The organism is Vibrio rumoiensis (assembly GCF_002218045.2).
Classification (GTDB): Bacteria; Pseudomonadota; Gammaproteobacteria; order Enterobacterales; family Vibrionaceae; genus Vibrio; species Vibrio rumoiensis.
Window position 1 is genome coordinate 173,015 of the sequence record NZ_AP018686.1, and the last position, 461,373, is coordinate 634,387.

Below are 461,373 nucleotides of genomic sequence, written 5' to 3' on the forward strand. Positions count from 1 at the left end.
AGTGGATCGGTTACCGCATCAATTAAGCGAACGACGATAAACAGCATCGCGAGGTCAGAAGGTTTGATGCCAAAGATATCGGTGTAGAAGAAAGTGATGATCAGCATCATAGAAGAGATAACCACGTTAACCGCCATATCTCCGGCCCCAAAGCCAACTTTTTCTAACACTGGTAATTTATATTTATACATAGTTTTCTCATCCAGTTATTTTTCAATTGCGAGCAATACTACTGATGAGAGGAACGGAGTGATGTTAGAGCTCTCATGGAAATTAAGAGTTAGCTATTTTGTACATGCCTTTAGCAAAAATGTTTATACCTTGGTTTGATTATGTTTTTTACGTTGTTGTTGCTTTAAGTAGCCAGCAGAAAGCCATATTCTCCGTTCTATGATGCCTTGGAGAATATGGCTTGTCAGTTTAATTAGCTTGATAGATGGATAATCCCGATTGATTATCAAACATATGCAAGCGTGAACCGTCGATATAGAAATTAGCCATATCGCCTTCGTTAATCACATGACTGGATGGCGCTTCTACGGTGATTTGGCTATCGCCTAGGCGGCTTGTCAGCTGTATGGTTGAGCCGAGCAGCTCTAAGTTTTCGACTTTACCTTTGATTGGTAATGGCTGAGTGAGCAGATCAGGCGTGATATGAATGTCACACGGGCGAATGCCAAGCGTGGCCTTGCTTTCGGTTTGGCTTTCATTCATTTTGCCAGATAAGTTTAGCTTTTGACCCGCAATATCAACATTCCAACCTTCATCTTTATCGAGACCGACTGGGATAAAGTTCATGGCTGGGCTGCCAATAAATCCGGCGACAAACTTATTGGCAGGAGAGTGGTAGATTTCTCGCGGGGTGCCCACTTGCTCGACTTTCCCATCTCGCAAAATAACGATACGGTCGGCCAATGTCATCGCTTCGACTTGATCATGAGTCACGTAGATGGTGGTTTTTTTCATCTTTCTATGCAGCGATTTGATCTCGGTACGCATCGAATTACGCAGCTTGGCATCTAGGTTTGATAGTGGTTCATCAAATAAGAATACTTCAGGGGTACGAACCATTGCTCGTCCCATCGCAACACGCTGACGTTGACCACCAGATAAGGCTTTCGGTTTACGATCCAGTAGTGGCGTGAGCTGTAGCATGTCGGCCACCGGGCGCACTTTTTTCTCTATTTCTTCTTTTTTCAAGCCCGCCAGTTTTAAGGCAAAAGCTATGTTTTGATACACCGTCATGTGTGGATATAGCGCATAGCTTTGAAACACCATCGCAATATCACGTTCAATCGGTTCGAGCTCATTGACCACTCTGCCATTAATCAGAATTTCGCCACCGGTAATGTCTTCTAAACCCGCAAGCATGCGCAAAGTGGTGGATTTACCACAACCTGATGGGCCGAGGAATACCACAAACTCCCCATCTTCAATTTTAAGATTAAAGTCTTTAACGATTTGTACGTTGCCTGGGTAGGTCTTTTCAATATGTTTAAATTCAACTGAAGCCATAGGAATGTTCCTTATAATTCTATTTAGTGAGGCTAGCCTTTCACTGCGCCGCCAGTTAAGCCTGCAACAATGTATTTTTGTGCGAATAAGAAAAATACGATGGCAGGGGTAATCGTGACGGTGACGTAAGCAAGGATGCGGTTCCATTCGATACCATACTCACCACGGTATTGCATGATGCCTAACGTCCAGGGATAGTGTTGTTCTGTATTAAGCACCAATAAAGGCAGTAAATAGTTATTCCAACTTGCGACCAACACAAAGACGCCTACTGTGGCGAGGATTGGGGTGGATAGCGGCAAGATGACATGCCAATAGAACTTGATATAACTGCAACCATCGACGCGCGAGGCATCAAATAACTCAGAAGGCAGTTGTTCAAAGAAGGTTCTAAACAGCAAAATACTAAAGCCCAAACCAAAGGCAACTTGTGGGATCACCACACCAGATAAGCTATCAAGTAAACCCAGATCTCGGATTTTTAAGAACAGCGGTAAAATGGCCGCCGCAGCCGGAAACATCATGCCGACGAGAAAATAGTTATAGAGATATTTATAACCGGCAAACTTAATATGCGAGAAAGTAAACGCAGTCATGGTGCCAATGATCAAAGTGAGCAGTACCGAGAAAAACGCGATAATTAACGAATTTTTCATCAGTAGCCAAATCGACCCATCGGCAAAGACCTGAGCGTAATACTCAAACTCCCAAACGTGAGGTAAACCAAAAGGGTTGGTTCGTAATTCACCTAAGCTTTTAAACCCACCTAATACGGTGGCAAACATAGGAATTAAAACAAAGCCGGCGACCAGCATTAGGAAGATATATTTTCCCCAACGTATTTTACGCATTGCAAACATAGGGAACTCCTTATTTTTTCTCTTTCATGATGGTGCTTTGATAGGTGAACGCAAAGATCACACAGCAAACAAATAACACCACACCGACAGCACTACCAAAACCAACATTCATCCTTGTGATTCCGAAGGTATAGAGATAAGAAACCAAGGTATGAGTGGTGTGAGATGGACCACCACCGGTTAGCGGCATAATTAAATCGAAGGTTTGTAGCGCCCCTAAGATACTGAAGAAGATCGATATAGTGATCCCCGACATGATAAGCGGGATTTTTACATACCAAATCGCTTGGGTACGGGTGGCACCATCGAGTTTACTGGCTTCGAGCAGATCTTTAGGTACACCTTGCAGTGCGGCAATATAGATCATCATGTGAAAGCCAAAATACTTCCAAACCAATACCACCAGAATGGCAACGAAAGCCCAATTTCTATCGGCTAAGATATACCAAGTGTCGGTATTGAGTGCTTCGGTAAAGCTCGACATGACCCCGTAATCGCCATCAAAGACAAAGCGCCAGATAAGGCCGGCAGCCACTTCAGCCAAAATATAAGGTAAGAAGAAAATGAGACGGAAAATGCTGTTGGTCCAACTCTTTTTATAAATATAGAGTGCGACAATTAACGCGAGTGGTAGTTGAACCACGATAGAAATTAAAATGATTTTAAGGGTATTCCAAACCGCAGTATCAAACGCACTGTGTTTGAATAAACGAATATAGTTATTGAACTCTACCCATTGACTCGGTTCTCCATAACCATTCCATTTAAATAGGCTGTAATAGCCCGCTTCACCAATGGGTAAAATAACAAAAATAGTAAACAGCAATAACGCTGGGGGTAAAAATAAAACTAATGTTAGTAGGCGATTGCCGTGATTATTTTTTTTAAACCAGCGTGAGACATTTTGATTCGAAGACGTAGCAGAACGCTTCTCATCAATTGTTGTGACATCATTACTCATAGCAAGCCTCGAGAAGATTAGAACAGACAACCGAAGTCGGCTGTATTGATTACTGCATTAGTGGCGAAGATTTGAAGGGTTATTCAAATTCCCACGCTTCTTGTACTTGTTCTGCAGCTTCTTGAGGTGAGAGTGCACCGCTGACAATACCGACTGATACGTCATTAACGACACTACCGACATTGGCGCCAAACGCTTGATCGTAAAATAATTGGTGCCATGAAGAGTTGGCAATATTTTGCGCAATACGTTTTTTGAATGGGTTTTCAATGGCTTCATCTGCGCCTTTAACAACCGGAATAATCATGTTGATCTTGGCAAGGTGTTTTTGCATTTCAATATTTGAGAAATACTTCAACCATTGCACAGCTTCTGGGCTTGCATCGGAAGTTAATACCCAACCAGCAATGCCGCCGAGTGTATCAGATGCTTTGCCTTTACCATCTTTCAGAATAGGGAAGTTCATCCAACCTAGGTTGTCATCGCCCACACCTTTACCGCTGATGGATTGTTGAGCTTGGAATAAGTAGTTCCAGTCTCCCATCAGCTGCATCGCCGCTTTGCCATCACCAAAGTTGCCGGATGAATTACCAAAAGAAGCCGCAAGATAACCGGATTGGAAAGGTTTAAGATCGACTAGGCGTTTCAACTCTTCACCTGCTTTAACGAAATCTTCACTGGCAAAGCCTTGGCCTTTTTTATCAATCGCATCTTGAATGCCTTGCTGACCAGCTTGACGCATGGTTAATAATGTCCAGTAAAATTGAACTGGCCATTTGTCGGCACCTGCGGTGGTGATGGGGGTGATACCGGCAGCTTGTAGCTTTTTAACCGCGTCTAAGAAGTCATCCCAAGTGACGATCTTTTCTGCATCCACGCCGGCTTTTGCAAACAGGCTTTTGTTATACCAAAAGCCTACTTGGCTCACCATGTAAGGCAGGCCGTACTGTTTGCCTTTGTAGTTATAGGCATTAAAGCTGGCCTCAGAGAATCGAGGTTTGATGTCTTGCATTTCTTTGGTGACGTCTTTTAAAAGCCCGGCATCAACGCGAGTTTGGAAGTTACCACCGCCCCAGCTATAGAAAATATCTGGACGTTGTTCTGATTGAAGCAGGGTAGGAAGCTTTTGCTTAAACGCTTCGTTTTCTAAGTATTCCCATTTGATGTGTTGATCAGGATGCGCCTTTTCATAGTCGTGTCCCACTTGTTCCCAGATGGCAACAACTTTGGGATCCGCTTCAAGGTGAAGCATACGAATGGTGGTATCGGACCAAGCGAAAGAAGAAGTTAAAGAGGCAGCAATCGCCGCTGGATAAAGGACCTTCTTCCAGCTTTTTTTCAGAATATGAATGTTATTGTTATGTTTGTAAGGCATGAAATGTTCTCCGTTATTATGGATATACAATCGTGGTATTACTCATTACTACGGTTAAATATCGTTATACCCTTGATAATTTAATATTACTTTGGGTATATACTTCGTCCTTGAAGTCACAACCTTTCGGGTTGTATTTTTTAGGCCATTTCAGTAAATAATGCCTATCTTTTTTGACCTAATTTATATTGCTTCAATTACTTTGGTTTGGATGTTGAATGTGATATTTAATATGAGTTTATTATTATGTTTAAATTTAAAGTTATATCGTTATTTAATGTTGGCGCCTAATAATTGGAGTTGTAGATAAGATCCACAACTCCAATTAAATTTTATGGCTTATTTATAAATGTAGCTGTTTACAATGTTTTCTAAATATTCTTGTTTTCCTGACTGTTTCACAGGTTGAATATTGTTGTCGGTTGCGTATTTTGCTACGTCTTCTAGTGACATATCGCCCGCTAGGATCTTCTTGCCAAGATCTTCATTCCAGCCCGCATAACGCTGCGCAATGTTTTTAGATAGTTGGTCATTTTCAATCATCTTAGCGGCACGCTCTAGTGATAGCGCCATCGTATCCATACCGCCAATGTGGCCATAGAATAAGTCTTCACCATCAATGGAAGGACGACGTACGCGTGAGTCGAAGTTGAAGCCACCAGTTGTAAAGCCACCTGCTTTTAGGATTTCGTACATTACCAGGGTGTTTTCTTCTACGCTGTTCGGGAATTGGTCAGTATCCCAGCCTAGTTGTGGGTCACCACGGTTGGCATCGATAGAGCCGAGTAAACCAAGAGACGCGGCGGTTGCGACTTCGTGCTGGAAGCTATGGCCTGCAAGCGTTGCGTGGTTGGCTTCAATGTTAACTTTGATTTCTTTTTCTAGGCCGAAGTCTTTTAAGAAACCATAAACCGTTGCCGTATCGTAGTCATATTGGTGTTTGGTTGGTTCTTGCGGCTTAGGTTCAATTAAGATGGTGCCTTTAAAGCCAATTTTGTGTTTATGATCCACCACCATTTGCATCAAGCGACCGAGTTGCTCACGCTCTTGACGAAGGTCGGTGTTGAGTAGTGTTTCGTAACCTTCACGGCCACCCCATAGTACATAGTTTTCACCACCCAGACGCTTGGTTGCGCCCATCGCATTAAAGACTTGAGTCGCGGCATAAGCGAAGACTTTAGGATCAGGGTTAGTGCCAGCACCCGCCATATAGCGAGGGTTTGAGAATGCGTTCGCTGTGCCCCAAAGCAGTTTTAGGCCAGTTTCAGATTGCTTTTGCTCTAAAACATCCACCATTTGTGCAAAGTTGTTTACATACTCTTTTAGAGAGTTACCTTCTGGTGCAACGTCAACGTCGTGGAAACAGTAGTAAGGCACGTTTAGTTTGCTGAAAAACTCGAAAGCAGCGTCAGCTTTCATTTTTGCCATTTCCATTGCGTCACCAGGTTGGTGCCATGGACGGTCGAAAGCTGGATTACCAAAAATATCGTGGCCCTGCCAGCAGAAGTTATGCCAATAACAAGCAGCAAATCGTAAATGCTCTTTCATCGATTTGCCTAAAATCATTTTGTCTGCGTCGTAATGACGAAAAGCGAGAGGATTGGTGGTTTCACTACCTTCAAATTTAACCGGTGCTACATTTTTAAAAAATTCAGTCATGATCTTCATTCCGTGTTTGTGTTGGTGTGAATTAATCATTGCTGTAGAAGTCTATTTGCTCAATTATGAAATTTGATAATCAAATTCATCTATTTGTTTATTGTGCTTTATCTCTCAATATTGGATTAGATGCGCTGTGTTTCATAGTTTCATCAATATTTTATCACTTGTGTGATCCCATTCTAGGTCGCTGCATTTTTTGTCGTCAAACTCTCAAATGTGAAATAAAGTAATCTGCTTAACATATTGCGTAATATTATCTTTCATCACCTTATGTGAACAATAATATCGTTATCTTATTAATATTTTAGGTTTTCAAATTTTTATTTGTGATCTAGCTGTTTATTAAATGGGGATGTAAGTAATGATAAATAGAAAGAGTATATTTCAAATAACCATTACAGTGGCCTTAGGTGGGTTATTATTTGGTTATGATACTGCTGTAATTTCCGGTGCTGCCGATTCCTTACAAGTGTATTTTAAATTAACACCCGCTCAATTAGGTTTTGCCGCGTCATCGGCATTAATTGGGTGTGTGTTGGGATCGCTGATGGCGGGAAATATTAGTGGTCAATATGGAAGACGTTCTGCTCTGATTTTTTCTGCTATTTTATTTTTTATTTCTGCTGTCGGTTCTGCGCTGCCTGAAACGTTGAATTGGGTCACTGGTAGTACTTATTCGAGCTTTATTTTTTATCGCGTACTTGGCGGGATAGGGGTTGGTATTGCTTCTATGGTTTCGCCTATGTATATCGCCGAAATTGCACCGCCCAGTAAGCGGGGCAGCTTGGTTTCATGTAATCAGTTCGCGATCATCTTTGGTATGTTAGTCGTGTACTTTGTCAATTATGGCATTGCACTACTTGGAAACGATGAGTGGCTGTATTCGGTCGGGTGGCGTTATATGTTTGCCTCTGAGTGTTTACCCGCAGGGCTCTTTTTTGTGTTACTGCTAGGGGTACCTGAAACACCGCGTTGGTTAGCCATGAAAGGCCGAATGGTCGAAGCGAGAAAGCTGATTGCCTCTTTCAATAAAGGGGATGATTTTGATAAACAATGGAAAGAGATAGAATCTTCACTTTCTCATCAAGGGACAAAAGTGAGCCCTTTTTCGAAAGCCATTCTTCCTATCTTGATCTTGGGTATCGGATTAAGTGTTTTACAACAGGTAACGGGGATTAATGTTTTCTTATATTACGCGCCAACGATTCTAAAAAGCTTTAGTTCATCGACCACAGACATTGCGTTACTGCAAACTGTGTTGATTGGTGCGGTCAACCTGACTTTCACTGTGATTGCGATCTACAGCGTAGACAAATTTGGCCGTAAGCCATTAATGATGTTTGGTGCAGCCGCCATGGCGGTGAGTATGTTGGCCATTGGTACTGCGGCTTATTTAGATGCAATTGGCGGTTATCTTCTGTTCTTTATGCTGCTTTATATTGCGGCGTTTGCGATTTCATTAGGGCCAGTGACTTGGGTTCTATTATCGGAAATGTTCCCGAACTCTGTACGCTCTAAAGCGTTATCGATTGCGGTTTTTGCACAATGGTTTTCTAACTTCTTAGTGTCTCAAACTTTCCCAATGATGAACGATAAAGCGAGCTACTTATATCAAGAGTTTAATGGTGGTTTTCCATTCTGGGTATACGGTGTTATGGCCATTTTCACGGTGTACTTTGTCTACCGTTGGATCCCAGAAACAAAAGGCAAGTCTTTAGAAGAGCTAGAAAAACTATGGGATGACAAGAATAAGGATGAATCGCACGGCTCGCCTGTCACGTTACGAGATTAAGATTCGTGAGGGTAGTCATTGCCCTCACAACGATCTCAATTTTTTGATAAGAATGGTAATGATATGGATATTTATAAAAACCCAAATGCCTCAGTGCAACAGCGTGTTGAGGATTTATTGGCACAAATGACGCTGGAAGAAAAAATCGCTCAACTTGGGGCGCAGTGGTTAATTTTGAATCCAGATGGTGAGCATCAAGACCGTGAGCTAGAAATGGGCGGTCAGGATGCTCGAAAACCGATTTCTGAGCGTTTAAAGCATGGGTTAGGGCAGATCACACGTCCGTTGGGTACTCAAGTGATTACCCCTAATGATGGAGTCGCTGCGCTTAATCAATTGCAAAAATACTTGGTCGAAGAGACTCGCTTGGGGATTCCAGCGATGTCACATGAAGAGTGTCTTGTCGGTTTGATGGCGAAAGATTCCACTTTGTTTCCGTCGTCATTGAACTATGGCCACACCTGGAATCCTGAGCTCATTCATGACATGGCGAAGGTGATTGGTCAGCAAGTTCGCCGCGTTGGTGCTCATCATGGTTTGGCGCCGGTATTGGATGTGTCTCGAGATGTTCGTTGGGGGCGAACCGAAGAAACGCTAGGGGAAGATCCATATCATGTTGGTGTATTAGCCACCGAATATGTCAAAGGGTTACAAGGGGAGAAGCGCGATCTTCTTGCCACCTTAAAGCATTATGTCGGGCATTCGTTTAGTGAAGGCGCGCGTAACCATGCGCCGGTTCATCTTGGTTTTAAGGAACTCAACGATACCTTTATGCTGCCGTTTGAAATGGCAGTGAAGTTGGGAAATGCTGGCTCTTTAATGCCGGCGTATCACGATATTGATAATGAAGCTTGTCACGCCTCTCATCATTTATTAACGGAGGTGTTACGCGAGCAATGGGGTTTTGATGGTTTGATTGTGGCCGATTACGGCGGCGTAGAATTACTGGCCAGTCATCATGGTATTGCCGCAGATAAAGCGGAAGCCGCGGCACTCGCCTTTAATGCCGGCTTGGATATTGAACTGCCGGATGATGCTTGTTCTAGTCAGCTAAAGTCTGCTTTAGAAAGAGGGCTGATCAGCGAGCAAAAAATCGATGAAATAGTGGCTCGAATTTTAAAAGTAAAATTTGAGATGGGCTTATTTGAAAACCCATATTGCGATGAATCATCGATTGATCTGCAAAGTGAACAAGCCAAAGAATTGGCCTACCAAGTGGCGCTGCAATCGGTCGTCATGCTGGAAAATAACGGCACCTTACCTTTGAATCAACAACAAAAATTAGCCGTAGTGGGACCAACCGCCGATGACCAATTGGCATTGTTGGGGGGGTATAGCTTCCCTGTACACTTAATTTTAAGCAGCATTGATGACAGCGGTAAAGTGTGTCCAACAATTTTAGAGGCGTTACAAAATACCTTTAACGAGGTGCTGTACAGCAAAGGGTGCGATATTTTAACCGAGCGTCATGCTAATGCTCCGGTCTTCCCGGGGGATGTGGATTTAGCGATGAATCAAACCATGACCTCGCCAGTGTCGCAGGATGCTAGCCAAATTCAGCAAGCGGTCGAGACGATTGAGAAAGCGGATGTGGCGCTAGTGTGTGTTGGTGATTTAGCCGGTTTATTCCAAACCGGTACGGTCGGCGAAGGTTCAGATACCGACAGCTTAGACCTACCCGGTGTTCAGCAGCAATTGATCGACCAAGCGATTGCAACAGGTAAACCGGTGATCATCTTGGTTACAGGTGGTCGCCCATATAACTTAAATGGCGCAGAAGAAAAAGCGGCGGCGGTTCTCTTTGGCTGGGCTCCGGGGCAAGAAGGCGCGAGAGCGATTGCGGATATTATTGCTGGTCATCAAGCGCCTTCTGGTCGTTTGACTATATCGATTCCTAAAAATGCTGGCGCGGTGCCGTATTATTACAACCATAAGTTAAAAAGTGGTGGTACTCCAATCGCTTATCACTTTGGGTCTAAATACAACTTTGGTTACGGCTTAACTTATACAGATTTTGCTTATCACAATATGCAGATAGAAGATAAGTGCGTGGCGATTGAAGATGGCGTGATTAAAGTATCGGTTGAGATCGAAAACACGGGCTCTCTGGCGGGCTGTGAAGTGGTGCAACTTTATGTCAAAGATAAGCTGTGCTCGTTAGTGCGACCTATCCGAGAACTAAAAGGTTTCCAACGTGTTGAATTATCGGCGGGTGCCGCGACAACCGTGGTGTTTGAGTTACCAGTGGATATGTTGAACTTTACGCATTCAACCCATCAGCGTGTGGTTGAGGCTGGAGAGTTCGATATTATGATTGGTAAGTCAGCAACTGATATCGCCTTTACGCAAACCGTTAATGTTGTTGGCGACAATCGTGTTCTACCTCAGCACTGGAATATGTTGTGCCATTCTTACTACAACCAAGATTAACCATTACGCTTAGGTTCGATAAATAAAATTAGTTGAAATAAATAACGGGACTCAATCGAGTCCCGTTTCTTTGTAAGAGTGACATAAACCCGCTATGCCCAAAGTCATTGGAGTGGCGGTGAGGTAACAAGTGAATGAGACCCTATGAGCATAGCTCGTCTATGTGATTGAGGTGAATGAACGCCGACAACAAAACGGCAGCTTCAAGTACGACGAGTATAGAGCTTTTGGGCCATCATGGTTTCTAGCTTGGCTTGGTCAATGGCAAAGTGACGAATGCCTTCAGCCAGTTTTTCAACCGCCATTGGATCTTGGTTATGTTGCCATAAAAACTCAGCTTCTGTGAGAGGCGTAGGAGCCGTCTGATGGTTTTCGGTGCTGGTCAATTTGGCTGTCACTGCTTCCGTTGAAGCTTCAAGCTCTTCAAGTAGGTTAGGCCCTATCGTTAAGCGGTCGCAGCCAGCGAGTTGTAGAATTTCTTCTTTATTGCGAAAGCTTGCGCCCATCACCACGGTTGGGTAACCGTATTGTTTGTAGTAGTGGTAAATTTGGCTAACGGATTGGACGCCCGGATCGTCTGCACCAATAAACTCTTTGCCTTCCTTATTCTTGTACCAATCTAAGATTCGGCCAACAAAAGGAGAAATTAGATAAACACCAGCTTCGGCGCAGGCTCTGGCTTGAGCAAAAGAAAAGAGTAGAGTGAGGTTACAGTTAATCCCTTCTTTTTCGAGAACTTCGGCCGCTTTAATACCCTGCCAAGTGGCAGCCAATTTGATCAAGATACGCTCGTTAGCAATACCATTATCGTTGTACATTTGGACTAACTGGCGGGCTTTTTGAATGCTGGCTTCGGTATCATAAGATAAGCGGGCATCGACTTCGGTAGAGATTCGGCCAGGAATGATGGTTAAAATTTGCTGGCCAATATTGACCGCGAGATGATCACAAGCCAATTCAACTTGCTGTTTGTTATCCGTAGAAAATTGTTTCGCGTAGTCGATAGCCTGCTCAATTAAGGGTTGGTATTGAGGTAAGCTTGCGGCCTTTAAAATGAGTGATGGATTGGTAGTCGCATCTTGCGGTTGGTATTTTTCAATGGCGGAAATATCGCCGGTATCGGCAACCACGGTGGTAAATTGGCGTAATTGAGTCAGTTGATTTGTCATAACAAAGCCTATTGTGAGTGGAGAATGAGGGTTAGGCTTATCCTTTCGCTTAACCCTGTATTTTCGTTATTGAAATCGTAAAAATTAAAATAAGCCTTTGAGTTGAGAATAAAGCTGTTGGAATTTTTCTCGTTTGGCTTGGTAGGTTTGATGCGTCTCTGTATCGGAGTGGTGGGTTTCCACGAGCGCAGGAACTGGGCAAATAGTGTCAATATCTGCATTTGGTGTCACAGCCAGTTGAGCTAGGCGAGCAGCACCAAGCGCCGGACCAACATCACCACCTTCTCTAAATACCAAGGTCATACCGGTAATATTAGAGAGCATTTGACGCCAATAAGCACTGCGAGCGCCCCCGCCAATCAAGCAAACTTCTTCTGGCACAAATTCGGTAACGTGCAGCGCATCAAAGCCGTCGGCAAACGCAAAGCCTACGCCTTCTAAAACCGCTAAGCCTAGATCGGCGCTAGTCGTTTCGTGCGTCATACCAAAGAAGACGCCTTTAGCATTTGGATTGTTATGCGGTGTTCGTTCGCCGGATAAATAAGGAAGAAAAATCACTTCAGAATTTGGATTGGCGTTTTGCTCGACATTTTTTAGCAGTGTCGGGACGTCTGCCGTATTGGTGAGTTTTGCGACCCAGTCTAGGCAAGATGCAGCGCTTAATATCACCGACATGGTGTGCCAAGTATTGGGCAGCGCATGGCAAAAACTATGCAGTGCCGACTCTGGGTTAGAAATAAAACCATCGCTGGCGGCAAAATAGACCCCTGAAGTGCCAAGTGAAAGCATGGCTTGTCCTGGCTTCGTTATCCCAACGCCAATCGCTCCCGCCGCGTTATCGCCTGCGCCCGCGACAATCGGAACCGTAGGCATACCCCATTGCTTGGCCAGTTCAGGGTAAAGCTGCCCAGTGATTTCATTGCCTTCATACAAATCCGGCATGTGTTGGCGATCTAAGCCGGTTGCCGCCAGTATGCTGTCATCCCAATCACGTTTTTCAACATCAAGCCACATGGTTCCCGCTGAATCGGACATATCCGAGGCAAATTGTCCGCATAACTTGTAGCGGAGATAGTCTTTCGGTAATAGCACTTTATCAATGCGCGCAAAATTTTCCGGTTCGTGCTCTTGTACCCATTTTATTTTTGGTGCGGTAAAGCCTGGCATCATGATATTACCGGTGATTTGGCGGCTATTCGGTACCATTTCTTCTAGCGCTTTGCACTGCTCCTCACAGCGCCCATCATTCCATAAAATAGCAGGACGAATGATGTCACCATGATTGTCTAACAAGGTGGCACCATGCATTTGGCCGGATAAGCCTATCGCTTCAACGGTTGATAAATCTTGCTGCTGGCTCATTTTATCTAAGGCGGTTTGTGTGGCTTGCCACCAATGTTCAGGGTTTTGTTCTGACCACAAGGGGTGTGGACGTGAAATCGTCAGTGATTCTTGTTGAGTATTGAGGATTTGCCCTTGCGCGTTGAGTAAAATCACTTTAACGCCAGAGGTGCCTAAGTCGATACCGATAAACATAATTCTATCCCTTGGTTACGTATATATTTTTATCATTAACGGTTATCTAAATTTGTACAATTATGTTTTTTAGTTCTTTGTTTTATAGATTTCATGAACGTAAGGTTAGTCACAGAATCCGACAGTTAAGTCTTTATAATTCATCGAATTGAATCCTCAACAAAGAATCTTATGGATAAGAAATATCGAATTGCACTTCTGTTTAATGCCAATAAAGTGTACGACAGGCAAGTTATCGAAGGGATTGGTGAGTACATACAAGCAAGCCAATGTGATTGGGATGTTTTTTTAGAGGATGACTTCACCACCAATATGAATAATTTTCATAATTGGCAAGGTGATGGGGTGATTGCAGATTTTGATAATTTAGAGGTTATTTCTCAATTATCGGATATTCAAATTCCGGTGGTTGGTGTCGGTGGGTCTTATCAGTCGGATGAGGATTATCCTTCGGTGCCTTATGTTGCTACCGATAATCATGCCATTGTGGATATGGCGTTTCAGCATTTGAAAAATAAAGGCATAGAGAGTTTCGCATTTTATGGGTTACCGGCGTCATTTCCACTTGGGTGGGCTCACGAACGTCGTAAAGCATTTAACCAAATTCTTGAGAGTGAAGGCTATCCTTATTCGACTTATTTAGGAAATGAGACCACCCCTCAAACTTGGCAATACGATATGAACCGCTTGTCTGATTGGTTGCAAATGCTGCCGGCTGGAACGGGCATTATTGCAGTGACCGATGCCAGAGCCAGACATTTGTTACAAGCTTGCGATCATTTAAATATTATGGTGCCTGATCGTATTTCTGTGATTGGTATTGATAATGAAGAGTTGGCGCGCTATTTAACTCGCGTATCGTTAAGTTCGGTCGGACAAGGCTGCAAATCGATGGGGCATAAAGCCGCTCGAATGCTGCATCGATTGATTGAAAAACAAAGTACGGAGACGACGGGCGTATCAAGCCGAGTGGTTAAACATGCCAGAGTGTTAGTGCCTCCTACCAAGGTGTATCAAAGACAAAGTACCGATTTCCAAGCCTTGAAAGATCCCTTTGTTATTCAAGCTATGCACTTTATTCGTCAGCATGCCTGTAAAGGGATTAAGGTTGAACAAGTGCTCGATTACGTTGGCATCTCTCGCTCTAATATGGAAACACGTTTTAAAGACGAACGAGGTCACTCACTGCACCAAGAGATACACAATTCTAAGTTAGAACGAGCCGGGAGCCTGCTTCAGTCAACAGAATTACCCATTTCTGAAATTGCCGAATTATGCGGCTATCCATCTTTGCAATATATGTATTCAGTGTTTAAAAAAACGTTCGATAAAACGCCAAAAGAATATCGCTTGGAACGCTCGCAAGATATCGAGTGTGGTGATGATTTTTAAGAGAATGTCGGATCGGTGTAAGAATTTTCACATTCCCTTCACGCTAGAAGTGGCATGATACTGCCATTAAACCACCAATGTGGTGGTAAGCCGAGGTGCTTATCATCATGATCGATATGTGTGAAGAGGTTATCGAATGAAAAAGTTAGTTTTGGCCTGTATTTTGAGTTTAGTTGCTGCCCCTGCATTCGCTGAAAATCATCTGATCAATGCCAATAGTGAGCCAGCTGCGCAACAAAACAAAGGTGGTTTTAAAGGCCCCACTAAATCAAAACGCATTATTCGTGATGTAATCAGTGCGCTGAATGCCAATGATGATACCAAAGTTGAGTTAACTGGTCAGTTGACGATGTCTCTAGGCGATGAAGATTATATGTTCCAAGATTCAACCGGAGAGATCGCGGTCGAGATTGACGATGATATTTGGTACGGGCGTACCGTAACCCCGGAGAACACTATCGTTATTCGCGGTGAAGTGGAAAAAGATTGGAACAGTACGTCGATTGATGCCGATTCGTTAGAAGTGCTTCAATAATACTTTTCTTGATTTGACGTAAAGCTTGATAGATCCGGCTTGATTATACTCCTCGGTTTTCTTGTCGATGACACACCGAGGGTATGATGCAACTGCATGAGTTAGTGAACACGATTGGCCAAGACTTACAGCACCGTTATGGTGAAAAAGTGCATAAACTGACTTTGCACGGTGGTTTTAGCTGTCCAAATCGCGACGGTACGATTGGTCGCGGTGGTTGTACTTTTTGTAATGTGTCTTCGTTTGTTGATGAAAATGTTCAAATTAAACCTATTAATACTCAACTGACGGATCGCGCTGGTGAAGTTAAGCGTGCTAAAAAATACCTCGCTTATTTCCAAGCCTATACCAATACCTATGCGGAAGTTCAAACCCTTAAGGCTATGTATGAAGAGGCGTTAGAGTCTGCGGATATGGTGGGGTTATGTGTTGGGACACGCCCTGATTGTGTGCCTGATGCGGTCTTGGACTTATTAAGTGGTTATGTTCAGCAAGGTTATGAGATTTGGTTGGAACTTGGGTTACAAACCGCCAATGATCAGACACTAAAACGGATTAATCGTGGTCATGATTTTGCTTGTTATGCAGCAATAACCAAACGCGCTAGAGCATTAGGCATCAAAGTGTGCACGCATTTAATCATCGGTTTGCCTAAAGAAACGAAAACCGATTATTTCGATACCTTTGAGAAGGTGCTTGAGGTTGGTACTGATGGTTTAAAGCTGCATCCACTGCATATTGTAGAAGGCAGTACTATGGCCAAAGCGTGGCAAGCAGGGCGCTTAGAAGCCCCAGAAATGGATGAGTATGTAGAGGTAGCAACAGAGATCATTCGTCGAACGCCCGCGCATATTATTTATCATCGAGTATCGGCGGCGGCAAGAAGGCCAACCTTGTTATCACCGCTATGGTGTGAAAACCGTTGGTTAGCCATGACCGAAATCGGGCGCGCGTTAGATAAACTCGGCCCACAAGGTAGTCTTTGTGGGCAACCATTTGAATATCAATTACCAGAATGCCAAGTGAGCATCGCATCAACATCACGTTAAACGGCGGTGGCTTTAGAACTTGTAATGCGTTTAAGCACTTCGTTTTTCGGCCCATCAGCCACAACTTGACCTCTTTCAAGCACAATTAAGCGGTCAACCAAATCCAGCATTTCGGCTTTATGGGTAATTAACACTAAGGTCTCATTGTCCGATAGGGCCTTAATCTGCTGCTTGATGAGACTTTCTGAGCGGTTATCCATTTGGCTCGTTGGTTCATCCATCAGTAGCACAGGTGGTTGAGTTAACCATGCTCTAGCAATGGTGATCGCTTGTTTTTGCCCACCAGAGAGTGCGGCGCCGCCTTCCCCAACTTGCTTATCTAAGCCCGATTCATCATGTTGGGTAAAGTCGGTGACACCTGCCCGTTCCGCAGCAATTAATATTTGCTCATCAGAGATATGCGTTCTGCCTAAGGTGATGTTCTCACGAATAGAGCCAAAGAACAGGGCGCAATCTTGTGGCACGCAGCCGATATTGGTTCTGACATCGCTGTAGTGCAGTTGGTTAATATCTAGATTATCAAGTTTAACGGAGCCTTCCGTTGCTTTATACAGTCCGATCATTAACCGTTGTATGCTTGATTTCCCTGAACCAATACGACCAATAATGGCGACTTTTTCCCCTGGTTCAATGGTGAAATTGATATTTTTGAGCGCGTAGGTTTTGCTATTTGGGTAGTGAAAACTCACGTTATCAAATTGAATTTTACCTTGCAGCTGTGGGCGATGAATATAACGTTTGCCTTCTTCTTGTTCCATTGGCATATCCATCACTTGTTCAATAATGGTCATGGCGGATTTGGCTTGGTTATAGCGTGTCGATAACATCGAAAGTTGCACTAATGGCCCGACCGCTCGGCCACTTAACATGGTAGCGGCGATTAATCCGCCCATCGTCAATTGGCCATCTGCGATCAAATATACCCCAGCGATGATCATGGATACCGAGACAAATTGCTGCAAAAACCCCGCGGTACTTTGTACGGAATCGGTGATCCGGCGAGTCTTGATGCTCCAATTAGACATGTGGGCAACCGACTCTTCCCAGCGATATTGAAACTGGCTTTGAGCATTGAAGGTTTTGAGTGTTTCCAACTTATGTAGGCTCTCAATTAAGTTGGCATGCTTTTGTGATGAAAGTTTAGAGCCTTCCTCAATTGAGCGTCGTAGCGGCGCTTGGATGAGAAAGCTGTAGATTGCAAGAATTAACACCGCGATTAACGGGACTAATGCCAGTGGGCCTGCAACCAAATAAATCACAAATAAAAACAAGAGAGCAAAAGGCAGATCGATTAACGCTCCGACAGTCGCAGAGGTTAAAAACTCACGAATCGATTCAAATTCTTGTAGGTGTCGGGCAAATGCGCCTACCGAAGCGGGTTTGGATTCCAACCTCACACCTACCACACGATTAAACAGTTTAGATGAGATCAGAAGGTCGGATTTTTTCCAGCAATATCAATAAAATAAGAACGAACTAGTTTTAGGGCGAGATCAAAAATAAAAATGAGAAACACACCGCTTGATAAAACCCATAACGACTCAAAAGCAAGGTTAGGCACGATTTTGTCATACACTAATCGAGTAAATAGTGGCGTCGCGATAGCAAAGATATTGATTAAAATGGATGCCAACAGAACGTCGCGATAAATACTTTTCGATTGCCATAGTGTGCTCCAAAACCAATGGCCGTCACGGGTTTTTAGCACCTCGGGAGAGCGCTCATCATAACGAAAGCGTTTTTTTACGAGAAAGAGTTGGCCGGTGTATTGCTGGGTTAATTCGTCAATGTTGATTGAGTGAGCAATACCTTCAGAATGAGGAAGGACGATTTCGGCTTCATTGGCTTGTCGGTCAATGCTAAGAATGACGCAATTGGTGCCATCTTTCAGCATCGCAATCACGGGCAATAGCATCGGAGAAATATCGAGTAGCGGCAGTTGCGCTGCTTTCGCGATTAATCCCGCTTTTTCTGCGGCTCTGGTAAAAATATCAGGTGTTAATTTGCCATTGGTTAATGGTAGATCGCTAACAATCGACGGCTCAGAGTGAGGTTGTCCATAATAATGGCTGATATAAATCAATGATGATAATAGGGGATCTTTCATGATTATTCTCTCAGTGCCGTATGTTTTGCTTTGAGGATCGGTTTGAGCAAATATTCTAATATGGTGCGCTTACCCGTGATGATATCGGTTGACGCTGTCATGCCCGGAATAATCGGTAAGTCATCACCATTTGAATCTTTTAAGTCACTTTGATCGGTGCGTATTCTCACTTGATAGAAGCTATTACCTTCTTCATCTTGAACGGTATCCGCACTGATGGTTTCTAACGTACCAGTGAGACCGCCGTAATTCGTAAAATCATAAGCGGTAAACTTCACGATAGCCTTTAAGCCGGGGTGTAAAAAACCGATATCTTGAGGGGCGATTTTGGTTTCAATTAATAGCGTGTCTTCTGTTGGCACAATCTCAATTAAATCCATACCAGGTTGAATAACCCCACCGATGGTATTCACGTGAATTTTTTGAATTGTGCCTTTTACCGGGGAGGTGACGACGGTTCGGCTGACTTTATCTTCTAAACCCACTTGGGTTTCCGCCATGCTTGAAAGTTTATTACTGACATCACTCAGCTCTTGTTGGCTTTTCGCTACAAAATCGGATGCAATATTGGTGTATTTATAGGTGGCTTCTGTGATCTCTGATTCCGTGACAGGTAATTTCATTCGCGCAGAAGTCAGCTCTTTTCGACTATCATTCATTGAGCGTTGTAATTGCAGCAATTCAATTTCCGGTACGACGCCTTCTTCCGCTAATGGCTTGGTCATACTGTATTCGCGTTGAATAATTTGATAGTTACTCGCCAAAATGTTGATGCGAGTTTTGGTTTCGTTGAGTTCTTGTTGTTTTTGCCTGATCTGTTGTGACGTCACATGTAACTGGTTTTGTAAGTTAGCCATCACATCACGATATTCATTCTGTTTTTGAGAGACTAATTTAGGGTGCTTAGCAGAAAACTCTTTATCGAAGTTGAGAGAATTGATCTGAAGAATAACTTTTTCCTGCCAATTTGGAGCCGCATTATTGATTGTGATGCTTTTAATGGTTTGGTTTAAGCGAATACTGTCTGCTTTCAAGCTGGCTAAATCTTGACTCTTCTCTCGGTAATTGGAGCGGAAAAGCGTATCGTCGATAAGCAGCAACTTCTGGCCTTTTTCTACAGACTGACCTTCTTTAACCAACATTTGTTTTACGATACCGCCTTCTAAGTTTTGCACTATTTGCATTTGAGAAGAAGGGATAACTTTACCGGTACCGGTCGTCACTTTATCGATTTTTGCTAATGAGACCCAAATGATGGATGAGACGAAAAAAGCCGCAATGATCCACAAAATAACGCGAGCACTCTTTGGCGTATTGAGTAGCAGTGCGGTGGATTTGTCATCGACAAAATCCATATGCTCTTTTGATACTGATGTAGAGCTTTTAGTCATAGAAATTCCGTTTCAATTTATAAGCGTTAAACATAGCAAATTTGGCTTTTACTCTTCTGTGTCTAAGTTAATGTTTTGTAGAAAAATGTTTAGTTTTGTGATGCATTTTCTTACAAATTTACGGCACCACTTCTACACTATTAATGGAAAAAAATAAGAAAATAAGGGAAAAGTGAATATTGTGAGTTGTGTTGTTTATTTATGTATATATTATGTTTCATTGGTGTGTAGGTAAAGTCATTTCATATAAGTTTATCAATTACTTATAAGTGTGGCTCATGGGTTTTACCGCTATTATTTGCGGTGCGTATAGGTTGGCATTTAACTCGTTGTTATATGATGAAATTGTCTACACCCAGCTTAAAAGTAGCTTATATGCGGTTTAAGTATCAATGTGATGTCGATACGCGATGTCTATAAATATTGATAATGCGTTCGTTAGTGAATCTGAAAGTGAGATGTGTAGTATGGATATGGTGAACTCAAATCAAGCAAAAATTGTTGTTGTTGATGGCGAGGTTTTTGTTGGAAATCATTCCCAATCATTAACCCAAATTGATGGAGAGTATCGCCTTTCTCATTCTGATTCAGTCTGGGCTAATCCAAATGCTAAGTATGTTATTAATACGACTTCTGGCTCTCAAACTGTTGAGGTTAACTGTGTTACTTGTGTAACAGTCAATTCCAATGGTGTATTGACTGTTGCTCAATTATCTTCAGCCGATGGTGTCAATATTGATGATTTGAAAAACTCTCAACTGACAGATAAAGATATTGCGATTATTCGTGCGCACATGCCACCACCACAAGATTCAGATGAAGACAATAACAATCAAGACCCACAACCAGATACCAACGTTGATGCGGATCAAGATGATGAAGATGCACAAGATCAGCCGTTAACGATCGTTCAAACAGCTTCATCGGGTTTTGTTGAAGTTAATTATGATGGCGATGCCATATTAACCGAAGCAGGTTACGATACGGTTGGTTTCTTTGATGAGGAATTGTCACAAGATAGCGCGGATGATGGCATTCCGATTGTGAAAGCACCCGGAGGCGAAACCGCTTCAATTTCACTAACAGAAGCAGACTTACAACCTTTAGGTTATAGCGATAACCGAGGTTATCCAGTTATTCTTCAGCAATCGGTTTTGGTTGAATCGCGAACGTTGGCACTTCAACCGGATACATTTACTTTCGAACCCCAATCTTTAGCTTCGTTGTTGCAAGAGTTAAACGCAGAACTTACTTCTGGCGGCCAACCTCTGTCTTTTGTTTTTGATGCAGATAGTAATTCAATTATCGGGACGCTAGACGGCGAAGTTTATTTAACCATCCAGATCAATACTTCTTCACCCGATGGACGTGATGTACAGGTTGATATTGAGGTTAATTTAGCAAAGCCACTTGATCACCTACCTTCAGCTAACTCAACAGGGTTAGTGTCTAATGCCAATGATCAAATCACAATCAATCTAAGCATCCAAGGCCAAGATATTGGTGGAAATGAGTTGAACTCGCCGATTCTCGTTGATGTCGGTATTAAGGATGGGGTTGATGTAAGGTTCAATGCTGATCCGGGCATATTTATTGATGAAGACAGTGATTTAGGGATTACAAAAAATGGGCAAGTACCTTTAGATGTTGGTTCCGATGAGATTCATTCAATTCAAATTAATGTTAATCAACCTCTTTTAGACGGGGCGACCAGCCAAAGTTTTCCTACAACTTATGAAGTCGATGGTCAAACGTTAACGGTTTATAATGTTTTAGGCCAAGTTGTGTTTACCTTAGAAGTTAACAACGATGGCTCTTATAGCGCTACTCTACATAGACCATTTGATCAGGGAACAACGAACCAATCTGAAGTGGGGATTGCGATTACGGCCATGGATAGTGATGGCGATACCGCTCCTGGTACGGTTGTGATCACGGTCGATGATGGTGATGTACCGACTGGTGGTGAAACTGGCGAGATATCGATTATTGAAGCCGATACACAACCTAATGACTATCCAGTTGTGGGTCGCACGACGATTGGTGTAGCACCTGGTATCGATAGGTTGCTTGCCGATACTGTTCAGTTTGATGCAAGCCAAGTGAATACGCTGATCAATGAATTGAGTGCCGAGTTAAAAACCGCTAATGGCGAATCGATTACCTTTGCCTTTAAAGATGGTGATGACACGGTCATTGAAGGGAGAGATGCTAACGGTAATCTGGTTTTATCTATAGCTATTGAGGGTACGGTTTTATTTGAAGGTACTCTAGTGACGGTGACGGTGACTCAATTTCAACCTCTAGATCATCTTGAAACCGGTAATAGCACAGGCTTAGTGACGATAGATGGCGATCAGATAAAAATAAATACAGCCATTCAAATAGAAGAATCGGATGGTACATTATTAAGTTCACCAGTTAACGTTGAGGTGACGATTGTCGATGGTGAAGTACCTCAATTGAGTGGTGGTGATTTAGCTGAAATCACGGAAACAGCGGCTGGTGGCACGGCATCAGGTAGTGTGACGTTAGACGTTGGCTCGGATGCGATTGAACGATTTGAATTTAATGCTGATCAACAAACGCTGGAAGGTTTATTGACTAATGGCGTTGCGACTGAATATCAAGTAACGGGCAATCAAATCATCGTTTATGTGCCGGGTAATGAAGCCAATCCAATTTTAACGATTACGATCCAAAATGACGGCACGTTTGAAGTAACGCAAATCGCCGCGTTAGAACAAACCAATAATCCTGACGATACCATCCACCTGCAACTGGATGTGACGGCATTTGATAACGATGGTGATCAAAGTAACTCTGGTCAAGCCAACATTGATATTATCGATGGTACCAATCCAAGCTTTGTTCAAGATACAGGAACAGTGTTACAAGAAAATGCCGATACTCAAACAGGGAGTGTTCCACTTACTGTTGGCTCCGATAATATTCAAACGTTAGAGTTTTTACCCGCTGATCAACAAGTGAATTTTGCCGGTATTACCAGTAATGGTCTAACCACAACGGTGACAGTGAACGGTAATACCTTGATCTTAACCGATAGTGAAGGTAATCAAATACTGTCAATCGTGATTGAACTTGATGGGCAATATACCGTGACTTTATCGGGCCCACTTGACCAAATTACCTCAGATGGTACGGATGACTCAGCTTCTATTACGATTGATGCGTTAGTTCGTGCAACCGATTTTGATGATGATAGTGCGGATGGTACTGCGGTAATTACCATCTTAGATGGTGCTGATGCTGTTGGTGGTGGCACCGCTTCTCTGACTTTCCTGGAACCCGATTTAGACCCAGCAGGCCCAGATTCTGGCTCGACAAGCTTTAATGTGGAAGCCGGTGATGATCGCCTTGATCCAAGCTCAGTGGTATTTGATCCACAAGATTCGTCTTATCTAGCAGAGTTAATCGCTGATTTAAATGAAGTGCTCACATCCAACAATGGTGCGGATGACATTGTTTTTGCTGTGAATGCCCAGACCGGGGCGATTGAAGGAACATTAAATGGTGATGTGGTCGTTACCTTATCTTTGTCTGCGGTTAATAGTGGGACTGACGGTAATGATGCCACCATTACATTAACCTGGAATCAAACCGTACCATTGGATCATATTGTCGCCACAGGCTCTAACGGTCATGTCACGATTACCGCTGACGATATTGTGATTAAAGCACCGGTGCAAATTCAAGATACCGATGGCGACTATTTGACTAACCCGGTTGAGGTTAGCGTGACGGTTCAAGATAACGTTGCGCCTGTTATTACGGTCGGTGATGCCGCTGAATATACTGAAACCTCTTCTGGTGGTGGCACCACGGGAAATATTACGATTGATTTAGGCTCTGATTATATCGACCGCTTTGAGTTCGTTGCCGGCACTGATTCAGCCACGCTGGATACATTGACATCGAATGATCAAGCCACCGATTATGTGATTGATGGAAATCAGATCATTGTTTTCCTCGCCAGTGGCAGTGCCGAAAGTGACCCCATTTTAACCATTACCGTCAATACCGATGGTAGCTATAGCATTGTTCAAACCGCACCATTAGAGCAATTGAATTCTGACGGTGATCAAATCAATCTTAACTTAGAATTAAATGCGATTGATAAAGATGGTGATTCAAGTAACACCGGAACGTTAGTGGTGAATATTCTTGATGGTGTTGATCCGACCGGTGTGGATACCACGGTGACCATAGATGAGGCCGATCTTAATCCAAATGGTTACCCTGTCAGCTCTCCAGCTACCAGTTTTACGCTTAATCAAACTACTGACAAATTAGTCGCTTCGACGTTATCGATTGATCCAACGGCTGTGGGGGACGTTTTTGGGCTATTTGAAGGGCCATTAAAAGATGAACTTAATGGATTAACATCTGGTGGCACTGCTCTGGATATTACCATCGATGTGGATGCAACTACTGGCGTCATTACCATCACTGGTAACTTAACCAGTAGCAGTGATGAAGTGTTCTCGATTACTTTGACGCCAAATGAAGATGGCGCAGGTAATGTTGTGGTTGATATATCCGCGACTCAAAGCCTACCTCTTGATCATATCGATAGCACTGGCACTTATGTCAATGTGGATGGTGAATCACTCACCATTGATATTCCAGTCCAAATTCAAGATGCTGACGGGGATGACTTAACTGCTCCTGCCAATGTGACCGTCACCATTAATGATGGTGATATTCCTGTCATTAGCACCGGTGATTTAGCGGTAATTAACGAAACGGCAACCGGTGGTAGCGCCTCTGGTAATGTGACGTTAGATGTTGGCTCGGATGCAATAGACCGTTTTGAGTGGAATGCCACGCAAGAAACCCTCGCAGAGATTACCAGTAATGGTCAAGCAACGGATTATAGCGTTGAAGGTAATATCATCTACTTGTACATCGAAGGCACCACAACCGATCCTATCCTGACCATTACGATGAATAATGATGGTTCATTTGATGTGCTTCAAACCGCACCGCTTGAGCAAGCTAATAATCCAGATGATACGATTCATCTCGCTTTAGATGTGGTAGCGATTGATAAAGATGGTGATATCAGTGAATCGGCCCAAGCGTTAATTGATATTATAGATGGTCAAGATCCAACAGGGACAGGTACGACGGTTGTTATTACTGAAGGGGACTTGTCTCCTGTTACGGGTTACCCTGCACAGGGATCAGATACTTTCACCCTCAACCAAGTGACCGATAAATTAATTGCATCGACTTTTGTGATTGAAGAATCGGTACTGGCCACATTGCAAACAGAACTTGAAGCATTAACTTCGAATGGTAGCGATCTCATCATCTCGATTTCAAAAGATGAAACGACTGGTGAAATTACCATTAGTGCTACCTCGGTAGATACAACCGAGGAAGTATTATCGATTGTTCTAACGCCAACAGAAAATGCTAACGGTAATGTTGATGTTGACATTACGGTCACTCAAAACCACCCGTTGGATCATGTAGATACGGCTGGTAGCTATGTCAGCATTGTCGATGATGCATTAAACATTACTATCCCTGTGCAAATCGAAGATGCCGATGGGGACATGCTCGTTGATGCCAATGGTAGCCCAACACCGGTTGATGTCATTGTGACGATTAATGATGGTCAAGATCCGCTATTTAATGTTCCATCCCAAGCAACAGAACTCACGGAAGGTGAAGCGGGAAGCTCGGATGTGATTGCGAAAAGTTTAGATCTGGATACTAACAGTGATCATATTGATGCGATCACATTTAATCTTACCGATGCTCAAGCACAAGCCCTGTTTGATATTACCTCCAACGGTCAAGTAACCCATACTGATCTCTCAGTAGATGGACGTATTTTTGTTTTTGTACCGGCAGAGTTCGGCGGTTCAGATATTCCCGTATTAGAAATCATTTTTGATAATGAGTCGAAAGACGGTAGTTATACTATTCAACAATTCCAGCCTATTGATCAACCTGAAGATACCAATTCTTCCGTTTTTGAACTGGATGTGATTGCCACCGATATGGATGGTGATACCGCCGAATCTTCGATTACACTTACGATTAATGATGGTGTGAACCCTAGTGCTTCTGATGTCACTGGTGATGGAAGCATTACCGTTGGTGAAGGTGATTTGAATGATAACGGTCAAAGCCTGATATACCCAGGTAACCCGAAAGGTACAGGAACCTTCACGATTGCAGCAAGCAATGATGATCTTGATCCAACATCGTTGACGATTGATAACTACGATTTATTTAAATCAAGCATCGTTGGATTAAATTTAACCTCGAATGGGCGCGAGGTGACTGTTGATGACGCTTTAGTTGTGAATGCTGAAGGTGTGATTACGGTGACGGGGACGACGGCGGATGGAAGTGTGATCTTCATTTTGACTTTCACACCAACATTAAATGCAGACGGTAGTGTGACGGTTGTGATGTCATTGGATCAAAAACAACCGCTCGATCATATCGATGCCGATTCAATTATTTTTGATGTCCCTATTCAAATTTCCGATACTGATGGCGATACACTGGTCGCGAGTGATGGAACTACCGAAGAACCGATTAATATCAGTGTTTCATTTACCGATGGCGAAGCGCCGGTATTAACGGATACCACCATCGACATTACCGAAGCGGATGCCAGTACAGCTGATCCTCAAATTTATAGCGGCCAAGTTCCGATCGATATTGGCAGTGATACTGTTGCAAGTATTGAATTTGTACTTTCTCAACCCGATGGTCAATCTCAAGGCGCTACGGGATTAATGTCAAATGGTAATCCGGTATTTTTAGATGATACGTTCCCTGGTGAGGTTCGTTATTATTATCTTGATGGTGCGAACCAACAAATTGATGTGTTGATTGTCACGCTAACGGGAACCGATGGTTCTTACCAAGTTGAGCAATATGAGCCGTTAGAGCAAAGTAATACTGAGGATGATACCGCAACCATCACGCTAGATGTATTTGCGACAGATAAAGATGGTGACTCGAGCGAAAATTCCACCATTACTATTAATATTAAAGATGGTAGCGATCCTCAATTTATCGAAGATACCTCCAATATTGTGTTGAACGAATCTACAGATAGTGGTGTGACCAATTCTGCAGGTCAAGTGGCGATCAATGTCGGCTCAGACGATGTTGAAACTATTCAATTTGCTGCTGCAAGTGAGCAGTTAGATGTTGATGGTAACTTAATCGGGTTAATCTTAACCTCGAATGGTGAATCGACCAGTTGGACGATAGATGCTTACTCTGCAACCTTGTTTGCTAGCGATGGCACTACCGCGCTTATTGAAATCACGATTGATGATACTGGTGCTTATACCGTTACCGTATTAGGTCCAATCGATCAGGATGATAGCGAGCTCACTCAAATTGAGCTTGGTCTTGTTGCAACCGATACCGATGGCGATACGGCAGACGGCTCATTGGTGTTCTCCGTTGAAGATGGAGCTAATGCTACAGGTGGTCAAACAGGAACAATTGCAATTACAGAAGGTGATCTATCGCCATTAGATTCTGGTTCACCAAATACTGATGGATACCCTGTAAGCGGCGAAGTCACAGGAATTAATGTTTCACCTGGAGTCGAAAAACTCGATCCTACAACGGTTCAAATTAAACCTTCCGATCTTGCTCAACTTATCACCGAGCTACAAGCTGATTTAACCTCTGGTGGACAACCACTCGTCTTCACCTTCGACTCAGATACTGCGACTTTGGTCGGTAAAGTAAATGGTGTTGATGCGCTCGTTATTGTATTGAGTGCAGAGGATGATGGGAATGGCGGTGTCAACATTAGTGTTAGCATGACTCAACACCTACCTCTAGACCATTCTCATGATGAAGGGCCGGCTCAAGCTATTTCCGCTAGTGATTCTGGTTGGGTAACAGTGAATGACACTGAAATTCATATTAACTTACCGGTACAAGTTCAAGATACCGATGGTGATTATCTTGATAATGCCGTCGATGTCGATCTGAGCATTACCGATGGTATCGATCCTTCATTTACCACCGACTCAGGCATATCTGTTGACGAATCAGCAATTGATGTTGGTGGGGAAAATCATCAAGGCTCTAATCCAGACCGTGATACAGAAACCGCGGAAGGGCAAATTATCATCAATCTAGGCAGTGATGAGATTGATACCTTTAAAATTGATGCGGATGAATTTACGGCATTAAACCCGAATTTAACTTCACAAGGTGTCGCGGTCATTATGGTTGAAAATAGTGATGGAACCTTTAGCGGTATGGCTGGAGACCGAGAAGTCTTTATTGTTACATTTAGTCCTGATGGGGCTTATTCCTTCACTATTACCGGGGGAGTGGATCATGATAAAGATTCTGGTAATGACACTTCTTTAAATATTGAATTGCCTATTTATGCAGTCGATAAAGATGGCGATCGAGTGCCAAATTCGGGTGGTGCAGGCGATTATGATTCAACCAATACCATCACAGTTACGGTTAACGATGATGTGCCAGACATTAAAGATATTGCTGTTTCTGTAACCGAAGGTTCTGGTGGTTCTGCCTTTATGACTCAAGCAGCAGAAGGTGCGGATGATATTGCCGAAATTTATCTTACTTTTATTGATTCTATGGATGGGACGCCACAAGAGCATCAAGCCCCATTTACGGATATTCCTATTTATGATGAGTCGGTTGCTGATGGAGGCACCGGCCAGTTACTTGGTACGTTGACGGTCGATGAGACAGGTAAGCTGATTTTTGTTGCTGATGCAAATTTAAACAATGAAGACGAAAGCCTGAGTGTGGATGTTATCGTTCGGGTTGTGGACAGTGATGGAGATGAAGATTCATCGACGATTTCTTTAGAGTTACGAGATCAAGATCCAGTCTTTATTTTTCCGAATGCGACTAACGGACAGGAAGAAGATGGTCAAACCATCGACAATTTTGATAATACCGAAGGTACCACTCATTTAACCGATGGTATTGAAATCTCACTAGGAATCGATCTAGGCGATATTGATAAATCAGAGGCATTAGTTACTGACTCTTTAACTATTACTGTTCCAGATGGTACTGAAGGCGCTTTCTATTGGAATGGCGATGCTCTTGATATTACCGATGGCAAAGTGATCATTCCAATTGGTGCCATCTCAGTTGTCGATAATATTGTTTCTATTTCCGGTGTTACTTTTGTACCGAATAAGGATTACTCAACAGATGGCATTACTTTTACCGTCGATGCCGTTATTTCTCGAGATGGCTTAGATGATCAAGCAATCACTGGTGAGCTAACCATTTCAGTCGATGGTATCGCAGATATTCCTGAATGGAATGATACCGTGAAGACGGAATATATTGGGACGGAAGATACGGCTATTCCTGTCGATGAACTCGTTGCGCAACTTAATGATACTGATGGTTCAGAAGTGTTGTACTACATAGTGAGTGTACAGCCAGATGAATTTGGCAATATCAACGGCAGCTTATCGGGTACTGGATTAGAAGATCTCGGAAATGGACAATATCGAATTTCAGCCAATGATATTGCCAGCTTGAAAGTGACGCCAAACAAAGACTTTAGTGGTGATATTAAATTAGAAGCCATTGCGCAAAGTGAAGAACAAGGCCCTTATGTTGACGGTAAACAAACCGCAGACTCTGATCCGCTTGAAATCATTGTTCGTGTTCAACCCGATGCCGATGAAGATCTGACTGTCAAAGTGACCCGAGTTGAGTCTGATGAAGATGTCGCGATTAATCTCGCGGATCACATTACGCTGAACCATCCTTCTGATGCCGCTGATGGCTCTGAAACCTTGTACGTACGTATTAGTAATCTTCCTGATGGCTCACAGCTACTACTCAATGGCGAACCTGTCGTTTTAAACGCGGATGGTAGCTATGAAATCTTATATAGCGATTTAGCCCAATTGGAATTTTTACCCGCCCCAGAAAGCAGTGGTAATTTTACCTTAACGGTCGAAGGGATCGTCAGGGATAACACCAGTTTTGAAGGTATCACGACGGCAACTGATAGCGATGAATATATAACCATCAGTAAAAACATCAATATTTCCGTTAAAGGCGTCGCTGATGAGCCGATTATTAGCATCAATGAAGGCAGTGGTTGGACTCCTATTAACTTAAATCCTGATGATCAAACCAGTGATGGCGTTGAGATTACCATTCCAGAAGATGGCGTTGCGACGTTTGATTTTGACATCATTTCTGGTGAAAGTATTGATGCTTTAGCGGGAGATGATTCAGAGACCCTTTCGGTCGTTATTTCAGGTATTCCGGAAGGCTTAATTGTTATAAGTAATGGTGAAGCTTTAGAGTTGACTTATGTTGGTCAGGATGAAAATGGTCAACCTATTTATCAAGTAGAGCTTGATAGCCTCAACAATATTCAAATTGAGCCGCCATTAAATAGCACTGAAGATATCGAATTAACCGCGTCTATCGTTGTTACCGAAGCGGATGGTAATAGTGCGGTTTATGAAAAAGATATCGTGATTCATGTGGAGCCTGTAATTGACTTAGGTGATACCTACACATCGTTCTCAAATGGTGTGGAAGATGAACTGGTGACGTTGAATTGGAAACCAACCTTTACCGACACTCAAGAATATGTGACGTCTTTGACGTTAGGTTTACTTGATGGTGTTGATACCGATGGTTATTCCATTTATATCGTGGAAGGGGGGACGCAAACTCAATTGTTCTTTGATTCAAATGGTAAGTTGAATTTGGATGAATATTTAGATCAATTGAATAACGGTGCTCTGCTGAAAATTGCGATGCCAGAGAACTCAGATAAAGATTTTGTTCTAACGACTAACATTACAGTACAGCAAGATGATGCTGATGCGACGGATCCTGAAGCACCTGCGATTAAAGAAAATATTGAAGGTGCTTTAGTGGTGAATGTTGATGCCAAAGTTGAAGAAATTGGTGACCCCTATACATCAGAAACGGGCGCAGGAAAGATTGTTATCAGCGCTGGCGATATCGATGGCGATGGAATACTCGATGATCTAGGGGTAACGCCTTGTGATGAAAATGGTGTGGTTGATTTAAGTACCGAGGGTGTCGGAACCATTGTCTTTGCTGAAAACGACCTGTCTAGTGACGAGATTATTACCGAACTGGTTCTTGATTTTTCTGGCATTAGCTTGCCTGAAGGTCAGGGTTTCGTTGTGATCGGCGCGGTCAATAATGGTGATGGTAGTTGGACGGTTAAAGATGGGAATTTATCCAATATTCAGATTCAAGCGCCAGCAGGTTTTACCGATACCGTTAGTATTAGAGTGGTCGCCAAAGTCCAAGATCAAGGTGATGACAATGAAGGCGATATCAGCCAAGAAATCCGAGTGGAAGGTCACATCCTCTTAGACTTTTCAAACAATACTAACGATTCTTTGGATCTTGCGGCTGAAATTAATGTTGAAGATACAGTAATTTTGGGAACTGAAGACCGAGGTATCAATTTAGGATCTCAAATCATCAATAACAATTCAGTTTCTCTATCAACTGATGATCAAAATGGTGATGGTGAAAGTGAAATACCTAATGATGTTTTAACCGTTGTCATTGATGCAGACCAATTACCGATTGGTTCAAGTATTACTGGTGCGGAATACGATATTGAAACGGGTCAATATGTGTATGAAGCCACCTTGAATGCTGATGGCACGGTGAACTTAAGTGGGCTGGGTTTAATACCGCCTGCTGATTATGCCGGTGATTTCTCATTCCCAATTAAATACGTTAGCACTGATAGAGAAAGCGGTGATGTAGAAGAAGCGACGCAAATCATTACCGTGAATGTTTCACCTGTTGCTGATACTGGAGCAAGCCTAGAAATAGGCGTGGTTGAAAGCCAAGGCTTAGATGAGAATAAACAGCCAATCACTGAATCGGGTAAACCAGCCGTTAGCTTTGAAGGTGTTGCTTATGAAGATGCTACGATTATTTTAGATTTCTCTCAAGTTGATTTTGGCGATACGCGTAATACGGTTGAAGATGGGCTTGAAACGCTGGTCTCTATGACGATACAAGTCGATCCTTCAATGGGATACTTACGGGATGCTAATGGTAACTTAGTGAGTGAATTAACCCTTGCCCCTGAACAATTATCGAGTGTGCAATTTATTCCGGCAGAAGATTTCAGTGGTCAGGTAAACTTTACAGTGAGTGGTGTGATAACCGATACGGCAACCTTTGATCTCGACGGTGGTAGAACCGAAACGGATACCAGAATCACTGATGAAGCGATCGTGAGTATCGATGTTATTGCTGTTAATGATGATGTGTTAGTTGAATCTAGCACAGGCGGTATCATTCAAGGCTATGAAGATACTCCGGGAGGAATTTCTCTTGCTGCTGGCTCGGTAACCTTACAGGATATCGATGGCTCTGAAGAAATTGTTTCCATCATCTTAACGGGTATTCCTGAAGGATTTGTGGTGAATGGTGCGGTGAACAATGGCGATGGCACTTGGACTATCACTGATGCAGCGGGCAAACAAACCTATAGCCTTGAGAATTTATCACTGGTGCCCCCGAAAAACTTCAGCGGTACGATTAATGTTGGATTCATTATTTATACTAAAGAAGACAGTCTAGATGAGATTGTTGCGATTGAAAAAAGCATCGAAGTTGAAATCTTGCCGGTCGCAGATGACATTGATACTGAAGTCGTGACATCGGCATCCGGTAATGAAAACTCAGACATCGTATTAGAGTTGGACATCACAACCGTTGATAATAAGCTTAGTACTACCCTTGAAGGGGAAAACGGCCCAGAAACTATCCAAATCATCATCAGTAATGTGCCTGTTGGAATGGGCGCGAGCTTTAGCTTTCCAGATGGTGTGACAGGAACGATAACCGATAATGGTGATGGCACTTGGACAATTACCACTGAATCCGGTCAACTAGACAGCTTGATCTTTAATCCTGGTGATGCGAATAGTAACAACTGGGATGGCCAGCTCGAGCTTGATATCCGTGCGGTAGATAATGGCGTAGTAGCGGATGACTCGTTAAAAGAGACCGCGACGATTACGGTTGATGTTGCTCCTGTTAACGATGCTCCTGAAAATATCGTACCAACCGATCCAATCAATGCGACGGAAGGCGAAACTATCACCATTACCAATCTTGCCATTTCTGATGTCGATGCACCGGAAGGGGGGCAAATGACAGTCACCTTGGCGACGGGTAACGGTTTATTGTCGGTTCCTGATGAGTATTCCGGTAATGTGACCATCGATGGCAACGCTTCAGGGACATTGATTCTATCGGGTTCATTAGAGGCCATTAATGAGTTATTAAACGGTGGGATTGATTATGTCCCTGAGACAGAGGGTGATACCACGATCACCATGACGACCAGTGATAATGGCAATTCTGGGACAGGTGGTGAATTAACTGATACCGATACCATCACTGTTTCGGTTGCTCCACCGGCCACGGCCATGATGGCAAGTTTTGTCAGTTCGAGAATGGTGGTGCCAAATGTATCATCAACGGCGGCTCAATTAGCCTTGATTCCATTACTTGGATTACTTAGTGAACATGTCCAGGCTTTGGATGGCGATCTGATAAAAATCCAAAATATGGACTCTGGTAAAATCGTTGATGCATCCGGGCAAACACTGGGCGAGCAGCAAGACGACGGCACTTGGGTGGTTAATCAACAAGATCTCGCGAATGCCTATCTCACCGATATGGATGAGGGCGAGCATAACTTAACCGTCGTTTCCGTTTCTTTGGATACTGAAAATAGTGAATTAACGACGGAATCTCAGCCTATTAATGTTGAGGTGACGATTGAACCAGATACCCAAGAGGTACTACAAGCCAAGAACGCAACGGACCACTCTATGGTGGTGGGCGATGATAGTGATGAAACCTTAATCGGAACCGAAGGTCATGACACCTTAATTGGCGGCTTAGGTAATGACATTCTTGTAGGCGCTGGTGGTTCGGATACCTTGATTGGTGGTGCGGGTAACGACGAACTCTGGGGGGGCGAACGTAATGGCACCGGAGATGGTGCAGCCGATACCTTCGTATGGCTCGCGCAAGATATTGGCACTCAAGTGTCTCCTGCGGTTGATGTTATCAAAGACTTTGAGCTGAATTTAGATAAGCTTGATATTCGAGATTTATTCTCAGACAAAGATGCCTCTAAAGCTCAAATGGATGAGATTCTGTCACACATTACCGCGTCAGAAGATAACGGCAAAATCAACCTCACTGTCAATACGGATAAAGGTGGCGAACAAGTGATCGTGCTGGATAATATCAGTACACACAGTCTTGGCCTTGATAGTGGTGCCAGCTCAAGTGACATTGTGTCGAGTTTATATGCTCAACATAATGCCTTTATGAGTGAACATAATAGTTAATCGTTGAAGATAATTGATACCCCATTGAAGCTGCCTTCTTTGGGGTATTTTTTTACTTTTAATGAACTGTAAAGGTGCAAGAATCAATATAGCAGCTTTTTATTGGTTTAATTCTCAGATAAAACAGATGGTTAAGTTTGCCCATGATTTGGCATGATATTCGCATCTATATAATCAATGAATAACATTTGATATTCAGAAAACCTGATTCGCAACAGGCAAAGACGCCTCTTAGATTTGAACTCACTTTAGTTTAGTGATGACGATCTAAGAGGCGTTTTTCGTTTGGTATAGGTTATTTCAGGAGTTCTGGATGAGAGGGCCTATTATGGTAAAGGAAAGTATGGCAAAGGAATGCATCAAATCAGCTTGTCCGTATTGTGGCGTAGGTTGTGGGGTTGAAATCAATCATAAAAATCAGATTGTAGGCGACCAAACACACCCAGCCAATAAAGGCGCTTTGTGTGTGAAAGGTTCAGCATTGGCAGAAAGTTTAGATATGCCATCTCGCTTACTCTACCCAAGAATCAAAGGTGAGCAGGTTGAGTGGTCAAATGCGATTGAAAACATAGCAGATAAACTGTATCGCACCATGGAGGAATATGGGCCTCAAGCTATCGGCATGTACGTATCAGGGCAATTACTGACGGAAGACTACTATGTGGCCAACAAGCTGATGAAAGGTTTTGTAGGGACAGCCAACATTGATACCAATTCACGTTTATGCATGTCTTCGGCGGTGGCCGCTCACGTTCGCGCTTTTGGGGAAGACATTGTGCCTGTGAGCTATGACGATATCGCCCATACCGATCTTATTGTGATAGTCGGTGCAAATACCGCATGGACGCATCCGATTTTGTTTCGTCGAATTCAGCAAGCCAGAGAAGCGAACCCGAATGTGAAACTTGTCGTTATTGATCCACGAAAAACCATCACAGCAGAGCAAGCGGATTTGCACCTACAAATTGATAATGACGGTGATGTATTGCTTTTTAATGGTTTATTGAATTACCTCATAAGTCAAAAAGCGCTGAATAATCCATTTATTGAGCAATATGTGAATGGTTATGATGAGTTGGAAACATCCGTATTAATTGATGATTACTCAATGGAAACTGTTAGCCAGAAATTGAGTGTTAATCCTGTTTTACTGGAAACCTTCTATCAATGGTTTGCTCAATCACCGACTGCGATGACGTTATTTTGCCAAGGAGTGAATCAATCAGAATCGGGTACTGATAAAGCCAATAACATTATTAATGCCCACTTAATAACTGGAAAAATTGGTCAGTCAGGCTCTGGGCCTTTTTCGATTACCGGTCAGCCAAATGCGATGGGAGGGCGTGAAGTCGGCGGATTAGCAAACCAACTGGCGGTGCACCGTGGTTTTGATGAGCATTCCATTAAACAAGTTGAACAATTTTGGCAAGCACCGAACATCGCGACCTCACCCGGTTTAAAAGCCATCGATTTATTTAACGCCGTTGAGCAAGGTGAGATTAAATTCTTGTGGATCATGGCGACTAATCCTGCGGTTTCTATGCCCAATTCTACGCAGGTGAAACGCGCTTTAGAAGTGTGTGATTATGTTGTGGTCTCGGACATTACATCTCATACCGATACCGCGCAATTGGCCGATGTACTATTGCCTGCATCCGGTTGGGGAGAAAAGCAAGGTATGGTGACCAACTCGGAACGTTGCCTCACTAGACAACGACAATTTACTGCACCACCAGGGCAAGCTAAGCCAGATTGGTGGATGGTAGCGCAAGTGGGTAAGGCTTTGTGCCAAAAGCTTGGCGTCGAATCGGGTTTTGAATTTCAATCAGAGGCCGCTGTGTTCCGTGAATATGCGGCTTTATCGGGAATCAATCGAGATACGCCTTTAAAATTTGATTTATCGAGCTTAAGCAATATAACTGATGAGGATTACGCCGCTTGGCAACCTCAATCATGGCCTTTAAATGGTCAGCCAGTGTTACAAGATAAACATGGCCCTTCGCTGTACTTTCCAACCCCGAATGGCAAAGCCAATGTAGTCATCCCAAATACAATTAATGGCTATTATGACAAGGTAAAGGTCGAGTTAGATGAGTGTAAAAGCCAACCGAAAACTTGGTGGCTAAATTCTGGTCGTCAGCGAGATCAATGGCATACCATGACAAGAACAGGGCATATTAGTCACCTAGCCGCCAGTGAAGTCGAGCCAACATTATATCTGCATCCGATTGCAGCCCAACAAGCGCAATTGACAGAAGGGACGCTGGTCAACGTTCGTCATCCTAATCACGACAATCAATTTATAGCTCGCTTAGCGGTCGATTCTGGCCTCACTCACCAGCAAGCCTTTATGTCGATGCATTGGGCGGGAAAATTTGCCGGTCAAAGTCAGGTGAATACCAGTTTAGCGAGCTTAGCTGATCCGCATTCAGGCCAGCCTGCTTTTAAATCTCAACCGGTTATTATTTCAAGTTTCCCCACCAGTCATTATGGCTTATCTATTGGTGTTGATTTTAGTTCGCTCAATTATTTAGCGCCGAGGTGGCCATACATGAGCTTACAGCATGTAGAGTTTACTGCCGCTCGTTCTAATGCTCTCTATCAGCAAGGTGTATGGCGTTTTGCTGATGTTAATGCGATTACCAAGTCAGAAATTCAAGCATTCGTTCAACAACAATACCCCAACAGTCAGTGCTTAATTTTAGACCAAGACTCGTCATGGTTAGCGGTCATTTTGGTTTCAAATGTTGTGATTGGAGTGGTGTTTGTGTCAACGCAACCAATTGATTTATCTTTAGATTTTTTACAGCCCTTCATTCGAGAGAAATTTAATTTAGGCGGGCTACTTTCAGTATTGAGCGCCAAGGGGGGATATGCGAGCAAATTGGTTTGCAGCTGTTTTCGCGTTACCGAACAAGATATTTTAGAACAGCTAGATCACTCGCCTAATATGGGGTTAAGAGAGCTACAGAATACATTGAGTTGCGGTAAGAATTGTGGCTCTTGCATACCTGAAATAAAACGCTATTTGTCTCAATCAATTGATGTTGTGACGATTAAATAACGTTGTGAGAGATAAGCCATATCATTATTGATAGCACAAGGAAGTGTGTGATGAAAAATATAAATACAGAAAAATGCCGTCCAATGAATAATTCGATTGCGCTCCTTAATACAAAGAGAATAGACCGCCATTTACTTTGCACCAAAGCATCGAGTTCAAACCGAAAGGGCAAAGTACTATTAGTCGGGGCAGGGCCGAATGATCCTGAGCTATTAACCATCAAGGCTTATCATGCTATTCAAAAAGCGGATGTGGTGGTGTTTGACCGTCTAGTCGGCAGTGAGATTCTTGATTTGATCCCAGAGCATTGCGAGCAGATTTATGTTGGAAAACGTTGCGGTCAACCTAGCTTAAAACAAGATGAAATTAATCAGATCTTGATTGAGCAATCACAGCAAGGAAAAAGTGTTGTGCGCTTAAAAGGCGGCGATCCGTTTATTTTTGGCCGTGGAGGAGAAGAAGCACTCGCCCTAATCGAACAAGGGATCGAATATGATGTGATTCCAGGTATTACTGCTGCGATTGGCTGCGCAGCTTCTGCCAAAATTCCGCTCACCCATCGTGGAATTTCACGTAGTGTGACGTTGGTGACCGGTCATGTCATGAATGGTGCGTTTGATTCTTGGACAGGTTTAGTTGGTTCAGGTCAAACGGTGGTGTTTTATATGGGATTGGAACAAGCACACTCTATTCAACAAGGATTACGAGCCTCGGGTTTATCTGCGACGACACCGATTGCGATTATCGGTAACGGATGTAGTCTGCAGCAGAAAACGTATACTGCGACACTCGATTCATTACCTCGCTTAGCCAAGCAATTAAAAGGGCTGACACCAGCGTTAATTGTGGTCGGCGAGGTCGTGGCATTGCGCGACCAATTAATGGCGGAATTAAAAGAAAATGCCAGTCTACCACTTTAGAGGTATTTTGTTGTTTTTGAAGGATTTATTTGCTTAATCGGCATGTATGTTGCTGCTTATTAAAGATTGATATTCGACCATTGCAAGGATGCAAAGTCATGGCTCAACCTTTATTACCTAATCAATCATTATTACCCAGTCAAGCATCGCCAAATGACACTACATTGATTTCAAAAAACACACCGTTGATTGTCTGTTGTGACAATACCGCTCAGCAGGTCAAGTTGTGTGCTCAACTTGCCCAAGATTTTGAAGACATTACTGCGTGCTCGTTAAAGCAGCTTCCAGAGCGAGTCCAGCATCAGCCGAATGCGTGTCTTGTTGTATCGTGGCAAAAACCCTGTGGCGAATTGGCGTGTGTGATTGAGTTTGCCAATAAAAAATCGTTACCACTTCTGTTGTTAACTCAACATCTTAATCATAATGACGCTCACTATCTTGCCGGTTCAAATGGTTATGCTTTATTACCTTTAGCCACTGAAGGAAGCTTGATGGGGTGGATTCAATATGCACAAAACATTCGTCTTACGGAGATAGCACAAACCCAAATCATTCATAAACTAACCCAAAAAGTCGATGACAGAAAATACGTTGATCAAGCCAAAGGGCTATTAATGAAGCTGCATCATTTAGATGAGCAACAAGCTTATCAAGCACTCAGAACCTCTGCGATGAAGAATAGCCAAACCTTAGGGCAAGTGGCAAGAAACCTGATTTCTACCTTAGAAAATTTAAGTTTGTAGGTATAGCCATTAAGATTTTAAGGGTTTAACTAGTGCACACCTGCACCATAACTATTCATCAATCAGTGAAGTCGCTTCCAGTATTTGATAACCCACTGAAAAATAGGCGTATGTAAAGTTGGCACGGAAATTGGATTCTTTTTAAAAGAAAGAGACAGAAAAATTATCGATGAAGTCAGTTATCAATGGCGGTAACGGGATCATCAAGAACAGCAAAGGCGCTAGCGATCTTAGGATCGGTAGCGCCTTTTTTATTGGATTTTATTGTAATCGGGACATGGAGTCGCACATGAAGAAAACACTGACGTTATTGGCTGTTGGAGTCTCTCTGGCATTCACACCGTTAACCCAAGCCAAAGTGACCATCGGAGAGCCAGAAAAAGAAGATCTCACGTTTGGCTTTATAAAGCTCACTGATATGGCTCCTCTTGCGGTCGCTTATGAGAAACATTACTTCGAAGATGAAGGCCTTTATGTCACGTTAGAATCTCAAGCTAATTGGAAAGTGCTTCTTGATCGGGTGATTGATGGTGAATTGGATGGAGCCCATATGCTGGCAGGTCAACCGCTTGGCGCAACCATTGGTATAGGGACGAAAGCCGATATTATTACTGCCTTTAGTATGGATTTAAATGGTAATGCGATTACCGTTTCAAATGATGTTTGGCAGCAAATGAAACCTCAGTTAGCCAAAAGTGCCGATGGAAAAATTGCTCATCCCATTAAAGCTGATGCGCTAAAGCCCGTCATTAAGCAATACAACAGTGAAGGTAAGTCTTTCAAAATGGGTATGGTGTTTCCAGTATCAACCCATAACTATGAACTACGTTATTGGCTTGCTGCGGGCGGAATAAACCCAGGATTTTACGCACCCGAAAAAGGGGATAACAGCGGTACTTATCAAGCCGATGCGCTTTTGAGTGTGACACCACCGCCACAAATGCCAGCCACCATGGAAGCGGGCACTATTCATGGTTATTGCGTAGGTGAACCATGGAACCAACAAGCGGTGTTTAAAGGGATTGGTGTGCCGGTTGTGACCGATTATGAAATCTGGCAAAACAACCCAGAGAAAGTATTTGGTGTGTCCAAGCAATGGGCAGAGAAATACCCAAATACTCACTTACGTGTGGTGCGCGCCATGATCCGCGCCGCCTATTGGCTAGATGAAGAAAACAATAAAAATCGCAATGAAGCAGTGGGTATTTTAGCGCGTAGCGAGTATGTCGGAGCCGATAAAGCGGTGATCGCTAACTCGATGACCGGCACCTTTGAATACGAAAAAGGCGATAAGCGAGATATCCCTGATTTTAATGTTTTCTTCCGTCATAACGCAACGTACCCGTATTACAGTGATGCAATTTGGACTTTGACTCAAATGCGTCGTTGGGGACAAATTCCACAGTACAAACCAGACTCTTGGTATATGGATATCGCGAAACAGGTTTATCGTCCCGATATTTATAAAAAAGCCGCTCAGTCATTGATTGATGACGGCACGTTTAACGCCTCCGATTTTCCTGAGTTGAATTCGACAGATGGATTCCGCCCCCCTCAAAAACACTTTATCGACCACATTACCTTTGATGGTAAACATCCGAATGCGTATTTAGAAAAATTCAGCATCGGCTTAAAAGATAAAGACACGATTTAATTATTCATCACATTCAAGGAAGACTCACTATGTCGAATTCAGCCGTTATCTCAAGTAAAAAGAAGAACAATGTTTTTTCATTGTTACCTTATCACTCCGGCCAAGCGTCGATTTCACGAGCGAAAAAATGGCTGCTACCCGTTGTGGGTGTGGTGGTATTTCTATTGATGTGGAGCCTCGCCGCCAAACAAGTGCACACCTCTTTAGGTACTTTGCCGGGGCCTTATGAAACGGGTCAACAATTTTCAGGTTTAGTCAAAGAACACTTTGCCAGTCGGGAGCGCGAAGAGGCGTTTTATCAGCGTCAAGAAACTCGCAATCAAGCGAAGCTCGCCAAAGATCCGAATGCCGATGTGCGGATGCGTCCTTATACCGGTAAAGCGACTTTTTTTGATCAGATTGGTACGAGCTTGGTGACCGTTGCCGCAGGCTTTTTACTCGCGACAGCAATTGCGATCCCTGTTGGGATTGTCCTGGGGCTGAATCAATCCCTATATCAGGCTTTTAACCCGGTGATTCAACTGCTTAAACCTGTGTCACCGTTAGCTTGGTTACCCATTATTACCATGGTCGTGAGTGCCACGTATGTATCGGACGAACCGATGTTTGATAAGGCTTTTATTAACTCTCTTCTGACCGTGTGTTTGTGTTGTATTTGGCCAACATTGATTAACACCACAGTAGGGGTCAATAGCGTTGATAAAGACTTGCTGAATGTGAGCAAAGTATTGCGTTTGTCTTGGTGGCAACACGTTAAAACCATCGTTCTCCCTTCTGCGGTTCCGATGATTTTTACCGGGTTACGTTTGTCGATTGGTATCGCCTGGATGGTGTTAATTGCCGCGGAAATGCTGGCGCAAAACCCAGGGCTTGGAAAGTTTGTGTGGGATGAGTTTCAAAATGGCAGCTCGGATTCCCTTGGGCGCATCATGGTCGCGGTGATTGTGATTGGGTTTATTGGATTGTTGTTTGATAAGGGCATGTTGTTACTACAGAAAAAAATCTCATGGGATAAGAAGCAAGAACTTCGCTAAGCACACACCGTTTTCGAAAAAATCTCAGGATGGAGAATGAATATGACTGTTATGGAAGCCGTTAAATCAAGCGAGCAAGTGAAAAATGATGATCAACTTGCTCCTGAACAAAAATACTATCGCCCGATGGTCGAGTTAACCCGATTAGGCATGCGATTTCCAACTCCGAAAGGTGAGTTTATTGCCTTAAAAGGCGTCGATTTAACCATTAAGAAAGGCGAATTTGTCTCACTGATTGGTCACTCTGGTTGTGGTAAGTCAACCGTGCTTAATCTCGTCGCAGGGCTGACTTTACCGACCGATGGCGGCGTGATTGTTGATAGTCGTGAGGTGGATGGTCCGGGGCCAGAGCGCGCCGTAGTATTCCAGAATCACTCCTTATTGCCTTGGTTAACGGTGTATCAAAATGTCGAATTGGCCGTTAAGCAAGTGGCTAAACAAAAAGAGCAAGGCAAAGGTAAAGCGTGGATTAAAGAAAGAACCGAGCATTATTTGGCGTTAATTCAAATGCAGCATGCTGCCGATAAAAAGCCGGATGAAATCTCGGGAGGGATGAAGCAACGAGTCGGCATTGCCCGTGCGTTAGCTCTACAACCTAAGGTGCTATTAATGGATGAGCCTTTTGGCGCGCTAGATGCTTTAACCCGTGCTCATCTGCAAGATTCATTAATGAAAATTCAAGCCGACCTAGGTAACACCATCATTATGATCACCCACGATGTCGATGAAGCCGTATTGCTGTCGGATAAGATCGTCATGATGACCAACGGTCCATCCGCCACCATAGGGGAAGTGCTGGATATTCAATTAGACCGCCCTAGAAACCGAGTAGAGCTGGCTAATGACCCGCAATATCAAGGCTATCGTCAATCAGTCTTGAAATTTTTATATGAAAAGCAATTACACCCTCAAACCGATGATGAAGCGGAATCGGTATCAAAACCACTTAAAGCGAAAGTGACCTTCGCTTCAGACATCAAACGCGCATAAGGAGTATGCCATGAGTAAGTTAATCAGTCGCTCGCCAAGCGGTAAACAAAATTTAGTTATCGTGGGTAACGGTATGGTTGGGCATCACCTTGTTGAACGTTTGGTTGAAGCCAAGGCGACGGATCATTATTCAATTACTGTGATCGGCGAAGAGCGTTTTGTTGCCTACGACCGAGTGCACTTATCATCGGTCTTTTCCGGTCAAAGCCATCAAGATTTACTCCTGAGCAGTGAAGATTGGTATCAACAAAATGATATTCGCTTAATTCTTGGCAGCAAAGTCACCACACTCGATACCGAAAACCAACGTTTAGTGATGGACGATGAAGATGTGTTGGCATACGACAAATTGGTGCTCTCGACGGGTTCTTACCCTTTTGTTCCACCGATTGAAGGCAATGATCGTGAGCAATGCTTTGTTTATCGAACGTTGGATGACTTAACCGAAATTCGTCAAGCCTGTGAGAAATCGAGTTCTGGCGCGGTGATCGGTGGCGGTTTGCTTGGGCTTGAAGCGGCCAACGCATTACGTTTATTGGGCGTGGATACTCATGTGATTGAGTTTGCGCCAAGATTGATGCCAGTACAATTAGACGCCGGTGCGAGTGGGGTATTGGAAGACAAAATTAAAGCGCTCGGTTTGCATGTTCATCTTGATACCGCCACCACCTCAATTACCGATGGTGAAACCGCCAAGCATCGTTTGAACTTCAAAAATGGCGACTATATTGAAGTGGATGTATTGGTGTTCTCTGCGGGTATTCGTCCACAAGATGCCTTGGCGCGGCAGGCTGGGTTGGTGATTGGAGAACGTGGCGGCATTGTCATTAATGATGAATGCCAAACCAATGATTCAAATGTTTACGCCATTGGCGAGTGCGCGCTGTGGGAGCAAAAGATCTTTGGTCTTGTCGCGCCCGGCTATCAAATGGCGCGGGTAGCTTGCGGCAGTTTATTACAAGATTTTGTCATTCCAACGCAAGGCTCTAAATCAACAACAAGCTTTAAAGGTGCGGATATGAGCACCAAGCTGAAATTATTGGGAGTGGATGTCGCATCCATTGGTGATGCTCAGATGATGACTCAAGGCGCGCAAGAAATGGTGCTGCAAGATACCGTGGTCGGGAGCTATAAAAAGCTGGTGGTTAATGCGGAAGGGGATAAATTATTAGGCGCAATTTTGGTGGGTGATAACCGCGATTATGACGCTTTGCTGCAATGTTATCTCAATGAAACCCCGTTACCCGATCACGCCGCGCATCTTTTATTTGATACCTCCATGTTGTCAGGCGAAGTCTCGGACACTGCACTCATTTGTTCTTGTCACAACGTGACGAAAGGCGACTTAGTGGAAGCTATCCATGCTGGTAGCCATGATTTAGCATCACTGAAATCTTGCACCAAAGCGGGGAGTGGCTGTGGCGGTTGTAGCAACATGGTGAAAACCGTGCTGGATAATGAATTGGCGAACATGGGAATGGAAGTCAATAACCATGTATGTGAGCATTTTGAATATTCACGCCAAGAGCTTTTCCATTTATGCCAAGTAGAAGAAATTAAAGACTTTGATACTTTGTTGGCAGAACATGGCCACGGACTCGGTTGCGATTTATGTAAACCCACCGCGGCTTCGATTTTTGCCTCACTTTGGAATGAGCATATCTTGGATCCTATTCATCATAGTTTGCAAGATTCTAACGATGCCTTTATGGCCAACCTACAAAAAGATGGCTCTTACTCGATTGTTCCACGGATTGCTGGTGGTGAAATTACTCCAGATAAACTGATCGCATTAGGGGAAGTCGCCAAGAAATATGACCTTTATACCAAGATCACGGGGGGGCAACGGGTCGATTTATTCGGCGCACAGATGGGCCAATTACCGGACATTTGGGAAGAGCTGATTCAAGCGGGTTTTGAAACAGGCCATGCTTACGGTAAATCACTGCGTACCGTGAAATCATGCGTTGGTTCTACATGGTGCCGTTATGGTGTGGATGATTCTATTGGTTTGGCGATTGAACTTGAGAATCGCTACAAAGGTCTGCGCTCGCCACACAAAATTAAAATGGCCGTCTCCGGTTGTACTCGTGAATGCGCTGAAGCCCAAGGCAAAGATATTGGGGTGATCGCGACGGAAAAGGGTTGGAACCTGTATGTGTGTGGGAATGGTGGCATGCGCCCACGTCACGCGGATTTATTTGCGGTTGATCTGACCAAAGAACAATTGATCCAATATATCGACCGAGTATTAATGTTTTACGTTAAAACGGCAGACCGATTGCAACGTACATCGGTTTGGTTAGAAAACCTAGAGGGCGGTCTAGAGTACTTACAGCAAGTTGTAATTGAAGACTCGTTAGGCTTGGCCGAAGCCTTGGAAGAACAAATGCAGTTAGTGGTGGATACCTATCAATGTGAATGGAAAACCGCGGTGGAAAATCCACTTAAACGTGCCAAATTCCGCCCGTTTATTAATAAAGAAGAGGGAGAATATGGCGTGCCGATGACTTATCAACGCATTCGTGAACAGCGTATCCCTACCACCTTTATTGATGCAACGGTGGCAGACTCGCCAGTTTCTATGGATGAGAAACAGCCTGAAAAAGTAGGAGCGTAATCATGTGGCATAAAGTATGTGAATTAAACCAACTCAATGCTTACCTAGGTACTGGCGCAATAGTTGATGATCAGCAAGTGGCTTTGTTTTATTTGCCATCAGAGAAAAAACAAACGTCTGAACAAGTGTTTGCGATTGATAATTGGGATCCGATTGGTAAAGCCTTTGTATTGAGTCGAGGCATTGTCGGGGATGTCAAAGGCACGCCGTGTGTGGCATCGCCTTTGTATAAACAGCATTTTGATTTACAGAGTGGACACTGTATCGAACAACCGGAGATACAAGTAAAAACCTGGCAAGTTAAGGTTGAACAACAAGCGGTTTGGATTAGTCGTTAATATAGCCTTCGTACTTGGAGATGCAGCTTTGTTGACTGCACTCACTTGTCGCCTCACTGCAACTCCAATTACTTTGGCTATAGTTTAGGGCGCTGCACTTTCGTTATTTAAACTATAGGATATCGAGCATTCGAATAACGACAAGCGCAGCGCCCGAGCAACGATGGATTAATCGCTACTCGCTTTAGGCTGCGTCATACGCAAGCTACTGACAATCGCGGCGATGGTGGCAAAACTCGCGGCGAGAATCAACGAAGCATGCGTACCGTTATCGTGGAACATATTAAACATTAATGCCACTAACGCCGCGCCAGTACTTTGACCAAATAATCGCGCCGTCCCTAACATGCCACTGGCACCGCCACTGCGATTACGTGGCGCGGATGAAATAATGGTGTGGTTATTCGGCGATTGGAATAAACCAAAGCCCGCACCACATAAAATCATCGGCCAAATAATATTAATATCAGCCGGATTTTGCGGCAACATGACGAGAGCAAACAGCCCCGTCGCCATAATGGCCATCCCGATCCCACCAAGTAAGCCTGCATGAAAACGTTCAATTAAGTACCCAGCAACAGGTGCCATGACCATAGTCGCGAGCGGCCAAGGGGTGAGCAGTAGTCCGGTTTCCACTTCGGTGCGACCGAGAACTGACTGCAAGAAAAAAGGCAATGAAACCATCGCAAGCATCTGAGCGCAGAATGAGCAGATTGAGGTGCACATAGAAAGTGAAAAAATCGGGATTCTAAGCAAATCAATCGGCAGTAACGGTACCGCCAACGTTAACTGGCGACGAACAAAGAAAAAGCCAATAACCGCCACCGCCACTAATTCAGCGCTGATCAAGGTGATGGATTGGCCTTGTGAAAAGCCGCTAATTGCTGAAATTAACAAACCAAATGTCAGCGCATTCATGATAGCGCTTGGAATATCGAAGCGTTGACCGGCTGACTTTTCTTGATTCGCGGGTAAGAATTTAAATGCCAGAATGAGCGCAATGATCCCAATGGGTACGTTGACTAAAAATAGCCACTTCCATGAAGCCACGGCAAGGATGGCCGCCGCCACCGTGGGGCCCGCAGCAGCAGAGACGGCCACTATGAATGAGTTAATTCCCATCCCTCGGCCTAAAAAGCGTTTCGGATAAATTAGCCGAATCAGAGCGGTATTGACGCTCATTAATGCCGCGCCACCAAACCCTTGCAATACACGAGCAAAGGTCAGCATTTCGAGTGAAGTTGAAAGGGCACAAAAGAGAGACGTACAACAGAATATGCCTAAACCGACTTGATAAACGCGTCGATATCCCACCAGATCGCCAATAAAAGACATCGATAAAAGCGAGATGATAATCGCGATTTGGTAGGCATTCACTACCCAAATCGACTCCGCAGGGCTGGCATTAAGATCGCTAGCAATAGTGGGCAGCGCAACATTGGCAATCGCCCCATCTAATACCGCCATGGTAATACCAAAAGCAATAGTGAGAATAGCCCCTAATCGTTGTGGATTGGGTAAACCATCGGTCATTGAATTATTCATTTTTTAAGACACAACATGAAAGGAAGTTAAGAAATATCTTGTAACATAGAAGCGGTCATTCTACGAGTAATAAATCGACCACAATAACGGAGTGGTGATGGTTAAAATAATAGCCTATCTATATGAAGTTAATGATATTTATTATTTACTTTAATTTGTGGTGACAGGCTTGAGTGCAGTGAGTGATGAGGTTTTTAGGTTGCTGAAAAAAGCGCGTCACGTTAGGCTGTCGACAAAATTATTGCAAGATCAAGAGGTTGATGTGGTAACGCAATATCAAGTGTATTTACGTTTAATTTTAATCTGGTTAGGGCTCGCCCTTTTACCGAGTGTTTTATTGTTAACGGATCAGCAAGTTTTCCCTTGGCTTGATCTGTCTCATTGGCCCGCAACATTACTGTACTATTTAACATCGACCGGAACCTCACCCTATGCGATTGTAACGGTGTTGGTGTTTTGGGCGCTTAGCTTTAAGTTTATGAATAAGGTTCATTGGCAGAAAATGGTATTGGCGACACTGTTTGGTTTAACGGTGAGTTTTACGCTGAATCATGGCCTTAAATCGCACTTTGAAGAGCCAAGGCCGAACTTTACATGGTTGAGTCAGCAAGCCGATTCCCCGATTGATTTAGCGACGTTTTATCAGCAAAAAAGCAAGGAACGTCGAGCCGATGTCAAAGCGGCTTTGCACCAGTATCAAGATGAATCCAATTCACAACAGCTCCATACTGTTCCACCAATGAATGTGTCGAAAAGCTTACAACATCATTGGGCCCATGAAGTGGGTTATGCCTTTCCATCGGGTCATACTATTTTTGCCATTACGCTGGTGCTAACCGCAAGCTACTTCTTGCTCCTTTCTGGCGCGACGAGTTTGAATATTATTGTATTTCTATGGGGCCTAGGTATGGGGACCAGCCGCATATTATTAGGTATGCACTGGCCACAAGATGTTCTCGCTTCAACCTGCCTTGCTGCCATCATTAGTGCGTTCAGCATTGTGATTATTGAGAAGCTTTGGGTGAGGTTTAAAGCTAAGTAGTGACTTGGAGTCAGGGCTTATTTACTTGAACCTTAACTTCTACTTGTGCCGAACTGACGGCTTTCGTTACACTGCTGATTGCATTCAAATATTAGGAAAACTGTACATGAAAAAGTTAATTCCGTTTATCGCCTTATTACTTACCGCTAATGTGTATGCTTCTGGGGGTGACCTGAAAGCGACGATGAAAGAAATGAAAATTGAATTCAATCACGCCGCCAAAGCACAGAATATTGATGAAATGAAAGCGCCCGTTGAAAAGCTGACGGCGTTAGTTAATCAAGCCAAGCAAGGCACTTACTCACCAGAAAAACAACAATTGTACTTGGAAGGTTTTAATAAATTGACCACGACATTAGATAGCGTCGAAACGCATCTTGATGCGGGTGAATTTGAGCAAGCAAAAGAAGAGCTACGCCAAGTTGATGATCTTCGTGTTGAATATCATGACAAGCGTAATCCAAGTATTTGGAGTAAGTTGTTCGGTTAAAAATGAATAAAACTGGGTTAGATCTTCTTTTGCTAGAGTGGAAGATCTGACTCGGGTTGTTGATCTATCTATTCATCGAAATAAAGCTTTATCTAGTTTGCCTCCAAAGTGGTTCGGCGTAACCAACCCCATCCAACTTCCCCTTATATCGACTTCTACTGCCAAGTGACATTATCTACCAAGGGGAAGAGCTGTTCTTTGTCGCTTTTACTCTCATGTTTACTATGGTTAATTGAATGCTGTAAGCGACTTAAGTCGTCATGACAGTGGAACCTAAGCAGATCAGGAATAGGTTTATCTAGTGCTGAATGTTGGAAACTTGAAGCTGGTACATCTTAAATATATGCGGAGAAACAACAAGCGATCACCAATAACTCCCTCCCTTTACCAATGAAAAATACTTGGTATCAAGATTGACAGCCAAGGGAGGGCGGGGGAGGGTTGATGTGAGTGACTTATTTATGCCCCGAAATGATTTACGGTTCGAAGTTTGAGTTTATTTTCTTTATGTAAATTTGAGATACCAGTAGTAATTTGGAGTGAATTTCTAGCTAGTAAGGTTAAGGGGATCTGTTCCTCCCTACTTTGGTCCCCCTATTTTATTGATTACTGATGTTTATATAACTTTTAACGTCGTAGTCAGCACGTATCTCAAACGATATAAATAGTTGTGAGATAGGTCGTTGTACGTACGCTTGTATGTGCATATAGTGGTCTAAGTGATTGTTCAGGGGAAGGATGAAAAATGTTAGATTTTAGTCGGTTAGGTGGAACTAATCCTGTTGATAGCTCTTACAACCCACGAGAGATATTTCAGGCCCTTCCTAAGGTTAGTGGGAAATTTCAGTATCCACGTGATGTTCAAAGTCAAGTTTGGACGAAGTGGTATGAAAGAAGGGATACGAATAACTTAGTGATCAAAATGAATACTGGCGGTGGTAAAACGTCAGTAGGTTTACTAGTGCTAAAAAGTTGTTTAAATGAAAAGAAAGGCCCTGCGGTTTATGTTGTGCCAGATAACTACCTTGTTGATCAAGTCGTATTGGAAGCCAAAGAGCTTGGTATTGAAACAACGAAAAATCCGCATGACCCGAGATATCTATCTGGGAATAGCATACTAGTTATCAATATACATAAGCTTGTTAATGGTCGCTCTGTTTTTGGTGTTGATGATGAGGGAATTAAAGTACCTATTGGAAGCATTATTGTTGACGATGCTCATGCGTGTTTAGATACAGTTGATCAGCAATTTACGATGGAAATCCCTTCTACTTCTCGGCTATATGATGAGCTGCGTTCTATTTTTGACAGTGTACTAGAAAAGCAAAGTCATGCTAAATACCATGAGATTTTGAGTGGCGACTCTAGTGCATTCTTACAAGTGCCGTTCTGGAGTTGGCAAAAGCAACAAGCACTAGTAACACAGACACTTGTTAAATACAAAAGCGAGCGTGACATAGAGTTTTCATACCCGTTACTTAAGAATCATCTTCAGCTAGCAAACTGCGTATTTAGTGCAAGTAAAGTTGAGATATCTCCTCACTTTATTCCTATTTCAGTGATACCTGCATTGGGGCAAGCAACTCGTAAAATATTTATGACTGCAACACTTGCAGACGATAGCATTCTCTCTACTCACTTCGGCGTGAACCCTAGTAAACTATCTAATCCGATAACTCCAGACAGTGCTGGAGATGTCGGTGATCGCATGATCTTACTACCTCAAGTTATTAACCCTAAGATAACAGACGAAGATATCCAACAGTTATGCAAAAATGTTTCAAAAAAACATAATGTTGTAATTATAACGCCGTCGACATATCGAACTCAACAATGGGAAGGTTTAGCTGATCTCACATTGAACTCAAGTAATATTAGTGAAGGTGTTGCTCGTTTGAAAACTCAACACGTGGGTTTAGTGGTATTGAATAACCGATATGATGGTATTGATCTACCCCAAACAGCATGTAGGCTCTTAGTTATCGATGGTCTACCAGATGCAAGAAACTTGATTGATCGAGTCAAGCAGTCCTCACTGATGTCGAGTAACTATGACAATGTAGAAAAGATTCAGCGGATCGAACAAGGCATGGGGCGTGGTGTTCGTTCTAGTGATGACTACTGTGTGGTTTTGCTAGCAGGGAAGGGGCTGACAAGCACTATTTATACAGATAATGCTATTGATAACTTTTCACCAGCTACTCGTGCGCAAATGAACATATCGGAAAGTATAGCAGGGCAAGTAGCGGATAAACCAATTGCAGAGCTAGAACAGTTGATGGACTACTGTTTACTACAAGATCCACAGTGGGTTGGGTACAGTAAAGGGCAACTAGCTCAGTTGACTTATCGCGAGCGAACTGAAAGTAAATCAATTAAGCTCTCACTTTATGATGCTTATTTAGCTGCTACTCGCGGTGATGTAAATGGCGCATGTAGAATCATTGAAGCTACCGCGAATGCTTGTGACAATAACGCTTTAAAAGGATATCTAAAACAAGTATTGGCTGAATATACAAACATAAATGACGAAACCCAGGCTCAGCTGATACTTCTTAATGCAAATACTTATAATCAAAGACTTTTAAAACCATTGTCTGGACTTAGCTATACTAAAGTGAATGATTTAACCCAAGAGCAGGCAGAGCAATGCTCAAGTTATTTGAGTGGTAAGTTTTTGATAAAAAACAAGATGATTATTGCTGCAAATGCTGTTATTGACGACTTATATTTCAAACCTAAGTCAGCAAATAAATTTGAAGCTGCGATGGATAATTTAGCAAAAATGTTAGGTTTCAATAGTCAACGACCAGAACTAGCTTATAACAAAGGACCCGATAATCTTTGGTCTATTGGAAATCAGCAATATCTGGTTATTGAGTGTAAAAACGAAGCAACCTCAGACACTATTAATAAGAGCTACTGTAACCAGCTAAATGGTTCTTCTACTTGGTTTGAAAACCAGTATGACTTCACAAGTCAGCATACACCAATAATGGTTCACCCTTCAGTGAAATTTGAATACGCATCTTCACCTAAGCCGACAATTCGTATTATTAATGAACAAAAGTTGCAAGAACTTCGTCATAATACGCTTAGCTTTTTTGAATCTATCTCTACTAATAATGAGCTCAATAATGTCGATGCAATACGTGAGAAATTAGCAACGTACAAGCTTCGAGGACAAGATATAGAAGAGCACTATACAGTACCTTTTAAAGCATAACTACGGTGATTATTAAGGGAGCAATAGCTCCCCTTTTTGTGTTAGTAGTCAGCCATTTGAATCAAAAGAGGTAGGTAAATGGACTGAGCTTCACCAACGGCTTTCGATGACAAGTTTAGTGATTTGCCATACCTATTAATTAATTGCTAATGTTCTATTTCCAAAACACATTTCTGTCCAAATCCCAGTTTCAACTTTTAGTATTTGCCAGAAAAAGTCATATTACCCCCTAATCCCAACCTATCGCTTCACAACAAAAAACACCCCATTGATCAAATATCAATGGGGTGTTTTGTTTTGGCTTTTGTTAGTTATAGCTTGGCAATAGTTTCTTCTTTATTGCTTTTGGTTTTCCTACTTTGCTTTTCTGCTTGCTTGATGAGTTTCAGCAAGGTTTGAATATCGTAATCTTGCTGCTGAGGGCCGTATAAACTTGCCATCAATCCGTTGATCTCTGACTGGATACTGTGTTTGAGATCGTCGGTTATATTTGAATGCTGAGCTTGCCACTGAGCAAAAGCACTTTGAATTTTTGCCCCATCTTTGGATTTAACCGCCTCACTGAAGTTGTTTGATTGTGCTTTAATTGGCGTAGTTTCCTCAGTGGGTGTTTGAGGCTGTTTACGCTTTTGTTGTATCAATAATGCGAGTGTTATAAACCATAAAACCGCAAATAGGGCAGTCGTGTATGGCCAAAAACTTGCGTTAGTACTATTAGATTCTGGTGCGACTTGAGGCTCAGCTGTTTTATCACTTTTGGCTGTGTTAGTGGTATTTTCTGGCTGTACGTTTGGCGTTTGTGATGGTTGCGGTGCATTCTCATCGACTTTCGCTTTTAAAGTCACCCCATTTACTTTGGCGGTTTCTGCTTGGTTGGTTTTTGAGTTCCACCAAGGCACGCTCACCGATGGCAAGGTAATGTCGCCAGATTTTTTCGGCATGATCACTTGTTTCAATGTCATGACGGTATTGCCAGATTTATCCTGACCAAATTTCGGCTTTTCGCTGTAAACACGTACGGATTTTGGGTAGTCAATTTTAATATCAGGCAAGCTTTCTGCGCTCATGTCTTGTACGACTAGGGCGAGAATGCGGGTAATGGGTTGACCAACCGTGGCCTCTATCGCGGTTGATGAATCGAGCATGTTACCTTCACTGTCTTGCCAAGCTTGTTGCAATGTGAGCGATTGGGTTGGTAGCCATGCGCCTTGATACGAAGTGGGCTTTTCTTTCACGGTTAAGGTGATCGGGTCTGATTGCACATCGACCGGTACAATGCGTCGGGTACCGGTTGTGCGGCTGATACTAATCACCGAGGCTTGTAGACGAGTGGGGATCAACTTATGTGTTCCGGATTGTTCGGCGGTTACTCGGTAATCTTGCTCTACCACCGTCGTTTCAATGCCATTAATGATCTTTTGATATTGGTTAGGCTGGCCTATTGGGTCGATGCTTAAGCCATCACCAGAAGGTGGCGTGAGTTTGGTGTTTTGTAAACCACGTGGGTCGGTCTTCACTAATAAGCGAGAAGTGAACGTTGCCATCTCTTTTGGGTATAAAGTGGTTTTTGAAATGCTGTCGTCAAAACTAATTAAGTCACTTTGCTTTGGTGTGCTTGGATCGTTGCTGACATGCAAGGTGATAGGGTCGGTTTTGACCCCATTAATGTCAAAGCTTGGAATGATCACTTCGCCCGACTTATTGGTCGCTAGGCTGATGTTCCATTCACTTCTTAAGGTGACTTTGCCATTAATGCTGTAACGCGATGAGCCAAACTGCACCGAGCCTTGAGTGAAATCTTTATCTAGTGCACTTGGATCGAAATCTTCTCGATGAGCCGCTCCCATATACGCCACTTGTAGATTAAACACTTCATTGGTGCTTAAGCGGGTTTGTGAGACGGAAGCCGTCGCCTGTATATCATTGGCAAATGCACTATGACTTATCGTCAGTGACATTAAAACTGCGCTCAATAGTAGCAACTGTTTATGGTAAGCACGCTTTAGTTTTGAGGTACTTAGCTGAGACAATAGTTGAGAAAAGATTGAATACATTGTGTTTTCCATTCGTCGAATTACCATTGCTGACCGTTAGATTCTGGTTGCGGATTTTGTTGAGCTTCAAGCGCCATTTGAGCCTGTAGTAGACGCTTTGCATCATCAGGGATCTGCTCTAGTTTGTTGAGTGTTGGATCAACGGCGACCGTGTTACCCGCTGGGTTGTTTTTATCTTGTTTGCTTGCCGCCATCGCTTGCTGTTTTTGTTGCTCTTCTTTTTGTTTTGATTGCTCAGCTTGCTGTTTCGCTTGAGCTTGTTGCTGCTGTTGAGATTTTTCTTGGCTGTTTTGTTGTGAGCTATTTTGCTGCTCTTTGTTATGTCGGCCTTGCTCACTTTGCTCAGATTGATTCTGATTTTGTTGAGAATCTTTATTCTGGTTTTGAGCGGATTGGTTCTGGTTGTTTTGTGATTGTGAGTCTTGCGACTGATCACTTTTTGACTGATCGTTTTGCGACGACTTATCTTGAGAGTTATCGCCCTTCGATTGCTCGTTTTGTTTATCTTGCGATTGCTTGTCTTGTGATTGTTGATCTTTAGACTGCTGTTTTTGAGAGTCTTTGTCGTTCTTTTGATTGTGCTTGTTCTTATCTTGATCCTTTTGCTGCTTATTTTTCTCGTCTTGGTTTTGTTGTTGCTTTTTCTGCTGCAAAGCTTTGTTCACTATGTCGAGATTCTTTTTCGCATCAGCATGATTTGGGTTGGTTTTTAAGATATTTTCATAGCCTTGTTTCGCTTGCTCTAACTGGCCGGCTTGGGCTTGAGCATTGGCTAAGTTGTAGCGTGAATCTTCATCGTTTAGGCCTTGTAAAGACTGAATCGCGGCTTGGTAATTACCGGCCTGATATTGAGCCGCCCCTTGCCATGCTCGGTTTTCAAATTGCGTGGCGGCTTTGGCATAATCTTTCGCTTGATAAGATTGATAACCTTGTTGATCAGGCGTTTTAAATGCCGATGTAATGTCAAAACCTGATCTTGGAGGGGTTTGAGGCTGAGTCTCTTGCGCCGCGAAAGCATGCTGAGGTTGCAGCAAGGGCAGGCTGACTAAAAGTGCTAGGCTGAAAATGCCGCCACGGCGAAACGCGCCAAGGGCAAGAATAAGCAAGATAGGCAATAGCCAAAAACCATGATTAATATGTACTTCCAATTCTGGCGATCCTTTGTTTTCTTGATGGTTTTTTAATTCCACATGATTGAGGGATTGGGCGAGAGTTTGAATGTCGACATCATCGGTGCGAAGCGCGGTATAAACGCCGTGTCCAGTTTGTGCTAATGATTGTAGAGCGTTGAGATCCGCTTTAGCCACCACGGTTGTGCCATTGTGGGTGAACATATCACCACTTGGTAGGCGAATGGGTGCACCTTGCGCCGTACCGACTGACATGACGGATAAGTGCCAATTGGTGCCTTTTAACTGGGTCGCGATGTCGTTTGATTCGGCAGAGCTTAGCCCATCGGCAACTAAAATAATGTCACCTTGTTGATGGCCTGCTTGAGTCAACATATCGATGGCTTTTTTAACGCCCGCGCCCGCATTACTGCCATGGGTTGGCATAATATCGGGAGATAGGTTTGGAATTAAACTTGCGAGAGTGTTGGTGTCATTGGTTAATGGGCTGATCATATAACCATCGGCAGAGTAGGCGACCAGTCCGGTGGTGCCTTCTTTTAGCGTTGGCAATAAATCCATCACTTTGTAACGAGCTTGAGTTAAGCGATTCGGCGCAAGATCGGTCGCGTACATGGATAAAGTCATGTCCATCACAATCACTCGGGCATTATTTACGCCAAAGCTCGGAACTTGCTGTTTCTCAAAGCTTGGTCCAGCCAGTGCAATAATCGCAATCAGCCAAGCGGATAACAGTAGACCAACGACTGAGCTATGCGTTCTTGTTTGATCAAGCCCTAATTGCTGGCTTAAATGATTAGCAATTAGGCTGGTGGTTTTGGGTTTGCGATATAGCCATACACTGAGGAATATGGCCGGAATAATTGCATATAACCAAGCAGGGTGAAGAAGTTGAAAATCAGACATGTCGTCTCCTTAATACGGCAAGGATGAATGACAAAATTAATGCTAAAGCGAGTGGATAAGTGAACCATTCGGTTTGTGGACGCCAGGTTTGAGTCGCATTGCTGACCGGTTGCAACTGATTGATGGTATCGTAAATTTCGTTTAGCTCTTTCTGATCACGAGCGCGGAAATATTTACCGCCCGTCATTTGTGCAATTTGAGTGAGCGTTTTTTCATCCAGATCTTGAGCGGTATTCACCGTACGACTACCAAAGAAGCTATCTACTTGTAATTCACCAGCACCAATACCAACCGTATAAATAATGGCGTGGTTTTCTTTCGCAATATTGGCCGCTTCAATGGGATCTATAACACCCGCCGTGTTACTACCGTCACTTAATAGAACGATCACACGTTGTTCTGCTTCACTTTTAATAAAGGTTTTGGTGGCAATGCCTAGGCCTTCACCAATCGCGGTTTGAGTACCGATCATATTTAGTTGGGCACGGTTTAATTGCTGCAATACGGTGGTGCGATCGAGCGTGAGTGGCGTTTGTAGATAAGCGTGATCAGCAAATAAAACGAGCCCTAATCGGTCACCTTTTCGCTTAGCAATAAAGTCGGTTAATACTTGTTTTACCGCGCTTAAACGGTCGATATAGCCGGAAGGAGAATTCATATCTTCTTGCGCCATAGAGCCTGATAAGTCGACAACCAGCATCATATCGCGATGTTTGGGCTGAAACTCGACAGGTTTGCCGTACCATATTGGTCTTGCTGCGGCGGTGACCAATAATAGCCAAATTGCCACCGCTAATGCTTTAAGGACAATGTGTTGTTTTTGTTGGACATTACCCTCTGTTGGTAGGGTAGGTAAAACAATGGCGGCCCTTGGTTGATGAGCTGGAGCAAAAAAATACACAATCAAAGGCAGTGGTAAGGCTAAAAACACCCACACCCAATGAAACTCAAACATCGTCTTTAGAACCTTCTGCTGTTGAATGTTGATTCTTCGATTGAAGTTCAGTGAGAACTCGTTCTTTTTCAATTAATGATTTCGGCGATTTGGATGCAGGACGAGCAGCAGACACAACACCGTCTGAGAGATCATTCGATGATTGTTTGAGGGCTTGTTGAACCGCTTTAATGCTCTTTTTGCTTGGCGGTAACGCTTGTTCAATCCAGTCTTCAACTTGTTTGTATAATTGATCCGCCAGCTCTTCAGTGACAGGCTGTTTTTGATATAAAGCGACTTGCCATTGTTGTTGGTTGGTTTGAAAGTTGGCTTTTTTCGATGGGTGTTGTTCATCTAAAAAACGATACCAACGTTCACCGTGTAAACTGGCGAGCATCGGTCTTGGGTAGTAAGACAAGCAAACTTGACGAAGTAAGTCATTGGCCGTGGCAACTTTTTTCTGCCCTTGTTGTTTGGTGCTGTTTTGAGCCAGCAATCGCAGCGCAGCCTTTTTGGCTAAACGGCGTTTTTTATAACGAGAGGCTGCAATGAGCGCAATGATGACCGACAAGATGATGATGGCCGCGCAAGCCCACCATCCCCAAGCGATAGGCCATAAGCCGGGTTCTGCAGGTAGATGCAATGGGGCTAAAGGAAGTGCTTGAGAGCCAGCCTCAGATAAAGCAGGTTGAGCGTGTGATACCGCAGATAATGGATCGTTATTCATTCATATTTCCTGAAATTGGTGCTGAAGATGAAGGCGCACCTAGTTGAGATAATAAAGGCTCTGCACATGATAAAGAGCGTAGCGGGATAGCGAGGCTTTTACAGATTTTTTCTATTTGATTGAGATGTTCAATATAGCGGTTTTTTAGTTGCGTACGGGTATTTTTTTGCCCGAAGTTCAACCAGCGAGTTTGTTCACCATTGCTAACATATTCACTACCACGGAAATCAGTGCTGCCCATTTCTAGAGGATCGAATATATGGATAAACTGTAATCGGTTATGTTGTTTAAGCTGGTTGAGTAATGGTTTTCCATCTAAGTCTAATCGTTTGAAATCGCTGATGAAAACAATATCACTGCCTTTCGGGCACATACGATGCAAGGTTTGAAGGACTTGCTGAAATGGTAACGTTTCAGCTGGCTTAGCGTTTGATTGTTGTTGTGCTTGCAATTGCTCGAGCGCTTCATTATTGAGCTGAACCAATTGGTGACTAATATGCAATGCACCTTGTTGGCGAGCGGTGGGTTTTAGCTCAATTAGGCGGTCTCCCATATCAATCACAGCACCAATGCGATCTTTTTGTTCTACCGCGAGCCAGCTTAATAGACTAGCTAAATGCGCACATTGAACGGTTTTAAACAGCAATTGAGAGCCAAAACGCATGCTTGAGCTGAGATCTAGATATAAGATCACTGGCTGTTCACGCTCTTCGGTAAACAGCTTGGTATGCGCTTTTCCGGTACGTGCCGTGACGCGCCAATCGATTGAGCGAATATCATCACCGGCTTGATATTGGCGAACCTCGGAAAAATTCATACCACGACCTTTCTGGCTACTCGTATGACTACCATTCAGTTGTGACCATAAACTTTTGCTTGGCGGCTGCCAATGTACCGTATGGCTTTTGTAATACAGCAGTTCTTTTAAGCTTAATTCTACGCCCGTTGCAAAAGGGGGTAACTTTTGCTCCATCATGCACTGCCAACCTGTGCTAATAATTCTGCGATGACGCGGTTAGTGGTCACGCCTTCAGCTTGTGCTTGATAGCTAAGTAATAAGCGGTGACGCAATACAGGGAAGGCCATAGCTTGTACATCTTCAGGGCTGACAAAATCACGACCTGCAAGCCAAGCATGCGCACGAGCACAGCGATCAAGTGCAATAGTCGCACGTGGGCTGACTCCCATTTGTAACCATTCGGCTAGCAGTGGGTTGTATTGTGATGGCTGACGCGTTGCCATAATGAGACGAATAATATATTGCTCAACATTTTCGGCCATGTGAATAGATAAAGCAGCCTGTCGAGCATCGAAAATGGTTTGTTGAGATAACTTCACAGGTTGATTGGCAAGGTGACCTTGAGCTTCTCCACGGTTAAGACGCAAGATGTCTAATTCACTTTCAGCACTTGGATAATTGACTTCGAGGTGCAGTAAGAATCGGTCTAATTGTGCTTCAGGAAGAGGGTAGGTACCTTCTTGTTCAATCGGGTTTTGAGTTGCCATCACTAGGAATAGGTCAGGTAATTTATAAGATTCACGTCCAACTGTAATTTGCTTTTCTGCCATCGCTTCTAGCATTGCTGCTTGAACTTTAGCAGGCGCACGGTTGATTTCATCAGCTAAAATAAGCGAATTAAATATAGGGCCGGCTTGGAACGTAAACTCTCCCGTTTCAGGGCGAAAGATATCCGTACCTGTTAAATCGGCTGGAAGGAGATCTGGGGTAAATTGCACGCGATGAAAATCACCTTCAATACAATCTGCTAAGACTTTAACTGCACGGGTTTTGGCAAGCCCTGGAGGACCTTCCACTAATATGTGCCCATCAGCAAGTAGTGCAACTAATAATTGTTTAACTAATTCATTTTGGCCAATCACTTGAGAATTCAAATATTGCTGGAGCTGGGCAAAAGTGTCCGAATGCATGGTCAAAATATCTCCTGATATGTATGAGAAAGTTGTTTATATATTTAAAATGCCCACAACATGAAATGTGACATTTTGTAACTTGAATTTTATGACCATCCGAATACTAAAAAGTTCTTACTTCTGAGATCTAAAATCGGTTAGCGTATTTAGATGATTGATTTTTATTCATAATATCAGAGCTAAAATGAAAAGTAAGACATATATAGGATTGGGAAGGGCGATTTCAAAGCGCTTTTCTGGTAGTTGTGAGCCAAAGCCGTTAGAATTAATACAATTGATTTTATAAATTGTAACGTTGGGAATTAGATCATGAGTAATGATATCGAAAAAGAGCTAGAGCAAATGTCGGCAGAAATGACAGACGCTCCAGAAACGCCATTACCAAGCATTGAAGAACAAAAAGCAATTGTTGCAAAGCTTAAGCAACTAGAAGCTGAAGGTAAGTTAACACCAGAAGTTCTTGAAGAGCATTTCGGTAAGTTTAACGATGATGAAGCACGTCCAGTGCATTAATTTGTTTTGAATGAATAGATAAAACGCCTGCCTTTAAGCGCAGGCGTTTTTTTAGGTATTCATATAACCGTTGATGGAATACACAGTGTTAGAAAAAGAGAACCTGATAAAGCTAGCTCGCATGCCGATGCCATTTGGTAAGTATGCAGGGCGAATGTTAATTGATTTACCTGAAGAGTATTTGTTGTGGTTTCAAAATAAAGCTGAATTTCCAAAAGGTGAACTAGGGGATTTATTGAGGCTATGTTTAGCACTGAAAGTAGAAGGTTTAGATAGCTTAGTGAAACCACTAAAATGCTAACTTCTTTTGTCTCTATGGTAGACATAAAAAAGTGAAGCTAAAATATAGCTTCACTTTTTTTATGTTTATTTGTCGCTAATAGCTGAACTGATTAGCCATTATGTTCAGCGGTAAAAGCAGCTTTACACGCGTTAAAGCGAGCAACAAACTCATCAATATCTTCTTGTTGATAAGGTCTTAAACCACTTGCAACCATCTTTTTCACGCCTTTGCCTACGACTTCGCCATTCTCTTTAAAATCAAAGTTTAAAGTGACTACGCCACGTTTGCCTGTTACATCGAATGTTGCACCAGTAAAATCGACTTCTGGGTGTGAAAGATCTAAACGGCAGAACTCAACATCCATGCTTTCGTAGATCACGAGAGGGCGTTGAGTATTAATCATCATTTGTTGCTCTTCCATTAAAGGAACCATGATGTGTGGGAAATTCATGCCAGAAAATTGAACATAGTTTGTGACAACATGTTCAATGAAATTTTGATCTTGGCTTTTTTGACCTTCGTGATGCATGAGTAGGTATTCTTTACCATTTTCATCAACTAAAGCACTGTCTTGAGGCCCTTTCTCTTCGATATGTAAAGCAACACCATCAGAAACCATGCCTGAAAAGCGAAAGCTCATTTTTTGACTGATGCCTTCTTGTTGCAACAGCACGGCAAATAAAAGATCGCCCGGAACACAGAAACGTTTACTGTCTTCATCATGAATAGGGTTAAAGTCACCCGCTACTTTTTTGGCGAAATGACTCGCTTGCTGACGAGTAAATTGGAAAGCGTTATCTTGAGTTGAGAAATAAGATGTTAGAAACATAATTCGCTACTAATAAAAAAAACAGCCGAGATTATATATGACAATCGTTCATAATTGGTCAGTCCAGTGAAAAAAAACTGAAATTTGTACCTTAACGTACAGAATTTGGTATTTAAAAACTTAACCTGATGAGCGTTCGATAGGATAAATGTTGCAATAAAGTTCTTTTTCAAACTGGCTTTCAAGTGCGGAACGCCAATGTTTACAATCATTCACGGGAATTAAAAAAAAGTTTTCTCGAGCGGTGTCAGTGACAAAGGCAATGCCGTATTGCATTAGTTCATAGTGAGTATCATGCACAAATCCAAGGCCAAAGCTTTGACGCCCGGTCAGTTGGTTTATATCACGTCTTGTCAGCGTCACTCCTTGAGTTTCGTTGATAAATTTATCTTTAAGCCATGTGGCAAAATCTTTTGCGCTGACCATTATGCAATTCCTCGCCGTTTAATTTGTTCTCATTTTTAGCGCCTACGGCAAATGATTTACTGACTTACCTTTTATTATTACTTTAGCTAAGGAATTGAGGCTTCTCCAGTTATGTTTACAGTTAAATTAAGTGTTTGATTTTTAGTTGATTGTGATCTTAGTGGTAGTACCAATAGTGATTGTTATGAAAGTATTATAAAACAAAGAGAAAGGCATCATTTGACGGAAGCAGGAGGATTTTAGGTCAAATTTTTCTTCTCGTTATCGATGGAATAAAGATTATTATTTTGTTTTGAAATCTTTCAATTTCATAAGATTTCTTTAAAATGACCTGTCTTGCTTTTCTGTTCAAATTAACAAGTACCCAATTAAGTACCAAAAACTGAAAATCAAGATATATAAGATTCGTAACCTTCTGAATTCAAAGTAGGTTTAAATTTATCATGTGCTACTTGGTATGTGGCACCACTGAAAATAGGATATATCATGCCTGTAATTACTCTTCCTGATGGCAGTACTCGCCAATTCGACAACGCTGTTTCAACTATGGATGTTGCGCTATCTATCGGCCCTGGTCTTGCAAAAGCAACCATCGCTGGCCGTGTAGATGGTAATCGTGTTGATGCGTGTGATCTGATTGAAAATGATGCGAGCTTAGAAATCATCACTGCTAAAGATGAAGATGGTTTAGAAATCATTCGCCACTCTTGTGCTCACTTGCTAGGTCATGCGATTAAGCAACTTTTCCCTGAAGCAAAAATGGCGATTGGTCCAACGATCGATAAAGGTTTCTATTACGACATCGATCTTGAGCATTCTTTAACGCAAGAAGATTTAGACGCAATTGAAAAGCGTATGAAAGAACTTGCTAAAACGAAATATCAAGTCGTTAAGAAGAAAGTAAGCTGGCAAGAAGCACGTGATGCTTTTGAAGCACGTGGCGAAAGTTACAAAATTGAAATCTTAGATGAGAATGTCGCACGTGACGATCGTCCAGGCCTCTATCATCATGAAGAATACATTGATATGTGTCGTGGTCCACATGTTCCTAATATGAGTTTCTGCCAACATTTCACATTATTAAATGTTGCTGGCGCATATTGGCGTGGTAATAGCGATAACAAAATGCTGCAACGTATCTACGGCACAGCCTTTGCGGATAAAAAGCAGCTTAAAGAGCACCTTGTTCGTTTAGAAGAAGCGGCAAAGCGTGATCACCGTAAAATCGGTAAACACCTAGATTTGTTCCATATGCAGCAAGAAGCACCAGGTATGGTGTTCTGGCATCACAATGGTTGGTCTATTTTCCGTGAACTAGAAGTGTTTGTACGTGAAAAACTGACAGAATACGACTACCAAGAAGTAAAAGGCCCACTAATGATGGACCGTGTACTGTGGGAACGCTCTGGTCACTGGGATAAATATGCGGATGCGATGTTCACGACGTCTTCTGAAAACCGTGAATACGCGATTAAACCAATGAACTGCCCAGGTCATGTGCAAATCTTTAACCAAGGTTTGAAGTCTTACCGTGATCTTCCATTACGCATGGCTGAATTTGGTTCATGTCACCGTAACGAACCTTCGGGCGCTCTGCACGGTATTATGCGTGTTCGTGGCTTTACTCAAGATGATGCCCATATTTTCTGTACAGAAGATCAAATTCAAGATGAAGTGAAGCAATGCATCAAGATGGTTTACGATGTTTACAATACTTTTGGTTTTGAAAATATCGTTGTCAAATTATCGACTCGTCCAGAACAACGTGTAGGGTCAGATGAAATTTGGGATAAATCAGAAAGCGATTTGAAACTAGCATTAGAATCGATGGATATTCCATATGAGATTCAAGAAGGTGAAGGCGCATTCTATGGCCCTAAGATCGAATTTACACTATACGATTGCTTAGACCGAGCATGGCAATGTGGTACGGTTCAGCTTGATTTCAATTTACCAGGCCGTTTAGGTGCAACTTATGTTGGTGAAAGCAACGAACGTTTAGTTCCCGTTATGATTCACCGTGCAATTTTAGGTTCACTCGAGCGCTTTATTGGTATTTTGATTGAAGAATATGCTGGCTTCTTCCCAACTTGGTTGGCACCGGAGCAAGCGGTTATTACCGGAATCACCGATAAACAAGCGGATTATGTGCAACAAGTTGCACAAAAATTGCAAAAATCTGGCTTTAAAGTAAAAGCGGACTTGAGAAATGAGAAGATTGGCTTTAAAATCCGCGAACATACTTTAAAGCGTGTGCCTTATATGCTCGTTTGTGGTGACCAAGAAATGGAAGCTGGCGAAATAGCAGTACGTACACGTAAAGGCAAGGACCTCGGTAAATTCAAAGTTGAAGATTTTATTTCTTATCTTCAAGCCGATGTTTCAAGCCGTAAGCTCAATCTGGAGGAATAACCTATTAAAGGCGGAAGAAAAGGCCAACAACCGGCCAAGCAAAACCAGCATCGTTTAAACGATGAAATTCGCGGCGTTAAAGAAGTACGCTTAACAGGTGCAGACGGCGAAGCTGTTGGTGTCGTTTCAATTGAAGATGCCCTAGAAGCAGCTGTTGAAGCTGGTATGGATCTGGTAGAAATCAGTCCAAACGCTGAACCACCAGTCTGTCGTGTCATGGACTATGGTAAATTCCTCTTTGAGAAGAGCAAAGCTGCTAAAGAGCAGAAGAAGAAGCAAAAACAGATCCAGATTAAGGAAATTAAATTCCGTCCTGGGACTGATATTGGAGACTATCAGGTAAAACTACGCAACCTGACTGGTTTCCTTGAAGACGGCAACAAAGTGAAAGTAACTATTCGCTTCCGTGGTCGTGAAATGGCGCATCAAGAAATTGGCGTTGACGTTCTAAACCGTTTGAAAGCCGACACTGAAGAGTTAGCAGTGGTTGAATCTTTCCCAACGCGTATAGAAGGTCGTCAAATGATCATGATGCTAGCCCCTAAAAAGAAGTAATTAACGGCCTTACAAGTAATACTGCCTCGTCATTCGCTGTCATGCAGTGATTGACGGGGTTTTATTCGCCCTAATTACATATTATTAACCGATATGTTTATTAACACTGCGTTTTTAAAGCTATTTATTTAGCACGTAGAACGATTAATACATACAATGCGGAGTTATTCATCATGCCTAAGATGAAAACAAACCGAGGCGCTGCGAAGCGTTTCAAAAAAACTGGTGGCGGCTTTAAATTCAAGCACGCAACTAAACGTCACATCCTGACTAAACGTACTACTAAAAACAAGCGTCAGCTTCGTCCAAACTCAATCCTTCCTAAATGTGAAGTGGCTGGTGTTGTTCGTATGCTTCCATACGCTTAATTTTTTTAGTTTATTTAATAGTTTAGGAGAAGCATAATGCCTCGCGTAAAACGTGGTGTACAAGCTCGTGCACGTCATAAGAAAGTTCTAAAGCAAGCTAAAGGTTACTACGGAGCACGTTCACGTGTTTACCGCGTAGCTTTCCAAGCAGTTACAAAAGCTGGTCAATACGCATACCGTGACCGTCGCAATAAAAAGCGTACGTTCCGTCAACTATGGATCGCTCGTATTAACGCTGCATCTCGTCAAAATGGTCTATCTTACAGCCGTTTCATCAACGGTCTTAAGAAAGCATCTATCGAGATCGATCGTAAGATCCTTGCTGATATCGCTGTATTCGACAAAGCTGCTTTCGCAGTACTAGTTGAAAAAGCAAAAGCTGCTCTTTAATTAGAATCAGTTTTAAGATTAAGAAAAAGAGAGCTTAGGCTCTCTTTTTTTGTATCTATATTTTAATCATTTCTACTTAAGTGTATGGGATATTCTTTAACTCTAAACCTCATCACTCTCACTTTAGAGGGACGAACTGGGTGTTGAATGAGATTGGGTCGTTTTAATTAGCCTCTCTATTCAATGTCCTCCCAACGCTCTAACTTCCACAAATTTATTCCATGGTTAATTTCACTTTTCGCTTATCTCCATCTATTTTTAAGTAATAGTTTAATAAAAATAAATTACTCATCATATTATATTCTTAAATTACCGTCTTTCTTTAGTAGGAATTTTCTGGCTTATCTTTTCTGTTAGATTAATGTTTGTGAATTTAATGAATATATAAATATAGGTTTATTGCGTCCGTATTTATTTTATTTCCAAACATTAAATTTCCATTCATTTTGTAGGTTTTTTCTTTGTTTTTAATAGCTTATTCTTGGTGTTTATCAAAAAATATAAAGTTTTCATAAAGAACAATTCGATTTTTGATTTGGTTCTCAAAGTTTTATGTTTTTTATTTATACTGACTAAAATAATACATAATGATGGCTGTTTTTCGGGGCCGTTATTAAGTGTTCCATTCAGTTCTAATATTCAATGGTTTTAATTTTAGATATTTAAATATAAATAGAGGCTATTATGTCAAAGGAAGGAAGCGTCGCTCCTAAAGAGCGTATTAATATTAAATACATACCGGCTACTGGAGATGCACAATCTGAAGTAGAACTACCGTTTAAAACTTTAGTGGTCGGGGATTTTAAAGGTCACACCGAAGAAACTTCCATCGAAGAAAGAAAAGCGACTTCAATTGATAAAGATAATTTTCAATCGGTAATGAGAGAAAGCAATCTTAATATCAATACTTCTGTAGCAAATAAATTATCTGATGAAAAAGGAAGTGATTTATCCATAAGCCCAAATTCAACTCCGAACTGCGACATTTGTAATTTCAAGCAGCCAACATCATTTTGCTAAAAATGACGGCTGGTTGCTTGAACCCTAAACACTTCTTTGGACGATAATTTATCCGAAGTTGGGCTCGCTCAACTTCATCATCACTCACCGACCGTAAATCTGTTCCTTTCTTGATATATTGTCTCAACAGGCCATTAGCATTTTCATTAGCACCGCGCTCCCAAGAACTATAAGGGTGAGCAAAATACACATCGGTTTCTAAGGCTTGTGCTACTTCCATATGACCCGCAAATTCTCTGCCATTATCGGCCGTTATAGTATGAACAAATCGTTTGTATGGCCGTAATAAGTCTATCGTCGCTCTGGTCACATCTTCTGCTGATTTTGAAGGCACTTTTTTTACTAAATAAAACCGTGTGGCTCGCTCTAAGATTGTGACAATAGCGCCCGTACCATGTTTACCAAGAACTGTATCAATTTCCCAATCACCAAAACGTGTACGATTATCGACATCTTTGGGTCTTTCATCTATTGAAATGGCATTTTTTATTGCGGGAGCTTTATCTTTCTTGCCTCTTCTATAGCGTTTATGACCTTGGCGTAAATGACGAAACAGTTTACCGCCTTGCCGTTTATTGCAGGCAATAAAACGGTAAATCCATTCATGACTGACTTTTTCTCCAATACGAGTAAGAACGTGAGATATTTGCTCTGGACTCCAGTCTTGCGTTATTAAAAACTCAATAAATTCGACACGTTGTTGCGGTACTCGATACTTAGATGCGTTTAATCGCTTTGCCCTAGATAGTTGCTGGGCTGTATCTGGTGAATATTGTTCTTTTGTACCGCATCGTCTCAACTCTCTATAGAGAGTTGAGCGGTGACATTTTACGGTTTTGGCAATTTCAGAAATTGAAATTCCCTGTTCTAAAAGGGCAGAAATCTGGTATCGTCTTCCCTCGGTCAACTGCTGATAATTCATGGTAGTCCGCTTGTTTCTTTGGCGAGAAGAGCGTACCACTTTCAGCAGTTGGTTTCCTCTTCTACACCATTCCATGAATGTCGCAGTTATTATCTGAAATCAGGAGTCTTAACTTTAAATCACTTGAGGATTTCTCTCCTGATTCAGTTGCAGCTCAGGTGCCTGAAGTAAAAAAATTGATTGAATTACGTGAAGCGCTCGTCGCATTAAAAGGGCCTTTAGGAAACATTCCTGCATTCCGTGAACGTATGCAAGAGTTGCTTGGATCTGAAGAAGATCGAAATCGCTTACTTTCAGAATTAGAGCTCGTTGATAGTTCTAATAAAGAAAGTTAATACATTACTTAAGCAACTTAGTTAGGAATAAATTATGTCTACACTTGAGAAAGCTCTTGATAATGCAACGTTAGAGCGCAGTAGTTTACTTGATGAAGTAATGGCTCAAACTCGTATTGCCCCAAATGAAGAAGGTTATGATATCGCTAAGAAGGGCATTGCTGCATTCATTGAAAATCTGGTCAATGCTGATCGTACTGAAGAACCGGTAAATAAATCTCTCGTTGACCAGATGTTGGTTGAATTAGATCGTAAAATCAGTGCTCAGATGGATGAAATTCTTCATGATAATGCATTTCAGCAAATGGAATCATCATGGAAAGGTCTAAAACTTTTAGTTGATCGTACTGATTTCAGAGAAAACAACAAAATCGATCTATTACACGCCACCAAAGAAGAATTATTAGAAGATTTTGAGTTTTCGCCTGAAACAACGCAATCAGGTTTGTATAAGCACGTCTACTCATCAGGTTATGGTCAATTTGGTGGTGAACCAACAGGGACGATTATTGGTAATTTTGCATTTACGCCATCAACACCAGATATGCGTCTATTGCAATATATGGCTTCTATTGGTGCGATGTCTCATGCGCCATTCATTTCAAGTGTGGGTCCCGAGTTTTTCGGTATTGATTCATTTGAAGAGTTGCCTAATCTGAAAGATTTAAAATCTATTTTTGAAAGTCCTAAATATACTAAATGGCGATCATTACGAGATTCAGAAGACGCCCGTTATATTGGTCTGACAGCGCCAAGATTCTTATTACGTGTGCCTTACGATCCAACAGAAAATCCGATTAAATCTTTTAATTATAAAGAAAGTGTTACTGCATCCCATGATCACTATTTATGGGGTAACACGGCATTTGCCTTTGCTAGTCGTCTAACCGATAGTTTTGCGAAATATCGTTGGTGTCCGAATGTTATTGGGCCTCAAAGTGGTGGTGCGGTTGAAGATCTTCCTGTCCATGTGTATGAATCAATGGGGGCTTTGCAAGCCAAAATTCCAACAGAAGTGTTGGTGACAGACCGCAAAGAGTTTGAATTAGCGGAAGAAGGATTCATTTCTCTAACCATGAGAAAAGGAAGTGATAATGCTACTTTCTTCTCTGCCAACTCGATTCAAAAACCTAAAGTTTTCCCAAATACCAAAGAAGGGAAAGAAGCTGAAACGAACTATAAGTTAGGGACACAGCTGCCTTATATGATGATCATCAACCGATTGGCTCATTATATTAAAGTGTTACAACGTGAACAGATTGGCTCATGGAAGGAACGACAAGATCTAGAGCGTGAACTTAATGGCTGGATTAAGCAATACGTTGCCGATCAAGAAAACCCACCGGCAGATGTCCGTAGTCGTCGCCCGTTACGTGCTGCAAAAATTGAAGTGTCAGATGTAGAAGGAAATCCAGGCTGGTATCAAGTTTCGATGTCTGTACGTCCTCACTTCAAGTATATGGGCGCTAGCTTTGAGCTATCTCTAGTTGGTCGTTTGGATCAAGCTTAAAAATGGCCTATATAGCACCAGAAGAAAGTGCGTTTGGTATCAGCTTCCTTGAACGTTTGGAAGCTGATGCTAAGCCTTTGAATATCATCCAAGCGCCTGTGCTAAGTGATGTGCTTAATTCTATTCGAAACAATATCTCAAATATTTTAAACACTAGGATGGGGGACTCTCAAAGTAGCCCCAGCCTAGGGCTAATTGATTTTAATGATGCAACCTTAGAAGTGGCAGACCTGTCTATGACCATTCGGTTAGCGATTAAGAAATGTTTAGATAGTTACGAACCAAGGTCAAAGAATATTTCGGTATATGCATCATTTGATCGTTTTGATGCCTTAGCATTACGTTTTCAGATTTTGGCTGAGCTGGATCATGACGCCATTCATAAGAAAGTGAAACTGGATTTAATGTTAGATCAAAATAAAAAATACAGAGTATTTTAACCATGGCTCATGATAAATATTTTCGGGAAGAGCTCACGTTTTTAAAAGAGCAAGGTAAAAATTTTACCGACATATATCCTCAATTATCTCGCTTTCTACATGGTAATAATACCGACCCTGATGTTGAGCGATTATTAGAAGGGTTTGCTTTTCTCACTGCCCGTTTGCGTGAAAAAGTGGAAGATGATTTTCCTGAATTTACGCACTCCATTATTAATATGCTTTGGCCTAACTATTTAAGGCCAATTCCAAGCATGTCTATCATTAAATTTCGTCCTGAAAAAAACTTAACCGATGGCCAGATAATCCCAGCGAATACTGAGATTAATAGCCGGGAAGTGCAGGGTACGCAATGCCAATTCAAAACTTGTCGAGATTTTAAAATTTATCCGATGACGGTTGATAAAGTCATCCCTCACCATACTCGTAAAGCGACAACGATTGATATTGATTTCCAGCTCGAAGGTGCGATGTGTTTAGGCGATATTAATTTAACCGATATAAGATTTTTCTTGGGAGCGGATCAGTATAGCTCTCAAATGATTTACTTGTGGTTAAACCATTATCTTGAATCTATCACTGTGGAAGTAAAAGGTGTCGACTTCGCTATTACGTTACAGTCATTACAAGTGGTTGGTTTTTCTGAAGTGGATGGTTTACTGCCATATCCAAAGAATGTGTATTCAGGCTACCGTATTTTACAAGAATATTTAACATTCCAAGAGTCATTTTATTTTTTTGACTTGAAGCAGTTAGATAAAGCATTACCGAAATCCATTACAGACGGTTTTACACTAAAAATTGCTTTCTCAAAAACTCTACCGGCAGATGTCAGAGTAACCAATGAACATTTTCAATTGTATTGCACACCGGCTATCAACTTATTTGAACATGATTCTGATCCCATTGATTTAACCGGTAAATCTACTGAGTATAAAATTTCACCCTCAAGCCGACTGTCTTCTCATTACGAAGTTTTTAGCGTCAACGAAGTTTATGGGTGGTTAGAAACAAAAGACAAAGATTTGAGTCGAGTCCGTGGTCAGAGACGAAAGTATTCGGCGTTTGAAAGCTTTCAGCATGAAATCGAACGTGCCAATCATCGCTCTGCAAATTATTACCGAGTAAGGGTAAGAGATAGTCTGCGTAATGATGGTTTTGATAATTGGTTATCTTTTGTTCGTAGTGATGAGCAACAAGTCATTAATTTTGATGAAACAGTATCGATAAAGCTGACTTGTACCGGCGTTTTTCAAGGTAGTTGTCACTACTTGCTTAATTATCAAGCAGCTTCTTTTTCTGGGTTCAGATGAACTTCTCCGATCGGCTCACAGTTCCTGATTTTCCCTGACCAGCGTTCTGGTCTTTTCTGGCGATGTTCCATCAACACCTTTGCTCGACGTTCCAAGATTTGCTTGTCTTTTCCACTATGGCGCTCTGATGGTGTGACAAAGTTTAAGCGACTATGTTTGTGTTCGGTGTTATACCAGACAACGAATTCAGCTACCCAAGCTCGACATACGTCTAGATCAATAAAACCTTTTGATGGCCAATTCGGCACATATTTCAATGTGCGGAATAAGGATTCCACATACGGATTGTCATCGCTGACTCGTGGGCGACTGTAGGACGAGATAATGCCCAGTTCTTCCATCTTAGCTTTGAACGTCAATGATTTCATTGGAGCGCCATTATCGGAATGCAGAACCAGAGACTGATTGAAGCATTGCTCTCGCATCAAGGTTCGTTGCAGTAACTGAGCTGCCAACTCTCCGCACTCTCGGTCATAGACGTCATACCCAACGATTTTTCGGCTATAAATATCTTCGATCATGTACAGATAATAATGCTGACCACGAACCCCTGACGGCATGTACGTAATATCCCAAGTGAAAACCTGATTTGGCCCTGTAGCGGTGTAACTTGTTGGTCTCGATGATTTTTTCCGACTACGTTGGCGACCTCGATGGTTGAGTTGACCTTCTGCTTTCAAAACCCGATAAAAACTCGATTCTGATGCGATATATTCACCTTTATCCAGCAAGGTTGGGACGATTTGACTCACCGATAAACCCGTCTATTGGAATTATCCTGATGGTACAAAAGCAGTGATGAGTAATTTTGCTAGCCAACAGAATATATTACGCACTTTGGTTAGTTTATCTGTCGTCACGGAGAATGCTCATTGGAAAAACACCGCGACGAAAATGGCCAAGCAGTTTCTCGATAATTATACCGATTCAGAAAGTGGGCTATTTCATTGGGGAGGGCATCGTTTTATTAACCAACAGACTGGGGAAATTGAAGGTCCAGCCAGTAAAGAACGTGTTCATGAATTGAAGCATCATTTCCCTTATTATGAATTTCTATATCAAGTTGATGCAAAGAAGACTACCCAATTTTTACACGGTTTTTGGGCGGCTCATGTTTTGGATTGGCAGAAGTTAGATTTAAGTCGCCATGGTCAATATGGCGTCAAACCGATTGATAATGTTTTCAGATATCATCAACCTAAACCTGTTGTTGACCCTAGTCTCTGGCCACAGCTACCTGAAACGGTTGGCTTAACCTTTGTTAATGCTTCTACTGATTTGATTTACGCTGCAACATTTTATTCTCAGTATCAAACGGATGTACATGCCGAAATGTGGGCCAAGCATCTCTATAAGCAATTTGTGCTGGCGCGTAATCCAGAAACCGGTATGCCTGTCTATCAATTTTCATCACCGTTACAAAGAGAGCCGATTCCTGATGATGATAATTTGACCTATTCGTGGTTTGGAGATCGAGCCAAGCGTCAATTTGGATCTGAATTCGGTGAGATAGCAAAAGAGGCTAATGTGCTATTTCGTGATAGTTGGCCGGTAGTGGTGGATAATCCGTTAGCGATTTTAGAGTGTGCTAAGCAAACCGGTGATGAAGAAATGCTCGCTTGGGCGACCAGTGGTATTAAGGCTTACTTTAAATTTGCTTGGGATATGATGGGAAATACCATCGTTCCTATGTGGAATAATGGCCACGATATGACGGGTTACGTTTTCCCTCGAGATGGTTATTACGGCAAAAAGGGGACGGAATTAAAACGCCAGCCGGTAGACCCCGCGTATTTATTGCCTCTAATAAGGGCCTGTATTGTTAGCGATGATGTTGAGATCAGAGAACTCACCGCAACGATGTTCGCACGCTTTGAGCTGGGTTTAATTGCTCCTGATACAATGTGGTTAACAGAGGTGAATATAGATACCGCCATCGCCTCTCCATATTTATTATTCGCGTTGCTCGATCTCTATGAATTTACTGGGCAAGATAAATTATTATTACTCGCAGATTCAATTGGTAAGAATATAATAGAGCAGAAATTTCATCGTGGGTATTTTGTACCATCAGAGCAACATCGTTTTGCTCGTTTTGATGATCCAGCTTCTTTTGCTCTTATTGCATTAGAAGCAGCGCATCAAGGTCAATATGCCGACATGCCTACACACATTTCAAACGGTGGTTACTTGCATGGCGAAGTGAGCCAAGGTGACCGAATTGAAACTGTATATGATCGCGACATCATTTATGGGGTAACCATAGAATAGTGAAATGAACCTGACTTTTTCATTGTTTAAAAATTGGCCACTAACGCTACGTAAGCGTCACAAGGTCTTATTGATTCGTGATGTATTCCCTCTAGCGTGGCCGATATTTATTGAGCTGTTATGCGTGGTATTGATGGGGATCATTAGCACGATTCTCGTCAGTCGCTTAGGTCAGTCTCAAACCGCCGCGATAGGGATAAGCGACAGTTTCACTTACATCATTTATTCGGTTCTCGCGGCTATTGAGTTGGGCGGAACAGTGATTGTTGCTCAATCATACGGGCGAAGAAATAGTGAACAAGCTCTCGATCAAGCTCGGCAAACCATTACTCTAAATGCGCTGATTAGTGTGCTTTTTTGTGTTGTGGTATTGCTCGGTGGAAAGTCATTACTTGAGATCGTGGCTTATGGCGCAGAGCCTGAGGTTATTCACCTTGCTGAGGTTTACCTTACCGCAATGGCGTTGAGTTATCCTGCGCTTGCGATCACTCTTGCAGGCAGCGGAGTATTAAGAGCGGTTGGTAATAGTCGTTTACCGATGCGAGTCAATATCTTAACTAATTTACTGAATATCGCGTTTAGTTATCCATTGATCTACGGTGTCGGTGATTGGCAAGGTTTAGGTTTACTTGGAGCCGGTTTAGGGGTGTCTTTAGCGCGTTGGGTCGGGGCTTTTATTATTCTGGCGTATTTAGCCAAAAACTCTCGTTTTGTGATCCCATTTAAGCTGTATTTTTCTAAGTTTAGCCGCAAAGTATTTGCCGATATTTTAGGAATTGGTTTTCCTGCTAGTGTTGAATCCTTGATGTTCAACATAGGTAAAATGATCACAATTTTAATGGTAGCGGGAATGGGAACCGTAGCGATGGCGGGCAATGTTATCGCGTTCTCTATCATTTTGATGATCAATATTCCCGGTAATACATTAGGCATGGCAGCCACGGTTATTGTGGGTAAACGCCTAGGACAAAATAGGCCAAGAATGGCACAGCAAGAGTTGGTGCTGATTCTCATCACTTCAACCATTTTATTGGTTTGTTCTACCTTGCTACTTGTACCATTTATTCATTACATTGCTTTGCTCTATACCACCGAAGAATCGGTGATTGATGTGGTTGTGAATCTGTTTTATATGAACGCCATTATGATGCCAGTTTGGGCGGCTTCTTTTGTTCTTCCTGCTGCATTTAAAGGTGCTAAAGATGTGAAGTTCACGATGTGGACGGCGATTCTCAGCATGTGGGGTTTCAGAATTTGCTGCGGATATGTATTTGGCGTGCTACTCGGCTTTGGTGTGTATGGGGTATGGGTAGGGATGTTCAGCGATTGGATAGTGCGCGGAACGCTATTCACTCTGCGATTATTGAATCAGAAATGGCTAGCCCGATACTTTAGAGATGTTTCTCGTTAAAATGTAAGCGGGTTTACTTGGAATAAAAATAGCAAAAGGAGCCAACAATAGGCTCCTTTTTGAATTTTTAATGCTTTGGCAAATAAGCTTTTAAATTAAAACTTAACCCAAGTTAGTGATGTTAGTGCAATAAAGCCTAGAGCAGAACCGTAGATTAAGAATAGGCTCAATGCGGTAGCAGCGGCATCTTTTAATTTTGAGTTGTTAAAAGTGCTTTGATTTGCAGTAATAGTGTTCATTGTAACCTCAGTTTTATGTGATACTGGTCACAATTAAACCAGTAAACATGACTGAGATCAAGTTTTTTGAAACACTTTTTTATATTAATACCGATTCAATATAATGGCAGCAATATAACCCCCGGTGTCAGGATAGTTGTCCAGATCTTAGAACGCCCAAAAATCCAGCAATGGAGGGCTAACGAAGGACACTATGCCGAGATATTCCGAAGAAAGAAAAGCTGCCATCTTGAAGAAGCTACTGCCACCGCATAACAAAACCATTCCAGAAGTTGCTGCGGAGGATTACATCAGCGAAGCAACGTTATACAATTGGCGTAATAAACTCCGCTCCGAAGGTAAACCTGTGCCAGGTAATCAAAAAAATTCTGAACATTGGTCAGCTGAAGCCAAGTTCGCCACCGTCATCGAAACCGCCAGTTTGTCAGAAACTGAGCTTAGCCAGTATTGTCGCCAGAAAGGTTTGTACCCTGAACAAGTTAAAGCGTGGAAACTCGCTTGTATCAGCGGTGCGGGTCAAGCAGAGCAATCTAAGAAAGCAGAGCAGACAGAGCGTAGAGCGAATAAAAAGCGTATCCGAAAATTGGAAGCAGAGCTGCATCGTAAAGACAAAGCCCTGGCAGAAACGGCGGCGCTATTGGTGCTGTCAAAAAAGCTCAAGGCCTTGTATGGGAGCGACAGCGAGGAGGACTGACTCCTCTCGATATGCGCGAGACATTACTGGCGCTTTTTGATGAAGCGGTTGCTAATGGCGCGCCTCAGTACAAGGCTGCAGACCTCATGCAAGTTCCACAGCGAACCTTGCGCCGCTGGCGTACGTCACAGGGTCATGTGTTGCCCGATCTTCGTCGTCTGGCTATCAGACCAGAGCCCAAAAACAAGCTGTCAGAGAAAGAGCGTCAGCATATTTTGAATGTCTGCAATGAGGCCGACTATGCCAACTTACCCCCCAGTCAAATCGTGCCAAAACTGGCCGATCAGGGAGAATATATCGCCAGCGAGTCAAGCATATATCGTGTGCTGAAAGATAACGACCAACTGCATCATCGAGGACGGACGAAACCGCCACAGCCTACGACGGAGCCCGCTTCTCATGTGGCGACAAAGCCCAATGAGATCTGGACTTGGGATATCAGTTATCTGCCCGCGAAGGTTCGTGGTCTGTACTGGTACCTTTATATGGTCATTGATATCTACAGTCGCAAAATTGTGGGTTGGGAAGTCCATGACTGCGAATGCGGAACGCTTGCTTCTCAGCTGATTGAGCGAGCCACCTTCAGTGAACGCTGTTTCGTGAAGCCTCATTATTTACATTCTGACAACGGGGCTCGCATGAGGTCACTCACCTTGCGTGCAAAGCTTGATGAAATGGGCATCCGAACGTCCTTCAATCGTCCGGGCGTGAGTAATGACAATGCCTATTCAGAGTCATTGTTCCGTACAGCCAAGTACCGGCCTAACTATCCGGAGCATGGCTTCGAAACGCTGGCAGACGCACGTGAATGGATACTGAATTTTGTAAACTGGTACAACAACGAGCATCACCACAGTGCGATTAAGTTCGTCACTCCAGCAGAAAGACACAGAAACTTAGATACAACAGTGCTGGCGAAGCGACATACTGTGTATCAGCAGGCGAAAGCCAAGCATCCTGAACGTTGGGCAAGGGAGACTCGCGACTGGTCACCCGTTGGTTCGGTAACACTCAACCCCAAAAGCGCAGACAATAATGAACATGGCGGTCAAAAAAGAGCCGCATAATTAGAAAATCTGGTCAACTACCTTGAAATCTACCGATAACTCCACTCTATATAGTTACAATGTCACTCCACTTTTCCAGATGGCGATTTCTCTAATTTGATTGATTTCATTTTTACTTTTTTCACCATTGACGATAGCAACGGTGGTTTTAATGAATTCTTTTAGTAATTGATCCATCGAAATGTCCTCAGAGACTAGTTTCCCAGCATTAAAATCTATCCAGTGTTTTTTCTTATCAGCGAGCTCTGAATTGGTCGCGATCTTCATTGTTGGAACAAACCCACCATAAGGTGTTCCTCTACCGGTTGAAAATAACACCATGTGACAGCCTGAAGCGGCAAGTGCGCTGGTGGCGATGGCATCATTTCCGGGTGCGTTCAATAAGTTTAAACCGGGAATAGTGATTTTTTGCGTGTAATCGAGTACATCGACGACCGGACTCGTGCCTGACTTTTGAGTACAACCTAGAGACTTATCTTCTAAGGTAGTAATGCCTCCAGCCTTATTGCCGGGAGAGGGGTTTTCGTAAATCGGTAAATCGTGTTTGGTGTAATAATCTTTAAAGTTATTAATCATGTTAACGATTTTATCAAACACATTATGAGTGGTTGCGCGTTGCATTAATAAGGTTTCTGCACCGAACATTTCGGGCACTTCGGTGAGTACTGTCGTTCCGCCTTGGGCGATGACATAATCTGAAAACTTACCGAGTAGTGGGTTGGCGGTGATCCCTGATAATCCATCACTCCCGCCGCACTCAAGGCCAAAATGAATTTCGGATAACGTACCCGGTTTTCGTTTATCGTGTCGCATTGTTTCATAGAGATCTTCTAATAAGCTTCTTCCTGCGAGAATTTCATCATCGACAGATTGCGAGATCAGGCATTTAATTCTATTTGGATCGTAATCTCCCAAGCCTTGCATAAAGGTAGGGACTTGGTTGTTTTCACAGCCCAAACCTAAAATAAGTACGCCACCGGCATTAGGATGTTTGGCGATGCTTTGTAATAAATTACGAGTTGTAATGTGGTCATCGCCCAATTGAGAGCAACCAAATTGGTGTGGGAATACGTAGACGCCATCAATCTCTAGTTGAGGGTTGCTGGCTATAAATTGGTTCACCATAGTCTGGGCGATGCCGTTAACACAGCCAACCGTGGGGATCACCCATAGCTCATTACGAATTCCGACTTCGCCATTTCCGCGACGATAAATACTGACTTCGGTTTGCTCAAGGTTCGGAGTCTCGTCAGATGTAAAGGCTTTAGGCTGGTATTGGTAAGCTAATTTATCGGATAAGTTAGTTTTGCTGTTATGGCTATGAATCCAACTACCTTGCGGAATATCAGCCGTCGCATGACCAAAAGATTCCCCGTATTTCCATAACAAATCACCGGTCGTCATATCGTCTAACGCAATTTTATGACCTTTAGTAATGTCTTCTTGAAGAGTAATCAAAAGCTTGTTGGTGATCTTAATCGTCGAGCCTTTTTTTAGATCAACCAGCGCTATCACGACATTGTCTTTGGGGTGAATACGAATCCATTTTTTCATCTGGCTCTCCAATCGATGCCAGAGAATTTTTGGTGGCATCATGCAAATAGGGGAAGGCTATCCGAGAAACGAATAGCCTTAGTTGAAGGCAATTACTTCTTAATACCTAAGTTGAAATATTGGTTCGCATTGTTGAAGCAAATATCTTCCACCATTTTTGACAGTAGTGGCATATCCTGAGGGACCTCACCATCTTCAACCCATTGGCCAATTAAGCGACACAATAAACGGCGGAAATATTCATGGCGGGTGTAAGAAAGGAAACTGCGGCTATCGGTCAGCATGCCAACAAAACGACTGAGTAGGCCAAGCTGCGAAAGTTGTTCCATTTGACGCAACATGCCGTCTTTTTGATCGTTAAACCACCACCCAGAGCCAAACTGAATTTTGCCTGCGATGCCACCACCTTGGAAGTTGCCACACATGGTCGCGATGACTTCGTTATCACGTGGATTCAAACAATACAGAATGGTTTTTGGCAATGCGTCTTCAACATCGAGTGCATTGAGTAATTTAGATAGCGGGGCAGCAACTAGGGCATCGTGAATCGAATCAAAACCGACATCCGCACCAATAAGGTTGAACATGCGTTGGTTGTTATTTCGTAATGCGCCAATATGGTATTGTTGAACCCAACCGCGTTGTGCGTATTGTTTGCCTAAGAAAATCAGAATGGCCGTTTTCAGTTGTGCGGCTTCTTTATCAGTTAATAATTCACCTGATAAACGTTTGGATAAAATTGAGTCTAGTTCTTGTTCGCTGGCGTTTTCAAAGACCACAGTATCAAGGGCGTGATCAGAAATGCAGCAGCCATGAGCTTCAAAATAGTCCAAACGGATAGTGAGTGCATCGCACAGATGGTAGAAGCGTTGAATCTCAATGTTGGTGAGCTTGCCAAGCTTGCTCAAGTATTCTGAGTAGTCTTCTGCGTTAGCATTAAAGGCTTTATCTGGTCGCCAGCTAGGACGCATCTGAACATCAAAATCTTTATCATCCATTACGATTTTGTGAGGAACCAAATCATCAATCGGGTCGTCAGTAGTGCCGACCATGCGTACATTCATTTTTTTCATAATGTTGCGCGCGGAGAATTCTGGTGAAGCCAGCATCTCATTGCACTGGTTCCACACACTTTCAGCGGTAGATTCATTTAAAATAGTATCGGTAATCCCGAAAGGACGGCGCAGTTCTAAATGGGTCCAGTGGAAGAGTGGGTTACCAATGGTTTGGGGAACAGTCTTGGCCCAGGCAAAGAATTTCTCTTTATCCGAAGCATCCCCCGTACAAAAACGCTCTTCAATACCGTTAGTACGCATACCACGCCATTTGTAGTGATCACCTTTTAGCCAGATATCGGTTAAGTTTTTAAAGCGATAATCTTCCGAAACTTGTGTTGGGGGAAGGTGACAGTGGTAGTCGATAATCGGTTGATGCGCTGCCACATTATGATAAAGCTCTTTCGCGATATTGGTTGTAAGTAAGAAATCTTCCGTTAAAAATTTTGACATGACCTTCCACCTAAATAAAATAGATATTTCTGGTATAATATGAGATTAAATTGGTATAACAAGTTTGCAGATCACAAAATTAAACAATCGAAATTTATTTATATTCGATATTGGTCAGCATAATATGGTTTCCCTTGTGATAGTTTTTTTGGGTTTAATTGAATAGTTAGGTGAATGATGTCTTTTGAAAACAAGCGTTTGTATCAAGTTATTGGCGAAAAATTAAAAACAAAAATACTATCTGGCCAATATCCGGTAGGGACGAAAATGCCACCGGAAAGAATTATTGCTGAAGAGCTTGGCATTAGTCGAACGGTTGTGCGTGAAGCGATGATCATGCTTGAGCTGGAAGGGTTGGTGGAAGTGAGAAAAGGCTCGGGGATTCATGTTATCTCGACGGTTTCACAGCAATCTTCTGGATTAAGTGAAAGCGAGGAAGAATTTGCCCGTTACCTTGTTGAAGAGATGAAGAAAGCCGGCCCGTTTGAGCTTTTACAAGCAAGGCAGGTGGTTGAATGTACTATTGCTTCTTTTGCTGCTAGCCAGGTTACAAAGCAAGATATTGATTTATTAGATAAAATACAGAAAGAAAGTTATCTAAATGCTGATGATACTGATTCGGCATGGGATGAGGAATTTCACATTCAACTCGGTAAAATCACCAAAAACTCGGTGCTTTCTTTAATTATTGAGCTGATTTGGTTTACCCGTAAACAAAACCCATTATGGAATCAATTACACGAGCATATCGATTCATCAAATATCAATACCTGGGCGGATGAGCACGGTGCGATTGTAAAAGCCTTACAGGTTAAAAACTCTAAGCAAGCAAAAGCTGAAATGTGGCAGCATTTAGAAAGTACTAAGCAATTTTATATGATGCCTCTTCAGCAGAAGATACCCTTATGATAAGTATCTATTCGAAACCAAACCATTAGATATATAGTTAACCATTCAATATCAGCAGGTTAGTGGTTATTCATTGACCTGCTTTCGTTATATTCCTCGTGACAAACCTCTCTCCAATTGCACTCCTTTAGAACATTTCCGCACATATTGCACAAATTTAGCTCACAAAATTGCAATAAAATTGGTATAACATCTTAAAAGTTTAGGTCTGCTAGCATTTTTGAATTTAAAATATAAAACTACGGTTCAAAAAATTATATGCCGTGATTATAGTCACATTAAGATACTCAATAAGGTGTTTTATTTAAGTAAGGAAACGATTGCTTATTAAGAAATATAATAATTATTGCTGTGGAAGAGTGTGCTAATGAACCTAGAAGTATTTAATAAATTATTAAACCGAATATTAGAATATGCCCTCATATTTTTTATGGCAATGATGGTTTTTTCGGTTGTATGGCAGGTATTTACGCGTTTTATTTTAAACGATCCTTCAGTTTTTACCGATGAACTTTCCCGTTATTTGCTTATTTGGATTGGTATCTTAGGTGGAGCTTATACCTTCTCAATTAAACGTCACTTAGCTTTAGAGTTGTTGGTCACTCGACTCAAGGCTAGAAATCAGCATGTTCTTAATATTGTTATTAGTTGCTTTGTTTTGTTGTTTTCTTCTGTTGCCCTAGTGTACGGCGGTTGGAACTTCATGATGACGACGCTGCATCACAATCAAGTCTCTCCTGGGTTATCTATCGGTGGGCATCAACTTTTAATTGGTTATGTCTACACGGTGGTACCGTTTTCGGGTGTCATTATCTGCTACTACGCATGTATTGATATTCTCAAATCAATATATCAAATAGTTCGCTGAGGAAATATCATGACACTGGTTGATTTAATATTTACTCAAGACTACATCAATTCAATGCCTGATATGGTCTACGATTTACTGCCAATTGTGGTTCTATTTGGATCGTTAGCAATATTTTTATTAATAGGTATTCCGATTGCATTTGCGATTGGTGGCGCGGCATTACTGACAATATTCATTGATTTCCCAATTGATAAAGCGTCGATCTTAGTTTCACAACAATTAACCAATGGGCTAAATAGTTTTGGTTTATTAGCTTTGCCATTTTTTATTGTGGCTGGGAATTTAATGAATCGAGGCGGTTTAGCGAATAGGCTGATTAATTTCGCTATGTTGCTCGGCGGTAAGCTTCCAGGTTCACTGTCTCATGTGAATGTTATTGCCAATATGATGTTTGGCTCTTTATCGGGCTCTGCTGCCGCGGCTGCCGCAGCGGTTGGTGGGATAATGAAACCACTGCAAGAGAAGCATAAGTACCCGAAAGATTTCTCGACTGCGGTGAATGTTGCCTCTTGTCCAACGGGGTTGCTAATTCCACCTTCTAATATCTTGATTTTATATGCTTTAGTGAGCAGTACTTCAGTGCAGTATCTCTTTATTGCTGGTTATATTCCGGGTCTTTTAATGGGCTTGGGAATTATGATTGGTATTCTGCTATTGGGCAAAAAATACAAGATCCCACAAGAGAAAATCGTTCAAAAAGAAAAAACAATGAAAGTGATTTGGGATGCTATTCCAAGCTTATTTTTAGTGTTAATTATTATGGGCGGTATTTTAGGTGGGGCGTTTACTGCAACGGAAGCCTCAGCTATTGCGGTGGTTTATAGCTTAATTCTAGGCTTTGCTTATCGTGAATTAAAGTTTAAAGATCTAGCGCCTATCTTACTTGATAGTGTGATTACGACTTCTATCGTATTACTGATGATTGCAACGTCTTCGGCAATGTCATGGTCTATGGCCAATGCTGATATTCCGGGTGCGATTGCAGACTTCGTTCTTAATTATTCAACCAACCCGCTGGTTATTATGCTGCTAATGAATTTGATTTTATTAGTGGTGGGGACATTCATGGATATGTCTCCAGCGGTTCTGATCTTCACACCGATATTTTACCTATCGCCGTTGAGCTTGGCGTCGACCCAATTCAATTTGGCATCATCATGGTATTTAACCTTTGTATCGGCATTTGTACTCCACCAGTTGGTACGGCTCTATTTGTGGGCTGTAGTGTCTCTGGTAATAAGCTCGGCGATGTAGTGCCTAAGTTAATACCTTTATTCTTAATTATGGTTCTAACTTTGGGACTGATCATTATGGTGCCATCACTAACTATGTGGCTACCTCATTTGGCGGGATATGTATCTTAATAAGTTCAATAACGTAGAAACAAATAAGGGAATAATAATATGAAACTGAATAAGTTAATGCTTGCGGGAATCTTAGCTGGAGCAACATTTACCTCTAGTGTTTATGCTCAAACATTGAAATTAGCTCATGCACTACCCACTGAACATCCAGTTCACCAATCGTTAAGTTGGTTTGCTGACCATGTTAAAGATGAAACGAAATCTAGTGTTTATGCTCAAACATTGAAATTAGCTCATGCACTACCCACTGAACATCCAGTTCACCAATCGTTAAGTTGGTTTGCTGACCATGTTAAAGATGAAACGAAAATCAGGGTAAAAGTGTACGCCAATGGAACGTTAGGCAATGAAACGAGCTTATTGCAAATGGTGCAAAATGGCACGGTTGCCTTTACTAAAGTGAGTGCTGCTCCGCTGGAGTCATTTTCGAAAGATTATAAGATCATTCTCCCTTATTTATACAGCAGTGAGCAGCAGTATCGCGATGTACTGAATGGGCCTATTGGTGACAAAATTTTAGCCTCTTCTCGTGATGACGGTTTTGTTGGCTTGGCATTCCTAGATGCGGGTGCACGTAGTTTCTATACCGATAAAGCAATCAAAACGCCTGCTGATCTGAAAGGCATGAAGATCCGTGTTCAAAACTCACCACTGGCGATTGATATCATCAAATCTCTAGGGCAACCCCGGTTCCACTACCATACGGCGAATTATATTCAGCGCTACAGCAAGGGGTAGTCGATGGGGCAGAAAACAACATTCCATCATATTACTCTTCTCGTCATTTTGAAGTGAAGAAAACCTTTCTTATGACAAGCACACCATGGTGCCAGACGTGCTTGTGGTCTCAACTAGCGTTTGGGATGAACTGACACCTGAGCAGCAAGAAACTATCCGTAAAGTGGCAAAAGAAACGGCGAAGCAGCAAGAAGTCAACTGGAAGAACTATGTTGACCATGCAACGGCCGATCTAAAAACCAAAGGCATCACATTCATAGACAGTGATACGGCATCGTTCCAAGAAGCGGTAAAACCTGTTTACGAGAAGTTTAAGAAAGAAAACCCAGATCTTGTCGATATGCTTAATGATATTCAAAATACTAAGTAATTCAATGGTCTAGCTATACAACCGAAATAGGTAAGGTTCAGGTCGACGCATTAGGTTAGCCTGAGCCTTATTATTTACCTTTAGCCAAAGAGATCCAATCAAATTACTTATTGTTTTAAGTTGGTTTAGCGCTGTAGAAGAATATTTAACAGTCAATTTAAAAACAATATGAAATGGCGAACGTATTATGAAGTTGAATCTAGTTAACTTAGAGCATGTCACCGCAAGCTCACTCCTAGTCAAAATAATCTCAATGCAAAAGTTGGTATTGTGCATTTAGGTTTTGGCGCATTTCATCGCGCGCATCAGGCGTTAATTACCGATGTCGCAATGAAAGAATTTGGTGGCGACTGGAAAATTGTCGGCGTCAATAATTGGCGAGCAGCTGGTAAACCTGAATCGGAAACAGGGCTAGAGCAAGAGTTCTCAAGCCAAGATAACCTGTACACAGTTGCGGTTGGTCAAGATGAACAGGTTAACCTTGAAGTGATTGGTGCCGTTGAAGAGGTGCTTTTAATAATCAAGTTGAGAAAATTTGGTTATATGACCAGCGAAACAGTGAAAATTGTTTCTCTGACAATTACAGAAAAGGCTATTGCCATTTGCCAGCGACAGGTCATTTAGATACAAATCATCCGTTAATTCAACATGATTTGCAGCATATTGACCAACCACACAGCGCTATTGGTTTTGGTTTCTGCCATCAAAACTCGTAAAGAGAAAGGTATTGCACCATTCACGCCATTAACTTGTGACAACCTACCTGAAAATGGTCATGTATTAAAACGTGTCGTATTGGATTTTGCACAGCAACTTGATCCTGAGCTAGCGGTATGGATTAAAGATAATATTGATTTTCCTTGCAGCATGGTCGACCGAATTGTGCCTCAAACGACCCAAGCGGATATCAATAAAATATCCCAACAACTAGGGGTAGAGGATGATTGCTGCGTGAGCACAGAACCCTTTTACAATGGGTGATTGAAGATAAGTTTAATAACGAGCGACCGGCTTGGGAAACCTCTATCGCCAATATTATGCTGACCGATGACGTTATTCCGTTCGAAAATATGAAGCTAAGGCTCAATGGCACTCATTCTTCTATTGCGTACTTGGGTTATTTAGCAGGCTATCAAACCGTTTCGGAAACCATGTCAGATCCAAGTTTTAGTGCATTTATCCGTTACTTAATGGATAAAGAGATTAGCCCTTCAGTGGATGTAAAAGGGATTGATCTTGAAGCCTATAAAGATCAGTTGATTGCAAGATACCAAAACATCGCGCTACAGCATCGTACCTGGCAGATTGCGATGGATGGTTCTCAAAAACTACCACAACGCTTTTTACAGACGATAGCGTTTGGTTTAGAAAATGATATCAATATTTCAGGCTTGGTACTCGCGGTGGCGGCATGGATGAAGTATGTGAGTGGTAGGGATGAGAATGGTGAAGACATTGATATCCGCGATCCGCTAAAAGCGACATTCAATGAGATATGGCGAGCGCATGGTGATTCTACATCAGATGTCGTCAGCGCATTTTTGTCGTTAGATTCGGTATTTTCAGCTGAGTTAGCAAGTAATTCTATATTTAAAGCACAGTTAATAGATGCTTTAAATCAACTGATTGAGCACGGATCTAAGCAAAGTGTTCAACAATTTATTCAAACTGTGTAGCGCAGGCAAGGGTAAGTATTATGAAAATGACATTTCGTTGGTATGGTGAAGGAAATGATAAAATCACCTTGACCAAATTAAACAAATTCCGGGTGTAGAAGGCGTAGTTTGGTCATTGCACGACATGCCGGCAGGCGCACTTTGGTCACCAGAGCGTGTGGCGGAAGTCGAAAAACAAGCGCAAGAATATGGTTTTCATATTGACGTGGTAGAAAGCGTTAATGTGCATGAAGATATTAAACTGGGTCTTGATACTCGAGATCAATACATTGAAAACTACAAGCAAACGCTACGAGTGCTGGCTAAATTTGGTGTCAAAGTCGTTTGTTATAACTTTATGCCGGTATTTGATTGGACTCGCACTAATCTCTATAAAAAATGCCAGATGGTTCAAATGCTTTGTTTTTGAAAAAGTAAGATTAATGAAATTGACCCTATTGAGCTAATTGAGACGATTTCTAAAACACTGATGTGACCATGCCGGCTGGGAGCCTGAGCGTTTAGCTAACCTAAAGAACACCTTTAAACAATACGAGGGTTTTACTGCTGAAGATTTATGGAAAAACCTCCAATACTTCTTAGAGCAAATTATTCCGGTTGCTGAAGAATGTAATATCAAAATGGCGATTCACCCAGATGATCCTGCTTTCCCTATTTTTGCCACGCATCATCATTAATAAGGAAAATATCGGACGCTTCTTAAAGCTCGTTGATAGACCTCATAATGGTTTAACCGTATGTACCGGCTCATTAGGTTCAATTGATAATGATATTCCTGCAATTATTGAAAGCTACCATGACCGCATACACTTCATGCATATTCGTAACGTAAAGCGTTTTGAAAATGGGGATTTCATCGAAAGTTCACACCGCGCGTGCGATGGTTCGGTTGATATTGTCGAAGTAGTAAAACGCTGCATAAATATGATTACCAAGGTTATGTTCGACCTGATCATGGACGTCATATTTGGGAGAAGAGAAGTGGGCAAGACCGGGTTATGGTCTATATGATCGTGCGCTTGGTATTATGTACATAAACGGTTTGTGGGATACGTTAAACCATAAGTCGTAAATGATCTTCAATTGAAGTGAGCGATGAAGAGGCGAAGTACTGAGGTTTACAGTACTTCGCCTTTATTGTTTTTGGGACTATTTCTTTTCATCCAACAGAGGAGATTCTATCGCTTCGTTAGACTCCAACTTTTTTATTGCGATATAAACGCATGATAGTAAATAAGTTTACGGTTAATAACGTCGCTTCTAAGAGTGAGCCACCGATCGAGCCGACAATAATATTATTGGCCAGCCAGCATACCGCACCGATGATAAAGGCAATTCGCATTTGAATCCCTTTTAGGAGAAATACTGCAATGGTGCCTAATACTGAGCCTGCGATAGGAGTAAATCAAGTGGCCCTTCCGCTATCCATAAACCAAGTGCAATACTGATGATTACAAAAAGGCGGCCACAACCTTGTTTGAGGTCTTAATCGCTGTGGCAGTTCGTAAGAAAGATAAAGGGTACTGATTGCTGAAATATTTGAACCCAAAAGGTAGAAGTGTAAAACGTTATTCAGCTGGAATATCACCATTAAAATTTTAAGCTTACGGTCATCCTTTTGATAAAAGTAGAAACCTAAGGCGAAGCTGAGAAAGCCAAGCCATTGAGCAAAAGAAAGGTTAATTAAAAATTCCATGTAATAGCCTTAAGCGAAGAAAGCAAAGATGGCAATAGGGCTGGAGTCTAAAGCCGAATGATAATAAGTATTGTGATGTGCGAAAGTTGTTATACCAATTAGATTAACATGGTAAAGCATGATTTGAAATAAAATGAAATACCTTTTCATTAAATAGTGATTTGGTGCAAGGAATGCAGGTAAACAGCAATATATTGGTGCGGTTATTCGCTAGGGATATTGACCTATACATTTTAGTTCGTAGCCCATAGTCTTTATTTTTAAGGTGTAATAAATCCCTAATAATGGAAGATATTTCCTATAAATTTCGTTAAAATGGCAGGAATTATGACCAATGTATTTTAGTTAACTATAATTTGGCTTAAACGACTGGTTTGTTAACAATTTCATCGCGTGAAAGGGAATATAATATGAGAAAAATTTACTTAGCTTTAGCTATTGCAGGGGTGCTTGCTGGATGCTCTTCTAACTCGGATAAAGCGCCTGTAAATACTACACCGGTACCCGCTATGGGCAAAGTCGCTCATGGTGCATTTACTCGTTTCGCTTTAAATGGCAACAGCAGTGGTGCTTGGTTGGTGCATGCTACGCCAGAGTTAGGTTTGGGTGCGGTTGAAGCAACGAATATTACCGCTTCAGGTGATCCTGGTTCTCTACGTTTGTTTTACCCTTCAATCAATGAAAGCTCAACATTACAAGCGGGGCCTGGTGTAAGCCAAATCATTCCTAACATTGAACCCGATACCGACTATCTTTTGACGGTTTATTACCGTGATGAGAAAGGCGATGAGTCACCAAACTTACTTGAGTTGGGCGTGAAAGATATGGGTGTTGGTTCTCTAGCGGGTAACACAGTCAGAACAAAGACATTCACGAATGATGCTATCGATTCTGACGGCGATGATACGAATGGTTTCCGTAAAGTGGAATTAGCCTTTAATTCAGGCAGTAACACAACTTTGGAAGTTTATGCTCTAACTCATTTAAGCAGCACTGAAAATATCGATGTTAATGGCGACGTGGCATTCCAAACAGAAGTGTTTATTGATGATGTTGTACTAGAGTCTGATGATTAATCGAGCTTAATATCTAAAGCTCTAATCATTAGAACCTAGTACCAGAAACCCCCTGATATTTTCTATCAGGGGGTTTTCTTTTTACGGTTATTTGTCAGCGTTTTTATGGCCGTTTAATTCTAGCTTATCGGTAATGAACCCTTGGAAGCGTCGAATATCAAGCTCAACTAATTGATCAATTTGCTTTAAATTCTCTACATGAGTTGCAATCATGCCAATGCCTAAGTTTTTGGCGATGCGAGTCATAGAAGCGAGAAGGTCATATTTTGCCGGATCATCCAATTGGCTCGTATACGTAAAATCTAATTTGACATAGGTCGGGTGAACTTGATGTAAGTAATCGATAGAGCTGAAAGTATGACCAAAGTTATCAATACCAAACTTGAACGAATGCTGGAGTAGTAATTGAGTAATAACTTTTTCTTCAAGGTGCTTAGTGAAGCAAACCTCAGGAAACTCAAATACCAGCGTCTCTAAGTTGAGGGTTAGCTTTTAGCATTTGAGTTAAGAAGACTACAAATTGGCTATTATGAAGACTATCTTTACTTATATTAACGGTAATCGGTGACTTGCTTGGGTTAGCAGCCAATTGCTTACTCACAAGCGTTAATACATGATTATCGAATTGATAGGCCACATCACTATCTTCTAGTGCAGTAATAAAATGATTGGCTGTGTAGATAATATTATCCACTTCAATATAGGCAAAGGCCTCGTAGTGCAGGATTTGTTGCTCTTTATTAATCGCTGGTTGAAGTCGAATTTTGACCTGTTGATTTTCAATACCTTGTTTAACAAAGTTCTGCCATTCCATTTTACCCTTTGTAAACTCAGGCAAAATAGTATTTTCATTATATAAAAATAGTATTTTCATTATATAAAATGCTTTTAAGCCGCTTTGTTGACGAGCTTGAGTTAGGGCGCTATCAAGTTGGGTGAAAACTGTTCTCATGTCGGTTTGATGATGTAAAACCATCATCCCAATAGAGGCTGAGTTATCTTCAATTAATTCGTTCGGTTGCCATTCATTAACGAGATTAAGTGCGGTCTCTGATACTTGTTCTAAATACTCATAATGGCAATGAGGGACCAGTAAAATAAACTCAGAACGACTAAAGCGAGAAAAGGTACTTCTTCCGTCAACAAATGAACTTAATTTCTGAGCAAGTTCTTTAACCATGCTATCGGCTTTATCAAATTCTTTGTTTTCATACGCATCTTCAATGGCATCGACTTTCATTAACCACAGACCACAATGATCATGGGTGTTAGAAGTTAGCCATGGTTCAAGTTGAGTGATGAAATATTCACGATTACTTAACTCAGAAACAGGATCTTGGTAAGCGCGCATACGTAGGCGTTTTACTTCATTTGCCGATTGTAAGTAATGAGCTTCAATATGCTTACTCATGTAATTAATCGCTTGTATCACATCAGAGAGTTCACGAGTATTGACTTGAGGAATAGGGTCGCCAAACTTATTTAAGCTAATTTCATTCGCACGCTTTTGTATGTCCTTTAATGGTTTGAACATGACTCGAAGTATGATGATCATCGAGATTGCAGCAAGTAATGAATTAATAATAAATGCGGTGAGCAAGCGTAGAGTCAGCGCCCATAATTGGTCATAACCTGTTGCCGTATTATTGGTGACAGTTAAGGTTGCGGCTTGCATCCAACCATCCATTAATACGCGAGATTCTGTTAGCTCTTCAAAAGGCGCAATTTTTTGAAACCATTCAGGTGAGTCAGAATTTTGATTAAGATTCTTACGTTGAATTTGGGTATTGCTATCATTTATTTTGAGTGTGATAGAACCGTAGAAGCCACTATCAAAAGAGGCATTAATGACGGACTCTAAACCCACTTTATCTTTTTGATGAATGAACGGAGTTAGCGCAATATTCAATGCGCTGATCATGTTCGTCATCTCAATCTTTTGCTGAGTCTTCAGGTAAGTATGGCTAGAGTGGAGTAGTAAGCCAAAAACCGATGTCGTCAATATTAAGAAGGTTATCGATAACCAAATTTGAAATTTATTATATAGACTCATAGCATCATTGATCCAAGTTTATAATAGGGTGATGAGTGTCATGCTGACTTGCTTACGTAATTTTGCCACATACTTAAATTGGAGACATTACCGGCCGGCACTCAGCCTGCGCCTCCTTTGTGATCCATAAGTTAGTGGCGTTAAAACTATAGACAGGAACGAGATCGCTTCTTTGACTGGCCGGTTTTATTTCGCCATCAATATTATCTAAAATTAAAGGCATTGAACTTGGCGTTTCATAATAGGCAACGACCATATGAAATTGGTTTAATGTCAGTGATTTTACGTAGATTAAGCGCAATTTCTCGTCATCTACCCCTAATTCTCGCAGGGTATAATATTTGGCAATACTAAAATCTTCACAGTCTCCACCGCCAGCATTAAGAAACTGCACCGGTGTTGCCCAATAATCATCTTCACCCTATAACTTTATATCATCAATAAACACTAATTGATTAAAAAGTTATTCACTTCGGATAATTGTAGAGAGAGGAGTGATTCTGTAAGTTATGGGTGATCTAGCCATGCTTTGATTCGTAAACCAGCACGTTGTCCAAAATGCCTCATGACTGAAGGTAATGATTTGTTGTTAACAGCAGTGAGAGCCGAAGCTCACTGAAATGATTAACAAGATTAAGAAAAGATAGGCGGTAAGCGAGAAAGAGAGAAAAGATCTCTTAGTCTTTACGTTGATCATAGATAGTCCAGCTTTCTACTACGCTGCTATCCATCCCTACCACTGAGGCAGTAACACGACGGCTTAATGTCATAGTTTCTTCTCTCGATGTTGCTTGAATTGATCGCTGTCACCGTAACCTACGGTTTCAATACGTTTAGGACTGACGCCTGCGGCAACCAAGGCTTTATAGACATTCGCTGCACGATGTATCGAGAGGTACTTGTTGTGCTCTGCCGGGCCAACTGGGCTAGCATAACCATTAAGTACAATATGAGTTTGTGGATATTTATCTAAGAAACTACTCATATTCTTAATGTGCTTATCATAAGCGGCAGGAATCACGGTTGAATCGTTAGCAAATAAAATGTGTAGTTTATTTTCTTCTTCTGAATGGACAACAGTAGGGCAACCATTGTTATCAATCACGGCGTTTTTACGAGTATTAGCACATAAATCACGCGCGTTGATCACACCGTCATTATCTGAATCGCTCAAATCTTTTGAATGAAAGGCGATTGGCGGTGGATCAGATTCTAGGTTTGAACATGCACCCAATAGTAAAACCAATAAAGAAAGAGTTAATGCTTTCATAATATTTCCTTATTTAGACGAACGAGCCCATTCATCAGGGATGGCAACACGTAACTCATTCAGAAGCAGACCTGTTGAATTCAATAGGCGATAATCAGCAATAATACCAGAATAGTGTGCGCTTAAATAAGCTTTACGAGATTCAAATAACTCATTTTCGGTGTTTAATAGGTCCAATAAGGTTCGTTTACCGATTTTGTATTGCTTCTCATAAGCGATGATGGTTTTTGCCGCAGAATCTACGTGTTGTTGAAGAAACTTTTCTTGTGATTCCGCCAGTTCTTTAGCACTCCATGATAAACGGGTGCTTTCTTCTAATAAGCGGTAGGCGTTATCTCGAATATTTTTCGCTTTGTTGATTTGGCTGGCAGCTGAACGACTGTCTGCTGCGTCACTACCACCGTTGTACAGGTTGTAGTTCATTTTAAGCATTACTTTAAGCTCATCAGTATCCCCATCAGATGCGTCAATTTCATCACCATATTTCTGTGAGCCTTCGACAGTAAATGTCGGTAACATAGTGCCTTTGGTTTGTTCGTATTGATATTGAGCGGCTTGCACATCATGGTAAGCCAAATACATAGTTGGGTTATTGGCTTTGGCTTCTCAAGCGCATCATTTAGCGACTTAGCGATGTAAGTATCATCAACTTTAGGTTTTCTTAAATCTTGAGGGTAAGAGCCAACTATTCTTACAAATGCTGTAATTTTGTCGTTAAGGTTACTTTGAGCTGAAAGTAAGTTGGTATTGGCTTGTGCAACACGTCCCTCAACCTGAACGAGATCTGCCGTTGAGCTTAAACCTGAATCTGTACGTTTTTTGATATCACGATAGATACGCATGTGAACATCATGGTTTGCTTGAGATAGGGTAACCACCTCTTGGGCTTGAATGACATCAATATAAGCTTCAGCAGTGGATAATGCCATATCTTGGGCATCAGCGAGTAATTGATAGCGTTGAGATTCAGCTTCTGCTTTTGTTCTTTTTATATCGTTATAAGTGCTTGAGCCATCCCAGATTAACTGACGAATACTGATTTGAGCGTAGCGAGGGTTGTATTCGCCTTGAGAGCCTGCACTGTTGTCATAATCTTCATAGCCGACACCAGCTTCAAGATCGACCGATGGTAAATATTTACCAGTTGAGGCTCGGCTGGTTTCTTTTTGGCTGATAAATTCATTGTAGGTTGATTGAATATTTGGGTTTGTTGTTAATGCATTGGCAATCGCTTGTTCAAGAGATTGCGCGTATGTTGGCAGAGCGATTAATTGGCAACCAAGGAAAATGGCTAATTTATTTATCTTTGGAGTTTTTATCATCATCATCCTCTTAACATGCTAGATAGTTAAGCGTTAAGGAAAGGGTATATAAAGCCGAAAACGGACAAAAATTTAGATTTACACGATATTACAGGGTATTTAGAAAAAATAATATACCCTTTAACTGATAAACGGTGTTAAATATACAAATTTAAACGCATGATTTTGTTTAAATCATATCAGTCTAGACAAAATCATGCGAATAAATTAGTTGTATGTTTGTTAAATCGGCCTTGTTTGAATGGTAGATTTCTTCTTATTGGTTGTCGTTGTTTGTTTGGTCGCCGTAGCTGATGTTGGTCTAGAAACAGTACTAGTTGCTGCTTGCGCCTGATCTTCGCTTGGTTTTGGCTCGGAAGCAGAAGGTGCAGCATCACTTGTTTTGGCCTCTAGTGTTGGTGATTTTTTAGCAACAGTCGGTGCTGATTTCTGTGACTTTCCAGAGCGAAGTGCTTGTAATACTTTATCTCTAGGGCCGTCGGCAATGATTTGGCCTTGTTCCATGACTATTAAACGATCGACTAAGTCTAACATGCCAGTTTTATGCGTAATTAAGATTAGAGTTTCACCTTTATTAAAGTTACGCAATTGGCGCTTGATGAACATCTCCGTACGGTTATCCATACTACTGGTTGGTTCATCCATGATCATTACTGGTGGTTTACCTAATAGTGCACGTGCAATGGCAATCGCTTGACGTTGACCACCAGATAAAGCGGCACCACCTTCGCCAATTTGTTTTTCTAAACCAGCGCTGTCCTTTTGTGTAAAGCTTGTTACGCCAGCGCGTTCAGCGGCAAGAATGATATCTTTATCACTGGCAAGAGGGCGTCCAAGTGCAATGTTGTCACGAATGCTACCGTAAAACAGAGTAATATCTTGCGGTACACAACCTAAATTACGGCGTATATCGATCTGATGTAACTGCTTAATATCTGTATCATCAATTAAAACGGTACCTGAGGTTGGTTGGTATAATCCCATCAAGATACGCTCTAACGTCGTTTTACCTGAACCAATACGACCGATAATACCAATGCGCTCACCTGGATTAATTGTCAGGTTAATATTTCTTAACGAAGGCGAGGTTGCATTCGGGTAGGTGAAGTTCACATTATCAAATTGGATCTTACCTTTGATAATAGGACGGTGGATATAACGCTTGCCCGGTTCTTGCTCAGTTGGCATTTGCATTAAGTTGTCGATAATACCCATCGCAGATTTGGCTTGGTTATAGCGAGTTGATAGCATCGCTACTTGTATCATCGGGCTAACTGCACGTCCACTTAGCATGGTAGCTGCAATTAAACCACCCATGGTTAGGTCGCCATTTCCTATTAAGTAAACACCGACAACGATCATTGCTACGTTCAAAAATTGTTGAACGAACCCCGCTGTATTTTGCAGTGAATCTGTAAGACGACGAGACTTTAAGCTCCAGTTTGCCATGTGGGCAACGGCTTCTTCCCAACGATATTGATACTGACTTTCAGCACCAAACATTTTTAATGTTTCAAGACCAGATAAGCTCTCAATAAGATTTGAGTTTTTTTGTGAAGCTAAGCGAGAACCTTCTTCAATAGTGCGTCTTAATGGCTTTTGTACAATAAAACTGTAACTGATCAGAATGATCACACCAATTAAAGGAACTATAGCTAATGGGCCTGCAATGAATGCAATTACGAGCATAAATAACAGAGCAAATGGCAAATCAATTAGAGTGGTAATACTAGCAGAGGTAAAGAAATCTCTGATTGATTCAAATTCTTGCATGTGTCTTGCAAAAGCACCAACGGAAGGGGGCTTAGATTCTAGACGAGTTCCCATTACATGACTAAAGATTTTTGAAGAAATCAAAATATCCGATTTCTTTCCCGCCACATCTAAGAAATAGCTACGCATCATTTTAAAATAAAATCAAAATGAAGATGATAAAACACCAACAGCTAGTACCCAAAGTGAGTCATAGGCCAGGTTAGGAACAATTTTGTCATATACTAAGCGTGAAAATAATGGGGCACTTATGGCAAAGATATTAATTAAGATCGAGGCAATGAATACGTCGCGGTAAATTTTACGTGATTGCCACAGCGTGCTCCAGAACCAATGACCATCGTTGTTTTTCAGAACTTCAGGGACCTTTCATCGTAACGGAAGCTCTTTTAACCAAAATAGTTGGCCTGTGTATTGTTTATTAAGTTCTTCTAAACGAACCCATTCTTGAGTGTTGTCATCATTTTGCGACAAGATTACTTCAGCTTCGTTCTTCTCGTAATCGACAGACAAGATAACGCATGCGTCACCATTTTAAGCAATGCAACTACCGGTAAAAGTAGTGGTGGTAAATCATTAAGTGGCAACTCTTCAAGCTTAGCATTTAAGCCCGCGGTTGCTGCAGCGCGGGGGAATAAATGTACAGTTAGTAAACCATCTTTGAGTGGTAAGCCTGCAACGAGCGCGTCAGGTGAATTGGCTTGGCCGTAATAACGACTGATATAATCGAGCGAATTTAATAGCGGATCTTTTATGGTATTCATTATGCCTGACCTTCAGTAACATTATTAATTTGCTCAGTAACAAAACCTTGGAAACCACCAAGTTCAAGTTCGATCAGTTTGTTTTTCTGTTCTATTGTTTCTACACGAGAAGCAATAGTGGTGATTGATAAGTTGGCGGCAGTACGTGCAATGGAGAAAACAACATCTGCTTTTTCGTTATCATCTATTTGAGTAGTGTAGGCAAAATCCAATTTGACATAAGCAGGGCGGTAGGCATTGAGATAGTCAATCGAACCAAAGTTATGACCAAAGTTATCGATACCAAAACTGTATTTATGTGAAGTAATGATGTTACACAGTAGTTTGGTGTTATCTGGCTGCTTAATAAAGCAAATTTCAGGAATCTCAAACAATATGCGGTTGGCATATTCAGGATTGCTTTCCATTTTTTGGCTTAACCAGCGCATAAAGCCAGTATCATTAACACTGCTTTGAGTTAAGTTAACTGCAATTGGATATTTCGGATCGTATATATCGACTTGCTCAAATACTGCGTCGATGATGTACATATCAAAGTCTTGGCCTTTATCTAGGCTTTCAAGGGCATTCAAAAAGCTACCTGCTGAATAGCGAGTGTCGTCTTTTTGTATAGCAGCAAATACTTCTTGGTGGAGCATTTGATTATTGCTGTCGATAGCTTTCTGGTAGTTGAAAATAAATTCTTTATTAGCAATGGCTTCATCTACGATGGCTTTCCATTGTTGTTTACCAAAGTTTGGTTGGCTTTCATCACTGTCTGCAAGAACCAAGAACATTGGTTCTTCGCGATTAGCACGAGCTTGTACTAAGCCGTTATCAGCGCGAGCAAGGAGATCTGAAATACTGTCGTCAGTTTGCTTCATAATTAAAGCAACAGCAGCTTGAAGTGGGGCAATATCAAGTGGATCGTTTTGTAATTCGGCGACACGGTTAAGCATAGCGCGACCCAACTCAAGCATATCTTCATCTGATATGTTTGGAGCTAATAGCATAAACTCAGAATTGTTTAAACGAGCAATATTGAACTCATCTGAAGAAATTTCCATTAATGATGCAGCAAAGCTACGAGTCAGTTCATCACCTTGGATATATCCTTCTTTTTCATACACGTCATCAAGTTGATCGACCTTGAGAAGGGCAATACCACCTGTTGACCCGCTTTCAATCCAAGATTTAAGTTGAGTCATCATGTATTTGCGATTAGCCAATCCTGATACTGGATCTTGGTACGCACGAACACGTAGTTTGTTTTTCTTCTGATTGTTGTTCAAAGTGTGTACGCAGTTGCTTGGTTATTTGATTAAATACTGAAACGACATCATTTAATTCTCGGTATTTAGAGGTTTCCAATACTTCATCAAATTTATTGTTAGCAAGATTTTGAGCGCTAACTTGGATAATCTGTAACGGTACTAAAATTCGACGGAATACTATCGATAATCCTACAATCAGAATCACGCCACAAAATGTTAGAGCAAAAAGAATAGATTTAGTGTTATTCCACAGCTTTTCATAAACAAAGGTAGGGCGATTGATTACTTTTAGATTGGCTAATGGTTGCCAGTTAGAGCTGATTTGTACCGTTTTCTGGATAGGTTTAATATTCGATAATGTCATAAACCAACTAGGTATAGAATTTTTGGGTTCTTTGAAATTGAGCTTAATGGCTTCACTCGATGTAATTGATATCAGAGTTGTCGATTGATAGTTATGATTATCAAATATTTTCTTGATAATAGTTTGAGCTTCTTCTAAGTCGTCACCTTGTAGATAAGGTGAAAGAGCAAAAGTGGCAGCATTTAATGTGTCATCGAAGCGAACCGTTTGTTGTTCGATTAAGTCGTTACGCGTGTGATGGAATTCAAGGGCAAATAAAACTACGGATATAGTGATAAAAATCCCCATACTCCAAGTTAATAGCTGTTTGTACAATGTCATATCATTTCTCATTAAATAATTATGGTAATAGACCAAGAGAGATAAACTGATTTTTTCGACTGAAAACCAACTTGCAGAAATCGTTATAATGACTTGATGATGCTTATTGTTCTCTTAGTGCAGAATTGGTGGCTTTGAGAACCGGTTTTAATAGGTAGCCCATTACGGTGCGTTTGCCGGTAATAATATCGGCCGAGGCAGTCATACCAGGAATAATTGGTAAGGATGCTCCGTCTTTATTGGTTAAAGCACTTTCATTGGTTCGAATTTTAACCTGGTAGAAGCTATTACCTTCGTCATCTTGAATCGTGTCTGCACTGATTGTTTCAACCGTACCTTCAAGGCCACCGTAGGTAGAGAAGTTGTAGGCGGTAAATTTAATTAATGCTGGTAATCCAGGTGTAAGAAACCGATATCTTGAGGGGCAATTTTCGCTTCAATGAGTAAGGTATCTTCTGTTGGTACAATCTCGATTAAATCCATACCAGGCTGGATAACTCCACCGATAGTATTGATATAAATTTTTTGAATAGTGCCGGTAACAGGTGAGGTAACGACGGTGCGGTTTACTTTATCTTGTAATCCAACTTGAGATTCACTTTGGCTAGATAATTGTGCACTGACCTTATTTAATTCGTTTTGATTATCACTACGATACTTTAGAGCAATGTCTAAGTATTTTAATATCGCTTCATGGACTGCAGATTCAGCAACCGGGATCTGCATTTTGGTTGAAGTCAAATCACGACGAGTATCAATCAACTGACGACGTAATTTTAACAATTCAATTTCGGGGACCACGCCATCTTTTGCTAATGGCTCTGTTATATTAAATTCGTGACTTGCCACATTATAACTACTTTGTAGGCTTCTATAACGTGAGCGGTTTTCATCTAGTTCACGTTGTTTTTGTGTGACCTGTTGTCTTGCAACTGACAATTGGTTCTCAAGGTTAGACACGTTACCTTGATATTCACTTAACTGACGAGTAACCAATATTGGGTGCTTTTTTGCAAAATCTTCATCGAACATAGGAAGAATTGACTCATCTACAATAACGCTATCTTCCCAATTACTGGTTTGCTTCGCTTTTTTCGTATCAATTTTTACGGCAGAAATTTGTGCTTTTAGACGAAATTGGTCGGCTTGCATATTGGCAATATCAGCTTTGCCTTGAAAGTCAGAGCGCGCTTGTGTCATCAATTAAAAGTAGACGTTGGCCTTTTTTAACCGGTTGGCCTTCACGAACAAGCACTTGTTTAACAATACCACCCTCAAGGTTTTGTATCACTTGCATCTGAGTGGATGGAATAACTTTAGCCGTTCCTGTCGTTACTTTATCAAGCTTAGTCAGAGATGCCCAAATGATCGCGATAATAAAAAAAGCCACGATTGTCCAGAGCATGATTTTGGTCGTATAAGTGGTGCTTAGCATTAATGCTGATGACTTATCATCGACGAAGTCTAGTTGTTCGGTGGTGAGTTTTTTTTTCATTGAATTACCAAGAGCAAGCGAAGCTTATTACCCAATAGATAGTGTTGTGTTAGTCATGCGTTAGTGATGAACTATTTTATCATCAACTTTGTAAGAATAATCACTGCGATAAATGATGACATCTTTTAATTTATATTATATAGAAATAATGTTTTAAGTCACCTATATTCACAGTTGCGAATATATTAATGATTATATACCCGTGATCATTGAAGATGCTTGATTTTATCCTTGAACAGGATCATGCTACCAAACATGAAAATAGAACTTTCCAACCAAAAGAAAAAACGTAATCGTTCACCAAGGTAACTTGACTCGATATTAACGGGGGGAACAGCCTATAGATCAAAGATGTTGGGGTACGGTCTCTTCGCCACAACAGCCGTGATGATCTCACTCAACACTGACATTGCCGACAAGCCACGTTTTTTGCAGGTTTCGATGAGGGTATGTATCCTACTGCGGAATTTATCGCCTGCATCCGAGGTCGTTCCGAAGCTGATTTTCCTTTGGATTACAAAACCTCTAATACATCGCTCAGCTTCATTATTGGTTAAGGGGATTGACACTTTCTTGAGGAAAACCCACAAGCTCTCTCTATGTTTGAGCAGTAACTTGCATCGCCCCCGATATCGCTTGACCATGACATCAGTCCCTTTGCTCAACCAATGATCGAACGATTTCTGCAACCTACGCATTCTTCGTAAGTATAGCGCATAATTTAACTCATCTTGTTCATAACGATGCCGAGTATGGAAAATGGCGTTCGTCAGCAAACAAAGATGTCTGCCAATATAAGCGGTGTGGCCACCGCCACTATAATCCGCCATTTGCTGAAGGTTACGCTTCACATGTGCCCAACATAACTGATGACGGTCTGCGGCTATCCAGTTATAGCTAGGGCACTGGTCGCTGACCACAATGCCTGCATAGTCTTCATCAATGACCTTTTCGCTGATGAGGTCGAGCGCGAATAAAGTATTTGCTCATAGACAAGGTCATCACTTGCCACTAACCAACACCAGCGAAGGCTTTGTTCATCATTTCTGTGATGAGAGGTCTCGTCAGCATGAATCAAAGGCGCTTTCTTTAATGCTTGTTTTATCGCTTGATGTAATGGCGTTAGCATTGAAGCGACTTTCGTTTGAGCTTCGCTGATCGCGCCAACTGAAAAGGTTGTGCCAAGCTGTTCTTTGAGAAGAGATTGGATTTTTCGAACACTGAGGTGATATTGCCCCGCAAGAACCCCAATGTAACTTAATAAGTTAGCCCTATAATCCCTTGTGATGCATCGTCAGGCTTTTGAGCTTTGACGGCTTCTTTGCAATGCCGACATTGACCTGAAAATAAACGGTATTCGGTGATATCGACAGTGGGCTTGGGAATATCAAAGACTTGGTGTCGGTAGTAAGGGCCGTCATGAACATCAATGTCAGACTGTTCGCAACAAGGACAACTATCAGGAAGCAATCAATAATGATATCCGTGTCTTTTAACGGGGAAAGTTTTCGTTGATGCCCTGTGTGGCCTTTTTTAGCTCCTCTCGAATTGCGACCACCAGAGCTTTCATCTTTTTTCGCTCATGGCGATCTTTAGGACTGTCTGATGAGGGCGATTTTGAAGAGTTTTTGGAGCTAGTGGTAAGCTTATCTTCATAGTGCCTGAGCTGCTCCCACAGCTCATCAATAAGCACCTTAGCCTCATTCAGATCAGAGACTTTAGGTGGTGCGTCTTGGTATTTAGGAGCTTTTTTTCTAGTCATATAACTATGATGAAGCTCAAAAATGATCACTCAATACCTAAAGTGGGATCAAGTGCTAGAGGTCACAGTTTTTATGTCAATAGGGTTTGGTGAACACTTACGAAAAAACAACTTGAACGGATGCACGATTCATCTCGTGACCGTCGAGTATGTGATCGTATCAAAGCTGTCGTGCTTGCTTCTGAAGGTTGGTCTGTTTCTATGATTTCGCAAGCATTGCGAATTCATCAAACGACGGTGACTCGTCATATCAATGACTATTTACAGTCTGAAAAATTAAAACCCGAAAATGGTGGCTCACAAAGTAAACTCAATGCCGATGAAACGATGGCATTAATTGAGCATCTTGCTGAAAATACCTATTTTCATACTCACCAGATTGTTGAGTACGTCCAGAATCAATTCCAAGTCACTTACACTGTCGCTGGAATGAATAAATGGTTACACCATAATGGCTTTTCCTATAAGCAACCTAAAGGTGTTCCACACAAACTTAATCCTGAAGCTCAAGAAGCTTTTATTCAGCATTATCAAGAGCTGAAGCAACTCAATGAACCGATTTTATTTATGGATGCAGTGCATCCAAGCCAAGCGACTAAAATCACTTACGGTTGGATCCGCAAAGGTGAAGATAAAGTAATTGAAACGACCGGTAGCCGTACACGATTAAACTTTGTCGGTGCACTGAATCTAACGGATATATCTACGACAGTGACCGAAAGTTATGAAACGATTGATAGTGAAAGTATTGCCCGTTTCTTTTGGAAACTGAAAAAGCTCATTATCCATTAGCAAAAGATTCATGTAATTTCGATGGTGCCGGTTATCACCGAAGTCAGCTGGTAAAAGATTTTGCTCGGATGCTCAATATCGAACTGCATTATTTGCCCCTTACAGTCCAAATTTGAATCCAATAGAACGACTGTGGAAGGTCATGCATGAGCATGCCAGAAATAATGTTTACTTCCCGACAAAAGCATCCTTTAAGGATGCAATAAATCGATTTTTTGATGTGACTTTGCCCAAAGTTGCAGGCTCACTGACAACTCGAATTAACGACAATTTTCAGGTTTTGAAATCTGCAACTTCAAGTTAATTGGGTATAGACTGTTATGTCCTACATTACCTACATGATGTTTGGATTGGTTAAAACAGTGAATAAAACGATTGTTAGTGGTATAATTACAATCGTTTTATTTCTATCTAGCAGAACTATTGTTTAACCTCTATTGTGATATAAATATAGAGGTGTTCTTACTTTTGCTTAAGCTTGTTTATTGCTGCTTTAAGATTAAATTCCTATAAATATAAGATTGGCTTATCCTGGTTTTAAGGAAACAATCAACTAACAGATTGAGTTATCTATGGAAAATAATATCCCTTCTTCAAATGTCACCAATGTTAACGTTGAAAGTGGTTCAGTTTTTGTCATTAAAGCTGGTCAGGGAGCTGTATTGGTTACAGGAAATTATCAGTTGAAGTCTGATGAGGTTTTATTGGTGACTCCAGAGGCAAACGCAACTGTCTCTGGACAAGGACAACAAGTACACATCCATAATACTCAATCGGCCGTATCTATTGTACCAAATGCAACTGGGCCTGTGGCGACTACATTGGGACCACAAGTTCAAATTAACGCTGAAAATGCACAAAATGCGAATTTTACTGAATCGGATATTGCGAATATCCAACGCTCGGTAATGAACCTGCAAGATCCTAGTCAAGATATTATGAACCCTGTAAATTCGGATGAACAAGGTTCTCAATCAAATCAAACTGATGATATTGCCGCTATTCAGCAAAGTATTTTGGCAGGACAAGATCCAACTCAAGAAGCAGAAGCACCAGCAGCAGGTGAGGGCGCGGGCGACACCGCTAATAACTCTTTTGTATCGATTGACTACAATTATGACGCTGTTTTAACTCACGCGGGATACGATACTAAAGGTTTTGAACGTGAATACCGTGATGAAGAAGATGAACGAGGCGTTCTTATTGCTGACGGTGGTGAAAACCTTGCCGTTGAAGTTACAGAAGGTGATTTAGACAGTGGTGGTGGTTACCCAACTGAAAGTATAGCTTCGGTTGTAGTTGAAAAAGGTACCTATGCTCTTGATCCAAATTCGTTTTATATCCCGGAAGAAAGCGTAGATTCTTTACTTGGTGAATTAAATTCTGAGATCACATCAGGTGGTGAACCTGTTGTATTTACTTACGATGCGGAAACCAATACTTTCACGGGTATGCAAGATGGTGAACCAGTCGTTTCATTTGATGTTGATTTCGTTGCCCTACCCAACGGTGATGTAACCGTTTCTATTACCACAACGGTTAATCAACCTATCGATCATATTTCAGGTGACACCACAGGTATAGTGAGTAATCAAGGGGATGATATTCATATTGAATTCCCAGTATCGGGGATGGATATCAATGGTAATGAAATCAAAGAACCGATTAATATCGAAATTGATGTTAATGATGGTGCCAATGAACAATTTGGTACCGACTCAGGCACCACGATCAATGAAACTGATGACCGTGATTTAATTGTAGATGGCCAAGTACCATTGGATCTTGGTAGTGATGAAATTGCCACTATTACGTTTGATCCAAACCAACCCTCATTAGAAGGGTTAACGAGCAATGGTGAACCTACAGAATATACCGTTGATGGTAATGTAGTAATTGTAACAGATATTAATGGCGAACCAGTTTTAACTGTTGAGGTTCAGACCGATGGATCTTATACCGTTCAAGCCACTGGTCCACTTGACCAGGATGCAGACGATATAATAAATCTAAATTTAGGTATTACTGCAACAGATGATGATGGTGATACTGCTAACGGTACAATTGTTATCAATATTGAAGATGGTGAGAATGCTGCTGATGTTAGTGACGTTGTCACAATAGCTGAGGGCGATCTGAAAACCCAGCAGCAGGTAACGCATATCCTGTACATGGCACGAGTAGCGTTACCATTACTGCAATAGATGATAACTTAAATCCTTCTACATTACGTTTAAGTGAAGAAGGCAAAGCCCAGCTAGTTTCTGGAATGGGTAAAATTACGATCCATAATGGTCAGCCAATTGAATTTACCATGACCACCGATGAAAACGGTGTGGTAACCATTTCTGCAGTCGATGGTGATGGAAATCCAGTTTTCGATATCACCATGACGCCAACCATGTCTGAAAATGGTGATGTGACGGTTGTCACCAATGTCAATCAATATCAACCGCTTGATGAAAAAGAGGGTACTGGAGATACAACCGGTCTTATCACCAATAATGGTGACACTATTTCGGTTGACCTACCGCTAGAAATTGATGACACCGATGGTGATACTTCAAATGTTGATATCACGGTGAATTTTGTTGATGGTGAAGATCCAAGTTTTGGTGACAATACCGAGATTGCTGAGATCACTGAAAATGACGGTGAACAAACGGCCAATGGCAGCATTGAATTTGACCAGGGCAGTGATTATGTTGACCAAATTGTCTTTGACCCAAGCCAACCGTCTCACTGGCATCACCAGTAATGGTGAAGCGACTCACATTGATACTGCGGCACTGGCAAACGATCCAAGCACGTTAACCTTGTTGGATGTTGATAATAACCCCGTGATGAGTGTGACCATCGATGCGGATGGTAATTACACGGTGACGCAATACCAATCGATTGATCAAGATGACAGTGACATCACCAATATTGCGTTGAATGTTTCTGGTACGGATGACGATGATGATACCGCGAATGGTACCATCAATATCGTGATTAATGACGGCGCGAATGCTACGGATGTGAGCGATACGATTGAGGTCATCGAAGGTGATGTTGATACTGGTGCCGTGGATGCGGATGGAAACCCTGTCCAAACCTACCCAGTCGAAGGCCATGGCTCAATCACGATCGCATCGCCAAGTGATAACTTGGTCGCAAGCTCACTGCGTTTAAGCGAAGCGGGTAAAGCCGCTCTACAAAATGAGATGTCAGAAGTCACCATCAACGGTGGCGATCCAGTTGAGTTCAGCATGACGACCGATGACAATGGTGTGATCACCATCACCGGTGTGGATGGCGAGGGCAACCCAGTTCTTGACATCACCATGACCCCGACCATGTCTGAAAATGGTGATGTGACGGTTGTCACCGATGTCAATCAATATCAACCGCTTGATGAAAAAGAGGGTACTGGAGATACAACCGGTCTTATCACCAATAATGGTGACACCATTTCGGTTGACCTACCGCTAGAAATTGATGACACCGATGGTGATACTTCAAATGTTGATATCACGGTGAATTTTGTTGATGGTGAAGATCCAAGTTTTGGTGACAATACCGAGATTGCTGAGATCACTGAAAATGACGGTGAACAAACGGCCAATGGCAGCATTGAATTTGACCAGGGCAGTGATTACGTTGACCAAATTGTCTTTGACCCAAGCCAACCGTCTCTCACTGGCATCACCAGTAATGGTGAAGCGACTCACATTGATACTGCGGCACTGGCAAACGATCCAAGCACGTTAACCTTGTTGGATGTTGATAATAACCCTGTGATGAGCGTGACCATCGATGCGGATGGTAATTACACGGTGACGCAATACCAACCGATTGATCAAGATGACAGCGACATCACCAACATTGCGTTGAATGTTTCTGGTACGGATGACGATGATGATACCGCGAATGGTACCATCAATATCGTGATTAATGACGGCGCGAATGCTGCGGATGTGAGCGATACGATTGAGGTCATCGAAGGTGATGTTGATACTGGTGCCGTGGATGCGGATGGAAACCCTGTCCAAACCTACCCAGTCGAAGGCCATGGCTCAATCACGATCGCATCGCCAAGTGATAACTTGGTCGCAAGCTCACTGCGTTTAAGCGAAGCGGGTAAAGCCGCTCTACAAAATGAGATGTCAGAAGTCACCATCAACGGTGGCGATCCAGTTGAGTTCAGCATGACGACCGATGACAATGGTGTGATCACCATCACCGGTGTGGATGGCGAGGGCAACCCAGTTCTTGACATCACCATGACCCCGACCATGTCTGAAAATGGTGATGTGACGGTTGTCACTGATGTCAATCAATATCAACCGCTTGATGAAAAAGAGGGTACTGGAGATACAACCGGTCTTATCACCAATAATGGTGACACCATTTCGGTTGACCTACCGCTAGAAATTGATGACACCGATGGTGATACTTCAAATGTTGATATCACGGTGAATTTTGTTGATGGTGAAGATCCAAGTTTTGGTGACAATACCGAGATTGCTGAGATCACTGAAAATGACGGTGAACAAACGGCCAATGGCAGCATTGAATTTGACCAGGGCAGTGATTACGTTGACCAAATTGTCTTTGACCCAAATCAACGTCGTTCACTGGCATCACCAGTAATGGTGATGCGACCAGCTACAGTGTTGATGACAACACATTAAGTCTAGTGGATGCCGATGGCAATCCCGTGATGGATGTAACCATTGACGCGCAAGGCAACTACACGGTTACGCAATACCAACCTATCGATCAAGATGACAGTGACATCACCAATATTGCGTTGAATGTTTCTGGTACGGATGACGATGATGATACCGCGAATGGTACCATCAATATCGTGATTAATGACGGCGCGAATGCTGCGGATGTGAGCGATACGATTGAGGTCATCGAAGGTGATGTTGATACTGGTGCCGTGAATGCGGATGGCAACCCTGTCCAAACCTACCCTGTAGAAGGCCATGGCTCAATCACGATCGCATCGCCGTGATAACTTGGTCGCAAGCTCACTGCGTTTAAGCGAAGCGGGTAAAGCCGCTCTACAAAATGAGATGTCAGAAGTCACCATCAACGGTGGCGATCCAGTTGAGTTCAGCATGACGACCGATGACAATGGTGTGATCACCATCACCGGTGTGGATGGCGAGGGCAACCCAGTTCTTGACATCACCATGACCCCGACCATGTCTGAAAATGGTGATGTGACGGTTGTTACAGACGTCAATCAATACCAACCATTAGATGATAACAATGGCACGGGCGATGACACAGGCGATATGATGGGGTTAATCACGAATAATGGTGACACTCTTTCGGTTGACCTGCCGCTAGAAATTGATGACACCGATGGTGACACGTCAAGTGTCGACATCACGGTGAATTTTAAAGATGGTGAAGATCCAAGTTTTGGCACCGATAACGGCGTGATTATAACTGAAAGTGATGACACGCAAAGTGCCACCGGCTCAATCGAATTTGACCAGGGCAGTGATTATGTTGACCAAATTGTCTTTGACCCAAGTCAACCGTCTCTCAATGGCATCACCAGTAATGGTGATGCGACTCACATTGATACCGTGGCACTGGCAAACGATCCAAGCACGTTAACCTTGTTGGATGTTGATAATAACCCTGTGATGAGCGTGACCATCGATGCGGATGGTAATTACACGGTGACGCAATACCAACCGATTGATCAAGATGACAGCGACATCACCAACATTGCGTTGAATGTTTCTGGTACGGATGACGATGATGATACCGCGAATGGTACCATCAATATCGTGATTAATGACGGCGCGAATGCTGCGGATGTGAGCGATACGATTGAGGTCATCGAAGGTGATGTTGATACTGGTGCCGTGGATGCGGATGGCAAACCTGTCCAAACCTACCCAGTCGAAGGCCATGGCTCAATCACGATCGCATCGCCCGATAACTTGGTCGTAAGCTCACTGCGTTTAAGCGAAGCGGGTAAAGCTGCCCTACAAAATGAGATGTCAGAAGTCACCATCAACGGTGGCGATCCAGTTGAGTTCAGCATGACGACCGATGACAATGGTGTGATCACCATCACCGGTGTGGATGGCGAGGGCAACCCAGTTCTTGACATCACCATGACCCCGACCATGTCTGAAAATGGTGATGTGACGGTTGTTACAGACGTCAATCAATACCAACCATTAGATGATAACAATGGCACGGGCGATGACACAGGCGATATGATGGGGTTAATCACGAATAATGGTGACACTCTTTCGGTTGACCTGCCGCTAGAAATTGATGACACCGATGGTGACACGTCAAGTGTCGACATCACGGTGAATTTTAAAGATGGTGAAGATCCAAGTTTTGGCACCGATAACGGCGTGATTATAACTGAAAGTGATGACACGCAAAGTGCCACCGGCTCAATCGAATTTGACCAGGGCAGTGATTATGTTGACCAAATTGTCTTTGACCCAAGTCAACCGTCTCTCAATGGCATCACCAGTAATGGTGATGCGACTCACATTGATACCGTGGCACTGGCAAACGATCCAAGCACGTTAACCTTGTTGGATGTTGATAATAACCCTGTGATGAGCGTGACCATCGATGTGGATGGTAATTACACGGTGACGCAATACCAACCAATCGATCAAGATGACAGCGAGATCACCAAAATCGCCCTAAATGTCTCGGGTACGGATGACGATGGTGATACCGCGAACGGTACCATCAATATCGTGATTAATGACGGCGCGAATGCTGAAGATGTAAGCGATGAAGTTACCATTGAGGAAGGTGATCTTGAAAACCCAGCTTCAGGTAATGAATACCCAGTGCATGGTGAGTCTTCTAAGTTAATTCCAACGCCAAGTGATGATCTTGACCCAAGTACTTTACAGCTTACTGATGAGGCAAAAGCCACGTTGTTTGGTGATGGTACCGATCAAAATCCGGGGGTGAATTATCCGAAATTACCTCAGGCGGCCAGCCCGTTGATTTTGTTTCTGTTGAAAATCCGGATGGCAGCTTTAGCATCGTGGGGACGGTTGATGGTGTAGAGGCCATCACGATAAGTTTTGAAGTGGTACAAGGTGAGGATGGCGAGTTCTACATCAACACCACTGTCGACCAAGCTTTACCACTGGATAATATCAATAAAGATGGCGATACCTCTGGTTATATCACCAATGATGATGATGTGATTTCGGTTGATCTTCCATTGGAAATCTCCGACACCGATGGTGATACTTCTAATATCGATATCACCGTTAACCTAAAAGATGGTCAAGATCCGTCTTTTGGTGACAATACCGACATAGCTGAAATCAATGAAACGGACGATATACAAACGGCGAAGGGCAGTATTGAGTTTGATGAAGGAAGTGATCAGGTTGATGAAATTGTCTTTGACCCAAATCAACCGTCTCACTGGCATCACCAGTAATGGTGAAGCGACTCACATTGATACTGCGGCACTGGCAAACGATCCAAGCACGTTAACCTTGTTGGATGTTGATAATAACCCTGTGATGAGCGTGACCATCGATGCGGATGGTAATTACACGGTGACGCAATACCAACCGATTGATCAAGATGACAGCGACATCACCAACATTGCGTTGAATGTTTCTGGTACGGATGACGATGGTGATACCGCGAATGGTACCATCAATATCGTGATTAATGACGGCGGGAATGCTGAAGATGTAAGCGATGAAGTTACCATTGAAGAAGGTGATCTTGAAAACCCAGCTTCAGGTAATGAATACCCAGTGCATGGTGAGTCTTCTAAGTTAATTCCAACGCCAAGTGATGATCTTGACCCAAGTACTTTACAGCTTACTGATGAGGCAAAAGCCACGTTGTTTGGTGATGGTACCGATCAAAATCCGGGTGAATTATCCGAAATTACCTCAGGCGGCCAGCCCGTTGATTTTGTTTCTGTTGAAAATCCGGATGGCAGCTTTAGCATCGTGGGGACGGTTGATGGTGTAGAGGCCATCACGATAAGTTTTGAAGTGGTACAAGGTGAGGATGGCGAGTTCTACATCAACACCACTGTCGACCAAGCTTTACCACTGGATAATATCAATAAAGATGGCGATACCTCTGGTTATATCACCAATGATGATGATGTGATTTCGGTTGATCTTCCATTGGAAATCTCCGACACCGATGGTGATACTTCTAATATCGATATCACCGTTAACCTAAAAGATGGTCAAGATCCGTCTTTTTGGTGACAATACCGACATAGCTGAAATCAATGAAACGGACGATATACAAACGGCCAATGGCAGCATTGAATTTGACCAGGGCAGTGATTACGTTGACCAAATTGTCTTTGACCCAAATCAACCGTCTTCACTGGCATCACCAGTAATGGTGAAGCGACTCACATTGATACTGCGGCACTGGCAAACGATCCAAGCACGTTAACCTTGTTGGATGTTGATAATAACCCTGTGATGAGCGTGACCATCGATGCGGATGGTAATTACACGGTGACGCAATACCAACCGATTGATCAAGATGACAGCGACATCACCAACATTGCGTTGAATGTTTCTGGTACGGATGACGATGGTGATACCGCGAATGGTACCATCAATATCGTGATTAATGACGGCGGGAATGCTGAAGATGTAAGCGATGAAGTTACCATTGAAGAAGGTGATCTTGAAAACCCAGCTTCAGGTAATGAATACCCAGTGCATGGTGAGTCTTCTAAGTTAATTCCAACGCCAAGTGATGATCTTGACCCAAGTACTTTACAGCTTACTGATGAGGCAAAAGCCACGTTGTTTGGTGATGGTACCGATCAAAATCCGGGTGAATTATCCGAAATTACCTCAGGCGGCCAGCCCGTTGATTTTGTTTCTGTTGAAAATCCGGATGGCAGCTTTAGCATCGTGGGGACGGTTGATGGTGTAGAGGCCATCACGATAAGTTTTGAAGTGGTACAAGGTGGGGATGGCGAGTTCTACATCAACACCACTGTCGACCGCTTTACCATTGGATGATATCAATAAAGATGGCGATACCTCTGGTTATATCACCAATGATGGTGATGTGATTTCGATTGATCTTCCATTGGAAATCTCCGACACCGATGGTGATACTTCTAATATCGACATCACCGTTAACCTAGAAGATGGCCAAGACCCGTCCTTTAGTGATGACAGTGAAGCCGTTGTTATTACCGAAACAGATTTTGACAATGTTGACCCTGAGACCGGAGAAGTAACTCAAACGCCAGGTGAATCAACAGGTAAAATCCCAAGCTTTGATATGGGCTCAGATGAAATAGCATCGATGACCTTTGATGACCCTCAAGGTGATGATTCAGGCTTAGGTAATATTACTTACGATGGCGGCAAAGAAACCGACTATGAAGTGGATGGTAATACCATTACCGTCACCGGTGAAAATGATGAACCCATTCTAAGTATTACCGTTGATATAGATGGTAATTACACCGTTACGCAATATGAACCTATCGATCAAGATGCAGGGGATGTTGACCTTAATCTTAGCGTCACTGCAGTGGATGATGATGGTGATAGCGCTTCGGGCAGCTTTAACATTGTGATTGTCGATCCAGAGGGAGTCGATGTTACTGATGAGGTCAATATTACCGAAGGTGATCAGGAGAGCTGGACTGAAGGAAACGCTTATCCAGTATCAGGTAGTAGCTCAGTCGTCATTGATTCCTCTAGTGATGATCTACGCCCTGAGACCTTACATATTGATCCAGAAGTCTCTACAGCTTTGGAAGCCGAACTTGATGGCTTAACCAGTAATGGTCAACCGATTGACTTTGAAATCACTACAAATTCAGATGGTACAATTACGATAACGGGTACTTCGGGGGGCTCGGATGTCTTAACGATGAGGATGACTTCAACCGTTGATGCAGACGGTAATGCCACCATTACTACCGATGTTGTTCAAAATGGTCCAATTGATCACGAAGATGGAGATGGTGATAGTGAAGGCTATGTGACCAACAACGGTGATAGCATCAGTATTGATGTGCCCTTAGTGATTGATGATGCAGACGGCACACCAAATAATGTTGATATCACGGTTAACATTGAAGATGGCCAAGATCCGTCGTTTGGTAAGGACACAGGTGCAACACTAGAAGAAGGTACTGATGGAACAGATTCAGCATCGGGAGACATTAATGTTGATACCGGCAGTGATGATGTTGTCGATGTACGATTTGGTGCCGACCAATCACAATTAGATGATCTGACTAGTAACGGTCAAGATACCTCTGTTGTAATCAGTGATGATGGTCATACATTAACCATTGTTGATGCAGATAATATTCCGGTTATGGAAGTGACTATCGATCAAAATGGTCATTATGAAGTAGAGCAATTCCAGCCGATCGATCAAATTAATGAAGATAATGATACTTCAGATATTCCTATCAATGTTGAAGTCGAAGATGCTGACGGAGATGTAGGTAAAGGAACGATCACCATTCATGATACCGATGGCGATAACGCACAAGGTGGAGGTGACATTGATGCTGGAATGATCGAAGGTGACCTCACCCAGATTCCGATCCAGGTGATTCAGAAGGTTATCCGAAAACAGCACAAAGTGGTTCAACTCACGTTGATGCTGATCAGATGACTTAGATCCAAACACGGTACAAGTGATCCTACTGTAATGGATGACTTGATTACAGAGCTCAACACTGAAATTACCACAGAAGGTGGCGGTTCAGTTGAGTTCTCATTTGATCCTGAAAACAACACATTAACCGGTGTGGATGCTAATGGTAACCCTGTTTTAGATTTCCATCTGATTGCAACACCTACTGAAAATGGTGGTGTTGATATTAGTGTTGATATGACGCAATACCAACCAATCGATCATGTAGATGGTGCTGGTGATACTGACGGGTATGTCCATAATGATGGTGACAACATCACCATCAACATCCCAATCCAAATACAAGATACTGACGGCGATTACATGGATGAGTCCATTGATTTCAACGGCACCATAACGGATGGTAAAGACCTTGAAATCGATAGTGCTGACAACATCAGTGTTAACGAATCTGATATTGATAAAGGTGGTGATAATCACGCGGGTTCAACACCAGGACAAAGTGGTGAGTCAGCAACCGGCACGATTACTATTGATTCAGGTAGTGATGAAGTGAATCACTATGAAATTGATGTTAATGCTTTTAATGAGAAAACTCAGATAGTGAAGGCAATAGCAACATAACTTCGGGTGGCACCGACGTTATTTTAGTTGATAACGGTGATGGCACATATTCAGGTGTGCTAGTCGATGATAATGGTAACCCAACGGACGATGATGTCTTCAAAATCAGTTTTGATAACACTAATGGTAGCTATACCTTTGAAGTGACAGGCGCGATTGATCAACCACTTGATAATGGCAATGGTGGACAATCGACCAATATCGTTATACCTATCCATGGCGTCGATGATGATGGTGATAGCAGTAATACAATTGATGTCAATGTTACTGTTAATGATGATGTACCAACTGCGCAAGATGTGTCTGGTGAAGCGATTGAAGAAGGTTCAGGCCTACAAGATTTAGGCAATATTATTGCTAATGAAGGCTGATGGTGCCACTGTTACCGGTATTAAAGACAGTAATGGCAATGTTATTGAGCTAAAAGATGGTGATTATGACACCGTTTATATCGACTCAGATGGAAACATTTCTGATACGGGTGACGCTGCCGAAGCTTATTATGCCGTTCCTGTAACGGATGGTGGTGAAAGTATTGGTACCTTATATGTGTCAGAAAATGGTGATATTAAGTTCGAGCCTGTCGATAATTTAGATCATGATGGCAAAGATTACAGTGGTGACTTTGAATTTGTGATCACGGATGGTGATGGCGACACTGATACCGCTGAAGTGACGGTTAATGTTACTGATGAAGGCCCAAGCTGGGAAATTAATGGTGGTAGCTATAGTGGCCATGAGGAAGATGGGCGCACAGATACAACGGGTCTTGATAATCTGGATGGCGTGCCAGATGAGACTCCAAATGGCATTCCGATTGAAATGCAATTGAACGTGGGTGATAGGGATGAAGGAGAGACCATCATCAACCCTGATAACCCAGAACAGAGTACCGTTGTCATAACACCTCCAGAAGGAGGCGCTCATGGTGAGTTTATGTACGATGGTGAGCCACTTGAAACTGACGCTGATGGCAATTTCATCATACCAGCAGATGCATTTAGTTTAGTCGATAATGGTGATGGAACTTATAGCTATGAACTGTCTGGTGTAACGTTTGTACCCGATTCAGATTTCTCAACCGTTGATGGTAACTTAGAATTTGTGTACAAGCGGAAGTTATTGATAACGATTCAGAACAATCCGGTCAGACAATCAATGGCAACTTCAACATCACGGTTGAAGGTGTTGCCGATACACCAACATGGGATATGGATAACACTGATCTCATTATGAGACCGGTGAAGACAGTGACAATGTAAAACTGAATATAGATGTTGATCTGAATGATAATGATGGTTCAGAAACCCTAGAATACCACCTTGAAATAAAAGAAGGTGAAGGGACATTTATGTTGATGGAGTAAAATAGAGCCGGATGAAAATGGTGTATATACCATTTCAGCTGATGATATCGATAAAGTGGAAGTTGACCCTGCGGATGACTGGTCAGGTGAAATGCAAATCGATGCTTGGGGAACCAGTACCGAAAGTGGCGATACGGTTGATGGCAAAGAAACAGCCGAATCTGATCACCAAACGATTGTCATCGATGTGACTCCAGATGCTGATGAAGTCAGCTTGAGTACGAATAACAACATCAAAGTCGATGAAGATACTGCTATTCAGTTATCGGATGTGATTACCAAGGCGCATACTTCGGTCGATGACGATGGTTCAGAAAGTTACTTTGTGCGTATTTCAGGTTTACCAGAAGGCGCGACAGTATGGGGCGTAGATGATGAAGGGAACCCTGTAGAACTAGAGCCAAATGCAGACGGTTTCTATGTGATTTCTTTCGATGATATTGATGATACTGTCATCATGCCACCGCCACAAAGTAATGACGATTTTACTTTTACCGTTGATGGAATGTCGGTTGATAACGCCGATCTGAGTGATACGGATCTGAATGATGAAGATACTTGGGCTGGCCAAGATAGCACTGAAATCAATGTCGATATGCACGGTGTTGTTGATGACCCATCCATTATTGCCAATGGTGATTGGGAGGTTTCTGATGATGGTAAAACGATCTCAACCACAGTGGATGAAGATGGTACAGCTACGATAGATTTCGGCTTTATTTCTGGTGAGTACACAAACACCGATGGGCATGGCGCAGTATCGGAAGATACAGATTCATCTGAAAAAATCACTTTCACAACATTACAAGACATCCCAGAAGGGGTGTATTTTAGCGATGCTGATGGTAATCCATTAGAACCGACACTCGTTTCAACCAATCCAGATTTATACCAATTTGATGTTGATTCATTGAACGGTATTCAAATTCATACCGATAGCAATAGCGCGGATGATATTGATATTCCAGTACGTATTGTGGTGACGGAAGATGACGGTGCTTCGAAAGAATTTGAATATGATATCCATATTAATGTTAATCCTGTCGTTGATGGCGTCGGTAGAGATGAGAATGGTGACCTAGAGGAATACAACACCACATCAACGGGTAATGAAGATGAGTTAGTTAAACTGAATTGGGATCCTACTGCGCAGTTTGTCGATAATGACGGCAGCGAAAAAGTGGTTGGATTAACCATTAATGGGTTTGAGAATTATCCTGATGGTTATGCAATCGTTATTGGTGATGAAGTACTCACCCCTGATGAAAACGGTTCAATTACCTTAACACCAGAACAATTAGCAGAAGCCCAAGAAAGCGGCTTGTATCTTAGCATGCCAGAAGATGCAGATAGTGATTTGCATTTAACCACGGATGTCACGATTCGAGATTCAGATACTGAAAATCCAGATGATAACTATGATGAAACCACAATCCATGGCAATTTAGATGTGGATGTTACCTCGGTCGTCGAAGAAGACGGTGATGGTGTGAATGATGGTGGTAAGTTGGTTATCGATGATGCTGACGGTAATGCGATTACAGATACCGATGGTGACGGAATTCAGGATGTATATGAAGACCAAGACCCTAATGATGAGTGGTCAAATGAAATTCACTTGTCAGTTAACGATGTAGTTAATGGTAGCTCAGGTGGTAACAGCTTAGATTGGGTCAATGATGACACTTCAAGTGATGAAGTAATCAATAAAGTGATCATTACCTTCCCAGATGATTTGCCCGATGGTTTCCAGGTTGAAGGTGCGGTAAATAACGGCAATGGTTCGTTTACGATTACTGAAGATCAACTCGATGATATCGTGATTAAAGCGCCTCGTGGGTTTGATGGGGATGTGACTATACACGTCAGTGTTACCGTACAAGACCAGGGTGATGATGCTAACTCGGAAAGTGAGACAATAATCAAAGAAACCGATATTACTCTTCACTTTACTGATGAACATGATGGCGGTGGCGGTACTTATACTCCACCAGCTGCCGGCGATATTGATGATGATGCGACTCAAGATCAACAAGTCGATGCTTCAGAAGATCAAGAAGGTGGCGTCAATATAGGTGAGTTAATTTCTGATGGTTTGGTGATTAGCACTGATGATACTGATGGTGATGGCGTCTCTGATCTGGATAACGATACCACTTCGATCATTATTAATGCCGATGATTTGCCTCCAGGTGCCACGATTGGTGGTATGGAGTACAACGAGCAAACGGGTGAGTATGTCATTAGTGTCACCCCGAATGCTGATGGTTCAATAACGTTACCACCAGATGTGATTCTATACTTACCACCAGATTATGCTGGTGATATCGATATTCCCGTTAAAGTTGTGGAAACTGATAACGAGAGTGGCCAGTCTAATGAAGGCTCAATGAATATCACGGTTAATGTTGACCCTGTTGCAGATGCTCCAGACGTCACCATCACTGGCGGTGGCGATGAAGATAGCCTAATTGAGTTAGATTTAAGTACGGTTATTGGCGACCAAAATAACGGTGGTAAAGATAATGGCGGCGATGAAGAAATTACCGATGTGACAATTAAATTAGTTGATCCATCACAAGGTGAATTTGTCGACGCAAACGGTGATGTGATTCAACCTGATGCCAATGGTGAAATTCATGTTGACCCGAATGACCCAATTTATTTCCAACCTGCTCCAGATTTCAGCGGCACTGTTGATGTTACCGTGACAACGGATGTGACTGATACGGCAATGGTTGATGGTGAGGAAGTCAGTAATAGTGGTTCGTTTGAGCAGAATGTAAGCTTTGATGTTAATGCCGTAAATGATGATATTGAAATCAATGGTGAAGTCGCTACCGATGATAATCCTGTTCAAGTTACAGGTGACGAAGGGACATCGATTTCATTTGGTGATTTTAACGGTAATGTGACTGATATGGATGGCTCGGAAGAGATTGTTTCTGTCAGTATTACCGGCGTGCCAGATGGCTTCGTCATTGAAGGCGCTAATAATATGGGGGGTGGCGTTTGGTCTATCCCTGATGTAATTAGTGATGATGGCCAAAGTTTTGATTTATCAGGTTTGAGTATTCTGCCACCAAATGATTTTAGTGGTGATATTGACCTGACACTTAAAGTCTACACAACAGATGATAATGGTGATCCTGTTGAGAAAGACGTACCTGTTAATATCCATGTTGATGCAAAAGCAGATGCAGTGAATACCGATGTGGATGCTTCTGTTTCTGGTGATGAAGATGTGGCGAATGGCATAACGATCAATATTAATGCACATGCCGTTGATGATGAAAATAGCGTAACGGATCCTGCAAGTAATGTTCAGGAAGATGCACCAGAGCAAGTTCAAGTGACCATTTCTAATGTGCCTGATGGTGCGACTTTTGATTCCCAGAAGGCTCAGATGGTGAAATTATTCAAAATCCAGATGGTACGGTAACGATCGTTTCAGATGGTTCGGATCTGGATAGCATCATCTTTTACCCACCAGAAGATGGTAACTCTGACAACATGACTGTGGCTGGCGAAGATTGGGACGGAACCCTTGATCTTGCTATCCAAGGTAATGATAACGGTGATACCTCTGGCCCTGTCGAAAACGTCACAGTTGATATTGATGTGAAGGCAGAAAATGATGCAGCGGTGAATACAGTACCTGACTCCGTTCCAGCGTCTGCTGATGGTGTCACTACGATCACAGGTTTACAAATTAGTGATGTGGACGCCTCGGAAGGTAAGGGTGACTTTACTGTTGAGTTACATGCTGGAAATGGCAGTTTATCTTTACCAGAAGGTACGGACACATCAGGTCTAACTATTACTGAAAGTGGTGATGGTACTTACACTATCGAAGGTTCATTAGATGATATCAATGCCGTACTTGATGGCGGTATTATCTATACACCAGATGATGGTTACAGTGGCGATGACACTATCACTATGACGACGACAGATAACGGTGATGCTGATGGTAAGAATCAAGAAACAACAGAAAGCACGATCACCATTACTGATGTTGTAAGCACAGAATCAGATGAACCTAGTGAGCAAGCTTCTAGCTATAACGCAACTTATACACCAACAGAGCCAGCTCAGAACTTACGTAGTCATCTGGCATCAGCAACATCACAAGTGAATGCAACATCAGCGATACCTTTAACAGCGTTACTATTAGGCGCTGCTGTTGCTGCAGAAGAAGGCGATTCGCTGCAATTAAACCACCTAGATGGTGCTCAAATTGTGGATGCAGATAACCAACCTTTAGGGACGGTTGCTGAAGATGGCTCTGTCACATTAACACCAGATCAAGTTGCAGAGGCTTATGTACACCAACAAGCTGAATCAACCACGACTGAATTTACAGTAGTGACTAAATCTGCGGATAACCGTGTGGTGGCCGAGCATAATGTTTCTACCGCAAGCTTTAATACCACAGGGTTAGATTCACAGCGTGATGATGCAGGTCAAAATAATTCATCGGCTTCGTCTAACAACGCTGAGAATGTACAAGCCGCGGCAGTGGGTGATGCGGAACATGCTGTAGAAGGTCAAAATGTGGCGGATTTATTAGCCGCAAACCCTGAAATGGCAGAGCAATTAGCCGAGAATGCTGATCTACTATCGGATGATTTACACGCGATCGTTGATGAAGTATCAGCGCTTTCTCAAGATAATATTGGTGAAACTGTCGCGGATAAAGTATCTGAACTTCAACAAGACGTGCATGACGCAACCACTCAAGATGATTTAGCTAACCAAGACTTGTCGCTAGCTGATAACCCATTTGATCATGAAAATGATACGGATGAGTTAGCAAGTAACGAGGATAGTTCAAATTACTTTGAGCAGTCTTCACAAGATGATGAGACAGCGTTGGCGGATGATGATGCGCTGAATGCTGATGATTCAAGTGATGATTTTGATAGCGAGCAAGATAGCTTGTATTCAAATGACGACGCGAGTGATAGCTCAATATACGCGGATGATGCAAATCAAGATGATGGATTCTTTGGCGATGATGATGACAGTTTTGATTGGGATCATCTTGCTGCCAATGGTCTAGATGGCGGCCTAGATAGCGATATGTCAGGCATGGAAATGACAGATGATGTGATGATGCTGCACAGTGATTCTGACTTTGATGTGTCAGATTTGCTTGATCAAGACGATCAGAATGGCAATCTTGATATGGATAAATTACTAGGTGAGGCAGCACCTTCATCGGCAGCAGATATTGGTAAGCCGGAAGAAGCATCAGCGGATGATTTAGCGTCTACCCAGCATCTTGACCAACCGGATGTATCTGGAATGGGAATGGATTTATCAGGGCTGCATGACACAAGCTCAGCAGGTCATATCATTAATGACTTGTTTGATCCAAACTCAATGAAACCAACCGATGGCTAATGTCATTTTAAGTTTGCAGTAATACAGATAGCCTCACCGAGAAACAATTGGTGAGGCTATTTTATGGGTAGGAGCAAGAAACGGTTTCATACATTCATCGTATTAGCTGGAAAACGCTACTAAGATCAAACATTCTATAACCTGCATTACCGTGATGTTAGCTTTTAAATTAGCCATTGTACCTAGATGAAAAACGCCATAGGATTGATAAAAATCGAGAGTAGTCATAGGCTTTCATCGAATTCAAAATATCCTCATCTGAGGTTAAACAACAGGGAGTCAACCAAATGGTTGCAGTGAAAAAACAACAAATAGCACCTCAAGGGCCTGAATTTTCAGAGCTAGTGCAAGGTTATTGGCGCTTAGGCGATTGGGGAATGACACCACAAGAACGTTTAACATTTTAAAGCAACATGTTGAACTCGGTGTGACCACGGTCGACCACGCGGATATTTATGGTTACTACGAGTGTGAACAATTATTTGGTGAAGGATTAGCTCTCGATAAAAGCATGCGTGATCAAATTGAGATCGTCACTAAATGCGATATCAAATTATGCGGCGATAAAAATCCCGATTGGAAAGTGAATCACTACAACACCAGCAAGAATCACATTGTTGAATCAGTCAATAACTCATTAGCGCGCTTACAAGTTGAAGATATTGATGTGCTATTAATTCATCGCCCGGATGCACTAATGGATGCGGATGAAGTGGCTGAGACATTTTCTGAGCTAAAACAAGTCGGTAAAGTGAAGCACTTTGGTGTGTCTAACTTTACACCTCGTCAATTTGAGTTACTTCAATCTCGTTTAGATGCGCCGTTAGTGACCAACCAGGTTGAAATTAACCCATTAAATTTTGATGTAGTTGATGACGGTACTCTAGATTTGCTTCAACAATTGCGTGTAAAGCCAATGGCTTGGTCTTGCCTTGCTGGTGGCTCTATTTTTAATGGTTTAAAAGAGCAACATATTCGCGTACGTGATGAACTAGAAGCGATTCGTGAAGAAGTCGGCGCACAAAGTATTGATCAAGTGATCTATGCTTGGGTTCGTCGTTTGCCATCTAAGCCAATGCCAATCATTGGTTCTGGTAAAATTGAGCGAGTTCAAACTGCGATTGATGCTCTAAGCATTGAATTAACCCGTGAGCAATGGTTTAGAGTGTGGATTGCGTCGAAAGGTCACGGTGTGCCATAAACCACTATGCACGTATAGTAATTGTACTTAGTTAATAAGGAGCTCACTTGAGCTCCTTTTTACATTGTTTTGGTGTTGAATTCGGGGCAATCCGTTGTTTTATGATAATGAGGTAGGTTGGTACGGCAGTCCGGCCTGTTGAATAGATTGGCATATCGTCTCACGTATCCATTGATGACCTTGGTCTTGATTATTTCTTTCATGCCACAGCAATACATAAGCCATTGGCATAAATTCAAATGGTAGCGGTAATTGAGTCAGCGGATAAAGCTTTAGTGCGTGGCTAGCAAAGCTTGAGGGTAGGGTGAAGATCAAATCAGTATGAGCACATACGCTCGCCGCGCCATAAAAATCCGGCACAGTAGTATTAATTTTACGATGATGACCTAATTCTGCGAGGTAGTAATCTAACGCCCACCATTCCTTACCTTCGCAACGAACTTGCACATGTGATAACGCTAAATAGTGCTCTAATGTCCAGTCAGTCTCTTTAATTGTTTTTAATACGGGATGATCATTTCGTACCAAGCAAACTTGTTGATCCTTAAATAAGGTTTGGTGCTCAATGCCTTCGGGTAGCTTGCCGACACTAAATTCTGATTGAGGATGCAAATCCCGCCCAGCAATACCAAAATCGATTTGCCCGTGTTGCAAGTCGTTAAACGATTGGCCAGTCCATAGATAAGAATCAAGTTGAATATTAGGCGCTTGGTTAAGTAATGACCCAATAAAAGAGGGAATCAAGGTTTCGTAGGCACTTTCAACCATAGAAAACTAAACTTACGGTGGCTCGTCTCTGGGGTAAACGTGGGTGGTTGAGTGATTTGGTATAAGTCTTGGAGTACGCTCGGCAAAATTTTGGCTAATGCGAGGGCATGAGCGGTTGGTTTTAAACCATGAGAAGTACGCTGAAAGAGGATCTTCTAGTGTATCGCGTAGACGGTTTAAGCTTTTACTTAATGCCGATTGACTTAAATTCAAACGACTTGCCGCACGCGTAACACTTTGTTCTTCAATCAGAACTTGTAAAATTACGAGTAAGTTAAGATCGATTCTGGCTAGTTTATCTAAATTCACTGTTATTCCTTTAGGAAATTGTCTTTAGCTATTATACCATTTCTATTCATAACATCTAAGCGCTACACTAGCGGCCTTATCTGATGTGCCAACTTTACGAGAATTCGATGCAACGCAACTTATTACCTATGTTAATGGCGATGGTGTTACTTAGCCCATTAGCTATCGATATTTATTTACCGTCTCTCCCGACGATGGCGGCGGAATTTTCTGTTTCCAATAGTGAAGTTCAATCCACTTTAATTCTATTTTGTTCGCAATGGGATTAGGCCAGATTGTGATTGGCCCGCTTGCTGACCGTTTTGGTCGCCGACCAGTTGCGTTGTTTGGTGTCATTTTATACGGGTTGAGTAGTGTTCTAGCCGCCGTAGCACAAGAGTTTGAGTTGTTACAAATTGCTCGAGTACTACAAGGGTTAGCGGCTTGCTCGACTTCAATTGTCGTATTCAGCGCGGTTCGAGATTGTTACAGCGTAAAAGATGGGGCAAAAATTTATAGCTACCTCAATGGCGCGATTTGTGTGATACCAGCATTAGCTCCAACCTTAGGTGGGGTATTAGCACTGCATTTTGGTTGGCGTTCAACGTTTGTATTTATGACCTGCTATTCGATTTTGATTTTATGCATGGTGGCGTTTCGCTTCCCGGAAACACGACCAGCGAATACGGTCAGTGACGGCGCTCTGTACCGTTGGGCTCGTTATCAGCCAGTATTGATGGATCGACACTTTCTTTTTTATGCCATTTGCTGCATGACAGGCATGGGCGCGATTTTAACTTACGTGTCTTACTCACCAGTGTGGTTGATTGGACATTTAGGAATGTCGGAATTAGCGTTTAGTGGTTTGTTTGGTGTCAATGCACTGATTAATATCGGTGCTTGCTTTGGCGCACCATGGGTGATCAAAAAGCTTGGTAATCGCCCAACCGTTATCTTTGCATTATCATTATTTATCGTTTCGGCGGCTTTACAATTTGCGGTCCAGCAATCTGGGCTTGTTTCACCATTGGCAGCAGCGGCAGGTTTCATGCTACCAATGGCATTGCTATGTATTGGCTTTGCTTTGCTGCTTGGTCCGGCAACCAGCATGGCATTATCTGGTTTTGGCGAACGCGCTGGAACCGCGGCGGCAATGCTTGGCTTTATTCAAATGAGCGGCGCGTCATTATTGGCGGGCTTGATTCAACAAACCTCGTTAACGGCTCCTTATGCGGTGATCTGTGTAATGGGCGGCGGGGCGATTATATTGCTGTCAGTAATGTCGATGAAAAGAATGAACGCATGGCATGTCGAACGACTGGCTCACGATTGATGTGTCATGCTTCTCTTTATGAGTAATAGATGAAAGCCAGCCTAGTGCTGGTTTTTTATTATATGAATTTTGTATATTTGGCTTTCAATTATTTGTGTATGTGGGCTTCAGAGGCGTAGTATTGACCTAGATTGATTAATTTTTAAATCAGAGGTATCGGATGAAAATCTCAATGTTTAGCACAAAATCGTATGATGAAGCATCATTTTGTCAGGCGAATGAAAACCATGGTCATGAATGTCATTTTTATAATTTTCAACTGGATTTAAAAACCGCGTCAATTGCTGAAGATTCTCAAGTCGTCTGTGCGTTTGTTAATGATGACTTAAGTCGTCCTGTACTAGAGAAACTGGCAAAGCAAGGCACTAAACTGATTGCAATGCGCTGTGCCGGATTTGACCGTGTTGATTTAGAAGCTGCAAAAGAATTGGGATTACAAGTTGTAAGAGTGCCAGCATATTCACCAGAGGCCATTGCGGAACATGCAGTAGGCATGATGATGTGCTTAAATCGTCGTTTCCATAAAGCTTATCAGCGTACCCGTGATGCTAACTTTTCTTTAGAAGGTCTAACTGGATTTAACTTTTATGGTAAAACCGCAGGCGTGATTGGTACTGGTAAAATTGGCTTAGCCATTATGCGTATTTTAAAAGGACTAGGTATGAATGTTTTATGCTACGACCCATACCCTAGTGATGCCGCAAATGAGATTGGCGCAACTTACTCTTCGCTTGACGATATTTATCAGCAATCGGATGTGATCACACTGCATTGTCCTTTAACATCAGAAAATCGCCGGCTCTTAAATGCTGAATCATTTAGTAAAATGAAAGATAAAGTGATGATTATCAATACCAGCCGAGGTGGTCTACTGGATTCACAAGATGCCATTGAAGCGCTAAAAGCCGGAAAAATTGGCGCATTGGGACTTGATGTATATGACAATGAGAAAGAATTGTTCTTCCAAGATAAATCCAATGACATTATTACCGATGATATTTTCCGTCGTTTATCCGCTTGTCATAATGTTTTATTCACCGGACATCAGGCATTTCTAACGAATGAAGCATTAGCCAATATTGCTGATACGACATTAAGTAACATTAAGCTGTTCTCGCAGGGTAAGTCTTCTGGTAATGAAGTGCTCTAAAGTCAAACTATAGTAGTTAGTCATGGGGTGGAGTATTATTCGTATATCAATTTTACACTCCCCTTAAAAGAGTACGTTTTAATGATTACCCTGCAAGCTGGATTAATTTACTGCTTAATCCTGAGTTTTGTCACTTTTATTGTCTATTGGAAAGACAAACGAGCGTCAATCAAAGGTAATTGGCGCACCCCAGAAAAAACGTTACACATACTTGCTTTTTTAGGTGGATGGCCGGGCGCGTTGTTAGCTCAGCACCTCTTTCGCCATAAAACCAGTAAGTTTCGTTTTCAGTTTGTATTTTGGTTATTAGTTGCCCTTAATTGTATTGGTACAGTTTTGATCCAAAACCCTGATTTTTATATGTAATGTGAATCAACAAGGATTACCGCCATGAACTCTGATTATCCTTTAGTTTCTGCAACTTGGCTCTTTGATCATTTTTCTGACGATAATGTCGTTGTTCTTGATACGACAACTCAACATGCCGTGGTCGGTGAAGCCTTAGAATTGCCTCGTCAGTATTTACCTAACTCTCAGCTTTTTGATATCGAAAATGTTTTCCTTGATTTAACCAATCCACTACCAAATACCATGCCAAGCCCTGAATTGTTTATCGAACAAGCTCGTCAGCTAGGCATTAATCAAGATAGTGTGGTGGTGCTCTATGATGCTCGAGGTTTATATTCCGCTCCTCGCGCTTGGTGGATATTTAAAACCATGGGCTTTGAGCACGTTTATGTCTTAGACGGTGGACTGTCATTATGGCAATCATTGGGCTACCCATTAGTGGATTCTTATACTGATATAGATAGAGCGATGGGTAATGTGAATGCAAACTATCAAGCGCAGAAAGTGTTTAATGTGGATGATGTGTTAGCGGCGATTTCAAACGATGATATTCAAATTATTGATGTGCGTTCGCAAGAGCGATTTTTAGGTAAAGTCGCAGAGCCTCGTGAAGGGATGCGATCTGGACATATTCCATCTTCAATTAACCTACCTTTTAGTTCGGTACTTGAAGGGCATCAATTCAAGAAACTCGAGGCGCTGGAAACACTACTTGAACAGCATTTAGATGCTTCAAAACAGCAAGTATTTTCATGTGGTTCAGGCTTAACGGCGTGTATTGTCCTGATGGCGGCTTATCTTTGTGGCTATACTAACCTAGCCGTATACGATGGCTCTTGGGCTGAATGGGGCGCAAACCATGATCTACCGGTTGAATAAGGAATCGAGTTATGACGGATGTCAGTTATCCAGTAAAAGGCCAATGTCAGTGTGGTAGTGTGAACTTTACCTTGAAAGCGGCACCTAAAGTAGTAATGGCTTGCCATTGTAAAGAATGCCAAAAATTATCCACCAGTGCGTTTAGTATCACTTGTGTCCTGGATGCAAAGGATATTGATATTCAAGGTGAGCTAAAGCAAACCAGCCGCACTGCAGACAGCGGCAATGAAAATATCGGTCATTTCTGTGCTGGTTGCGGTAATCGTATTTATCAATTAAACCCTGCCGTGCCTGAAATGATCAAATTCAAGGCGGCGGCCAGTTTAGACGATACACGTATGATTGTACCGACGATGCATGTATGGACAAGCGAAAAGCAAAATTGGGTTGTGATCCCCGATGATGTTCAGCAATTTGAAAAACAACGTTAATCGATAACTGGTGAGCGTTGAATCATCTTCCCTTATCACAATGATAACTTGCATATCGGCCAAATAGGTTCGACACTGAAGCCATTCCATCACAATTTAAGGATGATGTTATGGCTTCTGTTCCCTCCAATACTTTTTACCGTACCGAACATGACAGCATGGGAGAGGTAAAAGTCCCCAAAGATGCTTTATATCAGGCTCAAACTCAACGAGCCGTCGATAATTTTTCAATCAGTTCTTTGACCATGCCTCCTCGTTTTATTCAATCTGTTGCCATGATCAAACAAGCCGCTGCTAAAGCTAACGAAGAGTTGGGTCTACTCGATAGTACGATGTCTAAAGCGATTCAAGCGAGTTGTCAGGCCATTATAGATGGCGAGTATCTTGACCAATTTCCTATCGATGTTTTTCAGACTGGTTCTGGTACCAGCACCAACATGAATCTTAATGAAGTGATCGCGACCTTATCAAATCAAATTCTTGAAGAAGAAACGGGGCAAGCACAGCGTGTTGGGCCGAACGATCATGTCAATATGGCGCAAAGCAGTAATGATGTGATTCCCTCGGCGATTCAGCTTAGTGCATTAATGGCGATTGAAGATGAATTGATTCCTGCCATGGAGCATTTAAGTCAAGTGTTGAAGGCAAAAGCGTCTGCACTATCTCATATTGTGAAAACCGGTCGTACTCACTTAATGGATGCGATGCCAGTAACCATGGGGCAGGAGTTATCTGGTTGGAAGGTGCAAATCGATAAAGCTCGCTGCCGCATTGAACAACTCTTGCCTGATTTAAAGCAATTGGCGCAGGGCGGAACTGCAGTGGGTACCGGCATTAATGCACCTCAAGAATTTGCTCAATTATTTACTCAGCATCTGAGTTCAATAACGGGAAAGTCCATTCAGCCAAGCGACAACTATTTCTACAGTTTAAGCTGCCAAGACTCAAGTGTGGCTGTATCTGGTGAATTAAAAGCCTATGCTGTAGCCTTAATGAAAATATCCAATGATCTACGTTGGATGAATTCAGGGCCACTCGCGGGAATAGGTGAAATAGAACTGCCAGCTTTACAACCAGGTTCATCGATTATGCCAGGAAAAGTGAATCCTGTTATCCCCGAAGCCGTAGCCATGGCAGCAGCTCAAGTGATAGGGAATGACACAACGATTACGGTTGCAGGGCAAAGTGGTAATTTTCAATTAAATGTGATGTTGCCAGTGATTGCTCTCAACTTACTGCAAAGCATTGAACTACTGGCTAATAGTTCACGCAGTCTCGCGGATCAAGCGATAAAAGATTTTGTTGTGCGAGAAGATAATTTGGATTTGGCTCTCGTTAAAAATCCAATTTTAGTGACCGCGTTAAACCCTATTATTGGCTATGAAAAAGCTGCGCAAATTGCCAAGAAAGCGTATAAAGAAAAGCGTGCGATTATTGATGTGGCAGAACAAGAAACGGAATTATCTAGAGCAGAGTTAGAGAAAGCACTTGATCCGAGTAAGCTCACTCAAGGTGGTATCTGTTAGTTAGGAATAAAGCAGAAATAAAAAGGCCGCTGCGGTTAACAGCGGCCTTAAAGTTATAAGCTTAGAGGCTTAATCTTGATAAGTAATTTCGATACGACGGTTTTGTTCACGACCTTCAGCTGTTGAGTTATCAGCAATAGGGTTTTCTTCCCCTTTACCTTCAACGTTGATGCGTGATTCATCGATACCATTTTCAGTTAAGTAATCAGCAGCTTTTTGTGCGCGTTTTTCTGAAAGTTTTTGGTTGTATTCAGCTGCCCCTGTTGAATCAGTGTAACCGATAACGGCAACATTAATTTCAGGACGTTGTTCTAAATATGTGACTACTGGATCTAAAGAGCTTTTTGCATCTGATGTTAATTCAACAGAGTTATGTTCAAAAGCACCTTTTGATAAGGTTGCTGCTGGTAATGGCTCTTCTACAACAGCTGGTTCTGGTTCTGGCTCTTGAGCGGCTACCACTGCCGCAGTTGTTGCCGCTGCAGCAACTGGTGCAGCACTATCTGAACTACCAAAATAGTAACTTAGGCCAAGAGATACGTAGTTAACATCAGTTTTACCTGTTGTGCTACTTTCGCCTACGTTATCAAACCATTGATATTCGGTACGTACACGCCAGTTATGGCTTAGTTGATATTCGACACCAGCACCTAACATTAGTGACCAGTTTTCATCGCTATCATTATAAGCACCTGTTTTTTGATCGACATAGTTATATGAAGTACCTACTTTACCAAATAGATTCCATGCGCTAGTAAGGTTCCAATCTAATTTTGCCCCTAATTCACCATTCTGAATCTGAGTTTTATTAACTTCGCTACCAGCAACATGCTCTTTCGAATTACCAAGGTAGTTATAACCACCTTCTAAAGAGAACCATTCGTTAAATTGATAACCACCATAGACACTACCAGCCCAGGCATCATCATCAATATCACCGTCATTCTGACCGAAATCGAAATTAGACCAACCGGTTTTAGCACCAAGGTAAAACTCTCCGGCATTTTCTGCAGCGGCATTAACCTGTGGCGACATAAGAAGAGAAAGAGAAATGATTGACGCGACAGAAGGGTAAAAAGACATTTGTTTAATATTCATATTGGCACCAACTATAAAGTTATTTTTGTCCATACAAGCGATCCACAACTTCGATAAAGGAAATTTGGACCATAATTTTGCTAGCGAGTTATTGAAAACTATAAAGTTATCAAAAATCTGCCTACACAATACTGCTGTAAGAATAGTTTATCAATCCATTGGTGTGAAACTTTTGTAAATTAACGGTGTCAGTGATTGGCTTGATGAATGAGGGGGCTCGGCTGCGTGATGATTCTATTATATGTTATTTTTTAAATTGTGATAAAGGTAACCAATTACTTAAATATCAAAGTCTTATTTTCTATTTTGAGCGCTGACTAATTTGATAAATAATGAACATTGATTAAAGTGATATGCTTTACAATGCTAATTTATTGGAATGTTGCTGTTTTGTATTAAAAATTAAAATTAATTATTGTGATCTAGATCTCTATTTTAGTGCCCTCTATCGCATAAAAAATTTTTGGTTGCTATTTAGTTGTTAGTAAAAGAATGGCGTGTCTCTAGAACGAGGCCATTATGGTTCATAAGGAAAATGAAATGCTGAGTTTAGGTTTGGATATTGGTGGAACAAAAATTGAAGCGGTTGTGTTATCAGAAGATGGGCAAACTATTTATCAGCAGCGCATACCGACGCCAACCAGTAGTTACTCTGAATTCTTATCAACAGTCACCGGTTTGATTCAAAGTATCCAACAAACATTACAACAGCCTATGACCATTGGTATCGGCCTACCTGGTGCGATAAGCCCTGATAGCCAAACCATAAAAAACTGTAATTGCTTAATCTTGAATGGCCAGCATTTGGATAAAGATATTGCTGACATAGTTAAACAGCCGGTATTTATCGCAAATGATGCCGATTGTTTTACATTATCGGAAGCGCAAGATGGCGCAGGCGCTGGGCATGCCACCGTCTTTGGCGTCATTATTGGTACGGGTGTGGCGGTGGTGTTGTCGTCAATGGTCAACTACTTTCTGGGCCCAATGCGATCGCCGGAGAGTGGGGTCATAATACCTTGCCACAATATCATCGAGATAATGATGGACTCGCACAGCAATGCTACTGCGGAAAAATTAACTGTATAGAACGCTTTATTTCAGGATCAGGTTTTTCTGAACGCTATAATCAGCAGCATGGCACAGACTACAACTCTGCAGAAATCATGGATTTAAAACGTGCTGGCAATACGAATGCTGAGCAACATTATTTATCGTTTATTGATATGTGTGCCCGTAGTTTGGCATCGGTCATAAATGTACTTGATCCACATGTAATTGTGCTTGGTGGCGGTTTGTCGAATGTAGATGAAATTTACCAAGATATAAACGATGCAATTGGAGCTTATGTTTTTTCAGACGTGTGTAACACTAAGATTGTGAAAGCGAAGTACGGTGATTCAAGCGGCGTGAGAGGGGCATGTTGGTTGCCTAGAATGCATCAAGCTAATACCTAATTAACATTCTATGCAATTGCTAAATAAAATAGCCACTCACTTTTCCTGACTGAACCGGATCGTTAAAGCGAGTGGCTATTTTTTAGAATCAACCCTAGTTGAAGTTAATCAATATTAATCTTCATTGGTTGCGCTGATTTTATGGATAGATAAATCGGCACCGCTATATTCGTCTTCTTGGCTTAAACGTAAGCCTGATACTTTGTGAATCGTGTCATAGACCAGAATTGAACCTAATACAGCAATGGCAATACCTAGTAACGTACCGAGAACCTGAACGGTTAAACTCACACCACCCATTCCGCCTAGTGCGGTTTGTCCAAAGATACCGGCAGCAATACCGCCCCATGCTCCACACACGCCATGCAGCGGCCAAACACCTAATACGTCATCGATTTTGGTTTTGTTTTGCATGAAGGTAAATAGCCATACAAAAATTGCAGCAGCCACAACACCCGTTGCTAATGCGCCGATGGGATGCATTAAATCTGAACCAGCACAAACCGCGACTAAGCCCGCCAGTGGACCATTATGAATAAAGCCTGGGTCATTTTTACCCATCACCATTGCTGCTAATATTCCGCCAGCCATTGCCATTAAAGAGTTAATCGCTACTAAACCACTGATACCATTAATAGTTTGTGCCGACATAACATTAAAGCCGAACCAACCAACACATAATATCCATGCGCCTAGTGCAAGAAATGGGATATTAGATGGTGCAAAGTTAGTATGTTTGCCCGCGCGGATCCGTCCGTTACGCATGCCAAGGAATATTACGGCGACTAGTGCAATCCAGCCCCCGACACCGTGGACAACTACTGAGCCTGCAAAATCGTGAAACCCTGTACCAAAGGTGGTTTCAAACCATGCTTGTAGACCAAAATTACCATTCCATATCATGCCTTCAAATAATGGATACACTAAGCCAACGATAAAGAATGTACCGATCAACACAGGGTAGAAACGAGCTCGCTCCGCGATACCGCCAGAGACAATGGCCGGAATTGCTGCTGCAAAGGTCAATAAGAAAAAGAATTTAACCAGTTCGTAGCCATCGGCGTTTTTCAAGGTAGTTGTCACTACTTGCTTAATTATCAAGCAGCTTCTTTTTCTGGGTTCAGATGAACTTCTCCGATCGGCTCACAGTTCCTGATTTTCCCTGACCAGCGTTCTGGTCTTTTCTGGCGATGTTCCATCAACACCTTTGCTCGACGTTCCAAGATTTGCTTGTCTTTTCCACTATGGCGCTCTGATGGTGTGACAAAGTTTAAGCGACTATGTTTGTGTTCGGTGTTATACCAGACAACGAATTCAGCTACCCAAGCTCGACATACGTCTAGATCAATAAAACCTTTTGATGGCCAATTCGGCACATATTTCAATGTGCGGAATAAGGATTCCACATACGGATTGTCATCGCTGACTCGTGGGCGACTGTAGGACGAGATAATGCCCAGTTCTTCCATCTTAGCTTTGAACGTCAATGATTTCATTGGAGCGCCATTATCGGAATGCAGAACCAGAGACTGATTGAAGCATTGCTCTCGCATCAAGGTTCGTTGCAGTAACTGAGCTGCCAACTCTCCGCACTCTCGGTCATAGACGTCATACCCAACGATTTTTCGGCTATAAATATCTTCGATCATGTACAGATAATAATGCTGACCACGAACCCCTGACGGCATGTACGTAATATCCCAAGTGAAAACCTGATTTGGCCCTGTAGCGGTGTAACTTGTTGGTCTCGATGATTTTTTCCGACTACGTTGGCGACCTCGATGGTTGAGTTGACCTTCTGCTTTCAAAACCCGATAAAAACTCGATTCTGATGCGATATATTCACCTTTATCCAGCAAGGTTGGGACGATTTGACTCGGTGGTAAACTCGCGTATTCAGGTGCGTTACTGACTTCAACGATCAACTGCCTTTCTTGCTTCGAGAGCTTGTTTACTGGCTCTGGCCGTGTCGCTATCGACCTTTGATCTTCCTGTATTTCACCGCTCTGATACCAGCGACGGTAAGTCCGTAAATCGATCTCAGCTTCATGACAGGCATTCTCTAAGCGACAGCCGTTTTGACGAGCCTCATGGATGAGTGCAACCAAACTTTGCCTTTCATCGGTTGAGGTTAATCGTCCTCGGGTTCTTCCCCGTAAAAGGCTCTGAGCTTTTTTCTCAGCACCAGAAGAGCAGTGGTTTCTGCCAGCGCTTTTTCTTTGTAACGGAGTTCTTTCTTCAACTCTTTTATTTCATGTTTGTCCGCTTTTGCCTGTTTCTTGGCTTCCGCTTCTCGTTCTTTTTGAGTCATGAAACCGTGCATACATTCGCTGCGCCACTCTTTGATCTGCTCATGGTAAAGCCCCTTTTCACGACAATACTGACTTAACTCATGCTCTGTCATGGAAAAGGTTTCAGCAACTACAGCTAACTTAGTTTGGGCTGACCACTGCTCGGAGGAAGTATTACTATCTGGCACAACGGCTCCTGACTGTCTTAATGCGTTACGCCAATTGTACAGGGTTGCTTCACTGATGCCTTCTTCTTTTGCTACTTCCGTCACTGAACGAGAGTATGGAGGTAATAGCTTTTTCAATATTGCTTCTTTTCTTTCCTGCGGATAACGAGACATGACTTACTCTGTTACCGCCCCTAACTGGTTAAATTTTAACAGTGACAACTATCCTGCCAGAGGGGGGTACTAATAGATTATTACCCATTGAGCTAGGTATTGGTGATATTGATCAACCAACGAATACATCACCTATATTTGCGTCATTTGAAAATATTACGATTCCAACACAAACATTAAGACCAGTGTTGGATGGTAGTCTGTTGTGGACTTTAATTTCTAACTTATCCCTTAATTATTTATCTCTGCTTTCTAAAGATGCGTTATGTAGCATTTTTAGAGCGTATGACTTTAAAGCTTTGGTCGATAGACAAGCTGAAAAAACCAGTCAAAGACGCTTAGAGGGGATTGAGAAAATTGAGTCTAATCCTATTGATAAAATAATCCGAGGACGTTCAGTTCGAGGGCTAGAGTCGGTATTGTATCTCAATCAAGATGCCTTTTCTTCTGAAGGCGAGTTATATCTATTTGGGACCGTATTAAGTCAATTCTTTGCACTATATGCAAGTATTAATTCTTTTCATCAGTTAACGGTAATTAATACGAAAAACAACGAGAAATATACATGGAATTTACAGGCAGGGATGCAACCACTGATTTAGCTAAATTAGATGTGCATCGATTGTCTGAGTCTGTGCATGATTTTAGTTTTTATCAGTTAATTGAATTACTTCATCTATATGAAGGAAATATACCTGAAGCCAGTGATTGGGAAAGAGATTGTCGTCTCTCTTTTTCGGGTAACCCTAGTTTAGGTTTTTCACCGTCCGATATTACTAAATTGACGAGATTTTCAGATGGAAAATTAGGTTTAGAAACCAATTTCATCGGGTTATCTGGAGGGGTGTCACCCTTGCCCGGATATATATTGGAGCAATTAATTAATGAAGAGCCTGGTGGTTTACGTCGCCCGTTCTTTGATTTTTTTAATAATAGGATTGCCAATTTAACTTATAGGCTCTGGCGAAAGTATCGTTATCACGTGCGTTTTAGACCTGGTGCTGAAGATGAGTTCTCATCACAAGTTTTTGCTTTGGTGGGTTTGTTTGATGTTTCTTTGAGAGGTGAAACCCCGATTAACTGGAGCAAAATGCTTTCTTATTCAGGGTTGTTAGCCAGCCGCAGTCGTTCTCCTCAAGTCGTTGAAGGGATTATTGCTCATTGTTTTGATTTACCTAAAGTGGTTATTAAAGAGTGGAATAGACGTAATGTAAAAATAGCTCAAGAACAAAGAGCATTTTTAGGTTTCCAGAATATGACTTTAGGGGTTGATACTGTTTTAGGTAGCTTTATTGAAGACACTAGTGGGAAATTTACGATTTGTATTCATCAGTTAACTAAAGAACGATTCTTTGAATTCTTACCCTCTGGCAGTAATTTTGAGCCATTAAGAAAACTAATCGAATTTATTATTAGAGATCAACTTGCATACGATATTGAATTAATCATGGATGAAGTGGCATTAGAAAATATGAGTAATTCACCGGATATGTCGTTGGGCTGGACATCTTTTTTGGGTGAGAAAAATAGAAATGGTAGCGTCTTAATTCAAGGAAGGCAGTAAATGAAAAAAGAAGACAATAAGTTATCTCTCATTGTATCTAATGTAAAAACCTTACAGCCAGGGTTATTAGCTTCACATGCCTTTGATGTGGATGGTGGAATCGTTGGCTCTAGTGATAATTCTAATTGGGTTTTATATGACGATGGTCATCATATCAAACCTAATCATTTTGAAATCTTTCATATTGATAATTCTTACTGTTTAAGAGATTTATGCGGAACTACCTATATTAACGATTCGGATATGCCCCTAGGTGTGGGTAACGAAGCCCGATTGCAGCATAAAGATCGTATCCGAATCGGTACTTATTATCTTTTGGTTAAATTGACCGATGACGATGAATTAAATGACCATAGCTCATTAGAGCAATTCATCAATAAGAGTAAGAATGAATTATTAGATGATCATTATCCTGACATAGTTAATCCGGATGATGCATTAGAAAATAAAAAACTAGATGGTGTTGATCCAATTAAAGAACTGGATGGAAATGGGCGGCTTAATGATGAAAATAATGACCCATTAGATAACGTTCTGGATGAATTTATTAATCAAGGTTCAAAAAAAGAAAAGACGGATTTTACTCCTCAAGCAGATAGTGAATTTGAATTGACCTCATCGATGCGATTGAAAAAAATACTAGGTTTTGGCCGAAGAAAAAAAGCAGTATTAAATTCAGATGAAGATATTGATGCTAAGGACAATACTGACATTACTTTAAATACCCCCCAAATGATTGAAGGCTTTAATATGGATGATAATAACTTAGAAATACTTGAACAAGAATTGGCTCAGCAATCCCGACCAGAACCCTCTTTTGAGGGAAGTAACCACTTAATTATGGGACCTTTATTAAATGGGTTAGAAGTTCAGCTAGAAAATAGCGCTAATATTGAAAATATTCATAAATTAGGTGAAGAATTTGGAGAGAGTTTAAAGGCTTGTATTCAAGGGATTTTAGGTATTCATTCTCAAGTAGAACATGGCCGGTTTGGGGTCATTAATCGTAACTTACAGCCAATCGAAGACAATCCATTAAGACTTGGTTTGAATTATAACGAAACAATGAAAACCATGTTTGATAGCAAGAAAAGTATGGTGCATTTATCACCACCGGCAGCGATTGAAGAAAGCCTTAAAAACATTCGAAATCATAATCAAGCGATGCAAGAGGCAACCTCAGAAGCGCTTCAACATATTTTAATGGCATTTTCCCCTGATGTGCTATTGAAGCGATTTAATAGCTATAAAAGAAGCAGTGATGCGGAGACAACATCATCGGAATCTTGGGCGTGGGGGATGTATCAAAATTACTTTTCAGAGTTAACGTCTAATCGTCAACGCGGTTTTGATAAATTATTTTGGGAAATATTTGAACAATCATATGACCGAAAAATTCGAGAGATGCAATTGGAGAAGTAAACATGAAGTTTATTATTTCCATATTAGTGGCATTTTTTTTGTTAGCTGGTTGTAGTTCGGATCCTAAACCTGAGCCTAAACCGACCAAAATAACAATTAGTATGTTTGCTGACCATGGTGTAAATCCCAATGTTGAAGGTATGGCATCCCCAATTGAAATACAGCTATTTGAATTGGTCGATGATTCTATGTTGCTCTCGACGGATTATCATCAGATTAGAGATGATTTTAAAAAAGCGCTAAAAAGTAATTTTGTTAAAATTTATGACTACGCTTTAACTCCAGGTCAGTTTAAATTTATAAGTGCTTTTGAAATTGATGAAGATATTAATTATATCGCTGTAGTCGCGCATTTTTCTGATCCTGATAATAGTGAATGGAAAAAGTCAGTAAAAATAATTAATAAAGATCACTTATATCATTTATTGGTTTATTTCCGTGATTATGAAGTAATTTTAGAAAAGGTAGAGTAATAAATGTTCACTCGTAATCGTGTTATTTGGAGTGAGGGGCTTTTTATGAAGCCTCAACACTTTCAACAGCAACAGCGTTATTTAGAATATTATGCCGATGAGCGATCTAAAGCGATAAGCCCTTATTTGTATGGTGTTACTGAGTTATCTCTTAACCCTGAGTACCTTTCATTTGGTCGTATTGCTATTGAAAGGGCGATAGGTTCGATGCCAGATGGTTCAATGTTCTCTATACCACAAGAGGATCTATTACCAGATCCACTTGATATTGAAGATGCCAGTTTAGCTAATCAAATTATTTATTTGGCTATTCCTTTACGAAGTGATGCGCTATTGGAAATCGATTGGCCAGAAGAAAAAGGCACTGGCCGTTACCAACAACGAATTCAAGAGCAACGTGATACCCATTCAATGCAAGGGGGCTCTACTCCTATTAGTGTTGCGCCATTGAAAATTCAGTTGATGTTAGAAAAAGAAGATAGAACGGCTTATGCCTCAATGGCGATTGCTCGTATTCGAGAAAAAAGGCCGGATGGCAGCATCATTTTAGATGAGAGTTTTATACCTTGTCATACCAACGTTCACTGTCATACCGGTTTATATCGTGTGGTCGCTGAAATAGCGGGACTTATACGCGAAAGAGCCAAGAATATCGCTCAACAAATATCATCGCCTTCACAAGGTGGTGTTGCCGATGTTTCTGATTTTATGCTGTTACAAGCTTTGAATAGAATTCAGCCAGAGCTACAACATCTTTCGGAATTAAGAGGTTTACATCCAGAGCGATTATTTGAACGTTTAAGCGCGGTTGCAGGTGAACTGGCAACATTTACCAGTGAAAGTCGTTTGCCACCAACTATTCCAGCGTATAACCATGATAATCCAGCGGAATCATTCTGGCCGGTTGTTCATCACCTTCGTCAAAGCTTAAGTATTGTACTAGAGCCACGAGCGGTTTCGATACAGCTTCATAAACGTCAATATGGATTAATGGTCGCACCGGTACAGGATCCTCAATTAGTACAGGATGCGGAATTTATTATTGCGGTGAAAGCGAAGATGCCTCTTGATGAGCTTAGACGCTTATTTGTACAGCAGACCAAAGTGTCATCAGTTGAGAAAATACGTGAGCTTATTTCTCTGCAGTTACCAGGTGTGCCACTTAACGCATTACCTGTCGCCCCTCGTCAATTGCCGTATCACGCAGGTTATACCTATTACCAACTTGATAAAACTAGCCCTGCTTGGGGAAGCTTACAGCACTCTACAGGGTTTGCATTTCATGTTGCAGGAGCATTTGAAGATCTTGACCTGCAGTTTTGGGCTATTAGGAGTTAATTATGGATACCAACAACACCAATGTTGCAGTCGATGAGTTGCTGTATGAAGGAAGTGAAAATATCGATCAGGATCAGGATTTTTGGTTTCCACTACGTGGCGATAATCCTAATTTATTGATTGATGTTGCTACGCCATTATTTGGGTTGGCACTTAGAGTTAAAGGGCTATCCGAGTGTCCATCAATCGAAGATGTGTACCATCAAGTGGTAAAAGAAATCACCGCGATAGAAATGGAATTAGCTGAAAACAATTATGAGCATTCGGTCATTATGGCCTACCGATATGTGTTGTGTGCTTATCTTGATGAAGCGGTAATGGGCACCTCGTGGGGAGCTAAAAGTGTATGGGCTCAACATTCACTACTTTCTCGTTTTCATGACGAAACATGGGGCGGTGAAAAAGTATTTTCGATTTTAACTCGTTTAGAAAACGATCCTCCGAGATACAAAGACCTTTTAGAGTTTATTTTTCATTGTTTAAATTTAGGCTTTGAAGGGAAATATAAAGTTATTTCAAATGGTTATGCGGAACGAGAAAGGGTCATTATCAAATTGCATGAGCTACTCAAGTCGTTGAGTGATTCTGAACCAAGGTCTTTATCTAAGGCCACCGAACATGTTGTCCATTCTAAATATAAGTTAGGCCGTCAAATTCCCGTATGGTCGGTGTTTGCCATGTTTATTTTTGGGTTATGTGTTGTTTTTTCTGGCTATTTATATGTGTTAAGCAATAAATCCGCCGATGTATTAACTCAATTGAATCAGCTACTTTAGAGGTATCGTTATGCTCCGTATTGAATTATCGACAATAATTTCTAAATTAAATGATCAGACAAAGTTCGCTTTAGAGCAGGCTGCTTCTTTATGTATCGAAAAACAAAGTTCAGAAATAACCGTTGAGCATCTTTTAGGGGTTTTACTTGATAACCCTATTTCCGATGTCAGGCTTATTTTAAAGCAAGCGAATATTGATATTTTACCTTTAAAAGAAAAATTGAGTGTAGGCTCTCAATCGGAAGGCCAACTCGATACGTATCCTTCGTTTTCTCCTCTTTTGGTCGAGTTATTGCAAGAGGCTTGGTTACTGTCTACCACTGAGCTTAACCAACAACAATTGCGTTCAGGTGCGATTTTTTTAGCGGCTCTTTTACGTAAAGAACGTTATTTAACGCTGAATATTATTCCTGTTTTTGATGGGATAAATCGAGAGGCGTTAACAAAGGAATTTGATGCTATTTTAACGAATTCATCAGAAACCGAGGTAGTGACTCAAAAATCAAACCGTTCGGTTTTATCAAGCGCTTCTTCTTCCGATTATTTAAGTCGTTATTGTAAAAATGTATCAGAATCGGCGCGAAATGGTGAGCTAGATCCTGTGTTATGTCGAGACGACGAGCTTAATTTGATGATTGATATCTTATGCCGACGTCGTAAAAACAACCCTATTGTGGTGGGGGATGCAGGCGTCGGTAAAAGTGCAATCATTGAAGGTATGGCATTAAGAATTGCTAGTGGCCAAGTTCCCGATCAGCTTAAAGAGGTTGATTTGTGGTCTTTAGATTTAGGTTTGTTGCAAGCTGGAGCTTCCGTTAAAGGGGAATTTGAAAAGCGCTTACAAGGTGTCATTGAAAATGTTAAATCTTCCAGTAAACCGATCATTATATTTATTGATGAAGCACATACGCTGATTGGTTCTGGCAACCAAGAAGGTGGCAGCGACGCAGCAAATTTATTGAAGCCAGCGTTAGCTCGTGGTGAGTTAAGTGCAATTGCGGCAACCACGTGGAAAGAATATAAAAAATATTTTGAAAAAGACCCTGCATTAACTCGACGTTTTCAATTAGTTAAGTTGGATGAACCAACGATCGATCAAGCGATTGATATTTTGCGAGGTTTGAACGCGGTTTATGAAAAATCACACAACGTATTAATTACTGATGACGCATTAAAAGCAGCCGCTGAGTTATCTGCTCGCTATATTTCAGGGCGTCAATTACCGGATAAAGCTATTGATGTTCTTGATACGGCTTGTGCTCGTATTGCAATTAATTTAGCCGTACCTCCAAAGCGTATTGCGACTTTATCGACATTAGCCCATCAAAGGCAATTAGAAATTGGCATGATTGAACGCTCAATTTATCTAGGTCAAGAGCCAGATCAAGCGCGACTGGATGAGCTGTTAACTCTGCAAGAAAAAGATAATGCAGAAAAAGAAGAGTTAGAGACTAAGTGGAAGACTCAACAAGAGTTGGTTAATGATATTTTGTCCTTAAGGTCTCAATTTATTGCCAATGAAGAGGTCGGTTTATTAGATGGCGAATCGCTAAATCTAAAATTAGAACTTCAAGATAAATATCAACAATTGGAATTGATTGAGCATGATGAACGTTTAATTCACCCACATGTTACCGCTCAGCAAATTGCAGAGGTGGTGGCTGATTGGACTGGTGTTCCTGTTAATCAAATGAATACCGATGAGTTATATAAGATCACCAACCTTGTTGAAATATTAGGCGAAACCATTAAAGGTCAAGATGCTGCAATTAAACAAATACATAAACATTTGTTGACCGCAAGAGCGGACTTAAGACGTGCAGGTAGACCTAAAGGTGCTTTCTTGCTCGTTGGGCCTAGTGGTGTGGGCAAAACTGAAACGGTTGTCCAGCTTGCTGAGCAGTTATACGGTGGTAAGCAATTTCTCACGACAATTAATATGTCAGAATATCAAGAGAAGCATACTGTTTCTCGTTTAATTGGCTCACCACCTGGTTATGTTGGTTATGGTGAAGGTGGCGTCTTAACGGAATCAATACGTAAAATGCCGTATTCGGTTGTGTTACTTGATGAAGTAGAAAAAGCACATCCAGAAGTGTTAAACATCTTTTATCAAGCTTTTGATAAGGGGGAGCTCGCCGATGGTGAAGGCCGATTAATTGACTGTCAAAATGTGGTGTTCTTCTTAACCTCTAATTTAGGTTATCAAACTATTGTTGATAACGCGGATAATGCTGAAGAATTAGACGAACAATTATACCCTGAGTTAGCGGCATTTTTTAAACCAGCCTTGCTTGCTCGGATGGAAACGATTCCTTATTTACCATTATCGAGAGATGTTCTTTCTGAGATTATTAAAGGTAAATTGTCACGTCTAGAGCATTTATTTAAAAAACGCTATGGCGCTAGTGTCTATATTGAAAGCGATCTTATCGACGAGATTTTAAATCGGGCCAACCGATCTGAAAATGGCGCTCGTATGTTAGAAGCTATTATTGATGGGCAATTATTACCACCAATCTCACTCGCACTGCTCAATAAATTAGTCGATAAAGAAGATATTACACATATATCGATGTTTATTCGTGATGGTGAGTTTGTTGGAGAGGTTAAGTAGTATGAGTCCATGGCTAGTCTCGATAACAGAATTAATGAAGTTAAGAGATGCGAGCAGTCTATCTAAGACATTCATTAATTGTTTGACACAAACATTAGATATTAGTCAGTCCTTTATTCTTGAATTAAGTGATAACGGGCGAGAACTTATTTATAACGGTCATGATGAAGGTTTTACGTGGTCTGTAATGGACTTTGACACTCCTTTTGCTCATGTATTACACGACAATAAACATAAGCTCATATTACAAAGTGAGCTTATTTATTGGCAAGGAAATAACGAGTTTAAAAAATTAGCTTCTCAGCTAAGAATGGGCCAAGCCTGCTTAATTTATCCTTTATCATGTGCTAAAGAATCCGGCCCTTCTTTACTCGTTTTATTTGGTGATTCCGATAACTTAGAGAAAATTAAATTTGTATCCGAATTTAAATTGTACGTTGATGCGTATGGCGCCCAATGGAAGCTTCTTAAAGATTTAAAAAAGGTTGATTTAGAAAAGCAAACTTTATCGGAAACGCTTACGATAGAAAGAAAAGTGAACCAGCAAAGTCAAAAACTATTGGATTTATCTTCCACTTTAATCGGTGGCAGCTCTGCCATGGTCGAAGTGAAAAAGAAAATCGTCGCGGCAGCAGAATCGCCGTTATCGGTTATGATCCATGGCGACACTGGTACTGGCAAAGAAGTCGTTGCCAAAGCGATTCATCAAATATCGTCTTATAACAAGGGGCAATTCATCGCCATTAATTGCTCTGCGATACCTGAAAACCTATTAGAAAGCGAATTATTTGGTTATGAGAAAGGGGCATTTTCTGGTGCGGATTCTTATCATGCTGGTTTGATTGAACAAGCGGACCAAGGAACGTTATTTTTGGATGAAATCGGTGATATGCCGGTACACCTTCAATCAAAACTATTGCGTGTTATTGAAACGAAAAGTTTTCGTCCGTTAGGTGGGAAAAAAGAGCTGACATCTAATTTTAGATTAATTTCAGCGACTCATATTAATTTGAAAGAAAAGATAAAAGCGAAAGAATTCCGCCCTGATTTATATTATCGATTGATGCAATGCCCAATATCTCTTCCCGCTTTAATTGAAAGGAAAGATGATATAGAAATATTAAGTGAACATTTCATCGATAAATATAATGAAAGTTATCAACGAGATGTTGGTTATTTGACTAGGTCCTCTTTAGATTATCTTAAGAAATTAGAGTTTCCAGGTAATGTTAGAGAGTTAAAAAGTATGATTGATCTGTCTTGTTCTCAAGTCGAAGACGGGCAACCTATTTCACTATCCTGCATTGCAGATAATTCTAATGCTTTATCTTTATTTGATAATGATGAAGTCATTTTAGATTCAAGGAACTTGGATGAAATTCTTAATGAGTTTGAATCTAAAGTGATTAATGGGCGCTTGAAAACGTGTCTTGGAAATAAAACGAAGACAGCAAAAAGTTTAGGCATACCTCTTCGAACATTAACTTATAAGTGCCAAAAGCTGGAGATATCTTGATGGCTAACTCGTTTAAAACGCTAATGGTAATAATGCTTTTCATTCAGTTACCACTTGTTAGTAAAGTTCGCGCGGATCAAAGTGCGCTTTTAAATCAAGCGAAAGAGTGCACAAAAGTGACGGCTCGTCTTGAACGTTTAGATTGCTTTGATCGTATCTTTAATACTTCTTTACCTGATATTGAGGCATTACAAGAGGTGAAACCAGAAATATGGTCTCGAGGCATAGAGTTAGAAAAGCAACGAGCAAACAGTGAATCACTTGCCTTAATATCCACCCCAAATACCGATAATCCAGCAGATATTTGGGTCACGTTGCCTGCTATTAACGTTGATGGGGAAGTGGCACCTATATTGATGTTGAGCTGCGTTGATAATATTAGTCGCTTGGATTTGTTATTACGTAAGGGTGTGACTCAAGCCCGCGTCAATATTTCTGCCAACACCTTTTCACCTAGTCTATGGCGAACCGATGATTCTGGTTTTGTTCTTAGCAGCGCTAGAGGGCTGTTGGCAATTGATTTGATGAAAAAAATATCTTCTTCTCCAATGATTGAGTTGCACTCTGATATCACCACAATCAATGGTCTTAAATTTAATACTCAAAACTTGTCGAAGATATTTATTCCTTTACGTAAAAGCTGTCATTGGTAAGGCATGTTATGAACATAACCGAATATCGGAAAATTATTGCAACTCCTATTGCAGGAGAGCTTCGTGTAGGGGAGCGTTTATATGACGACCCATTATATGAATTTATTGATGATCAAATGATGAAAGTGGGTTCTTTATCTCATGCTTCTGTGCAATGGAGCGAAGTAGAAAAGAATATTCTGCAGCTGCTAAAGGATAAAACCAAAGACATTAAGCTGCTGATTCATCTTATACAGTGTTTACACCACCAAACGACACCAGAACGGTTCACGCTTTCGGTGTTTGTCTTTGGTGATTTTATGCGAGAGTTTTGGCGAGAAAGTTACCCTTCTCCTGGCGACAGAGGCAAATTGCCTCGCCGTAAATTCTTTAGCTTACTGTTACAACGATTTGATCTGCTTATTGATAAGTTTGATTTTTCACTCTTCGATTCAGCAGGAAGAGAGCTATTACTGCAAGCGTTTAATGATTGGCATGCTGCCGTTATTAACAATGAACTAGATTCCGATTCAGTGCAGTTTCTTGACCAAAGAATTAAGACCAAATTAAAAGACAGTGAAGAGAGAGCGCCATTGGCGAATCAATCTCAAAGCACGTCTTCTGAAAACCCCAATCTTGGAAATTCTACGGTCGTGAATATCCAGGCTAATAATCCATTAACGTTTGATGCTTATAGTGGGCAATCTATCAAGCAAACGCTTCTCAAAGTAGCAGAGTTTCTATCAGAGCAAGATTATGGCACCCCACTTTCTATTAGGACTCGACGTTATGCCGTATGGAGTGGGATTGATTCTCCACCTGAGCATAACCAATCTGGAGAAACGCAATTACGCAGCATTCAAGGTGAGCGATTAAAAGAATATACCGATGGTATGTCTCATCCTGATGTCGCTTTATGGCGCAAAGTTGAACAAAGTTTGACGCTTGCACCTTATTGGATCGATGGACAGTTTCTCAGTTTTAAAATTGCCGAATCTCTTGAACAGTCTGACTGGGCTGAGGCAATAAAAGATGAGACAAAGCAATTTATTGCCCGGTTACCTCAGTTACTGGAATTGAAATTCAAAGATGGTTCCCCGTTTGTTTCTGATGAGACTCAGCAATGGATTGATTCAGCAACTCAGGGAGCGGCTCAGGGTGGAATAAGTAATTGGCAAGAAAAGTATGAACAAATTAAATACTTGGCTAAAGAGGCTGGCGTGACAGTGGCGATTTCTAGTGTCAATGATGGCCTAGAAAGTGCCGTTGAACCAAGGGATAAATTTTATTGGCAGTGCTTACTGGCTGATTTATTAGAAGAGAACAAACTCACTGCGGTAGCGAGTGAACAATATCGCGCATTGTATGAGCAGATCATGTCTATGAGCCTCAGTGACTGGGAGCCCTCGCTTATAGAAAAGCTCAAAAGTGTTAATAATATTAAATAATTAAGGTAGTGGTTATATGTGGAAAATGATAACAGGGATTGGTCAGAAGCTTAAGCCTGCGATAACAGCGGCAATGCCAATTTTATTATTCAGCCTTTTTATTCTCATCAATGTTGCGATTTGGTGGATGGGCCCGTGGCTAACAATCAATAAGCAACAACCGTTATCTTCATTGACGGCTCGCGTTGTGGCTTGCGTGGTATTTTCATTAATATGCTTTTCATTATGGGGACTATGGCAATGGAGAAAACTGAACCGAATCAGAGAAGATGAAAAGCGCTCATTAGAACTAAAGGCCGATCCTCTACTTCAGTTTGAAGAGCGCCAAGAGCTAGAATTAAACCAAGTGATGCAGACGATGAAGTCGAGCTTAAATAAGAGCAATTACCTTTATTCGCTCCCTTGGTATTTAGTACTGGGTTTGGAAAATGCCGGTAAAACAAGCTTAATCAATCGTTCAGGTCAAAGTTTCGTGTTTTCTTCCGTTATGCGTGCATCTCACCAAAAAAGTGGTAATCCATACAGCTTTGATTGGTGGATTGGCGATGAATCTGTCTTAATTGATCCTGATGGTGAATTATTGACTCAAGGTGGTCTTGGTAACGGTGTTGACCCTGAATTATCGCGTAGGTTGTGGGTACATTTTACGCATTGGTTAGAAAAAACGCGCAATCGTAGGCCATTAAATGGCATTGTGCTGGCCATTGATATTGCACACCTTGCGAAATCGACCGAATCAGAACGAAAAGCCTATGCGAATTTATTACGTACTCGCTTACGTGAATTGATGGAAACGCTGTCGACTAGGCTGCCAGTTTACGTTTCTTTTACTAAGTTTGATTTATTACATGGTTTCGAACCTTTCTTTCGCAATTACACCAAAGAAAAACGCGAAGAAGTGCTTGGTTTTACCTTCTCTCTAGACTCTGTGGATGACTTGGATCATTGGTTAACGGAATACACGGCAAGTTACGACGAGTTTATTGCTCGTATTAACGAAGCGATACCCTATATTATGGTCAACCTCACCGATAGTGAAGACCGCAATGCCGTGTACAGCTTTTCTCGTCAATTAGCCGGCTTGAAAGATACGATCCATCGTTTATTAGAAGAGACGCTAGGTAGTGATCAGTTTTCGACTTCAGCTTTAGTTCGCGGAGTTTATTTTAACTCGGTCTTCCAGCAAGGTGTGGCAATTAATGCTTTTGATAATGCAACGTCTCGTCGCTATGGGTTAAGGCATGCGATCAATGTAGCGCAAAATGCAAAAAACTCGACGATTTATTTTACTCAAAAGTTATTTAATCAAATTATTTATCCGGAAGCAGGGCTTGCTTCTGATAACTTTAAAGTCGCGAAGAGAAAGAAACGAATTATATTCACGTCAGTGGTAGCTTGTAGCATTGCCAGTTTCTTATTAGTCACTGCTTGGCAACGGTATTATTCAATAAACGTGAATCAAGCTAATAGTGTTTTACAAAAAGTAAATGAATATCAAGTACTCATTTTGGGTAATAAGGGCATGCTCTCACATAAAGATATGCTCGAGCCTTTAAATAAAATTCGTGAAGCAACATTAGAGTTTGGTTTTTTCCGTGACAAATTAAAATATGTATCGGATTTAGGTTTGTATCAAGGGCATACAATTGGACCAAAAGTAGAAGAAACCTACTTAAACCTATTAGAGTACAAATTTTTGCCATTATTGATGGCCGATACTATTCATGACTTAAATCGAGCGAAATCAGATGAACAAAAATTAGCAACATTAAGGGTTTATCGAATGATGGTCGATGCGAGTGGTCGACATCCTGAGTTTGTTTTAGATTACTTCTCTAAATATTGGCAACATCAGTTTACTGGCCAACAAAAAATTCAGAGACAGTTGTTAGCCCACCTTGAGTATGCGATGCAACATACTGATCTGACCAAGGATCGACGTAATGGTAATGAGTTGGCCGATCAATTGATGCGTCCTTATGATTTGCTAATTAGTCGTGTGCAAAATGATCTTGGCCGTATGCCTAATGAAGAGCGGGTCTATCGTAACTTAAAATTAAGTGCGAAATCTCTATTAGGACCCGATGTCAACTTGCGTAATTTAATTGGACCTGTATTTGATATGGTGTACCAAAAAGGCAAAAGAAGTGATCAATCGCTTTATATTCCTAAGCTTTTAACCAAAGAAGGCTTTGAGGATTATTTCATGCCTCAATCAGAATCGGTGTCCAATTTAGCTTTGATTGATAGCTGGGTACTCGGCCAGTCTTCAACGGCAGAGTTTAGTGAAGAAGATAAACGCGTATTAAGAGAAAAAATAAGAAGTTTATATATTGCCGATTACACGGCAACTTGGCGACAAGCTTTAAATCATATCAACATTAAGAAGTTTAATGACATTAACGATGCGGTGGCCGTAGTTGACAATATTATGGGCAACTTGGAGCCGATTCAGCGTTTACTCAGAACCGTTGATAGTAATACTCATTTATTTAACGCTTCCCCAGAAAGTACAGATAAGGCAGCAAAAGAAGCGTTATTAAAGAGCCCTAAATTTAAAGTCGCTTCTATGATTGATGAGCCATTTTCAGAGCTGAATGCATTGAATTACCCTAATGGCGATAACCCTGCTTATATAAAAGAAGTGTTAGATGTCGTAGGGCAACTACGTGATTACCTTAAAGCCATGCAAGACTCACCGAATGTGGGAATGTCAGCTTTAAACGCGACAAAAGAGCGGGTGAAACTGCAAAGTATTGATCCTATTTACACACTACGCCGCGTTGCGAGTGGCCTACCAAGCCCTTTAAACCAAATGATGAAAACGTTGTCGGATCAAAGTTGGTATGTGGTAAAGAAAGAAGCGATTCGTTATCTTGAGGTACGTTGGCAAGAAGATGTGTATAAGCCATATCGAGAAAAGTTAGCGGGTAAATACCCATTATCGTTAGCCGCGAAAAAAGACGTCGCGTTGTCTGATTTTGAAGAATTCTTTGCTCCAGATGGGATCTTGAATACATTTTATAATGATCAGTTAGATTTATTTTTGAATGAGAAAGTCCTTATTGATAATGATGACGGGAATAATCGTTCGATTGTAAACCAACAAGTTATCGATGAATTAACCCAAGCGAAGAAAATACAGCAAGCCTTTTTTAATCGCAAAGGTGTATTGGATATTGAATTCTCACTACAGCCTATCGTGCTAAGTGGTAATAAACGACGCAGTGCGATTGATGTTGATGGGCAATACTTAACTTATAGCCATGGACAGCGTGATGTTGTTGAACTTATTTGGCCAAACTCATTAAGAGAAACCGCATCATCAAAAGTAACCTTAGTCCCGACACAAACAGGCTATTCTCCACGCAGTATTATGAAGCAAGGCTCTTGGTCTTTCTTCCGTTTGTTGGATCAAGCTAAGGTCGTGTCGGCAAGCTCTAAGTCGGTGGATTATAAGTTCGCAGTTGATAATGGAAGCATGGTTTATCGATTGAGTTCAAATAGTGACAATAATCCATTCACCAATAATTTATTTAGGTCATTTAAGTTATCTGAAAATTTATATTAAATGAAGCCTCACTAAATATTCGAAATTAACTTGCGTAAAAGAGAGTGGGGGAAACCTCACTCTGACTTCTTTGGGTGTGGATTATGTCAACCAATGTGTATGTGGAAAATCGTATTTTTAATCTTGTTAGTGATTCGGATTTGATTAGAAAAAGTCATATTTATGATGATATTAAAGCTGAAATAAATAAACAAAATGCCCCCTTTTCCGGTGGAACGGATTGGGAGTCTGTAAAAAATAAATGTACCTTGATGGCTGAAAAATCAGGGATGGATTTATTGCTATGTTGTTATTACACGGTAGCGGTAACAAAGTTACATTGTGTAGCGGGTTTAGCTAATGGTTTAGAATTGCTTTCAGCGTCACTCATTATTTCTTCAGCAGAAGATAAAAATGCCAACAAACGTAAAGACCTGGTTGAATGGGTGAACAATAGCATTATCAAAGAAATGAAATTACTTAAGCCCAATTATGAAAAATTACGAGATTTGTATCGATGTGAACGTCATTGTGAGCAAATTGATAGTATCTTTACGGAAAAGCAGCCATCACATGTTGCAAATATGGATGGGCTGGCTTACATCATTTTTGAGCATATTGATCGTTTAGAAATTCAATATAAAAGCCATAAAAGCACAGGCGTCGTCTTGCCTGCAGCAGTGAATCGAACTAAAACCAAATGGCATTATTACATCTTAGTGATCCTTGTTACCGCGTTGATTACTTATCAAGTTTCTTTTTTACTGACTAAGCAACCTGTCCTTCCTATTCATGATTTGCAGTTTAACGCGTTACCAGCACCACCGTTAGCGGCAGAAAAGCGCCAAGCGTTGAGCCAATCCCTCTCTGATAATATGTCGAACCATTCGTTTTCTTGGCTTGGAAATAAACCAAAGCAGCAACAAGAAAATATTGAAAAACTCGAATCTTTGATAGGTGATGATCAAAATATAGCGTTATTAAAGCAGCAATGGTTAGCACAGAAAAAAGAAAGTATTGAATCGGTTAACGCTATGGTTGATAAGTTTGATGGCTTACGGACAAGGCTTTCGAATGTCAATTTGAGCATTCAAAAAAGTCAGTTAAATAGTGTAAAGAAAGACATCGATTCGATTACAAAAATCAGTAAGAGTTTATCGCCTATATATGCTCGTGTTGGCTATATTGAGCAGTTATTAAAATCTGGTGAGAATGAAAAAGCGGGTAAAGAGTTGGGGATCCTACAACAGCGTTTAGAAGCATTAACTTGGAAGGTAGCCCAGCTTGATGAGCTGGTTTTAGACTAAATTTGAAGAGTAAAATAGCCAAACAAGAGCCTTAATGTCTTGTTTGGCTTTAACCGCTTTATAAATTATAAGCGCTCGTTCAAATAAGCTTGATAATCTGGGATTTCAATATCGACTTCTTGTTCTAGCAAGACTGAATTGAATAAAAATTTTGCGGTTGCACGGTTGGTGGCAACGGGGATATTCCAAACAGAAGCGATACGTAGTAGCGCTTTCACATCTGGATCGTGTGGCACAGCATTAAGAGGATCCCAGAAGAAAATCATCATGTCTATTTTCCCTTCAGAGATCAGAGCACCAAGTTGCTGGTCGCCTCCCATCGGGCCACTGATTAAACTTTTGATCGCAAGGCCGGTTTCTCGGCTTAACATGTTCCCTGTTGTGCCGGTAGCGTAAAGAAAATGGCTTTGTAGTTTCTCTTTATTTTCGACAACCCAGCGAAGCAACTCTGGTTTGTAATGATCGTGAGCAACCAAAGCAATATTTTTGTGCGCAGGCATTGTGCGAATGGTTTTCTTCATTGTTAACATCCTAAATGTTCAATAAAAATAAATTAAGTGCTAATCACAGCATAATTTAATTATCGAAAAAAAAATAGCACGATTGTTCACTTCTGAGTCCTTAATTTTAGGGCTTAATAGAACCAGGCTTTTTCCCTTTCTTGAGTCTCTACATATTGTTAATTTCAGGCTCGATTTATCTTTGAGTAAAACTTTCCCTCCTGCTTTTGAGCGTTCACAAGAAGATAGAAAATATGACAATGATATGATTTTTTGCTGAACAATTGATTACAACCCTAAAGGTTGCTGTGTTTGATTTTTTTTATTCGTATTGGTTATTAGTTGTTTTATTTCATGCGCTTAGTTGTCATGTGTATATTCACTTAAAGAATAAGGGGTTGATAAAATAATCTGATACGTTATTATCTAAAACGAAATTGATTAGTGCACTAAACAATTGTTGGTTATCTGACAATTAGCATTAATAAAAATCAATCGCCACTTAGGTCTTCTTTGATGACAGTTTCGTTGTAATGGAAGAAAGAAGTGTACAAATAAAAATAGGGCTAAGATGATTACGGCACCGTGGGTAGCACACCCCGAAAAAGTGACCACAACTCAGGACGAGTTAACATTTAGAAAACCCGAAATAAGCGATGGCAATCAGGTCAATGCCTTGATTGAATCGTGTCCTCCTTTGGATACGAACTCTGCATACTGCAATTTTTTGCAGGCATCACATTTTAGCGATACATGCGTATTAGCTGAAAAGGACGGTGAGATTGCAGGTTTTGTTTCCGCTTATCTCAAACCCTCTAGTCACCCTAACCGACCTGTATTATTTATTTGGCAGGTCGCAGTTGCGGAAAATAGCCGTGGATGTGGGTTGGCTTATCGCATGATCAAATCGTTATTAGCGCGAGAATGTGTTGCAGGTGTTGCGGCTATCGAGACAACGATTACCAAAGACAACCATGGTTCATGGAACTTGTTCCGTAAGATTGAGCGTGAAGACGGTGAAGAAGGGCGCATCAGTGTTTTCTTAGATAAAGAAAATCATTTTGATGGTGAACATGATAGCGAATTCTTATTCCACATTCCGCTTGCCATGAGTTAATGCACATTAATTGACTTAACGTGCACGAAATGACGTAACCCCATAAGCATTAAATTTTAAAAATTCTTGGTTGGGATTCGCTCAGCCGAGATAAATACATAGGATGGATAGACAGGACAAATCATGAATATCTTTAAAAAGCACGAATCAAACGTTCAATGTTATGCCAATAATTTCCCCGTAGTATTTTCTTCTGCGAAAGGTTGCTGGCTACATACCGAAGACGGAGATCGCTACTTAGATTTTCTTGCCGGTGCAGGTTCATTGAACTACGGCCACAACAACCCTGTTCTAAAAAAAGCATTGCTTGAATATATCGACCAAGATGGTTTAACCCACGGTCTTGATATGCACTCACAAGCAAAAGGTCGTTTCTTAGAAAGCTTGAACGACAAAATTTTGAAGCCACGTGATTTGGAATACAAAGTCCAATTTACAGGTCCAACAGGGACTAACGCTGTTGAGTCAGCTATGAAACTGGCTCGAAAAGTAAAAGGTCGCACTAATATCGTTGCGTTTACTAATGGTTTCCACGGTGTGTCATACGGTGCACTTGCAGCAACGGGTAATCAACATCACCGAGGTGGTGCAGCGATGCCGCTATCTGGTGTGACTCGCATTCCTTATGAAGGTTATGCTGACATTGATGGTTTAGCGTTATTTGAAACCATGCTTAATGATAATTCAGCGGGTCTGGATAAACCAGCTGCAGCAATTGTTGAGGTGGTACAAGGTGAAGGTGGCTTAAATGCTGCGTCTAATGAGTGGTTACAACGTTTAGAGAATATCTGTAAAAGCAATGACATTCTCTTGATTGTCGATGACATCCAAGCCGGTTGTGGTCGTACGGGTACCTTCTTTAGTTTTGAGCCTTCAGGCATTAAACCAGACATGGTGACATTGTCAAAATCGATTGGTGGCTATGGGCTACCTATGGCGATCATGTTAATGAAGCCTGAATTAGACCAATGGGCTCCTGGTGAGCATAACGGTACTTTCCGTGGTAATAACCATGCGTTCGTGACCGCAGCGGAAGCCATCGATACATATTGGCACAATGATGAATTCGAAATGCACATTAAAGAACGTGCTGAGCAGTTAAACAAAGCTCTTAATAAAGCGTTGAAGCAATATTCAAACTTGTTTGAAAAAATTAAAGGTCGCGGTTTGATGCAAGGTATCGCATGTAAAAATGGTGATATTTCAGATCTAATTACAAGTGAATGTTTTGCTAACGGCATGGTGATTGAAACCGCTGGTCCTGACGATGAAGTGGTGAAGTTTTTCTGTCCATTGACCGTAAGTGAATCTGAGTTAGAACAAGGTATTCATATTTTTGAAAATGCAGTAGAAAAAGTGTCAGCAAAACTGGTCAAAAAGGCATCATGAACTGATGAAAAAGGCTTAGTAAATCAAGTTAATACGTATAAATCGAAACAGGTAAAGCAGCAAGATAACGAAGTGTTTACCGAGCTTTCAATGAGTCAAGTGCCAGTTTGGCAATTATTGGCAATGCGTAATTAATCTTGCTACTGCATAACTAACAATGACGATATGTACATCACAAGTAATCAAACCATATCCATTGTTAAAACAAACATCGACAAAAAAGGATAAAACATGATTGTAAGAACATTAGAAGAATGTCGAAATAGTGAACGTCGCGTCGTTGCGGATACTTGGGAAAGTGTTCGTATGCTACTTAAAGAAGATAAGATGGGATTTTCGTTTCACATTACCAACATTTATGCGGGAACCGATACCCATATTCACTATAAAAATCACTTAGAGTCTGTGTACTGCATCTCTGGTGAAGGTGAGATTGAAGTGATTGGCGGTAAAACGTACCCAATTAAACCGGGCACTTTATATATCTTAGATCAGCACGATAACCATCAATTGCGTGCCTATGAAGGTGCAGACATGGTAATGGCATGTGTCTTTAACCCACCATTAACGGGTGCAGAAACCCATGATAAAGATGGTGTATATCCATTAGTGGAAGAATAGGTTACGGGTCCCTAGTTTCTAGAAGTTGTCTCGGGTCGTTGAACGAACAACGCTGATAATACTGCCGCTTTGTTGATGTAGAACCAGCGGCAAAGCCTAGTTACTAGGGACTAGCACCTAGAAACTGAAATATAAATTGAAATAATTAAATTAATTGATCTTTAAAAGGAGCCCATTTTGACTTCTTCAAATAGAAGCCACACTGCCAATATTCAAAACTCAAACCATACCGTTGAAAAAATTGGCGGTACATCAATGTCAGCATTCGATGCTGTTCTTGATAACATCTTACTTCGCCCAGAAAACCCTTATAACAGAATGTTTGTCGTATCGGCTTATGGTGGCATTACCGATGCTTTATTGGAATGTAAACGTTCTGGTAAGCCGGGCATTTATCGCCTAGTGGAAAACCGTGATGATGCTTGGGTCGAAGCAATGGAAGAACTTGAACAACGCATGTTGTTGATAAATGAAAATATGTTCGCAGATCCAATTAGCCGTCGTCGTGCCGATAATTTCATTAAAGATCGCATCGCACAAGCGACAAACTGTATTAATAATATTATGGAAACTTGCCAATACGGTCAGTTTTCAATGCAGCATTATTTGCCGCAAATCCGAGAGTTTTTATCTTCCATCGGTGAAGCACATAGTGCCTACAATACTTGTTTGAAGCTAAACACTCTTGATGTTAACGCCAGGTTTGTCGATTTGTCTGGTTGGGATCTCGAGCCGCAAGTTGAAGGGAAAGATGCTTCAAGTAATCTTGACCGAGTGATTGAGCGTGCACTAGAAGATATTGATGTGTCGAAAGAGTTACCGATCGTGACAGGTTACGTATATTGCGCCGAAGGGTTAATGAAAACCTACGACCGTGGTTACAGTGAAATGACATTTAGCCGTTTAGCGGTACTTTCAAAAGCGAAGCAAGCGGTGATTCATAAAGAGTATCATTTAAGTACCGCGGACCCACGTATTGTTGGCCCTGAAAAAGTGCGTCCAATGGGACAAACTAACTATGATGTTGCCGATCAACTCGCGAACTTAGGCATGGAAGCGATTCACCCTAATGCTGCTTCAGGTTTACGTCGTAGTGGTATTGAATTAGTGATTAAAAATACGTTTGAGCCTGAACATAAAGGGACGTTGATTTCTCATGAGTTTAATCCGCACAGCTATGCTGGTAATACCGATAAAGTGGAAATTATTGCCGGCCGTAACAAGGTCTTTGCATTACATATCTTTGATCAAGCAATGGTTGGCCAAGCGGATAATGTCGGTTATGAGTTAATGGAAATCATTAATGATGAGCGAGTGCAGCTTGTCGGTAAAGAGATGAACGCTAACTCGATCACTTATTACTTGAGTGGTAATTCGAAAAGTAAAAACAAGGTACTTTCACGTGCTGAAAAAGCGTTCCCGAATGCCAAAATTACCGGCAAAATGGTGGCGTTAATTTCTGTGATTGGTGCATCAATTGATACCAATAAGGCGTTAAGTCACGGTATGATTTCATTGATGAACCAAGATATTACGCCACGAGCAGCGCACTCATCAATGCGTAATGTCGATGTGCAATTTGTGGTGGATGATGAAAACTATGAAGCCGCGATTTGTACTTTACATGAAGAGTTTATTGACGAAGTGAAAGCTGACAAAGAAAAAGCCGCATAGTTCTGTTTTAGTTTAAAGCTGAAATATAAAATGAAGCCCCTGTTTATGAAAATGACAGGGGCTTTTTAGTGTTTCACATTGTTTTTTAATTGAGAGGAATCGGCTAATTACGCTGCCAGCGGAACTCCATTTGCTTCGCGGTTGCTTCGGCCGTTTCAATACTGGTCAATTCACTTACAATAAATAAGCTCATATCAATCCCTGCTGAGATACCACCAGAACTAATTCGATTCTCATCTTTTACCCAACGGACATTCTCTTGTACTTGTAGCATTGGAAATTGCTGGCGTAAATCAGCAATGTCTTCCCAATGTGTGGTGGCTTTATGGTGTTGAAGGGCACCAGACTTAGCCAGCAAAAACGCGCCAGTACAAACCGAGGTGACTAAGGGAGCACTTTGGCTTTGCTGGGCGATCCAATCCAGTACAACTTCATTATTCACTTCTTGAGTATGATCACCACCAACCACCATCAAAACATCTAATTTAGGATGGTTGGAAATATCATAATGAGGCAGTACATTAAATCCTGAGCGAGCTTGTACGGGGGCTAGGCTTTCTGCGATTAAGAATACGTGAAAAGGTGGAGGACTACATACTCTATTCGCGGTAGTAAACACTTCATAAGGTCCTGAGAAATCCAGAACCTCTGCATTATCATAAATATAAATACCAATATTCATTATTTATTCATCCTTGATTGAGAACCGGTTGACTCGATAGGTTAAATTCTGTCCGAGAGAAGAACCTTTCACTTCTTTTTACAATGAAATATCGATAATGGGAAGATTAAAACATACCTAATTTGTTTTCTGTGTCATTATTAGAAGTAGGTATACATATATATAAACCTCAATTCAGTACACAACATTAAAGAGAAATGCTATGAAGCTTTTAGTCCGAAATCTTGCTCGCCAAACGACCGAAATTGAAATGCGTAAATTGTTTGAAGAATTTGGTGAAGTTGGTGAGTGCACCTTAGTTTTGGACCAAGAAACAGGCCAATCAAAAGGTTTTGGCTTTGTTTATATGCCAGATCTTGATCAAGCAAAAACAGCAATGTTCGCATTAAATGGCAAAGAGATTGATAAGAGCAAAATCAAAGTAAAAGTCGCGAGCTAGTTCATATTTGATTGATTGAATATGCTCGTAGTCATTCATATTACGAGCATAGATTCTCCTTATAAACTGGCCGATTATCTTTGCTTCTTCTGTAGTGTCATCATCAATATTCCTACTAGGATCATACTCGATGCCAAAACAAAAGAGAGTGTGATGGGCTCTTGTAGAAAAACGACACCGCCTAATGCTGCAATTACTGGCACCAACAATTGTATGACCCCAGCCTGAGTTGATGTTAATCCTTTTAATGCCACATACCAAACCGCGTAACCCACCCCAGATGTGATCTCCCCTGATACTATTGCAAGCGTAATACCTTCCGTTGTTAGCGTATGTTGAGTCGCTAAAATATAGAAAACCACCAGAACACATAAAGGCAAGCTACGTATAAAATTACCAGCCGTATCACTTAATGGATCCGCGCAAGCTTTTCCTCGTATGGTATAACCAGCCCAAGCTGCCCCTGCAATTGCCATTAATAGAAATCCGCTAAAAGAGGGGGTAGATAGACTCGGCATTACCAAGTAGATAAATCCTGAAAAGGCCAATAATATTCCCATCCACTCGACCCATTTAAGCTTATTACCTTTTAATAATTGGTAAATAATCATCGTGATTTGCACGGCACCAAATAATATCAATGCGCCGGTACCAGTACTAATTGATAGATAGGCAATAGAAAAGCAGAGAGCATAAATAAATAAGAATATTGCCGATATAGTGCTGCCTTCAAGAGATGGTGCCTTGATTGTATTGCCTTTTGATGCACGTTTTATCATGACTAAAATGGCCAACATGATCGCACCAGATAATAGACGTAGGCTAGTAAAGCTGAGAGGGTCGATATGACTATTGATTAAAGCAAGACGAGCAAGCACTGAGTTTGCCGCGAAAGCGATTAAAGCAAATAAGATGAAAATAAGGCTGATAAGTTGATATTGGTGATTCGTTTTTGCTGCCTTCACTCGACGTTTCTCTTTTTATAAAAGTAAGAAGGGAAGGCTAAGTGTTCTCCACCTTCTTAATGATTACCGATTAATGGTGGCCATGCTCACTGTCGCTTTGAGCCATTTGTTTCATTCCCGCCATTACTTTTTTAACTGGCACTTCAAGGCTTTCCGTTTCTCCATTAGCATAACCTAACGTCACATGAATGTTATCCCCTTCAACTAGTGGCTGTTTTACATTCAATAGCATGATGTGATAGCTACCAGGCTTTAATATGACTTGGCCGTGAGCCGGTAAAATGATCTGGTCTACTTGTCGCATTTTCATCAAGTCGCCATCTTTTTCAACGGTGTGCAGCTCAGCTTTATCAGCAATCTCTGTTGTAGCTGAAATCAGCGTTCGCTCAGCATCCATATGGTTTTCAATGGTCATGAATATTGCACTATTAACAGCGTTAGGTGGTGTTGCTCGAGCATAAGGTTCATCGTATTTTAAACCATCGTGAGCAAAGGCAGAGAGACTGACACATAGCGTTGAAAATAGAATGGAGATTTTTTTCATTGCGAGTTTTCCTTTTCAAGTTGCTGAATCGCTAAAATTAAGGGCTGAGGGTTTAATGTGTGTGGTACTTTTTTAAGTAATGAACCGTCAGATTTTACAAAGTAAAAATAAGAGCTGTGGTCGATAGTATAGCCTAGTGCTGAATCGGCTAACTCTGTCTTCTGAAAGATCACACCATATTGCTTGGCAAGTGATGTGATGGTTTGCAATGAGCCGGAATACCCTTCGATGGCTGGATGGAAGTAATGTGCGTACTTTTGAGCGTCATCGCCAGAATCTCGTTCCGGATCGAGCGTAATAAACATTGGGCGAATATTGTTTAAATATTTTGGATCAATCTGTTTTAACGCAGCAGATAGCATAGCAAGCGAAGTCGGACAGACATCTGGACAGCGAGTGAAACCAAAGTAAATAATACGAATGCGCGGATCATCAGTGGCAAAAATATCGACCTCTTTATTTGCTTGACCTTCAAGTGTCAATGTTGTGGTTTGTTTGGTTTGGGCGCTGTCGTTTTGTAAAAATAAGTTAAGCGTTACGCCTAGAGCGAAAGCAAGTATCAGTATAACAATCCATGATTTCTTCATTATTTTTCCATCCTGATAGAGGTATAAACTTTATTACCTTGTTGGTCGGTCAATGTACCAATCCAGGTCATTTTCGTATAAGTACAAATGGGCAGTACAATCGTGCCTTTATACTGCCCATCTTTTTGTTTGAGTATAGGAAATTTCACAATTCCTAAATCCATTTCAAGCCCTCGTAAGGTCAGCATTAATTTGTCACTCTGACTTCCTTGCCAATTCACATCAATATGAGTCGCTTTTAACGGTTTCGCGATATCAGTATCTAATGTTATCGCTACTCCTTGTTGCCCGCATTGTTGGGTTGATAGTGCGCAATATTGAGAGGGCTCAAGAGGTAAATCGGCATGTTTAGTGGAATGAATAGCACTAATGATACTCGGCGTATAAAAACCAGTGAGTAAAGCGATTGGTATCAATAACAGCCAGATGAAATTGGTGCGATTTTTAGGGAGTAAAGAGAGAAAGTGAGCCATAATTTTGATTCATAACGAAAGCGTTGAAAGATGCTATCACAGAGCATAAACAGATACAGAGCTTAACGTGACTTTCTTGAAGTGAATAACATTCGCTTATGAAAAAGCCCAAATCGTTCAGCATTCGATTTGGGCTTAGATCCACTCAAAATCGTGAATAGTTAGTCTTGCTTTTGCGCGAATCTTTCTAGTAGCCACACAATCGCGATTCCGCCAATCATACAAACGATCGCAAGTGTGATTTGTGAAGGTTGACCTGCAATTTGTTCAAATTGATAAGGTAGCAAATTGTGCTGAACAAGCGGAACTTGCTCGCCGTGAGAGTTAATACGCCAGCTAATGGTTTCTTTCCAAGGCCAAATTTTCGGTAATGTTCCTACCATCAACCCGGTTAAAAAGATTAACGTGACCGAACGGTGTTTGTTTAATAGCCATGACAGTAGGTGAGAAAAGCTCAGTAAGCCGACTACCGCGCCAATAGCAAATAAGCCAAGTACGTCAATATTCAGCTCTTTAACGGCGGTTAATATCGTGGGGTAAATGCCGAGTAACAATAGAATAAAGCTGCCAGAAATACCCGGTAGAATCATCGCGCAAATCGCAATGGCGCCGGCTAAAATTAAGTTCAGAGTCGTAGGCTGTAAGTCTAATGGTTGCAGCACGGTAATGGTGTAAGCAAACGCAACGCCAATCAGCAAAAAGATAACATGGTGTAGGCGTCGATCTTCTACTTGTTTAAGAATGTGTACGACGGAAATTAAAATCAAACCAAAGAAAAAAGACCAAAGCGGAATTGGGTGGGTGACTAAGAGCCAAGAAATCAGCTTGGCTAAGGTAAGAATGCTGGTTAAAATCCCACCAAATAAGGCGATTAGAAAGCCCGCATTGATATGAAGTAAAACTGCTTTAAAACCTTCGCGTTTCCATAAACCCAATAAGCTTGGGTTTACCTTACGAATACTACCTAGTAGCGTGTCATAAATACCAGTGATGAATGCAATTGTGCCGCCTGATACACCAGGTACAACGTCCGCTGCCCCCATTGCAAGGCCTTTAAGATAAGTCCAAAAATAATTCATAAACAAATACCTAAACGAATAACCATGTGAATCATGGATAAATTTCAGCGCGTAGGTTGGCATGGTTTGTGAAAAATGAAAAGTTCTACTTGCCTTAATCCGCCTTTATTTATTGAAATGCCCACCAAAAGGCTTGGTAGAATGCCTCTTTGGCTTCTTTTTCCACCATTAATCCATTCGATGTAATTAAGCGATCGAATGGCCAAGTCATGACTTCTTGAATAGACACTCGTAACATCGCTTTGTTTTTGAACTTACGGCGTTCCAAGTACGGTAACCGTAGTTGATGTGTCCCGCCTTGTACCAGAGATGTAAATTTTTGCCCAATGGATAAATGAGATTGAATGGCAACGAACGTATCACTGACGAAAAGCGTACGGCTTGAAGGATCACAGAAGATCATTTTATTTGGAGTGTCATCATTGCCAATCGCGGTTTGAAATATCTGGCCTTGCCATTGCGGTGGAGTACGCTTTGATAACACGCCATCGAAGTTAAGGTCGGTTCGTTTTTCAATTAAAGCATGAGTGGCAAAAAAGTAGGCTTTTGAATAAGCCAGCCACCAGTCGGACAAATGATGGTGATAACTCGGGGTAGAAGACACAATATATTTCACCGAGCCTAGCTTAGATAGAGCCAGTTGGCATTGGGTGGTTAATTCAATTGGCGAGATAAGCATTAACTCATCATTATCTAGCTTTATGACCACCATACGTTGTATGTGTGTTAAACCAAACTTACGGTAAGGCTTGTCAACGTACCAAACTCGATTGGATTCCCATTCTGTAAACATCAGGCTTGCTTCCTTGCAAACAAATACTTTGCCAGAGTGTATAGCAAAGTTTTCAATTGGTCAGCGTCTTTGTGTTTCAAAGTTCATTTCTTTTGAACAGTAATGTTATGACAAAATTTAATGAGAACTAGAGCGGGCAGTAGGCGGTGTTATCACTCGCTTCCAAGGTAGCATAAGTAATCCAAAAATAACCAGAGCGTACAACATACTCCAGCCTAAACAGGCAAATACAATGACGCACAGGAGTGTAGAAAATCCTGCTAAATATTTTGCCCAGCCTTTTAGTAAACGGTACGCAGATAACATTGCCAACAAATATAACAATACGAATACGCTGTTGGCCAGCTTCACTAACACTTCCAGATCTAGCTGAATAATATGCCCAATGCTAATTGAGAGGAATAATACTGTCGCCACCGCATAAGTGGCCCATGATGGCACGCCACGTTTAGATAGGGCAGCCAGGCGGTTAGTTGGACGATATTCTCTGGCTTGAGCCCAAACTAAACGAATCATACTTTGTGTATATAAATTGATGCTGGCAAAGCAAGCAAAGTAACCGATCACCGTGATCAGCATGCTTAAACCATTACCAAGTAATCGTTCACTCAGCCAAGGAATCGAACTATGCGCGGCAACGTTTGGTGCAAATGCATGAAATTTTAAAATGACGACAGAACAAGCCCAATAAATAAAGCCCGCTAAAAAACAGCCAAGAATGATTGCAATAGGGAAATCACGTTGCGGATTTTTGAACTCTTCTCCCATATGAGAAAACGCTTCTATGCCAACAAAGCACCAAAACATGACGGCCAGCGCGCTGCCAAGTGGTAACGCCGCAGAAGCATTTAAATTCGGCATAGGAATATCTTGCCAGCCAATATCGCCTTTCCAAAAGAACACCCCGACTAAAGCTAAAATACTGAAGGCAATTAAGGCTTGGAATTGTGATGAAGATTTACTACCTAGTAAGGTCAAGCCTAGAATTAACAACAAGCTGATGATTTCGGCAATATATTGGTGGGCCATCAAAGCAGGCAGCAGTTCTTTACCAAAGCCGCCTGCAAGAGTGAGTGCCGCAGGCAAACCAACGGGTAAGACACTCAAAAACAGCCAAGCGACACTACGTTCGACTTTGCTATTAAACGCTTTACGAACAAAGTAAGCGGTGCCACCCGCATTTGGAAACTGCCTGCCGAGTAGGGCAAAAGTAAGCGCAATAGGGCAAATGGCCAACAATAGAATGAACCAAGCCCATAGCGACCATACGCCTGCTAAATTCGCAGCAATAGCTGGGATCATGAATAACCCAGTCCCCAATAAGGTCGTTGAAAGTTGTCCCACACCACCTAATAAAGTGATTTCTTTTTTTAATTCTTGGCTCATAAAGGCTCTTAGAGGAAATTGAAGTAATAAAAGCGAGTTGAGAAACGAAATCCACAGGAAAATGAGTATCAACGCTGTTCGAGTTTAACGGGTCGAGCCTGTCAATCAATCTTAAATGCACGATGGAGAGTGGATTTAAGTGGCTGAATATTTTTTAATTTAAATGTTACATCACCCCAAAGCTCGACAGAATGACAATCCCGAATGTGGTCGTCACCATTGATCCAACGGTCGTTAGAGCGATGATATTTGCGGCTAAGGTAGCATTTCCTCCCATTGCCCTTGCCATGACATAGCTGGCGGCAGCGGCAGGAGAGGCGGTCATAAAGAAGAGTATTCCCAGCTCAAGTCCACGAAATCCATAAAAGAAGCCACCGAGTGTGATTAACAATGGGCATAAAATGAGCTTATAACTGCTTGAGATAATATTGGAGGCTTTATCGTGACGAAGTTCCCCAATATTTAACGACCCGCCAGTACACAACAAGGCGAGTGGCAGTGTCATATTGGCAAAGTATTGTCCGGTATGAATCAACATTGGTGGTACTGTAATGGAGACTTCATGAATTGCAAAGGCTAAGACAATTGCAATGATCAGTGGATTTTTAATAATCGATATCAGCATATTTCGATAAGTGCCAAAATTAGATTGTTGGCTTCGTGGTGATAAAGTAATGACCGCCAAAATATTATAGAGAACGGTAATTGCCGCGACATAGATCGCCGCAATCGCGACGCCGTGATCGCCATAAGCATTTGCAACATAAGCAAGGCCGATGATGCCGGTATTGGAACGAAACGCACCTTGGATGATCACACCGTGTTGGCTGTTTTGTTTGAGTAACAGCTTTACCGTGATGGTAGAAAATAGAAAAAAGGCAATGTTGGCGATAAGGCCGTAAGTGACCAGAGGAAAACTGCTGTCGCTGATGGAGTTGGATTTTATGATGCTTAAAAAGAGTAACGCCGGTAAAGTCACTTTGAAGACAAGCTTTGAAGCCGTATCGATAAAGGTATCGTTAATAATATTAAAACGTCTGAGCAATATGCCGAGAAGTAACATTAAGCAAATAGGGCCGGTGATCGAGGCTGAAAATAGGAATTGCTCAATAATGCCTGACATGATTAATCCATTAAATATCAGTGGCGAAGGAGTTAACATTTTTATCACATCTAGGCGAAATAAAAAATGGAGATGTTGATAAATACATCATTTAAAAACGATAAATGTATAAACGCTTGCCTTTGGTTCTCATGATTGTAACTATGTTCGGCTTTTCAATAATCGGAAGCCCATGATTGGCCGCTTTTTAAAATAGGATGTTTGATGAGCAATAAAATATATTTTAATACCCCAAGTCGTTTTAGCTTAAAGCGTAGCTTGGTGAACGTTTCGACTCGGTTGCATCACACATTAGCGCGTAAACATGCGATAAAAACGGCAAAGAAGCTATTACTCACTCCGGCACGTCTAAAAGTGAAGAACCTAGAACCAAAAGGTTTGCAACGCAGTATAGTGAACAGCTCTCAAGGCAAACTGACCACTTATAAATTAGGCACTGGACCCACATGGCTGATAACTCATGGTTGGTCGGGTTCCACTTCTCAGTTTTATCCATTAATGGAACACATTGCTCAACAAGGCTTTACTGCACTTGCGTTTGATTATGCTGGTCACGGTGAGAGTGAAGGTCAATTTGGCCATTTACCTGCTTTTGTTGATGCATTGGAAGTTATTGCAGATTCTTGTGATGAAATTGTAGGTATTGTGGCACACAGCATGGGCAGCGCGGCTGTACTTGAATCTAAGCATCAGAAGTTTCAATCTGTGCCTTTATTGCTGGTGGCACCGGTTTTAAATTACTTAGAAAACCTGGTGCAAGCCGTCCATCGTTCAGGTTTTTCAATGAAGCTATTTAATGCCGTGATTGCGGAAGTTGAACAGGAATATCAATACCCACTTCAACGTATTAATCCACAGCAACACTTACTTGATCGTCAAGCAGTTACGATGATAGTTCATGATCCAGAGGATAAAATTGCCAATTTCTCAATTAGCGAAGAGATGGCAAGCCAAAGTTCGTGGGTAGAATTAGTGTCGACGGCGAGTTATGGACATAGCCGCATTATGAAATCACAAGAAGTCATGGAAAGTTTTAATCAGTTAACGCAAAAATAAAACTTGAGCTCTTGCCTAGGTTTGTATACAACATAGGCAAATCAATTAAATAGTGTTTCATAAGGATATGAAGATGATAAAAGAAAATACCTACTTTGATGGCAAGGTAAAATCACTCGGTTTTACTCAAGAAGATGGTGAAAGCAGTGTTGGTGTCATGGCCGCAGGTGAATATACTTTTGGTACCGCTGCGCCAGAAAGAATGACAGTAATTAAAGGCGCTTTGACTGTGAAGTTGCCTAATACACAAGAATGGATTACCTACCAAGCGGGTGAATCATTCAATGTGATCGGTGATTCATCGTTTGATCTACAAGTGTCTGTCGATACGGCTTATTTGTGTGAGTATTTGTGAGTTGTATTGTCTGAAACTATCTCGTCTATTTTAAAGTATGGGCCAATAAACGGCCCATTTTTATCACTCCCAATATATCTACTCGCCTTAACGTTGATTTGCTCTGAATGTGTAAAAACAGCGTTGAAAAAACCACAATTTGTAATCCTCTCATATCAATGGGATGATTGACCTTTCTATCTGAAAATCCTTGAGCGGCATGATGCCAATATAAGCTCGACGTGTGTAAAGGAATATAATGAGTGCAATCGCGGCAATTCGTCCTCTGATACTGCTCTGTATCAGTTCTTTTTTCTTAATGATGAGTCACGGTTTAAGTGGCTTGTTACTGCCTGTGAAGCTTGCCGATGAAGGCGTCGATGTACAATCGATAGGTATTATTTTATCGCTCTATTCTGTCGGTTTTTTACTTGGTGCGATTTGGGCCAAAAAGATTTTACGTCGTATTGGTTTAGTTCGTACCTTTGCGATGTGCGGCAGTTTAGCCGCCACTGCGATTTTGATCATGGGATTAGATTTCAATACTTACGTTTGGTCGGTTGCGCGGGCGGTAATGGGATTTTGTATCGCTTGTGCGACGGGTACACTGGATACCTGGTACAACAGTGTATCAACAGAATCGAATCGAGGGAAAGTACTCGCGATTAATCAGGTCGTCATTTTAGCCGCGATTACGCTCGGTCAGTTTGGTTTGGTTCTGGCACCACCGAGTGAAGCGACATTATTTATCATTTGTGGGTTGCTGTTCAGCATCTCGATCAGTCCTGTGGTCTTTATTTCCCACTTTGAACCTAAAATTGAAACCTTTAAATCGATCTCTTTTCTTGGTCTTTTTCGGCTTTCTCCATTGGGTTTTATCGCCTGTTTTCTTTGTGGCGTGCTGTATTCCATGGTGATGAATATCCTTCCGCTTTATGCCAATGATATCGGGATGGATAAGCTACAAATTTCCATGTTTATGGGGGCGGCAACCGCTGGTGGAATTGTATTGCAATTGCCAATTGGTTATTTATCGGACCGATTTGAACGCCGAAAAGTGATTCTATCCGTGTGCTGTGTATTGCTGCTTTCGACATTGTTTCTAGGCTTTAGTTTAAGTCAGCCGATGTTCATTGTTTCGCTTGGATTAGTGGCTGTGATGATGGGGATTATCGCGTGTTTATACCCACTAAGTATTTCTGAAACCTTTGACCGTGCGCTGAAAACTCAACTAGTACCAGTGCTGTCTGGCTTATTATGTGTTTATGCCGTTGGCTGTATTATCGGGCCATATTCTGGTTCTTTGGTGATTAAGACTTGGGGCAATGATGCCTTATTTTCACTGCTGAGTTTGATTGAATTTAGCTTAGTGGGCTTTATTTTATATCGCATGACCGTAAGACAATCTCGTCCAGTCGAAGAGCAAGAGCATTTTGTGATGCATACGCCATCTTCGGTGTCTGAAGAGCTTGATCCTCGGGTGGAATATCAAGAGCAATCCACCTTTTTTGAATCAGCAGCGGAACAATTTACTCAATTACTCGCGCAAGATAACAATGAAGCGATTCGCTATTTAAACGTAATTTTGCATGATAACCCTGAATGGTTGATTCCACTGATTAAACGGACACCCGATTTAAACCAGTTAGATCTAATTGCATTATATCGAGTGTTGTCATTACGTTCTCCAGAACGGCTGGATGAATACGTGGCTACAATTAGTGAACTCGATTATTCACAAGCTGAACAACTCGCCTCATGGTTAATAGAAAAAGAACCTGAAGGGGCTTATTCCTCGCTTGCGTCAATTACTACCGCTAATGAGCATGAATCATTAGGTGTGATGGAAACTTTAGCGGAAACACACCCAGAAAAGTTATCGGAATTTACTCAGCATCTCGTGGGTAATGTGGCAGAAAGTACTGGAAATATGCGAGCAGCAGATAGAGAAGCGGCAAAATCTGATCGTACCGTCGCTGATCTCCTTTCGACTGTTGAACAAACTGCACCTGAACACGCACAGCAAGTGGCGGACATTATCGAAGAAGCGAAAGCAGAGCATTCTCTCGCTGAACCAGTATTTGATTTGTCAGAAAATGAAAAAATGGCGGTAGGGCAAAATTCATCATTAAAGGCTTCAAATCACGACAAAAGATAGCAATGATAAAATTAACAGTAATGCGGTTTATCAAGTACAATGATGAATGTAACAAAATGTAATTTTTATCTTAGTTAAAGCTTATTTCCGGAGTGTTTATACCCAATTAACTTGAAGATGCAGGTTGCAGGACCTGAAAATTGTCATTAATTCTAGTCGTCAGTGAGCCTGCAACTTTTGGTAAAGTCACATCAAAAAATCTATTTATTGCATCCTTAAAGGATGCTTTTGTTGGGAAGTAAACATTATTTCGGGCATGCTCATGCATGACCTTCCACAGTCGTTCTATTGGGTTTAAATTTGGACTGTAAGGGGGCAAATAATGCAACTCGATATTGAGCATACACGCAAAATCTTTTACCAGCTGACTTCGGTGATAACCAGCACCATCGAGAATAACGTGAACCTTTTGTTCTAATGGATAATGCTCTTTTTTTAGTTTCCAAAAGAAACGAGCAATACTCTCACTATTAATCGTGTCATAACTTTCGGTTACAGTTGCAGCTATATCAGCGAGATTTAGAGCTCCGACAAAGTTCAATCGAGTACGACTACCTGTCGTTTCAATTACTTTATCTTTGCCTTTGCGGATCCAACCGTAAGTAATTTTAGTCGCTTGGCTTGGATGTACAGCATCCATAAATAAAATCGGCTCATTTAGCTGTTTCAGCTCTTGATAATGCTGAATAAAAGCCTCTTGAGCTTCAGGATCAAGTTTGTGTGGAACACCTTTAGGTTGTTTGTAAGAAAAACCATTGTGATGTAGCCATTTGTTCATACCAGCAACCGTATAGGTGACCTGAAATTCAGACTGAACGTAATCAACTATTTGATGAGTATGAAAATAGGTATGTTCAGTAAGATGCTCAATTAATGACATAGTTTCAGCAGCATTAAGCTTACTTTGTGAGCCACCATTTTCAGGCATCAATTTTTCAGATTGAAGATAATCATTGATATGACGGGTAACGGTGGTTTCATGAATTCGCAAAGCTTGAGAAATCATAGAATTTGACCAACCTTCAGACGCAAGCAAGACCGCTTTAATGCGGTCACGGACTCGACCATCACGTGCAGAGTCATGCATCCGCTCGAGCTGTTTCTTCTTCTGGTTGGATAATTCTATTTTCATGTTCGTTAGCATGATCCTGTTAAAGGATAAAATCAAGCATCTTCAATGATCACGGGTATATGTCTATTACTGTTCTTGATCCTAAAACAGCATTGATTGTTATTGATTTACAAAAGGGCATTTTAGCGCTGCCAACCTGTCATGACACGGATCCTGTTGTGGAAAAATCTTGCCAGTTAATTCATGCGTTTCGTGAAAAGCAGCAACCGGTGGTTTTAGTGAATGTTGCTGGTGGTGCGCCGGGCCGTAATGAGCAGACCGCCTCACATGGTGAACTTCCTGTTGATTGGGCTGATCTTGATGACCGTTTAAATATTCAGCCTAGTGACCATTTAGTGACGAAAAAAACGTGGGGCGCATTCACCAACACCGATTTAGACGAATATTTGAAAGCGAACGAGGTCACTCAAGTTGTCGTTGTTGGTGTCGCGACAAGCATTGGTGTGGAATCAACCGCTCGTCAGGCATGGGAATTAGGGTATAACGTAACGTTAGCAACCGATGCCATGACAGATTTGAATCTAGAGACGCATAATAACAGCGTTAATTTAATCTTCCCGCGTTTAGCTGAAACGGGCTCAACTCAGGATGTACTTGCTTTATTAAGTGCATAAATACCACTAACTTTTCTGTATTTACAAACAAAATGAGTTAAAAATAAAGGCCAAGTATGTTTGTCATACTTGGCCTTTTTGTTCTTGATTTTTAGTGCGTTAGATTTAGCGAGTTTGATTTGGTACAGCAATAAACCCAGTCGTAATACTTTCTTCTTTCGCTTCTACATGTTCAATGACTTGGTCGATATAAGTATCGACCTTTTCACTGACCGAATCATTGTCTTCAGTAAAGTAGGCAAGATGGAATACCGCATCACCTTCGTTCACTAGTGGGAGCGTTTGTTGGCCAATCACAATGCCATCTTTTGGGGCAATCATGGTGATTTCTTCGTGACCAAGAGGCGAGCTAATATAAGCAAGCACTTGGCCTTTATTGACTCGGTCACCCAAAGTCACCATGGTACGTAAAATACCGTCACTTTCCGCTCGTACCCAGTTGGTTGATTTAGCTATCACCGATTCAGGTACTTTCTTGCGGCTAGGACGATGCATACCCAACTCTTGCATCACACGCAAGACACCTAAAATGCCAGCGTTAATCGCAATTGGCTCAAAGCGTAGTGCTTCGCCTGCTTCATAAGTCAGCACCGGAATGCCGCTTTTTTCTGCTTCAGCACGTAATGAGCCATCGCGTAATGCCGCATCAATAATCACAGGCGTACCGAACGCTTGTGCCATTCGTAATGTGTCCGCATTGTCTAAGCACGCACGTATTTGCGGCAAGTTCGTCCGGTGTATTGCACCAGTGTGCAAATCAATAATGTAATCGGCTTTTTTCGCAACATCGGTGAAAAAGGTATGAGCAATACGAGATGCCAAAGAGCCTTTTTCTGTTCCTGGAAAACAGCGATTGAGATCGCGGCGATCCGGCAAATAGCGAGATTTATGAATAAAGCCAAACACATTCACAATCGGTACGGCAATTAAAGTACCTTTAAGTTTGTTCGCATCAACTTTTTCAATTAATTGTCGAACAATTTCCACCCCATTTAGTTCATCACCATGAATCGCCGCATTAACCATTAATACTGGTCCGGCTTGTTTACCATGAATGATCTCAACCGGAATAGATAACGGCGAGTGGGTGTAAAGTTTTGCTGCTTCAATTTCGAGTACTTTTCTTTCACCGGCTTGCACGGTGTGGTCCATAAATTTAAAAGGTGAATTCTTTCTCACTCTTTTCTTTTCGCCACGTCCTGAGTTAACCACGCCCACGAGTTTTTGTTCCTTTTGCTGATGCGTTCTTTTCAATAAAATCAACGATCATACCTGCGACATCTTTCCCTGTTGCCGCTTCAATTCCTTCAAGACCTGGTGATGAGTTCACCTCCATCACCAAAGGACCACGAGAAGAACGAAGAAGGTCAACACCTGCCACATTTAAGCCCATGATTTTCGCTGCTGCTACCGCTGTTTTACGTTCTTCTGGTGTAATGCGAACCAGAGACGCGGTTCCGCCACGGTGCAAATTAGAGCGGAATTCACCTTCACTTGCTTGTCGTTTCATTGCCGCAATGACTTTGTCTCCGATGACAAAGCAACGAATATCTGCGCCGCCGGCTTCTTTAATATATTCTTGCACCATGATGTTGGCCTTAAGTCCCATAAAGGCTTCAACCACACTTTCTGCCGCTTTACGGGTTTCTGCGAGAACCACACCAATGCCTTGCGTGCCTTCTAGCAATTTGATCACAACAGGAGCGCCGCCGACCATTTCAAGTAAGTCTTTAATGTCATCTGGCTTACTTGCAAACCCAGTGATCGGCATGCCTACACCTTTGCGCGATAACAATTGCATAGAACGCAATTTGTCACGAGAGCGTGTAATGGCGACAGATTCATTGACTGGATAGACGCCCATCATTTCAAACTGACGTAAAACGGCGGTGCCATAAAACGTTACAGAGGCGCCAATACGAGGCACGATAGCATCGAAGTCTTTCAGTTCTTCACCTTTAAAATGGATTTCTGGTTTGTCTGAATTAATATTCATATAACAACGCAGAGCATCGATCACTTTGACTTCGTGGCCTCGGTTTTGACAAGCTTCAATTAAACGCTTAGTTGAGTACAAAGAGCGGTTGCGAGATAAAATTCCGATTTTCATAAATCGTTATCCTTAGTTAAAGGTGAAGCAATTAAAAATGATGCCGTAGGGTCGACAATAATACGATGATGCATTGCCGTGCGGCCAAGCAACATTCTAAATAACATATTTTCTCTATTGGTTAGCGTGACCTCAATTGGCCACTGCTCACCATTAAAAGCTAGCATGGTTTCGATGACATAGCGTTGCTCTTCATGGCCACCAGAATCTTTTACGGTTCGCTGGTCGATCACTTTAGCGACACACTCTTTGACAAGCTCATCGTTCTTTTGTTGTGGATGAATCCAAAAACGAACCCAAAGCTCGCCATCTTGTTCATAAGGTTCAATTTTAAAAGTATGCAAGCAAGAACTGCGTGCACCGGTATCAATTTTTGCTTTGATTTGTTCAATGCCAAGCTCAGGTAAAGCCAACATTTCCCGCCATCCTACAATGATTTTTTTTGTCATATGTATATCGCTAAGGTTGGATAAATAAACGCATTCATGGGGAGAATGCCTGAAAATCAATGCTATTTAATAATCATATAAAAATTGTGTGTATAGACTATAACAAATGATTAACGTGAGGGGTGATGTTTGGCGCGAATTTATCAATATTTTTTTTGCACGTCTTGTGAAAAGTTTTTGTTTTTACGATAAAAAATATTGTTGATAAAAATGATGACATAACAAGAAAAAAAACCTTTCCCACATAGGGTGGGAAAGGTACCTCAAAGGAAAATAACATGAACCAATCAAGGGACTAGATTGGCCTCACGAATACTGCCATGTATTCATTTATTAATAAGCAGAATGCATGCCAAGTTTTTAATTGTTTGTTTTTAAATGGATTGTTGTTTTTTCAGTCGTCTAGGAGATAAAGTTTGAATTTTTTTGCACGGTTTGGGGACAAAAGGTGATAGGTTTTGGTGCGATTATAGGAATGGAAATCAAATTTAGCCGACCCCATTAGGCAGCGTTTGTTGACCATTCCTACTGAGTTACTGGCTTCTCGTATAGCAACAAGCTACACCTCGAGGCCTCTGTCATTAAGAAAACAGCCCTGAAGACAGGTAGCGATCACCTCTATCACAGACAATGGCAACCACTACTGAACCTGGATTATTTTTAGCAATGTCAATTGCGGCATAAACGGCACCGCCAGAACTAACGCCGGCACTAATACCTTCTTTTTGAGCTAAGGCTCTCGCGGTTATTTCTGCGGATTCCTGGTCAATGTCGATAACCATATCGATAGTTGAATCATCATAAATACCTGGTAAATATTCTGTAGGCCAGCGGCGAATACCCGGAATAGCACTCCCTTCTGAAGGCTGTAATCCAACAATACAAATATCAGGATTTTGCGATTTAAGATAACGAGAAACACCAACTATCGTTCCAGTTGTTCCCATGCTCGAAACAAAGTGAGTGATTTTCCCATGGCTTTGTCGCCAGATTTCTGGGCCAGTTGAGTTGAAGTGTGCATCTGGGTTATCTGCATTATTAAACTGATCAAGGACAATACCTTTACCTTCACTTTGCATTTGTAGTGCTAAATCTCGAGCACCTTCCATTCCTTGCTCTTTAGTGACCAAGATAAGTTCTGCACCATAGGCTTTCATTGAGTCTTTGCGTTCTTGAGTCGAGTTATCAGGCATGATTAGGATCATCTTGTAGCCTTTAATCGCCGCAGCCATGGCTAATGCGATACCTGTGTTACCACTGGTTGCTTCGATAATGGTATCCCCAGGGGTGATCGTTCCACGCTTTTCTGCTTGAGTAATCATATTGAGCGCAGGTCGATCTTTAACTGAACCAGCAGGGTTATTGCCTTCGAGCTTAACGAGCACAGTACTTTGATTATCGACTACAAGCCGCTGCAGTCTGACTAAAGGCGTGTGACCGACATAAGATTCAATCGTTAGAAATTCAGACACTGGTATCCCTCTATGTTGGTATATTGTCAATTGCTATTGTGTATCTATTATCCTTATTAATACAATGGTAAATAGAAATAAGGTAAACAATTTATGGTTTGATAATATTCCAAAAAGTTCTATTTATAACCTTTGTTATTAAGAATTTATAAACATACTCTAGTCACAAAGGATGTCACCTTGAAAAGTGAATTAGGAGTATGAATATAATGAAAAAAATAAAATCAGTGTTTGCCGCCTTGCTTATTGCGGGCTCATTTAACGTGTCTGCGGCAGAGCAAACGATCTTGAACTCTTCTTACGATATTGCTCGTGAGTTGTTTGCCACTTATAACCCAATTTTTGCTAAACATTGGCAAGAAAAAACGGGAAATACCATTGAAATTAAACAATCTCATGGCGGTTCTTCTGCCCAAGCGCGTTCGATTCTTCAAGGGTTATCGGCAGATGTCGTGACCTTTAATCAGGTTACGGACGTTCAGGTACTACATGATAAAGGGAAATTGATTCCTGCCAACTGGCAAAGTAAATTACCTAATGCTAGCTCTCCATATTATTCAACAACTGCATTTTTAGTTCGCAAAGGTAACCCAAAAAATATTCAAAACTGGGGGGACTTAGCTCGTGAAGGCGTGTCTTCAGTATTTCCTAACCCTAAGACTTCAGGTAATGCTCGTTATACCTATTTAGCAGCACTGGGTTATGCACAAAAATCATTTGGTAAAGAAAATGAAGCTAAGCAAGATGAATTTCTAAAGAAAATGCTCGCCAACGTTGCGGTATTTGATACTGGTGGTCGTGGGGCAACAACCTCATTTGTTGAACGTAAGATCGGTGATGTTCTTATCACGTTTGAATCTGAAGTTAACAATATTCGTAAGCAATATGGTGAAGATAATTACGAAGTAGTGGTACCCAAAACATCAATTCTTGCCGAGTTCCCTGTTGCCGTTGTTGAGCGAAATGCGAAACGCAATGGAACCACTGAAGTTGCGACAGAATACCTTTCTTACTTATACAGTGAAGAAGCTCAGCGTATGCTCGCAGGCTTTAATTACCGTGTTCATGATGAAAAAGTAAAAGCTGAATTTGCTGATCGATTCCCAGAAGTTCAATTGCTTACAGTAGAAGAAATTGCAGGTGGTTGGGAGAATGCGATGAAAACACAGTTTGGAAATGGCGCGAAACTCGATCAATTACAACGCCGTTAATCTGCATTTCTTAGTATATGGTTACCGCTTGATTGGGGTAACCATTCATTGTGATAGATTTTTTGAGGGTTTATGAGCGGATCTCACGCACTTTCTCGCCCAAAACAGCAACGAGTACTACCGGGTTTTGCCATTAGTTTAGGCATATCTCTGCTATTTGTGAGTTTGATTCTCCTACTACCTGCAACGGGGTTAGTGATGCAAACAAAAGGTATGTCATTCAGTGAATACTGGTATGTCATTGCCGATCCTAGGGTAGTAGCCAGTTATAAAGTCACGGTTGGAGCCGCGTTTATTGCTTCGTTGTTTAATGGTGCCTTAGGTTTATTACTCGCTTGGGTTTTAGTTCGGTATCAGTTTCCCGGAAAACGTATTTTAGATGCTTTAGTCGATTTGCCATTTGCACTACCAACCGCGGTGGCGGGGATAACGTTAGCGACCTTGTACTCAAGTAATGGGTGGATTGGAAGTCTTTTAGAAGATGTTGGTATTAAAGTCGCGTATACACCCTTAGGTATTATCGTAGCCATGGCTTTTACGAGTATTCCGTTTGTAGTACGTACTGTTCAACCCGTCTTAGAAGAAATTTCTCAAGAGGAAGAAGAAGCGGGTGTGACACTCGGTGCATCTGACTGGGGCGTGTTTTGGAAAGTTATTATGCCTTCCATTCGTCCAGCCTTGATAGTCGGTGTTGCTTTGTCATTTACACGTAGTTTAGGTGAGTTCGGGGCGGTGATTTTTATCGCAGGCAATATGCCATACGTTAGTGAAATCACATCATTAATGATATTTGTTCGCTTGCAAGAGTTTGACTTCCCTGCGGCCAGTGCTATTGCTTCGGTTGTTCTTCTCACTTCATTGTCATTGTTATTGCTAATTAATCTATGGCAAGGCGCTTATTTACGCCGTATTCACGGTAAGTAAGGGGATAGGATGTCCAGATCTTCACATATTAGGTCTTCACGTATTGGTGAGAAGCCGTTAGTCAAATGGAGTTTAATCTCTCTTGCGCTTTTTTTCGTCGCCATTCTTTTGGTTATTCCACTTATCAGTATTTTTCAACAAGCTTTTGCAAGTGGGATCTCTACCTATTTTAATAACTTGAGTGAGCCAGATACGCTTCATGCTATTGGACTAACGTTGATTGTGGCATTACTGACCGTACCAATTAATTTGGTGTTCGGCGTAATGCTGGCTTGGTCGGTCACTCGGTTTGATTTTATTGGTCGTAAGTTTTTAATCACCTTAATTGATATACCGTTTGCTGTTTCGCCTGTGGTTGCCGGTCTTTTGTATTTACTCTTGTACGGAAGCAGTGGTTGGTTAGGTGAATGGTTATTTGAACATGACTTACAAATTATGTTTGCTTGGCCGGGAATTTTACTGGTAACGGTGTTTGTGACTTGCCCATTTGTGGCGCGAGAGTTGATTCCGCTGATGCAGCAACAAGGTCAGTCGGATGAAGAGGCAGCCGTGATTTTAGGCGCCTCTTGGTGGCAATTATTTCGTCGCGTAACACTGCCAAATATTAAGTGGGCTTTGATTTACGGTGTGATTTTGACGAATGCGCGTGCAGTGGGTGAATTTGGTGCCGTGGCGGTGGTGTCTGGCAATATTCGCGGTGAAACCAATACGTTACCATTACATGTTCAATTATTGTATGAGGATTACCAAGCAGAAGCCGCTTTTGCCAGTGCATCGTTATTGGCGTTTATCGCTTTATTAACTTTGATTTTGAAAGCATTTGTTGAGTGGCGACAAGAACGAAACCATATCAATGGTCAGCAGTCTCAACAGAAGCAACAAGGTGATTTATGAGTATTCGTTTAAACAATATTTCCAAGAAATTTGGCAACTTTGAGGCACTTTCACCGCTCTCGTTAGATATTGAAAATGGTGAAATGATAGGGCTATTAGGGCCATCAGGTTCGGGTAAAACCACGTTGCTGCGCATTATTGCTGGATTAGAAAATGCCAATACAGGCTCTATTCATTTTGGTGATAAGGATGTCACCAATGTGCACGTACGTGATCGCCGCGTAGGATTTGTGTTTCAAAATTACGCGTTATTTCGTCATATGACGGTTGCGGATAATGTTGCTTTCGGCTTACAAGTTATGGATCGTTCTGTACGCCCGAGCGCTGCCGAAATTAGTCAACGTGTAAAGAAGTTATTAGAGATAGTTCAGCTTGGGCATTTAGCCGGACGTTACCCTGAACAACTTTCTGGTGGGCAGAAGCAACGTATCGCTTTAGCACGAGCATTAGCCACTAAACCTGAAGTGTTATTACTGGATGAGCCATTTGGAGCGTTGGATGCAAAAGTCCGTAAAGATCTGCGCCGTTGGCTGCGTAATTTACATGATGAATTAGGTTTTACGAGTGTATTTGTTACCCATGATCAAGATGAAGCTTTAGAACTTTCAGACCGTGTTGTGGTTATGAGTAACGGTAAAATAGAGCAAGTGGACTCACCTGTGGAGCTTTACGCTCACCCAAATAGCCGTTTTGTGTTTGATTTCTTTGGCAACGTTAATCAATTCAAAGCCAAATGGAATAACAAACATTGGCAAGATGGAAATGCTTTTATTCTTCCACCTATGGAGGAGAAAACGCAAAAAGACGGGGCGCTTTATATTCGAAGTCATGAAGTGAGTATCTCGGCTAAACCTAATAGTCAGGCATCGTTACCATGTAAAGTGGTTGCGATTAACCCTGTAGGGGCTGAAGTTCGTGTAGAGTTATCACCGATTGGTTGGGGCTCAAATGATTTATGGGAAGCGAAATTGACACATCAAGCATTAAATGAACAATCATTTGGTCGTGGAGATGACGTTTATGCTACCCCACAAGTCGGCTACTTTTTTGCTGATGATGCAAAAGGTGAACCCTCGATATTGCGTTGGCCATTCTTAGCGCCAGGTAACTTAATGTTTGATATCTAAATCGCCATAAATATTGTTGACTGGATAGTAAAAAGCGAGCCCTCAAAGCTCGCTTTTTTATGTTTTACATCAAATTCATTAATGACTCTGCGATTCAAATGCCAAAACTTTCTGTTCTACCTTACGAAATACTAGCGATAATATGCCATTGACGATTAAGTAAAACGCGCCAGCAATACCAAATACCGTTAAGGTATCGTAGGTTTGGGCATTAATGCGTTGCGCATAGCCCATTAAGTCCATAATCGTGATGGTACTGGCTAAAGAGGTTCCTTTAAATACCAAAATCACTTCGTTGGAGTAAGCCGGGATAGCACGGCGAATGGCGTACGGAAGTAGAACGCCCAACGTAGTTTTGGTATTCATACCTAATGCACGGCAAGCTTGCCATTGGCCAGATGGAATGGCATCAAACGCCCCTTTAAACAGTTGAGTGCTGTAGGCGGCAGTGTTTAGCGCTAAGGCTAACATGGCACAAAACCAAGGTTGGCTTAACCAATTCCACATGAAGCTGTCACGAATCCAGTCAAACTGGCCCGGGCCATAATAAATTAGGAAGATTTGTACCAGTAATGGCGTGCCAGTGAATAAAGTGATCAAACCACGACTGAACCAATGAATGACCGGTAGGCGTACAATTAGTGTCACGGTCATCAACAGTGATAAAGTACAGCCGACGAGTAGCGCGACGATAGTTAATTCTATGCTGGTTTGTAAGCCATCAAGTAGCTGCCAAACATGTTGTTCGTTCATGATTGTGCTCCTAGTGACGGTTTCTTCTTAGGTTTATTTGACACCATATTGGCATCTTGTAACTGATATTTTTTATTGAGTATTGCGATAATACGTTGAGTGATTAATGTGATCACGAGATAAACTGCCGCCGCTGTTGCATACCAAGTAAAGCTTTGATGAGTCGCGGCTGAAGTGAGCTGGGCTTGTTTCAATAGGTCCGTTACGCCAATCAGAGAAACCAATGCGGTATCTTTCAATAACACTAGCCATTGGTTAGTTAAACCGGGTAGGGCATGACGCACGGCTTGTGGTAGAACAATGCGAACAAAGGCTCTTGGTTTTGAAAGCCCTAAAGCCGTTGCGGCTTCCGCTTGTCCTTTCGGCACGGCTTTCAGCGCGCCACGTAAGGTTTGCGCAGCATAAGAAGCAAAGATTAATGATAAGGCGATCACCCCTGAAAGAAAGGGACTAATCTCAATATATTCACCGGTGATGTAAAACAAAATTTGTCCTGAACCGAAGAAAATGAACAGGACAACAAGAAGCTCAGGCAACCCTCGAATTACCGTTACCAAAGCCGTGGTTGGCCAAGCGATCAATTTCAAGCGCGACATTTCGCCACCTGCAAAGATCATAGAAAGCACCAAGCCCACAGCAAGGCTAGTAAAGGCGAGCTGAATTGTCAGCCAGCTCGCGTCAATTAACGCTAGAGAGTAACCTGAGAACATCACTTAATCATTACCACTTATTATTTGCTAGCAAAGTATTTATCAAAAATAGCTTTGTACTCACCGTTTTGCTTCACTTTTTCTAGTGCCGCATTCAGTTGGTCTACCAATTCTTGATTATCTTTGTTTACTGCAATACCAAAGCCATTGCCGAAGTATTGTTTGTTAGTAATCGGTTCACCAACGTAGGCTAGGTCGTCTTCTTTTTTGAACCATTCGGCGACTACTGCAGTATCACCAAAGACGCTATCAATACGGCCATTTTGCATATCAATAAAGGCATCTTGGTAGCTGGCGTAAGGAACGGCCGTTACGCCTGGCATTTGATCAACGAGGTAGCTTTGGTGGGTTGAACCATTTTGAACGCCAACACGTTTACCTTCTAGTGCTGCTTGATCTGCGATTTTACCTTTCACTGAAACAAATGCTGCGGCGTTATCGTAATAAGCATTGGTGAAGCTCACTTGTTTTAGACGAGCTTCGGTAATATCCATTGCTGAAATGGCTGCATCGTAACGCTTGAATTTAAGTGCCGGGATTAAGCTATCGAATGCTTGGTTTTGGAAAGTACACTTGGCTTCAATTTCTGCACATAATGCTTTGGCGAGATCGATATCAAAGCCTTGAATTTGGTTGTTGTCATCCATGTATTCAAACGGGGCATAAGTCGCTTCAGTGGCAAATTTGATTTCGTCTTGAGCCATTGCATGAGTAGAAGCAAGGGCAATTAAGCTAGCAAGTAGAATTTTTTTCATTGTATAACTCCATTTATATCTGTGATTTTTTTACTATTTGAATGTTTTTGTTATTAATGTCAATAGAGCAGTGTCTAGTGTTTTAAATAATCGGCAAATGCTTGTGATTGTGGGTTGGTAAAATGGCTTTTATCGCCGTGTTCAACCACATAGCCTTTTTCTAAATACAATAAATGACTGGCCACTTTTTTCGCAAAATCGACTTCATGCGTCACGATAATTTGAGTGATGCCAGTTTTGCTTAATTCTTTAATAATATTTACAACCTGTGAGGTGATTTCAGGATCAAGCGCTGCGGTTGGTTCATCAAAAAGCAGCACATCAGGCTTCATCATTAATGCACGAGCAATCGCCACGCGTTGCTGTTGACCTCCCGATAACTGCAACGGCCAAGCATCCGCTTTATCGGCGAGTTGAAGTTTGGTTAAGATCGCCATTGCTTCTTTTTTTGCCTCTTGCTTTGCCATTCCCGCAACTTTAATCGGGGCTTCAATCAAATTGTCTAGCACGCTCATGTGAGGCCATAGATTGTATTGTTGGAATACCATGCCGACTTTCTTACGTAAAGCCATGCCTTGTTTTTCTGAAATGGTATTCGAAAAATCAAAGGACTCGTTCGCAATAGAAAGCGTACCACTATCAGGCATCTCTAATAGGTTTAAAACACGGAGTAATGAGCTTTTACCTGCACCGCTTGGGCCGAGTAAAACTAAGGTGTCACCGGCTTCACACTGAAAGCTTACATTGTGTAAAACTTGGTTTGAGCCGTAAAACTTATCAATAGCGTTAATTTGAATAGTCATGCTTCCAATCTGCATTAATTGTCACTAGGTAAATATACTAATGATTGTGTGGTTTTATGCAAGAAAAATGTATATTGAATCACTCAATGAGCATAATTATCTGGCTAAGATATAACCAATAGCACGGCATTCATTTCTTGCTTGAATGTGTTAATGGGAAGTTAATGTATCTTAATATAGAAGAGAGGTCTTGTGTGGTCATTCAAATTGGTGAGTGAGTTATCAATTATGAAAGCGGAGAACAAAGAAAGCTGAGCAAAGATGGCATGCTCAGCTTCAATAAGCGTTTTATAGTGACGAGAAATGGTTGACGTTTAGTTGAGTTGAACGGAGTGGGTGAGCAATTCGATGAGCTCATCTTCTGTTGTTGGCATTTTAGTCAGTTCAACTTCGTGGTTTAAGCCACCTTTCAACATGTAGGCTTTGGTGGTTAGGTGATCGTGGTGAAACCATTTTCCATCTAGGCACACATCGGTATAACACTTTTCACATTGCTTTAGCTTCATATACTTCCCTCTTATGAAGTGATTAACATACTGTTAACTTATGATCGTTTCAGTGCCATGAAATTGATTTAGATCAATTCTGGCTTGAGTGTTAAGCGTCAGGATTGAATAATTTGAAGTTGGTTGGGTTTTGAATGGAGTGAGGCCTATATCGATTTCTGATACAGCACACCAATTGGAGCAATATCGTGGTTAAATAAGCGGTGTTTCTGAGCGAGAAATAATTCAGCGGTGGCGGTGGCATCCATTAAGGCATGGTGGGCTGGGTATTCTGGCAATTGATAATGTTGGCGTAAGGCGAATAAACGAAAATCTTTCTGATAGCCACTTTGGTGAGTGGTATTTTGTTCAATCTTTAAGGTATCAAGCCAAATTAAAGGTAAGCGTGGCAAGCCTTGGAGTTGGCAAAACTGTTCGATAAATCGTTTTTCAATCGTGGCTCCGTGCGCGAGTAAAACAGGGCTAAGAAGTGATGAAAAGAAATACTGCATCGCTTGTTGAAGCGGAATGCCATGTTCTTGATCTTCAGGCAAAATGTGGTGTAACGAGCGAGTGGTTGGATCTTGGTGGTTAGGATTCTTTTTTTCTTTTGGTTCTTGAATCACCCAATGCTGCGCCGTACTTAATTTGACGACGCCTTGAATAATATGGACCCAACCGATGCTCACGATATGATCGGTCTTGGGATCTAACCCCGTGGTTTCAAGGTCTATTACCGTTATCGGTAGAGCCGTCGCATCATGTTTAGGGTTAGGATAGGGCTCTTGCAACAATGCGGCGAGAGAACTCGGTAATTTATTTGTTGCAATTAGGTCATGCCGTTGCTGATCTAATTGCAACAAAGGATGTCGGCTAGAAAAAATCGAAAACATATTACCGGCCATATTTCATTTTTATTAAGTCTTGAAAGCTGGAGATAATTCGGAAAGCATCTTTTAAGTGTTGGCGCTCAAAGCTACCAAATTTATCAGGTTGTAAGAGATTATTAATGCTCGATTGAGTTTGAATGGCGGTGCGTTGACGTTGATACCTGAGTTCTGTCACGTAATGATAGGTTTCACTTAAGTCTTGATAAGTTGAGTCATTGAGAATGCGGTGCTTATGCAGCCATTCAATACGCTCAGTGGTATTGATCTCAGGGCTATCATTCATCAAACTATAAATTCTCACCAAGTCGACAACGCGGCCAATCGCGGCTTTTTTGATATTTAAAACCTGATTATCGTTGCCATCCTTTTCTAACACTAAATTCTTAAATATGCCCAGCGGTGGGCGAGTGCGTAGTGCGTTGCGTACCAAGGCGGAGGTTAAACGTGTATTATTGGAGACTTGCTGATGCCGGTATTCATCCACTGATTGAAATAGCGCTTCATCCCCATAAATATGACGAACTTCCAGAAACACGTTTAGGTTGAGTAATAAATCATATTCTGGGTTGGTGGCCCATTTTCGATAGTAAGCTTTCCATATTGATTGTTTTTGACACCATTGAGGGGTTGCGGCCATAAAGCGACCTTTACATAAGGTGTAGCCGAGTTGCGATAAGCCTTTACAGACATACATGGCAAAATGTTGGAAGTAAATTCTATCGGCTTCAGTGGCACTATCCGCAAGGATTAATGCGTTATCTTGATCGGAGGCAAGGTGTACTTCATTACGCGCATGAGAGCCTGCCACTATCCAAGAAAATGCGCAGGGTGGCTGACCGAAGATTTTAATGGCGAGCTCAATTAAGCGGTAGGAAAAAGCATCATAAATCATGCTGAGTACTTGCCCGACAACGTTAGGGGTTGCGCTACTTTCAATAATGCCTTCAAAAGCAAGATTACGCTCTTCCGAAAGTTTTATTAATGCTGTAATGGAATCGGCACGATGGATTTGATCGATCAAAAATATCGATTGCACGCCGTTATTTTGAATCAAATGTTGCGGTGTGATGAGACCGGTGACTTGTTGTTGATGGTTCACCACGGGGATATTTTGAATTTGGTGCTTCATCATTAAATGAACGGCGGCGATCACCAGTTCATCTTCATATACGGTATGTACGTTTTGAGTCATCACATGGCTAATCGGCCCACTGACATCAAGCGCTTGTGCGACCACCCTTTTAGTCATGTCTTTATCTGTCACCATGCCAATTAAGCACTGATCATGATCGACAATAAAGGCACATGAAACACCAACAATATCTCTCATTTGGTGAGCAACGTCTTGAATGCTTTCTGTCGCTGAAACGATCAAAATTTTACGGCTAGCGATATCAATACTTGGGCGCATGTAATAGTGCTGCGCAGGTTGTAAGCGGCGGTGCTGGGTTTGTATGGCTTGCAGGCGAGTTTGTAAACTTAGTGCCAGTTGTGATGTTATTTGAGGATAATCTTGCAGTTGAGCCATCAGCGCAAGGTAGTCAAAACGGTACAGCAGAGTATTTTCGAGCGCAGTAATTAAATAGCTTTCCGAGTCTCTATTGTGAAGATTAAAGCCAAAAATATCTTCTTCACCGAGTAGGGAACGTAGGCTGCCATCTAGGTGATTTTGTTGAATGACCCCTGAACGAAGGATATATAAATAGGTGGCATTATCATCTTGTTTTAATTGTTGTTCAGGGCTGAGAAAGAGAATATCTACGGTTTGAGCGATGTTGTTAAGAACCGTTTTTGGTAGTTCGCTAAATGGGTAAATTGCTTGTAAAAACGAGACGATATTGGGAAGAAGTCCATTGTTCATTTTGAGTGTTCCTCTTCCTGTCGAATTATTATAAACGTGAACGGTTATAAACGTAAATTGCTATAAACGTGAAATGGAATCTAAGGTTAACGGTGTTTTTTGTATTCTAGCATTAAGTGATTTTATTATTCATTAAGCTTAGCCCCATCCGAAGATGAGGCTAAGCAGTTTTTTACCAAAATACTGAGTACAGTACAGCAAGAATAATGACTATCACGTAAGCGGCGATATTAAAGCTAGGCTCTGTTTTAAACATAGATGAATCAAGGGCAATACCTTTAGGGTCATCATCGTTTTCAGAAGAACTGAGACTTGTGAATGCAATGACCGCCATGGTGAACAATAAGGTATAAAGCATTTGGTCCATAAATGGCATGTTTAGAGGCATAAACTTCAAGAACAATGCAAATGGAATCGATAAGATCACACCGGTAACGGCACCTTTGCTGGTGGTTTTCTTCCAGAATAAACCGAGTAAAAATACCGCTAGAATGCCTGGGCTAACTAAGCCTGTGTACTCTTGAATATATTGGAAAGCCTGACCAAGGTTGCTGAGTAATGGTGCAATAAAGCAAGCAATGATTAACGCAACAATTGCGGTAATACGGCCAACATTAACCAGTTTGTGGTCTCCGCTTTTCGGTGCAATGAATTCTTTATAGATATCCATGGTGAAGATCGTAGCTGTTGAGTTCAACATTGATGCTAATGAAGACACAATCGCTGCGGCAAGCGCTGCAAATACAATGCCTTTAAAGCCAACTGGTAAGAACTGAGTTAACCAAGGGTAAGCTTTATCCGCGTGAGCAAGTGATGGAATATTGTGTGTTGCGACATCTCCTAATTGCGCCATGAGATCGGGTGAAGATGTGATCACATACGCGGCAATACCCGGAATAACCACTAGGAAAGGCACGATTAGTTTTAAGAATGCGGCAAATACGATCCCTTTTTGTGCTTCAGGAACAGATTTAGCAGCAAGAGTACGTTGAATAATGTATTGGTTGAAACCCCAGTAATATAGGTTTGCTACCCACAGGCCACCGATAAGAACGGCGATGCCTGGCAAGTTCATGTATTGAGGGTTGCTTTGATCTAGGATCATTTCAAAGTGTTCAGGGGCTGCCGCTGCCATTTTAGACAAACCGCTAAACCAACCATCTGCACCGCCAATAAAATCGACCGCCATATACGTAGTGAGTAGACCACCTAGTACAAGGAAAAACACTTGGATTACATCGGTCCACACCACAGCAGAAAGGCCACCGTAAATAGAATAAACCAAAGCAAATAATGCTAAACCAATCACTGAATACATCAATGGAATGCCGAGAATAGTTTGTAGAGCAAGACCACCTAAGTAAAGCACAGAGGTTAAGTTTACAAACACATAAAGGGCAATCCAGAAGACGGCAAGAATGGTTTTTAAATTCTTATTGAAGCGCTTTTCAACGAATTCAGGAATGGTGTAAATTCCCTTATCAATGAACACAGGTAAAAAGTATTTACCCACAATGATAAGGGTAATCGCCGCCATCCATTCATAAGAGGCAATCGCTAAGCCAATAGAGAAGCCTGAGCCTGACATGCCGATGAATTGTTCAGCGGAAATATTTGCGGCAATTAATGAAGCACCCACTGCCCACCAAGGTAATGATTTACCTGCTAAGAAATAATCTTCAGTACTTTTTTGAGTACCTTTTTTGTCTCTGGAAACCCAAAGACCGACCCCGATAATGATTGCTACATAAATAGCAAACACAATAATGTCGATGGTACCTAATCCATTTTCTATATGAGACATACTCTCTAACCTACCGTTAAGTTTGTTATATACCCATTATGAATGACGAGAAGTTACGCTCACTGGATCGCAATCTCCATCATTTTGGTGGGCATGGTTATTTTTCATTGCGGAGTGTAAACGTTTACCTTTTATTTGAAAGTGATTGTCGTCACAAATGGTTACAGGAAAACACATTTTGTTACTGAGTGACTTGTGAGGTAAATGAGCGTTTTATAACGAGGAAGTTATTGATTGATAGAAGGAGAATGCTAGGCATTTTAGTGATGCCTAGCAGTGCCATAATGAGTCGCATTCATGGTATGAGATCTAAGCTTTTTGTACCGATAAACGCCTAACTAACGTTGGTACAAACATAGTGGTTTCTGCTTTGGCGGGTTCATTGTTCGCCAGCTTGAGCGCTAAATCTGCAGCTTTTTCAGCCATCATTTGAATCGGGTAACGAACGGTGGTGAGTTTAGGGTGAAGGTACTTAGCAATTAAGCCGTTATCAAACCCGATAATCGACATATCTTTTGGTGCTTCAATGCCATTTTCTTCTAAAACCGATAATGTCCCCGCGGCCATGTAATCGTTATAAGTTGCGATAGCAGTTAATGGCAGATCTTTTGCTAACAGGTTGGTCATCGCGTATTCGCCGCCTTCTTCATCTGGTGAGCCGTATTCAATATGGCTTTCAGAGCAAGGTAAGTCGTTATCTTTTAAGGCTTGTAAATACCCATCTTTACGCTGGTAAGTATCTTCAATATCGTGATTCGAACAGATATAGCCAATATTCTTATGGCCATTTTTAATCAAGAACTCAGTGGCGAGATAAGAGCCTTTATGATTATCTAATGCGATGCAACGGTCGGCAATTTCAGGGATAAAGCGATTGATGAGGACCAACCCCGGGATCTCTTGGGCAAAGGCAATTAATTCTTCACTGCTAAGGCTTTTACTATGAATGACTAAGGCTTCACATCGATGATTAATCAATAATTCAATCGCTTCACGCTCTTTTTGTGCACTGTGATAACCATTACCAATCAATAGATGTTTGCCTTGTTGGGATGCCACTGTATCAATGGCTTTCACCATAGAACCAAAAAATGGGTCGGAAACGTCACCGACTAAAACACCCATGGTTTGAGTTGATTGGCTAACGAGCGCTCGCGCGGCAGCATTCGGTCGATAGCCTAATTTTTTCATCGCAAGAGTGACTGATTCAATCGAGGCTTTACTGGCCTTTGGTGATTTATTAATGACACGAGACACTGTTGCGATTGAAACGTTAGCTTCTTTTGCCACATCTTTGATGGTTGCCATTATGACCTTTGTAAATATTTAAAATAAGAATGGGTAAGTAGTGTAAAACAATATCGCTGAGAGGCAACGTTTACATTGAGTTATTTTGATTAAATCGCTTAGTAGAGATTAAAAATAGTGAAAAGTGTGGTGTGGATAGTTCGGCTGAAAGGACATGCGGTGGAAATCAGCACCTTGATAGAGCAAACAAACCAATGATCTTCCATTGAGGTCACTGGTTTGTTTGGTTTTTATTGGTACAAAATTATTACATAAAGATCAGTTTTGCCACGAAAATGGCCGTCAGTACATACATGCAAACGGAGACTTCTTTCGTTTTGCCAGTGGCGACTTTTAACACCGTGTAGGTAATGAAACCTAGTGCGATACCGTTAGCAATTGAGAAGGTTAGTGGCATCATCAATGCGGTGATCGCTGCTGGTGCGGCATCGGTAAAATCGTTCCATTTGATGTGTTGCATGCTACTCATCATCACGAAAGCGACATAAATCAATGCACCAGCAGTCGCATAACCTGGGATCATGCCAGCTAATGGAGAGACAAAAATAGCAGCAATAAACAGCAAACCAACCACGACAGAAGAAAGCCCAGTGCGTGCGCCAGCTTCAACCCCTGCGGCACTTTCGACATAACTGGTCACTGGTGGACAACCCACGCAAGCCCCTGCAACACTTGCAATACTGTCGGCCTTTAACGCTTTACGTAAATCTTTAATCTTCCCAGTTTCTTGGTTAATTAAATTGGCACGTTGCGCGACCCCCATCAACGTGCCCGCGGTGTCGAACATGTTGACAAATAAGAAGGCTAAAATAACGCTGATCATCGAAACTTCTAATGCACCAGAAATATCCATTGCCATGAAAGTCGGAGCAATGCTTGGTGGGGTATCAAAAATGCCGTGATATTCCACGATGCCCATAAAAAAGCCGATTAACGTAACACTGAAAATACCGATTAACACCGCGCCAAAAATTTTACGTTCGCTCAGCACGCTGATAATTAAAAAACATAATGCGGCTAATACGGCACTAGGTTGAGTGAAGTCACCAAGTGATACTAAGGTGGCTGGGCTTTCTACCACTATGCCTGCGGTTTTTAAGCCAATTAAACCGAGAAATAGCCCAACCCCTGCCGTCATCGAGTAACGTAAACTGTGCGGAATACTGTCTAAAATCCATTCGCGTAAGCTGCTGTAGCTCATGGCAACAAAGAGCACGCTTGAAATAAATACAGCACCTAAAGCAACTTGCCAGCTATAACCCATTTCCCCTACGACGGTAAAAGCGAAAAAGGCATTAAGACCCATACCGGGAGCAAGGCCAACTGGCCAGTTAGCATAAAAGGCCATGAGTAAAGTACCGATTGCAGCACCCACACAAGTGGCAACAAAGAGGGCGCCCGCATCCATACCCGATGTGGCCATGATCGATGGATTAACAAAGATGATGTACGCCATCGTCGCAAATGTGGTTAAGCCACCAATAATTTCAGATTTGACGGTGGTGCCATGTTCTTTAAGTTTAAACCAACGTTCGAGTAAGCCATTCGATGAGCTTGTTTGTTCGTGCTGTGGTTGAGTTGAGTTAACGTCTTGTTGAGAGGTTAAGGTTTCGCTGTTTGAATTTTCCACGATGTTATATTCCTTGTGGTTTTGCATCTACTTGTCACAACGACTGGTTAATTTGCGACTTAGATAGAAAGCTCGATACGTTTTTTAGGCGTAGCTAAGCCCTGGAGGACATCCTGATCTCCATACGAAATTTAAGTGTGGGATTGTTGAATCCGAGTTAAGTGAAGTGCCGACAGCTGGCTGGCACTACGCATTATTAATATTAGCGGCGAACGCTAGCTGCCTCGGTATGTCGAGAAACTATAAGGTGAGCAAAGTAGCGGCACATGATAGTGACTGTCTTGATTGTTGATACCAAAACGGATTGAAATATCATCCAAAAACGGCACTTCATCCAGCGTTACGCCTTTTTGCTTAAAGTAGTTTGCGGTGTGGAAAATAAGTTCGTATTTACCCACTTCAAAATCGGCACCTTCTAATAGAGGCGAATCGGTTCGCCCATCAAAGTTAGTGGCGACGGTTTTGATTTTTTGCGCGCCTTGCTCCGTGATGCGAAAGAGTTCGACTTGAATATCGCAGCCCGGCAATCCATTCGCCGTATCTAAAACATGTGTTGTTAGTTTTCCCATAATTAGCTCTGCTTGTTGATGGTTAAAATAAATGGTTATTAATGTTGAGTGAGTGAAAAATGTTTTGTTATAAAAATGTGATCACTTGAGATAGATTATGTACACAACATTGTGTTCCGTAAAGGCGACGACTTAAAAAATTGGCACTGGATCATGTGTTGAAGTGGTTGGGTATTTCATTGGTTATTTATAATGTAATGATTTTAAATATAAATTATTGGATTTTGTCGCCTTCATCATTCAGTAAAAAAATTTTAATATTCTTGACTTTTAAGTCAGCTTATTTTGGTTTTGAACATCAAATAGTGCGCAGGTTAACAACTTGTGAATAAAAATATTTGCCATGTTTTGATAATTGTATACAATTAATAAAACAAAGATTCAGGGGGATTTACTGTTTTGGGTTGTATACTTTTAATGTGTACTAACTGAATTCAGATGAATTAGACCTAGAGTAATTGTCGTTGCTCGTGAAGCGACAAATTTATGAGACCCCATGGTCTATTCGATTGGGGGGGATTGAATGACGTCAACCAAGCTGCAGCTTCAAGTATGAAGGGTATTCAAGGATGACACTAATAAGGAGAGATTCATGGGTAGTGAGTATCCACGCAATTTAATCGGGTATGGAAAAGATCTGCCTGATGCCCAGTGGCCGAACGAGGCTCGAGTGGCGGTTTCATTTGTGTTGAACTATGAAGAAGGCGGCGAGCGCTGTACTTTACATGGTGATGACGAGTCAGAAGCATTTCTTTCTGAAATTATTGGCGCACAGCCTTTCCCTAATGCTCGTCATATCAGTATGGAATCTATCTATGAATACGGTAGCCGTGCAGGTGTGTGGCGCATTCTTAAGTTATTTGAGCAATTTAATTACCCACTGACCGCTTTTGTTGTCGGTATGGCAGCTGAACGTCATCCTGAAGTCATTAAAGAAATGGTGAATGCTGGGCATGAAATATGCAGCCATGGCTATCGTTGGTTGGATTATCACAAAATTGACATTGATACTGAACGCGAACACATGCAAAAAGCCATCAATGTTATCAAAGAGATCACAGGTGAGCGTCCGTATGGTTGGTACACTGGCCGTAATGGTGTGAATACTCGCAAATTGGTGGCCGAAGAGGGGGGCTTCTTATACGACTCGGATGCCTATGATGATGATCTTCCATATTGGCATACTGAAGGCCCGAAACCTCAGCTAGTGATTCCTTATACGCTTGATGTCAATGACATGCGTTTTGCTACCAACCAAGGTTTCCATACGGGTGAGCAATTCTTCCAATATTTAAAAGATGCGTTTGATACTTTGTATGAAGAAGGCGCAGAGACGCCAAAAATGATGTCGATAGGTTTGCACTGTCGTTTGATTGGCCGCCCTGGTCGTATTCAAGGCTTAAAACGCTTTATGGAGTATGTACAGCAGCATGACAAAGTGTGGGTATGTCGTCGTTTAGACATTGCGAAACACTGGCATGAATGTCATCCACACCCAGATCTTGTTAAGTAATTGATTTTGTTAATTGATCATTGCAGCCAATGTCAAATATTAAATAAAGAAGGAAGGAATCGTGACTCTATTTAAAACTTGTAAGCCAAGCCAAATGACCAAAGCAGAATTTGTTGAAACCTTTGCTGATATTTATGAACACAGTCCTTGGGTTGCGGAGCGTACTTTTGATAAAGGTCTGGATTCCTCTTTTGATCAGATTGAAAAGCTGCATACGGCCATGTCTCAAACGATGCTCGATGCCGACCCACAAGAGCAATTAGATTTAATTAATGCTCACCCAGATTTAGCGGGTAAAGCGGCCGTCAATGGTGAGCTAACTGCGGCGTCAACCTCTGAGCAAGCAGGGGCGGGAATTAGCCAATGCACGCCAGAAGAATTTGCGCAATTTACCGATTTTAATGAGCGATATAAAGCTCGTTTTGAGTTTCCTTTTATCATGGCGGTAAAAGGGGCGAACCGTCACCAGATCTTGGCATCGTTTGCTGAGAGAATTCACAACGATAAAGAAACGGAATTTGCAACTGCAATTGCACAGATCAATAAGATCGCTTCGTTTCGGCTTCAGGATATGTAACAAACAAGTATAAAAGCGGAAGACATGTAAATCATAAAAGGGAATGAGGACTGTCTATGCCCATACTCAAGGCTATTGAGCAGTATTAATAGTATTGAGGTTAATTAAAACGGGCTCAATAGAGCATAAAATAACGGAAGGGATATCATGACTGTAGACACCGCAATTTCACTAAAAGTTGAACCATTAACTAAAGAGGCGTTTAAACCTTTTGGTGATGTGATTGATAAAGAAGTCAGCGATTACTTTATGATCAACAATGGCTCAACAAGACGCTATCACCGTATGGCGGATGTGGATGTGGCAGATAACGGTGGTGAACCCATCATCAGTATTTTTCAGGCAACCCCTTTAACGTACCCATTGAATATCCAAATGATGGAACGTCATCCTTTGGGCTCTCAAGCATTTATTCCTCTTCTTGGTCATCCGTATTTAATTGTGGTGGCAGAGAAGGGCGAAGATTTGCAGCCGCAGGCATTAAGAGCGTTTTTAAGCAATGGACGTCAAGGTGTCAATTATCACAAAGGGGTTTGGCACCATCCAGTGCTTGCGCTTCAACCAGATGATCAATTCTTAATTGTTGATCGTGCTGGCGAAGGCAATAACTGCGATGAAGTGTACTTTGAACAATCAACAGAAGTTGTTCTGTCATTAGATAATTTACCCAACGTAAATTAACTGCAATACGAACAGACAGATTGTTGATTATTTAGCCGTCTATTGAAGAGCATATCGGTTCACCATATCCCGGTTACCTATGCTCTAGACAAGGAACAGTTAAGGAGAACATTATGGATCCGCATATTACGGAATGGCTCAATCTTGCAATTCGCTGGGTTCACATGATCGTTGGTATCGCGTGGATTGGGGCATCATTTTACTTTGTATGGTTAGAAAACAACTTAAACCGTGTTAATCCAAAAACGGGATTGTCAGGTGATTTATGGGCGATTCACGGCGGTGGTATTTATCACCTAGAGAAATACAAATTAGCGCCACCTCAAATGCCAGAACATTTACATTGGTTTAAGTGGGAAGCGTACTTCACCTGGATCACCGGTGTATTACTGCTAGGGGTAGTGTACTACCTTAATGCTAATATTTATCTTATTGCCCCTGGCTCGGGGTTAAGTGTGGGCGCCGCGATTGGTATTGGTATCGCTTCGCTAGTGGGTGGTTGGATCATCTACACCTTGTTGTGTGACTCTCCATTAGGTAAAAAACCTCTGCTACTTGGTATTGTTTTGTTTGCCTGCCTCGTTGGTGCGGCTTACGGTTTAAGCCAAGTGTTTAGTGGCCGTGGTGCTTACATTCATGTCGGCGCAATTATCGGTACTATCATGGTCGGTAATGTATTCTTCGTGATTATGCCGGCACAACGTAACTTAGTGAAAGCGATTGAAGACGGCACCGAACCGGATCCTGCGCTGCCAGCGAAAGGTCTATTGCGTTCTCGTCACAATAACTACCTAACCTTGCCAGTATTGTTCATTATGATCAGTAACCACTTCCCAAGCACTTATGGCTCGGAATACAACTGGTTAATTCTGGCGTGTTTAGCGGTATTCAGTATTTTAGTTCGACACTACTTTAATACTCGTCATGGTAGTCAGAAGTTTGCTTGGGCAGTACCGGTTGCGGTATTAGGTATGATTAGCCTTGCCTTTGTAACATCGAATAGTATGCCAAGCTTGTCACAGCCGTCGGCGCCAGTTGCGCAGCAAGCTCAAGCTCCAGAGACGAATACGGCAAATGTTGAGCACGCGGCAACGAATGATGCCAGTGAAAAAGTGGCGAGTGAAAAAGCGGAAAAACCATCCGTGTTTACTCAAGTTCAGCATGTGATTAAAGAGCGTTGCGTTGAGTGTCACTCTGCTACTCCAACCAGCAATATGTTTGCAACCGCGCCAGCTGGTGTGATGTTGGATACAGCAGAAGAGATTCAAACCAATGCACCACGTATTCAAGCGCAAGTTCAAACAAGAGTAATGCCATTAGGTAATTTAACCAAAATGACCGATGAGGAACGTGCGTTAGTGGTCGATTGGGTGAGTAATGGTGCGAAAATCTAACGATTAAGTTTTTTATTCAGTTGTTGTTATTATTTGGCACCTCCCTCGGGTGCCTTTTTTATATCTGCTACACATTGGATAAGCAGTGAAATGCCATCTATTCTCAAATAAGTTTGATTAAACGATATATGAGGATAGCGTGTGATGACAGAGTTAAGACCCATTCCACAAGAAGCATTTGATTGGTACGATGAATATGCTCATGGTTTGATCGACCGGCGAGAATTTTTTGCCCGTTTAGGAGGCTTAGTGGCGTTAGGCTTTACTATGACGGTGTTGACTTCAGCATTATTGCCTAACTATGCGCTTGCCGAGCAGGTTTCGTTCAATGATCCGAATATTGTTGGCAGTTACAAAACTTTCCCATCCCCCAAGGGATATGGAGAAGGGCGAGGTTATTATGTCGAGCCAACTAATAAAGACGGTAAGCTTCCGGTTGTATTGGTGATTCATGAAAACCGAGGGCTCAATCCTTATATTGAAGATGTGGCGCGCCGTTTAGCCAAAGCCGGTTTTATTGCGTTTGCTCCTGATGCTTTGTATAGCTTAGGTGGGTATCCGGGTAATGATGATCAAGGTCGAGAAATGCAAAGCGCTTTGGATAAAGCCAAAATTGAAGAAGATTTTATCGCGGCGGCTCATTATCTAAAATCGAGTGAGCGAAGTAATGGCAAACTCGGCGCGGTGGGTTTTTGTTTTGGCGGCTATATTGTCAATATGTTAGCGGCAACATTGGGTGATGATTTGAGTGCGGGTGTCCCGTTTTATGGTACTCCGGCGGATAAATCGATTCGTTCGAATATCACTGCACCATTAGTACTTCAATTCGCCAGTGAAGATAAGCGAGTGAATGCCACTTGGCCAGAATATGAACAAGATCTCAAGCGAGATAACGTTGACTACGTAGCTCATATTTACCCTAATACTCAGCATGGTTTTCATAATGATTCGACTGGGCGTTACGCTGAAAAAGAAGCGGAACTTGCTTGGAGCCGAACGTTAGATTTGTTTAATAAAACACTGGTATGAATTTAAATATCTAGTTGGTTAATTATAATAATTTTATGAAATAGTTAGAGTTTTCAAAAAATTTAACTAGGCTTATGTAAGGCATGTTGAAGCAATTTGCTATGACATATTGAGCAAAAAATCAGAAGGAGAAGTTGATGTCGATAATTACATTTTTGATTATTGGTGCGATAGCGGGCTGGCTTGCGGGCCAAATCATGAAAGGTTCTGGGTTTGGCGCAATTGGTAACATTGTCATTGGTATTGTAGGTTCTTTCGTTGGTGGCTTTGCGTTTAGCTTACTGGGATTATCGTCTGGTGGGTTTATTGGTTCTATCGTGACAGCGACGGTAGGTGCAGTATTATTGCTTTATATTTCTCGACTTATTAAGTCATAGTGCACTCATTATTTATTGGCCGTTTTATCGAAAGGTTTACAGAGGTCTATTTGTTATAAAAAGAACGGTGTTAAATCTCATCTAAATAATCAAAAGCGCTGTCATTCATTATCTAACGTTTACGGAGAGTTAAGTAATCGTGTTTAAAGAATGGTAGCGCATTTTGTCTCTCGCTTTTTAAGCCAATTGCAGACGTAAAAATTCAAGTTTATTCAGGCTAGATGTATCTTACTTTGAGATACGGTTTCTATCTTTGAATGATGATCTCTCCACTTTCGTTTTTATGTAGACTCGCCTTATGCGTCTTGATAAGAGTGGCCGCTAAAGCCGGTTCCACCGCTTGTAGTTGCCCTTTGGTTCGGATGGATGGTGTCGCCCAAGAATTATCTCTGTATAGGCCAGTTTCGTTATATTCAATAAGAACTTTCATATTTACCTCCGACTTGTAACAAAATGTAAGTTCTTATTAACAATACTGCTAACATTTCGTTATCGCACGCGTTAAAAATGAAAATTAAGTTTTTGAAAAAACATTGATAACTATGTGGTTTTGGATGGAAGGGGATAGAAATTTGATGGGAATTGGAGTATCGAAGAAGAGGTCAAGCTCTACTGGTTGAAAGTAGAGCTTGAGAACCTATGTGGGTTTGCTTGTGATCATGAAGGATAAAGATATTGAGTGAACAACGGATGTTAAATCAATCCGGTTGAATACATCTATTTCTTAATATCTGACAAGATTTCGATCGCTTTGCAACGCTTGTCATGATCATACAAATCATTAGTGAAGATAAATTCATCGATGCCTAATTGTTTCACCATCATTTCTAAACGATGTTTGATAGTTGCAGGGCCACCGGTAATCGATAAGGCTAAGAAATTATCGACGTATGCTTTTTCTTGTTCGTTCCATAACCCATCCATGCTTTCGACAGGAGGTTGCAACCATAATTCTTTGCCTCGAATTAAAGATAAAGCGCGCTGTTTGGTGGTGGTAGATAGGTATTGTGCTTCTTCATCGGTTTCAGCTGCCACTAACGGTAAACCTAGCATCACATATGGCTTATCTAATACCTCTGAAGCTTGGAATTCACTGCGATAAATTTCAATTGCATCATGCATAAAGCGCGGAGCGAAATGGCCGGCAAACGCATAAGGCAACCCTTTTTCTGCGGCTAGGCGGGCACTAAATAAGCTCGAGCCTAATAACCAAATTGGCACATTGGTATTTTCACCGGGCATGGCTCGTACTTGACTGAATCCATTATAAGGGCCAAGTAAGGTCTGTAACTCTTCAACTTCAATGGGAAACTCATCGGCTCGCTTTTCATCGCGGTTTAGCGCGCGACTGGTGATTTGATCGCTACCGGGTGCTCGACCTAAACTAAGATCAATTCTACCTGGGTATAGACTTTCTAAGGTGCCAAATTGTTCTGCAACGACAAGTGGCGGGTGATTAGGAAGCATAATACCGCCAGAACCGACCCGTATGTTTTTGGTGCCGCCTGCAATATAACCAATTAAAACAGAGGTTGCCGCACATACAATCCCTGGCATGTTGTGATGCTCGGCAAGCCAAAAACGGTTATAACCTAACTCATCGGCAAGCTGTGCGTACTTTAAGCTTTTTTGCAGGGTTTCCCCTACGGTTGAATCCTGACGCATTGGGGCGAGTTCTAAGAGTGAAAATGGCACGTTTGAGAGAACAGACATAGTGCATCCTTACAAGTTTGGTTGGATGAATACAATTCATCGAGATATCGTGAATTTTGTTGATTTTTTGACTTCATGCTTCTTGAGATAATGGTTTCGCTCGTTTTTCTCGAGTAATGAAAAAGCACATTAGCGAAGCAAAAGTCACCAAGGCAACACCTTGCCAAAATGAGTGGCTAAGACTGACGTCTAAATACACTGCGGAAAATAACGTGGCAAAGATGGGTATGAAGTAGGAAAGCGTACTCAGCAAAATAATATTGCCACCAACAATAGCATGATTCCATAAAGCATAGCCTGATCCGATTGTGATACCAGCAATCAATACAGTCACACTGCTTCCCCACGTAAAACTTAAGCTAGGCTCTGAGCTCATGGCATATTTTATCCATAAGGAAATAGCCGTAGCCATAAAGAATAAAGGGATAGGGTTTTCTCCATTACTCATTTTCTTGGTGAGTGTGCAGTAGACGGCCCAAATAAAAGCGCCAGAAAAAGCGAGTAGATATGGGATAGGATTGCCAGCAACATTTTGGCTGATAAGGCTAAAGGATAATGTTTGATCGCCCGAGATACACCATGCCACACCAAGAAATGCCAGTGCAATGCTTGGATAGATCAAAGTACTCACTCTCTTATTACTGATAATTACACTAAGCAAAATGGTTAATGCCGGCCACAGGTAATTGATGATGGCCATTTCCATTGATTGACGTCGGCTATCGGCTAAACCGAGTGATAGGGCTAAGCACATTTCATAAGTGACAAATAAAATCCCACCGACAATTAGGTACGGCTTAGGAAATTGTTTAAGGCGTGGCACTCCCATTACGGTAAACAAAAAGATAGTGCTCACGGAGTAAATCATTGCTGCGCCCGCAGTTGGACTAAATAGTTCGGAGATATCACGGATTAATGCGGTTAAAGAGCTCCAAAGCAGAATGGCGAGTACACCGCAAAGCGTGTATTTATGTTTGCTGAGAAAAGGCATTGAAAGGCTTCGCCTGTGATTATGTATGAAAACTGAAATTAACAATAATGAGACTAAGAGGCAATGCAGAATTTAGATTAAATAACCACCTTCAGCTTCGACATTATTACGTGTTAAAAGTTATCACTGATTGTTGTAAAAAGGTTTATTTATAAAAGGAAGGGCGTGAACGTTTACTGTCTGATTTTTAAAAACCTAACTATTTTATGGGTATTGAGCTAACCTCCTTTATAACAGTTACTTAACAGGAAGTGTTATAAAGAAAATTTAATATTCCATTTGCTAAATTTCACTTTCAGAAACTATCCTTTAGTGGTAGATTCGCACCGCTGCGAAACTAACTTGTGGGCATATAAGGAAAATAATTATGAAAAAAAGATATATTGCCATCATCGTTTTAATCGGTGTGGTAATTGGCTGGATTACGTTTGGGGGAACCCAAGCTGTACTTCATGCCACTTCAACCACTGAATTTTGTGTCTCTTGCCACTCTATGGAAAAACCCCTTCATGAATATCAAGGTTCAGTGCACTTCAGTAATAGCAAAGGTGTGAGAGCTGAATGTGCCGATTGTCATATTCCTACCCACAATACCGTTGATTATCTATGGACTAAAATTCGTGCTTCTAAAGACATTTATCATGAATTTGTCACCGGCAAAATTGATACCGAAGAAAAATACGAAGAGCACCGTTTAGAAATGGCGCAAACGGTTTGGGATCAATTAAAAGCCAATGACTCTGCGACATGTCGTTCATGTCACAGCTTTAATGCGATGGAATTATACGATCAGCCAAAAGGCGCTCGTGAGATGCACATCGCCGCACAAAAAGATGGTCAAACATGTATCGATTGCCACAAAGGCGTTGCTCACATGGCACCACAAATGAAGCTTGATACATCAGCGTTTGATCATTTGTATGACCTAGCTAAATCAACTCCAAATGATGCGAAGAAAGTTTACCCTCTTGATTTCATCAAAATGGGCGACTTAGCAACGATTAACCCTACGGTTGAATTGGCAGTTGTGAAAACAGATGGTGATAAGAGAACGGTAACGGTTTCTGGTTACCAAATGAAAGGTGCCGAATCGGTTATTTACCCCCGAATTCAACTCCGAACTGCGACATTTGTAATTTCAAGCAGCCAACATCATTTTGCTAAAAATGACGGCTGGTTGCTTGAACCCTAAACACTTCTTTGGACGATAATTTATCCGAAGTTGGGCTCGCTCAACTTCATCATCACTCACCGACCGTAAATCTGTTCCTTTCTTGATATATTGTCTCAACAGGCCATTAGCATTTTCATTAGCACCGCGCTCCCAAGAACTATAAGGGTGAGCAAAATACACATCGGTTTCTAAGGCTTGTGCTACTTCCATATGACCCGCAAATTCTCTGCCATTATCGGCCGTTATAGTATGAACAAATCGTTTGTATGGCCGTAATAAGTCTATCGTCGCTCTGGTCACATCTTCTGCTGATTTTGAAGGCACTTTTTTTACTAAATAAAACCGTGTGGCTCGCTCTAAGATTGTGACAATAGCGCCCGTACCATGTTTACCAAGAACTGTATCAATTTCCCAATCACCAAAACGTGTACGATTATCGACATCTTTGGGTCTTTCATCTATTGAAATGGCATTTTTTATTGCGGGAGCTTTATCTTTCTTGCCTCTTCTATAGCGTTTATGACCTTGGCGTAAATGACGAAACAGTTTACCGCCTTGCCGTTTATTGCAGGCAATAAAACGGTAAATCCATTCATGACTGACTTTTTCTCCAATACGAGTAAGAACGTGAGATATTTGCTCTGGACTCCAGTCTTGCGTTATTAAAAACTCAATAAATTCCACACGTTGTTGCGGTACTCGATACTTAGATGCGTTTAATCGCTTTGCCCTAGATAGTTGCTGGGCTGTATCTGGTGAATATTGTTCTTTTGTACCGCATCGTCTCAACTCTCTATAGAGAGTTGAGCGGTGACATTTTACGGTTTTGGCAATTTCAGAAATTGAAATTCCCTGTTCTAAAAGGGCAGAAATCTGGTATCGTCTTCCCTCGGTCAACTGCTGATAATTCATGGTAGTCCGCTTGTTTCTTTGGCGAGAAGAGCGTACCACTTTCAGCAGTTGGCTTCCTCTTCTACACCATTCCATGAATGTCGCAGTTATTATCTGAAATCAGGCCTAGGTAATGGTAAACGCTCAATCCTTGCTTCATTAACAGAAGATGGTCAAAAAGCCTTGAAACTAGGTGAATCTTCTACCGATGAATATGGTAACGAATGGCGTACTGCTAGCTTAACAGGTGAAATTAGTGCTCCTGTTATTGATTCAAATAAACCTTTATGGGAATACGGCGAAAAACTAGATAGTACATATTGTTCTACTTGTCATGCGAAGATCCCACCAAATCACTTCACTGTGAATGCTTGGGGCCCAGTTGCGAAAAGCATGGGTAGTCGTACGGATATCTCTGATTTAAATCTTGAGATTCTAACTAAGTTTTTACAGAACAACGCGAAAGACGTTGTTAAAGAACAAGAATAAGGAGTGGACATGACTGGTATTTCACGCCGTAGATTTTTAAAAGGCTCAGGTGCTACTGCTGGTGCATTGGCGATTGCATCAATTCAACCTATGCCTGTATTTGCTTCAGAACCTAAAATTGGCCGTACTGACGGTAAAATTCTGACCGCTGGCCGTATGGGGATTTTACTTGCAGAAGTGAAAGATGGGAAATTAGTGAAAACCACTAATGCTCTTCCTCAAACAGTAGAAAACCATTTACAACAAACGGGTCCATCACAAGTTCATACCAGAGCTCGTATTAAGTACCCAATGGTACGTAAAGGTTATTTAGCTAACCCATCTAATCCACAAGGTGTTCGTGGTAAAGATGAATATGTCCGTGTTTCTTGGGAAGAAGCTTACAAGCTCGTCAATGAGCAGCATTCTCGCATCCGTAAAACATACGGTGCGGAAGGTATTTTTGCTGGCTCTTACGGTTGGCACTCAAGTGGCGCATTGCATGATGCTCGTACGTTGTTACAACGTTATATGGGGCTTGCTGGTGGTTATGTCGGTTCACTAGGTGACTACTCGACAGGTGCTGCTCAAGTTATCATGCCTTACGTTGTTGGTTCGATTGAAGTTTATGAGCAACAAACGACTTACCCTGTCGTCATGGAGCATTCTGATGTGGTTGTTCTTTGGGGAATGAACCCAATCAACACGCTTGAGATTGCTTGGACTGCAGCAGATGGCCAAGGCCTAGAATTCTTCCATCAGTTGAAAAAATCAGGCAAGACGGTTATTGCGATTGACCCGATTCGCTCTGAAACGATTGAATTCTTTGGTGATAATGCTCAGTGGATTGCACCAAACCCAATGACCGATGTGGCATTGGCGATGGGTATTGCTCATACGTTAGTGAAAAATAACAAGCATGATGTCAAATTCATTGAGAAGTACACGCATGGCTTCAATGAATTTAACGCCTACCTATTAGGTAAAACTGATGGTGTGGTTAAAGATTCAGCTTGGGCTGAGAAGATCACTGGTGTTCCAGCAAAACAAATCGAAGTATTAGCAGACGTATTCTCTAAAAACCGCACCATGTTAATGGCCGGTTGGGGTATGCAGCGTCAACAATTTGGTGAGCAACGTCACTGGATGATCGTGACACTTGCTGCAATGCTTGGCCAAATTGGTTTACCAGGTGGTGGTTTTGGTTTCTCTTACCACTACTCAAACGGTGGTAACCCTGCTCGTGATGCTGGTATCTTACCTTCTATTTCATCAAGCATTAATGCGGGTGCAAATGCGGGTGGCGACACGAGCTCTTGGCTTAACACTGGCGAAGGCGTAGTAAACGCTTTACCTGTTGCTCGTATTACTGAAGCGTTAGAAAACCCAGGCATGCAGTACCAACACAATGGTCATACTCTAACTTACCCTGACATCAAGATGGTTTGGTGGTGTGGTGGTGGTAACTTTACTCACCATCAAGATACCAACCGTTTAGCTCGTGCATGGCAAAAACTAGAGCTTTCTGTTGTTTCTGAAATTTACTGGACAGCAGCAGCGAAGCATGCAGATATCGTATTGCCAATTAACTCTAGTTTTGAACGTAATGATCTAACAATGGTTGGTGATTACAGTAGTCAATTCTTATCTCCGATGAAGAAAGCGGTAGAGTCTCAATATGAGTCTAAGAGTGACTTTGACGTGTTTGGTGATTTATCAGAGCACCTATTTAAGGGCGGTCGTGCCGTTTATACTGAAGGTCGTGATGAGATGGAATGGTTGAACCACTTCTATCAAATCGCTCAAAAAGGCGGTCGTAATTCTCGTGTAGCAATGCCGAACTTCACTCATTTCTGGAAAGAAAACCAGTATATTGAAATGAAGTGGAATGAGAAGAACGCTAAGTTTGTTCGTTACGCTGAGTTTAGAGAAGATCCAACGATGAACCCTCTTGGTACGCCAAGTGGTAAAATTGAGATCTATTCAAAAACATTGGCGAGCTATAACCTGCCCGATTGCCCAGCGCACCCAACATGGTTAGAGCCGACGGAATACACAGGTTCTGCTAAAGAAGGTGAGCTACAGTTAATGACCGCGCACTCTGCGTACCGTTTACACAGTCAGTTCAACTATGCTGATATCCGTAAAGAGTACGCAATTGCCGGTAAAGAGCCAATTCTGATCCACAAAGATGATGCGGCCAAACGTGGCATTAAAACTGGTGATGTGGTTCGTGTGTTTAACCAACGCGGTCAAGTTCTAGCCGGTGCTGATGTTACTGATCGTATCAAGCAAGGTTCAGTATGTATCCATGAAGGTGCATGGCCTGACTTTGATCCTGAAATTGGTATTTGCCGTAACGGTGGACCAAACGTACTGACGCTAGATATTCCAGCTTCTCGTTTATCAAACGGTTGTGCTGCAAACTCAGCGTTAGTAAAAGTTGAGAAGTGGGTCGGTGATGCGCTTGAAACTCATGCTTTTGAGCCACCAAAAGGTGCCGATGCTTAATCGTTAAGATAAGTTCTTAATAATAAAAATCCGAGTCTGCTGGCTCGGATTTTTTTATGTTTTAAAACAGCAACCCCAGTGTTTTTAAAGATTTCTCACATTGACTTGAGTTGATAAACTGAATGGCATACATACCCGTGCTTTCCGCACCTTTGACATTATTAGGCATGTCGTCGATAAATACCGTTTCTTTCGGCTCTAATGCATATTGATTGAATAGTGCATGGTAGATCTCTGGTTGAGGTTTCAAGATGCCTAGATCTACCGATACGATCGTACCATCAAATTCAGACCAGAAAGAGTAAGTAGATTTTAGGTGTTCGACAATATCGGTGACGTTATCGGTCAGTGCATAAACCCTATAGCCAGCGGCTTTCACTCGCTTGAGTAAGTCTATTGACCCATACAATAAGATTTGAGTCTGTTTTACATAATAAAAAAGTTGGTCACATTCTGATTCAGAAAGCGCAATAGATTGTTGATAACGTTTTTTGGCTTCTGATTCAGTGATTTTCCCTTTATTTAAATCTAGCCAAATATCACTTTGGAAAATGGAATTAGAGCGTTGTTGAAGATCATTTACCTCGCCAAATGTTAGGCGTGTGATTTCTATTGGTGACCAGCGTACTATGACATTACCAATATCAAATACGACATTTTTGATGTTCTTTGCTTGCATCGACTTTCCTTTCCCATTGAGATAGTTTGATATTTAGTTTAGTCGAGCGATGCAAACTATTGTCAGTAAAATCTAAGTGTTGTGTTGATTGTTTTGTTTTTGCTTATAAAAGTAATACCCACCAATCAACGCCGCCATTGCACTACTTAATGCGCCTAACGCGAGTGACCACCTTGGGCCGTAATGATCGGCTATCCAACCTACAATAGGGGCACCAATTGGCGTGCAACCCATTGCTATTGCCATACGTATCGCAATCACTCTGCCACGCATGCTTGGTTCGGTGGTCAGCTGTAATAAGCTATTGCTTGAAGTATTAAACGTTTGCACTGAAATACCGATTAACATCAAGGTAGCACCAAATAACCAATAATTTGGGCTAATTGCAGCAATAGCAAAACCAATGGTAAGTACACTGCAACCTAAAATCAAAGAGCCCATATTAGGCCCTTCACTTCGAGCCGAAAATAATGCCCCGGCAACCGAGCCTACCGCCATTAATGTGGTTAATAAGCCGAATTGCCCAACGCCAACATCAAATACCTTAACCGCCATCGTTGAAATGAATATCGGAAAGTTAAGCGCGAAAGTACCAATCATAAATAGCATGAAGAAAATGGTGCGCAGATCTTGCCGGTTCCATGAGTAGTGGAAACCTTTTAATAACGCGCCTGGCCCTTTCGCGCTGCGAGTGCTGGGATGCAATTCATCCAGTTTAAAGTGAAATAACGAGAAAATGACGCCAATAAAAGAAAGGGCGTTAACGATAAATACCCAGCCAGTCCCAATTCCCGCGATCAGTAATGCTGCCAGAGAAGGGCCAATCATGCGGGCAGAATTAAATGAGGTCGAGTTGAGTGCTACGGCATTGGAAAGGTCCTTATCGCTGACGAGTTCAGTCACAAAGGTTTGTCTTACCGGGGCATCAATGGCGGTGGTACAGCCTAGAATGAAAGCGAAAATATACACGTGCCATAGTTCAATATGGCCTGTTAATGTGAGAATGCCGAGCAATAACGGTAATAGAGCCAATAATGATTGAGTGATAATCAACACTTTGCGGCGATCAAACTGATCGGCAATATAGCCTGAAAAGGGTAAAAATAACGCGTGTGGGCCAAATTGTAATGACATCACAATGCCGACTGCAGTGGCATTATGCTGAGTTAATTCTGTCAATACTAACCAATCTTGGGCAGTACGCTGCATCCAAGTACCAATGTTAGAAACTAACGCACCAATAGCCCAAAGGCGATAATTAAAGAATTTTAGAGAACGAAAAGTGGCTTTAAATGCCGAAGCCATATTAGACCTTATTGTAAAGTGAGAGTGTAAAGAAAATCACAAAAGGAGGGTTATGTTACTCCGTTAATTAAAGAAGCCCAAATTCTAAAAACGTCTTAAAATTGGCATTATTATGACGAAATGAGGTTTAGTAATCAGAAGGCATCTTTTTTGTAAAAAATACCATCTAATACATAGTAAAAATAAATACAAAAATATTGTTTATCCCCTCAAGCTATTTAAAAACGACAGTGCTAATATGTGTGACCCATATCACATATCCCTTTATTGTCAGGATCCTGAACATGACCGAAAGAGTGCCTCGTCATCAACAATATTTACAAGTATTGGCGATGGGTTTTAGTGCTTTTATCTTTAATACCACTGAGTTTGTGCCTGTTGGCATTTTAACGGATATCGCTCAGAGCTTTGATATTACTACCGCGAAAGTGGGCTGGATGTTGACGATTTATGCTTGGGTGGTGGCGCTATTCTCACTGCCTTTAATGCTACTGACTCGCAAAGTTGAGCGTAAGACATTACTACTGTGCTTATTTGGCGTGTTTTCTGCCAGCCATATTCTGTCAGTAGTTGCATGGAGCTTTCCTGTCTTGGTGATAAGCCGTATAGGCATTGCCCTTTCTCATGCCATTTTTTGGTCGATAGCCGCTGCGATTGCAATACGAGTCGCTCCAGCGGGTAAGAAGACTTTTGCACTGAGTGTATTAGCGACAGGTACTTCTTTAGCAATGGTGCTTGGTGTACCGCTTGGACGTTTGATTGGTCAATGGTTTGGCTGGCGAACAACTTTTGCCGTGATTGGTTTCGTCGCTTTTGTCATGATGCTGCTACTCGCGAAATTATTGCCTAAGTTACCAAGTGTATCAGCCGGGAATCTAAAAAGCTTAGCGGCGGTATTTAAGAAGCCAGTATTGATTGGTGCCTACTTATTCACCTTCTTAGTCTTTACGGCACACTATTCTAGTTACAGTTATATCGAACCTTTTATGCATCAAGTTGGCCAAGCCAATAGCTACTTTACGACTTTCTTACTGCTATTGTTTGGCGGTGCAGGAATTGTGGGGAGTGTGATGTTCGGTATCTGGGGTGAAAAACATAACACTTTGATGCTAGTTGGGAGCGGTATTTTACTGGTGATATGCATGATATTACTTAGTCTTGTCGCTCAGTCAGCGTGGGGCATCAGTGGTTTGATTTTCGTCTGGGGTGTTGTGATGATGCTAGTACCGGTGACGATGCAAGTGAAAGTATTCAACATTGATAATGATGCATTTGAAGTCATCATGTCGATGTACTCAGGCATTATTAATTTAGGTATTGGAGCGGGGGCATTGTTGGGAGGTAAAGTTATTATCCATCTAGGCTTACCCAATGTTGGTTATGTGGCCTCTGTCATCGGCTTAGTTTCAATGCTGGTTCTTGCCAGTTTATTACGTAAATATCCCATCTTGCGTTAATGAAATAGAGAGATAAATAATGGAGGGCGCGATGCCCTCCATTTTACTGAAAAATGACCGAATTTAATGATCGAGTTCAAAAACTGTTGGATAAACACATAGTGAGTAGAATGGGAGGAAGTAGGGATATGCTTACTTTGTATTAATGAATGTCACAAGTAGATATTGCCATGGGAAAAAAGCCACAACCAAATGCTTTCAAGGGTAGAATAACCTATATTTTAATCAGTTAATCTTTAGTCTTCTCTTTAAAGGAATCCATCTTTATGAAACCCATTGATGAAGCATCTCGCCTGTTTGTTAATAACATGGTTGAGTCTGCCATCCGTATTGGTTTGATCTTTATTCTGGTGTGGGGCACGTACCACATTGTTCAACCTTTTATTTTACCGGTACTTTGGGGCGCGATCATTGCTGTGGCACTTAACCCTGTAGTGAATATGCTGACACATCGTATTCGCAGTAACCGAACCGTTGCTGCAACGATTGTGACGATTGTTAGCATTGTGATATTGATCGTACCATTCGCCATGATTTCAACGTCTATTTACGATGGTTTGATGTATTTCACCAATATGGCGACATCAGGAGAACTTAAAAATTGGACGCCAAATGTTGAAATCAAAGAATGGCCGTTCATTGGTGAACGCCTTTTTGAAGGCTTAACTTACTTAACACTGCATATTAAAGAGTTAATGATTCAGTTTTTGCCACAAATCAAAATGGTATTAACTCAAATGCTATCGACGTTTGGTAGCGGGTTAGGTAGCTTGATCATGTTCTTGCTATCACTGGTAATCGCGGGTGTGTTTATGGCGGCAAGTGAGCCTATTTCTGTTGTCGTAACGAAGGTATTTGAGCGCAGTGCTGGTGATCATGGTAAGAACTGGGCCAACATGCTTGCGAGCATAATTCGTAGTGTATTAGTGGGAGTGATTGGGGTAGCGTTTATTCAAAGCGCCATTATCAGTGCAGCCTTATTTACCTTTCATATACCGGCAGCAGGGCTGATAAGTTTACTGGTGTTAGTCTTATGCATTGCGCAATTACCCGCGATTTTACCCTTACTGCCATTGTTTGGTTATATGTACTTCACCGCTGATACCACTTCATTTATTATTTTTACTGTGTGGGGGCTATTAGCAGGCTTAGCCGATAATTTACTTAAACCATTATTAATGGGTCGTGGCTCCATGGTTCCCATGCCTATCGTGGTGATCGGCTCTCTAGGTGGAATGATGTTCGCTGGTATTATCGGCTTATTCCTAGGGGCCGTTGTTTTGTCTTTATGGTGGGGAGTATTCACCGTATGGTTAGGCAACGAGAAAGCAGATAAAGTGAAACAATTAGCAGAATAGTTTACACAATACTTAGTGATAAATAGCCGCGAATGCAGAAAATGCATCAGCGGCTATTTTGATCTTATGACTTAAAAATGCGCTCGATACCACCAAAAGGCGGTTGAATTATCGGCAGGTTATAACTGTTTGATTATATTGTGCGCACTTGAACAAAAATCTGCATAAAAGGGCTTTTTTTTTCTCTCGGTTGTGGCATAGTAACTCCCGTCTTCAAGAGACAGCTTACCTAGTAAGCGTGCGTCGTATAATGGCTATTACCTCAGCCTTCCAAGCTGATGATGCGGGTTCGATTCCCGCCGCACGCTCCAACTATTTTTGCAACACAATTCCAATATAACCCATTGAAAAATAACACTCTTTATTGAGTGATTTTGCACGTCTGGTGTTTGAGGAACCCATTTCGTTCTGAGTTAAAATAGAGCTAGGGACCATATAGGGACCAAATGTAGACCACGACTAAAATTCATACCTTCAGTCTAGATCAGCCATTTTCATCAGCTCAATATTAAAAAATCTAATCGGAATCTTCTGAATCCGTCACTTCTAAAAGTTCACCGACCTCACAATCTAAAAATCGACACAGTTTCTCAAGAGTATCAAAATCAATACGATTATTTGTTTCATGATAGAGGCGAGTAATCGTACTTCTGTTAATTCCAGTTTCCCTTACAACGTCAGATATTTTTAATTTTCGAGCACCCAACAAAGTTGAGAGATTACAAGTAATCATTCTTTAAAGACCTTAAATGTTTCTCTAAAGATACAAAATGGTATTGACAGGTGTCAATTACGTGTTATTGTATCTCTAGCGCATCATATTGATGCTAATAAGAGAGGTTTTGATTATGTCATATACATACCTAACTACGAAAGAGTTATCTGTAGCAATCAAATATGATCAGAGAACGATTCGAGAGCAATTGAAAGACTCTGTTCTTTTTGAAGGGGTTCATTATGTTCGTCCATTTGGTGGACGGAAGATTTTATACATCTGGGAACGCATAGAAGATGAAATGTTAAATGGTGTATCACTAGATACTTTATTGGTTGGAATGTGAGGGTAAAATTATGGGTTCAGTTAATGTTAAAAATAATAAGCTTTATTTTGATTTTCGATATTTAGGGCAACGTTGTAGGGAATACACACAATTAGAAAATACCAAGCAGAACCAGAAAAGAATGACTTTGTTATTAAAGCGCATTGAAGCCGAAATTATCACCAATGCCTTTGATTACTCTGATTACTTCCCAAACAGCAATAATGCCAAAAAGTTTGCTGAGCTCAACGGTAAGAAGAATGAATCGAAGTCTTATCATAATGCCGTTGCTTCACCACGACTCGCTGGGTTTGCTGATATCTGGTTTAAAGAAATGGAAGTGGAATGGCGGCCAAGCCACCAGGTTTCAATGCGGGGAATATTGGATTCTCATATATTGCCTCGATTTGGCAAAAAGAAGATCAGCGCCATCACTAAACAAGACATTCTATCTTTTCGAACCGATCTCGCCAAAGTTCAAACTCGAAAAGGTCAGGCTCTATCACCATCACGGATAAATCATATTATGACACCGCTACGAATGATGCTTAACGAAGCCGCCGATCGATATGAGTTTACGTCGCCTTGGAAAAATATTAAAGCCTTAAAAGTCCCAAGAACCGAAGTGGACCCATTTAATTTGCAAGAAGTGGAGAAAATCATCCAAGGTGCACCGAAGGAGTTTAAAAATTATTACATCATTCGTTTTTACACAGGACTGAGGACAGGTGAGATTGATGGTTTAACGTGGAAACAAGTCGATCTTGAGCGTAAACAGCTCACTGTCAGCCAAAGTTTGGTGCGAGGTATTATCAGTCCTGTAAAAACTGATGGTTCATATCGAACCATTGATTTGGCCGACCGTGTGGTTCAAGCCTTGATTGAACATAAACAAACGTGTCATTCCAAACAACCTTTTGTCTTTACCAACAAAAAAGGCTTACCGCTCAATTATCAAGTGGTCTCTCGGTCTGTCTGGTACCCACTACTGGAGTCGGTAGGGTTAAAAGCCAGAAACCCGTACCAAACTCGGCATACCTTTGCGACCTTACTGCTTGCTGCAGGGGAGGCGCCTGAGTGGATAGCGCATCAAATGGGGCATACAACCACCACCATGTTGTTTCGGGTGTACTCACGGTATGTGCCAAATCTCACGCGTCGTGATGGTAGTGCGTTTGAAGCCTTTTTAGCACTTGGAGGTGATTTGTGATTTATTCACCGCTTGCTATTCATTGTACGAGTTTGTGTTTTGATGTTATCCAAAGTCCTTACTTTGAATCATTGGCATTAGAAGACATTGTCAATTTTAAACCTGAAATTTACTGGATGTTAAAAGAGCGCACCGACATGTGGCCGCAATTTTATCATCGAGAGCATGAATTTTTAGAGGCTATATCAACAGGGATTGTGGAAGTGTTAAGTCAATGCCTCAAACACCGAACCGCAAGAACTACAGATTGGATTTTAGTTGCTCTAGAAAACAGAATTGATGGCACGATAAAGCAATTAGTGCATTGAAAATGCTTCGTCAGAGTAGTGTTTGAAAGACAGAAAGGACCATGCAATTTTCAAAGAAAGATTGACGTAACTAGACGCTTTGAGGATTGTAAATATTATTACTCAATGAGTATGCCTAATTTAAGTCAATTTTGGCTTAAATTAGGCATTTTTTAGTCGCTAACGTCTCATCCTACGCGATAGTTTTTTAACAAAAAATTAAAATAAATCCGAATCAATATTATCAAAATAGGCTTTATTATTCTCGCTCTGAGTGTTACCAGAGTATAAGGTCAATTGTGATGGGATTTCAGAAGCCAAACCAGTCTCGGATTGCTGCATCTTTTTAATAATTTTGCCGTTGAGATAAACGGTAATTGCCCCATCATCCCAAGCTAGAGTAAAAGAATTCCAAGCGTCCCTGTCGATAGAATCAACTTTTTCGTTTACTTCTGCCGCAACTTCAACACTACCACCAGCTGACAATCTTAATTCAAAGTAACGGTCACTATTACTTTCACCTGTACCGACATTTATATAAGTTGTTGTATCATTTCCGCTTGGTATATAAGCATCGAAAGATATGGAGCCAGTTGTTGCCGGAGCTGCAAACTTACGAACGGCAAATGGTTTATCTGAATTGTCTCGATCTGAGAGCAATAGAGAATTTGATCCACTTTTTGCTTGATCATCACTAATTACAGCTAGTGATTGGCTAGCGTTATTTGTATCTGCAGCGGTTTTAAATTCTGACCAAGCGGAATTTACGGAGCTAATATTTTCTCCCACAGTGTAACTATCAAAATTATCAGTAACATTGTCGCCAGTATCATTATCGTCGCCAGTATCATCAGTGCTACCACTAATGACAGTTGCTTCAGAGGTACTACTATTATATGGATTTCCTGTTAATGCTTGTCCTACTGGGTAGCCATCAAAATTATCTTCAAATATTACTGTATCATTGCTATAAACTTGGAAGTTATCAGCAAGCACTTCATAGTTCGACGTGTCACTCTGATTACCAAGTCGAACTGAAATAACCGTAACAGGTTGATTTTCATTTACCGCATCGGTGACATCAGTTAAGTATGTTGTTCCGTTAATGGTAAATGTAAACTGACCTGAATCCCAATTTGCCTCGATGGCTAATTTTTCACCTTCTTTAAAAGTGCCGCCAGTATCAGTGATATCGCCACTTGCATTGCGATATTGAATTCTCCCATCACCTAATACTATTTCAGAATACAAATTTGCCTGTTTTGTGCTTGATGCATAGAAAGAGATATAAGCATTATTACTTGCTTTTTCAGGTGGTTCTATAGTTAAGTCTGGTTGATAAACTAAATCGAGTGTGAATTTTCCTGAACTGATATGATCAACCTTAGCTCCGGTTGATGAGTCTGCTAATTGGAGACGCAATTCACCAGTATCGTCTGTCTTTGTATCAACAATTTTAACTACATTATTGATTCCAGCATCAGCATTAGCGTCAGATACAGCCTTATTGACTGCTGCATTATCCACTTGGTCGGTACCGGTCAGCGTGCCAAAACTTCCACTATCAATTGTTAAGATTCCATTTGAAACAGTATAAGTGCCATCACTAACATTGGTTGGTTCAGTTGGATTGTTGGTAGCATAGTAGTCAAATTGCAAGGTTTTAGCTTCTGGATCATCAATATATGGTGTTGTGGTTATGGTATAGGTACCAAAATCATCATCATCATTATAATATCGTTGATTATTGCCATCAAAAACGTAAATATTCGGTAAATCTTCAGGATCTGCAGATAAACCATTACTATATGAAGCTTCTGAACCACTAATTTGCCAAAGACCGCCAGTTAAAAGAGATATCTCATCTGGAGTTGGTGCTGGTGTATCACCTCCATTGTCATCATTACTCGCACCATCTAAGTTACAAGCACTTAAACCGGTAACTAAAAAAGCGGCAGACATTAGAGTTACTATTTTTTTCAGTTTCATATCATCATCCTAAGTTTTTAATTCAACGTTGTATAACGTTTCTTCCATTTAATTTGTTATTTACAAATCCCTATCCAATCATCCCTATGATAAATGTTAATCCATTTCGTAACGGCAAAATAAGAATGAATATCTACCCATAAAATTTGATAACAATGATAAAGTGTGATAAATGTTAAGGAATTATTTTCATACGTAAAAATAACATTTTTATATGAGTTTAATATGGACTTATAAAAATATAAATATTAGAAGCTATAGACTATACCAACACGGCTACGTAATTGGCGTTGGTCTGTTCTTGATGAGACACCAACGTTACCAAATTGAACATATGGACGCCAGTTTGATGAATTCTTCCAACCAAGTTTTAAATCATAATCATATCCGGTTTTACCATCATCCCATAGTTTGTATTCATCTTCATAAGAAATTTCATAGTTGGCTTCAAAGGTCATTTGGATCATGTTATTCCATGTATAATCCAAGTTAGCGGTGATTTTACCTTTTTGCCATGTATCTCCATTATTTTTATTTTCAGTATAATCTTGAAACTCATGGCGGTAACGTAATTTAGCGACGATACCTGAATCAAATGCATAACCAACACGAACTTGTGGTTTATAGGTGGTTTTATCTTCACCAAAGGTGATAGGCATCCCAGGTTCAATATACCAGTGTTCATTGATGTTGTATTTATATGAGTATACAAACTCAGAATCACCACGCTCTAATTCGTTATAGGCATAGTTACCTGTTTTACCAAAAAATTTCATTTCAACACTGTAGTTGTGTTGGCCTGTTTCGGTTTTAGTACTACCCCCAATTTTTATACGATCAGCATTTTGGTTTGTGCCAAACTTATATTCATGTCGATAATCTAAAGAAGCTGCAGTTGCGTTTACTGCAGTAGAAGCAAGCATAATTGCTGAAGTGATGAGGAATACTTTTTTCATATTTAACATTGTTGAGATCCTTTCGTTATTTTAATTTATATTAGTGCCTAAATAGGTCTTGCCGTTAAGATAACCATTTAAGCTTTATCACTATTTTATAACAACCAGTCATGATAATTATTTGTCCTTAAAAGTTAAGGGCGTTAAAAACATAACGTATCCTAAAGTGTCAATATGGCCATTTTATTAATTTTATCATAAGGTCTTTTTGAGTTAGTTAAATAACCACGCCTCTTTTAAAACACAATTTCAATCATAGTTGAAATTGTGTTTTAAAAAAGTGAGGTTAATCATATTTTTAATTTTGAATTAATTTTAGTTTCATTTTTGAACGGATAGTGGCTCTGTTTTGTATTTGTCTTAGATTAAACATGGGAGTGATTATCAGATAATTTACTTCGCATTTAACTGTCATATTCGTACCAGAATCTCGCGATAAAACCAAAAAATGGGAAGTAATCGCTTATTAAACGTGGCTCATTGATTTTCTAGATTGATGAGAAGCAATCCATGAATAGAATGAAAGTAAGCATGGAACTGATGGGAAGCGTAGGATATGGCATAAATTATAACGAGGCGTAGATATCGCTACCCATGAAATTATTAGGGATAGAATAATCTTTATCAAATATCAGTGACGAAGAAGTTCTACCAAATTTGTTAAATCAAACACTTCGAACAATTCTGATATATTAGGCGATAAAACTTACGATACCCCGACAATGCTCTGAAGGTATTCGGATCAAAAAAATGACCAATAATTCTGAACGCTCTCAGAGTTTTTGGTCACTTTAGTTTAGCTAGGATTAATTAGAGACTTTATTTAAACCTTCTGTACTATCCATCCGTGCACTTCTTTTTAGTAAGTAACCTAAGAGAAGAATGGTAGCGGCACATGCTAAGAATAATAGTCGGCCCCACATTGGGTTCGGGATTAAGACCATTGCGGTTAACCCGAAACCCATATACATGACAAGTGTACCTAATTTTTGGCGCTGCATACGGTCAACAATATCTTGCCCTTCTACCGCTATACATTCAGTCTCTACATCTTTGAAGAATTCTTCTTGGACTGCTAGATTCGTATTTTTTTCTTCTTTGTAGAACAAAGTGGAAGCACAGAAGAAACCAGCGGTCAGAACCAGATGCGCTACTATAGTGATAGTGGTACGGAACTCAGAGATCTCACGGCCTGTTAGGTTATCTAAGCCAAACCAAGCACCGACGACTTGCGGTGTAAATACGTTAAGAACAAGGTAAGAAACAAAGGCACCAAACAATACTGTCGCCCAAGGTGCCCAGTTTGGTGTTTTACGGATGAAAATACCAAAACAAAGAGGAACCAGGATTGGACCTTGAAGCAAGGTTGACACCTGCATCATTAGGTCAAATAAGCTAAGTTCTTTTAGTGAAGTGAAAAATTGCGCCATCAAAATGACAAGCAGTCCGTTTATTACGCAGGTAATTTGACCCGCGCGTAATTGTTCCCTATCTGATGCTTGACCTTTGCGAATGATTGTGGCGTAGAAGCTACGAACAAAAATACCCGAGTTACGGTTAAGAGCAGAGTCCATTGAAGACATGGTAGCAGCAAACAGACCAGCCATCAGTAAGCCCACAGTGCCTATTGGCATTGCTTCACGAGCAAAGACTAAATAAACCGCATCACGTGCTTTTGCACCAAGTTCTGGGTATTGAGCCGCAGCATCAGGATATAGAATTGCTGATGCCCATGACGGGATAAACCAAATGATTGTGCCGACTAGCATCATAAAACCGGCCATCAGTGCAGCTTTGTTGGAATTTTTAGAATCTTTCGCATTTAAAAAGCGGTAAGAATCTTGCATGTTATTAATGCTTTGTAATTGTTTAACGATAAAGAATAAGAATGAACAAACAATTAAAATTGGGTAGTTCATATCAGGGCCAATAAAGAAACCTGAAGGGAAATTAGTAACTATTTCGGTTGGACCGCCTACAGCAATCAATGCCACAATAGCACAAGCAACCGATACGATAGCAATGACTAGTGTTTGAATGAAATCAGAGGCAACAACACCCCATGCACCACTGAGTAATGAAATAAGCAGTACGGCAATACCTGTTATCCAAATTGTCGTTACGATATCGGCATTAAAAACTGCAGAAGCAAAGATACTTAAACCATTTAACCATACCCCACCTGTAATGATACTTAATGGGATGATAATCCAAGTGAAGAACTGTTCGCTGTTACTATCAAAGCGACGGCGAATCGCTTCTGTTGGTGTATCGACGCGCATTTGACGAAAGCGACGTGCAAAATAAAGGTAAGCAACAAAATAAGCTAATATATTACCGATGAAGACACCAACAACAGCAAAGCCGTCACTGAAGGCTTTTCCTGCTGCACCAGTGAAAGTCCATGCAGAAAACTGTGTCATAAAGGCTGTAGCACCAACCATCCACCAGAGCATTTTACCCCCACCGCGGAAATAGTCACTGGTACTGTTACTGGCCATTTTTTTGAAGATCAATGAGATAAAGATCATTAAGCAGAAGTATCCTGCTATCACAAGGTAATCATAGTTCATAATTTCATCCTGAAACGTTGTTTTAATTTTAATTAATGTTAGCTGTAAAAAATAAACTTAGATGTGATCGTAATCAAAACGACGGTTCATTTATCTGTCGTTGTCTTGTATTGTGATCTTGATCGTGTTTGGGAAGAATGAGTAACTTGTTTTTGATCTAATTCTTTATTCACATAAACAGAGAGTTAGTGGAGTTGAGTTATTGAAAGCCAATTTTGCAATGTCGATATTATAAAACATACATTTTTTCTTTAATGACTTTGCTATGAGGCAAAGTGCGTTGGTCAATTGATGGTTCAAAGAGCGGTGATCTCAGCATTTTATTTTTTATAGTCTAAATGAAAAATGCCTACTTTATAGGTAGGCATTGGATCAATATTTATGGGTAAATGTCGATTATTTAACTGTAACGGTGTGGTTCGATAGATTAATCAGTATTTCACTAGTGACATTACTGCGAATGAGTTCAACGGTTAAGTACTCATCTTGCCAAGAAATATTTTTTACTATTATTGGTTCATCAATACTTAAGTCATGTACCGCAACTGCATTAAAGTGTAAGTCTTGGTTTCTGAGCATTAAGTAACTTAAATTGCTTGTTGCAGGATTATCTGGCGCTTGCCCAGTTAGAATTTCACATTCTTGCTGGGCAAAAATGTGCATATTGAAATCTGCTTGCTCTGCGATCGCAAAGCGATATGGCGTAACTTGAGTTAATTGATGAACATGACAGTCAGTCATACGGTGCAAAGGACCGTCAAATGGTGTGGCGATGGCTTTGAATTTAGCTGATTGTTGGTTTGGCTCAAAGTGACCACGAATATGCCAGTTTAAATCTAACTGTTGCTGATATGGATTGCTAATTTGACTAATATCAATCGCTACGTTACTAAGTATGTCGTCATCGGTTAACCATAAAATACTGCGACGGAAAGTGACATTTTTATAAGCGTCATCATCCCATTGAACAATGGTATGACTATCAAGTTCTTTAATGGGTTTCGACCAATCAACTTGGGTGCTTATGTAAGTTGATTGGTCCGTTTGTTGGAAATTTTCGGTGGTTGGATTCGCCGGTGGTTGGTTTTTTTGATTAACGGCTAACGTATTATGAGTGGCAGTATTTTTATAATAACCATAATGCATTTCTGCGCCATACCCGGTAGTTCCAAGATCGGGAATAATTTCTTTTCCTTGGCGACATAGAATAATACCTAAACGGTCATAGTGATCGTGTTCACCACCATAGGGACTATGCTTGAGTAACATCATGTTTTGGCTTGCTTCATTATGAAGTATGGTCAGCCCTGATAACGGTGCGTGAATAGTATGACAAGCGATAGGTTCCGAAGCTGGCAACTGATCGACACCATATAATAACGTTTCAATACTATTTCGAGGCGTATCTTTATAAATAGTACTCAATGCTTTAGCGAAGACTGGATCGTTAAATTGTTGGTAAGCAAATTCAAATATATGAGTGTGATTTAATTTTTCTTGCCCTGCAATGCAATCATTTAGGCGAGGGAAGTCACCTGTTGCGCTGATTAACTGTAATGGAAACGCTAACATTTTATGGTAATTAGGTTGCAGTTTAACCGAATAAGCGGTGTGATAAGCAATTTTCTCAAATGCTAACAAAGCTTGTAATGCATAGTAATGATAATGAATGGATCCTTCAAACCAAAAGCCATCTTGATTGACGCCGTGTTCAAGTTGATAGATTAGGCCATAGTTAGAATTTAGCGCAAACTCAATATAGTCGGGTTTATTGACGATTAACCCAATAACCCCAACAGTTGCGCTAATCTTCATTTCATGATTATGTAATTGATCGCTACGATGTTGCATTAAAAACTCAGCACCTTCACATAACAAGCGGGTTTCAATGTAGACACGATCTTCTGCATTTAAAGCTTGGCGGATAAAGTCATAACCTCGGGCAAAGTCGAGATTACAGTTTGCTTCACATAAAGTTTGTGCGTTTGCTTTGCCTGGGCCGTTATAAGGAATACCGCCGTGCTCTTCATAATCAGGGTAGTACTTCGCATAACCAAGTAAAATTTCACGGACTTTGTTAAAGTAATGGTCTTCGCCAGTTAAATGCCACAATAAACCTAGCTCGTTGCAGGCTTTAGCATTAAGTCCATTGAGTCCACGCCACCACGCTCCATCATAAGGTTCACCCATAAAAATTTTACCATCGACAGGGCAGCAATGTTCGGTTGGTTTATCCCGTTGCCAATCTAATCGTACCGAGTGTTCTGGACAAAAATAATACAAATTCCAAGTCGCACGAGCATCGGGTGGAACTAAAATATCGGATGACAATACGACTTGATTATCATCGATCAGTCGTTGAATAATATCGGGCGTGGCTTTATTTTTGATTTTTGCCATTTCTTGTGCGTTAAATTGCAGCATAATTCACCTAATTCTTTGGTTTGCTAGATTCTTTAGTTAATGGAAAGGGACTCTTTAAAAGCGAAAATAGGCCTTTGCATTGTGATAACAGATATTTTCAATGGTATTTTTGAGTAAGGTTTCGTCATTAGGCATTTCCCCTTTCTCAACCCAATCACCAATGAGATTGCATAACACTCGTCTAAAATATTCGTGCCTTGAAAGCGAAAACACATTACGAGAATCGGTCAACATGCCAATAAAACGGCTGAGCGAACCTAAGTTTGCGAGTGTTTTGAGTTGTTTTTCCATGCCATCTCTATGATCGTTAAACCACCAGGCTGGACCGAGTTGAATTTTACTCACTCCGGTGGTGTTTTGTGTCTTGGTGCTGTTTGATTGATGATCGGTGTTTTGAAATGCACCTAAAATACATGCTAATGGTTCGAAATCTTTAGGGTTAAGGCTATATAAAATGGTTTGTGGAAGCGCGTTTTTTTGATCTAACTGATCAAGCAACAAACATACATTTTCAACAATAGGCTCATCATTCATCACGCTAAATCCGGTCCCTGCACCGACTTGGTTAAAGCGGCGAGTATTGACGTTAGTGTGTACGCCAATATGTAACTGCATTGTCCAACCGTATTGATGATATATCTTGCCTAAATGTAAAAAAATGGCACTTTCTAATTGCTTGGTTTGCTTCTGGGTAAGGGATGATAGAGATAGTACTTTAGAGAAAGCAGTTTCAAGTTCGTGAGGTGTTGACTGTGTGAAATGTACTTTCTTTAAGCCTAAATCAGATAAGCGACAACCTTGTTGATGGAAAAACTCAACACGTTGAGATAATGCGGCTAAATAGTCGCTAAAATTTTTAATTGGTTGATCACACTTTAGAGAAAGTTGGTTCACAATATCTTTGAATTTATATTCGTTTTCTACTTGAGAAACATCATCACTGCGAAAGGTTGGTAACACTTTACTGCTGAAATTCGACTGTGCCAGTAATTGATGATACTTGAGATCACTCAATGGACTGTCGGTGGTACAGAGAATATCAACATTAGAACGCTCAATGATTTGGCGGATCTTAAAGTCAGGTTGAGCTAGTTGAGCATTACAATTCTGCCAGAGCACGTGTACATTTTCAGGTTGGATTAGAGTATCAATTTCAAAATAGCGTTTGAGCTCTAGGTGAGACCAAACGTAAAGTGGGTTACCAATTAAGTAAGGTACGCACTCACACCAACATTGAAACTTTTCAAACTCGGTGGCTTGACCAGTAATAAAATATTCATCGATGCCATTACTGCGCATTGCTCGCCATAAATAATGATCATCACTTAACCAAGCTTGACTGATAGTGTTTAATTGGCTATTTAAATAAATCTCTTTTGCATCAAGATGATTGTGATAATCAATGATAGGTAGGCATTTGGCGTAAGTATGGTATAGCTTTTTGGCCGTTTCATTTTGCAGTAAGAAATCATTATGGATGTATGTGGTCGTCATGCTTTGTACCTAAAGCTTATGTGCTATCGTTGAATCGAAAACGGCTATTTATTGAGCCCTCACTATTTCTACAAGAGTGAGGGCTCCGCTTATGCTTCTTATCTAATTCTATTTAGTCTTATTTATAAAGCAGGTTTTCGATGTCGGACTTATTCGCGGACTCTAGTTTTTCTACCGCTTTATCGAAAATTGGGTCTTTATAAGCGCGTTTAGCGTTTAGCATGTTCTCGTACGCAATATTTACGTCACGTTCTTTTAGGCCTTTGTAATCCCAAGTGTCGGTATTAACCACATTTTTTGCGACAAAGTTATAACCATTTTGCAGTGAGTGTTTATCGATGCTGTAGTTCCATACATCAACTTTAGCAAGTTCACCGTAACGGCCTAATAAATTATATGCTTCAAGGTTAAAGTTAGAATAGTGCCAAGGCTTAGTACGTTCTAGCTCAGCACCTTGCTTTCCTTCAATATCGAATTGCCCACCGATTCGACGCATTTGTGTGATTTCTAAACGTTTTTTAGCAAGGTCCATATCATGTGTAAATAATGAGAATGCCACCACTTGTGCGTCATACCATGAGCCGTGATTGTTATGCCAGTTATCTTCTTCAAATCCATTACGGCTTGTCACTAGCCAATCTCGGAAGTCGGCATACCATTTCACCACGGCGTTGTATTCTTTATCTGTCATGGTTGGACGTATCATTTCTACTGAATCCATCACGCCAATTAATAGACGGCTGTCAATAATACCAATACCACGACCGTCGACACGTCCAGGGATCGCTTGTGCGTGATCCATATTTGGATTCATTCTTGTTTTTGGATTAACAAACCATGCATCAAGTTGCTGCTTTGCTTTTTCTGCATAAGCTTTATTATCGGTAAAATAATAAGCGAGACCCAAGTTTTCCACATCTTTAGCGAAACGGATCATGCGCATTTTATCAGTAGCAGCCGTTTTAGTATCCATGTTGTATTCACCATCACGACGAATATAAGGTAATCCATCTTTGGTGTCTGGGTTTGGCCACCAGTAAGGACCGAAACTGAAGTAATCATGCTTGTCACCACTGGCAGAAACTAACGTTTTGTTGGTTACGGGATCGATTTCAACCTTTAAAGCTTTATTGGCTAGCGAGACTAATTTTTTGAGAGCAGGGTTACTGTCAGTCAGTTCAGCTTTATTTTTCGCAAGAATGTCGCCATCGTAAGAGATAAAGTTAATATCGGCGGCATAAAGTGCGTTAGAAAAAAAGCAAGTTGAAGCTAAAATTGCAGTAGCAAGTAGTGACTTTTTCATTTGTCGTCCTTTTCTTATTTTCAGAGTAATTAAGTCAATAATTAAAAATGTTAGCTTTAATTATTGAAATGATGGTTTAATTATATATCAACACTGTTCTTTTTCATGTTTTTAAGGCGAAAATGTGACATTACTAACGAACTAAATGTCTAGATAAGAATGAAAGTTGTTACTGGTGTTGAACTAAGGAAGCAGATAAAAAAGGAGAGAGGAGTTAAAATGCTGAGTGTGTATGAAAATAAAAATGCCATGTCTGCTTTGACGAAAGGTCAAAATCACATGGCATTACAATTCAGTATTTAGGCCAAAAGGATATGCTATTTTAAAACAGTCGCCACTTCGGCAATTAATTTTGCTAACTCATCCCATTTTTCATTCTCGATTAAATCGTTCGGGATCATCCAAGTCCCCCCACAAGCAATAACCGCTGGGATCGCGAGGTAATCATTGACGTTTTTAGGATTCACTCCACCTGTTGGCATAAAGGTAATAGGGTAAACCGCGGTTAAGGCTTTCAGCATATTCACGCCACCAGAGGGCTCCGCTGGAAAAAACTTCAAAGTGTGTAAGCCCATCTCCATCGCTTGCTCAACCAGGCTTGGGTTATTGACACCAGGAATGATTGGTACGCCACGTTGCTGACAATATTTGACTGTGGTTGGATTAAAGCCTGGGCTAACTATAAAATCCACACCGGCTTCAATTGATTCATCTACTTGCTTTGCAGTTAAAACGGTACCAGAGCCAATTAACATGTCAGGATAAGCCGCACGCATATTTTTTATCGCTTGGGCTGCTGCGGGTGTGCGAAAGGTGACTTCTGCGCATGGGAGCCCGTTTTCAACCAGTACTTGCGCGAGCTTAACGGCTTTGTCTGCATCATGAATCGCGATCACAGGTACAACTTTAATTTTACTAAGGCGTTGATTTAAGGTTTTCATTTTGGATCCTTGCTGGAATTTAAAAAAATAAATATTGATTAGTTAAGTGCTGGCATTTTATCGCTTGGAATAATGGCCCCCGGAAAGCAGATAACCGTGCCCGCTAATGTGTGTCCCATTTGTGCCGATTGTTCTATCGTGCCACCGAGTAAGCGTTTGGCTAAATAACCTGCGCTAAATGAATCACCGGCGGCGGTCGTATCAATAATGCCACTTACCGGCTTCGGTGCGACCTCAATACATTGATCGACGGTTATTACAAAGCAAGCTTGTGCGCCACGCTTGATCACAATTTCGCTCACACCTAAGGCTTGGCTACGTTCAATCGTTTGTTGTTCAGAAATATCACCATATAGCATTTGTTCATCATCATAAGTGAGAAAAGCAATATCGGTTAATTTCAGCATAGTGCGGTAAGCCTGCTGTGCTTGTGTTTTTGTTTCCCATAAAGCCGGACGATAGTTGTTATCAAAGGCAACTTTGCAACCTTTGGCTTTACATGCAGTTAAAATAGTAAAAAGTTTATCTAAGGCTTCAGCCGGTAAAATTGCCAGACTAACACCACTTAAGTAAATCAGTTGATTTTGACTTAATGAGCCGATGACAGCATCAGTTGTTTTTTCCAGTAACCAGTAACGCGCTGCGGCATCATTACGCCAGTATTGGAACGTGCGCTCACCATCTGGTGTGGTTGAAATTGAATACAGCCCTGGCAGTTTAGTGTCCGAAATATGGACAAAATCGGTATTGATATTTTCTTGTTGCCATGAGTCTAACATCGCAACACTGAATGGATCTTTACCTAACCCCGTAACATACGAAGTAGTTAATTGATGCGAGTGGGTTAACCGTGAAAGGTACAATGCAGTATTTAGTGTGTCGCCGCCAAAGCTTTGCTTATAGGTCGCATCACCTGTTTTTTGTAACTCGACCATACATTCACCAATGATGGCAATACAATTCGCTTGCATGAAAAATCTCCTTATTCAATATCATTCTATTATTCATAATTGATTGCTACTGGTCAATTAAAATGAAATGGTATTTTATTTTTGTGTGACGCAGATGGGTTGTTAAATTGAAAGTATATTAATTATCGAATTCAATTTTCTTCTCATTACGATATAGTCGCATGATGGTGAACAAATTAACGGTAAGTAAAGTCGCTTCTAGCAATGAACCACCAATAGAACCAATAAAGATATTATTGGCAAGCCAGCATATCGTCCCAATGATGAAGGCGATCCGCATTTGGATTCCTTTTAAATGGAAAATAGCAATCGTACCTAATATTGAACCGAGAATAGGCAGTAGATCGAGTGCGCCATTTGCCATCCATAAGCCTAGTACGGCACTGACGACGATAAAAAAAGCTGAAGCAATTTTGGATGAGGTATGTATTGCCGTACCGGTACGCAAGAATGAAAGAAATGTGCTGATAGCTGAAATATCAGAGCCGAGAAGGTAAAAATGCAATACGTTATTGAGTTGGAAAATAAGCATAACGAGCTTGAGTTTTCGATCGTCTTTTTGATAAAAGGTAGAAATCCCTAAAGCAAAGCTAAGAAAACCAAGCCATTGAGCGAAAGGTAAATCCAATAGATATTGCATATATGATCCTTAAAAAACGAAACTAGAAAAGATAAGTCGCCGAGTGGTTTTTAAGTGAGCCATCTCATTGGTCATTACTGAGATTGATTTGTGTAAGTAACAGGTGTGTTTGAATAATAAAAAAAAACCGACCAAGAAGGCCGGCAAAGTAGGTCACTATACTTATATACTTTGAGGGTATTAAGCTAGGATTTCACGTACAAACGCTTTGATTTCATCATTTTGGCAGTTATCAAAGAAACACTGTTGGAAACGCTCGCCAGTCACGGCTGTTTTCACTAATTCTGAATCGATAGCACGTAGCGAATCTAAGTAGCTGTCTTTGTTGATTGCTGCTTTCACTTGACTAAGAATTCCGGCATTTTGCACTTGTGGAGCTTTACGCTCTACTGGGTAACCTTCACCGCGTGGGCCGTTGAATGCTTTTTCGAAGATGTAACGAGCGTTCAATTCTGCAGCCCAGCCAAAGCCTTTTGCAAACGCAAGAGCTAGCGCATTACCATTGTTGATTTGGTTGAATAAAAAAGCATCGGATGGATCAAGACAGTAGCCACATGCTACTCCAGGATGTAGGTTTAATGACATCATTGCGCCTTGGCCTGTGCCGCAACCAGAAACCACAAAATCTACTGCTTGAGAATTAAGTAGTAAACTAGCTTGAATACCAAGGTGGATATAAGTTAGATGATGATCATTTTCATCGCTCATACCCACGTTAGCAACGGTGTGGCCTAGTGGCTCAACAACGCTAGTCAATTCATTTAGGATAGTTGCGTTTTTGCCAGCTTGGCTATTTTCCATCATTAGTGCGATTTTCATTTTCTTTCTCCAGTAAGGAATTTTAAAATATATTGTCACCGCATATTTTAGTTGAAATATAAACGGCTATAGCTTGATCTAAGTTATTGGCTGATAAAGTCTTTACGCATTGGTGTAAAGGTATCGAGTAACACACCAGCTTTTAAGCATGTGCAACCGTGCATAATATTGGGTTCTTTATACAACGCATCACCGGCTTTGACTATCTTGGTTTGTTCGCCAATGGTGAACTCAAATTCGCCAGAAAGTACGTAAGTAACTTGCTCGTGTGGGTGATTATGTAATGCACCAATCGCCCCATCTTCAAAATACACTTCAACCGACATGACATTGTCACTATAGGCTAGAATTTTACGAGAAACGCCGTTGCCGAGATCTTCTAATTTAACTTCTTTATTATAAATAAACATGGTCTTTCCTTTGCAAAGTGATATTGATATGACATTTCTCACCAATATTAATATCCGCTTTGTACGTTATATAGTTGGGATAATTAACGAGCTAACCAACCGCCATCAACTGCAATAGTGTAGCCGTTAATGTAGCTTGCAGCATCCGATGCTAAGAATACACAAGGACCAGCAACATCGGCAGGTGTTCCCCAACGATCAGCAGGAATACGCTCTAAAATAGCTTTGCTACGTTCTTCATCAGCAAGCAGTGCTGCGGTATTGTTGGTTGCCATGTAACCAGGGGCAATAGCATTGACGTTAATACCATGTTTTGCCCATTCATTGGCCATGGCGCGAGTGATACCCATAACTGCACTTTTTGATGCAGTGTAAGAAGGTACGCGGATACCACCTTGGAAAGAAAGCATTGATGCGATGTTGATGATCTTACCGCCATTGCCTTGAGCGATGAATTGCTTAGCAACCGCTTGAGACATGAAGAATACGGTTTTAGAGTTGATGTTCATGACATCATCCCAGTTCTGCTCAGAGAACTCGATAGCATCTTCACGGCGAATGATACCGGCGTTGTTTACTAAGATGTCAATTTGGCCAAATTCAGCCAGTGCTTTCTCAATAATTGTTGGGATGTCGTCTTGCTTTAGAAGGTTTGCACGAACATCAAGGAAAGTGTGACCACCTGCGTTCATTAGCTCGATGGTTTCTTCTGGTGCGGTGTAGTTAACACCAACCACTTTACAGCCTGCTTGTGCTAGCCCTAGAGCCATGCCTTGACCAAGACCAGTATCACAACCAGTAACAATTGCTACTTTACCTTTAAGATTAAATGCATTCAGAATCATAGTTATTTCCCTTAGTGCCTAGCTTGGCAATTAATAAATACAGTGTTTTGCTTCAGTGTTGTCACAGTAGCAATAGTGAAACGTGTTTTCAATAATTTTTAAAAAGCCGTTTCATTAAAAGTGACGGAAATCTAATTTATTCAAAATACTTGAGTTCTATTTCATTTTTTTGAACTGGTCGTTTTAAAAAAAATGGCATACGTATAGAATGAGGCTGTTAATTGAAATCTTATTTTATGAATTTGAAGGTATAAACAGCTATGGATAAAGGAAAGCAACCCGATGCCGTTTCATCAGTGATGAAACTATTTGGTATTTTGCAAGCCTTGGGTGAGCAAAAAGATATCGGCATCACTGAGTTATCCCAGCGTCTAATGATGTCAAAAAGTACGACATATCGTTTTTTACAGACAATGAAAATGTTGGGTTTTGTGGATCAAGAAGGTGAAGCAGATAAGTATTCATTAACCTTGAAGCTTTTTGAAGTAGGCGCTAAGTCTTTAGAGTATGTGGATATTATTTCACTTGCTGACAAAGAGATGAGATACATTTCTGAGCAAACCAACGAAGCGTTGCACTTAGGTGCCCTAGACATGGACCATATTATTTATACGCATAAAATAGACTCTAACTATAATCTGCGTATGCAATCTCGTATTGGTCGTCGTAATCCTCTTTATAGTACGGCAATTGGTAAGGTTCTGTTGGCTGATCGCACTGAGGAGTTTGTGCGTGAAACATTGAAAGATGTTGAATTTATTAAGCACACAGAAAAAACCCATGAAAATGTTGATCAACTATTGGCTGAATTAAAAATAGTAAAACAACAAGGGTATGCGGAAGATAATGAAGAACAAGAGCCTGGTTTGCGTTGTATTGGCGCACCAGTGTATGACCGTTTTGGTCATGTGATCGCAGGGTTATCGATTTCTTTCCCGACGATTCGTTTTGATGAAAACAGAATGTCTTATTATGTCGATTTACTGCAAACGGCTTGTAAAAATATCTCAGAGCATTTGGGATATCACGAATATCCAATGTCTAAAGCATCGTAATTAAAATAAATATGAGATAAAAAAGCAGCGTTGTGCTGCTTTTTTTGTGCCCGAAAGCAAAGTTTTCATTCTTTTTATTATATTTGAAATCACGTTTTGATATTGTGTGTGAAAGTTTTTTGAGGGTTCATTCAATGAGTAATGCTTTATTACCTAACATTTATGATTTTGTGGTACGTATTGATCCTTTCGATAAGTTACCAGAATCAGTGGTTAAGGAAGTCGTTAGTAAAGTTAAGATCACCTATTTATCAAAAGGTGAAGAAATTCATTTTAGCTCGAATTGTGAAGAGCGCTTTCTTTACATTATTCGTACCGGTGCCGTTGAGCAGCGGATGAAAGATGGCTCATTACGAGCAAGGCTAGGGGAAGATGATCAGTTCGGGTTTACTTTCTTAGAACCACTGGCCGACAGTGAAGATGGTTACACAGCCGTCGCGTTGACAGATAGCTTACTCTACCTTATCCCTCATTCGACTTTACAAAATCTTCTTAAAGAGAACCCTCAGTTTTCTGAATATTTTGACACTCGAGCTCGGGCAAGGTTGAACTCAGCGCTTTATCGGGTTACTCCTGATAATAAAGGGCCTTATTACCGTAAGGTTTCCGAGATCGCGAGTGAAAACATCGCAATAGTGGATAAAAATACCAGCATTAAACAAGTCGCTTCTTATATGTGTGGCGAAATGCGTTCGTCTTGTGCGGTGGTGAAAGATTGCAATGATATTGTTGGTGTGATTACGGATAGAGACATGACCACGAGAGTCGTGTCACAAGGCATCGATACCGAGCAACCTATTTTGATGGTGATGACGACGAATCCTCAGTTGATTCATTCCGATGCGACGGTTTTAGAAGCCATCTCATTAATGATGCAATTTAATATTCGTTGCTTGCCAGTCGTTCAAGGTCAAAAAGTGATTGGCTTGATTACCACGACTCATCTGGTTCATAACCATAGAACCCAAGCGTTATTCTTAATTGAAAAGATTAAATACTCCAATTCCATTGAGTCACTTAAAACACTAAAAGAAGAGCGCCAAACCATTTTCTCTTCTTTAGTAGAAAGCCAGGTAGGTTCACATATCGTTTCTTCGGTAATGTCGATGATAATGGATGCCTTTAATCGACGTATTATTCAACTAGCACAAGAAACGTTGGGTCCTGCACCGTGCGATTATGCTTGGATTGTTGCTGGATCACATGCACGTAATGAAGTGCATTTGTTATCCGATCAAGATAGTGCGCTCATCCTTGATGACTCTGCAACCTCAGCTGATATGGCATATTTCACACATCTAGCCATGATCGTCTGTAATGGGTTGGATGCCTGTGGTTATCCGTTGTGCGATGGTAAGTACATGGCTGCAACGCCGAAATGGTGCCAACCTTTGTCTCGCTGGAAAGAATATTATCGTAAATGGGTCAGCACCCCTGAATATAACAAACTACTGAATATCAGCGTGTTTTTAGAAGTGCGCTCTTTGTATGGTAATGCTGAGTTGGCCACTGAGTTACAACAGCATTTACATGATTGCATAGAACAAAGTCACCGTTTTATTCCGTCATTGGTACGTGATGCGATTGATACCCAACCACCACTTGGCATTTTCAATAATCTAGTACTCGAAAAAACCGGAGATAACAGCCGTACACTAAATATTAAAAAATACGCTTTAAACCTGATTATTGATTTAGCACGTATTTATAGTCTCTCGGCAAAGGGTACGCTCACGGGAACGGAAGAGCGCTTTGAGTGGGCATATCAACAAGGCGTGATGACCGAGCAAAGCTATAAAAATATCATTGGTGCTTATCGCTTTATCACTCAAGTTCGTTTTACTCACCAAAATGAGTCGTTGAAATTGGGTAACAAGCCGGATAACCATATTGATCCACAAACATTCAGTAGTTTTGAACGTAAGCATTTAAAAGATGCCTTCAAGATCATCAATGAGCTACAAGATGGCGCAAAACTTCGCTTTACCAAAGGATAGGTCATGTTAAAAGCGATAAAAACGCATTTTCACCCTCTAACTAAGATTGAAAAGCAAAGGCAAAGCATTCAGGTTCCAGAGATGGTTTCTCCAGAATTAAAGCAGCTATTAGCAACACCATTATTGCCCCCCGAGACGCTGTTGAAAGAGGTGGAATTTCTGGTATTGGACTTTGAAACCACTGGACTTAACTTTGAGCAAGATAGCTTATTGAGTGTGGGTAATATTCAAATGAAGCAAAACCAGATTGATATGGGTACCGCGGCACATTGTTATGTGGATGATAATCAGGCGATAAAAGCAGAAAGCGCCATCATCAATCACATCACTCCACAAATGCTTATTGAGGGGGATAGGCTTGATGAAGCAATGAATCGTTTATTTAGTAAAATGGTTGGTAAAGTCGTTATGGCTCATGGTGCGGTTATTGAACGGGGGTTTATCCAAAGCTACTTACAAAAAAAATATGGCTTAGAAACCTTTCCCGTTATTTGGCTTGATACGTTGAAAGTAGAAAAGCATTTAACATTTCATCAAAATACTACTGCATTAGAGCTTCAACTCAATGATGTACGTAACCGTTATGGCTTGCCTGTATATAATGCACATAATGCTTTAGTCGACGCAATTTCGACCGCCGAATTGTACTTAGCGCAAAAAAGTAGAATCTTTGGTCAGAGTGCTCAGGCTACCACATTAGGTGAGATGTGTAATCGAATGACATGCTTTAAATAGAAAGGTTATGGGGGGAATGACGCCTATTTCTGAACGCCACCGCCTTCAACGCAATTGAAATTTGCTTCAACTGCGTTGAAAGGGATAGATTATTTAATTACCTTTTTTACTTAATGAAAACTCATCAACTCTGACTTCGGTTTCTTTCCCTATATCACCTTTTAGATCAAGTTTTGCTTTATCTATATGCATAAAGGCAAAAACTTCAACGGAAGTATTATCGCCAGAATTAAAAGTTGTTGATATTAGCTTAAATGATTTATCCGCTGAGCCTTTAGGGTTATTTGCTAAATCTTTAATATGGACGGTGTTGTCGCCTAGGATCTTGCCATTGAGTGATTTAACACCAAACTCTAATGAACTGGCTGAAGAATTTCCTTTTTTATCTCGGTAATATAAAGAATAAACATATTGAGTATTCTTTTCTAATCCACTAATAGTCTGGCTTAAACCTGGAGTTGCTGAAAAGTTATCATCGGCAGATAAAAACCTTATTCTCGCCGACCCTTCATCATCAAAAGCGGTGTTTTTAGAAGATGCTATTTCACCTTGTCCGTTATGTTTGTCATCGTGCTTAATCCAATCATTTGTCTTGCCCCGATTAATTCTTAACTCGGTTAGCTGATTATCTTTAATTAATCCTATGCCTTTAGGTTGTGTTACATCGGCTGCAAAAGCGGAATTAGAGGCGAGCAGTAACCCGATGACAGACATGCTTATTAATGTTTTTTTCATGAAAACTCCATTTCGTTGGTAATTACAATTAGAACATATGCTTGATGGTTAAATTATATGAGGGGGATATAAGGTGATCTTAGTGTTCATATCCTTGATGTTTATTCGTTATTGAGTAAAAAGTAGCTTGAGCAAAATCATTACTATCACCACTTTTATTTAAGTTATAGACCCCCGCTTTAAAGTACATATATTGACCCGCTTGATCGTAACCGCTATTGGTTATATCGATAGTTTTGGAAACATCAGGTTTACCGGGCCGAATTATAGTGACAGTTAAATTATTTTTTTCTGCTTGAATTTTATAACCAAACTTTTCATTCAAGGCGATGCCGTCTTCAGGGTCTTTGGCTGAACTGCTCCGTTGACCTATAAGCTCATACCACTGGTCATCACCAAAGCCAGAAGCTGGTTCGTGAGCTAGGTAAATAGCTCCTTTTGTATTATTTTTTAATTTACGGTAATAAATTCTGACGGGTTCATTTTTTGTGGCATGGATCTGTCCAATAACCACACGACCTATTTGGTTACTATCGCCTGTAACGGTGACATGGTTAACTGCTAATGTTGCTTCGAGAGTACCATCAACGCCCCCTGCTTTATCCTGTTCAGATTGTGGCGTTGAGCTGAAAACCCAATTATTTTTATTGACACCTTGAGTGCTGATTTTGGTGTTGTTTCGGCGTAACATTTCTCTTAACTCAGATCGGGTATAAGTTGTATTTGTTGATGTTTTAGGTCCGCTTACAAAACTAAGAAAGGTGATTCCTTTATCGTTAGAGTGTTCAAAGTAGGGGGATAAAGTATAACCATCGACTAAATCATAGGGCTGAATAGTATCTGAACGGCCATTATTATCTTCATCTATCGGAATCCCTAAGGCCCAGTCACCTAAGTCTATAGACCTGAAAATTGGTAGATCATTTTTAGCATCGCTACCACTATTGCTGCTATTTGAAGCGTCACCACTTGCATTACAGCCTATCAGCAATAAAGTCAAACTGAAAAAGTGGCAAAACCTTAGGCTTGAATTTAAGTTCATAACAATATCCATTAAAATGAAACACCGAATCATTTTAATTCAAACAATAGTCCAATAATGTGATCAGGAATGATAAAGGAAAGTTTAATATTAGGTTTTTTGAAGAAAAAGATCGCCATCACAATTTTACATGTGGGTATTGCAGTCTAATCGTTATGGACGCCCTGATTGTGGATAATCAAATCGAGGTCAATATGAATGCAAAACATCAATATCGAACTTGTAGTACAGGATTTAAAGAAGAATCTCCGGCACTCATAACCGAGCAAGGCTATTAAGTTGTCTAAGCCGCTGAGGCTTTAGATGTATTGTAAAACCTAATTTACACTTGGAAGCAATTCGGTCGTAAAGCTTTAATAAGCAGTTATAACCGTAATCTCACTAAGCTTAATAAATTTTAATGAGAAATCATTAAATTCTGCTTTTATTGAACATTCATCATCATGATCCCCATCATGTGAATTAAATACATGAGGTGATGTGAGGAGTGCTTTTTATGGCCCGTTGATGTGATGTATTGCTTTTCATTTGGGCTAATCAGTTCTAATCGTACTGCGCCTTGACCTATTTTTCCATTGACTGAAGATTTCTCACCTTCTAGTGATTTAAGTTCCGAAATGCTATTTCCCCATTCATCCTTCATTTGGCTATTTTGTTGATAGAAGGTGACCACTCGCCAGGCTGATTTTGAGATCATAAAATCAAAGGTATCAATAAATAGTGAGAATAATTGGGGATCGTTAAAATAAATGCCAGATTTACTCACGCTAGAGTTTTTTAATGCATAATCAAGCATTTGACTTATGTTATGGCTGTTCGGTTTAAATTGAGTTCTGAGTTTGATGATAAAACGATCTACTTGCTTGTTTTCTTCAATCGTTTTAGGTTTCGCGGGTAAAATACTATTCTCTCTAGCGGTAGAAAAATGGCGGGATCTAGGCTTTGCTGAGTTTGTTTTTAAAGACTTAATGTAAAGAGCATTTTTAACCCATTTGTCAATGGTTTCTTTCTTGATACAGTAGCGGTATGCGATATCGAGGCTACTTATTCCTGTGTTATACAGTTTCAGCAATTCATAGCAGGTATGGATGCTATTAGTATTATGCGCTTTATCAAACGTTATTAATTGAGGTGTTGTTCCATCTTTGATTTCTGATTGTATAGCTTTTATCGATAACTTATTGATTAGGTAGGGGATCGAAGATATAACATTATCACTGACATTAATGCTTTTGAGATTTTTCCTTGAATTTAATCGAAGTTGCAAAGCCTGCTTTTGTGTTAACACATGTTGGGCTTGATTGAGTTTAATACTACTGATCCAATCGCTGAAATGTAGGTAATGTGCGAACGTCATTTCTGGTGATTCATGCCCTGCAAAGGCCGCTAGAGCATAATTATTCTGGTCTAATCGATCTGGACACCTTGATTGTGGATAATACAACAATCAATCGAGGTGAATATGAATACAAAACGTCAATATCGAACTTATACGAAAGCATTCAAAGAAGAAGCGGTCGGACTCATCACTGAGCAAGGTTACTCCGTTGCTCAAGCTGCTGAAGCATTGGGGGTTGCACAAAACCTACTTTATACTTGGAAACAGAAAGCTGATGAGTTAGAAAATTCATCTGTTAATGCTGATGAAAAGACTGAATTACTGGCTTTAAGGAAAGAAGTAAAACAACTCAGGATGGAGAAAGAGATCCTAAAAAAAGCCAGCGCCTTCTTTGCGAAAGAAATGAAATAAAATTTCAATTTATTCGAGAGCATCGCTCTCGATTTCCAACAAAAATGCTTTGTAATAGCCTAAAAATGAGTCGCAGCGCATTTTATGATTGGTTAGCAAGACCTGCTCAGATAATTACTGAGCAAGAGCTTAATTTATATCGAGTGGCTAAGCGACTTTTTAAACGCAGTCGTCAAAGTTTAGGCTCTCGTCAATTAGCTAAGAAATTACGCAAAGAAGGCTTTGATGTCGGTCGTTACCGTACTCGTACCATTATGAGAAAGCTCGGACTTGTTGTTCGACAGCGGAGAGCTTATAAGGTCACAACGACACGAAAGCACAGTGATTCTGTTGCTAATAATATATTAAAACAGCAATTTAACCCTACGGAGCCAAATACTGTATGGGCTGGTGATGTGACTTATCTTAGAACTCATCAAGGCTGGATGTACCTTGCTATTGTCATGGATTTACACTCAAGACGGATCGTTGGTTGGGCGTTATCAAGTCGAATGACAGTAGGTTTAGTTGAACGTGCGCTGCAAATGGCGATCACGCTTCGTAAACCTAAAAAAGGTTTACTTTTCCACAGTGATCGAGGCTCACAATACACCAGTAAGTCATTTCAAAATTTATTACAGGCACATGGGATCACATCATCAATGAGTAGTGTTGGTGCTTGTTTAGATAATGCGGTTGTAGAGCGTTTTTTCGGTAGCTTAAAAAATGAATGGTTGCTTAATATTGTGCACTTAACACGTGAAGCGATGAAAGAAGATGTGGTTGAATACATCCGATATTATAACCACGAAAGACTGCATACTACGCTTGGTGATCTAACACCAATCGACTATGAAAAATCACAAAGTAAGGTGTCCGGTTGAGCTTGACCAGAATATGACAGTGTGGTTCGTACATTATTGCCATTCTTCTTTGCGATATTCTTAGTGTTGATGCTAGTAACTCCCGAATTCAACTCCGAACTGCGACATTTGTAATTTCAAGCAGCCAACATCATTTTGCTAAAAATGACGGCTGGTTGCTTGAACCCTAAACACTTCTTTGGACGATAATTTATCCGAAGTTGGGCTCGCTCAACTTCATCATCACTCACCGACCGTAAATCTGTTCCTTTCTTGATATATTGTCTCAACAGGCCATTAGCATTTTCATTAGCACCGCGCTCCCAAGAACTATAAGGGTGAGCAAAATACACATCGGTTTCTAAGGCTTGTGCTACTTCCATATGACCCGCAAATTCTCTGCCATTATCGGCCGTTATAGTATGAACAAATCGTTTGTATGGCCGTAATAAGTCTATCGTCGCTCTGGTCACATCTTCTGCTGATTTTGAAGGCACTTTTTTTACTAAATAAAACCGTGTGGCTCGCTCTAAGATTGTGACAATAGCGCCCGTACCATGTTTACCAAGAACTGTATCAATTTCCCAATCACCAAAACGTGTACGATTATCGACATCTTTGGGTCTTTCATCTATTGAAATGGCATTTTTTATTGCGGGAGCTTTATCTTTCTTGCCTCTTCTATAGCGTTTATGACCTTGGCGTAAATGACGAAACAGTTTACCGCCTTGCCGTTTATTGCAGGCAATAAAACGGTAAATCCATTCATGACTGACTTTTTCTCCAATACGAGTAAGAACGTGAGATATTTGCTCTGGACTCCAGTCTTGCGTTATTAAAAACTCAATAAATTCCACACGTTGTTGCGGTACTCGATACTTAGATGCGTTTAATCGCTTTGCCCTAGATAGTTGCTGGGCTGTATCTGGTGAATATTGTTCTTTTGTACCGCATCGTCTCAACTCTCTATAGAGAGTTGAGCGGTGACATTTTACGGTTTTGGCAATTTCAGAAATTGAAATTCCCTGTTCTAAAAGGGCAGAAATCTGGTATCGTCTTCCCTCGGTCAACTGCTGATAATTCATGGTAGTCCGCTTGTTTCTTTGGCGAGAAGAGCGTACCACTTTCAGCAGTTGGCTTCCTCTTCTACACCATTCCATGAATGTCGCAGTTATTATCTGAAATCAGGCTTATGTTCCAGCTATATCGATGGCGATTCCTGAGATGATGGGGTTAGTGGGTTAAGTCATTACGTGTTGAATATGTAAAGCTCTACATTATGTGGAGCTTTATTTTTATCGATTTAAATTCGTTTATTCAAAAATAAAATGAGTATAATCAGACTGAATATGTACGAATGGGTGATCAGGATTTGGAACAGATACAAAAAACAGAATACCGAGCGCCAGCCTTAGAGAAGGGGTTAGAGATACTTGAGCTACTTGCATGCCAAGCCGAACCATTGACTAAAAAACAGATTTCTACGCAACTGAATCGCAGTGTGAATGAAATTTTTCGCATGCTGAGTGTGTTGGTAGAAAAGCAATATATTGAGTTTGATGCAGATACCGCGACTTATGCTTTAACATTAAAGATGTTCGCTTTATCTAATCAAGCTCCGCCAATCGCGCTATTACTGAAAAAAGCACGACCTCTGATGGAAACTCTAAGTTATTCGGTCAATCAGTCATGCCATATTAGTCGATACAGTAATGGTAATTTGGTTGTCATCGCGGGCCAAGAGAGTCCTTATAAAATGGGCTTTAGTCTACGGATTGGTGCCGAATTAGATATCGGTGCTTCAGGCTCTGGTTTGGTATTGCTGAGCTTTATGGAGCCAGAAAAAAGGTCTGAAATTTTAGCTCATCAAGATGGCTTCACATCGGAAAATTTGGATGTTATTGCTAACAAAATAGCGATGATAGAGGAACAGGGGTATTACGTTGGAGAGAGTCCTCAAATATCCGGTGTTACGAATATTTCGATGCCGATCTTCGGCGTGCTAGGAGAGCTTATAGCCGTTATGACAGTGCCTTATATGACTCTAAATTCTAAAACGGTTAATCACGATATTGCTGATATTGAAAAGACGCGTCAGGAATTATCTAAAGTGGTAGAAAAGCTCCACTTACAATAAATCAGTATTCAATGATTACTTTTTCTTGTGATAGATTCTTACTACTCACTAGGTTCTAATTTTTTCTTATTGCGATATAAACGCATAATAGTAAATAAATTGACGGTTAAGAGTGTCGCTTCTAATAGTGAACCACCAATGGAGCCAATGATAATATTATTGGCCAACCAACATACCGCACCAATGATGAAGGCAATTCGCATTTGAATGCCCTTTAAGAGAAATACTGCAATGGTGCCTAAGACAGAACCCGCAATAGGCAGCAGATCAAGTGGCCCTTCCGCTACCCATAAACCAAGCACAATACTGACGATCACAAAAAAGGCGGCCACAACTTTGTTTGAAGTTTTAATGGCTGTCGCCGTTCGTAAGAAAGATAAAAGCGTACTGATTGCCGAAATATTTGAACCTAAAAGGTAGAAATGTAAAACATTATTCAGCTGGAATATCACCATTAAAATTTTAAGCTTGTGGTCATCCTTTTGATAAAACGTAGAAATCCCTAAAGCGAAACTGAGAAAGCCAAGCCATTGAGCAAAAGAAAGATTAATTAACAATTCCATGTAATTGCCTTAAGGGAGGAACGCATAAGTGTTCGCTTTATATTCCATTGAAGTATTAATTACTATCACATCGATTCTAGTTTGTTTTTGAGTCTATATAAGCCTTCAACAAAGTAGTAATCACCGTAAATCAATGAACAATTAATGCCAAGTCCTTTAGGGTAGTTAAAGGTTCCTCCGACTAAAATACCTTGGTTAGTGTTGTCATTATAAGTGCCATAGTTTTTATAAAGGTTATGTAAGATATTATTTGCCGCGAGGAAATAGCGCTCGCGTAATTCTGGTGTAGGGGCGAGTTCTGCAAGCACTAAAAGCCCGCTTGCGGCACAAGCGCCGGCAGAAGTATCTCGAGGCGTTTCTGGTGTAATAGGGGCTCTAAAATCCCAATATGGTACAGAATCTTCCGCTAAATGTTCAATGAAGAAATCCGCGGTTCTCATTGCAGCTTCTAAATAACGATCTTCTTTTGTGTGTTGATAGCTTAATGCAAAACCATGCACTGCCCATGAAGCCCCACGGCTCCAAGCTGAATCTTGATTGTAGCCTTGTCCGCCATGATATTGTTTTACTTTGCCTGAAAAGCAATCGAACTCAACCATATGTCTTACCGACCCATCTTCACGAATAAATTCCTTGAGCACGGTGTCGGCATGAGCCATTGCAATCAACTTAAATCTAGGTGCATCTAATTGTTCAGCAGCCCAATATAGAATAGGTAGGTTCATCATACTATCGATGATGCTTAATCCTTTTGGATCAGCAGAATTAACATCATTTTTATTCCATGCAGTTAAGAAACGACCATTGATATTAAAGCGACTAGCGAGGTGACTGGCGGCTCTTAATGCACGAGTTTTTGATTCTTCGTTACCTAGTAAATCATAATGTTTTATTGACGTAAGTTGCCACATGAAGCCGACATCATGATGAATATTAACGAACTCATCCAGAGGGCCGTCCATGATCAACTCACGATCTATCGCCATGTCTTTAAAAGTAGAGTAGCTTTCTTTTTCATATAATAGCCATAATAATCCAGGCCAAAACCCCACGACCCAACCCCAAGGTCTGTCTGTATCACTATATATGCCATTTGTTGTCATAGCTGGAAAGTTAACAGACATCTCTTCACTTGTTGACTTCACTTTCTCAAATGTATCAGTCCAAGCTTTGTTAGCCCATAAAATATTATCTTTCATTGGATACCTTTAGTATTGAATTAGATGACTTTTAAGCCAGAATAAATTGCCCCTAACCCTGCGATTACGCATAAGATTAAAGAGAGATTACGCACTACTTTTTGGGAAAGACGGTGCATGACACGTATCGCTAATTTATGCCCTGCATAACCAGCTGGTATCAAAGGAAGTGCTAATAAAACATGTTTGATACTCATATAACCTATAGGAATTTGAACGAGTAAAGACAATGCAGAACTCATTAAAAAGAATGCGGCTAGGTTTGAGCGAATAAGCTCTACTTTTTGATGTTGTAGTAATAAAGCCATCGGTGGGCCACCAATACCTGAACTTGTACCTAAAAAACCGGACAAGAAGCCTGCGAACATCAAACGCTTGGGGGTAATAGCTACTTTTATAGGCAGCAAGCTAGTTGCTACAGCAAGTAAGACAGTTGCTCCGAGTAAAACAGAGAGTTGTGCTACGTTGATGAAATAAAGAATAGCAGCCCCAACACAACTACCAGGAAGCAAGCCGATCGTGCTTTTGGTTAACCCATCTAAAGAAATTTGAGATCGATATTTAAATGTATTGATGAGAGCGATGAAGAAACCAACAATAATGATTGGTCCAGGAATATATTCTGGTGATATATACAATAGTATTGGAGATGCCAGTATAGCCATCCCAAAACCTGTGGTGGTTTGAATAAAAGCACCAATAAATATCAGTGACATAGCGAGTAGGACAGTTACATCAATCAAACTTACAACCTTGATTACCTAGTAATACATGTTTAATTTAATGACAAGTATACATTTTTGGCTTGTCATATCAATTAAAATAAAATATAGTTTCATATTTAGTGAGGTAAGTTTAACTTGCCGTTATAATTTATTTATTCTTGCTGAAACTCACACCTTGAGATTACTTGGGTTCGAATTCAACTCTGAACTGCGACATTTGTAATTTCAAGCCACCAACACCATTTTGTTAAAAATGACTGCTGGTTGCTTGAACCTTAAACACTTCTTAGGGAGATAATTTATCCGAAGCTGAGCAAGCTCAATTTCATCATAACTGACCGTCCGTAAGTCTGTTCCTTTCTTGATATATTGTCTCAATAAGCTATTAGCATTATCATTAGCTCCACGTTCCCAAGGACTATAAGGATGAGCAAAATACACATCTGTATCTAAGGCTTTTGCTATGTCAACATGACTTACGAACTCTCTGCCGTTGTCGGCAGTTATAGTGTGAACAAATTGATTGTATGGCCGTAACAAATCTATCGTCGCTTTAGTCGCATCTGTTGCTGATTTTGAAGGCATTTTTTTGCCAAATAAAACCGTGTTGCTCGCTCTAAGATGGTGACAATCGCACCAGTACCGTTCTTTCCTCGAACGGTATCTATCTCCCAATCACCAAAGCGCATACGGTTATCGACATCTTTGGGTCTTTCATCTATTGAAATGGCATTTTTTATTGTGGGAGCTTTATCTTTTTTGCCTCGTCTATAATGCTTATGGCCTTGGCGTAAATGGTGAAACAGTTTACCTCCTTGCCGTTTATTGCTAGCAATAAAGCGGTAAATCCATTCATGACTAACGCTTTCTCCAACTTGAGTGAAAACGTGAGATATTTGCTCTGGGCTCCAGTCTTGAATAATCAAAAACTCTACACGTTGTTGCGGTATTCTATATTTAGCGGCATTTAATCGTGTTACCCTAGATAATTATTGGGCTGTATCTGGTGAATATTGTTCTTTTTTATCGCATCGTCTCAACTCTCTATAGAGAGTTGAGCGGTGACATTTTACGATGTTGGCAATTTTAGATATTGAAATTCCCTGTTCTAAAAGGGCAGATATCTGGTATCGTCTTCCCTCAGTCAATTGCTGATAATTCATGGTAGTCAACTTGTTTCTTTGGTGAGAAGAGCATACCACTTTCAGCAGTTGGCTCCTCTTCTACACCATTCCATGAATGTCGCAGTTATTATCTGAAATCAGGGTTATAATGTGGTTAGTTTTTCATCTGGTTTTAATTAAGATCATGGCTATTAAAATCAATAGGAGAAGGTATGTGTTCGATTAATTTAGCAAGTGGTTTACCTCTTTTGATGGTTGGTATTTCTGTATTATTACTCGGTGCTGTAGTGATGCTTTATGTTACCTATCGATGGGAGCGCAAACTAAAAAATAACAGATGATCCAAGTGCTAATACCTTGGGGAATTGACATAACGAACCACTGCAGTTGATGTGAATAAGGTCACTTACTACTTCTCATCATCACTATCACCATGTAGGCAATATAGTGTAATAAGTGAGACGACATTTTCGATATATCTTCGCGGTTAGCAATATATTGCTTTTCATTTGGACTAATAAATTCCACCCTGGCTGAACCTATTCCTTGTCGTCCATTTTTTGTTCCTGCCTTTTCAGTCACCGTTTTTATCTCTTTTAAGGCTTGTTGCCACTCTTTTTCTTTGGAGCTGAATTCAATATGTAGCGTGTTCGCACGCCATGATCGTTTAGGGAATACAAACGACATATCTTGAATAAATTGGCTTAATAAATGAGGCTTGGAAAAGAGTATCCCCGACTTTGAAACTGAAGTATTTATCACTATATGGTTCAAATGCTTGAGTATGATTTGTCGTTTTTTAGGAGGTAATACTTTTAAGCGCCTGAAAAACTTTTCCGCTAGCTTTTGCTCTTCCACATTTTTTAATTTCCCCGGTAATATTTGAGGCTCTCGATATTCAGCAATATGCCTAGAACGCGCAAAAACTGTTTTGGTTTTCATATTTGCAAGATAAGTTGCGTTAGTGATCCATTTTTTTATGATGGTTGACGATATGCCATACTTGAGGACTAGAGCTTGAATATCTTCACCTTGAGAGTACAACTGGACTAACCAAAAACACATTTCTACGCTAATGGTATCTTTACTTAGTAACGGAATTTTAACTTGTTGATTAGCCTTGATATGTGTTTGTATTTCCCGTATTTTGATTTTTTTTATGTTGTAGTCTGCCAAATCGAATGGATATACCGCACCTTGGGCAGTTTGAATTTGTTTAAATTGTCGTCTTGAGGTCAATTGGCATGCCATGGCCATTTTTAATGTGAGTGGCAGTGTCTCCTTTTTCCACTTATCGCTCATAATAAAATCTGAAAAATGAAGGTAATGCTGAAAGGTGACCTCGGGGGATTCATGGCCGGCAAATGCGGCTAGTTCATAATAAGGAAATTGTTGATTGAGTCCAAAAATCGCCTTTTTTAAATTTTGCCTTTCTGTCGGAGTATAAGCGCAAATATTTGGTAATGGATCCAGTTGTTGTTCGTTCAGCTCTATTAATAACTGCAATCGACTCAAACAACTATGACGTAAGTGATAAGTCACAAAAAATGAAAGCCCCGTCAGACGTCGCAAAATGGTGCTAATGCAATTGGATACCGCCGAAGAATCAAACACCGTGCGGCTTGCCCCTATCACAATGAAAAGCCTGTCTTGTACATGAGGTAATTGTCGACGATGAAGTAGATACTTATTGACTAAAGGCTTTTCTGAATGACGTAATGTTTGAGTCAATGGGATCTTTCTTAAACTGGATAGGGTCTTGTTTTTCCCCCATTTGTTATTTTTGACTGTGATCCAACCTGCATCTGATAACGTATCTCCCATGGTTTCTATCTCATTGAGCTGCAGTTTTTTGATTTCATTCAGCCGTAATCCCCCTCGATACATCAATAAACACACCACTTGCATAGCGAGTTTCTCTGAACTATTGAGATCGGTTATACCATCAATGCTGGTGAGTAATGCACAAAACAGTGCCTCATCTACAAATCCTGAGCGAGTATGACTTCGCACGGAGTGACCGGAGAACAAGGCTTGATAGGGAATGGGGGCGATCCCCGGGTTGTGCTTGACCACAAAATTATGTAAGTCCACCAATCGTCCAGCGATAAAACTACGCCGTTTCAGCTCGTAGTTTTTTTCTAACAGACTTTCATAAGCTTCTAAAATATCGTCACTGGAGGCCTCTAATAATTCCAACTGAACCACGGCAGATAACCATACTCGGCTCATTGAGAGCGCGTATTGGCGTAAAGTGGATGGCTCACAGGTTCGACACTTATGGACTAACCATTGTACGAGCAAGGTTTGAGGTTCCGATAATTCATGGTTTTTAAGCATATCCGTGAGCGCATCTTTTACGCCGGATTTGGACACTTTGGCATTAGATTGTTTAGTCATGCTTAAAGCGGTTTTTAATTTTCGCATGAATTGAATATCTATAGGCTTGCGTGTTCTCTCATTTGATTGAAAGCAAATTTTGGGATAAATAAAATCATCAAATTGAATTGATGGGATCGCATTCGTATCAGGGTGCATCAGCCGGTGCAAATTTTGAAAGGGTAGGCCATAAGTATCAGTAAGGCCTGCTTGTACACAAACCAAAGCTTGGCTTACCTGAGATGACACATGTAATCGAGTGCACATGGATGCGGCCTGACAAAAGCGTTTGAGCGAAGAGGTTGAACTATGCGTGATATCAAAAGGTTCGAGAAGGTGATGAAAAATGTCTCTTTGTTCAATAGGGTAGCCTGGCCAATCAATGGATCTAAAACCTAACCATTTTCTTAATAATCCGACGGTGATGGGGTGTAAAAAGCAGTGGTATTCTAAAACGCTTTCAACATTATTACCGACTTGGATCCTAGCATTTGTATTTAAGCGCGGTTCATCAAGGTGTAAGGTGATAAATACCCGACCAAACAAAGTGTGGATTTTGATATTAAGGTTGTAGATCAATTCATTAAATGCCTTAACGACAATAGATTGATGTTGTCCACTATGGAATATCAATGAAAGGATCAACATTCGGTGTACTTCTTTTTCTGTGGTGACACCTTGGCCTTTTTCTAGCAAGTTATGCATCTGATGAAAGAGTTGATTGACATGCCAGGCTCTGGCTTTCCATTTCTTATTCATTAACTGCGTTGGCTCTCGATGAGTCACATGATGAACAATAGGAGAAACGTCCCAATGATGGTGTTTTTGGTGCTCAATCACTAATTTGTTGAAGTGGCGAATAGCAAGATAAACCAGATCGGCTGAATTCAATGCCTGTTCAATCTTATCAAGCATCTGCATCGATTTTTTTGAAAACTCCGCTTGAGTTGGGGCGCTTGATGGATCAGGAAAATATTGTTTGAAATGCTCTTCAACCAACTCAATAGCTTGAGCTTTCCTTTGTTCTCTTTTTTGAAAGCGTAGATCAACTCCACTTACCATGAGAATGCCTCAATGCCGAGTCGCTTTAATAATAAATCAATGTGTTTAGCAATGCCTTGAGCCCCTTCAAAAGCGAGAGAACTGAAATGTCCATGAGAATGTAATTGACCTTGGGCGTGCCCCATCCAAGCTGAAACCTGCTCGGTTGGTATGCCAATATTGTGAAGATAGGTTCTCAGTTGGTGTCGGGCCCAATTGGCTTGAATAAGATCGATCCCGCCTAGTATGGTTAGATGTTGAAGTGTGGTTTTAGGTTTTGCCTCTACCGGAGTACCATCGTCTAATAAATAGAAAAATAAATGTTCCTCTCCACTCAGTGCTTGTTTGATCCTGATTTTCGCTTGTGGTGATTGCTCACCGATGTTTTCGTAAGCGATTTTCAAATATTCAATATATTGTTTTAAAATACCCATCGTGGTCTGAGGTAGTACCACAAGGCGGCTGTTATCTCCCTTGATATATTCTTTATCCGAAATCCATAACATGCTTTCTTCAATAAAGTAATCGATTAAGGTACCGCCCCAACCATTTACCGGCCGATAGCTTGAACTGAAGGTTATAACGGTTTGCACAAAAACGGTATAAAGCATATGGAACGAATAAAATTCTGACACCACATTCTCACATCGATGACATCCAGGTATTTGCTCAATCATGCTCAGTATTTGATTTTTCAATGCCGTAAATATCGCAATTAAACTTTCCTCGCTCACTGGGAGTGGACTTCCCATTAATTGTGGATGTGAAACATTAAAATTGGGAAGAGGAAGCTTTATTTCTTTATTGTTAATCGATTGGTTTTCAACCAGTTGCTTCAAAGTGGATAAATATTTTTGTTTTATGGTTAATAAGCTTGTGGTGGTTACTTGTGTATAAAATAAAGCCGGTGTATTTCGAATATCACTACCGGCGAATATAGCGTTAAAAATAATATCGACGTTTTGCTGTTTTAAATATTGAGAGAAAAATCCAGCAACCTTTGATAGCGTCAGATTGGTATTAGCACTTTTATTTATTGATTTGATGACCGCTTGACATTTAGCTGCCTGAATATCATTTAATGGAATGCTTGGAGGCGTGTGAAATATGACTGTGGGCAAAGGGATCTCTATGGTTGAGATTACAGTTGACTCAAGATTTTCTTGCTCCATTTTTGCCGTTGGAAGTTCATATTTCACAAAATAACCAGTGATAGCATTATTTTCTCGTTTCCATTTTATATCGGATGTTACCGTAATATCTTTTCCAGAAAACAGCATCAGTAGAAGGTACTGACAAGTTTCGGATGTTGAGGATAAGCAATAATTTAATAAGGCCTCAATATCATGCCTTGTTGATTGTGAGGTCGAACAATTTAACTTTAATCTTTGTCGAACCATATTGGCTGCCATCGACTTAGCTTGGCGCCTTTCCAGTTCAAAATCCGTGACGATGGATGCTGGGCTTATGAGAGATTGTTTTGAGCTTTCACTGAGCAAACTGTCTTCATCTAAGGTTTCCCATTCTTGTATATCAATATCCTCAATATCGTGCTGCATTGTAAAAGTATTCAGCTCAATACGCCCATCGTGATCGGCTTTGATTGTTAGTTTAGAGCTTCCTTTTCGATACCATTTTGGTGGACTCATTCCTGTTGAATTGAGTTCTGGTTGAGGTAAGAAAGATAAGAAGTATCGAACTATCTTTAACAAGGTTTTAAGTCGTTGTTGAAGTGTGGCGTTGTGCTCATTACTTGCAATGAGCGTTTCCCATTCATCGTCAAAATTGGCTTTTTGATGATGAATTAAATCTGGAAGTTTGTTCACAACATGGGCTGATTTTCCTGTCATGAAAAGACGCATTTCATGCGCAAGGATCATCAATTGTTTGGTCTCGGCTTGATCAATTCGTTTGAGAAAAAGTGAGGTGATGATTAATGCTTTATAGCGATCAAATTGTAACGATTGTTGCCTTCTGTTCGGTTCGCTTGTGATAAACATGATCAGTGTTTTTTCACTGACTAATTGACGAGAACGTATTTTACGATTGATGATTTTTAATGATGTGAATGAGGACTTCTTTGCGGACTTTACGTGAGAATAAATGTAATTAAGTGGTGTTGGGATTTGTTCAAATAAAGTGTTGATGACATCAAAATTTCGCATCAATTCTTGAATCAAAACTTCATTTTCAAACTCATCCATCGATAAAATTTCGGTAAGAAAATTGAGCGTTCTTTGGTCTTGTTCTGTCATCCATCCTTCCATGATAGTTACAGTTTTGCTTATGAAAATATCCCTTTGTTGTAGCATTTATAGCATAAATTTCTGTATTTGGTGGGTGTTTTTAAGGTGACCACTTTGGCATTTTTAACAAATAATATGTTATTAAATGGTGTCGTTCGGGGTGTGGATTTTTATTTTAAGATATTGATTATAAATGAATTGTATATTTTACGTTGTTTATTGTTAGGGTGGGTGAGCACCCTTCCAAGCTGATGATGCGGGTTCGATTCCCGCCGCACGCTCCAAATCTTATCGCGACAAAATCCAATTTAAGTCATTGAAAAATAACACTCTTAATTGAGTGATTTTTTGTTTCTGTTGTTTAGGTTTTGATATGACATTCAAAAAGACTGCGATGGCCATCTGGTGGTTGAACTACTTTTCGGGGTGATAATATATAAAAAACCAGAACTCTCTTGTAAACATCTCCTTTAATACGTTTTTCCTTTATACCTGAAAACCAGAAGCAACAAGATTCGATTGACTGTAATTTGGTACTAACGAGCCGTATTTGCATACTATTCAACTGCAATTATCAACGATATCTGAGTCGTCATTTAAGCAAAAATTATCCCCAAAATCATATTAATACGTAAAAACGCTGTAGAGTAATTAGTGTGAGAAAGGGGCAAATTACTCTTGCCAAAAAACCTTAATCAAAATTGATAATAGAGTTGTGCAACATGCAGACACCGAACACTGGTTTCGGTGTGAAAAAACATTCGAAGGCATCTCTCGAAAAAGCCTACTATTATAAAAAATAGGATCTAACACTTTACCTACTATATTCATTGTTCTGTGCCATCATAATTAAGCGCATGTGTTGCTGATCAGAGATTAATAGTGAGTAAATGTTGCATCGAGCATTCCCGTTACACTCTTTATTTCCGAGTAACCTCTTAACTTTATTCTAGAATAAAATCCACCTATTCTTATTGATGGCACTTTTGTCGGTAATATATTTTAGCGGGTCCAGCTAGTAGACGGATGTGGCTATAAGATCCGGTTTTGCTCTTGAAGTTGACGTTGTAACTAATGTGGTTTGGTGTTAGCTTTTTGTTAAATTGATTTTGTTTTTATTGTACGTGGCATGTGTTCAGGTTGTTTCCGCATATGTGCAATAGATAAATTACTTGCTATTTATTGATCAAGATGATGGATTTGTGATCTAAGTCCCATTAGAATCCAGACATTCTTTCATAAATAATTAGCATTATTCTACGTATAAATAGGTTTGCCTTGGATGGTTAGATTAAATCAATTTATGCAATAAGGTAAAGGTATCGTGCAAATTTATAAATCATTTATTAAAGTTCCGCATTTTTTAGAGTTGCTGCTAAGTTCGACCTTTATCAATTTGCTGTCTCTGGCACTTCCATTTGCGTTACTCCAAATCTATGACCGTATCTTACCTAATCAAAGCTATGGTACTGCCGTTATCTTATTGATTGGTGTGGCGGTCGCTATTTTCGCTGAAATGATATTACGCTTTTTACGAAGCTGGTTGTCGGCCTCGTCTGCCGCAAATTTTGAACAAGAGACCGTTGAGCATAGTGTGTTTTCACTGTTTAAAGCGGATTATCAGCATATTGCGAAAATGGGTATTGGTCGTATTTATAATGGCTTTAGCTCCATTGCTCAAATGCGTGATGCTTATTCTGGGCAATTAATGATTGGATTAGTTGATTTACCTTTCGTCATTGTTTTTATTGCATTGATTTCTTATATCGGTGGATCGTTAGTCTTTATTCCCATTTTAGTTTGGATTGTTGTGGGGATTATCGTGTTACTTATTGGTAACCAATTAACCAAAGCAACACAAGAGTTGTCACTTACTGAAAGCCAGCGTTTACGTGTTTTTATTCAAGTGTTTTCAGGGCTATCAACAGAAAAAGCTTTAGCTCAAGAAGCTGAAATTTCCAGTCAATACCGTCAATCGAATTATCATTATGCATCGATGCAACAACGCGTAGATTGGTTGGCGGCCAAATTACAATTGTTCATCGGTTTAGCCTCACAGGGCACGACATTAGCTTTAATCATGATAGGTAGCCTAGTGGTTTTAAATGGTGATTTAACGACAGGTGGGCTAACGGCGTGTTCAATTTTAGCGGGCCGAGCAGTCGCTCCTTTGAGTTCGTTAATTAACTTATATAACCGAGTCGCGACGGCCGATGTCGCTAAGCAAGAAGTGATTGAAATCTTAGAGTTACCAGAAGTGCCATTTCGTGGGATCGTTGAATTGGAAGAAGACGAGAAATTTCCAAGCGGCCCAATTCAATTACGTAATTTTAAAGTAACGGAAGTAGGAGCCAAGCTGGATATTGAGGAGCTGACTATTCCTGCTAATGGTTTGGTTGCTTTGCACTCAGATCCTTTGAGCTTTTCTAATTTATTTATTGCTTCTATTGGTTGCTTTAAACAAAGAGAGCAAGGTGAGTTAATCATAGGTGGACATGACTTATATGATTATCGCTACGACCAATATCATTCGGCAGTGATTTTTGTGCCTACATGGCCGACGCTATTTGCAGGGTCAGTATTAGAAAACCTTACAATGTTTCGTCCTGAATTAGAAGGTGATGCGCTTATTTTGGCTGAGCAATTAGGACTATCGACAGCAATTGGTGAGCTGGCTGCGGGTTACCAAACGCAAATTGGTGAAAGTGGCATCGAAACATTTAATAAAGGCACTATCCGTATGATCGCTATGGTAAGAGCGCTAGTACAACGACCATCAATTTTATTATTACAGCAGCCATTATTGTCACTGGATCTTGATAGTCAGCAACGTTTGATACAAGTACTTTCTCTCTATAGTCAAACGATGACAATCATTGTGGCGACTCAATTCCAAAATTTGATTGATGTATGCCATTTGCATATTTCTATCGATTGGGATGGCCATTGTGTGATGGAAGAAGGTGTACGACAAAAAGGGCAGGTGACAAATAAAATTGGTGGGAGCCACGTTGCTATCGATTCAAACTTTATTGCACAGGAACAAGCAGAATGACGCATATGCAACAGACCGCAGCCACGCCATTACTGGATGAAACCAATATCGATTATAAGCATCTTTTACAACATTGGCTAAAAGAGCTCGGACTGAATGCTCAGCAAAAAAATGTACAGCATAATCCTGAACTCAAGTTAGTCGATGCCGTTGAGTTGGTTGAGCAATTAAAAAAGTTTGATATCAGTTATGTGACTGATGTGGTTAATAAAGTCAATATTCAATTAACACCATACCCATTTTTAATCATTGACCAACAAGATGGAAGCGCTCAACTCTATCGTCGACGCAATAACCGTCTACAACGGTTCGATGCGCAAATGCAAAAATGGTACGGCTCTGACTTTAATGATTTAAATACTCATTCTATCGCAGTATTGGTTGAGCGATTACCATCTAAGCAGCTGAACATGAAGTCTTTCTCTCGAGAAATGACCAAACGTTCAAAATGGTATCGTCCCGTGTTTTTTTTGAGCTTATTAATTTCGGTGACGGGTTTAAGTATTCCTCTATTTACCATGGCGGTTTATGACCGAGTAATTGGCTCGCAACATTCGGATATTTTAATTCCTATCGCCATTGGTGCTGGGTTAGCCGTCTTTATTTATTTAATTTGTCAGTTATATCGAGCTTATATTCTCACTTCTGTCGGTAATCGATTTTCGCGTGATTTATCCAATATGACATTTCATCGTTTAATGTCTCTGCCTCTGATGATTTTGCATCGAGTCGGAATGGTCAATCATATTAACCGAATGAAAAATAGCGAGAAAGTACGCAGCATTTTAATCGGACCAACAGGAACCAGTTTAATTGATTTACCGTTTACAGCCGTAGTGCTTATCGTGATTGGTTTGCTGAGTGGTTGGTTAGTTCTCGTTCCCATCGTAATGCTGTTACTCAATTATTTGTTAATGAAGCTAATCAATAAATACACTAATGATGCTTTGCCAACGGTCTCGAATCATTACCAAGATACGATGATTGAGCTATCTAAAAATGTGTTGCTATTAAAATCGGGTGGCAGCGTGCAAGGTTGGCTTAAAACCTTGCAACATATGAATCAAGAAAATAGTCGTCAGAACTTTTTGTTTGCAAAGCGGAATGGGTTGAACGCTGCGATTGGACAAGCAATGAGTATGTTTACCGCTCTGGTGACCATTTTTGTTGGTGTGTTTTTAGTCCTTAACCAAAGTATTTCACCGGGAGCTTTAATTGCTTGTGTAATGTTGATTTGGCGCATTACAGGCCCTGCACAGATGGTATTTTCATCTTCGTTAAAATTTTCGATGGTGAAAAGTGCGATTAAGCAATTTGATAGTTTTATGATGGTGGCGACAGAAAATAACGAACTACGTCTTGCGATTCCTGATGAGGATCAGGCTCCTTCCTTGAGTGTAAAGCAACTCACCTTGCGTTATAGCGCAGATAGCCAACCAGCATTATCTGGAGTCAGCTTTGATGTGGACGCCGGCGAAATTGTAGCGATTGTAGGCCCGAATGGTTGTGGTAAATCGAGTTTATTATTGTCATTACTTGCCGCCATAGAACCGCAAGCTGGCTATATCACCGTGAATGGTAAAAACATTCGTCAATATGACCCTCAATTATTTCGTCGTTGGGTGTCATTTTCTCCAGCGGAAACCAATTTAGTCGCTGGCAGTTTAGCTGATAATCTTCGTAGTGTGAAAGCCGATGCTAGTGATGAAGAAATTCGTCAGACATTATTGATGGCGGGAGCAGAACCATTATTGAATAGCGTTGGGGGAGATATCCATGCTCCGCTATTTAATGAACAAAATATTATGATGCGCTCGATTGATGCCAGCACGATTAGCTTAGCGCGAGTTGTGCTAAAAGATGCCACCTATTGGTTAATGGATGAACCCATGTCGAGTTGTCCAGTGACAACAAAATTAAAGTTCGAGCGGTTATTAGATGATATGAAAGGAAAAAAAACCATCGTCTTTACGACTCATGACCCTGTATTAATCGCTAAAGCCGATAAAGTTGTGGTTATGGATAAAGGTAGTGTTGTTTATGCTGGTCCGGTTCAACAACCGAATAATGTCAGCGAAGAGTTGAAGTGAGAGGCGTGATGGGTATTAAGACTTCAAAGCAAGATTCGCAACCCGCGGTCATTTGGCCTGATTTTGAATTTTCTACAGCAGTGGAAGCTCCATCTGAACGCCGATTAGTAAAATCAGTTACCTTGGTACTGTGCTTATCCATTTTAGTGTTATTTATTTGGTCTATTTTTACCAATGTGCATGAAATCGCCAAAACACAAGGTCAAGTGGTGCCATTAGGGCATAAACAAGTCATTCAAAGTCAACGTGGTGGCACCATTGGGTCGGTATTAGTTGAAGAAGGGGACACGGTACTTAAAGGCCAGCCTTTGGTGAACTTTATTTCAATTGATAGTCAATCTTCAAAAGATGAATTGGATGTAAAGCGCGCGAATTTAATGCTGCGTATCGAAAGATATAACGCCTTTTTATCACAGAGAGACCCAGATTTTTCTGAGTTTGAAAAATTGTATCCAGACCTAGTACAGACCCACCAAGAAGCTTTTTATGAAATGAAACAAAAGGCGAAAACACTTTTATCTGTATCGGAAGCTGAAATCAATAAAACTCAACAAGAAATTGCGGGAATTGATAATGAGTTCCCTTCCGCTCAAGAACAGTTACGCCTATCTAATCATATGCTTAACTTGATGCAATCTAGTGATAAACGTCAAGCTATTTCTGAGTTGGAATTTAATACTGAAAAGCAAAAACACGAGTCTTATGTGCGTGAGTTAAAGTCGCTAACAGGTAAAAAGAACGTATTACAAAAAACGTTAATCCACCTTCAAGAGCAGTTAAAAGAAAAGCAAGCTGCTTATGAATCTGAAGTGAGTGAATTACGAACGGAAGCGCAAACCGATTTAATTGGTACTGAGGCTCGTTTACGTTCGAGTCGCTTTGAACTACAAGATAATGTCGTGCGATCACCCGTGGAAGGCATTATTCAATCGATTCCAACAACCAATGAAGGTAGCGTGATTCAACCTGGCGGTACGGTTGCTATTATTGTACCAATGACTAAAACCGCGATGATGGAAACGAAACTTTCACCAAGGGATATTGGCTTTGTAAAAATAGGCCAAAAAGTAAAAGTAAAAATTGATGCTTTTGACTACAGTCGCTACGGAGCGTTGGAAGGCGTGGTAGAAAAAATCTCGCCAACGACTGATGCTGATGAGCGTGGAGGTGTCTATTACAAAGTTAGAGTATCTATTGCTCAACCATATTTTTTAAATGATCCTGAGCAGTTTAAGTTAATCCCAGGCATGACAGGTGAAGCCGATATTGTGACCGGTAATAAAACCGTATTTGAATATCTTTGGAAACCGGTATTCACTAATATTACAACCGCATTTGGCGAGCGTTAGGATTTTGAGGTAATGAAAATGAGCAATGAAAAACAAAATCAACCGACTAACAAATCGTCAGATCCAACTATAAAAGTGGCTCAAAAGCAGGACAAAGACGTCCAACGTATGAAAGCAAATGCTTTACGTGGTGATTCTGATGGCCGTTTTAGTAACCAATCAGTGGCCGATGATGTTGCTAATAAATCATGGAAAGTCGAAGGCACTTCTGCTGTAAATCATCAAGAGCTCAACATTGCCACCGATGATACAAATATTAATACGCCATTATCTGAGCCCACCCCGCAAGCAGGGTCCGGCATTGTAGCGGCTCCTAACTCATCTGAGGCACCACAATCAGTAACCGGGCAAGTGATTCCTACCCATCAGAATGACGATGGAGTGACGACGTATGCGGTAGCTGAAAATCACGCGAGCAATTATGTCGGGCTAAGTATGACACCAACGGGAGCTTTTACTTATGTTCCCACTGCGATTGGACAGTCCGGCCAATCGCAAACTATTCATTTAATCAGCATTCATAATGATCAAAGTACTACTCACCAAATGTTATTTATTAATAATGGTGGCAAGGTACAAGTCTTTATGGATGTGGATAATGCCGTGATCATAGAAGATCAAAACGTACAAGGTAACTTCATTCATTCTATAGGCCATCAAGATGAATCAATAACTGACTCTAAAGTAAGTGGTGCAGTAGTTGAGGTCATGCAAGGAAAATATGGCACGTTAACCGTGACCGAGACAGGTGATTGGGATTATGCTTTAGATAATACGCAGCTTGTCGTACAGCAACTTAAGCCTGGTGAAGATTTGTATGAAAGCTTTACCGCTCAAGTATTTAACCATGGCTTACACCAAATTAATATTGATATTAAAGGGGCTGAAGACAAAGCCGTGATCAGTGGCGTTAATACTCAAACGATCACGGAAGATACTCAGGTCACAAATGGCCAACTTGAAACCAGCGGTAAGTTAGATATTGTCGATATAGACCATGATGATGCTTTCTTCCAACCGCAATCCGTCATGGGGTTGTATGGTGAGTTTACTATTGATCAAGACGGCCATTGGACTTATCAAGCGAATAATACTCAGGATAAAATTCAGTCTCTAGCGGTTGGCGAACAACTTCAAGACGTGATTACTGTGACTTCGAAAGATGCTGGTACGACGCATGACGTAACCGTGACGATTACTGGTACCAATGATGCGCCAGTGCTGGTCGTCACTCCCAATGCGGCAGATTTCTCACAAGGGCAGCTAACCCAAACGGATGTGGATACTTCAGACACACATACTTTCACTCTAGTGGATGGTGCAGGTCAATATGGTGTTTTAGTGTTAGACCCTATGACTCAATCCTATTCTTATAGTCAATATCCTGCTGTTGATGTCAGTAATATGACTTATGATCCGGTAGCCAAAACCTATTCTGCTAAAGAAGTGTTTGAGTTCCATGTGGATGATAATCATGGTGGTCAAGATATCCAGTTTATTACTTTAGATATCACAGCGGTAGCCACTGCGCCTTCTCAACCGGGAGGGCCAGCTCAGATAACCACTTCAATCCAAACACCACCGATGATCACTGATAATATGCCGGTGATGCCGCTAACAACGCAAACTCATCAAGCAAATGTGGTCACGATAGATCTTGATGCGGCTAGTGACTCCGGTGTGTCAAATACGGATGATCTGACTAATGATTTTATGCCTACTATCACTGGGCATACAGACATGCCGTTCTCTCAAGTGGAAATTTTTGAGGGAAGCCAGTCGTTAGGTACGACAACATCCGATGGTAATGGCCGTTATAGTCTGGTTATTGCACCTCTAACAGGAGATGCAGATGGTATTCTTCATTCTTTGTTTGCACAAGCAACGGCGCCATCGGCACAATCTTCGGTAATTTCAGCGAATTTGGATATAACGGTTGATACCCAAACCGCATCCGCTGTTGCTGATTTAAATGCAACAAGTGATACATACTCCAGTGTTAATACGCTAGGTGCTGATCATGATGATCTAACGAGTGAAACCTTACCCAGCTTTGTGTTTAGCAATATAGATTCTGATGCAGATACCGTTGAAGTTTTTGATGGCAGCACTTCTTTAGGACAGGCAACTCTTAATTCAAATACAGGGAATTGGGAGTTTATCGTAACAAATGCTTTATCTAATGGTGATCATGATATTAGTGCTACAGTGACGGATAAGGCTGGTAATTTATCTAGCGCTCAACCTTTGTTGATTACAATTGACACCCTAATTGAAGCGCCGCAAGTGGCATTAACTACTGACACGGGCTTTAACGATCCAACGACACAAACGGACAATAAAACCGCAGTACAAGGCTTTGATGTCACCAACATCGAGCCGAATGCGGTGGTGGAGTACTCACTCGATGGCGGTCAAACATGGGATACCCAAGCACCGAGTAACCAAGCCGATGGCACCTATACGCTAGAGGTTCGTCAAACGGATGTGGCTGGTAACGTGTCGCCGAGCACAACCTTGAATTATGAAATCGACAGCGGCACGGCTGCGGCAGTGGTTGATTTGGATGCCAACAATGACAGTGCTGCGCCAAGTAACCCACAAGGTACTGACGACGATAACATTACTTCAAATACAACCCCAAGCTTTACGCTGACGGGCATAGATGCGGACGCTAGCCAAGTGGAAGTGTTCGATGGGCCAACGTCTTTAGGTTTTGCTACTCAAGGAGCAGTGGTGGGGACTTGGGTGTTCACCGCGACAACCGCGTTGGCCGATGGCCAGCATGACATTAGCGCGCTGGTCACCGACAATGCGGGCAATGTGTCAACACAAAACCCAGCGTTGCACATTGGCATTGACACTCAAATTGAAGCGCCGCAAGTGGCGTTAACCACCGACACTGCGTTTAGTAATGCTCCTGGCTTAGATACTGATAATAAAACCTCAATACAAGGCTTTGATGTGACTAACATTGAGCCGAATGCGGTGGTGGAGTACTCGCTAGATAAGGGCGCGACGTGGAGCACGCAAGCGCCGAGCAACCAAGTCGATGGTCAATATACCTTACTGGTACGTCAAACGGACGTGGCCGGTAATGTGTCAAGACCGACTAAGTTGGATTACGTGATTGACAGCCAAACGGCATCGCCCGTGGTGGATTTGGATGCAGGTAGTGACAGCCATAGCACTAATAACCAGCAAGGCTCCAATTTCGATGATATTACCTCGGAGACAACCCCAAGCTTTACTTTGACGGGTATCGATGCCGATGCCAGCCAAGTGGAAGTGTTCGATGGGCCAAATTCATTAGGTTTCGCCACTCAAGGCACAGTGGTGGGGAGTTGGGTGTTTACTACGACCAGCCCGTTAGCGGACGGTCAACACGACATCAGCGCGGTGGTCACCGATGATGCCGGTAACGTTTCGACGCAAAACCCAGCGTTGCACATTGGTATTGATACCCAAATTGAAGCGCCGCAAGTGGTGTTAACCACGGATACTGCGTTTAGTCATGCTCCTGGCTCAGATACTGATAATAAAACCTCAGTACAAGGCTTTGATGTGACCAACATTGAGCCGAATGCGGTGGTGGAGTACTCGCTAGATAATGGCGCGACGTGGAGCACGCAAGCGCCAAGTAACCAAGCCGATGGCACCTATACGCTAGAAGTTCGTCAAACGGACGTGGCCGGTAATGTGTCAAGACCGACTAAGTTGGATTACGTGATTGACAGCCAAACGGCATCGCCCGTGGTGGATTTGGATGCAGGTAGTGACAGCCATAGCACTAATAACCAGCAAGGCTCCAATTTCGATGATATTACCTCGGAGACAACCCCAAGCTTTACTTTGACGGGTATCGATGCCGATGCCAGCCAAGTGGAAGTGTTCGATGGGCCAAATTCATTAGGTTTCGCCACTCAAGGCACAGTGGTGGGGACTTGGGTATTCACTGCGACCAGCGCGTTAGCGGACGGTCAACACGACATCAGCGCGGTGGTCACCGATGATGTCGGTAACGTTTCGACGCAAAACCCAGCGTTGCACATTGGTATTGATACCCAAATTGAAGCGCCGCAAGTGGCATTAACTACTGACACTGGCTTTAACGATCCGGCAACGCAAACGGACAATAAAACTGCAGTACAAGGTTTTGATGTGACTAACATTGAGCCGAATGCGGTGGTGGAGTACTCGCTAGATAATGGCGCGACGTGGAGCACGCAAGCGCCGAGTAACCAAGCCGATGGCACCTATACCCTAGAAGTTCGTCAAACGGATGTGGCCGGCAATGTGTCGTCAAGCACAACCTTGCATTATGAAATCGACAGCGGCACCGCTGCGCCAGTGGTGGATTTGCAGGCCGGTAGTGATAGCTATGCGCCAAGTAATCCAAAAGGTACTGATGGAGATGATATTACTTCAAATACAACCCCAAGCTTTACGCTGACGGGCATTGATGCTGACGCCAGCCAAGTGGAAGTGTTTGATGGGCCAAATTCATTAGGTTTCGCCACTCAAGGCACAGTGGTGGGGAGTTGGGTATTCACTGCGACCAGCGCATTATCAGATGGTATACATAATATCAGTGCTGTCGCCACGGACAATGCAGGTAACGTATCGACACAAAATCCGGTACTGTCTATCAATGTAGATACACAGATTGAAACACCTGTTATTACATTAGCAACGGATACGGCTTCTGCTGATAATGTTACCTATATCCAGGGGTTTAACCTAAGTAATATTGATCCTAGTGCAGTTGTGGAATATTCATTGGATGGAGGGACGAACTGGACTACTCAAGAGCCTAATAACCAAGTTGATGGTGATTACAGTCTATTGGTTCGCCAAACCGATGTCGCTGGTAACTCGGCGATATCAGCACCATTGCCATATACCGTAGATACAAGCTTGAATGCACCAAGTGTAGATTTGACTGATACGAGCGATAGCTCTGATACCCGCAATGCACAAGGTTCAAATCAGGATGATATTACAAACCAAGTTCGTCCAACATTTGAATTATTAAACATTGACAATGATGCTGACAAAGTAGAAGTTTTCATTGATGGGAACTCAATAGGTGAAGCTCAGCAAGATCCAAGTACTCATCAATGGACGATACAACCTACCTCTGATTTAGCCCAAGGTAGCCATGAAGTGACAGCTATTGCCACCGATATTGCTGGCAATGTCGCACAATCACCGCAACCACAATTGTCAATTTGGGTTGATACTCAAGCTCAGTCACTTACGATTAGCTTGCAAACGGACTCTGGCTCGTCATCAACAGACCACATCACTAATACTCAAGGTTTTGATGTACAAGGTGTAGAACCAGGAGCGGTAGTAGAATATCGTCTACACACTACTAGTGGTACGGGTAGTTGGACAACAACTCAACCTTCCAATCAAGCGGATGGTACTTATACTTTAGAAACTCGCCAAATTGATATTGCAGGTAATGAATCTCAACCTATGAGCTTGACTTACACTATCGATAATAAAGCGGTTATAAGTATTAATACTATTGCACAAGACGATGTCATTAATGCACAAGAACATAATCAAAATTTAACGATTTCAGGTACTACGGTAGGCGTTGAAGACGGTCAAACAGTAACGGTTGAGCTTAACCAACAGACTTATACCGCTCAGGTTCAAGGTAATAGTTGGACGTTAGATGTTCCAGCAGCTCAGGTTCAAGCGTTAACTGACGGCAGTCAACCGCAAGTGATGGTAAGCGTCACCGATGTGGCGGGTAATGCAGCAATAGACGACCATCAGATCACCATAGACACCAGTGCTACTATCACTATCAATACAGTATCGACGGATAATGTCATCAATGCGCAAGAGCACGGTCACGCGCTCACCATTTCAGGTGATACGACAGACGTAGAAGACGGACAAACCGTTACTGTAGTACTGAATGGCCAATCTTATACGGCAGATGTTCAACAAGGTCAGTGGGCATTGGATGTACCAGCGATTGATGTGCAGCAATTAAGTGACAATGTAATTCAAACAATTACAGCCAGTGTGGCGGATAAAGCGGGTAACTCAGTATCTGAAACTCATGATATTAACGTTGATATTACTGCACAAATTCAAATAGACGCTGATCTAGCTGGTGATGATGTACTCAACGCGGCTGAAACAGGTCAAGATTTTGACATCAAAGGCACGGTTATCGGGGTAGAAGATAACCAAGACGTTACGATTGATTTCAACGGCCAACATTATACCACCCAAGTCACTAGTGGGACTTGGAGTTTCACTGTCCCTGCAACTGATTTATCGAATCTTAAAGATGGTGATGTGCCACATATCCAAGTATCGACAACGGATCTAGCTGGCAACTTAGCGATAGATGATCGTGATATTACTGTTGATACCCAAACCGCTGCGCCAGTGGTCGATTTGGATTCAGCAAGTGATAGTTCGGATACGCAGCATCAAAATCATGGTACTGATCATGATGATTTAACCAAAGATGACACACCGACACTAATACTGAAAGGCATCGACTCGGATGCGGCGCAAGTCGAAGTGTTTGATGGAACAACATCACTTGGTTTGGCTACACAGGGTACAAATGGTGAGTGGACTATTACCGTTGCGAATGTAGATGCTTTATCTGATGGGGTACATAGTATTACCGCGACTGTTACTGATAATGCCGGTAATACTAATACTTCTGTACCACTTGATATAAGGGTTGATACGGTTACCCAAGTACAGCTTGATGTAATTTCAAATAAGCACCAAGGTACTGGTATTACTGAAAATGCGAATTCAAGACCAGTAATCTCTGGCACGGCAGAAGTAGGCACTAAGGTCGATATTTTTGATAATGGAAATCAACTGGCTACAGTCGATACGGATTCATCAGGCCACTTTACTTACACTCCTGTGTCTGATTTATCTGAAGGGCTACATGAATTTACCGCAACCGCAACCGATGTTGCCGGTAACCAGCAAACCAGTACACCGCAAAGTACAACAATCGATACTCAAATTGCAGTCGATGTTGATATTACCGATGCGAGTGGAGATGAATTTATCAATGCCGCCGAGACTAGTGCGAATTCGTCTGTGATTTCGGGTCATATAGATGCCGATGCACATTTAACCTCATTGATTATTAGCGATGGTACTGATCAGGTAGCTATTGATGTTTCTCAAGTTGGTATTACTCCAAGTGGTGCTTTCAGCGTTAATGGTGTTGATTTATCTTCATTAGCTGATGGTCGTTTAACCGTGACTGCGAAAAGCATGGATGATGCGGGTAATACGGCTACACACTCCGATCTGATAGATAAAGATACAGTCAATAATGCACAAGATGATTCATCTTCTGTTAAGGAAGAATCGACGTTAAAAGCATCAGGAAATGTGCTTAATAATGATAACGAACCAGATGCACAGACGATTGATAATGTTAATCATAAAGCAACAGTTGATAGTCAATCGGTCGCTTTTGACTCCACGTCTACTGGCTCTCGTCAGCACGGCACTTTGACTGTAAATGCGGATGGCGACTATGAGTATGTACTTGATAACAGCAACACAGAGGTCCAAGCCTTAGGTGAAGGTGTCACCATTACCGATACCTTTACTTACACCGTATTAGACCCCGCTGGTAACCCGAAAGATACCACCATGACGGTGACAATTACGGGTACTAATGACATACCAGTAATTGGTGGCGTTATCAGTAGTGATGTTACCGAACTTGTACCTAATACTGCGAAAGCATTAACCACGAATGGCCAGTTAACCATAGCGGATACTGATACTCATGTAGACAGTAATCTTTATCCAAATGGAGAACAGCATTTCCAAACAGCGGTAACACCTGATGCTAACGCTTGGGGCAGTTTAACCATAGATGCGGATGGTCACTGGCAGTACAGTGTAGATAACGACAAAACTGAACTTCAAGCACTACAGAAAGGTGATATTCATACCGACATTTTTACCGTAACCAGTATTGATGGCAGTGAAACACAAGATATCACCATTACCATTAATGGTACTGCGGATGCTCCGGTTATCACTTCCTCAGCACAAACTGGCTCAGTCATTGAAGATGGCCGTAATGCGCAAGGCCAGAAGGTTGATACTGGATCAAATAGTGTTTCCGGTAAGCTAGATGTCATCGATGTGGATCAGTTTGCACAAGGCACAACTAATCCTGAAACCGCAGTTTGGACTATTACTGGCGCTAACATGAATCCAGCATCAGGCACAGACGTTCATGGTGCTTATGGTACATTGCATATTAAAGATGATGGCAGTTGGACTTACGATTTAGATAACACACGCGCGGATGTTCTGGGCGCGAATGATAAGCCACAAGAAGTCTTCACCGTTACCGTCACTGACAGCACAGGCCTAACCGATACCCAAACCATCACCATTGATGTGCATGGCACCAATGATATGCCGAAGATCTCTGGCGTAAAAACTGGTGAAGTGGTTGAATTGGGTGATAATTATGCCCAAGGTAAAACGGCAACAGCAACGATTACGGGTGATTTAACAGCGAAAGATCCCGATCAAGGCGATAGCTTAACTTGGTCACTGAAAGGTGCAACGGCTGCAACGCCGCAAGCACTTAGCGGCATCGATGGCACCTATGGTCGTTTGGTTATTGATGATCAAGGGCATTGGGAGTATCAATTAGATAACAATAATGCAGCGACCAATGCTTTATCTATTACTGAACATCCTACTGAAACGTTCACAGTGTTAGCAATGGATTCTTCCGGTAATGCAACAGAGCAGGAAATTGTTATTACGGTTCAAGGTAGTAACGATAACCCAGTCATGGTGGCTTATGCTCCAGAATCTGTAGATGAGGGGACAAAAACACACATATTTAAAATGTCATCGGCAGGAGATCGAGCCTCTGATGTTGATAATGGTGATGTACTTACTTATCACCCAACCAATAACCCAAATGCTCAGCCAGATAAAAATGGTTGGATTAAAGTTGATAATAAGGGATGGTTGCGAGTACACCAAGATACAGGTGAGGTGAAGTTAAATACAAATGCACAATATTTCCAGCATTTACATCAAGGCGCTCAAGAAACGATTACTGTTCCGGTGACAGTGAGTGATGGTCAAGGTGGGAGTGCGGAACAAACTCTAACTATTGAGGTGACTGGTACTAATGACACCCCAACAATACAGCATGTATTTTATGACTCATTGACTGACCAAACTGGCAGCGCTCTGAATGTAGGTACAGCACAACAAGATATTTCAGGTCAAAATGCCTCAGGTTCTCATAATATCAATGAAGATCAAATCATTACTGGTCACTTTGACTTTAAAGACCCTGATGATTTTAGTGATTCTTATCCTGCACCAAATAACATTCAAGGCACAGGTCAAAAAGAAAACCAAGTCCATGCAGCCTCTGGTGGTGATACCTATGAGTACTCCGTAACTGACGCTAATGGTCACTCAGTATCAGTACCAGGCTTTAGAATAACTAATAAAGACACGGGCGAGTACACCTTCAACGCTGGTGATGATGCTTATCAACACTTACAAGTCGGCGATACTGAAAACGTTAAAGTTAATGTAACCATTACTGATAATAATGGTGGCACAGATACCAAAACATTAACCTTCAACGTCAAAGGCACCAATGATGCGCCAGTTATCACGGCAAGCTCATTTACCGACACAGATGAAGACACACCTCTTATCTTTACTAACCAAGACTTACTCCAAAATGTGAATGATATAGATAGCACTAACTTAGCTATCTCTAATGTTCATGCGGCGGCAGATGGTACCGTGAAAGATCTAGGTGGTGGCCGTTACCAATTCATTCCAGATAAAAACTTTAATGGTGATGTTGAAATTCAGTTCTCTGTTGACGACGGACGAGTTCAAAATTTAACCACAGGCTCTTCGTTTATTACCGTTAATCCTGTGAATGATGCACCTACTGTCGACACGGATGTAGTCGCAGGTACGATAAACGAAGATGGTGGTTCTATCATCATTACGGAAGCGGATTTGCTGCAAAATGCAAATGCTGCCGATGTGGATACGAATAATATCGCGCCGAACTTGGAGTCAGATAGTCTATCGATTAAAGATCCTGCCAATGTACAAGTTGATTCTAAATCTGGTTCGCTGAATTATGATGCAGTAAACCATCAATGGGAATTCACCCCTGCACCAGATTGGAATGATAACTGGGGAGTGCCAACATTCACATTTACTGTGACGGACGGAAAAACGGATGCTACGCATGCGACTAAAGCGACTATACATGTAACTCCGGTCGATGATCCTGCTGATATTCACGTTGCGCCCCAAACGACACCTGATTTAGAGGCAACCCCCTCAGTACCCTCTGCCAGCGGTCAATTAGAAATTATTGATCCTGATAAAGGCCAAGATCATTTTAATCCGATCAGTAGTCAAGCAACTAACCATGGATTTTTTAGTTTAGATAAAGATGGTCATTGGCAGTTTACTCTCGATCCGCGTCATCCAGATGTCATTGCGCTCTCACCAAGGGATTCAATCACTGACACTGTGACTGTCACATCACCAGATGGAAAAACAAGTTATGATATTGATGTAGTGGTTAAAGGGGACAATGAGGCGCCAGTATTAGCGGTACAGACTGCACCTATTATCGCCAATGAAGTCAATGCCCCTCAGCCTGACGTCATTACAGGTAATATTGTTGCTACGGACGCGGATGCGCCGGATAAATTAACTTATCGGTTAGTAAGTCCTAGCGCAATTCCTGGTTTGACTTTAGATACCGATGGAACCTACCATTTTGACCAAGCGCACCTAGCGTACAACTCCCTTAAAGCAGGCGAAGTTGTTGAGCATAAATTTAGTGTAATAGCGCAAGACCAATTTGGTGCTACCGATACACAAACTTATGCAATTCGTATTACGGGCACCAATGATGCGCCAGAAGTCACCAGTCCCTATCAATTTGTGGATGCTCAAGGTAAACAAATTGATACTGATTTGACTAATGGACAGCGTCAATTTAGTTTCAGTGAAGCAGATTTACTGACATCAGCCAGTGATCCTGATGGTGATTTGCTGCATGTTTCCAGTGTTTCAGTAGACTCTCAATACGGTACTATCATAGAAGATGGACAGGGGGGCTATACCTTTAAAGCAGATGCAAATGTCCAGGGTGATGTTGAGCTTCATTATGAGGTAACGGATGGAGCCCTGAGCACTCAGGGGCTCTCTGCTGTGATTCATATTGATACGCAAGCAGTAAGCACAAGTGGAACATCAGCAGGCACTTCGCCTACGGGAAATAACAATCAAACTCCGAGTCAACAGACTGTAACAACTTTTCACATTAAAGCTGATGCGGGCTCTTCTGGTTCTTTATATTTGGGTGAAACGGCAACACCGAATAATTATATTCCTGGTTTGTATGGGTATCTTCAAGTAGATGCTACAGGGCATTACGAATATTTCTTATACCCTCATGACTCAAATTCAGATCCAATCAAGCAACTTGCTGAAGGGGAGGCAAGGTTTCCTCTCGATAAATTTGCTATTCCAGGTAGCTCTAAACTGGTCACAGTTTATGTGGATGGGGTGAATGATTCTCCAATAATTACAGGAGAAACGTCATCTACGGTTGACTCAAACGGCCAGGTTATTGGGCATCACCATGCAGTTGAGCTCGGTGAGTCTGTTGTTGTTGGGCATGTGACCGCTATTGAGATAGATAATAATGATTACGTTACTTTCACCGTATCTGATGTGAATGGTCAGGTTCCTAATGGTTTTCAAATTAATGATATAACTGGTCATTACCATTATCAACCAGATCCTACGGATTACCCTAACCTCGGAGCCGGTCAGTCTAAAGATGTCACCTTTACAGTGACAGCAACGGATACCCAAGGTGCAATGACTGAAGTACCGATTACTTTCACCGTTCACGGGCAAAACACGGCACCAACAGCGGATGCGACTGTTGATTTAGGGCAAAGTGATGAAGATACAACTCTTACTTTAGTTGGTTCTTCGAGTTCGACAGTAACATCTTCTACTCCAACTTTTGATTTGGTTGGTTTGTCTAATGCCGTTGATCCAGATGGTGATAAACTGCATATTACTAATGTAAAACTAGATCCGAATTCACCACTTCAAGGACATTTTCAGGATATTGGTGGAGGACGCTATGAATTTATTCCAGCATCAAATGAATTTGGTATTGTTCATTTCACCTATGAAGTCACAGATGGCTTAGACTCAACGACTGTGAGTGCTAGCCTAACAGTAGACTCGGTCAATGATGTACCAACTTATACTGCGATTAATTTAGGTCATGTGGATGAGCTAGACCAAACGTTGCCAGTGCTAAATGTTGTCACTTTCACAGAAAGTCAGTTGTTAGCTCAGGCTAGTGATGTGGATGTAGGCAGAGATCCTAACGAAGTTTTAAGTCTACAAAGTGTTGCTTTAAAAGACCCATCTCAAGGTAGTTTGACTGATGCTGGCAAAGGTAATTATCAGTTCGTGCCTGCGGATGACTTTAACGGGAAAGTGAAGCTTGATATCACAGTGGTAGATCATGCGGGCGAAATTGTGGTTGGTGAAGGCACCATTACTGTCGATCCTGTTAATGATAAACCCATCGATGTCAACAGTGGTTTAGAAATAGACCAAGTAGATATTAATGCGAACTCACTTAATGGCAATATTAATGAAGATAACGCCCAAACGGGTGGCAAATTCCTCGTTTCAGGACAATTGGAAATAACCGATGTTGACTCAGGTGAAGGTCATTTTATTGCCAATAGTGCGCTAAAAGGCCAATATGGTCAGTTATCGATTGATGCCGATGGTAATTGGCAGTATCAATTGATGGCGAACCATACCGATACCATACAAAGCCTTGCTGTGGGTGAAACACTAGAAGATGTTTTCCACTTGGCAACTGATGATAATGGCGGTAACAATGGTGCGTCATATCCATTTAAGGTAACTATTCATGGAGCACAAGATACAGCCTCCATTAAAGTGGAAGCTGGTGATACTGATACGGGTGGTATCAAGCTTACTTCGGATCCACAAATTACTAATTTGTTGGTGAATGCAGCTAACCAAGTAACGGCTGCTGATGTGACCACAACGGGTAAACTCACCGTGCATGATGTGGATACCTCTGAAGAGCATTTCGCCGCGACGACTCAAACAGGAACGTATGGCTCATTGGTTATCACCGAATCAGGGGATTGGACTTATACCGTCGATAATAATCAAATAGAGCTACAGCAGTTATCTATTAGTGAAACAGTCACCGAAACCTTTACCGTTTCATCAGCCGATGGTTCAGCAACGCATGATATTACGGTGACCTTAACTGGTGAAAACAATGTCCCAGTGATTGAAGCGGTACAAACACAAACCATCGCGGAAGATGCGAGCCAAATTAGTGGCCAGCTGCATGCGAAAGATATCGATAATGATGCGGATATTCCTACCATTACATACGCAGTTGATGGGCAAGCTCCAGTTGGTTTCACTTTAAATTCAGATGGTTCTTATAGTTTTGGAGCGACAGATTCCAGCTATCAAAGCTTAGCGGTTGGTGAATCACGTGATGTGACTGTTGACGTTGTTGCAACCGATAATCAATCTGGCACAAGTCAACCACAAAGCTTAACCTTTACTGTGACAGGGACGAATGATGCGCCAGTGATTACACCAATTACCGCGCAAACGGCTAATGAAGGGGGTGCACAGCTTGTCACTGGGACAGTGACCTCTAGTGATGTCGATAATGGTGCTACCGCGACTTATAGCACAACCGCAACAGTGGCAGGGTTTGTGTTGAACGCTAATGGTTCATACCGCTTTGATCCAAGTGATGCAGCATACCAACATTTGGCGGTAGGTGTTTCGCAAGATATTACTATCCCTGTGACAGTCACGGATGAACATGGTACGACAGATAGCACCGATTTAGTGATCACTATTACTGGTACTAATGATGCGCCAGTGTTAACCGTACCAACCCCAATTCAAGTTGATGAAGACGGTTCTGTTGTATCAAGTCAATTACAAGCTACTGATATTGATGGTGATGCATTAACTTATGCGTTAGCACCAAACCAAGGTGCGGTTGATGGTTTCAGTATTAAATCAGATGGCAGTTATAGCTTTGATGCTAGTCATGCCACCTACCAAAGCTTAGCGGCAGGTGAGACTCAGGATATAACAATTGAACTGCAAGTATCCGATGGTAAAGGTGGTACTGATACCCAAGAATTAAATATCACGGTGACAGGCACTAATGACGGCCCAACCGTGACTCAAGCTGAGGTGATTTCGGCAACAGACGAAGACCACTCAACGACATTTACGTTGCAAGATTTATTGGTACAGGCGAATGATGCTGATAGAGGCGAAAAAGCTCAATTAAGCATCACTAATCATGCTGTCACAGCCGATCACGGTAGTGTGCAGTGGAATGGTTCTGAATTTGAATATACACCAGAGCATGACTATAGCGGTGATGTGACCTTTAGTTATCAGGTTGTTGACCCTCATGGTGAAGTGGTTGACCAAACAGCGACGATGCATATTGATGCGGTTAACGATGATCCCGTTGTTAGTGGTGATGTGGCTTTAACTCACTCTACCGGTAAAGGTATGTCTACAAGCTTTACTCTGAGTGAGTTTTTGGATGGAGCATCTGATGTGGACAGTACTGCATTAAATGTCAATCCGCATACACTTCAGGTAGACCATGGCACATTAACGTATGATGCTTCTCAGCAGAGCTTTCACTATGATGCCGATGCTAATTATGTTGGTGATGTGATCTTTAGTTATGATGTGATTGATGGTGATGGCGGTTCGGTTACTCAACATGCCACTATGAGTGTGTATGATGCGCCGGATGATCCAGTCATCTCACAGCCGATGCCGTTACCAACGCCAACACCGATGATAGTACCAACGCCACCATTACAAAGTGGGAATCTACCACCTGCGCCACCCGTACAAAACGACGCGGGCGATGATGGTGATATATCCTCGGTGAGTATTGCTGCAAATGCATCACCGGTTGATCATTATTTAGCGTTGCTGGGTTTAGATGCGTCAGACAAAGCAGATATAAAACCTGCGCATGATGATTTAGGCTCACTAGACCATATTGCAGCATTCCATAGCCCGCTAGCGGATGATGCGAATGCACATTTAATGGCGCAGCAAGGGGATGCTTTTGCCAGCCCATTAGATGATGCGGATGATAAGCACGATAAACATTCAACTTTGCATGATCCTAAGCATCCTGATGGCCATGTTGAAGATATCAACCACCATGATGATCTTTTGACAGACTCTAATCACTACGATTCACTTAATGATCACCACCAGCACTAAACTTAACCGTTTGGGGTGAATAAAAACCGTAGTTCTCGCGAGCTACGGTTTGTCTTATTGTTATTTATCTAATAAGGCTTTCAACGCCAACGCTTCATCACGACCTGGCATTGGTTTTGATTCATCAATTTTGGCGGCTTGTTTTAGTTTTTCAAGTAGCTCTGGTTTGATGGTGTTGTCGTCGCTAAATTGCGTCTTGCCGTCTTTATATACCCAATCAACTTGAAGTTGCAGGTTTCAATACTTGAAAGTTATCATTAATTCGAGACATTAGTGAACTTGCAACTTCAGGTAAAGTCACATCAAAAAATGTATCGATGGCACCCTTAAAGGATGCCTTTGTGGGGAAATATACATTGTTTCTTGCATGTTCATGCATCACCTTCCACAGTCGCTCAATTGGGTTTAAATTGGGGCTGTAAGGAGGCAAATAATGAAGCTCAATATTCAGCATGGTTGCAAAGTCTTTGACTAACTGGCTACGGTGATAGCCTGCACCATCTAAAACAATGTGTACTTTTTGTTCTAATGGGTAATGTTCTTTCTTAAGTTTCCAAAGGAAACGAGCAATATTCTCACTGTTTACCGTGTCGTAATTTTCAACAACCGTGGCTGAAATATTATTTAAGTTTAAAGCACCAATGTAATTTAACCGAGTACGGCTACCCGTGGTTTCAATCACTTTATCTTCACCTTTACGGATCCAGCCGTAAGTGATTTTGGTCGCTTGGCTTGGATGCACAGCATCCATAAATAAGATAGGCTCGCCGCGTTGTTTCAGTTCACGATAATATTCAATGAAAGCGTGTTGAGCTTCAGGGTTAAACTTATGAGGAACACCTTTAGGTTGTTTGTAAGAAAAACCATTGTGATGTAGCCATTTGTTCATACCAGCAACCGTATAGGTGACCTGAAATTCAGACTGAACGTAATCAACAATTTGATGAGTATGAAAGTAAGTATTCTCAGCGAGGTGCTCAATAAGCGCCATTGTTTCCGCTGCATTGAGCTTACTCTGAGAACCGCCATTTTCTGGTGTGAGTTTTTCAGATTTCAAGTAATCATTGATATGACGAGTAACGGTAGTTTCATGAATTCGCAAAGCTTGCGAAATCATAGAATTTGACCAACCTTCAGACGCAAGCAAGACCGCTTTAATGCGGTCGCGCACTCGACCATCACGCGCAGAGTCATGCATTCGTTCGAGCTGTTTCTTCTTCTGGTTGGATAATTCTATTTTCATGTTTGTTAGCATGATCCTGTTAAAAGATAAAATCAAGCATCTTCAATGATCACGGGTATAGAAAGCATTGGCAACGGATTTTTCAAAGCTTACAGAATCATCGTACTTGCTGGTTTGGTAGAAACGTAGCGAAGTATTGTGAGTAAAGTTGCCTTGTTTGATTTCATCGGAATATGGGCTTAAACGGAATAGGTAGTTAAAGCGTTTATTATCGATAGAAACGTTGTTTTCTACTGTGAGAGAACCTGGATTAAAGTTATCGGTAAAGCCATCCATATTGTTAGCAAACGCTAAGCTGTTTTTGATTACATGATTCACAGGTAGGCCTTCGCCCCCGAGTTTGAAACCATTACCAATGGTGCCACCTGCGTTTGGATGATCAAGTGTTTGGCCATTTTTAAAGGCAATAGAATCAATAATCGTCACGACGCCGTTCGGGCCATCTTCCACTTTGTTAAATAGATCCCAACCATCATCGGCGTTGTGGTGAGAGATACAACGGATAAAGGTATTGCCATCCCCAACGCGCATTTTGGCGGCAAAGCCATCTGCATTGATGCGTGATTTATCCATGTTGTTGTAGCTTTCACTGTCCATTACTGTGTTGTAACTTGCCCATAATGCGCGGCCCACACCTTCTGGTGAGGTGATTTGGAAGCCTGTATCTGGTGCGCCATGAGTCAGCATGTGCTCAAAGGTGTTATGGCTACCATAAACGATAAATTGGCCGCCAGTGATTTCGATGTTTTTGTAGTGCCAGTAATGGGCGGAATGAATCACTTCACCCGTGAAACGAACGTTATCACCAAGTGCTATCAGTGATTTTTCTTTGCCTTCTACACCGCTCATGTCTGCTGAAATCGTTGTAGCAGGGTAGTCGCCATCTTCAAGGTAGATAGTGCCACCTGGCGCTAATAGTTGAAGTGCGGTTTCTAGGCTAGTGGGTTTGCTTTCGCTACCATCACCCGCTGCCGTTGCCGCAGGGCTCACGTAGATTTTTTCTGGGTTATCAATAACCGATTTGGTTACCGATAGCTTATGAACTTGTGGATTAAGATCCGGACCTTCCGTTGCAGTAAAGGTGATTTCAAAATTACTGGATGCTTTGTCAAGATCAGCTTGGTAGCGAAATAACTCACCCGCTTTAACTTGTTGACCTGAGACTAACTCTTCACCATCTTGAGTGACGGAGAACGTACCGGCGTAGTTAGCACGAGCTTGCACATAGTAGTCATCGGTCGCGGTATGAGCTGATGACGCATTTTCAAATACAAGCTTGTTAGGTGCTGCGTGGTATTTTGGGGCGTCTTTGGTATTGGCTTCTGAGAGTTTTAAATCGACATCTGACACTGAGATTTTTGCGTTACGTGAAGCAAAGAAACCAACATATTGAGTGTCTGGATCTTGGATTTCAACTAGGTTAGCCGGTGCGCCTTCAAGCGGAACGGTTTTGGTTGTCTTGCCATCATTAAAGCTCACTTCGAAAGTATTATCGGTACGTGTAACCGACATTTTATACGCTAGCGATTCACCAAATTTTACGCCTTTGAGATATTCATCGCGGGACATTTTATTGCCGCCAGTTCCCCAAGGGTGATATATCCCTTCACGGTAGTTACCGTTGATATTGGTTAATCCGTTAGCTTCACCTTTTTTATTGGCGCGGAATACGTTCATGACCATGTTAGAGGCGGCTGGGAACTCTTCCATACCTTGTGGCTGAGGGTTCATACGTGGCTTACCGATGATGTCACGAACCATTATCCCCGCACCTTCTTGGCGGTTTGGCGTGGCATCGGTCTCAGGGCCGAGTTGATCAAGGGTGACGGTCGCTGACAGTGTAAAGTTTACATCGGTTGGTAGTGCGGTGTAGTAATAGGTTACGCCTTCGTGCGAGTTTGCTAGCTTGCCACCTCGGCTTTCAATGTTGAAGTGTTTCTCAAGCTTACCTGAGCTGACTTTTTTACCATCCACGGTCACTTGGTTAGTTCCGACCTTTTCAGGCAAAATAGTGGAACCAAAATTTAAGTCAGTAGACTGGCCAAAAGTAATCGCATTCCACTCTAAGGCATTGACATCAGGCAGATCAGCAGAAGCAAAAGGGCTTAAGGTTAAAGCAATTAACCCAGTGAGGGTTTTCTGTTTCATTGTTATATCCTTATAGCAAAAAGAGTTTCCATTAATAGGAAACTCTTTTAGGGGAGAATTGTTAGAAGTTATATTTTAAGCCTGCACGGTAGCGAGGAACATATTCGTCTTTACCATCTTTTAAGGTATCCGTGTTCTGTGACACCATGCCGAATTCGATGAATGGTCTCCAACCACTTTCAAAACCTTTATATTCAGCGGTTAGGTTAACAAGGTTAAGGTAGTTATTATCACCATCGTAACCTGAGCTATCAGACTGCTCGAATTTATATTCGAAATCGATGCCCAATCCAAAATCACCAATGTTGTAACCACTAGTTAAGTTCAGCTGATTGTAGTGGCTGTTGTCTGTACTTGGTGCTGATACATTTTTATACCCATAGCGATAGCGTAGTGCGATATTCCAATCATCAGTTAGCTTTTGTGTGCCTTTAAAGTCCAGTTTGTGGGTTACGGCGCTAGAACTTGAATCTAAGGCATAAGCTGGTTGAAAGGTTAATGAATCCGTCGCTTTATAGTTGTAGCTGATTTTTGCTTCATGGCCGACGCTTTTGATTTCGCCAAAATTGACATCATCACCAGCATAACCCCATTTCATTTCACCACTGATCCCAATACCGTTTTCAAAAGTGTGCGCTAAAGTCATGCGATCACGGTGTCGAGAGGCCATATCGCCTTCTTCAGGGATAAATTCATGTCGTAAGTTGATGCTAGCAGCAGAAGCGCCTAGTGAAGTTAACGCGATTGCAACCATTGGTACTAATAGCAGTTTTTTCATGGTTATATTCCTTTTTGTAATATTTTTCATTTCCAACTTATAATAATGAAACGTTGTTCCTTTTTAAAAGAAATGATGGTTTGATTTGTGATCTTGATAACTTTGTCGGAATGATTTTGCTGAGTAATGTGAAGTAATTCACGTTGCTTTTTGGGGAGGGTTATAGGCTTAAAAAAATCCCAACCAACGGGGTATTGGTTAGGATTTTATGATTGTTAATGAAATGTTGTCAGATCTTATTGGGCCTGTAATTCTTCAGGTATTTCGGCAATATAAACGGCAGGAACACCTTCAAAATCACTGGTAAATAGTACCCCAGAGTCACCAGGAGTGAACGATGGGTGAGGGTGAGTAATTTGACGATCACCATCTAATACTTCCCAAGAAGTGCTGTGTTTAGCAAGACGTGCATAGCGCTTCTTCTGAGTGTTTAAAATATATAGGAATGGGTCATTTTCAATGTCATAACCTTCGCTATCCGCTACATCAACAGGCGCATCACTACCATCACCGACCATTAAAGAGCCATCATGGTTACTCATTAAATGAGAACATTGAGGCATTACCATGACTTCTTCGTTTTCCAGTGTTTCAGGATTGGCTTTGTAGATAACACGTTCCGTCTGGCCTTTGAAATAAGACACATAAGCCATGGCGCTACCATCTGGGATCCAGAATTCATGGGTGCAAGATTCGCCTTCAGCATGCTCTTTGATCTTACGAACGTTAGAACCATCTTCATTAACCAGCCACATACGAGCATCAACCAGATCGTGTGGCCCTTCATGGCAAAAACCAATGGTATTGTCATCAAATGGACGATAGATAGGGTGGCCAAGCCATGCGTCGTCTTGGTGAACTACATCTAGCTTACCTGTTTCAATATCGACTTTGATTAAGCGACACGTTGGATTAGTGTGGTAGAACTCAGCAAATTTTTCCCAAGAGGTAAGGGGCTTCCAGCAGCTTTTTTTGATTTCAATACCAACTAATTTAGTACAGTCAGAATTGGCTACCCAAGTGCCGTAGCCTTTCCATTCTTCATCTACGGTGTAAATGACTTTTTCTTCTAGAGTTTCAAGGTCAACTTTCATTAAGTTAAGCTCGTTTTTCACGTAGAAGAAGGATTTATCATCCGTTGAGATAAAACCACCAAAAGTGTTATCGCCTTTACCCTCAGTAAGCTGGGTCGCTTTTTGAGTTTTCAAATCAAGTAGGTAGTAGTTGCGATTTGCTTCACCGTTAACGACATCAAAATCGCCTGCGAAAAGCAGTTTACTGCCATCAGTGGTGAAGCATTTTTGATAAAAGTAGTTACGGTGACAAATGACGTTAGTTGGTGTTAAACGGGTGACTTTATTGTTGGTGTCGCTATCTACAAAGGTTTCGAATTGTAGATTGATAATTTGACCTTTAGCCATAATATTCTCCTAGGCATATACAAGGGTGCTATGCGAATTTATTTAAATGTTATGCAGCTGTGATAGTGTTTTTAGTGAAATCAATTTCAAAGCTTCTTGTGTTATCTAAGCTACGTACCGTGAATTGTAATACGGTCTCTTTCCAATGAATGTGTTCAAGTTGATATTGCCCATCAAGGTTATGAAGCGTGATATTACGAAGCTGAGTTTGTTGGCTACGCAATAACAAATAACTTAAGTCGCTTGTCGCAGGGTTATCAGGAGCTTGACCAATTAGGATGCTATCGCCACCAAGAGTGTAGATTTGTTGGTAATATTCAGAAGGTTGCTGAGTATTATAATAAAACGTGTTGATATCGTTAGTGGCATCAAGTTGCATGCAGTTCGACATTCTTTCTAGTGGCCCAGTTAAAGGATTGTTGATCTCAACAAAGTTTGAATCTGTTCGTAATATCCCTCGGGTGTGCCAGGTGAGGTCGAGCTGTTGATTATGAGGGTTGTGAACCTGATTAATTTCAATAGCAGCAGAACCGAGCCATAAAATACTGCGTCTAAAAGTAACGTCTTGGTAGGCTTGCTGATCCCATTGTACTAACGTATGGCTATCAACGGTCGCAGGTTGTTTACTCCAGTCGACTTGAGTATCTATAAAGCTAAAATCAGGCTTTTGGATAAAGCTAATCAGTTCTGGATTAGCCGGAGTTTGATTGGCTTGATTAACGACGAGTGTATTATGCGTTGCGCTATTTTTATAATAACCATAGTGTAACTCTGCTCCATAACCCGTAGTGCCCAAGTCTGGCAAAATCTCTTGGCCATTCTTTATTAAAATTAACCCTAAACGGTCATAATGATCATGCTCACCGCCATAAGGAGAGTGCTTTAATAACATCATATTATTAGAGTTTTGGTCTTGTAATAAGGTAATGCCAACTTCAGGAGCGTGAATAGATTGACAAGATAATTCAGGGCTATGAGGAAGCGTCTCGACACCATAAAGTAAGGCGTCAATATTATCACGAGGGACATTTTGATAAATTTGCTGTAAGGCTGAAGCAAAAATTTTATCGCCAAATTCACTATAAGCATATTCAAATAGGTGGCTATGATTAAGCTTCTCCTGGCCTGCAATGCAATCATTCAATTTAGGGAAATCACCATTATTCATGATGAGCTTCAATGGGAATGCCAACATAGTCCGAAACTTAGGGTGTGAGGCCATACTATAAGGAGTATCACGTGCCAGTTTTTGAAAGGCCATTAAAGCTTGTAAGGCGTAATAATGATAATGAATAGAACCCTCAAACCATAAACCTTCTCCGCGAACACCATACTCTAATTGATATTTAATACCGTATTCTGTATTTAATGCGAAATCGATATATTGATGATCATTTAAAATTAAACCAATCACACCAACAGTCGCGTTAATTTTCATTTCATGATTATGTAATTGCGGCGTTCTATGCTGCATAAGAAATTCTGCACCTTCGCGCAGTAGGCGAGTTTCAATAGTATGACGTTGTTCAGCAGTTAATTCATCTCGAATAAAATCATAGCCAAGAGCAAAGTCTAAATTGCAGTTTGCTTCGCAAAGTGTTTGGGCGTTTGCTTTTCCCTGTCCATTGTAAGGAATGCCGCCATGCTCTTGATAATCTGGATAATATTTGGCGTATTGAAGTAAGATGTCAGTGACCTTGGTGAGATACTTTTTATCTCCAGTAATTTGCCACAGTAAACCCAGTTGGTTACATGCTTTTGAATTAAGGCCATTTAAACCACGCCACCACGCGCCATCATAAGGTTCTCCGGTAAAAACTTTATGATCGACAGGGCAGCAATGTTCTGTGGGTTTATTACGATCCCAAATCAGTCTGACGCCATGCTCTGGACAAAAGTAATATAAATTCCACGTTGCTCGGCTGTCAGGTGGCACTAAGGTTTCAGAGTGTAAAACAACGGTATTCTCATCAATGAAATTATTGATGAATGGTTGAGTGGCGCGTTGACGGATGTTTTGAATTTGTTCTGAATTAAATTGCAGCATACTACTTACCTTTAGGCTTTTAATGTATTTAACAATGGCCAAAAATTAAAAATCAAAATATTGTTTAGCGTTGTGATAGCAAATATTGTCAATGGTTTGTTTTAACAGGGGTTGATGATTTGGGATCTCGCCTGAGATTGCCCATTTTGCTAATAAATCACACAACACGCGTCGAAAATACTCATGGCGAGATAACGACAAAGCACTTCTTGAGTCCGTGAGCATACCGATAAATCGACCTAAACTGCCTAAATTCGCTAAGGCGGTCATTTGTTGGATCATGCCGTGCTTATGGTCGTTAAACCACCAAGCGGCACCCAGTTGTATTTTTCCTGCGGCTGAATCGGAATCTTGAAAAGCACCAATTAAACTGGCTAGTGGCCAAGTATCTTTCGGGTTTAAATTATATAGAACGGTTTTTGGTAATTGATTGGTGTTATCTAAGCGGCTCAAGCGTTCGGCTAAGGCTCTTGTTACTTGACTGTCGTGCATGATGCTAAAGCCGGTACCAACTCCAACCGTAGTTAGGCGTCGTTTATTGACGTTCGGCATGACGCCAAGGTGAACTTGCATCGCCCAATTACGCTGGTGGTACTGCTCAGCCAAGTAATGAAAAATATCAGCACTAAGCTGCTGTTGCTGAGTAAGTGTTAAGTCTTGCTCTTTTAATATCAACTCGAATAAATGTTCAGTGCGATGAGAGGGCTGTTCAATAGCATCTAATTGATTGATACCAACATCCGATAAACGACAACCATGGGCATGAAAAAACTCAATGCGTTGTTTTAATGCGTGTTGAAAACTATGCCAGTCGTTGATTGGAGTCTTGGTGATTTCGGCCAGTTTATTAATCGTTAAGTTAAATTGCAGTGGGTTTTGTGTATTAATTAAACCATCAGCACGGAAAGTGGGTAATACTTTTACTGGAAATTGTTCTTCAGCCAGTAAACGGTGAAATTGTAAATCGCTTAATGGATCATCGGTTGTACATAGGGCATCCACTTTATTTTGTATTAGGATCTGGCGTGCAGACAATTCACCACTTTTTAGTTTTTGATTACAGTGCTGCCAAATAGTTTGGCAATTTTCAGGGCAAAGTAATTGATCAAGTTGAAAAAATCGTTTTAATTCTAAGTGACACCATTGATACAAAGGGCTACCGATTAAAAAAGGCATGGCTTCACACCATTGACTAAATTTCTCATATTCACTGGCGTCACCAGTAATAAAATATTCATCAATTCCAACACTTCTCATCGCTCTCCAGAGGTAATGGTCGCTACTGAGCCAAGCCTCTGTTATCGATGAATAACTGCGGTCATAGTAAATGTCCCTGGCTTCTAAATGCGTATGGAAATCGATAATAGGTAAATGTGATGCGTAGCTTTGATAGAGCTGTTGAGCCAATGGGCTTTCCAGTAAAAAAGTGTCTGAAATGTAACCTGGATTTGTCATTGGGGATTCCAAAAATAAATTGTTGCGAGCGGTTAGGCCCGCAACAAGTTGGTTGAGGAGAAGAGATTAAAAGAGTAGCGTTTCTACTTTTGCAGCTGTTTTTTTATTCTCTTGAAGTGATTTTAAAGCTTTAGAAAATACTTCATCTCCATAAGCTTTGTTTGCATTGAGCATCGTGGTGTATGCTTTTGAAGCATCAAAACCTTTTAACTCTTTGTATGGCCAAGCGTCAGGTTGTGTAACGTGTTCAGCAATAAAACGGTAGCCATTTTTTAACGAGTGCTTATCGATCTCATAATTCCAAACATCAACACCTACTAGATCACCATAGTGGCCAAGCAGGTTATAAGCTTCTAGGTTGAAGTTTGAGTAGTGCCAAGGTTGGGTTCTTTCTAGTTCAGCGTGTTGTTTGCCTTCAATATCAAACTGAGAGCCAATGCGGCGCATTTGTGTGATACGTAAGCGCTGTTTGGCTGTGTCTATATCGTTGGTGAAAATTGAGAAAGCAACAACTTGAGCATCAAACCAAGTACCGTGGTTGTTATGCCAGTTATCTTCTTCAAAACCGTTGTTACTGGTTAATAACCAATCTTTAAAATCGGCAAACCATTTAACAATCGATTTGTACTCATCTGCACTTAATGTTGGTTTGATCAGTTCAACGCTATCCATTACCCCAATGAGTAGGCGGCTATCAATAATACCAATGCCTCGACCGTCCACAATACCAGGAATGGCTTGTGCGTAATCCATGTTTGGATTCATTCGGGTTTTAGGGTCAATAAACCAAGCGTTTAATTGTTGTTTCGCTTTTTCTGCATATTTTGCATCATCAGTAAAGTAGTAAGCTAATCCAAGCTCTTTAACATCGTGTGCAAACGTAATCATGCGCTGTTTATCAGTTGCTGCTGTTTTGGTGTCCATATTATATTCACCATCACGGCGAACATAAGGCAATCCATCTTTAGTATCTGGATTTGGCCACCAGTATGGGCCAAAACTAAAGTAGTCATGAGCATTACCGCTGGCAGGCATTAATGTTTTGTTGGTAACAGGGTCAATAGACGATTTTAATGCTTTATTGGCTTCTTTTAGTAATGTTTGAAGGGCAGGGCTTTGTTTATCGATGGTTTCTTTATTGTGGCTAATGGCCGTTCCATCGTAAGTGATGAAGCGAATATCATCCGCTAACGCATGGAATGAGATGGCAGAGCTTAAAAGGGTTAGTGCAATCGTTTTTTTATTCATAGTAGTGATACCAATTGTTTTGTTTTTAGGATTATTGGAGCAATGGCTACTAAACAAGTGTTTGTAGAATCTTGTTAGTAGCCAAGGTATACAATGAAGTTTTATTGAGAAGTTGAGGTTGTCGCTGTTGAGCTATCTTCTAAACCAGCACTCTTCTTCAAGGCGAAGCCTACGAGGAATATTGCAAGTGAACACCCTAGGAATAGCATACGACCCCACATTGGATTAGGAATCAGAATCATCATTAATAGACCAGCTGCCATAATCATCACTAGTGTACCTAGTTTATTACGTTGCATACGGTCTACGATATCTTGCCCTTCTCCAGCAATACATTCAGTTTCCACATCTTTAAAGAATTCATCTTGAGTTTCTTTAAATTGGTCTTCTTTATAGAGCAGCGTTGTTAAGCAGAAGAAACCAGCAGTGAAGATTAAGTGTGCTGCAATGGTAATCGTTGTACGGAATTCGGAAATTTCACGACCTGTTAGGTTTTCTAGACCAAACCATGCACCGACGACTTGAGGGGTGAACACATTGATAATTAAATATGAAATAAATGCACCGAATACAACCGTTGCCCAAGGAGCCCATTTTGGCGTTTTGCGAATGAAAATACCAAAACACAAAGGTACGAGGATAGGGCCTTGTAATAGTGTTGATACTTGCATCATAAGGTCAAACAAGCTTAATTCTTTCAGTGATGTGAAGAATTGAGCCATGAAAATAACCATTAAACCATTGACTACACAGGTGATTTGACCAGCACGTAATTGTTCACGGTCACCCGCCTTACCTTTACGGATAATCGTTGCGTAGAAGCTACGAACAAAAATACCAGAGTTGCGGTTTAGTGCTGAATCCATTGAAGACATGGTGGCAGCAAAAAGACCAGCCATTAATAGGCCTACTGTACCAAGTGGCATCGCTTCTCTAGCAAATACTAGATATACCGCATCACGAGCTTTTGCGCCCAGTGCAGGGTATTGCGCTGCTGCATCTGGGTACATAATTGCTGAAGCCCAAGGTGGGATAAACCAAATGATAGCACCAGCAAGCATCATTACACCGGCCATTAACGCCGCTTTACTTGCATTTTTAGAGTCTTTAGCGTTAAGGAAACGATATGAATCTTGCATGTTGTTGATACTTTGAAGCTGCTTAACCACAAAGAATAAGAAAGAGCAGACAATCAATAGTGGGTAATTCATATCAGGACCGACTAAGAAGCCTGATGGAAAGTTACTTACGATTTCGCCTGGGCCACCGACAGCCACTAATGCAACAATTGCACAAGCGATTGATACGATGGCAATCACGAGCGTTTGAATAAAGTCAGAAGCCACCACTCCCCATGCACCACTCAACAGAGAAATAGCAAGTACGGCTAAACCTGTGATCCAAATGGTTGTCATGATGTCGGCATTGAATACCGCAGATGCGAACACACTAAGACCATTTAGCCAAACACCACCATTAATGATGCTTAATGGAATAATAATCCAAGTAAAAAATTGTTCGTTGGTAGGGTTGAAGCGACGACGAATGGCTTCGGTCGGCGTATCAACTCGCATTTGGCGGAAGCGCTTAGCGAAGTATAAGTAAGCGACAACATAAGCAAGAATGTTACCGATGAAAACACCTAAAACTGCAAAGCCATCACTAAACGCTTTACCAGCGGCACCGGTGAAAGTCCATGCGGAGAATTGTGTCATAAAGGCCGTTGCACCAACCATCCACCACAGCATCTTACCGCCCCCACGGAAGTAGTCACTGGTACTATTGCTAGCCATTTTTTTAAATAGCAAGCTGATTATTACCATTAAGGCAAAGTAACCAGCTATTACGAGGTAATCATAATTCATAATAGTTATCATCCTGAAACGTTGTTTTAATTTTGATTATATATTAGGTATAATTTAATAATATTAATGTGATTAAAATCAAAACGGCGGTTCAATTATTTGGTTTTGATTAAAAAGTGTGACTTGGGCAGGGTTTTGCAAAGCACTTAAATTGGATATTCATAAAGTAAAGGAGCTACTCACACAAAAGCAGTGTTAATCGATATTGCTGCTGTGATTGAGTGAGAACGGATAATCATTTTTGCCACTTGATAAGGCATTAGGAAATAATTAAAAATGGGTGTTTTAGATAGCGTTATTGTTACAAGTTACTTTCTTTTTATTATTGTGGCCGCATTACTTTTTAAGCGTTTTTCTAAAACTTCTTCAGGTTTTATCCGAGGCGGTGGTGCGATGATGTGGTGGATGGCCGGAGCAACGGCCTTTATGACACAATTCTCCGCATGGACGTTCACCGGCGCGGCAGCGAAAGCCTATGAAGATGGTTTAGCGGTTTTGTTTCTATTTTGGGGGAATGCACTTGGCTTCTTTGTCGCTGCACTCTATTTTGCTGCGCGATATCGTAAGTTAAGAGTAGATACAGCGATGGAAGTCATCCGGCTTCGTTTTGGTAAAGCATCTGAACAAATCTACACATGGCTACAATTTCCTCTTACCACAATTGCTTCTGCGATTTGGTTGAATGGATTAGCGATTTTTGTTGCCGCAGTCTTTCACATTGATCTTTTTATTACCATCATTGGTGTTGGGATTCTGGTGACTTTTATTGCTATAAGTGGCGGCTCTTGGACGGTTTCTGCAACCAATGTGATCCAACTTATTTTACTTATGGCGATCACTTTGACCGTTGGAATTTATGCGCTTTTTTATGTCGGAGGCCCAGAAGCTTTAGTCAATCAGTCACCTGTTACGTCGATAATGGGAGACGGGGTCAGCTATTGGCAAATATTTGTATTGTGGGTTGTATTTATCATTAGTAAGCAGGTCATTAGTACCAACGATGCAATGTCTTGCTATCGTTTTCTCGTCACTGTAAATGAAAGGGAAGCGAAAAAGGCCGCTTTAATCGCTGGGATCTGTTTCATTGTCGGGCCGGTCATGTGGTTCATTCCTCCTTGGGTTGTCGCAACTATGCACGTGGATCTAGCGGCTTTCTACCCAAACCTTGGCAATAATGCGAATAATGCCTCATACCTGTTTTTTATTGAATATTACATGCCTAAAGGTGTTTTAGGGCTAGTGTTGGCCGCCATGATTGCTGCAACTATTTCACCAATGACAACGGCTCTTAACCGTAACGCGGGTATCTTTGTGCGCAATGTATATCAATCCGTTATTAATCCTAACGCGACAGAAATCCAACAAATGCGAGTAGGCAAACTATCCACTCTTGCCAATGGTGTTGTGTCTGTTTTAGCCGCGTTGTTATTTGCATCGATTAAAGAATATAGCTTTTTTGATCTTATGATGCTGTTTGGTGCCTTGCTTCAAATGCCTCTAGCGATTCCTTCTTTGCTTTCTATGGTGATAATAAAGACCCCAGATTGGTCTGCATGGGCAACCTTATTCGTCGGATTACTGGTTTCATGTTTTATGCAGTTTGGCTTTGATATTCATTGGCTACAACCTTGGTTTGGAAACACCCCTTTTACTCATCGAGAGCAAGTTGATTTAACGGTAGTCGCCATGTTGTTTGCACAAATTGTGTTTACTGGCGGATTTTTCATGTGTACTTCGTTATTTTATTCACCATTACAAGGACAAAGGAAGAAAGAAGTGGAAGGGTTAATTAACAACCTTAACTCACCCATTAATAAAGAAGAGGAAGCCTCTATTGATCGGCGTCAAGGGATATACTTGGGGCGTTTATCTCAAATATTAGGATCTGCAATTATTGTGGTGGGTTTGGCATTTGAGTCGGGCCTAGATATGCTCACATTTATTGTTATTGGTGGGCTTATATTGCTAGCGGGAACGCATCTATATCGCTCTGGAGTAAAGCCGATTCCCATGGTAATACCAAATTAAGCGACTTAAAAAAACAGGCCACCTCTATTTAGAAGTGACCTGTTTTTTATGCTGAATAGGCTAAGTTTATTGAATAACTTTTGCTACATCCGCAACTAAAGTTGCCAGCTCATCCCACTCTTCATTATCAATTAAGTCGGTTGGGATCATCCACGTACCACCGCAAGCAAATACCGCAGGAATGGCTAGGTAGTCGTTGACGTTTTTCGGGCTTACACCACCGGTTGGCATAAAGCTGACAGGATAAACCGCGGTGAGTGCTTTTAGCATGTTAACGCCGCCAGAAGGTTCCGCTGGGAAGAATTTTAGTGTGTCTAGACCCAGCTCCATTGCTTGTTCCACTAAGCTTGGGTTGTTGACACCAGGGACAATTGGCACGCCGCGCTGCTGGCAGTATTTTACGGTTGTTGGGTTCAAGCCTGGACTCACCACAAAATCGACGCCCGCTTCAATGGATTCATCGACTTGTTTGGTAGTAAGGACAGTACCTGAACCAATCAGCATATCTGGGTAAGCTTCGCGCATGTTTTTGATTGCTTGTGCGGCAGCTGGAGTACGGAATGTCACTTCCGCGCAAGGTAAGCCGTTTTCAACGAGAACTTGTGCCAGTTTTGCCGCTTTATTAGCATCTTTGATCGCGATAACTGGTACGACTTTAATTTCACTAAGACGTTGTTTGATAGTCGTCATGTTTGATCCTTGTTAGTGATTAATTTTCAATTAGTTTAATGTTGGCATTTCGTTTGCTGGAATGATTGCTCCGCGGAAGCAAATCACTGTACCAGCAAGTTTATGACCCATTTTTGCCGATTCTTCTGTTGAACCACCAGTTAGACGCTTAGCTAGATAACCTGCACTAAACGAGTCGCCTGCAGCGGTAGTATCCACAATGTTCTCAACTTTTTGTGCAGCGACTTCAATGGTGCCTTGTGGCGTAATGACCATGCATGGCTCGGCACCGCGCTTAATAATGATTTCATTCACCCCAAAACTTTGAGTTCGGGCAATCGCTTGAGTTTCACTAGTATCACCATAGAGCATTTCCTCGTCATCGTAAGTTAAAAATGCAATATCGGTCAGTTTTAAAATGGCTTGGTAGGCTTGCTGGGCTTGTTGTGGATTTTCCCATAGAGCAGGGCGATAGTTATTATCAAAAGCAATTTTACAACCTTGTGCTTTGCAGGTTGTTAGAACCGTGACCAGTTTCTCTAGTGCTTCTGCTGGCAAAATTGCCAGGCTTACGCCACTTAAATAAATAAGGTCATATTCGCTGAGCGTGTCGATAACTGCTGCTTCTGATTGTTCTAATAACCAATAACGAGCAGCAGCATCATTACGCCAATATTGAAAGCTACGTTCGCCATCTTCCGTTGTAGAAATGGAGTATAGGCCTGGTAGTTTTTTCTCTGAAATATGTACATGAGAAGTATCGATGGCTTCTTTATTCCATGCCTCTAACATAGCTTGGCTAAAAGGGTCTTTGCCTAAACCGGTAACATAAGACGTCGTAATCACTTGGTTGGTTAAGCGAGAAAGGTATAATGCGGTATTTAAAGTATCACCGCCAAAACTTTGCTTATAAAGCTCATCTCCAGCTTTTTGTAATTCCACCATGCACTCGCCAATAACGGCAACACGATTGACCTGCATAACTTATCTCCTATAAAAATCTTGCCTCTATTATTGATAATTGGCTTATGCTGGTCAATTAAAATGGAACGTTGTTTTGGTTTTTGTGATTTGTGTGTGTTTTTAGCGAAAAATAGACAAAAAAAAGCCGATCGGGGGATCGGCAAAAAGTAGGTACATCATATGAAGTGTTACAGTTAGGTTTTTAGCAATTAAGCTAAAATTTCTTTTACAAACGCTTTGATTTCATCATCTTGGCAGTTGTCAAAGAAACATTGTTGAAAACGCTCGCCAGTTACAGCGGTTTTCACTAATTCTGAGTCAATAGCACGTAGTGTATCTAGGTAGTTTTCTTTGTTTACTGCTGCTTTAACTTCACCTAGGATGCCAGCGTTACGAACTTGAGGTTCTTTACGCTCAACTGGGTAACCTTCACCACGAGGGCCAGTGAATGCTTTTTCGAAAATGTAGCGAGCGTTTAGCTCAGCAGCCCAACCAAAACCTTTCGCAAATGCTAGAGCCAGTGCGTTACCGTTGTTGATTTGGTTGAATAGGAATGCATCGGATGGATCTAGGCAGTAACCACAAGCTACACCTGGGTGTAGGTTTAGTGACATCATCGCACCTTGGCCTGTACCACAACCGGCAATCACGAAATCAACGGCTTTTGAGTTAAGTAAGATACTTGCTTGGATACCAAGGTGAATATACGTTAGGTGATGATCGTTTTCATCGCTCATGCCTACGTTAGCAACAGTGTGACCGAGTGGCTCAACAACGCTGGTTAGTTCGTTAAGAATCGTTGCGTTTTTGCCTGCTTGGCTGTTTTCCATCATTAGTGCGATTTTCATTGATATTCTCCAATAGGAAACTAATAAATTGATAGATTAGCGACCCAACGAAATAGGGGAGTTGGGGCGCTAATAGATTATTATTCGATGAAGTCTTTACGCATAGGGGTAAAGTTATCCAGCAATACGCCCGCTTTTAAACATTTACAACCATGCATAATGTTAGGCTCTTTATATAGCGCGTCACCGGCCTTAACAATTTTGGTTTCATCACCGATAGTAAATTCAAATTCACCTGATAACACATAGGTTAATTGTTCATGTGGATGATTATGAAGGTAACCAATCGCATTATCTTCAAAATGTACTTCCACCGTCATAATGTTATCGCTGTAAGCTAAAATCTTACGTTTAACACCATCACCGAGATCTTCAAGTTCAACGTCTTTACCGTGTACAAACATAGCAATTATCTCTCTATTAACGTGCTAACCAACCGCCATCGACAGCAACAGTGTAGCCATTAATGTAGCTTGCTGCGTCAGAAGCTAAGAATACACAAGGGCCAGCTACATCTTCTGGTTTGCCCCAGCGGTCAGCAGGAATACGCTCAAGAATAGCTGAGTTACGATCTTCATCTGCGCGTAGTGCCGCGGTGTTGTTGGTTGCCATGTAACCTGGGGCAATCGCATTCACATTGATGTTGTGTTTTGCCCACTCATTGGCCATGGCGCGAGTAATACCCATAACCGCACTCTTAGAAGCTGTGTAAGAAGGAACACGAATACCGCCTTGGAAAGAAAGCATAGAAGCGATGTTGATGATCTTGCCGCCATTGCCTTGAGCGATGAATTGTTTTGCAACGGCTTGAGACATAAAGAAAACGGTTTTAGAGTTGATGTTCATAACATCATCCCAGTTCTGCTCTGAGAACTCGATAGCATCTTCACGGCGAATAATCCCTGCGTTGTTTACCAAGATGTCAATCTGACCGAACTCAGCAAGTGCTTTTTCAATAATCGTTGGAATATCTTCTTGCTTAAGAAGGTTAGCGCGAACATCAAGGAAGGTGTGGCCACCTGCTTTCATTAACTCGATGGTTTCTTCTGGTGCTGTGTAGTTTACGCCAACGACTTTACAGCCCGCTTGTGCTAGCCCTAGAGCCATGCCTTGACCAAGACCAGTATCACAACCAGTAACAATTGCTACTTTACCTTCTAGATTGAATGCATTAAGAATCATAATTCCTTCCTTTTCTCGCCAACTTGGCAATGAATAAATAGAGTGTTTTTGTTTATGTGCAATCACAGTAGCAATAGTGAAACATGTTTTCAATAATTTTCAAAAAGGTGTTTCATTAAAAGTGATGTATATCTAGTTTATTAAATTTACGTGCGCTTTGTTTCATTTTTTTGAAGTGTGTGTTTTAAAAAAAATGACATACCTATAATATAGAGAAGTGTTGTGATAATTGATGACGAATTTAAAGGTATAATTTCTATGGAAAAAGCAAAGCAACCGGATGCAGTATCATCGGTACTGAAAGTATTTGGGATATTGCAAGCTCTAGGTGAGCAGAAGAACATTGGCATCACTGAGCTATCCCAGCGTTTAATGATGTCAAAAAGCACGACATACCGTTTTTTACAAACCATGAAAATGTTGGGTTTTGTGGATCAAGAAGGTGAGGCAGATAAATACTCACTGACTTTAAAACTGTTTGAGGTTGGTGCTAAATCTTTGGAATACGTTGATATTATTGATTTAGCAGACAAAGAGATGCGCTTAATTTCTCAAAAAACCAATGAGGCGCTTCACTTAGGCGCGTTGGATGTGGACCATATTATCTATACCCATAAAATTGACTCAGGCTATAACTTGCGTATGCAATCGCGTATTGGTCGACGTAACCCGTTATACAGTACGGCAATCGGTAAAGTATTGTTGGCACAGCGTGATGAAGCATTTACTCGTGAAGCATTAAAAGACGTGGAGTTTATTAAGCATACCGATAAGACTCACGAGAATGTGGATCAGTTACTTGAAGAACTTAAATTGGTTCGCGAGCAAGGTTATGCAGAAGATAACGAAGAGCAAGAGCCGGGCTTACGCTGTATTGGTGCGCCAGTTTATGATCGCTTTGGTCAAGTTATTGCGGGATTATCCATTTCTTTCCCAACCATTCGTTTTGATGAAAATCGCCTGGTGGAATATGTGGATATGCTACAAAATGCTTGTCGTAATATCTCCGAGCAATTGGGCTATCACGAATACCCAATGTCCAAAGCGTCTTAACGCATTTATTAGACTGATAAATAAAGCAGCATTACGCTGCTTTTTTTGTGCACGAAAGCATAGTTTGCATATTTTTTATTATATTTGAAATCATGTTTTGATATTGTGTTGGCAATCTTTTTTAGAGGCGAGTGTCCATGAGTAACGCGTTGTTGCCAAATATCTATGATTTTGTGGTTCGGATTGATCCTTTCGATAAGTTACCAAAAGAGGTGGTTAAAACGGTCGTAAGTAAAGTGAAAATCATTTACTTATCGAAAGGAGAGGAAATTCACTTTAGCTCAGACTGCGAAGAACGATTTTTGTATGTTATTCGTACTGGGGCCATTGAGCAAAGAATGAAAGATGGCTCTTTGCGTGCTCGACTGGGTGAAGAAGATCAATTTGGTTTTACTTTTTTAGCGCCTCTAGCAGATAGTGAAAATGGTTATACTGCCACCGCATTAACCGATAGTTTACTTTATTTAATTCCGCATTCGACATTACAAAACTTGTTGAATGATAATCCGCAGTTTTCTGAGTATTTTGATACTCGTGCTCGTGCTCGATTAAATTCTGCGCTTTATCACGTTACTCCGGATAATAAAGGACCTTATTATCGAAAGGTGTCGGAAATTGCCAGTGAAGACATCGCGATTGTTGATAAAGATACCAGCATTAAACAAGTTGCCGCTTATATGTGCGGTGAAATGCGTTCGTCGTGTGCGGTTGTTAAAGATGGCGACGATATTGTTGGCGTGATCACTGATCGGGATATGACCACACGCGTCGTCTCGAAAGGGATAGATATTGATGAACCTATTTCCATAGTGATGACAAAAAATCCGCAGCTTATTCAGTCGGATGCCACGATTATCGAAGCCATTTCAGTGATGATGCAATTCAATATTCGCTGTTTACCAGTGGTGCAAGGGCAGAAAGTGACCGGTCTCATCACGACCACACACTTAGTACACAATCATCGAACCCAAGCGTTGTTTTTGGTTGAGAAAATTAAATATTCGAACTCTATTGAAGCGCTAAAAATGCTTAAAGAAGAGCGGGAAACGATTTTTTCAGCCTTAGTGGAAAGTCAGGTGGCTTCTAATATTGTCGCCTCCGTTATGTCGATGATCATGGATGCCTTTAACCGCCGTATTATTCAATTAGCCGAAGAAAAGTTAGGCCCTGCACCGTGTGACTATTCATGGATAGTGGCAGGCTCACACGCGCGTAATGAAGTGCATTTGCTTTCCGACCAAGATAGCGCATTGATCATCGATGACTCTGCCACTTCCGCCGATATGACTTATTTTACTCATTTAGCGATGATCGTTTGTAACGGCCTAGATACCTGTGGCTACCCTTTATGTGATGGTAAGTACATGGCAGCCACTCCGAAATGGTGCCAACCACTTTCTCGTTGGAAAGAATATTACCGCAAGTGGGTGAGCGCGCCAGAATATAATAAGTTGCTCAATATCAGTGTATTTCTGGAAGTGCGATCTATATATGGCAATGCAGAATTAGCCACTGAATTACAGCAACATTTGCATCATTGCATTGAAAAAAGCCACCGTTTTATTCCTTCATTAGTTCGAGACTCTGTTGAGACTCAACCGCCGTTGGGGATCTTTAATAATTTGGTTTTGGAAAAAAGTGGTGATAACAGCCGTACGCTAAATATTAAGAAATATGCGCTTAACTTAATTATCGATTTAGCACGTATTTATAGCCTTTCAGCCAAAGGGACTCTCACCGGAACAGAGGAGCGTTTTGAATGGGCATATCAACAAGGTGTGATGTTAGAGCCGAGCTATAAAAATATTATTGGCGCATACCGTTTTATTACTCAAGTGCGTTTTACCCACCAAAATGAAGCGCTCAAGTTGGGTAAAAAACCAGACAACCATATTGATCCAGAAACATTCAGTAGCTTTGAACGAAAACATTTAAAAGATGCGTTTAAGATTATCAATGAATTGCAAGATGGGGCGAAATTACGCTTTACCAAAGGATAGGTTATGTTAAAAGCAATCAAAACGCATTTTCACCCTCTTACTAAGTTAGAAAAGCAAAGGCAAGCGATGACTATTCCTGAGTCGGCATCGCCTGAATTAAAGCAATTATTAGCAACGCCATTGCTACCGGTTGATACTCTTTTAAAAGACATCGAGTTCTTAGTATTGGATTTTGAAACCACGGGGCTTAACTTCGAAAAAGATAGTTTGTTAAGCATCGGCAACATTCAAATGAAGCAAAACCAAATTGATATGGATACCGCAGCACATTGCTATGTCGATGATAACCAATCGATTAAAGCAGAAAGTGCCATTATTAATCACATCACACCACAAATGTTGATTGAAGGTGACAGGCTAGATGAAGCGATGAACCGACTCTTTACTAAAATGGTCGGTAAAGTCGTGATGGCACATGGTGCGGTGATAGAACGAGGATTTATTCAACATTATTTATTGCAAAAATATGGCTTAGAGAGCTTCCCGATTATTTGGCTCGATACACTAAAAGTTGAAAAGCACTTAACTTTTCACCAAAACTCCACGGCATTAGAGCTACAACTTAATGATGTTCGTAAACGTTATGGGTTACCTGAATATAGTGCCCATAATGCCTTGATCGACGCCATTTCTACCGCAGAATTATATTTAGCACAAAAGAGTAAAATCTTTGGTCAGAATGCGAAAACCACCACTTTAGGTGAAATATGTAACGGTGCCACTTGTACTGGTTAACGTTATTATTTTATCCCTAGTACCCACTTTAAATCTCAATATCCCAAAAACCTTAATGTGCAAACCGTTTCTGTTAAACGTGGTTTGCATAGTCTTTATATCCTGCCGACTTTAAACGTGATCTCGTGTTTAAGGGCTTTCCTGAAAATTCCGAATATGATCTACTTAAGTGATGAGAACGGTGTTTCAATAAATTCATTACTTGAGTTCACAATTGTTGTTTATCATATATGAATGCAATTGATCATATATAAATAGTTGTTAGTCTTTAACCATCATTAAGGAGATATCGATGTTTATTAATTACAACAGTAACCCAACGGATGCCAAAAGTTATGACACCTCTCGACTAAGAGAAGAGTTTCTGACGGAAGATTTATTTCAAGATAACCAAGTTAAGGTTGTGTATAGCCACATTGATCGAATCGTTGCGATGGGGGTCTGTCCAACTGACCAAGTGTTAAAGCTTGACGATGTAATGGATAAGAAAGCTTTCGGTACGGATTTCTTTTTAGAGCGCCGTGAGTTAGGGATTTTGAACTTGGGCCCAAAAGGCGAAGTTCGTTGTAAAGGCGAAACTTACACATTGGAGTATCTCGACGTTTTATATCTTGGTAAAGGCGAAGAAAACATTGAATTTAAATCATGTGATTCATCTGAACCTACGTCATTCTATTGCCTAAGTGCACCTGCGCATCATACTTATCCATCTCGTATTATTCGTCGGGAAGATGCCAAGAGAGTTGAACTTGGTTCACAAGAAAATGCCAATGACCGCATTATCACTCAATACTTACATCCAGACGTTCTACCTACCTGCCAATTGTGTATGGGGGTGACTCACCTTAAACCTGGAAGCGTTTGGAATACCATGCCAGCACACACTCATGAGCGCCGAATGGAAGCTTACCTTTACTTCAATGTTAAGCCTTCACAAGTGGTCTTCCACTTCATGGGAGAACCGCAAGAAACTCGCCACATTATTGTTCGTGATAAGCAGTTAGTGCTGTCACCAAGCTGGTCGATTCATTCAGGTTGTGGAACACAAAATTACAGTTTTGTCTGGGGAATGGTTGGAGAAAACCAAACCTTTGATGATATGGATTTTGTCGATATGAATTCAATTAAATAATAAGAATTTATGCGGAGATAATGAGATGTTTACTTGTACTACAAGGTGTGGGTGAACATATAGATCATATATGTGGATGCAGACAAGTAAAAAGGAGCCAATAGGCTCCTTTTTGAATTTTTAACGACTCGGCAATAAGCTTTTAAATTAAAACTTAACCCAAGTTAATGCTGTGAGTGCGATAAAGCCTAGTGCAGAACCGTAGATCAAGATTAGGCTCAATGCAGTAGCAGCAGCATCTTTTAATTTTGAGCTGTTAAAAGTGCTTTGATTTGCAGTGATAGTGTTCATTGTAACCTCAGTTTTATGTGATACTGGTCACAATTAGACCAGTTAACATGACGGAGATCAAGTTTTTTGAAACACTTTTTTATATTAATACCAATTTAATATAATGGTATCGGTAAATTGCACACTAAATAGTTACAATGTCACCCCGCTTTTCCAGATGGCTATTTCTCTAATTTGATTGATTTCATTTTTACTCTTTTCACCATTGACGATGGCAACGATCACTTCGACAAATTCTTTTAACAATACCTCCATCGAAATATCCTCAGAGACCAATTTTCCAGCATTAAAATCTATCCAGTGTTTTTTCTTATCAGCTAGCTCTGAGTTGGTCGCGATCTTCATGGTGGGGACAAAACCGCCATAAGGGGTGCCTCGTCCGGTTGAAAATAGCACCATGTGACAACCTGAAGCGGCAAGTGCGCTGGTGGCGATGGCATCATTTCCGGGTGCGTTCAATAAGTTTAAACCGGGAATAGTGATTTTTTGCGTGTAATCGAGTACATCGACGACCGGACTCGTGCCTGACTTTTGAGTACAACCTAGAGACTTATCTTCTAAGGTAGTAATGCCTCCAGCCTTATTGCCGGGAGAGGGGTTTTCGTAAATCGGTAAATCGTGTTGAGTGTAATAATCTTTAAAGTTATTAATCATGTTGACGATTTTATCAAACACTTTTTGAGTGGCTGCTCGTTGCATTAAAAGGGTTTCAGCGCCGAACATTTCAGGAACTTCGGTGAGCACCGTGGTTCCACCTTGAGCGATGACATGATCAGAAAACTTACCGAGTAGTGGGTTGGCGGTGATCCCTGATAATCCATCACTCCCGCCGCACTCAAGGCCAAAATGAATTTCGGATAACGTACCCGGTTTTCGTTTATCGTGTCGCATTGTTTCATAGAGATCTTCTAATAAGCTTCTTCCTGCGAGAATTTCATCATCGACAGATTGCGAGATCAGGCATTTAATTCTATTTGGATCGTAATCTCCCAAGCCTTGCATAAAGGTAGGGACTTGGTTGTTTTCACAGCCCAAACCTAAAATAAGTACGCCACCGGCATTAGGATGTTTGGCGATGCTTTGTAATAAATTACGAGTTGTAATGTGGTCATCGCCCAATTGAGAGCAACCAAATTGGTGTGGGAATACGTAGACGCCATCAATCTCTAGTTGAGGGTTGCTGGCTATAAATTGGTTCACCATAGTCTGGGCGATGCCGTTAACACAGCCAACCGTGGGGATCACCCATAGCTCATTACGAATTCCGACTTCGCCATTTCCGCGACGATAAATACTGACTTCGGTTTGCTCAAGGTTCGGAGTCTCGTCAGATGTAAAGGCTTTAGGCTGGTATTGGTAAGCTAATTTATCGGATAAGTTAGTTTTGCTGTTATGGCTATGAATCCAACTACCTTGCGGAATATCAGCCGTCGCATGACCAAAAGATTCCCCGTATTTCCATAACAAATCACCGGTCGTCATATCGTCTAACGCAATTTTATGACCTTTAGTAATGTCTTCTTGAAGAGTAATCAAAAGCTTGTTGGTGATCTTAATCGTCGAGCCTTTTTTTAGATCAACCAGCGCTATCACGACATTGTCTTTGGGGTGAATACGAATCCATTTTTTCATCTGGCTCTCCAATCGATGCCAGAGAATTTTTGGTGGCATCATGCAAATAGGGGAAGGCTATCCGAGAAACGAATAGCCTTAGTTGAAGGCAATTACTTCTTAATACCTAAGTTGAAATATTGGTTCGCATTGTTGAAGCAAATATCTTCCACCATTTTTGACAGTAGTGGCATATCCTGAGGGACCTCACCATCTTCAACCCATTGGCCAATTAAGCGACACAATAAACGGCGGAAATATTCATGGCGGGTGTAAGAAAGGAAACTGCGGCTATCGGTCAGCATGCCAACAAAACGACTGAGTAGGCCAAGCTGCGAAAGTTGTTCCATTTGACGCAACATGCCGTCTTTTTGATCGTTAAACCACCACCCAGAGCCAAACTGAATTTTGCCTGCGATGCCACCACCTTGGAAGTTGCCACACATGGTCGCGATGACTTCGTTATCACGTGGATTCAAACAATACAGAATGGTTTTTGGCAATGCGTCTTCAACATCGAGTGCATTGAGTAATTTAGATAGCGGGGCAGCAACTAGGGCATCGTGAATCGAATCAAAACCGACATCCGCACCAATAAGGTTGAACATGCGTTGGTTGTTATTTCGTAATGCGCCAATATGGTATTGTTGAACCCAACCGCGTTGTGCGTATTGTTTGCCTAAGAAAATCAGAATGGCCGTTTTCAGTTGTGCGGCTTCTTTATCAGTTAATAATTCACCTGATAAACGTTTGGATAAAATTGAGTCTAGTTCTTGTTCGCTGGCGTTTTCAAAGACCACAGTATCAAGGGCGTGATCAGAAATGCAGCAGCCATGAGCTTCAAAATAGTCCAAACGGATAGTGAGTGCATCGCACAGATGGTAGAAGCGTTGAATCTCAATGTTGGTGAGCTTGCCAAGCTTGCTCAAGTATTCTGAGTAGTCTTCTGCGTTAGCATTAAAGGCTTTATCTGGTCGCCAGCTAGGACGCATCTGAACATCAAAATCTTTATCATCCATTACGATTTTGTGAGGAACCAAATCATCAATCGGGTCGTCAGTAGTGCCGACCATGCGTACATTCATTTTTTTCATAATGTTGCGCGCGGAGAATTCTGGTGAAGCCAGCATCTCATTGCACTGGTTCCACACACTTTCAGCGGTAGATTCATTTAAAATAGTATCGGTAATCCCGAAAGGACGGCGCAGTTCTAAATGGGTCCAGTGGAAGAGTGGGTTACCAATGGTTTGGGGAACAGTCTTGGCCCAGGCAAAGAATTTCTCTTTATCCGAAGCATCCCCGTACAAAACGCTCTTCAATACCGTTAGTACGCATACCACGCCATTTGTAGTGATCACCTTTTAGCCAGATATCGGTTAAGTTTTTAAAGCGATAATCTTCCGAAACTTGTGTTGGGGGAAGGTGACAGTGGTAGTCGATAATCGGTTGATGCGCTGCCACATTATGATAAAGCTCTTTCGCGATATTGGTTGTAAGTAAGAAATCTTCCGTTAAAAATTTTGACATGACCTTCCACCTAAATAAAATAGATATTTCTGGTATAATATGAGATTAAATTGGTATAACAAGTTTGCAGATCACAAAATTAAACAATCGAAATTTATTTATATTCGATATTGGTCAGCATAATATGGTTTCCCTTGTGATAGTTTTTGGGTTTAATTGAATAGTTAGGTGAATGATGTCTTTGAAAACAAGCGTTTGTATCAAGTTATTGGCGAAAAATTAAAACAAAAATACTATCTGGCCAATATCCGGTAGGGACGAAAATGCCACCGGAAAGAATTATTGCTGAAGAGCTTGGCATTAGTCGAACGGTTGTGCGTGAAGCGATGATCATGCTTGAGCTGGAAGGGTTGGTGGAAGTGAGAAAAGGCTCGGGGATTCATGTTATCTCGACGGTTTCACAGCAATCTTCTGGATTAAGTGAAAGCGAGGAAGAATTTGCCCGTTACCTTGTTGAAGAGATGAAGAAAGCCGGCCCGTTTGAGCTTTTACAAGCAAGGCAGGTGGTTGAATGTACTATTGCTTCTTTTGCTGCTAGCCAGGTTACAAAGCAAGATATTGATTTATTAGATAAAATACAGAAAGAAAGTTATCTAAATGCTGATGATACTGATTCGGCATGGGATGAGGAATTTCACATTCAACTCGGTAAAATCACCAAAAACTCGGTGCTTTCTTTAATTATTGAGCTGATTTGGTTTACCCGTAAACAAAACCCATTATGGAATCAATTACACGAGCATATCGATTCATCAAATATCAATACCTGGGCGGATGAGCACGGTGCGATTGTAAAAGCCTTACAGGTTAAAAACTCTAAGCAAGCAAAAGCTGAAATGTGGCAGCATTTAGAAAGTACTAAGCAATTTTTATATGATGCCTCTTCAGCAGAAGATACCCCTTATGATAAGTATCTATTCGAAACCAAACCATTAGATATATAGTTAACCATTCAATATCAGCAGGTTAGTGGTTATTCATTGACCTGCTTTCGTTATATTCCTCGTGACAAACCTCTCTCCAATTGCACTCCTTTAGAACATTTCCGCACATATTGCACAAATTTAGCTCACAAAATTGCAATAAAATTGGTATAACATCTTAAAAGTTTAGGTCTGCTAGCATTTTTGAATTTAAAATATAAAACTACGGTTCAAAAAATTATATGCCGTGATTATAGTCACATTAAGATACTCAATAAGGTGTTTTATTTAAGTAAGGAAACGATTGCTTATTAAGAAATATAATAATTATTGCTGTGGAAGAGTGTGCTAATGAACCTAGAAGTATTTAATAAATTATTAAACCGAATATTAGAATATGCCCTCATATTTTTTATGGCAATGATGGTTTTTTCGGTTGTATGGCAGGTATTTACGCGTTTTATTTTAAACGATCCTTCAGTTTTTACCGATGAACTTTCCCGTTATTTGCTTATTTGGATTGGTATCTTAGGTGGAGCTTATACCTTCTCAATTAAACGTCACTTAGCTTTAGAGTTGTTGGTCACTCGACTCAAGGCTAGAAATCAGCATGTTCTTAATATTGTTATTAGTTGCTTTGTTTTGTTGTTTTCTTCTGTTGCCCTAGTGTACGGCGGTTGGAACTTCATGATGACGACGCTGCATCACAATCAAGTCTCTCCTGGGTTATCTATCGGTGGGCATCAACTTTTAATTGGTTATGTCTACACGGTGGTACCGTTTTCGGGTGTCATTATCTGCTACTACGCATGTATTGATATTCTCAAATCAATATATCAAATAGTTCGCTGAGGGAAATATCATGACACTGGTTGATTTAATATTTACTCAAGACTACATCAATTCAATGCCTGATATGGTCTACGATTTACTGCCAATTGTGGTTCTATTTGGATCGTTAGCAATATTTTTATTAATAGGTATTCCGATTGCATTTGCGATTGGTGGCGCGGCATTACTGACAATATTCATTGATTTCCCAATTGATAAAGCGTCGATCTTAGTTTCACAACAATTAACCAATGGGCTAAATAGTTTTGGTTTATTAGCTTTGCCATTTTTTATTGTGGCTGGGAATTTAATGAATCGAGGCGGTTTAGCGAATAGGCTGATTAATTTCGCTATGTTGCTCGGCGGTAAGCTTCCAGGTTCACTGTCTCATGTGAATGTTATTGCCAATATGATGTTTGGCTCTTTATCGGGCTCTGCTGCCGCGGCTGCCGCAGCGGTTGGTGGGATAATGAAACCACTGCAAGAGAAGCATAAGTACCCGAAAGATTTCTCGACTGCGGTGAATGTTGCCTCTTGTCCAACGGGGTTGCTAATTCCACCTTCTAATATCTTGATTTTATATGCTTTAGTGAGCAGTACTTCAGTGCAGTATCTCTTTATTGCTGGTTATATTCCGGGTCTTTTAATGGGCTTGGGAATTATGATTGGTATTCTGCTATTGGGCAAAAAATACAAGATCCCACAAGAGAAAATCGTTCAAAAAGAAAAAACAATGAAAGTGATTTGGGATGCTATTCCAAGCTTATTTTTAGTGTTAATTATTATGGGCGGTATTTTAGGTGGGGCGTTTACTGCAACGGAAGCCTCAGCTATTGCGGTGGTTTATAGCTTAATTCTAGGCTTTGCTTATCGTGAATTAAAGTTTAAAGATCTAGCGCCTATCTTACTTGATAGTGTGATTACGACTTCTATCGTATTACTGATGATTGCAACGTCTTCGGCAATGTCATGGTCTATGGCCAATGCTGATATTCCGGGTGCGATTGCAGACTTCGTTCTTAATTATTCAACCAACCCGCTGGTTATTATGCTGCTAATGAATTTGATTTTATTAGTGGTGGGGACATTCATGGATATGTCTCCAGCGGTTCTGATCTTCACACCGATATTTTTACCTATCGCCGTTGAGCTTGGCGTCGACCCAATTCAATTTGGCATCATCATGGTATTTAACCTTTGTATCGGCATTTGTACTCCACCAGTTGGTACGGCTCTATTTGTGGGCTGTAGTGTCTCTGGTAATAAGCTCGGCGATGTAGTGCCTAAGTTAATACCTTTATTCTTAATTATGGTTCTAACTTTGGGACTGATCATTATGGTGCCATCACTAACTATGTGGCTACCTCATTTGGCGGGATATGTATCTTAATAAGTTCAATAACGTAGAAACAAATAAGGGAATAATAATATGAAACTGAATAAGTTAATGCTTGCGGGAATCTTAGCTGGAGCAACATTTACCTCTAGTGTTTATGCTCAAACATTGAAATTAGCTCATGCACTACCCACTGAACATCCAGTTCACCAATCGTTAAGTTGGTTTGCTGACCATGTTAAAGATGAAACGAAAATCAGGGTAAAAGTGTACGCCAATGGAACGTTAGGCAATGAAACGAGCTTATTGCAAATGGTGCAAAATGGCACGGTTGCCTTTACTAAAGTGAGTGCTGCTCCGCTGGAGTCATTTTCGAAAGATTATAAGATCTTATCTCTCCCTTATTTATACAGCAGTGAGCAGCAGTATCGCGATGTACTGAATGGGCCTATTGGTGACAAAATTTTAGCCTCTTCTCGTGATGACGGTTTTGTTGGCTTGGCATTCCTAGATGCGGGTGCACGTAGTTTCTATACCGATAAAGCAATCAAAACGCCTGCTGATCTGAAAGGCATGAAGATCCGTGTTCAAAACTCACCACTGGCGATTGATATCATCAAATCTCTAGGGCAACCCGGTTCCACTACCATACGGCGAATTATATTCAGCGCTACAGCAAGGGGTAGTCGATGGGGCAGAAAACAACATTCCATCATATTACTCTTCTCGTCATTTTGAAGTGAAGAAAACCTTCTCTTATGACAAGCACACCATGGTGCCAGACGTGCTTGTGGTCTCAACTAGCGTTTGGGATGAACTGACACCTGAGCAGCAAGAAACTATCCGTAAAGTGGCAAAGAAAAGAAACGAAGCGAAGCAAGCAAGAACTGGAAGAACTATGTTGACCATGCAACGGCCGATCTAAAAACCAAAGGCATCACATTCATAGACAGTGATACGGCATCGTTCCAAGAAGCGGTAAAACCTGTTTACGAGAAGTTTAAGAAAGAAAACCCAGATCTTGTCGATATGCTTAATGATATTCAAAATACTAAGTAATTCAATGGTCTAGCTATACAACCGAAATAGGTAAGGTTCAGGTCGACGCATTAGGTTAGCCTGAGCCTTATTATTTACCTTTTAGCCAAAGAGATCCCAATCAAATTACTTATTGTTTTTTAAGTTGGTTTAGCGCTGTAGAAGAATATTTAACAGTCAATTTAAAAAACAATATGAAATGGCGAACGTATTATGAAGTTGAATCTAGTTAACTTAGAGCATGTCACCGCAAGCTCACTCCCTAGTCAAAATAATCTCAATGCAAAAGTTGGTATTGTGCATTTAGGCTTTGGCGCATTTCATCGCGCGCATCAGGCGTTAATTACCGATGTCGCAATGAAAGAATTTGGTGGCGACTGGAAAATTGTCGGCGTCAATAATTGGCGAGCAGCTGGTAAACCTGAATCGGAAACAGGGCTAGAGCAAGAGTTCTCAAGCCAAGATAACCTGTACACAGTTGCGGTTGGTCAAGATGAACAGGTTAACCTTGAAGTGATTGGTGCCGTTGAAGAGGTGCTTTTTAATAATCAAGTTGAGAAAATTCTTGGTTATATGACCAGCGAAACAGTGAAAATTGTTTCTCTGACAATTACAGAAAAAGGCTATTGCCATTTGCCAGCGACAGGTCATTTAGATACAAATCATCCGTTAATTCAACATGATTTGCAGCATATTGACCAACCACACAGCGCTATTGGTTTTTTGGTTTCTGCCATCAAAACTCGTAAAGAGAAAGGTATTGCACCATTCACGCCATTAACTTGTGACAACCTACCTGAAAATGGTCATGTATTAAAACGTGTCGTATTGGATTTTGCACAGCAACTTGATCCTGAGCTAGCGGTATGGATTAAAGATAATATTGATTTTCCTTGCAGCATGGTCGACCGAATTGTGCCTCAAACGACCCAAGCGGATATCAATAAAATATCCCAACAACTAGGGGTAGAGGATGATTGCTGCGTGAGCACAGAACCCTTTTTACAATGGGTGATTGAAGATAAGTTTAATAACGAGCGACCGGCTTGGGAAAAAACCTCTATCGCCAATATTATGCTGACCGATGACGTTATTCCGTTCGAAAATATGAAGCTAAGGCTACTCAATGGCACTCATTCTTCTATTGCGTACTTGGGTTATTTAGCAGGCTATCAAACCGTTTCGGAAACCATGTCAGATCCAAGTTTTAGTGCATTTATCCGTTACTTAATGGATAAAGAGATTAGCCCTTCAGTGGATGTAAAAGGGATTGATCTTGAAGCCTATAAAGATCAGTTGATTGCAAGATACCAAAACATCGCGCTACAGCATCGTACCTGGCAGATTGCGATGGATGGTTCTCAAAAACTACCACAACGCTTTTTACAGACGATAGCGTTTGGTTTAGAAAATGATATCAATATTTCAGGCTTGGTACTCGCGGTGGCGGCATGGATGAAGTATGTGAGTGGTAGGGATGAGAATGGTGAAGACATTGATATCCGCGATCCGCTAAAAGCGACATTCAATGAGATATGGCGAGCGCATGGTGATTCTACATCAGATGTCGTCAGCGCATTTTTGTCGTTAGATTCGGTATTTTCAGCTGAGTTAGCAAGTAATTCTATATTTAAAGCACAGTTAATAGATGCTTTAAATCAACTGATTGAGCACGGATCTAAGCAAAGTGTTCAACAATTTATTCAAACTGTGTAAGCGCAGGCAAGGGTAAGTATTATGAAAATGACATTTCGTTGGTATGGTGAAGGAAATGATAAAATCACCTTAGACCAAATTAAACAAATTCCGGGTGTAGAAGGCGTAGTTTGGTCATTGCACGACATGCCGGCAGGCGCACTTTGGTCACCAGAGCGTGTGGCGGAAGTCGAAAAACAAGCGCAAGAATATGGTTTTCATATTGACGTGGTAGAAAGCGTTAATGTGCATGAAGATATTAAACTGGGTCTTGATACTCGAGATCAATACATTGAAAACTACAAGCAAACGCTACGAGTGCTGGCTAAATTTGGTGTCAAAGTCGTTTGTTATAACTTTATGCCGGTATTTGATTGGACTCGCACTAATCTCTATAAAAAAATGCCAGATGGTTCAAATGCTTTGTTTTTTGAAAAAAGTAAGATTAATGAAATTGACCCTATTGAGCTAATTGAGACGATTTCTAAAAACACTGATGTGACCATGCCCGGCTGGGAGCCTGAGCGTTTAGCTAACCTAAAGAACACCTTTAAACAATACGAGGGTTTTACTGCTGAAGATTTATGGAAAACCTCCAATACTTCTTAGAGCAAATTATTCCGGTTGCTGAAGAATGTAATATCAAAATGGCGATTCACCCAGATGATCCTGCTTTCCCTATTTTTGGGCTGCCACGCATCATCATTAATAAGGAAAATATCGGACGCTTCTTAAAGCTCGTTGATAGACCTCATAATGGTTTAACCGTATGTACCGGCTCATTAGGTTCAATTGATAATGATATTCCTGCAATTATTGAAAGCTACCATGACCGCATACACTTCATGCATATTCGTAACGTAAAGCGTTTTGAAAATGGGGATTTCATCGAAAGTTCACACCGCGCGTGCGATGGTTCGGTTGATATTGTCGAAGTAGTAAAAACGCTGCATAAATATGATTACCAAGGTTATGTTCGACCTGATCATGGACGTCATATTTGGGGAGAAGAGAAGTGGGCAAGACCGGGTTATGGTCTATATGATCGTGCGCTTGGTATTATGTACATAAACGGTTTGTGGGATACGTTAAACCATAAGTCGTAAATGATCTTCAATTGAAGTGAGCGATGAAGAGGCGAAGTACTGAGGTTTACAGTACTTCGCCTTTATTGTTTTTTGGGACTATTTCTTTTCATCCAACAGAGGAGATTCTATCGCTTCGTTAGACTCCAACTTTTCTTATTGCGATATAAACGCATGATAGTAAATAAGTTTACGGTTAATAACGTCGCTTCTAAGAGTGAGCCACCGATCGAGCCGACAATAATATTATTGGCCAGCCAGCATACCGCACCGATGATAAAGGCAATTCGCATTTGAATCCTTTTAGGAGAAATACTGCAATGGTGCCTAATACTGAGCCTGCGATAGGAGTAAATCAAGTGGCCCTTCCGCTATCCATAAACCAAGTGCAATACTGATGATTACAAAAAGGCGGCCACAACCTTGTTTGAGGTCTTAATCGCTGTGGCAGTTCGTAAGAAAGATAAAGGGTACTGATTGCTGAAATATTTGAACCCAAAAGGTAGAAGTGTAAAACGTTATTCAGCTGGAATATCACCATTAAAATTTTAAGCTTACGGTCATCCTTTTGATAAAAAGTAGAAATCCCTAAGGCGAAGCTGAGAAAGCCAAGCCATTGAGCAAAAGAAAGGTTAATTAAAAATTCCATGTAATAGCCTTAAGCGAAGAAAGCAAAGATGGCAATAGGGGCTGGAGTCTAAAGCCGAATGATAATAAGTATTGTGATGTGCGAAAGTTGTTATACCAATTAGATTAACATGGTAAAGCATGATTTGAAATAAAATGAAATACCTTTTCATTAAATAGTGATTTGGTGCAAGGAATGCAGGTAAACAGCAATATATTGGTGCGGTTATTCGCTAAGGGATATTGACCTATACATTTTAGTTCGTAGCCCATAGTCTTTATTTTAAGGTGTAATAAATCCTAATAATGGAAGATATTTCCTATAAATTTCGTTAAAATGGCAGGAATTATGACCAATGTATTTTAGTTAACTATAATTTGGCTTAAACGACTGGTTTGTTAACAATTTCATCGCGTGTGAAAGGGAATATAATATGAGAAAAATTTACTTAGCTTTAGCTATTGCAGGGGTGCTTGCTGGATGCTCTTCTAACTCGGATAAAGCGCCTGTAAATACTACACCGGTACCCGCTATGGGCAAAGTCGCTGATGGTGCATTTACTCGTTTCGCTTTAAATGGCAACAGCAGTGGTGCTTGGTTGGTGCATGCTACGCCAGAGTTAGGTTTGGGTGCGGTTGAAGCAACGAATATTACCGCTTCAGGTGATCCTGGTTCTCTACGTTTGTTTTACCCTTCAATCAATGAAAGCTCAACATTACAAGCGGGGCCTGGTGTAAGCCAAATCATTCCTAACATTGAACCCGATACCGACTATCTTTTGACGGTTTATTACCGTGATGAGAAAGGCGATGAGTCACCAAACTTACTTGAGTTGGGCGTGAAAGATATGGGTGTTGGTTCTCTGGGTAACACAGTCAGAACAAAGACATTCACGAATGATGCTATCGATTCTGACGGCGATGATACGAATGGTTTCCGTAAAGTGGAATTAGCCTTTAATTCAGGCAGTAACACAACTTTGGAAGTTTATGCTCTAACTCATTTAAGCAGCACTGAAAATATCGATGTTAATGGCGACGTGGCATTCCAAACAGAAGTGTTTATTGATGATGTTGTACTAGAGTCTGATGATTAATCGAGCTTAATATCTAAAGCTCTAATCATTAGAACCTAGTACCAGAAACCCTGATATTTTCTATCAGGGTTTCTTTACGGTTATTTGTCAGCGTTTTTATGGCCGTTTAATTCTAGCTTATCGGTAATGAACCCTTGGAAGCGTCGAATATCAAGCTCAACTAATTGATCAATTTGCTTTAAATTCTCTACATGAGTTGCAATCATGCCAATGCCTAAGTTTTTGGCGATGCGAGTCATAGAAGCGAGAAGGTCATATTTTGCCGGATCATCCAATTGGCTCGTATACGTAAAATCTAATTTGACATAGGTCGGGTGAACTTGATGTAAGTAATCGATAGAGCTGAAAGTATGACCAAAGTTATCAATACCAAACTTGAACGAATGCTGGAGTAGTAATTGAGTAATAACTTTGGTTTCTTCAAGGTGCTTAGTGAAGCAAACCTCAGGAAACTCAAATACCAGCGTCTCTCTAAGTTGAGGGTTAGCTTTTAGCATTTGAGTTAAGAAGACTACAAATTGGCTATTATGAAGACTATCTTTACTTATATTAACGGTAATCGGTGACTTGCTTGGGTTAGCAGCCAATTGCTTACTCACAAGCGTTAATACATGATTATCGAATTGATAGGCCACATCACTATCTTCTAGTGCAGTAATAAAATGATTGGCTGTGTAGATAATATTATCCACTTCAATATAGGCAAAGGCCTCGTAGTGCAGGATTTGTTGCTCTTTATTAATCGCTGGTTGAAGTCGAATTTTGACCTGTTGATTTTCAATACCTTGTTTAACAAAGTTCTGCCATTCCATTTTACCCTTTGTAAACTCAGGCAAAATAGTATTTTCATTATATAAAAATAGTATTTTCATTATATAAAAATGCTTTTAAGCCGCTTTGTTGACGAGCTTGAGTTAGGGCGCTATCAAGTTGGGTGAAAACTGTTCTCATGTCGGTTTGATGATGTAAAACCATCATCCCAATAGAGGCTGAGTTATCTTCAATTAATTCGTTCGGTTGCCATTCATTAACGAGATTAAGTGCGGTCTCTGATACTTGTTCTAAATACTCATAATGGCAATGAGGGACCAGTAAAATAAACTCAGAACGACTAAAGCGAGAAAAGGTACTTCTTCCGTCAACAAATGAACTTAATTTCTGAGCAAGTTCTTTAACCATGCTATCGGCTTTATCAAATTCTTTGTTTTCATACGCATCTTCAATGGCATCGACTTTCATTAACCACAGACCACAATGATCATGGGTGTTAGAAGTTAGCCATGGTTCAAGTTGAGTGATGAAATATTCACGATTACTTAACTCAGAAACAGGATCTTGGTAAGCGCGCATACGTAGGCGTTTTACTTCATTTGCCGATTGTAAGTAATGAGCTTCAATATGCTTACTCATGTAATTAATCGCTTGTATCACATCAGAGAGTTCACGAGTATTGACTTGAGGAATAGGGTCGCCAAACTTATTTAAGCTAATTTCATTCGCACGCTTTTGTATGTCCTTTAATGGTTTGAACATGACTCGAAGTATGATGATCATCGAGATTGCAGCAAGTAATGAATTAATAATAAATGCGGTGAGCAAGCGTAGAGTCAGCGCCCATAATTGGTCATAACCTGTTGCCGTATTATTGGTGACAGTTAAGGTTGCGGCTTGCATCCAACCATCCATTAATACGCGAGATTCTGTTAGCTCTTCAAAGGCGCAATTTTTGAAACCATTCAGGTGAGTCAGAATTTTGATTAAGATTCTTACGTTGAATTTGGGTATTGCTATCATTTATTTTGAGTGTGATAGAACCGTAGAAGCCACTATCAAAAGAGGCATTAATGACGGACTCTAAACCCACTTTATCTTTTTGATGAATGAACGGAGTTAGCGCAATATTCAATGCGCTGATCATGTTCGTCATCTCAATCTTTTGCTGAGTCTTCAGGTAAGTATGGCTAGAGTGGAGTAGTAAGCCAAAAACCGATGTCGTCAATATTAAGAAGGTTATCGATAACCAAATTTGAAATTTATTATATAGACTCATAGCATCATTGATCCAAGTTTATAATAGGGTGATGAGTGTCATGCTGACTTCGCTTACGTAATTTTTGCCACATACTTAAATTGGAGACATTACCGGCCGGCACTGATTGGCTTCCAGCTGCGCCTCCTTTTGTGATCCATAAGTTAGTGGCGTTAAAACTATAGACAGGAACGAGATCGCTTCTTTGACTGGCCGGTTTTATTTCGCCATCAATATTATCTAAAATTAAAGGCATTGAACTTGGCGTTTCATAATAGGCAACGACCATATGAAATTGGTTTAATGTCAGTGATTTTACGTAGATTAAGCGCAATTTCTCGTCATCTACCCCTAATTCTCGCAGGGTATAATATTTGGCAATACTAAAATCTTCACAGTCTCCACCGCCAGCATTAAGAAACTGCACCGGTGTTGCCCAATAATCATCTTCACCCTATAACTTTATATCATCAATAAACACTAATTGATTAAAAAAGTTATTCACTTCGGATAATTGTAGAGAGAGGGAGTGATTCTGTAAGTTATGGGTGAGATCTAGCCATGCTTTGATTCGTAAACCAGCACGTTGTCCAAAATGCTCATGACTGAAGGTAATGATTTGTTGTTCAACAGCAGTGAGCCGAAGCTCTCACTGAAATGATTAACAAGATTAAGAAAAGATAGGCGGTAAGCGAGAGAGAGAAAAGATCTCTTAGTCTTTACGTTGATCATAGATAGTCCAGCTTTCTACTACGCTGCTATCCATCCCTACCACTGAGGCAGTAACACGACGGCTTAATGTCATAGTTTCTTCTCTCGATGTTGCTTGAATTGGATCGCTGTCACCGTAACCTACGGTTTCAATACGTTTAGGACTGACGCCTGCGGCAACCAAGGCTTTATAGACATTCGCTGCACGATGTATCGAGAGGTACTTGTTGTGCTCTGCCGGGCCAACTGGGCTAGCATAACCATTAAGTACAATATGAGTTTGTGGATATTTATCTAAGAAACTACTCATATTCTTAATGTGCTTATCATAAGCGGCAGGAATCACGGTTGAATCGTTAGCAAATAAAATGTGTAGTTTATTTTCTTCTTCTGAATGGACAACAGTAGGGCAACCATTGTTATCAATCACGGCGTTTTTACGAGTATTAGCACATAAATCACGCGCGTTGATCACACCGTCATTATCTGAATCGCTCAAATCTTTTGAATGAAAGGCGATTGGCGGTGGATCAGATTCTAGGTTTGAACATGCACCCAATAGTAAAACCAATAAAGAAAGAGTTAATGCTTTCATAATATTTCCTTATTTAGACGAACGAGCCCATTCATCAGGGATGGCAACACGTAACTCATTCAGAAGCAGACCTGTTGAATTCAATAGGCGATAATCAGCAATAATACCAGAATAGTGTGCGCTTAAATAAGCTTTACGAGATTCAAATAACTCATTTTCGGTGTTTAATAGGTCCAATAAGGTTCGTTTACCGATTTTGTATTGCTTCTCATAAGCGATGATGGTTTTTGCCGCAGAATCTACGTGTTGTTGAAGAAACTTTTCTTGTGATTCCGCCAGTTCTTTAGCACTCCATGATAAACGGGTGCTTTCTTCTAATAAGCGGTAGGCGTTATCTCGAATATTTTTCGCTTTGTTGATTTGGCTGGCAGCTGAACGACTGTCTGCTGCGTCACTACCACCGTTGTACAGGTTGTAGTTCATTTTAAGCATTACTTTAAGCTCATCAGTATCCCCATCAGATGCGTCAATTTCATCACCATATTTCTGTGAGCCTTCGACAGTAAATGTCGGTAACATAGTGCCTTTGGTTTGTTCGTATTGATATTGAGCGGCTTGCACATCATGGTAAGCCAAATACATAGTTGGGTTATTGGCTTTGGCTTTCTCAAGCGCATCATTTAGCGACTTAGCGATGTAAGTATCATCAACTTTAGGTTTTCTTAAATCTTGAGGGTAAGAGCCAACTATTCTTACAAATGCTGTAATTTTGTCGTTAAGGTTACTTTGAGCTGAAAGTAAGTTGGTATTGTGCAACACGTCCCTCAACCTGAACGAGATCTGCCGTTGAGCTTAAACCTGAATCTGTACGTTTTTGATATCACGATAGATACGCATGTGAACATCATGGTTTGCTTGAGATAGGGTAACCACCTCTTGGGCTTGAATGACATCAATATAAGCTTCAGCAGTGGATAATGCCATATCTTGGGCATCAGCGAGTAATTGATAGCGTTGAGATTCAGCTTCTGCTTTTGTTCTTTTATATCGTTATAAGTGCTTGAGCCATCCCAGATTAACTGACGAATACTGATTTGAGCGTAGCGAGGGTTGTATTCGCCTTGAGACCTGCACTGTTGTCATAATCTTCATAGCCGACACCAGCTTCAAGATCGACCGATGGTAAATATTTACCAGTTGAGGCTCGGCTGGTTTCTTTTTGGCTGATAAATTCATTGTAGGTTGATTGAATATTTGGGTTTGTTGCTAATGCATTGGCAATCGCTTGTTCAAGAGATTGCGCGTATGTTGGCAGAGCGATTAATTGGCAACCAAGGAAAATGGCTAATTTATTTATCTTTGGAGTTTTTATCATCATCATCCTCTTAACATGCTAGATAGTTAAGCGTTAAGGAAAGGGTATATAAAGCCGAAAACGGACAAAATTTAGATTTACACGATATTACAGGGTATTTAGAAAAATAATATACCCTTTAACTGATAAACGGTGTTAAATATACAAATTTAAACGCATGATTTTGTTTAAATCATATCAGTCTAGACAAAATCATGCGAATAAATTAGTTGTATGTTTGTTAAATCGGCCTTGTTTGAATGGTAGATTTCTTCTTATTGGTTGTCGTTGTTTGTTTGGTCGCCGTAGCTGATGTTGGTCTAGAAACAGTACTAGTTGCTGCTTGCGCCTGATCTTCGCTTGGTTTTGGCTCGGAAGCAGAAGGTGCAGCATCACTTGTTTTGGCCTCTAGTGTTGGTGATTTTTTAGCAACAGTCGGTGCTGATTTCTGTGACTTTCCAGAGCGAAGTGCTTGTAATACTTTATCTCTAGGGCCGTCGGCAATGATTTGGCCTTGTTCCATGACTATTAAACGATCGACTAAGTCTAACATGCCAGTTTTATGCGTAATTAAGATTAGAGTTTCACCTTTATTAAAGTTACGCAATTGGCGCTTGATGAACATCTCCGTACGGTTATCCATACTACTGGTTGGTTCATCCATGATCATTACTGGTGGTTTACCTAATAGTGCACGCAATGGCAATCGCTTGACGTTGACCACCAGATAAAGCGGCACCACCTTCGCCAATTTGTTTTTCTAAACCAGCGCTGTCCTTTTGTGTAAAGCTTGTTACGCCAGCGCGTTCAGCGGCAAGAATGATATCTTTATCACTGGCAAGAGGGCGTCCAAGTGCAATGTTGTCACGAATGCTACCGTAAAACAGAGTAATATCTTGCGGTACACAACCTAAATTACGGCGTATATCGATCTGATGTAACTGCTTAATATCTGTATCATCAATTAAAACGGTACCTGAGGTTGGTTGGTATAATCCCATCAAGATACGCTCTAACGTCGTTTTACCTGAACCAATACGACCGATAATACCAATGCGCTCACCTGGATTAATTGTCAGGTTAATATTTCTTAACGAAGGCGAGGTTGCATTCGGGTAGGTGAAGTTCACATTATCAAATTGGATCTTACCTTTGATAATAGGACGGTGGATATAACGCTTGCCCGGTTCTTGCTCAGTTGGCATTTGCATTAAGTTGTCGATAATACCCATCGCAGATTTTGGCTTGGTTATAGCGAGTTGATAGCATCGCTACTTGTATCATCGGGCTGCTGCGTCCATTAGCATGGTAGCTGTATTAAACCACCCATGGTTAGTCGCCATTTCCTATTAAGTAAACACCGACAACGATCATTGCTACGTTCAAAATTGTTGAACGAACCCGCTGTATTTTTGCAGTGAATCTGTGTGACGACGAGACTTTAAGCTCCAGTTTTGCCATGTTCTTCCCAACGATATTGATACTGACTTTCAGCACCAAACATTTTTAATGTTTCAAGACCAGATAAGCTCTCAATAAGATTTGAGTTTTTGTGAAGCTGCGAGAACCTTCTTCAATAGTGCGTCTTAATGGCTTTGTACAATAAAACTGTAACTGATCAGAATCACACCAATTAAAGGAACTATAATGGGCCTGCAATGAATGCAATTACGAGCATAAATAACAGAGCAAATGGCAATCAATTAGGAGTGGTAATACTAGCAGAGGTAAAGAAATCTCTGATTGATTCAAATTCTTGCATGTGTCTTGCAAAAGCACCAACGGAAGGGGCTTAGATTCTAGACGACCCATTACATGACTAAAGATTTTTGAAGAAATCAAAATATCCGATTTCTTTCCCGCCACATCTAAGAAATAGCTACGCATCATTTTTAAAATAAAATCAAAATGAAGATGATAAAACACCAACAGCTAGTACCCAAAGTGAGTCATAGGCCATAGGGAACAATTTTTTGTCATATACTAAGCGTGAAAATAATGGGCACTTATGGCAAAGATATTAATTAAGATCGAGGCAATGAATACGTCGCGGTAAATTTTACGTGATTGCCACAGCGTGCTCCAGAACCAATGACGACCATCGTTGTTTTCAGAACTTCAGGGGACCTTTCATCGTAACGAAGCTCTTTTAACCAAAAATAGTTGGCCTGTGTATTGTTTATTAAGTTCTTCTAAACGAACCCATTCTTGAGTGTTGTCATCATTTTGCGACAAGATTACTTCAGCTTCGTTCTTCTCGTAATCGACAGACAAGATAACGCATGCGTCACCATTTTTAAGCAATGCAACTCGGTAAAAGTAGTGGTGGTAAATCATTAAGTGGCAACTCTTCAAGCTTAGCATTTAAGCCCGCGGTTGCTGCAGCGCGGGGAATAAATGTACAGTTAGTAAAACCATCTTTGAGTGGTAAGCCTGCAACGAGCGCGTCAGGTGAATTGGCTTGGCCGTAATAACGACTGATATAATCGAGCGAATTTAATAGCGGATCTTTTATGGTATTTATTATGCCTGACCTTCAGTAACATTATTAATTTGCTCAGTAACAAAACCTTGGAAACCACCAAGTTCAAGTTCGATCAGTTTGTTTTTCTGTTCTATTGTTTCTACGAGAAGCAATAGTGGTGATTGATAAGTTGGCGGCAGTACGTGCAATGGAGAAAACAACATCTGCTTTTTCGTTATCATCTATTTGAGTAGTAGTAAAAAATCAATTTGACATAAGCAGGGCGGTAGGCATTGAGATAGTCAATCGAACCAAAGTTATGACCAAAGTTATCGATACCAAAACTGTATTTATGTGAAGTAATGATGTTACACAGTAGTTTGGTGTTATTCTGGCTGCTTAATAAAAGCAAATTTCAGGAATCTCAAACAATATGCGGTTGGCATATTCAGGATTGCTTTCCATTTTGGCTTAACCAGCGCATAAAGCCAGTATCATTAACACTGCTTTGAGTTAAGTTAACTGCAATTGGATATTTCGGATCGTATATATCGACGACTTGCTCAAATACTGCGTCGATGATGTACATATCAAAGTCTTGGCCTTTATCTAGGCTTTCAAGGGCATTCAAAAGCTACCTGCTGAATAGCGAGTGTCGTCTTTTTGTATAGCAGCAATACTTCTTGGTGGAGCATTTGATTATTGCTGTCGATAGCTTTCTGGTAGTTGAAAATAAATTTTATTAGCAATGGCTTCATCTACGATGGCTTTCCATTGTTGTTTACCAAAGTTTGGTTGGCTTTCATCACTGTCTGCAAGAACCAAGAACATTGGTTCTTCGCGATTGCTGAGCTTGTACTAAAGCCGTTATCAGCGCGAGCAAGGATCTGAAATATCGTCAGTTTGTTTCATAATTAAAGCAACAGCAGCTTGAAGTGGGGCAATATCATGGATCGTTTTGTAATTCGGCGACACGGTTAAGCATAGCGCGACCCAACTCAAGCATATCTTCATCTGATATGTTTGGAGCTAATAGCATAAACTCAGAATTGTTTAAACGAGCAATATTGAACTCCATCTGAAGAAATTTCCATTAATGATGCAGCAAAGCTACGAGTCAGTTCATCACCTTGGATATATCCTTCTTTTCATACACGTCATCAAGTTGATCGACCTTGAGAAGGCAATACCACCTGTTGACCCGCTTTCAATCCAAGATTTAAGTTGAGTCATCATGTATTTGCGATTAGCCAATCCTGATACTGGATCTTGGTACGCACGAACACGTAGTTTGTTTGCTTCTTCTGATTGTTGTTCAAAAAGTGTGTACGCAGTTGCTTGGTTATATTTAGAGGTTTCCAATACTTCATCAAATTTATTGTTAGCAAGATTTTGAGCGCTAACTTGGATAATCTGTAACGGTACTAAAATTCGACGGAATACTATCGATAATCCTACAATCAGAATCACGCCACAAAATGTTAGAGCAAAAAAGAATAGATTTAGTGTTATTCCACAGCTTTTCATAAACAAAGGTAGGGCGATTGATTACTTTTAGATTGGCTAATGGTTGCCAGTTAGAGCTGATTTGTACCGTTTTCTGGATAGGTTTAATATTCGATAATGTCATAAACCAACTAGGTATAGAATTTTTGGGTTCTTTGAAATTGAGCTTAATGGCTTCACTCGATGTAATTGATATCAGAGTTGTCGATTGATAGTTATGATTATCAAATATTTTCTTGATAATAGTTTGAGCTTCTTCTTCTAAGTCGTCACCTTGTAGATAAGGTGAAAGAGCAAAAGTGGCAGCATTTAATGTGTCATCGAAGCGAACCGTTTGTTGTTCGATTAAGTCGTTACGCGTGTGATGGAATTCAAGGGCAAATAAAACTACGGATATAGTGATAAAAATCCCCATACTCCAAGTTAATAGCTGTTTGTACAATGTCATATCATTTCTCATTAAATAATTATGGTAATAGACCAAGAGAGATAAACTGATTTTTTCGACTGAAAACCAACTTGCAGAAATCGTTATAATGACTTGATGATGCTTATTGTTCTCTTAGTGCAGAATTGGTGGCTTTGAGAACCGGTTTTAATAGGTAGCCCATTACGGTGCGTTTGCCGGTAATAATATCGGCCGAGGCAGTCATACCAGGAATAATTGGTAAGGATGCTCCGTCTTTATTGGTTAAAGCACTTTCATTGGTTCGAATTTTAACCTGGTAGAAGCTATTACCTTCGTCATCTTGAATCGTGTCTGCACTGATTGTTTCAACCGTACCTTCAAGGCCACCGTAGGTAGAGAAGTTGTAGGCGGTAAATTTAATTAATGCTGGTAATCCAGGGTGTAAGAAACCGATATCTTGAGGGGCAATTTTCGCTTCAATGAGTAAGGTATCTTCTGTTGGTACAATCTCGATTAAATCCATACCAGGCTGGATAACTCCACCGATAGTATTGATATAAATTTTTTGAATAGTGCCGGTAACAGGTGAGGTAACGACGGTGCGGTTTACTTTATCTTGTAATCCAACTTGAGATTCACTTTGGCTAGATAATTGTGCACTGACCTTATTTAATTCGTTTTGATTATCACTACGATACTTTAGAGCAATGTCTAAGTATTTTAATATCGCTTCATGGACTGCAGATTCAGCAACCGATCTGCATTTTTGGTTGAAGTCAAATCACGACGAGTATCAATCAACTGACGACGTAATTTTAACAATTCAATTTCGGGGACCACGCCATCTTTTGCTAATGGCTCTGTTATATTAAATTCGTGACTTGCCACATTATAACTACTTTGTAGGCTTCTATAACGTGAGCGGTTTTCATCTAGTTCACGTTGTTTTTGTGTGACCTGTTGTCTTGCAACTGACAATTGGTTCTCAAGGTTAGACACGTTACCTTGATATTCACTTAACTGACGAGTAACCAATATTGGGTGCTTTTTTGCAAAATCTTCATCGAACATAGGAAGAATTGACTCATCTACAATAACGCTATCTTCCCAATTACTGGTTTGCTTCGCTTTTTTCGTATCAATTTTTACGGCAGAAATTTGTGCTTTTAGACGAAATTGGTCGGCTTGCATATTGGCAATATCAGAAGCTTTGCCTTGAAAGTCAGAGCGCGCTTGTGTGTCATCAATTAAAAGTAGACGTTGGCCTTTTTTAACCGGTTGGCCTTCACGAACAAGCACTTGTTTAACAATACCACCCTCAAGGTTTTGTATCACTTGCATCTGAGTGGATGGAATAACTTTAGCCGTTCCTGTCGTTACTTTATCAAGCTTAGTCAGAGATGCCCAAATGATCGCGATAATAAAAAAAGCCACGATTGTCCAGAGCATGATTTTGGTCGTATAAGTGGTGCTTAGCATTAATGCTGATGACTTATCATCGACGAAGTCTAGTTGTTCGGTGGTGAGTTTTTTTTTCATTGAATTACCAAGAGCAAGCGAAGCTTATTACCCAATAGATAGTGTTGTGTTAGTCATGCGTTAGTGATGAACTATTTTATCATCAACTTTGTAAGAATAATCACTGCGATAAATGATGACATCTTTTAATTTATATTATATAGAAATAATGTTTTAAGTCACCTATATTCACAGTTGCGAATATATTAATGATTATATACCCGTGATCATTGAAGATGCTTGATTTTATCCTTGAACAGGATCATGCTACCAAACATGAAAATAGAACTTTCCAACCAAAAAAAAACGTAATCGTTCACCAAGGTAACTTGACTCGATATTAACGGGGAACAGCCTATAGATCAAAGATGTTGGGGTACGGTCTCTTCGCCACAACAGCCGTGATGATCTCACTCAACACTGACATTGCCGACAAGCCACGTTTTTGCAGGTTTCGATGAGGGTATGTATCCTACTGCGGAATTTATCGCCTGCATCCGAGGTCGTTCCGAAGCTGATTTTCCTTTGGATTACAAAACCTCTAATACATCGCTCAGCTTCATTATTGGTTAAGGATTGACACTTTCTTGAGGAAAACCCACAAGCTCTCTCTATGTTTGAGCAGTAACTTGCATCGCCCCCGATATCGCTTGACCATGACATCAGTCCCTTTGCTCAACCAATGATCGAACGATTTCTGCAACCTACGCATTCTTCGTAAGTATAGCGCATAATTTAACTCATCTTGTTCATAACGATGCCGAGTATGGAAAATGGCGTTCGTCAGCAAACAAAGATGTTCTGCCAATATAAGCGGTGTGGCCACCGCCACTATAATCCGCCATTTGCTGAAGGTTACGCTTCACATGTGCCCAACATAACTGATGACGGTCTGCGGCTATCCAGTTATAGCTAGGCACTGGTCGCTGACCACAATGCCTGCATAGTCTTCATCAATGACCTTTTCGCTGATGAGGTCGAGCGCGAATAAAGTATTTGCTCATAGAAGGTCATCACTTGCCACTAACCAACACCAGCGAAGGCTTTGTTCATCATTTCTGTGATGAGAGGTCTCGTCAGCATGAATCAAAGGCGCTCTTTAATGCTTGTTTTATCGCTTGATGTAATGGCGTTAGCATTGAAGCGACTTTCGTTTGAGCGCTGATCGCGCCAACTGAAAAGGTTGTGCCAAGCTGTTCTTTGAGAAGAGATTGATTTTTCGAACACTGAGGTGATATTGCCCCGCAAGAACCCCAATGTAACTTAATAAGTTAGGCCCTATAATCCCTTGTGATGCATCGTCAGGCTTTTGAGCTTTGACGGCTTTGCAATGCCGACATTGACCTGAAAATAAACGGTATTCGGTGATATCGACAGTGGGCTTGGGAATATCAAAGACTTGGTGTCGGTAGTAAGGGCCGTCATGAACATCAATGTCAGACTGTTCGCAACAAGGACAACTATCAGGGAAGCAATCAATAATGATATCCGTGTCTTTAACGGGGAAAGTTTTCGTTGATGCCCTGTGTGGCCTTTTTAGCTCCTCTCGAATTGCGACCACCAGAGCTTTCATCTTTTTCGCTCATGGCGATCTTTAGGACTGTCTGATGAGGGCGATTTTGAAGAGTTTTGGAGCTAGTGGTAAGCTTATCTTCATAGTGCCTGAGCTGCTCCCACAGCTCATCAATAAGCACCTTAGCCTCATTCAGATCAGAGACTTTAGGTGGTGCGTCTTGGTATTTAGGAGCTTTTTCTAGTCATATAACTATGATGAAGCTCAAAATGATCACTCAATACCTAAAGGATCAAGTGCTAGAGGTCACAGTTTTATGTCAATAGGGTTTGGTGAACACTTACGAAAAACAACTTGAACGGATGCACGATTCATCTCGTGACCGTCGAGTATGTGATCGTATCAAAGCTGTCGTGCTTGCTTCTGAAGGTTGGTCTGTTTCTATGATTTCGCAAGCATTGCGAATTCATCAAACGACGGTGACTCGTCATATCAATGACTATTTACAGTCTGAAAAATTAAAACCCGAAAATGGTGGCTCACAAAGTAAACTCAATGCCGATGAAACGATGGCATTAATTGAGCATCTTGCTGAAAATACCTTTCATACTCACCAGATTGTTGAGTACGTCCAGAATCAATTCCAAGTCACTTACACTGTCGCTGGAATGAATAAATGGTTACACCATAATGGCTTTTCCTATAAGCAACCTAAAGGTGTTCCACACAAACTTAATCCTGAAGCTCAAGAAGCTTTTATTCAGCATTATCAAGAGCTGAAGCAACTCAATGAACCGATTTTATTTATGGATGCAGTGCATCCAAGCCAAGCGACTAAAATCACTTACGGTTGGATCCGCAAAGGTGAAGATAAAGTAATTGAAACGACCGGTAGCCGTACACGATTAAACTTTGTCGGTGCACTGAATCTAACGGATATATCTACGACAGTGACCGAAAGTTATGAAACGATTGATAGTGAAAGTATTGCCCGTTTCTTTTGGAAACTGAAAAAAGCTCATTATCCATTAGAGCAAAAGATTCATGTAATTCTCGATGGTGCCGGTTATCACCGAAGTCAGCTGGTAAAAGATTTTGCTCGGATGCTCAATATCGAACTGCATTATTTGCCCCCTTACAGTCCAAATTTGAATCCAATAGAACGACTGTGGAAGGTCATGCATGAGCATGCCAGAAATAATGTTTACTTCCCGACAAAAGCATCCTTTAAGGATGCAATAAATCGATTTTTTGATGTGACTTTGCCCAAAGTTGCAGGCTCACTGACAACTCGAATTAACGACAATTTTCAGGTTTTGAAATCTGCAACTTCAAGTTAATTGGGTATAGACTGTTATGTCCTACATTACCTACATGATGTTTGGATTGGTTAAAACAGTGAATAAAACGATTGTTAGTGGTATAATTACAATCGTTTTATTTCTATCTAGCAGAACTATTGTTTAACCTCTATTGTGATATAAATATAGAGGTGTTCTTACTTTTAAGCTTGTTTATTGCTGCTTTAAGATTAAATTCCTATAAATATAAGATTGGCTTATCCTGGTTTTAAGGAAACAATCAACTAACAGATTGAGTTATCTATGGAAAATAATATCCCTTCTTCAAATGTCACCAATGTTAACGTTGAAAGTGGTTCAGTTTTTGTCATTAAAGCTGGTCAGGGAGCTGTATTGGTTACAGGAAATTATCAGTTGAAGTCTGATGAGGTTTTATTGGTGACTCCAGAGGCAAACGCAACTGTCTCTGGACAAGGACAACAAGTACACATCCATAATACTCAATCGGCCGTATCTATTGTACCAAATGCAACTGGGCCTGTGGCGACTACATTGGGACCACAAGTTCAAATTAACGCTGAAAATGCACAAAATGCGAATTTTACTGAATCGGATATTGCGAATATCCAACGCTCGGTAATGAACCTGCAAGATCCTAGTCAAGATATTATGAACCCTGTAAATTCGGATGAACAAGGTTCTCAATCAAATCAAACTGATGATATTGCCGCTATTCAGCAAAGTATTTTGGCAGGACAAGATCCAACTCAAGAAGCAGAAGCACCAGCAGCAGGTGAGGGCGCGGGCGACACCGCTAATAACTCTTTGTATCGATTGACTACAATTATGACGCTGTTTTAACTCACGCGGATACGATACTAAAGGTTTTGAACGTGAATACCGTGATGAAGAAGATGAACGAGGCGTTCTTATTGCTGACGGTGGTGAAACCTTGCCGTTGAAGTTACAGAAGGTGATTTAGACAGTGGTGGTGGTTACCCAACTGAAAGTATAGCTTCGGTTGTAGTTGAAAAAGGTACCTATGCTCTTGATCCAAATTCGTTTTATATCCCGAAGAAAGCGTAGATTCTTTACTTGGTGAATTAAATTCTGAGATCACATCAGGTGGTGAACCTGTTGTATTTACGATGCGGAAACCAATACTTTCACGGGTATGCAAGATGGTGAACCAGTCGTTTCATTTGATGTTGATTTCGTTGCCCTACCCAACGGTGATGTAACCGTTTCTATTACCACAACGGTTAATCAACCTATCGATCATATTTCAGGTGACACCACAGGTATAGTGAGTAATCAAGGGGATGATATTCATATTGAATTCCCAGTATCGGGGATGGATATCAATGGTAATGAAATCAAAGAACCGATTAATATCGAAATTGATGTTAATGATGGTGCCAATGAACAATTTGGTACCGACTCAGGCACCACGATCAATGAAACTGATGACCGTGATTTAATTGTAGATGGCCAAGTACCATTGGATCTTGGTAGTGATGAAATTGCCACTATTACGTTTGATCCAAACCAACCCTCATTAGAAGGGTTAACGAGCAATGGTGAACCTACAGAATATACCGTTGATGGTAATGTAGTAATTGTAACAGATATTAATGGCGAACCAGTTTTAACTGTTGAGGTTCAGACCGATGGATCTTATACCGTTCAAGCCACTGGTCCACTTGACCAGGATGCAGACGATATAATAAATCTAAATTTAGGTATTACTGCAACAGATGATGATGGTGATACTGCTAACGGTACAATTGTTATCAATATTGAAGATGGTGAGAATGTTGATGTTAGTGACGTTGTCACAATAGCTGAGGGCGATCTGAAAACCCAGCAGCAGGTAACGCATATCCTGTACATGGCACGAGTAGCGTTACCATTACTGCAATAGATGATAACTTAAATCCTTCTACATTACGTTTAAGTGAAGAAGGCAAAGCCCAGCTAGTTTCTGGAATGGGTAAAATTACGATCCATAATGGTCAGCCAATTGAATTTACCATGACCACCGATGAAAACGGTGTGGTAACCATTTCTGCAGTCGATGGTGATGGAAATCCAGTTTTCGATATCACCATGACGCCAACCATGTCTGAAAATGGTGATGTGACGGTTGTCACCAATGTCAATCAATATCAACCGCTTGATGAAAAAGAGGGTACTGGAGATACAACCGGTCTTATCACCAATAATGGTGACACTATTTCGGTTGACCTACCGCTAGAAATTGATGACACCGATGGTGATACTTCAAATGTTGATATCACGGTGAATTTTGTTGATGGTGAAGATCCAAGTTTTGGTGACAATACCGAGATTGCTGAGATCACTGAAAATGACGGTGAACAAACGGCCAATGGCAGCATTGAATTTGACCAGGGCAGTGATTATGTTGACCAAATTGTCTTTGACCCAAGCCAACCGTCTCACTGGCATCACCAGTAATGGTGAAGCGACTCACATTGATACTGCGGCACTGGCAAACGATCCAAGCACGTTAACCTTGTTGGATGTTGATAATAACCCCGTGATGAGTGTGACCATCGATGCGGATGGTAATTACACGGTGACGCAATACCAATCGATTGATCAAGATGACAGCGACATCACCAACATTGCGTTGAATGTTTCTGGTACGGATGACGATGATGATACCGCGAATGGTACCATCAATATCGTGATTAATGACGGCGCGAATGCTGCGGATGTGAGCGATACGATTGAGGTCATCGAAGGTGATGTTGATACTGGTGCCGTGGATGCGGATGGAAACCCTGTCCAAACCTACCCAGTCGAAGGCCATGGCTCAATCACGATCGCATCGCCAAGTGATAACTTGGTCGCAAGCTCACTGCGTTTAAGCGAAGCGGGTAAAGCCGCTCTACAAAATGAGATGTCAGAAGTCACCATCAACGGTGGCGATCCAGTTGAGTTCAGCATGACGACCGATGACAATGGTGTGATCACCATCACCGGTGTGGATGGCGAGGGCAACCCAGTTCTTGATATCACCATGACGCCAACCATGTCTGAAAATGGTGATGTGACGGTTGTCACCAATGTCAATCAATATCAACCGCTTGATGAAAAAGAGGGTACTGGAGATACAACCGGTCTTATCACCAATAATGGTGACACTATTTCGGTTGACCTACCGCTAGAAATTGATGACACCGATGGTGATACTTCAAATGTTGATATCACGGTGAATTTTGTTGATGGTGAAGATCCAAGTTTTGGTGACAATACCGAGATTGCTGAGATCACTGAAAATGACGGTGAACAAACGGCCAATGGCAGCATTGAATTTGACCAGGGCAGTGATTACGTTGACCAAATTGTCTTTGACCCAAATCAACCGTTCACTGGCATCACCAGTAATGGTGATGCGACCAGCTACAGTGTTGATGACAACACATTAAGTCTAGTGGATGCCGATGGCAATCCCGTGATGGATGTAACCATTGACGCGCAAGGCAACTACACGGTTACGCAATACCAACCTATCGATCAAGATGACAGTGACATCACCAATATTGCGTTGAATGTTTCTGGTACGGATGACGATGATGATACCGCGAATGGTACCATCAATATCGTGATTAATGACGGCGCGAATGCTGCGGATGTGAGCGATACGATTGAGGTCATCGAAGGTGATGTTGATACTGGTGCCGTGAATGCGGATGGCAACCCTGTCCAAACCTACCCTGTAGAAGGCCATGGCTCAATCACGATCGCATCGCCAAGTGATAACTTGGTCGCAAGCTCACTGCGTTTAAGCGAAGCGGGTAAAGCCGCTCTACAAAATGAGATGTCAGAAGTCACCATCAACGGTGGCGATCCAGTTGAGTTCAGCATGACGACCGATGACAATGGTGTGATCACCATCACCGGTGTGGATGGCGAGGGCAACCCAGTTCTTGATATCACCATGACGCCAACCATGTCTGAAAATGGTGATGTGACGGTTGTTACAGACGTCAATCAATACCAACCATTAGATGATAACAATGGCACGGGCGATGACACAGGCGATATGATGGGGTTAATCATGAATAATGGTGACACTCTTTCGGTTGACCTGCCGCTAGAAATTGATGACACCGATGGTGACACGTCAAGCGTCGACATCACGGTGAACTTTAAAGATGGTGAAGATCCAAGTTTTGGCACCGATAGCGGCGCGACTATAACTGAAAGTGATGACATGCAAAGTGCCACCGGCTCAATCGAATTTGACCAGGGCAGTGATTACGTTGACCAAATTGTCTTTGACCCAAGTCAACCGTCTCTCACTGGCATCACCAGTAATGGTGAAGCGACTCACATTGATACTGCGGCACTGGCAAAGGATCCAAGCAGGTTAACCTTGTTGGATGTTGATAATAACCCTGTGATGAGCGTGACCATCGATGCGGATGGTAATTACACGGTGACGCAATACCAACCGATTGATCAAGATGACAGCGACATCACCAACATTGCGTTGAATGTTTCTGGTACGGATGACGATGATGATACCGCGAATGGTACCATCAATATCGTGATTAATGACGGCGCGAATGCTGCGGATGTGAGCGATACGATTGAGGTCATCGAAGGTGATGTTGATACTGGTGCCGTGGATGCGGATGGCAAACCTGTCCAAACCTACCCAGTCGAAGGCCATGGCTCAATCACGATCGCATCGCCGTGATAACTTGGTCGTAAGCTCACTGCGTTTAAGCGAAGCGGGTAAAGCTGCCCTACAAAATGAGATGTCAGAAGTCACCATCAACGGTGGCGATCCAGTTGAGTTCAGCATGACGACCGATGACAATGGTGTGATCACCATCACCGGTGTGGATGGCGAGGGCAACCCAGTTCTTGACATCACCATGACCCCGACCATGTCTGAAAATGGTGATGTGACGGTTGTTACAGACGTCAATCAATACCAACCATTAGATGATAACAATGGCACGGGCGATGACACAGGCGATATGATGGGGTTAATCACGAATAATGGTGACACTCTTTCGGTTGACCTGCCGCTAGAAATTGATGACACCGATGGTGACACGTCAAGTGTCGACATCACGGTGAATTTTAAAGATGGTGAAGATCCAAGTTTTGGCACCGATAACGGCGTGATTATAACTGAAAGTGATGACACGCAAAGTGCCACCGGCTCAATCGAATTTGACCAGGGCAGTGATTATGTTGACCAAATTGTCTTTGACCCAAGTCAACCGTTCAATGGCATCACCAGTAATGGTGATGCGACTCACATTGATACCGTGGCACTGGCAAACGATCCAAGCACGTTAACCTTGTTGGATGTTGATAATAACCCTGTGATGAGCGTGACCATCGATGTGGATGGTAATTACACGGTGACGCAATACCAACCAATCGATCAAGATGACAGCGAGATCACCAAAATCGCCCTAAATGTCTCGGGTACGGATGACGATGGTGATACCGCGAACGGTACCATCAATATCGTGATTAATGACGGCGCGAATGCTGAAGATGTAAGCGATGAAGTTACCATTGAGGAAGGTGATCTTGAAACCCAGCTTCAGGTAATGAATACCCAGTGCATGGTGAGTCTTCTAAGTTAATTCCAACGCCAAGTGATGATCTTGACCCAAGTACTTTACAGCTTACTGATGAGGCAAAAGCCACGTTGTTTGGTGATGGTACCGATCAAAATCCGGGTGAATTATCCGAAATTCCTCAGGCGGCCAGCCCGTTGATTTTGTTTCTGTTGAAAATCCGGATGGCAGCTTTAGCATCGTGGGGACGGTTGATGGTGTAGAGGCCATCACGATAAGTTTTGAAGTGGTACAAGGTGAGGATGGCGAGTTCTACATCAACACCACTGTCGACCGCTTTACCACTGGATAATATCAATAAAGATGGCGATACCTCTGGTTATATCACCAATGATGATGATGTGATTTCGATTGATCTTCCATTGGAAATCTCCGACACCGATGGTGATACTTCTAATATCGATATCACCGTTAACCTAAAAGATGGTCAAGATCCGTCTTTTGGTGACAATACCGACATAGCTCAAATCAATGAAACGGACGATATCCAAACGGCCAATGGCAGTATTGAGTTTGATGAAGGAAGTGATCAGGTTGATGAAATTGTCTTTAACCAAGAGCAAGCTGAAGATGCATTTGCCGATATCACAAGTAATGGTGAAGAGACGACAGTATTAGTTGATGGCAACACCGTTACACTCAGCGATCTAGACGGTAATGATGTCTTAACGGTGGCTATTGATGAGAATGGCAAGTATGTCGTGACGCAATACCAACCTATCGATCAAGATGACAGCGAGATCACCAAAATCGCCCTAAATGTCTCGGGTACGGATGACGATGGTGATACCGCGAAAGGTACCATCAATATCGTGATTAATGACGGCGCGAATGCTGAAGATGTAAGCGATCAAGTTACCATTGAAGAAGGTGATCTTGAAAACCCAGCTTCAGGTAATGAATACCCAGTGCATGGTGAGTCTTCTAAGTTAATTCCAACGCCAAGTGATGATCTTGACCCAAGTACTTTACAGCTTACTGATGAGGCAAAAGCCACGTTGTTTGGTGATGGTACCGATCAAAATCCGGGTGAATTATCCGAAATTACCTCAGGCGGCCAGCCCGTTGATTTTGTTTCTGTTGAAAATCCGGATGGCAGCTTTAGCATCGTGGGGACGGTTGATGTAGAGGCCATCACGATAAGTTTTGAAGTGGTACAAGGTGAGGATGGCGAGTTCTACATCAACACCACTGTCGACCGCTTTACCACTGGATAATATCAATAAAGATGGCGATACCTCTGGTTATATCACCAATGATGATGATGTGATTTCGGTTGATCTTCCATTGGAAATCTCCGACACCGATGGTGATACTTCTAATATCGATATCACCGTTAACCTAAAAGATGGTCAAGATCCGTCTTTTGGTGACAATACCGACATAGCTGAAATCAATGAAACGGACGATATACAAACGGCGAAGGGCAGTATTGAGTTTGATGAAGGAAGTGATCAGGTTGATGAAATTGTCTTTGACCCAAATCAACCGTCTCTCACTGGCATCACCAGTAATGGTGAAGCGACTCACATTGATACTGCGGCACTGGCAAACGATCCAAGCACGTTAACCTTGTTGGATGTTGATAATAACCCTGTGATGAGCGTGACCATCGATGCGGATGGTAATTACACGGTGACGCAATACCAACCTATCGACCAAGATGACAGCAACATCACCAACATTGCGTTGAATGTTACTGGTACGGATGACGATGGTGATACCGCGAACGGTACCATCAATATCGTGATTAATGATGGCGACAACGCAGCTGATGTGAGCGATGAAGTTACTATTGGCGAAGGGGATTTAGATAATCCAGATAACAGTGAAGGCAGTGCCCATCCAAGTTATCCTGTCAGTGGTAGCAGCTCTATGACCATAGAATCGCCAAGTGATGATCTGGTTAATACTAGTTTGACTATTGATGAGACGGTCAAAGAAGCTTTAAAAGCGGAATTAAACTCAGAAGTGACCACAAATGGTGGAGATAAAGTGACTTTTGAGGTGAGCACCGATCCAACGACTGGTATCATCACAATCACTGGTGTCGACAGTAATGACAATCAGGTGCTTGATATTACTATGACACCAACGATGGGTGCCAATGGAGATGTGGTCGTAACTACCAACGTCAATCAATATCAGCCACTCGATAATAATGATGGCACAGGAGATAGCAATGGCTATATCGCCAACAATGGTGATGTGATTTCGGTTGATATTCCAATGGAAATCTCCGACACCGATGGTGATACTTCTAATATCTATATCACCGTTAACCTAGAAGATGGTCAAGATCCGTCTTTTGGTGACAATACCGACATAGCTGAAATCAATGAAACGGACGATATACAAACGGCCAATGGCAGCATTGAATTTGACCAGGGCAGTGATTACGTTGACCAAATTGTCTTTGACCCAAATCAACCGTCTCACTGGCATCACCAGTAATGGTGAAGCGACTCACATTGATACTGCGGCACTGGCAAACGATCAAGCACGTTAACCTTGTTGGATGTTGATAATAACCCTGTGATGAGCGTGACCATCGATGCGGATGGTAATTACACGGTGACGCAATACCAACCGATTGATCAAGATGACAGCGACATCACCAACATTGCGTTGAATGTTTCTGGTACGGATGACGATGGTGATACCGCGAATGGTACCATCAATATCGTGATTAATGACGGCGGGAATGCTGAAGATGTAAGCGATGAAGTTACCATTGAAGAAGGTGATCTTGAAAACCCAGCTTCAGGTAATGAATACCCAGTGCATGGTGAGTCTTCTAAGTTAATTCCAACGCCAAGTGATGATCTTGACCCGTACTTTACAGCTTACTGATGAGGCAAAAGCCACGTTGTTTGGTGATGGTACCGATCAAAATCCGGGTGAATTATCCGAAATTACCTCAGGCGGCCAGCCCGTTGATTTTGTTTCTGTTGAAAATCCGGATGGCAGCTTTAGCATCGTGGGGACGGTTGATGGTGTAGAGGCCATCACGATAAGTTTTGAAGTGGTACAAGGTGGGGATGGCGAGTTCTACATCAACACCACTGTCGACCAAGCTTTACCATTGGATGATATCAATAAAGATGGCGATACCTCTGGTTATATCACCAATGATGGTGATGTGATTTCGATTGATCTTCCATTGGAAATCTCCGACACCGATGGTGATACTTCTAATATCGACATCACCGTTAACCTAGAAGATGGCCAAGACCCGTCCTTTAGTGATGACAGTGAAGCCGTTGTTATTACCGAAACAGATTTTGACAATGTTGACCCTGAGACCGGAGAAGTAACTCAAACGCCAGGTGAATCAACAGGTAAAATCCCAAGCTTTGATATGGGCTCAGATGAAATAGCATCGATGACCTTTGATGACCCTCAAGGTGATGATTCAGGCTTAGGTAATATTACTTACGATGGCGGCAAAGAAACCGACTATGAAGTGGATGGTAATACCATTACCGTCACCGGTGAAAATGATGAACCCATTCTAAGTATTACCGTTGATATAGATGGTAATTACACCGTTACGCAATATGAACCTATCGATCAAGATGCAGGGGATGTTGACCTTAATCTTAGCGTCACTGCAGTGGATGATGATGGTGATAGCGCTTCGGGCAGCTTTAACATTGTGATTGTCGATCCAGAGGGAGTCGATGTTACTGATGAGGTCAATATTACCGAAGGTGATCAGGAGAGCTGGACTGAAGGAAACGCTTATCCAGTATCAGGTAGTAGCTCAGTCGTCATTGATTCCTCTAGTGATGATCACGCCCTGAGACCTTACATATTGATCCAGAAGTCTCTACAGCTTTGGAAGCCGAACTTGATGGCTTAACCAGTAATGGTCAACCGATTGACTTTGAAATCACTACAAATTCAGATGGTACAATTACGATAACGGGTACTTCGGGGCTCGGATGTCTTAACGATGAGGATGACTTCAACCGTTGATGCAGACGGTAATGCCACCATTACTACCGATGTTGTTCAAAATGGTCCAATTGATCACGAAGATGGAGATGGTGATAGTGAAGGCTATGTGACCAACAACGGTGATAGCATCAGTATTGATGTGCCCTTAGTGATTGATGATGCAGACGGCACACCAAATAATGTTGATATCACGGTTAACATTGAAGATGGCCAAGATCCGTCGTTTGGTAAGGACACAGGTGCAACACTAGAAGAAGGTACTGATGGAACAGATTCAGCATCGGGAGACATTAATGTTGATACCGGCAGTGATGATGTTGTCGATGTACGATTTGGTGCCGACCAATCACAATTAGATGATCTGACTAGTAACGGTCAAGATACCTCTGTTGTAATCAGTGATGATGGTCATACATTAACCATTGTTGATGCAGATAATATTCCGGTTATGGAAGTGACTATCGATCAAAATGGTCATTATGAAGTAGAGCAATTCCAGCCGATCGATCAAATTAATGAAGATAATGATACTTCAGATATTCCTATCAATGTTGAAGTCGAAGATGCTGACGGAGATGTAGGTAAAGGAACGATCACCATTCATGATACCGATGGCGATAACGCACAAGGTGGAGGTGACATTGATGCTGGAATGATCGAAGGTGACCTCACCCAGATTCCGATCCAGGTGATTCAGAAGGTTATCCGAAAACAGCACAAAGTGGTTCAACTCACGTTGATGCTGGATCAGATGACTTAGATCCAAACACGGTACAAGTGATCCTACTGTAATGGATGACTTGATTACAGAGCTCAACACTGAAATTACCACAGAAGGTGGCGGTTCAGTTGAGTTCTCATTTGATCCTGAAAACAACACATTAACCGGTGTGGATGCTAATGGTAACCCTGTTTTAGATTTCCATCTGATTGCAACACCTACTGAAAATGGTGGTGTTGATATTAGTGTTGATATGACGCAATACCAACCAATCGATCATGTAGATGGTGCTGGTGATACTGACGGGTATGTCCATAATGATGGTGACAACATCACCATCAACATCCCAATCCAAATACAAGATACTGACGGCGATTACATGGATGAGTCCATTGATTTCAACGGCACCATAACGGATGGTAAAGACCTTGAAATCGATAGTGCTGACAACATCAGTGTTAACGAATCTGATATTGATAAAGGTGGTGATAATCACGCGGGTTCAACACCAGGACAAAGTGGTGAGTCAGCAACCGGCACGATTACTATTGATTCAGGTAGTGATGAAGTGAATCACTATGAAATTGATGTTAATGCTTTTAATGAGAAAAACTCAGATAGTGAAGGCAATAGCAACATAACTTCGGGTGGCACCGACGTTATTTTAGTTGATAACGGTGATGGCACATATTCAGGTGTGCTAGTCGATGATAATGGTAACCCAACGGACGATGATGTCTTCAAAATCAGTTTTGATAACACTAATGGTAGCTATACCTTTGAAGTGACAGGCGCGATTGATCAACCACTTGATAATGGCAATGGTGGACAATCGACCAATATCGTTATACCTATCCATGGCGTCGATGATGATGGTGATAGCAGTAATACAATTGATGTCAATGTTACTGTTAATGATGATGTACCAACTGCGCAAGATGTGTCTGGTGAAGCGATTGAAGAAGGTTCAGGCCTACAAGATTTAGGCAATATTATTGCTAATGAAGGGGCTGATGGTGCCACTGTTACCGGTATTAAAGACAGTAATGGCAATGTTATTGAGCTAAAAGATGGTGATTATGACACCGTTTATATCGACTCAGATGGAAACATTTCTGATACGGGTGACGCTGCCGAAGCTTATTATGCCGTTCCTGTAACGGATGGTGGTGAAAGTATTGGTACCTTATATGTGTCAGAAAATGGTGATATTAAGTTCGAGCCTGTCGATAATTTAGATCATGATGGCAAAGATTACAGTGGTGACTTTGAATTTGTGATCACGGATGGTGATGGCGACACTGATACCGCTGAAGTGACGGTTAATGTTACTGATGAAGGCCCAAGCTGGGAAATTAATGGTGGTAGCTATAGTGGCCATGAGGAAGATGGGCGCACAGATACAACGGGTCTTGATAATCTGGATGGCGTGCCAGATGAGACTCCAAATGGCATTCCGATTGAAATGCAATTGAACGTGGGTGATAGGGATGAAGGAGAGACCATCATCAACCCTGATAACCCAGAACAGAGTACCGTTGTCATAACACCTCCAGAAGGAGGCGCTCATGGTGAGTTTATGTACGATGGTGAGCCACTTGAAACTGACGCTGATGGCAATTTCATCATACCAGCAGATGCATTTAGTTTAGTCGATAATGGTGATGGAACTTATAGCTATGAACTGTCTGGTGTAACGTTTGTACCCGATTCAGATTTCTCAACCGTTGATGGTAACTTAGAATTTGGTGTACAAGCGGAAGTTATTGATAACGATTCAGAACAATCCGGTCAGACAATCAATGGCAACTTCAACATCACGGTTGAAGGTGTTGCCGATACACCAACATGGGATATGGATAACACTGATCTCTATTATGAGACCGGTGAAGACAGTGACAATGTAAAACTGAATATAGATGTTGATCTGAATGATAATGATGGTTCAGAAACCCTAGAATACCACCTTGAAATAAAAGAAGGTGAAGGGGACATTTATGTTGATGGAGTAAAAATAGAGCCGGATGAAAATGGTGTATATACCATTTCAGCTGATGATATCGATAAAGTGGAAGTTGACCCTGCGGATGACTGGTCAGGTGAAATGCAAATCGATGCTTGGGAACCAGTACCGAAAGTGGCGATACGGTTGATGGCAAAGAAACAGCCGAATCTGATCACCAAACGATTGTCATCGATGTGACTCCAGATGCTGATGAAGTCAGCTTGAGTACGAATAACAACATCAAAGTCGATGAAGATACTGCTATTCAGTTATCGGATGTGATTACCAAGGCGCATACTTCGGTCGATGACGATGGTTCAGAAAGTTACTTTGTGCGTATTTCAGGTTTACCAGAAGGCGCGACAGTATGGGGCGTAGATGATGAAGGGAACCCTGTAGAACTAGAGCCAAATGCAGACGGTTTCTATGTGATTTCTTTCGATGATATTGATGATACTGTCATCATGCCACCGCCACAAAGTAATGACGATTTTACTTTTACCGTTGATGGAATGTCGGTTGATAACGCCGATCTGAGTGATACGGATCTGAATGATGAAGATACTTGGGCTGGCCAAGATAGCACTGAAATCAATGTCGATATGCACGGTGTTGTTGATGACCCATCCATTATTGCCAATGGTGATTGGGAGGTTTCTGATGATGGTAAAACGATCTCAACCACAGTGGATGAAGATGGTACAGCTACGATAGATTTCGGCTTTATTTCTGGTGAGTACACAAACACCGATGGGCATGGCGCAGTATCGGAAGATACAGATTCATCTGAAAAAATCACTTTCACAACATTACAAGACATCCCAGAAGGGGTGTATTTTAGCGATGCTGATGGTAATCCATTAGAACCGACACTCGTTTCAACCAATCCAGATTTATACCAATTTGATGTTGATTCATTGAACGGTATTCAAATTCATACCGATAGCAATAGCGCGGATGATATTGATATTCCAGTACGTATTGTGGTGACGGAAGATGACGGTGCTTCGAAAGAATTTGAATATGATATCCATATTAATGTTAATCCTGTCGTTGATGGCGTCGGTAGAGATGAGAATGGTGACCTAGAGGAATACAACACCACATCAACGGGTAATGAAGATGAGTTAGTTAAACTGAATTGGGATCCTACTGCGCAGTTTGTCGATAATGACGGCAGCGAAAAGTGGTTGGATTAACCATTAATGGGTTTGAGAATTATCCTGATGGTTATGCAATCGTTATTGGTGATGAAGTACTCACCCTGATGAAAACGGTTCAATTACCTTAACACCAGAACAATTAGCAGAAGCCCAAGAAAGCGGCTTGTATCTTAGCATGCCAGAAGATGCAGATAGTGATTTGCATTTAACCACGGATGTCACGATTCGAGATTCAGATACTGAAAATCCAGATGATAACTATGATGAAACCACAATCCATGGCAATTTAGATGTGGATGTTACCTCGGTCGTCGAAGAAGACGGTGATGGTGTGAATGATGGTGGTAAGTTGGTTATCGATGATGCTGACGGTAATGCGATTACAGATACCGATGGTGACGGAATTCAGGATGTATATGAAGACCAAGACCCTAATGATGAGTGGTCAAATGAAATTCACTTGTCAGTTAACGATGTAGTTAATGGTAGCTCAGGTGGTAACAGCTTAGATTGGGTCAATGATGACACTTCAAGTGATGAAGTAATCAATAAAGTGATCATTACCTTCCCAGATGATTTGCCCGATGGTTTCCAGGTTGAAGGTGCGGTAAATAACGGCAATGGTTCGTTTACGATTACTGAAGATCAACTCGATGATATCGTGATTAAAGCGCCTCGTGGGTTTGATGGGGATGTGACTATACACGTCAGTGTTACCGTACAAGACCAGGGTGATGATGCTAACTCGGAAAGTGAGACAATAATCAAAGAAACCGATATTACTCTTCACTTTACTGATGAACATGATGGCGGTGGCGGTACTTATACTCCACCAGCTGCCGGCGATATTGATGATGATGCGACTCAAGATCAACAAGTCGATGCTTCAGAAGATCAAGAAGGTGGCGTCAATATAGGTGAGTTAATTTCTGATGGTTTGGTGATTAGCACTGATGATACTGATGGTGATGGCGTCTCTGATCTGGATAACGATACCACTTCGATCATTATTAATGCCGATGATTTGCCTCCAGGTGCCACGATTGGTGGTATGGAGTACAACGAGCAAACGGGTGAGTATGTCATTAGTGTCACCCCGAATGCTGATGGTTCAATAACGTTACCACCAGATGTGATTCTATACTTACCACCAGATTATGCTGGTGATATCGATATTCCCGTTAAAGTTGTGGAAACTGATAACGAGAGTGGCCAGTCTAATGAAGGCTCAATGAATATCACGGTTAATGTTGACCCTGTTGCAGATGCTCCAGACGTCACCATCACTGGCGGTGGCGATGAAGATAGCCTAATTGAGTTAGATTTAAGTACGGTTATTGGCGACCAAAATAACGGTGGTAAAGATAATGGCGGCGATGAAGAAATTACCGATGTGACAATTAAATTAGTTGATCCATCACAAGGTGAATTTGTCGACGCAAACGGTGATGTGATTCAACCTGATGCCAATGGTGAAATTCATGTTGACCCGAATGACCCAATTTATTTCCAACCTGCTCCAGATTTCAGCGGCACTGTTGATGTTACCGTGACAACGGATGTGACTGATACGGCAATGGTTGATGGTGAGGAAGTCAGTAATAGTGGTTCGTTTGAGCAGAATGTAAGCTTTGATGTTAATGCCGTAAATGATGATATTGAAATCAATGGTGAAGTCGCTACCGATGATAATCCTGTTCAAGTTACAGGTGACGAAGGGACATCGATTTCATTTGGTGATTTTAACGGTAATGTGACTGATATGGATGGCTCGGAAGAGATTGTTTCTGTCAGTATTACCGGCGTGCCAGATGGCTTCGTCATTGAAGGCGCTAATAATATGGGGGGTGGCGTTTGGTCTATCCCTGATGTAATTAGTGATGATGGCCAAAGTTTTGATTTATCAGGTTTGAGTATTCTGCCACCAAATGATTTTAGTGGTGATATTGACCTGACACTTAAAGTCTACACAACAGATGATAATGGTGATCCTGTTGAGAAAGACGTACCTGTTAATATCCATGTTGATGCAAAAGCAGATGCAGTGAATACCGATGTGGATGCTTCTGTTTCTGGTGATGAAGATGTGGCGAATGGCATAACGATCAATATTAATGCACATGCCGTTGATGATGAAAATAGCGTAACGGATCCTGCAAGTAATGTTCAGGAAGATGCACCAGAGCAAGTTCAAGTGACCATTTCTAATGTGCCTGATGGTGCGACTTTTGGATTCCCAGAAGGCTCAGATGGTGAAATTATTCAAAATCCAGATGGTACGGTAACGATCGTTTCAGATGGTTCGGATCTGGATAGCATCATCTTTTACCCACCAGAAGATGGTAACTCTGACAACATGACTGTGGCTGGCGAAGATTGGGACGGAACCCTTGATCTTGCTATCCAAGGTAATGATAACGGTGATACCTCTGGCCCTGTCGAAAACGTCACAGTTGATATTGATGTGAAGGCAGAAAATGATGCAGCGGTGAATACAGTACCTGACTCCGTTCCAGCGTCTGCTGATGGTGTCACTACGATCACAGGTTTACAAATTAGTGATGTGGACGCCTCGGAAGGTAAGGGTGACTTTACTGTTGAGTTACATGCTGGAAATGGCAGTTTATCTTTACCAGAAGGTACGGACACATCAGGTCTAACTATTACTGAAAGTGGTGATGGTACTTACACTATCGAAGGTTCATTAGATGATATCAATGCCGTACTTGATGGCGGTATTATCTATACACCAGATGATGGTTACAGTGGCGATGACACTATCACTATGACGACGACAGATAACGGTGATGCTGATGGTAAGAATCAAGAAACAACAGAAAGCACGATCACCATTACTGATGTTGTAAGCACAGAATCAGATGAACCTAGTGAGCAAGCTTCTAGCTATAACGCAACTTATACACCAACAGAGCCAGCTCAGAACTTACGTAGTCATCTGGCATCAGCAACATCACAAGTGAATGCAACATCAGCGATACCTTTAACAGCGTTACTATTAGGCGCTGCTGTTGCTGCAGAAGAAGGCGATTCGCTGCAATTAAACCACCTAGATGGTGCTCAAATTGTGGATGCAGATAACCAACCTTTAGGGACGGTTGCTGAAGATGGCTCTGTCACATTAACACCAGATCAAGTTGCAGAGGCTTATGTACACCAACAAGCTGAATCAACCACGACTGAATTTACAGTAGTGACTAAATCTGCGGATAACCGTGTGGTGGCCGAGCATAATGTTTCTACCGCAAGCTTTAATACCACAGGGTTAGATTCACAGCGTGATGATGCAGGTCAAAATAATTCATCGGCTTCGTCTAACAACGCTGAGAATGTACAAGCCGCGGCAGTGGGTGATGCGGAACATGCTGTAGAAGGTCAAAATGTGGCGGATTTATTAGCCGCAAACCCTGAAATGGCAGAGCAATTAGCCGAGAATGCTGATCTACTATCGGATGATTTACACGCGATCGTTGATGAAGTATCAGCGCTTTCTCAAGATAATATTGGTGAAACTGTCGCGGATAAAGTATCTGAACTTCAACAAGACGTGCATGACGCAACCACTCAAGATGATTTAGCTAACCAAGACTTGTCGCTAGCTGATAACCCATTTGATCATGAAAATGATACGGATGAGTTAGCAAGTAACGAGGATAGTTCAAATTACTTTGAGCAGTCTTCACAAGATGATGAGACAGCGTTGGCGGATGATGATGCGCTGAATGCTGATGATTCAAGTGATGATTTTGATAGCGAGCAAGATAGCTTGTATTCAAATGACGACGCGAGTGATAGCTCAATATACGCGGATGATGCAAATCAAGATGATGGATTCTTTGGCGATGATGATGACAGTTTTGATTGGGATCATCTTGCTGCCAATGGTCTAGATGGCGGCCTAGATAGCGATATGTCAGGCATGGAAATGACAGATGATGTGATGATGCTGCACAGTGATTCTGACTTTGATGTGTCAGATTTGCTTGATCAAGACGATCAGAATGGCAATCTTGATATGGATAAATTACTAGGTGAGGCAGCACCTTCATCGGCAGCAGATATTGGTAAGCCGGAAGAAGCATCAGCGGATGATTTAGCGTCTACCCAGCATCTTGACCAACCGGATGTATCTGGAATGGGAATGGATTTATCAGGGCTGCATGACACAAGCTCAGCAGGTCATATCATTAATGACTTGTTTGATCCAAACTCAATGAAACCAACCGATGGCTAATGTCATTTTAAGTTTGCAGTAATACAGATAGCCTCACCGAGAAACAATTGGTGAGGCTATTTTTATGGGTAGGAGCAAGAAACGGTTTCATACATTCATCGTATTAGCTGGAAAACGCTACTAAGATCAAACATTCTATAACCTGCATTACCGTGATGTTAGCTTTTTAAATTAGCCATTGTACCTAGATGAAAAACGCCATAGGATTGATAAAAATCGAGAGTAGTCATAGGCTTTCATCGAATTCAAAATATCCTCATCTGAGGTTAAACAACAGGGAGTCAACCAAATGGTTGCAGTGAAAAAACAACAAATAGCACCTCAAGGGCCTGAATTTTCAGAGCTAGTGCAAGGTTATTGGCGCTTAGGCGATTGGGGAATGACACCACAAGAACGTTTAACATTTTTAAAGCAACATGTTGAACTCGGTGTGACCACGGTCGACCACGCGGATATTTATGGTTACTACGAGTGTGAACAATTATTTGGTGAAGGATTAGCTCTCGATAAAAGCATGCGTGATCAAATTGAGATCGTCACTAAATGCGATATCAAATTATGCGGCGATAAAAATCCCGATTGGAAAGTGAATCACTACAACACCAGCAAGAATCACATTGTTGAATCAGTCAATAACTCATTAGCGCGCTTACAAGTTGAAGATATTGATGTGCTATTAATTCATCGCCCGGATGCACTAATGGATGCGGATGAAGTGGCTGAGACATTTTCTGAGCTAAAACAAGTCGGTAAAGTGAAGCACTTTGGTGTGTCTAACTTTACACCTCGTCAATTTGAGTTACTTCAATCTCGTTTAGATGCGCCGTTAGTGACCAACCAGGTTGAAATTAACCCATTAAATTTTGATGTAGTTGATGACGGTACTCTAGATTTGCTTCAACAATTGCGTGTAAAGCCAATGGCTTGGTCTTGCCTTGCTGGTGGCTCTATTTTTAATGGTTTAAAAGAGCAACATATTCGCGTACGTGATGAACTAGAAGCGATTCGTGAAGAAGTCGGCGCACAAAGTATTGATCAAGTGATCTATGCTTGGGTTCGTCGTTTGCCATCTAAGCCAATGCCAATCATTGGTTCTGGTAAAATTGAGCGAGTTCAAACTGCGATTGATGCTCTAAGCATTGAATTAACCCGTGAGCAATGGTTTAGAGTGTGGATTGCGTCGAAAGGTCACGGTGTGCCATAAACCACTATGCACGTATAGTAATTGTACTTAGTTAATAAGGAGCTCACTTGAGCTCCTTTTTACATTGTTTTGGTGTTGAATTCGGGGCAATCCGTTGTTTTATGATAATGAGGTAGGTTGGTACGGCAGTCCGGCCTGTTGAATAGATTGGCATATCGTCTCACGTATCCATTGATGACCTTGGTCTTGATTATTTCTTTCATGCCACAGCAATACATAAGCCATTGGCATAAATTCAAATGGTAGCGGTAATTGAGTCAGCGGATAAAGCTTTAGTGCGTGGCTAGCAAAGCTTGAGGGTAGGGTGAAGATCAAATCAGTATGAGCACATACGCTCGCCGCGCCATAAAAATCCGGCACAGTAGTATTAATTTTACGATGATGACCTAATTCTGCGAGGTAGTAATCTAACGCCCACCATTCCTTACCTTCGCAACGAACTTGCACATGTGATAACGCTAAATAGTGCTCTAATGTCCAGTCAGTCTCTTTAATTGTTTTTAATACGGGATGATCATTTCGTACCAAGCAAACTTGTTGATCCTTAAATAAGGTTTGGTGCTCAATGCCTTCGGGTAGCTTGCCGACACTAAATTCTGATTGAGGATGCAAATCCCGCCCAGCAATACCAAAATCGATTTGCCCGTGTTGCAAGTCGTTAAACGATTGGCCAGTCCATAGATAAGAATCAAGTTGAATATTAGGCGCTTGGTTAAGTAATGACCCAATAAAAGAGGGAATCAAGGTTTCGTAGGCACTTTCAACCATAGAAAAACTAAACTTACGGTGGCTCGTCTCTGGGGTAAACGTGGGTGGTTGAGTGATTTGGTATAAGTCTTGGAGTACGCTCGGCAAAATTTTGGCTAATGCGAGGGCATGAGCGGTTGGTTTTAAACCATGAGAAGTACGCTGAAAGAGGGGATCTTCTAGTGTATCGCGTAGACGGTTTAAGCTTTTACTTAATGCCGATTGACTTAAATTCAAACGACTTGCCGCACGCGTAACACTTTGTTCTTCAATCAGAACTTGTAAAATTACGAGTAAGTTAAGATCGATTCTGGCTAGTTTATCTAAATTCACTGTTATTCCTTTAGGGAAATTGTCTTTAGCTATTATACCATTTCTATTCATAACATCTAAGCGCTACACTAGCGGCCTTATCTGATGTGCCAACTTTTACGAGAATTCGATGCAACGCAACTTATTACCTATGTTAATGGCGATGGTGTTACTTAGCCCATTAGCTATCGATATTTATTTACCGTCTCTCCCGACGATGGCGGCGGAATTTTCTGTTTCCAATAGTGAAGTTCAATCCACTTTAATTCTATTTTTGTTCGCAATGGGATTAGGCCAGATTGTGATTGGCCCGCTTGCTGACCGTTTTGGTCGCCGACCAGTTGCGTTGTTTGGTGTCATTTTATACGGGTTGAGTAGTGTTCTAGCCGCCGTAGCACAAGAGTTTGAGTTGTTACAAATTGCTCGAGTACTACAAGGGTTAGCGGCTTGCTCGACTTCAATTGTCGTATTCAGCGCGGTTCGAGATTGTTACAGCGTAAAAGATGGGGCAAAAATTTATAGCTACCTCAATGGCGCGATTTGTGTGATACCAGCATTAGCTCCAACCTTAGGTGGGGTATTAGCACTGCATTTTGGTTGGCGTTCAACGTTTGTATTTATGACCTGCTATTCGATTTTGATTTTATGCATGGTGGCGTTTCGCTTCCCGGAAACACGACCAGCGAATACGGTCAGTGACGGCGCTCTGTACCGTTGGGCTCGTTATCAGCCAGTATTGATGGATCGACACTTTCTTTTTTATGCCATTTGCTGCATGACAGGCATGGGCGCGATTTTAACTTACGTGTCTTACTCACCAGTGTGGTTGATTGGACATTTAGGAATGTCGGAATTAGCGTTTAGTGGTTTGTTTGGTGTCAATGCACTGATTAATATCGGTGCTTGCTTTGGCGCACCATGGGTGATCAAAAAGCTTGGTAATCGCCCAACCGTTATCTTTGCATTATCATTATTTATCGTTTCGGCGGCTTTACAATTTGCGGTCCAGCAATCTGGGCTTGTTTCACCATTGGCAGCAGCGGCAGGTTTCATGCTACCAATGGCATTGCTATGTATTGGCTTTGCTTTGCTGCTTGGTCCGGCAACCAGCATGGCATTATCTGGTTTTGGCGAACGCGCTGGAACCGCGGCGGCAATGCTTGGCTTTATTCAAATGAGCGGCGCGTCATTATTGGCGGGCTTGATTCAACAAACCTCGTTAACGGCTCCTTATGCGGTGATCTGTGTAATGGGCGGCGGGGCGATTATATTGCTGTCAGTAATGTCGATGAAAAGAATGAACGCATGGCATGTCGAACGACTGGCTCACGATTGATGTGTCATGCTTCTCTTTATGAGTAATAGATGAAAGCCAGCCTAGTGCTGGTTTTTTATTATATGAATTTTGTATATTTGGCTTTCAATTATTTGTGTATGTGGGCTTCAGAGGCGTAGTATTGACCTAGATTGATTAATTTTTAAATCAGAGGTATCGGATGAAAATCTCAATGTTTAGCACAAAATCGTATGATGAAGCATCATTTTGTCAGGCGAATGAAAACCATGGTCATGAATGTCATTTTTATAATTTTCAACTGGATTTAAAAACCGCGTCAATTGCTGAAGATTCTCAAGTCGTCTGTGCGTTTGTTAATGATGACTTAAGTCGTCCTGTACTAGAGAAACTGGCAAAGCAAGGCACTAAACTGATTGCAATGCGCTGTGCCGGATTTGACCGTGTTGATTTAGAAGCTGCAAAAGAATTGGGATTACAAGTTGTAAGAGTGCCAGCATATTCACCAGAGGCCATTGCGGAACATGCAGTAGGCATGATGATGTGCTTAAATCGTCGTTTCCATAAAGCTTATCAGCGTACCCGTGATGCTAACTTTTCTTTAGAAGGTCTAACTGGATTTAACTTTTATGGTAAAACCGCAGGCGTGATTGGTACTGGTAAAATTGGCTTAGCCATTATGCGTATTTTAAAAGGACTAGGTATGAATGTTTTATGCTACGACCCATACCCTAGTGATGCCGCAAATGAGATTGGCGCAACTTACTCTTCGCTTGACGATATTTATCAGCAATCGGATGTGATCACACTGCATTGTCCTTTAACATCAGAAAATCGCCGGCTCTTAAATGCTGAATCATTTAGTAAAATGAAAGATAAAGTGATGATTATCAATACCAGCCGAGGTGGTCTACTGGATTCACAAGATGCCATTGAAGCGCTAAAAGCCGGAAAAATTGGCGCATTGGGACTTGATGTATATGACAATGAGAAAGAATTGTTCTTCCAAGATAAATCCAATGACATTATTACCGATGATATTTTCCGTCGTTTATCCGCTTGTCATAATGTTTTATTCACCGGACATCAGGCATTTCTAACGAATGAAGCATTAGCCAATATTGCTGATACGACATTAAGTAACATTAAGCTGTTCTCGCAGGGTAAGTCTTCTGGTAATGAAGTGCTCTAAAGTCAAACTATAGTAGTTAGTCATGGGGTGGAGTATTATTCGTATATCAATTTTACACTCCTTAAAAGAGTACGTTTTAATGATTACCCTGCAAGCTGGATTAATTTACTGCTTAATCCTGAGTTTTGTCACTTTTATTGTCTATTGAAAGACAAACGAGCGTCAATCAAAGGTAATTGGCGCACCCAGAAAAACGTTACACATACTTGCTTTTTAGGTGGATGGCCGGGCGCGTTGTTAGCTCAGCACCTCTTTCGCCATAAAACCAGTAAGTTTCGTTTTCAGTTTGTATTTTGGTTATTAGTTGCCCTTAATTGTATTGGTACAGTTTTGATCCAAAACCCTGATTTTTATATGTAATGTGAATCAACAAGGATTACCGCCATGAACTCTGATTATCCTTTAGTTTCTGCAACTTGGCTCTTTGATCATTTTTCTGACGATAATGTCGTTGTTCTTGATACGACAACTCAACATGCCGTGGTCGGTGAAGCCTTAGAATTGCCTCGTCAGTATTTACCTAACTCTCAGCTTTTTGATATCGAAAATGTTTTCCTTGATTTAACCAATCCACTACCAAATACCATGCCAAGCCCTGAATTGTTTATCGAACAAGCTCGTCAGCTAGGCATTAATCAAGATAGTGTGGTGGTGCTCTATGATGCTCGAGGTTTATATTCCGCTCCTCGCGCTTGGTGGATATTTAAAACCATGGGCTTTGAGCACGTTTATGTCTTAGACGGTGGACTGTCATTATGGCAATCATTGGGCTACCCATTAGTGGATTCTTATACTGATATAGATAGAGCGATGGGTAATGTGAATGCAAACTATCAAGCGCAGAAAGTGTTTAATGTGGATGATGTGTTAGCGGCGATTTCAAACGATGATATTCAAATTATTGATGTGCGTTCGCAAGAGCGATTTTTAGGTAAAGTCGCAGAGCCTCGTGAAGGGATGCGATCTGGACATATTCCATCTTCAATTAACCTACCTTTTAGTTCGGTACTTGAAGGGCATCAATTCAAGAAACTCGAGGCGCTGGAAACACTACTTGAACAGCATTTAGATGCTTCAAAACAGCAAGTATTTTCATGTGGTTCAGGCTTAACGGCGTGTATTGTCCTGATGGCGGCTTATCTTTGTGGCTATACTAACCTAGCCGTATACGATGGCTCTTGGGCTGAATGGGGCGCAAACCATGATCTACCGGTTGAATAAGGAATCGAGTTATGACGGATGTCAGTTATCCAGTAAAAGGCCAATGTCAGTGTGGTAGTGTGAACTTTACCTTGAAAGCGGCACCTAAAGTAGTAATGGCTTGCCATTGTAAAGAATGCCAAAAATTATCCACCAGTGCGTTTAGTATCACTTGTGTCCTGGATGCAAAGGATATTGATATTCAAGGTGAGCTAAAGCAAACCAGCCGCACTGCAGACAGCGGCAATGAAAATATCGGTCATTTCTGTGCTGGTTGCGGTAATCGTATTTATCAATTAAACCCTGCCGTGCCTGAAATGATCAAATTCAAGGCGGCGGCCAGTTTAGACGATACACGTATGATTGTACCGACGATGCATGTATGGACAAGCGAAAAGCAAAATTGGGTTGTGATCCCCGATGATGTTCAGCAATTTGAAAAACAACGTTAATCGATAACTGGTGAGCGTTGAATCATCTTCCCTTATCACAATGATAACTTGCATATCGGCCAAATAGGTTCGACACTGAAGCCATTCCATCACAATTTAAGGATGATGTTATGGCTTCTGTTCCCTTCAATACTTTTTACCGTACCGAACATGACAGCATGGGAGAGGTAAAAGTCCCCAAAGATGCTTTATATCAGGCTCAAACTCAACGAGCCGTCGATAATTTTTCAATCAGTTCTTTGACCATGCCTCCTCGTTTTATTCAATCTGTTGCCATGATCAAACAAGCCGCTGCTAAAGCTAACGAAGAGTTGGGTCTACTCGATAGTACGATGTCTAAAGCGATTCAAGCGAGTTGTCAGGCCATTATAGATGGCGAGTATCTTGACCAATTTCCTATCGATGTTTTTCAGACTGGTTCTGGTACCAGCACCAACATGAATCTTAATGAAGTGATCGCGACCTTATCAAATCAAATTCTTGAAGAAGAAACGGGGCAAGCACAGCGTGTTGGGCCGAACGATCATGTCAATATGGCGCAAAGCAGTAATGATGTGATTCCCTCGGCGATTCAGCTTAGTGCATTAATGGCGATTGAAGATGAATTGATTCCTGCCATGGAGCATTTAAGTCAAGTGTTGAAGGCAAAAGCGTCTGCACTATCTCATATTGTGAAAACCGGTCGTACTCACTTAATGGATGCGATGCCAGTAACCATGGGGCAGGAGTTATCTGGTTGGAAGGTGCAAATCGATAAAGCTCGCTGCCGCATTGAACAACTCTTGCCTGATTTAAAGCAATTGGCGCAGGGCGGAACTGCAGTGGGTACCGGCATTAATGCACCTCAAGAATTTGCTCAATTATTTACTCAGCATCTGAGTTCAATAACGGAAAGTCCATTCAGCCAAGCGACAACTATTTCTACAGTTTAAGCTGCCAAGACTCAAGTGTGGCTGTATCTGGTGAATTAAAAGCCTATGCTGTAGCCTTAATGAAAATATCCAATGATCTACGTTGGATGAATTCAGGGCCACTCGCGGGAATAGGTGAAATAGAACTGCCAGCTTTACAACCAGGTTCATCGATTATGCCAGGAAAAGTGAATCCTGTTATCCCCGAAGCCGTAGCCATGGCAGCAGCTCAAGTGATAGGGAATGACACAACGATTACGGTTGCAGGGCAAAGTGGTAATTTTCAATTAAATGTGATGTTGCCAGTGATTGCTCTCAACTTACTGCAAAGCATTGAACTACTGGCTAATAGTTCACGCAGTCTCGCGGATCAAGCGATAAAAGATTTTGTTGTGCGAGAAGATAATTTGGATTTGGCTCTCGTTAAAAATCCAATTTTAGTGACCGCGTTAAACCCTATTATTGGCTATGAAAAAGCTGCGCAAATTGCCAAGAAAGCGTATAAAGAAAAGCGTGCGATTATTGATGTGGCAGAACAAGAAACGGAATTATCTAGAGCAGAGTTAGAGAAAGCACTTGATCCGAGTAAGCTCACTCAAGGTGGTATCTGTTAGTTAGGAATAAAGCAGAAATAAAAAGGCCGCTGCGGTTAACAGCGGCCTTAAAGTTATAAGCTTAGAGGCTTAATCTTGATAAGTAATTTCGATACGACGGTTTTGTTCACGACCTTCAGCTGTTGAGTTATCAGCAATAGGGTTTTCTTCCCCTTTACCTTCAACGTTGATGCGTGATTCATCGATACCATTTTCAGTTAAGTAATCAGCAGCTTTTTGTGCGCGTTTTTCTGAAAGTTTTTGGTTGTATTCAGCTGCCCCTGTTGAATCAGTGTAACCGATAACGGCAACATTAATTTCAGGACGTTGTTCTAAATATGTGACTACTGGATCTAAAGAGCTTTTTGCATCTGATGTTAATTCAACAGAGTTATGTTCAAAAGCACCTTTTGATAAGGTTGCTGCTGGTAATGGCTCTTCTACAACAGCTGGTTCTGGTTCTGGCTCTTGAGCGGCTACCACTGCCGCAGTTGTTGCCGCTGCAGCAACTGGTGCAGCACTATCTGAACTACCAAAATAGTAACTTAGGCCAAGAGATACGTAGTTAACATCAGTTTTACCTGTTGTGCTACTTTCGCCTACGTTATCAAACCATTGATATTCGGTACGTACACGCCAGTTATGGCTTAGTTGATATTCGACACCAGCACCTAACATTAGTGACCAGTTTTCATCGCTATCATTATAAGCACCTGTTTTTTGATCGACATAGTTATATGAAGTACCTACTTTACCAAATAGATTCCATGCGCTAGTAAGGTTCCAATCTAATTTTGCCCCTAATTCACCATTCTGAATCTGAGTTTTATTAACTTCGCTACCAGCAACATGCTCTTTCGAATTACCAAGGTAGTTATAACCACCTTCTAAAGAGAACCATTCGTTAAATTGATAACCACCATAGACACTACCAGCCCAGGCATCATCATCAATATCACCGTCATTCTGACCGAAATCGAAATTAGACCAACCGGTTTTAGCACCAAGGTAAAACTCTCCGGCATTTTCTGCAGCGGCATTAACCTGTGGCGACATAAGAAGAGAAAGAGAAATGATTGACGCGACAGAAGGGTAAAAAGACATTTGTTTAATATTCATATTGGCACCAACTATAAAGTTATTTTTGTCCATACAAGCGATCCACAACTTCGATAAAGGAAATTTGGACCATAATTTTGCTAGCGAGTTATTGAAAACTATAAAGTTATCAAAAATCTGCCTACACAATACTGCTGTAAGAATAGTTTATCAATCCATTGGTGTGAAACTTTTGTAAATTAACGGTGTCAGTGATTGGCTTGATGAATGAGGGGGCTCGGCTGCGTGATGATTCTATTATATGTTATTTTTTAAATTGTGATAAAGGTAACCAATTACTTAAATATCAAAGTCTTATTTTCTATTTTGAGCGCTGACTAATTTGATAAATAATGAACATTGATTAAAGTGATATGCTTTACAATGCTAATTTATTGGAATGTTGCTGTTTTGTATTAAAAATTAAAATTAATTATTGTGATCTAGATCTCTATTTTTAGTGCCCTCTATCGCATAAAAAAAATTTTTTGGTTGCTATTTAGTTGTTAGTAAAAGAATGGCGTGTCTCTAGAACGAGGCCATTATGGTTCATAAGGAAAATGAAATGCTGAGTTTAGGTTTGGATATTGGTGGAACAAAAATTGAAGCGGTTGTGTTATCAGAAGATGGGCAAACTATTTATCAGCAGCGCATACCGACGCCAACCAGTAGTTACTCTGAATTCTTATCAACAGTCACCGGTTTGATTCAAAGTATCCAACAAACATTACAACAGCCTATGACCATTGGTATCGGCCTACCTGGTGCGATAAGCCCTGATAGCCAAACCATAAAAAACTGTAATTGCTTAATCTTGAATGGCCAGCATTTGGATAAAGATATTGCTGACATAGTTAAACAGCCGGTATTTATCGCAAATGATGCCGATTGTTTTACATTATCGGAAGCGCAAGATGGCGCAGGCGCTGGGCATGCCACCGTCTTTGGCGTCATTATTGGTACGGGGTGTGGCGGTGGTGTTGTCGTCAATGGTCAACTACTTTCTGGGCCCAATGCGATCGCCGGAGAGTGGGGTCATAATACCTTGCCACAATATCATCGAGATAATGATGGACTCGCACAGCAATGCTACTGCGGAAAAATTAACTGTATAGAACGCTTTATTTCAGGATCAGGTTTTTCTGAACGCTATAATCAGCAGCATGGCACAGACTACAACTCTGCAGAAATCATGGATTTAAAACGTGCTGGCAATACGAATGCTGAGCAACATTATTTATCGTTTATTGATATGTGTGCCCGTAGTTTGGCATCGGTCATAAATGTACTTGATCCACATGTAATTGTGCTTGGTGGCGGTTTGTCGAATGTAGATGAAATTTACCAAGATATAAACGATGCAATTGGAGCTTATGTTTTTTCAGACGTGTGTAACACTAAGATTGTGAAAGCGAAGTACGGTGATTCAAGCGGCGTGAGAGGGCATGTTGGTTGCCTAGAATGCATCAAGCTAATACCTAATTAACATTCTATGCAATTGCTAAATAAAATAGCCACTCACTTTTCCTGACTGAACCGGATCGTTAAAGCGAGTGGCTATTTTTTAGAATCAACCCTAGTTGAAGTTAATCAATATTAATCTTCATTGGTTGCGCTGATTTTATGGATAGATAAATCGGCACCGCTATATTCGTCTTCTTGGCTTAAACGTAAGCCTGATACTTTGTGAATCGTGTCATAGACCAGAATTGAACCTAATACAGCAATGGCAATACCTAGTAACGTACCGAGAACCTGAACGGTTAAACTCACACCACCCATTCCGCCTAGTGCGGTTTGTCCAAAGATACCGGCAGCAATACCGCCCCATGCTCCACACACGCCATGCAGCGGCCAAACACCTAATACGTCATCGATTTTGGTTTTGTTTTGCATGAAGGTAAATAGCCATACAAAAATTGCAGCAGCCACAACACCCGTTGCTAATGCGCCGATGGGATGCATTAAATCTGAACCAGCACAAACCGCGACTAAGCCCGCCAGTGGACCATTATGAATAAAGCCTGGGTCATTTTTACCCATCACCATTGCTGCTAATATTCCGCCAGCCATTGCCATTAAAGAGTTAATCGCTACTAAACCACTGATACCATTAATAGTTTGTGCCGACATAACATTAAAGCCGAACCAACCAACACATAATATCCATGCGCCTAGTGCAAGAAATGGGATATTAGATGGTGCAAAGTTAGTATGTTTGCCCGCGCGGATCCGTCCGTTACGCATGCCAAGGAATATTACGGCGACTAGTGCAATCCAGCCCCCGACACCGTGGACAACTACTGAGCCTGCAAAATCGTGAAACCCTGTACCAAAGGTGGTTTCAAACCATGCTTGTAGACCAAAATTACCATTCCATATCATGCCTTCAAATAATGGATACACTAAGCCAACGATAAAGAATGTACCGATCAACACAGGGTAGAAACGAGCTCGCTCCGCGATACCGCCAGAGACAATGGCCGGAATTGCTGCTGCAAAGGTCAATAAGAAAAAGAATTTAACCAGTTCGTAGCCATTACCCGCTGAGAGGGTCGGGGCATCAACGAAAAAAGAATGGCCGTAAGCAACCCAGTAACCAAAAAAGAAATAAGCAATGGTAGATACACCGAAGTCGGAAAGTATTTTCACTAACGCGTTAACTTGGTTCTTATGCCTTACGGTACCCACTTCAAGGAAGGCAAACCCTGCATGCATAAGAAAGACCATAATAGCGCCGAGTAATAAAAATAACGTATCAGAGCTCTGGGTTAATGCTTGTACTACGCCATATACTTGAGTGGTGGACTCATCCATGTTCATGTATCTCCTAAAAATGAACGTATTATTCTATGCACAATAATTAAGCACTCGGTTTTATGAGCACTATTTTGATGCAGAAGCTTTGTATTAAGCAATTTTTATGCCATGGGGTTTTGTGTGGTTATTTGGATGGGATAACGCTTTTACTGGCTATTTAGAGGAGGAGAGATAAAAATAAATGCACCAATTTTGATCTTATGAGCAAAATTGGTGCATTGTGGTTACAGGTAAAAATTTATAGTGGTGCATTATTTCCGATTTATTTCAGTTTCTGTTTCGCTAATCGTTTCTGCTTTATCTTCTTCTGGGCTCTTTTCGTCATGCTTTGGTAGATCAACTTGTTGTAGCTTGGCTTTTTTCAGAGTTCTATGTAGTAACTGTGTATAGATAGGTTGACCACCAAGCAATTGAGCCATAATAGTCGCGCCTAATGTAGTTATAATTAATGGTAAAATAAGGTGATAATTATTGGTCATTTCGATGACGAGCAGGATACCTGTTATTGGTGCTCGAACGGTTGCTGCAAATAATGCACCCATGCCCGCAATTGCAAACATTCCAGGGTCGATATTCAGTGTCGGATCAATTTGCAGAGCGAGTTGACCATAAAAAGTACCGAATAAAGTACCAAGCGCCAGCATTGGAGCAAAAATGCCACCAGGGGCTCCTGAACCAAAACATATCAGTGTTGTTGCTACACGAGCGAAGAATAGGATCAATAACAAACTAATGCTGTAGTCACCGTTGGTTGCTCCTGGGATTAATTGAATCCCACCACCAGTTAATTCTGGAAGATAAAGTAGTAATAAGCCAAAGCAACCACCAATAATGGTACCAGTGATTAGATATCTTTTTTGGTCATTACGATGGATTAGGACAAATATATCTTGTGACCACGTTACTAGCCGATTAAAGGTCACACCAAAAATACCAAAAATTAAACCAAGAACGAGAAACAGCCATAAGGTGTTTAGATCTGGCGCTATATATTGCGGCATCGTGATAACCGCATCTTGTCCACTAATCGAGCGAAATACAATCGTAGCAACAACCGATGAGATAATCACCGCTTTAATTGACAATAGGTTATAGCGAAAGTGAGGGCGCATTTCTTCAACCACAAACATGATGCCAGCGAGAGGGGCATTAAATGCAGCGGCTAGACCGCCTGCAGCACCACATGCGAGTAAAGAGTGTCTGCCATCCGGATCTTTTAAGCGAAATATGTCAGAAACCATACGACCAATATTACCGCCCATTTGTACGGTTGGCCCTTCACGACCGAGCACCATACCTGAACCTAAAGCACCGAGGCCACCGAAGAATTTAACTGGCAGAACACGCCACCAGCGAACGGGACGAATATCATCCATTGCTCCTTCAATCTCAGGAATACCTGAGCCAGCTGCTTCTGGTGCAAAACGACTAACAAGGTAATAACCAATAAAAGCTAATGTAGCACTTACAATAATCGCTGATAGCCATAGCGGTAGTAGTGAGTTCATTTCTTGCTTCAACCAATCTGTTCGTGATTCAGAAACCCAACTAACACCAATTTCAAATAGAGAACCCACTAAACCTGCTAACAGGCCCACAACGACGGAAAGTAATAATATCGACATCGGTGTTTTATCTCTAGACAAGATAACACCAACAAACTTTTTAGATTTGTATTGTGAAAGAGAGCTTTTAAGCGATTTTGAATTGGCCATTTGGTTAGATTTTTCCACCATTGATGAGACAAGGTTAAGATTCGATTTTTTTAGATGTTGAGTATTATCTGAAAATTACATTTCAGCATCATTATAAGATGCAATCAAAGTATTACACCAAATTGTTACGAAAAGTTATTTTACTTAGATCATTAAAACAGTACATAGCTGAAAATAAAACAGTGTTTGATAACTTACGAAAATATTGCTCGTTTGAGAGCGCATCTACTTGGTGATGAAACTTGTCATTTAGTATTTTTGTGCCATCCTTTTTATTAGGTAGAAGAAAGTGAAATTTCATACGGAGGAATGAACTTCTACCCACGTAACCGGTTACTGAAAAGGTTATGTATTGAAGTATTAACACTACAATGTGGACGTAAAACGAGACATAAATTGAAATCCTCGACTATGATCATAGCTTAAAATGATAGCTAAATGATTCGCATACTCACGATTGAGTCTCGAGGGGAAAAGCGCACTCAAATGGGTGCGCTTTTTGCGTTTGGTGTTTTACTTGAAAATATCTATATTAAAAGGCTTAGATGAGAGTGCTGATATCCCCCTTGAAGATTCTGGGAGATTAATATGCCCATGGATACTGCATCTTAAAGTCAGTTGAGTATAATGTGGTAATCAACAATACCAAGCGGTTCAATGGAGTATGACATGACACAAAGAGTGCCCACCAATATCATTACTGGCTTTCTGGGAGCAGGAAAAACCACCACGATTTTGCATTTACTGAAAAATAAGCCAAAGAATGAAAATTGGGCAGTTTTAGTGAATGAGTTTGGGGAAGTTGGTATTGATGGCGCATTGATGACTGATCAGGGGGCTATGATCAAAGAAATTCCAGGTGGTTGTATGTGTTGTACTGCTGGCGTTCCGATGTCTGTTGGCATTAATGCATTACTTCGTACTAACCCTGATCGCTTGTTAATCGAACCGACAGGCCTTGGGCATCCGAAAGAAGTGATTGCCAAACTATTATCTGACCAATTTATGCCTTATGTGGATCTCAAAGCCACAATAGCATTAGTTGACCCAAGGCATTTGTCTCTTGAGAAATACACTGAAAACCAAAACTTCAATGACCAACTCGATTCTGCGCAAATTATAATGGCTAATAAAGTTGATCAGGTGTCTGAAAGTGATTTAGCGCAATTGGTCATTTGGTTTGAATCGTTTAAACAGAAACATGAAGCTAACTCTCAGCAACTTCATCTCATTACGGCCACTCAAGGCGAGCTTGATCTTTCTCTGCTAGATATAGAAAGAATAGAAAGTTATCAAGGTGAAGCCACACATGGGCACCATCACCATCATGCCGATATGGATCCTCAATTTGGTTTACAGCCTGGTGAAAAATTTGTTCGTAAAGAAAATAAAGGGCAGGGATATTACAGTTGCGGCTGGTTATTTGGCGCAGAGTTTACGTTTAATTTTGATCAACTTTTCTCAATGTTGTCAGCACTAACCGCAGAGCGTGTTAAAGCGGTAATGAATACTGACCAAGGCTGTTACGCCTTCAATGTGTCCAATAGTGTCGTGTCTGTGAATCAAATCAGCTTGGATGGCTTCGAGTCTCGCATTGAAGTGATTGATAGCCAATTGATGCCATGGCAACAACTAGAAGATGTGTTGTTATCCGTCGCTGAAGAAAAATAAGCAGATAGGTTGTTCTTGTGCAAGATGATATTTTACAAGGTGCGCTACGTACTGAAATGAAAACAGTGACGGCAATGGTCGATATTTATTGCCGAGCTCATCATCATGTTGAGGGAGAATTATGTCAGCAATGCCGCGATTTGGTTGACTATGCTCGAATGCGTCTCGATCGTTGCCCATATGGTGAAAGTAAACCGACTTGTAATAAGTGTCCCATTCATTGTTATAAGCCCGAACAAAAAGAGCAAATGCGTTTAGTGATGCGTTACTCTGGCCCAAGAATGTTATTGCCACATCCGCTTTTGGCGATTCGTCATTTATATAAAGAAAGAAAAAAGGCGGTAGGTAAACCTGCCGCCAATTTATCCAATCGCTCTAAAAGACTCAGTGAAGATTAACGCTTGTTACGTAAATAGCGCTTACGGCGTTCTTCTTTTTTCTTAATCTGCATTTCTTTTTTACGCTCAGCTTCAATTTCAACTTGAATCAGCTCTTCTGTGATCATTTCTGGCAGCTCAAGAGTGATTTTGCCCAGTGTACCATTGCGAAGTTCATGTAGCAGAATTTCAGAGGCTTTATGTAGATCAATACGACCGCCAGCGCGAAGGGCACCACGTTTACGTCCAATTTCTTCCATTAATTCAATTTCTGTTTCAGGAAGTTCTTCGATGTTATAACGTTCTTTCAATAGTTCTGGGTATTGCTTAGCCAAATACTCAACAGTATAGAAAGCCACTTCATCGTATTCCATCGCAGTATCTTTTACCGCTCCTGTTGCTGCTAGACGAAAACCGCTGTGTGGATTTTCGACTTTAGGCCAAAGGATCCCCGGAGTATCTGATAGCACAATACCATTTTGCAAGTTAATGCGTTGTTGGCGGCGCGTAACCGCAGGTTGGTTACCGGTTTGGGCGATCATGCGACCTGCTAGGGTATTGATAATCGTCGATTTTCCAACATTTGGAATCCCCATGATCATAGTACGAATATCTTTGCCAATCGCCTCACGGTGCGGAGCCAACTTACGGCACAACTCCATGATTTTAAAAACTTCTTGAGGGTTTTCAGTTGTGATCGCCATCGCTTTCACGCCTTGCTCTTTTTCAAAGTGATCGATCCACATTTGAGTCAGTTCAGGATCAGACAAATCGCGTTTATTTAGTACCTTAACGCAAGGCTTATCACCACGCAGTTGCGAAATAAGCGGGTTTTCACTGGAAAATGGAATACGCGCATCTAAGACTTCAATAATGACATCAATTTTAGGAATGACTTCTTCGATCTCTTTACGGGCTTTATGCATATGACCCGGAAACCATTGGATTGCGTTGTTAACCATTTGAATTTATTAACCTTGTGTTTAAATTTTGTGCATTAGGCTCTTTTGGGACACTTATGTTTGATTAAGCATAAAAGTGAAGCCACCAAAAGTGAGAGTAAATAACGAAATACATTTTAATGGCGCAGATTATAGCAGGTATGGATATGGGAGAGAAATTAACTGAAGTTTAATGTAAAACTCATAGGGTTATTACCTAATCAATCCTTATCCGTACCGCATCTGGTCGCCAATATTCAAACTCACAATCGATTAACTCACCATCTTGCTTACAATTGGTTCGTTGAATTTTGAGTACGGGTTGGCCTTCGGCTAGATTCAATGCTTGTGCCACATGGTATGGAGCCGCGGTAGGGAGCACTTCAAATTTAGATTTAGAAGTCTGATAGCCGTACTTGTTTTGATATAATAGCGTTAACGATGAAGTAAGACATTCTTCTAAAATCCCTTCAAATAACTTTTCTCTTAAGACGTTTTCAACAAACAAAACAGCGCGTCCATCGATGAAACGCAACCGTTCAATAATAAGAACGGGTTCTGGTTGCTTTAAGGCTAACGCTTGTAAGTAATTATCGTTGGAAAGCTCCTCACGAACCTTTATCAAGTTAGTTTGCGCAGTTCGATTTTGGTCATTCACCATTTGATGAAAGTGACAACGAGAGAGTGGGTTATAGGTTATTCGCTCTGGTGAAACGTACCAACCACGGCGTTTTTCTCGGTAAATCACTCCTTCAGTTTCGAGTGCTACCAATGCATCTTTTATCGTAATTCGAGTAGTGTCAAACAGGGCACTTAACGCTCTTTCAGATGGGATTTTTTGTCCTTGTTGTAACTGCCCAGAGTGAATCTTATTTTTTAGTTCAGACTTGATTTTGCTGAGCTGCGTAGTAAATAGGGAGGCATTGTTCACTTGTCTTGTTGACCTAGTCCATCAGTAATTCCGATTAAATGTAATCAATAAAGGTAACAAAAATATGACAACGATCGATTGAACAATTTGAAATATTTCCGTCATATAAAGTCATTAAAAGTGTCAAGAAATTGGCACAGAGTCGTCATTTTTCATCCATAGCATAAATGCTGAATTTACTGACCTAGTCCAGAAGGATGGAAAACATGAAAACCTTAACAAGTCGTTCAATTCAATTTCCGATAAAGCATGTTGTGGCTGCATTGATAGCGGTAGGTGTCTCTTCATCAGTATTTGCAAATGAAAGCGATATCGATTCCTTAGTGACGGCAGCGAAGAAAGAAGGCGCGGTATATAGCGTTGGAATGCCAGATAGTTGGGCAAACTGGAAAGACACTTGGCAAGATTTGAACGAGAAGTATGGTTTAAAACACCAAGATACGGATATGAGTTCTGCACAGGAAATCGCTAAGTTTGACGCAGAAAAGAAAGATGCTAGTGCCGATATTGGTGATGTCGGTTTTGCTTTTGCTCGCGTCGCAGTGAAAAAAGGCGTAACTCAACCTTATAAGCCAACCACTTGGGATGAGATTCCTGATTGGGCAAAAGATAAAGATGGTCATTGGGCACTTGCTTATACCGGTACAATTTCTTTTATCTCAAATAATAATCTTGTGAAAAATCCACCGAAAACGTGGGCAGACCTATTGAAAGGTGACTATAAAGTAACGGTAGGTGATGTTGGTGTTGCAGCACAAGCTAACAATGCGGTATTGGCGGCGGCATTTGCGAATGGTGGTGATGAAGCAAACTTAAAACCGGCATTGAAGTTCTTTGGTGAACTGGCGAAACAAGGTCGTTTATCCTTTACTGACCCAAGTATTGCCAACCTTGAAAAAGGGGAAGTTGAAGTGGCGATTTTATGGGATTTCAATGCCTTAAATTATCGTGACAAAATCGACAGAGAGCGCTTTACCGTTAATATTCCTCAAGATGGTTCTATCATCTCTGGTTACACCACCTTAATCAATAAATATGCGAAGCATCCAAATGCGGCCAAACTTGCTCGTGAATATATTTTTAGCGATCAAGGGCAAATCAACTTAGCAGAAGGCTATGCACGTCCAATCCGTAGCAACATTACCTTGCCTAAATCGGTACAAGATAAGCTGTTACCTAATGAGCAATATGCAAATGTTCATCCAGTGACTGACTTTTCTGCATGGGAAAAATCTGCTCGTAAATTGCCACGTCAATGGCAAGAAAACGTTTTGATTAATCAAAAGTAGGCCTGAAGAATATGAGCAATAAGGTAATCCTTGTTGTTTTAGATGGACTGAATAACCAAGTAGCCCGTGATTGTATGGGCTATTTAAATGGTCTATTAGAACAACAACGGGCCGCATTTTATACTGTGCAAAGTGAGCTGCCTTCCATATCTCGCCCGTTATATGAATGTATTTTAACTGGGGTTCGTCCGGTTGATAGTGGCATTGTCAACAATCAAATTGTGCGACGTTCATACCATGAGTCGATATTTAGCTTGGCAACCTCGCAAGGAAAAACCACCGCGGCGGCTGCCTATCATTGGGTGAGCGAGTTGTATAACCGTGCGCCTTATGAGGCCGTCCGTGATCGATTTACTCACGATAAGAATCTCAATATTCAGCATGGCTGTTTTTATCATTGGGATGAGTACCCAGACGAAGCTTTGTTCTTGGATGCTGAATATTTACGACAAACGCATCAACCTGATTTTTTGTTGATCCATCCAATGAATATTGACGATACCGGTCATAAGTTTGGTTTAGATTCTCGTCAATATCGAAACTCTGCGCGTCATGCCGATATTATTTTATCGCACTATATCGATACCTGGTTACAAGATGGTTATCAACTAATCATCACCAGTGATCACGGTATGAATAATGACCTATCCCATGGCGGTATTTTGCCAGAAGAAAGAGAAGTGCCATTTATCGTGATTGGTGATGGGTTTTCTCATCAAGATTGTAAGATTAAACAAACTGATATTTGTGGCAACGTATGTCAGTTATTGGGTCTTCAACACCAAAAAGATGTGACTCAAGGATTATTAGCCGTATGAATTCTCCTTTTTTATGTTCCGCTACTGTGACGCAACCAAAGGCGAAAAAGCAGCCTGTTTGCCTTTGGTTCAATAAAGTTAAACCTGCTGCTTGGCTGTTACCTTTTGCCGTGGTGTTTTACTTATTTCAACTTGCCCCTATGTTGTGGGTGTTGGTCAATAGCTTTATTTATGATGAAGCCTTTGGCTTTGATAATTATCTAGAAGTGCTGGATTCTGCGTTTATGATGCAAGCGTTTGGCAATAGTTTATGGTTGTCGATTTGGTCGAGTTTCATTGGGCTGGCGATTGCCGCTTTATTGGTGTCATCATTAAGGAAAGTGGGTGGAAGATTGCGTGATGCGGTGATTGCTTTTACCAATATGAGCAGTAATTTTGCTGGCGTCCCTTTGTCATTTGCTTTCATTATTATTTTAGGCACTAATGGCGCGGTGACCTTGTTGCTCAAACAATACGGCCTGCTGGGAGATTTTGACCTGTATGGACAATGGGGTCTACTAGCGATTTATATCTACTTTCAAATCCCACTCGCGGTGTTGTTGCTTTACCCTGCATTTGACGCTTTAAACGATGATTGGCAATCGGCCGCTTCTTTGCTTGGCGCCAATACCTTTCAATATTGGTGTCGTGTGGCACTTCCGGTGTTATCTCCGGCATTGCTCGGCACCTTTATTATTTTAGTGGCCAATGCGATGGGCGCTTATGCCAGTGTCTACGCATTAACCTCCGGTAACTACAACCTGATTACGATTCGCATTGCGAGTTTAGTTTCTGGTGACCTCTTCCTAGAGCCTAATTTAGCGGCTTCAATTTCCGTTATTTTAATGGGCATTTTAGCCTTCATTACAGTGATCAATCAGTGGCTTATTTCAAAAAGTTATTCAGCAAAAAAGGGAACTAAATAGTCATGCAAGATCTGAATACTCGATACCATAAAACAGTCGTGTTTAGCATCGTTACCGTCATGATGATTCCTATTTTAGCGACGCTATTGTATTCCATTTCATCACGTTGGGGGGCAACCATTTTACCGGATGGTTTGACCTTAGATTGGTATGTACAGTTACTGACTGATCCTCGATTTGTTCAAGCTTTTGGACGTTCATTATTTATTTGTATCACAGCACTTTTGTTGAGTGTGATATTGATTTTACCGGCTATTTTTGTGGTGTTTTATTACTTTCCTAAGTTGGATAAGTTAATGAATATTATAATTTTGTTGCCATTTTCGGTACCGCCAGTCGTTTCCTCGGTCGGTTTGTTGCAATTATATGCGGACAGCGATTGGTCGTTAGTGGGAACGCCGTGGATTTTGATCGGAACCTATTTCACTATCGCGGTACCATTTATGTATCGTGCCATTGCCAATAGTTTTGAATCGATCAATTTACACGATTTGATGGATACCGCGCACTTGCTAGGCGCGAGTACCATCAAAGCATTTTTATTGATCATCTTACCGAACTTGAAGAAAGGCATAATGGCGGCGTTGTTTTTATCTTTTTCGTTCTTATTAGGTGAGTTTGTTTTTGCCAATATCTTGGTGGGAACGCGTTATGAGACGTTGCAAATTTATCTCTTCAACATGCGACAAACTAGCGGTCACTTTACTTCTGCACTGGTTATCACTTATTTCATCTTTATCTTTGTATTGACTTGGTTGGCAAGTCGTTTCAGCCGAGGAGCAACAGCATGAGTTATGTTACTGCAAAACAATTAACCAAGTCATTTGGTGATAATACCGTATTTGAGAATGTGGATTTTACCATTGAACAAGGCGAGTTAGTTACGCTTTTAGGACCAAGTGGTTGTGGTAAATCAACCTTGTTACGTAGCCTTGCAGGCTTGAATCCGGTCGACCAAGGTGAGATTTGGGTTAATGGTGAAAATATTACTCATCAATCACCACAAGAGCGCGGCATTGGCATGGTGTTTCAGTCGTATGCTTTGTTTCCTAATATGACTGTTGAAGACAACATTGCGTTTGGGCTGAAAATGAAAAAAGTGGCTTCCGGTGAGGTGGCTAAGCTGGTAAGCCAAGTGATTGAGTTAGTGGAGTTAAAAGGCAAAGAGAAACAGCATCCGCATCAATTGTCAGGTGGACAGCGTCAGCGTGTGGCATTAGCGCGAGCTTTGGTCGTTAAGCCGAGAATTTTATTGTTGGATGAGCCATTATCAGCATTGGATGCCAAAATCCGTAAGCATTTACGTCAACAAATCCGCGACATTCAAAAAGAGATGAATCTGACTACGATTTTTGTCACTCACGATCAAGAAGAGGCGATGATCATGTCTGACCGCATTTTCTTGATGAACAAAGGTGAGATAGTGCAAGCAGGCTCTCCAGAAGCGATCTATACCCAACCTACCAATGAGTTTGTGGCTGGATTTATGGGGCACTATAACTTAATCGATGGAAACACAGCAAAAGCATTATTTGGGTTAGAGACACCACATAAAGTTGCGATTCGACCTGAGTCTATTTATGTAAAAGAGGAGGGACGTCAGTATGCTCAACATATTTCCTCACCAAGAAAAGGAGTGATTAAGAGTCACCAATTGCTAGGGAATATCATTCGTTACCAAGTGGCAGTAGAGAGGTGTGAATTGACCGTTGATTTATTAAATCGCTCATCTGAACGTTTGATGCCTGAGGGCAGTTCACTTGAACTGTTATTTAATTTAAATGAAATTCAACCTGTGAGTGCTTAAAATGACAAAACCTTTATATGTTTTTGATATGGATGAAACCTTAATTGATGCCGATTGTGCAATGTTGTGGAATGCTTTTTTAGTGCGTAAAGGTATCATCACTGACGCGGATTTTCTTGAGCAAGATAAGCACTTAATGAGTCTGTATGCACAAGGGAAAATGGACATGAAGGATTATCTAGAGTTTTCGATTGCCCCTTTAACGAACTTACAGGTTGAAGAGGTTAATCAGCTGGTAGAAGAATGTGTCGTGGAAGAGGTCTTAGCTAAACAGTTTGCTCAATCGAAGGCGTTGATTGAAAAGCTTAAACAGCAACAAGTACAGATGGTGATTATTTCCGCTAGCGCGTCGTTTTTAGTTAGTGTAGTTGGGCGTCACCTTGGTATTACTCATGCTTTAGGTATTGATTTGATGACTAAACAAGGTTGTTATACCCCAGAGATTTCAGGTATTCCTAGTTATCGTGAAGGCAAAGTGGTGAGGTTGAAAGAGTGGATTGAAAGCCAGGCAGGATGTTTTTCTGAAATTCACTTTTATACAGATTCAATCAATGATTTACCCTTGTGTGAGTTTGCTGACTTTGCGTATTTAGTAAATCCGTGCCCAGCTTTAAAAGCCCATTCTAATCAAGAAGATTGGCAAGTGTTGGAATGGCGTGTGTGATAGTCCGTAGTGAGCGCCTTGTTCGGGACTTTTTATCAATCAATGACATTAACGCAAAATCAACAGTGGTAAGTGACTACCCACGATAGAAATAATGACTGCAGTACTAAAAGAAGCATAGGGTCTAAACTGGCAACAATAGCAAAGGTGATGGCTTCGGGAATTAAGGCTAGTGCAGTAAAATACCAGCGTTATACAATAAGGAATAAAAAGGAACGTAGAGCTTGTCGGTTTATTTGGATTAAGATATTTGAATGTTAATCAAAACAATGAATTTGTAAAATATCGCAATACAGATCGGCGAATAAATCTTTTTCAATACCACCAAAAAAGTGGGTGAGTTTGTTCTTATGTCCAACGATTACAAGCTTCGCTTCTACTTCTCGAATTAAATCCTCTAAATGTTTAATCACTTCTCCCGCAGCAAAGTGGATGTTTTTGACTGGGTAAGGACTAGATTGACTTAGTTCATGCAATTTCTGAATCAATTCCAGTTCAGCGCCGGAATGAAAATTAAACAACCCTTCATCACGGTATAAATAGTGAGTATTGAATATGCCTTTCTCGACATAAGCAAGATGCAATTCGGCTTGGTTTTGCTCGGCAATGATTGCAGCCTTACTGATGAGTTGTTTCGCATGTAAATCGTTTGGGTTAATCGCGACTAAAATAGTGGGGTAGATTGACATATACGCGCTCCAATAACCAAGTGGATAAAAGAAAATGGCCAGTAAAAACCGGCCATGTTTATTATATTATTTGCTTTGATTGAGCGGTGATTAAAGTTTCGCTCGAATCATGTCTTCTAGTTTGCCTTGGTCGACGGCAAAAGCACGGATACCTTCGGCCAGTTTTTCAACCGCCATAGGATCTTGGTTGTGCTCCCACAAGAACTCTGCGTGCGTCATTTTCTCTGGTTGAGCTTGAATGCTTTGCGCCGGTTTCAGTTTTTGAACGACTTCACCTTGGCTATCTTCCAGCTCTTGTAATAACTGAGGGCTGATGGTTAAGCGATCACAGCCCGCTAACTCTAAGATCTCACCAGTATTACGGAAGCTCGCGCCCATTACCACGGTTTCGTAACCATGTTGTTTGTAGTAGTTATAAATGCTTGTTACTGATTTAACCCCAGGATCTTCACTTGCTTCAAAGTCTCGGCCTTCTTTCGCTTTGTGCCAGTCCATAATACGGCCAACGAAAGGTGAGATTAGATATACGCCAGCTTCTGCACAGGCACGAGCTTGAGCGAAAGAAAATAGCAGTGTTAAGTTACAGTTAATGCCTTCGCTTTCTAGAATTTCTGCAGCGCGAATGCCTTCCCATGTTGAAGCGAGTTTGATCAATATGCGGTCGTTAGTAATGCCTGCGTCATTGTACATTTTGATCAATTGGCGAGCCTTTTTCACACTGCCATCGGTATCGTAAGAAAGGCGAGCATCAACTTCGGTTGAAATACGACCAGGAATGACCTTCAAAATCTCTTGACCAATGGTTACCGCTAGCATGTCACAAGTATCTTGTACTTGCTGATTTGTATCGGAACTTTGCGCTTTGGCGTAAGCGATAGATTGATCGATTAGACGTGCATAATCTTCAATTTGAGCCGCTTTCAAAATTAATGATGGGTTAGTGGTTGCATCTTGTGGTTGATATTTTGCGATGGCATCAATGTCGCCTGTATCAGCAACAACGGTAGTGAGTGAGCGAAGTTGTTCTAATTTACTACTCATGTATAACCCTATCTAATAATTGAAATGAAATAATGTGAGAAAAATAACCAGCCTGAGTAACAATTAAGGTGGCAAGCTCAAGTCTGTAAGGCTTGGTTAGGTATTCATATTCGAAATATAAGGGGGCTAAGTCAAATCAGTCTGTTCAAAAAGATGCGTAGATCTCACTTTATTTTTGTTAATCGCTTGCGCAAACGTTGGCTGATTTAATGCCTAAGGGAAAGTATCAAGAATAGGGTAAGAGTGTTGGTGTGATTGTGTGTCGGCAATAAGTGAAAACTGCGCTAAAAAAGAAGATAATTTTTTCTTAATTTAGCGCAGATTGACTCTTAATATTAAAGCTCGATCGTATTATTCAGTCGCATTAATCGCACTAGGTTCGTTTTGCAGATTAATGTAGTCACGTTGCAACATGTACATACGAATCGCATTGCGATACTGGCCATTCATAAAGAATTCTTCAATTAATAAGCCTTCACGTTTGAAACCAAAACTTTCATATAAGTAGACAGCTTTTTCGTTCTCATCCGAGACTTGTAGATATAATTTATTAATATTCAATATCTTGAAAGCATAGTTAACGGCGCGATCGATGATTTCACGTGCGTATCCTTTTCCCTGAAAGTGGGGCGCAATGATGATTTGAAACTCGGCAGTGCGATGGATGTAGTTAATTTCAACTAGCTCAACCAAACCAACATGTTCACGATCGCCATTTTCAGCAATAAAGCGTCGTTCATTCAAGTCGTGGATATGTTTGATATACAGACTTTCTAATTCCATGAATGATTCATAAGGCTCTTCAAACCAATAAGACATCACACTACGGTTATTGTTAAGGCTATGAATAAATCTAAGGTCGTCTTTTTCTAAGGCGCGAATGCGGATAGTGTCCGGCATAATTAACTCTTTAATATTCAATGATAAGAATGGAACCCAATAAGTGGGCTGATTCGAGTATAGAGGATTCAAGTGGCTTTGGAGAATGAAAAATATCGTAGGAATTGATAAGAATTTTTGCTTGATAGGTGACGGTGTCACTAGGTTTTTCAGCGTAAATATTCATAATGTAACAAAATCGCCGATACGATTGATGCATCGGCGTTGAGTTGTTATTTATTGAAATATAATGAATTATGCTGTCACAGGTTCTGTTTTTGCATTCTGTATATTTGATTTAAGTAAATTGATTGGATCATTCATTGCGTGCTTAGTATGAGTGTCAACTATGCGCATCCCTGTAAATCGTTGTGGGTCTTTGATAGCGACGTCATGAGCAAAGATAACAAACTCAGCATTGGCAATATCTTTCGGCGTAATTCGGTTAACAATACCATTCGCGCCTTGGGTTTCGACCTTTATTTTTACGCCCATTTTTGCCGCTGCTTTTTCTAAGCTTTTTGCTGCAAGGAAAGTATGAGCGACACCTGAAGGACATGCGGTAATCGCCAGTACTTGCGCAACGCCTTCTTCTGAAATTGATTCGATAGGGGATGAATCTTCTTCTTGCGTATCATCTTCAGTGACTGGTTTTTTAAGTAGATTGACAATTAAGGCGGTTGTTACTGCGCCAGCGATAGTACCAATCACATAACCAATTTTTCCGTCAACAACCGGTAACACAATCCAGCCACCCCAAGGTGCATGGTTAATAACGTTAAACATAAAGCCGACGATATTACCGACCATGCCGCCAACGACAATCGCTGGAATCACTCGAATTGGATCGGCGGCTGCAAATGGGATCGCACCTTCTGTAATACCGATCATACCCATGATTGCCGCAGCTTTACCTGCTTCACGTTCATCTTTTTTATAACGCTTAGGCGATAAGAATGTTGCTAAAGCCATGCCTAGTGGTGGAACGCAAATGGCAATCCCTACACCGCCCATTAACCAAGGTTGAGTATCTACTTGAGTTTGAGCAAATAGGGTCGCCACTTTGTTGATTGGACCGCCCATATCAAACGCTGTCATGCCGCCTAAAATTGCCCCTAGCATAACTTTACCGCTGCCAGCCATACTTGCTAACCAATGGTTCATCGCTGACATCATACCGGCGATAGGTTCACCAATGACCCACATAACAATACTACATGTGATTAATGTGCCAATAAGCGGATAAATGAAGATCGAACCAAGAGAAGCCATGCTGTCTGGAAACTTGATTCGTTTTAACTGCTGAACAACGAAACCGGCTAAAAAACCTACGACAATGGCACCAAGGAAACCAGTGTTATAATGCTGAACGGCGATCCAAGATCCAATCATACCGGGTGCGAGCCCTGGTTTGTCGGCAATAGAGTACGCAATATAACCACCAAGCACCGCTGTAAATAAGGTCAGCCCGGCAATCCCCATCGTTGCAATGTCTTTTAATACACCGGTTTCAGGAACGGCACCTTTACCTGAGATCATCACAGAAAGTGACAGTAATACACCGCCTGCAACAATGAATGGGATCATGTGGGAAGTACCAAATAGCAAATGCTGTTTAAGGCGAGACATGGTTTGCTTCCATTGAGACGTTGGTTTTTGTTCGGCTAAGGCGGGTTGCTCTATAGTCTGTTGTGCGACTTTGTCAGATCCGGTTAATAGCCTCACGATTTCTTGTTCAGTTTTGGCGTTGCGTAGTGAATCTAGAAAGCCCTCTTCAATTATTTTACTGGAAATTTGTGCAAGCACTTCAATATGGTGATTGTCACCACTATCCGGTGAAGCCAACATAAAGAATATATTCGATAACTCTCCATCATCAGCACCGTAATCAATACCGGTTCGGTGAATACCGATAACCACTGCAGGCTTAATTACGGTAGTACTTTTAGCATGAGGAATCGCAATGCCATCTTCAAAGCCTGTTGAGCCTAGGTTTTCTCTTGCCCAAACGTCTTTAAGGTAGTCTTCTTTATTCGTGATGCATTGGTTTTTTTCTAAAATGTTGGCCATTTCAGAGAGGAGATCTTCTTTATTGGTAGACTTTAAATCTAGGCAGACCAGATTTTCATTGATTAGAGAGTGCATAATATTTCTCGCTTATTTATTGTTATGCGAGAACATTAACACCTATAAAAAGTGTGTGATATTGTAAAATAAATGCATTTACTGGACGATTGTAACCACTCGATTAAAGTGTGAATAAGCGCATGTTTTATCAATATATGGAGACGAAAGGGGGAAATAGGTGGTGAATACCGCTGCAACCGCATCACGATAATTCACCATCTTTTAATGGTTGTGTTTATTAAGAAAGCATTTTATAGAAAAATGTGGTGCCATCTAACTCACCAGTGGCGCTTAAAGCAAAATCGGGAATATAACCTGCTTCGGTATAGTTCATACGTTTGTATAATTCAGAAGCAATATCGCCAACACGGGTGTCGAGAATTAACAATCGACGACCCGCGACTAAAGCTTCTTCTTCTAAATGAGAAAGCAGAGCTTTGCTTATCCCTTTACCTCGGTGGCGAGTGTGTACCATTAATTTTTCAATTTCAGCGCGATGTTTGGCGTTGGACTTACTTGCAAGGGATAATTGCACACATCCAACCAATTGCTCACCTTCAAACGTGACGATTAATAGCCGGGAGGTGGGTTTTGTTTCGAGAGCCATTTGCACGTCTTGCCAATATTTTTGCGCTGTTTGATATTCAACCGGAGGCAAGAAACCAATAGAGGCACCACTTGCAACACAATCTTGCAATAGCGAAACCAAATCAGCCATATGAGGAGTAAGATCCGTTAATACTTTGGTTTTCATCGTTATTTCCTTATAACAAAATGCATGTATAACATACGTAGCCGATGGTATTTCAATCAATGGTATCAAATCATCATTTGCTTGGCAGTTGGTCAAGTTGGTTTAGCATGTCATCGAGTCGGTTAAATATTTTTTCACCATCGACACCAATGCCATTGTGTTCATATTCATTAGTCATCCATGCACGAGTATTGGGTATATTAGCTAATGTTTCGCGTGAATAATCAAACTCAACATACATATCTTCAACATAAACCGCACAAGCAATGGGAACCGTATTGTTTTTTAGCTTTTCAACATCATAAAGTGCAGACCAGTTCTGCTTTTCTGCGATTTTGTCTGCGGCAAACTTCAGCGACTTCAAACATTCCATTTGTTCAAACATCCATGGATAAACCATTTCACCGGTAAATAAGAAAGGCTTACCGGTTTGATAGTTGAATTCAGGGTACGATTGACGTACACGATGTGCTGACCAAGCCGATTCGCTCTGCCCGAATTGGTTTTGAGCAAAAGGTTGGCAATAGATCGACTCATGCAAAATGGCATAGATAGGATTGGTCTGATAAGCCTGTTCAGCCAGCATGGCATTCAAAAATGCATAACTTAAGCTCTCTTTTCCATCTACGCTGACAAAAGCACTTTCAAGTAAGTAATACATTGGAAGGGCAGCATGACCACGACCCAGATTAATTCCGATCATTTGAAATTGTTCTACGGTAAATAGCTGTCCATTGGGTAAATAGACTTCGTGATTGAGCAAGTAGTCTGCAATGCGTTGACACAAAATTTGCGCTTGTGGGAACTGACGGAAGAAGGTGTCATTTTTTTGTTTTACTCGTTGATAGGTCGCTTGGTAAGCCTCATCAGCATGACGAGTTAAAGAAGGAACACCACCCGTGATATATGACTTCAATAAGCTATTTGGATAAAGAGATAGGTAGGTTAATGAACAAAAACCACCAAAGCTTTGCCCGAGAATCGCCCATTTTTTCACATTGAAATGTGTACGTATGGCTTCAGCATCTTTGACAATGCTGTCTGCTCTGAAATGGCAGAGATAGTCTACCTGTTCATCACTACTCATACCTTCAAGTGTTTGGTGAGTAATCGGTGAGCTTAATCCAGTACCACGCTGGTCGAGTAATAATACGCGATATTGTTGTAGTGCCGCTTTTAACCAGCCCGATTGTCCATCCGCTCTCGGTGAAGGAAACCCCGGACCACCTTGAAAGTAAACCAACCAAGGTAAATCTTGCGCTTGTTTCTCTAGGCAGACTAATTCGCGAGCATAGATGGTAATCGTCTGACTTTGCTCATCATCATGGTTGAGTGGCACTTGAAATTGATGAGGTTGATAAACGATTCCATTATCAACAAATGATGAAGCAAGCTCATGAGAAATGGGCACTAGAATTCTCCTTAATTCAACAAATAATGTTTTATTGATTGAGCTTATCATCAAGCATCAAATGAGTTAATTGAAAGCTGTTGGAAAAGTAAAATATTACATCTTGGCTAAGACAGAAGGCCTTTTTTCGGGTTAATATCGGCGTTAGCAATTAATACATCACTACCGAGAGCTTTTATGTCATCACTTCGCCTATTATTTTCCACCTCAACTAATCCGTTGTTTAACTTGGCGGTAGAGGACACCATTTTTCGTTCAATGAGCGCGAATCAAAAAGTACTATTTTTGTGGCGTAATGATAATACAGTGGTGATAGGCCGAGCACAGAACCCTTGGAAAGAATGTAATACCCAGCGCATGGAAAGAGACGGCATTACCCTAGCTCGTCGACAAAGTGGAGGTGGGGCGGTCTTTCATGATCTCGGTAATAGTAATTTTACTTTTATGGCCGGTAAACCGGGGTACGATAAAACGGTATCGACTCAAATTGTATTAGATGCATTAAAAGCATTAGGTATCGAAGGGAAAGCAACAGGACGTAATGATCTTGTGGTTGAGACTGAAGAAGGTGAGCGTAAGTTCTCAGGCTCAGCCTATCGAGAAACAATGGACCGAGGCTTTCACCACGGCACGATTTTATTAAATGCCGACATGAGCCGTTTAGCTGACTATCTCAATCCAGATCCGAAAAAGCTGCAAGCAAAAGGGATTACCTCGGTGCGATCTCGCGTGATTAACCTAAATCAATTAGATAACACGTTAACTCACGATAGTTTGTGTGAAGCGATTAAGCAGGCGTTTTTTGAATATTATGGTGAGTCCGTGGAACCAGAATTCATTTCTGAAGATAACATGCCTGATTTACCAAACTTTGAAGCCACGTTTACTAAGCAGCAAGATTGGCATTGGAACTTTGGTAATACTCCTGAATTTAACCACCACATTGACGAGCGTTTCAAATGGGGTGGTGTAGAACTGCATTTTAACGTCAAGAAAGCACACATTGAAGAAGTACAGGTATTTACCGATAGCCTAGATCCTGCACCACTGGAAGCGTTACAAGAAGCTTTAATAGGACGGGTTTATAATGCTGAGGGAATCATGAGCGCTTTAGATGAGGTCGTGAACCGTTATCCACAGAATGCTGAAGAGTTATCGCAAGTAAGGCAATGGTTGTTAGTTCAACTAGCTTAGTTAAAGCATAGGGTCGACTGAACTTGTTGATATAAATCAGAACGATACCCAAGTAAATTGAAGTGACTTGGGTATACAAATATGTGACGAAAGACACAAACAAGATTTATTTTCAATAATATGTTCGAAATAGGTGTACATCTCTCTCAAACCCTGTAATATCTACCTCGCTCTGTTGATAAGAGTGATTGATGAAACAATTTAGTAAAAGTAGAATCCTCAAATACAGCTTCGTTTTTGTCTTTGTTATTAGATTTTCCCTTCGCTTAATAAACCATTAAATCGTTCAACGCAGCACCCGTCGCATTTAGCGGCATAATTTATGAACTGCATTTATTGCACACAAGATAAGGGACATAATATGTCTAAAACAACTGGTATCGTTAAATGGTTTAACGAAGAAAAAGGTTTCGGCTTCATTACTCAAGACAACGGCGGCGCTGACGTATTCGTACACTTCCGTGCTATCGCTTCTGAAGGTTTCAAAACTCTTGCTGAAGGCCAAAAAGTGTCTTTTGAAGTAGAGCAAGGCCAAAAAGGTCTTCAAGCTGCGAACGTTGTTCCTGCTTAATAATTGATTTTTTAGTGTAGAGTTTTCTCTACTACTGGAAAAGATAATAAACGCTGGCTTTATTAGTCAGCGTTTGTTTTTATAAAAGAAGCAACAAAAAGAATAAAAGCCAGACTAAGCGCAGTGCTTAACAACCTGGTAGGCAAGCCAAATAACCCATTTATAAACTTCATTGTTTGAAGTGTGAAAAATTAATACTCGACCCTCTGCTTTAGCATCAAGTCCCGTTGTAATTCTGTTCACCGTACTTTCTATAAAAGAAAGTGTCTTCGAAAAGTCGTTTTGTCGAAATTCCCTAAAAGCGAAACTCGAACCCAGCGTCAAAAAATAAATAGGTTAACCGGCTTATGTACTTAGATACCGATCTTAATGATTTTGATTGGTTTATATCTTAAGTATTCGATTAGCATCACAGATTATCTCTAAATTATTGAGTAATTTCAGTGATGTAATAGAAAAATAAGAAGGAAAATAACTATGACTCGTTCAAACGGTAGAAAACGTTTTTGGTTCCAACACCAACGTGATCAATCTCAGTCTCAATTGAAAAACAAATAGATTCTCTCTAAGAATCGACTCTCCCATTAAGGGAAATGAAGCACAGCACTGATTCAGTGGTGTGCTTTTTTGATCTAAAAGCCCTTCAATATCGTATTAGTTAAAATAATAAACTTAACCTAGTGATTGATATTATGTGGAAGTGGCTATTCATAGGACTCTTAGTGGTAAGCTCACTAGGCAAAGCCCAAATTAATTCGAACAATTTACAGCTCGTTGGCGAAGCCCGCATGACGTATCTATTTTGGGATATATATGATGCGAAACTATACAACCCGTCCGGACAATACTCTTCTGAGCAATTTCCATTATTACTTTCACTGTCCTATCTAAGAGATATTCAGGCGAAAGATATTGTTCAGGCGACCAATGAGCAGTGGCAACATTTAGGTAAACAATCGTTGGTTGGTCAATACGATCAAACATTAATGGATATGTGGCCAGATATTCAACAAGGCGATACTTTAAGTGTACTGGTAGAGAACAACCAGGCTTCCACCTTTTTCTACAATGGTAAAAAGCTTGGCGTGATCCGCGATCCTGACTTTACTGAATCTTTCATCGCAATTTGGCTTTCACCGAATACCTCTCACCCCAAAATACGTAAACAACTCATTGGACAGTAAACGTTAATAAACTCAAGGAAGTCGTTATGAAGCTGATTAAATCCTTTTTTGTTATCTGCTTAGTCGCTGTGTTATCCAGTTGCTCAGCACCGGATGTTGAACACTATCAAAATAGCCAACCAACTTTTGATTTTAAAGCCTTTTTCTCAGGAAAGTTGAAAGCTTATGGCGTGGTGCAAGATTACAAAGGTGAACTGACAAGAAAGTTGGTTGTGGGTATGGATGCTGAGTGGAAGGGAAATAAAGGCGTGATTGAAGAAGACTTTGTCTACGATGATGGAGAAACTCAAAAACGAATTTGGTATATCACCCTCAACGATGATGGTTCAATTTCAGGTGAAGCCAGCGATGTGCTTGGGATTGCCTCAGGGCGCAGTTCAGGAAGTGTTTTTCATTGGAATTATGATGTTGAAATCCCTTACCAAGACGATACGCTTGAAACTCATTTTGATGATTGGATGTATCTGGTTACGCCAAACCGCTTAATTAACCGCACCAGTATTGTAAAATTTGGTATTGAAGTCGGGCAAGTCACTTTGGTGATAGAGAAATTGTGACGCTAAGAGGCGCTATAACTGTTGAGAATCTTTCCTAAATCTCATTTTCAACATTAATTTTAGATAAGTGGTCAGATCTCTTTCATACTAATGACATGATACTCAATAAAACAATAAGGAATGTTATGTCACTTGCCACAATGTCTGGGTTAGAAATATTACACGCCATGGCGGAAGGGAAAATACCGCCAGCCTCAATTACACAAACGATGCCCATGAAAGTCATTTCAGTCGAGCCCGGGAAAGTCGTGTTTGAAGCCACTGCAGATGAAAGGCACCTTAATCCACTTGGTGGCGTTCATGGTGGTTTTTTAGCCACGATCATGGATTCAGTGACTGCATGTGCGGTTCATTCATCACTCGAAGCGGGTGTGGGGTATGCGACCATTGATTTGAATGTCAAAATGCTTAAGCCAGTCCCACAAAATACCCCCTTAATTGCAGAAGGTAAGCTGATTAATTTAAGTAAATCTCTGGGAATATCTGAAGGGTGCTTAAAAGATGAGCAAGGTAAGTTATATGGCCATGCGACTGCCACTTGTATGATTTTACGTTAATTATCAAAGAAACGGTGCCGGCATAATATCGACACCGTTGATTAACTATTGTCTGAAAATTCATAAAATATTGCTTTATTGTTAATTAATGATTGAAGTTCTGTTTTTGTAGCGATAAGTTAACCAGAAGGAAAAGAAAATAACCTATTTTAAGCCATAGAAAATTGATGTTCTATATTGGACTTAGGCTTGAAATACACATAAAACAAGGACAATGTCGTTATGCAAAAAGTAGATGATGTAAGAATTAACCAAGTTAAAGAACTTTTACCGCCAATTGCTGTTTTAGAAAAGTTTCCTGCGACAGAAACCTCCACGAATACGACATTTGAATCCCGCCAAACCATTCATAATATACTTGAAGATAAAGATGACCGCCTACTCGTCGTGATTGGTCCATGTTCTATCCATGATACCGAAGCGGCTCTTGAATACGGTAAACGTTTAAAAGTATTACGTGATGAGCTCAAAGATGATCTTGAAGTGGTGATGCGAGTGTATTTTGAAAAGCCTCGTACTACAGTCGGTTGGAAAGGGCTGATCAACGACCCATACTTAAACGATAGCTATCAGATCAATGATGGTGTACGTATGGGCCGTAAACTACTACTCGATTTAACTGACAACGGCATGCCAACCGCCAGCGAATTTCTCGATATGATCACGCCGCAATATGTGGGCGATTTAATTAGCTGGGGCGCTATTGGTGCTCGTACTACAGAATCACAAGTACACCGTGAACTCGCATCGGGTCTATCATGTCCTGTTGGTTTTAAAAATGGTACCGATGGCAATATCAAAATTGCGACCGATGCTTGCAGCTCGGCAGGTGCCTCTCACCATTTCTTATCGGTAACCAAATACGGCCATTCTGCGATTATTGAAACCGCAGGCAACCCTGATTGCCACATTATTTTACGTGGTGGTAAAGAGCCAAACTACAGCGCAGAGCATGTTGCAGCAGTCAAAGCTGAGTTGGCGGGTAATGGTTTACGCCAAAAAGTCATGATTGATTTCAGCCATGCCAACAGTTCTAAGCAATTCCAGCGCCAAATGGTGGTAGCAGAAGATGTGGCGACTCAAATTGCTGGTGGCGAAGATGCTATTTTCGGCGTGATGATTGAAAGCCACCTCAATGAAGGCAGACAAGATCTTGTCGATGGTAAAGTGGCGAACTATGGCCAAAGTATCACCGATGCTTGTATTGGTTGGGATGATACTGAAACGGTATTACGTCAACTGGCAAAAGCGGTCGCGGATCGCCGTAAAGCAAAGTCATAAAAACGCACGTTAAATTGAATGCCCAACGGATTTGTTGGGCATTTTGCTTTAAAGGTTAAGGTTTCTATCCATATTTTGAGGCTTGACGAATGATGTTTCGTTGATAAAGAAACCAGCAAAGCCATAAGAGTGAGCTAATGCCAATGGCGGTGAAAATAGCCGGTTGAGGGTTATCAATAGTGCTAATCGAACCGGCATACGATGCGATTACGACGTAAGGGATCGAACTAATCATCCAGGCTAATAAGAACTTAGTAAATCGCATTTTTGTCATCCCAGACAGACAAGCTGTGATTTCAGGGAGTATTGGAATCGATCTAGAAAGTAAGATCATAGCAAAGCCATGTTGTTCAAAAGAATGGATTAACTCGGTTCGTTTCTGTTTTTCTTTGATCAGTATATTCAGAATGTTATTGCCATAGTGGTAACTCACTATATAGCCGACGATACCTGCTAGCATGATTCCTAATAATGACGATACCGCACCATAAGCATGACCAAGAAAATAACCCGATAAAATGACAATGGTTAATGTTGGTACGGCAATAAATAAGTCGGCAAATAAAAGCATGACAACAATTAGCGCCACCAATGCAGTTGATAAAGATTGTGCTCGCTCTAGCCAATATTCAATTTGCTCTATGGTGAGTAAGCCTGAAAATTTAATGATCAGGAATGTTGTGCCAAAACAGGCCGCAATTATCAATATAACTCGTATTAAGGACTTCATAGCGTTACTCCTGTCTAGTATTTTTGCATGACTTTTTGGGTGAAAGATGGACTCAACCTTAAGAGTCTTCTTAACCATTTCACCTTTCCAACATCATGTTCCAGAATCTCTTTTTCTATTCCATGGATTATTGAGGTCGCCACTATTTCTGCCGATAATTTATTCTTTCCTCGTCCTGCGGTCATATTGGTATCGACTAAAGGTAAAAAGCACTGCTGCACCGCGATATTGGTATTTGCCAGTTGATAGCGTAGTGATTGAGAGAATATGTTTAAAGCACCTTTTGTGGCGCAATAAATGGCAGATGATGTTTTCGGAGCCAGTGCCAGCCCAGAGTTAACATTTAGGATTATTGACGGAGTAGTGTGCAATAAAGCTGGAAGCAATAAATAAGTTAGGCTGCAAATACTTGTGAAATTAGTCGCGATCTCTGTGGCAATATTGTCATGCTTAAACGCAGGATCCAAAAAGGTTGGGGCGTATTGCACCGCTGCATTGTTAATAAGAATGTCGATTGAGTTATGTTGTTTTCTGATCGTTGTGGATAAGGCTTTTATATCATTGGATTTTGATAGATCAGTTTGATAAGTGACTACGCTACAAAAGTTTTGCGATAAGCGCTGTAACTTATTCAGGTTACTTGAAATGACAATAATCTGATTATCAGAATGGAGCTGCTTAACCAACTCGTAACCAATACCAGATGTCCCACCAGTAATTACAATTGTTTTTTGTCTGAGTTCCATATCACTGTCCTCGCGTTATACGGTGATTTCCTATACTAAGAACACAAACAGGCTCACTCATTAACCGAGGTTAACAACTATGGATTTTAATTCGCTTCTTAAGACCAAGGGGATCAGAATAGAAAAAGAGAAGGGGGAGCATGTTTTTATGCAGGGTCAACCTGATCGTTGCTTGTATTTTGTACAGTCTGGATTGCTAAAGGCATACTACACATCAGACCAAGGAAAGGAATCGATAAAGTCATTCCTGCTACCTAATGATACGATTGGCAGTTTGGTGTCCTTTCATACGAAAGATGCGTGTTCTTTTAGCCTTCTTTGCTTGGAATCGAGCGTGCTCTATAAATTAACGTTTGAGGTCATACAATATTATGTACAACAAGACTTAGAGTTGGCGAACAATATGTTGGAATTTTTACTCGGTTTAGCGGTGAAAAAAGAGCAAAGAGAATATGAGTTTTTATGTTTAAGTGCAGAGCAGCGTTTTTTTAAGCTTGAAAAATATCAGCCAACGTTAATCGATAAAGTGACTCAAAATGATTTAGCCCATTACTTAGGAGTGACCGCTGTTGGTTTAAGTCGGATCAAGAAAAGAGCGCACACCAATGGGCTTCTTAGCCGGGCATGAGTTTAACGAAAGAATAGATTGTGTTGTGAAACCTCGCTATCACAGGCTGCTGTGATAGCGAGGTTGCAATAAATCATCACTTAATTAAAAAATGACTTTTGCTCTAAATTGGTTAAAAAGCTCCATGCCACAAAGCGGCTAATCTTCTGGCCTTGCGCCATTTCGACTACACGAATATTGGTTGCGCCTAACTTTCTTAACTGCTGTTGAAGTAACGGTACATTTTCTTTCTTGGAAATTAAGCTAGTAAACCAGCAGACTTGCTTAGCAAAATCTTTACTTTCCATTGCCATTTGTTTTAAGAAAGCAATTTCACCGCCTTCGTAGCACAACTCATTTTCAGTACCTGCAAAGTTTAAAATAGGTTGGCTATGTTTTGATAATGGCTCAGCTTTGCCTTTATTTAGGTTATTCACTTTACGTAAGCTGCCTTCACGTGCTTTTTCCAATGATTCGTGAAAAGGTGGGTTACACATGGTTAAAATGAAATCATCATTCGGTTTGATCATGCCGCGGAAAATGTTGTCTGGCTTGGTTTGCTGACGAACTTTAACTTTATTTGTGAGTCTCTTATTCGCTTGAATCAACAACTGTGCTGTTTTGACCGAAATCGGATCAATATCGCTTGCCACAAAATTCCAGTCATAAAGGCTTGAGCCTAAAATAGGGTAGATGCAGTTTGCACCAGTACCAATATCAAGCACCGTATGTTTATGATTTGCTGAACCAGCATCAGGATCACGTTCGTCATTCTCAACCACAAGCGCATCGGTTTTCTCTTTGGTTGCGGTTAATAGGTCGGCAAGATAATGAATATAATCGGCTCTGCCCGGAATTGGTGGGCATAAGTACCCCGGTGGGATCTGCCAAAAGTCCAACCGATAATAGGCTTTTAATAACGCTTCATTCAGTGCTAATACCGCTTGTGGATCGCTAAAGCTAATCGATCTTTCACCGCGAGGGTTTAAGATAACAAACTCTGTTAATTTAGGGTTGGCGGCTTCTAATTTGTCAAAATCATAACGGCCATTATGCAGATTACGCGGATGTAATCCGGTTGGTTTTTTACTTCTTGGTGATTTTGAATCTTGTGACGCTTTTTTGCCATTATGGCTTCTTGGTTTTTGAGGGCTAGGCTTGCTGGTTTTCTTAGTGGTTTGAGAGTGGCGATTATTTTTGTTGTGAGGTCCAGCGGCCATGAGGGCTCCAAGAAATAGGTAGAATGAAAACGGCGTGAATAATAGCGTATTTCATTAGGATCCCCAAGCAACTTGAGCTATTGTCTTATGTTGCTTAGCCTATACCCAAGCGGCTGAAGTCACTTAGATATATAAGTGCTGCTATAACGGGTATTTACTTACAGAGTGACGTTCCACCAACGTGGGCTCTAATTGAATCACTTGTTGCGGAGCGTCGGGGTTTTCAAGGCGAGAGAGTAAAGTATCAACAGCTGTTTTTCCTAATTGGTGCTTTGGCTGATGAATCGTGGTTAAAGAAGGGGTAATGTATTTGGTTAGATGGATATCATCATAACCAATAATGGAAAGATCTTGTGGGATCTTTGTACCATCTTGGCTAGCCGCATTAATTAGGCCGAGCGCCATCATGTCATTACAGACAAATAGCGCACTCGGTAAAGGCCCATTGTGTTTCAGTGTTTGATAAGCATCGTAGCCACCATCACACTCAAAGTTTCCTTGGATAATCCAGTTTTCGTTTAAAGGCAGATTATTATCTTGTAAAGCTTGTTTAAAGCCATCAAAGCGCAGTGATGCTTGACTGCGATGCAGTGGACCGGTGACGCAACCAATGGCGGTATGCCCATGATCAATTAAATACTGAGTGGCTAAGTAACCCCCTTTGAAGGAATTATCTTGAATTTTATCGCTCGCGTACGCCATTGGTCCCCAATCCATAACCACGACTGGCAGCTCTGGGTACCGTTCAAAAATTTCAATTTCTTCGCCTTCAAGCGTTGAACACATTAGCATTAAGCCATCGACACGTTTTTGCAGAAGAGTGTCTATTGAGGCTTTCATTCGTTCACTGTCACCTTCAGTATTACAAAGGATTAAGTTGTAACCTTTTTCATAGCAACGCCTTTCAACGCCTTTCAATACTTCGCCAAAGAAAGGGTTGGTCGATGTCGTGACCAACATACCAACGGTTTTAGTGCACTTCATTTTTAGACTTCGAGCGAGTGCGGATGGCGCATAATTAAGCTCTTTTGCGGCTTGTTGTACGCGCTTTTCAATATCCTCACTCACAAATCGAGTCTTATTCAACACATGACTAACTGTGGACGTTGACACCTGAGCGAGTCGGGCGATGTCTTTCATTGTTGCCATGTGATGATTTCCTATTGGTAGAAGGTAAAATGAATTCTAGAGCTAAATTGGTTTCAATTAACGTGTTTGCTGTACTAAAAAGTCATCCGTTTCTTGTCGTGTCGGGATGGAGGTCTGTGCCCCAAAGCGAGTAACGGAAAGGGCAGCCGCAGCGTGCGCGAATTGAATGGCTTGAGTGGTTTCCATCCCCTCAAGTAATGCTGTGACAAAAGCCCCATTAAAGGTATCACCCGCCGCCGTTGTATCTATCGCTTTTACTTTAAAACCTTGAATAAGGTTACCTTTTCCATTTTCACTTAGCCATACTCCTTTTGCTCCGAGCGTAATCATAACGGTTGTGATCCCTTTTGAATGAAGCGCATTTGCGGCTGCCTGGGCTGAAATATCATCGGTTACGGCAATACCAGTTAAGACTTCCGCTTCAGTTTCATTAGGAGTAATAATATCAATATGTTTTAGGATTGAGTCGGGTAACGCTTTAGCTGGCGCTGGGTTTAAAACGACTTTGATATCAGAATGAAGATTTGCTTTAGCTAGCTCAATGGCTGATTCGATCCCATCTAAAGGCGTTTCAAGTTGAAGTAATAAATAATGACAGTGTTGAATCGGGGCTTTAAACGTTGCCACTCGCGCTTGGTCTAGAGCATTATTGGCCTCAGGAGAAAGACAAATGCTATTTTCTCCATCATCAGACACTTGTATCAGCGCCACTCCAGTAGGGGTTGATGGAATGATTGAGACATAATCAGTATTGATGCCGTCTTGAGTAAAGCTTTGAATGATGTTTTGCCCAAAAGAATCACTTCCTACGCACGCGATGAATCCAATATCTGCACCTAAACGTGCAGCCGCGACGGCCTGATTCGCCCCTTTCCCTCCAGGAATAACTTGATAATTACGTCCCATCAAAGTTTCACCTGGTCGAGGGAAAGAGGGAACTTGAAGTACATGATCGGCATTAACACTACCAAAAACGATCAGCTTGTTCATAGGTCATCCTTATGATGATAACGTTTAAATACTCATGGATATCAATATATTAAGTATATCAATGAGTACTTTCAGGGGAAAAAGTGAGGGCCAATATCGCCCTCACATTGAATGGTTATTTAGTAATGATTTTTAAAGGAACTGGGATATTCTTCTCAACTGACTCACCTTTTAGGATCTTGTCTGCAGTTTCAACACCGAGCTCACCAATTAGGGCGGGTTGTTGAGCAATCGTTGCTCCTAACATGCCACGCTTAACCGCGGCAATACCATCGTCGGTGCCATCAAATCCAACAATTAAAATGTCTTTGCCTGAAGCTTGTACGGCACGTAAAGCGCCTAGTGCCATTTCATCGTTTTGTGCAAAGACAGCCTGGACATCACCATTTGCAGCAAGCAGATTTTCCATCACATTCAAACCCTTACTACGGTCAAAATCAGCAGGTTGACTTGCGAGAAGATCGAGTTTTGAATTTTTCACTGCTTTCATGAAGCCTTCGCCACGTTCACGAGCGGCTGAAGTACCTGCAATGCCTTCAAGTTGAATCACTTTGGCTTTTTCACCGACTTTTTCAATAATGTATTTACCTGCCATTTCACCACCAGCCACATTATCAGAAGCAATATGACTAACAACATCACCACGGCTCGCACCGCGATCGAGTGTTAATACTGGGATATTCGCACGGTTGGCAATGCGGATGGCGTTAGAAACGGCATCTGAATCGGTTGGGTTAATCAGTATGGCTTTTACACCACGCACAGAAAGATCTTCTACATTAGAAAGTTCTTTGCTTGGGTCATTTTGCGAATCTAAAACAATCAGTTCGTAACCCAACTCTTTTGCTTTTGCTTCGGCACCATCTTTCATGCTCACAAAGAATGGATTATTTAGTGTTGATACCACAATTGCCATTGTATCTTGAGCTTGCGCAGCAACCGACATCGTACTGGTTAACATGGCAGCTGAAAGTAAAGTAGTCAGTTTTTTAAGTTTCATGTTGTTATTCCTTTATCGTAGGGAGCCTATCGTTGGCTCTTGGTGTCGGTAATGACGGTTATTTATTTTTATTATCAACTAATACAGCCAGTAGAATGACGACGGCTTTGGCAATCATTTGATAGTAAGACGATACATCAAGTAGGTTTAAAGCGTTGTTTAAGAAACCGATAATTAATGCGCCAATGAGGGTTCCCATGATACGACCACGACCACCCATTAAACTGGTGCCACCCACAACAACCGCAGCAATTGCATCGAGCTCATACCCCATACCAGCAGTCGGTTGAGCGGAAGATAAGCGTGAAGTGACGATTAAGCCTGCAAGGGCAGAGAGTAAGCCGCAAATGGCATACACACCAATTTTTACACGGTCGACATTAATACCCGATAAACGCGTTGCGGATTCGTTGCCACCTAGTGCGTAGACATAACGACCAAAGCGAGTGTGATTTAATACATACCAAGCGGCAGCAAAAACAAACACCATGATCCAAACTGGAACAGGGATGCCTAATGTATAACCGGTACCAAACCAAGCGAAATTATCCGCAACATCAGTAAAGCCGGTTGATATTGGTCGACCATCGGTATAAACCATCGTGACACCACGTAACAGCGTCATGGTCACTAAGGTGGCAATGAAGGCTTGAACCTTACCTTTGGCGATAATTACACCACTGATACCCCCTAAAATAGCACCGGCTAATAGGGCCGTTGGAACCGCTATTAATACAGGAACTTCCATCGCAATTAAGCTGGCAGCAAAGGCGCCGCATAAAGCTAAGACAGAGCCCACGCTTAAATCGATACCAGCGGTTAAAATAACCAGCGTCATCCCCACAGCTATAATGGCACTGACAGATGTTTGTCGAAGAATATTGAGTATGTTATCGACAGTGAAAAAGTTAGGGTTTAAAAACGAAACCACAATGATTAAAAAGAGGAGGGCTATGAGCGATTTTTGCTCAATTAACCATTCCTTATTTAGTAAAGGTTTCTTTGGTTTTTCGGGTACATTAGGTTTATTGATAGTATTGCTGCTCATGCGACGTCCTTACTGATATTTTTACCGACTGCACAAGCCAGTAGTAATTCTTGGTTAGCTTGTTTGGCGTCAAATTCGCCACTGATTTTGCCTTCATGCATGACTAAAATTCGGTCACTCATTCCAAGCACTTCAGGCATTTCTGAAGAAACAAGAATGATACTCATGCCTTCAGCCTTAAATTTGTTAATTAACTGATAGATCTCTTTTTTGGCACCGACGTCGACGCCCCGAGTGGGTTCATCCAGAATCAACACATTCGGCCTTGTCATTAAACCTTTCGCAATGGCCACTTTTTGTTGATTACCGCCAGATAAGTTGCCGATGATTTGCTCCCGACTAGGGGTTTTAATATTGAAAAGATCAATAAAGTCATCTACAGCCATGACTTCACTCTTATGCTGAATTTGAGCGCCAGAACTAAAATGTTGTAGAGCTGAAAGTGTCATGTTGTCTTTGACGGAAAGCCCTAGCACCAAACCATCACCTTTGCGATCTTCTGAGATATACGCGATACCGGAAGCTAACCCTTCTTGAGGCGAAGTTGGATGTATCTTTTTACCTTCTAGAAAGATATCTCCAGATTGATAAGGTAGGGCACCGTAGATCATTTTCATCAGCTCAGTACGACCAGCGCCCATTAGGCCTGAAATGCCTAAGATTTCGCCGCGTTTCAGCTCAAAATGGATGTTCTCAATACCTTTACCGGTTAAGCCTTGTATTGAAAGACGATTCTCATCAGATTGCACTGCAATACGTGGATATTGTTCTTCTAGTTTACGACCGACCATCATCTCAATGAGTGAGTCTTCATTGGTATCTTTAACTTCACATTCCCCGATGAATTTGCCGTCTCGTAATACCGTTATATCATCACAAATTTCAAAAATTTCTTTTAAACGATGGGAGATATAAACAATGCCACAACCTTGAGAACGCAGTTCATTAATTACTTTAAATAAAAACTCGGTTTCTTTATCCGTTAAAGCATCAGTGGGCTCATCCATAATGATTACTTTTGATTCAAACGATAATGCTTTAGCGATTTCAACCATTTGTTGTTCGCCTAAGCTAAGTTCACCTAGTAAGGTTTTTGGGCTGCGTTTTACGTTTAAACGAGCGAGAAGTTCCGCCGCTTTATCATGCATTTGATTCCACAAAATCTTGCCAAATGCGTTAGTCATCTCGCGACCTAGGAAAATATTTTCAGCAATGCTTATTTCGGGAATAAGGTTGAGCTCTTGGTGAATGATGCTGATTCCGGCTTGCTGAGAATCTCTTGGCCCTTTAAACGCAACGGGTTGCCCTTGATAGTGAATACTGCCGCTATCTAAAGAGTAGATGCCAGTTAGCACTTTCATTAACGTGGATTTGCCCGCACCATTTTCGCCCATTAATGCCATTACGCGGCCGGGGTAGACGTTAAGGCTCGCTTTATCTAACGCTTTTACACCTGGAAACGCTTTTTCGATTTGGTTGAGCTCTAAAATAGCTTTTGTCATATTCACATCTCACATGCTTGTCTTTAGATCAAAAAGTGACACCAGATTGAAAGATCACATTCGCATAAGGCGTGCATTCACCAGTGCGAATGATGGCTTTGCTTTGATGACTTCTTGCTTTAAATGCTTCATGGGTGAGGTAAGTAATGCTGATTGCTTTACCCGTTAGATTTTCTTCTTGTTGAATTCGCTTAAGTAGAGCGTCGTGGTGTTCAGGGCTGATTTGTGCAAATTCATTGGCCACGATGACGCCTTCAATTTGTGATTCTTTTAAAAATACATCAACAGTTTGAGCAAACGTTGGGATACCAAGCGTAAGGGCTAAATCAATACGAGGTGTTGTATTCGGAATTGGAAGTCCTGCATCGCAAATTGTAATTTCATCGGTATGACCTAATGTTGCGATTAGGTGTGAAAATTCAGAATGGAGAAGAGCGCTTTTTTTCATATTGATACACCTAGTTGGATTGATAATTTGGCATCAGCGAAACGTTTCGATAGAGCATAATGATTGTTTTAAATAATGCATTCTAGCGCTCAATGTTTTGTGAAATAGATCATCGAAACGTTTCGATGGGCTATTGAAGGAGTGATCTTTGTCACAATGAAATATGAGGCAAGTTGGAGCGCCAAGTGCAATTTACAGTGAATTTGGTAGTATCCGTTATCTTTCTTACTTAATTTTCTAACCTGTGTGGTGAATGATGCTGTCGCTTATCTACCATCCCATTTATTCTGATTTGGTGCTGCCTGATGGGCATCGTTATCCAATCCATAAATATCAATTACTGTACCAATCTATTTTGGCCAAAATGGGAACCAATCGTTGTTGGCAAAATAGTTTCCGCTTTGTTCAGCCAAAGGCATTGAGTGTGGAGCAGGTTAAATTGGTACATGATGCTGATTATGTCGATGCTTTGGTGTCTGGGAGGTTACCCGAAGCAAAAATGCGGCGTATTGGTTTTCCGTGGAGTGAGGCATTAATTCAACGCACCTTATGTTCGGCGGGGGGAACATGTAAAACCGTTGAGATGGCGTTAGAAAATCAAGTCGCGATCCATTTAAGTGGTGGGTATCATCATGCTCACGCTGATTTTGGTAGCGGCTTTTGCTTATTTAATGATCTCGCCTTGGCTGCCCATTATGCGCTCAGCGTTGACGGGATCGATAAAGTATTAATTATTGATAGCGATGTGCATCATGGTGATGGTACCGCGGCTTTATGCCAACAACATCATGACATTATTACCGTATCGTTTCATTGCGAGAAAAACTTTCCTGCTCGTAAACCTGATTCGAATATAGATATTGGATTGCCACGAGAAGCGGAAGATGACGAGTTCTTAGAAAGCTTTACCACGGTTGTTGAAATGGCGGTCAATCTCTATCAACCAGATTTTATTTTATATGATGCCGGTGTGGATATTCATTGTGATGATGAGCTTGGGTATTTAAACGTGACGAGCGCTGGCATTTATCGACGTGATCGTTTTATGTTTGAGCTTGCCCGGCGCAAATCATTGCCGATAGCGAGTGTGATCGGTGGAGGGTACCGTTCAAATCATGCCGATCTGATTCCATTGCATTTACAACTCGTTCAAGCGGCCAAAGACGTTTTTTACGATGAGGAGAACAACGTTGAATAATCAAGCAGCAGCGAAACACCGTATCCGCGCAGCGGGCATTATTGTGCAAAATGAGCATGTTTTATTACTGAAAGTGAAAGACTTCAGTGGTGAATATTGGATCCCACCAGGTGGGGGGCTAGAAGCTTGTGACTTGCACACCAAAGATTGTGTCAAACGGGAATGCTTGGAAGAGGTCGGACTCGAAGTACAGGTCGGCGAGTTGTTGTGTGTGCGAGAGTTTTTAGAAACCACGAAAAATCGTTATAACGCTGAGTTCTTCTACCATATTTGGCAATTTAAAGGGCAACCTCATACTGATAATTTAGCTGGTTTAAATGATGAGGAGTTTATTCAATTGGTGGATTGGGTACCGGTGGCGAATTTGCAAGACATGCGCACATTTCCCACCGATTTAGCCGCGGTGGTAGAACTTGTGGCACATAAAGTAAGCAGTGTTCACCTTGGTAGCTATATTCAAGGTAAAAATGAGACTCAAAATCAATTGAAATGATCACAACAAGCCAGTTGATTGAGTATATAATCTCGGATATCGACGCTTGCTAAACACCAATGAACAACAAAGGAAATGTGATGCCTCGTTCTAAATCACTGCTCGCGATATCTTTATTTTTTTCATTTCCTTTTTTCTTATCTCCAGCAGTCAGTGCCGCTTCTTTCACGGATCCTTTAGATGGCAAATTTGATATGAGTGAGGCGATTGCCGAGAATCCTTACGCATTTCTACCGATCCCAATAGTGCTTACAGAGCCTGCCATTGGCTATGGTGGGGGATTTATGGGGATGTTTTTGCATGAATCAAAAGAGGCTCGTGATAAAAGAAAAAAATTAGCCATGGAGTCGGCAGATGGTGGCGTAAACCTTATTCCACCTAACTTTACCATTGTCGGAGGGGCTGCGACGGAAAATGGTACGTGGTTTGTGGGCGGCGCGCATCGTCATACTTGGTTAAATGATCGTATTCGTTACTTAGGCGCTGCGGGTTATGCCAATATTAATATGGATATTTATCATGAATTTGATCAAATCCCAGTGGATAAAAACCTTGCTTTTGAAAGCCAAACAGAAGGCTTTGGTGGTCTGCAAAAACTGCAATTTAAAGTCGTGGATACCAAATTATATCTCGGGATCTCCCAGCTTTGGTTTCGCACTAAAATTGGGGCGAAACAAGATATTGCGAATGATGTGTTACAACGAGTTTTAGGTGATGAAAGTACTTCTTCAGCGCTAGGTTTGATCGCGCAATATGACTCACGTAATAACCTGTTTTACCCAACGAGTGGTGGTACCGCTAAAGCTGAATATTTATGGTATCGCGATGGTTTAGGCAGTGATTATGAATACGATACCTTAACATTAGATGGAAAGTATTTTATTCCATTATCCAAAACATGGACGCTAGGGATTGCGGGGAATTATCAATCATTAACGAACGCTGATCGAAATCTACCGCCTTTAGCTCGTCCGTATATCAATTTACGCGGTATTTCTCGTTATCGATATCAAGGTGATTATGTTTTCACCGCGCAAACCCAGCTAATGTGGCAAGTTACGCCGCGTTGGTCATTACAAGGTTTTGTCGGGGCCGGCTCAGTAGCGGAAGAGGCTCATGATTTATATGATGACACTGAAATCGCCTATGGTGCAGGGTTTCGTTATTTGATTGCCCGCCGCTTTGGTTTGAATATTGGTATGGACTTCGCGTTTAGTGATGAAGATAGCGCATTTTACTTTAATGTTGGTTCCGGCTTTTAGCCAACGGCTTTAGCGAGACCCCATTTCTTTGTAGGTTAAAAAGAGTCGCGCATCAAATTCTAATTGGTGGTAGTCCGGCTCCATGTGACAGCAAAGAGCGTAAAAGGCTTTGTTGTGCTCTTTCTCTTTAATGTGGGCTAATTCATGGACCACTAACATTCGTAATAACGGTTCAGGCGCATCTTTAAAAATCGAAGCAATACGAATCTCATTTTTCGCTTTTAATTTCCCACCATGATTACGCGAGACAAAAGTATGCAAGCCTAACGCGTGGTTCACGACATGGATTTTGGGATCGTAAATGACCTTTGATAAAGGCGATGACTTTTTCAAATACCGATTCTTGATTGCTATGGTGTAATCGTACAGCGCTTTTTCAGTTTTTAGGTTGTGCATTTGTGGGTATTTGTTTTCTACCCATTTAGCGAGTTTACCTTGGTCGATAAGCGTTTTTACCTGAGATAACACTGCGTCAGGATAGCCTTGCAGGTATTTAAGATCGGTAACTGAAGTCATATTGGAGAACTTGATTTTAGTGAGTGTAGTGAAGGCTAGATAGAATGTTGAGCTTTCTGACTAGCCTTAATGATGTTTATGCTTTGAATTGCGCTTTACGTAAACGGTTTAAAACCGCCATCACATCCAGCGTTCTTGGTTTAGCTAAATCGCCATTTTTAGGCATAGTCTGATACCAATCTTGCTTTAAAGCGGCATCAAAGATCTTTGCTGGATCTTGACTCCAACCTGGTTGCTGAGAAAGTTGGAACCATAACCAGCCGATTGCGTTTAGTTCACTGGTCGACTCAATTTGTTCCAGCGCAGAGACGTCAATGTGCTCTTTACCAAAGCGCAGAGTATGTGTGCCTTTACCTTGAATGCGAAATTTACCTTCCGCTAAGATCTTGGTTAAACAGGTATTATTAAACGCGCGAGCAGGGTGCTGAATAAGTTCACTTTCTGATTCTAACTGTCTTTGGCTCGGGTGTTGCTTAACCACTTCTTTTGCTTTACTGGTGACATCCAAAGCTTGATAGTCGTGCATTTGGATCACGGTATCGGCGACATCGAAGTAATCACCAGAACCACCCATGACAATAATCGACGAAACCCCTTGTTCATCACGCAACTGACCGATTCGATCCACCAGAGGAGTGATAGGCTCATCGCCTTTGCTGACCAAAGCCTGCATGCGCTCATCACGGATCATAAAGTTAGTTGCCGAGGTATCTTCATCAATCAATAAAGTCGTGGCACCGGCTTCTAATGATTCTTGTAACCAAGCGGCTTGAGAGGTCGAACCCGAAGCATCTTGAGTAGAGAAGTCGTTGGTATCTTTACCCATAGGTAAATGATTGATGTAATTTGATAAATTCAAATGATGAACGCTACGGCCATCTTCTGCGCGGATTTTCATCGCTTGAGGATCGGTCACAATGTATTCACGGCCATCGGTTGGGATGTGATCGTAAATCGAACGTTCAATCGCCGTCAGGAGGGTCGATTTACCGTGGAAACCGCCGCCGACAATAAGCGTGATGCCTTTAGGAATACCTAGACCACGAATCTTCCCTTTATGCGGTGTCTCTAATTCAATGGCCAGTGATTCTGGTGCTGAAAAGGTGACGGCTTCTTTCATCGGTAAATCACAATCACCCGAAACACGAGGAAGCACACTGCCGTCAGCGACAAACGCTACAAGGTTGTTTTCTGCGAGTTGTTTGCGAAGTGCCACTTGGTCTTCTACGACTTCACAATGGCGCTTTAATGCATCCATATCGATTTCACGAGCAATGGTGGCGCGACGAATAAATTTAGGCAGGTGGAAGGTTAAGATATTAATCGCTTTTTTACCGAGGATTTGACGACCATCGGCAGGTAGATTGACGCGAAAACGTAGTTCGATGCCTTCTTCATCAAATACTACTGCGGTGTGATCTAATACACTTTGACCATTAAAGGCGATGTCTACCGATGCTTCAGGTTGCGCAAGTTGTGAAAAGTAGCGCGCGATATAATCACGAGCGGCGCGTTGATAGTCTTCAGATTGTTCTAATAACCATTGTAAGTCAGTGAGAGACCAAGCTCGACGTGCACGTAAACGGGAAGCGGTGGCATGTGGGTCGCCTTGAACCGTGTCGATGAAAAGGTCGAAATCTGTGAAATCATACTGGCCCTTGATTTGTTGGTAGGCACGGTAGTTTTGTTTTTCGATGTTTTTCAGTTTGAAGATCAAGGTATCCATAGGGTTCCGGTATCGCGAGTAATGAGAATAAAACGAATGGGGGATTATATACTGAATTGCGGTTTAGATGGAGGGATGTCGCCATCTAGATGAAAAAAAGCCTCCTTTGCACTATGACGAAGTATGTAGTGCGGCAAAGGAGGCGTTGAGCCATTACTCCCCTTACAGAGTTTAGCGACTCATAAATAACCTTATTTATTATAAATTAAGGCTGTAATGCGGTTAGTGTGTCGATATCAATATCTTGTTGGTAATCAACACCTTTAATATCAAACCCATTGAGTTGCATAAACTCTTGCTTATAACCTTGGTAGTCACCAATCTCTTTAAAGTTACTGGCATTCATTTGAGCCATTAATTCAGCAACACGCTGTTGAACGCTTGGTTTCATTTCCCAATCGTCCATACGGATCAAACGTTCTGCATCGACCGGAACCAGTGTTTGGTTATAAAGCTTGTCACTAAATAGGCGTTGCATTTGTTCAATACAAGTTTCATGCGTGCCATCTTCTTTCATTGCTTTGTATAACGCGATGATATAAGGGGTGAAGGTTGGAATAAACACGCTTGCTTTAGTCACTAATGCTTTACATACCGTGGCATGAGCCGAACCGTCGAAGTTTGCTAATTTAAGGTTTAAAGAGTGGCTTGCTTGGTGTAAGTCCACTTTTGCCCAGCCTAGTGTACCGTCACGGTAAATAGGGTAGTTAGCCTCTGAACCAATGTATGAAAATGCGATAGTTTTACAGCCTTCAGCGATCGACTCGGCGTTAATCAGAGTATCAACCCAAGATTCCCAGTCAGAGCCGCCCATGACTTTAATGGTCGATTCGATTTCTTGCTCGGTAGCCGGTTCAATGGTGGTTTCAGTCCACTCATCATTTTCAAGTAACACGGTCGCGCCAGTGACGCTGTCACCAATTGGCTTGATGCTTGATACCCAGTTTTCACCGGTTGTTGGGTTAGGGCGAATCCCCGTTGCCAAACTATAGATGATCAAGTCGACTTCGCCTTCAAAGTAAGTTTCGATGGCTTCAATGACTTGGTCGCGCGTCTCTTGAGCAAACGCATCGCCCACGATATTGACGGCAATTCGGCCTGCTTTTTCGGCTTCTTGCTTGAAGAAAATGTTGTTATACCAACCAGCGGTGCCCACGCCTTTTTCAGAAGGGCCACGCTCATACGATACGCCAATGGTGTCAGATTCACTGCCGCCAAAAGCAAGTGCGATACGAGCAGCTAAGCCGAAACCGGACGATGCACCGAGAATGAGAACACGTTTCGGGCCAGATTTGATTTGATTCGCTGTTTTAGCAAATTGAATTTGTTGCTGGATTGATGCTTCACATCCGTATGGATGGGCACTTCGGGCAACCACGCCCTTTATGATAGGTTCAATGACCATACGTTATCCTATGAATCTTATTAATGACGAACGAATAAATACTAGAATAGAGGCATCAACAAAGCGAAATATTGAGCAAACAGGGTAAAAAGGTGAGTTTTTTATCTTAAATAGAAAAAAATTGTTTCAGATCATTAATATTTGACGATAAAAACAGCAAAGCCAACTCTGATTTAAGTCGACTTTTTGTGAACCATTCATGAGTGAAAAGAGTATTGAGCTTTGTATTCATAGAATGGATTGAAGCTGAGTGGCCATGAACTGGGCGATCCATGGTTGAGCCTCTGATTTTGGGTGTAGACCATCTTTCATCATCCACTCTGGTTTTACGATGACATTTTCGAGAAAAAATGGCAGTAACGGAATGTCTTGCTGCTTGGCTACCTCAGGGTATAAATTAGCAAAAGCTTGTGTGTAACGCTTGCCATAATTAGGTGGCACCATAATTTGCATTAACGCGACCTGACTACCGGCTTCTTTACTTTGCTGAATAAGCTGATTCAAGTTACGTTGAATCGTAGCAGGAGGGAAGCCGCGTAAGCCATCATTGGCACCAAGTTCAATCAATACCCAATCGGGCTGGTGTTGTTTGAGTAGTGATGGAAGTCGTTGTAAGCCATTACCTGTCGTGTCACCAGAGATACTGCCATTAATAACATCGGCTTCAATTCCTTTTTGCTGTAATTCTTTTGGTAGTAGTGATGGCCAACTTTGCTCAATCGGCATTTGGTACCCAGCACTTAGACTATCGCCTAAGATTAAAATAGTGGTTTTTACCGCAGCCTGTGTGACGGAAGAAAAGCACAGCACTAATAGTAAGGATAACAATCTCATCATGTCTCAATCACCTATAAAAGATCCATCTATAAAAAACGCAGCAGAGAATGACGGCGTAAACTTGAGTGTAAACCCATATTCGTCTACTCGATCACCTGAGTTCCATGATTCAAACCAAATAGTCATCCAAGCTCAATCTGTGTCTAAATCAGTCTCTACTGAGAAAGAACATTTAACCATATTAAAACAAGTGAACCTAGCCATTCGTGCTGGAGAAAGTGTTGCGATTGTCGGTACTTCTGGCGCAGGTAAATCGACCTTGATGACCTTGCTCGCTGGACTAGATGTTCCAACTCAAGGCGAAGTGAGTTTGCTTGGTAAGCCTTTATCGACACTCGATGATGAGCAACGTGCAGCGTTAAGAAGTGATTCTATAGGGTTTGTGTTTCAAAGTTTCCTACTTATCCCAACCTTAACGGCATTAGAAAATGTCACTTTGCCTTGTTTATTAAAAGGTGAAAAGGAAGACATTGAAAGAGCAACCCAATTACTCACCGAAGTAGGCTTAAAAGAAAGATTAACGCATACCCCGAGCCAACTGTCTGGGGGAGAACAGCAGCGTGTGGCTTTAGCTCGCGCCTTTATGATCAAACCGACGATTTTATTTGCTGATGAACCTACAGGTAACTTAGATCAAATTACCGCGGCTAATATCATTGAACAGTTATTTGAACTCAATAAAGCGCATAAAACGACTTTGGTGTTAGTGACTCATGATAATGATTTGGCCAAACGCTGCGATCGAACGCTTCACATGCAAGCGGGTGAGCTGGAGGAGCGGGCATGAAGCCAAATATAAAGCGATTGCCGAATCGAGAATTATTGAGGTGGAGTTGGCGTGAAATTAAACAGGGACAACTGTGGCCGATTGCCATTGCCTTAACTCTCATTATTGCTTGTGTATTTGGTTTAGCCGCATTGGCCGATCGCATGGATCAAGTGGTGGAAACTCAGGGGAAAAACGCCTTGACCGCCGATACGGTATTTCGGTCATCCAACCCATTGCCAGACAGTTTATTAACGCAAGCTTCCCAGCAGCAAGTTAAAACGGCGACACTGACACGCTTTGCCACCATGGCATTTAGTGATAACAGCATGCAATTGGTGACAGTGAAAGCGGTGGATAGTCAATATCCTTTGCGTGGTGAAATGCTGCTTTCTAATGCTTCTGGTCAAGCTAATCACGTACAAGCTAATCAACTGTGGTTAGAGCCGAGAGTCATGCAACAACTCAAGGTTAAGGTGGGTGACAGTGTCACTATTGGCGATGCGGATTTTGTGGTGAGTGGGGAAGTATTGCAAGAGCCAGGATTGGCTTTTAATCCATTTCAGCAAATGCCGAGTGTGTATATACATCAATCTGATGTGGACAAAACAGGCGCGGTGCAGTTAGGAAGTCGAGTCAGCTTTCGTTTGTTTATTAATGGTGATGAGCAACAAATCGCTCAAATTAAACAATCGGTTGAGTTAACCCCAAGTGATCGCTGGGTTGATGAAGATTCACAAAGTCGAACCTCTGAAGTGTTTAATAAAACCAAGCAATATTTGTCATTAACTGTCGCGATTGTCGTCGTAATGGCTGCAATAACATTGGTATTAACTTGTCAGCATTACGTATCGAGCCGACGCCAGACCATTGCGATGCTCAAAAGCCTAGGCGCGCAACGCCCTTGGTTGATCCGTTGGTTGAGCATTCAAATTGGCAGCTTATTTGCCATAGGAATCGTGTTTGGCTCATTAATTGGTGTATTTCTTGAAATGGTCTTGCGCATTCCTTTAACCGACGTTTTACCTGATCCGCTACCGAGTTATGGCTTGATGCCGTTTTTATTATCCGTGGGTACGTGTTTAGCGATTGGTATTCCCGCGCTCGGGATCCCTTTGATTGGCTTGTTAAATACTTCTGCCGCATCAGTCATGCAGCCTAGTCAGGGAAATATTCCTCAAAAAGCGTGGCTACTCACTTTATTACCATTTGGTTTGTTGATGTTAGTGTACGGCGGCAATACGCTGGTTTGGATCGTGCTTGCCAGCATTCTAGTGCTCTTTGTGATCCTTGGAGTGATTAGCTTATTGATTGTGAAAGGTTTACAAGGTTTACCTGCGTCCCCAGCATTGAAACTAGCGTTAAGTCGTATTAATCGTTCTTCGATTGCGAGTGGTATTCAGTTTGGTGCCTTAGCCCTATCATTAATGTTGATTGCGATCATTTGGCTAGTGCGCAGCGATCTACTAAATGACTGGCAACAAACTTTGCCTCAAGATGCCCCAAATGTGTTTGCGCTCAATATTGCCTCCTATGAAAAGGATCAATATCTACAAGAGATTGATGCTCAGAAGTTAACTCGTTCCGAGGCGTATCCCATCATTCGAGGCCGCTTAAGTGAGATTAATGGTGTTGAAGCGAAAGAGTATGCCGATGGCGAAGACAAGAGTGATTCATTACGTCGTGAGTTAAATTTCACTTGGGCGGAAACCTTGCCAGAACGTAACGACTTATTAGAAGGTGAATGGGGCGAGCCCGCGAGTGTTTCCGTTGAATCTGATGTTGCCAATGATCTTGGGTTAAAGATTGGCGATACCTTAACGTTTGTGATTAGTAGTCAAACCGTCAAAGCAAAAGTAAATACCATCCGTAAAGTGCATTGGCGTGAAATGAAGCCGAACTTTTACTTTATTTTCTCACCTGATGTTTTAAAAGATATTCCAGCAACTTGGCTTGTAAGTTTTAAAGCGCCTGAAGGGAATAGTGCAAAAACGGATGCTTTCTTAAATACGATGGCGAGAGATTTTCCAACCGTAAGTTTAATGGATATTCGAACGATGGCTGGCAAAATTCAGGTGCTGCTGACCCAAATAGTGTGGTCAATTACGGTACTTGCCGGTTTAGCTGTGATTGCCGGTTTATTGCTGATATTCACTTTACTGCGTTTAAGTCTTTCACAAAGGCAAGATGAGATACGTTTGTACCGAACGTTGGGTGCCAGTAAAAAGCGCATCAACAAAACCGTGTGGTATGAATATGGCATCATGGCTTTGATAGCAGGTTTGGTGGCCAGCTTTGGCGCAGAGTCGAGTGTTGCTAGCTTAATGAAATGGGGCTTTGAACTTGAGCCTACTTGGCATTTTGCACTGTGGGTAACTTTACCATTGCTCGCATTTGTGACGTTAGCGCTAGTGCTTCGGACACTTATTAAGCAATTACTTATCCCTGTTAATAAATTGGGTTCTTAGAATCGCGATGAATAAAAAAGGTAGTTATCCACAAAAACGGTGGATAAATATTGGGATAACTTCATTGTGAAAATTAACCAATCCGCTTGTAAGCCTCGGCAGGGATTGCTTAGCGGATTTTGGTTATTCACAACATCGATTTTTTGTAAAAGTGAATAGAATCGGTCAAGTGATTTTTTATATTTTTTTGAGTGAAATATCAGAGTTAATATAAGAAAATTAGCTGAGGAAAAATCGCACGCTAATCCAGCGATAACTCCTACTTTTTAACCACTTGGTCGCCCATGATTAAAATTTAGTTCGAAATATCCGACTAAAGTGGTAGGGTATTGTCAGTTCAAATAGATTGTGCCTATTCGCCAACTTGGCTTGGGTATTATTGTTGTAGGAATTATCGATTACATATGGCTTATCCACACATTGGTATTATTGGTGGCGGTATTGCTGGGGCAACGGCAGCATTGCACTTTGCTGACCTTGGGCTTCAAGTGTCTATATTCGAACAGGGACCAAGTTTGGTGGATGGTCCGCCGATTTGTCATTTGCATGCTGGTGGTAACTTGTATCGTGAAATCTCTCAGCAGCAATGTGTTCAACTGCTAAAAGAATCGATTGAGACGGTTAAATTATATAAGCATACGATGAATGTGCGCCCGACAGTGATTGCGGTTCCGATTCAAGATAAAGGGCAGCCTGAAGACTTACTTCCTCGTCTACAGGTGATTAAAGAAGCGTATCAGTCGCTTGTTGAACAAGACAGCAGTAATCAAGTGCTCGGTGACCCTCAACATTATTTCAAACTTTACTCACAGCAAGAACTCGAACGATTATCTAAAAGAGATGTTCCCAATCCTGATTCGCTTACCGAGCAAAGTTTAGATGAATGGATGATCCCATTTGCGAAAAGTGTCGATCTTAATACGTTAAAATTCCCCGTTGTGTTAGTGCAAGAATACGGTCTAAGTGTGTTCCGTTTATCGGCAACCGTGAACCTTGCCCTAGGCCAGCTACCGAATTGTCAAATATATACTCAAACTCAAGTTATCGGCGTTGAAGCTCAAGATAAACAATGGACGATTCATCACACATCGTATGATGCTAACCAATCTGTTCATACACCAGAACAGGCGACCACCGTTGATTATTTGATTAATGCATCAGGCTATCAAACCGGTGTGGTTGATGACTGGATAAACGCACCTCGTTCACGTTTAGTGGAATTTAAAGCGGCTTATGTTACGCATTGGCAAGAAGGCAGCGCGTTATGGCCAGAAGTGATCTTTCATGGTGAGCGTGGTACGCCACAAGGTATGGCGCAATTAACGCCGTACCCAGATGGTTATTTCCAATTGCATGGTATGACAGAAGACATCACACTCTTTGAAGATGGGGTTGCACACTCTACTGAAGAAAGCTCGCAGCCCAAGTTACCGGTGCATCTCGTTAATAAGATCATTCACGGTTGGAGTGAAGAGCAGCAAACCATTCGAACCAATAAAGCCATTCAGCACATGGCGCAATTTATCCCCAGTTTCGCAAGCGCAACACTTGGTGGTAAACCTTTATTTGGCGCACAACAAATTCCGGGGACCGATATTACCTTACGTGCCGCGAGTGTATCGTTCGCGGGTGATAATTATGCTCGTATGGAAATCGTCAAAGCCTCATCCGCGTTAGAAGCGGCTAAACAAATTGAAGAGCAAATGCGAGAGTGCGGTTTTTATGACGAACGTCAGCTCACTCAACAAAACATAGCTTCACAACTGACGATTGAACAGGTTTTAGATACGGCATGTACATTAGCCGAACAACGTCATTACCCACTGGCTCTTGCCAAAGTGGGTGGGGTTCAATCTAAATAGTGTTGGCTGAGATGAAATCGATATCGCTGACCACCGGGCAATGATCGCTTAAGTGATAATTCAACGCTTCTTGTTTAGTAAATGCTATCTGTTGTGTCTCATGCACCTGACTTGGTCGGCTAACTATAATATGGTCAATTAAGCTAGGGTAGCGATAGAGTTGATTGGGGTTCCGGTTTGATTTCACCTGGCATATCGCCGGTGTTGCTTGAGTTGCTAATTGCACTTTTTCATTTAGTTTTGCCGTTAATTGTTGCCACATCCAATCGCCTTGGTAAGCAAGGTTATGATTAAAATCCCCTAAAACAATAAAAGTCTGTTGCTTTTCAACTCGCGCCGCTAACCATTGATTTAATCTATCAGTCTGATCCGATAACTGTTGGCAAGAACGTGAACGCTTTTTCTTGGCCGCGCAACCATGCTTTAAATGTACCGATAACAAATGCAAATCAGGTCGGTTGGCTTGTTGTATCACAATATATGTGGCGAAGCGTAGTTTAGCGTTATTTAATAGCTCGATATCTTGAGGATCGACAATCTTGCCTTGATTTCTGATGAGCCACTTTTCGGATATTGCAAAACCGGTATATTGGTTGACCCCTTTAAATTGAAGATTGGAGTATTGTGGCTTAGCGCGATCTGAGAGATAGATGCGATAATCCTCTCCAACCACTTTATGAATGGCCGCGATAGAGTCTACTTCTTGGAACGCGAGAATGTCTGGTTTGATTTGGCCAAACTTCATAGTTAATGCATTAAAATCTTGTGCTTTTCTCTGGCTCTCTTTAATAGAATTCGTTGGAGAAGTCGTAAGCCATTCTAAATTCCATGTGCTTATTTTTATCGGTTGAGTTGTGTTAACTTCTGCCGAAACTGGCAATGAAATACAACTAAAAAGATAAACGTAAGCGAAATATTTCCATTGTATTTTCATTTGTAGATGGTTTCTCACAAGTTAATAAATTCGATAGCAAATTGAGTGAAAAATTTAACATAACGAAGCGGGTTAGTGTGTTTATTCAGCATATTATTTTGAATTTTGTGAGCAAAAAGACTTGCAAAAAATCTCTTTATTATTCCCCTGACAACCTTTGATTTAGATCAAGATCGACCTAGCGATAAAATCGATAATGGCACAACATATTGTGTTTCATGCTTTATTTGTGTCTATATCATGAATGTTTATTAGAGGGCAGAGTTAGGATGGGTCAGTTGATTGTTATAAAAAGGGATGGTTCTAAAGCCTCGTTTCAGCAAGATAGAATCGTGGCTGCAGTACTGAGTGCAGCAGAGAAGGCGGACGATCGTTTAAAGGAATATGCACAACAATTAGCTGGCTGTGTTGAGCAGAGATTGATCGAAACTCAAGCTGACTATCCTGATGGCATTCATATCCAAGATATTCAAACCATGGTTGAAAATTACTTGATGCAGGGTGAGTTTAAATCGCTGGCGCGTCATTACATTGAATATCGCCATGATAGAGATCTTGCGCGTGAAAAAAGCAGTGCGCTGAATAAAGAAATAGAAGGCCTGATTGAGCAAAATAATACCGATTTACTCAATGAAAACGCGAATAAAGATGGCAAGGTTATTCCGACTCAACGTGATCTTCTTGCGGGTATTGTGGCTAAACACTATGCGAAACAACACATTTTGCCACGGGATGTCGTGAATGCTCATGAATCTGGTGACATTCATTACCACGATCTAGACTACGCACCATTTTTCCCTATGTTTAACTGCATGTTGATTGACCTTGAAGGGATGTTAACGCGCGGCTTTAAGATGGGTAATGCTGAAATAGATACGCCAAAATCAATCTCGACCGCCACCGCGGTGACAGCGCAAATTATTGCCCAAGTGGCTAGCCATATTTATGGCGGTACAACCATTAACCGTATTGATGAAATCCTTGAACCTTATGTACTTGCTAGCCATCAAAAGCAATTAAAATTGGCGCAAGAGTGGGACATTCCAAATCCTCAAGAGTTTGCGCGTACCCAAACAGAGAAAGAATGTTATGACGCTTTCCAGTCGCTAGAGTATGAAGTGAATACGCTGCATACCGCAAATGGGCAAACACCATTTGTGACCTTTGGTTTTGGCCTGGGTGAATCGTGGGCGTGTAAGCTCATTCAATCGTCTATTTTACGTAATCGTATTGCGGGCCTTGGTAAAAACCGAAAAACAGCGGTATTCCCTAAATTAGTGTTTGCGATTCGTGATGGTTTAAACCATAAACTAAGCGACCCTAATTATGACATTAAACAACTGGCGCTTGAGTGTGCGACCAAGCGTATGTATCCGGATATTCTTAACTACGACAAAGTTGTCGAAGTGACGGGATCATTTAAAACGCCAATGGGTTGCCGTAGTTTCTTAAATACTTATAAAGAAGACGGTAAGTTGATTCACGATGGTCGTAATAACCTTGGTGTTGTGAGCCTCAACTTGCCACGTATTGCCATTGAAGCTCAAGGGGATGAATCACGTTTTTATGACATATTAAAAACTAAGCTTCATCTTGCTAAACGCGCACTGGATACCCGAATTCATCGTCTAGAAAATGTTAAAGCTCGTGTTGCGCCCATTCTGTATATGGAAGGGGCATGTGGTGTGCGCTTAAACGCTGATGACAATATTGCTGACATCTTTAAAAATGGTCGAGCTTCTATCTCATTAGGCTATATTGGTGTTCATGAAACCGTTGCTGCGTTATTTGGTACGGAAACTCATGTTTATGATGATGATATCTTGCGTTTGAAAGCGATTAAGATCATTGATTTCATGAAGCAATATGTTGAAACCTGGACTAAAGAAAGCGGTTATGCCTTTAGTTTATACGGCACACCAAGTGAAAACTTATGTAATCGTTTTTGTCGTTTAGATGCGAAACAATTCGGTGTGATCGAAGGCGTGACCGACAAAGGCTATTACACTAATAGCTTCCATTTGGACGTACAAAAGAAAGCCACACCGTACGATAAAATTGATTTTGAAATGCCATATCCTGAAATCTCAAGCGGTGGTTTTATCTGCTATGGGGAGTTCCCGAATATGCAGCATAACGTTGAAGCATTAGAAAACGTTTGGGATTACAGCTATAGCCGTGTGCCTTATTACGGCACTAACACGCCAATCGATGAATGTTATGAATGTGGTTATACCGGTGAGTTTGAATGCACAAGCAAAGGCTTCACGTGTCCTAAATGCGGCAACCATGATTCAAGCAAAGTGTCAGTAACGCGTCGCGTATGTGGGTACTTAGGTAGCCCAGATGCACGACCATTTAATGATGGTAAGCAGGAAGAAGTGAAGCGTCGCGTAAAACACCTATAAGTGTTGCTCAGAGAGTTACCATGAATATTTCTCAATACTACCCAGTCGATGTGATTAATGGGCCCGGGACACGTTGTACTTTGTTTGTTTCTGGTTGTGTGCATCAATGTAAAGGGTGTTATAACCAAAGTACTTGGTCGTTGAGCGCGGGAGTCGAGTTTACCCAAGAAAATGAAGATGCGATTATCCGTGATTTGCAAGATACACGAATATTTCGCCGAGGGTTGTCTTTATCTGGCGGTGATCCTCTGCACCCGCAGAATTTGTCGGTAGTATTAACGTTAGTTAAGCGAGTGAAGCGAGAGTGCCCAAATAAAGACATTTGGATGTGGACAGGTTATACCTTGGCAGACTTAAACGATTCACAAAAAGAAGTCGTGAATTATGTTGATGTGCTGGTGGATGGTAAGTTTGAGAAAGCTCTGGCCGATCCTAGCTTGCAATGGCGAGGAAGCAGTAATCAGGTGGTTCATTATTTGACGGAAAATCTGATTTTAGATAAATAAGAGTCACATTTTAAATATTTCAGCAATATCACATTATAAAATCGACCGGATCCTGAAAATCTCGTCGATTTTTTTTTGCTCTGGTGGTAATTTGAATTTTTATCATTTATCACAGGGTTGTGTATTCATGCTTTCTCACTTATCCGCTCCGCAGCAAGATCCTATTTTGTCACTTTCCGTGGCTTATCGTAATGATCCCCGTCCAGAAAAAGTCGATTTAGGCATTGGTGTTTATAAAAATAGCCAAGGTCAAACACCAATCATGGCTGCCATTAAACAAGCTCAGACTCAGCAGGCTCAAGAGCAAACCACCAAAGCGTATGTTGGCTTAGCGGGCTGTGAAGAGTTTAACCAATGTATGGTGGATTTATTGTTAAAAGACACGGCGGCGTATTCTCGTGTGTCTGCCATTCAAACGCCGGGCGCGAGTGGCGCACTGAGAATGCTAGGTGATTTATTGAAAATTGCAGAGCCAGAAACGACGGTGTGGATCAGCAACCCTAGTTATGTCAATCACCGTCCTGTTATGGAAGCGGCAGGATTGAAAGTGCGTTTTTACCATTACTTTAACCCTGAAACTCGTCAGGTCGATTCAGCTAAAATGCTAGAAGACCTTGCCCAAGCTGGCCCGAAAGATGTGGTTTTACTGCATGGATGTTGTCATAACCCAACGGGGGCAGACATCACTGTTGATGATTGGAAAGCCATTACTGAATTAGCCCAGAAAAATGGATTCACACCATTTGTTGATATTGCCTATCAAGGTTTTGGTGATGGTTTAGCGCAAGACATTGTTGGCTTACAACATATGGCCAATAATGTCGAAGAGATGCTGATCACCACTTCGTGTTCGAAGAATTTTGGTTTATATCGTGAACGGACTGGCGCAGCGATTGTTATTGGTAAAAACTTACAAGAGGCCAATAATGCGAAAGGCAAACTGCTAACGCTAGCTCGTTCTACTTATACGATGCCGCCAGATCATGGTGCAGCATTAGTGAAAACGGTATTGCAAAGTGAACATTTGACTCAGCAATGGAAAGCCGAATTAGTGGAAATGCAGCAACGTTTAGTTGGTTTAAGGCAAGCCTTGTGTCAAGAGTTGGTTAATAGCCATAAAAATGACCAATTTGAGTTTATAAAGTCACACAAAGGCATGTTCACTGTGTTAGGCTTTTCGCCTGAAAAAATGACGCAATTGCGTGAAGAATATGGAATTTATGGCGTTGGTGATGGCCGTATTAATATTGCAGGGTTGCAAGAAAAAGACATACAATATGTCGCAAATGCGATAAATACATTAGCTAAATAAACTTAAGCTCAATCAATATCATTGGGCATAGGTACAAATATAAAAGGTTATTGAACATGAAAAAATGGGGCTTTTTTCTTCCCGCGTTACTGTCCGTTGTGATTGTTGGTTGTTCAACAACGCCTGAACAATCATCAGGTACATCAGATGCTAGTAAAGCCGAGACAACGACCTCTGACAATGCCGTTAGTACGAAACCTGCTGCAAAGCCAGAGTTGTCTCCTATGGAAAAACACCCGAATGTTAAACCTATGCCAATGCCTACGGTGAAACCACAAAAACCAAAAGCGCCAGCCACTGTCACCTCGGGTGAAAAAAGCGCAGATGGCAAATTGATCTTAGGTCAAAAAGAATGGGTTCACATTGAAGGTTTAAATGTGAACGTTGTCGCTCGTATTGATACAGGCGCAACGACTTCTTCCGTGAGTGCGGTTGATGTTATTGCTTTTGAGCGTGATGGCAAAAAATGGGTGAAATTCAAACTCGCTCATGGCAGTAAAGAATCGAAAGAATTAGAACTTCCGGTTGTTTCTACTAAATTTATTCGTCAATCTAGCTCAGATGAAACATTCGAACGTTACGTGGTTGAAGGTTGGATTCAAGTCGGTGACTTAAAAGTGAAAACACCATTTACATTAGCGGATCGCACACACATGGATTTCGGGTTGCTACTTGGCCGTAGTTTCTTCCGTGATGTCGCAATTGTTGATGTGAGTCGTGAATTTGTTCAGCCTAAAGTTTCATTAGATGCGACCAAGTAATCACTGAATGTCATGATTGCTTGTCATGAAGAGTGTTAAAGCCTCCAGAATTGGGGGCTTTTTTCTATTTATTTTTATTGAGTCGATTAACGGTAAGGATATGAAATGTTTAATCAAATTGATCATGTAGCGATTATTTGTTCCGATTATATAAAGTCGAAGCATTTCTATACGGATATTCTGCAATTTAAAGTTGTGCAAGAAACCTACCGTGAAGCACGTGATTCTTATAAGTTGGATCTGCAAGTCTCAGCTACCACTCAAATAGAACTGTTTTCGTTTCCCAATCCACCCGCGCGAGTCGATCGCCCTGAAGCATGCGGGTTACGTCATTTAGCTTTTTCTGTGGATGATATAGAGCAATGTATTGACTACCTTGAATCTCATAACGTGGCGTGTGAACCGATTCGAATCGATGAACTCACTGGAAAACAGTTTACCTTCTTCAACGATCCAGATGGTCTTCCTCTCGAGCTTTACCAATCTTAATTACTGGCGACTCTACAATGTTAAAACCGATTCAAGCGTTAATGGTACAAGGCACCACTTCTGATGCAGGCAAAAGCGTGCTGGTGGCAGGTTTATGTCGCGTGTTGATGCGTAAAGGCGTTTTGGTCGCGCCATTTAAATCGCAGAATATGGCGTTAAATAGTGCGGTCACTAAAGATGGCGGTGAGATTGGTCGAGCGCAAGCCTTGCAAGCTTTTGCCTGTGGTGTTGAACCTAGTGTTCACATGAACCCCATTCTATTAAAGCCCAATACCGATATGAAAGCGCAAATTATCGTACAAGGTAAAGCGCTGCCAACAGAAGCGACTTTGGGCAATCTATCCTATAAAAATTACACCATGCCTTATGTGTTGGATTCATTTGCTCAACTGAACCAAAAATTTGATTGTGTATTAATTGAAGGTGCAGGGAGTCCAGCGGAAATTAACCTGCGAGAAAACGATATTGCCAATATGGGCTTTGCGGAAGAGGCTGACGTGCCGGTGATCATTGTCGCCGATATTGATCGTGGTGGGGTATTTGCCCATTTATATGGCACGCTCGCTTTATTATCCCAATCAGAACAAGACCGCGTGATTGGTTTTGTCATCAACCGTTTTCGTGGCGATATCGAGTTATTAAACCCAGGATTAGACTGGCTAGAACAAAAAACCAGTAAGCCTGTCATCGGGGTATTGCCGTATTTGCATGGTTTAGAGCTTGATGCCGAAGACGCCGTTGATAGCCAACAAACAAAAAATGAGCAGACAAAACTCACCGTATTTGTGCCGGTGTTACCTCGCATGAGTAACCACACTGATTTTGATATGTTTAAGCATCATCCAGAGATTGATTTTCAGTTTCGTTATCAAGGACAAAGCTTGATAGGGGCTGATTTGGTCATCTTACCTGGCAGCAAATCGGTACGAGCTGATCTGGAATTTTTGCAGCAGCAGAATTGGCATAAAGAGATTGAAAAACACTTACGTTATGGCGGCAAACTCATAGGTATTTGTGGCGGTTATCAAATGCTAGGTAACATCATTAGTGATCCCGATGGCATTGAAGGTCCAGCAGGTTATTCGGATGGGTTAGGTTATTTGAAATTAGATACTGTGCTCAAACCGCATAAATCATTAACGCAAGTAACAGGATCAATATCTTTAGTTGAAGGAAAAGCGGCTAATATCATAGGTTATGAAATTCATGCTGGTGAGACACTTGTTGATTTACAACAACCTATATCCATAAACACTGACTCACATGATAAAAAATATGATGGTGCCTTATCGGATGATGGTATGATCTTTGGCACTTACTGCCACGGTATCTTTGATTCTCCGGCGGCTTTTGAACATATTCTTGAATGGGCTGGAGTGAGTGATTTGCAAGCGATTAATAGCCGTGAGCAACAACAAATTAAATCGCTGGATCGTTTAGCCGATAGTATCGAACAAAATTTAAATCTAGCCTTACTTTGGCCGGAGCTGTTTAGCTGAGATTAGCTCCTGACATCTTATATCAAGGTACTTCAATGGAATTAGAAGCATTACTAACATTAAATACCAATCAGAAATTGTTCGCTAACCCTAAGCGAATTGCTTTGCTTGAACAAATTGGTGTATCTGGTTCTATTTCACAAGGTGCGAAGTTAGCAGGATTGAGTTATCGGGCGGCTTGGAATGCAATTAATGATATGAATCTAGCATCACCTCATTTAGTTGTTTCTAGTGAAACCGGTGGGAAAGGTGGCGGAGGTGCAAAGTTAACTGAATTTGGCATTCGCTTGATCAAGGTTTATAGCCTGATGAATGAGATGCAGTCGATGGTGATGAAAGCCTTGATGGATACCAATGTCACGACTGAAAGCTTATTAGATATACTGGGGCATTTTAGCTTAAAAACCAGTGCAAGAAACCAGTTGAAAGGACGGATCACACGAATTGAATCTCAAGATGTGAAAGACCGTATTGTGGTCGAGCTTAACCAAGGCAGTGAAATTTCAGCTATTATCACTCGTGTTAGCACAGAGCAGCTTCAACTTGAGATTGGCAAAGAGGTGTTGTTGCTGTTTAAAGCGCCATCAGTGACAATTTCACAAACATCGCAAAAAACCGATAAAAATCAATTAAAAGGGAAGCTCATCCATCTCACGCAAGGTGACGTGAGCAGTGAAGTATTTTTAGATATTGGTGATGGCACATTGTTATATGCTTCTGTGACACACCAATCATTAGAAGAAAATACATTAAAAAATAACACCTTACAGCTCGATAATACTTACTACGCATCTTTTGAACCAAGCCAGATCTTAGTGACCTGTTTATAATCCTACTTATTTTATTTTGCTTATAGAGTCAGTTTTGCGTATGATTCACCCATCGTTATGCACTTAAGTATACAGCGTTTGTTTTTAGAGGATTCCATGAAAAAAACATTCACCAAAAAGCCATACATGAAAAAGTTAGCACTTTATACGTTAGGCTTATCGGCTTTGTGCTCATCACTTTCAGTGTTTGCGGCTGAAATTAATGTTTACGCAGCCTCGTCAATGACAGATGTTATTAAAGAGCTAGGGCAAAAGTATCAAGCGGAAACCGGTGACACGATTGTCCCTGTATTTGCAGGGTCATCCACCTTAGCGCGTCAAATTGAACAAGGCGCACCTGCGGATGTGTTTATTTCAGCGAATCCCAAATGGATGATTTATCTTGAAGATCAAGGCATGACGACCAAAGGTCAGGTCACGGATCTTGTGGGCAATAGCTTAGTGCTAATTGGCTCTGAAGAGGTGAAAAGTGCGCAAGTAGATGCAGGTACTTTTAAAGAACTGCCTAAATTATTGGGTGAACATCGTTTAGCGGTAGGTGAACCTCAAAGCGTACCTGCAGGCATGTATGCCAAAGAAAGCCTTGAAAATATGGGGCTATGGAGTGAATTAGCGTCTAAAACGGCACCAAGTAATAATGTCCGCATCACTATGTCTTTGGTGGAGCGCGGTGAAGCCCCATTTGGCATCGTGTATAAAACCGATGCTTTAATGAGCCAAAAAGTATCGATCATTCAAACGTTCCCAGAAAGTACGCATTCTCCAATCATATACCCAGCGGTTGCGTTGAATGATAAAGCGACCAGTCAGGCTTTTTTCAACTTTTTGAAGAGCCAGCAAGCGAGCGATACCTTTATCAAATATGGTTTTACGCCACTTGTGGCCCAATAAATTTAATGAAAAGAAAGGATAGTCAGTGATCTTATCGGATTACGAAATTAGCGCTTTATTACTGAGCTTAAAAGTGTCCTCAATCGCGGTGCTTTGGTTGCTGCCGGTAGGGATTTTCTTTGCTTGGCTGCTGGTCACCAAAGAGTTTTGGGGTAAAAAACTGCTAGACAGTGTGATTCACCTTCCTTTAGTGCTGCCTCCTGTGGTGATTGGCTATATGTTACTTCTGACCATGGGACGAAAAGGCATTGTTGGTGAGTGGTTGTTTGATACCTTTGGTTTGGTGTTTAGCTTTAACTGGAAAGGGGCTGCGTTGGCCTCGGCAGTGGTGGCATTACCTTTAATGGTACGTTCTATCCGATTAAGTCTCATGAATGTCGATCCTAAACTCGAGCAAGCGGCAAGAACGCTTGGCGCTTCACCATTTCGAGTCTTTATGACCATCACCTTGCCGTTGGTATTACCGGGCGTGATCACGGGCGCCATGCTGTCATTTGCTCGTAGTCTCGGGGAGTTTGGTGCAACCATTAGTTTTGTGGCAAATATTCCTAATCAAACGCAAACGCTGCCATTGGCAATGTATAATTTTATTCAAACGCCAGGGGCAGAATTTCAAGCTGGGCGTTTGTGTGTGATTTCTATCGTGATTGCTTTGTTGTCTTTACTTTGCTCTGAATGGTTAACTCAAAAAACACAGAAAAAGCTAGGGGTTTCTAGTGCTTCCAGTTCTCGTGATGACAAGAGTGGAGGCCAAGCATGATTGATTTAAATTTTAAGCAGCGTTTTACTGATTTTGATTTAGATATTCAAGCGCATATACCGAGTTCTGGAATTACCGCTATTTTTGGGCGCTCAGGCGCAGGCAAAACCAGCATTATTAATGCCGTCAGTGGTTTGAAAAATCCAGATTCTGGCTCGATAAGTATCAATCAACGAGTGTTGTTTGACTCACAGCAAGGTATCAATCTTGCCGTTGAAAAACGAGATATTGGCTACGTGTTTCAAGAATCTCGGTTATTTCCACACTATAAAGTGAAGGGTAATTTGCTTTATGGCGTTAAATCTAAAGGGTATCTAGGTAAAGGCCAGCTTATTGGTAAAAAAAAGCTACCACGTAACTTTAATCAAGTGGTTGATCTCCTTGGTTTATCTGAATTATTGGACCGTTATCCGGCCGATTTGTCTGGCGGTGAAAAACAACGTTGTGCGATTGCCAGAGCCTTACTGTCAGAGCCTAAAATCTTGTTGATGGATGAGCCATTAGCGTCTTTAGATCTGCCGAGAAAAAAAGAAGTGCTGCCGTTTTTAGAATCGTTAGCGCAAGAGATTCAAATTCCAATTTTGTATGTTACGCATAGTCTCGATGAGATTCTTCACTTAGCGGATCACATGCTATTAATGGACTCAGGAAGAATCGTTGGTTCTGGCGATATAGAAACGATGTGGGCATCAAGTGCATTTAAGCCTTGGCATGATGAAGCGGATTTGAGCACGATATTTAAAGGCGTCATCAAGCAACATCATCAACGTTACGCGCTGACCTATGTGGAAATTGCGCCGAGTTGTGGTGTGTGGATGTCGGGTATCGATGCGAATGTCGATGAATCGGTTAGAATTCGCATCCATGCCACCGACGTATCGTTAACGTTATCGGAATCTACAGACACATCGATTCGAAATATCTTGCCGGCAAAAGTTGTCGAACTCGCACCTGTGACCGATCCTGCGCAGCCTGTTTCTATTCGTTTAGCAATCGGTGAAGGTGAGCATTATCTTTGGGCCAACATTACTGCTTGGGCTTATGAAGATCTACAACTTGAGGTTGGGCAGAAAGTATTTGCACAAATCAAGGGCGTGAAGATGACCAATAAAGATATGGCAATCCGTAAGTAAACAAAATACACACACCAACCTTTATTGTGCAATGGCCTGAATGGAAACGTTCAGGCCATTTTTGTCTCTATAAACCATTTTTGTCTCTATAAACAATGAAGAAAGACAAAACACCAGTGGCACGCTTCTTGAATTACTTTTACTTAGGTATAAAGCAAGGAGCGATAAGTATGTGGTTATCTTTATATTTTCCATCATTGAACGAGACGATGTTAGAGCACAGGGCCATTTATAGTGCAAGTCCGTATGGTATGCCGATGATTGTGCACCATGATGATGCAAGCACCAAGTTAGCGCCCCAGACGGGTTCAGAGTATTTTGATGCTTAGACTAGGGCTGCATCCGATTGTTTTTACCGATCTAGATGGCACGTTACTCGATCATAACGATTACCGTACCGATGCCGTTGAACCGGTTCTCACCACCTTGATACAAGCGGGGATCCCCGTGATCCCAACCACCAGTAAAACCTTTTCTGAGCTGCAAAGTTTAATGCCAAAGCTAGGGCTCAATACGCCATTTATTGTTGAAAATGGTGCGGCGCTTTTTATTCCAAAAGAGATGCGGATTAATCCACCGCAAGGCTGTGATTCCATTGACGGTTATTGGCGTAAATCGTTTACTCAACATCGCCGCCATTGGCAGCCTTATATTGAACAAGCGAAACATGAATTTGAAGGGTGTTTTCGTTTGATGACGGAGATGTCGGCAGCTGACGTGGCGAAACTGACAGGCTTATCCGAAGAAGAGTCCAAACAGGCCTTACAGCGAGATTATGGTGAGCCAGTGAAATGGCTTGGCAACGCTGAACAAGAGCAGCAATTTATCGCCTACATGCAACAACAAGGCGCAACAGTATTAAAAGGTGGCCGCTTTCTTCATATTGGAGGTCATGCCCAAAAAGGGATCGCAATGGCGTGGTTGATGGATATGTACCAGCAAATCGATCGCTCAAAAGATTGGTTTAGTATCGCGCTTGGCGATAGCCATAATGATATCAGCATGTTAGAGGCTGCCGATGTCGCGATACGTATTCGATCTCAACATCATGATTTCCCCATTCTTAATCGTGAACAAGGGGTCTTAGATAGTCATCAATATGGCCCGCAAGGATGGGCGGAATGCATGAAAAAGATTTTATTACTCGATGAGTAGATACATTGAAATGGCGCAGGTGAGCTCTTAGAGATTGAACCGCCGCGTATTAAATATTTAGCATGGAATGCAGGAGGCATCATGGCTGACTTTTATCAAAACGGAATCGTGACAACATTACACAACTTGTCTGAACGACCAGTGGAGGAATTAGAAGCAGAGCTGATGTCGTTTGCCGATCAGCGTTCCATGGGGTTGATATTACCTTCCTTATTTTCGGAATTAGAAGGTGAAGCTCTGCCGAGAATTGTCGATGAATTAAAGCAAGTACCTTACTTATCTCAGATTGTGATCGGCCTAGATAGAGCGGATGAAGCGCAATATAAACATGCTTTATCTTTCTTTAAAGATCTACCTCAGCATCACCGCGTTTTGTGGAACGATGGCCCACGTCTTCAAGCCCTTGATAAAGAATTAGCTTCGTTAGGTTTAGCCCCTAAAGAGCTCGGCAAAGGCCGTAATGTCTGGTACTGCATGGGTTATGTGCTGGCTACGGGAAAAGCAGAATCCGTCGCACTGCATGACTGTGACATTGTCACTTATAAGCATGATTTATTAGCCCGGTTAATCTACCCAGTGGCCAATCCACGCTTTAATTATGAGTTTTGTAAGGGGTACTACGCTCGAGTGGCCAATGGCAAAATGAATGGCCGGGTGGCGCGTTTATTAGTTACGCCTTTATTGAAAGCGTTAAAACGGGTCACAGAGCAAAAAGCCTATCTGGACTATATGGATAGCTTTAAATATTCCTTAGCTGGCGAGTTTTCTTTTCGTCGTGATGTACTCAGTGATATTCGAATCCCGAGCGATTGGGGATTAGAAATCGGCGTGCTTTCTGAAATGCACCGCAATTATGCCAGTAACCGTTTATGCCAAGTAGACATAGCAAAAACTTACGATCATAAACACCAAGATCTTTCATTGGATAATACCGATGGTGGTTTGTCTAAAATGTCGATCGACATAACCAAATCTCTATTTCGAAAATTGGCGACTCAAGGGGAAACCTTCAACACTGAAGGCTTTCGTTCGCTTAAAGCGACTTATTACCGTATCGCACTCGATTTTGTAGAAGCCTATCACAATGATGCCTTGATGAATGGCCTCACTTTAGATGTTCACATGGAAGAAAAAGCGGTGGAAATGTTTGCGCAAAATATTATGACCGCAGGGCAAAGCTTCTTAAATAACCCGATGGAAACGCCATTTATTCCTAGCTGGAACCGTGTGGTAAGCGCCATGCCGGATGTGATGGAGCGATTAAAAGAGGCGGTGGAATTAGATTATCAAGAATTCGGGGGCTAAGTATGACGTCATCAAATGTTTTAGTGGATAAAATTTGTCACCATTTGGATGTGATTTACCAAGGTATTCCATTACCAATGGCGCATAAAACGTTAGCCAATCAACTGGTGAATACAATGCGCTTATCACCAAATCTCGATATATCAATGCCTATGGCGGTATCTCAATCGTTATGGAGCGAAAAAGATACCATCATGATCACCTACGGCGATAGCTTATTGCAAACGGATCAAGCCCCATTGAAAACCTTAAAATCGTTTCTGAATGACTATTGCCAACCCTATATCAATGGCGTGCATATTCTGCCGTTTTTTCCTTATAGTTCAGATGATGGATTTTCGGTAATTGATTATTCCAGTGTCAATGAAGGGCTAGGCGATTGGCGTGATATTCAAGCCATTTCCAGTGATTATAATTTGATGTCGGACTTGGTGATCAACCATTGTTCGGCCAGGAGTGCGTGGTTTCAAAACTTCATTAAGGGTGAGGGCATTGGGCATGATTATTTTTATACGGTGCCCAAGGATACTGAGACGAAGCAAGTGGTGAGGCCAAGAACCTCTGATCTATTGAAGGAAGTTGAAACCGCGCAAGGCACAAAATACGTTTGGTGCACCTTTAGCCATGATCAGGTCGATTTTGATTTCCGTAATCCGGAAGTATTAACCGCCTTTGTTGAGATCATTCGCCAATATATTGACCATGGTATCCGAACCTTTCGTTTTGATGCGGTGGCTTTTTTATGGAAAGAAATCGGCACCAGCTGTATTAATTTAGAGCAAACCCATGAAGTGATTCGACTACTGAGAAGCCTAATAGAACAAGCCTGCCCACAAGCGATTATTATTACCGAAACCAACATTCCAAATCATGAAAACCTGACTTACTTTGGTAACGCCAATGAAGCGCATGCGATTTATAATTTCTCTTTGCCGCCGCTATTAGTGAATACTTTAATTACCGGCAATGGCGACCATCTCAAACGTTGGATGATGGGGATGCCGCCGGCGCAACAAGGTACCACGTACTTTAACTTTATTGCCTCGCACGATGGTATTGGTTTGCGCCCGGTTGAGGGGCTACTGCAAGAGCAAGAAATCAACGTGCTTGTGAATACGATGCAATCTTTTGGCGGTTTAGTGTCATGGCGGGCAACCGAAACGGGTGAGCGTAAGCCCTACGAGATTAACATAGCTCTGTTTGATGCCCTACAAGGAACCCAAGCAGGGCCGGATAAATATGGCATCGAACGCTTTATCTGTGCTCATGCGATTATGCTGGCAATGGAGGGGATTCCGGGCATCTATATCCACAGTTTGCTTGGTACAGGGAATGATTACGATAAAGTTGCCAACACCAACCAAAACCGTTCCATCAACCGTCACCGTTGGGACTATTCGCAACTGCAAGAGTTACTCAATCAACCGCATACTCAGCATCATCAAGTATTACATCGTTTATTACACCTGATTGACTTACGTACTCATCAAACGGCATTTCATCCTAATGCGGTGCAATTTACGCTGCATTTAGGCGGGCAGTTATTTGGTTTTTGGCGACAAAGCATGGACAGAAGACAAAGTATTTTCTGTGTCAGTAACATCAGCCTTGAAGAACAAACGTTAAATTTAGCGGATATGAACCTCATTCAAACGGATCATTGGAAAGATTTGATCAGCGGTACCGAACTGACTGGTGCAACAGAAAGTATGCAGCTGAAGCCTTATCAAACGGTGTGGATCACCAATAGGTTCAATGAAAAGCAATAACTTGGTGTAAAGCGATAATAAAATGGTGTATCCAAGCAATAGACTATGTTCATTTCTAGCTTGAAACGGTATCTTAGCGGAGTTTAAAATTTGAAATACCTCGATTTTGTTCGCGGTAAAAAACTTTGGTAGAGGAACAAGTAATGAGCAAAGCAAAAATCGGTATTGTGACGGTAAGTGACCGTGCTAGCCAAGGTGTGTATGAAGACTTATCAGGCCAAGCCATCATTGACACGCTCAACGAGTATTTAACTTCTGAATGGGAACCGGTTTATCAAGTGATCCCAGATGAGCAAGACCAAATTGAAGCGATGCTCGCCAAAATGGTTGATGAAGATGGCTGTAGCCTAGTCGTGACCACCGGTGGTACTGGCCCTGCAAAGCGCGATGTGACGCCTGAAGCAACAGAAGCAGTATGCGATCGCATGATGCCTGGTTTCGGTGAGTTAATGCGCGCAGAATCGCTAAAGTTTGTTCCAACCGCGATCCTATCTCGACAAACGGCAGGTCTGCGTGGCAGTAGCTTGATTGTTAACTTACCGGGTAAACCAAAATCGATCCGTGAATGTTTAGATGCCGTCTTCCCAGCCATTCCTTACTGCATCGATTTGATGGAAGGCCCATTCCTTGAGTGTGATGAAAGCGTCATTAAGCCGTTTAGACCAAAGGCGAAGTAACCCCTCCACATTGTAAAGCTAACCTTTGGATTAATAATGAAAATTCTATTAGTCCAAAGGGCTTTTAGTAAAACCAAATTTACTACCAATCAGATGCGTATAACTCTTTTTTACCATACTTCTTAATTGCTTCCTAAGCACACCTCACAATTGGCTCGCTAAACCCAGTTCTCGCTTTCTACATTGCATAAAATCGACTAATTGCTTTTAAAAATTCATCATTAGAGTATCTTATGGTGATAAATGAATTGATTAGCAGTGAACGTGTGGAAAAATCTTCGGGTTAATCCGAGTTTCTTGCTAATACACTTATGTAGACTCCCTCATGCCAACACCCCATTATTTGATACTTGCGAACTTATGTACGAGTTCAATCTAAAATGATCGACTCAATGATAATTGCGCGTATCGGGGCCACATCTGTTAGGCGAGGTTTTAACCTCTCAGTGTATTACTGGCTTACCGAATGAGTTATGCAAAGTAATGAAGTGTTTAACCTTTTCGCCCTATAGTGCTACTGAGCAATAGTTTGTGTTGTTTTGTAGCATTGAAAATGCAGTCCTGACTGTTTTATTAGCGAGAGCAACAGCGGCACATTTTTTCCCTCGTCGTTCTATTAATTTTTTAAGCCACAGCTCTTTCTCTGTTTTTGCTGGTCGCTTATCAATGCTATTTACAAAAGTAAATGCTCCAGTGATTAATTGGCTTCTCAATGCACTATTTCTAACCTTTTTACCGATTGAGCCAAGCTTGATTTTCCCACCAGAAGAATGTTGAACGGGGGTTAAACCAATACATGCTGAGACATTTCGGCCTGATTTAAAGGCCCGCTCACCTTCACATTCAATAGTCATATACAGGTTTACAGCATTAATTAATCCTACCCCTTCAAGTTGAGTTAACTTGTTGCACTCAGGAAGGCTTTTAGTCAGTTTTTTTAAACTTTCGTCATAAGAAGATACGAGCTCATTTATTGCAACGTAAAACTCCCAAGCTTGTGCTAATGCATGGCGAAAAATATCAGAAAATCCATTTTCAGCATCTTCTAGCGCAGTATAAACGGCATTTTTTAATCCGCCATGACCTTTAGAGCAGCGTAAATTAAATTCTAGTAATAAGGATTTCAGTTGATTTTTTAGAGCGGTTTTTTGTTTTACCGCGAGCTCTCTCATTCTAAGAATGGATTGTAATTGCTGCTGTTGAAGCGTTTTTCCGCCAATAAAGTTAATACTAGGTAACAGGCTGGATTGAATAATGGCCAGTGCATCATTTTTATCGGTTTTTTGATGCTGACGTATTCTAGAAACTAATTGAGGGCTTATTAGTCGAGCTTCATGACCAAACTGTGATACAAGGCGCTTCCAGTAATTAGATGTCGCACAGGCTTCAAATATCACGATAGTAGGTGTTTGATTGGCAATCCAAGATGTGAATGCTTGCGGCGTCATTTCATTGTTTGAAAGCACTTTATTGTTTGTGTACACACAAACTTGAAACACATCTTTTGCTAAATCAACACCAATAATAGTAGAATTATTCATAACTGTTTGACTCCCAATAAAAATTTCTTAGCAGGTTAAGTTTAGCTGAGGAGAGGGAGTCTAATTATCTGTTAAATTGCAAGGAGGTAATGTATGTCATTTTCAGACATGATGAATGATCAATTATTGTTGCGAAAAAAAAGTGGTGAAGTCGTAGAAGGAATAAAATCAGCTGTAACTCCTAATGCAATAATAACTGAGCGTTATGATGTTCCAATTGAATCGGGTGACCTTTTAGTCCGTAAACTTCCCAGTGGTATTGAAGAAACTTTTAAAGTTATAGATCCCGGCTTTTATCAAGGCTTTAGTGGAATATCTTCTGGATACAAGATTTCTTATAAGAAACTAGGAATTCCTGAAGCTGAAGCCGAAATTAAAAATATTACTTATAATTTTCATGGTAATAATGCACGCGTAAATAATAACTCAACGGACAACTCTCATAACATTGTAAATATAAATAGTGAATTGTATGAAAGTGTTGAGGCTTTAAAGGCTGAAATAAACCGCCTTGAATTATCGGCCGAAGAGAAATCTGAAGCAATAGAAGTCGTTAGTGCAATAGAAGAACAGTGTAAAAATGAACGCCCAAGTAAGGTTGTTGTAAACGCACTGATTAAGTCTTTGCCAACTGCAGCATCAATAGCTTCAATTGGTTCACTTATTGTTTCGTTGCTCTAAAGTCAGCAGCAATTGCAATTTAACAAGCGCATTTTGTCGGATTGGTTTTCCGCTGCGCTCCAAACCAACCGCAAATGCGGGCGTTAGGCAAAATCACATATGAGCGTAGAAGAAATTGAAAAATTAGTAACCGTATTGGGTAGCTTTGGATTTGGGGCTATTCTAAGTGGTGGTATTGTTTTCTATTTTATAAAATCATATATCCCTTCATATTTATCAAAGAAAGCTGAAAACCTTGCGACTAAAGAAGATATTGCTGGTATTACAAGAGAGGTCGAGAGCGTCAAAATTGGATATGCGGCTGTGCTTGAAGAAGTCAAAACAAATAATCAGCTAAGGTTAGATTCTATTGGCAGAGAGCAGTCAATTAAGAAAGAAGTGTATATGGAAGCAGTAGAAGCTATTACTAGATCGCAGGGGATGATCTCAAACTTTGCGAATCTTAATATTTCAGAAGAGCAAATAACATCAGCGTTCTCTTCCGAAGCTGGAAAAATTGCAAAAGTTCAAATTGTAGGGTCAAGTGAAACGGTAAACGCAATAACTACGCTCATGGGGGAAATTGGCACGGCAACACTAGACCTTATGTTGAAGCGTAGCGTCCTAGTTCAAAGAAAATTCTCAATTGAACTAGCTGAGAAATATCGCGATAAGTCACAGAGCGAAATTGATCGTTATATTTCAATTATGAAAGAACTAAATTTAACTGGAAAAGGCGATGAAGGCACGTGGTCTGTTTTAAAAAGTAGCTTTGAAAGTGAGTGTAAAGAGCGGGATAAGTATAACGAAGAAATAGATAAATTGTGGAGCATTCAAAATCGGGAGCACCTAGAGTACGTTAGATATTGTATGAGTACATTCTTTGATGTGTCTGAACTATTGCCTAGTGCAGTACTATCCGTCCGGAAAGAGCTAGATCTAGCAATATCCCACGAGGACTACTTAGATATTTTTAATAAAAATCTTGATAAAGGCCGGGTTGTATTTGACAAGTTTCTTGGTCAATTTGAGGCAGGTAATGCCTAACAAACCGCTGCACGCTGACACATACTGCTACGCTCGTTTTTGTGTCTGTCGCTGCGCTCCTTTATCACACAAAAACGCTCTCCGCAGTATGTGCAGGTGAGCGGGGCGTTATGTAAATAAGAGGAAACAATGAACATTTCAGGTAAAGAAGCAGTTTATTTTCACATCAATAGAGCTGTTCCTTGGTCTTCTCTACCAAAGTGGAATATCGGCGATGTGATTGATATCGGTGGAGAAAGTAACCCTTACTTTAGTTTTTTTGAAACCAATCAAAAAACTTATGGAGTAACTACTCCTGATAATGTTACTCATCAATTACCGGGTAAGCAGTTCTTAAATGCAGTGAGGGATGGTGAAGTTAACTGTCCAAATGTAGCTGGGATTGCAGCAGATATAACTCAACATTTTGTTAGCTATGTGCGGGAACTTATATGGGAAGATATTCGCAAAAGTGAGTTTCCCCACCTGCCATCTAGGCAGCGTTGTATTTGGCTCGCTGCCGATGAAGAAGGGGTTAAGTTTTGGCTGCAAAACTTAGGTCTAGATAATCAAGAATTTCAAATAGCGAAAGTACAAGTTCAAGGTCGTTTGCATGTAGCTAGTGACGAACACCTATTGACCGACAGTGAGCCTATGCTCACAACTATCAAGCGAGCCAGGCAATATTGGCTAGGGATCAATGATCATCCAGCTAGCCGTGAGATATTGTTCGAAGGGCGTTTAAAAGTGTTAGATTTTGTAGATCCCAAAGAATTTACATAACAATGCATTTAAGAGTGATTCCCAACGCTTGGCATTTTTCATTCCATCGTTGGGTTTTGTGTTTACGGTGGTCTGGTTAAGTTATGTGGTAGCGTTGCTCACACCTTAATGCGGCGTTAGCATTATTAATTAGGAGTTGTGATGTTCGAGCATGAAGATTTTGAAAGATATGAGTTCGAAAATGTACCTTTAGATCGAGATTTGTATCTCGTCGACCAAAAGTACATGAGTGACTATGAGAGTATGATGACTCGTTTCTTGACAGACTATAAAAATAATCCATACGAGAACGTTGGTTATGTTAGCTACGCAGCTGCTCGTAAGGCTTTGGATAATAGTATTGAACTCTCTTGGTACGTTAATATATCGGACCGATTCCATGAGGTTTCTATAATTTTACCTCGAGAGCAATTTGTTTCTTGTGTAGGTTGTCAAGCATGTGATGAGAAACCAAGGATTTTTGTTAAAGGGGAGTGGCTTGATAGCCTTCATGCACGATCGTTCTCCGTTTTTTCAATGATTGATGCGATTGGCGTAAAAAAATATCTAGAAGAAGATAAGCTCTCAACTGAAATGTTGGCTGAACTACGGGACAGAATTGACCAAATTGCTTCTGAGTATCCTTCGATATCGTTTATTTCCTTTGCAGATAGTTTGCTATTAAAAAGTAATTGGAGTGTGGGTGCATTTAATAACGACATTTCTTACACATATGAACCAGAAGTATTCATTTATCTTGCCGAAAAAATTTCAAAGATCTATCAGGATTGTATTGGATTACCAACTTACTCCGTAATTACTCAAGGTCAAAACTCTTATTACAATGACTCTCTTCTTCATATCTCTGAGTCAAATAATCATGTGTCTCTAAATAGCTTGGGTGTTCCTTTTGCTCAACTAATGGATATCGAACATACGGCAAGACATAATATTAGGTCAAAGCAACATGCTCCAGCTGAAGTCTACATGGATTCGTTGTATTACCATTCCTTAAACTTCAAGCATAGCTTTGATAAAAATTCTCAGCCCAAAGCAGAGTACTCTACCAAAATGGTGAGCACATCATGCGAATACTTTTTTAACAGTTGTGGGGAGTTAATCGAACAACTGGAAAAATAATGCTAACAAACATTTAAGAGTGATTCCCCACGCTTGGCATTTTGGGTTTGGGTCTAGTTCAGTGTGTACGGCGTTCAATTTGAGTGTGGTGCCGGCGTGGCTCACACCTTAATTGGGCGTTAGGTTTCTTTGAGCCACCCCGTTGAGGGTAGCTCATTAAAAAATTAGACTGTTGCAGCGAGGTGATGTTCGATCCTATCCAAGACTTTAGCATCCTCTAATAGGTCAAATTTTCGAGCGAAAAGGTTAGGGCTCGAAATTAAGTTAGAAATATCGGCCATTGTAAACGTCCTCGGTCTAAGCTTTATATCTCCATCTGGTACCCAATCGATAAGTCGTAAGTCATCTTGAATTATTTCACCATGGCAATCGTTATTCATCATAACTGTTTGGAAAAATCCTTCATCAGCAATAAATGTATTTTTATAAAATTCTTTATAGGGTTGAGATGCATCCGTGTTACAAACAAAATCACAGAATTTTCGTGACACAATCATCCATTGGGTGCCAATAAATGGTGTTATCCCTGACATGAATTTTCTAGCTATTTTAGGTCGGTAAATATACTCTTTATATTCAAAGCACATATTTTGTATGCGATTCATCGTTTCAGGCCTAGCTTCATTTTGGTCTAATGCTCGAATAAATTCCTTGTCTTTATTATTTGACAAAAACTCATGAATATATGGCTGAGTTTTCAATGGAAAATCTTGTCCACTTAGGTTTATAAAATGCGTCCAGCTTTTGTTCATATTCAATAGCTTAGCCATACCACGAAGTTCAATATTAACTAAACTATATCCACCCCATAGTGCATTTTCTGATTCAAGAATTTCAGCATTTTGGTAATCATTTAGAAACAAAGTTATTTCATCTGAAATTTCTTTTCCAGAAGTTTTGTCAACATGGATAACGTAATGATTATTTGGGTGGTATATTGCATGAAATAGCCGTTTAAATTGATCTGGATAGCGGTGAACGAGAATAAGATAAGCAATCATTAGATCTTTCCTTGAAAAATCTGGAATATTTATTTTCACGCTCCAGTTATCTCAGTTAGGGAATGTATGTTCTGAGTGGTAAGGCGTGTTCTTATCCATAGACTATATGGGGGTTCTATCTTGATTAATCAATAGCAATGAAATATAAACCTAACAAACGCTTCAAGATGGACAGCCAACGCGTGGCATTTTTATCATGCGTTGGGTTTCGTGATTATGGTGTTATGCGGAAAGTTGGTAGTAGCGTTGTCTGCCCCTTAAGCGGGCGTTAGATTGCAACCATAGATAGGAGAAAAAATGTCACAGTGGGATGACCAATTAAGTGATCATGCTATCCATGCAAGTATCGAAAATTTAGTCGACAGGCTAACTGATGACTCGCTTGTGACTGAAGATCTAAACGTTCTTGAAATTATCGACAGAATTAAACAGGCTGCATCCTACGTGGAGAGTTGTCTGAATAATGTGATTCCAGCTCTAGTTAATCACTCTCACCTTAATAAAGCTAATAGTCATATATCCAGTATTACCTCCGAATTGAATTCGTATATATCAAACTCTAACGTAGGCCACTTAAATAATACCTCTGCACACATCGATAATTTGATGGCTCAGATGAATGCCTTGCCTATTGTAAAACCAGCTATTTCTGAGCAGTCTTTCACTCGCTCTCTTGTAGAGTTTAAGTCTCTCGCTGAAAAGTCGTTTAGTGAGATGAAGAAGGAAAAAGATGAGCTGGTAAAATCAGTTGAAAAAATAACTGAGAAGTCTATTAGCCAACAAGAAAAGCTGGATGGCTTATCTAAAGAAATTGAGCGTTTTGACCAGGGTATTTCAGAATCGCTTAATAACTTTAATGAGCGATTTGAAGAAGCAGAGAACAGACATACTTCCCAGCTGGATTCAAAGCTCAGCGAATTTAATGAACGGTACGACAACTATTCGGAAGCCTTTGATTCTAAACTTGAAGAAAGTATAGAGGCAAGTCAAGAGAGTGTAAGTAGTGTTATCTCTGAGCATAAGGTTCAATATGAACAACAGCTGGAAAGCCAAAAAACAGAAGCGAATTCTTTATTAGAAGAATTGGAAGAAAAGAGAGCGGAAGCTTCAAATTTGCTTCAAATAATAGGGAATATTGGGATAACAGGCCTGATTTCAGATAATAACTGCGACATTCATGGAATGGTGTAGAAGAGGAAACCAACTGCTGAAAGTGGTACGCTCTTCTCGCCAAAGAAACAAGCGGACTACCATGAATTATCAGCAGTTGACCGAGGGAAGACGATACCAGATTTCTGCCCTTTTAGAACAGGGAATTTCAATTTCTGAAATTGCCAAAACCGTAAAATGTCACCGCTCAACTCTCTATAGAGAGTTGAGACGATGCGGTACAAAAGAACAATATTCACCAGATACAGCCCAGCAACTATCTAGGGCAAAGCGATTAAACGCATCTAAGTATCGAGTACCGCAACAACGTGTCGAATTTATTGAGTTTTTAATAACGCAAGACTGGAGTCCAGAGCAAATATCTCACGTTCTTACTCGTATTGGAGAAAAAGTCAGTCATGAATGGATTTACCGTTTTATTGCCTGCAATAAACGGCAAGGCGGTAAACTGTTTCGTCATTTACGCCAAGGTCATAAACGCTATAGAAGAGGCAAGAAAGATAAAGCTCCCGCAATAAAAAAATGCCATTTCAATAGATGAAAGACCCAAAGATGTCGATAATCGTACACGTTTTGGTGATTGGGAAATTGATACAGTTCTTGGTAAACATGGTACGGGCGCTATTGTCACAATCTTAGAGCGAGCCACACGGTTTTATTTAGTAAAAAAAGTGCCTTCAAAATCAGCAGAAGATGTGACCAGAGCGACGATAGACTTATTACGGCCATACAAACGATTTGTTCATACTATAACGGCCGATAATGGCAGAGAATTTGCGGGTCATATGGAAGTAGCACAAGCCTTAGAAACCGATGTGTATTTTGCTCACCCTTATAGTTCTTGGGAGCGCGGTGCTAATGAAAATGCTAATGGCCTGTTGAGACAATATATCAAGAAAGGAACAGATTTACGGTCGGTGAGTGATGATGAAGTTGAGCGAGCCCAACTTCGGATAAATTATCGTCCAAAGAAGTGTTTAGGGTTCAAGCAACCAGCCGTCATTTTTAGCAAAATGATGTTGGCTGCTTGAAATTACAAATGTCGCAGTTCGGAGTTGAATTTGGGGGTAACTATCAAAATATTGCAAATACTGAAAAGAGCGCAGCTGATATCTGGCGTAGGATTGCTCTTGGACTAATGATCGGTATGGTTCTAATTATTGGTATTACCATCTTCATTTCAGCGGCTAATGGATTTGACTGGAAATTGGCACTGTTTAGAATTGGGGCTGCTTTTGTCCTTGCTATACCAGCGGCATATGCTGCTAAAGAATCTGCAAAGCATAGGGCTTTAGAAAATCATAACAGAAGAGCAGAGCTTGAATTGGCATCGCTAGACCCTTATCTCGAAAAGCTCCCAGAGGAAACAAGGAATAAAGTTAAAGAGGAGCTAACTAAGCAATTTTTCGGCCTAAATAATACGCAGGAAAAGGGCGAAGAGACTGTTTCAAATAAGGCAATTTTTGAACTATTAAAATCGGTCGTAGATAAGAAGTAATGCAATCTAACAAGTTTGTCCAGTTCATGTTTTGGTCTGCGCTCCGTTTTGGGGTGGCTTCGCCACTTTACCCCTAAACTACACTACAACCAAAACGCAACTGACAAAGGCGTTATGTACCTTTATAGTGTGGAGTTAATTTCTAAATGGATTTTTATAATGAACTTATTGAAAGTGAAAAATTTTGCAAAAACTTGGGCAAGCTAATTTTAACGTCAGGAAAGTTAGAATCAATATTAAAAGAAATAACTCAAACCCATAACAAATCTCAAAACCTCGAATATGCCACTCTCGGTAAATTGGTTTCATTATGCAAAAGCAACCAACTCATTGATGATGGTATGCTTGAGGCCCTCGACTTTATCAAAACGAGACGAAACTATTTAACTCATTCTTTGTTTCCACTGTTTAATGAAGAGGTAGATGTTACTTTATTGCCTAGAGATAATTTAGAAACTGAAGATGCAGAGTATTATTTTTCTAAATGTGTTTCTGAGTTAATTGAAGATATGAACTTTGTCATTGATACATTAGGTGTATAAGGTACATAACAAGCTAATAAACAAGGACAAAAAACAGTTTGCTGTTTTCGTCCCTCAACATTTTAGCAAACAATTTTTTGCCTATTATTAGGGCGTTAGCTATATACGAGGATAAAATGAATACAGTGGATGTAATGCGAGAGTACAATGAGTTTGAACGCAAGCTTATTAACTCGTTCAATGGTGTAAAGGAATCAGATAGTAATCTGACTAAGTTCGTATCGAATGATCGTCATGGTAGTTATATTTCGTTCTTTAACTTTGATGAAAATCTCACCGAATCAATAGTTAAAGAGCAGCTTGCATACTTTAGCCAACGTAGTTTGTGCTTTGAGTGGAAGACATATAGTACCGATAAACCAAGTAATATCAGTAGTGTATTGCTCGCTAATGGTTTTGAGCAAGAAGACACCGAATCATTTATGGTTTTAGACTTATCTAAAACAGCTAACGAATTTTTCGATGAATCTCAGATTACAGAAGTTTCTGATAGCCAAGGTATTCGTGATGCAATAAAGGTTCAAGAACAAGTTTGGGGTGGCGATTTCGATTGGCAATACAACTACTTAATGAGTCGCAAAAAACAATCTCCAGATTCGGTATCCATTTATGTTGTGTACGTAGATGGACAGCCAGTAACTTCTGCTTGGTTAACATTTAATGGAAACAGCCCATTTGCAGGTATTTGGGGCGGAAGTACAATCAAAGAGTTTCGAGGCAATGGGTACTATAGCTTGCTCCTAAATAAGCGTATCGCTGAAGCCAAGTCCAAAGGTGTTAAATATCTAATAATCGATGCCTCAGATATGAGTAAACCGATAGTATCAAAGCGTGGATTTGAAGTCGTAGCGACAACAACGGGCTACACTTCACCAAATAGCTAACATACAAGCATTTAAGAGTGATTCGCAACGCGCGGTAGTTTTGCTTTACAGTGAGTATTGTGTCTACAACAAAATGGTTTAGGTGTAGGTAGTGGATATATTGATTTATATAGTGACAGGGCTGATTGTAGGAGCGACTTTGCTTCCTATATCTCGTCATCCACACTGGATTGTCAGAGGAATGGATTTTCCGCGGATGCAACTTGTTATCTGTTCTGCATGTCTGATATTGCTACAACTGACGATTCTTAATCTTTCTGAACCTCAAACCTGGCTTATTATTATCACGACAACACTATGTTTGGTTTGGCAGTTGTGGTGGATTTTGCCTTATACCAAATTATGGCGAGTCGAAGTTCATGGCAGCCAAAATGTCGATTCGAGTCGTCAATTAAGTATCTTAACGGCCAATGTGCTGACCACGAATAGAGATGCGCATAAATTGGTAGAGCTGGTGAATCAATATCAACCGGATGTACTGGTGACGCTTGAATCGGATCAATGGTGGGAAAATCAATTAGCATGCCTTGAAGTGGGTATGCCTGAAACCATCAAGTGCCCCTTAGATAATCTTTATGGCATGCATGTGTATTCTCGACTGCCGTTACATGAGAAAGAAATAGATTACCTAGTCGAAGATGACATCCCATCGATGCATACGCTGGTAGAGTTGCCAACTGGTGACTTGGTACGAATGCACTTTTTACATCCTGCACCTCCAAGCCCGACAGAAAACCCAGAATCCGCAGAGCGTGATGCCGAATTAATCATCGTCGCGCGTAGTGTGGGAGATACTGAGCAACCGATCATTGTTACCGGTGATTTAAATGATGTTGCATGGTCTCGAACCACTCGTTTGTTTCGAAAGTTGAGTGGTCTGCTTGATCCTAGAGTCGGTAGAGGTATGTTTAATACCTTTCATGTGAAGTATCCGCTATTACGCTGGCCTTTAGATCACCTTTTTCACAGTGAGCACTTTACTGTGCAGAGCATCCAAAGGTTGCCATCCATTGGTTCGGATCATTTCCCACTTTTTTCACGCTTGGCCTTCACACCAGTTAAAGGGAAAGGGCAAGATGGTTTGGATGCCGATTTGGATGATAAGGCGTTCGCGACGTCTATTACCCGTTCTCAAAATGTTAGCAAAACAGATGTACCATTAAAAACTAACCTCCCTCAGTCATCAACTTGACATATCAACCTTTATAAACAGGCAATTTACCGCACCTAACTTATCCCATTATTTAAGGTGGGAATGTTGTATTTCATAATAAAAGGATAGTTTGTGAATAAATTGATTGTAGTCTTGGGTGCATTGTTTATTTTAAGCGGTTGCCAACTTACTCGCGTAGAGGGCGAACTGCATAATGTCGATGTTAAAGTCGGTACGAAAGACGATGGCCGTAACAATAACGGTAAATTTTGCCCGCCAGGACAAGCGAAGAAAGGTAACTGCTAATATTGAGCACTAGGCAAGTCTTGTTTGCCTAGTGCTGATTAAATCCACTCTCCAAATCAAATTTTAATTTTTTACACCTTTCTTCACACTAAACCCTTTTCTTTGTACTAAACTGCTTTCTTTGTACTAAACAGCAAGGCGGGCAGAACCGTTAGGCTGTAAATCAGTAAGAAGCCAATCGCAATGGTTAGTAAGAAGCCAATGCTGAACATACCGCGATGATCGGCCAGTAATAATGAACCGAAAGTCACTATGGTTGTGAGTGAGCTTAAAACCGCGGCTTTTGGCGTTGAGGATTGATAGAACGCTTTAACCGAACCGACCTCGCGGAAACGTTCCACAATATGAATACCGTTATCGACGCCTAAGCCAAAGATCAATGGGATCACGATGATGTTTGCCATGTTGAGTGAGAAACCACTCCAATGCGCGACGGCCATGGTTGATAGGGTTATCAGTAATAATGGAATAAAGCTCAGTACCACATCTCGCTTATGTTTTAGAGCAAACAATAGCACTAGCGCGATTAATGCTAATGAATAACAAGTGGCTTGAATAAAAGCTTGAGTAATAATTTTGCCAACTTGTTGTTCGGCTACTGGGCGTCCAGTGGCATTAGGCGCAATCGCCTGTACCGCATGAATAAACTCATCTAGCTGTTTTACATCACGCATGTCACCAGATGGATAGGCCACCACCAATGCGTCATCTTTGTTGTAATAACGTTGCGCAAGTTGCATTGGAATATCATCAATAGTGGCGGGGGGCGCTTGCATCATTTGAGCAAAATTTTGCTTCATTTGTGCTAAAGGTTGTAGAGCTTGCGCTGAAATTGCTTGATAAATAGCAGGTTCGTGGGTGGTTTTTAGCCACGTGATCGTAGTCGATGAAAGGGCATCTTTATAGGGTGAATGTTCTAACTTCTCTGCAAGGAGATTCGCCGTAATCCCTTTATATTCAGGCGATTCAGGTTGATTTATTGTTCGTGACAATGTCACTAATTTGCTGTTGCGATCTTGAGGTAAGAATGAATTAATTGAGAGTGCATTGCTGACTTCAGGTAGTGTGGCAAGTTGTTGCTGCCACTGCTGTGCTTGTGCTGGCGATTTTGCCAACATCATCATTTGATAGCTGGAAGTTAAGCCTTGTTGCTGGATTTCTTCTAAGGTGTTTACCGATTCAGATTTTGGTGACTTAAGCACTAAGGTTGAAAAGTCGAACTTCATTTGGCTGGCACCAATACCGGTTATCATTAGTAACGTGCACGCAATGCCGATCACTAATTTATGATGTTCAACTAACCAATACCCTTCATCACTATGCTCTTGTTCAATAATCTGGTGCTTATTTCTTGGGTAACCAAATAAGAAGAAAAACACTGGGATCACACTAAAAGTCGCGACTAAGCCCATCAACATGCCCGCGGCAGAAATAATACCGAGTTCGGCAAGCCCAGTATAAGCGGTCGGGTAAAACCCTAGAAAACCAATTGCAGACGTTAGGGCGCATAAACTGAGTGATGTTAATGTTCCGCGAATAGAGGCGAGTAAGGTCGCTTGATTATTCGCATGTAATCCTTGTTCTTCTCGAATACGCAAACAGAAGTGAATCGAGAAATCGACACCGAGACCAATGAACATTACTAAAAACACAATCGAAATCGTGTTGTAATTGCCAACCAACCACAAGCCGAGAGCCAATGTCCAGACTAAGCCCACAATCACCGCTACATAACTGGCCGCGATAATGCGCAGTGAGCGAATACCAAAGCCTAAAACCACGATTAAGCCGATTAAAGACATGGTTCCGGCTAATTTTACACTGTGATTGGCATCTTTAATTTCATCGAAATCTAAGGCGGTTTGGCCCGTTAAACGAATTTGAACGCCTGGTACATCACTATATTGGCTAATAATGTTCTGCGCGGTTTCCATGATGAAGCGGTTAGGTTCTTTTTGAGAGCTATCAGGCTCAGCATTGATCGAAATGATCTGATAAGTTGTTTGTTTCGTTTCAGGAAAAAGCAGTGAAAACCAGTTTACACCTTGATTCGTGGTCTGTTGTTGTTGGCTGGTGGCTTGCTCTGATTCAGCCACTTGATTCAATGCTTGTATCAATAAGCGTGCGGCATTGTCATCTTTTGTTTCTATTGCTTGATTGAGTTGAGCAAGCAGTTGTTTCGCTGGCAACGTAGGATCGGTTTGCGATTGGCTCATACTGGCACGTTGCAGTCTTGGCATTAATGAAGCTAGGTTTTGTGTGAAGCCTTTAAATTCTTGCTCAGATAAAAACCATAGCGCTTGTTGTTTTAACCAAGGTAGTGTGGATGGGGCAAAGACATCTTTAAAGCTGGGTTGTTTAGAAAAATCGTTGGTTAAGCTTTCAGTCACTTGTTGAACCTGTTGGCGGTCTGCGCCAGAAATCACCACCACAAGAGAGCTTTCAGAGTCGCCGAACGCTTGAGTGGTTTTATCTAGGTTATCTCGCCAAGGGGCATCTTGTTTGACTAAATGATTCAGATCCGAATCGACAGAAAAGTGTTTTTGGCTGTATATCACACTGATATAACTGGTAATGCAGATGAGTAGTAAGCCAAGCCAATAAGGCCAAGACTTGAGTGTAAATCTAGATTCTTTAATTGCTGATTGAACTGGATCTTGAGCGTCAGATTTAGAATGATGAGATAAAGGCATAGATTTCACTAGATTGTCTTTATTTAGAACGATAATTTAACAGTATACCGCTGATTGTTAGTGGGTAAAAATACACGCAGCTTATGAAAGCGAAATAGTTATTGAGTGATGGGGCGTGTTTTGAGACTAAGAAAAAAGATCAAGCCGTAAGATAAAAACGAATCGAGTGTAGGAGTTGTGATGAAGACGATTGGAATGTTAGGTGGCATGAGTTGGGAATCGACCTTGAGTTACTATAAAGCGGTCAATGAAGGTATTAAGGCTGAATTAGGGGGCTTACACTCTGCCAAGATATGTCTATACAGTGTCGATTTTGCTGAGATTGAAACCTTGCAACACAAAGGTCAATGGGATGAAACGGCAATGATTTTGGCTCAGGCGGCTCAATCGGTGGAAGCGGGCGGCGCGGATTGTCTGCTCATTTGTACCAATACCATGCATAAAGTTGCCCCTCAAATTGAAGCTAAAATTAATATTCCAATTTTACATATTGCCGATGCAACCGCGGAGCAATTGGTTGCCGATGGTATTACAAAAGTGGGATTACTCGGCACACGCTTCACTATGGAGCAAGATTTCTATAAAAGTCGCTTAATTGATAAATTCGATATCGAAGTATTGGTGCCAAATGATGAAGACCGCAGCTTAATCCACAAGGTGATTTACGATGAATTATGTCAAGGCGAAATTAATACGCAATCGAGAGAGCGTTATATAGAAGTGGTGGAGCGTTTATCCTCTCAAGGTGCGCAAGCTGTGATACTAGGTTGCACTGAAATTGCGTTGCTCATCAATCAACATCACACCAATGTGCCGTTATACGATACCACGAAAATTCATGCTGAGTATGCTGTAAAGTGGGCGATTAGCTAACGTACGGTATTGTGCTTTGAGCAATAAAAAACGCTGACAGGAGAGTCAGCGTTGTTTTATTTATCTTGATATTGTGCGGATACGATTACGCTTGCTCGGCAAAAATTTCCATGAAATCTTTTTTCAAAATAGGGTCACGGCGTGCTTTTTTAAGTTGCTTAACCATATCTTTAACGCAGTTTTGTAGCACTTTGTCTAATAGACTTGCGCGGTATTCTTGCTGCTCTTCTTCGTTCATACCTTCACGCATTTTTAGCGTTTCGAACTCTTGCATGAAATCGATAGCGGCAAAAGTTTGGCCAACTGAGATCAAAGCGTGGAATTGTTCGAAGTTATCTAAAATATTTTGCGCACTGGCTGGTAAATCATCCCACACGTCACGAACGGCTTCTTCTGAAACGTCATGAATAGAAGTTACCATTGGAACGGCTTGTTCTGGCACTTCTTCGAACTCGATTAGGTGACGAAGTTCTGGCGAGTAAGTACTTAGATCAATGGCTTCCACTGACTCTTCTGCTACGTTTATTTCTTGTTGTTCTGACATAAGGAAACCTCATTTAATTCTGCCTAGAGCCTGCATTATGGATAAGCTTGCTACGAAGAGCAACTGATCTCCAACTCATGTGCCCAAGAAGGCGGCAGATTTGAATATTGATCATACTCTGGCTGCTCATCATAAGGGTTTTGTAGCAAGGTAAATAGCGTTTCCACTTCCGAGTAATCACCATTTTCCGCTTTATCAATAGCAATTTGAGCGAGATGATTGCGCAGAATGTATTTGGGGTTATGGGTTCTCATTAATTGACAACGTTCAGCTTCACTTTGAGTTTCTAAAGTAAGTCGCTGTTGGTATTGCTCTAACCAAGCTTTCGCTGCTTCACGGTCGAGCACTAAATCAATAACCGGTTGAGTTCCTTGGCTGTCTATCATCGAAAGTTGACGGAAAAAGCGAGTGTAGTCGACTTTATTTTTTGCCAATAAAGCAAACATTTCGCCAAAGAGCTCCGGGTCTTTTTCTTGCTTGGTTTGCAAACCAATCTTATTACGCATCAACCGGCTGAATTCTCGGTTGAGTTCTGGCTCATAGAGTGCGAGCGCTTCATCTAAATCGCTACGTTCAATTAGAGGTGATAATGAATGTGCCAAAGCGGTTAGGTTCCACAATCCAATATTGGGTTGATTGGCAAAAGAATAGCGACCTTGGTAATCAGAATGGTTGCAGATAAAACTAGGATCGTAATTGTCTAAGAATCCAAAAGGCCCAAAATCGAACGTTTGGCCTAAGATCGACATATTATCGGTATTTAATACACCATGAGCAAACCCAAACGCATTCCATTTAGCAAACAATTGCGCCGTAGAAATAACCACTGTTTGTAGCATCGCGGCGTAAGGCTTTTCTTGTTGTAGGCATTCAGGAAAGTGATTGCTCAATGTGTAATCGATTAACTCTTTTAGTTGCTCATGCTGACCGGTATAAAAGCAATGTTCAAAGTGACCAAAGCGAATATGGCTTTCCGCTAGGCGAATACAAATCGCCCCCGTTTCGGTCTTTTCACGGTAAACCGGCGTGTCGCTGTTAATGAGCCCCAACGCTCGTGTTGTTGGAATGCCGAGATGATGTAAGGCTTCAGAACATAGGTACTCTCGGATACTTGAGCGTAGAACGGCACGCCCATCACCTTGACGAGAAAAGGGGGTTAAGCCAGCACCTTTAACATGAATATCGTAACGATGGCCATCATTTGCTTTGATTTCTGCCATCAGTAAACCGCGGCCATCACCAAGATCTGGGTTGTAATAACCAAACTGGTGGCCTGCGTATTTCATCGCAATCGGTTTAAATGCTTCAGGAAGTGCAATACCAGAAAACGCATTAAGCATTTCCGTGTTACTTTGTTCAGGCAAGTTAAGTGAAAGGGCAAAATTGCTATTCCAATGTACCCAATGAGGATGGTTTAACGGTGACGGTGTCACATTATGGTGGAAAGGTTGTGATAATTGATGAAAATGATAACTAAATTGTGCGCTAGACCAAGATGACATAATGAAAGCCCCTTTATTTTCTCTAGATAACTTAGCATACTTAACCAAATGCAAATACCGAACAAAACTAAGGGTAAGCTTTGGTTATTTGGAGCGGTTGATTTTCTCTATTACTGGTCTACGCTGCGGTCGGTTTACATAATAATAAGGATAGTGAGTGAGGTCAGTTGTTACGGCATGGTTTGCTGGTTGTATTCTTTATTTTGCCGTGATTCTATCTGCAGAAGCTGATGAGGAGATTCGTTCTCGCGCTCAGCAAAACTTTGCCACGGCTGTGGTGTTAACCGACAGCGAAGCGATTCAGTTTGGTATTCAAAATTTCAACCCTAACGCCATCACACCATTTAAGAACGATGATATGGGTGATGATGAGTCTCTTAATTTAAGAAACAAAGTTTCCGTTACCAGCTTTCCATATTCTTGGGAACTCAATAGCCCAAGCCCCCAGATCAAACATGAAATTGCGATTCGTGCTTCTTATGTCCATTTTGACAATGAAATTTCTTTGGATAGCCGCCCAGATCTGCCTGCCGATAACGATATTAATGAAGTCTATGATGCTTTCTTTGAATATAGACTTATTTATAACATTACAGATTCTTGGAATCTTAAATATGGTTTAGGTAATCATTTTATGTATTTCAAAAATAAACACGCTTATAACAGTCCAGAAAGCGAACAACTTAAGCCTTTCCTCGATGGTTATGCCTATAATACTTCAAGCCGTTCTTATATTGCTGAGCCTAACATTGAGCTTAACTACGAATTGAGCCGTAAGTGGGGTTACTGGAAATACACCTCTTCCTTTAATTACTTTTATGGAAAGGTATGGGATAAGAAACGTGAATACGATTTTGGTAACCCGAAAGGCTGGTATATGGTCAATGGGTTAAAAGCTAACTATAACCTAACCAATTGGGCGGGCTATATTCCTTCTGCTTACACCAGCTTTAAGCGTATTGATTTACAAGGCGATCCGGTGGCTTCATTTGGTACGGATAATTACTACGAGTTTTCACTTGGGTTACTACTGACGCCACCAGTTTTTAAAGACTACATTGATAATGTTGGTATCGGTATCAATATGAATTATGGCAGTGCCTTAAAAGGTGGAAGCTTAGTGCTGTTTTTTAACCAGTAAACTTTTTATTGCAGTAATGGTTGTTGAGAACCCTATTTGAGTTTTGTCTATGAATGGCTTAGCTTAACGGAAGCGATTTGGATTGAAAGAATTATTAAGAGGATATGTCATTGGGATTTTTATCTAAGCTATTTGGTGGTAGTAAGACGCCAACCAAGGAAGAAGTTGAGCCAATTGAATACAATGGTTTTTTAATTTACCCAGAACCGATAGCAGAAGGTGGTCAGTATCGTATTGCTGGACAAATAACCAAAGAGCTTGATGGGGAAATGAAGAGCCATCGCTTTATACGTTCAGATGTATTGTCTTCAAAATCAGATGCTTGCGAGTTAATGGTAAAGAAGTCAAAGATGTTTATTGACCAATCATCAGGCAAGATTTTTTGATGAAACTGGACGTTTACTAAGCATTTTATGACGTAACACATGAAGCTTTTCTACACAAATGCATCCAGTGCATGTCAGGTATGACCTGTTTTCGTGTTCAATCTGTTGTTTTTTTACGTCATAAGGGTGAGAATCACCTTACTTAGAGTTATATGTCATATAAAAATGTTTTTTTATTACATAAGACTTACGGTTACTATCTTAACTCTCTATCTATTTGATGAAGTTGATCTGAATTAATGAGCTTCGTTGTGGGATAGGTTAATGATAGTGAACTACAAATTTATTGTGCCAATGTTCAAGGAATAGCTATGCAGATTGGTGTACCAAAAGAAATACTCGCGGGTGAAACGCGAGTTGCTGCCACGCCGAAAACGGTTGAGCAGCTTTTAAAACTCGGCTTTACCGTCGCAGTTGAATCGGGCGCAGGTGCGCTTGCCAGCTTTGATGATGCTGCTTTTGAAGCTGCGGGTGCTTCTATTGTTAATACTGAAGAAGTGTGGAAATCAGGTTTAATCCTGAAGGTTAATGCACCTCGTATTAATGATGAAACAGGCGTGGATGAGTTCGAGCTTATTCAAGATGGGGCGAGTCTAGTAAGTTTTATTTGGCCAGCTCAAAATGAAGAGCTTCTCAATAAACTGGCGACCAAAAACATTAATGTTATGGCGATGGATTCTGTGCCGCGTATTTCTCGCGCACAATCGCTAGATGCACTAAGTTCAATGGCCAATATTGCGGGTTATCGTGCGGTTGTTGAAGCTGCGCATGAATTTGGCCGTTTTTTTACGGGGCAAATTACGGCTGCAGGTAAAGTACCACCGGCTAAGGTATTAGTCGCGGGTGCGGGTGTAGCGGGTCTTGCTGCTATCGGTGCTGCTGGTAGCTTAGGTGCTATCGTTCGTGCATTCGATGTACGTCCTGAAGTAAAAGAGCAAGTCCAATCAATGGGCGCAGAATTCTTAGAAGTTGATTTTAAAGAAGAGTCTGGCTCGGGTGATGGTTATGCTAAAGAGATGTCTGAAGCGTTCAACAAAAAGGCTGAAGAGCTTTATGCTGAGCAAGCGAAAGATGTTGATATCATCATTACAACAGCACTGATCCCAGGCCGCCCAGCGCCGAAGCTTATCACCAAAGAAATGGTTGATAGCATGAAAGCGGGTAGCGTGATTGTCGACCTTGCGGCTGCGAATGGCGGTAACTGTGCATACACGGAAGCCGATAAAGTGATTACGACACCAAACGGCGTAACCGTGATTGGTTACACTGACATGGTAGGTCGTCTGCCGACTCAATCTTCTCAGTTGTACGGCACAAACCTTGTTAACCTTTTAAAACTGCTATGCAAAGAGAAAGATGGCAACATCAATATTGATTTTGATGATGTGGTTCTTCGCGGTGTAACCGTAGTTAAAGAAGGTGAAGTAACATGGCCTGCGCCACCAATTAAGGTTTCAGCGCAACCACAAGCAGCTGCGAAACCTCAAGCGGCACCACAGCCAAAAGTTGAAGAGCCAAAATCACCAACGAAGAAAGTGGTGGGTATGGTTGTGGCTGCTGGCGCATTTGCGTGGGTAGCAAGTGTTGCTCCTGCTGCATTCCTTTCACACTTTACTGTGTTTGTATTGGCATGTGTTGTCGGCTACTACGTAGTTTGGAATGTTTCGCATTCACTGCATACTCCATTGATGTCGGTAACCAATGCTATTTCTGGCATTATCGTTGTCGGTGCGTTGCTTCAAATTGGGCAAGGTAATACGTTAGTATCCGTGTTGTCTTTCATTGCTGTATTAATTGCGAGCATTAACATTTTTGGTGGCTTTACCGTGACCAAACGTATGCTTGAAATGTTCCGTAAGAAATAGGAGTAACATATGTCTGCAGGATTAGTACAAGCGGCATACATTGTTGCTGCTGTTCTTTTTATCATGAGCCTTGCTGGTCTATCTAAGCAAGATTCTGCTCGTGCTGGTAACTACTACGGTATTACTGGTATGGCGATCGCATTGATCGCAACGATCTTTGGCCCTGAAACCGGTGGCATTACTTGGATTATCCTTGCGATGGTGATCGGTGGTGCGATTGGTATTTTCTACGCGAAGAAAGTAGAAATGACAGAAATGCCTGAGTTAGTGGCGATGCTACATAGCTTTGTAGGCATGGCGGCTGTGTTAGTAGGCTACAACAGCTACTTAGACATGGGCACTATGACTTTAAACCATGCTGAACATGTGATTCACCTAGTCGAAGTCTTCTTAGGTGTATTCATTGGTACAGTTACGTTTAGTGGTTCAATTGTTGCTTTCTGTAAGTTGCGTGGTCTAGTTTCATCTTCTGCGATGAACATTCCTCACAAACACAAGTGGAATTTATTAGCACTAGTGGCTTCAACGTTGTTAATGATCTACTTCGTTAATAATGACGGCAGCATGCTAGCGTTAATCGTGATGACTGCGATTGCACTGGTATTTGGTTATCACCTTGTATCATCAATTGGTGGCGCGGATATGCCAGTTGTTGTGTCAATGCTGAACTCGTACTCAGGTTGGGCAGCAGCAGCGGCAGGTTTCATGCTAGCAAATGATCTACTTATCGTAACGGGTGCTCTAGTGGGTTCTTCTGGTGCGATTCTGTCTTACATTATGTGTAAAGCAATGAACCGTTCGTTTATTAGCGTTATCGCTGGTGGCTTCGGCGCAGCACCTACATCTGCATCAAGCGATGAAGAGCAAGGTGAACACCGTGAAACAACCGCGGAAGATGTGGCTGAAATGCTAAAAGACTCTAAGTCTGTGATCATCACTCCGGGATACGGAATGGCGGTAGCGCAAGCTCAGTACCCAGTTTACGAAATTACTGAAAAGTTACGTGCTCAAGGTGTTGAAGTTCGCTTTGGTATTCACCCTGTAGCAGGTCGTCTACCTGGCCACATGAACGTATTGTTAGCAGAAGCAAAAGTACCATACGATATCGTATTAGAAATGGATGAGATCAACGATGATTTCTCTGAGACTGATACCGTACTTGTCATTGGTGCGAACGATACAGTGAACCCAGCAGCTCAAGAAGATCCAAACAGCCCAATCGCAGGTATGCCTGTATTGGAAGTTTGGAATGCGAAAAACGTGATTGTCTTTAAACGTTCAATGAACACAGGTTACGCCGGTGTACAAAACCCATTGTTCTTTAAAGAAAACACGCAAATGCTGTTTGGTGATGCAAAAGCCAGCGTAGATGCAATTGCTAAGGCTTTGTAATTACAGCTTAGTGAATTAAAAGCATTATAATCAAGCCAGTTACTTTTTAGTGATTGGCTTTTTTTATGCTTTAACTTTATTCATTAAGACGCCTCTTTATGCCTTCATTGCGACGAGAAGCTATTCCATACATAAAAACCTCATGACGATAACCCGTCAAATGAGAGGAAAAAAGTTTAAGCATGTAGAGAAATTGGGGGAGAAGTTAATCAAACGTTAATAATGACTTAAAAATGACATGGCAGATGGCTAGAAGTTGATTTTTGTGTAGTATGATATGCCCCAGATATATGCATGATAGGATGGTTAACCTTTGAAATTCACTCGATTTTTTATTTTATCGATAATGGTAATAGCAGGTACAGCAAGTGCTGCAACTTTGCCAGACCGTATCGATCAATTTAAAGAGTCATTTGATAATTCAAAGGCAACAGCGGTTTATGATTTACGTGTGATTCAAACTGATTTTCCAACCAGTTTATTATTACCCGATTCATTACTGCCTCAGACAGCAAAGTATCCGTTACAAGATATGCAGCGATTGTATAAATTGGCGACAACCTGTAAGGGGAAATACCCATTAAGTCCTCTAGTTACAGAGCCTTTGGTCTTTTCACGAGCACTTTGTAATGGTACTAATTTGCCAATAAAGTGGTTTATACGCTCAGGTTTAATTCACCCAGGTGGTGGTACTTATGCGGCTCGTTACGCGGAAATCCACCCAGATCGCTATAAACAATTATTGCCTTTTATGCATGTTAAAGAAAGACCCATTGCTGAAGCGAATACTTTATTAGGTCGTTTGCAATTAATGCCTTATGATTCAATTACAGCGTTAATTTCAGGCTCAGAGACGATTCTTGCCGGTAATGAATTCTGGTTACGTCGAGGTATGCAATATTATATATTTGACCAAAATACGTTAGACAAGACATTAGAACGCTCAGAATTATTAGCCACACCAGCCGCTCAAAGTGAACATTGTTACGTTAAAAGTGGCAATGTATGTTGGGATATTCGAAATAACTCGGATGCATTATTTTATAGTATCTTGGCTTTAGGTATTGTTAACGTTATTTTAATTTGTGGCTGGGGATATTCCCGCTGGTTAAATAAACGAAAAGAATTGCGTAGCCGAATGTTAGTTTTGCAAATTTTAACGCATGAATTAAGAACACCAATTGCAAGTTTATCTCTTACAGTAGAAGGGTTTCGACGTGAATTCGAACATTTACCTGATACGGTTTATGATGAGTTTAGACGTTTGTGTGAGGACACGCGTCGACTAAGGCAGTTGGCAGAGGCAAGTAAAGATTATTTACAATCAGATACACAAGCGTTAGCAACAGAATGGATACCCTCTGTTGATGAATGGTTAGAATATCGATACACGCAAGGCGAATTCGATATAGACATTGAATTAAATCAAGATCTAGCCGTCAAAGTGAATATTTATTGGCTAGGAACATGTGTCGATAATCTAGTAAGAAATGCATGTAAATATGGTGTGGACCCTGTAAAGCTAAAGGCAACAATATATTCAAATAAGCTGGTTCTTGAAATAATAGATCAAGGCCAACTGACTAAAAAGGATTGGGCCAAATTACGTAAACCATTCGTGAGTAAAAGCGGATTAGGCTTAGGGCTAACCATCGTTGAATCAATGGTGGCACGAATGGGCGGCTCTATGAGCTTAAGTGGCCCGCCAACAACATTTAAATTGGAGATTCCCTGTGAAACAGACACTGCTACTCGTTGAAGATGATCGCAATCTTGCTGATGGCCTATTGGTTAGTTTAGAGCAAGCTGGTTATGAGTGTTTGCATGTTGAGCGTGCAGCTGATGTTGCATCCGTTTGGGGTAAAGCAGATTTAGTTATTTTAGACCGTCAATTACCCGATGGTGACTCAGTAACTTTCTTAAATGATTGGAAGAACATTAAATCTGTGCCTGTTATTTTATTAACAGCGTTAGTTTCAGTTAAAGACAAAGTGTCAGGTCTTGATGCTGGTGCAAGTGATTATCTCACTAAACCATTTGCTGAAGCGGAACTGTTTGCTCGTATTCGAGCTCAACTTCGCTCTCCTGATGCTGAAGAAGATGCCAATACCATCACTGTAGGTGAAATTTTTATTGATAAAACAACGCGTGAAGTTAAATTTGGCGAAGAAATGATTGTGATGACGCGTACTGAGTTTGATTTGCTGGTATTTTTAGCAAGTAACTTGGGACGCGTATTTACTCGCGATGAGCTACTCGATCATGTTTGGGGATACAACCATTTCCCAACAACTCGTACCGTTGATACGCATATTCTGCAACTTAGACAAAAGATCCCAAGCATCAAAATAGAAACACTACGTGGTGTTGGCTATAAGATGAAAGCTTAAGAAGCTGAGTTGAAACTTTGAAGCTCAGATATTCATTAGTTGCACTGTCACTTATTACTGCCCCTAGTTGGGCAGTAAATAACTGGTTTCTAGAGCAAACATCGCTCACCAATGCCCATCAGTTTTTATTAGAAGGGAATCTAGAAGAAAGCTTTGATGCGATGATCCAAACATGGCAAAAAGAGCCAGAAGCTCCTATCAGAAGTCATCTAGACCAATTGTTATTAAAGGCATTAGATAAAGATTGTGGCCGATCTTTTGATAACTCAAAACTTCCAAAATGGTTGGATAAACTCGCGATCCAAAGGCAGGCAATACAAAGCCCTGGGCGATTAAGTTATCGTTTAAAGATCGATGCTCAATCAGACGTAGAATTAAAACAAATCACGTTCACCAAATGGCCAGATCAAGTGGTTATGTCTAACGTGAACACACCTGAAAAAATTGATAATCAACATTGGAAATACAGCCAAAGAGTTGATTTGAATGCTCAATTGGATACCGGACTCTATAAGATAAGGATCAGTACTGAGCAAGGAAAGGAATGGGAGAGTTGGATTTTATTAGCTCATCCGAATCATAAGCAAACAGTTAGGTGGAGTTCGAAAGAAGAGTGGGTAGTCGATAAAACGGCATTATTAAACCGTTTTTGTCCTTTACCAGTGATGGATGTCGCACTTTATGGTAATGTTGACGGCGATTATAAAGAAGTTTGGAATAAAGAGTATGAATCAGATTATCCCACTCAAGTTCCAGAGACTAAGCTTCCTGCTGATCGTTACTTACTAGGTGTGTCTATTATTCATAAACGCTGGCAAGGTGCGATAACAATTGAAGATAAACAGATTCTGAACAAAGCCTTCGATATTTCGGAATAAATAAGAGAGTATTATGTTTGATGATATCCCTACGCTTAGCCACGCTGAGCAACAAGCTGCAGTAGAAGAAATTCAAAAGTTAATGGAACAAGGTATTAGTACGGCAGAAGCGATAAGAATAGTGTCACAAAAGATCAGGAAGGAAAAGAAAGAGGGGTAAATCTTCCTCTTGTGTAAATTAACGCACTATAACTTAATATTTTGATGAAATTTAAAGAGGGCAAAAAAGCCCTCTCAATCATTTAGTACAAACGGTCTTCGAAGTCCTCTGATCTCGGATTATGCTTATCTCTATGAGATTTGCGCTTTGATTTGCTTTTTTCAATTAGCTCACCATCATAATCATCAAAACCTCGTTTGTGTTTTTTGCCCACTAAACGAGAAGTATCATTACCTAACCACTTATCCCAGTTGCTCATGTTCCTATCCAACTATCAAAACGTCTGAATTATTCTCAGACAATATAGAGATTATGAAATAACAATGTGACAGTAAAACGAAGTTTTTTTGATGTCAGCATGAAAGTTACTAATCGTCGGATGGCGTTCTTAATTCAAATGGAACATTCGCTAATTGATTAATGTGTTCTACTTTTTCATTATCTTCGTTCCAGCATAAGTACAGAGACTGTTCCATCACTGGAGCATCTTCAACGACAAATAATTTGCCACTATCAAGGCTCTTAGAGACAACAGGTTCAGGTAAGTAGGCCATGCCTGTATTTGCAATTAAAAAATTCACCACAACATTACTCGAGGATGCATGAAGTAGTGGAGTTCGTTGTAACTCTGTAATCCGTGCATGTTCGATGGAAAAACGCGTCCCCCAATCCAAGTAAGCTAAAGGAATGGGGGGCAATTCATTGAAACTCACGCCAGGTAGAGTTGAGATTAATTTAAATTCAAAATTAGCGACTTGCTTAAGCTTAAAGCCTTCCACTTTAGGTGGGTCACCGAGAAGTGCCATGTCGATACTTTTTTCTAATAAGGCCCTTACTATATCTTGTCGGCTAACCGATTCCATTCTAAAAGCAATTTCAGGGAGAGCTTGATGGCTGGCATTGATCCAGTCTGAAATGCCGCTTAGTTCCCAAACACTAGAAGAGGCCCCTAATGAGATTTGCTCCATATAGCTTTCGCTGAGAGAAACATCTTGTCGAGCTCGTCCCCATGTTTGCAAAATAGATTCAGCATAAGGCAATAATCTCTCACCAGCCGGTGTCAGATGTACGTTACCACGCTGTCGAGAAAAAAGAGGACTGCCTAACTGAGACTCTAACTGTCGGATTCGAAAGCTTACAGCTGACTGCGTAAGGTACAAGCTTTCGGCTGCTCGACCAAAATGGCGTGTCTTTCCTACTTCTAAAAATGTCCTTAATAGCTCTGTATCCAAAGTTCACCTCAAAGGATTTGAAAAAAGTCTGATTCTTTGACTAAGATAAAGTCAAGAATACCGCAAAATGATAAAAATTTTTCATTAAACTGAACAAAATCTTTTGTTGTACAGATAGACAATAAACACCTATTTTCGCACAAATACAAGTACCACAGTAAAAGAGTTAAAACATGAGAAATCTAGGAAAGTTTTTTGATAATAAACACTTCGCTAGGGGCTTTAGCCGCTCTGGTGAATTTACTATTAGTGAAGCTCAGATCCTTGAAAACTATGGTAGAGCCATGCAAGGGCTATTTGAAGGCAACCTAACTCCTGAAGATAATGATGAGCAGGAATTTATTACTGCATTTCAAGAAGGGGGCGAGGGCGTGATAAATAAATACGCTCAGTGCTGGAAGAAATATTTAAGTAAAACACAACGTAAAAGAACTTATACGTTATGCAGCACAGTGAAATCTGGAACATCTTCTTCATATGATGATGACGGTGATTCTGACGACCTTCTCATTGATGACTAAATACTGAAATAGCAAAGCAGCTCAAAGAGCCACCAGAGATGGTGGGCTTTTTTTTGCTCATTTTAATTGCCTCAAAACGATACGCTGTAACTAACTGGAAAAATGCGCCCAACCAACAACCAATTGAAATAAAAGAGATATATTTAAATCCAAATAAAAGCTTTATAATTTACGACATATAATCACAACTTATCCACAAACTGAAATATAAGTACATGTGCAAGTGGTGGGTCTTGTTTTGGTTTTGTTCTTTTATTACACCTTTTCCTAGGTTTGTTTTTATCTAAGGTTGGTACTTCTTATAATTGTGAATGCCTTTTCGTGGTTACGGTGTCACTTTTTTGTGATAAAAAAATAGCGAGTATAAAAATGCTCGCTATTATAAAGTTGTTTTGTTGATGGTTAGATTATTTGCTAGTTAAAGTCTTTATGGCGTTATTTAACGTGGCAACATCTGCACCATTAATTACGTATGTATTTTCCGTAGTTGCACCTTCAGTTGGAAGAACAACTAAAGCTGGGGTGCCTTTAAAACCTAGTTGGGAGAATAGTTGTAAATTCTTTTGATAATTTTCAGTTGGTTTGAACTGTTCTAATGCCACACCTGCTTTCTTAGCTTGAGTGTCTACCGCCGTCTTGGTTAATTTACCTTCGTTCAAACCGGTCGCATAAATACCGTTGTGATATTGCTCATAAGCTTTTGAACCTTTCTGGGCAAAGACTTCTAATCCCATTTGAGCTGCATATTTTGATGGTTCCCAACGGCTACCAAAAATAGGGGTTTCTTTGAAAATAAAGCGAACCTCAGGATACTGTTTCTGTAAAGATTCAATGGTTGAAGAAATTCGATAGCAATACACGCATTGATAATCAAAAAATTCAATAACATTAACTTTAGCTGTTTTAGGTCCAGTAAAAGGGGTAGATGCATCATTCAGTAATTTTTCTTTATTGGAGAGTACTGCTGATTTTTGCGCGTTGGCTTGTTCTTCTAGTTGTTTTTGCTGGAGTTTTTGGCTTGCTTGAATTAAGAATTCAGGATGGTCAACTAAGTATTGAGCTGCAATTTCACCGATTTTTGCTTCTTGTTCTGGTGTGAATGTCGTTGTATTAGCAGATGAAGCACTTTGAGATACGACGGCTAATGCAAAAGGTAAAATAAGCTTTTTCATAAGTTTCCCAGTAAATAGTCAGTTTAAAAATTTCGATTCTAGTTTAATCAGAACCTATTTTGGTTGATAAGTTCCTGCTTGAGGCGACTTATTTATCGCAGCAAGATGAATTTTCTGTAATTTATTCCCAACATTGAGGTTACCATAACTAACAGAGTAAGTAGACTTGATGAAGAAGTTGATACTGTGAAAATAGAAAGCTCTCAATTGACAGAAGGTTAAGAGCTTGAAGTTATTATTTTTATGTCTAGTGGCTATAAGCTCGGCAGCTTTTAGTTATGATGATAGCCAAAGATACCAAGTAGCAAAGTTTTATAAGAAAAAGATCATGAAAGTGGTCGACAAATCATCAAATAACTTAAAAGGTGAATGCCGAATGATGCTAACGATGAATCACATCGATCATGACTACGCTAAGTTGAAACGTGTTAGGACAACGGGTGATAGTCAACTATGTAAAGTGGCAGCGAAATCATTAACTCCATATAAGAACAAAAAAATAAAGTATGACACACCTGAGAAGTTGTTACGGTTAACGGTGAGTATGCGTGACTAGAAGATAAGTATAGTGAGTTTTATTATGTTTTTATGCTGAAAGCTGGGCGTAATGGTTTCATTATCACCCTAATTTAAGTGCGCATTACGTATATTATGTTAAATGTGATTGTGTCATATGTGGATTCTTATTCTTTCTGGGTGTTATTCCCCATCTTATTTTGATGTTTTGGTTTATGTGACTTTGAGGTTTGAATCGCTTCCTTGTGAGTACTTTATGGAGTGCTTATAACTAAATATTTACATTTGGCAACAATCTTTTTAACTTCGATGATTCTTACTCTTTTAAAGTAAACCAATGCTGTTTTCCATCTTGAGTTTCGATTGACCAACGTGAATTGTTTAATGCCGCGCGGACGTTTAATCTGAATGTTTCATTTTGAATGTGGTGAGTATTTTCTGTGAGTACATTTGAGCTTACAGAAAGAGCCATTATTTTACTTTTGTTTTTATTTTCAATTGCTTGAATTGATATTTCAACTTGTTCTTTATCGATTTTTTTGAAATTTATAGACAGTGTTATACCTTCAAGATTCAATGAACATGACCTGTCTAAGTGACATATATCTTCTGACTTTTTAACGGGTTGGTGATGATATGTTCGCCATGTAAATGCACTAGCCAAAATGATGAATATGATGAGTATTTGTACAAGTCTCGCTTTAGTGAGTTTTTCTGCCGCCATTGCGCTTTTTATCCTATGTAACTTACTTCAAACTTTTACGAATTTACCTATATAACCTATTGGTATGTCAGGTATAGTAGGCAACGAAAATGTTACTTTGATTGAAAACTATTCCTATCGGGTGATTCTCATACCGATACGTGCGTTTGGGTAACATTACAACACTATTTTTGTGTTGATGCTATGTAGTTAATTATAATATTGGAAGCATTCAAGATGAGCCAAGAACATCAGCTTGAGCATAATTATAACTACACGGTCGTACGTCAATTTGCCTTAGTTACCATACTTTGGGGGATTGTTGGTATGAGCGTGGGGGTTTTAATTGCTGCTCAATTAGTCTGGCCACAGCTTAACTTTGATACGCCGTGGTTGACGTACAGCCGTTTACGTCCATTACATACAAATGCCGTGATCTTTGCGTTTGGTACAAGTGCCCTATTCGCGTCATCATATTATGTTGTACAAAGAACCTGTAAAACACGTTTATTTGGTGGTTTATTAGTCCCGTTCACATTCTGGGGATGGCAGGCAATTATATTATCCGCTGTTATCTCTTTACCTTTGGGCTATACAACAAGTAAAGAATATGCCGAATTAGAATGGCCTATCGACATTGCAATTGCGGTGGTTTGGGTTGCTTATGCGGTGGTGTTCTTTGGAACCTTGATTAAGAGAAAAACCTCACATATTTATGTGGCTAACTGGTTCTTTGGTGGTTTCATATTAACGGTTGCCGTTTTACATATTGTAAACAGTATGGCGATTCCCGTTTCTTTTGGTAAGTCATATTCCATTTATTCTGGCGCTGTCGATGCCATGATTCAATGGTGGTATGGACATAATGCGGTAGGCTTCCTATTAACGGCAGGCTTCCTAGGTATGATGTATTACTTTGTACCAAAGCAAGCAGAACGTCCTGTTTACTCTTATCGTCTATCTATAGTCCATTTCTGGGGGTTAATCTCTCTTTATATTTGGGCTGGTCCTCACCACCTTCATTATACGGCTCTTCCTGATTGGACTCAGTCATTAGGGATGGTGATGTCTGTGATCTTATTCGTTCCTTCTTGGGGCGGTATGATCAACGGTATTATGACTCTATCTGGCGCTTGGCATAAACTGCGTTACGATCCAATTCTGCGTTTCTTGATTGTTTCACTGTCTTTCTATGGTATGTCTACCTTTGAAGGTCCAATGATGGCTATTAAGACAGTAAATGCCCTCTCTCATTACACTGACTGGACCATTGGCCATGTGCATTCTGGTGCGTTAGGCTGGGTTGCAATGGTGACTATTGGTTCACTATACCATCTAATTCCTAAGCTGTTTGGTCAAGAGCGTATGTACTCTATCAAACTGATCAATGTTCACTTCTGGCTTGCGACTATCGGTACTGTACTGTACATCGTTGCTATGTGGATTTCAGGTGTGATGCAAGGTTTGATGTGGCGTGCAGTGAATGCTGATGGCACATTAACTTATAGCTTTGTTGAAACGGTTGAAGCATCTCACCCATTCTACCTAGTTCGCTTTATTGGTGGTGTGATCATTGTGTCTGGTATGTTGTTGATGGCTTATAACACGTACAAAACGATTTCTGCGCCAAAGGAAAGCTTGAAAGCTATTCCTCAACCGGCTTTATAGGAGGCTATGAATATGAGTTCGAATAAGAATCGCCATTCAATAGTCGAAAAGAACGTCGGTCTATTGGCAATTTTAATGGTTTTCGGTATCAGCTTAGGGGCATTGGTTGAGATCACGCCACTAATTTTCCAAAAGCAGACAACAGAACCTGTTGAGGATTTAAAACCTTATACAGCACTCCAAATGGAAGGTCGTGATATCTACATCCGCGAAGGTTGTAGTGTTTGCCACAGCCAAATGATTCGTCCATTCCGTTCTGAAACAGAGCGTTATGGCCATTACTCTGTTGCAGGTGAATCAGTATGGGAACATCCGTTTCTATGGGGTTCTAAGCGTACAGGCCCTGATCTAGCTCGTGTAGGTGGACGTTATTCTGATGAATGGCATCGTGTTCATTTAATTGATCCACGTGAAGTTGTTCCTGAATCTATCATGCCTGGTTACCCGTGGTTGGCGGAAAATAAGTTAACTGGTGAATATACCGAGCAGAAGCTTAGAATATTCCGTGATGATTTTGGCGTGCCTTACACTGATGAACAGATTGCTAATGCTAAGAAAGATGTTGAAGGTAAAACTGAGCTAGACGCTTTGGTTGCTTATCTACAATCTCTTGGCCATGCAATGAAATGAGGAGAGTGATATGGATATCGTAACAATTCATAGTATCTGGACTCTTGTTTTATTCATCAGCTTTTGTGGCGTTGTGTGGTGGGCTTACGGAAGTAAAAGTCGCCAGTCACGTTTTGATGAAGCGGCAAATATCATTTTTGATGATGAACCAGCTGAATCAGATAAAAAACAGGGAGGAATGCAGTAATGACTACATTCTGGAGTGTTTGGATTACCGTTATTACAATAGGAACTATCCTTGGTATTGCTGCCATCTTGATCTGGTGCTTGAAAGATAAGATGGGTGTAGAAGAAGGTGCGGATATGGGGCATGAATACGATGGTATTCGTGAGCTCAACAACCCACTTCCTAAATGGTGGACCTATTTATTTTTCTCAACGTTTATTTTCGCAGCTATCTACTTAGCTTTGTTCCCAGGTCTTGGAAACTACCCTGGCCTATTAGGTTGGACAAGTTCAGCGCAGCAAGTGAAATCGGTTGAAGAAATGAAAGCGTCGATTAAATCTGCGCAAGAAAATAAGCAATTGGATCAATATGCAAAAGAGTTAGATGATGCTGATAAATTTTACGGTGAATCATTTAAACAACTTGCTTATAGCGATGATGGTTCAGCATATAGAAGCTTGCCTGAGATTGCTGCCGATCCTGATGCCTTACGTGTCGGTCAGAATTTATTTCTGCAAAACTGTTCTCAGTGTCATGGATCGGATGCTCGAGGCCAAAAAGGTTTCCCTAATTTAACTGACCATGCTTGGTTATATGGTGGTGAGCCTGAAGCCATCTTGACGACTATCCGTCAAGGTCGTGTCGGAGCGATGCCTGCTTGGGGTGAAACATTTGGTGAAGATGGTGTTCGTGAAGTTGTCAGCTATGTCTTGAGTCTATCTGGGCGTAAAGTTAACTCACGTGAAGCCGCTGCTGGTAAAGTTCGCTTTGCGGCTTGTGCTGCCTGTCATGGTACTGATGGTAAAGGCAACCCTGCGTTTGGTGCACCAGATCTGACTGATAAAGATTGGTTATTTGGTGATTCTCGAGCAGACGTAACAGAGACTGTCACTTATGGTCGTCAAGGCGTAATGCCAGCTTGGGGAAATATCTTAGGTGAAGATAAAGTCCACCTTGTCGCGGCTTATGTTTGGAGTTTAAGCAATCCAAATCAGCCTGAATCGGCTAAATAATAATAATAAGTGGTTTAACAGCCCCTAAATGGGGCTGTTTTTTCTTATATCTATTTCGTTTTATTTGTGAGAACACTATGCAAAAGCCCTGGTATAAACAATTTTGGCCTTGGTTTCTAATTTTCCTTCCTATGTGTGCTGTGGTTGGTAGCTTTGTGACACTTGGGCTATTTACTAAAAATAGTGTTGATCTGGTTTCAGAAAATTACTATCAAGAAGGTAAAGGTATCAATGTTGACTTGACTAAGATACACGTCGCCAAAGGCTTTAAGCTTAATGCTAGTGTTGTCTCGACACCTGAAGGTATAACTTTTAAATTGGATAAAGGAAAATTACCACTTTATCCTGCGCTAAAAGTGAAGTTTACTCACCGGACTCTCCCGGATCGAGATTTTGAAAAAACGCTGAGTTCTGATGCCAATGGTAACTATCGTCTTAACCTAGATACACCGTTACAAGGCCCTTGGTTTATAAAACTAGAACCACATAATCAAGAATGGATTATTCAAGGAAAAGTGACTTTTCCGACTAAAACTCCAACCGTTTTACTTGATTAAGGCGTAAATATGTCTGATCTATCGACGCAGCAAGAATGTTATCACTGTGGTGATAGCGTCCCTCCTGAGACTAATTTAAATGTCGAAATACTCGGCCTTTCTCGTCCAATGTGTTGCCCTGGTTGTCAGTCAGTGGCTCAAACCATTGTAGAGAGTGGTCTTGTTTCTTATTATCAATATCGCACTAGCCAAGCAGAAAAAGCTGAACTTGTTCCCGAGCAGTTACAAAAACTGATCCATTATGATAATGAAGATGTTCAAAGAGAATTTGTTCGACAAAATGAGCAACATCGAGAGGTGACATTGTCACTTGAGGGTGTTTCTTGTGCAGCTTGTGCTTGGCTGATAGAAAAGCAACTTATGGCTTGTACTGGTGTGATTCTTATTCGGGCCAACATCACGACTCACCGGGCTATTTTACGTTGGGACAACGACAAGGTTCATCTAAGTGAGCTATTAAAAAACATTCATCAACTTGGTTATAAAGCGGCCCCTTTTGAGCCTAATAAGCAAGAAGAAAGTTATCATCAAATGATGAAGCAGTACCTCTATCGTTTAGGGGTGGCAGGTCTAGCTACTATGCAAGTCATGATGCTTGCTATTGCTTTATATTTTGAAGTCTTTTCTGATTTAGATAGCGAGTTTAAACAATACTTACGTCTAGTGAGTTTGATATTTGCTACTCCTGTTCTACTCTATTCTGCTCAGCCTTTCTATATCAATGCTTGGCGTAGCTTGAAAGCAAGAACCTTAGGTATGGATGTGCCTGTTTCTATCGCGCTCATTTTTGCTTATGTCTCAAGTTTATGGGCAACGGTAGCGGGAAAAGGTGAAGTGTTTTTTGAATCTATTTCAATGTTTACCTTCTTTCTCTTAGTTGGACGTTTTTTAGAAATGCGGGCCCGTCGTAAAGCGGCTACCGCTAGTGCGAACTTATTGAAATTGGTTCCTGCTATGGCGAGAAAACTTGATGGTACACAAGTTCCGGTTCGTAGTTTAGTCGTTGGAGATTGTATTCGAGTCTTACCAGGTGAACATATCCCAGCTGATGGCCAAATTATCATCGGAACTACCCAGGTGGATGAATCTATGTTAACCGGAGAATCCATTCCTGTACTAAAGAACCTAGAGGATTTTGTATACGCTGGTACGATGAATGTTGGTGAGTCTTTTGAATTACGAGTGACATGCCATAAAGCCGACTCAGCCATTTCAAATATCGTTCGACTGCAAGATGAAGCTCAACTATCTAAGCCCAAAATTGCGGAAATAGCGGATCATGTCGCTAAGTACTTTGTTGCTATTATTTTAATTATTGCTGGTGCTACTTGGTTTTATTGGCATCAACATCAACCAGATTCAGCCTTTTGGATTATGCTTTCGGTTTTAGTGGCGACGTGTCCATGTGCCCTATCGCTTGCCACTCCAACCGCTGTGACTTGTTCGACTTCAAAACTAGGCAGTCTAGGTATTTTATTACGCAAAGGACACGTGTTTGAGACGTTATGCCAAGTTAATCATATTGTGTTAGATAAAACGGGAACGTTAACTGAAGGGAATATTGAAATTAGTGATACTGAAATACTCGACAATCAATATACCACCTCACAAGCGCTCGTTATCGCTGCAAGTTTAGAGCAACACGCTAATCACCCGATATCTAAAGCTTTCCAGCAATTTTCATCTGAAAATATTAAAATGGAAAATGTTTCTAATATCATTGGTTCCGGTGTATATGCTGAATATTCCGGACATACTTGGCGCATTGGCACTTTATCATTTGCTTTAAACCGTGATGATGCGAAATCGATAGCACCTCAAGCTTCCTCAATTTATTTATCATGCGATCAACGACTAATCGCTCGTTTTGAATACACGGATCCTATTCGTAAAGAAAGTTTGAGATTTATCAAAAAATTACAAGAAGCGAATATTGATATTACCCTTTTAACGGGCGATTCTGAAGTGAATACCAAAAGAGTGGCATCAACCCTTGGTATTGCTCAGTATCAATGTTCAGCCAAGCCAGAAGATAAATTATCTTTCCTACAAGCACTGAATAAACATAAGGTTACATTGATGGTCGGTGATGGTATTAATGATGCTCCAACGCTTGCCGGTGCACACCTTTCTGTTGCGATGGGCGGTGGTTCGGATGTTGCTAAAGCTTCTGCGGATATGGTTCTTCTAGGTGATAAATTGAATAAAGTTCTTGAAGCTCGAGAGCTAGCCATTAAAACTCGTGGTATTATCCGACAAAATTTAGCTTGGGCTTTAGGGTATAATGTTCTGATTTTACCTCTTGCTGTGATGGGATTCGTTGCTCCTTATTTTGCTGTAATTGGTATGTCTGCTAGCTCAATCATAGTCGTGACAAACTCTCTTCGGCTATTGAAATAAGGTTATTACAATAATGGCAAGTTTGTATTTATTAATTCCGATCGCCATCATTTTTGTCTGTCTTGCTGTTGCTTTATTTATATGGGCAGTAAAAACCGACCAATTTGATGATCTCGACCGACAAGGCCATAGTATTTTATTTGATGATAGCGATGAAGCTAAGCCAGCTTCTGTTGAACACAAAGATAAAAAGCTATGAACTCTGACTTAATCGCCGCTTTTTTTATCGGTTTACTCGGTGCTGGCCATTGTATGGGAATGTGTGGTGGTATTGCCTCACTCATGAATTTGGGGCAAGTTTCCTCAAGTCGTCAATGGTTAAACCCTCTTTGTTATAATATAGGCCGCTTACTCAGCTATACTTTAGTTGGAGCAATTATCGGCGGTTCTATTTCAACCATTTCAACTTACTCTGGTATTAATGAACCACTTAACTGGTTGAAGCTTTTATCCGCTGTTTTTATGCTTTTGCTGGCTTTATACATAGGCCAATGGTGGAATGCTCTTTTATGGTTTGAAAAAGCGGGCCAAGGCATATGGAAATATATTTCACCATTAGGACAAAAATTATTACCCGTTAAACATCCTCTTTATGCCATACCATTTGGTTTTGTTTGGGGCTGGATCCCATGTGGATTAGTCTATTCAATGCTTACTTGGTCAGCTGCTGCAGGTGATTTTATTAATGGAGGGTTAATAATGCTGGCCTTTGGTCTTGGTACTTTGCCTCTAATGTTAGCTGTTGGTGTGAGCGCGGCAAAATTAAACCAAGTGGCTAAATCCTTATTATTCAGACGCGTTGGTGCAAGTGTTTTATTGGCCTATGCCTTATTCCAATTGTATCAAGGGGTTGTCCGTTTAGTCTGACATAACTGCTCTATCAAATAATTTTCTGCTGTCCTTTAGTGGTATGAGATGCTAAAATCTTGATGTATATCAATTAAAACTGCTCGGTATTTTATGATTTCAGATAACGCAAAAACGAAACGAGTCCAATCTGGTGGTTGTGCAATTCACTGCCAGGATTGCAGCATCAGTCAATTATGCATTCCGTTTACACTGAATGATTCGGAACTGGATCAACTTGATGAAATTATTGAGCGTAAAAAACCTGTCCAGAAAGGACAAGAGATTTTTAAAGCTGGCGATGAGCTAAAATCACTTTATGCCATTCGTTCCGGTACGATAAAAAGTTACACCATAACAGAGCAAGGTGACGAACAAATCACCGCATTTCATCTAGCGGGTGATCTTATTGGCTTTGATGCGATTAATAACAATGCTCACCCTAGTTTTGCACAAGCTCTTGAAACGTCGATGGTTTGTGAGATTCCATACGAAACGTTGGATGAACTGTCTGGACAAATGCCTAAATTACGCCAGCAAATCATGCGTTTAATGAGTAATGAAATCAAAGGCGATCAAGACATGATCTTGCTCTTGTCTAAAAAGAATGCGGAAGAACGTTTGGCTGCATTCCTATATAGTTTATCGACCCGATTCTCACAACGTGGCTTCTCCCCTCGTGAATTCCGATTAACGATGACTCGTGGTGATATTGGTAATTATCTTGGTTTAACCGTCGAAACGATCAGTCGTCTTCTTGGTCGTTTCCAGAAGAGCAATATATTGAGTGTTAAAGGCAAGTACATTACGATTATCGATCATGATGCGCTGCAATTGTTAGCGGGCTTCTCTGACGAATAAAAAGAAAATCCCATATAGTTAATAAAGCCGCTCAGTATTTTACTTAGCGGCTTTTTTCTTTCTAAAATCAAGCTTCTGTCACTAATAATTCTTATAACCGTCATTCCGCAGCCAATTTCAGAATTAAAACAATGTGATCCAGTGATCGTTTACAAATGTTAGTGCGACAGACCTCTTGACCGCGATCCCCAGTTTTGATCTATTACTGTTATTTAACGGTCACTTTATTATGTCTGCTGCTCAACCTGTCATTAAACGCCTAGATCACTTAGGGCTGATCGCTGCTTTCTGCCATGAAATCGGTTTACCTGGTATTATTGATCGCATCATTCCCAAGTACTCGGATCATAACGTTTCACATGGCGATGCGGTCTTGGCGATGATTCTCAATGGTCTTGGCTTTCACAGCAGAACGCTGCATATGTTTTCTGACTTCTTCGAGACGAAGCCTGTTGCCAAGTTGCTTGCTAAAGATATTGAAGCTCACCATTTAACGGACGATGTACTCGGACGCACGTTAGATGCTTTATATGAAGCAGATGTCTCCGCACTTTATCAAGCGATTGCAGAGCATGTCGTTGATAAGCTAGGACTTAAAACAGACTCTGTACACCTTGATATCACTAGCTTCCATGTCGATGGTGAATACGCCCAGGACGAAGATCTTAATGCCATCAAGCTGGTAAAAGGCTACAGCCGAGACCACCGTCCAGAGCTAAATCAAGTGGTCCTTGAGTTGATTTGCGAAAATCAAGCTGGCCTGCCTGTTTACATGCAAGCGCTTAGTGGTAACACCAATGATGCTAAGGCATTCTCAGAAGTCACTAAACGGCATATTCATTGCCTGAAGGCAGCTCAAAACAGTCGCTACTTCATCGCCGATGCCGCTTTATACACCGAAGAGAGCATTCGTTCACTGGATGAGCAACAACAGAAGTTTATTACGCGTGTTCCAATGACCATTAAATCAGCCAAAGAGGCCTTAATGAACCTTGAGCCAGAGCAGCTGAGCCATATCGGCAATGGCTACTCGGGTTGTTGGATTGACGCTGATTATGGCTCGGTATCTCAGAAGTGGCTGTTGATTCATAGTGAACAAGCAACCAAGCGAGAACAGGTAACGTTTTATAAGAACTTAGACAAAAATATCACCAAAGAGCTGAAAGCGCTGGGACAACTAAAGAAAAAGCAGTTTGCTTGCGCAGTGGATGCCGAGCAAGCAATGAGCGACTTCGCCAACCAGTGTCATTTGCTTGGCTTCGCGCAATCAACCATCGTTAAAGAGCCAATTTATTCAGGTCGTGGTCGGCCGAAGAAAGATGAAAAGCCGACGGGATACCACTATTTGATAGATGCTACGCCTTATACCGATCTAGAAAAGGTGAAACTGGCCAAGCTTAAAGTAGGTATGTTTATTCTCGCCACCAACGATACTGACAACACCGACCTAACAATGGTTGCATTGCTTGAACATTACAAGTCTCAGCAAAAGGTCGAGCGCGGCTTTCGCTTTTTGAAAAGCCCTGAGTTCTTAACATCATCAATTTTCCTGAAGAAACCTCAGCGAATCGAGGCACTACTGATGATCATGACGCTGAGCCTACTCGTCTACGCAAGCTTAGAGCACAAAATCCGAGAGAGTCTCACTAAGACCGAGGAATTCTTTCCTAGCATGGTAAAGAACAAGACGACAACTAAACCGACGGCACGTTGGGTATTCTTAAAATTCGAAGGTATCGACACACTCGAATTTGGCGGCCAAAGCTTCATAACGGGTGTTCAAGAGCATCAGACTCGGCTGCTTAAGCTTCTTGGTGTTCTGTATGAAGCAGTTTATTCCTAAATTGGCTGCGGAATCTCGGTTATAAATTTCAGCTAAAGTAATAACAGTACCAACGGATTCCTTTGCTGTAAGAATCATGTATGAATCTAGGCATGTCGTCCCCTTGGTATATTTTGATCAACATTATTTGTCGGTCACTTGAGTGAAGAAAGGGAGTGCTTATTATGAACTCATATAAGAATATTTTAGTCGTTGCTGATGTTAACAATGTCGAACAATCGGCTCTCGCGCGTGCTTTTCAAATTGTCCAAGACCTCCCTGATCCCGCCCCCATTACATTCTTTCTATCTATCTATGATTTTTCATATGACATGACCTCTATGTTGTCTTCAGAAGAAAGGGATGCAATGAGGCGTGGTGTTATTCAACAGCGTGAAGAATGGATGAAAGAAGTCGCTCAACCTTATTTGAATAATGGGGTAGAATTCAACATTAAAGTCGTTTGGCATCATCGTCCTTATGAAGCCATTATTGGAGAAGTATTTTCTGGTGATCATGATATCGTCTTAAAAGCGACTCGTAAGCATGATGCACTTGAATCAGTGTTTTTTACTCCAACTGATTGGCATTTACTACGCAAATGTCCATGCCCTGTTTTACTCGTTAAAAATCATGATTGGCCCGTGAATGGCAACATTATTGCTTCTGTACACGTAGGCTCTGAAAATACAACGCATACTGCACTCAATGAAAGTATGGTAAATCAAGGGCTTAAATTCTCTAAACAACTCAATGCGGAGCTGTTTTTAGTTAATTCATACCCGGTAACTCCAGCTAATATTACCGTTGAGCTTCCTGAATTCGATCCTACGTCTTATTCCGATGCCGTCCGTGGTTTTCACTTAACAGCGATGAAAGCTTTGCGTCAAAAGTATGGTATCGATGAAGAACATACCAGAGTGATTGAAGGTCTTCCGGAAGATGTTATCCCTAAAACAGCGAAAGAAATTGATGCGGGGCTAGTTATTTTAGGAACGACAGGCAGAACTGGGCTTTCCGCTGTTTTCATTGGTAATACCGCTGAAAATGTTATTGATAAAATAAATTGTGATGTATTAGCACTTAAGCCTGAAGGTTTTATTAGCCCTTTAGATCCTAATTCATAACGAAAATATGTAAATCAATTAAAGCGCCAAATACAAAGAGCAACCCTTCCGAGTGTTGCTCTTTTGTCATTTCTGGGTATGATACGGCCTTTATTTATGCAGTACCGTTGGACTCAAAACAGCGGCATCCAGCAACATCATCAAGCACCGCTTGAGACCAGTTAAGGCAAATCACCATGAATTCAGATCAAAATACTGTTGAAGAACTTGAGCAAAAAGCAAAAAATAAAGCTGAGCAGTATAATTTCAACAAACTACAAAAGCGTATTCGTCGTAATACAGGTCAAGCTATTGCTGACTTTAATATGATTGAAGATGGCGATCGTATCATGGTATGTCTCTCTGGCGGTAAAGATAGCTTTACTATGTTAGATATTTTGATGAGCTTACAAAAAAGTGCCCCTGTCAATTTTGAGCTTGTCGCTGTCAATTTAGACCAAAAGCAACCAGGTTTTCCTGATCATATTCTACCGGCTTACCTTGAGTCATTAGGTATCGAATATAAGATCGTTGAAGAAGATACTTATTCTATCGTTCAAGATAAGATCCCTGAAGGTAAAACGACTTGCTCTCTTTGTTCTCGTTTACGCCGTGGAATTTTATACCGCACTGCTAATGAGATTGGTGCAACCAAAATTGCCCTTGGACATCATCGTGACGATATCTTGGAAACATTATTTTTAAATATGTTCCATGGCGGAAAAATGAAAGCAATGCCACCTAAATTGGTATCCGATAACGGTGAGCACGTGGTAATCCGCCCTCTTGCTTATTGCCGAGAGAAAGACATTATTAAGTTTTCTGCCTTGCGTGACTACCCTATTATTCCTTGTAATTTATGTGGCTCACAACCTAACTTGCAGCGTCAAAACATTAAGCAAATGCTTAACGAATGGGATAAGCGCTTCCCTGGGCGTATTGAGACAATGTTCAAAGCAGTTCAAAACGTAGTACCTAGTCACTTAGCCGATTATAATTTGTTTGATTTTAAATCGATCAATCGTGACTCAGGTGTTATCAATGGTGGTGATATTGGCTTTGATAAAGAAACATTACCTGAAAGCTCTGTGCCATCAGAAGATGCCATTGAGTTTGATCCTAGCTTACAACTGGATGTAACGAATATTTAATCAGGTTCATCTCAATAAAAAAGAGCCGAACAATTCGACATTGTTCGGCTCTTTTACTTTCAATAATACTGATTATTTTTCAAGTAAAGGTAATGCTCTGAAAGTAGCTTGTGGTAATAATAACGATTCACCTTCAGAAAGATCAGCTAATCTTACTTTCGCTTTACCGTCATCAATTGGGAACGTATTACCTTTAGTGGTTTGAATGATACCCTGTTTTACCCCATCAAACTCTAATGTAAGACCGATCACTTTGGGTGCGAACCAACTTGAAAACATTCCACCTAGATCATCGAGCATCTTGCTCATCTGTGGCAATAGTTGCTTAATATCTTGATAGGAAACGTCACCGGAAAGGGGCTGTTTAGTCATCACAACCATCGAGAAGTCACAGGTCTTACCTTGTTCAGCATTAACGTAAACTAAAGGGCCAACCTGTCGTAAGTTATCATCAAGCGGAACGATAAGTTCTTGAGATGGCGGAATAACAAACTCTTCATAATGTTTGTCTTTTTCCATCCAGGCTTTATCAATTTTACATAAGCGTGAAGTTTGGTGCTCTTGAAAAAAGAACGCGACTTTTACATCGGGATGGCCTTCTTCAAGGTTATTCTTCATCTGAGTATAAAGCTTAGAATAATTAAAACGATACTGCTGAGCATGTGCTGGTAGTGCCAAAATGGAAGCGCATAACGCGGCGGCCAAGCCTATACGACGAATAGTAACCATTATTTGTCCGTCCAAAACTCAGCGTTATGCTTAATCATTGCCTGAAGGTCATCAACGTAATCTTGCCCACGCTCAGAATAACTAAGTAAGCCGTTCGTTAACTCTAATGCGGTTGCTTGAGATTTTAAATCTTGCTCATTGCCGGATAATTTTGCTCGGATATCACGTAGTTCTTTATAAGCGTTATTACGATTGACATTCATAAAGTATGCATGGATCGACTCTTGTGGAGAATCAAATTTCGCCACTTCATGTGTTGCGCCTTCTGCACGTTGTAAAGGAACGAGACCACAACCTTCTACGTAGCACCACTGTCCAAAAAAGTTATTTCCTTCTTTAGCAAACCTTGATGTGCCCCATGCAGATTCATTCGCCGCTTGAGTTAATACTAGTGACTGAGGCAAGACATTGACACGATTTAACATCGTATCTAACCAAGCGTCATCAATGCCTGTTTCAGGGATAGCTAGTTCATAATCTTCAGCTAATTGTTTTGCCTTTGATGGTATTGATGTTAAATCACCATCATCAAACTGTTTTTTTATGTCCAATAATTCATGGCGTTCTTCTACGACACGAGCATTCTCTTTTTTAATCCCAGGACGAAGCGTGTCAAAGAACTTTTGTTTTTTAAGGTGAATATCATCAACTGGCATTGGCGCTTTAGGTTTTACTTTAGTCGCCTCTTCTTTTGAATGTTGATTGTAATGGTTTTGATAATAATAAACCGACCAAAAAGCGAGAATCGCTAAAGCCATGATGATTTTTTTCTTCATGCGTCAAATACCTGTGATTGTTTGTTGTTATTGCTTGGAGGTGTGCCGTTACCACCAGAGTTAATAATTTTCATCTTAATTCCAAACATATCGCGGTAAATAATACCTTTGACATGAAAAAAGAAAGGGAGCACTAAAATGAAACCGATGCCGTAAAAAAGAGCGGCAACAAAAAACATCACGAGTATCAATGCATAAACAGCAACGACGGGTAATAGTTTTTTATTAATGGCTCTTAAGGAAAGTAATAATGAACGCATAGGCGTCATTCGTTTTTCACAAACAAGAAAAACAGAGTTACTAAACGCCATCGAAAAGTATAAAGACAAGAAAGGTAGAATCGCACCAGCAAGGCCTTGTAAAACTAATCCCATTAAGGTGACTAACATAACCGGAACCGTGAAGTGCAGACCTTTGAAAATATGATTTGTTCTCGTTTTGAAGCCCGTTGCATGGCTCATCGCCATTAAGCAAACACCGGCATATAAAGGTGCACTAATAATTTCATAGCTAAAATTTGCAATCATGACTGATTGAACGATACTTTCGATTTTCGACGAGTCAGCACTACCATCAAGTAATGAGAATAAGACGCTAGGATCACCAAGTTGCATTTTTAGAGCAACCATGAAAATAGCGATTTGCAGAATAATCAACACCACAATAGTTGGTGAAAATGACCAAAAGTTTTTCCGTGTAAGCTGCCAAGCTTCTCTGATTATATTGCCCGCTTTTAATTCGTACTGCCCAGACAATGCGGTTTCAATATTACCACCGACATTAAATTCTTTTTCTACATTATCATTCATAAAATAGGTATCCAGCATCTCTAACCCGCATAATTGTGGCTCATTATACTCAAGACACTCTAATATGCGAGTTTGTCGCTTTTTTTAAAGCATTTCATTTTGTAAAAGCATTGATTTACAACTCTTTGTGACGTTGTAAATATTCTTTTTTGTATCTCAAATCTTAATGGATAATAATTGAGCGTCTGTAGACAAAAAATGCTAGGAATTATACTGAATGGCGACTATGATTCGCCCTCAAATTTTTGTGTCTAACATCGCTGTTCTTTCTTGGGAGAAATACAGAAATTGAAAGTTGAATCTACACACACTTCTACCGTTATTCAGCTGTCTGGTATCAGCAAAAGCTTTGATGGAAAACCTATCATTGAAAACTTAGATCTCAATGTTAATCATGGTGAGTTTTTAACGATTTTAGGGCCTTCAGGTTGTGGTAAAACAACGGTATTAAGGATGATTGCTGGTTTTGAAACGGTGGATTCAGGAACCGTGTTACTCGCAAATGATGATGTTACAGAGCAGCCGCCAGAAAAAAGGCATGTCAATACCGTCTTTCAAAGTTATGCCCTCTTCCCTCACATGACCGTTTTTGAAAATGTTGCGTTCGGTCTAAGAATGCAAAAAGTGGCACAATCTGAAGTAGAAACTCGTGTTGAAGATGCTCTCAAAATGGTTCGTTTAGAATCCATGGCACAACGGAAACCGCACCAACTATCAGGTGGTCAACAACAGCGTATTGCCATTGCACGCGCAGTAGTTAATAAGCCTAAAGTATTATTACTTGATGAATCATTATCCGCTCTGGATTATAAATTACGTAAACAAATGCAACTGGAATTAAAGCAGCTTCAGCGTCAGCTGGGCATTACTTTTATTTTTGTTACGCACGATCAAGAAGAAGCGCTTTCTATGTCAGACCGTATCATAGTGATGCGTGATGGTGTAATTGAACAAGATGGTTCTCCTCGTGAAATTTATGAAGAACCTAAAAATCTTTTTGTGGCCAGCTTTATTGGTGAAATAAACACATTTGAAGCCACTGTCGTCAAACGTCATGATGACAAAACGATCACCGCGCTTATTGAAGGTGTCGAGTGTTCTGTCCACTACAAACACCCAGTCCAACCCGGCCAACATCTTAATGTTCTTCTTCGCCCTGAAGATGTTCGTATTGAAGAGATTAAAGAATCTGAAGATATTGGTATTGTTGGACACGTTACGGAACGAACATACAAAGGGATGACTTTAGATTCGGTTGTTGAACTTGAATCGGGTATGCGCGTTATGGTCAGTGAGTTCTTTAATGAAGATGATCCTGATGTTGATCACTCTATCGGTCAAAAAGTATCGGTCACTTGGGTTGAGAGTTGGGAAGTTGTTTTACCCCAAGATGTTAAACTTCATCATGAAGCCACAGAGTAAATGCTAATGAAGAAATTAAATCTTCAAAATAGCATTGTGCTTTTGATTGTCTCTTGGCTGATGCTGTTTGTTTTCATTCCAAATTTGATGATTATCATTACGAGCTTTTTAACTCGTGATGAAGCTAACTTAATTGAATTAACATTCACATTAAGTAATTACACTCGTCTACTGGATCCTCTTTATGCCAAGGTTATGTTGCACTCGTTGTACATGGCTGTGGTTGCCACTGGTCTGTGTTTGTTGATTGGTTACCCTTTTGCTTATATCGTCGCGAAGATGCCAGTTAAAATTCGCCCATTCATGTTGTTCATGGTGATTGTACCGTTTTGGACCAATTCACTGATTCGAACCTATGGCCTCAAGATTGTATTAGGTACTCAAGGTATCGTGAATAAAAGTTTAATGGCTATTGGACTTATTGAGCATCCAATGCGCATCATGTACACCGAAACCGCTGTGATGATTGGACTTGTTTACATCTTGCTACCTTTTATGATTCTGCCTCTTTATTCTGCTATCGAAAAACTGGATCGCACTTATATAGAAGCTGCAAGAGATTTGGGCGCGAATAAGCTGCAAACTCTTTTAAAAGTTATTTTGCCACTGACGATGCCGGGAATTATTGGCGGTTGTTTATTGGTGTTACTCCCTGCTCTTGGGATGTTCTATGTTTCAGACTTATTAGGTGGCGCGAAGAACTTATTGATCGGTAATGTCATTAAGAGCCAAGTCTTAAATGCCCGTGATTGGCCATTTGGTGCGGCAACCAGTATCGCATTGACATTAGTAATGGCATTAATGCTTTATGCTTACTACCGTGCTGGGAAGTTACTTAATAAAAATGTGGAGTTAGACTGATGAAAAAGTCCTTTGGTGGAAACATTGCCAAGTCTAGCTTTTTGAGTTTGGTCTATTTGTTTTTATATTTACCGATTATCGTTTTAATTGTAAATTCATTTAATGCCAGTAAATTCGGCATTAAATGGGGCGGCTTTACAACAAAGTGGTATGGTGAGTTACTCAATAACGATAGTTTAATTCAAGCGGCTGGGCACTCAATTACTATTGCTGTTTTTTCAGCGACTGCCGCAACGATTATTGGTAGTTTAACTGCGGTTGCGTTATTTCGATATCAATTTAAAGGCAAAGGTGCGGTAAATGGATTACTGTTTATTGTGATGATGTCGCCTGATATTGTTATGGCGATTTCACTGCTTGCTTTATTTCTTGTGATTGGTTTTGAGCTGGGGCTTATTACCCTTTTGATTTCTCATATCACCTTTTGCTTACCTTTTGTTGTCGTCACTGTTTACAGCCGATTAAAAGGCTTCGATGTGAAGATGCTGGAAGCGGCAAAAGATTTAGGTGCAGGTGAATGGATCATACTTAAACGTATCATTCTCCCTTTAGCAAAGCCGGCGGTTGCTGCTGGTTGGTTGCTGAGCTTCACTCTATCACTGGACGATGTCATTATTAGCTCTTTTGTGACTGGACCAAGCTATGAAATTCTACCGTTAAAAATTTACTCAATGGTAAAGGTGGGAATTTCACCTGAAGTCAATGCATTAGCTACCGTTATGTTGATCGTATCTTTAATTTTAGTGATGCTCTCGCAAGTATTAGCTAGAGATAAGGTCAAATAAAGCTCTATATCTCCTACTTTCAAAGCCTGCCATTATGCAGGCTTTTTTATGCTTAGACGGATGAAATCTCTTTCGTTATTTTTAAATAACTATTTAACATGAAATAGGATTTAAATACTTTAAAAAACCATTTATATGGCTATACTCACACTATTTTCAAGCCAATGCAGATAATACAAAATCGGTATGTTGGTGATAATTAATAACCATTCAATTCTGGGAGATATCAATGAAGGCATGGTCCAAGCTTTTTGTCGGTGCAGCACTGGCAGCAACATTTACCACAGGGTTCGCGCACGCTGAAGATAAAGAGCTTTATTTTTACAACTGGTCTGAATATATCCCGAATGATGTTTTGCAAGATTTCACGAAAGAAACTGGCATTAAAGTCATTTATTCGACTTACGAATCAAATGAATCCATGTATGCAAAATTGAAGACTCAAGGCAAAGGTTACGACTTAGTTGTTCCTTCTACCTATTTTGTCTCTAAAATGCGTAAAGAAGGCATGTTGATGAAGCTAGATAAATCGAAGCTTTCTCACTTTGCGGACTTGGATCCAAACTATTTAAATAAACCATTTGATCCGGCAAATGACTACTCAATCCCTTATGTTTGGGGGGCGACAGGTATTGGTATTAATACTGATATGCTAGATAAATCATCAATTAAAAAATGGGATGATTTATGGGACCCTAAATGGGTTGGTCAATTAATGATGATGGATGATCCACGCGAGTTATTCCAAATCGCATTAACAAAGCTTGGCTATTCAGGTAACACAACCGATCCAAAACAAATTAAAGAAGCTTATCTAGAGTTGAAAAAGTTAATGCCAAATGTATTAGTTTTTAACTCAGACTTCCCTGCTAACCCTTACCTTGCAGGAGAAACTTCATTAGGTATGTTGTGGAATGGCTCAGCTTATATGGCACGCCAAGAAGGCGCTCCAATCCATATAATTTGGCCAGAAAAAGGCACGATTTTCTGGATGGATAGTTTAGCCATTCCAGCGGGCGCTAAAAATACAGAAGCGGCATATAAAATGATCGATTTCTTATTACGTCCAGAAAATGCAGCGAAAATTGCAATGACCATTGGTTACCCAACACCAGTGAAAACCGCTTACCCATTATTACCAAAAGATTTTGCAAATGATGATAATGTCTTTCCACCTCAAAAAGTGCTCGATTCAGGTGAGTGGCAAGATGATGTTGGTGACGCGAATGTATTATACGAAGAGTACTTCCAAAAGCTAAAAGTTGATATGAACTAATTTGCTTAATAAATATTAAATACGAAAAACCCGCTGAAAGTCATTTTAGCGGGTTTTTATTTACCTGTTTTAAATTTCTAGTACGTGATATTCACTCATCATCAAAATGAACAATTTGTTATTTTAGTAACTCTTTAACCAGCTTTGGCACTTCAATACTGGCTTTACCGTAGCGTTTTTCTGAGAACTCACTCTCTACAGCACTTGGTTCTAAATTGATTTCAATAGTATGAGCGCCATGCATTTTTGCATCATGAACAAAGCCAGCAGCCGGATAAACAACGCCAGAAGTGCCAATCGAAATAAATAAATCAGCCTCTTCTAATAATGAATATATTTCTGCCATTTGTAACGGCATTTCACCAAACCAAACTATGTGAGGTCGCAGTGGATTCGGTATTTGGCAACAATGACACAAATCATGAACATCGAGATCTCCTTGGTGTTCAATGACTTGGTTTGATTCAGGGCAACGAACTTTTAGTAACTCCCCATGCATATGAATGATACGACTACTGCCTGCTCGCTCGTGCAGATTATCAATATTCTGGGTAATCACCGTTACATTCCCTTTTAACTTAGCCTCAAGCTCTGCGAGAGCTAAATGTGCTAAATTAGGCTTAATGTGATCGTCATGAAGACTTTTGCGACGTTGATTATAAAAATCTTGAACTAACTCAGGGTTATAACGATACCCTTCCGGTGTCGCGACATCTTCAATTTTATGATTTTCCCATAATCCATCTTGAGAACGGAAAGTTTGGATACCTGACTCTGCTGAGATACCAGCTCCGGTAAGTACAACAATATTTTGATATGGGAAAAGCATATTTATTCCTTTGATAGTTTGTCGAACACAGCGCAAGCCTGAAACACTACCTATACTGTCTTTATCTGAGGAGCTTGGGAAGTAAGGCTTTTTATAATTTACCCGCTTTTAGTAATAATAAAAATACGAAAGTCGAAAGATTCACTCTAGATCGACTTTTCGATACATAAAATAAACGAACCATTAGCAAATAAGACACCAAATTAATAACCTGCAATTCAAAAGCATAGCTTTTAAGCTCTGAATGATAATAAAGCCATGAACACACTATGATTCAGATCACGAATGTATTATCGTTAGCGAAATTTACATCTATCAACAACTTATGAGTGAAATCTATGGGTAAGATTTACCAAATATTTATTGCTACATTACTCTTTATCTCATTAGGCGCACATGCGGAATGGGAGCCCACTCAGCACTCAAAAACGGCGTCGACTTCTCCTGCAGCTCAGTCTATCGCCAATAAAGTTTCTCAGCTCCCAGAACCTTTATTTATGGGTGCCGACGATCATGCAAAAGTTGATGAATTACTCTCAGCTACGCTCTATCAAATTGATGTTAATACCAAAGGTTTTGAAGAATCACTAAAGCAATATAGAAAAATTGGTGGTGAAGATGCTTGGTTAACAACTCAAGAATATTATTTAACATTACATAGTTTTAATCGCTCAAAACAAGATTTGTTAAAACTAGTCGATAGTCGCGTATACAACAAACTCACTGGGTTTGGCCCTTTTGGCGTCACTCAATTTAAAAATGAGATTCATATTACTCAGCTTAACGCTCAGTTCTTGATCTTTTTCCAAATCCAAAGTTTTAAACAGTTCATCGAAGACCTATCTATATCTCCAGTCCCTGTCATCGCAATGGCCGTTAAACTGATATTTGTTTATCTCGTTTTGAACTGGTGGCTTCGTAATAGCCCAGATATGATTCGCCACTTTAGAAAAACTAAATTAGAAACTGCATCCTCACCACCGGTATGGATTCGATTAATCTGGTATATCAGTAAGGCCAACAAACCTATTGCATGGCTAATCGCGATTACGGTTTCTCTTGATATTCTTTCTGGCTTGCAAAGCTTACAGCATGTGAAATTTTTAGACATTTTCACGTGGTGGATCTTAGGTGGCTCAATCGCAGTTAAATTTATCTTAGAATTTGTTTATCGAAATAGTCGTAGCACATCTAAAGATATTATCGCCATTCGTCTATCCACTATTCGTTATTACGTCTGGAGTGTGATTGGCGCAGGTGTTTTATTGCAAATCACAGAGACAACCGTCGGTGAAGGGACAATTTATCATTGGGTTTCAAGCCTGATGTTTTTATGGTTTATCGTGATCACTATCATAGTGTTAAGCAAATGGAAGCCTTATGTTTTTAGTGAAAATAATATTAATGCAGATTGCGTAGTTTGGGCTCAATGGGCTATCAATCATAAAGATACTTTTGGCTTGTCAACCATCGCCACCGCGATCATGACATTCTGGATATTTACCCGTCATTTAAAGCAATTTGTTATCTCAAACCTATCTCAATATGCTTTTTTCAGCCAAGCCCTAGCCTATTTATTTCGAATTGAAATCGCGAAACAAAGTGATAATGGTGGGCAAAATACAAATTTAGTCCCTCTCTCTGGTGATGAAATTTACAATTATGTTTTGCCTGGTAGTGAAGACAGTGAGTTGATACCTTATGCAACCGATGAAATAAAACAACTGTCTCGCTACATACTCACTGATAGCCCTGCTATGTGTGTTGTCTCTGGTGAACGAGGTATTGGCACTACAACCTTGATTAAACAAATTTTGTATCGAGTAAATAATGCCACACCTATATATTTAAATTGCCCTAATTCAGGTTATGCGGAACTGATTGCCGATCTATGTGAGCAAATTGGATTAAGTAAAGAATCAACGGATATTCAACTTCTCGCACATCTAAGAAAAAGTGAAATTTGTTATCTCTTTGCGATAGATAATGCGCAGCGTTTGGTTAAACCTATGGTTGGTGGTTTAGCTGGATTAATGAAGTTTGCCAATTTAATGCGCCGTTCTAAAAAGAACCACAGAGTATTATTAGCTATTGAAAAGTCGAGCTGGCGTTTTGTCGATAGAGCTCGTGGAGAGCGTTTGTTGTTTGATTTAGTCACCTTCATGCCTCGTTGGTCTGAAAGCCAAATTGCAAGCTTGCTGGATACTCGATTGAATCAAAATATCGAGAACCCAGTTTCTTTTGATGATTTAAACTTGCCGAAACAATGGGATCAAGATGATGTGTCCGAAGAAGAGCGCTCTCGTCATGGTTTTTATCGTATTTTATGGCACTACGCTGATGGAAACCCTACCGTCGCCTTACGTTTTCTACGTTTATCACTTCGTAAAGATCAAAAAACAGAAAAAGTGGTGGTTAGACTATTTCAAGCTCCACAATCCGATGAGCTTGAAAAGATGCCGAAACCAATGCTCGCGATTCTACGTTCTATCGTTCAGCTTGAAATATCGACACCTGAAGAACTATCAGAATGTACTCAATTAACTATTCCCGAGGTTATTGGAACATTACGTTATTTTGAAAGCCGTGGTTATATTGAGTGGTCAAGTGATAAAGCGAGAATTTCAGATCATTGGTATCGCTTTATTACCAATGCCTTACACCGTCAACATTTATTGGTGAAGTAGAATGAAAAAGTTCATTTGTTTAATCGTTATGCTTTTATTAAGCACAACTGCGTTTGCCGCTGATGATACATCTGCCCATTTAGAAAATATCACTAAATTAACCAGTTTAATTCGCTGGGGAGGCGTTTTTCTCTCTTTTGGGGTCATTGTTGCTTCGTGGGTTCTACTGCGTTTTACGAATAAATTAGTTGAAACTTTTAGCTCTCAGTTCGTGCAATATCGGATGGTGTTGCAAAAGGTGCAATCATTCTTCCAATTTTTCGTTTACATGACGGCAGGCTTAGCCGTATTTATGATGAGTTTTCGCATTAATGATCAAATATTGACATTAATTGGCGGTACGCTTGCTGTTTCGATTGGTTTTGCATTAAAAGATTTGGCTGCGTCATTCATTGCAGGCTTAACCGTTATGATTGATCGACCTTTTCAAGTCGGTGACCGAGTTACCTTTGAAGGTAATTATGGCGATATCATTACTATAGGGTTACGCTCTGTGCGCATGAGAACATTGACGGATGACATTATTACCATTCCAAATAACAAATTTTTAAGTGAAGTGACGATGAGTGGCAACTATGGTGCGCTAGATATGCAGTGTGTTATCCCCTTTTACATCGGTATGGATCAAGACATCAATTTAGCGCGAGACCTCATTCAAGAGGCGGCTTCATCAAGCCGATATATTCACTTACCGAAACCTGTTGTAGTGTTAGTGAACCAAGAGATTGCCGATAATTATCTCGCAATTAAATTGACTTGTAAGGCTTATGTGGTTGATACGTTCTATGAGAAGTTATTTGAAACAGATATTACATTGCGTGTCATGAAAGAATTCAAAAGCCATAATATACAACCACCAACGATAGCGGTACGATCAATGGTGCAGTGATATGAATTAAATGCCATTTGACGTCTTATATTGGTATATAATCTCTGATAATTCAGTTTAAGCAGTAATCTTGGTTACTGCTTTTTGCATTTAAGGTTTTAGTTTTATGTCTCGTACAATTTTATACACATACAAGAGTGAAGAAAAAACATTAGCGTTTAGTTATCGTGATTTTCACAGTATTCATGAAGCAGTCGCCGCGCATGAAGGCATCGATATCTGTGAATATTTAAAAATGGAGCAATCGATCGAAGCCGTATCGGATACTAAAACAGTTCGTAATTATCGTGATGCTCATTTTAAAAAGTTAGGGTTTGGTAAGATCACGTTAATGCCAAAAGAAAATATCGGCATTGGACAAAAGAAGAAAAATATTTAGTCCGGTATTAAATACAAGACCGATAAGAGAAAGGCTCAATGAATGACCATTGAGCCTTTCTTCACTTTAACGCAATGTGATTATTGAATATTCAAAAATGCTGCGCCGCGTACTCCGCCGGAATCGCCATGCTTAGCTTTCAAAATCTTAGGTACTTTTCCTACCGGTAGTAAATGAGGCTGAATACGTTTCGGCATTTCATTATAAATAGCCTCAAAGTTAGATAAGCCACCGCCTAAAACGACGACATCAGGGTCAAAAGCGGTAAAAATATTGCCCAAGCAAATCGCAAGAAGATCCATAAATCGATTCACATGCTCGACAGCCTTGTCATCATTTTTCTTGTATTGTTCTATGATATCAACCGCTTTAACTTTTTCATCATAGTAATGAGCATAAAGCTGTTCAAAGCCTCGTCCAGAAAGATAATTATCAATGCAACCCTTCTTATCACAACCACAGCTAAACAAAGGTGCGTCTTTATTTTGAGCACTATCATTAAGATAAAACCAAGCATCAAGTGGCATACGTGTGTGGCCAATTTCACCTGCCACATGGCTACCTCCGGATACAACGTGGCCATTCACCACAATACCACCGCCAAAACCGGTGCCGAGAATAAGGCCAAGTACACTTTCTTTCCCTTGGTGCTCTTCATCCCATGCTTCTGATAAAGCAAAACAGTTAGCATCATTAGCAATTTTAAGTGGACGTTCGATTAAGGCTTCGAGATCTTTACGTAAGAACTGGCCTTTTGCCGCAGGAACATTTGATGTCATTAAAGAGCTGTCTTCTACGCTCTCCATACCAGGAATACCGATCCCAACAAGCCCTTTCACCCCAAATTGTTCATCGTATTTGGTGACTAACCCTGCAAGCACGGTAAGTAAGGCTTGATAGTCTTCACCTGGTGTTGGCACTCTTTCTGAGGCTACCCTTTCTAATTTGTCGTTAAATGCACCAAATTCAATTTTTGTGCCACCGACATCAAAACCGTAATACATTAATTCTCTCCATAAATTAAAATCGAAAATATAAAAATTATTTTTATTATCCATAAAGTTACTGCACAAACTGTGATAGTCGATCAAGTTAAGCATCAGCAAGGTTTGAATGAACAATTTTCAAACATTTTTCTGTCATTTTACCCGCTGTTTTCCTCTATACTAATCACTTATATTTAGGGAAGCTTAGATATTGCCTTCTATATCACACATCTTGAACGTCGAATTTAGGTAAAAATGAATAACGTACTGACCATACCTCTTCTTAGTTTTCTTTTATTATTAGTCGGTTGCGCCTCCAATCAACCTACAACGCCCCCTTTACCATCTACCCCTGCAGAGAAAACTGAATTGGACCACTTATATCAATCATGGTCTGGCGTGCCTTATCAGTTTGGCGGTAGTTCTAAACAAGGCATCGACTGCTCTGCTTTTATGCAAGTTGCTATGTCGAGCATTTATCAATTGCACCTTCCCCGCTCTACAGAGTTACAAAGCCAGCAAGGTCGTTATATTCCCGAAGAACAAGCGGCTTTTGGTGATTTAGTTTTCTTTAAAACAGGTTGGAACCAGCGGCATGTGGGGATGTACCTCGGTGACAAACAATTCATGCATGCTTCAACCTCAAAAGGCGTCATTATTTCTCGTCTCGATAACCCTTATTGGGCGAGTAAATTTTGGCAATTTAGACGTATATTGCCAAAATAGACTAATTTCGTTTACTTGCTAATATCCATAAAAAATAAAAGTTATTTTTGCGGTTTGGCTCTCTAATTCAATTCTTCAACTAAGCTAATGTCATAGACTGATAACTTTCAGATTCTGGAGGCAATTATGTGGCATGGTATTGCACAACAGCTATCACAAATACTTGCGTTTGAGTTTGTCATTCAAGAACGGGAACCCTTAAAAGGTGGTGATTGCAATCAATGCTATATGATTTCAGATGGCCAACAACGCTATTTTGTTAAAATTAACGATCGAGAATATCTGCAAAAATTCGAATCTGAGATTGATAATCTTTCTAACCTCTTGCATACCGGTACCCTATCGGTTCCTCAGCCTGTGACTTGTGGCATCATCAAAGATAAAGCCTTTTTAATCCTAAATTACCTTCCAACAAAACCGTTAACCGCGGCCAATGATCAATACCACTTTGGACAGCAACTTGCCCGCCTTCATTTATGGGGAGAACAAAAAGAGTATGGTTATGATGCCGATACTTATGTTGGTTTGAATCTACAACCTAATGCCTGGCATAAAAAGTGGGGAGTGTTTTTTTCGGAATGCCGCATTGGATGGCAATTGCAGTTATTAAAAGAAAAGGGAATAGAATTTGGGGATATCGAACAAATCATATCTTTAGTTAAGCAAAAAATTGGTACTCATAACCCATCCCCCTCACTACTACATGGTAACTTAAGCCGTAATAATTATGCTCTTTCCGTTCATGGTGCTATTTGCTACGACCCTTCAAGCTACTGGGGGGATCCTGAATGTGATTTAGCGATCATCGAGGAGTTTAGTGATTTAGGGCCGGATTTCTTTTCTGGTTATGAAAGTATCCGCCTTCTAGATAGTGGGTACGACAAGCGAAGAGATATTTATCAGCTTTACTACTTACTATGTCGCTGCAACCAATATGGAGGAGAGTATTTGACCCAATGCGTCGCAAAAATACAGCTATTACAAGATGGCGGACGTTAGATAGCCTTCATTTTTCTATTGTTAATTCAGTCCTTTAATTAACAAATCTTATAACTGTGATATCCATCGTAAAGAAATGAGAACCATGAACTAGAATTACAATTAACGGAAGTACGATTTAATTCTATCGAATTTTTTGTTTAGGAAAGTAACAATTAACGACGGATAACTAGATAAACATAACACTTTTTGTTCATTATTTTGCAGTGTTTCAACCTTTTTGCTTATTTTCAATCATGAACTAACTTACCGAGTTAGTATTTATTATGACTAGGCAAAGATAACTAATTTATCTGCTTATTTTGTTGTTCATTCAGCTTGACACAAGGACGTAGTAGTGAGGAAAGCAATGATAAAATACACTGAGAAAAGAGTACCGTGCCCACATTGCGGACATCAGATTGGCATGACGGTTGATTCATCGAGAGGCAACCAAGAGTTTTATGATGATTGTCCATCTTGCAACCATGCCATTCATTTGGAACTAACGGTTAATAATAGCAAGGTGCAACTAAGGGTTGATGTCGAAGATCATTCCATTTTTTAACTCTCCCTTATTTAAAACTGAATTATAAGCCCCAACAATTGAACTCAATTTT

At 41.2% G+C, this 461,373-nt stretch carries 367 protein-coding genes, 1 tRNA gene and 32 pseudogenes (1 of these 400 running past the window's edge); 231 read left to right on the top strand and 169 right to left on the bottom strand.

What is annotated here, in order from left to right; translation table 11 throughout:
* The 6 genes from VRUMOI_RS13380 to xylA form a co-directional block, all read right to left on the bottom strand.
* Positions 1-191 carry the 5' portion of an MFS transporter gene (locus VRUMOI_RS13380; protein WP_089138108.1) on the bottom strand. Its footprint begins 1,207 nt before the window's first position, so only the first 191 of its 1,398 coding nucleotides appear in the window; the start codon lies at positions 189-191; its stop codon lies beyond the left edge, outside the window.
* 229 nt (positions 192-420) lie between these two features.
* Positions 421-1,515, bottom strand: coding sequence for an ABC transporter ATP-binding protein (locus tag VRUMOI_RS13385; protein WP_089138109.1), 1,095 nt, complete (start codon positions 1,513-1,515; stop codon positions 421-423).
* 32 nt (positions 1,516-1,547) lie between these two features.
* The gene (locus VRUMOI_RS13390; RefSeq protein ID WP_089138110.1) at positions 1,548-2,375 is read right to left on the bottom strand and encodes a carbohydrate ABC transporter permease; all 828 of its coding nucleotides are present in this window, start codon (positions 2,373-2,375) and stop codon (positions 1,548-1,550) included.
* Positions 2,376-2,385: 10 nt separating this feature from the next.
* Positions 2,386-3,336 carry a carbohydrate ABC transporter permease gene (locus tag VRUMOI_RS13395; protein ID WP_089138111.1) on the bottom strand — a complete coding sequence of 317 codons (951 nt, stop codon included), beginning with the start codon at positions 3,334-3,336 and terminating at the stop codon, positions 2,386-2,388.
* 79 nt (positions 3,337-3,415) lie between these two features.
* Positions 3,416-4,711: an ABC transporter substrate-binding protein gene (locus tag VRUMOI_RS13400; protein WP_089138112.1), complete on the bottom strand. Its 1,296-nt coding sequence runs from the start codon at positions 4,709-4,711 to the stop codon at positions 3,416-3,418.
* 339 nt (positions 4,712-5,050) lie between these two features.
* Positions 5,051-6,370: a xylose isomerase gene (gene xylA, locus VRUMOI_RS13405; protein WP_089138113.1), complete on the bottom strand. Its 1,320-nt coding sequence runs from the start codon at positions 6,368-6,370 to the stop codon at positions 5,051-5,053.
* A gap of 364 nt (positions 6,371-6,734) precedes the next feature.
* Between xylA and VRUMOI_RS13410 the strand changes: the two genes are divergently transcribed.
* On the top strand, positions 6,735-8,165 hold the full coding sequence (locus tag VRUMOI_RS13410; RefSeq protein WP_174208816.1) for a sugar porter family MFS transporter: 1,431 nt from the start codon (positions 6,735-6,737) through the stop codon (positions 8,163-8,165).
* A 63-nt stretch (positions 8,166-8,228) separates the two neighbouring features.
* Positions 8,229-10,595: a glycoside hydrolase family 3 N-terminal domain-containing protein gene (locus VRUMOI_RS13415; protein WP_089138114.1), complete on the top strand. Its 2,367-nt coding sequence runs from the start codon at positions 8,229-8,231 to the stop codon at positions 10,593-10,595.
* 203 nt (positions 10,596-10,798) lie between these two features.
* Here VRUMOI_RS13415 and tal (VRUMOI_RS13420) read toward each other — a convergent pair whose 3' ends face one another.
* Positions 10,799-11,764: a transaldolase gene (gene tal, locus VRUMOI_RS13420; RefSeq protein ID WP_089138115.1), complete on the bottom strand. Its 966-nt coding sequence runs from the start codon at positions 11,762-11,764 to the stop codon at positions 10,799-10,801.
* 84 nt (positions 11,765-11,848) lie between these two features.
* Positions 11,849-13,300: a xylulokinase gene (gene xylB, locus VRUMOI_RS13425; RefSeq protein WP_089138116.1), complete on the bottom strand. Its 1,452-nt coding sequence runs from the start codon at positions 13,298-13,300 to the stop codon at positions 11,849-11,851.
* A 171-nt stretch (positions 13,301-13,471) separates the two neighbouring features.
* Here xylB and VRUMOI_RS13430 point away from each other — a divergent pair, with 171 nt between their 5' ends.
* The 3 genes from VRUMOI_RS13430 (at position 13,472) to VRUMOI_RS13440 (ending at position 16,276) form a co-directional block, all read left to right on the top strand.
* Complete coding sequence (locus VRUMOI_RS13430) at positions 13,472-14,692, top strand: XylR family transcriptional regulator (RefSeq protein ID WP_089138117.1); 1,221 nt, start codon at positions 13,472-13,474, stop codon at positions 14,690-14,692.
* 136 nt (positions 14,693-14,828) lie between these two features.
* Positions 14,829-15,227: a YgiW/YdeI family stress tolerance OB fold protein gene (locus VRUMOI_RS13435; protein ID WP_089138118.1), complete on the top strand. Its 399-nt coding sequence runs from the start codon at positions 14,829-14,831 to the stop codon at positions 15,225-15,227.
* 86 nt (positions 15,228-15,313) lie between these two features.
* On the top strand, positions 15,314-16,276 hold the full coding sequence (locus tag VRUMOI_RS13440) for a TIGR01212 family radical SAM protein (protein WP_089138119.1): 963 nt from the start codon (positions 15,314-15,316) through the stop codon (positions 16,274-16,276).
* Here the strand turns inward: VRUMOI_RS13440 and VRUMOI_RS13445 are convergent.
* Positions 16,273-18,383: pseudogene (locus tag VRUMOI_RS13445) on the bottom strand (type I secretion system permease/ATPase). The gene VRUMOI_RS13440 and the pseudogene VRUMOI_RS13445 sit on opposite strands and share 4 nt — an antisense overlap.
* Before the next feature lie 2 nt (positions 18,384-18,385).
* The gene (locus VRUMOI_RS13450) at positions 18,386-19,774 is read right to left on the bottom strand and encodes an HlyD family type I secretion periplasmic adaptor subunit (RefSeq protein ID WP_089138120.1); all 1,389 of its coding nucleotides are present in this window, start codon (positions 19,772-19,774) and stop codon (positions 18,386-18,388) included.
* A 410-nt stretch (positions 19,775-20,184) separates the two neighbouring features.
* Between VRUMOI_RS13450 and VRUMOI_RS13455 the strand changes: the two genes are divergently transcribed.
* The 9 genes from VRUMOI_RS13455 to nirD all read left to right on the top strand — a co-directional run bounded on the left by VRUMOI_RS13455 (position 20,185) and on the right by nirD (position 45,563).
* Positions 20,185-34,200 carry a T1SS-143 repeat domain-containing protein gene (locus tag VRUMOI_RS13455; RefSeq protein ID WP_231897548.1) on the top strand — a complete coding sequence of 4,672 codons (14,016 nt, stop codon included), beginning with the start codon at positions 20,185-20,187 and terminating at the stop codon, positions 34,198-34,200.
* A gap of 343 nt (positions 34,201-34,543) precedes the next feature.
* On the top strand, positions 34,544-37,264 hold the full coding sequence (locus tag VRUMOI_RS13460) for a nitrate reductase (protein WP_089138122.1): 2,721 nt from the start codon (positions 34,544-34,546) through the stop codon (positions 37,262-37,264).
* An 83-nt stretch (positions 37,265-37,347) separates the two neighbouring features.
* Positions 37,348-38,184 carry a uroporphyrinogen-III C-methyltransferase gene (gene cobA, locus VRUMOI_RS13465; RefSeq protein ID WP_408646309.1) on the top strand — a complete coding sequence of 279 codons (837 nt, stop codon included), beginning with the start codon at positions 37,348-37,350 and terminating at the stop codon, positions 38,182-38,184.
* A 98-nt stretch (positions 38,185-38,282) separates the two neighbouring features.
* Positions 38,283-38,927: an ANTAR domain-containing response regulator gene (locus tag VRUMOI_RS19795; RefSeq protein ID WP_089138124.1), complete on the top strand. Its 645-nt coding sequence runs from the start codon at positions 38,283-38,285 to the stop codon at positions 38,925-38,927.
* 289 nt (positions 38,928-39,216) lie between these two features.
* Entirely contained in the window at positions 39,217-40,581 is a 1,365-nt protein-coding gene (locus VRUMOI_RS13475) for a CmpA/NrtA family ABC transporter substrate-binding protein (protein WP_231897549.1), read from the top strand.
* Between the two features lie 29 nt (positions 40,582-40,610).
* On the top strand, positions 40,611-41,615 hold the full coding sequence (locus VRUMOI_RS13480) for an ABC transporter permease (protein WP_162598405.1): 1,005 nt from the start codon (positions 40,611-40,613) through the stop codon (positions 41,613-41,615).
* Positions 41,616-41,741: 126 nt separating this feature from the next.
* The gene (locus VRUMOI_RS13485; RefSeq protein ID WP_089138150.1) at positions 41,742-42,605 is read left to right on the top strand and encodes an ABC transporter ATP-binding protein; all 864 of its coding nucleotides are present in this window, start codon (positions 41,742-41,744) and stop codon (positions 42,603-42,605) included.
* 10 nt (positions 42,606-42,615) lie between these two features.
* Positions 42,616-45,225 carry a nitrite reductase large subunit NirB gene (gene nirB, locus VRUMOI_RS13490; RefSeq protein ID WP_089138125.1) on the top strand — a complete coding sequence of 870 codons (2,610 nt, stop codon included), beginning with the start codon at positions 42,616-42,618 and terminating at the stop codon, positions 45,223-45,225.
* A 2-nt stretch (positions 45,226-45,227) separates the two neighbouring features.
* Positions 45,228-45,563: a nitrite reductase small subunit NirD gene (gene nirD / locus VRUMOI_RS13495; RefSeq protein ID WP_089138126.1), complete on the top strand. Its 336-nt coding sequence runs from the start codon at positions 45,228-45,230 to the stop codon at positions 45,561-45,563.
* Between the two features lie 168 nt (positions 45,564-45,731).
* Here nirD and VRUMOI_RS13500 read toward each other — a convergent pair whose 3' ends face one another.
* Complete coding sequence (locus tag VRUMOI_RS13500) at positions 45,732-47,096, bottom strand: MFS transporter (protein ID WP_231897550.1); 1,365 nt, start codon at positions 47,094-47,096, stop codon at positions 45,732-45,734.
* A 190-nt stretch (positions 47,097-47,286) separates the two neighbouring features.
* Between VRUMOI_RS13500 and VRUMOI_RS13505 the strand changes: the two genes are divergently transcribed.
* The 3 genes from VRUMOI_RS13505 to VRUMOI_RS13515 all read left to right on the top strand — a co-directional run bounded on the left by VRUMOI_RS13505 (position 47,287) and on the right by VRUMOI_RS13515 (position 51,866).
* The gene (locus VRUMOI_RS13505; RefSeq protein WP_231897574.1) at positions 47,287-48,150 is read left to right on the top strand and encodes a phosphatase PAP2 family protein; all 864 of its coding nucleotides are present in this window, start codon (positions 47,287-47,289) and stop codon (positions 48,148-48,150) included.
* 106 nt (positions 48,151-48,256) lie between these two features.
* Complete coding sequence (locus tag VRUMOI_RS13510; RefSeq protein ID WP_089138128.1) at positions 48,257-48,640, top strand: cytochrome b562; 384 nt, start codon at positions 48,257-48,259, stop codon at positions 48,638-48,640.
* A 745-nt stretch (positions 48,641-49,385) separates the two neighbouring features.
* Positions 49,386-51,866, top strand: a complete 2,481-nt coding sequence (locus VRUMOI_RS13515) for a DEAD/DEAH box helicase (protein WP_089138129.1) — start codon at positions 49,386-49,388, stop codon at positions 51,864-51,866.
* A 311-nt stretch (positions 51,867-52,177) separates the two neighbouring features.
* Here the strand turns inward: VRUMOI_RS13515 and VRUMOI_RS13520 are convergent, their stop codons facing one another.
* Genes VRUMOI_RS13520 through VRUMOI_RS13545 form a run of 6 tightly spaced genes read right to left on the bottom strand, consistent with a single transcriptional unit; the run spans position 52,178 to position 59,546 of the window.
* A complete protein-coding gene (locus tag VRUMOI_RS13520) occupies positions 52,178-53,920 on the bottom strand; it encodes a BatD family protein (protein WP_162598406.1) in 1,743 nt (580 codons plus the stop codon).
* 20 nt (positions 53,921-53,940) lie between these two features.
* Complete coding sequence (locus VRUMOI_RS13525; RefSeq protein ID WP_089138131.1) at positions 53,941-55,956, bottom strand: vWA domain-containing protein; 2,016 nt, start codon at positions 55,954-55,956, stop codon at positions 53,941-53,943.
* Positions 55,949-56,911: a vWA domain-containing protein gene (locus tag VRUMOI_RS13530; protein ID WP_089138132.1), complete on the bottom strand. Its 963-nt coding sequence runs from the start codon at positions 56,909-56,911 to the stop codon at positions 55,949-55,951. Before VRUMOI_RS13530 ends, VRUMOI_RS13525 begins: the two co-directional genes overlap by 8 nt.
* Positions 56,904-57,617 carry a DUF4381 domain-containing protein gene (locus tag VRUMOI_RS13535; RefSeq protein ID WP_089138133.1) on the bottom strand — a complete coding sequence of 238 codons (714 nt, stop codon included), beginning with the start codon at positions 57,615-57,617 and terminating at the stop codon, positions 56,904-56,906. The genes VRUMOI_RS13530 and VRUMOI_RS13535 overlap by 8 nt, the downstream gene beginning before the upstream one ends.
* Positions 57,610-58,590 carry a DUF58 domain-containing protein gene (locus VRUMOI_RS13540; RefSeq protein ID WP_089138134.1) on the bottom strand — a complete coding sequence of 327 codons (981 nt, stop codon included), beginning with the start codon at positions 58,588-58,590 and terminating at the stop codon, positions 57,610-57,612. Before VRUMOI_RS13540 ends, VRUMOI_RS13535 begins: the two co-directional genes overlap by 8 nt.
* The gene (locus tag VRUMOI_RS13545) at positions 58,590-59,546 is read right to left on the bottom strand and encodes an AAA family ATPase (protein WP_089138135.1); all 957 of its coding nucleotides are present in this window, start codon (positions 59,544-59,546) and stop codon (positions 58,590-58,592) included. The genes VRUMOI_RS13540 and VRUMOI_RS13545 overlap by 1 nt, the downstream gene beginning before the upstream one ends.
* A gap of 312 nt (positions 59,547-59,858) precedes the next feature.
* On the opposite strand from VRUMOI_RS13545, the gene VRUMOI_RS13550 reads away from it, so the two are divergent.
* Both VRUMOI_RS13550 and VRUMOI_RS13555 read left to right on the top strand, forming a co-directional pair.
* A complete protein-coding gene (locus VRUMOI_RS13550) occupies positions 59,859-60,062 on the top strand; it encodes a chromosome partitioning protein ParA (RefSeq protein WP_089138136.1) in 204 nt (67 codons plus the stop codon).
* A gap of 85 nt (positions 60,063-60,147) precedes the next feature.
* Entirely contained in the window at positions 60,148-60,363 is a 216-nt protein-coding gene (locus VRUMOI_RS13555; RefSeq protein WP_089138137.1) for a DUF3820 family protein, read from the top strand.
* A 91-nt stretch (positions 60,364-60,454) separates the two neighbouring features.
* Here VRUMOI_RS13555 and VRUMOI_RS13560 read toward each other — a convergent pair whose 3' ends face one another.
* Both VRUMOI_RS13560 and VRUMOI_RS13565 read right to left on the bottom strand, forming a co-directional pair.
* The gene (locus VRUMOI_RS13560) at positions 60,455-61,174 is read right to left on the bottom strand and encodes a DUF3581 domain-containing protein (RefSeq protein WP_089138138.1); all 720 of its coding nucleotides are present in this window, start codon (positions 61,172-61,174) and stop codon (positions 60,455-60,457) included.
* Positions 61,175-61,294: 120 nt separating this feature from the next.
* Positions 61,295-61,600, bottom strand: coding sequence for a hypothetical protein (locus VRUMOI_RS13565; RefSeq protein ID WP_089138139.1), 306 nt, complete (start codon positions 61,598-61,600; stop codon positions 61,295-61,297).
* Positions 61,601-62,086: 486 nt separating this feature from the next.
* Here VRUMOI_RS13565 and thrS point away from each other — a divergent pair, with 486 nt between their 5' ends.
* The 5 genes and pseudogenes from thrS to VRUMOI_RS13590 all read left to right on the top strand — a co-directional run.
* Entirely contained in the window at positions 62,087-64,012 is a 1,926-nt protein-coding gene (thrS, locus tag VRUMOI_RS13570; protein WP_089138140.1) for a threonine--tRNA ligase, read from the top strand.
* 3 nt (positions 64,013-64,015) lie between these two features.
* On the top strand, positions 64,016-64,567 hold the full coding sequence (infC, locus tag VRUMOI_RS13575) for a translation initiation factor IF-3 (RefSeq protein WP_089138141.1): 552 nt from the start codon (positions 64,016-64,018) through the stop codon (positions 64,565-64,567).
* Between the two features lie 173 nt (positions 64,568-64,740).
* Positions 64,741-64,935 carry a 50S ribosomal protein L35 gene (gene rpmI / locus VRUMOI_RS13580; RefSeq protein WP_089138142.1) on the top strand — a complete coding sequence of 65 codons (195 nt, stop codon included), beginning with the start codon at positions 64,741-64,743 and terminating at the stop codon, positions 64,933-64,935.
* A gap of 36 nt (positions 64,936-64,971) precedes the next feature.
* Positions 64,972-65,325 carry a 50S ribosomal protein L20 gene (rplT, locus tag VRUMOI_RS13585; protein WP_089138143.1) on the top strand — a complete coding sequence of 118 codons (354 nt, stop codon included), beginning with the start codon at positions 64,972-64,974 and terminating at the stop codon, positions 65,323-65,325.
* Positions 65,326-66,009: 684 nt separating this feature from the next.
* Positions 66,010-66,291: pseudogene (locus VRUMOI_RS13590) on the top strand (type VI secretion system contractile sheath small subunit); the annotation flags it as partial.
* Between the two features lie 28 nt (positions 66,292-66,319).
* On the opposite strand, the gene VRUMOI_RS13595 reads toward VRUMOI_RS13590, so the two are convergent.
* The gene (locus VRUMOI_RS13595; RefSeq protein ID WP_110410617.1) at positions 66,320-67,267 is read right to left on the bottom strand and encodes an IS30 family transposase; all 948 of its coding nucleotides are present in this window, start codon (positions 67,265-67,267) and stop codon (positions 66,320-66,322) included.
* 107 nt (positions 67,268-67,374) lie between these two features.
* Between VRUMOI_RS13595 and VRUMOI_RS13600 the strand changes: the two are divergent.
* The 4 genes and pseudogenes from VRUMOI_RS13600 to tssF form a co-directional block, all read left to right on the top strand.
* Positions 67,375-67,602 (top strand): annotated as a pseudogene (locus tag VRUMOI_RS13600) (type VI secretion system contractile sheath small subunit); the annotation flags it as partial.
* 34 nt (positions 67,603-67,636) lie between these two features.
* Entirely contained in the window at positions 67,637-69,112 is a 1,476-nt protein-coding gene (gene tssC / locus VRUMOI_RS13605; protein ID WP_162598407.1) for a type VI secretion system contractile sheath large subunit, read from the top strand.
* Positions 69,113-69,114: 2 nt separating this feature from the next.
* Positions 69,115-69,552 carry a type VI secretion system baseplate subunit TssE gene (gene tssE / locus VRUMOI_RS13610; RefSeq protein WP_110410675.1) on the top strand — a complete coding sequence of 146 codons (438 nt, stop codon included), beginning with the start codon at positions 69,115-69,117 and terminating at the stop codon, positions 69,550-69,552.
* Between the two features lie 2 nt (positions 69,553-69,554).
* Positions 69,555-70,796: pseudogene (tssF, locus tag VRUMOI_RS13615) on the top strand (type VI secretion system baseplate subunit TssF); the annotation flags it as partial.
* A gap of 38 nt (positions 70,797-70,834) precedes the next feature.
* Here tssF and VRUMOI_RS13620 read toward each other — a convergent pair.
* Positions 70,835-71,623, bottom strand: a pseudogene (locus tag VRUMOI_RS13620) (IS3 family transposase); the annotation flags it as partial.
* A 40-nt stretch (positions 71,624-71,663) separates the two neighbouring features.
* On the opposite strand from VRUMOI_RS13620, the gene VRUMOI_RS13625 reads away from it, so the two are divergent.
* Positions 71,664-73,136: a pectate lyase gene (locus tag VRUMOI_RS13625; RefSeq protein WP_231897551.1), complete on the top strand. Its 1,473-nt coding sequence runs from the start codon at positions 71,664-71,666 to the stop codon at positions 73,134-73,136.
* 4 nt (positions 73,137-73,140) lie between these two features.
* Positions 73,141-74,547: an EmmdR/YeeO family multidrug/toxin efflux MATE transporter gene (locus VRUMOI_RS13630; protein ID WP_110410678.1), complete on the top strand. Its 1,407-nt coding sequence runs from the start codon at positions 73,141-73,143 to the stop codon at positions 74,545-74,547.
* A 95-nt stretch (positions 74,548-74,642) separates the two neighbouring features.
* On the opposite strand, the gene VRUMOI_RS19255 is transcribed toward VRUMOI_RS13630, so the two are convergent.
* Positions 74,643-74,786 (bottom strand): hypothetical protein, encoded by a 144-nt coding sequence (locus VRUMOI_RS19255; protein ID WP_162598408.1) that lies wholly within the window; start codon positions 74,784-74,786, stop codon positions 74,643-74,645.
* 193 nt (positions 74,787-74,979) lie between these two features.
* Between VRUMOI_RS19255 and VRUMOI_RS13635 the strand changes: the two genes are divergently transcribed.
* Positions 74,980-76,547 (top strand): IS3 family transposase gene (locus tag VRUMOI_RS13635; RefSeq protein ID WP_110410679.1). Its coding sequence is split into 2 segments (ribosomal slippage): positions 74,980-75,433 and positions 75,433-76,547, totalling 1,569 coding nucleotides; the frame shifts between segments, so codons are not numbered across the junction.
* A gap of 54 nt (positions 76,548-76,601) precedes the next feature.
* Here VRUMOI_RS13635 and VRUMOI_RS13640 read toward each other — a convergent pair.
* Together VRUMOI_RS13640 and uxaC (VRUMOI_RS13645) are read right to left on the bottom strand one after the other, a co-directional pair.
* Positions 76,602-78,101 (bottom strand): UxaA family hydrolase, encoded by a 1,500-nt coding sequence (locus VRUMOI_RS13640; RefSeq protein WP_110410680.1) that lies wholly within the window; start codon positions 78,099-78,101, stop codon positions 76,602-76,604.
* A 92-nt stretch (positions 78,102-78,193) separates the two neighbouring features.
* Positions 78,194-79,609 (bottom strand): glucuronate isomerase, encoded by a 1,416-nt coding sequence (uxaC, locus tag VRUMOI_RS13645; RefSeq protein WP_089139601.1) that lies wholly within the window; start codon positions 79,607-79,609, stop codon positions 78,194-78,196.
* A gap of 177 nt (positions 79,610-79,786) precedes the next feature.
* Here uxaC (VRUMOI_RS13645) and VRUMOI_RS13650 point away from each other — a divergent pair, with 177 nt between their 5' ends.
* The 9 genes and pseudogenes from VRUMOI_RS13650 (at position 79,787) to VRUMOI_RS19755 (ending at position 86,609) form a co-directional block, all read left to right on the top strand.
* Positions 79,787-80,518: a GntR family transcriptional regulator gene (locus VRUMOI_RS13650; RefSeq protein ID WP_197712968.1), complete on the top strand. Its 732-nt coding sequence runs from the start codon at positions 79,787-79,789 to the stop codon at positions 80,516-80,518.
* Positions 80,519-80,885: 367 nt separating this feature from the next.
* Positions 80,886-81,386, top strand: a complete 501-nt coding sequence (locus VRUMOI_RS13655; RefSeq protein WP_089139599.1) for a TRAP transporter small permease — start codon at positions 80,886-80,888, stop codon at positions 81,384-81,386.
* Between the two features lie 63 nt (positions 81,387-81,449).
* Positions 81,450-82,753, top strand: a pseudogene (locus VRUMOI_RS13660) (TRAP transporter large permease).
* A 57-nt stretch (positions 82,754-82,810) separates the two neighbouring features.
* Positions 82,811-83,861 (top strand): annotated as a pseudogene (locus VRUMOI_RS13665) (TRAP transporter substrate-binding protein).
* A gap of 270 nt (positions 83,862-84,131) precedes the next feature.
* Positions 84,132-84,842, top strand: a pseudogene (locus VRUMOI_RS19750) (mannitol dehydrogenase family protein).
* On the top strand, positions 84,806-85,537 hold the full coding sequence (locus tag VRUMOI_RS13680) for a mannitol dehydrogenase family protein (RefSeq protein WP_110410683.1): 732 nt from the start codon (positions 84,806-84,808) through the stop codon (positions 85,535-85,537). The pseudogene VRUMOI_RS19750 and the gene VRUMOI_RS13680 overlap by 37 nt, the downstream one beginning before the upstream one ends.
* Positions 85,538-85,661: 124 nt before the next feature.
* Positions 85,662-85,946: a mannonate dehydratase gene (locus VRUMOI_RS19625; protein WP_269459989.1), complete on the top strand. Its 285-nt coding sequence runs from the start codon at positions 85,662-85,664 to the stop codon at positions 85,944-85,946.
* A gap of 130 nt (positions 85,947-86,076) precedes the next feature.
* Positions 86,077-86,548, top strand: a pseudogene (locus VRUMOI_RS19630) (mannonate dehydratase); the annotation flags it as partial.
* Positions 86,505-86,609 carry a mannonate dehydratase gene (locus VRUMOI_RS19755; RefSeq protein WP_197712970.1) on the top strand — a complete coding sequence of 35 codons (105 nt, stop codon included), beginning with the start codon at positions 86,505-86,507 and terminating at the stop codon, positions 86,607-86,609. The pseudogene VRUMOI_RS19630 and the gene VRUMOI_RS19755, both read left to right, overlap by 44 nt.
* 117 nt (positions 86,610-86,726) lie before the next feature.
* On the opposite strand, the pseudogene VRUMOI_RS13690 reads toward VRUMOI_RS19755, so the two are convergent.
* Positions 86,727-87,233: pseudogene (locus VRUMOI_RS13690) on the bottom strand (YgjV family protein).
* A 410-nt stretch (positions 87,234-87,643) separates the two neighbouring features.
* Between VRUMOI_RS13690 and VRUMOI_RS13695 the strand changes: the two are divergent.
* Positions 87,644-88,309 (top strand): hypothetical protein, encoded by a 666-nt coding sequence (locus VRUMOI_RS13695; RefSeq protein WP_110410684.1) that lies wholly within the window; start codon positions 87,644-87,646, stop codon positions 88,307-88,309.
* 87 nt (positions 88,310-88,396) lie between these two features.
* Here the strand turns inward: VRUMOI_RS13695 and VRUMOI_RS19635 are convergent, their stop codons facing one another.
* From VRUMOI_RS19635 to tnpC, 10 genes and pseudogenes are all read right to left on the bottom strand, one after another.
* Positions 88,397-88,777, bottom strand: a complete 381-nt coding sequence (locus VRUMOI_RS19635) for an EAL domain-containing protein (RefSeq protein ID WP_110410685.1) — start codon at positions 88,775-88,777, stop codon at positions 88,397-88,399.
* Positions 88,767-90,362 carry a LapD/MoxY N-terminal periplasmic domain-containing protein gene (locus VRUMOI_RS13705; RefSeq protein ID WP_110410686.1) on the bottom strand — a complete coding sequence of 532 codons (1,596 nt, stop codon included), beginning with the start codon at positions 90,360-90,362 and terminating at the stop codon, positions 88,767-88,769. Before VRUMOI_RS13705 ends, VRUMOI_RS19635 begins: the two co-directional genes overlap by 11 nt.
* A 73-nt stretch (positions 90,363-90,435) precedes the next feature.
* On the bottom strand, positions 90,436-90,756 hold the full coding sequence (locus VRUMOI_RS13710) for a transglutaminase-like cysteine peptidase (RefSeq protein ID WP_269459990.1): 321 nt from the start codon (positions 90,754-90,756) through the stop codon (positions 90,436-90,438).
* A 372-nt stretch (positions 90,757-91,128) separates the two neighbouring features.
* Positions 91,129-91,632 (bottom strand): OmpA family protein, encoded by a 504-nt coding sequence (locus VRUMOI_RS13715; RefSeq protein ID WP_231897552.1) that lies wholly within the window; start codon positions 91,630-91,632, stop codon positions 91,129-91,131.
* Between the two features lie 9 nt (positions 91,633-91,641).
* A pseudogene (locus tag VRUMOI_RS13720) lies at positions 91,642-92,954 on the bottom strand (TolC family outer membrane protein).
* A gap of 435 nt (positions 92,955-93,389) precedes the next feature.
* A pseudogene (locus tag VRUMOI_RS13725) lies at positions 93,390-95,482 on the bottom strand (type I secretion system permease/ATPase); the annotation flags it as partial.
* Between the two features lie 8 nt (positions 95,483-95,490).
* Positions 95,491-96,762, bottom strand: coding sequence for a bifunctional diguanylate cyclase/phosphodiesterase (locus tag VRUMOI_RS13730; RefSeq protein WP_162598411.1), 1,272 nt, complete (start codon positions 96,760-96,762; stop codon positions 95,491-95,493).
* Positions 96,692-97,429 (bottom strand): LapD/MoxY N-terminal periplasmic domain-containing protein, encoded by a 738-nt coding sequence (locus VRUMOI_RS13735; protein ID WP_162598412.1) that lies wholly within the window; start codon positions 97,427-97,429, stop codon positions 96,692-96,694. Before VRUMOI_RS13735 ends, VRUMOI_RS13730 begins: the two co-directional genes overlap by 71 nt.
* Before the next feature lie 103 nt (positions 97,430-97,532).
* Positions 97,533-98,924: pseudogene (locus tag VRUMOI_RS13740) on the bottom strand (HlyD family type I secretion periplasmic adaptor subunit).
* 338 nt (positions 98,925-99,262) lie between these two features.
* Positions 99,263-100,686, bottom strand: a pseudogene (gene tnpC, locus VRUMOI_RS13745) (IS66 family transposase).
* A gap of 120 nt (positions 100,687-100,806) precedes the next feature.
* Between tnpC and VRUMOI_RS13750 the strand changes: the two are divergent.
* From VRUMOI_RS13750 to VRUMOI_RS13830, 17 genes and pseudogenes are all read left to right on the top strand, one after another.
* Positions 100,807-101,782 (top strand): annotated as a pseudogene (locus VRUMOI_RS13750) (IS630 family transposase).
* 268 nt (positions 101,783-102,050) lie between these two features.
* Positions 102,051-103,682 carry a retention module-containing protein gene (locus VRUMOI_RS13755; protein WP_110410689.1) on the top strand — a complete coding sequence of 544 codons (1,632 nt, stop codon included), beginning with the start codon at positions 102,051-102,053 and terminating at the stop codon, positions 103,680-103,682.
* A 65-nt stretch (positions 103,683-103,747) separates the two neighbouring features.
* Positions 103,748-104,236, top strand: coding sequence for a hypothetical protein (locus VRUMOI_RS13760; RefSeq protein WP_110410690.1), 489 nt, complete (start codon positions 103,748-103,750; stop codon positions 104,234-104,236).
* Positions 104,181-106,154: a hypothetical protein gene (locus VRUMOI_RS13765; RefSeq protein WP_110410691.1), complete on the top strand. Its 1,974-nt coding sequence runs from the start codon at positions 104,181-104,183 to the stop codon at positions 106,152-106,154. Before VRUMOI_RS13760 ends, VRUMOI_RS13765 begins: the two co-directional genes overlap by 56 nt.
* A gap of 26 nt (positions 106,155-106,180) precedes the next feature.
* Positions 106,181-106,483, top strand: coding sequence for a hypothetical protein (locus VRUMOI_RS13770; RefSeq protein ID WP_162598413.1), 303 nt, complete (start codon positions 106,181-106,183; stop codon positions 106,481-106,483).
* Positions 106,455-108,542 (top strand): hypothetical protein, encoded by a 2,088-nt coding sequence (locus VRUMOI_RS13775; protein WP_110410693.1) that lies wholly within the window; start codon positions 106,455-106,457, stop codon positions 108,540-108,542. The genes VRUMOI_RS13770 and VRUMOI_RS13775 overlap by 29 nt, the downstream gene beginning before the upstream one ends.
* Positions 108,521-108,928: a hypothetical protein gene (locus VRUMOI_RS13780; RefSeq protein ID WP_110410694.1), complete on the top strand. Its 408-nt coding sequence runs from the start codon at positions 108,521-108,523 to the stop codon at positions 108,926-108,928. The genes VRUMOI_RS13775 and VRUMOI_RS13780 overlap by 22 nt, the downstream gene beginning before the upstream one ends.
* Complete coding sequence (locus tag VRUMOI_RS13785) at positions 108,879-109,727, top strand: hypothetical protein (protein WP_110410695.1); 849 nt, start codon at positions 108,879-108,881, stop codon at positions 109,725-109,727. The genes VRUMOI_RS13780 and VRUMOI_RS13785 overlap by 50 nt, the downstream gene beginning before the upstream one ends.
* On the top strand, positions 109,702-109,923 hold the full coding sequence (locus tag VRUMOI_RS13790; protein WP_110410696.1) for a hypothetical protein: 222 nt from the start codon (positions 109,702-109,704) through the stop codon (positions 109,921-109,923). Before VRUMOI_RS13785 ends, VRUMOI_RS13790 begins: the two co-directional genes overlap by 26 nt.
* Before the next feature lie 2 nt (positions 109,924-109,925).
* Complete coding sequence (locus VRUMOI_RS13795; protein WP_110410697.1) at positions 109,926-110,507, top strand: hypothetical protein; 582 nt, start codon at positions 109,926-109,928, stop codon at positions 110,505-110,507.
* A complete protein-coding gene (locus tag VRUMOI_RS13800; RefSeq protein WP_110410698.1) occupies positions 110,458-112,134 on the top strand; it encodes a hypothetical protein in 1,677 nt (558 codons plus the stop codon). Before VRUMOI_RS13795 ends, VRUMOI_RS13800 begins: the two co-directional genes overlap by 50 nt.
* A 36-nt stretch (positions 112,135-112,170) precedes the next feature.
* Entirely contained in the window at positions 112,171-112,740 is a 570-nt protein-coding gene (locus tag VRUMOI_RS13805) for a hypothetical protein (RefSeq protein WP_110410699.1), read from the top strand.
* A gap of 56 nt (positions 112,741-112,796) precedes the next feature.
* Positions 112,797-113,111, top strand: a complete 315-nt coding sequence (locus VRUMOI_RS13810; protein WP_110410700.1) for a hypothetical protein — start codon at positions 112,797-112,799, stop codon at positions 113,109-113,111.
* Positions 113,095-113,976 (top strand): hypothetical protein, encoded by an 882-nt coding sequence (locus VRUMOI_RS13815; RefSeq protein ID WP_162598414.1) that lies wholly within the window; start codon positions 113,095-113,097, stop codon positions 113,974-113,976. Before VRUMOI_RS13810 ends, VRUMOI_RS13815 begins: the two co-directional genes overlap by 17 nt.
* 185 nt (positions 113,977-114,161) lie before the next feature.
* Positions 114,162-117,548 carry a hypothetical protein gene (locus VRUMOI_RS13820; protein ID WP_110410702.1) on the top strand — a complete coding sequence of 1,129 codons (3,387 nt, stop codon included), beginning with the start codon at positions 114,162-114,164 and terminating at the stop codon, positions 117,546-117,548.
* A gap of 71 nt (positions 117,549-117,619) precedes the next feature.
* A complete protein-coding gene (locus tag VRUMOI_RS13825; protein ID WP_110410703.1) occupies positions 117,620-119,515 on the top strand; it encodes a hypothetical protein in 1,896 nt (631 codons plus the stop codon).
* 287 nt (positions 119,516-119,802) lie between these two features.
* A pseudogene (locus VRUMOI_RS13830) lies at positions 119,803-120,716 on the top strand (aldo/keto reductase).
* 99 nt (positions 120,717-120,815) lie between these two features.
* Here VRUMOI_RS13830 and VRUMOI_RS13835 read toward each other — a convergent pair.
* Positions 120,816-121,484 (bottom strand): LysR substrate-binding domain-containing protein, encoded by a 669-nt coding sequence (locus tag VRUMOI_RS13835; RefSeq protein WP_231897553.1) that lies wholly within the window; start codon positions 121,482-121,484, stop codon positions 120,816-120,818.
* A gap of 12 nt (positions 121,485-121,496) precedes the next feature.
* Positions 121,497-121,793, bottom strand: coding sequence for a LysR family transcriptional regulator (locus VRUMOI_RS19535; protein ID WP_231897554.1), 297 nt, complete (start codon positions 121,791-121,793; stop codon positions 121,497-121,499).
* 107 nt (positions 121,794-121,900) lie between these two features.
* Between VRUMOI_RS19535 and VRUMOI_RS19440 the strand changes: the two genes are divergently transcribed.
* From VRUMOI_RS19440 to VRUMOI_RS13865, 7 genes are all read left to right on the top strand, one after another.
* Positions 121,901-122,062 carry a hypothetical protein gene (locus VRUMOI_RS19440; RefSeq protein ID WP_197712971.1) on the top strand — a complete coding sequence of 54 codons (162 nt, stop codon included), beginning with the start codon at positions 121,901-121,903 and terminating at the stop codon, positions 122,060-122,062.
* A complete protein-coding gene (locus VRUMOI_RS13840) occupies positions 122,053-123,105 on the top strand; it encodes a multidrug effflux MFS transporter (RefSeq protein WP_197712972.1) in 1,053 nt (350 codons plus the stop codon). The genes VRUMOI_RS19440 and VRUMOI_RS13840 overlap by 10 nt, the downstream gene beginning before the upstream one ends.
* Positions 123,106-123,265: 160 nt before the next feature.
* The gene (locus tag VRUMOI_RS13845; RefSeq protein WP_089139880.1) at positions 123,266-124,255 is read left to right on the top strand and encodes a 2-hydroxyacid dehydrogenase; all 990 of its coding nucleotides are present in this window, start codon (positions 123,266-123,268) and stop codon (positions 124,253-124,255) included.
* An 81-nt stretch (positions 124,256-124,336) separates the two neighbouring features.
* Complete coding sequence (locus VRUMOI_RS13850; protein ID WP_089139879.1) at positions 124,337-124,621, top strand: DUF1294 domain-containing protein; 285 nt, start codon at positions 124,337-124,339, stop codon at positions 124,619-124,621.
* A 24-nt stretch (positions 124,622-124,645) separates the two neighbouring features.
* The gene (locus tag VRUMOI_RS13855; protein WP_089139878.1) at positions 124,646-125,482 is read left to right on the top strand and encodes a sulfurtransferase; all 837 of its coding nucleotides are present in this window, start codon (positions 124,646-124,648) and stop codon (positions 125,480-125,482) included.
* An 11-nt stretch (positions 125,483-125,493) separates the two neighbouring features.
* Positions 125,494-125,913 (top strand): GFA family protein, encoded by a 420-nt coding sequence (locus tag VRUMOI_RS13860; protein ID WP_089139877.1) that lies wholly within the window; start codon positions 125,494-125,496, stop codon positions 125,911-125,913.
* 110 nt (positions 125,914-126,023) lie between these two features.
* Positions 126,024-127,439: a class II fumarate hydratase gene (locus VRUMOI_RS13865; RefSeq protein ID WP_110410704.1), complete on the top strand. Its 1,416-nt coding sequence runs from the start codon at positions 126,024-126,026 to the stop codon at positions 127,437-127,439.
* A gap of 69 nt (positions 127,440-127,508) precedes the next feature.
* Here VRUMOI_RS13865 and VRUMOI_RS13870 read toward each other — a convergent pair whose 3' ends face one another.
* Entirely contained in the window at positions 127,509-128,537 is a 1,029-nt protein-coding gene (locus tag VRUMOI_RS13870) for an OmpA family protein (protein ID WP_162598415.1), read from the bottom strand.
* A gap of 543 nt (positions 128,538-129,080) precedes the next feature.
* On the opposite strand from VRUMOI_RS13870, the pseudogene VRUMOI_RS13875 reads away from it, so the two are divergent.
* Positions 129,081-129,994: pseudogene (locus VRUMOI_RS13875) on the top strand (ROK family protein).
* 114 nt (positions 129,995-130,108) lie between these two features.
* Here VRUMOI_RS13875 and VRUMOI_RS13880 read toward each other — a convergent pair.
* The gene (locus tag VRUMOI_RS13880; RefSeq protein WP_269459991.1) at positions 130,109-131,095 is read right to left on the bottom strand and encodes an ammonium transporter; all 987 of its coding nucleotides are present in this window, start codon (positions 131,093-131,095) and stop codon (positions 130,109-130,111) included.
* Positions 131,092-132,626, bottom strand: a protein-coding gene (locus VRUMOI_RS13885; protein ID WP_456300778.1) for an IS3 family transposase whose coding sequence is annotated in 2 segments (ribosomal slippage) — positions 131,092-132,155 and positions 132,155-132,626 — 1,536 coding nt in all. Because the reading frame shifts where the segments join, the coding sequence is not laid out codon by codon here. The genes VRUMOI_RS13880 and VRUMOI_RS13885 overlap by 4 nt, the downstream gene beginning before the upstream one ends.
* A gap of 68 nt (positions 132,627-132,694) precedes the next feature.
* Here VRUMOI_RS13885 and VRUMOI_RS13890 point away from each other — a divergent pair.
* From VRUMOI_RS13890 to VRUMOI_RS13945, 12 genes and pseudogenes are all read left to right on the top strand, one after another.
* Positions 132,695-133,228 (top strand): annotated as a pseudogene (locus tag VRUMOI_RS13890) (type VI secretion system baseplate subunit TssF); the annotation flags it as partial.
* Positions 133,192-134,190: a type VI secretion system baseplate subunit TssG gene (tssG, locus tag VRUMOI_RS13895; protein WP_089139035.1), complete on the top strand. Its 999-nt coding sequence runs from the start codon at positions 133,192-133,194 to the stop codon at positions 134,188-134,190. The pseudogene VRUMOI_RS13890 and the gene tssG, both read left to right, overlap by 37 nt.
* The gene (gene tagH / locus VRUMOI_RS13900; RefSeq protein ID WP_089139034.1) at positions 134,191-135,612 is read left to right on the top strand and encodes a type VI secretion system-associated FHA domain protein TagH; all 1,422 of its coding nucleotides are present in this window, start codon (positions 134,191-134,193) and stop codon (positions 135,610-135,612) included.
* A gap of 2 nt (positions 135,613-135,614) precedes the next feature.
* Positions 135,615-136,085 (top strand): type VI secretion system lipoprotein TssJ, encoded by a 471-nt coding sequence (tssJ, locus tag VRUMOI_RS13905; protein WP_089139033.1) that lies wholly within the window; start codon positions 135,615-135,617, stop codon positions 136,083-136,085.
* Positions 136,086-136,088: 3 nt separating this feature from the next.
* Positions 136,089-137,423, top strand: a complete 1,335-nt coding sequence (gene tssK, locus VRUMOI_RS13910; protein WP_089139032.1) for a type VI secretion system baseplate subunit TssK — start codon at positions 136,089-136,091, stop codon at positions 137,421-137,423.
* A 2-nt stretch (positions 137,424-137,425) separates the two neighbouring features.
* Entirely contained in the window at positions 137,426-138,199 is a 774-nt protein-coding gene (gene icmH, locus VRUMOI_RS13915; protein ID WP_089139031.1) for a type IVB secretion system protein IcmH/DotU, read from the top strand.
* Between the two features lie 10 nt (positions 138,200-138,209).
* On the top strand, positions 138,210-140,816 hold the full coding sequence (gene tssH / locus VRUMOI_RS13920; RefSeq protein ID WP_089139030.1) for a type VI secretion system ATPase TssH: 2,607 nt from the start codon (positions 138,210-138,212) through the stop codon (positions 140,814-140,816).
* A 34-nt stretch (positions 140,817-140,850) separates the two neighbouring features.
* Entirely contained in the window at positions 140,851-142,332 is a 1,482-nt protein-coding gene (locus VRUMOI_RS13925) for a sigma-54 interaction domain-containing protein (protein WP_162598416.1), read from the top strand.
* A complete protein-coding gene (vasI, locus tag VRUMOI_RS13930; RefSeq protein WP_089139028.1) occupies positions 142,332-142,985 on the top strand; it encodes a type VI secretion system-associated protein VasI in 654 nt (217 codons plus the stop codon). Before VRUMOI_RS13925 ends, vasI begins: the two co-directional genes overlap by 1 nt.
* Positions 142,986-142,993: 8 nt before the next feature.
* Complete coding sequence (gene tssA / locus VRUMOI_RS13935) at positions 142,994-144,412, top strand: type VI secretion system protein TssA (RefSeq protein WP_089139027.1); 1,419 nt, start codon at positions 142,994-142,996, stop codon at positions 144,410-144,412.
* Between the two features lie 16 nt (positions 144,413-144,428).
* Positions 144,429-147,983 carry a type VI secretion system membrane subunit TssM gene (tssM, locus tag VRUMOI_RS13940; protein ID WP_089139026.1) on the top strand — a complete coding sequence of 1,185 codons (3,555 nt, stop codon included), beginning with the start codon at positions 144,429-144,431 and terminating at the stop codon, positions 147,981-147,983.
* A gap of 83 nt (positions 147,984-148,066) precedes the next feature.
* Positions 148,067-149,269 (top strand): type VI secretion system ImpA family N-terminal domain-containing protein, encoded by a 1,203-nt coding sequence (locus VRUMOI_RS13945; protein WP_089139025.1) that lies wholly within the window; start codon positions 148,067-148,069, stop codon positions 149,267-149,269.
* A 65-nt stretch (positions 149,270-149,334) separates the two neighbouring features.
* On the opposite strand, the gene VRUMOI_RS13950 is transcribed toward VRUMOI_RS13945, so the two are convergent.
* A complete protein-coding gene (locus VRUMOI_RS13950; protein WP_027695694.1) occupies positions 149,335-149,790 on the bottom strand; it encodes a methylglyoxal synthase in 456 nt (151 codons plus the stop codon).
* 550 nt (positions 149,791-150,340) lie between these two features.
* On the opposite strand from VRUMOI_RS13950, the gene ectA reads away from it, so the two are divergent.
* The 4 genes from ectA to VRUMOI_RS13970 all read left to right on the top strand — a co-directional run bounded on the left by ectA (position 150,341) and on the right by VRUMOI_RS13970 (position 154,570).
* A complete protein-coding gene (gene ectA, locus VRUMOI_RS13955) occupies positions 150,341-150,886 on the top strand; it encodes a diaminobutyrate acetyltransferase (RefSeq protein ID WP_089139024.1) in 546 nt (181 codons plus the stop codon).
* Between the two features lie 123 nt (positions 150,887-151,009).
* Positions 151,010-152,275, top strand: coding sequence for a diaminobutyrate--2-oxoglutarate transaminase (gene ectB / locus VRUMOI_RS13960; protein WP_089139023.1), 1,266 nt, complete (start codon positions 151,010-151,012; stop codon positions 152,273-152,275).
* A gap of 231 nt (positions 152,276-152,506) precedes the next feature.
* Positions 152,507-152,896: an ectoine synthase gene (locus tag VRUMOI_RS13965; protein WP_089139022.1), complete on the top strand. Its 390-nt coding sequence runs from the start codon at positions 152,507-152,509 to the stop codon at positions 152,894-152,896.
* A 177-nt stretch (positions 152,897-153,073) separates the two neighbouring features.
* Positions 153,074-154,570: an aspartate kinase gene (locus tag VRUMOI_RS13970; protein WP_089139021.1), complete on the top strand. Its 1,497-nt coding sequence runs from the start codon at positions 153,074-153,076 to the stop codon at positions 154,568-154,570.
* A gap of 103 nt (positions 154,571-154,673) precedes the next feature.
* Here the strand turns inward: VRUMOI_RS13970 and VRUMOI_RS13975 are convergent, their stop codons facing one another.
* A complete protein-coding gene (locus VRUMOI_RS13975; RefSeq protein ID WP_089139020.1) occupies positions 154,674-155,252 on the bottom strand; it encodes a DJ-1/PfpI family protein in 579 nt (192 codons plus the stop codon).
* Between the two features lie 202 nt (positions 155,253-155,454).
* Here VRUMOI_RS13975 and VRUMOI_RS13980 point away from each other — a divergent pair, with 202 nt between their 5' ends.
* A complete protein-coding gene (locus tag VRUMOI_RS13980; protein WP_027695700.1) occupies positions 155,455-155,691 on the top strand; it encodes an RNA recognition motif domain-containing protein in 237 nt (78 codons plus the stop codon).
* Between the two features lie 74 nt (positions 155,692-155,765).
* On the opposite strand, the gene VRUMOI_RS13985 is transcribed toward VRUMOI_RS13980, so the two are convergent.
* The 8 genes from VRUMOI_RS13985 to VRUMOI_RS14020 all read right to left on the bottom strand — a co-directional run bounded on the left by VRUMOI_RS13985 (position 155,766) and on the right by VRUMOI_RS14020 (position 162,641).
* Positions 155,766-156,656: a DMT family transporter gene (locus tag VRUMOI_RS13985; RefSeq protein WP_174208818.1), complete on the bottom strand. Its 891-nt coding sequence runs from the start codon at positions 156,654-156,656 to the stop codon at positions 155,766-155,768.
* Between the two features lie 70 nt (positions 156,657-156,726).
* Positions 156,727-157,200 (bottom strand): copper chaperone PCu(A)C, encoded by a 474-nt coding sequence (locus tag VRUMOI_RS13990; RefSeq protein WP_089139019.1) that lies wholly within the window; start codon positions 157,198-157,200, stop codon positions 156,727-156,729.
* Positions 157,197-157,787, bottom strand: a complete 591-nt coding sequence (locus VRUMOI_RS13995; protein WP_089139018.1) for an SCO family protein — start codon at positions 157,785-157,787, stop codon at positions 157,197-157,199. Before VRUMOI_RS13995 ends, VRUMOI_RS13990 begins: the two co-directional genes overlap by 4 nt.
* Positions 157,787-158,260, bottom strand: coding sequence for a hypothetical protein (locus tag VRUMOI_RS14000; protein ID WP_089139017.1), 474 nt, complete (start codon positions 158,258-158,260; stop codon positions 157,787-157,789). The genes VRUMOI_RS13995 and VRUMOI_RS14000 overlap by 1 nt, the downstream gene beginning before the upstream one ends.
* Before the next feature lie 161 nt (positions 158,261-158,421).
* On the bottom strand, positions 158,422-159,339 hold the full coding sequence (locus VRUMOI_RS14005; protein ID WP_089139016.1) for a DUF368 domain-containing protein: 918 nt from the start codon (positions 159,337-159,339) through the stop codon (positions 158,422-158,424).
* A gap of 109 nt (positions 159,340-159,448) precedes the next feature.
* Positions 159,449-160,132 carry a DUF4336 domain-containing protein gene (locus VRUMOI_RS14010; protein WP_089139015.1) on the bottom strand — a complete coding sequence of 228 codons (684 nt, stop codon included), beginning with the start codon at positions 160,130-160,132 and terminating at the stop codon, positions 159,449-159,451.
* 117 nt (positions 160,133-160,249) lie between these two features.
* Positions 160,250-161,518, bottom strand: coding sequence for an L-methionine/branched-chain amino acid transporter (gene yjeH, locus VRUMOI_RS14015; protein WP_089139014.1), 1,269 nt, complete (start codon positions 161,516-161,518; stop codon positions 160,250-160,252).
* A gap of 166 nt (positions 161,519-161,684) precedes the next feature.
* Positions 161,685-162,641: an AEC family transporter gene (locus tag VRUMOI_RS14020; RefSeq protein ID WP_089139013.1), complete on the bottom strand. Its 957-nt coding sequence runs from the start codon at positions 162,639-162,641 to the stop codon at positions 161,685-161,687.
* A gap of 204 nt (positions 162,642-162,845) precedes the next feature.
* Between VRUMOI_RS14020 and VRUMOI_RS14025 the strand changes: the two genes are divergently transcribed.
* From VRUMOI_RS14025 to VRUMOI_RS14035, 3 genes are all read left to right on the top strand, one after another.
* The gene (locus VRUMOI_RS14025; RefSeq protein ID WP_089139012.1) at positions 162,846-163,697 is read left to right on the top strand and encodes an alpha/beta hydrolase; all 852 of its coding nucleotides are present in this window, start codon (positions 162,846-162,848) and stop codon (positions 163,695-163,697) included.
* A gap of 73 nt (positions 163,698-163,770) precedes the next feature.
* The gene (gene ppnP / locus VRUMOI_RS14030; protein WP_089139011.1) at positions 163,771-164,052 is read left to right on the top strand and encodes a pyrimidine/purine nucleoside phosphorylase; all 282 of its coding nucleotides are present in this window, start codon (positions 163,771-163,773) and stop codon (positions 164,050-164,052) included.
* 238 nt (positions 164,053-164,290) lie between these two features.
* The gene (locus VRUMOI_RS14035; protein WP_089139010.1) at positions 164,291-166,189 is read left to right on the top strand and encodes an MFS transporter; all 1,899 of its coding nucleotides are present in this window, start codon (positions 164,291-164,293) and stop codon (positions 166,187-166,189) included.
* 106 nt (positions 166,190-166,295) lie between these two features.
* On the opposite strand, the gene VRUMOI_RS14040 is transcribed toward VRUMOI_RS14035, so the two are convergent.
* Entirely contained in the window at positions 166,296-167,321 is a 1,026-nt protein-coding gene (locus VRUMOI_RS14040; protein ID WP_089139009.1) for an IS630 family transposase, read from the bottom strand.
* Between the two features lie 59 nt (positions 167,322-167,380).
* On the opposite strand from VRUMOI_RS14040, the gene VRUMOI_RS14045 reads away from it, so the two are divergent.
* On the top strand, positions 167,381-167,935 hold the full coding sequence (locus VRUMOI_RS14045; protein WP_089139008.1) for an isochorismatase family protein: 555 nt from the start codon (positions 167,381-167,383) through the stop codon (positions 167,933-167,935).
* A 105-nt stretch (positions 167,936-168,040) separates the two neighbouring features.
* Here VRUMOI_RS14045 and VRUMOI_RS14050 read toward each other — a convergent pair whose 3' ends face one another.
* The 4 genes from VRUMOI_RS14050 to cysM form a co-directional block, all read right to left on the bottom strand.
* Positions 168,041-169,087 (bottom strand): succinylglutamate desuccinylase/aspartoacylase family protein, encoded by a 1,047-nt coding sequence (locus tag VRUMOI_RS14050; protein ID WP_162598450.1) that lies wholly within the window; start codon positions 169,085-169,087, stop codon positions 168,041-168,043.
* A gap of 52 nt (positions 169,088-169,139) precedes the next feature.
* Positions 169,140-170,045, bottom strand: a complete 906-nt coding sequence (gene rimK, locus VRUMOI_RS14055) for a 30S ribosomal protein S6--L-glutamate ligase (protein ID WP_089139007.1) — start codon at positions 170,043-170,045, stop codon at positions 169,140-169,142.
* Positions 170,042-170,494, bottom strand: coding sequence for an ATP-dependent zinc protease family protein (locus VRUMOI_RS14060; protein ID WP_089139006.1), 453 nt, complete (start codon positions 170,492-170,494; stop codon positions 170,042-170,044). The genes rimK and VRUMOI_RS14060 overlap by 4 nt, the downstream gene beginning before the upstream one ends.
* Before the next feature lie 581 nt (positions 170,495-171,075).
* Positions 171,076-171,966, bottom strand: coding sequence for a cysteine synthase CysM (gene cysM / locus VRUMOI_RS14065; RefSeq protein ID WP_089139005.1), 891 nt, complete (start codon positions 171,964-171,966; stop codon positions 171,076-171,078).
* Between the two features lie 209 nt (positions 171,967-172,175).
* On the opposite strand from cysM, the gene cysP reads away from it, so the two are divergent.
* The 4 genes from cysP to VRUMOI_RS14085 all read left to right on the top strand — a co-directional run bounded on the left by cysP (position 172,176) and on the right by VRUMOI_RS14085 (position 176,122).
* Positions 172,176-173,177: a thiosulfate ABC transporter substrate-binding protein CysP gene (cysP, locus tag VRUMOI_RS14070; protein ID WP_089139004.1), complete on the top strand. Its 1,002-nt coding sequence runs from the start codon at positions 172,176-172,178 to the stop codon at positions 173,175-173,177.
* Between the two features lie 72 nt (positions 173,178-173,249).
* Positions 173,250-174,101 (top strand): sulfate/thiosulfate ABC transporter permease CysT, encoded by an 852-nt coding sequence (gene cysT, locus VRUMOI_RS14075; RefSeq protein WP_089139003.1) that lies wholly within the window; start codon positions 173,250-173,252, stop codon positions 174,099-174,101.
* A gap of 9 nt (positions 174,102-174,110) precedes the next feature.
* Entirely contained in the window at positions 174,111-174,995 is an 885-nt protein-coding gene (cysW, locus tag VRUMOI_RS14080) for a sulfate ABC transporter permease subunit CysW (protein ID WP_089139002.1), read from the top strand.
* Positions 174,992-176,122: a sulfate/molybdate ABC transporter ATP-binding protein gene (locus VRUMOI_RS14085; protein ID WP_089139001.1), complete on the top strand. Its 1,131-nt coding sequence runs from the start codon at positions 174,992-174,994 to the stop codon at positions 176,120-176,122. The genes cysW and VRUMOI_RS14085 overlap by 4 nt, the downstream gene beginning before the upstream one ends.
* A 78-nt stretch (positions 176,123-176,200) precedes the next feature.
* Here the strand turns inward: VRUMOI_RS14085 and artM are convergent, their stop codons facing one another.
* The 11 genes from artM to uraH all read right to left on the bottom strand — a co-directional run bounded on the left by artM (position 176,201) and on the right by uraH (position 187,690).
* Complete coding sequence (gene artM, locus VRUMOI_RS14090) at positions 176,201-176,875, bottom strand: arginine ABC transporter permease ArtM (RefSeq protein WP_089139000.1); 675 nt, start codon at positions 176,873-176,875, stop codon at positions 176,201-176,203.
* Positions 176,872-177,588 (bottom strand): arginine ABC transporter permease ArtQ, encoded by a 717-nt coding sequence (artQ, locus tag VRUMOI_RS14095; protein WP_089138999.1) that lies wholly within the window; start codon positions 177,586-177,588, stop codon positions 176,872-176,874. Before artQ ends, artM begins: the two co-directional genes overlap by 4 nt.
* 17 nt (positions 177,589-177,605) lie before the next feature.
* Entirely contained in the window at positions 177,606-178,340 is a 735-nt protein-coding gene (locus tag VRUMOI_RS14100; RefSeq protein ID WP_089138998.1) for a lysine/arginine/ornithine ABC transporter substrate-binding protein, read from the bottom strand.
* A 74-nt stretch (positions 178,341-178,414) separates the two neighbouring features.
* Complete coding sequence (artP, locus tag VRUMOI_RS14105) at positions 178,415-179,143, bottom strand: arginine ABC transporter ATP-binding protein ArtP (protein WP_089138997.1); 729 nt, start codon at positions 179,141-179,143, stop codon at positions 178,415-178,417.
* Positions 179,144-179,457: 314 nt separating this feature from the next.
* Positions 179,458-179,649, bottom strand: coding sequence for a hypothetical protein (locus tag VRUMOI_RS14110; RefSeq protein WP_089138996.1), 192 nt, complete (start codon positions 179,647-179,649; stop codon positions 179,458-179,460).
* 146 nt (positions 179,650-179,795) lie between these two features.
* Positions 179,796-180,521, bottom strand: a complete 726-nt coding sequence (locus VRUMOI_RS14115) for a 3'-5' exonuclease (protein ID WP_231897555.1) — start codon at positions 180,519-180,521, stop codon at positions 179,796-179,798.
* Between the two features lies 1 nt (position 180,522).
* Entirely contained in the window at positions 180,523-182,379 is a 1,857-nt protein-coding gene (locus VRUMOI_RS14120) for a DUF294 nucleotidyltransferase-like domain-containing protein (protein WP_089138994.1), read from the bottom strand.
* A 172-nt stretch (positions 182,380-182,551) separates the two neighbouring features.
* Positions 182,552-184,183 (bottom strand): sodium/sugar symporter, encoded by a 1,632-nt coding sequence (locus VRUMOI_RS14125; protein ID WP_089138993.1) that lies wholly within the window; start codon positions 184,181-184,183, stop codon positions 182,552-182,554.
* Positions 184,184-184,492: 309 nt separating this feature from the next.
* On the bottom strand, positions 184,493-185,491 hold the full coding sequence (locus VRUMOI_RS14130) for a substrate-binding domain-containing protein (RefSeq protein ID WP_089138992.1): 999 nt from the start codon (positions 185,489-185,491) through the stop codon (positions 184,493-184,495).
* A 247-nt stretch (positions 185,492-185,738) separates the two neighbouring features.
* The gene (locus VRUMOI_RS14135; RefSeq protein WP_089138991.1) at positions 185,739-187,121 is read right to left on the bottom strand and encodes an NCS2 family permease; all 1,383 of its coding nucleotides are present in this window, start codon (positions 187,119-187,121) and stop codon (positions 185,739-185,741) included.
* Positions 187,122-187,336: 215 nt separating this feature from the next.
* Entirely contained in the window at positions 187,337-187,690 is a 354-nt protein-coding gene (gene uraH / locus VRUMOI_RS14140) for a hydroxyisourate hydrolase (RefSeq protein ID WP_089138990.1), read from the bottom strand.
* Between the two features lie 592 nt (positions 187,691-188,282).
* On the opposite strand from uraH, the gene puuE reads away from it, so the two are divergent.
* The 6 genes from puuE (at position 188,283) to VRUMOI_RS14170 (ending at position 193,261) form a co-directional block, all read left to right on the top strand.
* Entirely contained in the window at positions 188,283-189,203 is a 921-nt protein-coding gene (gene puuE, locus VRUMOI_RS14145) for an allantoinase PuuE (protein WP_089138989.1), read from the top strand.
* 61 nt (positions 189,204-189,264) lie between these two features.
* Positions 189,265-189,780 carry a 2-oxo-4-hydroxy-4-carboxy-5-ureidoimidazoline decarboxylase gene (gene uraD / locus VRUMOI_RS14150; RefSeq protein ID WP_089138988.1) on the top strand — a complete coding sequence of 172 codons (516 nt, stop codon included), beginning with the start codon at positions 189,265-189,267 and terminating at the stop codon, positions 189,778-189,780.
* 147 nt (positions 189,781-189,927) lie between these two features.
* Positions 189,928-190,461, top strand: a complete 534-nt coding sequence (locus VRUMOI_RS14155; RefSeq protein WP_089138987.1) for an ureidoglycolate lyase — start codon at positions 189,928-189,930, stop codon at positions 190,459-190,461.
* A gap of 113 nt (positions 190,462-190,574) precedes the next feature.
* Positions 190,575-191,855 carry a urate hydroxylase PuuD gene (locus VRUMOI_RS14160; RefSeq protein WP_089138986.1) on the top strand — a complete coding sequence of 427 codons (1,281 nt, stop codon included), beginning with the start codon at positions 190,575-190,577 and terminating at the stop codon, positions 191,853-191,855.
* Positions 191,856-191,999: 144 nt separating this feature from the next.
* Positions 192,000-192,884 carry a dienelactone hydrolase family protein gene (locus VRUMOI_RS14165; protein ID WP_089138985.1) on the top strand — a complete coding sequence of 295 codons (885 nt, stop codon included), beginning with the start codon at positions 192,000-192,002 and terminating at the stop codon, positions 192,882-192,884.
* Positions 192,885-193,021: 137 nt separating this feature from the next.
* On the top strand, positions 193,022-193,261 hold the full coding sequence (locus VRUMOI_RS14170) for a GlsB/YeaQ/YmgE family stress response membrane protein (protein ID WP_089138984.1): 240 nt from the start codon (positions 193,022-193,024) through the stop codon (positions 193,259-193,261).
* A gap of 247 nt (positions 193,262-193,508) precedes the next feature.
* Here the strand turns inward: VRUMOI_RS14170 and VRUMOI_RS14175 are convergent, their stop codons facing one another.
* The 3 genes from VRUMOI_RS14175 to yddG form a co-directional block, all read right to left on the bottom strand.
* The gene (locus tag VRUMOI_RS14175; RefSeq protein WP_089138983.1) at positions 193,509-193,691 is read right to left on the bottom strand and encodes a hypothetical protein; all 183 of its coding nucleotides are present in this window, start codon (positions 193,689-193,691) and stop codon (positions 193,509-193,511) included.
* A 287-nt stretch (positions 193,692-193,978) separates the two neighbouring features.
* Positions 193,979-194,974 (bottom strand): LLM class flavin-dependent oxidoreductase, encoded by a 996-nt coding sequence (locus VRUMOI_RS14180; protein ID WP_089138982.1) that lies wholly within the window; start codon positions 194,972-194,974, stop codon positions 193,979-193,981.
* Between the two features lie 73 nt (positions 194,975-195,047).
* On the bottom strand, positions 195,048-195,965 hold the full coding sequence (gene yddG / locus VRUMOI_RS14185) for an aromatic amino acid DMT transporter YddG (protein WP_089138981.1): 918 nt from the start codon (positions 195,963-195,965) through the stop codon (positions 195,048-195,050).
* A 367-nt stretch (positions 195,966-196,332) separates the two neighbouring features.
* Here yddG and VRUMOI_RS14190 point away from each other — a divergent pair.
* Positions 196,333-197,067: pseudogene (locus tag VRUMOI_RS14190) on the top strand (NapC/NirT family cytochrome c); the annotation flags it as partial.
* A 36-nt stretch (positions 197,068-197,103) separates the two neighbouring features.
* Here VRUMOI_RS14190 and VRUMOI_RS14195 read toward each other — a convergent pair.
* Positions 197,104-198,051: an IS30 family transposase gene (locus VRUMOI_RS14195; RefSeq protein WP_110410617.1), complete on the bottom strand. Its 948-nt coding sequence runs from the start codon at positions 198,049-198,051 to the stop codon at positions 197,104-197,106.
* Between the two features lie 105 nt (positions 198,052-198,156).
* Here VRUMOI_RS14195 and VRUMOI_RS14200 point away from each other — a divergent pair.
* Positions 198,157-198,519, top strand: a pseudogene (locus VRUMOI_RS14200) (NapC/NirT family cytochrome c); the annotation flags it as partial.
* A gap of 9 nt (positions 198,520-198,528) precedes the next feature.
* Positions 198,529-201,009 (top strand): molybdopterin guanine dinucleotide-containing S/N-oxide reductase, encoded by a 2,481-nt coding sequence (locus VRUMOI_RS14205; protein WP_089139529.1) that lies wholly within the window; start codon positions 198,529-198,531, stop codon positions 201,007-201,009.
* 61 nt (positions 201,010-201,070) lie between these two features.
* Here VRUMOI_RS14205 and VRUMOI_RS14210 read toward each other — a convergent pair whose 3' ends face one another.
* Together VRUMOI_RS14210 and VRUMOI_RS14215 are read right to left on the bottom strand one after the other, a co-directional pair.
* Positions 201,071-201,688 (bottom strand): HAD family hydrolase, encoded by a 618-nt coding sequence (locus VRUMOI_RS14210; protein WP_089139528.1) that lies wholly within the window; start codon positions 201,686-201,688, stop codon positions 201,071-201,073.
* Positions 201,689-201,760: 72 nt separating this feature from the next.
* The gene (locus VRUMOI_RS14215) at positions 201,761-202,993 is read right to left on the bottom strand and encodes an MFS transporter (RefSeq protein WP_089139527.1); all 1,233 of its coding nucleotides are present in this window, start codon (positions 202,991-202,993) and stop codon (positions 201,761-201,763) included.
* A 284-nt stretch (positions 202,994-203,277) separates the two neighbouring features.
* On the opposite strand from VRUMOI_RS14215, the gene VRUMOI_RS14220 reads away from it, so the two are divergent.
* The 3 genes from VRUMOI_RS14220 (at position 203,278) to VRUMOI_RS14230 (ending at position 206,119) form a co-directional block, all read left to right on the top strand.
* The gene (locus tag VRUMOI_RS14220) at positions 203,278-204,450 is read left to right on the top strand and encodes a sugar transporter (RefSeq protein ID WP_089139526.1); all 1,173 of its coding nucleotides are present in this window, start codon (positions 203,278-203,280) and stop codon (positions 204,448-204,450) included.
* Positions 204,451-204,716: 266 nt separating this feature from the next.
* Positions 204,717-205,808 carry an AI-2E family transporter gene (locus VRUMOI_RS14225; protein ID WP_089139525.1) on the top strand — a complete coding sequence of 364 codons (1,092 nt, stop codon included), beginning with the start codon at positions 204,717-204,719 and terminating at the stop codon, positions 205,806-205,808.
* A gap of 236 nt (positions 205,809-206,044) precedes the next feature.
* Positions 206,045-206,119, top strand: a tRNA-Gly gene (locus tag VRUMOI_RS14230).
* Positions 206,120-206,325: 206 nt separating this feature from the next.
* On the opposite strand, the gene VRUMOI_RS14235 is transcribed toward VRUMOI_RS14230, so the two are convergent.
* The gene (locus VRUMOI_RS14235; protein ID WP_089139524.1) at positions 206,326-206,541 is read right to left on the bottom strand and encodes a helix-turn-helix domain-containing protein; all 216 of its coding nucleotides are present in this window, start codon (positions 206,539-206,541) and stop codon (positions 206,326-206,328) included.
* Between the two features lie 115 nt (positions 206,542-206,656).
* Here VRUMOI_RS14235 and VRUMOI_RS14240 point away from each other — a divergent pair, with 115 nt between their 5' ends.
* From VRUMOI_RS14240 to VRUMOI_RS14250, 3 genes are read left to right on the top strand one after another with little or no spacing between them, the layout of a single operon-like run.
* Positions 206,657-206,869, top strand: coding sequence for a hypothetical protein (locus VRUMOI_RS14240; RefSeq protein ID WP_174208819.1), 213 nt, complete (start codon positions 206,657-206,659; stop codon positions 206,867-206,869).
* A gap of 10 nt (positions 206,870-206,879) precedes the next feature.
* A complete protein-coding gene (locus VRUMOI_RS14245) occupies positions 206,880-208,058 on the top strand; it encodes a site-specific integrase (RefSeq protein ID WP_089139522.1) in 1,179 nt (392 codons plus the stop codon).
* The gene (locus tag VRUMOI_RS14250) at positions 208,055-208,366 is read left to right on the top strand and encodes a hypothetical protein (RefSeq protein WP_089139521.1); all 312 of its coding nucleotides are present in this window, start codon (positions 208,055-208,057) and stop codon (positions 208,364-208,366) included. Before VRUMOI_RS14245 ends, VRUMOI_RS14250 begins: the two co-directional genes overlap by 4 nt.
* A gap of 198 nt (positions 208,367-208,564) precedes the next feature.
* Here VRUMOI_RS14250 and VRUMOI_RS14255 read toward each other — a convergent pair whose 3' ends face one another.
* Entirely contained in the window at positions 208,565-210,334 is a 1,770-nt protein-coding gene (locus tag VRUMOI_RS14255) for a hypothetical protein (protein WP_089139520.1), read from the bottom strand.
* Between the two features lie 248 nt (positions 210,335-210,582).
* Positions 210,583-211,290 carry an oligogalacturonate-specific porin KdgM family protein gene (locus VRUMOI_RS14260; RefSeq protein ID WP_174208828.1) on the bottom strand — a complete coding sequence of 236 codons (708 nt, stop codon included), beginning with the start codon at positions 211,288-211,290 and terminating at the stop codon, positions 210,583-210,585.
* A gap of 527 nt (positions 211,291-211,817) precedes the next feature.
* On the opposite strand from VRUMOI_RS14260, the pseudogene VRUMOI_RS14265 reads away from it, so the two are divergent.
* Positions 211,818-212,040, top strand: a pseudogene (locus VRUMOI_RS14265) (transposase); the annotation flags it as partial.
* A gap of 56 nt (positions 212,041-212,096) precedes the next feature.
* On the opposite strand, the gene VRUMOI_RS14270 reads toward VRUMOI_RS14265, so the two are convergent.
* The 10 genes from VRUMOI_RS14270 to kduD (VRUMOI_RS14315) form a co-directional block, all read right to left on the bottom strand.
* The gene (locus VRUMOI_RS14270; protein WP_089139518.1) at positions 212,097-213,863 is read right to left on the bottom strand and encodes a sodium:solute symporter family protein; all 1,767 of its coding nucleotides are present in this window, start codon (positions 213,861-213,863) and stop codon (positions 212,097-212,099) included.
* Between the two features lie 396 nt (positions 213,864-214,259).
* Positions 214,260-216,287, bottom strand: a complete 2,028-nt coding sequence (locus tag VRUMOI_RS14275; protein WP_089139517.1) for a heparinase II/III domain-containing protein — start codon at positions 216,285-216,287, stop codon at positions 214,260-214,262.
* Positions 216,288-216,341: 54 nt separating this feature from the next.
* Complete coding sequence (gene uxaC / locus VRUMOI_RS14280) at positions 216,342-217,781, bottom strand: glucuronate isomerase (protein WP_089139516.1); 1,440 nt, start codon at positions 217,779-217,781, stop codon at positions 216,342-216,344.
* A gap of 118 nt (positions 217,782-217,899) precedes the next feature.
* Positions 217,900-219,084 carry an alginate lyase family protein gene (locus tag VRUMOI_RS14285; protein WP_089139515.1) on the bottom strand — a complete coding sequence of 395 codons (1,185 nt, stop codon included), beginning with the start codon at positions 219,082-219,084 and terminating at the stop codon, positions 217,900-217,902.
* A 317-nt stretch (positions 219,085-219,401) separates the two neighbouring features.
* The gene (locus VRUMOI_RS14290; RefSeq protein ID WP_089139514.1) at positions 219,402-220,025 is read right to left on the bottom strand and encodes a bifunctional 4-hydroxy-2-oxoglutarate aldolase/2-dehydro-3-deoxy-phosphogluconate aldolase; all 624 of its coding nucleotides are present in this window, start codon (positions 220,023-220,025) and stop codon (positions 219,402-219,404) included.
* Positions 220,026-220,063: 38 nt separating this feature from the next.
* Positions 220,064-220,996: a 2-dehydro-3-deoxygluconokinase gene (gene kdgK / locus VRUMOI_RS14295; protein ID WP_089139513.1), complete on the bottom strand. Its 933-nt coding sequence runs from the start codon at positions 220,994-220,996 to the stop codon at positions 220,064-220,066.
* A 118-nt stretch (positions 220,997-221,114) separates the two neighbouring features.
* Complete coding sequence (locus tag VRUMOI_RS14300; RefSeq protein WP_089139512.1) at positions 221,115-221,636, bottom strand: YgjV family protein; 522 nt, start codon at positions 221,634-221,636, stop codon at positions 221,115-221,117.
* Between the two features lie 180 nt (positions 221,637-221,816).
* Positions 221,817-222,455 (bottom strand): RpiB/LacA/LacB family sugar-phosphate isomerase, encoded by a 639-nt coding sequence (locus VRUMOI_RS14305; protein WP_089139511.1) that lies wholly within the window; start codon positions 222,453-222,455, stop codon positions 221,817-221,819.
* 83 nt (positions 222,456-222,538) lie between these two features.
* Positions 222,539-222,865 carry a cupin domain-containing protein gene (locus VRUMOI_RS14310; protein WP_089139510.1) on the bottom strand — a complete coding sequence of 109 codons (327 nt, stop codon included), beginning with the start codon at positions 222,863-222,865 and terminating at the stop codon, positions 222,539-222,541.
* Positions 222,866-222,948: 83 nt separating this feature from the next.
* Positions 222,949-223,710 carry a 2-dehydro-3-deoxy-D-gluconate 5-dehydrogenase KduD gene (gene kduD / locus VRUMOI_RS14315; protein ID WP_089139509.1) on the bottom strand — a complete coding sequence of 254 codons (762 nt, stop codon included), beginning with the start codon at positions 223,708-223,710 and terminating at the stop codon, positions 222,949-222,951.
* A 260-nt stretch (positions 223,711-223,970) separates the two neighbouring features.
* Here kduD (VRUMOI_RS14315) and kdgR (VRUMOI_RS14320) point away from each other — a divergent pair, with 260 nt between their 5' ends.
* From kdgR (VRUMOI_RS14320) to VRUMOI_RS14330, 3 genes are all read left to right on the top strand, one after another.
* A complete protein-coding gene (kdgR, locus tag VRUMOI_RS14320; protein ID WP_089139508.1) occupies positions 223,971-224,765 on the top strand; it encodes a DNA-binding transcriptional regulator KdgR in 795 nt (264 codons plus the stop codon).
* A gap of 134 nt (positions 224,766-224,899) precedes the next feature.
* A complete protein-coding gene (locus VRUMOI_RS14325) occupies positions 224,900-226,762 on the top strand; it encodes a DUF294 nucleotidyltransferase-like domain-containing protein (protein WP_089139507.1) in 1,863 nt (620 codons plus the stop codon).
* 3 nt (positions 226,763-226,765) lie between these two features.
* Positions 226,766-227,497, top strand: coding sequence for an exonuclease domain-containing protein (locus VRUMOI_RS14330; RefSeq protein WP_089139506.1), 732 nt, complete (start codon positions 226,766-226,768; stop codon positions 227,495-227,497).
* A gap of 93 nt (positions 227,498-227,590) precedes the next feature.
* Here the strand turns inward: VRUMOI_RS14330 and VRUMOI_RS14335 are convergent, their stop codons facing one another.
* From VRUMOI_RS14335 to VRUMOI_RS14345, 3 genes are all read right to left on the bottom strand, one after another.
* Complete coding sequence (locus VRUMOI_RS14335; RefSeq protein ID WP_089139505.1) at positions 227,591-228,232, bottom strand: hypothetical protein; 642 nt, start codon at positions 228,230-228,232, stop codon at positions 227,591-227,593.
* Positions 228,233-228,311: 79 nt separating this feature from the next.
* Positions 228,312-229,286: a polysaccharide lyase family 7 protein gene (locus VRUMOI_RS14340; RefSeq protein WP_231897556.1), complete on the bottom strand. Its 975-nt coding sequence runs from the start codon at positions 229,284-229,286 to the stop codon at positions 228,312-228,314.
* A gap of 412 nt (positions 229,287-229,698) precedes the next feature.
* On the bottom strand, positions 229,699-230,562 hold the full coding sequence (locus tag VRUMOI_RS14345; RefSeq protein WP_162598418.1) for a hypothetical protein: 864 nt from the start codon (positions 230,560-230,562) through the stop codon (positions 229,699-229,701).
* Positions 230,563-230,736: 174 nt separating this feature from the next.
* On the opposite strand from VRUMOI_RS14345, the gene VRUMOI_RS14350 reads away from it, so the two are divergent.
* Positions 230,737-231,887, top strand: a protein-coding gene (locus VRUMOI_RS14350) for an IS3 family transposase (RefSeq protein ID WP_174208821.1) whose coding sequence is annotated in 2 segments (ribosomal slippage) — positions 230,737-230,992 and positions 230,992-231,887 — 1,152 coding nt in all. Because the reading frame shifts where the segments join, the coding sequence is not laid out codon by codon here.
* Between the two features lie 116 nt (positions 231,888-232,003).
* Here the strand turns inward: VRUMOI_RS14350 and VRUMOI_RS14360 are convergent.
* Entirely contained in the window at positions 232,004-232,951 is a 948-nt protein-coding gene (locus tag VRUMOI_RS14360) for an IS30 family transposase (protein WP_110410617.1), read from the bottom strand.
* Positions 232,952-233,238: 287 nt separating this feature from the next.
* Between VRUMOI_RS14360 and VRUMOI_RS14365 the strand changes: the two genes are divergently transcribed.
* The gene (locus VRUMOI_RS14365; RefSeq protein WP_089139569.1) at positions 233,239-234,003 is read left to right on the top strand and encodes an IclR family transcriptional regulator; all 765 of its coding nucleotides are present in this window, start codon (positions 233,239-233,241) and stop codon (positions 234,001-234,003) included.
* A 41-nt stretch (positions 234,004-234,044) separates the two neighbouring features.
* Here VRUMOI_RS14365 and VRUMOI_RS14370 read toward each other — a convergent pair whose 3' ends face one another.
* The 6 genes and pseudogenes from VRUMOI_RS14370 to VRUMOI_RS14395 form a co-directional block, all read right to left on the bottom strand.
* Positions 234,045-234,566: a YgjV family protein gene (locus VRUMOI_RS14370; protein ID WP_089139562.1), complete on the bottom strand. Its 522-nt coding sequence runs from the start codon at positions 234,564-234,566 to the stop codon at positions 234,045-234,047.
* Between the two features lie 65 nt (positions 234,567-234,631).
* Positions 234,632-235,765 carry an AGE family epimerase/isomerase gene (locus VRUMOI_RS14375; protein ID WP_089139563.1) on the bottom strand — a complete coding sequence of 378 codons (1,134 nt, stop codon included), beginning with the start codon at positions 235,763-235,765 and terminating at the stop codon, positions 234,632-234,634.
* Positions 235,766-235,785: 20 nt separating this feature from the next.
* Positions 235,786-236,508: a sulfite exporter TauE/SafE family protein gene (locus VRUMOI_RS14380; RefSeq protein ID WP_331813023.1), complete on the bottom strand. Its 723-nt coding sequence runs from the start codon at positions 236,506-236,508 to the stop codon at positions 235,786-235,788.
* Positions 236,509-236,715: 207 nt separating this feature from the next.
* Positions 236,716-237,653, bottom strand: a pseudogene (locus VRUMOI_RS14385) (IS30 family transposase).
* A gap of 363 nt (positions 237,654-238,016) precedes the next feature.
* The gene (locus VRUMOI_RS14390; RefSeq protein ID WP_089139564.1) at positions 238,017-241,055 is read right to left on the bottom strand and encodes a site-specific integrase; all 3,039 of its coding nucleotides are present in this window, start codon (positions 241,053-241,055) and stop codon (positions 238,017-238,019) included.
* Entirely contained in the window at positions 241,049-243,289 is a 2,241-nt protein-coding gene (locus VRUMOI_RS14395; protein WP_089139565.1) for a hypothetical protein, read from the bottom strand. Before VRUMOI_RS14395 ends, VRUMOI_RS14390 begins: the two co-directional genes overlap by 7 nt.
* A gap of 1,315 nt (positions 243,290-244,604) precedes the next feature.
* On the opposite strand from VRUMOI_RS14395, the gene VRUMOI_RS14400 reads away from it, so the two are divergent.
* Genes VRUMOI_RS14400 through VRUMOI_RS14415 form a run of 4 tightly spaced genes read left to right on the top strand, consistent with a single transcriptional unit; the run spans position 244,605 to position 265,206 of the window.
* The gene (locus tag VRUMOI_RS14400; protein WP_162598419.1) at positions 244,605-246,335 is read left to right on the top strand and encodes an ABC transporter transmembrane domain-containing protein; all 1,731 of its coding nucleotides are present in this window, start codon (positions 244,605-244,607) and stop codon (positions 246,333-246,335) included.
* A complete protein-coding gene (locus tag VRUMOI_RS14405) occupies positions 246,332-248,425 on the top strand; it encodes a peptidase domain-containing ABC transporter (protein WP_197712973.1) in 2,094 nt (697 codons plus the stop codon). Before VRUMOI_RS14400 ends, VRUMOI_RS14405 begins: the two co-directional genes overlap by 4 nt.
* A gap of 8 nt (positions 248,426-248,433) precedes the next feature.
* Positions 248,434-249,774, top strand: a complete 1,341-nt coding sequence (locus VRUMOI_RS14410) for an HlyD family type I secretion periplasmic adaptor subunit (protein WP_089139567.1) — start codon at positions 248,434-248,436, stop codon at positions 249,772-249,774.
* Positions 249,775-249,792: 18 nt separating this feature from the next.
* On the top strand, positions 249,793-265,206 hold the full coding sequence (locus VRUMOI_RS14415) for a VCBS domain-containing protein (protein ID WP_162598420.1): 15,414 nt from the start codon (positions 249,793-249,795) through the stop codon (positions 265,204-265,206).
* Positions 265,207-265,423: 217 nt separating this feature from the next.
* Here VRUMOI_RS14415 and VRUMOI_RS14420 read toward each other — a convergent pair whose 3' ends face one another.
* The 8 genes from VRUMOI_RS14420 to VRUMOI_RS14455 all read right to left on the bottom strand — a co-directional run bounded on the left by VRUMOI_RS14420 (position 265,424) and on the right by VRUMOI_RS14455 (position 277,411).
* Positions 265,424-266,449: an IS630 family transposase gene (locus tag VRUMOI_RS14420; RefSeq protein ID WP_110410610.1), complete on the bottom strand. Its 1,026-nt coding sequence runs from the start codon at positions 266,447-266,449 to the stop codon at positions 265,424-265,426.
* 42 nt (positions 266,450-266,491) lie between these two features.
* Positions 266,492-268,597, bottom strand: coding sequence for a right-handed parallel beta-helix repeat-containing protein (locus tag VRUMOI_RS14425; protein ID WP_089139619.1), 2,106 nt, complete (start codon positions 268,595-268,597; stop codon positions 266,492-266,494).
* 61 nt (positions 268,598-268,658) lie between these two features.
* Entirely contained in the window at positions 268,659-269,375 is a 717-nt protein-coding gene (locus VRUMOI_RS14430; protein ID WP_089139618.1) for an oligogalacturonate-specific porin KdgM family protein, read from the bottom strand.
* 236 nt (positions 269,376-269,611) lie between these two features.
* Positions 269,612-270,796 (bottom strand): oligogalacturonate lyase family protein, encoded by a 1,185-nt coding sequence (locus tag VRUMOI_RS14435; protein ID WP_089139617.1) that lies wholly within the window; start codon positions 270,794-270,796, stop codon positions 269,612-269,614.
* Between the two features lie 49 nt (positions 270,797-270,845).
* Positions 270,846-272,843 carry a heparinase II/III domain-containing protein gene (locus VRUMOI_RS14440; RefSeq protein WP_089139616.1) on the bottom strand — a complete coding sequence of 666 codons (1,998 nt, stop codon included), beginning with the start codon at positions 272,841-272,843 and terminating at the stop codon, positions 270,846-270,848.
* Positions 272,844-272,888: 45 nt separating this feature from the next.
* Complete coding sequence (gene uxaC, locus VRUMOI_RS14445) at positions 272,889-274,298, bottom strand: glucuronate isomerase (RefSeq protein ID WP_089139615.1); 1,410 nt, start codon at positions 274,296-274,298, stop codon at positions 272,889-272,891.
* Positions 274,299-274,364: 66 nt separating this feature from the next.
* Positions 274,365-275,546 (bottom strand): alginate lyase family protein, encoded by a 1,182-nt coding sequence (locus VRUMOI_RS14450; RefSeq protein ID WP_089139614.1) that lies wholly within the window; start codon positions 275,544-275,546, stop codon positions 274,365-274,367.
* Positions 275,547-275,647: 101 nt separating this feature from the next.
* A complete protein-coding gene (locus tag VRUMOI_RS14455) occupies positions 275,648-277,411 on the bottom strand; it encodes a sodium:solute symporter family protein (protein ID WP_089139613.1) in 1,764 nt (587 codons plus the stop codon).
* Positions 277,412-277,687: 276 nt separating this feature from the next.
* Here VRUMOI_RS14455 and VRUMOI_RS14460 point away from each other — a divergent pair, with 276 nt between their 5' ends.
* Complete coding sequence (locus VRUMOI_RS14460) at positions 277,688-279,439, top strand: sodium:solute symporter family transporter (protein WP_089139612.1); 1,752 nt, start codon at positions 277,688-277,690, stop codon at positions 279,437-279,439.
* A 66-nt stretch (positions 279,440-279,505) separates the two neighbouring features.
* Here the strand turns inward: VRUMOI_RS14460 and VRUMOI_RS14465 are convergent, their stop codons facing one another.
* From VRUMOI_RS14465 to kduD (VRUMOI_RS14485), 5 genes are all read right to left on the bottom strand, one after another.
* Positions 279,506-280,129: a bifunctional 4-hydroxy-2-oxoglutarate aldolase/2-dehydro-3-deoxy-phosphogluconate aldolase gene (locus tag VRUMOI_RS14465; RefSeq protein WP_089139611.1), complete on the bottom strand. Its 624-nt coding sequence runs from the start codon at positions 280,127-280,129 to the stop codon at positions 279,506-279,508.
* A gap of 30 nt (positions 280,130-280,159) precedes the next feature.
* The gene (kdgK, locus tag VRUMOI_RS14470) at positions 280,160-281,089 is read right to left on the bottom strand and encodes a 2-dehydro-3-deoxygluconokinase (protein ID WP_089139610.1); all 930 of its coding nucleotides are present in this window, start codon (positions 281,087-281,089) and stop codon (positions 280,160-280,162) included.
* Between the two features lie 191 nt (positions 281,090-281,280).
* On the bottom strand, positions 281,281-281,919 hold the full coding sequence (locus VRUMOI_RS14475) for an RpiB/LacA/LacB family sugar-phosphate isomerase (RefSeq protein WP_089139609.1): 639 nt from the start codon (positions 281,917-281,919) through the stop codon (positions 281,281-281,283).
* Between the two features lie 80 nt (positions 281,920-281,999).
* Positions 282,000-282,323 carry a cupin domain-containing protein gene (locus VRUMOI_RS14480; protein ID WP_089139608.1) on the bottom strand — a complete coding sequence of 108 codons (324 nt, stop codon included), beginning with the start codon at positions 282,321-282,323 and terminating at the stop codon, positions 282,000-282,002.
* A 16-nt stretch (positions 282,324-282,339) separates the two neighbouring features.
* Positions 282,340-283,101, bottom strand: a complete 762-nt coding sequence (gene kduD, locus VRUMOI_RS14485; protein WP_089139607.1) for a 2-dehydro-3-deoxy-D-gluconate 5-dehydrogenase KduD — start codon at positions 283,099-283,101, stop codon at positions 282,340-282,342.
* A 258-nt stretch (positions 283,102-283,359) separates the two neighbouring features.
* On the opposite strand from kduD (VRUMOI_RS14485), the gene kdgR (VRUMOI_RS14490) reads away from it, so the two are divergent.
* From kdgR (VRUMOI_RS14490) to kduI, 4 genes are all read left to right on the top strand, one after another.
* The gene (kdgR, locus tag VRUMOI_RS14490; RefSeq protein ID WP_089139606.1) at positions 283,360-284,154 is read left to right on the top strand and encodes a DNA-binding transcriptional regulator KdgR; all 795 of its coding nucleotides are present in this window, start codon (positions 283,360-283,362) and stop codon (positions 284,152-284,154) included.
* Between the two features lie 137 nt (positions 284,155-284,291).
* Positions 284,292-286,154 carry a DUF294 nucleotidyltransferase-like domain-containing protein gene (locus VRUMOI_RS14495; protein WP_089139605.1) on the top strand — a complete coding sequence of 621 codons (1,863 nt, stop codon included), beginning with the start codon at positions 284,292-284,294 and terminating at the stop codon, positions 286,152-286,154.
* 3 nt (positions 286,155-286,157) lie between these two features.
* The gene (locus VRUMOI_RS14500; RefSeq protein ID WP_089139604.1) at positions 286,158-286,889 is read left to right on the top strand and encodes an exonuclease domain-containing protein; all 732 of its coding nucleotides are present in this window, start codon (positions 286,158-286,160) and stop codon (positions 286,887-286,889) included.
* A 292-nt stretch (positions 286,890-287,181) separates the two neighbouring features.
* Positions 287,182-288,021 (top strand): 5-dehydro-4-deoxy-D-glucuronate isomerase, encoded by an 840-nt coding sequence (gene kduI, locus VRUMOI_RS14505; protein ID WP_089139603.1) that lies wholly within the window; start codon positions 287,182-287,184, stop codon positions 288,019-288,021.
* 147 nt (positions 288,022-288,168) lie between these two features.
* Here kduI and VRUMOI_RS19260 read toward each other — a convergent pair whose 3' ends face one another.
* The 3 genes and pseudogenes from VRUMOI_RS19260 to uxaC (VRUMOI_RS14515) form a co-directional block, all read right to left on the bottom strand.
* On the bottom strand, positions 288,169-288,312 hold the full coding sequence (locus tag VRUMOI_RS19260; RefSeq protein WP_162598421.1) for a hypothetical protein: 144 nt from the start codon (positions 288,310-288,312) through the stop codon (positions 288,169-288,171).
* Positions 288,313-288,444: 132 nt separating this feature from the next.
* Positions 288,445-289,944, bottom strand: a complete 1,500-nt coding sequence (locus VRUMOI_RS14510) for a UxaA family hydrolase (protein ID WP_089139602.1) — start codon at positions 289,942-289,944, stop codon at positions 288,445-288,447.
* A 92-nt stretch (positions 289,945-290,036) separates the two neighbouring features.
* Positions 290,037-291,450 (bottom strand): annotated as a pseudogene (uxaC, locus tag VRUMOI_RS14515) (glucuronate isomerase).
* Between the two features lie 263 nt (positions 291,451-291,713).
* On the opposite strand from uxaC (VRUMOI_RS14515), the gene VRUMOI_RS14520 reads away from it, so the two are divergent.
* The 7 genes and pseudogenes from VRUMOI_RS14520 (at position 291,714) to uxuA (ending at position 298,379) form a co-directional block, all read left to right on the top strand.
* On the top strand, positions 291,714-292,394 hold the full coding sequence (locus VRUMOI_RS14520) for an FCD domain-containing protein (protein ID WP_231897557.1): 681 nt from the start codon (positions 291,714-291,716) through the stop codon (positions 292,392-292,394).
* 330 nt (positions 292,395-292,724) lie between these two features.
* Positions 292,725-293,225, top strand: coding sequence for a TRAP transporter small permease (locus VRUMOI_RS14525; RefSeq protein WP_089139599.1), 501 nt, complete (start codon positions 292,725-292,727; stop codon positions 293,223-293,225).
* Positions 293,226-293,289: 64 nt separating this feature from the next.
* Positions 293,290-294,594: a TRAP transporter large permease gene (locus VRUMOI_RS14530; RefSeq protein WP_027695792.1), complete on the top strand. Its 1,305-nt coding sequence runs from the start codon at positions 293,290-293,292 to the stop codon at positions 294,592-294,594.
* A gap of 57 nt (positions 294,595-294,651) precedes the next feature.
* Positions 294,652-295,278, top strand: a complete 627-nt coding sequence (gene dctP, locus VRUMOI_RS14535) for a TRAP transporter substrate-binding protein DctP (protein WP_269459997.1) — start codon at positions 294,652-294,654, stop codon at positions 295,276-295,278.
* Positions 295,232-295,465, top strand: a pseudogene (locus VRUMOI_RS19640) (hypothetical protein); the annotation flags it as partial. The gene dctP and the pseudogene VRUMOI_RS19640, both read left to right, overlap by 47 nt.
* 326 nt (positions 295,466-295,791) lie before the next feature.
* The gene (locus tag VRUMOI_RS14540) at positions 295,792-297,294 is read left to right on the top strand and encodes a mannitol dehydrogenase family protein (RefSeq protein WP_110410707.1); all 1,503 of its coding nucleotides are present in this window, start codon (positions 295,792-295,794) and stop codon (positions 297,292-297,294) included.
* 27 nt (positions 297,295-297,321) lie between these two features.
* Positions 297,322-298,379, top strand: a pseudogene (gene uxuA / locus VRUMOI_RS14545) (mannonate dehydratase).
* Between the two features lie 107 nt (positions 298,380-298,486).
* Here uxuA and VRUMOI_RS14550 read toward each other — a convergent pair.
* Positions 298,487-299,007: pseudogene (locus tag VRUMOI_RS14550) on the bottom strand (YgjV family protein).
* A 412-nt stretch (positions 299,008-299,419) separates the two neighbouring features.
* On the opposite strand from VRUMOI_RS14550, the gene VRUMOI_RS14555 reads away from it, so the two are divergent.
* On the top strand, positions 299,420-300,082 hold the full coding sequence (locus VRUMOI_RS14555) for a hypothetical protein (RefSeq protein ID WP_110410708.1): 663 nt from the start codon (positions 299,420-299,422) through the stop codon (positions 300,080-300,082).
* 80 nt (positions 300,083-300,162) lie between these two features.
* Here VRUMOI_RS14555 and VRUMOI_RS14560 read toward each other — a convergent pair whose 3' ends face one another.
* The 17 genes and pseudogenes from VRUMOI_RS14560 to VRUMOI_RS19775 form a co-directional block, all read right to left on the bottom strand.
* On the bottom strand, positions 300,163-300,954 hold the full coding sequence (locus tag VRUMOI_RS14560; protein ID WP_089139928.1) for an EAL domain-containing protein: 792 nt from the start codon (positions 300,952-300,954) through the stop codon (positions 300,163-300,165).
* Positions 300,932-301,756 (bottom strand): GGDEF domain-containing protein, encoded by an 825-nt coding sequence (locus VRUMOI_RS14565; protein ID WP_162598422.1) that lies wholly within the window; start codon positions 301,754-301,756, stop codon positions 300,932-300,934. Before VRUMOI_RS14565 ends, VRUMOI_RS14560 begins: the two co-directional genes overlap by 23 nt.
* Before the next feature lie 37 nt (positions 301,757-301,793).
* Positions 301,794-302,132, bottom strand: a complete 339-nt coding sequence (locus VRUMOI_RS14570) for a LapD/MoxY N-terminal periplasmic domain-containing protein (RefSeq protein ID WP_110410710.1) — start codon at positions 302,130-302,132, stop codon at positions 301,794-301,796.
* Between the two features lie 4 nt (positions 302,133-302,136).
* A pseudogene (locus VRUMOI_RS14575) lies at positions 302,137-302,553 on the bottom strand (transglutaminase-like cysteine peptidase); the annotation flags it as partial.
* A gap of 270 nt (positions 302,554-302,823) precedes the next feature.
* A complete protein-coding gene (locus VRUMOI_RS14580) occupies positions 302,824-303,417 on the bottom strand; it encodes an OmpA family protein (RefSeq protein ID WP_089139926.1) in 594 nt (197 codons plus the stop codon).
* 9 nt (positions 303,418-303,426) lie between these two features.
* Positions 303,427-304,732 (bottom strand): annotated as a pseudogene (locus VRUMOI_RS14585) (TolC family outer membrane protein).
* Between the two features lie 433 nt (positions 304,733-305,165).
* Positions 305,166-307,226, bottom strand: a pseudogene (locus VRUMOI_RS14590) (type I secretion system permease/ATPase); the annotation flags it as partial.
* 8 nt (positions 307,227-307,234) lie between these two features.
* Positions 307,235-307,399 (bottom strand): hypothetical protein, encoded by a 165-nt coding sequence (locus VRUMOI_RS19265; RefSeq protein ID WP_162598423.1) that lies wholly within the window; start codon positions 307,397-307,399, stop codon positions 307,235-307,237.
* 224 nt (positions 307,400-307,623) lie between these two features.
* Positions 307,624-307,806 (bottom strand): EAL domain-containing protein, encoded by a 183-nt coding sequence (locus VRUMOI_RS14595; protein ID WP_110410711.1) that lies wholly within the window; start codon positions 307,804-307,806, stop codon positions 307,624-307,626.
* A gap of 68 nt (positions 307,807-307,874) precedes the next feature.
* Positions 307,875-308,006, bottom strand: a complete 132-nt coding sequence (locus tag VRUMOI_RS19645) for a hypothetical protein (RefSeq protein ID WP_269459993.1) — start codon at positions 308,004-308,006, stop codon at positions 307,875-307,877.
* A 115-nt stretch (positions 308,007-308,121) separates the two neighbouring features.
* The gene (locus tag VRUMOI_RS19650) at positions 308,122-308,253 is read right to left on the bottom strand and encodes a nucleotidyl cyclase domain-containing protein (RefSeq protein WP_269459994.1); all 132 of its coding nucleotides are present in this window, start codon (positions 308,251-308,253) and stop codon (positions 308,122-308,124) included.
* A 321-nt stretch (positions 308,254-308,574) separates the two neighbouring features.
* On the bottom strand, positions 308,575-309,129 hold the full coding sequence (locus VRUMOI_RS14600) for a LapD/MoxY N-terminal periplasmic domain-containing protein (RefSeq protein WP_162598424.1): 555 nt from the start codon (positions 309,127-309,129) through the stop codon (positions 308,575-308,577).
* Positions 309,130-309,232: 103 nt separating this feature from the next.
* Positions 309,233-310,629, bottom strand: a pseudogene (locus VRUMOI_RS14605) (HlyD family type I secretion periplasmic adaptor subunit).
* Positions 310,630-311,022: 393 nt separating this feature from the next.
* On the bottom strand, positions 311,023-311,271 hold the full coding sequence (locus tag VRUMOI_RS19760) for an IS66 family transposase (protein WP_408646299.1): 249 nt from the start codon (positions 311,269-311,271) through the stop codon (positions 311,023-311,025).
* Positions 311,272-311,357: 86 nt separating this feature from the next.
* Entirely contained in the window at positions 311,358-311,528 is a 171-nt protein-coding gene (locus VRUMOI_RS19765) for a hypothetical protein (protein ID WP_408646300.1), read from the bottom strand.
* A 212-nt stretch (positions 311,529-311,740) separates the two neighbouring features.
* Positions 311,741-312,181, bottom strand: coding sequence for a hypothetical protein (locus tag VRUMOI_RS19770; protein WP_408646314.1), 441 nt, complete (start codon positions 312,179-312,181; stop codon positions 311,741-311,743).
* Positions 312,105-312,302 carry a hypothetical protein gene (locus VRUMOI_RS19775; protein WP_408646301.1) on the bottom strand — a complete coding sequence of 66 codons (198 nt, stop codon included), beginning with the start codon at positions 312,300-312,302 and terminating at the stop codon, positions 312,105-312,107. The genes VRUMOI_RS19770 and VRUMOI_RS19775 overlap by 77 nt, the downstream gene beginning before the upstream one ends.
* Before the next feature lie 181 nt (positions 312,303-312,483).
* Between VRUMOI_RS19775 and VRUMOI_RS14615 the strand changes: the two genes are divergently transcribed.
* The 16 genes from VRUMOI_RS14615 to VRUMOI_RS14690 all read left to right on the top strand — a co-directional run bounded on the left by VRUMOI_RS14615 (position 312,484) and on the right by VRUMOI_RS14690 (position 332,366).
* Positions 312,484-313,461, top strand: a complete 978-nt coding sequence (locus VRUMOI_RS14615) for an IS630 family transposase (protein ID WP_110410713.1) — start codon at positions 312,484-312,486, stop codon at positions 313,459-313,461.
* A gap of 264 nt (positions 313,462-313,725) precedes the next feature.
* Positions 313,726-314,283 carry a hypothetical protein gene (locus VRUMOI_RS14620; RefSeq protein ID WP_110410714.1) on the top strand — a complete coding sequence of 186 codons (558 nt, stop codon included), beginning with the start codon at positions 313,726-313,728 and terminating at the stop codon, positions 314,281-314,283.
* Between the two features lie 313 nt (positions 314,284-314,596).
* Positions 314,597-315,346 (top strand): hypothetical protein, encoded by a 750-nt coding sequence (locus VRUMOI_RS14625; protein WP_110410715.1) that lies wholly within the window; start codon positions 314,597-314,599, stop codon positions 315,344-315,346.
* A gap of 65 nt (positions 315,347-315,411) precedes the next feature.
* A complete protein-coding gene (locus VRUMOI_RS14630; RefSeq protein ID WP_110410690.1) occupies positions 315,412-315,900 on the top strand; it encodes a hypothetical protein in 489 nt (162 codons plus the stop codon).
* Positions 315,845-318,154: a hypothetical protein gene (locus VRUMOI_RS14635; RefSeq protein WP_110410716.1), complete on the top strand. Its 2,310-nt coding sequence runs from the start codon at positions 315,845-315,847 to the stop codon at positions 318,152-318,154. Before VRUMOI_RS14630 ends, VRUMOI_RS14635 begins: the two co-directional genes overlap by 56 nt.
* Positions 318,126-319,064 carry a hypothetical protein gene (locus VRUMOI_RS14640; RefSeq protein WP_110410717.1) on the top strand — a complete coding sequence of 313 codons (939 nt, stop codon included), beginning with the start codon at positions 318,126-318,128 and terminating at the stop codon, positions 319,062-319,064. Before VRUMOI_RS14635 ends, VRUMOI_RS14640 begins: the two co-directional genes overlap by 29 nt.
* On the top strand, positions 319,040-319,261 hold the full coding sequence (locus VRUMOI_RS14645; RefSeq protein ID WP_110410718.1) for a hypothetical protein: 222 nt from the start codon (positions 319,040-319,042) through the stop codon (positions 319,259-319,261). The genes VRUMOI_RS14640 and VRUMOI_RS14645 overlap by 25 nt, the downstream gene beginning before the upstream one ends.
* Before the next feature lie 39 nt (positions 319,262-319,300).
* Positions 319,301-320,275 (top strand): hypothetical protein, encoded by a 975-nt coding sequence (locus tag VRUMOI_RS14650; RefSeq protein WP_110410719.1) that lies wholly within the window; start codon positions 319,301-319,303, stop codon positions 320,273-320,275.
* Complete coding sequence (locus VRUMOI_RS14655; protein ID WP_110410720.1) at positions 320,226-321,512, top strand: hypothetical protein; 1,287 nt, start codon at positions 320,226-320,228, stop codon at positions 321,510-321,512. The genes VRUMOI_RS14650 and VRUMOI_RS14655 overlap by 50 nt, the downstream gene beginning before the upstream one ends.
* A 57-nt stretch (positions 321,513-321,569) precedes the next feature.
* On the top strand, positions 321,570-321,911 hold the full coding sequence (locus VRUMOI_RS14660) for a hypothetical protein (protein WP_162598425.1): 342 nt from the start codon (positions 321,570-321,572) through the stop codon (positions 321,909-321,911).
* Complete coding sequence (locus VRUMOI_RS14665; RefSeq protein WP_162598426.1) at positions 321,886-322,923, top strand: hypothetical protein; 1,038 nt, start codon at positions 321,886-321,888, stop codon at positions 322,921-322,923. Before VRUMOI_RS14660 ends, VRUMOI_RS14665 begins: the two co-directional genes overlap by 26 nt.
* Before the next feature lie 99 nt (positions 322,924-323,022).
* A complete protein-coding gene (locus VRUMOI_RS14670) occupies positions 323,023-323,781 on the top strand; it encodes a hypothetical protein (protein ID WP_110410723.1) in 759 nt (252 codons plus the stop codon).
* A 31-nt stretch (positions 323,782-323,812) separates the two neighbouring features.
* Positions 323,813-325,945, top strand: coding sequence for a hypothetical protein (locus tag VRUMOI_RS14675; protein WP_110410724.1), 2,133 nt, complete (start codon positions 323,813-323,815; stop codon positions 325,943-325,945).
* Positions 325,861-326,946: a hypothetical protein gene (locus VRUMOI_RS14680; protein ID WP_162598427.1), complete on the top strand. Its 1,086-nt coding sequence runs from the start codon at positions 325,861-325,863 to the stop codon at positions 326,944-326,946. The genes VRUMOI_RS14675 and VRUMOI_RS14680 overlap by 85 nt, the downstream gene beginning before the upstream one ends.
* A gap of 139 nt (positions 326,947-327,085) precedes the next feature.
* Positions 327,086-331,162: a hypothetical protein gene (locus tag VRUMOI_RS14685; protein WP_110410726.1), complete on the top strand. Its 4,077-nt coding sequence runs from the start codon at positions 327,086-327,088 to the stop codon at positions 331,160-331,162.
* 289 nt (positions 331,163-331,451) lie between these two features.
* Positions 331,452-332,366, top strand: a complete 915-nt coding sequence (locus VRUMOI_RS14690; protein ID WP_089139883.1) for an aldo/keto reductase — start codon at positions 331,452-331,454, stop codon at positions 332,364-332,366.
* Positions 332,367-332,465: 99 nt separating this feature from the next.
* On the opposite strand, the gene VRUMOI_RS14695 is transcribed toward VRUMOI_RS14690, so the two are convergent.
* Positions 332,466-333,446, bottom strand: a complete 981-nt coding sequence (locus VRUMOI_RS14695) for a LysR family transcriptional regulator (RefSeq protein WP_089139882.1) — start codon at positions 333,444-333,446, stop codon at positions 332,466-332,468.
* 109 nt (positions 333,447-333,555) lie between these two features.
* On the opposite strand from VRUMOI_RS14695, the gene VRUMOI_RS14700 reads away from it, so the two are divergent.
* The 6 genes and pseudogenes from VRUMOI_RS14700 (at position 333,556) to VRUMOI_RS14725 (ending at position 339,088) form a co-directional block, all read left to right on the top strand.
* Positions 333,556-334,761, top strand: a complete 1,206-nt coding sequence (locus tag VRUMOI_RS14700; protein WP_089139881.1) for a multidrug effflux MFS transporter — start codon at positions 333,556-333,558, stop codon at positions 334,759-334,761.
* Between the two features lie 160 nt (positions 334,762-334,921).
* On the top strand, positions 334,922-335,911 hold the full coding sequence (locus tag VRUMOI_RS14705) for a 2-hydroxyacid dehydrogenase (protein ID WP_089139880.1): 990 nt from the start codon (positions 334,922-334,924) through the stop codon (positions 335,909-335,911).
* A gap of 27 nt (positions 335,912-335,938) precedes the next feature.
* Entirely contained in the window at positions 335,939-336,271 is a 333-nt protein-coding gene (locus VRUMOI_RS19780) for a DUF1294 domain-containing protein (RefSeq protein WP_162598428.1), read from the top strand.
* 24 nt (positions 336,272-336,295) lie between these two features.
* The gene (locus VRUMOI_RS14715) at positions 336,296-337,132 is read left to right on the top strand and encodes a sulfurtransferase (protein WP_089139878.1); all 837 of its coding nucleotides are present in this window, start codon (positions 336,296-336,298) and stop codon (positions 337,130-337,132) included.
* An 11-nt stretch (positions 337,133-337,143) separates the two neighbouring features.
* Entirely contained in the window at positions 337,144-337,563 is a 420-nt protein-coding gene (locus tag VRUMOI_RS14720) for a GFA family protein (protein WP_089139877.1), read from the top strand.
* Between the two features lie 110 nt (positions 337,564-337,673).
* Positions 337,674-339,088 (top strand): annotated as a pseudogene (locus tag VRUMOI_RS14725) (class II fumarate hydratase).
* A 69-nt stretch (positions 339,089-339,157) separates the two neighbouring features.
* Here VRUMOI_RS14725 and VRUMOI_RS14730 read toward each other — a convergent pair.
* A complete protein-coding gene (locus VRUMOI_RS14730) occupies positions 339,158-340,186 on the bottom strand; it encodes an OmpA family protein (protein WP_162598415.1) in 1,029 nt (342 codons plus the stop codon).
* 547 nt (positions 340,187-340,733) lie between these two features.
* On the opposite strand from VRUMOI_RS14730, the gene VRUMOI_RS14735 reads away from it, so the two are divergent.
* Positions 340,734-341,651: an ROK family protein gene (locus VRUMOI_RS14735; protein WP_197712977.1), complete on the top strand. Its 918-nt coding sequence runs from the start codon at positions 340,734-340,736 to the stop codon at positions 341,649-341,651.
* 110 nt (positions 341,652-341,761) lie between these two features.
* Here VRUMOI_RS14735 and VRUMOI_RS14740 read toward each other — a convergent pair whose 3' ends face one another.
* Entirely contained in the window at positions 341,762-342,982 is a 1,221-nt protein-coding gene (locus VRUMOI_RS14740; protein ID WP_089138886.1) for an ammonium transporter, read from the bottom strand.
* 254 nt (positions 342,983-343,236) lie between these two features.
* On the bottom strand, positions 343,237-344,700 hold the full coding sequence (gene clcA / locus VRUMOI_RS14745; protein WP_089138878.1) for a H(+)/Cl(-) exchange transporter ClcA: 1,464 nt from the start codon (positions 344,698-344,700) through the stop codon (positions 343,237-343,239).
* A gap of 669 nt (positions 344,701-345,369) precedes the next feature.
* On the opposite strand from clcA, the gene VRUMOI_RS14750 reads away from it, so the two are divergent.
* Both VRUMOI_RS14750 and VRUMOI_RS14755 read left to right on the top strand, forming a co-directional pair.
* The gene (locus tag VRUMOI_RS14750; RefSeq protein WP_089138877.1) at positions 345,370-346,371 is read left to right on the top strand and encodes a CobW family GTP-binding protein; all 1,002 of its coding nucleotides are present in this window, start codon (positions 345,370-345,372) and stop codon (positions 346,369-346,371) included.
* Positions 346,372-346,388: 17 nt separating this feature from the next.
* Positions 346,389-346,769 (top strand): nitrous oxide-stimulated promoter family protein, encoded by a 381-nt coding sequence (locus tag VRUMOI_RS14755; protein WP_269459995.1) that lies wholly within the window; start codon positions 346,389-346,391, stop codon positions 346,767-346,769.
* Here the strand turns inward: VRUMOI_RS14755 and ylqF are convergent.
* Both ylqF and VRUMOI_RS14765 read right to left on the bottom strand, forming a co-directional pair.
* Positions 346,766-347,710: a ribosome biogenesis GTPase YlqF gene (ylqF, locus tag VRUMOI_RS14760; RefSeq protein WP_089138876.1), complete on the bottom strand. Its 945-nt coding sequence runs from the start codon at positions 347,708-347,710 to the stop codon at positions 346,766-346,768. The genes VRUMOI_RS14755 and ylqF overlap by 4 nt on opposite strands.
* A gap of 196 nt (positions 347,711-347,906) precedes the next feature.
* Positions 347,907-348,620, bottom strand: coding sequence for a UTRA domain-containing protein (locus VRUMOI_RS14765; protein ID WP_089138875.1), 714 nt, complete (start codon positions 348,618-348,620; stop codon positions 347,907-347,909).
* Positions 348,621-348,826: 206 nt separating this feature from the next.
* Here VRUMOI_RS14765 and VRUMOI_RS14770 point away from each other — a divergent pair, with 206 nt between their 5' ends.
* From VRUMOI_RS14770 to VRUMOI_RS14795, 6 genes are read left to right on the top strand one after another with little or no spacing between them, the layout of a single operon-like run.
* Positions 348,827-349,909: an ABC transporter substrate-binding protein gene (locus VRUMOI_RS14770; RefSeq protein ID WP_089138874.1), complete on the top strand. Its 1,083-nt coding sequence runs from the start codon at positions 348,827-348,829 to the stop codon at positions 349,907-349,909.
* Positions 349,910-349,920: 11 nt separating this feature from the next.
* Positions 349,921-350,727: an alkaline phosphatase family protein gene (locus tag VRUMOI_RS14775; protein WP_089138873.1), complete on the top strand. Its 807-nt coding sequence runs from the start codon at positions 349,921-349,923 to the stop codon at positions 350,725-350,727.
* Positions 350,724-351,632: an ABC transporter permease gene (locus tag VRUMOI_RS14780; RefSeq protein WP_089138872.1), complete on the top strand. Its 909-nt coding sequence runs from the start codon at positions 350,724-350,726 to the stop codon at positions 351,630-351,632. The genes VRUMOI_RS14775 and VRUMOI_RS14780 overlap by 4 nt, the downstream gene beginning before the upstream one ends.
* A 2-nt stretch (positions 351,633-351,634) precedes the next feature.
* Entirely contained in the window at positions 351,635-352,423 is a 789-nt protein-coding gene (locus VRUMOI_RS14785; protein WP_089138871.1) for an ABC transporter permease, read from the top strand.
* A complete protein-coding gene (locus VRUMOI_RS14790) occupies positions 352,420-353,439 on the top strand; it encodes an ABC transporter ATP-binding protein (protein ID WP_089138870.1) in 1,020 nt (339 codons plus the stop codon). Before VRUMOI_RS14785 ends, VRUMOI_RS14790 begins: the two co-directional genes overlap by 4 nt.
* A 1-nt stretch (position 353,440) precedes the next feature.
* Complete coding sequence (locus tag VRUMOI_RS14795; RefSeq protein WP_089138869.1) at positions 353,441-354,103, top strand: HAD family hydrolase; 663 nt, start codon at positions 353,441-353,443, stop codon at positions 354,101-354,103.
* A 257-nt stretch (positions 354,104-354,360) separates the two neighbouring features.
* Here the strand turns inward: VRUMOI_RS14795 and VRUMOI_RS14800 are convergent, their stop codons facing one another.
* The 6 genes from VRUMOI_RS14800 to VRUMOI_RS14825 all read right to left on the bottom strand — a co-directional run bounded on the left by VRUMOI_RS14800 (position 354,361) and on the right by VRUMOI_RS14825 (position 360,998).
* Complete coding sequence (locus VRUMOI_RS14800; RefSeq protein WP_089138868.1) at positions 354,361-354,792, bottom strand: universal stress protein; 432 nt, start codon at positions 354,790-354,792, stop codon at positions 354,361-354,363.
* Positions 354,793-354,882: 90 nt separating this feature from the next.
* Positions 354,883-355,833: a transaldolase gene (tal, locus tag VRUMOI_RS14805; RefSeq protein WP_089138867.1), complete on the bottom strand. Its 951-nt coding sequence runs from the start codon at positions 355,831-355,833 to the stop codon at positions 354,883-354,885.
* Between the two features lie 351 nt (positions 355,834-356,184).
* Positions 356,185-356,733, bottom strand: coding sequence for a spermidine N1-acetyltransferase (gene speG, locus VRUMOI_RS14810; RefSeq protein WP_089138866.1), 549 nt, complete (start codon positions 356,731-356,733; stop codon positions 356,185-356,187).
* Between the two features lie 234 nt (positions 356,734-356,967).
* The gene (locus VRUMOI_RS14815) at positions 356,968-358,857 is read right to left on the bottom strand and encodes a PTS fructose transporter subunit EIIC (protein WP_089138865.1); all 1,890 of its coding nucleotides are present in this window, start codon (positions 358,855-358,857) and stop codon (positions 356,968-356,970) included.
* 220 nt (positions 358,858-359,077) lie between these two features.
* Positions 359,078-359,593, bottom strand: coding sequence for a GNAT family N-acetyltransferase (locus VRUMOI_RS14820; protein WP_089138864.1), 516 nt, complete (start codon positions 359,591-359,593; stop codon positions 359,078-359,080).
* 73 nt (positions 359,594-359,666) lie between these two features.
* Complete coding sequence (locus tag VRUMOI_RS14825) at positions 359,667-360,998, bottom strand: alpha/beta fold hydrolase (RefSeq protein ID WP_394610032.1); 1,332 nt, start codon at positions 360,996-360,998, stop codon at positions 359,667-359,669.
* Positions 360,999-361,181: 183 nt separating this feature from the next.
* Here VRUMOI_RS14825 and VRUMOI_RS14830 point away from each other — a divergent pair, with 183 nt between their 5' ends.
* From VRUMOI_RS14830 to aroG, 6 genes are all read left to right on the top strand, one after another.
* Positions 361,182-362,198 (top strand): lipoate--protein ligase, encoded by a 1,017-nt coding sequence (locus tag VRUMOI_RS14830; protein ID WP_089138862.1) that lies wholly within the window; start codon positions 361,182-361,184, stop codon positions 362,196-362,198.
* 361 nt (positions 362,199-362,559) lie between these two features.
* Complete coding sequence (cspE, locus tag VRUMOI_RS14835) at positions 362,560-362,769, top strand: transcription antiterminator/RNA stability regulator CspE (RefSeq protein WP_017025742.1); 210 nt, start codon at positions 362,560-362,562, stop codon at positions 362,767-362,769.
* Positions 362,770-363,461: 692 nt separating this feature from the next.
* A complete protein-coding gene (locus tag VRUMOI_RS14840; RefSeq protein WP_089138861.1) occupies positions 363,462-363,953 on the top strand; it encodes a chalcone isomerase family protein in 492 nt (163 codons plus the stop codon).
* A 26-nt stretch (positions 363,954-363,979) separates the two neighbouring features.
* Positions 363,980-364,510: a DUF3833 domain-containing protein gene (locus tag VRUMOI_RS14845; protein ID WP_089138860.1), complete on the top strand. Its 531-nt coding sequence runs from the start codon at positions 363,980-363,982 to the stop codon at positions 364,508-364,510.
* Between the two features lie 125 nt (positions 364,511-364,635).
* A complete protein-coding gene (locus VRUMOI_RS14850; protein ID WP_089138859.1) occupies positions 364,636-365,067 on the top strand; it encodes a PaaI family thioesterase in 432 nt (143 codons plus the stop codon).
* A gap of 222 nt (positions 365,068-365,289) precedes the next feature.
* The gene (gene aroG, locus VRUMOI_RS14855; RefSeq protein WP_089138858.1) at positions 365,290-366,348 is read left to right on the top strand and encodes a 3-deoxy-7-phosphoheptulonate synthase AroG; all 1,059 of its coding nucleotides are present in this window, start codon (positions 365,290-365,292) and stop codon (positions 366,346-366,348) included.
* A gap of 64 nt (positions 366,349-366,412) precedes the next feature.
* Here the strand turns inward: aroG and VRUMOI_RS14860 are convergent, their stop codons facing one another.
* Together VRUMOI_RS14860 and VRUMOI_RS14865 are read right to left on the bottom strand one after the other, a co-directional pair.
* Positions 366,413-367,078: a TVP38/TMEM64 family protein gene (locus VRUMOI_RS14860; RefSeq protein WP_089138857.1), complete on the bottom strand. Its 666-nt coding sequence runs from the start codon at positions 367,076-367,078 to the stop codon at positions 366,413-366,415.
* Between the two features lie 14 nt (positions 367,079-367,092).
* Positions 367,093-367,824, bottom strand: a complete 732-nt coding sequence (locus tag VRUMOI_RS14865) for an SDR family oxidoreductase (RefSeq protein WP_089138856.1) — start codon at positions 367,822-367,824, stop codon at positions 367,093-367,095.
* A 79-nt stretch (positions 367,825-367,903) separates the two neighbouring features.
* Here VRUMOI_RS14865 and VRUMOI_RS14870 point away from each other — a divergent pair, with 79 nt between their 5' ends.
* A complete protein-coding gene (locus tag VRUMOI_RS14870; RefSeq protein ID WP_089138855.1) occupies positions 367,904-368,452 on the top strand; it encodes a Crp/Fnr family transcriptional regulator in 549 nt (182 codons plus the stop codon).
* A gap of 80 nt (positions 368,453-368,532) precedes the next feature.
* Here VRUMOI_RS14870 and rlmF read toward each other — a convergent pair whose 3' ends face one another.
* The 7 genes from rlmF to rbsD form a co-directional block, all read right to left on the bottom strand.
* Positions 368,533-369,651: a 23S rRNA (adenine(1618)-N(6))-methyltransferase RlmF gene (gene rlmF / locus VRUMOI_RS14875; protein WP_089138854.1), complete on the bottom strand. Its 1,119-nt coding sequence runs from the start codon at positions 369,649-369,651 to the stop codon at positions 368,533-368,535.
* A gap of 141 nt (positions 369,652-369,792) precedes the next feature.
* Positions 369,793-370,800, bottom strand: coding sequence for a substrate-binding domain-containing protein (locus tag VRUMOI_RS14880; protein ID WP_089138853.1), 1,008 nt, complete (start codon positions 370,798-370,800; stop codon positions 369,793-369,795).
* A 57-nt stretch (positions 370,801-370,857) separates the two neighbouring features.
* The gene (rbsK, locus tag VRUMOI_RS14885; RefSeq protein ID WP_089138852.1) at positions 370,858-371,790 is read right to left on the bottom strand and encodes a ribokinase; all 933 of its coding nucleotides are present in this window, start codon (positions 371,788-371,790) and stop codon (positions 370,858-370,860) included.
* Between the two features lie 115 nt (positions 371,791-371,905).
* Positions 371,906-372,790, bottom strand: coding sequence for a ribose ABC transporter substrate-binding protein RbsB (gene rbsB / locus VRUMOI_RS14890; RefSeq protein WP_089138851.1), 885 nt, complete (start codon positions 372,788-372,790; stop codon positions 371,906-371,908).
* Positions 372,791-372,848: 58 nt separating this feature from the next.
* Positions 372,849-373,838 (bottom strand): ribose ABC transporter permease, encoded by a 990-nt coding sequence (gene rbsC / locus VRUMOI_RS14895; protein WP_089138850.1) that lies wholly within the window; start codon positions 373,836-373,838, stop codon positions 372,849-372,851.
* Positions 373,835-375,340 carry a ribose ABC transporter ATP-binding protein RbsA gene (gene rbsA / locus VRUMOI_RS14900; RefSeq protein WP_089138849.1) on the bottom strand — a complete coding sequence of 502 codons (1,506 nt, stop codon included), beginning with the start codon at positions 375,338-375,340 and terminating at the stop codon, positions 373,835-373,837. Before rbsA ends, rbsC begins: the two co-directional genes overlap by 4 nt.
* Before the next feature lie 28 nt (positions 375,341-375,368).
* Positions 375,369-375,788 (bottom strand): D-ribose pyranase, encoded by a 420-nt coding sequence (gene rbsD, locus VRUMOI_RS14905; protein ID WP_089138848.1) that lies wholly within the window; start codon positions 375,786-375,788, stop codon positions 375,369-375,371.
* A 256-nt stretch (positions 375,789-376,044) separates the two neighbouring features.
* Between rbsD and VRUMOI_RS14910 the strand changes: the two genes are divergently transcribed.
* The 3 genes from VRUMOI_RS14910 to VRUMOI_RS14920 all read left to right on the top strand — a co-directional run bounded on the left by VRUMOI_RS14910 (position 376,045) and on the right by VRUMOI_RS14920 (position 378,741).
* Complete coding sequence (locus VRUMOI_RS14910) at positions 376,045-376,986, top strand: histone deacetylase family protein (protein WP_089138847.1); 942 nt, start codon at positions 376,045-376,047, stop codon at positions 376,984-376,986.
* On the top strand, positions 376,964-377,479 hold the full coding sequence (locus VRUMOI_RS14915; protein WP_089138846.1) for an NUDIX domain-containing protein: 516 nt from the start codon (positions 376,964-376,966) through the stop codon (positions 377,477-377,479). Before VRUMOI_RS14910 ends, VRUMOI_RS14915 begins: the two co-directional genes overlap by 23 nt.
* Positions 377,480-377,559: 80 nt before the next feature.
* Positions 377,560-378,741, top strand: coding sequence for a BamA/TamA family outer membrane protein (locus tag VRUMOI_RS14920; RefSeq protein ID WP_089138845.1), 1,182 nt, complete (start codon positions 377,560-377,562; stop codon positions 378,739-378,741).
* A gap of 9 nt (positions 378,742-378,750) precedes the next feature.
* On the opposite strand, the gene VRUMOI_RS14925 is transcribed toward VRUMOI_RS14920, so the two are convergent.
* From VRUMOI_RS14925 to tesA, 4 genes are all read right to left on the bottom strand, one after another.
* Positions 378,751-379,257, bottom strand: coding sequence for a M48 metallopeptidase family protein (locus tag VRUMOI_RS14925; protein ID WP_089138844.1), 507 nt, complete (start codon positions 379,255-379,257; stop codon positions 378,751-378,753).
* Between the two features lie 76 nt (positions 379,258-379,333).
* Positions 379,334-380,983, bottom strand: coding sequence for an ABC-ATPase domain-containing protein (locus tag VRUMOI_RS14930; RefSeq protein WP_089138843.1), 1,650 nt, complete (start codon positions 380,981-380,983; stop codon positions 379,334-379,336).
* A 205-nt stretch (positions 380,984-381,188) separates the two neighbouring features.
* Positions 381,189-382,388: an enoyl-ACP reductase FabV gene (fabV, locus tag VRUMOI_RS14935; RefSeq protein WP_089138842.1), complete on the bottom strand. Its 1,200-nt coding sequence runs from the start codon at positions 382,386-382,388 to the stop codon at positions 381,189-381,191.
* Positions 382,389-382,616: 228 nt separating this feature from the next.
* On the bottom strand, positions 382,617-383,225 hold the full coding sequence (tesA, locus tag VRUMOI_RS14940; RefSeq protein WP_089138841.1) for a multifunctional acyl-CoA thioesterase I/protease I/lysophospholipase L1: 609 nt from the start codon (positions 383,223-383,225) through the stop codon (positions 382,617-382,619).
* On the opposite strand from tesA, the gene VRUMOI_RS14945 reads away from it, so the two are divergent.
* From VRUMOI_RS14945 to VRUMOI_RS14955, 3 genes are all read left to right on the top strand, one after another.
* Complete coding sequence (locus tag VRUMOI_RS14945; protein ID WP_089138840.1) at positions 383,224-384,012, top strand: ABC transporter ATP-binding protein; 789 nt, start codon at positions 383,224-383,226, stop codon at positions 384,010-384,012. The genes tesA and VRUMOI_RS14945 overlap by 2 nt on opposite strands.
* An 8-nt stretch (positions 384,013-384,020) precedes the next feature.
* Positions 384,021-386,459 (top strand): ABC transporter permease, encoded by a 2,439-nt coding sequence (locus tag VRUMOI_RS14950; protein WP_408646312.1) that lies wholly within the window; start codon positions 384,021-384,023, stop codon positions 386,457-386,459.
* 404 nt (positions 386,460-386,863) lie between these two features.
* Entirely contained in the window at positions 386,864-388,321 is a 1,458-nt protein-coding gene (locus VRUMOI_RS14955) for an FAD-dependent oxidoreductase (protein WP_089138838.1), read from the top strand.
* Here the strand turns inward: VRUMOI_RS14955 and VRUMOI_RS14960 are convergent.
* Entirely contained in the window at positions 388,314-389,255 is a 942-nt protein-coding gene (locus VRUMOI_RS14960; protein ID WP_089138837.1) for an endonuclease/exonuclease/phosphatase family protein, read from the bottom strand. The genes VRUMOI_RS14955 and VRUMOI_RS14960 overlap by 8 nt on opposite strands.
* A 278-nt stretch (positions 389,256-389,533) precedes the next feature.
* Between VRUMOI_RS14960 and nrdD the strand changes: the two genes are divergently transcribed.
* From nrdD to mog, 14 genes are all read left to right on the top strand, one after another.
* A complete protein-coding gene (gene nrdD, locus VRUMOI_RS14965) occupies positions 389,534-391,663 on the top strand; it encodes an anaerobic ribonucleoside-triphosphate reductase (protein WP_408646305.1) in 2,130 nt (709 codons plus the stop codon).
* Positions 391,664-391,683: 20 nt separating this feature from the next.
* Positions 391,684-392,169, top strand: a complete 486-nt coding sequence (gene nrdG, locus VRUMOI_RS14970) for an anaerobic ribonucleoside-triphosphate reductase-activating protein (protein ID WP_089138835.1) — start codon at positions 391,684-391,686, stop codon at positions 392,167-392,169.
* Between the two features lie 127 nt (positions 392,170-392,296).
* Positions 392,297-393,481: an amino acid aminotransferase gene (locus tag VRUMOI_RS14975; RefSeq protein ID WP_089138834.1), complete on the top strand. Its 1,185-nt coding sequence runs from the start codon at positions 392,297-392,299 to the stop codon at positions 393,479-393,481.
* 56 nt (positions 393,482-393,537) lie between these two features.
* Complete coding sequence (locus VRUMOI_RS14980; RefSeq protein ID WP_089138833.1) at positions 393,538-394,242, top strand: ATP-dependent zinc protease family protein; 705 nt, start codon at positions 393,538-393,540, stop codon at positions 394,240-394,242.
* A 105-nt stretch (positions 394,243-394,347) separates the two neighbouring features.
* Positions 394,348-394,731 (top strand): SMU1112c/YaeR family gloxylase I-like metalloprotein, encoded by a 384-nt coding sequence (gloA2, locus tag VRUMOI_RS14985; RefSeq protein WP_089138832.1) that lies wholly within the window; start codon positions 394,348-394,350, stop codon positions 394,729-394,731.
* Between the two features lie 17 nt (positions 394,732-394,748).
* Complete coding sequence (locus tag VRUMOI_RS14990; RefSeq protein WP_174208822.1) at positions 394,749-396,230, top strand: cobyric acid synthase; 1,482 nt, start codon at positions 394,749-394,751, stop codon at positions 396,228-396,230.
* 35 nt (positions 396,231-396,265) lie between these two features.
* Complete coding sequence (locus VRUMOI_RS14995; protein ID WP_089138831.1) at positions 396,266-397,060, top strand: TOBE domain-containing protein; 795 nt, start codon at positions 396,266-396,268, stop codon at positions 397,058-397,060.
* A 96-nt stretch (positions 397,061-397,156) separates the two neighbouring features.
* Entirely contained in the window at positions 397,157-397,951 is a 795-nt protein-coding gene (gene modA / locus VRUMOI_RS15000) for a molybdate ABC transporter substrate-binding protein (protein ID WP_231897561.1), read from the top strand.
* A gap of 28 nt (positions 397,952-397,979) precedes the next feature.
* Complete coding sequence (modB, locus tag VRUMOI_RS15005) at positions 397,980-398,711, top strand: molybdate ABC transporter permease subunit (protein ID WP_089138882.1); 732 nt, start codon at positions 397,980-397,982, stop codon at positions 398,709-398,711.
* Positions 398,708-399,844 carry a molybdenum ABC transporter ATP-binding protein ModC gene (gene modC, locus VRUMOI_RS15010; RefSeq protein ID WP_089138830.1) on the top strand — a complete coding sequence of 379 codons (1,137 nt, stop codon included), beginning with the start codon at positions 398,708-398,710 and terminating at the stop codon, positions 399,842-399,844. The genes modB and modC overlap by 4 nt, the downstream gene beginning before the upstream one ends.
* Before the next feature lie 321 nt (positions 399,845-400,165).
* Positions 400,166-400,999: an HAD-IIB family hydrolase gene (locus VRUMOI_RS15015; RefSeq protein WP_089138829.1), complete on the top strand. Its 834-nt coding sequence runs from the start codon at positions 400,166-400,168 to the stop codon at positions 400,997-400,999.
* 81 nt (positions 401,000-401,080) lie between these two features.
* Positions 401,081-402,304 carry a glycosyltransferase family protein gene (locus VRUMOI_RS15020; protein WP_089138828.1) on the top strand — a complete coding sequence of 408 codons (1,224 nt, stop codon included), beginning with the start codon at positions 401,081-401,083 and terminating at the stop codon, positions 402,302-402,304.
* 2 nt (positions 402,305-402,306) lie between these two features.
* The gene (locus tag VRUMOI_RS15025) at positions 402,307-404,073 is read left to right on the top strand and encodes an alpha-amylase family glycosyl hydrolase (RefSeq protein ID WP_089138827.1); all 1,767 of its coding nucleotides are present in this window, start codon (positions 402,307-402,309) and stop codon (positions 404,071-404,073) included.
* 143 nt (positions 404,074-404,216) lie between these two features.
* Positions 404,217-404,750 (top strand): molybdopterin adenylyltransferase, encoded by a 534-nt coding sequence (gene mog, locus VRUMOI_RS15030; RefSeq protein WP_089138826.1) that lies wholly within the window; start codon positions 404,217-404,219, stop codon positions 404,748-404,750.
* Between the two features lie 506 nt (positions 404,751-405,256).
* Here the strand turns inward: mog and VRUMOI_RS15035 are convergent.
* Positions 405,257-406,291 (bottom strand): IS110 family RNA-guided transposase, encoded by a 1,035-nt coding sequence (locus tag VRUMOI_RS15035; protein WP_089138825.1) that lies wholly within the window; start codon positions 406,289-406,291, stop codon positions 405,257-405,259.
* A gap of 93 nt (positions 406,292-406,384) precedes the next feature.
* Between VRUMOI_RS15035 and VRUMOI_RS15040 the strand changes: the two genes are divergently transcribed.
* The 4 genes from VRUMOI_RS15040 (at position 406,385) to VRUMOI_RS15055 (ending at position 409,879) form a co-directional block, all read left to right on the top strand.
* On the top strand, positions 406,385-406,972 hold the full coding sequence (locus tag VRUMOI_RS15040) for a hypothetical protein (RefSeq protein ID WP_089138824.1): 588 nt from the start codon (positions 406,385-406,387) through the stop codon (positions 406,970-406,972).
* 99 nt (positions 406,973-407,071) lie between these two features.
* On the top strand, positions 407,072-407,998 hold the full coding sequence (locus VRUMOI_RS15045) for a chromosome segregation ATPase (protein WP_089138823.1): 927 nt from the start codon (positions 407,072-407,074) through the stop codon (positions 407,996-407,998).
* A gap of 129 nt (positions 407,999-408,127) precedes the next feature.
* Positions 408,128-408,760 (top strand): DUF2441 domain-containing protein, encoded by a 633-nt coding sequence (locus tag VRUMOI_RS15050; RefSeq protein WP_089138822.1) that lies wholly within the window; start codon positions 408,128-408,130, stop codon positions 408,758-408,760.
* A 141-nt stretch (positions 408,761-408,901) separates the two neighbouring features.
* A complete protein-coding gene (locus tag VRUMOI_RS15055) occupies positions 408,902-409,879 on the top strand; it encodes a hypothetical protein (RefSeq protein WP_045460381.1) in 978 nt (325 codons plus the stop codon).
* Positions 409,880-410,043: 164 nt separating this feature from the next.
* On the opposite strand, the gene VRUMOI_RS15060 is transcribed toward VRUMOI_RS15055, so the two are convergent.
* Complete coding sequence (locus VRUMOI_RS15060) at positions 410,044-410,880, bottom strand: beta-1,6-N-acetylglucosaminyltransferase (RefSeq protein ID WP_089138821.1); 837 nt, start codon at positions 410,878-410,880, stop codon at positions 410,044-410,046.
* A 297-nt stretch (positions 410,881-411,177) separates the two neighbouring features.
* Between VRUMOI_RS15060 and VRUMOI_RS15070 the strand changes: the two genes are divergently transcribed.
* The 7 genes and pseudogenes from VRUMOI_RS15070 (at position 411,178) to VRUMOI_RS19270 (ending at position 416,433) form a co-directional block, all read left to right on the top strand.
* The gene (locus tag VRUMOI_RS15070; RefSeq protein ID WP_089138820.1) at positions 411,178-412,071 is read left to right on the top strand and encodes a hypothetical protein; all 894 of its coding nucleotides are present in this window, start codon (positions 411,178-411,180) and stop codon (positions 412,069-412,071) included.
* A 61-nt stretch (positions 412,072-412,132) separates the two neighbouring features.
* Positions 412,133-413,081 (top strand): annotated as a pseudogene (locus VRUMOI_RS15075) (IS30 family transposase).
* A gap of 8 nt (positions 413,082-413,089) precedes the next feature.
* On the top strand, positions 413,090-413,548 hold the full coding sequence (locus tag VRUMOI_RS15080) for a hypothetical protein (RefSeq protein WP_162598429.1): 459 nt from the start codon (positions 413,090-413,092) through the stop codon (positions 413,546-413,548).
* A 146-nt stretch (positions 413,549-413,694) separates the two neighbouring features.
* On the top strand, positions 413,695-414,090 hold the full coding sequence (locus VRUMOI_RS15085) for a hypothetical protein (RefSeq protein WP_089140257.1): 396 nt from the start codon (positions 413,695-413,697) through the stop codon (positions 414,088-414,090).
* Positions 414,091-414,206: 116 nt separating this feature from the next.
* Positions 414,207-414,974: a GNAT family N-acetyltransferase gene (locus VRUMOI_RS15090; protein ID WP_089140258.1), complete on the top strand. Its 768-nt coding sequence runs from the start codon at positions 414,207-414,209 to the stop codon at positions 414,972-414,974.
* A gap of 196 nt (positions 414,975-415,170) precedes the next feature.
* The gene (locus VRUMOI_RS15095) at positions 415,171-416,166 is read left to right on the top strand and encodes an endonuclease/exonuclease/phosphatase family protein (RefSeq protein ID WP_197712960.1); all 996 of its coding nucleotides are present in this window, start codon (positions 415,171-415,173) and stop codon (positions 416,164-416,166) included.
* Between the two features lie 93 nt (positions 416,167-416,259).
* The gene (locus VRUMOI_RS19270) at positions 416,260-416,433 is read left to right on the top strand and encodes a membrane lipoprotein lipid attachment site-containing protein (RefSeq protein WP_162598430.1); all 174 of its coding nucleotides are present in this window, start codon (positions 416,260-416,262) and stop codon (positions 416,431-416,433) included.
* Positions 416,434-416,540: 107 nt separating this feature from the next.
* On the opposite strand, the gene VRUMOI_RS15100 is transcribed toward VRUMOI_RS19270, so the two are convergent.
* Complete coding sequence (locus tag VRUMOI_RS15100; protein WP_089140260.1) at positions 416,541-419,126, bottom strand: MMPL family transporter; 2,586 nt, start codon at positions 419,124-419,126, stop codon at positions 416,541-416,543.
* Positions 419,127-419,306: 180 nt separating this feature from the next.
* Here VRUMOI_RS15100 and VRUMOI_RS15105 point away from each other — a divergent pair, with 180 nt between their 5' ends.
* Positions 419,307-419,999, top strand: coding sequence for an aspartate/glutamate racemase family protein (locus tag VRUMOI_RS15105; RefSeq protein ID WP_089140261.1), 693 nt, complete (start codon positions 419,307-419,309; stop codon positions 419,997-419,999).
* Positions 420,000-420,084: 85 nt separating this feature from the next.
* Here the strand turns inward: VRUMOI_RS15105 and VRUMOI_RS15110 are convergent, their stop codons facing one another.
* Positions 420,085-420,543: a DUF3069 domain-containing protein gene (locus tag VRUMOI_RS15110; RefSeq protein ID WP_089140262.1), complete on the bottom strand. Its 459-nt coding sequence runs from the start codon at positions 420,541-420,543 to the stop codon at positions 420,085-420,087.
* Between the two features lie 50 nt (positions 420,544-420,593).
* On the bottom strand, positions 420,594-422,045 hold the full coding sequence (locus tag VRUMOI_RS15115) for a protein adenylyltransferase SelO (RefSeq protein WP_089140263.1): 1,452 nt from the start codon (positions 422,043-422,045) through the stop codon (positions 420,594-420,596).
* Between the two features lie 157 nt (positions 422,046-422,202).
* Between VRUMOI_RS15115 and VRUMOI_RS15120 the strand changes: the two genes are divergently transcribed.
* The 8 genes from VRUMOI_RS15120 to VRUMOI_RS15155 all read left to right on the top strand — a co-directional run bounded on the left by VRUMOI_RS15120 (position 422,203) and on the right by VRUMOI_RS15155 (position 430,257).
* On the top strand, positions 422,203-423,186 hold the full coding sequence (locus VRUMOI_RS15120) for a Solitary outer membrane autotransporter beta-barrel domain (protein ID WP_089140264.1): 984 nt from the start codon (positions 422,203-422,205) through the stop codon (positions 423,184-423,186).
* Between the two features lie 110 nt (positions 423,187-423,296).
* A complete protein-coding gene (locus tag VRUMOI_RS15125; protein ID WP_089140413.1) occupies positions 423,297-423,572 on the top strand; it encodes an HlyU family transcriptional regulator in 276 nt (91 codons plus the stop codon).
* Positions 423,573-423,883: 311 nt separating this feature from the next.
* A complete protein-coding gene (gene pntA, locus VRUMOI_RS15130) occupies positions 423,884-425,437 on the top strand; it encodes a Re/Si-specific NAD(P)(+) transhydrogenase subunit alpha (RefSeq protein ID WP_089140265.1) in 1,554 nt (517 codons plus the stop codon).
* Between the two features lie 9 nt (positions 425,438-425,446).
* Positions 425,447-426,829, top strand: coding sequence for a Re/Si-specific NAD(P)(+) transhydrogenase subunit beta (gene pntB / locus VRUMOI_RS15135; RefSeq protein ID WP_089140266.1), 1,383 nt, complete (start codon positions 425,447-425,449; stop codon positions 426,827-426,829).
* A gap of 346 nt (positions 426,830-427,175) precedes the next feature.
* Entirely contained in the window at positions 427,176-428,588 is a 1,413-nt protein-coding gene (vxrA, locus tag VRUMOI_RS15140; RefSeq protein ID WP_089140414.1) for a sensor histidine kinase VxrA, read from the top strand.
* A complete protein-coding gene (gene vxrB / locus VRUMOI_RS15145) occupies positions 428,563-429,219 on the top strand; it encodes a response regulator transcription factor VxrB (protein WP_089140267.1) in 657 nt (218 codons plus the stop codon). The genes vxrA and vxrB overlap by 26 nt, the downstream gene beginning before the upstream one ends.
* Before the next feature lie 17 nt (positions 429,220-429,236).
* Positions 429,237-430,097 (top strand): DUF2861 family protein, encoded by an 861-nt coding sequence (locus VRUMOI_RS15150; protein ID WP_089140268.1) that lies wholly within the window; start codon positions 429,237-429,239, stop codon positions 430,095-430,097.
* Positions 430,098-430,110: 13 nt separating this feature from the next.
* A complete protein-coding gene (locus tag VRUMOI_RS15155; RefSeq protein ID WP_089140269.1) occupies positions 430,111-430,257 on the top strand; it encodes a YoaH family protein in 147 nt (48 codons plus the stop codon).
* A gap of 82 nt (positions 430,258-430,339) precedes the next feature.
* On the opposite strand, the gene VRUMOI_RS19275 is transcribed toward VRUMOI_RS15155, so the two are convergent.
* Positions 430,340-430,516, bottom strand: a complete 177-nt coding sequence (locus VRUMOI_RS19275; RefSeq protein WP_162598432.1) for a hypothetical protein — start codon at positions 430,514-430,516, stop codon at positions 430,340-430,342.
* Between the two features lie 109 nt (positions 430,517-430,625).
* On the bottom strand, positions 430,626-431,489 hold the full coding sequence (gene hdfR, locus VRUMOI_RS15160; protein WP_089140270.1) for an HTH-type transcriptional regulator HdfR: 864 nt from the start codon (positions 431,487-431,489) through the stop codon (positions 430,626-430,628).
* A 173-nt stretch (positions 431,490-431,662) separates the two neighbouring features.
* Here hdfR and maoP point away from each other — a divergent pair, with 173 nt between their 5' ends.
* Positions 431,663-432,010 carry a DUF413 domain-containing protein gene (maoP, locus tag VRUMOI_RS15165; protein WP_089140271.1) on the top strand — a complete coding sequence of 116 codons (348 nt, stop codon included), beginning with the start codon at positions 431,663-431,665 and terminating at the stop codon, positions 432,008-432,010.
* Between the two features lie 407 nt (positions 432,011-432,417).
* On the opposite strand, the gene VRUMOI_RS15170 is transcribed toward maoP, so the two are convergent.
* Positions 432,418-433,182 (bottom strand): DsbA family protein, encoded by a 765-nt coding sequence (locus VRUMOI_RS15170; RefSeq protein WP_089140272.1) that lies wholly within the window; start codon positions 433,180-433,182, stop codon positions 432,418-432,420.
* 226 nt (positions 433,183-433,408) lie between these two features.
* Here VRUMOI_RS15170 and VRUMOI_RS15175 point away from each other — a divergent pair, with 226 nt between their 5' ends.
* A complete protein-coding gene (locus VRUMOI_RS15175) occupies positions 433,409-433,738 on the top strand; it encodes a hypothetical protein (protein ID WP_089140273.1) in 330 nt (109 codons plus the stop codon).
* Between the two features lie 276 nt (positions 433,739-434,014).
* On the opposite strand, the gene VRUMOI_RS19540 is transcribed toward VRUMOI_RS15175, so the two are convergent.
* Positions 434,015-434,422: a hypothetical protein gene (locus VRUMOI_RS19540; protein WP_089140274.1), complete on the bottom strand. Its 408-nt coding sequence runs from the start codon at positions 434,420-434,422 to the stop codon at positions 434,015-434,017.
* 216 nt (positions 434,423-434,638) lie between these two features.
* Between VRUMOI_RS19540 and ccoN the strand changes: the two genes are divergently transcribed.
* From ccoN to ttcA, 12 genes are all read left to right on the top strand, one after another.
* Positions 434,639-436,069, top strand: coding sequence for a cytochrome-c oxidase, cbb3-type subunit I (gene ccoN, locus VRUMOI_RS15185; RefSeq protein WP_089140275.1), 1,431 nt, complete (start codon positions 434,639-434,641; stop codon positions 436,067-436,069).
* A gap of 12 nt (positions 436,070-436,081) precedes the next feature.
* On the top strand, positions 436,082-436,699 hold the full coding sequence (gene ccoO / locus VRUMOI_RS15190) for a cytochrome-c oxidase, cbb3-type subunit II (protein WP_089140276.1): 618 nt from the start codon (positions 436,082-436,084) through the stop codon (positions 436,697-436,699).
* Positions 436,700-436,709: 10 nt separating this feature from the next.
* A complete protein-coding gene (locus tag VRUMOI_RS15195) occupies positions 436,710-436,886 on the top strand; it encodes a cbb3-type cytochrome oxidase subunit 3 (RefSeq protein ID WP_089140277.1) in 177 nt (58 codons plus the stop codon).
* Positions 436,886-437,878, top strand: coding sequence for a cytochrome-c oxidase, cbb3-type subunit III (gene ccoP, locus VRUMOI_RS15200; RefSeq protein ID WP_089140278.1), 993 nt, complete (start codon positions 436,886-436,888; stop codon positions 437,876-437,878). The genes VRUMOI_RS15195 and ccoP overlap by 1 nt, the downstream gene beginning before the upstream one ends.
* Positions 437,879-437,955: 77 nt before the next feature.
* Positions 437,956-438,435 (top strand): FixH family protein, encoded by a 480-nt coding sequence (locus VRUMOI_RS15205; RefSeq protein WP_089140279.1) that lies wholly within the window; start codon positions 437,956-437,958, stop codon positions 438,433-438,435.
* A 9-nt stretch (positions 438,436-438,444) separates the two neighbouring features.
* The gene (locus VRUMOI_RS15210; RefSeq protein WP_089140280.1) at positions 438,445-440,835 is read left to right on the top strand and encodes a heavy metal translocating P-type ATPase; all 2,391 of its coding nucleotides are present in this window, start codon (positions 438,445-438,447) and stop codon (positions 440,833-440,835) included.
* A 13-nt stretch (positions 440,836-440,848) separates the two neighbouring features.
* Positions 440,849-441,034, top strand: a complete 186-nt coding sequence (gene ccoS / locus VRUMOI_RS15215; protein WP_089140281.1) for a cbb3-type cytochrome oxidase assembly protein CcoS — start codon at positions 440,849-440,851, stop codon at positions 441,032-441,034.
* Positions 441,031-441,702, top strand: a complete 672-nt coding sequence (locus VRUMOI_RS15220) for a sulfite exporter TauE/SafE family protein (RefSeq protein ID WP_089140282.1) — start codon at positions 441,031-441,033, stop codon at positions 441,700-441,702. Before ccoS ends, VRUMOI_RS15220 begins: the two co-directional genes overlap by 4 nt.
* Positions 441,703-441,795: 93 nt before the next feature.
* Positions 441,796-442,542 (top strand): FNR family transcription factor, encoded by a 747-nt coding sequence (locus tag VRUMOI_RS15225; protein WP_089140283.1) that lies wholly within the window; start codon positions 441,796-441,798, stop codon positions 442,540-442,542.
* A 229-nt stretch (positions 442,543-442,771) separates the two neighbouring features.
* Positions 442,772-444,385, top strand: coding sequence for an IS1634 family transposase (locus tag VRUMOI_RS15230; protein WP_089140390.1), 1,614 nt, complete (start codon positions 442,772-442,774; stop codon positions 444,383-444,385).
* Positions 444,386-444,549: 164 nt separating this feature from the next.
* Positions 444,550-445,491, top strand: coding sequence for a universal stress protein UspE (gene uspE, locus VRUMOI_RS15235; protein WP_089140284.1), 942 nt, complete (start codon positions 444,550-444,552; stop codon positions 445,489-445,491).
* 176 nt (positions 445,492-445,667) lie between these two features.
* Positions 445,668-446,621 carry a tRNA 2-thiocytidine(32) synthetase TtcA gene (ttcA, locus tag VRUMOI_RS15240; protein ID WP_089140285.1) on the top strand — a complete coding sequence of 318 codons (954 nt, stop codon included), beginning with the start codon at positions 445,668-445,670 and terminating at the stop codon, positions 446,619-446,621.
* A 72-nt stretch (positions 446,622-446,693) separates the two neighbouring features.
* Here ttcA and VRUMOI_RS15245 read toward each other — a convergent pair whose 3' ends face one another.
* The 3 genes from VRUMOI_RS15245 to VRUMOI_RS15255 are packed head-to-tail and all read right to left on the bottom strand — an operon-like array spanning position 446,694 to position 448,935.
* Positions 446,694-447,350, bottom strand: a complete 657-nt coding sequence (locus VRUMOI_RS15245) for a DUF2987 domain-containing protein (RefSeq protein ID WP_089140286.1) — start codon at positions 447,348-447,350, stop codon at positions 446,694-446,696.
* Complete coding sequence (locus tag VRUMOI_RS15250) at positions 447,350-448,126, bottom strand: glucosaminidase domain-containing protein (protein WP_089140287.1); 777 nt, start codon at positions 448,124-448,126, stop codon at positions 447,350-447,352. The genes VRUMOI_RS15245 and VRUMOI_RS15250 overlap by 1 nt, the downstream gene beginning before the upstream one ends.
* Entirely contained in the window at positions 448,123-448,935 is an 813-nt protein-coding gene (locus tag VRUMOI_RS15255) for a DUF2189 domain-containing protein (protein ID WP_089140415.1), read from the bottom strand. Before VRUMOI_RS15255 ends, VRUMOI_RS15250 begins: the two co-directional genes overlap by 4 nt.
* Before the next feature lie 270 nt (positions 448,936-449,205).
* On the opposite strand from VRUMOI_RS15255, the gene potA reads away from it, so the two are divergent.
* From potA to VRUMOI_RS15275, 4 genes are all read left to right on the top strand, one after another.
* A complete protein-coding gene (gene potA, locus VRUMOI_RS15260; RefSeq protein WP_408646275.1) occupies positions 449,206-450,357 on the top strand; it encodes a spermidine/putrescine ABC transporter ATP-binding protein PotA in 1,152 nt (383 codons plus the stop codon).
* Entirely contained in the window at positions 450,358-451,218 is an 861-nt protein-coding gene (potB, locus tag VRUMOI_RS15265) for a spermidine/putrescine ABC transporter permease PotB (RefSeq protein ID WP_089140289.1), read from the top strand.
* Positions 451,218-452,003 carry a spermidine/putrescine ABC transporter permease PotC gene (potC, locus tag VRUMOI_RS15270; RefSeq protein ID WP_089140290.1) on the top strand — a complete coding sequence of 262 codons (786 nt, stop codon included), beginning with the start codon at positions 451,218-451,220 and terminating at the stop codon, positions 452,001-452,003. Before potB ends, potC begins: the two co-directional genes overlap by 1 nt.
* A 229-nt stretch (positions 452,004-452,232) precedes the next feature.
* Entirely contained in the window at positions 452,233-453,279 is a 1,047-nt protein-coding gene (locus tag VRUMOI_RS15275) for an extracellular solute-binding protein (RefSeq protein ID WP_089140291.1), read from the top strand.
* A 118-nt stretch (positions 453,280-453,397) separates the two neighbouring features.
* On the opposite strand, the gene cobB is transcribed toward VRUMOI_RS15275, so the two are convergent.
* Complete coding sequence (gene cobB / locus VRUMOI_RS15280; RefSeq protein WP_089140292.1) at positions 453,398-454,108, bottom strand: Sir2 family NAD+-dependent deacetylase; 711 nt, start codon at positions 454,106-454,108, stop codon at positions 453,398-453,400.
* Positions 454,109-454,446: 338 nt separating this feature from the next.
* On the opposite strand from cobB, the gene VRUMOI_RS15285 reads away from it, so the two are divergent.
* From VRUMOI_RS15285 to VRUMOI_RS15295, 3 genes are all read left to right on the top strand, one after another.
* Positions 454,447-456,795 (top strand): ATP-binding protein, encoded by a 2,349-nt coding sequence (locus VRUMOI_RS15285; RefSeq protein WP_089140293.1) that lies wholly within the window; start codon positions 454,447-454,449, stop codon positions 456,793-456,795.
* Between the two features lies 1 nt (position 456,796).
* The gene (locus VRUMOI_RS15290; RefSeq protein WP_089140294.1) at positions 456,797-457,684 is read left to right on the top strand and encodes a mechanosensitive ion channel family protein; all 888 of its coding nucleotides are present in this window, start codon (positions 456,797-456,799) and stop codon (positions 457,682-457,684) included.
* 106 nt (positions 457,685-457,790) lie between these two features.
* Complete coding sequence (locus VRUMOI_RS15295; RefSeq protein WP_089140295.1) at positions 457,791-458,063, top strand: DUF2960 family protein; 273 nt, start codon at positions 457,791-457,793, stop codon at positions 458,061-458,063.
* Positions 458,064-458,143: 80 nt separating this feature from the next.
* Here the strand turns inward: VRUMOI_RS15295 and nagK are convergent, their stop codons facing one another.
* Positions 458,144-459,067, bottom strand: coding sequence for an N-acetylglucosamine kinase (gene nagK, locus VRUMOI_RS15300; protein ID WP_089140296.1), 924 nt, complete (start codon positions 459,065-459,067; stop codon positions 458,144-458,146).
* A 237-nt stretch (positions 459,068-459,304) separates the two neighbouring features.
* Between nagK and VRUMOI_RS15305 the strand changes: the two genes are divergently transcribed.
* The 3 genes from VRUMOI_RS15305 to VRUMOI_RS15315 all read left to right on the top strand — a co-directional run bounded on the left by VRUMOI_RS15305 (position 459,305) and on the right by VRUMOI_RS15315 (position 461,321).
* Positions 459,305-459,775, top strand: a complete 471-nt coding sequence (locus VRUMOI_RS15305) for an NlpC/P60 family protein (protein WP_089140297.1) — start codon at positions 459,305-459,307, stop codon at positions 459,773-459,775.
* A gap of 126 nt (positions 459,776-459,901) precedes the next feature.
* Positions 459,902-460,774: a fructosamine kinase family protein gene (locus VRUMOI_RS15310; protein WP_089140298.1), complete on the top strand. Its 873-nt coding sequence runs from the start codon at positions 459,902-459,904 to the stop codon at positions 460,772-460,774.
* Between the two features lie 349 nt (positions 460,775-461,123).
* Positions 461,124-461,321 (top strand): CPXCG motif-containing cysteine-rich protein, encoded by a 198-nt coding sequence (locus VRUMOI_RS15315; protein ID WP_089140299.1) that lies wholly within the window; start codon positions 461,124-461,126, stop codon positions 461,319-461,321.
* Positions 461,322-461,373: the final 52 nt, after the last annotated feature.

Bases quoted from the DNA above. Each gene is read 5' to 3' on its own strand.
- tssA (WP_089139027.1), top strand. From the start codon at position 142,994: ATGAACATAACCGAATATCGGAAAATTATTGCAACTCCTATTGCAGGA.
- xylB (WP_089138116.1), bottom strand. From the start codon at position 13,300: ATGTTTATCGGTATCGACTTAGGCACCTCTGGCGTTAAAGTGATTTTA.
- VRUMOI_RS14130 (WP_089138992.1), bottom strand. From the start codon at position 185,491: ATGGCAACCATCAAAGATGTGGCAAAAGAAGCTAACGTTTCAATCGCA.
- VRUMOI_RS19760 (WP_408646299.1), bottom strand. From the start codon at position 311,271: ATGTCATGGTCAAGCGATATCGGGGGCGATGCAAGTTACTGCTCAAAC.
- VRUMOI_RS14440 (WP_089139616.1), bottom strand. From the start codon at position 272,843: ATGCTGCAATTTAATTCAGAACAAATTCAAAACATCCGTCAACGCGCC.
- VRUMOI_RS14170 (WP_089138984.1), top strand. From the start codon at position 193,022: ATGTCGATAATTACATTTTTGATTATTGGTGCGATAGCGGGCTGGCTT.
- VRUMOI_RS14310 (WP_089139510.1), bottom strand. From the start codon at position 222,865: ATGTTTATTTATAATAAAGAAGTTAAATTAGAAGATCTCGGCAACGGC.
- VRUMOI_RS13630 (WP_110410678.1), top strand. From the start codon at position 73,141: ATGAACCTGACTTTTTCATTGTTTAAAAATTGGCCACTAACGCTACGT.
- puuE (WP_089138989.1), top strand. From the start codon at position 188,283: ATGGGTAGTGAGTATCCACGCAATTTAATCGGGTATGGAAAAGATCTG.
- VRUMOI_RS13925 (WP_162598416.1), top strand. From the start codon at position 140,851: ATGAAGTTAAGAGATGCGAGCAGTCTATCTAAGACATTCATTAATTGT.
- cysW (WP_089139002.1), top strand. From the start codon at position 174,111: ATGTCCAGATCTTCACATATTAGGTCTTCACGTATTGGTGAGAAGCCG.
- VRUMOI_RS13510 (WP_089138128.1), top strand. From the start codon at position 48,257: ATGAAAAAGTTAATTCCGTTTATCGCCTTATTACTTACCGCTAATGTG.
- VRUMOI_RS14795 (WP_089138869.1), top strand. From the start codon at position 353,441: ATGACAAAACCTTTATATGTTTTTGATATGGATGAAACCTTAATTGAT.
- VRUMOI_RS15295 (WP_089140295.1), top strand. From the start codon at position 457,791: ATGTCTCGTACAATTTTATACACATACAAGAGTGAAGAAAAAACATTA.
- VRUMOI_RS13975 (WP_089139020.1), bottom strand. From the start codon at position 155,252: ATGAATATTGGTATTTATATTTATGATAATGCAGAGGTTCTGGATTTC.
- VRUMOI_RS14675 (WP_110410724.1), top strand. From the start codon at position 323,813: ATGGATGACTTGATTACAGAGCTCAACACTGAAATTACCACAGAAGGT.
- VRUMOI_RS15245 (WP_089140286.1), bottom strand. From the start codon at position 447,350: ATGGTTACTATTCGTCGTATAGGCTTGGCCGCCGCGTTATGCGCTTCC.
- VRUMOI_RS14840 (WP_089138861.1), top strand. From the start codon at position 363,462: ATGTGGAAGTGGCTATTCATAGGACTCTTAGTGGTAAGCTCACTAGGC.
- modC (WP_089138830.1), top strand. From the start codon at position 398,708: ATGATTGATTTAAATTTTAAGCAGCGTTTTACTGATTTTGATTTAGAT.
- VRUMOI_RS13475 (WP_231897549.1), top strand. From the start codon at position 39,217: ATGAAGAAAACACTGACGTTATTGGCTGTTGGAGTCTCTCTGGCATTC.
- ccoS (WP_089140281.1), top strand. From the start codon at position 440,849: ATGGCAAGTTTGTATTTATTAATTCCGATCGCCATCATTTTTGTCTGT.
- VRUMOI_RS14415 (WP_162598420.1), top strand. From the start codon at position 249,793: ATGAGCAATGAAAAACAAAATCAACCGACTAACAAATCGTCAGATCCA.
- VRUMOI_RS13980 (WP_027695700.1), top strand. From the start codon at position 155,455: ATGAAGCTTTTAGTCCGAAATCTTGCTCGCCAAACGACCGAAATTGAA.
- VRUMOI_RS14530 (WP_027695792.1), top strand. From the start codon at position 293,290: ATGGTCTACGATTTACTGCCAATTGTGGTTCTATTTGGATCGTTAGCA.
- VRUMOI_RS13845 (WP_089139880.1), top strand. From the start codon at position 123,266: ATGAAAATCTCAATGTTTAGCACAAAATCGTATGATGAAGCATCATTT.
- VRUMOI_RS14235 (WP_089139524.1), bottom strand. From the start codon at position 206,541: ATGATTACTTGTAATCTCTCAACTTTGTTGGGTGCTCGAAAATTAAAA.
- VRUMOI_RS14640 (WP_110410717.1), top strand. From the start codon at position 318,126: ATGGCTCAATCACGATCGCATCGCCGTGATAACTTGGTCGTAAGCTCA.
- VRUMOI_RS14960 (WP_089138837.1), bottom strand. From the start codon at position 389,255: ATGAAAATACAATGGAAATATTTCGCTTACGTTTATCTTTTTAGTTGT.
- tssC (WP_162598407.1), top strand. From the start codon at position 67,637: ATGTCTACACTTGAGAAAGCTCTTGATAATGCAACGTTAGAGCGCAGT.
- VRUMOI_RS13485 (WP_089138150.1), top strand. From the start codon at position 41,742: ATGGTCGAGTTAACCCGATTAGGCATGCGATTTCCAACTCCGAAAGGT.
- icmH (WP_089139031.1), top strand. From the start codon at position 137,426: ATGGATACCAACAACACCAATGTTGCAGTCGATGAGTTGCTGTATGAA.
- VRUMOI_RS14195 (WP_110410617.1), bottom strand. From the start codon at position 198,051: ATGAATTATCAGCAGTTGACCGAGGGAAGACGATACCAGATTTCTGCC.
- VRUMOI_RS14175 (WP_089138983.1), bottom strand. From the start codon at position 193,691: ATGAAAGTTCTTATTGAATATAACGAAACTGGCCTATACAGAGATAAT.
- kdgR (WP_089139508.1), top strand. From the start codon at position 223,971: ATGGATAAAGGAAAGCAACCCGATGCCGTTTCATCAGTGATGAAACTA.
- VRUMOI_RS14790 (WP_089138870.1), top strand. From the start codon at position 352,420: ATGAGTTATGTTACTGCAAAACAATTAACCAAGTCATTTGGTGATAAT.
- VRUMOI_RS14165 (WP_089138985.1), top strand. From the start codon at position 192,000: ATGACAGAGTTAAGACCCATTCCACAAGAAGCATTTGATTGGTACGAT.
- dctP (WP_269459997.1), top strand. From the start codon at position 294,652: ATGCTTGCGGGAATCTTAGCTGGAGCAACATTTACCTCTAGTGTTTAT.
- VRUMOI_RS13790 (WP_110410696.1), top strand. From the start codon at position 109,702: ATGGTCAAGATCCGTCTTTTTGGTGACAATACCGACATAGCTGAAATC.
- ccoN (WP_089140275.1), top strand. From the start codon at position 434,639: ATGAGCCAAGAACATCAGCTTGAGCATAATTATAACTACACGGTCGTA.
- VRUMOI_RS14430 (WP_089139618.1), bottom strand. From the start codon at position 269,375: ATGAAAAAACTGCTATTAGTACCAATGGTTGCAATCGCGTTAACTTCA.
- VRUMOI_RS14830 (WP_089138862.1), top strand. From the start codon at position 361,182: ATGTCATCACTTCGCCTATTATTTTCCACCTCAACTAATCCGTTGTTT.
- VRUMOI_RS14275 (WP_089139517.1), bottom strand. From the start codon at position 216,287: ATGCTGCAATTTAACGCACAAGAAATGGCAAAAATCAAAAATAAAGCC.
- tssE (WP_110410675.1), top strand. From the start codon at position 69,115: ATGGCCTATATAGCACCAGAAGAAAGTGCGTTTGGTATCAGCTTCCTT.
- vxrA (WP_089140414.1), top strand. From the start codon at position 427,176: ATGGTAATAGCAGGTACAGCAAGTGCTGCAACTTTGCCAGACCGTATC.
- VRUMOI_RS14395 (WP_089139565.1), bottom strand. From the start codon at position 243,289: ATGACAGAACAAGACCAAAGAACGCTCAATTTTCTTACCGAAATTTTA.
- VRUMOI_RS14115 (WP_231897555.1), bottom strand. From the start codon at position 180,521: ATGTTTTCGATTTTTTCTAGCCGACATCCTTTGTTGCAATTAGATCAG.
- VRUMOI_RS14845 (WP_089138860.1), top strand. From the start codon at position 363,980: ATGAAGCTGATTAAATCCTTTTTTGTTATCTGCTTAGTCGCTGTGTTA.
- VRUMOI_RS14520 (WP_231897557.1), top strand. From the start codon at position 291,714: ATGCCACCGGAAAGAATTATTGCTGAAGAGCTTGGCATTAGTCGAACG.
- VRUMOI_RS15045 (WP_089138823.1), top strand. From the start codon at position 407,072: ATGAGCGTAGAAGAAATTGAAAAATTAGTAACCGTATTGGGTAGCTTT.
- VRUMOI_RS13515 (WP_089138129.1), top strand. From the start codon at position 49,386: ATGTTAGATTTTAGTCGGTTAGGTGGAACTAATCCTGTTGATAGCTCT.
- VRUMOI_RS14850 (WP_089138859.1), top strand. From the start codon at position 364,636: ATGTCACTTGCCACAATGTCTGGGTTAGAAATATTACACGCCATGGCG.
- VRUMOI_RS15305 (WP_089140297.1), top strand. From the start codon at position 459,305: ATGAATAACGTACTGACCATACCTCTTCTTAGTTTTCTTTTATTATTA.
- VRUMOI_RS13560 (WP_089138138.1), bottom strand. From the start codon at position 61,174: ATGTTTCTAACATCTTATTTCTCAACTCAAGATAACGCTTTCCAATTT.
- VRUMOI_RS13785 (WP_110410695.1), top strand. From the start codon at position 108,879: ATGAAATTGTCTTTGACCCAAATCAACCGTCTCACTGGCATCACCAGT.
- VRUMOI_RS13695 (WP_110410684.1), top strand. From the start codon at position 87,644: ATGAGAAAAATTTACTTAGCTTTAGCTATTGCAGGGGTGCTTGCTGGA.
- VRUMOI_RS14650 (WP_110410719.1), top strand. From the start codon at position 319,301: ATGGCGAGTTCTACATCAACACCACTGTCGACCGCTTTACCACTGGAT.
- VRUMOI_RS14820 (WP_089138864.1), bottom strand. From the start codon at position 359,593: ATGAAAACCAAAGTATTAACGGATCTTACTCCTCATATGGCTGATTTG.
- VRUMOI_RS15205 (WP_089140279.1), top strand. From the start codon at position 437,956: ATGCAAAAGCCCTGGTATAAACAATTTTGGCCTTGGTTTCTAATTTTC.
- VRUMOI_RS14945 (WP_089138840.1), top strand. From the start codon at position 383,224: ATGTCTCAATCACCTATAAAAGATCCATCTATAAAAAACGCAGCAGAG.
- VRUMOI_RS14205 (WP_089139529.1), top strand. From the start codon at position 198,529: ATGACTGGTATTTCACGCCGTAGATTTTTAAAAGGCTCAGGTGCTACT.
- aroG (WP_089138858.1), top strand. From the start codon at position 365,290: ATGCAAAAAGTAGATGATGTAAGAATTAACCAAGTTAAAGAACTTTTA.
- VRUMOI_RS14330 (WP_089139506.1), top strand. From the start codon at position 226,766: ATGTTAAAAGCGATAAAAACGCATTTTCACCCTCTAACTAAGATTGAA.
- VRUMOI_RS14715 (WP_089139878.1), top strand. From the start codon at position 336,296: ATGAACTCTGATTATCCTTTAGTTTCTGCAACTTGGCTCTTTGATCAT.
- VRUMOI_RS14685 (WP_110410726.1), top strand. From the start codon at position 327,086: ATGCCAGAAGATGCAGATAGTGATTTGCATTTAACCACGGATGTCACG.
- VRUMOI_RS15315 (WP_089140299.1), top strand. From the start codon at position 461,124: ATGATAAAATACACTGAGAAAAGAGTACCGTGCCCACATTGCGGACAT.
- VRUMOI_RS15020 (WP_089138828.1), top strand. From the start codon at position 401,081: ATGGCTGACTTTTATCAAAACGGAATCGTGACAACATTACACAACTTG.
- VRUMOI_RS14915 (WP_089138846.1), top strand. From the start codon at position 376,964: ATGAGGAGAACAACGTTGAATAATCAAGCAGCAGCGAAACACCGTATC.
- artM (WP_089139000.1), bottom strand. From the start codon at position 176,875: ATGAACGAACAACATGTTTGGCAGCTACTTGATGGCTTACAAACCAGC.
- VRUMOI_RS14260 (WP_174208828.1), bottom strand. From the start codon at position 211,290: ATGAAAAAAGTATTCCTCATCACTTCAGCAATTATGCTTGCTTCTACT.
- VRUMOI_RS15015 (WP_089138829.1), top strand. From the start codon at position 400,166: ATGCTTAGACTAGGGCTGCATCCGATTGTTTTTACCGATCTAGATGGC.
- VRUMOI_RS19770 (WP_408646314.1), bottom strand. From the start codon at position 312,181: ATGAAAGCTCTGGTGGTCGCAATTCGAGAGGAGCTAAAAAGGCCACAC.
- VRUMOI_RS14785 (WP_089138871.1), top strand. From the start codon at position 351,635: ATGCAAGATCTGAATACTCGATACCATAAAACAGTCGTGTTTAGCATC.
- VRUMOI_RS14420 (WP_110410610.1), bottom strand. From the start codon at position 266,449: ATGAAAATAGAATTATCCAACCAGAAGAAGAAACAGCTCGAACGAATG.
- VRUMOI_RS13595 (WP_110410617.1), bottom strand. From the start codon at position 67,267: ATGAATTATCAGCAGTTGACCGAGGGAAGACGATACCAGATTTCTGCC.
- VRUMOI_RS14865 (WP_089138856.1), bottom strand. From the start codon at position 367,824: ATGGAACTCAGACAAAAAACAATTGTAATTACTGGTGGGACATCTGGT.
- VRUMOI_RS14455 (WP_089139613.1), bottom strand. From the start codon at position 277,411: ATGAATTATGATTACCTCGTAATAGCTGGTTACTTTGCCTTAATGGTA.
- ccoO (WP_089140276.1), top strand. From the start codon at position 436,082: ATGAGTTCGAATAAGAATCGCCATTCAATAGTCGAAAAGAACGTCGGT.
- VRUMOI_RS13540 (WP_089138134.1), bottom strand. From the start codon at position 58,590: ATGGAGCAAAAGTTACCCCCTTTTGCAACGGGCGTAGAATTAAGCTTA.
- VRUMOI_RS15060 (WP_089138821.1), bottom strand. From the start codon at position 410,880: ATGATTGCTTATCTTATTCTCGTTCACCGCTATCCAGATCAATTTAAA.
- VRUMOI_RS13550 (WP_089138136.1), top strand. From the start codon at position 59,859: ATGAGTAATGATATCGAAAAAGAGCTAGAGCAAATGTCGGCAGAAATG.
- VRUMOI_RS13655 (WP_089139599.1), top strand. From the start codon at position 80,886: ATGAACCTAGAAGTATTTAATAAATTATTAAACCGAATATTAGAATAT.
- VRUMOI_RS15050 (WP_089138822.1), top strand. From the start codon at position 408,128: ATGAACATTTCAGGTAAAGAAGCAGTTTATTTTCACATCAATAGAGCT.
- VRUMOI_RS19255 (WP_162598408.1), bottom strand. From the start codon at position 74,786: ATGAACACTATTACTGCAAATCAAAGCACTTTTAACAACTCAAAATTA.
- VRUMOI_RS14570 (WP_110410710.1), bottom strand. From the start codon at position 302,132: ATGAGTCTATATAATAAATTTCAAATTTGGTTATCGATAACCTTCTTA.
- tesA (WP_089138841.1), bottom strand. From the start codon at position 383,225: ATGATGAGATTGTTATCCTTACTATTAGTGCTGTGCTTTTCTTCCGTC.
- VRUMOI_RS14620 (WP_110410714.1), top strand. From the start codon at position 313,726: ATGGAAAATAATATCCCTTCTTCAAATGTCACCAATGTTAACGTTGAA.
- VRUMOI_RS14370 (WP_089139562.1), bottom strand. From the start codon at position 234,566: ATGGAATTGTTAATTAATCTTTCTTTTGCTCAATGGCTTGGCTTTCTC.
- kdgK (WP_089139513.1), bottom strand. From the start codon at position 220,996: ATGCAAGCGAATTGTATTGCCATCATTGGTGAATGTATGGTCGAGTTA.
- VRUMOI_RS13390 (WP_089138110.1), bottom strand. From the start codon at position 2,375: ATGTTTGCAATGCGTAAAATACGTTGGGGAAAATATATCTTCCTAATG.
- VRUMOI_RS14285 (WP_089139515.1), bottom strand. From the start codon at position 219,084: ATGAAAAAGTCACTACTTGCTACTGCAATTTTAGCTTCAACTTGCTTT.
- VRUMOI_RS13440 (WP_089138119.1), top strand. From the start codon at position 15,314: ATGCAACTGCATGAGTTAGTGAACACGATTGGCCAAGACTTACAGCAC.
- VRUMOI_RS14860 (WP_089138857.1), bottom strand. From the start codon at position 367,078: ATGAAGTCCTTAATACGAGTTATATTGATAATTGCGGCCTGTTTTGGC.
- VRUMOI_RS14435 (WP_089139617.1), bottom strand. From the start codon at position 270,796: ATGGCTAAAGGTCAAATTATCAATCTACAATTCGAAACCTTTGTAGAT.
- VRUMOI_RS14630 (WP_110410690.1), top strand. From the start codon at position 315,412: ATGGGTAAAATTACGATCCATAATGGTCAGCCAATTGAATTTACCATG.
- VRUMOI_RS15025 (WP_089138827.1), top strand. From the start codon at position 402,307: ATGACGTCATCAAATGTTTTAGTGGATAAAATTTGTCACCATTTGGAT.
- thrS (WP_089138140.1), top strand. From the start codon at position 62,087: ATGCCTGTAATTACTCTTCCTGATGGCAGTACTCGCCAATTCGACAAC.
- uspE (WP_089140284.1), top strand. From the start codon at position 444,550: ATGAACTCATATAAGAATATTTTAGTCGTTGCTGATGTTAACAATGTC.
- VRUMOI_RS14270 (WP_089139518.1), bottom strand. From the start codon at position 213,863: ATGAACTATGATTACCTTGTGATAGCAGGATACTTCTGCTTAATGATC.
- VRUMOI_RS14025 (WP_089139012.1), top strand. From the start codon at position 162,846: ATGAGCAATAAAATATATTTTAATACCCCAAGTCGTTTTAGCTTAAAG.
- VRUMOI_RS14870 (WP_089138855.1), top strand. From the start codon at position 367,904: ATGGATTTTAATTCGCTTCTTAAGACCAAGGGGATCAGAATAGAAAAA.
- VRUMOI_RS14245 (WP_089139522.1), top strand. From the start codon at position 206,880: ATGGGTTCAGTTAATGTTAAAAATAATAAGCTTTATTTTGATTTTCGA.
- VRUMOI_RS15170 (WP_089140272.1), bottom strand. From the start codon at position 433,182: ATGAAAAAGCTTATTTTACCTTTTGCATTAGCCGTCGTATCTCAAAGT.
- VRUMOI_RS13775 (WP_110410693.1), top strand. From the start codon at position 106,455: ATGGCTCAATCACGATCGCATCGCCGTGATAACTTGGTCGCAAGCTCA.
- VRUMOI_RS15310 (WP_089140298.1), top strand. From the start codon at position 459,902: ATGTGGCATGGTATTGCACAACAGCTATCACAAATACTTGCGTTTGAG.
- VRUMOI_RS19650 (WP_269459994.1), bottom strand. From the start codon at position 308,253: ATGGAGTTCAATATTGCTCGTTTAAACAATTCTGAGTTTATGCTATTA.
- VRUMOI_RS19795 (WP_089138124.1), top strand. From the start codon at position 38,283: ATGGCTCAACCTTTATTACCTAATCAATCATTATTACCCAGTCAAGCA.
- VRUMOI_RS14220 (WP_089139526.1), top strand. From the start codon at position 203,278: ATGACCGAAAGAGTGCCTCGTCATCAACAATATTTACAAGTATTGGCG.
- VRUMOI_RS14460 (WP_089139612.1), top strand. From the start codon at position 277,688: ATGGGTGTTTTAGATAGCGTTATTGTTACAAGTTACTTTCTTTTTATT.
- VRUMOI_RS14045 (WP_089139008.1), top strand. From the start codon at position 167,381: ATGTCTATTACTGTTCTTGATCCTAAAACAGCATTGATTGTTATTGAT.
- potB (WP_089140289.1), top strand. From the start codon at position 450,358: ATGCTAATGAAGAAATTAAATCTTCAAAATAGCATTGTGCTTTTGATT.
- cobB (WP_089140292.1), bottom strand. From the start codon at position 454,108: ATGCTTTTCCCATATCAAAATATTGTTGTACTTACCGGAGCTGGTATC.
- VRUMOI_RS14450 (WP_089139614.1), bottom strand. From the start codon at position 275,546: ATGAATAAAAAAACGATTGCACTAACCCTTTTAAGCTCTGCCATCTCA.
- VRUMOI_RS14525 (WP_089139599.1), top strand. From the start codon at position 292,725: ATGAACCTAGAAGTATTTAATAAATTATTAAACCGAATATTAGAATAT.
- VRUMOI_RS14995 (WP_089138831.1), top strand. From the start codon at position 396,266: ATGGAATTAGAAGCATTACTAACATTAAATACCAATCAGAAATTGTTC.
- VRUMOI_RS14600 (WP_162598424.1), bottom strand. From the start codon at position 309,129: ATGACATTGTACAAACAGCTATTAACTTGGAGTATGGGGATTTTTATC.
- tal (WP_089138115.1), bottom strand. From the start codon at position 11,764: ATGACAAATCAACTGACTCAATTACGCCAATTTACCACCGTGGTTGCC.
- VRUMOI_RS13400 (WP_089138112.1), bottom strand. From the start codon at position 4,711: ATGCCTTACAAACATAACAATAACATTCATATTCTGAAAAAAAGCTGG.
- VRUMOI_RS15035 (WP_089138825.1), bottom strand. From the start codon at position 406,291: ATGAATAATTCTACTATTATTGGTGTTGATTTAGCAAAAGATGTGTTT.
- tagH (WP_089139034.1), top strand. From the start codon at position 134,191: ATGAAAAAAGAAGACAATAAGTTATCTCTCATTGTATCTAATGTAAAA.
- VRUMOI_RS14910 (WP_089138847.1), top strand. From the start codon at position 376,045: ATGCTGTCGCTTATCTACCATCCCATTTATTCTGATTTGGTGCTGCCT.
- rplT (WP_089138143.1), top strand. From the start codon at position 64,972: ATGCCTCGCGTAAAACGTGGTGTACAAGCTCGTGCACGTCATAAGAAA.
- ccoP (WP_089140278.1), top strand. From the start codon at position 436,886: ATGACTACATTCTGGAGTGTTTGGATTACCGTTATTACAATAGGAACT.
- VRUMOI_RS15105 (WP_089140261.1), top strand. From the start codon at position 419,307: ATGAAGACGATTGGAATGTTAGGTGGCATGAGTTGGGAATCGACCTTG.
- VRUMOI_RS14005 (WP_089139016.1), bottom strand. From the start codon at position 159,339: ATGAATTATTTTTGGACTTATCTTAAAGGCCTTGCAATGGGGGCAGCG.
- VRUMOI_RS14975 (WP_089138834.1), top strand. From the start codon at position 392,297: ATGCTTTCTCACTTATCCGCTCCGCAGCAAGATCCTATTTTGTCACTT.
- VRUMOI_RS14615 (WP_110410713.1), top strand. From the start codon at position 312,484: ATGCACGATTCATCTCGTGACCGTCGAGTATGTGATCGTATCAAAGCT.
- VRUMOI_RS14930 (WP_089138843.1), bottom strand. From the start codon at position 380,983: ATGGATACCTTGATCTTCAAACTGAAAAACATCGAAAAACAAAACTAC.
- VRUMOI_RS15255 (WP_089140415.1), bottom strand. From the start codon at position 448,935: ATGAATGATAATGTAGAAAAAGAATTTAATGTCGGTGGTAATATTGAA.
- VRUMOI_RS14160 (WP_089138986.1), top strand. From the start codon at position 190,575: ATGGATCCGCATATTACGGAATGGCTCAATCTTGCAATTCGCTGGGTT.
- kduD (WP_089139509.1), bottom strand. From the start codon at position 223,710: ATGATTCTGAATGCATTTAATCTTAAAGGTAAAGTAGCAATTGTTACT.
- VRUMOI_RS15210 (WP_089140280.1), top strand. From the start codon at position 438,445: ATGTCTGATCTATCGACGCAGCAAGAATGTTATCACTGTGGTGATAGC.
- VRUMOI_RS14050 (WP_162598450.1), bottom strand. From the start codon at position 169,087: ATGGACCACACCGTGCAAGCCGGTGAAAGAAAAGTACTCGAAATTGAA.
- VRUMOI_RS14240 (WP_174208819.1), top strand. From the start codon at position 206,657: ATGTCATATACATACCTAACTACGAAAGAGTTATCTGTAGCAATCAAA.
- VRUMOI_RS13450 (WP_089138120.1), bottom strand. From the start codon at position 19,774: ATGACTAAAAGCTCTACATCAGTATCAAAAGAGCATATGGATTTTGTC.
- VRUMOI_RS14085 (WP_089139001.1), top strand. From the start codon at position 174,992: ATGAGTATTCGTTTAAACAATATTTCCAAGAAATTTGGCAACTTTGAG.
- VRUMOI_RS14800 (WP_089138868.1), bottom strand. From the start codon at position 354,792: ATGTCAATCTACCCCACTATTTTAGTCGCGATTAACCCAAACGATTTA.
- VRUMOI_RS14740 (WP_089138886.1), bottom strand. From the start codon at position 342,982: ATGGATGAGTCCACCACTCAAGTATATGGCGTAGTACAAGCATTAACC.
- VRUMOI_RS19275 (WP_162598432.1), bottom strand. From the start codon at position 430,516: ATGAGCAACTGGGATAAGTGGTTAGGTAATGATACTTCTCGTTTAGTG.
- VRUMOI_RS15100 (WP_089140260.1), bottom strand. From the start codon at position 419,126: ATGCCTTTATCTCATCATTCTAAATCTGACGCTCAAGATCCAGTTCAA.
- VRUMOI_RS14815 (WP_089138865.1), bottom strand. From the start codon at position 358,857: ATGCACTCTCTAATCAATGAAAATCTGGTCTGCCTAGATTTAAAGTCT.
- VRUMOI_RS15285 (WP_089140293.1), top strand. From the start codon at position 454,447: ATGGGTAAGATTTACCAAATATTTATTGCTACATTACTCTTTATCTCA.
- yjeH (WP_089139014.1), bottom strand. From the start codon at position 161,518: ATGAGCCAAGAATTAAAAAAAGAAATCACTTTATTAGGTGGTGTGGGA.
- VRUMOI_RS14155 (WP_089138987.1), top strand. From the start codon at position 189,928: ATGACTGTAGACACCGCAATTTCACTAAAAGTTGAACCATTAACTAAA.
- uraH (WP_089138990.1), bottom strand. From the start codon at position 187,690: ATGGGAAAACTAACAACACATGTTTTAGATACGGCGAATGGATTGCCG.
- VRUMOI_RS13625 (WP_231897551.1), top strand. From the start codon at position 71,664: ATGAGTAATTTTGCTAGCCAACAGAATATATTACGCACTTTGGTTAGT.
- VRUMOI_RS14215 (WP_089139527.1), bottom strand. From the start codon at position 202,993: ATGGCTTCGGCATTTAAAGCCACTTTTCGTTCTCTAAAATTCTTTAAT.
- VRUMOI_RS19260 (WP_162598421.1), bottom strand. From the start codon at position 288,312: ATGAACACTATCACTGCAAATCAAAGCACTTTTAACAGCTCAAAATTA.
- VRUMOI_RS14705 (WP_089139880.1), top strand. From the start codon at position 334,922: ATGAAAATCTCAATGTTTAGCACAAAATCGTATGATGAAGCATCATTT.
- VRUMOI_RS13765 (WP_110410691.1), top strand. From the start codon at position 104,181: ATGTTGACCAAATTGTCTTTGACCCAAGCCAACCGTCTCACTGGCATC.
- VRUMOI_RS14480 (WP_089139608.1), bottom strand. From the start codon at position 282,323: ATGTTTGTACACGGTAAAGACGTTGAACTTGAAGATCTCGGTGATGGT.
- VRUMOI_RS14770 (WP_089138874.1), top strand. From the start codon at position 348,827: ATGAAAACCTTAACAAGTCGTTCAATTCAATTTCCGATAAAGCATGTT.
- mog (WP_089138826.1), top strand. From the start codon at position 404,217: ATGAGCAAAGCAAAAATCGGTATTGTGACGGTAAGTGACCGTGCTAGC.
- rbsC (WP_089138850.1), bottom strand. From the start codon at position 373,838: ATGAGCAGCAATACTATCAATAAACCTAATGTACCCGAAAAACCAAAG.
- VRUMOI_RS19625 (WP_269459989.1), top strand. From the start codon at position 85,662: ATGCCGGCAGGCGCACTTTGGTCACCAGAGCGTGTGGCGGAAGTCGAA.
- VRUMOI_RS13755 (WP_110410689.1), top strand. From the start codon at position 102,051: ATGGAAAATAATATCCCTTCTTCAAATGTCACCAATGTTAACGTTGAA.
- maoP (WP_089140271.1), top strand. From the start codon at position 431,663: ATGAGAAATCTAGGAAAGTTTTTTGATAATAAACACTTCGCTAGGGGC.
- VRUMOI_RS13525 (WP_089138131.1), bottom strand. From the start codon at position 55,956: ATGTCTGATTTTCAACTTCTTCACCCTGCTTGGTTATATGCAATTATT.
- uxaC (WP_089139601.1), bottom strand. From the start codon at position 79,609: ATGTCAAAATTTTTAACGGAAGATTTCTTACTTACAACCAATATCGCG.
- VRUMOI_RS15195 (WP_089140277.1), top strand. From the start codon at position 436,710: ATGGATATCGTAACAATTCATAGTATCTGGACTCTTGTTTTATTCATC.
- VRUMOI_RS15225 (WP_089140283.1), top strand. From the start codon at position 441,796: ATGATTTCAGATAACGCAAAAACGAAACGAGTCCAATCTGGTGGTTGT.
- kduI (WP_089139603.1), top strand. From the start codon at position 287,182: ATGTTTATTAATTACAACAGTAACCCAACGGATGCCAAAAGTTATGAC.
- nagK (WP_089140296.1), bottom strand. From the start codon at position 459,067: ATGTATTACGGTTTTGATGTCGGTGGCACAAAAATTGAATTTGGTGCA.
- VRUMOI_RS14125 (WP_089138993.1), bottom strand. From the start codon at position 184,183: ATGTCTCATATAGAAAATGGATTAGGTACCATCGACATTATTGTGTTT.
- VRUMOI_RS14300 (WP_089139512.1), bottom strand. From the start codon at position 221,636: ATGCAATATCTATTGGATTTACCTTTCGCTCAATGGCTTGGTTTTCTT.
- VRUMOI_RS13950 (WP_027695694.1), bottom strand. From the start codon at position 149,790: ATGAAGAAAACCATTCGCACAATGCCTGCGCACAAAAATATTGCTTTG.
- VRUMOI_RS14990 (WP_174208822.1), top strand. From the start codon at position 394,749: ATGTTAAAACCGATTCAAGCGTTAATGGTACAAGGCACCACTTCTGAT.
- VRUMOI_RS14390 (WP_089139564.1), bottom strand. From the start codon at position 241,055: ATGGTAAGTGGAGTTGATCTACGCTTTCAAAAAAGAGAACAAAGGAAA.
- VRUMOI_RS13395 (WP_089138111.1), bottom strand. From the start codon at position 3,336: ATGAGTAATGATGTCACAACAATTGATGAGAAGCGTTCTGCTACGTCT.
- VRUMOI_RS14100 (WP_089138998.1), bottom strand. From the start codon at position 178,340: ATGAAAAAAATTCTACTTGCTAGCTTAATTGCCCTTGCTTCTACTCAT.
- tssK (WP_089139032.1), top strand. From the start codon at position 136,089: ATGTTCACTCGTAATCGTGTTATTTGGAGTGAGGGGCTTTTTATGAAG.
- rbsA (WP_089138849.1), bottom strand. From the start codon at position 375,340: ATGACAAAAGCTATTTTAGAGCTCAACCAAATCGAAAAAGCGTTTCCA.
- VRUMOI_RS13995 (WP_089139018.1), bottom strand. From the start codon at position 157,787: ATGAAGAAATCATGGATTGTTATACTGATACTTGCTTTCGCTCTAGGC.
- VRUMOI_RS14750 (WP_089138877.1), top strand. From the start codon at position 345,370: ATGACACAAAGAGTGCCCACCAATATCATTACTGGCTTTCTGGGAGCA.
- VRUMOI_RS19540 (WP_089140274.1), bottom strand. From the start codon at position 434,422: ATGGCGGCAGAAAAACTCACTAAAGCGAGACTTGTACAAATACTCATC.
- VRUMOI_RS19440 (WP_197712971.1), top strand. From the start codon at position 121,901: ATGCAACGCAACTTATTACCTATGTTAATGGCGATGGTGTTACTTAGC.
- VRUMOI_RS14410 (WP_089139567.1), top strand. From the start codon at position 248,434: ATGGGTATTAAGACTTCAAAGCAAGATTCGCAACCCGCGGTCATTTGG.
- VRUMOI_RS13870 (WP_162598415.1), bottom strand. From the start codon at position 128,537: ATGAATATTAAACAAATGTCTTTTTACCCTTCTGTCGCGTCAATCATT.
- tssM (WP_089139026.1), top strand. From the start codon at position 144,429: ATGTGGAAAATGATAACAGGGATTGGTCAGAAGCTTAAGCCTGCGATA.
- VRUMOI_RS14720 (WP_089139877.1), top strand. From the start codon at position 337,144: ATGACGGATGTCAGTTATCCAGTAAAAGGCCAATGTCAGTGTGGTAGT.
- ttcA (WP_089140285.1), top strand. From the start codon at position 445,668: ATGAATTCAGATCAAAATACTGTTGAAGAACTTGAGCAAAAAGCAAAA.
- VRUMOI_RS14540 (WP_110410707.1), top strand. From the start codon at position 295,792: ATGAAGTTGAATCTAGTTAACTTAGAGCATGTCACCGCAAGCTCACTC.
- VRUMOI_RS14335 (WP_089139505.1), bottom strand. From the start codon at position 228,232: ATGAAAAAAACATTAATAAGCATGTCTGTCATCGGGTTACTGCTCGCC.
- VRUMOI_RS15040 (WP_089138824.1), top strand. From the start codon at position 406,385: ATGTCATTTTCAGACATGATGAATGATCAATTATTGTTGCGAAAAAAA.
- VRUMOI_RS13850 (WP_089139879.1), top strand. From the start codon at position 124,337: ATGATTACCCTGCAAGCTGGATTAATTTACTGCTTAATCCTGAGTTTT.
- VRUMOI_RS14690 (WP_089139883.1), top strand. From the start codon at position 331,452: ATGGTTGCAGTGAAAAAACAACAAATAGCACCTCAAGGGCCTGAATTT.
- VRUMOI_RS15230 (WP_089140390.1), top strand. From the start codon at position 442,772: ATGTCTGCTGCTCAACCTGTCATTAAACGCCTAGATCACTTAGGGCTG.
- VRUMOI_RS14000 (WP_089139017.1), bottom strand. From the start codon at position 158,260: ATGGCTCACTTTCTCTCTTTACTCCCTAAAAATCGCACCAATTTCATC.
- VRUMOI_RS13500 (WP_231897550.1), bottom strand. From the start codon at position 47,096: ATGACCGATGGTTTACCCAATCCACAACGATTAGGGGCTATTCTCACT.
- VRUMOI_RS13990 (WP_089139019.1), bottom strand. From the start codon at position 157,200: ATGAAAAAAATCTCCATTCTATTTTCAACGCTATGTGTCAGTCTCTCT.
- ppnP (WP_089139011.1), top strand. From the start codon at position 163,771: ATGATAAAAGAAAATACCTACTTTGATGGCAAGGTAAAATCACTCGGT.
- VRUMOI_RS13460 (WP_089138122.1), top strand. From the start codon at position 34,544: ATGGCAAAGGAATGCATCAAATCAGCTTGTCCGTATTGTGGCGTAGGT.
- VRUMOI_RS13855 (WP_089139878.1), top strand. From the start codon at position 124,646: ATGAACTCTGATTATCCTTTAGTTTCTGCAACTTGGCTCTTTGATCAT.
- VRUMOI_RS14775 (WP_089138873.1), top strand. From the start codon at position 349,921: ATGAGCAATAAGGTAATCCTTGTTGTTTTAGATGGACTGAATAACCAA.
- VRUMOI_RS14635 (WP_110410716.1), top strand. From the start codon at position 315,845: ATGTTGACCAAATTGTCTTTGACCCAAGCCAACCGTCTCACTGGCATC.
- VRUMOI_RS14730 (WP_162598415.1), bottom strand. From the start codon at position 340,186: ATGAATATTAAACAAATGTCTTTTTACCCTTCTGTCGCGTCAATCATT.
- rbsD (WP_089138848.1), bottom strand. From the start codon at position 375,788: ATGAAAAAAAGCGCTCTTCTCCATTCTGAATTTTCACACCTAATCGCA.
- VRUMOI_RS13735 (WP_162598412.1), bottom strand. From the start codon at position 97,429: ATGACATTGTACAAACAGCTATTAACTTGGAGTATGGGGATTTTTATC.
- VRUMOI_RS14010 (WP_089139015.1), bottom strand. From the start codon at position 160,132: ATGTTTACAGAATGGGAATCCAATCGAGTTTGGTACGTTGACAAGCCT.
- VRUMOI_RS13800 (WP_110410698.1), top strand. From the start codon at position 110,458: ATGGCGAGTTCTACATCAACACCACTGTCGACCGCTTTACCATTGGAT.
- VRUMOI_RS14475 (WP_089139609.1), bottom strand. From the start codon at position 281,919: ATGAAAATCGCACTAATGATGGAAAACAGCCAAGCAGGCAAAAACGCA.
- VRUMOI_RS14180 (WP_089138982.1), bottom strand. From the start codon at position 194,974: ATGTCTGTTCTCTCAAACGTGCCATTTTCACTCTTAGAACTCGCCCCA.
- nirD (WP_089138126.1), top strand. From the start codon at position 45,228: ATGTGGCATAAAGTATGTGAATTAAACCAACTCAATGCTTACCTAGGT.
- VRUMOI_RS14465 (WP_089139611.1), bottom strand. From the start codon at position 280,129: ATGACGACTATCAAACAACGTCTTAGTGAAATTAAAGTCGTACCAGTT.
- cysP (WP_089139004.1), top strand. From the start codon at position 172,176: ATGAAAAAAATAAAATCAGTGTTTGCCGCCTTGCTTATTGCGGGCTCA.
- rimK (WP_089139007.1), bottom strand. From the start codon at position 170,045: ATGAAAATCGGAATTTTATCTCGCAACCGCTCTTTGTACTCAACTAAG.
- VRUMOI_RS13760 (WP_110410690.1), top strand. From the start codon at position 103,748: ATGGGTAAAATTACGATCCATAATGGTCAGCCAATTGAATTTACCATG.
- VRUMOI_RS14500 (WP_089139604.1), top strand. From the start codon at position 286,158: ATGTTAAAAGCAATCAAAACGCATTTTCACCCTCTTACTAAGTTAGAA.
- VRUMOI_RS13530 (WP_089138132.1), bottom strand. From the start codon at position 56,911: ATGTTTGAGTTTCATTGGGTGTGGGTGTTTTTAGCCTTACCACTGCCT.
- VRUMOI_RS13480 (WP_162598405.1), top strand. From the start codon at position 40,611: ATGTCGAATTCAGCCGTTATCTCAAGTAAAAAGAAGAACAATGTTTTT.
- VRUMOI_RS14225 (WP_089139525.1), top strand. From the start codon at position 204,717: ATGAAACCCATTGATGAAGCATCTCGCCTGTTTGTTAATAACATGGTT.
- VRUMOI_RS15055 (WP_045460381.1), top strand. From the start codon at position 408,902: ATGTTCGAGCATGAAGATTTTGAAAGATATGAGTTCGAAAATGTACCT.
- VRUMOI_RS13410 (WP_174208816.1), top strand. From the start codon at position 6,735: ATGATAAATAGAAAGAGTATATTTCAAATAACCATTACAGTGGCCTTA.
- modA (WP_231897561.1), top strand. From the start codon at position 397,157: ATGAAAAAAACATTCACCAAAAAGCCATACATGAAAAAGTTAGCACTT.
- tal (WP_089138867.1), bottom strand. From the start codon at position 355,833: ATGAGTAGTAAATTAGAACAACTTCGCTCACTCACTACCGTTGTTGCT.
- VRUMOI_RS13455 (WP_231897548.1), top strand. From the start codon at position 20,185: ATGTCTATAAATATTGATAATGCGTTCGTTAGTGAATCTGAAAGTGAG.
- fabV (WP_089138842.1), bottom strand. From the start codon at position 382,388: ATGGTCATTGAACCTATCATAAAGGGCGTGGTTGCCCGAAGTGCCCAT.
- VRUMOI_RS14375 (WP_089139563.1), bottom strand. From the start codon at position 235,765: ATGAAAGATAATATTTTATGGGCTAACAAAGCTTGGACTGATACATTT.
- VRUMOI_RS15220 (WP_089140282.1), top strand. From the start codon at position 441,031: ATGAACTCTGACTTAATCGCCGCTTTTTTTATCGGTTTACTCGGTGCT.
- VRUMOI_RS14040 (WP_089139009.1), bottom strand. From the start codon at position 167,321: ATGAAAATAGAATTATCCAACCAGAAGAAGAAACAGCTCGAGCGGATG.
- pntB (WP_089140266.1), top strand. From the start codon at position 425,447: ATGTCTGCAGGATTAGTACAAGCGGCATACATTGTTGCTGCTGTTCTT.
- VRUMOI_RS14425 (WP_089139619.1), bottom strand. From the start codon at position 268,597: ATGAAACAGAAAACCCTCACTGGGTTAATTGCTTTAACCTTAAGCCCT.
- VRUMOI_RS14110 (WP_089138996.1), bottom strand. From the start codon at position 179,649: ATGAAGCTAAAGCAATGTGAAAAGTGTTATACCGATGTGTGCCTAGAT.
- rbsB (WP_089138851.1), bottom strand. From the start codon at position 372,790: ATGAAACTTAAAAAACTGACTACTTTACTTTCAGCTGCCATGTTAACC.
- VRUMOI_RS13865 (WP_110410704.1), top strand. From the start codon at position 126,024: ATGGCTTCTGTTCCCTCCAATACTTTTTACCGTACCGAACATGACAGC.
- VRUMOI_RS15250 (WP_089140287.1), bottom strand. From the start codon at position 448,126: ATGAAGAAAAAAATCATCATGGCTTTAGCGATTCTCGCTTTTTGGTCG.
- VRUMOI_RS13545 (WP_089138135.1), bottom strand. From the start codon at position 59,546: ATGCATTCGGACACTTTTGCCCAGCTCCAGCAATATTTGAATTCTCAA.
- VRUMOI_RS14210 (WP_089139528.1), bottom strand. From the start codon at position 201,688: ATGCAAGCAAAGAACATCAAAAATGTCGTATTTGATATTGGTAATGTC.
- VRUMOI_RS15290 (WP_089140294.1), top strand. From the start codon at position 456,797: ATGAAAAAGTTCATTTGTTTAATCGTTATGCTTTTATTAAGCACAACT.
- VRUMOI_RS14120 (WP_089138994.1), bottom strand. From the start codon at position 182,379: ATGAACAATGGACTTCTTCCCAATATCGTCTCGTTTTTACAAGCAATT.
- VRUMOI_RS13415 (WP_089138114.1), top strand. From the start codon at position 8,229: ATGGATATTTATAAAAACCCAAATGCCTCAGTGCAACAGCGTGTTGAG.
- VRUMOI_RS15070 (WP_089138820.1), top strand. From the start codon at position 411,178: ATGTCACAGTGGGATGACCAATTAAGTGATCATGCTATCCATGCAAGT.
- VRUMOI_RS13565 (WP_089138139.1), bottom strand. From the start codon at position 61,600: ATGGTCAGCGCAAAAGATTTTGCCACATGGCTTAAAGATAAATTTATC.
- VRUMOI_RS14560 (WP_089139928.1), bottom strand. From the start codon at position 300,954: ATGAAAATACTATTTTTATATAATGAAAATACTATTTTGCCTGAGTTT.
- rlmF (WP_089138854.1), bottom strand. From the start codon at position 369,651: ATGGCCGCTGGACCTCACAACAAAAATAATCGCCACTCTCAAACCACT.
- VRUMOI_RS14305 (WP_089139511.1), bottom strand. From the start codon at position 222,455: ATGAAAATCGCACTAATGATGGAAAATAGCCAAGCTGGCAAAAACGCA.
- VRUMOI_RS13520 (WP_162598406.1), bottom strand. From the start codon at position 53,920: ATGTATTCAATCTTTTCTCAACTATTGTCTCAGCTAAGTACCTCAAAA.
- cysT (WP_089139003.1), top strand. From the start codon at position 173,250: ATGAGCGGATCTCACGCACTTTCTCGCCCAAAACAGCAACGAGTACTA.
- xylA (WP_089138113.1), bottom strand. From the start codon at position 6,370: ATGACTGAATTTTTTAAAAATGTAGCACCGGTTAAATTTGAAGGTAGT.
- VRUMOI_RS14580 (WP_089139926.1), bottom strand. From the start codon at position 303,417: ATGAAAGCATTAACTCTTTCTTTATTGGTTTTACTATTGGGTGCATGT.
- VRUMOI_RS14060 (WP_089139006.1), bottom strand. From the start codon at position 170,494: ATGACAAAAAAAATCATTGTAGGATGGCGGGAAATGTTGGCTTTACCT.
- VRUMOI_RS14980 (WP_089138833.1), top strand. From the start codon at position 393,538: ATGAAAAAATGGGGCTTTTTTCTTCCCGCGTTACTGTCCGTTGTGATT.
- nirB (WP_089138125.1), top strand. From the start codon at position 42,616: ATGAGTAAGTTAATCAGTCGCTCGCCAAGCGGTAAACAAAATTTAGTT.
- VRUMOI_RS13385 (WP_089138109.1), bottom strand. From the start codon at position 1,515: ATGGCTTCAGTTGAATTTAAACATATTGAAAAGACCTACCCAGGCAAC.
- VRUMOI_RS15095 (WP_197712960.1), top strand. From the start codon at position 415,171: ATGCAACTTGTTATCTGTTCTGCATGTCTGATATTGCTACAACTGACG.
- VRUMOI_RS13840 (WP_197712972.1), top strand. From the start codon at position 122,053: ATGGGATTAGGCCAGATTGTGATTGGCCCGCTTGCTGACCGTTTTGGT.
- VRUMOI_RS13805 (WP_110410699.1), top strand. From the start codon at position 112,171: ATGGATGACTTGATTACAGAGCTCAACACTGAAATTACCACAGAAGGT.
- VRUMOI_RS15090 (WP_089140258.1), top strand. From the start codon at position 414,207: ATGAATACAGTGGATGTAATGCGAGAGTACAATGAGTTTGAACGCAAG.
- VRUMOI_RS14495 (WP_089139605.1), top strand. From the start codon at position 284,292: ATGAGTAACGCGTTGTTGCCAAATATCTATGATTTTGTGGTTCGGATT.
- tssJ (WP_089139033.1), top strand. From the start codon at position 135,615: ATGAAGTTTATTATTTCCATATTAGTGGCATTTTTTTTGTTAGCTGGT.
- VRUMOI_RS14035 (WP_089139010.1), top strand. From the start codon at position 164,291: ATGAGTGCAATCGCGGCAATTCGTCCTCTGATACTGCTCTGTATCAGT.
- tssG (WP_089139035.1), top strand. From the start codon at position 133,192: ATGGAATTTACAGGCAGGGATGCAACCACTGATTTAGCTAAATTAGAT.
- VRUMOI_RS14655 (WP_110410720.1), top strand. From the start codon at position 320,226: ATGGCGAGTTCTACATCAACACCACTGTCGACCGCTTTACCACTGGAT.
- VRUMOI_RS14780 (WP_089138872.1), top strand. From the start codon at position 350,724: ATGAATTCTCCTTTTTTATGTTCCGCTACTGTGACGCAACCAAAGGCG.
- kdgK (WP_089139610.1), bottom strand. From the start codon at position 281,089: ATGCAGGTCAATCGTGTTGCCGTTATTGGCGAGTGCATGGTGGAATTA.
- VRUMOI_RS14880 (WP_089138853.1), bottom strand. From the start codon at position 370,800: ATGGCAACAATGAAAGACATCGCCCGACTCGCTCAGGTGTCAACGTCC.
- VRUMOI_RS13435 (WP_089138118.1), top strand. From the start codon at position 14,829: ATGAAAAAGTTAGTTTTGGCCTGTATTTTGAGTTTAGTTGCTGCCCCT.
- VRUMOI_RS19645 (WP_269459993.1), bottom strand. From the start codon at position 308,006: ATGTTCTTGGTTCTTGCAGACAGTGATGAAAGCCAACCAAACTTTGGT.
- VRUMOI_RS13965 (WP_089139022.1), top strand. From the start codon at position 152,507: ATGATTGTAAGAACATTAGAAGAATGTCGAAATAGTGAACGTCGCGTC.
- VRUMOI_RS13835 (WP_231897553.1), bottom strand. From the start codon at position 121,484: ATGGTTGAAAGTGCCTACGAAACCTTGATTCCCTCTTTTATTGGGTCA.
- kduD (WP_089139607.1), bottom strand. From the start codon at position 283,101: ATGATTCTTAATGCATTCAATCTAGAAGGTAAAGTAGCAATTGTTACT.
- uxaC (WP_089139615.1), bottom strand. From the start codon at position 274,298: ATGACAAATCCAGGTTACATTTCAGACACTTTTTTACTGGAAAGCCCA.
- VRUMOI_RS14510 (WP_089139602.1), bottom strand. From the start codon at position 289,944: ATGAAAAAATGGATTCGTATTCACCCCAAAGACAATGTCGTGATAGCG.
- speG (WP_089138866.1), bottom strand. From the start codon at position 356,733: ATGCCGGACACTATCCGCATTCGCGCCTTAGAAAAAGACGACCTTAGA.
- pntA (WP_089140265.1), top strand. From the start codon at position 423,884: ATGCAGATTGGTGTACCAAAAGAAATACTCGCGGGTGAAACGCGAGTT.
- cspE (WP_017025742.1), top strand. From the start codon at position 362,560: ATGTCTAAAACAACTGGTATCGTTAAATGGTTTAACGAAGAAAAAGGT.
- VRUMOI_RS19265 (WP_162598423.1), bottom strand. From the start codon at position 307,399: ATGTTGTTTTCTCCATTGCACGTACTGCCGCCAACTTATCAATCACCA.
- ylqF (WP_089138876.1), bottom strand. From the start codon at position 347,710: ATGGTTAACAACGCAATCCAATGGTTTCCGGGTCATATGCATAAAGCC.
- kdgR (WP_089139606.1), top strand. From the start codon at position 283,360: ATGGAAAAAGCAAAGCAACCGGATGCAGTATCATCGGTACTGAAAGTA.
- VRUMOI_RS14340 (WP_231897556.1), bottom strand. From the start codon at position 229,286: ATGGATATTGTTATGAACTTAAATTCAAGCCTAAGGTTTTGCCACTTT.
- uxaC (WP_089139516.1), bottom strand. From the start codon at position 217,781: ATGACGACCACATACATCCATAATGATTTCTTACTGCAAAATGAAACG.
- VRUMOI_RS15110 (WP_089140262.1), bottom strand. From the start codon at position 420,543: ATGTCAGAACAACAAGAAATAAACGTAGCAGAAGAGTCAGTGGAAGCC.
- ectA (WP_089139024.1), top strand. From the start codon at position 150,341: ATGATTACGGCACCGTGGGTAGCACACCCCGAAAAAGTGACCACAACT.
- VRUMOI_RS14290 (WP_089139514.1), bottom strand. From the start codon at position 220,025: ATGAAAACCTTAAATCAACGCCTTAGTAAAATTAAAGTTGTACCTGTG.
- VRUMOI_RS13860 (WP_089139877.1), top strand. From the start codon at position 125,494: ATGACGGATGTCAGTTATCCAGTAAAAGGCCAATGTCAGTGTGGTAGT.
- VRUMOI_RS14925 (WP_089138844.1), bottom strand. From the start codon at position 379,257: ATGACTTCAGTTACCGATCTTAAATACCTGCAAGGCTATCCTGACGCA.
- VRUMOI_RS13535 (WP_089138133.1), bottom strand. From the start codon at position 57,617: ATGAATAACGATCCATTATCTGCGGTATCACACGCTCAACCTGCTTTA.
- VRUMOI_RS13640 (WP_110410680.1), bottom strand. From the start codon at position 78,101: ATGAAAAAATGGATTCGTATTCACCCCAAAGACAATGTCGTGATAGCG.
- VRUMOI_RS14955 (WP_089138838.1), top strand. From the start codon at position 386,864: ATGGCTTATCCACACATTGGTATTATTGGTGGCGGTATTGCTGGGGCA.
- VRUMOI_RS14700 (WP_089139881.1), top strand. From the start codon at position 333,556: ATGCAACGCAACTTATTACCTATGTTAATGGCGATGGTGTTACTTAGC.
- VRUMOI_RS14625 (WP_110410715.1), top strand. From the start codon at position 314,597: ATGCAAGATGGTGAACCAGTCGTTTCATTTGATGTTGATTTCGTTGCC.
- ectB (WP_089139023.1), top strand. From the start codon at position 151,010: ATGAATATCTTTAAAAAGCACGAATCAAACGTTCAATGTTATGCCAAT.
- VRUMOI_RS14405 (WP_197712973.1), top strand. From the start codon at position 246,332: ATGACGCATATGCAACAGACCGCAGCCACGCCATTACTGGATGAAACC.
- potC (WP_089140290.1), top strand. From the start codon at position 451,218: ATGAAAAAGTCCTTTGGTGGAAACATTGCCAAGTCTAGCTTTTTGAGT.
- VRUMOI_RS14670 (WP_110410723.1), top strand. From the start codon at position 323,023: ATGACTTCAACCGTTGATGCAGACGGTAATGCCACCATTACTACCGAT.
- VRUMOI_RS14325 (WP_089139507.1), top strand. From the start codon at position 224,900: ATGAGTAATGCTTTATTACCTAACATTTATGATTTTGTGGTACGTATT.
- rpmI (WP_089138142.1), top strand. From the start codon at position 64,741: ATGCCTAAGATGAAAACAAACCGAGGCGCTGCGAAGCGTTTCAAAAAA.
- VRUMOI_RS15115 (WP_089140263.1), bottom strand. From the start codon at position 422,045: ATGTCATCTTGGTCTAGCGCACAATTTAGTTATCATTTTCATCAATTA.
- VRUMOI_RS14920 (WP_089138845.1), top strand. From the start codon at position 377,560: ATGCCTCGTTCTAAATCACTGCTCGCGATATCTTTATTTTTTTCATTT.
- rbsK (WP_089138852.1), bottom strand. From the start codon at position 371,790: ATGAACAAGCTGATCGTTTTTGGTAGTGTTAATGCCGATCATGTACTT.
- cobA (WP_408646309.1), top strand. From the start codon at position 37,348: ATGAATAATTCGATTGCGCTCCTTAATACAAAGAGAATAGACCGCCAT.
- VRUMOI_RS14565 (WP_162598422.1), bottom strand. From the start codon at position 301,756: ATGCAAGCCGCAACCTTAACTGTCACCAATAATACGGCAACAGGTTAT.
- VRUMOI_RS14255 (WP_089139520.1), bottom strand. From the start codon at position 210,334: ATGAAACTGAAAAAAATAGTAACTCTAATGTCTGCCGCTTTTTTAGTT.
- vasI (WP_089139028.1), top strand. From the start codon at position 142,332: ATGGCTAACTCGTTTAAAACGCTAATGGTAATAATGCTTTTCATTCAG.
- VRUMOI_RS13430 (WP_089138117.1), top strand. From the start codon at position 13,472: ATGGATAAGAAATATCGAATTGCACTTCTGTTTAATGCCAATAAAGTG.
- VRUMOI_RS13825 (WP_110410703.1), top strand. From the start codon at position 117,620: ATGACTGTGGCTGGCGAAGATTGGGACGGAACCCTTGATCTTGCTATC.
- VRUMOI_RS15275 (WP_089140291.1), top strand. From the start codon at position 452,233: ATGAAGGCATGGTCCAAGCTTTTTGTCGGTGCAGCACTGGCAGCAACA.
- nrdG (WP_089138835.1), top strand. From the start codon at position 391,684: ATGAATATTTCTCAATACTACCCAGTCGATGTGATTAATGGGCCCGGG.
- clcA (WP_089138878.1), bottom strand. From the start codon at position 344,700: ATGGCCAATTCAAAATCGCTTAAAAGCTCTCTTTCACAATACAAATCT.
- VRUMOI_RS15085 (WP_089140257.1), top strand. From the start codon at position 413,695: ATGGATTTTTATAATGAACTTATTGAAAGTGAAAAATTTTGCAAAAAC.
- VRUMOI_RS14360 (WP_110410617.1), bottom strand. From the start codon at position 232,951: ATGAATTATCAGCAGTTGACCGAGGGAAGACGATACCAGATTTCTGCC.
- VRUMOI_RS13650 (WP_197712968.1), top strand. From the start codon at position 79,787: ATGTCTTTTGAAAACAAGCGTTTGTATCAAGTTATTGGCGAAAAATTA.
- VRUMOI_RS15080 (WP_162598429.1), top strand. From the start codon at position 413,090: ATGTCGCAGTTCGGAGTTGAATTTGGGGGTAACTATCAAAATATTGCA.
- VRUMOI_RS13945 (WP_089139025.1), top strand. From the start codon at position 148,067: ATGTCAACCAATGTGTATGTGGAAAATCGTATTTTTAATCTTGTTAGT.
- gloA2 (WP_089138832.1), top strand. From the start codon at position 394,348: ATGTTTAATCAAATTGATCATGTAGCGATTATTTGTTCCGATTATATA.
- artP (WP_089138997.1), bottom strand. From the start codon at position 179,143: ATGACTATTCAAATTAACGCTATTGATAAGTTTTACGGCTCAAACCAA.
- VRUMOI_RS13715 (WP_231897552.1), bottom strand. From the start codon at position 91,632: ATGAAAGCATTAACTCTTTCTTTATTGGTTTTACTATTGGGTGCATGT.
- VRUMOI_RS15155 (WP_089140269.1), top strand. From the start codon at position 430,111: ATGTTTGATGATATCCCTACGCTTAGCCACGCTGAGCAACAAGCTGCA.
- tssH (WP_089139030.1), top strand. From the start codon at position 138,210: ATGCTCCGTATTGAATTATCGACAATAATTTCTAAATTAAATGATCAG.
- VRUMOI_RS14555 (WP_110410708.1), top strand. From the start codon at position 299,420: ATGAGAAAAATTTACTTAGCTTTAGCTATTGCAGGGGTGCTTGCTGGA.
- yddG (WP_089138981.1), bottom strand. From the start codon at position 195,965: ATGCCTTTTCTCAGCAAACATAAATACACGCTTTGCGGTGTACTCGCC.
- VRUMOI_RS13705 (WP_110410686.1), bottom strand. From the start codon at position 90,362: ATGAGTCTATATAATAAATTTCAAATTTGGTTATCGATAACCTTCTTA.
- VRUMOI_RS14020 (WP_089139013.1), bottom strand. From the start codon at position 162,641: ATGTCAGGCATTATTGAGCAATTCCTATTTTCAGCCTCGATCACCGGC.